Annotated in this window: 286 protein-coding genes, 1 tRNA gene, 39 pseudogenes and 1 riboswitch; of the genes and pseudogenes, 146 read left to right on the forward strand and 180 right to left on the reverse strand. The window is 71.3% G+C overall.

Annotation, left to right across the window (positions count from 1 at the left end):
• The first annotated feature begins 30 nt into the window (after window positions 1–30).
• Window positions 31–1,833: a glycoside hydrolase family 15 protein gene (locus E4N62_RS13590; RefSeq protein WP_230214291.1), complete on the forward strand. Its 1,803-nt coding sequence runs from the start codon at window positions 31–33 to the stop codon at window positions 1,831–1,833.
• A 5-nt stretch (window positions 1,834–1,838) separates the two neighbouring features.
• Window positions 1,839–2,594: an SDR family oxidoreductase gene (locus E4N62_RS13595; RefSeq protein ID WP_230214293.1), complete on the forward strand. Its 756-nt coding sequence runs from the start codon at window positions 1,839–1,841 to the stop codon at window positions 2,592–2,594.
• 32 nt (window positions 2,595–2,626) lie between these two features.
• Here E4N62_RS13595 and amaP read toward each other — a convergent pair whose 3' ends face one another.
• From amaP to E4N62_RS13620, 5 genes are read right to left on the reverse strand one after another with little or no spacing between them, the layout of a single operon-like run.
• A complete protein-coding gene (amaP, locus tag E4N62_RS13600) occupies window positions 2,627–3,205 on the reverse strand; it encodes an alkaline shock response membrane anchor protein AmaP (protein WP_230214295.1) in 579 nt (192 codons plus the stop codon).
• 6 nt (window positions 3,206–3,211) lie between these two features.
• Entirely contained in the window at window positions 3,212–4,018 is an 807-nt protein-coding gene (locus tag E4N62_RS13605; protein ID WP_230214297.1) for a DUF6286 domain-containing protein, read from the reverse strand.
• Window positions 4,015–4,398, reverse strand: coding sequence for a hypothetical protein (locus E4N62_RS13610; protein WP_184895724.1), 384 nt, complete (start codon window positions 4,396–4,398; stop codon window positions 4,015–4,017). Before E4N62_RS13610 ends, E4N62_RS13605 begins: the two co-directional genes overlap by 4 nt.
• Window positions 4,395–4,580: a hypothetical protein gene (locus E4N62_RS13615; protein WP_054232254.1), complete on the reverse strand. Its 186-nt coding sequence runs from the start codon at window positions 4,578–4,580 to the stop codon at window positions 4,395–4,397. The genes E4N62_RS13610 and E4N62_RS13615 overlap by 4 nt, the downstream gene beginning before the upstream one ends.
• A gap of 38 nt (window positions 4,581–4,618) precedes the next feature.
• On the reverse strand, window positions 4,619–5,104 hold the full coding sequence (locus tag E4N62_RS13620) for an Asp23/Gls24 family envelope stress response protein (RefSeq protein ID WP_230214299.1): 486 nt from the start codon (window positions 5,102–5,104) through the stop codon (window positions 4,619–4,621).
• 87 nt (window positions 5,105–5,191) lie between these two features.
• On the opposite strand from E4N62_RS13620, the gene E4N62_RS13625 reads away from it, so the two are divergent.
• Window positions 5,192–6,004 carry a nucleopolyhedrovirus P10 family protein gene (locus E4N62_RS13625; protein WP_230214300.1) on the forward strand — a complete coding sequence of 271 codons (813 nt, stop codon included), beginning with the start codon at window positions 5,192–5,194 and terminating at the stop codon, window positions 6,002–6,004.
• 133 nt (window positions 6,005–6,137) lie between these two features.
• On the opposite strand, the gene E4N62_RS13630 is transcribed toward E4N62_RS13625, so the two are convergent.
• The 3 genes from E4N62_RS13630 to abc-f all read right to left on the reverse strand — a co-directional run bounded on the left by E4N62_RS13630 (window position 6,138) and on the right by abc-f (window position 9,211).
• Window positions 6,138–6,929 carry an enoyl-CoA hydratase/isomerase family protein gene (locus E4N62_RS13630; protein ID WP_230214301.1) on the reverse strand — a complete coding sequence of 264 codons (792 nt, stop codon included), beginning with the start codon at window positions 6,927–6,929 and terminating at the stop codon, window positions 6,138–6,140.
• A 125-nt stretch (window positions 6,930–7,054) separates the two neighbouring features.
• Window positions 7,055–7,276, reverse strand: a complete 222-nt coding sequence (locus tag E4N62_RS13635; RefSeq protein ID WP_006123601.1) for a helix-turn-helix domain-containing protein — start codon at window positions 7,274–7,276, stop codon at window positions 7,055–7,057.
• Window positions 7,277–7,612: 336 nt separating this feature from the next.
• Window positions 7,613–9,211, reverse strand: coding sequence for a ribosomal protection-like ABC-F family protein (gene abc-f, locus E4N62_RS13640; protein WP_230214302.1), 1,599 nt, complete (start codon window positions 9,209–9,211; stop codon window positions 7,613–7,615).
• 254 nt (window positions 9,212–9,465) lie between these two features.
• Here abc-f and E4N62_RS13645 point away from each other — a divergent pair, with 254 nt between their 5' ends.
• Entirely contained in the window at window positions 9,466–9,885 is a 420-nt protein-coding gene (locus E4N62_RS13645; protein WP_184898676.1) for a VOC family protein, read from the forward strand.
• A gap of 23 nt (window positions 9,886–9,908) precedes the next feature.
• Here the strand turns inward: E4N62_RS13645 and E4N62_RS13650 are convergent, their stop codons facing one another.
• From E4N62_RS13650 to E4N62_RS13660, 3 genes are all read right to left on the reverse strand, one after another.
• Window positions 9,909–11,306, reverse strand: a complete 1,398-nt coding sequence (locus E4N62_RS13650) for a hypothetical protein (RefSeq protein WP_230214308.1) — start codon at window positions 11,304–11,306, stop codon at window positions 9,909–9,911.
• 215 nt (window positions 11,307–11,521) lie between these two features.
• Entirely contained in the window at window positions 11,522–12,649 is a 1,128-nt protein-coding gene (locus E4N62_RS13655; RefSeq protein ID WP_230214309.1) for a S9 family peptidase, read from the reverse strand.
• A gap of 347 nt (window positions 12,650–12,996) precedes the next feature.
• On the reverse strand, window positions 12,997–13,731 hold the full coding sequence (locus E4N62_RS13660) for a class II aldolase/adducin family protein (protein WP_230214310.1): 735 nt from the start codon (window positions 13,729–13,731) through the stop codon (window positions 12,997–12,999).
• Window positions 13,732–13,934: 203 nt separating this feature from the next.
• On the opposite strand from E4N62_RS13660, the gene E4N62_RS13665 reads away from it, so the two are divergent.
• From E4N62_RS13665 to E4N62_RS13685, 5 genes are all read left to right on the forward strand, one after another.
• Window positions 13,935–14,684 (forward strand): lysozyme, encoded by a 750-nt coding sequence (locus E4N62_RS13665; RefSeq protein WP_230214311.1) that lies wholly within the window; start codon window positions 13,935–13,937, stop codon window positions 14,682–14,684.
• Window positions 14,685–14,874: 190 nt separating this feature from the next.
• Window positions 14,875–16,134 carry an inorganic phosphate transporter gene (locus E4N62_RS13670; protein WP_230214313.1) on the forward strand — a complete coding sequence of 420 codons (1,260 nt, stop codon included), beginning with the start codon at window positions 14,875–14,877 and terminating at the stop codon, window positions 16,132–16,134.
• Window positions 16,135–16,165: 31 nt separating this feature from the next.
• Entirely contained in the window at window positions 16,166–16,387 is a 222-nt protein-coding gene (locus E4N62_RS13675) for a hypothetical protein (RefSeq protein WP_230214315.1), read from the forward strand.
• Window positions 16,388–16,611: 224 nt separating this feature from the next.
• Entirely contained in the window at window positions 16,612–17,469 is an 858-nt protein-coding gene (locus E4N62_RS13680) for a helix-turn-helix transcriptional regulator (protein ID WP_230214317.1), read from the forward strand.
• Between the two features lie 41 nt (window positions 17,470–17,510).
• Complete coding sequence (locus tag E4N62_RS13685) at window positions 17,511–18,023, forward strand: hypothetical protein (protein WP_230214318.1); 513 nt, start codon at window positions 17,511–17,513, stop codon at window positions 18,021–18,023.
• On the opposite strand, the gene E4N62_RS13690 is transcribed toward E4N62_RS13685, so the two are convergent.
• Both E4N62_RS13690 and E4N62_RS13695 read right to left on the reverse strand, forming a co-directional pair.
• On the reverse strand, window positions 17,953–18,264 hold the full coding sequence (locus E4N62_RS13690; RefSeq protein WP_230214319.1) for a hypothetical protein: 312 nt from the start codon (window positions 18,262–18,264) through the stop codon (window positions 17,953–17,955). The genes E4N62_RS13685 and E4N62_RS13690 overlap by 71 nt on opposite strands.
• Before the next feature lie 31 nt (window positions 18,265–18,295).
• The gene (locus E4N62_RS13695) at window positions 18,296–18,514 is read right to left on the reverse strand and encodes a DUF397 domain-containing protein (protein ID WP_308185000.1); all 219 of its coding nucleotides are present in this window, start codon (window positions 18,512–18,514) and stop codon (window positions 18,296–18,298) included.
• 170 nt (window positions 18,515–18,684) lie between these two features.
• Window positions 18,685–18,817, forward strand: a riboswitch (cobalamin riboswitch).
• 109 nt (window positions 18,818–18,926) lie between these two features.
• Between E4N62_RS13695 and E4N62_RS13700 the strand changes: the two are divergent.
• From E4N62_RS13700 to E4N62_RS13720, 5 genes and pseudogenes are all read left to right on the forward strand, one after another.
• A pseudogene (locus E4N62_RS13700) lies at window positions 18,927–19,863 on the forward strand (cobalamin biosynthesis protein).
• On the forward strand, window positions 19,860–21,368 hold the full coding sequence (locus E4N62_RS13705; protein WP_230214320.1) for a cobyric acid synthase: 1,509 nt from the start codon (window positions 19,860–19,862) through the stop codon (window positions 21,366–21,368). Before E4N62_RS13700 ends, E4N62_RS13705 begins: the two are co-directional and overlap by 4 nt.
• A 187-nt stretch (window positions 21,369–21,555) precedes the next feature.
• Entirely contained in the window at window positions 21,556–23,628 is a 2,073-nt protein-coding gene (locus tag E4N62_RS13710; protein ID WP_230214321.1) for a putative cobaltochelatase, read from the forward strand.
• Complete coding sequence (cobO, locus tag E4N62_RS13715) at window positions 23,629–24,228, forward strand: cob(I)yrinic acid a,c-diamide adenosyltransferase (protein ID WP_033529174.1); 600 nt, start codon at window positions 23,629–23,631, stop codon at window positions 24,226–24,228. It abuts the gene before it with no gap.
• Window positions 24,229–24,232: 4 nt separating this feature from the next.
• On the forward strand, window positions 24,233–25,597 hold the full coding sequence (locus E4N62_RS13720) for a cobyrinate a,c-diamide synthase (protein ID WP_230214322.1): 1,365 nt from the start codon (window positions 24,233–24,235) through the stop codon (window positions 25,595–25,597).
• Window positions 25,598–25,682: 85 nt separating this feature from the next.
• Here E4N62_RS13720 and E4N62_RS13725 read toward each other — a convergent pair whose 3' ends face one another.
• Window positions 25,683–26,411: a ZIP family metal transporter gene (locus tag E4N62_RS13725; protein ID WP_230214324.1), complete on the reverse strand. Its 729-nt coding sequence runs from the start codon at window positions 26,409–26,411 to the stop codon at window positions 25,683–25,685.
• On the opposite strand from E4N62_RS13725, the pseudogene E4N62_RS13730 reads away from it, so the two are divergent.
• From E4N62_RS13730 to E4N62_RS13750, 5 genes and pseudogenes are all read left to right on the forward strand, one after another.
• Window positions 26,410–26,883 (forward strand): annotated as a pseudogene (locus E4N62_RS13730) (cobalamin biosynthesis protein); the annotation flags it as partial. The gene E4N62_RS13725 and the pseudogene E4N62_RS13730 sit on opposite strands and share 2 nt — an antisense overlap.
• 282 nt (window positions 26,884–27,165) lie before the next feature.
• Entirely contained in the window at window positions 27,166–28,086 is a 921-nt protein-coding gene (locus E4N62_RS13735; protein WP_230214844.1) for a sirohydrochlorin chelatase, read from the forward strand.
• Window positions 28,076–29,215, forward strand: coding sequence for an Rv2231c family pyridoxal phosphate-dependent protein CobC (gene cobC / locus E4N62_RS13740; RefSeq protein ID WP_230214326.1), 1,140 nt, complete (start codon window positions 28,076–28,078; stop codon window positions 29,213–29,215). The genes E4N62_RS13735 and cobC overlap by 11 nt, the downstream gene beginning before the upstream one ends.
• Window positions 29,216–29,928: 713 nt before the next feature.
• A complete protein-coding gene (locus E4N62_RS13745; protein ID WP_230214328.1) occupies window positions 29,929–36,939 on the forward strand; it encodes a polymorphic toxin-type HINT domain-containing protein in 7,011 nt (2,336 codons plus the stop codon).
• Window positions 36,936–37,376: a hypothetical protein gene (locus tag E4N62_RS13750; RefSeq protein WP_230214330.1), complete on the forward strand. Its 441-nt coding sequence runs from the start codon at window positions 36,936–36,938 to the stop codon at window positions 37,374–37,376. The genes E4N62_RS13745 and E4N62_RS13750 overlap by 4 nt, the downstream gene beginning before the upstream one ends.
• Before the next feature lie 56 nt (window positions 37,377–37,432).
• Here E4N62_RS13750 and E4N62_RS13755 read toward each other — a convergent pair whose 3' ends face one another.
• Genes E4N62_RS13755 through E4N62_RS13770 form a run of 4 tightly spaced genes read right to left on the reverse strand, consistent with a single transcriptional unit; the run spans window position 37,433 to window position 41,059 of the window.
• Window positions 37,433–38,524: an amidohydrolase family protein gene (locus E4N62_RS13755; protein ID WP_230214332.1), complete on the reverse strand. Its 1,092-nt coding sequence runs from the start codon at window positions 38,522–38,524 to the stop codon at window positions 37,433–37,435.
• Window positions 38,525–38,574: 50 nt separating this feature from the next.
• Entirely contained in the window at window positions 38,575–39,366 is a 792-nt protein-coding gene (locus E4N62_RS13760) for an amino acid ABC transporter ATP-binding protein (RefSeq protein WP_230214334.1), read from the reverse strand.
• Window positions 39,363–40,202, reverse strand: coding sequence for an amino acid ABC transporter permease (locus E4N62_RS13765; RefSeq protein WP_230214335.1), 840 nt, complete (start codon window positions 40,200–40,202; stop codon window positions 39,363–39,365). The genes E4N62_RS13760 and E4N62_RS13765 overlap by 4 nt, the downstream gene beginning before the upstream one ends.
• Window positions 40,199–41,059, reverse strand: coding sequence for a transporter substrate-binding domain-containing protein (locus E4N62_RS13770; protein ID WP_230214337.1), 861 nt, complete (start codon window positions 41,057–41,059; stop codon window positions 40,199–40,201). The genes E4N62_RS13765 and E4N62_RS13770 overlap by 4 nt, the downstream gene beginning before the upstream one ends.
• 173 nt (window positions 41,060–41,232) lie before the next feature.
• On the opposite strand from E4N62_RS13770, the gene E4N62_RS13775 reads away from it, so the two are divergent.
• From E4N62_RS13775 to thpD, 5 genes and pseudogenes are all read left to right on the forward strand, one after another.
• Window positions 41,233–42,333 carry an aminotransferase class V-fold PLP-dependent enzyme gene (locus E4N62_RS13775; RefSeq protein ID WP_230214340.1) on the forward strand — a complete coding sequence of 367 codons (1,101 nt, stop codon included), beginning with the start codon at window positions 41,233–41,235 and terminating at the stop codon, window positions 42,331–42,333.
• Between the two features lie 339 nt (window positions 42,334–42,672).
• Window positions 42,673–43,197 (forward strand): annotated as a pseudogene (ectA, locus tag E4N62_RS13780) (diaminobutyrate acetyltransferase); the annotation flags it as partial.
• A 119-nt stretch (window positions 43,198–43,316) separates the two neighbouring features.
• The gene (ectB, locus tag E4N62_RS13785) at window positions 43,317–44,588 is read left to right on the forward strand and encodes a diaminobutyrate--2-oxoglutarate transaminase (protein WP_184895680.1); all 1,272 of its coding nucleotides are present in this window, start codon (window positions 43,317–43,319) and stop codon (window positions 44,586–44,588) included.
• Window positions 44,589–44,665: 77 nt separating this feature from the next.
• Window positions 44,666–45,070, forward strand: coding sequence for an ectoine synthase (locus tag E4N62_RS13790; protein WP_184895678.1), 405 nt, complete (start codon window positions 44,666–44,668; stop codon window positions 45,068–45,070).
• A gap of 25 nt (window positions 45,071–45,095) precedes the next feature.
• Window positions 45,096–45,992 carry an ectoine hydroxylase gene (gene thpD / locus E4N62_RS13795; RefSeq protein WP_230214846.1) on the forward strand — a complete coding sequence of 299 codons (897 nt, stop codon included), beginning with the start codon at window positions 45,096–45,098 and terminating at the stop codon, window positions 45,990–45,992.
• 95 nt (window positions 45,993–46,087) lie between these two features.
• Here thpD and E4N62_RS13800 read toward each other — a convergent pair whose 3' ends face one another.
• The 6 genes from E4N62_RS13800 to E4N62_RS13825 form a co-directional block, all read right to left on the reverse strand.
• On the reverse strand, window positions 46,088–47,182 hold the full coding sequence (locus tag E4N62_RS13800) for a maleylpyruvate isomerase family mycothiol-dependent enzyme (protein ID WP_230214344.1): 1,095 nt from the start codon (window positions 47,180–47,182) through the stop codon (window positions 46,088–46,090).
• A gap of 76 nt (window positions 47,183–47,258) precedes the next feature.
• On the reverse strand, window positions 47,259–47,867 hold the full coding sequence (locus E4N62_RS13805) for an RNA polymerase sigma factor (protein ID WP_184895674.1): 609 nt from the start codon (window positions 47,865–47,867) through the stop codon (window positions 47,259–47,261).
• Between the two features lie 46 nt (window positions 47,868–47,913).
• On the reverse strand, window positions 47,914–48,972 hold the full coding sequence (locus E4N62_RS13810; protein ID WP_230214347.1) for an aminotransferase class V-fold PLP-dependent enzyme: 1,059 nt from the start codon (window positions 48,970–48,972) through the stop codon (window positions 47,914–47,916).
• A gap of 192 nt (window positions 48,973–49,164) precedes the next feature.
• Window positions 49,165–49,881, reverse strand: coding sequence for a DsbA family oxidoreductase (locus E4N62_RS13815; protein ID WP_230214848.1), 717 nt, complete (start codon window positions 49,879–49,881; stop codon window positions 49,165–49,167).
• A 311-nt stretch (window positions 49,882–50,192) separates the two neighbouring features.
• Window positions 50,193–50,801: a DUF1349 domain-containing protein gene (locus E4N62_RS13820; RefSeq protein ID WP_230214348.1), complete on the reverse strand. Its 609-nt coding sequence runs from the start codon at window positions 50,799–50,801 to the stop codon at window positions 50,193–50,195.
• A gap of 130 nt (window positions 50,802–50,931) precedes the next feature.
• Entirely contained in the window at window positions 50,932–52,461 is a 1,530-nt protein-coding gene (locus tag E4N62_RS13825) for an aldehyde dehydrogenase (NADP(+)) (protein ID WP_230214350.1), read from the reverse strand.
• 154 nt (window positions 52,462–52,615) lie between these two features.
• Here E4N62_RS13825 and E4N62_RS13830 point away from each other — a divergent pair, with 154 nt between their 5' ends.
• Window positions 52,616–53,389 (forward strand): IclR family transcriptional regulator, encoded by a 774-nt coding sequence (locus E4N62_RS13830; protein ID WP_230214352.1) that lies wholly within the window; start codon window positions 52,616–52,618, stop codon window positions 53,387–53,389.
• 118 nt (window positions 53,390–53,507) lie between these two features.
• Window positions 53,508–54,959 carry a penicillin-binding protein 2 gene (locus E4N62_RS13835; RefSeq protein ID WP_230214354.1) on the forward strand — a complete coding sequence of 484 codons (1,452 nt, stop codon included), beginning with the start codon at window positions 53,508–53,510 and terminating at the stop codon, window positions 54,957–54,959.
• Window positions 54,960–55,045: 86 nt separating this feature from the next.
• Here the strand turns inward: E4N62_RS13835 and E4N62_RS13840 are convergent, their stop codons facing one another.
• Entirely contained in the window at window positions 55,046–56,497 is a 1,452-nt protein-coding gene (locus E4N62_RS13840; RefSeq protein ID WP_230214355.1) for an NCS2 family permease, read from the reverse strand.
• 269 nt (window positions 56,498–56,766) lie between these two features.
• Here E4N62_RS13840 and E4N62_RS13845 point away from each other — a divergent pair, with 269 nt between their 5' ends.
• From E4N62_RS13845 to E4N62_RS13855, 3 genes are all read left to right on the forward strand, one after another.
• The gene (locus E4N62_RS13845) at window positions 56,767–57,369 is read left to right on the forward strand and encodes a SigE family RNA polymerase sigma factor (protein WP_230214356.1); all 603 of its coding nucleotides are present in this window, start codon (window positions 56,767–56,769) and stop codon (window positions 57,367–57,369) included.
• Entirely contained in the window at window positions 57,366–58,238 is an 873-nt protein-coding gene (locus E4N62_RS13850; protein ID WP_230214357.1) for a hypothetical protein, read from the forward strand. Before E4N62_RS13845 ends, E4N62_RS13850 begins: the two co-directional genes overlap by 4 nt.
• Window positions 58,239–58,356: 118 nt before the next feature.
• Window positions 58,357–59,187: a pectate lyase gene (locus E4N62_RS13855; RefSeq protein ID WP_230214361.1), complete on the forward strand. Its 831-nt coding sequence runs from the start codon at window positions 58,357–58,359 to the stop codon at window positions 59,185–59,187.
• Between the two features lie 48 nt (window positions 59,188–59,235).
• On the opposite strand, the pseudogene E4N62_RS13860 reads toward E4N62_RS13855, so the two are convergent.
• A pseudogene (locus tag E4N62_RS13860) lies at window positions 59,236–59,307 on the reverse strand (RNA-guided endonuclease TnpB family protein); the annotation flags it as partial.
• A gap of 87 nt (window positions 59,308–59,394) precedes the next feature.
• Here E4N62_RS13860 and E4N62_RS13865 point away from each other — a divergent pair.
• Window positions 59,395–59,708: pseudogene (locus tag E4N62_RS13865) on the forward strand (polysaccharide lyase family protein); the annotation flags it as partial.
• Between the two features lie 166 nt (window positions 59,709–59,874).
• Here E4N62_RS13865 and E4N62_RS13870 read toward each other — a convergent pair.
• Window positions 59,875–61,029 carry a right-handed parallel beta-helix repeat-containing protein gene (locus E4N62_RS13870; RefSeq protein WP_230214364.1) on the reverse strand — a complete coding sequence of 385 codons (1,155 nt, stop codon included), beginning with the start codon at window positions 61,027–61,029 and terminating at the stop codon, window positions 59,875–59,877.
• A gap of 248 nt (window positions 61,030–61,277) precedes the next feature.
• On the opposite strand from E4N62_RS13870, the pseudogene E4N62_RS13875 reads away from it, so the two are divergent.
• Window positions 61,278–62,633 (forward strand): annotated as a pseudogene (locus E4N62_RS13875) (glycoside hydrolase family 43 protein); the annotation flags it as partial.
• A gap of 10 nt (window positions 62,634–62,643) precedes the next feature.
• Here E4N62_RS13875 and E4N62_RS13880 read toward each other — a convergent pair.
• The 19 genes and pseudogenes from E4N62_RS13880 to E4N62_RS13970 all read right to left on the reverse strand — a co-directional run bounded on the left by E4N62_RS13880 (window position 62,644) and on the right by E4N62_RS13970 (window position 81,834).
• Window positions 62,644–64,263 carry a triacylglycerol lipase gene (locus tag E4N62_RS13880; protein ID WP_230214366.1) on the reverse strand — a complete coding sequence of 540 codons (1,620 nt, stop codon included), beginning with the start codon at window positions 64,261–64,263 and terminating at the stop codon, window positions 62,644–62,646.
• 117 nt (window positions 64,264–64,380) lie between these two features.
• Window positions 64,381–64,533: pseudogene (locus E4N62_RS13885) on the reverse strand (pectate lyase); the annotation flags it as partial.
• Window positions 64,517–65,206: pseudogene (locus E4N62_RS13890) on the reverse strand (dienelactone hydrolase family protein); the annotation flags it as partial. The pseudogenes E4N62_RS13890 and E4N62_RS13885, both read right to left, overlap by 17 nt.
• A 459-nt stretch (window positions 65,207–65,665) precedes the next feature.
• On the reverse strand, window positions 65,666–66,820 hold the full coding sequence (locus E4N62_RS13895) for a pectinesterase family protein (RefSeq protein ID WP_230214368.1): 1,155 nt from the start codon (window positions 66,818–66,820) through the stop codon (window positions 65,666–65,668).
• A complete protein-coding gene (locus E4N62_RS13900) occupies window positions 66,820–68,127 on the reverse strand; it encodes a polysaccharide lyase family 1 protein (RefSeq protein WP_230214370.1) in 1,308 nt (435 codons plus the stop codon). The genes E4N62_RS13895 and E4N62_RS13900 overlap by 1 nt, the downstream gene beginning before the upstream one ends.
• A 72-nt stretch (window positions 68,128–68,199) precedes the next feature.
• A complete protein-coding gene (locus tag E4N62_RS13905; protein WP_230214372.1) occupies window positions 68,200–69,006 on the reverse strand; it encodes a rhamnogalacturonan acetylesterase in 807 nt (268 codons plus the stop codon).
• 133 nt (window positions 69,007–69,139) lie between these two features.
• Window positions 69,140–70,486, reverse strand: a complete 1,347-nt coding sequence (locus tag E4N62_RS13910; protein ID WP_230214374.1) for a sugar ABC transporter substrate-binding protein — start codon at window positions 70,484–70,486, stop codon at window positions 69,140–69,142.
• A gap of 71 nt (window positions 70,487–70,557) precedes the next feature.
• Window positions 70,558–70,867: pseudogene (locus E4N62_RS13915) on the reverse strand (pectate lyase); the annotation flags it as partial.
• Between the two features lie 67 nt (window positions 70,868–70,934).
• Complete coding sequence (locus E4N62_RS13920; RefSeq protein ID WP_230214376.1) at window positions 70,935–72,521, reverse strand: glycoside hydrolase 43 family protein; 1,587 nt, start codon at window positions 72,519–72,521, stop codon at window positions 70,935–70,937.
• Window positions 72,518–73,366: a PmoA family protein gene (locus E4N62_RS13925; RefSeq protein ID WP_230214378.1), complete on the reverse strand. Its 849-nt coding sequence runs from the start codon at window positions 73,364–73,366 to the stop codon at window positions 72,518–72,520. Before E4N62_RS13925 ends, E4N62_RS13920 begins: the two co-directional genes overlap by 4 nt.
• Window positions 73,363–74,538, reverse strand: coding sequence for a Gfo/Idh/MocA family protein (locus tag E4N62_RS13930; protein ID WP_230214380.1), 1,176 nt, complete (start codon window positions 74,536–74,538; stop codon window positions 73,363–73,365). The genes E4N62_RS13925 and E4N62_RS13930 overlap by 4 nt, the downstream gene beginning before the upstream one ends.
• Window positions 74,535–74,762, reverse strand: coding sequence for a hypothetical protein (locus E4N62_RS13935; protein ID WP_230214886.1), 228 nt, complete (start codon window positions 74,760–74,762; stop codon window positions 74,535–74,537). The genes E4N62_RS13930 and E4N62_RS13935 overlap by 4 nt, the downstream gene beginning before the upstream one ends.
• Window positions 74,759–75,661, reverse strand: a complete 903-nt coding sequence (locus E4N62_RS13940; protein ID WP_374116985.1) for a carbohydrate ABC transporter permease — start codon at window positions 75,659–75,661, stop codon at window positions 74,759–74,761. The genes E4N62_RS13935 and E4N62_RS13940 overlap by 4 nt, the downstream gene beginning before the upstream one ends.
• Window positions 75,658–76,602 carry a carbohydrate ABC transporter permease gene (locus E4N62_RS13945; protein WP_230214382.1) on the reverse strand — a complete coding sequence of 315 codons (945 nt, stop codon included), beginning with the start codon at window positions 76,600–76,602 and terminating at the stop codon, window positions 75,658–75,660. The genes E4N62_RS13940 and E4N62_RS13945 overlap by 4 nt, the downstream gene beginning before the upstream one ends.
• Before the next feature lie 198 nt (window positions 76,603–76,800).
• Window positions 76,801–78,540, reverse strand: a complete 1,740-nt coding sequence (araD, locus tag E4N62_RS13950; protein WP_230214853.1) for an L-arabinonate dehydratase — start codon at window positions 78,538–78,540, stop codon at window positions 76,801–76,803.
• Window positions 78,537–79,448: a dihydrodipicolinate synthase family protein gene (locus tag E4N62_RS13955; RefSeq protein ID WP_230214384.1), complete on the reverse strand. Its 912-nt coding sequence runs from the start codon at window positions 79,446–79,448 to the stop codon at window positions 78,537–78,539. Before E4N62_RS13955 ends, araD begins: the two co-directional genes overlap by 4 nt.
• Window positions 79,449–79,545: 97 nt before the next feature.
• Window positions 79,546–80,238 (reverse strand): GntR family transcriptional regulator, encoded by a 693-nt coding sequence (locus E4N62_RS13960; protein WP_230214386.1) that lies wholly within the window; start codon window positions 80,236–80,238, stop codon window positions 79,546–79,548.
• A gap of 162 nt (window positions 80,239–80,400) precedes the next feature.
• Window positions 80,401–81,150, reverse strand: coding sequence for an MBL fold metallo-hydrolase (locus tag E4N62_RS13965; protein ID WP_230214388.1), 750 nt, complete (start codon window positions 81,148–81,150; stop codon window positions 80,401–80,403).
• 90 nt (window positions 81,151–81,240) lie between these two features.
• Window positions 81,241–81,834 (reverse strand): TIGR03086 family metal-binding protein, encoded by a 594-nt coding sequence (locus E4N62_RS13970; protein ID WP_230214390.1) that lies wholly within the window; start codon window positions 81,832–81,834, stop codon window positions 81,241–81,243.
• A 198-nt stretch (window positions 81,835–82,032) separates the two neighbouring features.
• On the opposite strand from E4N62_RS13970, the gene E4N62_RS13975 reads away from it, so the two are divergent.
• Together E4N62_RS13975 and E4N62_RS13980 are read left to right on the forward strand one after the other, a co-directional pair.
• Window positions 82,033–83,301: an MFS transporter gene (locus E4N62_RS13975; protein ID WP_230214392.1), complete on the forward strand. Its 1,269-nt coding sequence runs from the start codon at window positions 82,033–82,035 to the stop codon at window positions 83,299–83,301.
• Window positions 83,302–83,322: 21 nt separating this feature from the next.
• Window positions 83,323–83,931, forward strand: a complete 609-nt coding sequence (locus E4N62_RS13980; RefSeq protein ID WP_230214394.1) for a dihydrofolate reductase family protein — start codon at window positions 83,323–83,325, stop codon at window positions 83,929–83,931.
• Between the two features lie 51 nt (window positions 83,932–83,982).
• Here E4N62_RS13980 and E4N62_RS13985 read toward each other — a convergent pair whose 3' ends face one another.
• Window positions 83,983–85,155: a hypothetical protein gene (locus tag E4N62_RS13985; RefSeq protein WP_230214396.1), complete on the reverse strand. Its 1,173-nt coding sequence runs from the start codon at window positions 85,153–85,155 to the stop codon at window positions 83,983–83,985.
• Window positions 85,152–86,108 (reverse strand): 5-dehydro-4-deoxyglucarate dehydratase, encoded by a 957-nt coding sequence (locus E4N62_RS13990; protein WP_230214402.1) that lies wholly within the window; start codon window positions 86,106–86,108, stop codon window positions 85,152–85,154. Before E4N62_RS13990 ends, E4N62_RS13985 begins: the two co-directional genes overlap by 4 nt.
• Before the next feature lie 281 nt (window positions 86,109–86,389).
• Between E4N62_RS13990 and E4N62_RS13995 the strand changes: the two genes are divergently transcribed.
• The 8 genes and pseudogenes from E4N62_RS13995 to E4N62_RS49370 all read left to right on the forward strand — a co-directional run bounded on the left by E4N62_RS13995 (window position 86,390) and on the right by E4N62_RS49370 (window position 94,272).
• Entirely contained in the window at window positions 86,390–87,199 is an 810-nt protein-coding gene (locus tag E4N62_RS13995) for an NAD(P)-dependent oxidoreductase (protein WP_230214403.1), read from the forward strand.
• Between the two features lie 350 nt (window positions 87,200–87,549).
• Complete coding sequence (locus E4N62_RS14000; protein ID WP_268269385.1) at window positions 87,550–88,311, forward strand: DeoR/GlpR family DNA-binding transcription regulator; 762 nt, start codon at window positions 87,550–87,552, stop codon at window positions 88,309–88,311.
• A gap of 128 nt (window positions 88,312–88,439) precedes the next feature.
• Window positions 88,440–89,806 (forward strand): annotated as a pseudogene (locus E4N62_RS14005) (sugar ABC transporter substrate-binding protein).
• Entirely contained in the window at window positions 89,803–90,741 is a 939-nt protein-coding gene (locus tag E4N62_RS14010; RefSeq protein WP_230214407.1) for a carbohydrate ABC transporter permease, read from the forward strand. Before E4N62_RS14005 ends, E4N62_RS14010 begins: the two are co-directional and overlap by 4 nt.
• On the forward strand, window positions 90,738–91,661 hold the full coding sequence (locus tag E4N62_RS14015) for a carbohydrate ABC transporter permease (protein ID WP_230214409.1): 924 nt from the start codon (window positions 90,738–90,740) through the stop codon (window positions 91,659–91,661). Before E4N62_RS14010 ends, E4N62_RS14015 begins: the two co-directional genes overlap by 4 nt.
• Window positions 91,658–92,647, forward strand: a complete 990-nt coding sequence (locus tag E4N62_RS14020; RefSeq protein ID WP_230214411.1) for a zinc-dependent alcohol dehydrogenase family protein — start codon at window positions 91,658–91,660, stop codon at window positions 92,645–92,647. Before E4N62_RS14015 ends, E4N62_RS14020 begins: the two co-directional genes overlap by 4 nt.
• Before the next feature lie 119 nt (window positions 92,648–92,766).
• Window positions 92,767–92,988, forward strand: coding sequence for a hypothetical protein (locus E4N62_RS14025; RefSeq protein ID WP_230214413.1), 222 nt, complete (start codon window positions 92,767–92,769; stop codon window positions 92,986–92,988).
• 74 nt (window positions 92,989–93,062) lie between these two features.
• Window positions 93,063–94,272: pseudogene (locus E4N62_RS49370) on the forward strand (TerD family protein).
• Window positions 94,273–94,380: 108 nt separating this feature from the next.
• On the opposite strand, the gene E4N62_RS47960 reads toward E4N62_RS49370, so the two are convergent.
• The 8 genes and pseudogenes from E4N62_RS47960 to E4N62_RS14070 form a co-directional block, all read right to left on the reverse strand.
• Window positions 94,381–94,752: a hypothetical protein gene (locus tag E4N62_RS47960; RefSeq protein WP_268269447.1), complete on the reverse strand. Its 372-nt coding sequence runs from the start codon at window positions 94,750–94,752 to the stop codon at window positions 94,381–94,383.
• Between the two features lie 22 nt (window positions 94,753–94,774).
• Window positions 94,775–95,164 (reverse strand): hypothetical protein, encoded by a 390-nt coding sequence (locus E4N62_RS14045; protein WP_230214415.1) that lies wholly within the window; start codon window positions 95,162–95,164, stop codon window positions 94,775–94,777.
• A 62-nt stretch (window positions 95,165–95,226) separates the two neighbouring features.
• Window positions 95,227–95,388, reverse strand: a pseudogene (locus E4N62_RS49375) (trypsin-like serine protease); the annotation flags it as partial.
• Window positions 95,389–95,576: 188 nt separating this feature from the next.
• On the reverse strand, window positions 95,577–96,596 hold the full coding sequence (locus E4N62_RS14050) for a 1-aminocyclopropane-1-carboxylate deaminase (RefSeq protein ID WP_230214418.1): 1,020 nt from the start codon (window positions 96,594–96,596) through the stop codon (window positions 95,577–95,579).
• Between the two features lie 147 nt (window positions 96,597–96,743).
• A pseudogene (locus E4N62_RS14055) lies at window positions 96,744–97,382 on the reverse strand (GntR family transcriptional regulator); the annotation flags it as partial.
• A gap of 103 nt (window positions 97,383–97,485) precedes the next feature.
• A complete protein-coding gene (locus tag E4N62_RS14060) occupies window positions 97,486–99,072 on the reverse strand; it encodes a TROVE domain-containing protein (protein WP_230214420.1) in 1,587 nt (528 codons plus the stop codon).
• A gap of 519 nt (window positions 99,073–99,591) precedes the next feature.
• A pseudogene (locus tag E4N62_RS14065) lies at window positions 99,592–99,834 on the reverse strand (alkaline phosphatase PhoX); the annotation flags it as partial.
• A 3-nt stretch (window positions 99,835–99,837) separates the two neighbouring features.
• Window positions 99,838–101,395, reverse strand: a pseudogene (locus tag E4N62_RS14070) (hypothetical protein).
• Window positions 101,396–101,794: 399 nt separating this feature from the next.
• Between E4N62_RS14070 and E4N62_RS14075 the strand changes: the two are divergent.
• Window positions 101,795–103,618 carry an endonuclease/exonuclease/phosphatase family protein gene (locus tag E4N62_RS14075; RefSeq protein WP_230214426.1) on the forward strand — a complete coding sequence of 608 codons (1,824 nt, stop codon included), beginning with the start codon at window positions 101,795–101,797 and terminating at the stop codon, window positions 103,616–103,618.
• Between the two features lie 30 nt (window positions 103,619–103,648).
• Here the strand turns inward: E4N62_RS14075 and E4N62_RS14080 are convergent, their stop codons facing one another.
• The 3 genes from E4N62_RS14080 to E4N62_RS14090 all read right to left on the reverse strand — a co-directional run bounded on the left by E4N62_RS14080 (window position 103,649) and on the right by E4N62_RS14090 (window position 105,933).
• On the reverse strand, window positions 103,649–104,392 hold the full coding sequence (locus E4N62_RS14080) for an SRPBCC domain-containing protein (protein ID WP_230214428.1): 744 nt from the start codon (window positions 104,390–104,392) through the stop codon (window positions 103,649–103,651).
• 20 nt (window positions 104,393–104,412) lie between these two features.
• Window positions 104,413–105,075 carry a winged helix-turn-helix domain-containing protein gene (locus E4N62_RS14085; RefSeq protein ID WP_230214429.1) on the reverse strand — a complete coding sequence of 221 codons (663 nt, stop codon included), beginning with the start codon at window positions 105,073–105,075 and terminating at the stop codon, window positions 104,413–104,415.
• Window positions 105,076–105,216: 141 nt separating this feature from the next.
• Window positions 105,217–105,933 carry an antibiotic biosynthesis monooxygenase gene (locus tag E4N62_RS14090; protein WP_230214430.1) on the reverse strand — a complete coding sequence of 239 codons (717 nt, stop codon included), beginning with the start codon at window positions 105,931–105,933 and terminating at the stop codon, window positions 105,217–105,219.
• Between the two features lie 113 nt (window positions 105,934–106,046).
• Here E4N62_RS14090 and E4N62_RS14095 point away from each other — a divergent pair, with 113 nt between their 5' ends.
• Together E4N62_RS14095 and E4N62_RS14100 are read left to right on the forward strand one after the other, a co-directional pair.
• Window positions 106,047–107,147: a YihY/virulence factor BrkB family protein gene (locus E4N62_RS14095; protein ID WP_230214431.1), complete on the forward strand. Its 1,101-nt coding sequence runs from the start codon at window positions 106,047–106,049 to the stop codon at window positions 107,145–107,147.
• Window positions 107,148–107,429: 282 nt separating this feature from the next.
• Window positions 107,430–108,868: pseudogene (locus E4N62_RS14100) on the forward strand (NF041680 family putative transposase).
• A 178-nt stretch (window positions 108,869–109,046) separates the two neighbouring features.
• On the opposite strand, the gene E4N62_RS47965 reads toward E4N62_RS14100, so the two are convergent.
• Together E4N62_RS47965 and E4N62_RS14110 are read right to left on the reverse strand one after the other, a co-directional pair.
• On the reverse strand, window positions 109,047–109,313 hold the full coding sequence (locus E4N62_RS47965; RefSeq protein ID WP_268269386.1) for a DUF3618 domain-containing protein: 267 nt from the start codon (window positions 109,311–109,313) through the stop codon (window positions 109,047–109,049).
• A complete protein-coding gene (locus E4N62_RS14110) occupies window positions 109,310–109,771 on the reverse strand; it encodes a phage holin family protein (protein ID WP_374116986.1) in 462 nt (153 codons plus the stop codon). The genes E4N62_RS47965 and E4N62_RS14110 overlap by 4 nt, the downstream gene beginning before the upstream one ends.
• 266 nt (window positions 109,772–110,037) lie before the next feature.
• Between E4N62_RS14110 and dapA the strand changes: the two genes are divergently transcribed.
• Window positions 110,038–110,889, forward strand: a complete 852-nt coding sequence (gene dapA / locus E4N62_RS14115) for a 4-hydroxy-tetrahydrodipicolinate synthase (protein ID WP_230214857.1) — start codon at window positions 110,038–110,040, stop codon at window positions 110,887–110,889.
• A 17-nt stretch (window positions 110,890–110,906) separates the two neighbouring features.
• On the opposite strand, the gene E4N62_RS14120 is transcribed toward dapA, so the two are convergent.
• The 6 genes from E4N62_RS14120 to E4N62_RS14145 form a co-directional block, all read right to left on the reverse strand.
• Window positions 110,907–112,142 (reverse strand): WD40 repeat domain-containing protein, encoded by a 1,236-nt coding sequence (locus E4N62_RS14120; RefSeq protein WP_230214432.1) that lies wholly within the window; start codon window positions 112,140–112,142, stop codon window positions 110,907–110,909.
• Window positions 112,139–112,696 (reverse strand): SigE family RNA polymerase sigma factor, encoded by a 558-nt coding sequence (locus tag E4N62_RS14125; RefSeq protein ID WP_230214859.1) that lies wholly within the window; start codon window positions 112,694–112,696, stop codon window positions 112,139–112,141. Before E4N62_RS14125 ends, E4N62_RS14120 begins: the two co-directional genes overlap by 4 nt.
• A 189-nt stretch (window positions 112,697–112,885) precedes the next feature.
• Window positions 112,886–113,110, reverse strand: coding sequence for a hypothetical protein (locus E4N62_RS14130; RefSeq protein ID WP_184895576.1), 225 nt, complete (start codon window positions 113,108–113,110; stop codon window positions 112,886–112,888).
• A 104-nt stretch (window positions 113,111–113,214) separates the two neighbouring features.
• Complete coding sequence (gene dapD / locus E4N62_RS14135) at window positions 113,215–114,204, reverse strand: 2,3,4,5-tetrahydropyridine-2,6-dicarboxylate N-succinyltransferase (RefSeq protein WP_184895571.1); 990 nt, start codon at window positions 114,202–114,204, stop codon at window positions 113,215–113,217.
• A gap of 503 nt (window positions 114,205–114,707) precedes the next feature.
• Window positions 114,708–115,244, reverse strand: a complete 537-nt coding sequence (locus tag E4N62_RS14140; protein ID WP_230214433.1) for a TetR/AcrR family transcriptional regulator — start codon at window positions 115,242–115,244, stop codon at window positions 114,708–114,710.
• Window positions 115,244–115,564 (reverse strand): multidrug efflux SMR transporter, encoded by a 321-nt coding sequence (locus E4N62_RS14145; protein ID WP_184895565.1) that lies wholly within the window; start codon window positions 115,562–115,564, stop codon window positions 115,244–115,246. The genes E4N62_RS14140 and E4N62_RS14145 overlap by 1 nt, the downstream gene beginning before the upstream one ends.
• Before the next feature lie 630 nt (window positions 115,565–116,194).
• Between E4N62_RS14145 and E4N62_RS14150 the strand changes: the two genes are divergently transcribed.
• Window positions 116,195–117,469 (forward strand): IS110 family transposase, encoded by a 1,275-nt coding sequence (locus E4N62_RS14150; protein WP_230214436.1) that lies wholly within the window; start codon window positions 116,195–116,197, stop codon window positions 117,467–117,469.
• 232 nt (window positions 117,470–117,701) lie between these two features.
• The gene (locus E4N62_RS14155) at window positions 117,702–118,610 is read left to right on the forward strand and encodes an AbfB domain-containing protein (protein ID WP_230214438.1); all 909 of its coding nucleotides are present in this window, start codon (window positions 117,702–117,704) and stop codon (window positions 118,608–118,610) included.
• A gap of 70 nt (window positions 118,611–118,680) precedes the next feature.
• Here E4N62_RS14155 and E4N62_RS14160 read toward each other — a convergent pair whose 3' ends face one another.
• From E4N62_RS14160 to E4N62_RS14195, 8 genes are all read right to left on the reverse strand, one after another.
• Window positions 118,681–119,013, reverse strand: coding sequence for a metal-sulfur cluster assembly factor (locus E4N62_RS14160; protein ID WP_020130530.1), 333 nt, complete (start codon window positions 119,011–119,013; stop codon window positions 118,681–118,683).
• Complete coding sequence (gene sufU, locus E4N62_RS14165; RefSeq protein ID WP_184895563.1) at window positions 119,010–119,480, reverse strand: Fe-S cluster assembly sulfur transfer protein SufU; 471 nt, start codon at window positions 119,478–119,480, stop codon at window positions 119,010–119,012. Before sufU ends, E4N62_RS14160 begins: the two co-directional genes overlap by 4 nt.
• Window positions 119,481–119,496: 16 nt before the next feature.
• The gene (locus E4N62_RS14170; protein ID WP_230214440.1) at window positions 119,497–120,753 is read right to left on the reverse strand and encodes a cysteine desulfurase; all 1,257 of its coding nucleotides are present in this window, start codon (window positions 120,751–120,753) and stop codon (window positions 119,497–119,499) included.
• The gene (gene sufC / locus E4N62_RS14175) at window positions 120,750–121,514 is read right to left on the reverse strand and encodes a Fe-S cluster assembly ATPase SufC (RefSeq protein ID WP_230214441.1); all 765 of its coding nucleotides are present in this window, start codon (window positions 121,512–121,514) and stop codon (window positions 120,750–120,752) included. Before sufC ends, E4N62_RS14170 begins: the two co-directional genes overlap by 4 nt.
• Window positions 121,515–121,521: 7 nt before the next feature.
• On the reverse strand, window positions 121,522–121,839 hold the full coding sequence (locus E4N62_RS14180) for a non-heme iron oxygenase ferredoxin subunit (protein WP_048585098.1): 318 nt from the start codon (window positions 121,837–121,839) through the stop codon (window positions 121,522–121,524).
• Window positions 121,836–123,029, reverse strand: a complete 1,194-nt coding sequence (gene sufD / locus E4N62_RS14185) for a Fe-S cluster assembly protein SufD (protein WP_230214442.1) — start codon at window positions 123,027–123,029, stop codon at window positions 121,836–121,838. The genes E4N62_RS14180 and sufD overlap by 4 nt, the downstream gene beginning before the upstream one ends.
• 88 nt (window positions 123,030–123,117) lie before the next feature.
• Window positions 123,118–124,542, reverse strand: coding sequence for a Fe-S cluster assembly protein SufB (gene sufB, locus E4N62_RS14190; protein ID WP_184895554.1), 1,425 nt, complete (start codon window positions 124,540–124,542; stop codon window positions 123,118–123,120).
• On the reverse strand, window positions 124,539–125,270 hold the full coding sequence (locus E4N62_RS14195) for a metalloregulator ArsR/SmtB family transcription factor (RefSeq protein ID WP_230214443.1): 732 nt from the start codon (window positions 125,268–125,270) through the stop codon (window positions 124,539–124,541). Before E4N62_RS14195 ends, sufB begins: the two co-directional genes overlap by 4 nt.
• A gap of 161 nt (window positions 125,271–125,431) precedes the next feature.
• Here E4N62_RS14195 and E4N62_RS14200 point away from each other — a divergent pair, with 161 nt between their 5' ends.
• The 4 genes from E4N62_RS14200 (at window position 125,432) to E4N62_RS14215 (ending at window position 129,088) form a co-directional block, all read left to right on the forward strand.
• On the forward strand, window positions 125,432–126,265 hold the full coding sequence (locus E4N62_RS14200; RefSeq protein ID WP_230214444.1) for an aminoglycoside N(3)-acetyltransferase: 834 nt from the start codon (window positions 125,432–125,434) through the stop codon (window positions 126,263–126,265).
• A 10-nt stretch (window positions 126,266–126,275) separates the two neighbouring features.
• Entirely contained in the window at window positions 126,276–127,199 is a 924-nt protein-coding gene (locus tag E4N62_RS14205) for an ABC transporter ATP-binding protein (protein ID WP_230214447.1), read from the forward strand.
• Window positions 127,196–127,975, forward strand: a complete 780-nt coding sequence (locus E4N62_RS14210; protein ID WP_230214448.1) for an ABC transporter permease — start codon at window positions 127,196–127,198, stop codon at window positions 127,973–127,975. The genes E4N62_RS14205 and E4N62_RS14210 overlap by 4 nt, the downstream gene beginning before the upstream one ends.
• Window positions 127,976–128,053: 78 nt before the next feature.
• Window positions 128,054–129,088 (forward strand): heme A synthase, encoded by a 1,035-nt coding sequence (locus E4N62_RS14215; protein WP_230214454.1) that lies wholly within the window; start codon window positions 128,054–128,056, stop codon window positions 129,086–129,088.
• Window position 129,089: 1 nt separating this feature from the next.
• Here the strand turns inward: E4N62_RS14215 and E4N62_RS14220 are convergent, their stop codons facing one another.
• The 4 genes from E4N62_RS14220 to E4N62_RS14235 form a co-directional block, all read right to left on the reverse strand.
• Window positions 129,090–129,863: a nucleotidyltransferase domain-containing protein gene (locus tag E4N62_RS14220; protein ID WP_230214456.1), complete on the reverse strand. Its 774-nt coding sequence runs from the start codon at window positions 129,861–129,863 to the stop codon at window positions 129,090–129,092.
• A gap of 45 nt (window positions 129,864–129,908) precedes the next feature.
• On the reverse strand, window positions 129,909–131,015 hold the full coding sequence (locus E4N62_RS14225; RefSeq protein WP_230214457.1) for an amidohydrolase family protein: 1,107 nt from the start codon (window positions 131,013–131,015) through the stop codon (window positions 129,909–129,911).
• Window positions 131,016–131,072: 57 nt separating this feature from the next.
• The gene (locus E4N62_RS14230) at window positions 131,073–131,426 is read right to left on the reverse strand and encodes a hypothetical protein (protein WP_230214459.1); all 354 of its coding nucleotides are present in this window, start codon (window positions 131,424–131,426) and stop codon (window positions 131,073–131,075) included.
• 174 nt (window positions 131,427–131,600) lie between these two features.
• Window positions 131,601–132,557 carry a heme o synthase gene (locus tag E4N62_RS14235; protein WP_184895536.1) on the reverse strand — a complete coding sequence of 319 codons (957 nt, stop codon included), beginning with the start codon at window positions 132,555–132,557 and terminating at the stop codon, window positions 131,601–131,603.
• A gap of 373 nt (window positions 132,558–132,930) precedes the next feature.
• Between E4N62_RS14235 and tkt the strand changes: the two genes are divergently transcribed.
• The 5 genes and pseudogenes from tkt to pgl all read left to right on the forward strand — a co-directional run bounded on the left by tkt (window position 132,931) and on the right by pgl (window position 139,850).
• Entirely contained in the window at window positions 132,931–135,018 is a 2,088-nt protein-coding gene (tkt, locus tag E4N62_RS14240; protein ID WP_230214461.1) for a transketolase, read from the forward strand.
• A gap of 33 nt (window positions 135,019–135,051) precedes the next feature.
• On the forward strand, window positions 135,052–136,170 hold the full coding sequence (gene tal, locus E4N62_RS14245; protein ID WP_230214463.1) for a transaldolase: 1,119 nt from the start codon (window positions 135,052–135,054) through the stop codon (window positions 136,168–136,170).
• Window positions 136,171–136,175: 5 nt separating this feature from the next.
• A complete protein-coding gene (gene zwf / locus E4N62_RS14250; protein ID WP_230214470.1) occupies window positions 136,176–137,714 on the forward strand; it encodes a glucose-6-phosphate dehydrogenase in 1,539 nt (512 codons plus the stop codon).
• Window positions 137,711–139,075 carry a glucose-6-phosphate dehydrogenase assembly protein OpcA gene (gene opcA, locus E4N62_RS14255; protein ID WP_230214477.1) on the forward strand — a complete coding sequence of 455 codons (1,365 nt, stop codon included), beginning with the start codon at window positions 137,711–137,713 and terminating at the stop codon, window positions 139,073–139,075. Before zwf ends, opcA begins: the two co-directional genes overlap by 4 nt.
• Window positions 139,072–139,850: pseudogene (gene pgl / locus E4N62_RS14260) on the forward strand (6-phosphogluconolactonase). Before opcA ends, pgl begins: the two are co-directional and overlap by 4 nt.
• Window positions 139,851–139,997: 147 nt before the next feature.
• Here the strand turns inward: pgl and E4N62_RS14265 are convergent.
• Complete coding sequence (locus tag E4N62_RS14265) at window positions 139,998–141,389, reverse strand: MFS transporter (RefSeq protein ID WP_230214479.1); 1,392 nt, start codon at window positions 141,387–141,389, stop codon at window positions 139,998–140,000.
• Window positions 141,390–141,830: 441 nt separating this feature from the next.
• Here E4N62_RS14265 and E4N62_RS14270 point away from each other — a divergent pair, with 441 nt between their 5' ends.
• The 14 genes from E4N62_RS14270 to fabG all read left to right on the forward strand — a co-directional run bounded on the left by E4N62_RS14270 (window position 141,831) and on the right by fabG (window position 157,328).
• Window positions 141,831–142,682 carry a class I fructose-bisphosphate aldolase family protein gene (locus E4N62_RS14270; protein ID WP_230214861.1) on the forward strand — a complete coding sequence of 284 codons (852 nt, stop codon included), beginning with the start codon at window positions 141,831–141,833 and terminating at the stop codon, window positions 142,680–142,682.
• Entirely contained in the window at window positions 142,679–143,878 is a 1,200-nt protein-coding gene (locus tag E4N62_RS14275; protein ID WP_230214482.1) for a 3-dehydroquinate synthase II family protein, read from the forward strand. Before E4N62_RS14270 ends, E4N62_RS14275 begins: the two co-directional genes overlap by 4 nt.
• 6 nt (window positions 143,879–143,884) lie before the next feature.
• Window positions 143,885–145,303, forward strand: coding sequence for a class I adenylate-forming enzyme family protein (locus E4N62_RS14280; protein ID WP_230214485.1), 1,419 nt, complete (start codon window positions 143,885–143,887; stop codon window positions 145,301–145,303).
• Window positions 145,304–145,378: 75 nt separating this feature from the next.
• Window positions 145,379–145,663: an acyl carrier protein gene (locus tag E4N62_RS14285; protein WP_177261679.1), complete on the forward strand. Its 285-nt coding sequence runs from the start codon at window positions 145,379–145,381 to the stop codon at window positions 145,661–145,663.
• Complete coding sequence (locus E4N62_RS14290) at window positions 145,660–146,025, forward strand: acyl carrier protein (RefSeq protein ID WP_230214487.1); 366 nt, start codon at window positions 145,660–145,662, stop codon at window positions 146,023–146,025. The genes E4N62_RS14285 and E4N62_RS14290 overlap by 4 nt, the downstream gene beginning before the upstream one ends.
• A complete protein-coding gene (locus E4N62_RS14295; protein ID WP_230214863.1) occupies window positions 146,015–147,382 on the forward strand; it encodes a beta-ketoacyl synthase in 1,368 nt (455 codons plus the stop codon). Before E4N62_RS14290 ends, E4N62_RS14295 begins: the two co-directional genes overlap by 11 nt.
• Entirely contained in the window at window positions 147,379–148,227 is an 849-nt protein-coding gene (locus tag E4N62_RS14300; RefSeq protein ID WP_230214489.1) for a hypothetical protein, read from the forward strand. The genes E4N62_RS14295 and E4N62_RS14300 overlap by 4 nt, the downstream gene beginning before the upstream one ends.
• Window positions 148,214–149,905, forward strand: coding sequence for a class I adenylate-forming enzyme family protein (locus E4N62_RS14305; RefSeq protein ID WP_230214491.1), 1,692 nt, complete (start codon window positions 148,214–148,216; stop codon window positions 149,903–149,905). Before E4N62_RS14300 ends, E4N62_RS14305 begins: the two co-directional genes overlap by 14 nt.
• Window positions 149,902–150,480: a hypothetical protein gene (locus E4N62_RS14310; protein WP_230214496.1), complete on the forward strand. Its 579-nt coding sequence runs from the start codon at window positions 149,902–149,904 to the stop codon at window positions 150,478–150,480. Before E4N62_RS14305 ends, E4N62_RS14310 begins: the two co-directional genes overlap by 4 nt.
• A 3-nt stretch (window positions 150,481–150,483) precedes the next feature.
• Entirely contained in the window at window positions 150,484–151,410 is a 927-nt protein-coding gene (locus E4N62_RS14315) for an NAD(P)-dependent oxidoreductase (RefSeq protein WP_230214498.1), read from the forward strand.
• Window positions 151,407–153,473, forward strand: a complete 2,067-nt coding sequence (locus E4N62_RS14320) for an FAD/NAD(P)-binding domain-containing protein (RefSeq protein ID WP_230214501.1) — start codon at window positions 151,407–151,409, stop codon at window positions 153,471–153,473. The genes E4N62_RS14315 and E4N62_RS14320 overlap by 4 nt, the downstream gene beginning before the upstream one ends.
• 5 nt (window positions 153,474–153,478) lie before the next feature.
• Complete coding sequence (locus E4N62_RS14325; protein ID WP_230214865.1) at window positions 153,479–154,948, forward strand: adenylosuccinate lyase family protein; 1,470 nt, start codon at window positions 153,479–153,481, stop codon at window positions 154,946–154,948.
• Window positions 154,945–156,510, forward strand: coding sequence for an MFS transporter (locus E4N62_RS14330; RefSeq protein WP_230214504.1), 1,566 nt, complete (start codon window positions 154,945–154,947; stop codon window positions 156,508–156,510). The genes E4N62_RS14325 and E4N62_RS14330 overlap by 4 nt, the downstream gene beginning before the upstream one ends.
• A gap of 101 nt (window positions 156,511–156,611) precedes the next feature.
• The gene (gene fabG, locus E4N62_RS14335; protein ID WP_230214509.1) at window positions 156,612–157,328 is read left to right on the forward strand and encodes a 3-oxoacyl-ACP reductase FabG; all 717 of its coding nucleotides are present in this window, start codon (window positions 156,612–156,614) and stop codon (window positions 157,326–157,328) included.
• A 65-nt stretch (window positions 157,329–157,393) separates the two neighbouring features.
• Here fabG and pgi read toward each other — a convergent pair whose 3' ends face one another.
• The 16 genes and pseudogenes from pgi to E4N62_RS14410 all read right to left on the reverse strand — a co-directional run bounded on the left by pgi (window position 157,394) and on the right by E4N62_RS14410 (window position 178,675).
• A complete protein-coding gene (gene pgi, locus E4N62_RS14340; protein ID WP_230214512.1) occupies window positions 157,394–159,049 on the reverse strand; it encodes a glucose-6-phosphate isomerase in 1,656 nt (551 codons plus the stop codon).
• Between the two features lie 73 nt (window positions 159,050–159,122).
• Window positions 159,123–159,257, reverse strand: coding sequence for a hypothetical protein (locus tag E4N62_RS47970; protein WP_268269389.1), 135 nt, complete (start codon window positions 159,255–159,257; stop codon window positions 159,123–159,125).
• Between the two features lie 39 nt (window positions 159,258–159,296).
• Window positions 159,297–159,632 carry an RNA polymerase-binding protein RbpA gene (locus tag E4N62_RS14345; protein WP_003957010.1) on the reverse strand — a complete coding sequence of 112 codons (336 nt, stop codon included), beginning with the start codon at window positions 159,630–159,632 and terminating at the stop codon, window positions 159,297–159,299.
• A 227-nt stretch (window positions 159,633–159,859) separates the two neighbouring features.
• Entirely contained in the window at window positions 159,860–160,090 is a 231-nt protein-coding gene (gene secG / locus E4N62_RS14350; RefSeq protein ID WP_029181151.1) for a preprotein translocase subunit SecG, read from the reverse strand.
• A gap of 218 nt (window positions 160,091–160,308) precedes the next feature.
• Window positions 160,309–161,085, reverse strand: a complete 777-nt coding sequence (gene tpiA, locus E4N62_RS14355; RefSeq protein ID WP_230214515.1) for a triose-phosphate isomerase — start codon at window positions 161,083–161,085, stop codon at window positions 160,309–160,311.
• A 6-nt stretch (window positions 161,086–161,091) separates the two neighbouring features.
• On the reverse strand, window positions 161,092–162,303 hold the full coding sequence (gene pgk / locus E4N62_RS14360; protein ID WP_230214519.1) for a phosphoglycerate kinase: 1,212 nt from the start codon (window positions 162,301–162,303) through the stop codon (window positions 161,092–161,094).
• Between the two features lie 136 nt (window positions 162,304–162,439).
• On the reverse strand, window positions 162,440–163,450 hold the full coding sequence (gene gap, locus E4N62_RS14365) for a type I glyceraldehyde-3-phosphate dehydrogenase (protein WP_184895499.1): 1,011 nt from the start codon (window positions 163,448–163,450) through the stop codon (window positions 162,440–162,442).
• 269 nt (window positions 163,451–163,719) lie between these two features.
• Complete coding sequence (locus tag E4N62_RS14370) at window positions 163,720–166,674, reverse strand: M14 family metallopeptidase (RefSeq protein WP_230214522.1); 2,955 nt, start codon at window positions 166,672–166,674, stop codon at window positions 163,720–163,722.
• A gap of 180 nt (window positions 166,675–166,854) precedes the next feature.
• Window positions 166,855–167,844, reverse strand: a complete 990-nt coding sequence (gene whiA, locus E4N62_RS14375; RefSeq protein WP_184895496.1) for a DNA-binding protein WhiA — start codon at window positions 167,842–167,844, stop codon at window positions 166,855–166,857.
• Window positions 167,835–168,905: a uridine diphosphate-N-acetylglucosamine-binding protein YvcK gene (gene yvcK, locus E4N62_RS14380; RefSeq protein ID WP_230214526.1), complete on the reverse strand. Its 1,071-nt coding sequence runs from the start codon at window positions 168,903–168,905 to the stop codon at window positions 167,835–167,837. The genes whiA and yvcK overlap by 10 nt, the downstream gene beginning before the upstream one ends.
• The gene (gene rapZ / locus E4N62_RS14385) at window positions 168,902–169,972 is read right to left on the reverse strand and encodes an RNase adapter RapZ (protein ID WP_230214528.1); all 1,071 of its coding nucleotides are present in this window, start codon (window positions 169,970–169,972) and stop codon (window positions 168,902–168,904) included. The genes yvcK and rapZ overlap by 4 nt, the downstream gene beginning before the upstream one ends.
• Window positions 169,969–172,032 carry an excinuclease ABC subunit UvrC gene (gene uvrC / locus E4N62_RS14390; protein ID WP_230214531.1) on the reverse strand — a complete coding sequence of 688 codons (2,064 nt, stop codon included), beginning with the start codon at window positions 172,030–172,032 and terminating at the stop codon, window positions 169,969–169,971. The genes rapZ and uvrC overlap by 4 nt, the downstream gene beginning before the upstream one ends.
• Before the next feature lie 66 nt (window positions 172,033–172,098).
• Entirely contained in the window at window positions 172,099–172,770 is a 672-nt protein-coding gene (locus tag E4N62_RS14395) for a response regulator transcription factor (RefSeq protein WP_230214534.1), read from the reverse strand.
• Between the two features lie 309 nt (window positions 172,771–173,079).
• On the reverse strand, window positions 173,080–175,761 hold the full coding sequence (locus E4N62_RS14400; RefSeq protein ID WP_230214536.1) for a PAS domain S-box protein: 2,682 nt from the start codon (window positions 175,759–175,761) through the stop codon (window positions 173,080–173,082).
• Window positions 175,762–175,906: 145 nt separating this feature from the next.
• Window positions 175,907–177,290: pseudogene (locus tag E4N62_RS14405) on the reverse strand (ABC transporter substrate-binding protein); the annotation flags it as partial.
• Window positions 177,287–178,675, reverse strand: coding sequence for a sugar ABC transporter substrate-binding protein (locus E4N62_RS14410; protein WP_230214539.1), 1,389 nt, complete (start codon window positions 178,673–178,675; stop codon window positions 177,287–177,289). The pseudogene E4N62_RS14405 and the gene E4N62_RS14410, both read right to left, overlap by 4 nt.
• Window positions 178,676–178,880: 205 nt before the next feature.
• On the opposite strand from E4N62_RS14410, the gene E4N62_RS14415 reads away from it, so the two are divergent.
• The 3 genes from E4N62_RS14415 (at window position 178,881) to E4N62_RS14425 (ending at window position 181,630) form a co-directional block, all read left to right on the forward strand.
• Window positions 178,881–179,255 carry a response regulator gene (locus tag E4N62_RS14415; RefSeq protein WP_230214541.1) on the forward strand — a complete coding sequence of 125 codons (375 nt, stop codon included), beginning with the start codon at window positions 178,881–178,883 and terminating at the stop codon, window positions 179,253–179,255.
• A gap of 226 nt (window positions 179,256–179,481) precedes the next feature.
• Complete coding sequence (locus tag E4N62_RS14420) at window positions 179,482–180,462, forward strand: hypothetical protein (protein WP_230214544.1); 981 nt, start codon at window positions 179,482–179,484, stop codon at window positions 180,460–180,462.
• 217 nt (window positions 180,463–180,679) lie between these two features.
• The gene (locus E4N62_RS14425) at window positions 180,680–181,630 is read left to right on the forward strand and encodes a carbohydrate kinase (RefSeq protein WP_230214547.1); all 951 of its coding nucleotides are present in this window, start codon (window positions 180,680–180,682) and stop codon (window positions 181,628–181,630) included.
• A gap of 126 nt (window positions 181,631–181,756) precedes the next feature.
• Here E4N62_RS14425 and uvrA read toward each other — a convergent pair whose 3' ends face one another.
• Window positions 181,757–184,813 carry an excinuclease ABC subunit UvrA gene (gene uvrA, locus E4N62_RS14430; protein ID WP_230214550.1) on the reverse strand — a complete coding sequence of 1,019 codons (3,057 nt, stop codon included), beginning with the start codon at window positions 184,811–184,813 and terminating at the stop codon, window positions 181,757–181,759.
• A gap of 224 nt (window positions 184,814–185,037) precedes the next feature.
• Here uvrA and E4N62_RS14435 point away from each other — a divergent pair, with 224 nt between their 5' ends.
• The gene (locus tag E4N62_RS14435; RefSeq protein ID WP_230214553.1) at window positions 185,038–185,751 is read left to right on the forward strand and encodes a maleylpyruvate isomerase family mycothiol-dependent enzyme; all 714 of its coding nucleotides are present in this window, start codon (window positions 185,038–185,040) and stop codon (window positions 185,749–185,751) included.
• Between the two features lie 9 nt (window positions 185,752–185,760).
• Window positions 185,761–186,414: an MBL fold metallo-hydrolase gene (locus tag E4N62_RS14440; protein ID WP_230214555.1), complete on the forward strand. Its 654-nt coding sequence runs from the start codon at window positions 185,761–185,763 to the stop codon at window positions 186,412–186,414.
• Window positions 186,415–186,467: 53 nt separating this feature from the next.
• Here the strand turns inward: E4N62_RS14440 and E4N62_RS14445 are convergent, their stop codons facing one another.
• Entirely contained in the window at window positions 186,468–186,719 is a 252-nt protein-coding gene (locus E4N62_RS14445; RefSeq protein WP_230214558.1) for a hypothetical protein, read from the reverse strand.
• A gap of 188 nt (window positions 186,720–186,907) precedes the next feature.
• Entirely contained in the window at window positions 186,908–187,915 is a 1,008-nt protein-coding gene (locus tag E4N62_RS14450) for a DMT family transporter (RefSeq protein ID WP_230214561.1), read from the reverse strand.
• Window positions 187,916–188,267: 352 nt separating this feature from the next.
• Here E4N62_RS14450 and E4N62_RS14455 point away from each other — a divergent pair.
• From E4N62_RS14455 to E4N62_RS14470, 4 genes and pseudogenes are all read left to right on the forward strand, one after another.
• Window positions 188,268–188,470, forward strand: a pseudogene (locus tag E4N62_RS14455) (MBL fold metallo-hydrolase); the annotation flags it as partial.
• Window positions 188,471–188,794: 324 nt separating this feature from the next.
• On the forward strand, window positions 188,795–189,694 hold the full coding sequence (locus E4N62_RS14460; protein WP_230214563.1) for an ABC transporter substrate-binding protein: 900 nt from the start codon (window positions 188,795–188,797) through the stop codon (window positions 189,692–189,694).
• Window positions 189,691–190,620: an amino acid ABC transporter permease gene (locus tag E4N62_RS14465; protein WP_230214567.1), complete on the forward strand. Its 930-nt coding sequence runs from the start codon at window positions 189,691–189,693 to the stop codon at window positions 190,618–190,620. Before E4N62_RS14460 ends, E4N62_RS14465 begins: the two co-directional genes overlap by 4 nt.
• Before the next feature lie 77 nt (window positions 190,621–190,697).
• Window positions 190,698–191,426, forward strand: coding sequence for an amino acid ABC transporter ATP-binding protein (locus E4N62_RS14470; protein WP_230214867.1), 729 nt, complete (start codon window positions 190,698–190,700; stop codon window positions 191,424–191,426).
• A gap of 51 nt (window positions 191,427–191,477) precedes the next feature.
• On the opposite strand, the gene aroQ is transcribed toward E4N62_RS14470, so the two are convergent.
• Entirely contained in the window at window positions 191,478–191,951 is a 474-nt protein-coding gene (aroQ, locus tag E4N62_RS14475) for a type II 3-dehydroquinate dehydratase (protein ID WP_230214570.1), read from the reverse strand.
• A gap of 100 nt (window positions 191,952–192,051) precedes the next feature.
• Here aroQ and E4N62_RS14480 point away from each other — a divergent pair, with 100 nt between their 5' ends.
• Together E4N62_RS14480 and E4N62_RS14485 are read left to right on the forward strand one after the other, a co-directional pair.
• Window positions 192,052–193,110 (forward strand): S66 peptidase family protein, encoded by a 1,059-nt coding sequence (locus tag E4N62_RS14480; RefSeq protein ID WP_230214573.1) that lies wholly within the window; start codon window positions 192,052–192,054, stop codon window positions 193,108–193,110.
• Between the two features lie 123 nt (window positions 193,111–193,233).
• Window positions 193,234–194,514: an MFS transporter gene (locus tag E4N62_RS14485; RefSeq protein WP_230214578.1), complete on the forward strand. Its 1,281-nt coding sequence runs from the start codon at window positions 193,234–193,236 to the stop codon at window positions 194,512–194,514.
• A gap of 175 nt (window positions 194,515–194,689) precedes the next feature.
• Here E4N62_RS14485 and E4N62_RS14490 read toward each other — a convergent pair whose 3' ends face one another.
• From E4N62_RS14490 to E4N62_RS14515, 6 genes and pseudogenes are all read right to left on the reverse strand, one after another.
• Entirely contained in the window at window positions 194,690–195,790 is a 1,101-nt protein-coding gene (locus tag E4N62_RS14490) for a calcium:proton antiporter (RefSeq protein WP_230214590.1), read from the reverse strand.
• A 111-nt stretch (window positions 195,791–195,901) separates the two neighbouring features.
• Window positions 195,902–196,903 (reverse strand): TerC/Alx family metal homeostasis membrane protein, encoded by a 1,002-nt coding sequence (locus tag E4N62_RS14495; RefSeq protein ID WP_230214591.1) that lies wholly within the window; start codon window positions 196,901–196,903, stop codon window positions 195,902–195,904.
• Between the two features lie 290 nt (window positions 196,904–197,193).
• Window positions 197,194–199,251: pseudogene (locus E4N62_RS14500) on the reverse strand (TerD family protein).
• Between the two features lie 46 nt (window positions 199,252–199,297).
• Complete coding sequence (locus E4N62_RS14505) at window positions 199,298–199,876, reverse strand: TerD family protein (protein ID WP_184895455.1); 579 nt, start codon at window positions 199,874–199,876, stop codon at window positions 199,298–199,300.
• A 171-nt stretch (window positions 199,877–200,047) separates the two neighbouring features.
• Entirely contained in the window at window positions 200,048–202,183 is a 2,136-nt protein-coding gene (gene uvrB, locus E4N62_RS14510) for an excinuclease ABC subunit UvrB (protein ID WP_230214597.1), read from the reverse strand.
• 40 nt (window positions 202,184–202,223) lie between these two features.
• Window positions 202,224–203,093 (reverse strand): MHYT domain-containing protein, encoded by an 870-nt coding sequence (locus tag E4N62_RS14515; protein ID WP_230214600.1) that lies wholly within the window; start codon window positions 203,091–203,093, stop codon window positions 202,224–202,226.
• 280 nt (window positions 203,094–203,373) lie between these two features.
• Between E4N62_RS14515 and E4N62_RS14520 the strand changes: the two genes are divergently transcribed.
• Both E4N62_RS14520 and E4N62_RS14525 read left to right on the forward strand, forming a co-directional pair.
• Window positions 203,374–204,243, forward strand: coding sequence for a glycerophosphodiester phosphodiesterase family protein (locus E4N62_RS14520; protein ID WP_230214604.1), 870 nt, complete (start codon window positions 203,374–203,376; stop codon window positions 204,241–204,243).
• 85 nt (window positions 204,244–204,328) lie between these two features.
• The gene (locus tag E4N62_RS14525; RefSeq protein ID WP_230214607.1) at window positions 204,329–204,883 is read left to right on the forward strand and encodes a methylated-DNA--[protein]-cysteine S-methyltransferase; all 555 of its coding nucleotides are present in this window, start codon (window positions 204,329–204,331) and stop codon (window positions 204,881–204,883) included.
• A 39-nt stretch (window positions 204,884–204,922) separates the two neighbouring features.
• On the opposite strand, the gene E4N62_RS14530 is transcribed toward E4N62_RS14525, so the two are convergent.
• Window positions 204,923–205,351, reverse strand: coding sequence for a VOC family protein (locus E4N62_RS14530; RefSeq protein ID WP_230214610.1), 429 nt, complete (start codon window positions 205,349–205,351; stop codon window positions 204,923–204,925).
• A gap of 105 nt (window positions 205,352–205,456) precedes the next feature.
• Here E4N62_RS14530 and E4N62_RS14535 point away from each other — a divergent pair, with 105 nt between their 5' ends.
• Together E4N62_RS14535 and E4N62_RS14540 are read left to right on the forward strand one after the other, a co-directional pair.
• Complete coding sequence (locus E4N62_RS14535; protein WP_230214869.1) at window positions 205,457–206,356, forward strand: pseudouridine-5'-phosphate glycosidase; 900 nt, start codon at window positions 205,457–205,459, stop codon at window positions 206,354–206,356.
• 73 nt (window positions 206,357–206,429) lie between these two features.
• Complete coding sequence (locus E4N62_RS14540; protein ID WP_230214613.1) at window positions 206,430–207,359, forward strand: PfkB family carbohydrate kinase; 930 nt, start codon at window positions 206,430–206,432, stop codon at window positions 207,357–207,359.
• 16 nt (window positions 207,360–207,375) lie between these two features.
• Here E4N62_RS14540 and E4N62_RS14545 read toward each other — a convergent pair whose 3' ends face one another.
• Window positions 207,376–208,173: a methyltransferase domain-containing protein gene (locus E4N62_RS14545; RefSeq protein WP_230214616.1), complete on the reverse strand. Its 798-nt coding sequence runs from the start codon at window positions 208,171–208,173 to the stop codon at window positions 207,376–207,378.
• 255 nt (window positions 208,174–208,428) lie between these two features.
• On the opposite strand from E4N62_RS14545, the gene corA reads away from it, so the two are divergent.
• On the forward strand, window positions 208,429–209,556 hold the full coding sequence (gene corA, locus E4N62_RS14550) for a magnesium/cobalt transporter CorA (RefSeq protein WP_230214618.1): 1,128 nt from the start codon (window positions 208,429–208,431) through the stop codon (window positions 209,554–209,556).
• 54 nt (window positions 209,557–209,610) lie between these two features.
• On the opposite strand, the gene E4N62_RS14555 is transcribed toward corA, so the two are convergent.
• A complete protein-coding gene (locus E4N62_RS14555) occupies window positions 209,611–210,039 on the reverse strand; it encodes a CBS domain-containing protein (RefSeq protein ID WP_184895436.1) in 429 nt (142 codons plus the stop codon).
• Between the two features lie 168 nt (window positions 210,040–210,207).
• Window positions 210,208–210,849, reverse strand: coding sequence for a uridine kinase (locus tag E4N62_RS14560; protein WP_230214621.1), 642 nt, complete (start codon window positions 210,847–210,849; stop codon window positions 210,208–210,210).
• A 212-nt stretch (window positions 210,850–211,061) separates the two neighbouring features.
• On the opposite strand from E4N62_RS14560, the gene E4N62_RS14565 reads away from it, so the two are divergent.
• The 4 genes from E4N62_RS14565 (at window position 211,062) to E4N62_RS14580 (ending at window position 215,589) form a co-directional block, all read left to right on the forward strand.
• The gene (locus E4N62_RS14565) at window positions 211,062–211,826 is read left to right on the forward strand and encodes a DUF2293 domain-containing protein (protein ID WP_230214623.1); all 765 of its coding nucleotides are present in this window, start codon (window positions 211,062–211,064) and stop codon (window positions 211,824–211,826) included.
• Between the two features lie 341 nt (window positions 211,827–212,167).
• The gene (locus tag E4N62_RS14570; RefSeq protein WP_230214625.1) at window positions 212,168–213,442 is read left to right on the forward strand and encodes an IS701 family transposase; all 1,275 of its coding nucleotides are present in this window, start codon (window positions 212,168–212,170) and stop codon (window positions 213,440–213,442) included.
• A gap of 115 nt (window positions 213,443–213,557) precedes the next feature.
• Window positions 213,558–214,037: a DUF1772 domain-containing protein gene (locus E4N62_RS14575; RefSeq protein WP_230214627.1), complete on the forward strand. Its 480-nt coding sequence runs from the start codon at window positions 213,558–213,560 to the stop codon at window positions 214,035–214,037.
• Window positions 214,038–214,101: 64 nt separating this feature from the next.
• On the forward strand, window positions 214,102–215,589 hold the full coding sequence (locus E4N62_RS14580; RefSeq protein ID WP_230214629.1) for a glutamate synthase subunit beta: 1,488 nt from the start codon (window positions 214,102–214,104) through the stop codon (window positions 215,587–215,589).
• Between the two features lie 99 nt (window positions 215,590–215,688).
• On the opposite strand, the gene E4N62_RS14585 is transcribed toward E4N62_RS14580, so the two are convergent.
• Window positions 215,689–216,231, reverse strand: coding sequence for a carboxymuconolactone decarboxylase family protein (locus E4N62_RS14585; protein WP_374116987.1), 543 nt, complete (start codon window positions 216,229–216,231; stop codon window positions 215,689–215,691).
• A 47-nt stretch (window positions 216,232–216,278) separates the two neighbouring features.
• On the opposite strand from E4N62_RS14585, the gene E4N62_RS14590 reads away from it, so the two are divergent.
• The 5 genes from E4N62_RS14590 (at window position 216,279) to E4N62_RS14610 (ending at window position 222,014) form a co-directional block, all read left to right on the forward strand.
• On the forward strand, window positions 216,279–217,682 hold the full coding sequence (locus E4N62_RS14590; RefSeq protein WP_230214639.1) for a PLP-dependent aminotransferase family protein: 1,404 nt from the start codon (window positions 216,279–216,281) through the stop codon (window positions 217,680–217,682).
• Window positions 217,683–218,007: 325 nt separating this feature from the next.
• The gene (locus E4N62_RS14595) at window positions 218,008–219,774 is read left to right on the forward strand and encodes a PEP/pyruvate-binding domain-containing protein (RefSeq protein ID WP_230214642.1); all 1,767 of its coding nucleotides are present in this window, start codon (window positions 218,008–218,010) and stop codon (window positions 219,772–219,774) included.
• A gap of 37 nt (window positions 219,775–219,811) precedes the next feature.
• Window positions 219,812–220,267 carry a PEP-utilizing enzyme gene (locus E4N62_RS14600; protein ID WP_230214645.1) on the forward strand — a complete coding sequence of 152 codons (456 nt, stop codon included), beginning with the start codon at window positions 219,812–219,814 and terminating at the stop codon, window positions 220,265–220,267.
• A complete protein-coding gene (locus E4N62_RS14605) occupies window positions 220,267–221,151 on the forward strand; it encodes a hypothetical protein (RefSeq protein ID WP_230214871.1) in 885 nt (294 codons plus the stop codon). The genes E4N62_RS14600 and E4N62_RS14605 overlap by 1 nt, the downstream gene beginning before the upstream one ends.
• Before the next feature lie 137 nt (window positions 221,152–221,288).
• The gene (locus tag E4N62_RS14610) at window positions 221,289–222,014 is read left to right on the forward strand and encodes a dual specificity protein phosphatase family protein (RefSeq protein WP_230214648.1); all 726 of its coding nucleotides are present in this window, start codon (window positions 221,289–221,291) and stop codon (window positions 222,012–222,014) included.
• An 83-nt stretch (window positions 222,015–222,097) separates the two neighbouring features.
• On the opposite strand, the gene E4N62_RS14615 is transcribed toward E4N62_RS14610, so the two are convergent.
• From E4N62_RS14615 to E4N62_RS14625, 3 genes are all read right to left on the reverse strand, one after another.
• Window positions 222,098–222,913 carry an SAM-dependent methyltransferase gene (locus E4N62_RS14615; RefSeq protein ID WP_230214651.1) on the reverse strand — a complete coding sequence of 272 codons (816 nt, stop codon included), beginning with the start codon at window positions 222,911–222,913 and terminating at the stop codon, window positions 222,098–222,100.
• Between the two features lie 79 nt (window positions 222,914–222,992).
• Entirely contained in the window at window positions 222,993–223,277 is a 285-nt protein-coding gene (locus tag E4N62_RS14620; RefSeq protein ID WP_230214654.1) for a DUF397 domain-containing protein, read from the reverse strand.
• A 9-nt stretch (window positions 223,278–223,286) separates the two neighbouring features.
• Window positions 223,287–224,147 carry a helix-turn-helix transcriptional regulator gene (locus E4N62_RS14625; RefSeq protein ID WP_230214655.1) on the reverse strand — a complete coding sequence of 287 codons (861 nt, stop codon included), beginning with the start codon at window positions 224,145–224,147 and terminating at the stop codon, window positions 223,287–223,289.
• Window positions 224,148–224,433: 286 nt separating this feature from the next.
• Between E4N62_RS14625 and E4N62_RS14630 the strand changes: the two genes are divergently transcribed.
• The 3 genes from E4N62_RS14630 (at window position 224,434) to E4N62_RS14640 (ending at window position 227,904) form a co-directional block, all read left to right on the forward strand.
• Complete coding sequence (locus E4N62_RS14630) at window positions 224,434–225,189, forward strand: ATP-binding protein (RefSeq protein ID WP_374116988.1); 756 nt, start codon at window positions 224,434–224,436, stop codon at window positions 225,187–225,189.
• Window positions 225,180–225,647 carry a hypothetical protein gene (locus E4N62_RS14635; RefSeq protein ID WP_230214668.1) on the forward strand — a complete coding sequence of 156 codons (468 nt, stop codon included), beginning with the start codon at window positions 225,180–225,182 and terminating at the stop codon, window positions 225,645–225,647. Before E4N62_RS14630 ends, E4N62_RS14635 begins: the two co-directional genes overlap by 10 nt.
• Window positions 225,648–225,930: 283 nt before the next feature.
• On the forward strand, window positions 225,931–227,904 hold the full coding sequence (locus tag E4N62_RS14640) for an ABC transporter ATP-binding protein (protein WP_230214669.1): 1,974 nt from the start codon (window positions 225,931–225,933) through the stop codon (window positions 227,902–227,904).
• A gap of 3 nt (window positions 227,905–227,907) precedes the next feature.
• Here the strand turns inward: E4N62_RS14640 and E4N62_RS14645 are convergent, their stop codons facing one another.
• From E4N62_RS14645 to E4N62_RS14660, 4 genes and pseudogenes are all read right to left on the reverse strand, one after another.
• The gene (locus tag E4N62_RS14645) at window positions 227,908–228,093 is read right to left on the reverse strand and encodes a hypothetical protein (protein ID WP_045555207.1); all 186 of its coding nucleotides are present in this window, start codon (window positions 228,091–228,093) and stop codon (window positions 227,908–227,910) included.
• A 301-nt stretch (window positions 228,094–228,394) separates the two neighbouring features.
• Window positions 228,395–229,753, reverse strand: coding sequence for an amidohydrolase (locus tag E4N62_RS14650; RefSeq protein ID WP_230214671.1), 1,359 nt, complete (start codon window positions 229,751–229,753; stop codon window positions 228,395–228,397).
• 354 nt (window positions 229,754–230,107) lie between these two features.
• Window positions 230,108–232,040 (reverse strand): annotated as a pseudogene (locus E4N62_RS14655) (FUSC family protein).
• Window positions 232,041–232,635: 595 nt separating this feature from the next.
• Window positions 232,636–233,367, reverse strand: a complete 732-nt coding sequence (locus E4N62_RS14660; protein WP_230214674.1) for a hypothetical protein — start codon at window positions 233,365–233,367, stop codon at window positions 232,636–232,638.
• A gap of 295 nt (window positions 233,368–233,662) precedes the next feature.
• Here E4N62_RS14660 and E4N62_RS14665 point away from each other — a divergent pair, with 295 nt between their 5' ends.
• From E4N62_RS14665 to E4N62_RS14675, 4 genes and pseudogenes are all read left to right on the forward strand, one after another.
• Window positions 233,663–233,827, forward strand: a complete 165-nt coding sequence (locus E4N62_RS14665) for an SDR family oxidoreductase (protein WP_308185033.1) — start codon at window positions 233,663–233,665, stop codon at window positions 233,825–233,827.
• Window positions 233,824–233,886, forward strand: a pseudogene (locus E4N62_RS48675) (hypothetical protein); the annotation flags it as partial. The gene E4N62_RS14665 and the pseudogene E4N62_RS48675, both read left to right, overlap by 4 nt.
• 52 nt (window positions 233,887–233,938) lie before the next feature.
• Window positions 233,939–234,124: a hypothetical protein gene (locus E4N62_RS14670; protein WP_230214887.1), complete on the forward strand. Its 186-nt coding sequence runs from the start codon at window positions 233,939–233,941 to the stop codon at window positions 234,122–234,124.
• A gap of 215 nt (window positions 234,125–234,339) precedes the next feature.
• Window positions 234,340–234,753, forward strand: coding sequence for a RidA family protein (locus tag E4N62_RS14675; protein ID WP_230214873.1), 414 nt, complete (start codon window positions 234,340–234,342; stop codon window positions 234,751–234,753).
• Window positions 234,754–235,177: 424 nt separating this feature from the next.
• Here E4N62_RS14675 and pip read toward each other — a convergent pair whose 3' ends face one another.
• Together pip and E4N62_RS14685 are read right to left on the reverse strand one after the other, a co-directional pair.
• Window positions 235,178–236,146, reverse strand: coding sequence for a prolyl aminopeptidase (pip, locus tag E4N62_RS14680; RefSeq protein ID WP_230214677.1), 969 nt, complete (start codon window positions 236,144–236,146; stop codon window positions 235,178–235,180).
• 71 nt (window positions 236,147–236,217) lie between these two features.
• Window positions 236,218–236,904 carry a uracil-DNA glycosylase gene (locus E4N62_RS14685; protein ID WP_230214875.1) on the reverse strand — a complete coding sequence of 229 codons (687 nt, stop codon included), beginning with the start codon at window positions 236,902–236,904 and terminating at the stop codon, window positions 236,218–236,220.
• A gap of 137 nt (window positions 236,905–237,041) precedes the next feature.
• Here E4N62_RS14685 and E4N62_RS14690 point away from each other — a divergent pair.
• Window positions 237,042–237,549: pseudogene (locus tag E4N62_RS14690) on the forward strand (RNA-binding S4 domain-containing protein).
• Between the two features lie 13 nt (window positions 237,550–237,562).
• Here E4N62_RS14690 and E4N62_RS14695 read toward each other — a convergent pair.
• From E4N62_RS14695 to E4N62_RS14705, 3 genes are all read right to left on the reverse strand, one after another.
• On the reverse strand, window positions 237,563–237,997 hold the full coding sequence (locus E4N62_RS14695) for a DoxX family protein (RefSeq protein ID WP_230214680.1): 435 nt from the start codon (window positions 237,995–237,997) through the stop codon (window positions 237,563–237,565).
• Between the two features lie 120 nt (window positions 237,998–238,117).
• Window positions 238,118–238,798, reverse strand: coding sequence for a bifunctional 2-polyprenyl-6-hydroxyphenol methylase/3-demethylubiquinol 3-O-methyltransferase UbiG (locus tag E4N62_RS14700; protein ID WP_230214682.1), 681 nt, complete (start codon window positions 238,796–238,798; stop codon window positions 238,118–238,120).
• Between the two features lie 123 nt (window positions 238,799–238,921).
• Window positions 238,922–239,917 (reverse strand): acyltransferase domain-containing protein, encoded by a 996-nt coding sequence (locus tag E4N62_RS14705; RefSeq protein WP_230214684.1) that lies wholly within the window; start codon window positions 239,915–239,917, stop codon window positions 238,922–238,924.
• 85 nt (window positions 239,918–240,002) lie between these two features.
• On the opposite strand from E4N62_RS14705, the gene E4N62_RS14710 reads away from it, so the two are divergent.
• The gene (locus E4N62_RS14710) at window positions 240,003–240,266 is read left to right on the forward strand and encodes a DUF6343 family protein (RefSeq protein WP_230214694.1); all 264 of its coding nucleotides are present in this window, start codon (window positions 240,003–240,005) and stop codon (window positions 240,264–240,266) included.
• A gap of 15 nt (window positions 240,267–240,281) precedes the next feature.
• Here E4N62_RS14710 and E4N62_RS14715 read toward each other — a convergent pair whose 3' ends face one another.
• From E4N62_RS14715 to rpsA, 4 genes are all read right to left on the reverse strand, one after another.
• Complete coding sequence (locus E4N62_RS14715; RefSeq protein WP_045555218.1) at window positions 240,282–240,662, reverse strand: tetratricopeptide repeat protein; 381 nt, start codon at window positions 240,660–240,662, stop codon at window positions 240,282–240,284.
• A 49-nt stretch (window positions 240,663–240,711) separates the two neighbouring features.
• Window positions 240,712–241,341 carry a dephospho-CoA kinase gene (gene coaE, locus E4N62_RS14720; protein ID WP_230214697.1) on the reverse strand — a complete coding sequence of 210 codons (630 nt, stop codon included), beginning with the start codon at window positions 241,339–241,341 and terminating at the stop codon, window positions 240,712–240,714.
• A gap of 224 nt (window positions 241,342–241,565) precedes the next feature.
• Complete coding sequence (locus E4N62_RS14725) at window positions 241,566–242,504, reverse strand: PAC2 family protein (protein ID WP_230214700.1); 939 nt, start codon at window positions 242,502–242,504, stop codon at window positions 241,566–241,568.
• A gap of 160 nt (window positions 242,505–242,664) precedes the next feature.
• Entirely contained in the window at window positions 242,665–244,161 is a 1,497-nt protein-coding gene (gene rpsA / locus E4N62_RS14730; protein WP_184895379.1) for a 30S ribosomal protein S1, read from the reverse strand.
• 317 nt (window positions 244,162–244,478) lie between these two features.
• On the opposite strand from rpsA, the gene E4N62_RS14735 reads away from it, so the two are divergent.
• A complete protein-coding gene (locus E4N62_RS14735) occupies window positions 244,479–245,396 on the forward strand; it encodes a class I SAM-dependent methyltransferase (RefSeq protein WP_230214877.1) in 918 nt (305 codons plus the stop codon).
• Window positions 245,397–245,421: 25 nt separating this feature from the next.
• Window positions 245,422–247,967 (forward strand): annotated as a pseudogene (hrpB, locus tag E4N62_RS14740) (ATP-dependent helicase HrpB).
• On the opposite strand, the gene E4N62_RS14745 reads toward hrpB, so the two are convergent.
• The 3 genes from E4N62_RS14745 to E4N62_RS14755 all read right to left on the reverse strand — a co-directional run bounded on the left by E4N62_RS14745 (window position 247,957) and on the right by E4N62_RS14755 (window position 251,080).
• The gene (locus E4N62_RS14745) at window positions 247,957–248,949 is read right to left on the reverse strand and encodes a DUF3068 domain-containing protein (protein ID WP_230214701.1); all 993 of its coding nucleotides are present in this window, start codon (window positions 248,947–248,949) and stop codon (window positions 247,957–247,959) included. The pseudogene hrpB and the gene E4N62_RS14745 overlap by 11 nt on opposite strands.
• Before the next feature lie 22 nt (window positions 248,950–248,971).
• Window positions 248,972–249,106 carry an SPW_0924 family protein gene (locus E4N62_RS14750; RefSeq protein WP_184895373.1) on the reverse strand — a complete coding sequence of 45 codons (135 nt, stop codon included), beginning with the start codon at window positions 249,104–249,106 and terminating at the stop codon, window positions 248,972–248,974.
• Window positions 249,107–249,280: 174 nt separating this feature from the next.
• Entirely contained in the window at window positions 249,281–251,080 is a 1,800-nt protein-coding gene (locus E4N62_RS14755) for a lytic transglycosylase domain-containing protein (RefSeq protein ID WP_230214704.1), read from the reverse strand.
• A 378-nt stretch (window positions 251,081–251,458) separates the two neighbouring features.
• Here E4N62_RS14755 and E4N62_RS14760 point away from each other — a divergent pair, with 378 nt between their 5' ends.
• Entirely contained in the window at window positions 251,459–252,313 is an 855-nt protein-coding gene (locus tag E4N62_RS14760; RefSeq protein WP_230214707.1) for a DUF4184 family protein, read from the forward strand.
• Window positions 252,314–253,129: 816 nt separating this feature from the next.
• Here E4N62_RS14760 and polA read toward each other — a convergent pair.
• Window positions 253,130–255,856, reverse strand: coding sequence for a DNA polymerase I (polA, locus tag E4N62_RS14765; RefSeq protein WP_230214709.1), 2,727 nt, complete (start codon window positions 255,854–255,856; stop codon window positions 253,130–253,132).
• Window positions 255,857–256,291: 435 nt separating this feature from the next.
• Here polA and E4N62_RS14770 point away from each other — a divergent pair, with 435 nt between their 5' ends.
• The 9 genes from E4N62_RS14770 (at window position 256,292) to E4N62_RS14810 (ending at window position 266,276) form a co-directional block, all read left to right on the forward strand.
• A complete protein-coding gene (locus tag E4N62_RS14770; RefSeq protein WP_230214728.1) occupies window positions 256,292–258,571 on the forward strand; it encodes an FdhF/YdeP family oxidoreductase in 2,280 nt (759 codons plus the stop codon).
• Between the two features lie 65 nt (window positions 258,572–258,636).
• Window positions 258,637–259,125, forward strand: a complete 489-nt coding sequence (locus E4N62_RS14775; RefSeq protein WP_215454578.1) for a hotdog fold thioesterase — start codon at window positions 258,637–258,639, stop codon at window positions 259,123–259,125.
• Window positions 259,126–259,203: 78 nt separating this feature from the next.
• The gene (locus E4N62_RS14780) at window positions 259,204–259,620 is read left to right on the forward strand and encodes a hypothetical protein (protein ID WP_230214730.1); all 417 of its coding nucleotides are present in this window, start codon (window positions 259,204–259,206) and stop codon (window positions 259,618–259,620) included.
• Complete coding sequence (locus E4N62_RS14785) at window positions 259,617–260,276, forward strand: Tat pathway signal sequence domain protein (RefSeq protein WP_230214731.1); 660 nt, start codon at window positions 259,617–259,619, stop codon at window positions 260,274–260,276. Before E4N62_RS14780 ends, E4N62_RS14785 begins: the two co-directional genes overlap by 4 nt.
• 279 nt (window positions 260,277–260,555) lie before the next feature.
• Window positions 260,556–261,785 (forward strand): branched-chain amino acid ABC transporter substrate-binding protein, encoded by a 1,230-nt coding sequence (locus tag E4N62_RS14790; protein ID WP_230214733.1) that lies wholly within the window; start codon window positions 260,556–260,558, stop codon window positions 261,783–261,785.
• Between the two features lie 113 nt (window positions 261,786–261,898).
• Window positions 261,899–262,831, forward strand: coding sequence for a branched-chain amino acid ABC transporter permease (locus tag E4N62_RS14795; RefSeq protein ID WP_230214734.1), 933 nt, complete (start codon window positions 261,899–261,901; stop codon window positions 262,829–262,831).
• A gap of 5 nt (window positions 262,832–262,836) precedes the next feature.
• Window positions 262,837–264,663, forward strand: coding sequence for a branched-chain amino acid ABC transporter permease (locus tag E4N62_RS14800; protein ID WP_230214736.1), 1,827 nt, complete (start codon window positions 262,837–262,839; stop codon window positions 264,661–264,663).
• Window positions 264,664–264,666: 3 nt separating this feature from the next.
• Window positions 264,667–265,563: an ABC transporter ATP-binding protein gene (locus E4N62_RS14805; RefSeq protein ID WP_230214737.1), complete on the forward strand. Its 897-nt coding sequence runs from the start codon at window positions 264,667–264,669 to the stop codon at window positions 265,561–265,563.
• Entirely contained in the window at window positions 265,560–266,276 is a 717-nt protein-coding gene (locus tag E4N62_RS14810) for an ABC transporter ATP-binding protein (protein ID WP_230214740.1), read from the forward strand. The genes E4N62_RS14805 and E4N62_RS14810 overlap by 4 nt, the downstream gene beginning before the upstream one ends.
• An 85-nt stretch (window positions 266,277–266,361) precedes the next feature.
• Here the strand turns inward: E4N62_RS14810 and E4N62_RS14815 are convergent, their stop codons facing one another.
• On the reverse strand, window positions 266,362–267,015 hold the full coding sequence (locus tag E4N62_RS14815; RefSeq protein WP_184895350.1) for an ANTAR domain-containing response regulator: 654 nt from the start codon (window positions 267,013–267,015) through the stop codon (window positions 266,362–266,364).
• 99 nt (window positions 267,016–267,114) lie between these two features.
• Between E4N62_RS14815 and E4N62_RS14820 the strand changes: the two genes are divergently transcribed.
• Both E4N62_RS14820 and E4N62_RS14825 read left to right on the forward strand, forming a co-directional pair.
• Window positions 267,115–267,197, forward strand: a tRNA-Leu gene (locus tag E4N62_RS14820).
• 80 nt (window positions 267,198–267,277) lie between these two features.
• A complete protein-coding gene (locus E4N62_RS14825) occupies window positions 267,278–268,063 on the forward strand; it encodes a helix-turn-helix domain-containing protein (RefSeq protein WP_230214744.1) in 786 nt (261 codons plus the stop codon).
• 3 nt (window positions 268,064–268,066) lie between these two features.
• Here the strand turns inward: E4N62_RS14825 and pyk are convergent.
• Window positions 268,067–269,501: pseudogene (gene pyk, locus E4N62_RS14830) on the reverse strand (pyruvate kinase).
• 111 nt (window positions 269,502–269,612) lie between these two features.
• Window positions 269,613–270,321 (reverse strand): annotated as a pseudogene (locus E4N62_RS14835) (SIMPL domain-containing protein).
• A 177-nt stretch (window positions 270,322–270,498) separates the two neighbouring features.
• On the opposite strand from E4N62_RS14835, the gene E4N62_RS14840 reads away from it, so the two are divergent.
• Window positions 270,499–272,310, forward strand: coding sequence for a 5'-nucleotidase C-terminal domain-containing protein (locus E4N62_RS14840; RefSeq protein ID WP_230214747.1), 1,812 nt, complete (start codon window positions 270,499–270,501; stop codon window positions 272,308–272,310).
• 179 nt (window positions 272,311–272,489) lie between these two features.
• Here E4N62_RS14840 and E4N62_RS14845 read toward each other — a convergent pair.
• The 6 genes and pseudogenes from E4N62_RS14845 to E4N62_RS14870 all read right to left on the reverse strand — a co-directional run bounded on the left by E4N62_RS14845 (window position 272,490) and on the right by E4N62_RS14870 (window position 280,746).
• Window positions 272,490–273,931: pseudogene (locus E4N62_RS14845) on the reverse strand (NF041680 family putative transposase).
• A gap of 137 nt (window positions 273,932–274,068) precedes the next feature.
• Window positions 274,069–275,517 (reverse strand): lysine N(6)-hydroxylase/L-ornithine N(5)-oxygenase family protein, encoded by a 1,449-nt coding sequence (locus E4N62_RS14850; protein WP_230214879.1) that lies wholly within the window; start codon window positions 275,515–275,517, stop codon window positions 274,069–274,071.
• Between the two features lie 65 nt (window positions 275,518–275,582).
• Window positions 275,583–276,945 (reverse strand): annotated as a pseudogene (locus tag E4N62_RS14855) (aspartate aminotransferase family protein); the annotation flags it as partial.
• A 201-nt stretch (window positions 276,946–277,146) separates the two neighbouring features.
• Window positions 277,147–279,649: pseudogene (pepN, locus tag E4N62_RS14860) on the reverse strand (aminopeptidase N).
• Between the two features lie 90 nt (window positions 279,650–279,739).
• Complete coding sequence (locus E4N62_RS14865) at window positions 279,740–280,264, reverse strand: two-component system response regulator (protein ID WP_230214752.1); 525 nt, start codon at window positions 280,262–280,264, stop codon at window positions 279,740–279,742.
• Window positions 280,265–280,335: 71 nt separating this feature from the next.
• Window positions 280,336–280,746, reverse strand: a complete 411-nt coding sequence (locus E4N62_RS14870) for a chorismate mutase (RefSeq protein WP_230214755.1) — start codon at window positions 280,744–280,746, stop codon at window positions 280,336–280,338.
• Window positions 280,747–280,829: 83 nt separating this feature from the next.
• Here E4N62_RS14870 and E4N62_RS14875 point away from each other — a divergent pair.
• Window positions 280,830–281,745 (forward strand): annotated as a pseudogene (locus tag E4N62_RS14875) (hypothetical protein).
• A 132-nt stretch (window positions 281,746–281,877) separates the two neighbouring features.
• Here E4N62_RS14875 and E4N62_RS14880 read toward each other — a convergent pair.
• Window positions 281,878–282,810 (reverse strand): SDR family oxidoreductase, encoded by a 933-nt coding sequence (locus E4N62_RS14880; protein WP_230214760.1) that lies wholly within the window; start codon window positions 282,808–282,810, stop codon window positions 281,878–281,880.
• Entirely contained in the window at window positions 282,807–283,565 is a 759-nt protein-coding gene (locus E4N62_RS14885; protein WP_230214762.1) for an SDR family oxidoreductase, read from the reverse strand. The genes E4N62_RS14880 and E4N62_RS14885 overlap by 4 nt, the downstream gene beginning before the upstream one ends.
• A 66-nt stretch (window positions 283,566–283,631) precedes the next feature.
• On the opposite strand from E4N62_RS14885, the pseudogene E4N62_RS14890 reads away from it, so the two are divergent.
• The 4 genes and pseudogenes from E4N62_RS14890 to E4N62_RS14905 all read left to right on the forward strand — a co-directional run.
• Window positions 283,632–284,369, forward strand: a pseudogene (locus E4N62_RS14890) (enoyl-CoA hydratase family protein); the annotation flags it as partial.
• A 178-nt stretch (window positions 284,370–284,547) separates the two neighbouring features.
• Window positions 284,548–285,396, forward strand: a complete 849-nt coding sequence (locus E4N62_RS14895) for a CoA transferase subunit A (protein ID WP_230214765.1) — start codon at window positions 284,548–284,550, stop codon at window positions 285,394–285,396.
• The gene (locus tag E4N62_RS14900) at window positions 285,393–286,172 is read left to right on the forward strand and encodes a CoA-transferase subunit beta (RefSeq protein ID WP_230214767.1); all 780 of its coding nucleotides are present in this window, start codon (window positions 285,393–285,395) and stop codon (window positions 286,170–286,172) included. Before E4N62_RS14895 ends, E4N62_RS14900 begins: the two co-directional genes overlap by 4 nt.
• The gene (locus E4N62_RS14905) at window positions 286,172–287,218 is read left to right on the forward strand and encodes a nitronate monooxygenase family protein (protein ID WP_230214770.1); all 1,047 of its coding nucleotides are present in this window, start codon (window positions 286,172–286,174) and stop codon (window positions 287,216–287,218) included. The genes E4N62_RS14900 and E4N62_RS14905 overlap by 1 nt, the downstream gene beginning before the upstream one ends.
• A gap of 78 nt (window positions 287,219–287,296) precedes the next feature.
• Here the strand turns inward: E4N62_RS14905 and E4N62_RS14910 are convergent, their stop codons facing one another.
• The 3 genes from E4N62_RS14910 to E4N62_RS14920 all read right to left on the reverse strand — a co-directional run bounded on the left by E4N62_RS14910 (window position 287,297) and on the right by E4N62_RS14920 (window position 290,027).
• Complete coding sequence (locus tag E4N62_RS14910) at window positions 287,297–288,454, reverse strand: acetyl-CoA C-acetyltransferase (protein WP_230214773.1); 1,158 nt, start codon at window positions 288,452–288,454, stop codon at window positions 287,297–287,299.
• 27 nt (window positions 288,455–288,481) lie between these two features.
• The gene (locus tag E4N62_RS14915) at window positions 288,482–289,156 is read right to left on the reverse strand and encodes a TetR/AcrR family transcriptional regulator (RefSeq protein WP_230214775.1); all 675 of its coding nucleotides are present in this window, start codon (window positions 289,154–289,156) and stop codon (window positions 288,482–288,484) included.
• An 82-nt stretch (window positions 289,157–289,238) separates the two neighbouring features.
• On the reverse strand, window positions 289,239–290,027 hold the full coding sequence (locus tag E4N62_RS14920; RefSeq protein ID WP_230214777.1) for an SDR family oxidoreductase: 789 nt from the start codon (window positions 290,025–290,027) through the stop codon (window positions 289,239–289,241).
• Window positions 290,028–290,076: 49 nt separating this feature from the next.
• On the opposite strand from E4N62_RS14920, the gene E4N62_RS14925 reads away from it, so the two are divergent.
• Window positions 290,077–291,216, forward strand: coding sequence for an acyl-CoA dehydrogenase family protein (locus E4N62_RS14925; protein WP_230214779.1), 1,140 nt, complete (start codon window positions 290,077–290,079; stop codon window positions 291,214–291,216).
• Window positions 291,217–291,519: 303 nt separating this feature from the next.
• Window positions 291,520–292,494 carry an acyl-CoA dehydrogenase family protein gene (locus E4N62_RS14930; protein ID WP_230214780.1) on the forward strand — a complete coding sequence of 325 codons (975 nt, stop codon included), beginning with the start codon at window positions 291,520–291,522 and terminating at the stop codon, window positions 292,492–292,494.
• A gap of 13 nt (window positions 292,495–292,507) precedes the next feature.
• Here E4N62_RS14930 and E4N62_RS14935 read toward each other — a convergent pair whose 3' ends face one another.
• Together E4N62_RS14935 and E4N62_RS14940 are read right to left on the reverse strand one after the other, a co-directional pair.
• Window positions 292,508–293,227: a VWA domain-containing protein gene (locus E4N62_RS14935; RefSeq protein ID WP_230214782.1), complete on the reverse strand. Its 720-nt coding sequence runs from the start codon at window positions 293,225–293,227 to the stop codon at window positions 292,508–292,510.
• A 309-nt stretch (window positions 293,228–293,536) separates the two neighbouring features.
• Window positions 293,537–294,814, reverse strand: a pseudogene (locus tag E4N62_RS14940) (IS701 family transposase).
• 154 nt (window positions 294,815–294,968) lie between these two features.
• Here E4N62_RS14940 and E4N62_RS14945 point away from each other — a divergent pair.
• Window positions 294,969–295,898 carry a rhomboid family intramembrane serine protease gene (locus E4N62_RS14945; RefSeq protein ID WP_230214789.1) on the forward strand — a complete coding sequence of 310 codons (930 nt, stop codon included), beginning with the start codon at window positions 294,969–294,971 and terminating at the stop codon, window positions 295,896–295,898.
• A 177-nt stretch (window positions 295,899–296,075) separates the two neighbouring features.
• Here the strand turns inward: E4N62_RS14945 and E4N62_RS14950 are convergent, their stop codons facing one another.
• From E4N62_RS14950 to E4N62_RS14960, 3 genes are all read right to left on the reverse strand, one after another.
• A complete protein-coding gene (locus tag E4N62_RS14950) occupies window positions 296,076–297,536 on the reverse strand; it encodes a glutamate synthase subunit beta (RefSeq protein WP_230214790.1) in 1,461 nt (486 codons plus the stop codon).
• Window positions 297,529–302,130 carry a glutamate synthase large subunit gene (gene gltB / locus E4N62_RS14955; protein WP_230214881.1) on the reverse strand — a complete coding sequence of 1,534 codons (4,602 nt, stop codon included), beginning with the start codon at window positions 302,128–302,130 and terminating at the stop codon, window positions 297,529–297,531. The genes E4N62_RS14950 and gltB overlap by 8 nt, the downstream gene beginning before the upstream one ends.
• A 420-nt stretch (window positions 302,131–302,550) precedes the next feature.
• Complete coding sequence (locus E4N62_RS14960) at window positions 302,551–303,279, reverse strand: VIT1/CCC1 transporter family protein (RefSeq protein WP_230214882.1); 729 nt, start codon at window positions 303,277–303,279, stop codon at window positions 302,551–302,553.
• 289 nt (window positions 303,280–303,568) lie between these two features.
• On the opposite strand from E4N62_RS14960, the pseudogene E4N62_RS14965 reads away from it, so the two are divergent.
• From E4N62_RS14965 to E4N62_RS14990, 6 genes and pseudogenes are all read left to right on the forward strand, one after another.
• Window positions 303,569–304,674, forward strand: a pseudogene (locus E4N62_RS14965) (ADP-ribosylglycohydrolase family protein).
• A pseudogene (locus tag E4N62_RS47975) lies at window positions 304,671–306,189 on the forward strand (ADP-ribosylglycohydrolase family protein). The pseudogenes E4N62_RS14965 and E4N62_RS47975 overlap by 4 nt, the downstream one beginning before the upstream one ends.
• Window positions 306,186–307,370 (forward strand): ADP-ribosylglycohydrolase family protein, encoded by a 1,185-nt coding sequence (locus tag E4N62_RS14975; RefSeq protein WP_230214792.1) that lies wholly within the window; start codon window positions 306,186–306,188, stop codon window positions 307,368–307,370. Before E4N62_RS47975 ends, E4N62_RS14975 begins: the two are co-directional and overlap by 4 nt.
• A 216-nt stretch (window positions 307,371–307,586) precedes the next feature.
• Window positions 307,587–308,561 (forward strand): annotated as a pseudogene (locus E4N62_RS14980) (ADP-ribosylglycohydrolase family protein); the annotation flags it as partial.
• Window positions 308,562–308,693: 132 nt separating this feature from the next.
• Window positions 308,694–309,944, forward strand: coding sequence for a CaiB/BaiF CoA-transferase family protein (locus E4N62_RS14985; protein WP_230214884.1), 1,251 nt, complete (start codon window positions 308,694–308,696; stop codon window positions 309,942–309,944).
• A complete protein-coding gene (locus tag E4N62_RS14990) occupies window positions 309,944–310,795 on the forward strand; it encodes a CoA ester lyase (protein WP_230214793.1) in 852 nt (283 codons plus the stop codon). The genes E4N62_RS14985 and E4N62_RS14990 overlap by 1 nt, the downstream gene beginning before the upstream one ends.
• Window positions 310,796–311,080: 285 nt before the next feature.
• On the opposite strand, the gene lgt is transcribed toward E4N62_RS14990, so the two are convergent.
• The 11 genes and pseudogenes from lgt to hisI all read right to left on the reverse strand — a co-directional run bounded on the left by lgt (window position 311,081) and on the right by hisI (window position 320,442).
• Window positions 311,081–312,076 carry a prolipoprotein diacylglyceryl transferase gene (lgt, locus tag E4N62_RS14995; RefSeq protein WP_230214795.1) on the reverse strand — a complete coding sequence of 332 codons (996 nt, stop codon included), beginning with the start codon at window positions 312,074–312,076 and terminating at the stop codon, window positions 311,081–311,083.
• Between the two features lie 137 nt (window positions 312,077–312,213).
• Complete coding sequence (locus E4N62_RS15000; protein ID WP_215454613.1) at window positions 312,214–312,990, reverse strand: thioredoxin domain-containing protein; 777 nt, start codon at window positions 312,988–312,990, stop codon at window positions 312,214–312,216.
• Between the two features lie 163 nt (window positions 312,991–313,153).
• Entirely contained in the window at window positions 313,154–313,972 is an 819-nt protein-coding gene (trpA, locus tag E4N62_RS15005; protein ID WP_230214796.1) for a tryptophan synthase subunit alpha, read from the reverse strand.
• Complete coding sequence (trpB, locus tag E4N62_RS15010) at window positions 313,969–315,258, reverse strand: tryptophan synthase subunit beta (protein ID WP_230214798.1); 1,290 nt, start codon at window positions 315,256–315,258, stop codon at window positions 313,969–313,971. Before trpB ends, trpA begins: the two co-directional genes overlap by 4 nt.
• A 286-nt stretch (window positions 315,259–315,544) precedes the next feature.
• A complete protein-coding gene (trpM, locus tag E4N62_RS49380; RefSeq protein ID WP_374116989.1) occupies window positions 315,545–315,865 on the reverse strand; it encodes a tryptophan biosynthesis modulator TrpM in 321 nt (106 codons plus the stop codon).
• Window positions 315,866–315,872: 7 nt separating this feature from the next.
• Window positions 315,873–316,682: an indole-3-glycerol phosphate synthase TrpC gene (trpC, locus tag E4N62_RS15015; protein ID WP_184895289.1), complete on the reverse strand. Its 810-nt coding sequence runs from the start codon at window positions 316,680–316,682 to the stop codon at window positions 315,873–315,875.
• Window positions 316,683–316,917: 235 nt separating this feature from the next.
• The gene (locus E4N62_RS15020; protein ID WP_230214799.1) at window positions 316,918–317,361 is read right to left on the reverse strand and encodes a DUF2752 domain-containing protein; all 444 of its coding nucleotides are present in this window, start codon (window positions 317,359–317,361) and stop codon (window positions 316,918–316,920) included.
• Window positions 317,362–317,437: 76 nt separating this feature from the next.
• Window positions 317,438–317,710 (reverse strand): HGxxPAAW family protein, encoded by a 273-nt coding sequence (locus E4N62_RS15025; RefSeq protein WP_230214801.1) that lies wholly within the window; start codon window positions 317,708–317,710, stop codon window positions 317,438–317,440.
• Window positions 317,711–317,873: 163 nt separating this feature from the next.
• Window positions 317,874–318,516, reverse strand: a pseudogene (locus E4N62_RS15030) (TIGR02234 family membrane protein).
• Window positions 318,517–318,568: 52 nt separating this feature from the next.
• Window positions 318,569–320,047: an anthranilate synthase component I gene (locus tag E4N62_RS15035; RefSeq protein ID WP_230214803.1), complete on the reverse strand. Its 1,479-nt coding sequence runs from the start codon at window positions 320,045–320,047 to the stop codon at window positions 318,569–318,571.
• Window positions 320,048–320,058: 11 nt separating this feature from the next.
• Entirely contained in the window at window positions 320,059–320,442 is a 384-nt protein-coding gene (gene hisI / locus E4N62_RS15040; RefSeq protein ID WP_230214885.1) for a phosphoribosyl-AMP cyclohydrolase, read from the reverse strand.
• Window positions 320,443–320,681: 239 nt separating this feature from the next.
• Between hisI and E4N62_RS15045 the strand changes: the two genes are divergently transcribed.
• Complete coding sequence (locus tag E4N62_RS15045; protein ID WP_215454620.1) at window positions 320,682–321,317, forward strand: TIGR03085 family metal-binding protein; 636 nt, start codon at window positions 320,682–320,684, stop codon at window positions 321,315–321,317.
• 60 nt (window positions 321,318–321,377) lie between these two features.
• Here E4N62_RS15045 and hisF read toward each other — a convergent pair whose 3' ends face one another.
• The 8 genes from hisF to hisD form a co-directional block, all read right to left on the reverse strand.
• Window positions 321,378–322,148: an imidazole glycerol phosphate synthase subunit HisF gene (gene hisF / locus E4N62_RS15050; RefSeq protein WP_230214806.1), complete on the reverse strand. Its 771-nt coding sequence runs from the start codon at window positions 322,146–322,148 to the stop codon at window positions 321,378–321,380.
• A gap of 64 nt (window positions 322,149–322,212) precedes the next feature.
• Complete coding sequence (locus tag E4N62_RS15055; RefSeq protein ID WP_184895274.1) at window positions 322,213–322,605, reverse strand: RidA family protein; 393 nt, start codon at window positions 322,603–322,605, stop codon at window positions 322,213–322,215.
• A complete protein-coding gene (gene priA, locus E4N62_RS15060; RefSeq protein ID WP_230214808.1) occupies window positions 322,602–323,327 on the reverse strand; it encodes a bifunctional 1-(5-phosphoribosyl)-5-((5-phosphoribosylamino)methylideneamino)imidazole-4-carboxamide isomerase/phosphoribosylanthranilate isomerase PriA in 726 nt (241 codons plus the stop codon). The genes E4N62_RS15055 and priA overlap by 4 nt, the downstream gene beginning before the upstream one ends.
• Before the next feature lie 2 nt (window positions 323,328–323,329).
• Window positions 323,330–323,980, reverse strand: coding sequence for an imidazole glycerol phosphate synthase subunit HisH (gene hisH / locus E4N62_RS15065; protein ID WP_230214811.1), 651 nt, complete (start codon window positions 323,978–323,980; stop codon window positions 323,330–323,332).
• Window positions 323,971–324,135 (reverse strand): hypothetical protein, encoded by a 165-nt coding sequence (locus tag E4N62_RS15070; protein ID WP_033528086.1) that lies wholly within the window; start codon window positions 324,133–324,135, stop codon window positions 323,971–323,973. Before E4N62_RS15070 ends, hisH begins: the two co-directional genes overlap by 10 nt.
• Entirely contained in the window at window positions 324,132–324,725 is a 594-nt protein-coding gene (gene hisB, locus E4N62_RS15075) for an imidazoleglycerol-phosphate dehydratase HisB (protein WP_013004386.1), read from the reverse strand. Before hisB ends, E4N62_RS15070 begins: the two co-directional genes overlap by 4 nt.
• Complete coding sequence (locus E4N62_RS15080) at window positions 324,722–325,831, reverse strand: histidinol-phosphate transaminase (RefSeq protein WP_230214813.1); 1,110 nt, start codon at window positions 325,829–325,831, stop codon at window positions 324,722–324,724. Before E4N62_RS15080 ends, hisB begins: the two co-directional genes overlap by 4 nt.
• Window positions 325,828–327,150 carry a histidinol dehydrogenase gene (hisD, locus tag E4N62_RS15085; RefSeq protein ID WP_230214816.1) on the reverse strand — a complete coding sequence of 441 codons (1,323 nt, stop codon included), beginning with the start codon at window positions 327,148–327,150 and terminating at the stop codon, window positions 325,828–325,830. The genes E4N62_RS15080 and hisD overlap by 4 nt, the downstream gene beginning before the upstream one ends.
• Before the next feature lie 182 nt (window positions 327,151–327,332).
• On the opposite strand from hisD, the gene E4N62_RS15090 reads away from it, so the two are divergent.
• The 4 genes from E4N62_RS15090 to ybaK all read left to right on the forward strand — a co-directional run bounded on the left by E4N62_RS15090 (window position 327,333) and on the right by ybaK (window position 331,457).
• Complete coding sequence (locus tag E4N62_RS15090; RefSeq protein WP_230214818.1) at window positions 327,333–328,916, forward strand: oxidoreductase; 1,584 nt, start codon at window positions 327,333–327,335, stop codon at window positions 328,914–328,916.
• A gap of 204 nt (window positions 328,917–329,120) precedes the next feature.
• On the forward strand, window positions 329,121–330,128 hold the full coding sequence (locus E4N62_RS15095) for a hypothetical protein (RefSeq protein ID WP_230214820.1): 1,008 nt from the start codon (window positions 329,121–329,123) through the stop codon (window positions 330,126–330,128).
• Between the two features lie 70 nt (window positions 330,129–330,198).
• Window positions 330,199–330,939 (forward strand): LON peptidase substrate-binding domain-containing protein, encoded by a 741-nt coding sequence (locus tag E4N62_RS15100; protein ID WP_230214822.1) that lies wholly within the window; start codon window positions 330,199–330,201, stop codon window positions 330,937–330,939.
• A 17-nt stretch (window positions 330,940–330,956) separates the two neighbouring features.
• Window positions 330,957–331,457, forward strand: a complete 501-nt coding sequence (ybaK, locus tag E4N62_RS15105) for a Cys-tRNA(Pro) deacylase (RefSeq protein ID WP_184895256.1) — start codon at window positions 330,957–330,959, stop codon at window positions 331,455–331,457.
• A 260-nt stretch (window positions 331,458–331,717) separates the two neighbouring features.
• Here ybaK and E4N62_RS15110 read toward each other — a convergent pair whose 3' ends face one another.
• The 4 genes from E4N62_RS15110 to E4N62_RS15125 all read right to left on the reverse strand — a co-directional run bounded on the left by E4N62_RS15110 (window position 331,718) and on the right by E4N62_RS15125 (window position 335,769).
• Entirely contained in the window at window positions 331,718–332,386 is a 669-nt protein-coding gene (locus E4N62_RS15110; protein WP_230214823.1) for a DUF2567 domain-containing protein, read from the reverse strand.
• A 34-nt stretch (window positions 332,387–332,420) separates the two neighbouring features.
• Window positions 332,421–333,245: an ABC transporter permease gene (locus E4N62_RS15115; RefSeq protein WP_230214824.1), complete on the reverse strand. Its 825-nt coding sequence runs from the start codon at window positions 333,243–333,245 to the stop codon at window positions 332,421–332,423.
• A gap of 106 nt (window positions 333,246–333,351) precedes the next feature.
• On the reverse strand, window positions 333,352–334,377 hold the full coding sequence (locus E4N62_RS15120; RefSeq protein ID WP_230214825.1) for an ABC transporter ATP-binding protein: 1,026 nt from the start codon (window positions 334,375–334,377) through the stop codon (window positions 333,352–333,354).
• Between the two features lie 168 nt (window positions 334,378–334,545).
• Complete coding sequence (locus E4N62_RS15125) at window positions 334,546–335,769, reverse strand: NYN domain-containing protein (RefSeq protein ID WP_230214826.1); 1,224 nt, start codon at window positions 335,767–335,769, stop codon at window positions 334,546–334,548.
• 244 nt (window positions 335,770–336,013) lie between these two features.
• Here E4N62_RS15125 and E4N62_RS15130 point away from each other — a divergent pair, with 244 nt between their 5' ends.
• On the forward strand, window positions 336,014–336,178 hold the full coding sequence (locus E4N62_RS15130; RefSeq protein ID WP_086785843.1) for a hypothetical protein: 165 nt from the start codon (window positions 336,014–336,016) through the stop codon (window positions 336,176–336,178).
• A gap of 121 nt (window positions 336,179–336,299) precedes the next feature.
• Here the strand turns inward: E4N62_RS15130 and dnaE are convergent, their stop codons facing one another.
• The gene (gene dnaE / locus E4N62_RS15135) at window positions 336,300–339,839 is read right to left on the reverse strand and encodes a DNA polymerase III subunit alpha (protein WP_230214827.1); all 3,540 of its coding nucleotides are present in this window, start codon (window positions 339,837–339,839) and stop codon (window positions 336,300–336,302) included.
• A 214-nt stretch (window positions 339,840–340,053) separates the two neighbouring features.
• On the opposite strand from dnaE, the gene E4N62_RS15140 reads away from it, so the two are divergent.
• From E4N62_RS15140 to E4N62_RS15150, 3 genes are all read left to right on the forward strand, one after another.
• Window positions 340,054–341,403, forward strand: a complete 1,350-nt coding sequence (locus E4N62_RS15140) for a DUF2252 domain-containing protein (protein ID WP_230214828.1) — start codon at window positions 340,054–340,056, stop codon at window positions 341,401–341,403.
• 79 nt (window positions 341,404–341,482) lie between these two features.
• Window positions 341,483–342,166 (forward strand): hypothetical protein, encoded by a 684-nt coding sequence (locus E4N62_RS15145; RefSeq protein ID WP_230214830.1) that lies wholly within the window; start codon window positions 341,483–341,485, stop codon window positions 342,164–342,166.
• Between the two features lie 78 nt (window positions 342,167–342,244).
• Window positions 342,245–343,045: a DsbA family protein gene (locus E4N62_RS15150; RefSeq protein ID WP_230214832.1), complete on the forward strand. Its 801-nt coding sequence runs from the start codon at window positions 342,245–342,247 to the stop codon at window positions 343,043–343,045.
• Between the two features lie 83 nt (window positions 343,046–343,128).
• On the opposite strand, the gene E4N62_RS15155 is transcribed toward E4N62_RS15150, so the two are convergent.
• Complete coding sequence (locus tag E4N62_RS15155; RefSeq protein ID WP_230214834.1) at window positions 343,129–343,770, reverse strand: hypothetical protein; 642 nt, start codon at window positions 343,768–343,770, stop codon at window positions 343,129–343,131.
• Between the two features lie 322 nt (window positions 343,771–344,092).
• On the opposite strand from E4N62_RS15155, the gene E4N62_RS15160 reads away from it, so the two are divergent.
• The 3 genes from E4N62_RS15160 to E4N62_RS15170 all read left to right on the forward strand — a co-directional run bounded on the left by E4N62_RS15160 (window position 344,093) and on the right by E4N62_RS15170 (window position 349,158).
• Window positions 344,093–345,199: an AAA family ATPase gene (locus E4N62_RS15160; protein WP_230214835.1), complete on the forward strand. Its 1,107-nt coding sequence runs from the start codon at window positions 344,093–344,095 to the stop codon at window positions 345,197–345,199.
• Between the two features lie 376 nt (window positions 345,200–345,575).
• Window positions 345,576–347,300, forward strand: coding sequence for a helix-turn-helix transcriptional regulator (locus E4N62_RS15165; RefSeq protein WP_230214836.1), 1,725 nt, complete (start codon window positions 345,576–345,578; stop codon window positions 347,298–347,300).
• Window positions 347,301–347,481: 181 nt separating this feature from the next.
• Window positions 347,482–349,158, forward strand: a complete 1,677-nt coding sequence (locus tag E4N62_RS15170) for an alkaline phosphatase (protein WP_230214837.1) — start codon at window positions 347,482–347,484, stop codon at window positions 349,156–349,158.
• A gap of 13 nt (window positions 349,159–349,171) precedes the next feature.
• Here the strand turns inward: E4N62_RS15170 and E4N62_RS15175 are convergent, their stop codons facing one another.
• Both E4N62_RS15175 and E4N62_RS49385 read right to left on the reverse strand, forming a co-directional pair.
• Window positions 349,172–349,741, reverse strand: a complete 570-nt coding sequence (locus E4N62_RS15175; protein WP_230214838.1) for a dienelactone hydrolase family protein — start codon at window positions 349,739–349,741, stop codon at window positions 349,172–349,174.
• A 128-nt stretch (window positions 349,742–349,869) separates the two neighbouring features.
• Window positions 349,870–350,082 carry a hypothetical protein gene (locus tag E4N62_RS49385; protein ID WP_374116991.1) on the reverse strand — a complete coding sequence of 71 codons (213 nt, stop codon included), beginning with the start codon at window positions 350,080–350,082 and terminating at the stop codon, window positions 349,870–349,872.
• Between the two features lie 351 nt (window positions 350,083–350,433).
• On the opposite strand from E4N62_RS49385, the pseudogene E4N62_RS49390 reads away from it, so the two are divergent.
• Window positions 350,434–350,529: pseudogene (locus E4N62_RS49390) on the forward strand (mechanosensitive ion channel domain-containing protein); the annotation flags it as partial.
• A gap of 751 nt (window positions 350,530–351,280) precedes the next feature.
• Here the strand turns inward: E4N62_RS49390 and E4N62_RS15185 are convergent.
• From E4N62_RS15185 to E4N62_RS15195, 3 genes and pseudogenes are all read right to left on the reverse strand, one after another.
• Window positions 351,281–352,866: pseudogene (locus E4N62_RS15185) on the reverse strand (Na+/H+ antiporter).
• Between the two features lie 107 nt (window positions 352,867–352,973).
• A complete protein-coding gene (locus E4N62_RS15190; protein WP_230214842.1) occupies window positions 352,974–353,444 on the reverse strand; it encodes a GNAT family N-acetyltransferase in 471 nt (156 codons plus the stop codon).
• Window positions 353,441–354,289, reverse strand: a pseudogene (locus E4N62_RS15195) (RluA family pseudouridine synthase); the annotation flags it as partial. The gene E4N62_RS15190 and the pseudogene E4N62_RS15195, both read right to left, overlap by 4 nt.

Raw genomic sequence — 354,289 nt, forward strand, 5'->3', positions numbered from 1 at the left:
ATCACCCCCCGCCCCGGGAACCCGCATCTCGTGCATCCCTACATCGAGGACTACGCCCTGATCGGTGATCACCAGACGGCCGCGCTGGTGAGTCGCCACGGTTCCATCGACTGGCTCTGCCTGCCGCGGTTCGACTCGGCCGCGTGCTTCGCCGCGCTGCTCGGTGACGAGGAGAACGGCCACTGGAGGATCGCGCCCGGCGAGGGCGGCGTCTGCACCCGGCGGTCGTACCGGCACGACTCGCTCGTGCTCGACACCGAGTGGGAGACGGACGAGGGCGCGGTACGCGTCACCGACCTGATGCCGCAGCGCGACCGCGCCCCCGACGTCGTACGGATCGTGGAGGGCCTGTCCGGCCGGGTCACGATGCGCAGCACCCTGCGCCTGCGGTTCGACTACGGCTCGGCCGTTCCCTGGATGCGCCGGTCGGACGGTCACCGGGTGGCGGTCGCCGGCCCCGACTCGGTGTGGCTGCGCAGCGAACCCCGGGTGCGGTCGTGGAGCGAGGACCGGGCCACGTACGCGGAGTTCACGGTGGAGCCTGGCGAGCGGGTCGCGTTCGTGCTGACCTGGCACCCCTCGCACGAGCCCCGCCCCCGCCTGGTCGACCCCTACGAGGCACTGCGGTCCAGCCTGCACGACTGGCGGGCGTGGGCGGCGCGCTGCCGGTACGACGGCCCGCACCGGGACACCGTGGTCCGCTCGCTGATCACCCTCAAGGCCCTCACCTACACCCCGACCGGTGGCATCGTCGCAGCGGCCACCACCTCCCTGCCCGAGGAGATCGGCGGCGTCCGCAACTGGGACTACCGCCACTGCTGGCTGCGCGACTCCGCCCTCACCCTCGGCGCGCTGCTGTCCTGCGGCTACCAGGAGGAGGCCGAGGCCTGGCGCGACTGGCTGCTCCGCGCGGTCGCGGGCGACCCGGCCGACCTGCAGATCATGTACGGCCTCGCCGGTGAGCGCCGGATCCCCGAGTACGAACTGCCGTGGCTGTCCGGCTACGAGGACTCGCGCCCGGTCCGGATCGGCAACGACGCCGTCCACCAGCTCCAGTTGGACGTGTACGGCGAGGTCATGGACTCCCTGTTCGTGTCCCGGCGTTCCGGGCTGCCCGGCAGGCCGGACATGTGGCGCATGCAGTGCGCGCTGATGGAGTACCTGCGGACGGCCTGGCGGAAGCCGGACGAGGGGCTGTGGGAGGTGCGCGGACCTCGCCGTCACTTCACGCACTCCAAGGTGATGTGCTGGGTCGCCGCCGACCGGGCCGTGCGCACCCTGGAGGACGACCCGACCCTGGACGGCGGGGACCTCGAAGGCTGGCGCGCGCTGCGCGACGAGATCCACCGCGAGGTCTGCGAACGCGGCTACGACGCCGACCGGGGTACGTTCACCCAGTCCTACGGCTCCCGCGAACTGGACGCCGCGCTGCTGCTCATCCCCCTCATGGGCTTCCTGCCGCCGGACGATCCCCGGGTCGTCGGCACGGTCGACGCGATCCGCGAGGAGCTGTGCCACGAGGGGTTCGTCCGCCGTTACAGCGCCGACCCCCTGACGGCGGCGACGGGCTCCGTCGACGGGCTGCCGGGCGGCGAGGCCACGTTCCTCGTCTGCTCGTTCTGGCTGGCGGACGCGCTGCACCTGACCGGCCGCACACGGGAGGCGCGCGAGTTGTTCGAACGGCTGGTGGGGCTGGTCAACGACGTGGGCCTGCTCGCGGAGGAGTACGACCCCGTCGCGGGCCGGCAGCTGGGGAACTTCCCGCAGGCGTTCAGCCATGTCGGGCTCGTCGGTACCGCCCTCGCCCTCTACGACGGGAAGAAGGCAGGATAGGGGCCATGGATCTTGGGCTGAAGGACCGTGTCTACATCGTCACCGGGGCGACCCGCGGGCTGGGCAACGCGGTCGCGCGGGAACTCGTCGCCGACGGCGCGAAGGTGGTCGTCACGGGCCGCGAGAAGGAGAGGGTGGGTGCGGCGGCCGCCGCGCTCGGAGCGAACGCGGTGGGGGTGGCCGCGGACAACGCGGACCCCGAGACCGCAGGGCGGCTGATCGCCGCCGCCCGTGAGCACTTCGGGCGCTTCGACGGCATCCTGGTCAGCGTGGGCGGACCGGCGCCGGGGTTCGTCGCCGACAACACCGACGAGCAGTGGACCGCGGCGTTCGAATCGGTCTTCCTGGGAGCGGTGCGCCTGGCGCGGGCCGCGGCCGAGGAGCTGGGCGAGGGCGGCGTCATCGGCTTCGTGCTGTCCGGGTCCGTGCACGAGCCGATCCCCGGGCTGACCATCTCGAACGGGCTGCGGCCCGGGCTCGCCGGGTTCGCCAAGTCGCTGTCCGACGAGCTGGGGCCGCGCGGTGTCCGTGTGGTCGGCCTGCTCCCGGCCCGTATCGACACGGACCGGGTGCGCGAGCTGGACGGCATGTCGGCCGATCCGGAGGCGACACGGGCGGCGCACGAGTCGCGGATCCCGCTGCGGCGGTACGGGCGCCCGGAGGAGTTCGGGCGCGCGGGGGCCTTCCTGCTCTCTCCCGCCGCTTCCTATCTGACGGGGACCATGCTGCCGGTCGACGGCGGGATGCGGCACGGATTCTGACCCCCGGCCGGGGCCGACTGACCGGCTGGCCGTCAACTCACCCTCTCCGCACGGTGTTTGGCTCCTCTGAGTCGGACCTCCGCCGGCAGCGCGGCCAGTCCCGCCGACTCCCTGGCGTGGTCCAGGGCCTCCGTCGTCAGCGTGTGCAGGGCGTCCCCCGGGTTCACATGAGGGTGGAGGAGGAGGCGGACCCGGGCCTCGGGCGCGCTGCGGCGGCCGGTCAGCCGGGCGTGGGCGCGTTGGACGCCGTCCGAGCAGGCCGCCTCGGCGGAGAGGACGCTCTCCAGCGCGCGCCCTCGCAGCAGTGCGCCCTCGCCGTCCCCCGTGTCGACGAGCACCTCGGCGAGACGGTGACGGCGCAGCAGGGCCGTCAGCCACCACAGGGCGAGCAGGACGAGGACGGCGAGCACCGCGATCGCGGTGGGCCACCACCAGCCGGAGTCGCGCCAGCGCGTCCGGCCGGCCTCGCTGAGCAGCACGTCCCCGCGGCCGTCGTACGGCCACCAGGAGGGCGGGTTCACGCCGAGCCCCACCATGAGGACGGCGCCGCCGACCACGACCAGCACCAGCCCGACGAGTCCGAGCAGTACCCGGTTGACGATCCTCAGCATCGCGGGTCACCCCTTCCGGCCGGGGCGGCGGACATGCACCGAGAGCGCCGGGGGCCGGGACAGGCCCAGCCCGCGGATGCCGTCGGCGAGCGTGACGTCCAGGTCGGCCCGTACGTCGTCGAGTTCGCGGAAGTGGGACACCGCGCGGACGTCGACCCGCTTGCGTCCGGCCCGGACCCGTACGGACTGTACGCCGGACACCTCCATGGCCCGGTCGCGCAGGGCCAGCGCGGCGGCGCCCCGGTGCAGCCCGGCCCGTACCTGGGGGTGGACTCGGCGCATCGGCAGGACGTCACGCAGCCCCGGGGTGGCGGCCAGGACCAGCAGCCAGAGGCCGAGGAGCACGGCGACCGCGGCGCCGACGAGCACCCAGGCGTCGTCGAGGGGCCGCTCGGCGAGCTCCCGGGCGAGCGAACGGCGCCACGCCATGGCGGGCCGGTCGGCACGGACGGCGACGACGTCGAACAGGAAGAGGCCCGTGCCCGCGAGGAGCAGTACCGCGAGGACGCCCGCGGGGACTCTGCGCGCGGACCAGAAGCGCCGCTCGCCGCCGTCCTCGCCCTTCTCGCCGTCCGGGGCGGGCGGCGGGTGGTAGGCGGAGGCGGACGCGGACTGGTCCGGATCGCGGCCGGCCGCCTTGTCGCCGACGGCCGCGTCGACCGGGTCGACCGGGTCGCCGCCCCGCTCCTCGGGCTGCTGCTCGGCGGTCCTCTCCATGGCCTTTTCCGTGGCCTCGCCCGTGGCCTTCTCCGTGGCCTTCTCGATGACGGGTAGTCGTCGCGTGGTGCCTTCGGTGCGCTGGGGTTCGCTCATCGCGTCCTCCCCTGTGCCACGTCGTGTGCGTGTGCCAGGTGCAGCCGTTCCACCTGGACGGCCACCTCCGTCACGCGCATTCCCGCCAACGTCCCTACCCGCTCGATGACATGGCGACGCACCGCAGCGCACTGGCCACCGATGTCCGAGGGGTAGGGAAGCCCGAGCGTGACGCGGACGCGCGCGGTCTCATGAAGGACGACCACGGTGGCGTTCGGGGGCGCGGAGGCGGGCGCCGGCGCCACCAGTGCCTCGCGCGCCGCCTGGGCGGCGATCTTCGCGACCACCCGGTCGGCGATCCGGGTCGCCCCGCGTTCACCGGGCGCGACGGTGCTCGTCTCCCGCGTCTGCGGGGGATGCCCGCCGTCCACCGGGTTCATCGGCGTCGGTCGTCACGCGGGCGGAAGAAGTCGCCCAGGTCCAGGTCCCCCTCCAGGAACCGGCCGACGACGAAGCCGACGGCACCCAGCGCGGCCACCAGCAGGAAGGCCCCGAATCCGCCGAAGTATCCGGCGAAGCCCAGCGCCATCCCGGCGATCATGCCGATCACGGCCAAGCTCATGCTGCGCTCCTAGCGATTCGGAGACTCTCGACACGGGATCACTGCAGCCGGGACTCCGGCTCCTCGTCCTCTTCGTCCGGCAGCTTCACATCGCTGACGGCGATGTTGACCTCGACGACCTCCAGGCCGGTCATCCGCTCGACGGCCGCGATGACGTTCTCGCGCACATCACGGGCCACATCGCTGATGGACACCCCGTAGTCGACGACGATCTCCAGGTCGAGCGCGGTCTGCACCTCGCCGACCTCGACCTTCACACCCCGGGTCACGGACTTGGCCCCGCCGGGGACCCGGTCGCGCATCGCGCCGAAGGTCCGGGACAGTCCGCTGCCCATGGCGTGGACGCCCACCACCTCCCGCGCGGCCATCCCGGCGATCTTCTCCACGACGCCGTCGGCGATGGTCGTACGCCCCCGTTCCTCCGGATCACCGCCGCCGCGCCGGGTAGCCCTGCGTCCGACCTGCGTCGGCTCCTTGGTGGTGTCGGGCCCTTCCGTCCGGTTCCGCTCCGTCATGTCAGTCATGCCGTCAGTCCCTTCCGGTCGTCCCCTTCAAGCCCACAGTAAGCGCGGTCGCGGCACCGCGCGCCGGGGATGCGGCAGGCTGGAGGAATGACGGCTGACGGTTGGACGAAGGCGGTGCGCCGACAACTCGGGCTCGGCCGCGTACTCCCCCTGGGCGGCCCGCACGACGGCGCGTGGATCACGGAGAGCGCGGCGGGGAGGGCTCTGCGCCACGCGGCCGCGTCCCTGCGCGGGCTGACGCTCGGCGGACTCCGGATCTCTTCCGTCGACGCCGGTGAGGAGCCGGGTGGGGACGCGGACGGCTCCGGGCACGAGACGGCGGTGCCGCCGCCCCCGAGTGCCCTGCCGCCCGGTCCGCTCCGGGTCACGGCCGACCTCGGGGTCACGGCGGGCCGGGCCGCCGAGCCCCTCCCGGCCACGGCGGCCCGGCTGCGGACGGCCCTGTTCACGGCCGCCGGGGAACGCCTCGGGCCGGCGGTGGCCGAGGTGGATCTCCGGGTGACGCATCTGGTGGAGAAGCACGCGGGGGTGTCCGATCCGCTGGAGGCCGACGCGGCGCCGTCCGGCCCGGTGCCCGAACCGTCGCCCAGCGCTGCGGCGGCGCCGACGGGCGACGACGAGGAGTCCCGGGTGACCGCGGCGGCACTCGCCGTCCCTGGCGTCGCCCGTCTGACCGACGGCCTCGGGGATGCCGGTGTCCCGGGCGGCCTCGGCGGTCTCGGCCGTGCGGTCGACATCGCCGCCGGGCCGGCCCTCCCCCGCCGCCATGTCCGCGTGGAACTGGCGGTGACGGGGGAACGACGTGCCCTGGACGTGGCCCGCGGGGTACGGGCGGCGGTGAGCGACGCGCTGCCGGACCGCCCGTCGGTGGCGGTTCTCATCACGGCGGTCGACACCTGATCCCGCGTCCCACGCCTGATCCCGTATCCCGCGTCCCGCATCGGACGGTCGGCTCGTGATCTCTGATCGGACGGTCGGCCTGTGCTCCCGAAGCGTGGCGGTCGGCGCCTGAGCCCCAGGGGCCCCCGACCGGCTACTCGCCGATTCCCGCGAGGTCCCGCAGGCGTCGGGCCTGGGCCGCCCGCTCCGCCGCCCGCTGTTCGTCGTAGCCGCGGCCCTGGGCACCGCGCAGCAGCGCCTTGGTCTCGACGACCGCGTCCCGGGGCGCGGTCACCAGCGCCCCGGCGAGGTCGCGCACCGCGTCGTCGAGCTGGTCGGCGGGCACCGCGAGGTTCGCTAGGCCGATCCGCTGGGCCTCGTCCGCCTGGACGAACCGTCCGGTGAGGCAGATCTCCAGCGCGCGGGCGTACCCGACGAGGCTCACCAAGGGGTGTGTCCCGGTGAGGTCGGGCACGAGTCCCAGGCTGGTTTCGAGCATGGCGAACTGCACGTCGTCGGCGACGACGCGCAGGTCACAGGCGAGAGCAAGCTGGAAGCCCGCTCCGACGGCGTGTCCCTGCACGGCGGCGACGGACACGATGTCGTTGCGCCGCCACCAGGTGAACGCCTCCTGGTACTCGGCGATGGTCGCGTCGAGCCCGGCGTCGTCACGACGCGCGAGCTCGATGAACGACGGCTCCCCTTCGATGCCTTCGGGCGTGAACATCTGCCGGTTGAGTCCGGCGGAGAACGATGTGCCCTCGGCCCGCAGCACGACCACGCGGACGGAGCCCGGCACCGACCGCCCGGCCTCGGTGAGCGCCCGCCACAGGGCGGGACTCTGCGCGTTGCGCTTGGCCGGATTGGTCAGCGTCACCGTGGCGATGGCGTCGTCGACGGTGAACCGTACGCCGTCCTTGTCGAGCAGCGGTTCGAGCGAAGCCATGGTGCGCCTCCGATGGGTGCGGTCAGCAGAGCGATGGAGCATCACTAAGTGACTGCACAGTAACCACCCGGTCGATCAGCCGACCGACCGGGTGGCCACCATCGAAGCCGATGGGCCGCCCGGCGTCAGGCCGACGCGGCCTTCTTGCCCCGCGTCGCGCCGCCACGCCCTCGGAGCGTGACGCCCGACTCGCTGAGCATCCGGTGTACGAAGCCATACGAGCGGCCGGTTTCCTCGGCCAGCGCCCGAATGCTCGCACCGGAGTCGTACTTCTTCTTCAGGTCTGCCGCGAGCTTGTCGCGCGCGGCGCCGGTAACCCGGCTGCCCTTCTTCAGAGTCTCGGCCACCCGGTCCTCCTCATGGGAAGTGCGCTCTGGTCTCCTCATGATCACCCCTCCGGGGCGGGTTGGCCACCCATTCGGCAAGGTCCGTGCGACAAGGTTGTGACGACAGGAGCACGTCCCCACGAGCGGAACCTGTGATTCCGCCCGGTCGTGTCCGTACGACCGAACGGGTTGTTCCGTGAAGCCCCAGGTCAGAGACGCACGACGGCCGAGCCCTTCGCACAGAAGGGCTCGGCCGTGAAATCGATGTAGGACACACCTCGGTACGAGGAGATCTCACACAGATGATGGATCACCGATGGGCCGAATGATCCAGCGGCAGTTGATCACCGCATTCGATCAGGCGAGCGCGACGAGATCCGCGTAGTCCGCGCCCCACAGATCCTCGACACCGTCCGGCAGCAGGATGATCCGCTCGGGCTGGAGCGCCTCGACCGCGCCCTCGTCGTGGGTGACGAGGACGACCGCGCCCTTGTAGGTGCGCAGGGCGCCGAGGATCTCCTCGCGGCTGGCGGGGTCGAGGTTGTTCGTCGGCTCGTCGAGCAGGAGGACGTTCGCGGAGGACACCACCAGGGTGGCGAGCGCGAGACGGGTCTTCTCGCCGCCGGAGAGGACCCCGGCGGGCTTGTCGACGTCGTCACCGGAGAACAGGAACGAGCCGAGCGTCTTGCGGATCTCGACCAGGTCCAGGTCGGGCGAGGCGGAGCGCATGTTCTCCAGGACGGTGCGCTCGGGGTCGAGGGTCTCGTGCTCCTGGGCGTAGTACCCGAGCTTGAGGCCGTGGCCCTCGATCACCTGGCCGGTGTCGGGCTTCTCGACGCCGCCGAGGAGGCGGAGGAGGGTGGTCTTGCCCGCGCCGTTGAGGCCGAGGATGACGACCCGGGAGCCCTTGTCGATGGCCAGGTCGACGTCGGTGAAGATCTCCAGCGAGCCGTAGGACTTCGACAGGCCCTCGGCGGTGAGCGGGGTCTTGCCGCAGGGCGCGGGCTCGGGGAAGCGCAGCTTGGCGACCTTGTCGGAGACCCGGACGGCGTCCAGGCCGGCCAGCAGCCGGTCGGCGCGCTTGGCCATGTTCTGCGCGGCGACGGTCTTGGTGGCCTTGGCGCGCATCTTGTCCGCCTGCGAATGCAGGGCGGCGGCCTTCTTCTCGGCGTTCTGGCGCTCGCGCTTGCGGCGCTTCTCGTCGGCCTCGCGCTGCTGCTGGTAGAGCTTCCAGCCCATGTTGTAGACGTCGATCTCGGCGCGGTTGGCGTCCAGGTAGAACACCTTGTTGACGACCGTCTCGACCAAGTCGACGTCGTGGGAGATCACGATGAAGCCGCCGCGGTAGGTCTTGAGGTAGTCGCGCAGCCAGACGATCGAGTCGGCGTCGAGGTGGTTGGTCGGCTCGTCGAGGAGCAGGGTGTCGGCGTCGGAGAACAGGATCCGGGCCAGCTCGATACGGCGGCGCTGACCACCGGAGAGGGTGTGCAGCGGCTGGCCGAGCACCCGGTCGGGCAGGTTGAGCGCGGCGGCGATGGTGGCGGCCTCGGCCTCGGCGGCGTACCCGCCCTTGGTGAGGAACTCCGTCTCCTGGCGCTCGTACTGCTTCAGCGCCTTCTCCCGGGTCGTGCCCTGGCCGTTCGCGATCCTCTGCTCGTTGTCGCGCATCTTTCGGATCAGTACGTCGAGGCCGCGCGCGGAGAGGATGCGGTCACGGGCGAGGACGTCGAGGTCGCCGGTGCGGGGGTCCTGCGGGAGGTACCCGACCTCGCCGGAGCGGGTGATGGTGCCGCCGGCGGGGATGCCCTCGCCGGCCAGGCACTTGGTGAGGGTGGTCTTGCCGGCGCCGTTGCGGCCGACCAGGCCGATGCGGTCGCCCTTGGCGATACGGAAGGTGGCGGACTCGATCAGAACGCGTGCACCGGCGCGCAGCTCGACGGCGGAGGCGGAGATCACGGACAGACTCCAGGGCGGATTGGGTGGCGGGTGTGGGCGGCTGAGGACGTTCCCGCCGTCTAATGCGCGAGGAGAATGGCCATGGGCCGATTCTAACTGGGGGCAGCAAGCGGTTTTCCGCCCGCGCGACAAGGGATCACGTGGTCTCGGTCACCGGACCCGCCTCCGCGTCCGCTCGGCGAGGCGTTGTCAGTGGTGGGTGCAAAGCTGGGCAGTGGGTCGTTTTCCGGACGACAGAAGAGGATGTGATCGGTATGACGGGCAAGGGCGACGGACGCCCGAGCATCTGTCCGACGCTGCTCTACGCGGACGCCCGGGCTGCCGTCAGGCAGCTCACGGAGGCGCTGGGCTTCACCGAGCTCTCGGTGTACGAGGACGAGGACGGCATCGTGCGGCACGCCGAACTCACCCAGGGCAACGGCGCGGTGATGATCGGTTCCAAGGGCAGCGGCAGCGTCTTCGACGGTGCGATGAAGGGCGCGGGGCCCGCCGGCGTGTACGTCGTCGTGTCCGCCGACGACTTGGACGCCCACCACCGGCGGGCCGTGGAGCACGGCGTGGAGATCCTGACGCCCCCGACGGACCAGGACTACGGCTCACGGGACTACATGGCCCGGGACGCCGAGGGCAATGTGTGGAGCTTCGGCACGTACGCCCCCGAGACCGGCGGCTGACGCCCTCGCGCCCTCCTTCCGGGTCAACTGCCCCCGGTGTGCACCTGGAAGGCGGCCCGGCGCACGGCCTTGGCGAGGGCCGGGTCGGGGTGGGCCGCGGCGAGAGCCACCAGGACCTGGACGGTGCGGGGGTGGCCGACCGCGCGGACCTCGTCGAGCAGCGCGGGGACCGTGGGCTGCACGGCGGACTCCAGATGCCGTACGAGCAGGGGTGCCTCGCCGTGGTCGGCGACAGCGGCAGCGGTGTCGACCCAGAGCCAGGTGGACTCCTCCCGGGTGAGGACCTCGTGCGCGTCCTCGGGGTCGGCGCCGTCGTGCTCGGCGAGCCACAGCAGGGCGTAGGGGCGCAGCGGGGTCTCGTCGGCGACGGTGCGGACGTCGGGTTCCGCGGGGGCGCCCACGACCCTCAGGGCCTCGAAGGCGAGGCCCCGGATGAGGGCGTCCTCGCCCCGGGCGGCGTCGATGAGTTCGGTGACGGCGCCGCCGACGGGGCGGGCGGCGAGCCAGGCGCGGTATTCGGCGCGGGCCGCGTTCGGGCGGAGCTGGGCACAGCCTCTGAGCATGTCCTCGGCGGAGACCTCGATGTTCCCGGCGGGGCTCTGCGCGGCGACACAGATCTGTTCGAGTTTGACCCAGACCGCCCAGCTGCCGAGCGGGGTGAGGGTGGCCTGGCCGTCGCCGTAGGTGAGGGCGCCGACGGAGGCGAGGGCGCGCAGCGACCAGTCGAGGAGCGGGGCGAGGGGGGTGTCCTCGGCGGTGGGTTCCGCGCCGGGCTCGGGCTGCGGCCCGTAGGGGACCTCGCAGCGCTCGGTGCGCAGTTCGGTGACCCGCTGTTCCAGGAGGTCGAGGAGCTGCTCCACGGGGACGGGCCCGGCGGAGAGCTGGAGGAACGAGAGGACCTGGGGCATGGCCGAGACGACCTCGGCGACCGCCGCCGCCTCCCGGTCCTCGGGTTCCGGGTAGGCGATGGACCAGGCGTCGAAGAACGCGACCCAGCCGCGGAGTACGGCGCTGTCGTCGCGGTTCCAGGCACGCAGGCGCCAGCCGGGGCGTGCGCTGTCGCCGTGCACCTCGACGAGTCCGGCCAGGCGTGCCGTGTCCCAGTCGTGGCGGACCTGATCCGGGGTCAGCCCCAGGTCGGCGGCGGCCCGTTCGGCGGTCGCGGCGGAGAGGGTGCCCTTGCCGTCGGGGCTCGAGCCCTCGCGGCCGGGGCGCAGCGCGGCATCGGCCCAGCGGGCGACGCGGGCCGCGTCCGCCAGGACGGCGCGGGCCATGCGGGCGAGTTCCACGGGCGGCGGCGTGCCCTCCGGGGGCCGGGGAGCCGGTCGGCGGCGCTGGGTCACTGCTGCTCGGGGAGCGGCGGCCAGGGTTCGCGGGCCGACGAGTCGGAGCCTGGAGTCGCGCGGATTACGGGACGTCACGGGGGCAGTCTTCCGGTTGACGGTCCGAAAACCCAAACGGAATGTCACAGCGGGCGACAGGGGTGGCCAACGCACGGGTTCTCCCAGGGGCCCGCACCGAGGCGGATCGCCTTGGTGCGACGCTAAACGGAATGTGGCGTACCTCTCCCTGACGGTCCGGCCGGGGCCTTCCCCAGGTCCCGCGCCGGCCGTGCCGTGGACTTGCCTCGGCGGACCTACATCAGTGGGGTGAGGAAGCGACGGAGCGCCTCTTCGTAGGCCTCGGGGTCGGCGTTCCACATGGCGCCGTGCGGGGCGTGGCGGACCGTGCGGAGGCTGACCCGGTCGGGGCGCCGCGCGGCGAGGCGCCGGGAGGGGGCCCAGGGGGCGACGGTGTCGTCGGGGCCGTGGAAGAGCAGGGTCGGGGTCCTGAGCCCGGCGGTGTCGGAGCCCTGGTCGCCGGAGGTGGCGCGCAGTCCGGTGCGGCCCTGGGCGGCGCGGACCGCGAGGGGCAGCAGGGCACCGGGGGTGCGGCGGGCGGCCGCGAGGGCGCGGAGGGTGGCGGTCCAGTCGAGCACCGGTGAGTCGAGGACGAGTCCGGTGACGCGGTCGCGCAGCGCGGAGCGGGTGGCGGCGTGCAGGGCCATGGTGGCGCCGGTGGACCAGCCGAGCAGCACGACCCGTTCGGCGCCGAACCGGACGGCGTGGCGGATGGCGGCGTCCACGTCGCGCCACTCGGTCTCGCCGAGGTGGTTCAGGCCGTCCGGGGAGCGAGGGGCGCCCGGGTCGCCGCGGTAGGCGAGGGTGAGCACCGGGAAGCGGTGGCGGTGCAGGAATTCCAGGAGGTTCAGGGGGTGTTCGCGGGTGGTGCCCAGGCCGTGCACGGCGATCACCCAGATGTCCCGGTCCGCGGGCGTGAACCAGGCGGGCAGGGTGCCGAGTTCACCGGGGATCTCGACGTCGTCGTGGTCGAGGCCGAGTGCGGTGCGCGGGTCGCCACGGTGGAGGGCGGGGGTGAGCCACACCCTGTCACCGGGCTCCAGGGTGCCGTGGGTGACACGCTCCAGGCGGCGTACGACCGTGTCGGGGGCGTGCGGGGCGCCCTCCAGGACGGCGCCGACGACGGCGTGGGAGTCGCCGCCGGTGAGGCCGTAGGTGCCGGGGCGCTGGGAGGCGAAGGCACGGGTCAGGGCGATGCGGCCGGCGGCGGTGGCGTGCACGGTCAGCCGGGGTTCCGTGGGCAGCGGTTCGCCCGGCGGCGCCTTCAGCGCGACGTCGCTCGCCAGCCGGCCCGCTGCGACACTGGCCGCACCGGCCGCGAACGCGACCCCGACCGCGGCGACCGCCGCTTTGACTGCACCCACGCCTCCAGTGTCCTGGCCGCCCCCGCCTCAGGCCAGTGGGCACCGACACCGGAGTGACCGGGGTGGCGGGTGCGCGGACCTGAGCGGACCTGATACGCACATGCACCCGCGTGCTCGGGTGCCTCCGGCTTCCCGGCACTGGCCCACGGGGACCGGACGCCGGGCCGGCAGGTGCTGGAGGTCTAGGGGGTGCTTCGAAAGTCCTGTGCGGTGCCCGCGGTGTCCGGTGCGTGCTCTCGGCGTGCCGGACGAAAGCCCTCGTACTGGACGTACTTGGGGTTTCGGCCGGTGCGGCGAGAGTGCGTGCCGGGCGCCGTGGGTGCTGTGCGGGACTTTCGAAACACCCCCTAGTGCGGCTGGCCGTAGTCGTGGAGGCGGGCGGCCGCTGTCGTCAGTTGGGCGGGGGTCAGGAGGTGAGGGGTGCGGCCCGGGACCGAGGACGCCGTCAGCCAGACTCTGGACATCCATTCGAGCTGGGCCGTGCGGTCGTAGGCCTCGGAGAGCGTGTGACCGTAGGTGATCGTGCCGTGGTTCTGGAGGAGACAGCCGGTGCGCCCTGTCAAAGCGCGGAGCATGTTCTCGGCCAACTCCGGGGTGCCGTAGGTCGCGTAGGGGGCGACCCGGACCGGCCCGCCGAGGGCGGCGGACATGTAGTGGATCAGCGGCAGCTCGCTCACGAGGGTGGAGACGGCCGTCGCGTGGACCGCGTGGGTGTGGACGACGGCCCGCGCGTCGGTGGCGTTGTGGATCGCCAGGTGCATGGGGAGCTCGCTCGTCGGGCGGAGCGTGCCGAGGACCTGTCGGCCGGAGAGGTCCACGCCCGTCACATCGTCCGACGCCAGACGGTCGTACGGCACTCCCGTCGGGGTGACCAGGACAGTGTCCCCGACCCGCACGGACACGTTCCCGGAGGTGCCCACGACCAACCCGTCGGCCACCGTCCGGCGGGCCGTCCCGACGAGGTCGTCCCACGCCCGCGCCACGTCCTCCGGCACTCCGCCCCGCCGCGCCTCCCGCGCGCCCCGTGGACCCTCGACCGCGTCGCCCCGCTCACCGCGGGCGTTCCCCTGCTGCTCGACCATGCCGCGATCCTGCCAGGCGGCGGGCGACTGCGGGTCCCGGCCCGGCGGAGGGCCTGTACGCACAGTAGGGCGCGGCCCGACGGAAGGCCCATATGCGTATAGATCATGTGGAGTTGGTGATTGGCCGATGATCGACCGGGATCCCGTGATCTTCCAGTAATCTCCGGGTGTTTTGTCGCACAAACGCCATTCCGGGGGGAAGTATGGCCACCGATCCCACGTCGTCCCGTCTCCGCAACCGCGTGTTCGCCGCCTCCGTCGCGGCCCTGGCCCTGGGGGGAACCGCGCTCGCCGAGCCGCCCGCCTCGGCCGCCGCCAGGCCCAGGGGGCACGACGTCTCCTCGCACCAGAAGACGGTGGACTGGTCGAGCGCGAAGTCGAAGGGCGCCCGGTTCGTCTACGTCAAGGCGACCGAGTCCACCACCTACCGCAACCCGTACTTCGCCCAGCAGTACAACGGCTCGCGCGAGGCGGGCCTGATCCGCGGCGCGTACCACTTCGCCCTGCCCCACCGGTCGTCCGGGAAGACCCAGGCCCGCCACTTCGTGGGCAACGGGGGCGGCTGGCGCGCGGACGGCTGGACGCTGCCGCCGGCGCTCGACATCGAATACAACCCGTACGACCGGAAGAGGAAGTGCTACGGCCTGAGCGACGACGCCATGGTCGGCTGGATCCGGTCGTTCAGCGACGAGGTGAAGCGCCTCACGGGCCGCCGTCCGGTGATCTACACGACCACCCACTGGTGGAAGACCTGCACCGGCAACAGCCCGGCCTTCGGCGGGAACCACGCGCTGTGGCTGGCCCGGTACGACTCCGCCGGGGCGGGGGAACTGCCCGCGGGGTGGAAGTTCTGGACGATCTGGCAGTACGACAACGGCGGCGGGAACCTGCCGGGTGACCAGAACCTCTTCAACGGGCCCACGAACCGACTGAAGGAGTTCACCCGGGGGTAGCGGACCCCGGTGTTCCGCCTCCGTTCGAAGGCCGGACCGCCGCTCCGCGCAGCCCCGGTCGCCCGCCGGCCGACAAGCGGAGGGGCGACACCTCGCTCATTACACCCGCACGCCTGCCTCAGTTCATCTTCCGTTCACCCAGGTTGCCTACGGTCCACATGCCACTGACGTCCGAAAGAAGCCCGGGTAAATGGAAAACTTCTCGCTGATCCTCGCGATCGTGGTCATCACCGCGCTCGCGTTCGATTTTACGAACGGTTTCCACGACACCGCCAACGCGATGGCCACCACCATCTCGACCGGCGCCATGAAGCCCAAGGTCGCGGTGGCCATGTCCGCCGTGCTCAACCTTGTCGGCGCGTTCCTGTCCATCGAGGTCGCCAACACCATCTCCAAGGGACTCGTCGACGAGTCCGGGATCCAGCCGGAGGTCATATTCGCGGCGCTCGTCGGCGCCATCCTCTGGAACCTGCTGACCTGGCTGGTCGGACTGCCGTCCAGTTCCTCGCACGCCCTGATGGGCGGCCTCATCGGCGCCACCATCGCCTCGGCCGGCCTCGGGGCCGTGCACGGCGACGTGCTCGTCACCAAGGTGCTGATCCCCGCCGTCGCGGCCCCGCTGGTCGCCGGCATCGCGGCGATGCTCGCCACCCGGCTGACGTACAAGCTCGGACAGCACACGAGCGAGAAGGCCTCCGGCAAGGGCTACCGCGCCGGTCAGATCGCCTCCGCGGGCCTGGTCTCCCTGGCCCACGGCACGAACGACGCTCAGAAGACGATGGGCATCATCACCCTCGCCCTGGTGGCCGGCGGCGCCCTGGCGCCCGACTCCGACCCGCCGGTGTGGGTCATCGTCTCCGCCGGTCTCGCCATCGCGCTCGGCACCTACCTCGGCGGCTGGCGCATCATCCGCACGATGGGCAAGGGCCTCACCGACCTCCAGCCGCAGCAGGGCTTCGCCGCCCAGACCAGCGCGGCCACGGTCATCCTGGCCTCCTCGCACCTCGGCTTCTCGCTCTCCACTACGCACTCGGTCTCCGGTGCGGTGATGGGCGCGGGTCTCGGCCGCAAGGGCGGCGTGGTCCGCTGGTCCACCGCCACCCGGATGTTCGTGGCCTGGGGTCTGACCCTGCCGGCCGCCGCGCTGGTCGCCGCGCTCGCCGAGTGGGTGACGTCCTTCGGCAGCTGGGGCACGGCCGTCGTCGCGGTCTTCCTCATCGCCTCCAGCGCCGCGATCTGGGTGATCTCGCGCCGCGAGGTCGTCGACCACACCAACGTCAACGACACCGAGGAGCCGCCCGGTGTGGTGACCACGGCGATGGCCGCCGTGACACCGCCGCCCACCGGCACCGTGACCGAGGAGCTCTCGGCGACCGTCCCGGCCCCCGCGGCCGCGGTCGCCGCCGAGACCACGGCCCCGGCGAACTCGTCCACGCCGACCGCCGTCTGAGCCCCGCGACCTCCTGAGGAAGAACACCACCATGCACATCGACTGGGCAGCCCTCGGCTCCGTCTTCGGAGTCAGCCTCGTGGTCACCGTGACCCTCGTCGGCCTCTTCACCCTGGGGATCGTCGGCCTCTCCAAGCGGGAGGCGGCGACCTCTGCCGGCGCCTCGCCCGTGCTCGCCACGACAGCGGCCTACGCCTGCTTCGCGGCCTGCACGGCGGCGGTGGGTTACGGGATCTACCTGATCATGGCCTGAGGCCCCGGCACCCCCTGCCGCCTCGCACGACACACACAGACAAACCCCTCGTACCGTTTGACCCGGTACGAGGGGTTTGTCTATTGTCCAAGCAAACCGTGACCCTCGTCGAAATGACACATGTCATTCAGGAGGTGGCTGTACGACGATATCCCAATCGGCGTAAGCTATCAGATACATGCCGATTCGACGATGGCCACCCGACAGCTGAACAGGGGAGCGCCATGCCCAGGGACATCGATCCGAGCCTGAATCGACGCAGGCTCCGAGTCGAACTGCGCAAAGCCCGCTACAAGTCCGGGCTGACCAAGCAGCAGACCGCGGACGCCCTGGAATGGTCCCTGTCGAAGATCATGCGCATCGAGGCCGGCACGGTCGGGGTCAGCGTCACCGACGTCCGCGCGCTCATCCAGCAGTACGGGATCACGGACCCGGCGCTGGTCGGGGAGTTGGAGGAGGCCGCACGGGGCTCGAAGGGGCCGTCCTGGTGGGCCCCCTGGGGGAACCTGGTCTCCCAGCCGTTCGCCCAGTACCTGGGCTACGAGGGGGCGGCGACCTCCATCCGCATCTACAACCCCATCGTCCTGCCGGGCCTCCTGCACACCGAGGACTACGCCACCGCCCTCCTCTCCCCCACCTCGGAGCCCACCGCCGTGCGACGGTCGGTGGAACTCCGTCTCGCCCGGCAGGAACGGCTGATCGACTCCGACGCCGGCCCGCGCGTCGACATCGTCCTGGACGAGGCGGCCGTACGGCGGGTGATCGGCGGCCCCCGGGTCATGCGGCACCAGCTGGACCACGTGAAGGCACTGGCCGGGCGGCCCCGGATGGGCATCCGGCTGCTGCCGTTCTCGGTCGGGGCGCACTTCAGCACCCTCAGCCCGTTCATCCTGCTCGGGTTCCGGGACGACGACGACCTGCTCTACCTGGAGGGCCCCAACGGCGGACTGTCGAACCGCGAGGACCTCGACCTCACGGTCCGCTACCAGGAATGTTTCGCGGACATCAGCGACCACGCGTACGAAGGCGACCGGATGATCGAGTTCCTCGACACGGTCAGGGAGAGCCTGGACAACGACTGAGCACCGGGCCGGGACGCCCGGCGGAATCGGGGGGAGGGCCCATGGCGGTCTTCGGATGGCACGAGTGGTGGAGGCGGCTGACGGCGCGCCGCACCGGTCCCGGCGACGGCGAACCGGACGGCGCCGCCCCGGCCGACCCCCCGGAGGCCGGCGGCCCGGCGCCGCTGGACGACTGCACGCTGAAGGCGTACGCCATGCAGGAGGCGGAGTGGGCCGAGGCCCTCATCCGGGTCGAGAGCGCCCGGGTCGACGGCGAGATAAGGCTCCTGTCCGCCCGTCTGTTGCTGGGCACGTTCTGCGCGAGCGTCCTGCTGCTGAGCATCGCCGTGGCCGGTCGGGTCGTGCCCACGACCGGGTTCGGCGCGACCGCACCGCTCACCACGGCGATCACCGGAGCGATCGCCGCCGCTCTGCTCACCTCGCTCGCGGCCGGTCTGGGCAAGGTGCTGCGCGCCCGCGCCGACGCCGCGCGGCCCGTCGGCCTCAGCGCTCCTCCGGACCCCGCAGCCGAGCCCCGACCAGAGCCCGGTCCAGGGCCCTCAGCCGCTCCGTGACCGGGGTGAGCCCCCACCACAGGCCCGCGCCCGTGGCGAGGAGGGCGGTCACCGCCAGCCAGACGACACCCCGCGCCTCCGTCCCCGGCACCAGCAGGGCGGCGAGAGCTCCCACCCCCACGGCGAGGACTCCGGCGACCGTGCTGAAGAGCACCAGCGGGGCGGCGGCGGACAACAGTGTCCGCCGGTCCCTCGATGCCCGCGCACGCGCCGAGGCGGATCCCTTGGTCCGATCTTCCATCGCGTGTACCTCCCGTCCCCCGAACGGTTCTTCACGAGCCGTCCGCACCCGGGTCCACAAGCCCCGCCAGAAAACCACACCACGCGGTGTGACGGAAGGAGAGCACAGCGTTCTTCCTCGAGTTCGAGTCACGCACCAGAACCCGGCTCTCCCCGAACGACGCCTCCACACACATGCTGGTGTCGCCCGAGTGGCTGCTCTTGATCCAACTCCGCGCCGAGGACTCCCTGTCGAGCACCCTGACCTCCACCCCACACGTCGGCGCTCAGTCTTCGTACTGCCGTTCCCTCAAGTGTTCCCGCCCGACACCGTGGAAATGAGCGCAGAAAGAGCCGATTCGGGCGTCCGGCGATATTTCAGCGATGTGGGGCTGAGCACACCCCTGCGCCGCAGGTCAACAGCAAGTTGACGGGTCTTCCGGGAGCGTGGTGGACTGCCGGGGCCATGTACGACGGCAGGAGAGGAAGCCGGTGCGAGTCCGGCGCGGTCCCGCCACTGTCACCGGGGAAGAACCTCCCGGAAGCCAGGAACTCTCGCCGTCGGTCTCGTCGAACCAGGGCGTGGACACCCTGAGTGAGGACATAACGCCATGTGCGCCATGCGCGGCTGCCGTTCGGGGCCCGACGCCCGCCCCCTGCCCGACCCCGTGAACGGCTGAACCGGTGCGTGCCGATCGCGTGTTCGCGTACGGCGCCACCGCCGGAATCCTCGGTGACCTGCTGCTCGGTGATCCTCGCCGGGGGCATCCGGTCGCCGCGTTCGGGCGGGCCGCCGGCGCCGTGGAGCGGGTGTTGTGGCGGGACCACCGGGGTGGGGCGCTGCACACCGCCGTGTGCGCGGGTGGCGCCGTGGCGCTCGGGGCGGTCGCCTCGTCCGCCGTACGCCCGTCGCGTGCCGCCTCCGTCGCGTTGACCGCCGCCGCCACCTGGGCCGTCGTCGGGGGACTTCGCTCGGGCGGGAGGCCCGGGCGGTCGGGCGGTCACTGGAGGCGGGGGACGTCGACGGCGCGCGGGCCCGCCTGCCGCATCTGTGCGGACGGGACCCCAGGCGCTCGACGCGGACGGGATCGCGCGGGCGGTCGTGGAGTCCGTCGCCGAGAACACGTCGGACGCGGTGGTGGGGGCGCTCGTGTGGGGAGCGGTGGCGGGTGTGCCCGGGCTGCTGGGGTTCCGGGCCGTCAACACGCTGGACGCCATGGTCGGACACCGGTCGGAGCGGTACCGGCGGTTCGGCTGGGCCTCCGCGCGGCTGGACGACGTGGTGGGGTGGCCGGGAGCACGACTGACGGCGGTGCTGGCCGCGGCCTCCGGCGGGGACGCCCGGGGGGCCGTACGGGCCTGGCGCGCCGACGCGCGCAGACATCCGAGCCCCAACGCGGGGCCCGTGGAGGCGTCGTTCGCGGGGGCGCTCGGAGTGCGGATGGGGGGCACGTTGTCGTACGGGGGGCAGGTCGAGCATCGGCCTGTGCTCAATGGGGAGGGACGCGCCGTCGACGTGGGCGACATCGAGCGGGCCGTGCGGTTGTCCCGGCGGGTCGGATGGCTGGCTCTGGGGATCGGTGCGGGTGTGTCGCTGCTGCGGTCGAGGAGTCAGGGATGAGTGGCGGGCTGTTGGTCGCCGGGACCACCTCCGACGCCGGGAAGAGCGTGGTCACCGCCGGGATCTGCCGGTGGCTGGTGCGCCGTGGCGTCAAGGTCGCGCCCTTCAAGGCGCAGAACATGTCGCTCAACTCCTTCGTGACGAAGGAGGGAGCCGAGATCGGGCGGGCGCAGGCCATGCAGGCCCAGGCCTGCCGGGTGGAGCCCACCGCGCTCATGAACCCCGTGCTGCTCAAGCCCGGTGGCGAGCGCAGCAGTCAGGTGGTGCTGCTGGGGAAGCCCGTGGGCGAGATGAGTGCGCGCGGCTATCACGGAGGGCGGCAACAGCGGCTGCTCGGAACCGTGTTGGACTGCCTCACCGAACTGCGGGGCACGTATGACGCGGTGATCTGCGAGGGGGCCGGCTCTCCGGCCGAGATCAATCTGCGGCGGACCGACATCGTCAACATGGGGATCGCCCGGAACGCCGGGCTGCCCGTGCTCGTGGTCGGGGACATCGACCGCGGTGGGGTGTTCGCGTCGTTCTTCGGGACCGTCGCGCTGCTCTCCCCCGAGGACCAGGCCCTGGTCGCCGGGTTCCTCGTCAACAAGTTCCGGGGCGACGTCTCCCTGTTGGAGCCGGGGCTGGACATGCTGCACGGGCTCACCGGGCGACGGACGTACGGCGTGCTGCCGTTCCGGCACGGGCTCGGCATCGACGAGGAGGACGGGCTGCGGGTCTCGCTGCGGGGGACGGTACGGGAGTCGAACGTCGCGCCGCCCGTCGGGGAGGACGTGCTGCGGGTCGCCGTGTGCGCGGTGCCGTTGATGTCCAACTTCACCGATGTGGACGCGCTCGCCGCCGAACCCGGTGTGGTCGTGCGGTTCGTGGACCGGGCCGAGGAGCTGGCCGACGCCGATCTCGTCGTCGTCCCGGGGACCCGGAGCACGGTCCGGGCACTGGAGTGGCTGCGGGAACGGGGACTCGCCGAGGCGCTGCTGCGCCGGGCCGCCGAGGGGCGGCCGGTCCTCGGCATCTGCGGGGGGTTCCAGGTCCTCGGGGCGCACATCGAGGACGACGTCGAGAGCCGCCGGGGGCATGTCCCGGCGCTCGGGATGCTTCCCGTCCGGGTGCGGTTCGCCCCGGAGAAGACGCTCACCCGGCCCGTCGGGGAGGCCCTCGGGGAGCGGGTCGAGGGATACGAGATCCATCACGGGGTCGCCGAGGTACTGGGCGGCGAACCGTTCCTGGACGGGTGCCGGGTCGGGCAGATCTGGGGCACGCACTGGCACGGGTCGCTGGAGTCGGACGGGTTCCGGCGGGCCTTCCTGCGCGAGGTGGCCGCCGCGTCGGGGCGCCGGTTCGTACCGGCCCGGGACACCTCGTTCGCCGCGCTGCGCGAGGAGCAGCTCGACCGGCTCGGCGACCTGATCGAGGAGCACGCGGACACGGACGCGCTGTGGCGGCTCATCGAGTCGGGGGCGCCGACGGGGTTGCCGTTCGTGCCGCCGGGGGCGCCGGGATGAGGGCGCCGGGGCATCCCCGCCGGGGGAGGGAGCGTCGGCTGCCGGCCGGTGGGACTTCTCGCGCCCACGCGGCGGAGCCGCAGATATCACAGCTTCGCGCCCCTGAGAGGCAGGGGCTGCGCCCCGTTCCCTTCCTCCCGTTCATCCGCACTCGTCTCGCTCATTCACCCCTAGGAGGGACCACCGCGTGAGCACGCACTTCCCCTTCACCGCCGTCGTCGGGCAGGACGACCTGCAACTCGCCCTGCTTCTCAATGCCGTCTCGCCGCGCATCGGCGGTGTGCTGGTGCGCGGTGAGAAGGGCACCGCCAAGAGCACCGCCGTGCGGGCGCTCGCGGCGCTGCTGCCGGAGGTGGAGGTCGTCGTCGGCTGCCGGTTCTCCTGCGACCCCGTGAAGCCGGACCCGGCGTGTCCGGACGGGCCGCACGAGCCGGCGTTCGAGACCCGGCCCTCGCGCATGGTCGAGCTGCCCGTCGGCGCCTCCGAGGACCGGCTCGTCGGCGCCCTCGACATCGAACGGGCGCTCTCCGAGGGTGTGAAGGCCTTCGAGCCCGGCCTGCTCGCGGACGCGCACCGGGGCATCCTCTACGTCGACGAGGTGAACCTGCTCCACGACCACCTCGTCGACCTGCTGCTCGACGCGGCCGCGATGGGTGCCTCGTACGTGGAGCGCGAGGGCGTCTCCGTACGGCATGCCGCACGGTTCCTGCTGGTCGGGACGATGAACCCCGAGGAGGGCGAGCTGCGGCCGCAGTTGCTCGACCGGTTCGGGCTGACCGTGGAGGTCGCGGCCTCGCGGGAGCCGGACCAGCGGGTGGAGGTCGTCCGGCGGCGGCTCGCCTACGACGACGATCCGGCCGGTTTCGCGGCCCGTTGGGCGGACGAGGAGGCCGACGTACGGCAACGGATCGTCGCGGCACGGGAGTTGCTGCCGTCGGTGGTGCTGGGCGACGGGGCGCTGCTGCAGATCGCGGCGACCTGCGCGGCCTTCGAGGTGGACGGGATGCGGGCCGACATCGTGATGGCCCGGACGGCGACCGCGCTGGCCGCGTGGGCCGGGCGGACCGAGGTGCTCGCGGAGGACGTGCGCCGGGCCGCGCTGCTCGCGCTGCCCCACCGCAGGCGCAGGAACCCGTTCGACGCGCCCGGGCTCGACGAGGACAGGCTCGACGAGACGCTGGAGGAGTTCGCGGAGCCGCCGCGGAACGCGAACGACCCGGGCGACTCGAACGACCCCGACCACTCCGGTGACCCTGGCGACTCGCCGGACGAGGATCCGGACCCCGGGCCGGACGGTCCCGGTGGCGGCGGACGGCCGCCCGCTCCGGAGTCCGACGGGCCGCAGGGCGGCGAGGGTGGCGCGCCGCCCCAGTCCGGCGAGGGTGTACCGGCGCAGGCCCCGGCCGCCGGGGAGCAGTCCGCCGTACGGGCCGCCGAGCCGTTCCGTACGAAGGTGCTCAGCGTGCCGGGGCTCGGGGAGGGTGCTGCCGGGCGGCGTTCGCGCGCGCGGACCGAGCACGGGCGCACGACCGGGGCGCGCAGGCCCCGTGGCGCGCTGACCAAGCTGCATCTGGCGGCGACCGTGCAGGCCGCCGCCCCGCATCAGCGGACCCGGGGGCGGTCCGGACCGGGGTTGGTGGTGCGCCGGGACGATCTGCGGCAGGCGACCAGGGAGGGGCGCGAGGGCAATCTCGTGCTGTTCGTGGTCGACGCCTCCGGATCGATGGCGGCCCGGCAGCGGATGGGCGCCGTGAAGGGCGCGGTGCTGTCGCTGCTGCTCGACGCCTACCAGCGGCGGGACAAGGTGGGCCTGGTGACGTTCCGGGGGTCGGCCGCCGATGTGGCGTTGCCGCCGACCTCGTCGGTGGACGCGGCGGCGGCCCGGCTGGAGTCGTTGCCGACGGGCGGGCGGACGCCGCTGGCGGCCGGGCTGCTCAAGGCGCACGACGTGCTGCGGGTGGAGCGGCTGCGGGACCCCGCGCGACGGCCGCTGGTCGTGGTGGTCACGGACGGCCGGGCGACCGGCGGGCCGGAGCCCGTCGCGCTCGCCGGGCGGGCGGCACGGCTGTTCGCGGCCGAGGGCCTCGCGTCCGTGGTGGTGGACTGCGAGTCGGGCCATGTCCGGCTGGGGCTCGCCGGGCGGCTGGCGGGTGAACTGGGCGGTACGGCGGTGACGTTGGACGAGCTGCGGGCGGACTCCATCGCCGGGCTGGTACGGGATGTACAGGGAACGCAGAGGACTTCTGGGAGGGCGGCGTAGATGCCTCAGGGACAGCCGAGTGTCGTACCGGACGACGGACTGACGACTCGTCAGCGCAGGAATCGTCCGCTGGTGTTCGTGCACACGGGCATCGGCAAGGGGAAGTCCACCGCCGCGTTCGGGCTCGCGCTGCGGGCCTGGAACCAGGGGTGGCCGATCGGGGTGTTCCAGTTCGTCAAGTCGGCGAAGTGGAAGGTCGGCGAGGAGAACGCGCTGCGGGTGCTCGGGGCGTCCGGTGAGGGCGGGTCCGTGGACTGGCACAAGATGGGCGAGGGCTGGTCGTGGGTGCAGCGCGACGGTCAGATGGACAACGAGGACAAGGCCCGCGAGGGCTGGGAGCAGGTCAAGCGGGACCTCGCGGCCGAGACGTACAAGCTGTACGTGCTGGACGAGTTCGCGTACCCGCTGCACTGGGGGTGGATCGACACCGACGAGGTGATCGACGTACTGCGCAACCGGCCCGGGACCCAGCATGTGGTGATCACCGGGCGGAACGCGCCCGAGAAGCTCGTCGACTTCGCGGACCTCGTGACCGACATGTCGAAGGTCAAGCACCCCATGGACGCGGGCCAGAAGGGCCAGCGGGGCATCGAGTGGTGACATCGTGACGTCCTACACCTCGCTTCCCTCCGTGCCCCGGCTGGTGATCGCCGCGCCCTCGTCGCGCAGCGGCAAGACCACCGTGGCCACGGGGTTGATGGCCGCGCTCACCGAGCGGGGGCTCGCCGTGTCCCCGCACAAGGTGGGGCCGGACTACATCGACCCCGGTTACCACGCGCTCGCGAGCGGGCGGGTGGGTCGGAACCTCGACGCGTACCTGTGCGGGCCCGAGCTGGTCGCGCCGCTCTTCGCGCACGGCGCGCGCGGGTGCGACATCGCCGTCGTCGAGGGTGTGATGGGGATGTTCGACGGCGCCTCGGGGCAGGGTGAGCTGGCGTCCACCGCGCATGTGGCGAAGCTGCTGCGGGCACCGGTGGTGCTGGTCGTGGACGCGTCGTCGCAGTCGCGATCGGTGGCGGCGCTGGTGCACGGGTTCGCCTCCTGGGACCCCGAGGTGCGGATCGGGGGCGTGATCCTCAACAAGGTCGCCTCGGACCGGCACGAGGAACTGCTGCGGGACGCCCTGGAGTCGACCGGTGTGCCCGTGCTGGGGGTACTGCGGCGGGCCCCGCAGGTGGACACGCCGTCCCGGCATCTGGGACTGGTCCCGGTCGCCGAGCGGCAGGCCGCCGCGTTGGAGGCCGTGGCGGCGATGGCCGCGCAGGTCCGGGCCGGGTGCGATCTGGAGGCGCTGGTGGCGCTCGCCCGCAGTGCCGGGGCGTTGTCGGGGCCGGTGTGGGAGCCGCCCGTCGCGGCCACGGGCCGACGGAAGGTGGTCGCCGTGGCCGGTGGGCCCGCGTTCACCTTCTCCTACGCCGAGCACGCCGAGCTGCTGACCGCCGCCGGTGCCGAGGTGGTCGTCTTCGATCCGCTGCGCGACGAGCAACTGCCCGACGGGACGAGCGGGTTGGTGATCGGCGGCGGGTTCCCCGAGATGTACGCCGCCGAGCTGTCCGCCAACGAGCCGTTGCGCAAGGCCGTCGCCGAGCTGGCGTTCGGCGGGGCTCCGGTGGCCGCCGAGTGCGCCGGGCTGCTCTATCTGTGCCGGGAGCTGGACGGACGGCCCATGTGCGGTGTGCTCGACGCGACGGCGCGCATGGACGAGCGGCTGACCCTCGGATACCGCGACGCCGTCGCCGTGGGCGACAGCGTGCTGGCCCCTGCCGGGACCCGGATGCGGGCCCACGAGTTCCACCGGACGGTCGTCGAGCCGGGGGCCGGGCCCGCTCCCGCCTGGGGCATACGGTCCCCTCGGCCGCGGGTCGAGGGCTTCGTGCGGGGAGGGGTGCACGCGAGCTATCTGCACACGCACTGGGCGGCGGAGCCGGGGGTCGCACGGCGGTTCGTGGAGAGATGCCGGGTGTCGTGAGCGGTCGGTCGGGAGTTGTGTCGTGAGCGGTCGGTCGGGGGTGGTGAGCGGTTCGTCGGGTGGTGGTCCCGGTGGCCCGTCCCGTTCACTCCGCCACGCCCACCACCAGCCAGATGAAGGCCGCCCCGGCGACCGTGCACAGCAGGGTGGAGTGGGCCGGGTGTTCGTGGTGGGCCTCGGGGAGGATCTCGGCGGCGGCGAGATAGAGCAGGGCGCCGCCGAAGAAGCCGAGGTAGCAGCCGAGCAGGCCCTCCGGGATCGTGAACAGCAGCGTGGAGGCGGCTCCCGCCACCGGGGCCGCCGCGTCCGCGAACAGCATCGCGAGCGCGCGGCGGCGGGCGTTGCCGTACACGCTGGTGAGTGTGTACGTGTTGAAGCCGTCCGCGAAGTCGTGGGCGATCACCGCGAGGGCGACGGCGATGCCCATGCCCTCGCCGATCTGGAAGGCCGCGCCGATCGCGACGCCGTCCATGGCGCTGTGTCCGACCATCGCGGCCGCGGCCGTCAGACCCACCTGGGGCGTACGGCCGTTGTGCTCCTCCGCGCCGTGTGCCGCCTGGCGGACGGCCAGCAGGCGTTCCACCAGGTGGGCCAGGAGGAACCCGGCGACGAACAGCAGCAGCGCGGCGGGGACGCCGAAGATCTCGTCGCCGGCGGCCTCCAGTGCCTCGGGGAGCAGGTCGAGGCCGACCACGCCCAGCATCAGGCCGCCGGCCAGGCCGAGCACGAGGTGACGGCGGTCCGTCACCCGTTGTGCCGTCCAGCCGCCGAGCAGGGTCATCAGGAACGCGCCGAGTGCCACGAAGACCGCCATGGGTCTTTGCTACCGGAAGAGGGGGGCCTCTTGGCTGCGGCGCCCCGGGGTGGTGTGGAGTACGGAGGTCGGATGCCGGGTGCGGGTCCGTGGGGGCCGGTCGCGCAGTTCCCCGCGCCCCTGGAAGACGGGCGTGGCTGTGGTTGAGCATGTGAGCGGCTCTCTCGTGGTGGGTGTGGGGGCCTCCGCGGGGGTGTCCGTGGTGGAGGTTCTCGGGCTGGTCTCGGGGGTGTTGCGGGATGCCGGGCTGTCGGTCGAGGCCGTCGTCGCGCTGTCCACCGTCGATGCCAAGGCCGGTGAACCCGGCCTCGTCCAGGCCGCCGTGCGGCTCGGGGTCCCCCTGGTCACCCACTCCGCAGCCGAGTTGGCCGCCGTGACGGTGCCCAACCCCTCCGACGTCGCCCTCGCCGCCGTCGGTACCCGGTCCGTCGCGGAGGCCGCCGCACTCGTCGGTGGGGGAGAACTCCTCGTGCCGAAGCGGAAGTCGGAGTCGGTGGACGGGCGGGCGGGGCGGGTGACATGTGCCGTCGCGACGGCGAACCCTGGCTTCACCGGGCCCGGCGGGGTCGGCATGATGATCGTCGTGGCAGTGGCCGCGGTCGTCGCGAGACATGATGAACGTGTGACCGCCGCCGACCCGCCCCGAACGCCCCGCGTCCCGACCGCCCCACCCCACCCTTATTCCGACGCTCGCCCCTCCCCGCCCCCACCGCTTCCGCTTCCGAGGAGACACCGTGACCACCCGCCGCCCGCCCTGCTCATCGCCGGTCACGGCACCCGGGACGACGCCGGGGCCGAGGCGTTCCCCGCCTTACTGCGCGAGCTGGGGCGCCGCCACCCCGGGCTGCCCGTCGGGGGCGGCTTCGTCGAGCCGTTCCGGCCGCCGCTGGGCAATGCCGTGACCGGGCTGGTGGAGCACGGCGTACGGCGGTTCGTCGTCGTCCCGCTGGCGTGGGAGACCGCCGGGCGCGCGGTCGCGGACGTGGAAGCGGCGCTGGACCGCGTACGGGAGCGGCACCCGGAGGTGTCGTACGGCCGCGGCCGTCCCCCGGGTCCGCAGCCCGCGCTGCTGAACCTGCTGGAGCGGCGGGTCGAGGAGGCGCTGGGGTCGTCCGCGCCGAGGGCCCCGGGCGACCGGGCCGAGGTGACCGTTCTGCTCGTCGGGCACGGGTCCACCGATCCCGAGGCCAACGCCGAGGTGCACAGGGCGGCCCGGTTGTTGTGGGAGGGGCGCGGGTACGCGGGTGTGGAGACGGCGTTCGTGTCGTCGGCGGCGCCGGACGTGCCGAGCGGTCTCGACCGGTGCGTACGGCTGGGCGCGCGGCGGATCGTCGTCCTGCCGTACTTCCCGCTCGACGGCGGGCCGGCGGACCGGGTACGGCAGCAGACCGAGGGCTGGTCTGCCGCGCGCCCGGAGATCGAGGTACGGTCGGCCGATGTCATCGGACCGGAGCCGGAGCTGCTCGATCTGATCGTGGAGCGGTACCGGGAGGCGCTGGAGGGCGACCCGCACATGCACCGCGATTCCCACGACTCCACCGTGCCCGGAGGCACTCCGCCCGGCGGCGGGAACAGCCCCGGGCTGCCGCGCCGGCCACACGTCCGCCCGGACGACGACGGGTACGACGGTCACGATCATCACCACTGGGGACACACGCACTCCCATGCACACTGAATCCGACTCCGGGAGCAGGCACGGCCTGCGGAACGGACACGACGACTCGCGGAACACGGGCCAGGTCCTGCCTGCCGCCGGTCATGACCTGCGGCATCACGGCGACGCCGAGGTGCGCGACGACGGGGCGAAGCTCATCGACCTCGCCGTGAACGTCCGGGCCGACACGCCGCCCGTCTGGCTGCGGGAGCGGATAGCCGGGTCGCTGACCGGGCTGGCCGCCTACCCCGACGGTCGGGAGGCGCGGGCGGCGGTGGCGGCCCGGCACGGGCTGCCGGTGGAGCGGGTCCTGCTCACCGCGGGCGCCGCCGAGGCCTTCGTCCTGCTGGCCCGTGCCCTGAGGGTCCGCCATCCGGTGGTCGTGCACCCGCAGTTCACCGAACCCGAGGCCGCGCTGCGGGACGCCGGGCACACCGTGGACCGGGTGCTGCTGCGGGAGTCGGACGGCTTCCGGTTGGATCCGGCGGCCGTGCCGGAGGACGCGGACCTGGTGGTCGTGGGCAACCCGACCAATCCGACATCGGTGCTGCACCCGGCGGAGTCCCTCGCCCGGCTCGCCCGGCCGGGGCGTACGCTGGTGGTCGACGAGGCGTTCATGGACGCGGTGCCGGGTGAGCGCGAGGCGCTGGCCGGGCGGACGGACGTGCCCGGCCTCGTGGTCCTGCGCAGCCTCACCAAGACCTGGGGGCTGGCCGGGCTGCGGATCGGTTACGTCCTCGCCGAGCCCGGGACGATCGCCGGGCTGGAGCGCGCCCAGCCGCTGTGGCCGGTGTCCACGCCCGCCCTCGCGGCGGCCGAGGCGTGTGTCTCGGACCGGGCGCTGGCGGAGGCCGCCGATGCGGCGGGTCGCGTCGTCGCCGACCGGGCCCATCTGGTCGCGGGGCTGCGGGAGTTCGCCCCCGACGGCCTGGTCGTGGCCGAGCCCGCCGAGGGCCCGTTCGTGCTGATCCGGCTGCCCCGCGCGACCGCCGTACGACGGCATCTGCGCACGCTCGGCTACGCCGTCCGCCGCGGTGACACCTTCCCGGGGCTGGACGACGCGTGGCTGCGCCTGGCGGTCCGCGACCGGGCCACGGTCAACGGGTTCCTCCAGGCGCTGGACCGGGCGATGACGCTGGCGGACCGCTGAGCGGAGGGACTCAGCGCTCCGCCCGCGCGGTGGCCGGGTGGTTGGGGTGTCAGGGCGTGGGCGGGCGAGGGTCGGCACCGCGAGCTGTGCTCGCAGTGCGTCTTGACGCCCGTCCCGTGGGCGAAGTCCTGCCACTTACCGCGCCCGAACGACGTGTTGGCGCCGTCCGGGACGGAGGGCTTCGCGACGCAGGCCCAGACGTGGAGCACCGGGCAGCCGGTCTTCTTGTCGCGCGTTCCGGCAGCCGAGGGGCCCGGTCGCGCAGGCTTTGCCGCAGTGTCAGTGGGGCCGTCGCCGAGTGGTGCCCGGACGTCCCCTCGGGTGGCCCGGCGTCGTCGGCCACGGCCCAGCACCCTTCGCGTACGGGCGTGCAGGCCGGGACATGGACACGGTGCACCCGCACCTCCCGGGGGCCGTGCACCACGCTGAGCGTCTCGAAGTCGGAGTGAGGGGAAGTCAACACGTCTTCATAGGCCGGTCAACAGCTCTGGCAGAGACGGGAGTCGCACCCGGTGACCGGATCCGGCGCCCCCCGCTTCCGCAGCTTCACACCGTCTCACCCGTCCGTCCAGGACTTCTCCGCAACGTTCGCAGTCCGGAATTCGCCCCTCTATTTGACATGTCATTGACACGACTTTGGGGGGTCTTGGTAGACAGTTGCGCCCGGCGATTCCTGTGCGACCCCTGTGCTCACGGGGAACAAGGAGCCCTTCATGGCAGCCTTAGACCACACCCGCGTCCGTATCCGCCTCCGCCGCGTCCGCCTTCGCCGTTTCCGCCTCCGCGCCGCCCTGGTCGGCACCGTGGCCACGGCCCTGATCATCGGCAGCGCACCGGCCACCCCCGCCAGAACCGGCGAGGCGAGACCCGCCGCCGCTGCCGAACCCGACAACAGCGACCCCCGCGAGGGCTGGAGACCCGCCAGCGAACTCGCCGAGGACGAGGACGACCCTGGCCTCCTCGATCGTCTCTTCGGTGACCGCGAGGACGGCGAGGAGATCGACCGAGGCGACGACCACAAGCCGCCCCGCATCCGGCTGGATCGTTCCCGGGGCTCGTCCTCCCTGACCCACCGGGGCGTCTCGGGCGACGCCGACGGTGTCCGCATCGCCGCGCCCCGCACCACGCACGCCACCGGCGCCGACCTCTCCTGGAGCGCGTACCGGGGCAAGGACCTGCGGGAGTACGAGGTCCACCGCGCCACGAAGAAGGACTTCACCCCGACCGACGAGACCCTCCTCGCCCCCGTCGACCGCGACACCCGCACCTTCGCCGACCGCACCGCGCCCCCGGCGCTCGACGGCAAGGGCAAGAGCGACGGCAAGGGCAAGGGCAAGGGCAAGACCTACCACTACCGGATCGTCGTCCGTACCCAGCAGGGCAGGCTGCTGGCCGGCCCCGCCCGCACGGTCGAACTGCCGCCGCCGGGCCAGGTCGCCGAGGGGGCGAAGCTGCTCGCCGCCCCCGAGGACGAGACCTACTTCCTGCCCTACACGCCGGCGCGGATGATCCCCGGCGAGAAGGCCACCGTCGAGGCGACTCTCACCAACACCACGGACACGGTGTGGAAGAAGGGCAAGCACGTCCTGTCGTACCGCTGGTACCTGGACGGCAAGGACGTCACCAACCTCCTCAACAAGGACGCGACCGGGCTGCCCGAGGACGTGGCACCCGGTGAGACGGTCACCTTCGACGCGGAGTTGAAGGCCCCGGTGCCGGTCGACCCGCTCGACAAGCGGCTGACGTTCGGCCTGGAGTGGGACCTCAGGGACAGGACCACCGGCGACTGGCTGTCCGAGACGGAGGAGGTGCCGCCCTCCAAGCACCAGGTCACCGCCGAGTACCCGACCTCCGACCAGCTCGGCCTGGAGGACTTCCACTCCTACGCCGGCAAGAACACCGGCGCGGGCTCGGCGCTGATGAGCAACCTTCACGCGGGCAACGCGGTGTGGTCGTACAACGCCTTCTCGAACCCGTCGCTCGGCTTCTCGACCTTCCTGCGGCTGGCCTACAACTCGCAGGACGCGTCCAGCACTCCGGCCGGATACGGCTGGTCGCTGCAGGCATCCTCGCCGGTCCGGCTGGGCACACCGCTGGACTTCCACCCGGCCGCACTGCTGCCCAAGCAGATCACGCTGACCGACGGCGACGGCACCAGCCACGTCTTCAGCAAGAACAAGAAGGGTGAGTGGGACTCCCCCGCCGGCGTCCACTTCCGGGTCAGGCAGCTGGAGAAGGACTGTCTGCTCCACCCCCACCAGCGCGAGGCCTGGGAGTTCCTGCGCCCGGACCGCACCCGGTTCCTCTTCGACTGCCAGGGCTACCCGAGCGCCCAGGTGGACAGGAACGGCAACCGGATGGAGTTCACGTACGAGGAGCGGCTGCTCGGGCACCCGTCGAAGCTGCTGAAGTACGTCACCGACGCAGAGGGCCGGCGCACGCTCACCGTCGACCACTGGGAGAAGGGCGAGGCGTACTCGTACGTCGACAAGGACGGGAAGGTGAAGGAGGGCAAGCACCTCCTCAATCCGTTCATCATCGACAAGGTCCGTTCGGTCACGGACGTCTCCGGGCGCCGGGTCGACCTCACCTTCACGGAGAAGGGCCTGCTGGCGCGGCTGACGGACGGCGCGAACGCGGCCGAGAAGCTGCGCAAGGTCTTCACGTTCCAGTACGGCAAGGAGTTCGACCACCCCGGCGTGAAGCTGGTCGAGGTCACCGATCCGCGCGGCAACTCCTCGAAGGTCGACTACGTCGGCCCGCACGACGACAAGGACCAACTGCACTACCTGGGGTACACCAAGGCGGTCACGGACCGGCTCGGCGGTGTGACCGCATACCGCTACAAGGACCCCGACGGCCATGACGGCAAGGGGACCGAGACGGTCGTCACCGACGCCGAGGGCAACCCCAGCACCCAGCGGCTGGACGGCTACGGCCGACCCGTGAAGCTCACCGACGCCAAGAAGCGGACCACGAAGCTGGGTTGGGACGCCGACAACAACGTCACGCGCCTGGAGGAGAACAACGGCGCCGCCCGCACCTGGAAGTACGACCCGAAGACGGGCTATCCGCTGGAGAGCCGGGACGCGGAGTCGGTGAAGAACGACCGGCCCGCCGCCACGCTCGCCTACGCGACCGGGGAGAACGGCTACATCGCCGACCTGGTGCGCCGGGTCTCCCCGGAGGGCCGTACCTGGCTCTTCGGCTACGACGCGCGCGGCAACATGACCTCGGTCACCGACCCGAAGGGCGTGGCGAGCGAGCCCGCGGACGACTACACCTCCACCAACGCCTACGACGCCCGGGGACGGCTCGTCTCCGCGACCGACGCGAACGAGCACACCACGAAGTTCGAGGACTACGACCCGTCCGGCTATCCGCGGGTGATCGTCGACGCCCTCGGCAACCGCACGCTGACGACGTACGACGTACGCGGCAACGTCACCGAGGTCGAGGAGGCCGACGGGGCGACGACCACGCAGACGTACGACGTGTTCGCGCGTCCGCTGGAGAACCGCAGGCCGAAGGACCAGCAGGCGGGCGAGTTCATCGTCACGCCCGCGCCGAAGTACGACGCCAACGACAACACGCTCGTGTTCACCGCCCCCAACGGGGTGTCGAGCAGCAGCGAGTTCGACGCCGCCGACCAGCTGCTGAAGTCCAGCCAGCCGGGTGACGAGGAGGGCGCGCCCGCACGGGTGTCGACCTTCACGTACGACAAGGTCGGCAACCAGCTGACCTCGACGGAGCCCAAGGGCAACCTGACCGAGGAGCCCGGCGACTTCACCTCGACGACGCGGTACGACGAGGTGTACCAGCCGATCGAGGCGGTCAACGCGGCGGGCAGGCGCGCCTCCGCCGTCTACAACGACGTCGGTGACCTGGTGAAGGTCGTCGACGCCCGCAAGAACGAGACCGAGGACCCCGACGACTACACCACCAGGTTCCGCTACGACCTCGACCACCGGCTCCTGGAGACGACCGACGCGATCGGCAAGTCGACGACGAGCACCTACGACTGGGACGGTCTGACGACCGCCACCACGGACGCCGAGGGCAACCGCACCGAGCTGGTCATCGACGCCCGCGGCGCCCTGGCCGAGGCACGGGTCCCGCACGACGACGGCGTGGTGCGCAGGACCCGCTTCGAGTACGACGAGGTCGGCAACCAAACCCGGGTCGTCACCCCGCGCGGCATGGAGACCGAGGACCCGAAGGACTTCGCCTCCGAGACCGTCTACGACGAGCTGAACCGCGTCAAGGAGACCCTGAGCCCCTTCGACCCGGACGACGACCGCTACAACACCCCCGACCGTACGACGTACGAGTACGACGCGCTGAGCCGGGTGAAGAAGGTCAGTGCCCCGCCGTCCGAAGGACAGAGCGTCCGCAACGAGACGGAGTACACCTACTTCGACACCGGCTGGATCAGAACGTCGGTCGACGCCTTCGACATCAAGAACTCCTACCGGTACAACGACCTCGGCCAGCAGATCCAGAACACCCTGAGCAGCGCGGGCGGCGCGGTCTCCCGCACCCTCGACTCCTCCTTCTACCCGAGCGGCGCCCTCAAGTCCCGCTCGGACGACGGGGTCCCGGTGGGCCTCCAGGTCGCCCTGGTCGACAACAGCGACATCAACAACACGGCGCAGCAGGGCACATGGGCCGCGGTCGACGCCGAGGGCTCGTACGGCTACGACGCGCAGACGCACGCGGCCGGTGCGGGCGAGGACCGCTTCGTCTGGCAGCTGACGATTCCGCAGGCCGGTGACTACACGGTCTACGTCCGGTACCCGAAGGTCGACGGGGCGGCGAAGGACGCCGCGTACGAGATCAAGCACAAGGACGGCGCCGGGACCAGAACCCTCGACCAGAGCGAACTCCCCGGTGAGTGGCGCTCCCTGGGCAAGTACGCCTTCGCCGAGGACACGGGTCAGGCCATCACCCTCACCGACAAGGCGACCGGCACGGTGGTCGCGGACGCGGTGCGGCTGGTCCGCGACCACGAGGGCGACACCGACAACGAGAAGAAGGACTTCTCCTACCGCTACGACGCCAACGGCAACCAGATCGAGATCGTCGACAACAGCCCCGGCGTCGAGACCGACCGCTACACCCTGGCCTACGACGAACTCAACCAGCTCACCGAGGTGGTGGAACACGACGGGGACAGCGTCCGCGACACGACCGCGCTGACCTACGACGCCAACGGCAACACGCTCACCACGACCCATGACCTGACCTGGAGCAAACTGGACTACGACGAGCTGGACCGGGTCGAGCGCATCACCAACGCGGCGTCGCCGACGGCGGACGACCGCCAGGTGACCTCGGTGGAGTACACGGCCCGGGGCGAGTTGGCGAAGCAGACGAAGCCGAACGGCAACGTCCTGACCGTCGACTACTACCTCGACGGCGCGACGAGGAAGACCACGGAGCGGCAGTCCGACGACACCCTCGTCGCCGAGCACGCCCTGAAGTACAACGCCAACGGCCACAAGGTCGAGGACGTCCTGAAGCTGATGGACGCCGACGACCACGGCTCGACGATCGACAACACGTACGCGTACACGTACGACCCGCAGGACCGCATCGCCAAGGTCGCCAAGACCGGCGACGACGAGAAGACGGAGGAGTACCGGCACGACGCGGCCGGCAACGTGGTCCGGCAGACGGTCGACGACACGACGACGACCCACCGCTACGACCGCAACCGTCTCCTGACGTCGACGGAGGACGGCGCGTCGTCGACGTACAACTACGACCCGCTCGGCCGCCTCGACACCGTCTCCTTCGGCGGCGAGACGATCCAGAAGTACCGTTACGACGGCTTCGACCGGCCGGAGTCGATCACGTCGGGCGCCGGTGACGCGGCGCGGACGACCCGTCTGACGTACGACGCGTTCGACCGCACGGTGAAGGAGTCGGTCGGCAGCGGCGACGACGCGAAGACCACGCTCTTCACCTACCTGGGAATCACCTCGAACTCCCTGAGGGAGGAGGTGACGGACGAGGGCGTCACCTCCTTCCAGTACGCCTCGTGGGGGCAGAAGCTCACCCAGATCAAGGACGAGGAAGACGATGAGGGCGCGGCCCCGGAGACCACGCAGTACCTCTACCACCCACACGGTGACGTGGAGGCGCTGACGGACAAGGACGGCACCACCAAGACGACGTACGGCTACACGGCGTACGGCAAGAACGACACGGCCCAGTTCACGGGCGCGGACAAGCCGGGTGCGGGCGGCGAGGCCGCGGAGCCGTACAACTCGTACCGCTTCAACTCCAAGCGCTACGACACGGCGTCGGGCACGTACGACATGGGTTTCCGCACCTACGACCCGGGCCTGAACCGCTTCCTCACCCGTGACATGTACGGCGGCGCCCTGGCCGACATGGGCCTGACGATGGACCCGTACACCGGCAACCGCTACGCCTTCGCCGGCGGCAACCCGATCTCGTTCATCGAGATCGACGGCCACCTGTTCGGCCTCTCCTGGTCCGACATCGGCCACGCCGCGCTGGACGTGGTCGGCCTGATCCCGGTCGTGGGCGAGGCCGCGGACCTGGCCAACTGCGGCTGGTACGCGGCCGAGGGCGAATACGTCGACGCGGCCCTGTCCTGCGCCTCGGCGATCCCGTTCGCGGGGTACGGGGCGACGGCGGCGAAGGCGGCCAAGTACGGCGACGAGGCGCTGGAGGCGCTGGACACGGCGAGCGACGTCGGCCGCAATGTCCCGTCGGGCGCGGCGACACCGCCGACGGGCGGCGCGAATCCCCGCCGACGGGCGGAGCCAACCCGCCCCGGCGCGCCGCCGACCCGCCCCCGACGGGGACGACCAACCCCGGCGGCGGACGCCCCGGCCCCGGCCGCTCCAAAACCGCCGGACGCGCCGCCGGCCTGCAAGAACAGCTTCGTCCCCGGCACCGAGGTCCTGATGGCCGACGGCACGACGAAGCCGATCGAGGACATCGAGATCGGCGACGAGGTCACGGCGTCGGACGTGGAGACGGACGACACGCAGGCCCGGACGGTCACCCGCACGATCACGGGCGACGGCACGAAGCACCTGGTCACCCTGACGATCGACACGGACGGCCGGGCGGGCGACGAGACGTCCACGATCACGGCGACGGAGAACCACCCGTTCTGGCTGCCCGACGTGGGCCACTGGGTGGACGCCGGAGAGCTGAAGCGTGGCCAGTGGCTGAGCACGGGTAGCGGCAGTTGGGTCCAGATCGCAGCCGTCGAGGCGCACACAGCACAGGCGACGGTTTACAACCTGACCGTGGCGGGCCTGCACACATATCACGTGCTGGCAGGCGCCGTTCCCGTCCTGGTGCACAACTGCAATGTAGAAGGTCCGGTTGACCATGTCGCTCTTGGTATGCGAGGTCATGATCTGAAGGGATTCGCCAGCACCGTTCAAGCTCGTCACCTCCTAGGAGCGCCGGACGCGACTTGGCGCGACGAGGTCCTGGGTGCGATCTCCAGGACGGGGAGGGGCGAAGGACGAATATCCTTCATGCTCGACGGTCTGCCCGGGGCAAGTCAGGGGCCGGCGAAGGCACTGAAGATCGCGCAGAACACAGCCCCCGCGCAGCGTCTGCATACGCAGTGGGAGTTGCTTCAGGTGGATGCGGCCAACCTCATGGGCAGAGTGGACTTCTACCGCTGGAATCGACGAGCCGGCAACTGGACTGGAGTCCCGTTCAAGTGACATACCGACTGGTGGATGGGCAACTCCCTCTGAACCTGCGAGGAGCTTTCAAACCGTGGGCCGTTGCGGTAGGCCACAGCAAGTTCCTGCTGCGCGGATTCTCGGGTGGCGAGGAAGGGGACGTCCCCAGGATCTTCGATGTCCTGTTCCAGGACGTTTCCCGGATCTCGCTGGCCGATCAGTACTCGGGTCTCAGCGTGTCGGATGCGGGACCAGACGCTTTGCGAAGCGAGGAGCAGAGGATTGGGCGCAGGTGGCGAGAGAGCAAACTCTTCCGAGTCTCCGAGGACGATCCGCTCGACTACGTCGTCGCGGGATACGTCTTTTGGGCGGAAGTTCGCATCCTCCCCACAGACCCAAGCCCTTTGATGCAGGAATCCCCTGCTCCTGACGCAATCGAGGGCGGCACGGTTTTCCGGGTGCGCGCGGACCGGTAGCCGGTGCATTCGAAACCCCGTCAGGTGTGTCCTGGCGGGGTTTCGGCGTGGGATGACTACCCCACGACCCGCCCGTTCAGCACCACCCTCGTCGGGGCTCCCAGCACGCGTACGTCCGTGCGGGGGTCCCGTTCGTACACCACCAGGTCCGCGGGGGCGCCCTCGTTCAGGCCGGGGCGGCCCAGCCACTCGCGGGCGTGCCAGGTGGTCGCCGCGAGGGCCTCCACCGGCGGGATTCCGGCCGTGACCAGTTCGGCGACCTCGGCGGCGACCAGGCCGTGGGCCAGGGAGCCGCCCGCATCCGTGCCCACGTAGACCGGGATGCCCGCGTCGTAGGCGTTGCGGACGGTGTCGTAGCGGCGTTCGTGGAGGCGGCGCATGTGCGCGGCCCAGTTCGGGAACTTGGCCTCGCCGCCGTCCGCCATCGTCGGGAAGGTGGCGATGTTGACCAGGGTCGGGACGATCGCGACGCCCCGGGAGGCGAAGAGCGGGATCAGGTCGTCCGTCAGTCCCGTCGCGTGTTCGATGCAGTCGATGCCCGCCTCGACGAGGTCACGGAGGGACGACTCGGCGAAGCAGTGCGCCGTCACGCGGGCGCCCAGGAGGTGCGCCTCCGTGATCGCCGCCTCGACCGCCTCACGCGGCCAGCACGGCGACAGGTCGCCCAGCCCCCGGTCGATCCAGTCCCCCACCAGCTTCACCCAGCCGTCCCCGCGGCGGGCCTCCCGGGCGACGTACGCGACCAGTTCGTCCGGTTCGATCTCGTGGGCGAAGTTGCGGATGTAGCGCCGGGTGCGGGCGATGTGGCGGCCGGCCCGGATGATGTTCGGCAGGTCGTCGCGGTCGTCGATCCAGCGGGTGTCGGAGGGGGAGCCCGCGTCGCGGATGAGGAGGGTGCCCGCGTCCCGGTCGGTCAGCGCCTGTTTCTCGGCGACGTCCTCCGGGACCGGGCCGTGCGGGCCGAGGCCGACGTGGCAGTGCGCGTCGACCAGGCCGGGGAGCGCCCAGCCCTGGATCGTGCGGATGTCCTGGGCGCCGGCCGGGCGGTCGTACGACACCCGGCCGTCGATCACCCACAGCTCGTCCCGGACCGCATCGGGTCCGACCAGGATCCGGCCCTTCACATGCAGCACCGCGCGCTCGTTCATGCACCGCACCTTAAGTCAGCGCGCCGGTACCCCAGAAAGGGACGCCCTCCTCACTCCTTGCCGCCCACCTGGTCCGACGTCTCCTCCTCCACGTCCGCCATCGCCGGGTCCAGCAGTCGCGACAGGAAGTGCCGTGTCCGCTCGTGGCTCGGACTGCCGATGACCCGGGCCGGGGGGCCTTCCTCGACGATCACGCCGTCGTCCATGAAGACGACCCGGTCGGCGACCTCGCGGGCGAAGGTCATCTCGTGGGTCACCACCATCATGGTCATGCCCTCCTGCGCGAGCATGCGCATGACCGCCAGGACGTCACCCACCAGTTCCGGGTCGAGGGCCGAGGTCGGCTCGTCGAAGAGCATCACCTCGGGGCCCATCGACAGCGCGCGGGCGATCGCCACGCGCTGCTGCTGGCCGCCGGAGAGGGAGGCGGGGTAGGCGGCCGCCTTCTCCGACAGGCCCACCCGGGACAGGTTCTCCGCCGCCACGTTTGCCGCCGTCGCCTTGTCCCGCTTCAGGACCCGGCGCTGCGGCAGCGTGAGGTTCTCGGTCACCGTGAGGTGCGGGAAGAGGTTGAACTGCTGGAAGACCATGCCGATCCGGCGGCGCACGGCGTCGATGTCGACGTCGGGGTCCGTCAACTCCGTGCCGCCGACGAAGACCTGGCCCTCGGTGGGTTCCTCCAGGAGGTTCACGCACCTGAGCAGGGTCGATTTGCCGGAGCCGGACGGGCCGATGACACAGACCACCTCGCCCCGCCCGATCTCCAGGTCGATGCCCTTCAGCACCTCGTTGTCGCCGAACGACTTGTGCAGACCGCGTACGTGGATCTCGGGCCGGTTCATTTCACGGCCTCCTGGGCCTTCGCCTCCATACGGCGTACGACGAAGCCGAGCGGGATGGTCACCAGCAGGTAGCACAGGCCGGCGACCAGGATCGGCGTGGAGTTGGCGGTGGTGCTGGCCAGGTCACGGCCGTACTTGGACAGTTCGCGCTCCTCCAGGGTGACGCCCAGGAAGAGGACCAGCGAGGAGTCCTTGAAGAGCAGGACCAACTCGTTGGTGAGCGGCGGCAGGATGATCCGGAACGCCTGCGGGATGATGATCGAGACCATCGCGCGGGCGGGCGAGAAACCCAGCGAACGGGCCGCTTCCATCTGGCCCTTGGGAACCGCCTGGATGCCCGCGCGGATCGTCTCCGCCATGTACGCGGCGGCCACCAGACCGAGCGCGAGCGCCACCTTGCCGTACGTGCCGCCGGGGATCTCCGTGCCGGGGAAGGCCAGCGGCACGGCGACGCCGATGAAGATGAAGATCAGCAGGGCGGGCAGGCCCCGGAAGATCTCGATGTACACGCCGGCGAACCAGCGGTACGGGCCCACCGACGACAGCCGCATCAGCGCGATGACCATGCCGAGGACGAGTCCGAACACGAAGCCGGACAGCGTGTACAGCACGGTGTTCTTCAGGGCCAGCGTGATGACGTCGGGGAACATCTGCTGGGCGATGTCCCACTGGGCGAACTGGTTCTTCAGCCGGGCCCAGTCCGCCGACACCGCGAAAGCGACGACGGCGGCGACGAACAGCGCGTACTGCGCGCCCCGGGAGAGGGCGCGCTTCTGGCTCCGGCTGAGGCCCTTCTTCTTCGGCTGGAGCGCTGTGTCCGAGTCGGTCCCGCTCATGAGGCCGACGGGGAGGCCGAGGCGGCGCTCTCGTCGTACGGGCCGATCCACTGCTCGTACAGGTCCTTGTACGTGCCGTCGGCCCTGGCCTCCGCCAGCGCCTTGTCGATCGCCGCGAGGAGCTTGGCGTTGCCCTTCTTGACCGTGAAGCCGTACTCCTCACCGGTGTTGATCTGCTCGGCCACGGTGTAGGCGTCGGCGAGGGTCGCGTCCTTGAGCCAGCCCTGGACCACCGGGTAGTCGATGACGACGGCGTCGACCTGGCCGGCGCGCAGGCCGTTGAGGACGGCGTCGGAGGACTCGAAGGAGACGGGGTCGAGGCCCTGGCTCTTGGCGTAGTCCTCGCCGGTGGTCTGTGCCTGGGTCCCGACCTTGTAGTCCCCGTCGCCCTTGAGGTCCGCGAAGGAACGGATGTCGGCCTTCTTGGCGGCGAGAACGGCCTGCGTCGCCTCGAAGTAGGGGTCGGAGAAGTCGACGTTCTTCTTGCGCTCGTCGGTGATCGTCATACCGGCCGCGGCGAGGTCGCACTCGCCGGAGTTCAGGAAGGCGCCCGTCTTGAAGTTCTCGAACGGGGTGTCGACGATGTCCTGCTTCACCCCCAGGTCCTCGGCGACGAGGTCGATCAGGGACACGTCGAAGCCCTGGACCTTGCCGTCGATCTCGGACTGGAACGGCGGGTACGGCAGGTGGGTGCAGGTCGTGAGCTGACCGGCCTTCACCAGTTCGACCCCGCCGGCCGCGGTCTTGGTGGCGCCGCTGCCGCCGTCGTCCGAGGAACAGCCGGCCACGAGCAGCAGTCCGGCCGCGGCGGTGGTGGCGGCCAGGATGCGGGTCCGGCGTCCGGGGACCGAGTTCACGGGGAGACCTCCTGTAGGAAAACTGAGACAACCGATGATAAGGAAATCTTTGGCCTGCTCAAACTATTCCGATGGCTACCGACCCGTCTGACCTCCGATGTCGCCGGTGAGGGGCGCCCAGGTGCCGTCGGTACCCTCGTCACCATCTACCCCGTCAGTGAAGAGAGCACCCCGTGACACACCCGTTTCTGGATCTGGCCCCGCTGAGCGCGTCGCACTTCGCCGCGATCGAGGACCGGGTGGCCCGGCTGCTCTCCACCGAACAGGACGTCGTGATCACCCAGGGCGAGGCGCTGCTGCCGCTGGAGGGCGCGATCCGCGGGGCCGCCGGGCCGGGCACGACCGCGCTGAACGTGATCACCGGTCCGTACGGGCAGACCTTCGGTAACTGGCTGCGGGACTGCGGGGCGACGGTCGTCGACCTGGCGGTGCCCTTCCACACGGCGGTGACGGCCGGTCAGATCCGGGACGCCTTCGCCGAGCACCCGGCGATCGACTTCGTGTCGCTGGTCCACGCGGAGGCGGCGACCGGCAACACCAACCCCGTGGCGGAGATCGGCGAGGTGGTCCGCGAGCACGGCGCCCTGTTCTACCTGGACGCGGTGGCCTCCGTCGGCGCCGAGCCGGTGCTGCCGGACGCGTGGGGTGTCGACCTGTGCGTCATCGGGGCGCAGAAGGCGATGGGCGGGCCTGCCGGGGTCTCCGCGATCTCCGTGAGCGAGCGGGCGTGGGCGCGGATGGCGGCCAACCCGCGGGCGCCGCGCCGCTCGTACCTCTCGCTCCTGGACTGGAAGGAGCGCTGGATCGACGGCGGTCGCCGGGCCCTCCTGCACGCGCCCGCCCAGCTGGAGATGCTCGCCCTGGAGGCCTGCCTGGAGCGCATCGAGGCGGAGGGGCTCGACACCGTGATGTCCCGGCACGCGTCCGCCGCCGCGGCGACCCGGGCCGGGGCGCTCGCGCTGGGCGGGGGCCTGGAGCCGTACGTGCGCGAGGCGGCCGACGCCGCGCCGGTCGCCACGACCCTGCGGTCGCCCGCCGGGGTCGACGCCGCGGAGCTGGTCGGCAAGGCGCTCGCCACGGACCCGGCGCTCCCGCTGGCCGCCGGTGGCGGAGCCCTCGCCGCGGAGATGATCCGCGTGAACCACTACGGCCCCGACGCCACCCCGGGCGTCGTGCACTCCGCCCTCGCGGGACTGGGCGCGGCCCTGGCGGAGTTCGGCGCGAGCGTGGACCTGGAGGGGGCCCGGCGGGCGGCGGCGGAGGCCTGGGCGTAGGGAAGCACTTCCGCCGGGGGAATTGCATCGACTTTCACAACAGGAATACAGTGGAATTCACAGCGCAGAATCCCGTATTCTTCTGCCCGCTCTTCCCTCGTCTAAACGCAAAAGTTTCGCGAACACCCGCGGGGACGGTTCGAGCAGAAGTCGTGAGGGTTACGTACATGTGACCGACTCCACAGCCCGCCCGTTTTGTACGGTAATTTACGGGTGAAACCAACCATAACGACTGGGCACGCTGGGGGTCTTCACGCCCGCGTGATAACACGAGAACGGCCCATATGTAACCCTGCGCGGCGATGCAATTCGAAATTCCCATGGGTAAATTCAAGCCCCATGACTGCCGCACAAGCAGAACCACTGACGGAAATCGCGGAAGGGATTCGGATCGATCGCCCGGACGTGTCGGACGGCGCGTCCCTCTGGCGCATCGCCAGCGAGTCCGGAGCCCTGGACCTGAACTCCTCGTACAGCTATCTCCTGTGGTGCCGGGACTTCGCGGACACCTCGGCGGTGGCGCGGGACGAGTCCGGGGAGCCGGTCGGGTTCGTGACCGGGTACGTGCGGCCGGAGCGGCCGGACACCCTGCTGGTGTGGCAGGTGGCCGTCGACGAGGCGCACCGAGGGCTCGGGCTCGCGGCCGCGCTGCTGGACGGGCTCACCGCCCGGGTCGCGCGACGGCACCCGCTGACCACCCTGGAGACGACCATCACCCCCGGTAACACCGCCTCCGAGCGCCTGTTCGCCGCGTTCGCCGAGCGGCACGGCGCGAGCGTCGAGCGCACGGTCCTGTTCGAGGCGGGGGACTTCCCGGACGGCCCGCACCAGCCCGAGGTGCTCCACCGCATCGGCCCGCTGACCCCTGAGACCCGCCGCCCGTCCCGGGTCCCCGCCCGACCGGCGTCTCCGCCCGACCGGAGGCACCCTTCTCCACTCCCCTTCTCCCCTCACCCTCCCCACGCACCGAGGAGCGATTCGACGTGACCATCACCCAGCCCGACCTGAGCGTCTTCGAGACCCTGGAGTCCGAGGTGCGCAGCTACTGCCGCGGCTGGCCCACCGTCTTCGACCGCGCGCAGGGCAGCCGGATGTTCGACGAGGACGGCCACACGTACCTGGACTTCTTCGCCGGCGCCGGTTCACTCAACTACGGCCACAACAACCCCGTGCTCAAACGCGCCCTCATCGACTATCTGGAACGGGACGGCGTCACCCACGGGCTCGACATGTCGACGACGGCCAAGCGGGCGTTCCTGGAGTCCTTCCAGAACCTGGTGCTGCGGCCGCGCGACCTGCCGTACAAGGTCATGTTCCCGGGGCCGACGGGCACCAACGCGGTGGAGTCCGCGCTGAAGCTGGCGCGGAAGGTGAAGGGGCGCGAGGCCATCGTGTCGTTCACCAACGCCTTCCACGGCATGTCGCTCGGTTCGCTCGCCGTCACCGGCAACGCCTTCAAGCGGGCCGGGGCGGGGATCCCGCTGGTGCACGGCACCCCGATGCCGTTCGACAACTACTTCGACGGCACGGTCGAGGACTTCCTGTGGTTCGAGCGGCTCCTGGAGGACCAGGGCTCCGGGCTGAACAAGCCCGCCGCGGTGATCGTGGAGACCGTGCAGGGCGAGGGCGGCATCAACGTCGCCCGTCCGGAGTGGCTGCGCGCGCTCGCCGAGCTGTGCGAGCGGCAGGACATGCTGCTCATCGTCGACGACATCCAGATGGGCTGCGGTCGTACGGGCGCCTTCTTCTCGTTCGAGGAGGCCGGCATCACGCCCGACATCGTCACCGTCTCGAAGTCGATCAGCGGCTACGGGCTGCCGATGTCGCTCTGCCTGTTCAAGCCGGAGCTGGACATCTGGGAGCCGGGCGAGCACAACGGCACCTTCCGCGGCAACAACCCCGCGTTCGTGACGGCGACGGCCGCGCTGGAGGCGTACTGGGCCGACGGCTCCGCCATGGAGAAGCAGACCCGCAAGCGCGGTGAGCAGGTCGAGCAGGCGCTCATCTCCATCACGGAGGAGAACCTCGCCGACGTGAAGGAGTACCGGGGCCGCGGCCTGGTGTGGGGCATGGAGTTCCACGACAAGGAGCGCGCGGGCCGGGTGGCCAAGCGGGCCTTCGAACTCGGGCTGCTGATCGAGACGTCCGGCCCGGAGAGCGAGGTCGTCAAACTGCTGCCGGCCCTCACCATCACCCCCGACGAGCTGGACGAGGGCCTGCGCGTCCTCGCCCGCGCCGTCCGGGAAACCGTCTGAGCAACCGTCTGGGTAATCGCCCGGGTAATCGCCCGGGACACCGTCAGAGAAGGCTGAGAAGGAGGCCTGGAACCACCGTGATCGTCCGTTCTTTCAAGGATCTGGAAGGCACCGACCGGCACGTCAAAGCCGCGTCCGGCACGTGGGAGAGCAAACGCATCGTCCTCGCCAAGGAGAGGGTCGGTTTCTCCCTGCACGAGACGGTCCTCTACGCGGGCACGGAGACGTCGATGTGGTACGCGAACCACATCGAGGCCGTGGTGTGCGTCGAGGGCGAGGCCGAGCTGACCGACAACGAGACCGGGCGCACGTACACGATCACGCCCGGGACCATGTACCTCCTCGACGGGCACGAGCGGCACACGATGCGGATCAAGGAGGACTTCCGCTGCATCTGTGTGTTCAACCCGCCCGTGACCGGACGGGAGGACCACGACGAGAACGGCGTGTATCCGCTGCTCACCGAGCCCGAGGAGGTGTGACATCACCATGACCACGACCACCACGATGAACACTGCCACCACCGTCCCCGACCTCTACCCCAGCCGCGGGGCCACCGAGGTGTCGGTCCCGCGTCAGGACCCGGTCGTCTGGGGCTCCCCCGGCACGCCCGGTCCCATCTCCCTCGCCGAACTCCAGGCGTACGAGCGCGACGGCTTCCTCCCCGTGGAGCAGTTGATCGAGCCGGACGAGGTCGCCGTGTACCGGCAGGAGCTGGAGCGGCTCGTCGCCGATCCGGCGATCCGCGCCGACGACCGCTCGATCGTCGAGCCGAAGTCGCAGGAGATCCGGTCGGTCTTCGAGGTCCACCGGATCAGCGAGCTGTTCGCGCAGCTGGTGCGGGACGAGCGGGTCGTCGGGCGGGCCCGGCAGATCCTCGGCTCGGACGTCTACGTCCACCAGTCGCGGATCAACGTGAAGCCGGGCTTCGGCGCGTCCGGGTTCTACTGGCACTCCGACTTCGAGACCTGGCACGCCGAGGACGGGCTGCCGAACATGCGGACGGTGTCCGTCTCGATCGCGCTGACCGAGAATTACGACACCAACGGCGGTCTGATGATCATGCCGGGGTCGCACCGGACGTTCCTCGGCTGCGCGGGCGCCACCCCGAAGGACAACTACAAGAAGTCGCTGCAGATGCAGGACGCCGGCACCCCGTCCGACGAGGCGCTCACGGCCATGGCGTCCGAGTACGGCATCAAGCTGTTCACGGGCAAGGCCGGTTCGTCGACCTGGTTCGACTGCAACTGCATGCACGGGTCCGGTGACAACATCACACCGTTCCCGCGCAGCAACGTCTTCATCGTCTTCAACAGCGTGGAGAACGCGGCCGTGGAGCCGTTCGCCGCGCCGGTACGGCGGCCGGAGTTCATCGGCGCACGGGACTTCACCCCGGTGCGGTGAGCCCACCGTCCCCCTGACGGGCCCGGGCGGTCGCCACCCCTGAGCGACCGCCCGGCCCCTTCCGCATGCCTATGGGGCGCGTACGTCCACGAGCCCTAGAGCCAGGCCAACGACGCCGCCCTCTCCAGCACGTCCCGTGCCGCGCTCTCGTCGCCCGTGATGGCCCTCGGTACCGCCTCCGGGGTGTGGCGGCCGCCGACGAGGAGGCAGAAGTCGACGGGATCCAGGCTGAGTTCGGCGTGCACGGGGCCCGTGTCGTCGCCGAGGATCCAGCTGGTGCAGGTGGGCCCGGTGACCTCGAAGAGGACGGGCGGCGCGTCGTGCAGGGCCAGACCGAGGATGCGGACGGCCAGCCGGACCAGGGACCACAGATGCTCGGCGGGGGGCGGCGGCACGGGGAGGCCGAGGGCCCGGCCGATGTCGTCCGTGTGGATCCAGGCCTCGAAGGCGCGGATCACGAAGTGGTCGGCGACCGGCAGCCGCAGGCCCAGCACCGTGACGGGGCGGGCGGCGAGTTCGGGGTCGGCGGCCTCGGAGGTGGCGAGCAGCGCGGCGGCCTGCGCGGCCCACGTGGCGACCGTCTGCGCGGGCGTGCGCCGGTGCTCGTGGGCGATGACGTCGGCGGTGCGCCGGGCCCAGGCGTCCCCGGCGGGGATCCCGTCCGGGATGTGCGAGACGGGCAGCCCTGTGTCGACGCCCAGGCATACGGCCAGGTGTTCGTCGGCGGCGACGAGGTGGGCGACGGTGGCGTGGGCGTCCCAGTCGTGCACGACCGGGACGCCCCAGCGGCCCTCCACCTCCGGTACCAGCGCCTGGAGTCCGGCCACGGCCGCGGCGTAGGGCGCCGCGTGGTGGGCGATCTCGGCGGCCCGGGGGCGGCGGGAGCGGAGGGCGAGCGAGAGGACGCCGTCGGCGCCCGCGTCCACGCCACCACCGCCCGGGCCACCGGCCACGGCACCGCCCGGGCGCCCGGGCGCCGCGCCATCCGGGTGCCCGTTCACCGCACCGCCCGGGCGCCCGTCCGCTGATCCGTCCAGCAGTCGTACCGTGTCGCGCAGGCGTTCCGCCTCTGCCGCGCACGACGGGCAGGCGGCCAGGTGCGGGGTGACTCCGCGCAGGTCGCCGGGCGGGAGCGCGCCGACGGCCCAGGCGGCCAGCAGCTCCCGCACGCCGTCGTGGTCGTTGGTCATCGCGCGCCGCCCTTTCGCCCTGCCACGTCCACGATACGCAGGTGCCGCGCGCTCCGGACGGTCCCGTGCGCCCCCATCACGCGCCCCTTGCCGCTGCCGGATCCGGTGGGTCCGCGAGGGACTCCGCCAGTTTGCGCAGCGCCGAGCGGAGGCGGGTCTTCGCGGTGCCCTCGGGTATCCCGAGCTCGACGGCGGCCTGGCGGTAGGTGCGGCCCGCGAAGTAGGCGAGGTGGACCACCTCCCGCTGGGGGCGCGGGAGTTCGGCGAGGGCGGTGTGCAGCTTCAGGGAGCGCTCGCGCTCGACGACCGCCTCGGCCGGGTCGGGGCCCGCGTCGGGGATGGCGTGCAGCGCCGAGTCGTCCGCTCGGACGTCCTTGCGGTGCCGGGCCTCACCGCGCACCCAGTCCACGGCCCGCCGGTGGGCGACCATGGACAGCCAGGTGCGCAGCGAGCCCCGGCGCGCGTCGAAGCCGTACGGCCTGCTCCAGAGCTGGGCGAAGACCTCCTGCGCCACGTCCTCGGCGGCCGCCGGGCTGCGGGTGACCCGGACGGCCACCCGCCGGACGAGTCCCCCGTACGCCGCGTACGCCTCACGCAGCGCGGACTCGTCCCCGTACACCAGCCGCCGATGCAACTCCACATCGATGGACGGCTGTTCGAGCGTCGGCTCCACCGGCACCACCACCTAGTGATGCCCTTCCTAGCGTCCTGGGGCGGTCCGCGCCAGTGGGTCAGGGAAGTCGGCCGGACAGGGCGTCCAGAAGCCGGTCGACGTCCGCCGGTGTGTTGTACAGGTGGAAGGCGGCCCGCAGATGGCCCGCGCGATCGGAGACCTCGATCCCCGCTCGGCTCAACTCCGCCTGCCGCCGCCCGAGTCCGGGCACCGACACGATCGCCGACCCGGGCGCGGGCACCGGCTCGCGGCCCAGCGCGGCGAGACCCGCGCGGAACCGGTCGGCCAGCGCCAGGTCATGGTCCCGTACGTTCGCCACGCCCAGCTCGTCGATCAGCGCCAGGGAGCGGCGGGCGCCCGCGTAGGAGAACAGGCTGGGGCTCTCGTCGAACCGGCGGGCGGAGCGGGCGAGTTCCTCGACCGGGCCGTAGCAGCTGTCCCACGGCTCCTCCCCCGCGACCCAGCCGGCGAAGACGGGGGTGAGCCCGCCGAGGTCCTCCGGAACGACGAGGAAGGTGACTCCGCGCGGGCACAGCAGCCATTTGAAGGCGACGGCGACGACGTAGTCGTACGCGTCCGCCTCGATCGGCAGCCAGCCGGCGGACTGCGACGCGTCGACGAAGGTACGCGCTCCCCGCTCCCGGGCCGCCTCGCGGATCGCGTCCAGGTCGGCGACCCGGCCGTCGGCGGACTGCGCGGCGCTCACCGCGACGAGTGCGGTGCCGGGCCGCACCGACTCGGCGACGCGCTCCAGCGGCACCTGGCGCACCTTGAGGTCACCGCGCACATGGAAGGGGTTCACGAGGGACGCGAACTCGCCCTCGGCCGTCAGCACCTCGGCGCCCGCCGGGAGCGCGGCGGCGATCAGGCCGCTGTAGACGGCGACCGAGGCCCCGGCCGCCACGCGGCGGTCCGGCACCCCGGTGATCCGGCCGAACGCCGCCCGCGCGGCCTCCACGTCGGCGAACATGTCCTGCGGCTGCCCGGCGGCCACGGACTCCACGGCCGCCCTCATCGCGTCGACCGCTCGGGCGGGCAGCAGGCCCGTACTGGCGGTGTTCAGGTAGGTGTTCTTCGGGACGAACTCGGCACGAACGAGGCTCTCGAAGGTTTCCATGGGACCACTGTGGGGCCGGGCGCATCCCACGTCCATTGAGAAGTTTTGCGCCCTGTCCCCAAGCAACGCTTATGCATGGCGCCTGACCTGCACCGCGGCGCCCCCTTTAGGGGCGCGGGGAACCGCGCGAGCAACCACGACGGACCCGCGGCCCGCGAGCCACCGCACCCCTACTGCGCTGCCCGGCGCCCTTTACTGAGGCACCGCACACCCGTCCGGCCCACAAGCCTCCGCGCCGTCCGCCGCCACGACAGCGAGCGGCGCGGGCCGCTCTCCCCACGCCTGGGCGAGCGCCTTCTCGAACACCTCCGAGGGCTGCGCCCCGGACACCCCGTACTTCCGGTCCAGCACGAAGAACGGCACTCCGTTCGCGCCGAGCGCAGCGGCCTCCCGCTCGTCCGCGCGGACGGCGTCCGCGTACGCGTCGGGGTCGGCCAGCACCTTGCGCGCGGCCTCCTCGTCGAGCCCGGCCTCGACGGCCAGTTCGACCAGGTAGTCGTCCGCGTCGGCGTACACGGACCGCTCCTCGGCGAAGTTCGCCCGGTAGAAGGCCTGGAGCAGTTCGCTCTGCCGCCCCTGTTCCTTGGCGAAGTGGATCAGGCGGTGCATGTCGAAGGTGCTGCCGTGGTCACGGCCCTCCGCCCGGTAGGCGAGCCCCTCGGCCGCCGCCTGCTCCCGCAGGTTGTGCTCACCGGCCTGGGCCTGCGCCTGGCTCATGCCGTACTTCTTGGTCAGCATGGTGAGCACGGGCTGGATGTCGCCCTTGGCGCGGTTCGGGTCGAGCTCGAAGGAGCGGTGCACCACCTCGACGCCGTCGCGGTGCGGGAAGGCCGCGAGCGCCTTCTCGAAGCGGGCCTTGCCCACGTAGCACCAGGGGCAGGCGATGTCGCTCCAGATCTCGACGCGCATGGTCACAGCTCTCTCCAGGTCGTACGGGTACGGAGACGGCCTCCGCCTCCACGGTGGATGAACGTTCAAGCAGCTCGGCTCATTCCCGGCCGGGGGTCTTTCGCCCCCGCCGCCCCTACCCGTCCCGTCCTCAAGGGGCTGCGCCCCTTCGACCCCCACAGCGCGCCTCCGATGGGACTTCCCGCGCGGTTCCCCGCGCCCCTTTCGGGGCGCGGCCTCAGCTGCCGTTCCTGAGGTCCTCCGGCCAGTTCGGGCGGAACTCGATCTCGTCGTAGGTGACCACGCAGCCCTCACCCATTCGGGGCGCGGCCTCAGCTGCCGTTCCTGAGGTCCTCCGGCCAGTTCGGGCGGAACTCGATCTCGTCGTAGGTGACCACGCAGCCCTCACCCATCGGGGACTGCGTCATGAACCCGATCAGGGCGGCGCCGCTCTCCCGCTCGCCGGCGAGGGTGAAGAGGCGGACGAAGGTCCACCGCTTGCCGTCGCGGGAGGCGTGGAAGGCGAAGGCGCGGCCGGTGCGGCTGACCCGGAGCCAGACCGAACTGCCCTCGACGGTGAAGGAGTTGGCGTCGTCCGAGTGCCCCCGGGTGACCACCGTGCACACGGTCGGCACATCGGGGGAGTTCTCCAGGCAGAGCTTCGCCCAGGCCCGCTCCCCCACGTGCACGTACAGCACGCCCGCGTCGAACCCGGCGGCGAAGCCGACGGTGACGCGGGCGATCAGCTGGAAGTCCCCTTCCGGCGCCCCCAGCAGCCGGGGCGCGTCCGATTTCGGGTCGAGCCCCTCGTCCGTGGGCGGCACGAACCGGTCCTGCCGGGCACCGGCCCATCCGGTGAGCACCCCGTCCTCGTAGGACCAGTGCCCGTCGGGGCCATAGGTGCGAAGGGGGAAGGGGAGTTCGGGAATTTCGACGTCCATCGGGGGATTCTCGCAGCTCCCGGCCCACATCAGCAGGCTTTTAGGGGCGCGGGGAACTGCGCGAGCAACCACGACGCTCGCGCAGCCCGGAACCGATCCGCACCCCTGCCTACGGCGCTCCCGCAGAGGGCTAGCGCTCAAGAACCCCGTTGAACCGCCGCGGCAGCCCCAGCGGGTTCTCGTCCCGCAGCTCCGGCGGAAGCAGCGCCGAGGGCGCACCCTGGTAGGCCACCGGCCGCAGCCACCGCTCGATGGCCGTGCCACCCACCGACGTGGACGTCGACGTGGTCGCCGGGTAGGGCCCGCCGTGGTGCTGGGCAGCCGCCACGGCCACACCCGTCGGCCAGCCGTTCACGAGCACGCGCCCGGCCAGCGGCGTCAGCTCGGCCAGCAGTTCCGGCCCGCGCCCGCCCTCGGCCGCCTCCTCACCCGACACGTGCACCGTCGCGGTGAGGTTGCCCGGCAGCCGGGACAGCACCGACTTGGCCTCGTCCTCGTCCTCGTAGCGGGCCACGACCGTGAGCGGCCCGAAGCACTCCTCCAGGAGCAGGTCGTGCTCGCCCTCGGCCGCCAGCCTGCCGGCCGGGACGGTCAGGAACCCGGGGCTGACGGTGTGCTCGCCGCCCGCGCCGGCGGTCACCGGCGACTCGACGTCCGGCAGCTCGGCGCGCTCGGCGACCCCGGCGAGGAAGTTGTCACGCATCCGGTGGTCCAGCAGGACCCCGGAGTCGACGTCGCTGACCGCGTCGGTGAGCGACTTGAGCAGCCGGTCGCCGGCGTCACCGGCGGGCGCCAGCACCAGGCCCGGCTTGACGCAGAACTGGCCGACACCGAGCGTCATCGACCCGGCGAGCCCGGCGCCGATCGCCTCCGCGCGCTCGGCGGCGGCGGCCTCGGTGATGAGGACCGGGTTCAGGGAGCCCAGCTCTCCGTGGAACGGGATCGGCACGGGGCGCGCGGCCGCCGCGTCGAAGAGGGCACGGCCGCCGCGTACCGAACCGGTGAAGCCGGCGGCGGTGACGAGCGGGTGCTTGACCAGCTCGACGCCCGCCTCGAAGCCGTGCACGAGGCCGAGGACGCCCTCGGGGATGCCGTGCTCGGCGGCGGCCCGGCGCAGCACGATCGCGACCAGCTCGGACAGGGCCGGGTGGTCGGGGTGGGCCTTGACGACCACCGGGCAGCCGGCGGCCAGCGCGCTCGCCGTGTCACCGCCGGGGACGGAGAAGGCGAAGGGGAAGTTGGAGGCCGAGTACACGGCCACGACGCCGAGGGGGACCTTGTAGCGGCGCAGGTCCGGGATGGGCGGGGTGGCGGTGTCGTCGGGGTGGTTGATCACCACATCGAGGAAGGCGCCCTCGTCGACGATGTCGGCGAAGGCCCGCAGCTGGTAGCAGGTGCGGGCGAGTTCGCCGGTGAGCCGGACCGGGCCTAGCGCGGTCTCGGCGTCGGCGACCTCGACGAGCTGGTCCTTGGCCGCCTGGAGCTGGTCGGCGGCGGTGCGCAGGAAGGCCGCGCGGACCGTGCGGTCGGTGAGGGAGGCGCGGGCGGCGTGCGCCGCGCGGACGGCGGCGTCGACCTCCTGGGCTGTGGCCTCCACCGCAACCTGCTCGCGCTGCTTCCCGGTACGGGGGTCGACACTCCAGACTGGTGCTGCTGCCACCGCGGGTTCCTCCACGTATTTCTGGGTCGATTCCCAGGGGTATATCTGGGTCATTCACCAGCGGCGTTCGATATGCTGAACACCGTCTCTGATGATGAATATTCTGTCGGAGACTATATCTTCAGCTTCTCGCCGAACGAAGGGGTCACGGGCGATGTCGGCAGTGGAGACGGGCGGCGGGGCACAGGTCAAATCGGCGGTAAGGACCGTTGAGCTGCTCGAATACTTCGCCGGGCGCCCCGGTATGCATTCGCTGGCGGCCGTCCAGGAAGCCGTCGGATATCCCAAGTCGAGTCTCTACATGTTGCTGCGCACCCTTGTGGAGCTGGGTTGGGTGGAGACCGACGCGACCGGGACGCGGTACGGCATCGGCGTGCGGGCGCTGCTCGTGGGCACGTCGTACATCGACGGCGACGAGGTGGTGGCGCTGGCCCGGCCGACGCTGGACCGGCTGTCGGACGACACCACGGAGACGATCCACCTGGCCCGGCTCGACGGCATCAACGTCGTCTATCTGGCCACCCGTCAGTCGCAGCACTATCTGCGCCCCTTCACCCGGGTCGGCCGCCGGCTGCCGGCCCACTCCACCTCGCTCGGCAAGGCGCTGCTGGCCACCCACACCGACGAGCAGGTCCGCAAGCTGCTCCCGGAGACCCTGCCCGCGCTGACGGAGCACACGATCACCGACCGGGAACAGCTGATCGAGGAGCTGCGCCAGATCCGCGAGCAGGGGTTCTCGGCGGACCGCGAGGAGAACACGCTGGGGCTGCGCTGCTTCGGGGTGGCGATCCCCTACCGCACCCCGGCCCGCGACGCGATCAGCTGCTCGGTCCCGGTGGCCCGGCTGACCCCGGCGCACGAGCAGCTGGTCAAGGACGCCCTCTTCGACGCTCGCGACCGGCTGACCCTGGCGACCCGCAGACTCTGATCCGGCGCCGGGCGACCCCGCCCGTCGCGCCGATGGCAAGCCCGGTTTCATGAAGACCCCATGAGAAAACCGGGCGAAGGGAACGACCTATCGCATCCCGCTCGTCCTTCCGGGTGCCATGAACAAGACGATCAGGCGCTCCGCCGTCTTCACCCTGCTGCTCGTGCTCGCCCTGTTGATCAGGGCGACATGGGTGCAGTTCTACGAGGGGACGGCGCTCGGGGACGACCAGAACAACCGGCGCAACGCGATCCGGACGTACGCCGACCCGCTCGGGAACATCATCGTGGCGGGCGACTCGATCACCGGTTCGGCCCGCACCAAGAACAGCGACCTCGCGTACAAGCGCACGTACAAGGACGGCGAGCTGTACGCGGCGGTCACCGGCTATGCCTCGCAGGCCTACGCCCCCACCCAGCTGGAGGGCGTCTACCAGGATCTGCTCGACGGCACCGACCTGCGGCTGAAGACCGTGATGGACACGGTCACCGGGCAGCGGGCCGAGCCGGGCAATGTGATCACCACGATCGCCCCTGCCGTGCAGAAGGCCGCGTACGACGCGCTCGGCGACAAGAAGGGCGCGGCCGTCGCGATCGACCCGAAGACGGGCAGGATCCTCGCGGTGGTGTCGACGCCCTCGTACGACCCGTCCGCGCTCACCGACGCGGGCACCGCCGGTACGGCGTGGAAGAAGCTCAACGCGGACCCGGACAAGCCGCTGACCAACCGGGCGCTGCGCCAGCCGCTGCCGCCGGGGTCGACGTTCAAGCTGGTCGTGGCGGCGGCCGCGCTGGAGGACGGGCTGTACGGCTCGGTGGACGAGAAGACGGTCAGCCCGGACCCGTACACGCTCCCGGACACCGAGACGGAGCTGTCCAACGAGAACCCGAGCGCGCCCTGCGAGAACGCCACGATCCGTACGGCGCTGCAGTACTCGTGCAACAACGTCTTCGCGAAGATGGCCGTCGACCTCGGTCAGGACAAGGTGCGGGAGACGGCCGAGAAGTTCGGCTTCGACGACCAGGCGCAGGACGTGCCGGTGCGGGCGTACGAGAGCGTCTATCCGTCGGGCATGAACAGGCCCTCCACGGCTCTGACAGGCATCGGTCAGTACGACGTCACCGCGACGCCGCTCCAGATGGCGATGGTGTCGGCGGCGATAGCCAACGGCGGCGAGCTGGTCGCGCCGCACATGGTGTCGCAGATCACCAACGGCGGCGGCGACGTCCTGGAGGACTACGAGGCGGAGACGGACTCGAAGGAGATCATGAGCTCCGACACCGCCGAGCAGTTGCAGTCGGCGATGCGGACGGTCGTCGAGGACGGCACCGGCACCAACGCGCGGATCAGCGGGGCGACGGTGGGCGGCAAGACCGGTACGGCCCAGCACGGCGAGAACAACAGCGAGACGCCGTACGCCTGGTTCACGTCGTACGCGAAGGCCGACGGCAAGGAGGTCGCCGTCGCGGTCGTCGTCGAGCAGTCGAACGCGGCGCGCTCGGAGGTCAGCGGCAACGGGTTGGCCGCGCCGGTCGCGAAGGCCGTGATGGAGGCGGCGTTGAAGGGCTGAAGGACCACGGGTCCACCAGGAACCACCTGAATAGGAAGGGCCGCCCTCACTCCCCCCGGAGGGCGGCCCTTCGTCTTCGTCTTCGGCTACTTCACGCCGAACAGCTGCTGGATCGGGTTGATCGCGAAGTACACCAGGAACAGCGCCGAGGTGGCCCACAGCAGCCAGTGGATCTCCTTCGCCTTGCCGAGGACCGTCTTGATGAGGACGAAGGCGAGGAAGCCCGCGCCGATGCCGTTGGTGATGGAGTACGTGAACGGCATCACCGCGATGGTGAGGAACGCCGGGATGGCTATCTCGTACCTGTCCCAGTCGATGTTCTTGACCTGGGTCATCATCAGGAAGCCGACGGCGACGAGCGCGGGCGCGGCGGCCTGCATGGGGACGATGGTCAGCAGCGGGGTGAGGAAGAGCGCCACCGCGAAGAGGCCGCCGGTGATCAGGTTGGAGAAGCCGGTGCGGGCGCCCTCGCCGACGCCGGCCGCGGACTCGATGTAGGAGGTCGCGGAGGACGAGGAGGAGGCGCCGCCCGCGACGGCCGCCGCACCGTCGATGAGGAGGACCCGGCCGAGGTTCGGGACCTTGCCCTCCTCGTCGAGCAGGCCCGCCTCGGCGGTGATGCCGACGACCGTGCCCATGGTGTCGAAGAAGTCCGAGAGCAGCAGGGTGAAGATCAGCAGGACGACCGTGATGACGGTGGTCTCCCCGAACGAGCCGAAGAGGCTGAAGTCGCCGATCAGTCCGAACTCGGGGGCGGCGACGATGTCGTCGGGGACCTTCGGGGTGGTCAGGCCCCAGCTCTTGATGTCGGCCACCGAGTTGATCACGATCGCAACGACCGTCATCGTCAGAATGCTGATCAGGATGGCGCCCTTCACCTTGCGGGCGAGCAGCGCGACGGTCAGCAGCACGCCGGCGCAGAAGACCAGGATGGGCCAGCCGGACAGCGCGCCGCCGGCGCCGAGCTGGACCGGCACGGTGGTGTTCGCGATGTCCGGGATGCGGGTGACGAACCCGGCGTCCACGAAGCCGATGAAGGCGATGAACAGGCCGATGCCGACGCTGATCGCCTGCTTCAGCGGCTGCGGAATGGCGTGCATCACGGCCTCGCGCAGGCCGGTGACCACCAGGACGCAGATCAGCAGGCCCTCCAGGACGACCAGGCCCATCGCGTCGGACCAGCTCATCAGCGGGGCTATCTGGAAGGCGACGACCGCGTTGAGGCCGAGGCCCGCGGCGAGCGCGAGAGGAAGGTTTCCTCCGACGCCCATGATGATCGTCATCACCGCGGCCACGAGGGCGGTGGCGGTGACGAGTTCGGCGCCGTCGAGGGTGTGGCCGTACTTGTCCTTGGCGCTGCCGAGGATGATGGGATTCAGGACAAGGATGTACGCCATCGTGAAGAACGTGGCGAAACCGCCGCGTATCTCGCGGGCGAAGGTGGACCCCCGGGCGCTGATCTTGAAGAAGCGATCGACGCTGTTCGTCCCGGGCGGCTCGGCTGCGGGGCGGTCGGCCACCTTCTGTGCGTCGGACATGAACGGTGCTCCTAGTGACATGCGTGGACTACGCGCGGATGCTGGCTGGATTGTTCCCCTGTTGAACCCGATTCAGGTTTTCTCCGTGTTACGGAATCGGAGTTCTCCCTGCAAGACGGCGTTCGAAGCCGCGTACGAACCCCCTTCGCGATCACTGCTACTCTTCCGGATCTCGTCGGGGGTCGGCCCCGGACGATCACATGTCATCCACATGACACGCACAGCCAGCCGGCTCGGCTGCTGTGGCCGCAGCGAGAAGAGAGGTCCCCGTGGGCACAGTCGTCGACGACGCAGCCTCCGTGGAGTTCCACGCCTTCTTCGAACGGCACTATGCCGAACTGTCGCGCCTCGCACACCTGTTGACGGGTGAGGCGGATGCCGCCGACGACCTGGCCGCGGACGCGTTGCTCGCGATGTGGCACCGCTGGGACCGGGTGCGCGCGGCGGATCATCCGGTGGCTTACGCCCGTGGCATCGTCGCCAATCTGGCCCGCACCCGGATCCGCAGCGCGGTTCGTGAGCGCCGCAGGGTCACGCTGTTCTGGTCGCAGCGCGAGGAGAAGACCGAGAATCCCGATGTGCCCGGCGCGGTCGACGTCCAGTCGGCGCTGCGCAGGCTGCCGTTCCGCAAGCGGGCCTGTGTGGTCCTGCGCCACGCCTTCGACCTCTCGGAGAAGGACACGGCGCTCGCCCTCGGCGTCTCGGTCGGTACGGTGAAGAGCCAGACGTCCAAGGGGATGGCCGAGCTGCAGAAGCTGCTCGGCACCGAGGACGCGCCGCGGCGGATGCACGCGGGCATCGCGGGCGGGGGCGTCACGAAGCCGCGCGTGACCCGCGCGGGAGTGACCGGCACCGGAGGAAGGGACCGATGAGGGACGTGCACGAGGAGCTGCGCGCCCGGCTGCGCGAGTCGGCCGAGGCGCACGAGCCCGACCGCGCCCGCATCCTGGCCCGGATCGAGCGCGGTATGGCCGCCCCCGAGGAGCGCCGGAGCCGCGGGGCGACCCGGCCGCCGCTGTGGGGCTGGGTGCGGGTGGTCACCGCCACGGCCGGTGTCGCGGGTGTGCTCGCGGTCGGCGGCTACGCGGTCGCCTCCGCGGTGAAGGGCGAACCGACGCCCCCCGCCGACCGGACGGTCGTGGTCTCCCCGACTCCGGTCGACTCCCCCGGCGCGACCAGCCGCGCCCCGCTCCCGCCGGACCGCCCGACCCCGAGCGCCGGCGGGAAGCGCGAGGAGAAGCCCAGCTCGACGCCGTCGAACAGCCCGTCGTCCAAGGGCACGCCGGTGCCGAAGCTGCCCACCTCGAACAGCGAGGAGGACGGGCCGCTCCGGTCCGACGGCGCGGTCGACCCGCACAGCAACGACTTCTGGGCGCAGAGCAACCTCACCCTGAGGACGAGCGAACAGCTCACCGAGCTGACCGTCCAGCTGAGGATCGCCCAGACCGGCGGGGTCTCCTCGTCCGGTGCCTGGCGGTCGTTGCCGGAGCAGGACTTCGACCTCACGGTCGAGGAGGCCGACGGGTTCCTGGTCTACACCTGGGTGCTCAAGGACGGACGCACGGTCCCGAAGGGCGAGTTCGTCTTCGCCGGGCAGTACAACCATGAGCGCGGCGGCCGTGACGCGAGCGACGACCGCTACACGATGACCGCGAAGGCGGGCGGCATGGACCTCACGGTCGGCGGCGGCTTCGAGGCCCAGGACAAGGACGACGACTCCCCGGACGAGAGCGACTCGTAACTCGAGGTCGAGGGCAAGGCGATGCGCGGCTCGAAAAAGTTCCGCGGGCGCGGCAACCCTTTCTCCGCCGGTGGCGACCAGTAGGCGCAAGAGTCACCACCAGCGAGGAATCGGGTACATGACCGCACCTGCACAACAGCGCGTCCGGCACCGCCGTCGGGTCACCGGCCGGCGGGCCGTGATCGGGTCGGTGGCCGCCCTCGCCCTCACGGGCGGGGTGCTCGCCACGACGTCGCTGCTGTCCTCCGCCGGCGCCGCCGCCACCTGGCCGACGGCCAAGGGCAGCAAGGCCGTCTCCTCGACGATCGAGGTGAAGGGCACGTACGACGGCAGGCTGAGGAAGTTCTTCGGCAAGGGCGCGCTCGGCGACGGCAGCCAGGACGAGGGCCAGGACCCGATCTTCGAACTGGCGGACGGCGCCGTGCTGCAGAACGTGATCATCGGTGTACCGGGGGCGGACGGCGTGCACTGCAAGGGCAGCTGCACCCTGAAGAACGTCTGGTGGCTGGATGTCGGTGAGGACGCCGCCAGCTTCAAGGGCACGTCGTCGAAGGCCGTGTACAAGGTCGTCGGCGGGGGCGCGAAGAAGGCCTCGGACAAGGTGTTCCAGTTCAACGGCGCCGGGAGGCTCAGCATCACCGGGTTCCGGGTACAGGACTCCGGCAAGCTGGTGCGCTCCTGCGGCAACTGCAAGAAGCAGTACGAGCGCGCGATCGTGCTCAGCGACATCGACGTCGTGGCGCCCCTGAAGGCGGTCGTCGGCGTGAACGCCAACTACGGCGACACCGCGACGCTGTCGAGGATCCGCATCCACGGCGACCCGAAGAAGAAGGTCAAGACCTGCGTGCGCTTCAAGGGCAACAGTTCCGGCAAGGAACCGACGCAGATCGGTGTGGGTGCGGACGGAACCACCTGCAAGTTCTCGTCATCTGCCATCACGTACAACTGAAGCCTCCCGTGCGGACAGGATTCCTGGCTCAGGCCGCCGTCTGGAGCAGCGGAAGTCTTCCACGGCGATGGCGTCGTGGCCGCGGACGACCTTCTTGGCCCACTTGCGGCCGGTGTCCTCGAACATGCCACGCCCCCGCAACCGTCACCTGCACCATCGCCCCCCACGGCCCCGGGCCGGCAGCGGTACGGGCGCTCCGCACCCTCACAACTCACTCCCGCGCAGGCCGCCGCCACGCACACCCTGCGGATCGGTGTCACGGACGCGTTCGCGGGCGGGCGACCGCGGGTATTCATCAATGACCGGGTCCCGGCGGCCCGGAAACAGCCGTCCACCCGTTCGCTCACCACGGATTCGTACCGGGGAACAACCGCACCTTCCTCTGCAGCGTCCCTACAAGTGCGTGGAAGTCGAACACCAGTGAGCACAACGTACTGTCACTCGACATCGTCAGTGGTTCGAGCGGCACGGGCTTCGTCAGCCCGGGTACCTCGTTCGACTGCGTGGACCTGCTGGCCTGAGCCCCCCTCGGCCGGCAGCAGGTGCCGACCTGAGCCCCCCTCGGGGTCGGCACGGAAAACGCCCCCCGCCGGTGACGACCGGCGGGGGGCGCCTTCTTCTCGCCCCGTCTGTTCTCGCCCTTCCCGGCGTCTCGCCCTTTCCTGGCGTCTCGCCCCGCGCGGCAGGTCAGTTCATCGTCGCGCCGATGGCCTTGGAGCCCGTGGTGAGGAACGTCGTGATCGGCAGGGAGCCGTCCGTCCGCCGGGCCGCGTACGCGGTGGCCGCGTCCTCGGACCGGAAGGCGGGCGCGGTGATGCCGCTGTCCCAGTTGTTGGCGGCCGAGACCGTGCCCGAGCCCGGCTTCGCCTCCCCCGTCCCGTTGCCCACCGCGAGGTTCCGCGCCAGCCGGGCCTTGCCGGTGGCGAAGTAGAACCCGTTCCCCTTGTTGGCGTAGGCCGTGTTGCGGTTCACCAGGATCGCGCCGGTGTTGGAGTTCTCGGTGAACCCGTGCAGCGTGTTGTCCCAGGCCGCGTTGTTGTTGACGGAGTGCGCGACCGAGGCTCCGCCGCCGCCCAGCTTGAACCCGTTGCCGTTGCCCTCGAACGCGGGGTCCTTCCAGCGGTTCCTGCCGTTGCCGAAGGCCCAGGAGTGGTCGACGGTGACGGGCGAGGAGAACTGCCAGAGGTCGAGCCCGTCGTCGGCGTTGTCGTACAGGCGCGCCCCGGTGATCCTGTTGCCGGTGCCCGAGCCGAACTTCACGGCGATGCCGTCGGCGTTCTGGCCGTGGTTCGCGGCGTCGTAGTTGCCGTGACTGTCCAGGTTGCGCACGAGGTTGTCCGTGGTGCCGTCACCGCGCAGGGTGAAGCCCGAGTCGCCGTTGTTCGCGGTGACGAGGTTCTGGAAGACACCGCCGACCGAGGACGTGGCCACGAAGCCCTGGGCCGGGGAGTTCTGGAAGGTGAGTCCCGAGACGGTCCAGTAGTCGCCGTAGATCCCGGCGAGCCAGGAGCCGACGGGCAGTGCGGACCCGTCGACCTCGACCTTCTCGCTGCCGTACGCGGTGAGCGTGATCCGGGCCGTGGGGGTGCCGTTCGCCGTGGACTTCAGGGTCTTCGTCGGCTTGTAGATGCCGCCGCGCACCTGGATCGTCGTACCGGCGACGGCGTTCGCCACGGCCGACTCCAGCGCGGCGGTGCTGGAGACCGTGACGGTGTCGGCGGCGGCCAGGGCGCCGTCGTGCGCGAGGCCGAGGTGGACGCCGCCCGCCCCCGCGGCGACGGACACGGCGGCGGCGATCGACAGGGTCCGGGTTCTACGGTGGCGTCCGTAGGTCTGACGCACGGGAATCCTTTCGCAGGGGAGGCGTCTTCGGGAGACGAGGAACGAAGCGGGCCGGAGGGCCCACCCCGGCCCGCTTCTGATCACTGGTCGCCGCTGGCCGGGAAAGGGTTGCCGCATCCCCGCGACATTGCTCGAAAGTTTCGCTGGGAGTCTTCACACGCACACCGATTGACGCCCTGAACCGCACTGGTGAGACTCCGAGGGGCCACTCGGCACACAGAAACCGTCAGACTCCCACAGGATGTGTCATGCGCCCCACCGCCCGTACGCTCCTGCTGCCCCTCCTGGCTCTCGTCCTCGGCCTCATGGCCGCCCCACCGGGCGCGGCCCAACCGGCACCCGAGCCCACGCACCGGTCCGTGCACAAGCCCGGGAAGAAGCCCGGGAAGAACCCGCAGTACGCCGGTTATCTCTTCGCCTACTTCACCGGCGAGGGCACCGCCGACGGCGAGCAGATCCGCTACGCCCTCAGCCGCGGCGACGACGCCCTGCACTGGCGGGAGCTGAACGCCGGGAAGCCGGTCCTCACCTCGACGATCGGCGAGAAGGGGCTGCGCGACCCGTTCGTGATCCGCGCTCCCGGGGGCGACAAGTTCTACATGATCGCCACCGATCTGCGGATGTACCGCAACAGCAGCGGCAGTTGGGACCAGGTCCAGAGACACGGCAGCAAGTCGATCATGGTCTGGGAGTCCACGGACCTGGTGCACTGGACCAACCAGCGGCTGGTGAGGGTCTCGCCCGACAACGCGGGCAACACCTGGGCGCCGGAGGCGTACTGGGACGAGAGCCGCGGTGAGTTCGTCGTGTTCTGGGCGTCGAAGCTGTACGCCGACGACGACCCGGGCCACACCGGCTCCACCTACAACAAGATGCTGTACGCCACGACGAAGGACTTCCGCGCCTTCGGCGAGCCGAAGGTCTGGAACGACCCGGGCTACTCGGTCATCGACTCGACCGTGGTGGAGCACGACGGCACGTACTACCGCTACACCAAGGACGAGCGGGACCCCACCTCCTCCAGCCCCTGCGCCAAGTTCATCACCGGTGAGAAGTCGACGTCGCTGACCTCGACCAGGTACGACTTCGTGGCGGACTGCATCGGCGACGGCGCGATGGCCCGCGGCGAGGGGCCGACGGTGTTCAAGTCGAACACCGAGGAGAAGTGGTACCTGTTCATCGACGAGTACGGCGGCCGCGGCTACCTCCCCTTCGAGACGACCGACCTCGGCTCCGGCCGGTGGACCCCGTCGACGAACTACCAGCTGCCCGCCAGCCCTCGACACGGCACGGTCATCCCGGTGACACGGCGGGAGTACGACCGGCTGCTGGCCGCGTATCCGGTGACCCAGGCCTCGGTCGTGGACGTGACGGCGAAGGGCCGGCAGGGGTACGCGGTCGTCACCGAGGCCTCGTCCGAGGTCGTCCTGCCGATGGCGCCCGGCGCGAAGCTCTCCCGGCTGGCGCCGAAGCTGTGGCTCGGTGAGGGCGCGTCGGTGAGCCCGAGGCCGGGAACCCGCCGCGACTTCCGCAAGCCGCAGAAGTACACGGTCACCGGTGCCGACGGGACGAAACGCGTCTGGACCGTGGAGGCGGTGCCGACCCCGGAGTAGGTCAGGCCGGCACGCCGCCCGTGGTCCGTTCGTCGGTCACCGTCAGCAGCAGGTCCGCCCTGAAGCCGGTCCCTCCGACCTCGAAGGCCCAGGTGCCGGGCCCACCCCTGTCGGTGGGCCGCATCGGCCACACCTCCGCGATCTGCCTGTCCTCCGCGGCGGCGTGCCCGTCCTCGGTGCTCACTCCCGGCGCCAGGTAACGCTCGGTGGTGTGCAGGTACAGCGACCACGCCCCGTCGTCGCCGGGCACCGCCTGGACGTAGTACTGCTTGCGGAAGACCTCGTTGTCGGAGAATCCGATACCGAGGCTGTCCCGCTCGTACACATGGACGCCGAGGCGGAGGACCACCGACCGGTCCCCCGCGCCCTCGGGTTTGGCGGCGGCATCGACCCAGCCCTCCCAGATCAGCCGGTTCCCGTCCGCCCATCCGGTGGTGGCGTCACCCGGCGCCGAGAGAGGCTTGCTCAACTCCTCGGCGAGATCGGGCAGTTTGTCGGTGAGGTCGTCCTTGCGGAAGGGGCCGTAGTAGTTCTCGGCCTCGCTGCTCTGGTGGCACAGCTCGAAGTCGACGAAGCGCGGTTTGACGGACACCCCGAAGTAGAACTCGCTGCGGCCGAAGAGGTCCCGGCCCCGGGTCACCTCGGCCCGGTCCAGTCGCAGCTGTACATGGTGCGTGCCGTGGAAGAAGCGCATGGCGATCTCGTACGCCTCGCGCGAGGTCACCAGCGAGTCGTTGCCGCCGTGGCATTTGTGGACGAAGGTCCGGGGCGCGCCCGGGATCTGGGCGGAGGACTGCTTGACCAGGCCGTCGCTGCGGTTGTAGGTGAGCGTGCCCTCGTCCATCAGGCCCGCGATGCGATTGCCCAGGGAGGCGAACTTGGCTCCGTAGGAACGGTAGTCCGTGCCGACCACCGTCAGGATCCTCCTGACGGGGAACGGGATGGCCCGGATGTCCGTGCGGTCCGGGTCGAAGGCGGCGATCTCGTCCGCGACCGCGCCGGGCAGGCACTTGACCAGCGCGTCGGGCATGTACTGGAACGCGATCCCCCGGTGCGGTGTGCCCAGGGTGACGATGCGGTGGATGACGTCCGCGCTCTGCTCCCCCAGGCGGCTCAGGGCGGCCCGGGTGACGAGGCCGCCCATGCTGTGCGCGACGATGTCCACACCGGTGAACTCCTCGTCCGGCCGCATGCCGTGGCGGATGATCTCGATGAGCCTGACCAGCCCTTCCCCGAAGCGGTCGATCTTCCGGGGGACGAGGTCGTAGTAGCGGTAGATCCACAGGGTTCCCATGGCGCCCTGGGCGAGCGCCTCGCGCGCCATGGGGACGTCCACCACCATCGTGCCGGTGAGCAGGTGCTCGGGCCATCCGTCGCGCTCGCCCGGTCTGGGTTTCTGCTCCTCCTCGTAGTAGCCGACCACGTTGGTGGCGTCCCGGTACGGGTGGAGCGTCGACTTGAGGGCGCGCAGGACGAAGCCCTCGTAGATGAAGTTCTCGCCGTAGCGCTTTTCGTAGACGCTGCCGTTGTTGAACCCCTGATACGCGTCACGCCGCTCGTCCGACACACCGGGTCCGCCGAATCCGCGAATCAGGATCAGCGGGCGAGGACTACCGACCACGAGGACCACTCCACTCAAGTGCGCATGCGCTGTTCGTCGCGCAACACTGTGTGGGGGCGCACCCGCTCCGAGTCGAGAGAATCGTTTTGCCTGGCGTGCCGGAGAGCTGCGCGCCGGTCAGTTCATCGTCGAGCCGATCGTCGTACTGCGCGTGGTGAGGAAGGTGGTCGCGGGCAGGGCGCCGCTCGACGAACGGGCGTTGTACGTCGAGGAGACGTCGGTGGAGCGGAACGACGGGGTCGAGACTCCGGAGTCCCATGGAGAACCCGAGGGCCGCGACCCGGCGCCGGTCCACCCGGTCGAGGCCGGCCAGGAAGCCCGCCGCACGCACGTCCTCCCTGGCCATGAGCCCGGCGAGGGAGGAGCCGAGGTGGTAGAGGTTGCTCGCGAGGGCCTGTTGCTCCTCGTAGGTGACCGGGCCCCGGTCGCCCCAGCCGAGCGCGTCCACGGCGAGGACGACGTAGCCGCGCCGGGCGAGTTCGTCACCGACGAACCGGCCGCTGAAGTACCGGTCGGCCCAGGCCCGCGCGGAGGCGAGCCTGCTCTCGTCGAACCACGGCCGGACCAGTTTCTCCTTGCCGATGTCGAACTTGGCGCCGTGGTCGTGCAGGAGGAGGACGGCCGGGAACGGTCCGGTGCCGTGCGGGGTGGGCAGGGCGCCCCGGACGCGGCCGTACCGGGTGAGGGAGAAGGTCACCGAGTCGCGGCTGTAGCCGTCGCCTTCGTCCTGTTGTCCGCCGTACTCGGGCGCGTACGGGGTGTCGTCCCGGGCGACGAACAGATGCTCCTCGACCTTGGCGCGGGCCGCGCGCCGCCAGGTGCGGAAGTCCCGGATCGGTGAGGTGCCCCAGGCGAGCGGGAAGCGGAGCTCGTCCTTGAGCAGGGGGTTGCCAGCTGCTTGCCGGGGAGTGCGTACGAGGGTGGATGAGCTCGATCGTGTGATGATCGACTTCCGGGCTTGCGACGGTGTGGGCTGTTCGGGCTACGGTGAGCGGGCGATCCGGGACACCGGGAACGGAGCCGGCGTGCGGAGCCCCCTTTCCTCCGGAGAGAGGGTCCCGGGCCTCTCCGTCGCCCTCTGTCCGTACCCACCTGGCCAGGTCGTGAGGGAACCGGCCTCCCGGGACCGGACCACGTACAGGATGCGTGTCGCCGCCCCGGGGCTGAGTACGCCGGGGACCTGGGGGTACCTCCCACGCCCTTGAGGCAGTGGGGGAACGCCCAAGACCGTTCGGGGCGTGCGGCTGGGCGGACTCACTCATGCTCAGTCCCCAGGAACGGTGGAAGTCAGGGAGGGCACCGGACAGGGCGGACCCGGCGGCCGCCATGGGCGAGGGCGGGGGCCGCGCCGGCGGCCACCAGGCCACCGGCGATTCCGCCGAGCAGGGTGCGTCGGCGCATCTCAGCACCTCTCCCACGGGGTCCAGTCGCCGAGGTACGCCTCACGGGTGGCGGAGGCGGCTTCGGCGGCCGTGAGCTGGGGCCGGTTCTCCGGGACGGAGACGACGGCGCCGGGTCCGGTGTTGCGGTACTCGGCGAACCGCTGGTCCTGCCAGGGGAAGCCCGACGACATGTCGGTGTAGGGCGCTACCGCGTCGATCCCGGCACCGAGGCGGGTCTCGCGCACGGTGAGCATGGGCCGGGCGGTGGTGTCCGAGCTGGGCACCCAGGGCCGGGCCAGCTTGTAGTGGGCGTCCGGTGCCTCGCTGGTGATCCGGCTCCGGGTCACCAGGTAGCCGCGCGGGTTGGCGCCCGCGGTGGAGGGCGCGAAGACGAACCCGTAGGGCGCGGAGGCCAGGTCGGTCCTGGTCAGGGTGCGGAAGTGGCAGTGTTCGAAGACGGCGGTGGCCCGTCCGAAGACGAAGTCCACGTCGCCCTCGGCGTAGCAGTCGCGGAAGTACTGCCGGGCGAAGGTGCCGAGTGCCATCGAGTCGGCGTACAGGGTGTCCTGGTGCCCCAGGAACCGGCAGCGCAGGAACGCGGACCGGTCTCCCTGCACCTTGATGGCGACGGCCTGGGTGCCGCTGATCCCTGGGTGGTCGGCGCGCAGCCAGTCGTTGGCGAAGGTGATGTCCCGCGCGGTGAACCCGGCGGCCTGCACCAGGGTGGTGGCGGACCCGGTGGTGCCGTAGGTGCCGCCGCCGGGCTTGGGGGTGCCGGCCGCGTTGTCGTACACGACCACGACGTCCCGGGCGTCCCCGGAGGCACCGATCCAGGTCATCTCCGCACGGGCGACGCCGACGGCGACGGTCTCGCGGTACACGCCGGGCGCGACGACCAGGGTGTATCCGGTGCCTCCCGCCGCGGTGACGGCGGCCTGGACGGTGGTGAAGTCGCCGGCACCGTCGGCGTCCACGTACAGGGTCCGCTCGTCGAGGCGGGCGGCGGGCGATCCGTACCGTCCGAAGACCCCGCGGCCACGGGCGGCGCGGTCGGCCCGGGCCGCCGGTGCCGCTTGGGCCGCTCGGGCCGGGGTCGTGACGGCGAGCGCGAGCGCGGTCCCGATCCCGGCGGCCATCAACGACCTTCTGCCCGGCCCCGGTTGGCGCCCGGTCATCAGCAGGCCTTCCCGGCGCCCGCGCGGTTCGCGACGATGCCCGGCACGGCGCGCGGCGCGTCGACCTTGGTCCGCAGGGTGGGCGTCCAGCCGGCGCCCGACCGGAGGAACTCCGAGGGGATCTCGGCGTTGTGGACGGCGATCAGGTCCGTCAGCCTGCCGTTGACGTAGTTGTTCTCGGCGGTGAGCGGGGAGTCGTTCCACCTCTTCAGGGCCTTGCCGACACTCGCGCCCGACGGCAGCGTGATCGCGTTGTCGCTGGCGTGGAGCTGCGAGGAGAGGCCGACACCGAAGAGGTAGTAGTCGTCCTTCTGCTCCTCGGTCACCACGTAGTGGTTGTTGTAGACGTCGACCTGGCCGAACCGCACACGCGGGGAACGCTGGAGGATCCCGTCGAAGCGGTTGTGGTGCAGGGTGACCTTGAGCTTGCCCGCGTCGAGGGCGGCGGTGCCGTCGCTGTTGCCGATCAGCATGTTCTTGTCGTGGTCCTGGAAGCGGTTCCAGGAGACGGTCACGTAGTCGGAGCCGCGCACGATGTCGGTCAGGCCGTCGTGCTGCTGGAAGACCTTGCCGAAGTGGACCGGCCGCTCGCTGTCCGGGTAGCGCCCGTCGGTGAAGGTGTTGTGGTCGAGCCAGACGTGGTCGGTGCCGAAGACGACCACGGCGTCGTACTCGCTGTTCCAGTTGCCGGTGTTGTCGTCATCGGTCGGGTCCCACTTGGGGAAGCAGTCGAGCGGCGCCTCGATGGTGAGGTTGCGCATGATGACGTTCGAGACGCCCTTGATCTGGAGGCTGCCGCCGAGGATGCCGGAGTTCTTGCCGACGCCGACGATCGTGGTGTTGGACGGGATGTCGGCCTTGATCGCCGAGTCCTGGTTGGCCATGGACGCGACCCGCGCGTCCTCCTGCGGCCCCTTGGCGACCTGGTCGTTGCCGTAGACGGCAGGGTCGTAGTCCTTGAGGTACTGCTGGAGGTCGTAGCCGCCGGTGACGAAGGCCTCGCAGCCGTCGGAGACGGCGTCGATCATCCCCTTCACCTTGATGATCTTCGGCGCGTCTCCACCGTCTCTCAGCGCGGCCTTGAACTCCGCCCAGGTGGTGACGGTGTAGACGTGCTCGGCGTCGGCGGCGGACCCACCGGTGGTGCCGCCCTCGGCCGAGCCCCAGCCGTCACCGGCGCCGAGGACCTGCCGGCCGAGGTCAGATCCCTGGGCGTGGGCGACGCCGGTACCGGTGGCCCCGAGCACGAGCGCGGTGCAGCCGACGACAGATGTCATGACATTGGCATGCCAGAAACGAGGACGCATGCGTGCGGTTCCTTTCGAAGCAAAGGGGGAGAGGTCTTTTTCTTGGGGCGCGGGGAACTGCGCGAAGGGCGACTACGCTTGGGGCCACGTGATCCAGGAGTCGGGGATCTCTTCGTCCAGACGGCGCACGTCACGACGCGCGAGCACCCGCCGACGCAGCAACTCACCCACCACGAGCCGGGCCACGGCCACGGCCCCCGGCGGATTGAAGTGCGTGTTGTCCTGCTCGGTCGCGGTCCAGTTGAAGTACTTCTTGGTCTCCTCGACCCCGAGCCGCTGCCACAACGCGATGGACAGCGCCTGGATGTCGAGGAGGGCGACACCCTCCTCCGCGGCGAGAGCGATCGCCGCTGCCGGATAGTCGCCGTGGGTCGGCACGGCGTTGCCGCTCGCGTCGAACTTTCTGCGCTCGACGGAGGTGGCGAGCACCGGCCGGGCGCCCCGCGCCCGCGCACCGTCGATGTACTGGCGCAGGTAGTCCTGGTACGTCGTCCACGGCTCGGTGTACCGCGTGGGATCGGCGATCTTGGAGTCGTTGTGCCCGAACTGGACGACCAGGAAGTCCCCGGGCCGAATGTCTCCGAGGATGACGTCCAGGCGTCCCTCGTCGATGAAGCTCTTCGAACTACGCCCGTTCACGGCGTGGTTGGAGACCGCCGACCCTTGCCGGAGGAAGAACGGCAGCGCCATCCCCCACCCGGTCTCGGGCGCGGCGTCGGCGTACTTCTGCGCGGCGGTGGAGTCGCCGGCGAGGTAGAGGGTGCGCTCACGCCGGGCCCCGCCGGGCGAGGCCGCGGCGGACGCGGGCCCGGTGGCGGCTACGGCGAGCGGAACGGCGGCGAGCGCCGCGGTGGTGATCTGTCTACGGGTGAGTGACACGTGCGGGTGCCTTTCCAGTAGGGCCCCCGCGCCCCGACAGGGGCGCGGGACTGTCACATATGCGGCTCCGCCGCGTGGGCGCGATCAACCACAACGAACCTGCGGCCGGACACGAACGGACCGGCCCGAGTTCTCAGCCCTTCTTCTGCTCGTTCCACTCCGCCTGAGCCTCGTTGAGCTGCTCGGCCATCGTGTCCAGGAACTCCTTCGCCGCGCTCTTCCCGTCCATCACCTTCTGGAAGGCCGGCTCGTTGTCGGCCTTCGAGATCGTGTTCCAGTCCGGCAGGTAGTACGGCAGCTGCACGATCGTCGTCGACCCGTCGGTCAGCGCGGCGGCGGCCAGCTTCGTCGGCTCGGCCTCCGAGATCCACGTGTCCTTCGCGGCGTCGTTGTTCGACGGCACCTGCCCGGCCGACTTGTTGAACTTGGAGTTCTCCTCGTGCGACGTGGCGAACTCGATGAACTTCCAGGCGGCTTCCTTGTTCTTCGAGCTCTTGAACAGACCGAGCCCGTCGACCGGGTTGGACACCTGGACCCGCATTCCACCGGGCCCGGTCGGCTGCGGGATGCCGCGGAACTTGTCGCCGAACGCCTTCACATGGTCCTGGTAGGAGCCCAGGTTGTGGTTCAGCATCCCGATCGTGCCGGAGTCGAACTGCGCGACCATCTTGGTGAAGTCGTTGTTGAGGTCGGCCGCGGGCGTGACCTTCTTGTAGAGGCCGACGTACTTCTCCAGGGCCGCCACGTTCCTCGGGTCGTTCACGGTGGTCTTCTCACCGCTCGCGTCCCAGAACGAGGTGATCCCCGACTGCCCGTACATCGCGTCCAGCGCCTGCGCGATGGAGCCGGCGCCACCGCGGATGGTGTAGCCGAACTTGTTCCTGTCCTTGTCGGTGAGCTTCTCGGCGGCGTCGTAGAACTTGTCCCAGTCGGTCGGCTCGGGCAGGCCCGCCGCCTTGAACAGGTCGGTGCGGTAGTAGAGGACACCGTTGTTGGCGGAGGTCGGGATCGAGTAGAGGGCGTCGCCGCCGCCGGCGGACTTCAGCGACTCGACCATCGACTCGTTGAGCTTGCCGCTCAGGGAGGACTTGGAGAGCCGGTCGTCGAGCGGCTCCAGCGCGCCCTGCGCGGCGAATCCCGCGGCCATGGCCGCGCCGATACCGCCGACGTCCGGGAGGCCGCCGCCCTGGATGGCCGTGTCCACCTTGGACTGGTACTCCGTGGAGGCGATCCCGACGTACTGGACGTCGATGTCCGGGTGGGCCTTCTCGAAGTCGGCGATGATCTCCTTCCAGATCTCGGTGCGGACACCGCCGTTGTTGTCCCAGAAGACGATCTCGCCCTTGCCGCTGCCCTCGGAACCCTTGTCCCCGCCGGTGCCGCTGCCGTCGTCACCGCAGGCGGTGGCGGTCAGGGCGAGGACGGATCCGAGGGCGACGACCGCGGCGGCACGCCTGCTTCTGCGATTGCTGATCTTCATCGAACGGCTCTCTCTTCTGGATACGAGGGTTATGAAGTTGTGGGGGGTCTGTGCTGTCTCCGGTAACGGACTCAGCGGCCGGCGTCGGCGCCGACGTGCGGGCGGTGCGGCGCCCAACCGTCCGTCCCCGCGAGGTACTTGGTGACCGTGTGGGTCGATGCGTCGGCGCGGTCGAGCTGCGGCCGGTCGGCGGTGACACCGACCCCCGGCCCGTACGTCCGGTACTCCGTGGACCGCGCGTCCTTCCAGGAGAAGCCGCTCATCTCCGTCCACGGCGACGACGACTCGATCGCGGCGGACAGCCCGCAAGGGCAGCCGGGCGACGGCGTGCGGCTCCCCGCCCGGGTGCCAGGGCCGGCCGAGGTGGTACGTCCCGGCGGGTTCTCCCCCTGCCCGGAAAGCGCTTGCCGAGGAGGTGCGTCATTGCGGCCCCAAACAGGCGTACGAGTTACACGGAAGGGGTGATCCTGAACTGCGTGAACGTGGCCGCCCCGGCGTGGCCTCCGCCGGTGGGCGCGACCGCGAAGAGGCCGAGCAGGGCGCCGACCCAGCGCCAGGGGGTGGCGGCGAAGACCTGTCCCGAGGGCTGCCACCCCTCCCCCACGTCGTAGGAGAACCGGCAGCGCGCCCCGGCCGAGGTCTCGATCCGCAGCCGGGCCCGCCCTCCGGGCGCCGGACGGGCGTGGTCGGCGTCCCGTTCCCTCCCCCACTGCCCGAAGGACGTGGGAGGTGCCCCCATGGCGCCGGTCTCGGCGAACCGGTGGACGAGGTGCACGGTCCCGTCGGCACCCCGCTGGAGCCCGATCCAGCGGAAGGCGTCCCCGAGCACCGCGAGCCCGGCACGCGCCCTCGGTTCCTCGCTGTCGAGCCTCAGCTCCACCTCGACGACGGCGGGGATCCCCGGCAGCCGCTGTGTGAGCACATTCGCCAGTTTCCGCAGGTCGTGCGCGTGCACGGAGCGCACGCACGTGAGCCGCAGCCCGTCCCCGGAGTGCTGGGTGGCCCAGCCGTCCTGAGGGTTCGCGGTCCACTGCCACTGGCGTCCGGAGCGGCCGCCGGGGAAGTCGTCGTCGGTCGCGGGCGCGGCCGGCGGCTGGGCCGGCAGCGCCGGCTTGCGATGGACGGCGACCGGGGCGCCGTCGTCGCCGATCACCGGCCAGCCGTCCGCGTGGTCCCAGCGCATGGGCTGCAGGTGGACGACCCTGCCGTACGCGCCCCTCTGCTGGAAGTGCAGGAACCAGTCCTCGCCGGCCGCCGTGCGCACCCAGCCGCCCTGGTGCGGCCCGTTGACCTCGGTGTCCTTCTGCTCCAGGACGATCCGTTCCTCGTAGGGCCCGAAGAAGTCGCGGGAGCGGAAGGCACCCTGCCAGCCGGTCTCCACGCCTCCGGCGGGGGCGAGGATCCAGTACCAGCCGTCGTGCCGGTAGAGCTTGGGCCCCTCCAGGGTGAACCAGCCGGGGAGCCGGTCCGCGTCGACGATGACCTTGCCCTCGTCGAGCAGGCCCGTCCCGTCGGGCCGCATCCGGTGGCCGGTGAGCCGGTTCTTGACGCCGGAGCGGGACTTCGCCCAGGCGTGCACCAGATACGCCTCGCCGGTCTCCTCGTCCCACAGCGGGCAGGGGTCGATGAGCCCCTTGCCCTCCTTGACCAGGTGCGGCCGGGTCCAAGGGCCCCTGATCCCGGGGGCGTTGACCTGGAAGATGCCGTGGTCGGGGTCGCCCCAGAAGATCCAGAATCGGTCGTCGAAGTGGCGCAGCGAGGGCGCCCACACCCCGCAGTCGTGGCGCGGGGTCCTGAACTCGGCCTCCGGTTCCAGGAGTTGCAGCGCGTGGCCGACGAGCGTCCAGTTGACCAGGTCCCGGGAGTGCAGCAGGGGAAGGCCCGGGGCCCGGCCGAAGCTGGAGGCCGTCAGGTAGAAGTCGTCGGCCACGCGCAGGACATCGGGGTCGGACCAGTCGGCGTCGAGGACCGGGTTGCGGTAGGTGCCGTCTCCCTGGTCGGCGGAGAAGGCGGGTGCGCTCGCCGAGGTGGTCACGCGCTCACCGCCTTCCGTACGAGGGCCGCGGCCCCGACCCGGTCGAGGGTGCCGTCGGCGACGACGGTGACGACCCGGCGTACGGCCGTCCCACCCGGCTCGATCGCCAGGCGGTCGGTGTGGGCGAGGGAGGAGCCGACGCCCGGGTACTCGTCGGCGCGGACGAACCAGGGGTCGCGGCGGGTGGTGTCGGTGGCCCCGGCGAAGACGAGCGTCCAGGTGTCCCCGGCCAGGGCGAGCCAGTCGGCGCGGCTGCCGTGGACCTCGGTCTCGCCCTCCGCCCCGGCGGTGAAGACACGGGGTGCGGCGGCCTCCTTGCGGGCCCGCCAGAAGAACCCGCCGTACGCGGCGCCGGGGCGGCCGTTGGTGGCGGGGCTGCCGATGGACACCGGGGCGTGGGTGATGTTGGTGAGGGAGAAGGTGAAGTCCAACGCCCAGGCGGAGTCGGCGAGTTCGGTGGCCGCGACGGTACGCCGCTCACGCAGTAACTCGGTGCCGGACGCCACCCAGCGCAGCGTCTCGACGAAGCCGTCGGGGTCGCGCAGCTGGAAGGCGGTGTGGCGCTGGGAGCCGTGGTTGTCGAGCTCGGTCGGTCCCTGGTCGCGGACGTAGGTGCGTCCGCCCCAGAAGTTGTGCCCCTCGACGTCGGGAACGGCGACACCGACGCCGAGGTGGTGGAGGTGGTCGGCGGGACTCAGCTCGGTGACCGCCGTACCGGACAGGGTGGTGACGGGATGCAGACAGGGGCGCGGGGAGAGCCGTGCCGGCACTTCGGGCCGGGTGAGGTAGCGGCCCACGGGGCGGCCCGCCACGCGCAGGACCAGGGAGTCGTCGGTGATCGTCACGTGCTCACCTCTTTCGCCGGTGGTTCGGGGAGCGCCCAGGGGGCGCCGAGTTCGGAGTAGAGGGCGAGGTCGTCGGCGGCGGCCGCGACCAGGCCGTCGATGCCGTCGACGACCCGGCGGTCCTCGTCGGGCAGCCGGTGCCAGGCGTCGGCCGGCAGCGCGACCGGGTCCGGGGCGACCCGGATCGCCTCGACGACCTTCATGAACGCGCCGGTCACCTCCGGCGGGGCCAGCAGGTCGGTGCCGTCGACGAGATGGTCGACGAGGTTCTCCAGCAGGTCGGTGCGGCCGTACTCGATCTCCTCCGGACCGTGTCCGGCACGCTGGACGAGCACGCGGTCCTGCTTGTACCAGAAGGTGATCCGGCCGCTGGTGCCGTGGACGACGTTGTACGGGTCGTCCGGGTCCTCGGCGCACAGCGTGGCGGCCACGGTGACCCGGCCGCCGTCGGCGGTGGTGATCCGTACGCAGGAGGTGTCGTCGGACTCGATGTCGTTGGCGCGCAGCAGCTCGGTCTCGATGGTGGCGACGTCCTCGGCACGGGGCGCGCCGGCGAGCGCGAGCCCGGTGGCGACGGCGTGCGCGAGGGGGTTGGTGAGCGCCCCGTCGATGACGTCCACGCCGTTCATACGCCGCTTTCCGGCCCAGGGCGCGCGCTGGTAGTACGCCTCGGCGCGGGCCCAGGCACCGGCGCCTCCGACGCCGACGACCTCACCGATCAGGCCGTCCGCGACCATCTTGTGGATGGCGGGCAGGGCGTGCGAGCCCAGCGACTGGAAGCCGATCTGGCAGACCACTCCGGCCGCCGCCACCCCGTCGGCCATCCGGCGGAACTCGGCGTACGACGGGGCCGGCGGCTTCTCCAGCAGAATGTGGACGCCCCGCTCGGCGGCCGTCAGTGCCAGGTCGGTGTGGGTGGGGATGGGCGTGCAGATCACGGCGATCGCCGCGCCCGTGGAGTCGAGGAGCGCCCCGAAGTCGGCGGACTGCTCGGGCGTGCCGAGTCCGTCGGGGATCTCGTCCGCGCCCAGCGGCGTCAGTTCGCAGATGCCGGCGAGCCGGACGATCCCCTTGTCCGCCAGCCGCCGGATGTTCTCCAGGTGCCAGCGGCCGTGGCCGCGGGCGCCCGCGAGGACGAGCGGAAGCGGGTTCTCGTACGTCGTGGTGTTCATCGGATCCTCCCGGCGCCCGCGCCGCGTGCCACCTCTCGGTCGGCCTTCCCGGCGCTGTCGATCTTTTGGTGCAGGGTAGGCGTCCAGCCGACGTCGGCCGCGAGAGTGTCCCGGCTGATGTCGCGGCCGGTGTCCTGCCCGGCGCCCTGGGCCTCGGCCCCGTCCGGGGTGGTGCGCAGGACGCCCAGGCGCCCGAGCTCGACGACCGGTTGGACCTTCCTCATCCCTTCACCGCCCCCGCGCTGAAGCCCGTGATGAGCCACTTCTGGATGAAGGCGAAGACGATGACCACCGGGACGGCGGCGATGATGCCGCCGGCCGCCAGTGCGCCCAGGTCGACGCTGTCCGCGCTGAGCAGGGTGTTCAGGCCGACCGGGATGGTCTGCTTCTCCTGGTTGCTGAGGAACATCAGGGCGAACAGGAAGTGGTTCCAGGAGTGCACGAAGGCGAAGGAGCCGACGGCGATCAGACCGGGCCGCAGCAGCGGCAGCACGACCACCCGGAACGCGGTGAACCGGTTGCAGCCGTCGACCCAGGCCGCCTCCTCCAGGGAGTACGGCACGTTCTTGATGAAGTTGCTGATCAGGATGATCGACAGCGGCAGCTGGAAGACCGTCTCGGCGAGGATGACACTGCCGAGCGAGTTGATCATCCGCAGCTCGGCGAAGATCTGGAACAGCGGGACCAGGAGCAGCGCGCCCGGCACGAACTGGGAGCAGAGCAGCGCCAGCATGAACCCGCGCTTGATCTTGAAGTCGAAGCGGGCGAGGGCGTAGCCGCCGGCCAGGGCGACGAGCGTGGTCATCAGCAGGGTGACGACACCGACGAGCACGCTGTTCTGGAAGTAGGTGCCGAAGCTGCGCTCGTTCCACACCTTCTCGAAGTGCTCGAAGGTGATCGGCCAGGGCACGAGCGAGGTCGAGCCGGGCCTGCGCAGCGCGAAGAGCAGGATCCAGTAGAAGGGGACGAGGGTGAAGACCAGGTAGATCCCCAGCGGCAGGTAGATCTGCCAGCGCGGTACCTCGTCCCAGGCGCGGCGGACCGTGCCGGGCCGCTGCGGAGGCTCCTCGGCCGCGGGCGCGAACGTCACCGGTACGGTCCTCTCGGCGTCCTTGGTGATCACTTGGACTCGCCTCCGAACTTGCTCAGCCGCAGATAGACCATCGAGCAGAAGAGCAGGATCACGAACGCGACCGTGGTCAGGGCGGACGCGTAGCCGAAGTTGTGGGCGTCGACGGAGGTGTTGGCGATGTACAGCGGGAGGGTCGTGGTCACTCCGGCCGGTCCGCCGCCCGTCAGGGTGTACAGCAGGTCGACGTTGTTGAACTCCCACACCGCGCGCAGCAGCGTGGAGAGGATGATCGCGTCCTTCAGGTGCGGCAGCGTGATGTGCAGGAACTGCCGGATGCGGCTCGCGCCGTCGACCTCGGCCGCCTCGTACAGGTCCTTCGAGACGGACTGGAGGTCGGCGAGGATGAGGATCGCGAAGAAGGGGACCCCGCGCCACAGGTCGGCGACGATCGCCGCCGAGAAGACGGTGGAGGTGTCGGAGAGCCAGCTGGTGCCGTACTCCCCGATGCCCATGTCCGCGAGGTAACGGGTGATGCCGGTCTGGGAGTTGTAGAGGAGCACCCAGATCGCGGAGGTCAGCACGCCCGAGACTGCCCACGGGGAGAAGACCAGGGCGCGGCCGACGGCCCGGCCGACGAAGGTCTGGTTGACGATGAGCGCGAGGGCGAGACCGAAGAGCAGTTGCAGCGAGACCTCGACGATCACCCACTTGGCGCTGAAGACGAGGGTGTCCCAGAAGAGGGGGTCCTCGGTGAAGGCGTGGACGAAGTTCTCGAAGCCGGCGAAGCCGTTCCGCCAGGGTTTCGTGGGGTTGTAGTGCTGCAGGCTGTAGTAGAAGACGCTGATGACCGGGTAGGCGATGAAGCCCAGCATGAGCAGGGCGGCCGGGGCGATCAGCAGGTACGGCAGCCTGCGCGGGGTCGCGGAGGCACGGCGCGCACGGCTCCGCCGGGGTGGCGTGGGGGGTTTCGCCACGGCTGCGGCTTGGGCCATGACTGGGGCTCCGTTTCTGGGTACGTCGTGGTGCCTGGTCCTGCGGCCTGCAGGAAGCGCTTTCTCGATGCGCAGGACGTGCTTGGGGTGCGCGGTACGGGGTGCCACTGGTGGTGCGTTGGCGGGTGCGGGTGGGTTGTGGCTGGTCGCGCAGTTCCCCGCGCCCCTGAAAACCAGGGGCGCGGGCCGGTCAGGTCATTACCCCGCGTACGGGTCCGGGACCTTGCCCGGTCTGGCCAGGAACTCGAAGTCGCAGCCGGTGTCGGCCTGGGTGATCTGGTCGTTGTAGAGGGCGCCGTAGCCGCGTTCGTAGCGGGTGGGCGGTGGCGTCCACTCGGCCCGGCGGCGCTCCAACTCCGCGTCGTCCACGTTGAGTTGCAGGGTCCGTGCTTCGACGTCGAGGGTGATGGAGTCGCCGGTGCGGACCAGGGCGAGGGGCCCGCCGACGTACGACTCCGGTGCGACGTGCAGGGCGCAGGCGCCGTAGCTCGTGCCGCTCATGCGGGCGTCGGAGATCCGCACCATGTCCCGGACGCCCTGCTTCAGCAGATGATCGGGGATGGGCAGCATCCCGTACTCGGGCATCCCCGGACCGCCCTTGGGCCCGGAGTTGCGCAGCACCAGGACGGTGTCCGCGGTGATGCCGAGCGACGGGTCGTCGATGGTCCGCTGCATGGTCCTGTAGTCGTCGAAGACGACCGCGGGGCCGGTGTGCTTCAGCAGGTGCGGCTCGGCCGAGATGTGCTTGATGACCGCGCCGTCCGGACAGAGGTTGCCCCGCAGGACGGCGACCCCGCCCTCGGTGGCGACCGGGTTCTCGCGGGTCCGGATCACGTCGTCGTCGTGCACGAGCGCGCCGTCGAGCTGTTCGCGCATCGTGGCGTACGAGACGGTCGGCCGGTCCAGGTGCAGCAGGTCGGTGATCCGGGACAGGAACCCCGGGAGGCCGCCCGCGAAGTGGAAGTCCTCCATCAGGTACGTCTGCCCGCCGGGCCTGACGTTGGCGAGCACCGGGACCGTGCGGGCGATGCGGTCGAAGTCGTCGAGGGTGAGCTCCACGCCCGCGCGGCCGGCCATCGCGATGAGGTGGATGACCGCGTTGGTGGAGCCGCCGAGTCCGAGGACGGTGGTGACGGCGTCCTCGAAGGCGTCGGCGGTGAGGATGTCGCTCAACTTCCGGTCGCTGTGGACCAGTTCGACGATGCGCAGACCGGCGGCGGCCGCCATGCGGTCGTGGCCGGAGTCGACGGCCGGAATGCTGGAGGCGCCCGGGACGGTGACCCCGAGGGCCTCGGCGGCGGCGGTGAGCGTGGAGGCCGTACCCATGGTCATGCAGTGCCCCGGCGAGCGCGCGAGACCGGACTCCAGCTCGGTCATCTCACAGTCGCCGATGAGCCCGGCGCGCTTGTCGTCCCAGTACTTCCACATGTCGGTGCCGGAGCCGAGGACCTCGCCTCGCCAGTGCCCCGGCAGCATGGGCCCGGCGGGCACGAACACGGTCGGCAGGTCGACGGAGGCGGCGCCCATGAGCAGCGCGGGCGTGGACTTGTCGCAGCCGCCCATCAGCACGGCCCCGTCGACCGGGTAGGAGCGCAGCAGCTCCTCGGTCTCCATGGCGAGCATGTTGCGGTAGAGCATGGGGGTCGGCTTCTGGAAGGTCTCGGAGAGGGTCGAGACCGGGAACTCCAGCGGGAATCCGCCCGCCTGCCAGACCCCCCGCTTGACCGCCTGCGCGCGATCCCGGAGGTGCACATGACAGGGGTTGATGTCCGACCAGGTGTTGAGGATCGCGATGACCGGCTTGCCGAGGTGCTCCTCGGGGAGGTACCCGAGCTGACGGGTACGGGCCCGATGGCTGAAGGAGCGCAGGCCGTCGGTGCCGTACCACTGGTGGCTGCGGAGGTCCTCGGGCTTCTTCCTGTCGACGGGCTCGTTCATATCGACCATCCGGCGGCTATGACGGCGACCTCGGCGCGTTCGTCCTCGGGCAGTTGTCTGCTGGGGGCCCGGACGTCACGGCGGCACAGGCCGAGGGAGGCGAGTGCCTCCTTGACCACGGTGACGTTGTCGGCGGAGCCGTTGGCGGCGCGCAGCTCCTCGAAGCGGCGGATCTGCTCCCAGACCTTCATGGCGGCCGGGAAGTCACCCGATCGAAGCGCTTCGATCATGTTCAGCGAGACGGCCGGGGCGACGTTCACCAGTCCGGAGGTGAAGCCGGTGGCGCCGGCCGAGAAGTAGGAGGGCGCGTACGGCTCGGCGAGTCCGGCCACCCAGACGAAGCGCTCCAGGCCGGCGTCGCGGGCGAAGGCGGCGAAGCGGGCGGCGTCCGGGACGGCGTACTTGACCCCGATGACGTTCGGGCAGGCGTCGGCGAGTTCGGCGAGGCGCTCCCCGGTGAGCTGGGCGTTGCGGATGTAGGGCACGACGCCCAGTTCGGGTACGGCCTCCGCGATCGCCCGGTGGTAGTCGACCCAGCCGCTCTGCGAGACATAGGGGTGGACCGGCTGATGGACCATCACCATCTGGGCGCCGATCGCGCGGGCGTGCTCGGCGGAGGCGATCGCGGTCGGGATGTCGTGTCCGACGCCGACCAGGAGCACCGCGCGGTCGCCGACCTCGTCCATGGTCAGCTCGGTGACGAGGCGGCGCTCATCGGGGGTGAGCGCGTAGAACTCGCCGGTGTTGCCGTTCGGGGTGAGGGTGGTGATGCCGCCGTCGAGCAGCCGACGCAGCAGGGCCCGGTGGGCGTCCTGGTCGACGGTGCCGTCCTCGGCGAACGGAGTCACCGGGATGGCCACCACGTCGGCCAGGGCCGTCCGGTGGGTCTCGAACGTCACGCTGCTCATGGATGACCTTCCTCTGCAAGGAGTTCTTGGAGGACTGCGGAGGGCCGGCGTGGCCGCCTCGTCGGGCGGCTCCGCCGTGCCTCGTGGACTCGGGGGCTTACGGGGCCGGTGGGCCCTGTGCGGCTTGGTGTGCCTGTGGTGCCGGCGTTTCCACCCGGGCCTCGGGGAAGGCCCGCTCGACGAACGAGGCGATGTGCGCGTACAACGCGGCGGCGGCGCCGTCCGCGTCGCCGTCGAGCGCGAGCCGCAGGATCTCCCGGTGCTCGGCGGCCTCCCGCTCCCAGGAGGGGTCGGCGGCCCAGGCGACGGCCGAGACCAGGGCGGCCTGGTCGCGCACCTCGTCGAGCATCCGGCCGAGCAGCGGATTGCCGCACGGTACGTACAGCGCGCGATGGAACTCCCGGTTGGCCAGCGAGCGTTCGGCGGTGTCCGTGGCCGCGTCGGCCCTGGTCAGCGCGTCGCTCGCCGCGTCCCACGGGACACCGCGCCGCACCGAGCGGCGCAACGCCTCCGGCTCCAGGAGCAGCCGTACGTCGTAGACCTCGCGCGCCATGTCCGCGTCCACCATGCGCACCGTGACGCCCTTGTACTGGCTCATCACGACGAGCCCGGTCCCGGCCAGTGTCTTCAGGGCCTCGCGCACGGGCGTCTTCGACACCCCGAACTGCGCGGCCAGTTCGGTCTCGACCAGGGCCTGACCAGGCGTCAGCTGCCCGGTGAGGATGCGGTGCTTGATCCCCTCCAGCACGAACTGCGTGCGGGACGGGATCGGCGTGGGCACAGAGGTCATGCGCGCCTCTCGCTCTCGGATCTCACATATCGCGTCTCATATATGACGTACGAAGTACGACGCGTTGAAGTTAGGAGGGGGCCCGTGTTTCGTCAATGCTTCTGACAGAAGAAGATGTGCGCGCGGTCACATGATCTTGGTGTCACACCGTCGATACCGGTGTCACACGATGTGGGTGTCCCCCACCCGCGCGCTCTCGGTGGGACCGCCGAAGACCACCGCCGCCCGCCCGGTCGCCCCCTCCGGGGTGAGCGTGGGCCCCACATGGGTGATCAGCAGCCGGCCGGCACCCTTGGCGTACCGGCCCGCCTCCTCCGGGGTGAGGTGCACCTGGGGTTCGCCTTCGCGATGCGTGTCGACGTCCGCCTCGCACAGGAACAGGTCGGCGCTGCCCGCGAGCGCGCCCAGCGCGTCGCACGGCCCGCTGTCCCCCGAGTAGGCGAGGACCCGCCCCTGGCACTCGGCACGCAGGCCGTACGCCTCCACGTCGTGGACGACGGCGCGGGCGGTGAGCGTGAGGTTCCAGTGCCGGACGGTGTGGCCGTCGCACAGGGGACGGAAGTCGAAGACCCCGTTCAGGGAGGCGGGGTCCGGCCGTCCGAGGAACCCCGCGACGCGGGCGGCGCAGTCGCCGGGCGCGTAGACCGGCAGCGGCGCCGGGAGGGTGAGGCCGCCGTGGGCGAACCCGTACAGCGCGGCCACCAGATCCGCACTGTGGTCCGCGTGCAGATGGGAGATCCAGATCGCCGTGAGCCGGGTGGGATCGGTGTGCCGCTGCAACTCGGCGAACGTGCCGAAGCCCGCGTCCACCCATACCTCGGCGCCGCCGCCGCGCAGCAGATACCCGGAGGCGGGCCTGCCCGGGCCGGGGTGCGGAGAGGCGGTGCCGAGGACGGTGAGGCTGAGGGGCATGCCCGGGAGCGTACGGACGCGGACGGGGGCGCGCGCCGGGTTTGTGCGTTCTTTCGTGGGTTGCTCATGGTGTTGCTCGCGAGGTTGCCGCTATGGCTTCCACTTCGGATCGCGTCCGCTCAGACCGATCACACGGTCGAGCAGCGGCTCGTCGTCCGGGACGGGCACGACGGGGCCGAAGATCTCGCCGCGCGAGGGGTCGTCGACCGACGCCTCCAGGAAGGCGTGCGTCGCGGTGAGGGCCGACGGATCGGCTTCGTACGGCTGCCCGGTCGCCCGCGCGAGGTCCCAGCCGTGCACGACGAGTTCGTCCGTCGCCACGGCCCCGGCGACCGCCCCCGGCAGCGACACCCCGCCGGCCCGGGTCTCACCCGTCCAGGCGGCCGGGTCCCGCCAGGCTTCCGCCAGTTCGTCGAGCACCTTCGGCAGAGCCTCGCGCCAGCCGGGCTCGATGTCGGGCAGCGCGGACTGCGGAGCGGTGTCGGTCGTGGGCCCCAGGTCCTTGCGGGCCGCGTCCCGGAAGGCGATGGCGAGTCCGAGCAGATGCCCGAGGAGGTGGCGCGCCGCGTACTCGGGGCACGGGGTGGGGCCGGCGAGCTGGTCGTCCCGGACGGCCGCGACGAGCCGGGCGACGAGGCGGGTCTGCGGGCCGAGGTCGAGGGGGATCGGGCCGTGGTCGGTCATGCGGTACTCCTTCACAGGTCTGTCCTCGTGCGTGGTGCGTGGTGCGTGATTCGGGGTTCGGGGTTCGGGGTTCGTGTTCGGTAGACCCCCGGCGTCCCGAGAACTCATCGTCGACGGAGCAACCACCTTTCCCGGTGACGTTTCCTAGGGCATCCGCCCGATCCGTGCGCCGGGTCCTTAGTGCCACGCTCACCAGCCATGACATCGACTGCATCGACCACATCGACGACGTGGGCGGTGGGACGGGTGCTGCGGGACCGCGACGCGGGGCTGTATCTGGCCGCGGTGGTGGTCTCGGGCCTGGGTTCGTCCGCGCTGTGGCTGGTCGCGGGGGTCTGGGTCAAGGACCTCACCGGCTCGGACGCCCTGGCGGCGCTGTGCGCGTTCGCCCTGTGGGCCCCGCTGCCGGCCGGCCCCCTGCTGGGCGCCCTGGCGGACCGCCCCCACCGCCGCGCCCTCCTCATCACCACCGACCTCGCCCTGGCCGCCCTCCTCCTCACCCTCTTCACCGTCGACGCCCCGGGTGACCTGTGGCTCCTCTACGCGGTCCTCCTCGTCTACGGCGCGGCGGGCGTCGTCCACGACGCGGCGGAGTCGGCCCTCGTCGCCACCACCGTCGCCCCCTCCCTCCTCGGCGACTTCAACGGCCTGCGCATGACGGCGAACGAGAGCATGAAGCTGCTGGCCCCCTTGGCGGGGGCGGGCCTGTACGCGGCGTACGGCGGAGCGACGGTGGCCCTGCTGGACGCGGTGACGTTCGTGGCGGCGGCGGGGTTGTACGGCTCGGTACGGGAGCGTGCCGGCCGCGCCACCCGCACCGACCCCGCCGCCGAAGTCGACCCCACTGCCCGAACCACCACAGTCGACCCCACCGCTCGAACCGTCCGCTCGTCCCGAACCGGCCGCACATCCGCAGGCGCCCGGTACCTGCTGGCCCACGCGCGCCTGCGTCCGCTCGTCCTGGCCGGGGGCGTGACCATGCTGCTGTCCGGCATCAACGGCTCCCTCGTTTTCGCGGTGGTGGAAGCCCTCGGCCGCTCCCCCGCCTACGCCGGCCTCCTCCACGTCGCCCAGGGCGCGGGGTCGATCGCCGTCGGCCTGACCACCGGCCCCCTCCTGCGCCGCCTCGGCGAACGCCGCTTCGCCGCGTACGGGATCGCCCTGACAGGCGTGGCCGTGGCACTGCGCGCCGTACCCGAGGACACCGTCGCCCTCGTGTGCGGCGCGGCGATCGGCGCCGGGCTGCCGTGCGTCCTCGTCGCCACGCTCACCGCGGTCCAGCGCGACACACCACCCCACCTGCTGGGCCGCGCCACGGCCACCGCCCAGACCCTGCTGTTCGCCCCGACGGCGGTGGGCATGGCGATCGGCGCCGCCCTGGTGGGACCGATCGACCTGCGGGTCCTGGCGGTGTCGGTGGGGGGCGTCTGCCTGCTTCCCGCGGCCGTTCTGCTGCGCCATCGCTGACCCGTGGGGGACCCTGTACGCATGGGCAAGGTGATCTGCGACATCACGATCTCGCTCGACGGCTACTCGGCGGGGCACCACCAGACCGAGGAACGCCCGTTCGGCGACGACGGCGGCGACGGCTCCGGCGCCGCGCTGCACGCCTGGATGTTCGACGCTCCCGAGGAGAACCGGGCCGAGATCGACCGGTTGAACACCGCCGGGGCCTTCGTCATGGGGCGCAATATGTTCGGCCCGGTGCGCGGCGCGTGGGACCGGCCGTGGAACGGCTGGTGGGGCGACGATCCGCCGTTCCACGCCCCGGTGTTCGTCCTCACCCACCACCCGCGCGACCCGCAGCCGATGGACGGCGGCACCACGTTCCACTTCGTCACCGAGGGGGTCACCGCAGCGCTGGACCGGGCCCGCGCTGCGGCCGGCGACGGCGATGTCACGGTCATGGGCGGCGCGACCACCGTCAACCAGTACCTGGCCGCCGGCCTCGTCGACGAACTACGGCTCCACATCGCCGCGTTCACGCTCGGCTCCGGCACCCGACTCTTCGACGGCGTCCCCCCACTGCCCCTGAGACAACGGACCGCCCGCCCGACAAGCCTGGTCACCCACCTGACGTACGAGGTGCTGCGCTGAGACGGGAGGGCGCGCCGCGATCCACCCGGCCCCCGGCTCACCCCACCGCGGTCAGTCTCCCCGTACCGCCGTCAGCGCTTCCCTCACCGCCGTCAGGTCCTGGTCCGAGGCCAGGCCCGCGTGGTACAGGCGGAGTTCCGTCGCGCCCAGTTCCGCCGCGCGGCCCGCGTCCTCGGCCAGGGTGACCGGGCTGCCGCCCATGCCCGACACGATGCCGAAGTTGGCGGCCAGGACGGCGCCCTCCGCACCGGCCTCGGCGAAGGCCGGCAGCAGGCCCGGGCCGCCCGCGCACGGGACGACCACGCCGTCCGCCACGCCGAGGATGTGCGCGGGATCGACCCCGGGGTTCGCCCCGCAGTGGTAGGTCACCGGGTCCGCGTGCAGCAGGATCTGGAACCCGGCGGGCGCGGCGGCCCGTACCGCCTCGACCGCCGTCTCCTGGAGGGAGCGGGCGATCGCCTCGCGCCACACGCGCGTGGCCGCCGCCCGGTCCGCGCCGAGCAGCTTCTCCACGGCCGGCCAGCCCTCGTCGACGGCCTCCCCCCGCCACAGCGGCTCCAGCGCGTCCCGGACGGCCGCCGCCAGCTCCTCGGGGTCCTGCCCGGCGTCGGCGTAACCGGCGCGGCAGGTCACGCAGAAGCAGAGCGACATCAGGTACTGCCCGGCGTCCCCGAGCCCGACGCCGCCCGTCTTGTCGTGGGCGTGGAGGTGGGAGATCCCGTACCAGCCGAGCGACTCCAGTTCCGTGCCGCGGGCGCCCGGCCGGACCGCCGCCTCCACGGCCAGGTCGACGAGGTACTCGCGGGTCGCCTCCTGCGCGACGCACGGGGCCCACGGATACCGGTCGCCGTAGGCGTTGACCACGGAGGTCGAGGGGTGCTCGGCGCCGAGCCGGGAGTTGTGGGCGAGGACGACCCAGGTGTGCACCTCCAGCCCGGCGTGCGCGAGTGCCGTCGCCGCCTCGCCGAACGCGTCACCCGGCGCCCAGTCCCCCGCCGGGTACGGCCGCAGCGTCCGGCCCTCCCAGCGCACCCCCGGCGGGTACAGCACGGCCGCGTGCTCGGCGGTGACGATGCGCTGCCGGGGGTGGCGGGGGGTGAGCGCGCGGGTGGAGTGGTACGCGGAGGCGAGCGTCACCTGTCGTACGCCCAGCCCCGCGATGCGTTCCGCGGCGGCCGGGTCCCCGTTGACGTCCCACGGGTAGACGAACGTCGACGCCTTCACATGTCCTCCTGGCACTCTTCCAGCAGCGCGTGTCCGCGCTCGATCAACCGGCCCAGTTGTTTGACGTGTTCCTCGGCCGGCTCGTGCAGCGGCGGCCGTACCCCGCCCACGTCCAGTCCCCGTAGCCGTACCCCGGCCTTGACCAGTGACACGGCATAGCCCCGGCCCTTGGCGCGGAGTTCGACGAAGGGCCGGTAGAACCCGTCCAGGAGCCGTTCCACGATCGCGCGGTCACCGGCTTCGAGCGCCCGGTGGAAGGCGAGGGCGATCTCCGGGACGAAGCAGAAGACGGCCGACGAGTACAGGGGGACCCCGACGCCCCGGTACGCGGGCTGGGTGAGCTCGGCGGTCGGCAGGCCGTTGAAGTAGAGGAAGTCGGCCGTGGCCGGGCCCTCGGCGCGCACCGCACTGACGATCCGTGTCATCAGGTCCAGGTCGCCGACGCCGTCCTTGAGGCCGACGATCCCTTCCGTGCGGGCCAGTCCGACGACGGTCTCCGGGGTGAGGACCGCGTTGTCGCGCTGGTAGACCACGACCGGGAGGGAGGTCGCGGCGGCCAGTTCCCGGTAGTGGCGCAGCAGCCCTTCCTGGGCGGCCACGACGAGGTACGGCGGCAGGGCGAGCAGGCCGTCGGCGCCCGCCTCCTCGGCGAGGCGCGCGTAGCGCACGGCGAGGGCGGTGCCGTAGCCCGCGCCGGCCACCACGGGCACCCGGCCGGCCGTCTCCGCGACGGCGGCCCGGACGCAGCTCTGGAACTCCTCGGGCGTGAGCGCGTGGAACTCGCCGGTGCCGCAGCAGACGAAGACGGCCGCCGCCCCGGCGTCGACGCCCTGACGGACGTGCGCGCGGCAGACGTCGAGATCGACCGCGCCGTCCGGGCCGTAGGCCGTGACGGGGAAGAACAGCGGTCCGCTGGGGACCCTGAGCCGGGCGGTGAGAGGGGCTGACGTCACGGGGCGCTCCCAAGTCCGAGCCGAAGTCGAGTCCGAGCCGAAGTCGACCGCCGAGTCGACTTCGACGCGCAGGTCCATGTCACTGATCAGTGTTTACATTTCTGAACAAGAGCACGCTAAGGCGCCCTCGCGGGCCCGGTCAAGCCGGGCAACCCCCGCCGCACCAGCGATTTCCCGCCCCCGCGCCGCACTTGACGCAGGCGACCACACTCCCTAGCGTGTCCATGAATGTGAATATCAGACGCTCATGTGCACGGCTGGCGATGCAAGGAGATCCACGGATGCCCGCTCCCCGCACCGTTCTGCTCACCGGCGCCGCCGGTGGCCTCGGCACCCTGATGCGGGACCTGCTCCCGGCATACGGCTACGAACTGCGCCTGATGGACCTGCTGCCCGTCGAGGGCGCGCCGGACGCGATCACGGCCGACCTCGCCGACCAGGAGGCCGTGCGCGAGGCCGTACGGGGCGTCGACGCGATCATCCACCTCGCGGGCATCTCGCTGGAAGCCCCGTTCGAGAAGATCCTCAAGGCGAACATCGAGGGAACCTACAACCTGTACGAGGCCGCGCGCGCGGAGGGCGTGCCCCGGATCGTGTTCGCCTCCTCCAACCACGCGGTGGGCTTCACGCCCCGCCCCCAGGACGGGGACCCGCTGATCCCGGTCGACACCCCGCACCGGCCCGACACCTTCTACGGCCTGTCCAAGTCCTTCGGCGAGGACCTGGCCCAGCTCTACTGGGACAAGCACGGCCTGGAGACGGTCTCGGTACGCATCGGCTCCTGCTTCCCCGAACCCACCAGCGTCCGCATGCTCTCCCTGTGGATGAGCCCGGCCGACGGCGCCCGCCTCTTCCACGCGGCCCTGACCGCCGAGCACGTCGGCCACACCGTCGTCTACGGCTCCTCCGCCAACACCCGCCTGTGGTGGGACCTCTCCACCGCCCGCGCCCTCGGCTACGAGCCGCAGGACGACTCCGAGCCGTACGCCGAGAAGCTCATCGCCGAACAGGGCGAGCTGTCCCCGGGGAACGAGGCCCACGCCAACCTCGGCGGCCACTTCGTCAACGATCCCCCGATCTGGCCGTACTGACCGGACCGGCGAGGACCCAAAAGTTCTCAAGGGGTTCCCCAGGGTTCCCAGGGGTTCCCATGGGTTCTGGGTTCGTACGTCGTACGGGAAACGAGGGCCGTACGTCGTACGGAAGGAGCGGGCGGGCACCGAACGGGCCCGCCCGCTCCCGCATTCGGGCACGCCCGTTGCCCGATGCCACGTCCGCCCCAGGTCCGCCACGGGCGGCGGTCACCCGAAACGGTCAGGGACGGGCAGCATCGGACCCGTGACAGACCTGGTCGGCGCCGCGCACCCGCTGTAGAACTTCCCCCAAGGCCCGCAGCGGGCCCGAACGGGCAGCACTACGGCGAGGAGAGCAGGTGTCGGCCATGAGCGCGGAAGAAAGGCAGCGCGAGATCGTCAGGGCCGCCCGCGGCAACGGCGCGGTCGACGTCGCCGAACTCGCGGTCACGCTGGGCGTCGCCAAGGAGACCGTACGGCGTGATCTGCGCGCCCTGGAGGACCACGGCCTGGTCCGACGTACGCACGGCGGCGCGTATCCCGTGGAGAGCGCCGGTTTCGAGACGACGCTCGCCTTCCGCGCCACCAGCCACGTGCCCGAGAAGCGCCGGATCGCCGCCGCGGCGGCCGAACTGCTCGGCGACGCGGAGACAGTCTTCGTCGACGAGGGCTTCACCCCGCAGCTCATCGCCGAGGCGCTGCCCCGGGACCGGCCGCTGACCGTGGTCACCGCCTCGCTCGCCACGGCGGGCGCCCTCGCCGAGGCCGGCAACACCACCGTGCTGCTGCTCGGCGGCCGGGTGCGCCCCGGCACCCTCGCCACCGTCGACCACTGGACGACGAGGATGCTGGCCGGCTTCGTCATCGACCTGGCGTACATCGGCGCCAACGGCATCACCCGCGAACACGGCCTCACCACCCCCGACCCGGCCGTCAGCGAGGTCAAGGCCCAGGCGATCCGCGCCTCCCGGCGCACGGTCTTCACGGGCGTCCACACCAAGTTCGGCGCCGTCAGCTTCTGCCGGTTCGCCGAGGTCAGCGGCCTGGACGCGATCGTCACGAGCACGCTGCTGCCGACGTCCGAGGCCCACAGGTACTCGCTGCTGGGGCCCCAGGTCATCCGCGTCTGACCCCAGCCCCGACCGACTCCACGGCCCCCGCCCTCCCCTTCCCTGCCTGCCCGCACAAGCTCCCCTACCTCCCCTCACCTCCCCTACCTCCACGCGCCCCTTATCCCCCATACGTCCAGGAGCGATCCATGCGAATCCCGAGCCGACGGAGGCCGCGCGCACTCGCCGCGGTCGCCGCAGGGACGCTGCTCGCCCCGCTTCTCTCCGGCTGCTGGACCGGGGCGGGCGGGCGGGATCCGGCGGCGACGCCATCAACGTACTCATGGTCAACAACCCCCAGATGCAGGAGCTGCAGAAGCTCACCGCCACGCACTTCACCAAGGAGACCGGCATCAGGGTGAACTTCACCGTGCTGCCGGAGAACGACGTCCGCGACAAGATCAGCCAGGACTTCGCCAACCAGGCGGGCCAGTACGACGTGGCCACCCTCAGCAACTACGAGATCCCCATCTACGCACGCAACGGCTGGCTGGAGGAACTGGACCCGTACGTCGCGAAGGACCCGGCCTTCGACCAGCAGGACATCCTGAAGCCGATGCGCCAGTCCCTGACCGGCGACGACGGCAAACTCTACGGAGAGCCGTTCTACGGCGAGTCGTCCTTCCTGATGTACCGCAAGGACGTCTTCGCCGAGCGAGGGCTCACCATGCCCGAGCACCCCACCTGGCAGGAGGTCGCCGACCTCGCCGCGAAGGCCGACGGGGCCGAGGACGGCATGAAGGGCATCTGTCTGCGCGGACTGCCCGGCTGGGGCGAGGTCATGGCGCCCCTCACCACCGTCGTGAACACCTTCGGCGGCACGTGGTTCGACAAGGACTGGAAGGCCCGGCTCGACTCCCCCGAGTTCGAGAAGGCCACCAGGTTCTACGTCGACCTCGTGCGCCAGCACGGCGAATCCGGCGCCGCCCAGGCCGGCTTCGCCGAGTGCCTCAACAACATGACCCAGGGCAAGACCGCCATGTGGTACGACGCCACGTCCGCGGCCGGTTCCCTGGAAGCGGACGACTCCCCGGTGAAGGGCAGGATCGGCTACGTACCGGCGCCGGTCGAGAGAACCGAGTCCTCCGGCTGGCTCTACACCTGGGCCTGGGGCATCCAGCAGGCCTCCCGCAACCCCGACAAGGCATGGAAGTTCGTCTCCTGGGCGTCCGGCAAGGAGTACGAGGAACTGGTCGGCGAAGAGATCGGCTGGTCGAACATCCCCGCCGGCAAACGGGAGTCGACGTACGCGAACCCCGACTACCGCAAGGAGGCCGCCGCCTTCCAGGAGATGACCCGCGAGGCCATCGAGGGCGCCCGGCCCACCGACCCCGGGGTGCAGCCGCGCCCCGCGCCCGGCATCCAGTTCGTCGGCATCCCCGAGTTCACCGACCTCGGTACCAAGGTCTCCCTGGAGATCAGCGCGGCCATCGCCGGACGCCAGTCCGTCGCGTCGGCCCTCAGGAAATCGCAGGAGCTCGCCGAGCAGATCTCCGAGGAGTACGAGGGACGATGACCGCGACCACGACAGCGCCGAGGGCGGCGACCCCCGTACGCACCCAGGGCACACCGAACGCCCGGCTGCGCGCCTGGGCCACCCGCGCCCCGCTCCTGCCCGCCCTGATCTTCATGATCACCGTGACCCAACTCCCGTTCGTGGCCACGCTGGTGATCTCCTTCCTCGACTGGAACTCCCTCTACCCGGACGCCCGCTCCTTCGCCGGTTTCGCCAACTACGGCGAGGTGCTCACCGATCCCGACCTGCGCCGCTCGGTGTGGACGACGATCCTGCTGACGGTCGCCGTGGTCCTCGCCAGCCTGGTCCTCGGTCTGCTGCTCGCCCTGCTGCTGGACCGGAGGTTCCGGGGCCGCGGCATCGTCCGCACCCTGCTCATCGCCCCCTTCCTGGTGGTCCCGGTGGCGGCCGCCCTGCTCTGGAAACATGTGCTCTACAACCCCGAGTACGGCCTGTTCAACGGGCTGTTGCACTACGTGGGCGGCCCCCAGCCGGACTGGATCTCGGACACCCCGCTGCTCGCGGTCGAGGCCTCCCTGGTGTGGCAGTGGACGCCGTTCATGATGCTGATCCTGCTGGCGGGACTGCAGTCCAGGGACCACCAGCAGATCGAGGCCGCCCGGGTCGACGGGGCGAGCGACTGGCAGATCTTCCGCCATCTGACGCTCCCGCATCTGCGCCGCTACCTCGAACTGGGCGCCCTGCTCGGCTCGATCTACATCGTGCAGAACTTCGACGCGGTCTTCACGATCACCTCGGGCGGCCTGGGCACCGCGAACCTGCCGTACACCGTCTACCAGACCTTCTACCAGGCCCACGAGAACGGCCTCGCCTCGGCCGCCGGGGTCCTGGTCGTCATCGGCTCGATCATCATCGCGACGTTCGCCCTGCGCGTGGTGTCGTCGCTGTTCCGCGAGGAGGTGTCGCGCGGATGAGCGACACGACGACAGACATACGCGACACGACGGCGGATGCGCGCGGCACGGCGGCAGCCGCGCGCCGTACGACGAGGCGGACACGACCGGCGCGTGCCCGCCGGGCCCGGGGCGCCGGCCTCGGGGTGGCCGCCTGGCTGCTCGGCCTTCTCTTCTTCCTCCCCATCGCCTGGATGGCCCTGACCTCGCTGCACTCGGAGCCGGACGCGGCGACCAATCCCCCGTCCTGGGCGGCCTCCCTCACCCTCGACGGCTACCGCGAGTTCTTCGGCGTGGACGGCGGGGCCAGCCCCTGGCCGGCCCTGATCAACTCGACGGTCGCGTCCCTCGCCTCGACCCTGCTGGTCCTGCTGCTCGCCTTCCCGGCGGCGTACGCGCTGTCGATCCGCCCGGTGAAGAAGTGGACGGACGTCCTGTTCTTCTTCCTCTCCACGAAGATGCTGCCGGTGGTGGCGGGTCTGCTTCCCCTCTACCTCTTCGCGAAGAACACGGGCCTGCTGGACAACATCTGGCTCCTCGTCCTCCTCTACACCTCCATGAACCTGCCGATCGCCGTCTGGATGATGCAGTCCTTCCTCGCGGAGGTCCCGGTGGCGGTGATCGAGGCCGCGCACCTGGACGGCGCCCGGCTCCCCACGGTGCTGGCCCGGGTGGTGGCGCCGATAGCGGCCCCCGGCATCGCCGCGACCGCCCTGATCTGCTTCATCTTCAGCTGGAACGAGCTGCTGTTCGCACGGGTGCTGACCGGCGTCGTCGCCGAGACCGCGCCCGTCTTCCTGACCGGCTTCATCACCAGCCAGGGCCTGTTCCTGGCCAAGGTGTGCGCCGCTTCGCTCGTGATCTCCCTGCCGGTGCTCGCCGCGGGGTTCGCCGCCCAGGACAAGCTGGTCCAGGGCCTGTCCTTGGGAGCCGTCAAATGAAGGCCGCCGTCATCGAGTCCGTGGGCAAGGCCGTCGTCGCCGAGGTCCCGGACCCGACACCGGGACCCCGCGAGGTCGTCGTCGAGGTCGCCGCGTGCGGTCTGTGCGGCACCGATCTGCACATCCTCCAGGGCGAGTTCGCGCCGAAGCTCCCGATCGTGCCGGGGCACGAGTTCGCGGGCGAGGTGGTGGGCGTGGGCAGCCGGGTCACGGAACTCTCCGTGGGCGACCGGGTGGCCGTCGACCCGTCCCTGTACTGCCACGAGTGCCGCTACTGCCGGACCGGCCACAACAACCTCTGCGAACGGTGGGCCGCGATCGGGGTCACCACGGCCGGTGGCGCCGCGCAGTACGCGGTGGCGCCGGTGGCCAACTGCGTCCGGCTCCCGGAGCACGTCCGCACCCAGGACGCGGCCCTGGTGGAACCGCTGTCCTGCGCCGTACGGGGCTACGACGTCCTGCGCGCCCGCCTCGGCGCCCATGTCCTCATCTATGGCTCGGGCACGATGGGCCTGATGATGCTGGAGCTCGCGAAGCGGACGGGCGCGGCGAGCGTGGACGTGGTCGACGTGAACCCCTCCCGGCTGGAGACCGCCCGCCGGCTGGGCGTCACGGCGTCCGCAGCCGGCCCCGACGAACTGGACCGCCCGCAGGGCTGGGACGTGGTGATCGACGCGACGGGCAACGCCGCCGCCATCCAGGACGGCCTGGACCGGGTGGCCAAGGCCGGCACGTTCCTCCAGTTCGGAGTGGCAGACTACGCGACCCGGGTCACGATCGACCCCTACCGCATCTACAACCAGGAGATCACCATCACCGGCTCCATGGCCGTCCTGCACAGCTTCGAACGCGCGGCGGAACTCTTCGCGGGCGGCGTCCTGGACCCGGACGTCTTCATCAGCGACCGGGTACCGCTGCAGCGCTATCCCGAGGCTCTGGGGCAGTTCGCGTCGGGGGTGGGCAGGAAGATCGTGGTGGTGCCGTAGAGCCGGGTGCCGGTGTTGTAGAGCCTCGGTACCGGGGAGCGGCCGCGGGCGGCCGGGCGTGCCGTCGGGCGACCGAAATTCGTTGGGCCGTCGCCGCTGCCGCCCCTACCATCCGGGACATGCCACGCCCCAGCGGATTCACCTACACCGAGCACTCCGACAGCACCGTGACGATCGACCACCACGGCCGCGCGGCCACGACGCTGCGCGGCCCACGAGCCGCCCGGTTCCTCGCCGAGGTCGCGGCGGGCGACCCACAGCTGGTCATGGCCCGCTGGACCGGGAACTACCGACGGGGCAACGAACGCACGGCCCGGGAGCACCCCCGCAACCGCCGCTGACCCGAACGGCCGCCCGGCACGCCTGGGTAAGGGAACGGTAAAGCGGCTTGAATCGTTCACCCGGCATGACCGCTATGACCCCCGGCTCGAACATCCCGCTGCCCGTCACCCGCGTCGCGGTGGACGTCGCCGCGCCCGTGCGGCTCGACGTCTCGGGCCTGCTGCTCACCGCCGACGGCAAGGTGCGCTCGGACGACGACTTCATCTTCTACAACCAGCCCAGCGGCCCGGGCGTGACGTACCGCTCCGGCGGCGGCACGACCCCCGACTCGATCACGGTGGACACGACGGCCGTGCCCCCGGGCATCGAGAAGATCGTCGTCACGGCCAGTCCGGACGCGGCCGGCCAGACCTTCCAGGGCATCGAACCGACGGCCACGATCCGCGACGCGGCCAGCGGCGCGGCGATCGCCACCTTCACCCCGCCGCAGCTGGGCTCGGAGACGGCCCTGGTGATCGTGGAGGTCTATCTGCGCAACGGCGCGTGGAAGGCGCGCGCGGTCGGCCAGGGGTACGCGAACGGCCTCGCGGGCATCGCGACGGACTTCGGCGTCACCGTGGAGGAACCCGCCCCGGCCCCGGCCCAGCCCGTCGCCCCGCCCGCCCCCGCCATGCGGCCCCGGCCGCCCCGCCTGCCCCGGCCATGGACCCCGCGTCGCCGCGCCCCGGCACCCCGCCCCTCCGGCCCCGCCCGCGCCCGGTGCCGGGAAGATCAACCTGGACAAGGGCCGCGTCAGCCTCCAGAAGAACCAGACGGTCTCCCTGGTCAAGGGCGGCCGCCCGCTGCTCTCGCAGGTCAAGATGGGCCTCGGCTGGGAGCCGGCGTACCGGGGCAAGGACATCGACCTGGACGCGTCGGTCATCGCGTACGGCCCCCAGCGCAACCACATCGACAGCTGCTACTTCGGCAAGCTGTCCATCGTCAATGGGGCGATCAAGCACTCCGGCGACAACCTCACCGGTGAGGGCGGGGGCGACGACGAGGTGATCGTGGTCGACCTCGGCCGGCTCCCCCAGGAGGTCACCGGGCTGGTCTTCACCGTCAACTCCTTCTCCGGCCAGAAGTTCACCGAGGTCGCCAAGGCCTACTGCCGCCTCCTCGACGCCGCGACCGGCGAGGAGCTGGTCCGCTTCGACCTCACGAACGCCGAGGCCCAGACCGGCGTGATGATGGCCAAGATGATCAAGCAGTTCTCCGGCGAGTGGGAGATGACGGCGATGGGCGACTTCGTGAAGTCCCGCACGGTCAGGGGGATGGTGAAGCCGGCGGCCCAGGCGCTCTGAGAGCACATCCGCCCCGTACACGACGCCGGGCGCCCCCAAGAGGGTGCGCCCGGCGTGTGCCGCGGCAGGACGACAGCGAGGCCGCCCGTCACTCCATCGGCGCTCCCGTCACCTGACGTCCGCCCGTTCGGCCGCCTGCTCGGCGAGGTGCTCCTTGACGGACAGGGGTACGGCGATGTCTTCCAACGACCGCCCCTCGGCCGCCACGCCCAGGACGGCCGTCACCAGCCCGCCGGTGATCATCAGGGCCGCTCCGACCGCGTAGCCGAGGAAGAGGTCGGGCCGCCGGCCGGCCTGCCGAAAGCCGTCCATCATCTCGGCCGCCGCGGCGGTCACCGGTGCCAGCGCCTCCCGCAGGCTCTGCTCGGCGGTCTGCAGCCGGTCGCCCAGTCCGACGGCCCCGGTACCGACTCGGCTGTTGGCGGGCGCCACGGCGACGGTTGTTCCGTCGGCGAGGGAAAAGGTCACGACGTCTGACATGAGGGCCTTTCTCGGGCTCGGTTCAGGGGGCGGTGCAGAACTTGGCGGTGGTGTCCGGCCGCTCGGCGGGCTTCAGGTCGGCGCTGATCCTGTCGAGCGCCTTGAGGTGCTCGGCGAGCACCTCCTGTTTCCGCTCCGAGCGCAGGTGGACGAAGTAGTCGACGACCGCGCGGTAGAAGGCCGCTGCCAGCTCGGGGGCCATCGTGTCGGCGGCGCTGAAGCAGAGGGTGCGGGCGTCGTCCTGGAGGATCCCGGCGACGAGTCGCTGGGCGTCCCGGGGGTTCTCGGGCGGCATGACCCCCCGGACGGCGGAGAAGGCCGAACTGCCCTCGCCGCCGACCCAGCGGCGCTGGGTGGTCGCGTCGGCCAGATGGGCGACCAGGTTCCTGGTGTCCTCGTTCGCTGTGAACATGGCGATGAGTCGGCCGACACCTGCACGGGCACGTCCTTCGTGACGGCGCTCGTGACGCGGACATGCGCGTCGGCGCTGTCCGGCGAGGCCCCGGCCTCGGCGACGACGTGCGCGCAGGTGAGCACGTGCCGACTGTCCAGGAGGACGCCTGCTCCACGGGGCCGACCGCTGTCGTCGTCCACTCTGACGCGCCAGGGATTCTCACCGTGGCGATGCCGCTGCATGCGGTCACCCTGCCACGGGCGTGCCCTTCCGCCCTGGCGTCGCGTCCCTCCTGGGCCGTCGCACGGCGCTGCCCCGCAGAAGTGGACTGACGTCCGAGGGGTGACTGTCGCGCGGAGCGTGGACGGGAGGGACGCGGCAGAACGGGGCCGGGTCCGCCCCCCGCGCGGTCAGGTCATCGCGCAGGGCGTCACTGGATGACCCCGCTGTACGCGTTCAGCGCCGGCTGCCCGCCCAGGTGCGCGTAGAGCACGGTGGAGTCCGCCTCGATCTCGCCGCGCTCGATCAGGTCGACCATCCCCGCCATGGACTTGCCCTCGTAGACGGGGTCGGTGACCATGCCCTCGGTGCGTGCCGCGAGTTGCATGGCGACGAGGGTGGCGTCGTCCGGGACGCCGTAGATCCCGGCGTGGTACCGCTCGTCCAGTTCCACGTCGGCGACGGTCAACTCTCGCTTGAGGCCGATGAGTTGCCCGGTGTTGTGCGCGATCCGAGCGATCTGCTCACGGGTGCTGTCCGGCTTGGCCGAGGCGTCGATGCCGATGACCCGGCGCGGCCGCCCACCCGCCTCCTCCAGCGCGGCGAAACCGGCCACCATGCCGGCCTGGGTCGAGCCGGTCACCGAGCACACGATCACCGTGTCGAAGAAGACGCCCAACTCCCGCTCCTGCTCGGCCACTTCGTACGCCCAGCCGGCGAAGCCCAGGCCGCCGAGAGGATGGTCGGAGGCACCGGCCGGGATGGCGTACGGCTTGCCGCCACTCTCTTCGACCTCCCTGAGCGCCAGTTCCCAGCTCTCCTTGAAGCCGATACCGAAGCCGGCCCGGACGAGCCGTACGTCGGCGCCCGCCAGGCGGCTGATCAGGATGTTGCCGACCTTGTCGTAGACGGCGTCCGGCCAGTCGACCCAGCTCTCCTGCACGAGCACGCACTTGAGCCCGACGCGCGCGGCCACGGCGGCGACCTGACGGGTGTGGTTGGACTGCACACCACCGATGGAGACAAGAGTGTCGCAGCCCTGCGCGAGCGCGTCGGCGACCAGGTACTCCAGCTTGCGGGTCTTGTTGCCGCCGTAGGCGATACCGGAGTTGCAGTCCTCTCGCTTGGCCCAGACGGCGGCGCCGCCCAGATGGGCGGTCAGCCGCTCCAGCGGGTGCACCGGTGAGGGCCCGAAGAGGAGCGGATAGCGCTCGAAGGAAGAAAGGGACACGGGTCCTCCCGGGGATGTCCTTGGAGTGGGTCAGTGGTCCGCCGCGCCGGCGGCTTGCTGGTCGACGACCTCGGCCCGGGGTCCGCCTGCTCGCCCGGCTTCCTCGGCTTTTTCGCCCTCGTCGCTCTCGTCGCCCTCTTCGCTCTCGTCGACGAGCGCGGCCAGGCCGTGCCAGATCTCCGCCGTGACACGGACCGCCTCGTCGGTCTCGCCGGCCGCGCAGGCCTCGATCAGCTGCTCGTGCAGTCCGGCCGAGCGGCAGTTGCCGCCCTCGCCGAAGCGCCGGCGCTCCAGTCGGCGGATGAGCGGGGTGTAGCGGGCGATGGTGGCGGCCGCGGCGTGGTTGCCGCTCACCCGGACGAGGACGTCGTGGAGTTCGTCGTCGGCGACGAGGGCGGCGTCCACGTCGCCGGTGCGGACGGCGGCGGCGAACCGCTCGTTGGCCGAGCGCATGGTCTCGACGTCCGCCGCGAACAGCCGGGGCACGGCGGTCCGGGTGGCCAGTTCGTGCATGGCCCCGACGACGGCCGCGGCGTCCCGCACATCGGCGGCCACGACGGGCGTGACCCGCGTGTAGCTCTGCGGCTTGCTCTCCAGGAGCCCCTCGTCCACCAGCCGCGAGAACGCCTCCCGCACCGGCGCCCGGGACAGCCCCAGCAACTCCGCGAACTCGGCGTCGCGCACCACCGCGCCGGGCTCGATCTCCCCGGCCACGATGGCGTCCCGGATGGCTTGGTAGGCACGGTCCCTGAGCAGGGTCCGCCCGACCGGTCGTATGGCCTCCATGGACTGAAATGTTAGATGTCAGTACGGGCTACGAACAAGAGTGTGGCCCGTGCCCCCACTGGGACACGGGCCACACTCACCTCGTCGGTCAGCGGCCGAGGGGTCACTCCACCGCCCACGGCCAGTCGGCGTCCCGTGCCGCCTCCAGCAGCGGAACCATCCGGAAGGCGGCGTCCGAGAGACCGCCGAAGGTGTGCCGGTTCGCCTTTCCCGAGGGGCCGTGGCCCGCCCGGTACCCGGCGAGGTTCCAGGTGTAGACCGGGACGTCGGCCGGCACCTGCGCGGTCGGGTCGCCGTAGTGGCTGTAGGTGGCCTGTTCGTCGGTGACGATCAGCACCCGGTCGTGCTTCTTGTAGTGGCGGCGGACGGCCTCGGTGGTGTCGGTGCCGCCCAGGTCGCCGAAGCGGCCGATGATCTTCAGCACGGACTCGCCCGCGCCGAACCTCACCGCCCGGCTCGTGCTCCCGAACTCGACGAGATCCGCGTCGGCCGCCCGCAGCGCGAGCGCCGTGCCGAAGATCGCCGCCGCGTCGGCGTACGTGAGCGACGAGCGGTCGGTCAGCCGCGAGTAGAACATCGAACCCGAGCGGTCGACCAGGACCAGGGTCCGGCCCGGGAGCGCGGGGACGTTGGCCAGCGAGTGGCCGAGCGCCTGCTCCAGCGGGTACGCCCAGCGCAGCGAGGGCACGTGCCGGTACGCCGAGAGGTAGCGGAACGGGAACTGCCGCGACCGCGCGACCTCCGCCGGGTCACTGATCCGTGCCGCCACCTGGGCCGCGGCCTCGTCGGAGACGCCCGCCTCGTCGAAGTTCCGCAGGTTCCTCACCAGAGCCATGGCCCCCATGGACGGAATGACGGCCTCCCAGGCCGCCTTGTCCATCGGCCCCTGCAGCCAACCGGCCAACGCCTCCCAGGTGATGCCCGCGTCCGCGAGCCGCTGGGCGCCCCCCGAGCCGGTCACGACCCTGCGCCGCTTCGCGGGCCGCAGCTCCATCAGGTCACGGTGTGCCGCGAGCACGGGCAGCGACCTGGGCACGACCGCCGTGTCCGGGTTGTGGCGCCGGTCGAGGGCGTACTGGAACAGGTCGCCCTGCCACGGCTTGGCCGGGTCCGGCGCCGCGTGCACCAGGTTCAGGATGTCACCGAAGCGGTAGCCCTTGGACGCGGTGTCGTACTTCAGCAGCGACTTGGGGTGGTAGAGCCGTCGTACGGCGTCGGCGACGCCCCGCTTCACGGGCTTGGGCAGGGCGCGCCCGTACCGCGAGGTCCAGTAGGCGAGCAGCTCGCCCGGCTCGTCCGGGCGCCGCAGCACCGAGTCGACGACCTGGCGGTTGGTGGGCCCGTCGGTGACGCCCGCGTCGAGCCGTGCCTTCACGTACTCGGCGGCGCCCACGATCGAGGCCGTACGGAGGTTTCCCTCCCCGCGCAGCCAGCCGAGCAGCCCGGCCGTCCACACCGGGTCGGTGACGGCGAGTCGGCGTACGAGCGCGGCGAACCGGTCGTCGCGGTCCTCGCCGCTCTCGTAGAAGGTCTTCTGCGCGACGAAGTTGGCGAGCGAGAGCAGGAACAGCTCCGAGCGCTCGTCCCGCTCACGGCCCCGGCCGCCCTCGTACGTACGGAGCACTCGCCCCGTCGAGGTGACCCGGGAGGTGGGCTGCGCCTTGCCTGCCTTCGTGTTGAATCGCGCCATGATGAATCCCCCCGAATTCTTCAGCACTTCGGACTTCGTGCGTGGAATTCCTGTTCCGATACCGGGTTTCGGATATCGACCTTCAGATGTCTGATTTCTGGGAGGAGGCGCGGCAGAGGGAAGGGGCCCGAGGTCGAATTCGGCGGCGGCGCTTATCAACTGGCGCGTCTTCCGTTCCGCCACACCGACCCTGGGTCGATGACGGGATTCGAACCCGCATGAGGAGCCGTCCCCACCAGTTCCCGAAGTATCCGCTGCCTTCGCACCGGGCACCCACCATCTGCCGCGCCTCCCGAGATCGTGTCGCACCGGGAGGTGCGTAAAGCTTTGGGTGTCCAGAGATCGAAGCCGGCGGAACCGACGTAGGTGCTCTAACCCCTGAGCTACACCGGCGAGTTGGTACCGGTGGCGGGACTCGAACCCGCGGCCGCCCCATTATGAGTGGAAGTAGGTCCTGCCTTCGCACCTGGACAGGCACCACTCTAGGAGCCGGGCCACGGGCCGGGCCAACTAATTAACTCACCGCTTCTGCCGCTTCCAGGGCCCGGTGATGGCGAGCAGGATTCCCGGAGTCCGGATGTCGGCGTAGAGGGTCTTTCCGTCGGGCGAGAAGGTGACACCGGTGAACTCGCTGCACTCCGGCTCCTCGTCGGTGCCGAAGTTCAGGTCGTTGCGGGCGATCGGGTGGGTACGGCCGCTGTCGGCGGCGCCGAACAGGTGCTGGACACCTTCGCCGTCCTCGGCGAGGACGATGCCGCCGTGCTGTCAGGCGCCCGCACCCCCCGGCCCCATCTGCGACCGCGCCTTGAACGCCGCCTTCCGGGCCTCCTTCGCCACCTTCTTGTCGGGGTGGATCCTCCCCATCGCCTCCAGCACATCCGGCGTCGCAGGATGATCCACCCGCCACGCCGCCGCGAAGAACGACCCGTGCTGCGCGGCCAACCCCTCCACCAACGCCCTCAGCTCCGCCGAGTTCCCCTCCGCGGCCAACTGCGCGGCAACCGTGTCGATCGTGAGCCAGAAGACCATCGCCTCGGACGGCGCCGGCACATCCCCCGCCCCGCGCTCGGTCAGCCACACCCGGGCGAGCCCACCCAGCTCGGGGTCGTCCAATACGTCCCGGAGGGCCGGCTCGGCCACCGCCCCCACGAGGGACAGCGCCTGCTGACAGCGCAGCCGCCGCAGCGGAGCACCCGCATCGGACCCGCGCGCCGCGGCCAGCAGCTCCCGCGCCGCGGCCAGCGACTCACGACGGGCGAGCCACTGCTCGGTCTCGGCCTGGGCCGCCGCGGGCGGAAACGCGGCGGTGCCGTCGAGCAGCACGTCCGCGCCCTTGTCGACGAGGTCCCCCACGGCGGGCGCGGCCACGCCGGCCTCCTGGAGCCGCGCCCGTACCCCGTACAGCCCGAGCGGGGTGAGCCGGACCATGCCGTACCGGGTGACATCGGTGTCGTCGACGACAGGCGCGCCCACCCCCTCGGCGGCGGCCACGGCCTCCTCCGCGTCCGTCATCAGCGCCTCGTCCACCGGCTGGTACTCCACCAGCCCGATCGGCTCCAGCACCCTGAACTGGTCGTCGAGCCGCATCATGGCGTCAGAGACCTGTTCCAGGACGTCGTTGGTGGGCTCGCCCATGTCGTCGGGGACGATCATCGAGGCGGCGAGGGCGGGCAGCGGTACCGGCCCTTCGGGGCCGCCCTCGCCGGCGGTGAGGAGGTAGAGGTTGCGGAGCACCCCGTCGAGGAAGTCCGCCTCGGCGTCGGGGTCCCAGTCCAGCCGGGAGAAGTCGATCTCGCCGCCGGAGTCCATGGCCTCGACGAGGCCGTCGAGGTCGGGCACGCTCGCGTCGGCGAGGGTGGTCTCCAGGGCGGTGAGCCAGATGCCGAGCACGTCCTGCGGTCCGCCCGAGGTGAGGAGCGCGAGGTCCTCGCCGACGGCGACCGTCCCGGCCTCCTCGTCCACGATCTCGACGAGCCCGGTGTCCATGGCCACCCGCCACGCCTCGCTCGCCAGGGCCGCCGCGTCCTCACCGTCGACACCACCGGCGCCGCCGACACCACCGCCGACGCTCCCGGCGTCCCCGGTGTCCCGGGCGCTCGCGGAGCTCCCGCGCTCCCCGCCCCTCACCCGTGAGCCCGAGCACCCCGGCGGCCTCCGGCAACTGCTCGTCGACGAGTTCGCCCCCGGCGCCCACCCGTGTGTCCGGGCCGGCCCAGCGGGCGAGCCGCGCGGCGCGCGCAAGCAGCGGCGTGGCGAGCGCCTCCCGCGCCAGTTCCGCTTCGGAGAGGAGCCGCACCGGCGGGAGTGGCGAGCTGTCTGACATCGGCGGGGATCTCCTCGGAACATCGGAACAAGTGACGAACAGCGGCCGAGCGGTTCGGGGCCGCCGAGAGACGGCCCCGAGGGGGATACGCGTACGAGTACGCAGCCGCTCAGCCTAGACGGATTTGAGCCCATGCCGCCCGGTTCATGTACCTGCCAGGAGTTGGGTGTGGCTGAAACCTTGACAACTGGCGTGACCAGGCAGGAGATTGACGCGCGTAGAAACTCACGGGTAGCTCTGCGCGGATCACAGGGCCACCCACTGGCGCGACCGCCCGGGTCCATCGAGCCCCGCCGGCGTCCGTCGGGGTTCTACGCGCGTCGCACCGCCCCACCGGTCGCAGGCCACCCCCCGTCCACTCTCGTCCCGGCGCTCACGTACGTCCCCGGAGGGATCCCCTTGCCGAGCAAGAGAACCGCGCGCATCGGCGCGCTGACCGTCGCCACCATCTGCTCCACGGTGTCCGCCGTGGTCCTGACCTCGCCCGCCGAGGCGGACTCCATACGCATCCACGACATCCAGGGCACGACCCGGACGTCCCCGCTCGCCGGTCAGCAGGTGACCGGGGTGGAGGGCATCGTCACGGGCGTCCGCACCTACGGTTCGCGCGGCTTCTGGATCCAGGACACCCAGGCGGACTCGAACCCGGCCACGAGTGAGGGCGTCTTCGTCTTCACCAGTTCCCGGCCGACCGTTTCCGTGGGCGACGCGGTGTCGGTCGCGGGCACGGTCTCCGAGTTCGTGCCGGGCGGCACTTCGTCCGGAAACCAGTCCGTGACGCAGATCACCCGCCCGACGATCACGGTGGTCTCCACGGGCAACGCCGTCCCCGCCCCCACCGTCGTCGACGCCAGGTCGGTGCCGAACCGGTACGCCCCGACGGGTGACACCGCCGCCGGCGGTTCGATCAACGGCCGCACCCTCGCCCCCCGCACGTACGCCCTGGACCGCTACGAGTCCCTGGAGGGCATGAACGTCCAGGTCGCCGACGCCCGAGTGGTGGGCGCCACCGACCCGTTCACCGAGCTGTGGGTCACCGTCAAGCCCTGGGAGAACGCCAACCGCCGCGGCGGGACGGTGTACGGCTCCTACACCTCCCAGAACACCGGCCGGCTCCAGATCCAGTCGCTGGGCGCGGTCGCCGACTTCCCGAAGGCGAACGTCGGCGACACCCTGAAGGGCGCCACGGCCGGCCCCCTGGACTACAACCAGTTCGGCGGCTACACGCTGGTGGCCAACCAGCTCGGGACCCTCAAGCAGGGCGGCCTGGAGCGCGAGACGACCCGTAAGCAGGGGCGCGGTGAGCTGGCGGTGGCGACGTACAACGTCGAGAACCTGGACCCCTCGGACACCACCTTCGCCGACCACGCGGCGGCGATCGTGCACAACCTGCGGTCGCCCGACATCGTGGCCCTGGAGGAGATCCAGGACAACAACGGCGCCACCAACGACGGTACGGTCGCCGCCGACCAGACGGTGAAGAAGCTGATCGAGGCGATCTCGGCGGCCGGCGGCCCGACGTACGACTGGCGGTCCATCGACCCGGTGAACCTCGCGGACGGCGGCCAGCCCGGCGGCAACATCCGCCAGGTCTTCCTGTTCAACCCCGAGCGGGTCTCCTTCACCGACCGTGCCGGCGGCGACGCGACGACCGCCGTCGGGGTGACGAAGGCGTACGGCAAGGCGCGGTTGACGGTCTCCCCCGGTCGAATCGACCCGGCGAACGCCGCCTGGACGAACAGCCGCAAGCCGCTGGTCGGCGAGTTCTCCTTCCGCGGCAAGTCCGTTTTCGTGATCGCGAACCACTTCGCGTCCAAGGGCGGCGACCAGTCGCTGCACTCGGAGTTCCAGCCGCCGAAGCGCGTCTCGGAGACCGAGCGCCACCTCCAGGCGACCGCCGTGAACACCTTCGTCAAGGAGATCCTGGCGAAGGAGAAGAACGCGGACGTCATCGCCCTCGGCGACATCAACGACTTCGAGTTCTCGAAGACCACCGAGCTGCTGGAGGACGGCGGCGCCCTGTGGTCGGCGGTCAAGTCGCTGCCGAGGAGCGAGCGTTACTCGTACGTCTTCCAGGGCAACACGCAAGTCCTCGACCAGATCCTGATCAGTCCGTCGATCCGCCGCTCGTGCGACTTCACGTACGACAGCGTGCACACCAACGCGGAGTTCAACGACCAGATCAGCGACCACGACCCGCAGGTGCTGCGCTTCAAGCCGTAGCACCCGCGAGGCCGACGGGATGCCGTGTTCTCAGGGCTGGCTGAACACTCCGTTCAGCCAGCCCTTCCACGCGGTCTCGTCGGCCTCCGCGTCGGCACCCGGCGCGAAGTCGTGGACGCTCATGCCGACGCGGTGACCCCAGTGGTTGCGGCCGAAGAAGCGGATGAGGGCGTCGTCGGTGCGCAGGCCGATGAAGTACGGGTCGCGATAGTCGACGACGGCCTCGAAGCGCTTCCCGCCGGGCCCTTCGGCCTGGACGCGGGCGCCCTCGGCGGTGTCGTCCGCGAGGCCGAGCGCCCGTCCCACGACGGTGAGCGCGTCCGCGCCGCCGGACGCCTCGGGGCCGTCGAAGGTGGCGAACGCGGTGATCTTCCGGCCCGCGAAGCGCGTCAGGTACTGGCGCAGGGTGTGCAGGTAGAAGGCGGTGTGCTTGGCGGCGCCGTCGTACTGGTTGTCCCAGTCGTCGACGAAGACGCCGCTGTGCACGTACCGCACCCAGGCGCGGCGGCCGTCCTCGCGCGGCTCGATCGTGTAGTCGAGCTGGTTGAGGGTCTGCTCGGAGATCCCCTCCACGTCCTCGACACGGTTGGTGTACCGGTGCGGCGGGTCCCATGCGGTCACCTCGGAGCCGAACGGCCCCTTGCCGCCGACGCGCGGCTCGGGTGCCTCCATCGGCCACAGCCAACCGCCGGTTCCGGCGGTGACGGCCTCCCACACCTCCTCGGGGGTGGCGTCGACCTCGAACTCACGGGCGATCTCGAATTCCTTGGGCATGACGTGCTCCTCAACGGGTCTCACCGGGCGGGCGGTTCGGGCTGGACGGGGAGTGCGGGCACCTCGGGCCGGTCGGGCCGGTCGGTATCGTCGGCGGGCTGCGGCTTGACCGTCGGGTGGAGGGCGACCACGATCCGGTGACCCCGGCCGCCCTGGGCGTCGGGGGCGTCGTACTTGCTGATGAGCGCGCTCACCCCCGCCGTGAGCTCCTGGACGAAGGCGGCACGGTCGGCGGCCGAGGCGAAGGTGACCTCGCCGTCGAGGGCGTAGGTCGCGAGGCGCTTGCGGGCCTTGGCCGCGCCGGTGATCAGCGTGCCGACGTCCCGGACCAGCCGGGCGCCGAGCGCCAGCAGCCAGCGCGCGGAGAGCTGGTCCCGGAATCGGTCCGGATCCGGCTGTACGGCGGCGAGCGCGAGCGGCGAGATCACGTACGACGCGGCCGTGGCCCGCATCAGCCGCTCCGTGACATTGCCCTTGCGGCGCTCCCCCGCCAGCTCCACCAGACCGTGCTTCTCCAGTGCCTTGAGGTGATAGTTCACCTTCTGCCTCGGCAGCCCCACCTTCCCGGCCAGCATGGCCGCCGACGCGGGACCGGCCGCCAGCTCCGCGAGCAGCCGGGCACGTATGGGGTCCAGCGAGACGACCGCCGCCTCGGGGTCCTCGATCACGGTGACGTCCAACATGGCTCCACCGTCTCACCGAAAACTTTTTTTGTCCAGACGGTTCCAGTTTTCGGTGAGTGATGGCGCGCGATGGTCCCGGTCGCGCGGCCGCTTCCGGGACGGGGAGCCGTCGGGCTCAGCCGGGGCGGGGAGCCGTCGGGCTCAGCCGGGGACGAGGCCGAGGGCGTACGCGTACCGCTTGACCGAGCCGGTCTCCAGCAGTCCGGGCCAGGTCTGTACGCGCTGCCAGAGCGGTGAGGCCGAGCCGACGCCTTCGCCGGGCGCGGCCATGGCGTCGATGTGATGCTCGGCGGTCTCCCACTCGGCGTAGTTGAGGACGCGGGTGCCGTCGGTGCCGAGGTGGAAGTGGGCGGAGATACCGCCGGGATGCGCGTCCGGCTCGGCGGCGAGCGCCTCCTCCACGGCGTCCACCCAGGCACGCTGTCGCGCCGGGTCCGGACCGTCGAACGCGACGTCGACGATCACGACGCACCCGGGCACGCGTGCGGCACGGTCCTGCCCACCCGTGAGACTGCGGTACCGCCGATAGCGGTGGAGCCCCACCCGCTCGATCCCGGGGACGGCGGTGTCGATGGCGTCGTTGCGCTCCTGCCGCCGCGTCTTGACGAAGGCCTCGTACGCCTGCTCGTCGGCCCACTGCGAATGGTGCAGCAGGCCGGAACCGTCCTCGGCGGTGTAGACGAAGTACCCCAACAGCCCCTCCGTCGGCCACGGCCGCCGCTCCCAGGTGTCGGCGATGGCCTCGACGGTCCGGCGTTGCCGGTCGGGGGTGCCCACCTCCCAGGTGCTGAAGAGGGACGCCCCGACGTCGGGGCGGTCGAGGACGGGGTGGAGGTCCGTACGACGGGTCGTGCTCATGCTGCTCTCCCATGATCGGTACTCGGTGTGCGCGCACCGACCACCCTTCAACCTCAACCAAGATTCAGGTCAAGTCCGCGATTCGGGGCCGGGTTTCGGGAGACCCGCCGCTCATGGAGCAGAGGCGGCGGCCGGAGGCCGAGCGGGTGGGAAAGGCGCCAGGGACCGGCGGGGAGGGCGCGGAGGGCGTGGAGGGCGGTCCCACCGGACTGCCGGGGCGCTCGTGGTGGGCGGCGGTGCGACGCACCGTCAAGGAGTTCCAGGACGACGAACTCGCCGACCGGGCCGCCGTGTTGACGTACTACGGCGTCCTGTCGATCTTCCCCGCACTGCTGGTGCTGGTGTCGATGCTGGGGGTCGTCGGACAGCGCGCGACGGACAGGATCCTGGACAACATCGGCGACCTCGCCCCGGGCCCCGCGCGGGACATCCTGCGGGACGCGGTCGTGCAACTGGGAGACAGCGGCGGTACGGGCGGGGTGCTGGCGATCGTCGGCCTGCTGGCGGCGGTGTGGTCGGCGTCGGGATACGTGGCGGCGTTCATCCGTACGTCCAACGCGGTGTACGACCTGCCGGAGGGCCGCCCGGTGTGGAAGCTCACGCCACTGCGGATCGTCCTGACCCTCGTGCTGATGCTGATGCTGGCGGCGAGCGCGCTGATCGTCGTCTTCACGGGTCCGCTGGCCGAACGCGCCGGCACGACGATCGGGCTCGGCGACGCGGCCATCGCGCTGTGGGACATCGCCAAGTGGCCGGTCCTGCTGGTCCTGGTGACGCTGATGATCGCGCTGCTGTACTGGGCCGCGCCCAACGTCCGTGGCCGGGGCTTCCGCTGGGTGAGCCCCGGCGGAGTCCTCGCGACGCTGATCTGGCTCGCCGCGTCCGCGGGCTTCGCCGTCTACGCCGCCAACTTCGGCTCGTACAACAAGACCTACGGCGCGCTGGCCGGAGCCGTCGTCTTCCTCATCTGGCTCTGGCTCACCAACCTGGCGATCCTCCTGGGCCTGGAATTCGACGCGGAGCTCTCCCGGGAGCGCGCCATCGCCGAGGGCCGCTCCCCCACGGAAGAGCCCTACGTGGAGCCACGCGACACCCGCACCTGGCCGCCTCGCCTGCGCGCCTTACGGGAGGCCCGCGCCCGGACGACGGGCACGCTGGGCACGACGGGTTCGCCGAGCTCATCGGGTTCGCCGGGCTCGTCGGCAGAGGAGTGAGCCAACAGCCAACGCCCGACGCCCGGCATGCCCACCACCACCGGGGTGAGCCGCGCAGGCGTCAGGCGCTCGCACCGTAGGCACATGCGGCGCAGGCGTCAGTCACCCCCGCCGGAACAGCCAGCCGGGAGTCGGCCGCCCCTAGCTTGTTCTTTTTCTTTCGGTCTCGAACGGTGTCTCGAACTGGGTCGCTCACCTGGGGATTCGCCGGACGTGGGGGCGGCCTTCGTCTGATCCTGTGCTCCGACCAAGGTGCACGTGACCACGACGAAGGCCGTGAGGGTGAGTCTGCTGCGTGATGCTGTCCGGAGTGAAGCGTTCGCGGAAGCGTCACGCTTCCGGGGCGAGTTCTACGAGTGTCTGACGGCTCGGCGCGACGAGTTGTTCGAACTCACCGACGCGGTGCTGTGTGCGGAGGGGGCGGTGAAGTCCCCGGTGGATCTGACGCTGCTGCCCGAGCATCGTCGTGGGCACGGCGCGATGTACGGCGGACTGAACCACGGACGGATCGATGTCGGCCGGCTGCGGACCGTGCTGGCCGGGCTGTCGCTGCCGCGTTTCGACGGCGGGCGCCTGGTCCTGGCGGTCGACGTGTCGCCGTGGCTTCGCTCGGACGCGCCGTGCTCGGCCGAGCGGCTGTTCTGCCACGTATACGGCCGCGCGAAGACGGCGTCACAGTTCATTCCGGGCTGGCCCTATTCCTTCGTGGCCGTGCTGGAGCCGGGCGCCACGTCCTGGACCGCGATCCTGGACGCGGTCCGGCTCGGCCCGGCGGACGACGCGACCGCCATCACCGCCGCCCAGCTGCGGGGCGTCGTGGAGCGGCTCGTCACCGCTGGCCAGTGGCAGACCGGGGACCCGCATATCGTGATCGTCAGCGACGCCGGCTATGACGTCACCCGCCTGGCGTGGGTCCTGCGTGACCTGCCCGTCGAGCTGGTCGGCAGGGTCCGGTCCGACCGCGTCATGCGGTTGCCGAAGCCGTCCCGCCGGCCGGGGACGAATGGCCGCCCAAGCACGGCCCGGAGTTCCGCTTCACCAGGCCGGAGACCTGGCCCGAGCCCGCGATCACCACCGTCACCGACACCAGCAACTACGGCAAGGCCGAGACTCAGGCATGGGACCGAGTCCACCCAAGGCTCACCCACCGCTCGTCCTGGCTCGACCACGACGGTGAACTACCCCTGGTTGAGGGCACGTTGATTCGACTGAAGGTCGAGCACCTGTCAAAGGAACGAGACGCGCCGCCGGTGTGGTTATGGTCCTCGAAGACCGGCGCCACCCCGGACGATGTGGACCGTTTCTGGCAGGCATTTCTCCGTCGATTCGATCTGGAGCACACCTTCCGCTTCGCAAAACAGACCCTCGGCTGGACCACCCCGAAGCTCCGTACTCCCGAGGCGGCGGACCGCTGGACCTGGATCCTGATCGTCGCTCACACCCAGCTCCGGCTCGCCCGACCGCTCGCTACGGACCTCCGCCGGCCCTGGGAGAAACCCACCACCCCGGACCGGCTCAGCCCGGCCCGGGTCCGCCGGGGGTTCAGGAACATCCGCGCTCACCTCGCCTGCCCGGCCCGCGTTCCCAAACCCCAAGGCGCCGGCCCCGGACGCCCACCCGGCGCCAAGAACAGACACCGGGCACCCCGCTACGACGTCGGCAAGACCGTCAAACGCCCCGAGACCCTCAAGGCCATCGGCAAGCCCGGAAGATCTTGGTAGATAAAGAACAAGCCTAGGGGGTGTTTCGAAAGTCCTGTGCGGTGCCCGCGGTGTCCGGTGCGTGCTCTCGGCGTGCCGGACGAAAGCCCTCGTACTGGACGTACTTGGGGTTTCGGCCGGTGCGGCGAGAGTGCGTGCCGGGCGCCGTGGGTGCTGTGCGGGACTTTCGAAACACCCCCTAGTGATAGTGGCGCCAGGCCAGCACCCCCGCGGCGGCCACCGCGACGGTCGCGCCGCCCACCACCACCGCCTCCCGTGGCACCCGCTCCCACGCGGAGTGCACCCTCGCCTTCACATCGGCCTTGGCGGCCAGCTCCTCGACCGTGTCACCGAGCTGCGCCCGGGTCTGCTCGATCTGCCGCCGCAGTTCGTCGGGCCCCTTGGCGCCCACGGAACCATTGGTCGCGCCGCCGGAAGCACCGGCCGTACCGGATGCGTGCGTCATCGCCGGGCCCTCCCCTTGATCTCGTCCACGTCGGCCTTGACGCTGTCGAGCGCCAGCTCCGGCCGGGGAGGTGTGGCCCGCCGCAACTGCGCGCGCCCCATGGCGGCCAGTACACCGGCGATCACGAACAGCACGGCCATGACGATGAGCGCGGCGGCCCACACGTCCAGCACCAGCGACAGCGCCGCGACCCCCGCCGCAGCCAGAGTCATGAACCCCACGTAGGCGACGGCGCCGGCCGCGCCGAGGAGCCCACCGCCGCGCCCCGCGCGCCGTCCCTTCTCGGCCAGCTCCTCCTTCGCGAGGGCGACCTCCTGTCGTACGAGCAGGGAGAGCTGCTCGGTGGCCTGCCCCACCAGCTCGCCCACGGAGTGATGGTCGTGTTCCGCCGGCCCCGGACGCGCGGATCGCACAGAGCGCACGAATCGCGTGGGCCTGGTCTCGGTGGTCCCGGTCACGGTGTCGCCTCCTCACACATCGGGACGCCCCGAGTACCCCCACCGGCTCGCACTACCCCTGCGCTCACCAGCACATCCACCCGTAGACAGGCAGCAGACGCCCCTCTCCGTAGCAAGGCTTCCGCATATCTCGTAGGAGAATTAAGTGGAGCTTCACAATGAGCCCGCCGAGACTTACCCCCATGGCTCCCTTGACTCTCACAGCTCCCACGGCTCCTCCGACTCGCGTCCACCGCCCCACCCCCTTCGGCCGCGCCCTCTGCGCGATGGTGACCCCCTTCACGGCGTCCGGCGCGCTCGACCTGGACGGGGCCCAGCGGCTGGCCGACCGGCTGGTGCGGGAGGGGTGCGAGGGGCTGGTGCTGTCCGGTACGACGGGCGAGTCGCCGACGACGACGGACACGGAGAAGGCGGAGCTGATCCGCGCGGTGCGTGCGGCGGTCGGCGAGCGGGCCGCGATCGTGGCCGGGGTGGGCACCGCCGACACCCGGCACACGGTGGAGCTGGCGCTGGCGGCCGAGAAGGCGGGCGCGGACGGCCTGCTGGCGGTCACGCCGTACTACAGCAGGCCCCCGCAGGACGCCGTGGAGGCCCACTTCCGCGAGCTCGCCGAGGCCACGGGGCTGCCCGTGGCCCTGTACGACATCCCCGGCCGCACCGGTACCCGCATCGAACCGGAGACCATGATCCGGCTCGCGGACCACCCCCGGATCGTGGCGGTGAAGGACTGCGCGTACGACCTCCTCGGCACCCAGAAGGTGCTGGCCGAGACGGGGCTCGCGTACTACACCGGCTGCGACGAGTACGTCCTCGCGCTCTACGCGGTCGGCGGGTCCGGTTACGTGGGGACGGTCGCGAACGCGGTGCCGCGCCACTTCCGCTCGATCCTCGACGCGTTCGACGCCGGAGACACGGTCGAGGCGGCCCGCCTCCAGCGGCTGGCCGTCCCGCTCACCGAGCTGATGATGGCCTCCGGCCTGCCCGGCTCCGTCACGGCGAAGGCACTCCTCGGCCGACTCGGTCTCCCGTCCGGCCCGGTCCGCGCACCACTGCGGCCCGCCGGTCAGGAGATGACCGACGGACTGCTGGCCGCGTACGAACGGCTGGTGAGCACCTGAGATCCGACGCCGGTCGGTCAGCGGGTGGCGAAGACCGGGTTCCAGCGCCCGGGAGCCCCGTCGTTGCCCTTGCGGGCGCCGCTGAGCGGAATCGTCCTTTCGCTGCCGATGGTGACGAGGACCAGACCGTTGTGGAACTCGTTGCTGCCGTCGGCCGCGATGTCCCAGGCGATGAGCCGCTCGTTGTCGACCCAGGCGAGCAGCTGCTGACCGCGGACCTTGTGGAGCCGCTTGCCGGTGCGGGGGTCGAGGATCTCGGAGGCGGTGGTCTTGGCGCCGCCCGCGAAACCACCGGCGGCGAGCTTGCCGTTCGGGGAGAGCCGCGCCTCCACCGACCAGGTCAGGTACTTCTCGTCGGCCGGCTTGGCGACCTTGTCACCCTTCAGGTCGTAGTACTGGTCGTGCGGCTCCATGCTGAGCCCGGAGCGGACCAGCTTGCCGTCACCGCTGAAGGAGAAGTCCTGACGGGAATTGACGAAGAACAACTCCTCCTCCTTCTCCTGCGGAACCGCGCTCCACTCGCTGCTGCCGGAGCCGACGTCGACGATGTAGAAGCCGGTCCGGTACGACTCGGAGTGCAACGGCATGTAGTCGTTCTTCTTGCCGTCCCCGTCGGCGTCGTTGGCCGCCTTGGTCAGCACGTCGGGGTTCTTGCTGTAGGTGGTGGCGACGAGCCTGGTGCCGTCGGACGAGAACTCGACGCTCGCCACGCCCCGGTCCACCGGGATCCAGCGCTCGACCTCGCCGGTGAGCAGGTCGAGCAGCCCGATCCGCTTGGCGGGGAGTTCCGTCTCCAGGACGGCGGCGCTTCGCATGCCGGGGGCGACCGCGACCATGGACCAGCGGGAATCCGCGACGTACTTGCCGGTCTTCTGGTCGAGGATCGAGTAGGAACGCTTCCCGACGGCGGTGTCCTTCTTCTTGTCGATCACGGTGTCCCAGGTCCAGTACGCGGCCAGCGCCACGTCCCCCGCCGCGATCAGGTCGCGCGGTGGCGACTGGTCGGGGTGGGCGATGATGTCGCTCTTGTTCACCTCGGTGGCGAGCCGTACCTGGTCCTTGCCGGAGTCCAGCAGGGGCACGGCCACCGCGACGGCGACCACGGCGGCGGTGGCCGCGGCGACGGTCGCGAACCTGCGGGTCCGGCGGCGGCGCCGGACGGTCAGCACTCGCTCGGCGAAGTCCACCGCCAGGGGCGGCTGTTCGGCGGCCTGCTCGCGCAGCGAGTCGCGCACCAGTTCATCGACGTTCACGGACGCACCTCCACGGGCGAGAAGTCACGGGACGGCTGCTGCTCGGCCGCGGCGTGTCCGAGCGCGGCCAGTTCGGGCGCGAGTTCGCGCAGTCGGGCGAGCGAGCGGTGGGTCGTGGACCGTACGGTCCCCACGGAGCACCCGAGGATCCGGGCCACCTCACCCTCCGGCAGGTCCTCGAAGTAGCGGAGCACCAGCACGGTCCGCTGGCGGGCGGTCAGCCGGGCCAGCGCCCCGCGCATCACCAGCCGCAGCTCCACACCGGCCACGCCGTCGACACCGCCGCCGCTCTCGGGCGGCTCGGCGACGGTCAGCTCGCGCCGCCGCCATTTCAGCCGCCAGCGGCTGACCTGCTGCCGGTAGAGGATCTGCCGTACGTACGCCTCCGGCTCGTCGATCCGGTGCCAGCGCCCGGCCGCCTTGATCAGCGCGTTCTGCAACAGGTCCTCGGCGGCGTGCCGGTCCCCGCCGCTCAGCAGCACGGCCGTCTTCAGCAGCGCCGACGACCGCCCGGCCACGAACTCCCGGAAACTCTCCTGCCCCGCGGCATCCATCGTCACCTTCTCTTCCCCCGGCGGTCCCTGTGTCCGCCCTGTGCCCCTTGAGACGCGCCGTCCCGCCCGCCGCTATGCCGGGCCGGCGAAGAAAAGTACCGGGGAACGGCTCGGGGCCCGTACGCGCGTGAACGCGTACGGGCCCCGGACCCTGTGACGGCAAGCCGTGCCGGCCGTACCGGCGGGCGATCAGCCCCAGCGGTACCCGTCGCCGAACAGCAGGGTGTGCTCCAGCACGTCCTCCATGGGGTCGTCGACCTGCCCGACGTTGACGAGTCCGATCCGGGGACCGTTGTGCGAGGCATGGTTGGTCTCGTCGGCGTGCGCGGCGCCGGCCGACACCCCGCACACCAGCACCGCGGCCAGCCCTGCCATGACCACTCGCGCCACGGTCCTCGCCCGGTCGTTCCTCATCCCTCGGCCCCTCATCTCATCGGTTCGGCGATTCATCGGACACTGCGTCCGACAGTTCATCTGCCTACACCGCACGAAGGTCACGCCGAGCAACCCTTACGGGGTCAGTTGTGGCTGTGCAGGATCTCGTTCAGGCCGCCCCAGACCGCGTTGTTCGGGCGGGCCTCGACCGTACCGGTGACCGAGTTGCGGCGGAAGAGGATGTTCGAGGCGCCGGAGAGTTCGCGGGCCTTGACGACCTGGCCGTCGGGCATGGTGACGCGGGTGCCGGCGGTGACGTAGAGGCCGGCCTCGACGACGCACTCGTCGCCCAGCGCGATGCCGACGCCCGCCTCGGCGCCGACCAGGCAGCGCTCGCCGATGGAGATGATGACGTTGCCGCCGCCGGAGAGCGTGCCCATGGTGGAGGCGCCGCCGCCGATGTCCGAGCCGTCGCCGACGACGACACCGGCGGAGATCCGGCCCTCGACCATCGACGTGCCGAGGGTGCCCGCGTTGAAGTTGACGAAGCCCTCGTGCATGACCGTGGTGCCCTCGGCGAGGTGCGCGCCGAGCCGGACGCGGTCGGCGTCGGCGATCCGGACGCCCTTGGGGGCCACGTAGTCCGTCATCCGCGGGAACTTGTCCACCGACGTGACCTGGAGGTGCAGACCCTCGGCACGGGCGTTGAGGCGCACCTTCTCCAGCTCGTCCACGGCGACCGGGCCGAGCGAGGTCCAGGCGACGTTGGCGAGGAGGCCGAAGATGCCGTCCAGGCTCTGGCCGTGCGGCTTGACCAGGCGGTGGGAGAGCAGGTGGAGGCGCAGGTATGCGTCGTGCGTGTCGATCGGCTTCTCGTCGAGCGAGGAGATGACCGTGCGGACCGCGACGACCTCGACACCGCGGCGCGTGTCCTGCCCGATCGCGGCGGTCGCGCCACCGCCCAGCAGTTCCGCGGCGCGCTCGGCGGTCAGCCGCTCGGTGCCGGAGGGGCCCGGCTCGGCGGCGAGCTCGGGCGCGGGGAACCAGGTGTCGAGGACGGTGCCGTCGGCGGCGATCGTGGCGAGGCCGGCGGCCACGGCGCCGGTGGTACGAGGTGCAGTCGTGTCGGTCATGAGGGCAACCTAACCGCCCGGGGCGCATCCGGGCCAACCCGCGCCGGGGACGTCTCAGGGGCCGGGCACTTTACGGACATACGGGGTCGGCCCGCCCAGCCTGCGGGACGGCCCGCCCACCCCGTGGGACGGGCCGCCCGGCCCCAGGCGGCGAAGTCCTCGATGTGCTGCGTACCGCGAACGTGCTGCGTACCGCGAACGCCGTACGTCTCCGGTCGTTCAACCAGCGCCGTGGCCGTCCCCTGGCTCAGCGCTGGCGCGGCACCCCGCGAGGCTTAGCCCCAGGGGCGGCTGGACGTCGGCGTCGAGGAGGGAGGCGATCTCGGCGGCGCCCGCCCCGCCTCACGTCCGCCTCGCCTCGCTCCCGCCCTGCCGCCCGCCGTTCCGCCCACCCATGGCGGTGGTCCGCTCACCAGGTTCTCCCCCCGCTCGTCACAACCGCTCTTCTTGGCCGGCTTTCGTGTCACCTCCTGTTCGCCGATGGGCCGGAAGAGGTTCGCGGTTCAGGGAATCACCCGCGCCAGCGCCTCCCGCGCGTACTCCTCGTCGTAGGGCGCCCCGGTCAGCAGGACCTGGAGGCAGATGCCGTCGACGAGGGCGACGAGGGCCCGCGCGGTGACCGGGTCGGTGCGCTCGGCGAGGCATTCGGCGAAGCCCCGGCCCCACTCGTCGGCGACGGGCCGGAGGGCGGGGCGGCGCAGGGCGGCGAGGTAGAGCTCGTACTCCACCTCCAGGCCCGTACGGTCGCCGGCGAACCATTCGCCGCCCAGCGCGGCCAGTTCGGCGGCGAGGTCGGTGCCGGGGTCCCGCAGGGCCTCGCGCGCGGCGACGGCCTTCGCGTACCGCTCGTTGGCCTGTCGCAGCGCGGCGACCATGAGGTCGTCGAGGGTCTTGAAGTGGTACGTCGTCGAACCGAGCGGGACGTCCGCCTCGGCGGCCACGGAGCGATGGCTCAGCCCGGCGATGCCCTTCTCCCCCACGACCCGGATCGCCGCGTCGATGATCCGCTGCCGCCGCTCGGGGTCGTAGCGCCGGGCCATCAGTGGGCGCCTCCCAGGTTCAGCACCACGACCCCCGCGATGATCAGCACGATCCCGGAGATCTTGGCGAAGCTCAACGCCTCCCCGAAGAGCACCAGTCCGAGGGCGGCGACCGTCGCGGTGCCGACGCCGGACCAGATCGCGTACGCGGTGCCGATCGACATCGACTTCAGCGCCTGGGCGAGCAGGACGAAGGAGATGAGGTACCCCACCCCGGTCACCAGGGAGGGCCACAGCTTGCTGAAGCCCTCGCTGTACTTCATGGCGGTGGTGGCGGCCACTTCGGCGGCTATGGCCGCGGCGAGCAACAGATATCCCATGTGTACGATCGTACACATGATGCGTACGCCTGTACACATCATGCGGCACAGGCGCGCTTATGGGCGGAATTGACCGCCGCGCAGGCCCAAGAGGCCCTAATCCGTTGCTAAGGGCGTTCCGAGGAAGCGGTTGGCTCCCGGGATGTTCGAGTGCCGGACCGTGACACCTCGTGGCTGCCGGGCGGGCAACGCCTCGCTTTAGACAGCGTGCGCGGTCCTGGTGCTCATCGTGGTGGCGGTCGCGTGGGCGCCGTATGGATGCCCCAAGAGGCCCTGGCGTGTGATGCCTCAAGGCAGAGCGGCGACATGCGGTGCAGCGGGGCCGCCACCACCGTCGACGGGCGCTGGTGCTCGTCGGCACTGGACGGACGCCTGTGCGGTCTGGGCCTTGATGCCTCCAGCCAGAGCGGCGCCGTCCAGGGCCGTCGAGCGTCAACACCGATTCTTGATCACTCGTTGGTGTTGGTGGTGCGAGCCTGCCGCACGGTGACCTCTTGATACGCCCGAGCCGTCCGAGCTCCCGCGCAGACCGAGGCCCGTGGGGTGCACTGGTGCCACGAACGGCTAGTGAGGTGGAGGCACATCCGCAGGACGGTTGATGCCTGGGATTAGGTCGCTCGCGTGGCCCGCATGCGCTCGTCACCAGCGCAAACACCTGCACATCGGGGAGGGACAACCTTGATCTACTGCGGAATCGACTGGGCGGAACGAACCCACGACGTCGCCCTGGTAAACGATGCCGGGGCGCTGGTGGCCAAGCGGCACATCACCGACGACGCGGCCGGCTACAAACTGCTGCTGGACCTGCTCGCCGAGCACGGCGACACCGAGGAGAACCCGATCCCCGTGGCGATCGAGACCTCCCGCGGCCTGCTGGTTGCCGTGCTGCGAACCGGCAAACGCAAGGTGTTCGCGATCAACCCGCTGGCCGCCGCCCGCTACCGCGACCGGCACTCCGTCTCCCGCAAGAAGTCCGACCCCGGCGACGCACTCGTGCTCGCGAACATCCTGCGCACCGACATGCACGCCCACCGGCCGCTGCCGGGCGACTCCGAACTCGGACGCGCTATCGCCGTCCTGGCCCGCGCCCAGCAGGACGCGCTGTGGAACCGACAACAGATCGCCAACCAGCTCCGCTCCCTGCTGCGCGAGTACTACCCCGCCGCCCTGGAAGCCTTCGCCACCTGGACCAACGGCCTGTGCCGCCCCGAAGCCCGCGAACTCCTCAAGGCCGCACCGACTCCCTCCCGGGCCGCGCGGCTGACCCGCACCCAGCTCCAGGCCGCCCTTAAACGAGCAGGCCGCAAGCGCGGCATCGAGGCTGAGGCCGACCGCGTCCGCGAGGTCTTCCGCGCCGAGTGGGCCCACCAGCCGCCGCTGGTCGAGAACGCGCTCGGCAAGCAGATGCTCGCCCTCCTTCTCCAGCTGGAAGCCGCCTGCACCGCCGCCGACCAGCTCGCCGAGGCGGTGGAAGAGGCGTTCCCTCAGCATCCGGACGCTGAGATCCTGCTGAGCTTCCCCGGGCTCGGTATCCAGCTCGCCGCCCGGATCCTGGCTGAGATCGGGGACGACCACAGCCGCTTCGCCGACGCCCGCGGCCTGAAGGCATACGCCGGCTCCTCGCCCATCACCAGGGCCTCCGGCAAGAAGTCGTCCATCACACGGCGGTGGGTGAAGAACGACCGGCTCAATCACGCCGGCTACCTCTGGGCCTTCGCCTCACTCCGGACATCCGCCGGAGCCAACGCCCACTGCCGGCGACGACGCGAGCACGGCGACTGGCACGCCGCCGCCCAGCGCAACCTCTTCAACCGCATGATCGGCCAGCTCTACCACTGCCTACAACACCGCCAGCTGTTCGACGAACACACCGCGTTCCCCACCGAACTCGCCGCCGCAGCTTGACGCGTTGGCATCGTGAGGTGTCTGCATTCGGGGCCGTTCTGTTATGGAAGCGCTCTCGGAAAGGGCTCCCCGCACGCCCCATGGTCCACTACTGTTTCAACGGTCAATCTCCCGATTGTGTGACGACCGCCAGGGTTTGCATACACGGGTGACACGTACCACCCTCCCTGATCCGCATGACGATTCGCGTCCGCCTTTGGCGACGCCGAAGGAACCGCGCATGCCGCCAAAAATGCCCGGACCTGATCCGGACCAGACCACGCCCAACCTTCCGGTGCTCAGATCCGCGAAGGTGTGGGAGACGGGTGTCGCCCCGAACGACACCCGAATACCGGGCACGCGCCGCCTCTGGCTGGCCGGCGCCCTGGCCCTCGCCGTCGTGTCGTCGTGCGTCACCGCGATCACCCTCCAGGGCAGCGGACCTGACGACGCGTCGGAGAAGAACGGGCGCACCACGGCCGCCGACGACCGGGTGCTCCCCGGCCTCTCGCTGCCGCCCACGTCGCCCCCCGCGACCTCGGCACCGGACGGCAAGAGCGGTCTGTCGGAGCCGCAGGGTTCCGGGGCCGACGCGAAGAACGGTGAGGGCAAGGGCAAGGACGCCGACGGCTCCAAGGGTTCCGACGCGTCCGACGACAAGCAGCAGGGCGGCGCGAAGCCGACCACCGAGCCGTCGAAGTCGCCCGCGCCCACGAAGAAGCCGCCGTCCACGTCGACCACGCGCAAGTCCGTACGGTCCGTCAACTACCCGGACCGCTACTGGCATCTGCGCGACGGTGTGATCCAGCTGGACCAGGTGAGTTCCCGCAGCGGCAGCGAGACCAAGGAGGACTCCTCCTTCAAGGTCGTCCCCGGCCTCGCGAACTCCTCCTGCTACTCGTTCCGCATGGCCGACGGCCGCTACGTGCGCCACCAGAACTTCGTGCTCCGCGTGTCCGGCAACGACGGCTCCCGCCTCTTCCAGCAGGACGCCACCTTCTGCCCCCGCTCCGGCTACTCGGGTTCGATCCTGCTGGAGTCGGTGAACTACCCCGGCTACTTCGTCCGCCACCGCAACTACCAGCTCCGCCTGGAACGCGCCGAACACAGCGGCTCCTTCTACGCGGACGCCACGTTCAGCCTGGTGAAGGGCTTCTCCTGACCGGAGGACACCACCGCGGACATGGGTGTGGCCCCCGGCGATTCGCCGGGGGCCACACCCATGTCACATCTCAGACGTTGAACCCGAGCGCCCGAAGCTGCTCACGGCCGTCGTCGGTGATCTTGTCGGGGCCCCACGGGGGCATCCAGACCCAGTTGATGCGCAGCTCGTTGACGAGGCCGTCCGTGGCGGACTTGGCCTGGTCCTCGATGACGTCCGTCAGCGGACAGGCCGCCGAGGTCAGCGTCATGTCGATCGTCGCGATGTTCGCGTCGTCGATGTGGATGCCGTAGATCAGGCCGAGGTTGACGACGTCGATGCCGAGTTCGGGGTCGACGACGTCGTACAGGGCCTCGCGGACCTCCTCCTCGGAGGCCGGCTTCATCTCCAGGGTCTCGCTCATGCCGTCTTCCTTTCGACGTCGGCGTCGGCGCCCAGCGCCTGGGCCGTCGCGTCCTTCCACGCCATCCAGCTGAGGAGGGCGCACTTGACCCGGGCGGGGTACTTGGAGACACCGGCGAACGCGACCGCGTCCTCCAGCACCTCCTCCATCGCGTCGTCCGGCTCGATCTTCCCCTTGGACTGCATCAGCTCCAGGAAGGTCTCCTGGATCTTCCGCGCGTCGTCAAGGTCCTTGCCGACGAGGAGGTCGTTCAGCACGGAGGCCGAGGCCTGGCTGATCGAACAGCCCTGGCCCTCGTACGACACGTCCTCGATGGTCGTACCGTCGTACTTCACTCGCAGGGTGATCTCGTCGCCGCACGTCGGGTTCACGTGGTGTACCTCGGCGTCACCGTCCCGCAAGCCCCGCCCGTGGGGGTGCTTGTAGTGGTCCAGGATGACTTCCTGGTACATCGAGTCCAGCTTCATGCGATCGCTCGTCCCCTCAGCCGAAGAAGTTCCGTACGTGCTCCAGGCCGTCGACCAGGGCGTCGATCTCGGCCGGTGTGGAGTACAGATAGAACGACGCTCGGGTGGTCGCGGGAATTCCGTACCGCAGGCAGACCGGACGGGCGCAGTGGTGGCCGACCCGGACGGCGATGCCCTGCTCGTCGAGCACCTGGCCCACGTCGTGCGGGTGGATGTCGCCGAGGGTGAAGGAGATCGCCGCGCCCCGGTCCTCGGCCGTGGCGGGGCCGATGATCCTGAGGTCCGGAACCTCCGTCAGCCGCTTCACCGCGTACTCGGTGATCGCGTGCTCATGGGCGAGGATCTTGTCCATGCCGATGGAGTTCAGGTAGTCGATCGCCGCGCCGAGGCCGACCGCCTGCGCGATCGGCGGGGTGCCCGCCTCGAACTTGTGCGGGGCGGGAGCGTACGTCGACGAGTGCATCGACACCGTCTCGATCATCTCGCCGCCGCCGAGGAACGGAGGCAGGTCCTCCAGCAGCTCCTGGCGGCCCCAGAGCACGCCGATGCCCGTCGGACCGCACATCTTGTGGCCGGTGAAGGCCACGAAGTCGGCCTGGAGCGCCTGCACGTCCAGCGGCATGTGCGGCGCGGCCTGCGAGGCGTCGATGCAGACCAGGGCACCGACCTCCTGCGCCCGGCGCACTATCGCCTCGACGGGGTTCACGGTGCCGAGGATGTTGGAGACCAGCACGAAGGAGACGATCTTCGTCTTCTCGGTGATGATCTCGTCGATGTTGGAGAGGTCGAGTCGGCCGTCGTCGGTCAGCCCGAACCACTTCAGCTTCGCGCCCGTGCGCTGCGAGAGCAGCTGCCACGGCACGATGTTGGAGTGGTGCTCCATCTCCGTGATGACGATCTCGGTCTCGGAGTCCACCCGGTAGGGCTCGTCGGCCCAGCCCAGCATGTTCGCCACGAGGTTCAGCGACTCGGAGGCGTTCTTGGTGAAGATCACCTCGTCGCGGCTGGGCGCGTTGATGAAGGACGCGACCTTGTCCCGCGCGCCCTCGTACAGCGCCGTGGCCTCCTCGGCGAGCACATGCACACCGCGGTGGACGTTGGCGTTGTAGCGCTCGTAGTACTCGCTCAGGGCGTCCAGCACCTGGCGCGGCTTCTGCGAGGTCGCCGCGTTGTCCAGGTACACGAGCTTCCGGCCGTCGTGGACCTGACGGTCCAGGATGGGGAAGTCCTTGCGGATCGCCTCGGTGTCGAGGAGGCCCGGCAGCTGTGTCACGCGGATGCGCCACCCTTCGTGTATGCCTCGTAGCCCTCGTTCTCCAGCTTGTCGGCGAGCTCGGGGCCGCCGGACTCCACGATCTTGCCGTTCGCGAAGACGTGCACGTGGTCGGGCTTGATGTAGCGCAGGATGCGCGTGTAGTGGGTGATCAGCAGGGTGCCGACCTCGCCGCTCTCGCGGACGCGGTTGACGCCCTCGGAGACGACCCGGAGCGCGTCGACGTCCAGACCGGAGTCCGTCTCGTCGAGGATCGCGACCTTCGGCTTGAGCAGCTCCAGCTGGAGGATCTCGTGGCGCTTCTTCTCACCGCCGGAGAAGCCCTCGTTGACGTTGCGCTCGGCGAAGGAGGGGTCCATGTTGAGGCGCTGCATGGCCTCCTTGACCTCCTTCACCCAGGTGCGCAGCTTCGGGGCCTCGCCGCGGATGGCGGTGGCGGAGGTCCGCAGGAAGTTCGACACGGACACGCCCGGGACCTCGACCGGGTACTGCATCGCCAGGAACAGGCCCGCGCGGGCGCGCTCGTCGACGGACATCTCCAGGACGTCCTCGCCGTCGAGCAGCACGGTGCCGCCGGTGATCGTGTACTTCGGGTGACCCGCGAGCGAGTAGGCGAGGGTCGACTTGCCGGAGCCGTTGGGGCCCATGATGGCGTGCGTCTCGCCCTGCTTCACGGTGAGGTCGACGCCCTTGAGGATCTCCTTCGTGGCGTTGTCGGCCTCGACGGTGACGTGCAGGTCTCGGATTTCAAGCGTTGCCATGGGTGCCTCAGGACTCCTGGGTGAGGGAGACGAGCACGTCGTCCCCTTCGATCTTTACGGGGTATACGGGGACGGGGCGCGTCGCGGGAAGGCCGGACGGCTTGCCGGTGCGGAGGTCGAAGCTGGAGCCGTGCAGCCAGCACTCGATCTGGCAGTCCTCCACCTCGCCCTCGGAGAGCGAGACGTTCGCGTGGGAGCAGATGTCATGGATGGCGAACACCTCCCCCTCGGTCTGTACGACCGAGACCGGCGTGCCGTCGAGTTCCACCCGCTTCGGGGTGTCCTCCTCCAGCTCGCTCAGTCCGCAAGCGCGTACGAAGGTCATCGGCCTGATCCAGACACGGTCTCCAGCTCCTCGTCGATCTTCGCAAGGAGACGCTCCTCGATGTCGTCGACACCGATCTGCTGGACCAGTTCGGCGAAGAAGCCGCGGACGACGAGACGGCGGGCCTCGTCGGCCGGGATGCCTCGGGCCATCAGGTAGAAGAGCTGCTCGTCGTCGAAGCGGCCGGTCGCCGAGGCGTGGCCGGCGCCGACGATCTCGCCGGTCTCGATCTCCAGGTTGGGCACGGAGTCGACCCGGGCGCCGTCCGTGAGGACGAGGTTCCGGTTCATCTCGTAGGTGTCGGTGCCCTCGGCCTTGGCCTCGATCAGCACGTCGCCGATCCAGACCGCGTGGGCGCCGTCGCCCTGGAGCGCGCCCTTGTAGACCACGTTCGACTTGCAGTGCGGGGTGTTGTGGTCGACCAGGAGGCGGTGCTCCTGGTGCTGCCCCTTGTCGGTGAAGTAGAGCCCGAACAGCTCGGCCTCGCCGCCGGTGCCGGCGTAGGCGACCCGGGGGTGGAGACGGACGACGTCGCCACCGAAGGTCACCACGACGGACTTGAAGCTCGCGTCCCGGCCGATGAGGGCGTTGTGCTGGGCGACGTACACGGCCTTGTCGTCCCAGTCCTGCACCGAGACGACGGTCAGCTTGGCGCCGTCGCCCAGGACGTAGTCGACGTTGGCGGCGAGCACCGCGTCACCGGTGTGGTCGATGACGACGACGGCCTCGGCGAAGGCACCCAGCTCGATCACCTGGTGGGCGAAGGCGGTGCCGCCCTCACCGTGCACGGCGATCCGGATCGGCTCGGCGAGCACCGTCTCCTTGGGGACGGTGATGACGCCGGCCTTCTCGAACGCCGAGTAGGCCTGGGCGGCGACGCGGTCCACCGGGGTGCCGGCCCTGCCGAGGCGGGCGTCGTCGCGGCCGACGGCCTCGACGGTGACGCCCTCGGGGGCCTGGACGTCGACCTTCAGGCCGTCGCCGGTGGCGACGGCGGTGCCGTCGTGCAGCCCGCGCAGGCGCTCCAGCGGGGTGAACCGCCACTCCTCCTCGCGGCCGTGCGGCACGGGGAAGTCCGCCACGTCGAAGGACGGGGGCGCGCTCATGCGCGTGGCGACGGTCGACTCCGCGGCCACCGCGATCGAGCCGGCGGTGGTGGAGCCCACCGGAATGTTCTGAGCCTCAGCCATGGCTGTCGGTCTGCTCTCTTCCTACGTTTTCGATCTTCGGCCCGCCCCGGAGAGGCGGGCCGCCTGCTGCTTGACCGGAGGGCGGTGCTTAGCCGACCGCGCCTTCCATCTGCAGCTCGATCAGCCGGTTGAGCTCCAGCGCGTACTCCATCGGCAGCTCCTTCGCGATCGGCTCGACGAAGCCGCGCACGATCATCGCCATCGCCTCGAACTCGCTGAGGCCACGGCTCATCAGGTAGAAGAGCTGGTCCTCGGAGACCTTGGAGACGGTCGCCTCGTGGCCCATGGACACGTCGTCCTCGCGGACGTCGACGTACGGGTACGTGTCCGAGCGGGAGATGGTGTCGACGAGCAGCGCGTCGCACAGCACGTTCGACTTGGATCCGGCGGCGCCCTCACCGATCTCGACGAGACCGCGGTAGGACGTGCGGCCGCCGCCGCGTGCCACCGACTTCGAGACGATGTTGGAGGAGGTGTTCGGCGCCATGTGGACCATCTTGGAGCCGGCGTCCTGGTGCTGGCCCTCGCCCGCGAAGGCGATGGAGAGGGTCTCGCCCTTGGCGTGCTCGCCCATCAGGTAGACGGCCGGGTACTTCATGGTGACCTTGGAGCCGATGTTGCCGTCGATCCACTCCATGGTCGCGCCCTCGTACGCCACGGCGCGCTTGGTGACCAGGTTGTAGACGTTGTTCGACCAGTTCTGGATGGTCGTGTAGCGGCAGCGGGCGCCCTTCTTCACGATGATCTCGACGACCGCGGAGTGCAGGGAGTCCGACTTGTAGATCGGGGCCGTACAACCCTCGACGTAGTGGACGTAGGCGTCCTCGTCGACGATGATCAGCGTCCGCTCGAACTGGCCCATGTTCTCCGTGTTGATACGGAAGTAGGCCTGGAGCGGGATCTCCACGTGCACGCCCTTCGGCACGTAGATGAAGGAGCCGCCGGACCACACCGCGGTGTTCAGCGACGCGAACTTGTTGTCGCCGACCGGGATGACGGTGCCGAAGTACTCCTTGAAGAGCTCGGGGTGCTCCTTCAGGGCGGTGTCGGTGTCGAGGAAGATGACGCCCTGCTCCTCCAGGTCCTCGCGGATCTGGTGGTAGACGACCTCGGACTCGTACTGGGCCGCGACACCGGCGACGAGGCGCTGCTTCTCCGCCTCGGGGATGCCGAGCTTGTCGTACGTGTTCTTGATGTCCTCGGGCAGGTCCTCCCAGGACTCCGCCTGCTTCTCCGTGGAGCGCACGAAGTACTTGATGTTGTCGAAGTCGATGCCCGACAGGTCCGAGCCCCAGTTCGGCATGGGCTTCTTCTCGAACAGGCGCAGGCCCTTGAGGCGGAGCTTGGTCATCCACTCCGGCTCGTTCTTCTTGGCGGAGATGTCCCGGACGACGTCCTCGTTGATGCCACGCTTGGCAGAGGCGCCGGCCTCGTCGGAGTCCGCCCAGCCGTATTCGTACTTACCCAGGCCCTCGAGCTCGGGGTGGGCTGTCTCCTCGATGGGGAGAGTCATGCGGGGTTCCTCCCGGCCGTGCTTGCGGATGCGTTGGTGGCTGTCTTGGAAATTCTGGGGATGAACGTCGTGCAGACGCCGTCGCCGTGGGCGATGGTGGCCAGCCGCTGGACGTGTGTACCGAGCAGTTCGGCGAAGAGCTCGGTCTCGGCCTCGCAGAGCTGCGGGAACTGCTCGGCCACATGGGCCACCGGGCAGTGGTGCTGGCAGAGCTGCTCGCCCTGGTGGGGGTGGGGGGCACTGCGTGCCGTAGCAGCGTACCCGTCGGCGCTCAAGGCCTTGGCCAGGGCTTCGGTCTTCTCATCGGGGTCCGCGGCCTCGACGGCCCTGCGGTAGGCCCCGGCCTGGGCGGCGACCCGGGCGCGGGCGAAAGCGGCGACCGCCTGCTCCCCGCCCTCCTGGTCGGCGATCCAGCGGAGCGCGTCGGCGGCGAGCTTGTCGTACGACTGGTCGAAGGCGTCCCGTCCGCAGTCCGTCAGGGCGAACACCTTGGCCGGGCGCCCGCGCGTACGCGTGCCGTAGACGCGCTGTTCACGGGGCTGTACGACGTCGTCGGAGACCAGGGCGTCGAGGTGTCGGCGGACAGCCGCCTGGGTCAGCCCCAGACGCCCGGCGAGGTCGGCCACGGTGGACGGGCCATGGGACAGGATGGACCGCGCGACCCGGTTGCGGGTGGACCGCTCACCGGTCGCGAGTTCCTCCTGCGGAGCCTCACCGACGTTTTTCACAACGCCATTGTTGCGTAATTCCTCAGAGCTGGGCAAGCCGCGTCCGTCCGGACGGGCGGTGCCGTGCATCACTTAGGCATACCTAAGCTGACCTGGGGAAACGATCACTGATCGATCAAACAGGTGGCGCCCCCGAAGCCGCTCGGGAAGACTGCCACACCATGTCGACAACCCCTCCCACCGGCCCTCTTGTCACCCGCGCCGGCTTGGCGGCGGACCTGCGCGCTGCCGGTGTCGAGCTCGGCGAGACCCTCCTCGTGCACTCCTCGCTCAGCTCACTCGGCTGGGTCTGCGGAGGCCCCGTGACGGTGGTGCACGCGCTGCTCGACGCTCTTGGACCGGACGGCACCCTGGTCGTCCCCAGCCAGTCCGGCGACCTCTCGGACCCCGCGCTCTGGGGGCGTCCGCCGGTGCCCGAGGAGTGGTGGGAGACCATCCGCGCGACCATGCCCGGCTACGACCCGGCGACCACCCCCACCCGCGGGGTCGGGGTGATCCCGGAGACGGTAAGGACCTGGCCGGGCGCCCTGCGCAGCGCGCACCCGCAGACCTCCTTCGCGGCGATCGGCCCGGGCGCGGCGGCGATCCTCGCGGACCACGCCCCCGACTGCCGGCTGGGCGAGCGCAGCCCCCTGGCCCGGCTGGAGGCGGCGGGCGCCCGGGTGCTGCTGCTCGGCGCGGGCTACGACTCCTGCACCTGCTTCCACCTGGCCGAGTACCGGATCCCCGCACCCGTGGTCGAGGTCGGCCGGCCGGGACCGGACGGCTGGGAGGTGGTGACCGAGGTGTCCATCGACTCGGACCGCTTCGACGAGCTCGGGTACGACTTCGAACGCGACCGCGGCATCCGCCGGACCAGGGTGGGCGGGGCGGACGTACGTCTGTTCCCGGTGGTGGACGCCGTGGCGTACGCCGAGCGCTGGCTCCCCGTGCACCGTCCCCGGGAGGAGGAGATCTCCGGACCCGCCCGTCTCGGCACCCGGCCGCGTACCTAGACTCGGGCCCATGCGAAGTGACCCCGTGGTCCAGGTCCGGTCCCTGGTGAAGCGGTACGGCGACAAGACCGCGGTGGACGGCCTGGACCTGGTGGCCGGGGCGGGCGTGACCGCCGTGCTCGGCCCGAACGGCGCCGGCAAGACGACCACGATCGAGACCTGCGAGGGCTACCGCGAGCCGGACTCCGGCTCGGTGTCCGTCCTCGGCCTCGACCCGGTCCGCGAGGCCGCCGCGCTGCGCCCCCGGATAGGCGTGATGCTCCAGTCCGGCGGTGTCTACTCCGGCGCCCGCGCCGAGGAGATGCTCCGCCATGTGGCCCGGCTGCACGCCCACCCCCTCGACGTGGACGCTCTCGTCGAGCGCCTGGGCCTCGGCAGCTGCGGCCGTACGACGTACCGACGGCTCTCCGGCGGTCAGCAGCAGCGGCTCGCCCTCGCGATGGCCGTCGTCGGCCGGCCCGAGCTGGTCTTCCTCGACGAGCCGACCGCGGGCCTCGACCCGCAGGCCCGGCGGGCCACCTGGGAGCTGATCCGGGATCTGCGCGCGGACGGCGTCTCGGTCATCCTCACCACGCACTACATGGACGAGGCCGAGCAGCTCGCGGACGACGTCGCGATCATCGACGGCGGCCGGGTCATGGCCCAGGGCTCGCCCGAGGAGCTGTGCCGGGGCGGCGCCGAGAACACCCTGCGCTTCACCGGCCGTCCCGCCCTCGACGTGGGCTCCCTGCTGAAGGCGCTCCCGGCGGACTCCGCCGCCGTCGAACTGACCCCCGGCGTGTACCGGGTGACCGGCAAGGTCGATCCGCAGCTCCTGGCGACCGTCACCTCCTGGTGCGCCCAGCACGGGGTGATGCCGGACCGGATCTCGGTGGAGCGCCACACCCTCGAAGACGTCTTCCTGGAGCTCACGGGCAAGGAGCTGCGTTCATGACCGCGCGTACGGGCACGGGCTCCTACACACCGAAGCCGGGTGCCGCCCCGCTCCCCCGCATGATCGCGGCGCAGGCGGCGCTGGAGACGAGGATGCTGCTGCGCAACGGCGAGCAGCTGCTCCTGACGGTCGTCATCCCGACGCTGCTGCTGGTGCTGTTCGGCTCGGTGGACATCGTCGACACCGGTGAGGGCGAGGCGGTCGACTTCCTCGCGCCCGGCGTCCTCGCGCTCGCCGTGATGTCGACGGCGTTCACCGGGCAGGCCATCGCCACCGGCTTCGAGCGCCGCTACGGCGTGCTGAAGCGGCTGGCGGTCTCCCCGCTCCCCCGCTGGGGCCTGATGGCGGCGAAGACCCTGTCCGTGCTGGTCACGGAGGTCCTCCAGGTCGTCCTGGTCACGGTGATCGCCTTCGCGATGGGCTGGGACCCGCACGGCAACCCCTTCGCCGTGCTGCTCCTGCTGGTCCTCGGCACGGCCGCCTTCTCGGGCCTCGGGCTGCTGATGGCGGGCACGCTGAAGGCGGAGGCGACGCTGGCGGCGGCGAACCTCGTCTTCCTGCTCCTGCTGGTGGGTGGCGGCGTCGTGGTCCCGCTGGAGAAGTTCCCGGACGCGGCGCAGAGCGTGCTCGGGCTGCTGCCGATCGCGGCCCTGTCGGACGGGCTGCGGGACGTCCTCCAGCACGGCGCCGGGATGCCGTGGGGCGACCTCGGGATCCTCGCCGTGTGGGCGGTGCTCGGGCTGGGCGCGGCGGCCCGCTTCTTCCGCTGGGAATAGCGGCAGGTCACCTCGCGTGTGAAGTGTGAAGAGCGGCAGGTCACGCCTGCCGCACCTCAGGGCCACACCCCCTCGTGAATGCGTGCACAAGCGGCGGCCTACGATGGGGGCGTGCCGAAAGTGACCCGCGACGACCTCGTCTCCGCTGCGCGCAACCCGCTCGCCTTCATCGCCGAACGCTGGACCCCGGACCCCGGAACGGTCCGGCGGGCGGCTCTCGCCGCCCTCGTCATGGCGGTGGTCATCGTGGTGACCGGCGGTGCCGTACGGCTCACCGGGTCGGGCCTCGGCTGCCCGACCTGGCCCAAGTGCACCGACGACTCGCTCACCGCGACCCGTGAGATGGGCGTCCACGGCTACATCGAGTTCGGCAACCGCCTGCTGACGTACGTACTGTGCGCGGCGGTCGGCTGGGCCATCGTCGTGGCGCGCTCCCAGAAGCCGTACCGGCGGAGTCTGACCCTGCTGGGCTGGGCGCAGTTCTGGGTCGTCATGGGCAACGCGGTGCTCGGCGGCATCGTCGTGCTGGTCGGCCTCAACCCCTACACGGTGGCCGCGCACTTCATGCTGTCGACCGCGCTGATCGCCGTCGCCGCCGTGATGTGGCACCGCACCGGCGAGGGCGACACGGCCCCGCGTCCGCTGGTCGGTCAGGCGGTGCGGCAGCTGGTGTGGGTCCTGGTCGGCGTCACGCTGCTGCTGATCGCGGTGGGCACGGTCGTCACCGGCGCGGGCCCGCACGCGGGTGACTCCAGCGAGGTCGAGCGGATCCCGCTGAACTGGGAGAACGTCACCAAGCTGCACGCCGTGCTGGCCTGGATCGTGGTGACGCTGACCTTCGCCCTGTGGTTCGTCCTCAAGGCCGTGGACGCCCCCGCCGAACCGCTGCGCCGCACCCGCGACCTGTTCCTGATCCTCCTCGCGCAGGGCCTCCTCGGCTATGTGCAGTACTTCACCGACCTCCCCGAGGTTCTGGTCGGCGCCCACATGTTCGGCTCCTGCCTGGTGTGGATCGCGACCCTGCGGGTGCTGCTGTCGCTGCGGGAGCGGCCGGTGGACGAGGTCGACGTGCCCGCCGCGGCAGCCGAGGCGCCGGTCGCGGCGCGCGGCTGAGTCAGCCGTACGCCGCCACGAGGTCGTCGATCGCGGGCCCGAGGAACAGCCGGGTCAGCTCGGCCCGGTACGGCACCTGCTCGGTCGGTGCGCCGTAGCGGCGCCGCCGGACGTCCTCGACCACCTCGGCGGGCGCGCCCAGCGTGGGCAGCAGGTCCAGGGCCTCCCGCTTGGAGATCAGACGGCCCTCGCGCAGGGTGGCCGTGGCGCGGGCGAAGGTGAGCAGGCCGAGGTCGACCCAGACGTCCCGCTCCCACAGAGGGGCCCTGTCCACGGCCGGGCGCCAGAACTCCTTCTGGTCACGGACGACGAAGGCGTCCAGCTCGATGTCGGAGACGGGCGGCAGCAGGGCCTTGGGCTCCTCGCCGTGCAGGACGAGGCCGAAGGTGTGCAGTTCACGCCGGGCGACCGGGGTGACCGTCCGCCGGAACAGCCGCTCGTGCGCCCAGGTGAGGTGTCTGCGTGCGGCGTCGGCCGCCGTGGCGGGCGTCGGATAGGTGCAGTGCAGCAGGGCGGCGAGGCGGTCGTGGCGCAGCCGGGCGTGCAGTCGGCCGACCTGCCAGGCGGTGCGGGCGGTGACCGGGCCGTCCAGGACGACGATCAGGTCGAGGTCGCTGCGGCCCTCCCGGTAGTCGCCGCCGCCGAGGGAGCCGTGGGCCCAGACGGCGAGCGGGGTGAGCGCGCGGAGTTCGTCGAGGAAGTGCCCGAGCAGGGTCGCCGTGTCGGTGTCGGTGGCCGGTCCGGGTAAGCGGGTGGTCGCGTCGCTGCGTGTCATGTGCCCAGTCTGGACAGCCGCCGCGGGCGCCGTACACCCGGCGGCTCACTCGAGCCCGTAGACCCGTCGTGCGTTGTCGGCGGCGATCAGTCCCGCCACGCGTTGGGCGTCCGTGAGCGCCCAGGCGCCCTCCGCGACCCACGTCCCCAGCACCCGTGCCAGCGCCTCGCGGAACAGTCGGGCCCCGACCACGTGCAGTTCGGGCAGGCCGTGGGCGCCGCTGGAGAAGAGGAGCTTGCCGAAGGGGGCGAGTTCCAGGACCTCGGCGAGCACGGCGGTGGCCCGTGCGCCGGTGCGGACCAGTTCGGCGCCCAGGTCGGCGTAGACGTGCGGGAAGACAGCGGCGAGGTGGGCGGCGTGGCGGTGGTACGGGTAGCCGTGCAGCAGGATCAGGTCGGTGCCGAGGCCCGCCGTGGCGCGGGCGAAGTCGGTGAGCAGGACGGGGTCGGTGGCGTCGATCCGCAGGCCCGGTTCGCCGAGGCCCGCGTGGAGCTGGAGGGGGCGGCCCGAGGCGACGGCGATCCACAGCAGGTGGCGCAGGAGGACGGGGTCGGTGAGCGATCCGCCGACCGGCCGGTGGGCGAGCCAGCGTCCGACCGCGCCGCGCACCTCGCCGGGCCCGGGCGGCTCGGGCGCGAACGCCAAGCCGTGCCGCACGCCCGCGACCGACGCGAAGGCGACGGCGTTCGCGGCGGCCGCGTGTACGGACTCGGCGAGATTGGCCAGGAACGACTCGACGGTGCCGGAGGTGTCGGCGACCTGTTCGGCGAGGAGTTCGAGTCGGACGATCTCGTGTGCGTCGGCGTCCGCGGTGGAGGCCATCTCGCGGGGGCCGGTGAGGTCGCCCGGCAGGCCCGTGTCGACGAGGTAGGTGGTGACCCCGCTGCCGCGCAGGAGTCTGCGGCCGGCTTCCAGGACGCCCAGCTCGCGGCGGCGGGCGAGATAGCGGGCCGGTGGGCAGTGCGGTTCGAGGCCCAGCAGGGGTGGGCACCAACGGCGGACGGCGAAGCCCGTCTGGGTGTCGAAGAAGGTGGTGCCGGGGGCCGGTGGGCCCTCGCTGCGGGCGAGGTGGGCCTCGAAGGTGCCGAGGCCCAGCTCCGTGCGCAGTACGCCGTGGCAGTACTGGTCCACGAGGGACGGCGTGTCGATCATCGGGCTCCCCGAGGCTGGACCTGTGAACTCCCACAGGTCCTAACGGGTGAGCGGGGCTCAGGTGTTGCTGTTGCTGGGGCCGCCGACCTGGATTCCGGCCATGCGCGACCACTCGTACGGGCCGGTGCGCACCTTGGCGGCGAACTCGCCGTCGAAGTCCTCGTGGACGGTGACGCCGGCCTTCTGTACGGCCAGTTCGGCGATGGCGTGGGTGGGGGCGACGAGGTCGCCCCAGCCGCCGTCCTCGCCGACCAGCACGATCCGTGCGCCGAGCCGGCCGATGTGGGCGACCTGGGCCTCGGCGCCCTGGTGGGCCTTGGCGAAGGCGCCGATCTGCTTGGCGAGTTTGGCTGCCTTGCGGTCGGCCTTCGCGTCCGCCTTGGCCTCGTCTGCCTGCTTGGTGTCTGACATGGCCAGGATGCTACCTGCGGGTAATGCGAGCCGCGATGGTGAGGCCCGTGGGCTTCACCACTCGCCGTTGTGCTTTCTGGCGAGTGGGTGCGTTCAGGATCGTCGTGGTTGCTCGCGCCCAGGCGGCGGAGCCGCACATCGATACAGCCCCGCGCCCCTTACGGGGTGCGCACCTCAGCGTAGAAAGGGATCGACAGCCACCGCGACGAACAGCAGCGACACGTACGTGATCGACCAGTGGAAGAGGCGCATCTCCTTCAGCTTGGCGCCGGTCGCGCCGTTCTTCGCGCGGGTCTGGAGGGCGTGCGCCTCCCAGAGCCACCAACCGCCGGTGACCAGGGCGACCGCGGTGTAGAACCAGCCGGTGTAGCCGAGGGGGGTGAGGAGGAGCGAGACCGCGACCATCACCCAGCTGTAGAGGACGATCTGGCGGGCCACGACCTTGTTGGAGGCGATGACCGGGAGCATGGGCACGCCGACGCGGGCGTAGTCGTCCTTCACCTTCATGGAGAGGGGCCAGTAGTGCGGCGGGGTCCAGAAGAAGATGACGAGGAAGAGGATGACCGCGGCCCACGACATCGAGTTCGTCACCGCGGACCAGCCGATGAGCACCGGCATGCAGCCGGCGATGCCGCCCCAGACGATGTTCTGCGACGTACGCCGTTTGAGGATCATCGTGTAGACGACGACGTAGAAGAGGAGCGCCCCGAGCGACAGCCACGCGGACAGCCAGTTGACGAGGACGCCGAACCAGATCGTGGAGACGACCGCGAGGGTGATGCCGAAGACCAGGCCCTCACGCGGGGTGACGAGACCGGTGACCAGCGGACGCTGGGATGTGCGCTCCATGAGGGCGTCGATGTCGCGGTCGATGTACATGTTGAGCGCGTTGGCGCCGCCCGCCGAGAGGTAGCCGCCGACGCAGGTGGCGAGCACCAGCCAGAGGTCCGGGACGCCCTGCTCCGCCAGGAACATCACCGGAACCGTGGTGATCAGCAGCAGTTCGATGATCCGCGGCTTCGTCAGCGCCACGAACGCCTTGACGCGGGCCCCGATCGGCCGCTGACCCCGGCTGCTGCTCGTGTTGCTCGCGCCCAGCACTCCCGGTGGACGGGATTCGACGGCCGTCACGCACACCCCTGACAGAGACTCCCAGCAAGCCTTGGGATGTGAACTCCCCGTGACGGCTCGCGCGTACCACGCCACTGTAGACGTTGCCCAGAGCCAGCCTTTCAAGGGGGTGGGGTCGTGTTGGGAGGCGGCCTCCGGCGAGCCGAACACACTTCGGTTGAGCAGTCGGATGAGCGGCTCCGTATTCAGATGTCGAACAGCGGAACCCCCAGGTCTCACCATGCGGAACACGGGTCGGGAGGCGGACCGGACCCAGTCCCGTCAGTCTGGAATGACTCGAAAAAATGCGCGTTCCCACGGGGGTAGGCTCGACAACGGCCGGTGCCGTGAAGAACACCGGCACGAGACATGTGGAGAGGAGCCCTGACCCAGGGTGAGCACCAAGCCGACCACTACAGACCTCGCGTGGACCGAATTGGACCAGCGGGCCGTCGACACCGCCCGGATCCTGGCCGCCGACGCCGTCCAGAAGGTCGGCAACGGCCATCCGGGCACGGCGATGAGCCTCGCGCCCGCCGCGTACACCCTCTTCCAGAAGGTGATGCGCCACGACCCCGCCGACCCCGACTGGGTGGGCCGTGACCGGTTCGTCCTGTCCGCCGGCCACTCCTCCCTGACCCTCTACATCCAGCTGTACCTGGGCGGCTTCGGCCTGGAGCTGGCTGATCTGGAGGCCTTCCGCACCTGGGGCTCGAAGACCCCGGGCCACCCCGAGTACGGACACACCAAGGGCGTCGAGACGACGACCGGGCCGCTCGGCCAGGGTGTCGCCAACGCCGTGGGCATGGCGATGGCCGCCCGCTACGAGCGCGGTCTGTTCGACCCGGAGGCCGCCGTCGGCGAGTCGCCGTTCGACCACCATGTCTTCGTGATCGCCGGTGACGGCTGCCTCCAGGAGGGCATCTCCGCCGAGGCCTCCTCGCTCGCGGGTCACCAGAAGCTCGGCAACCTCGTGCTGCTGTGGGACGACAACCACATCTCCATCGAGGGCGACACCGAGACGGCCGTGTCCGAGGACACGGTCAAGCGGTACGAGGCGTACGGCTGGCACGTGCAGCGCGTCGAGCCGCAGGCCAACGGCGACCTCGACCCGGCCGCGCTGTACGCGGCGATCGAGGCCGCGAAGGCCGTCACCGACAAGCCGTCGTTCATCGCGATGCGTTCGATCATCGCGTGGCCCGCCCCGAACGCGCAGAACACCGAGGCCGCGCACGGCTCGGCGCTCGGCGCGGACGAGGTCGCCGCCACCAAGCGGGTCCTCGGCTTCGACCCGGAGAAGGACTTCGAGGTCGCCGACGAGGTCATCGCGCACACGCGTGCCCTGGGCGAGCGCGGCCGTGAGGCCCGTGCCGTCTGGGAGAAGCAGCTGCAGGAGTGGCGGGACGGCAACGCCGAGCGCGCCGCGGAGTTCGACCGGATCAGCGCGGGCGAGCTGCCCGAGGGCTGGGAGTCGCACCTGCCGGAGTTCGAGACCGGCAAGGGCGTCGCGACGCGTGCCGCGTCCGGCAAGGTCCTCCAGGCGCTCGGCGCGGTGATCCCCGAGCTGTGGGGCGGCTCCGCCGACCTCGCCGGGTCGAACAACACCACGATCGACAAGACGAGTTCGTTCCTGCCGGCGGACAACCCGCTGCCGGAGGCGAACCCGTACGGCCGGACGATCCACTTCGGTATCCGTGAGCACGCCATGGCCGCGGAGATGAACGGCATCGCGCTGCACGGCAACACCCGTGTCTTCGGCGGCACGTTCCTCGTGTTCTCCGACTACATGCGCAACGCCGTGCGGCTGTCGGCGCTGATGCACCTGCCGGTGACGTACGTGTGGACGCACGACTCCATCGGTCTGGGCGAGGACGGTCCGACGCACCAGCCGGTCGAGCACCTGGCCGCGCTGCGGGCGATCCCGGGCCTTAACGTGGTCCGCCCGGCCGACGCCAACGAGACCGCGATCGCCTGGCGCGAGATTCTCAAGCGGTACACCAAGGAGTTCGGCAAGGGCGCCCCGCACGGTCTGGCGCTGACCCGTCAGGGCGTGCCGACGTACGAGGCCAACGAGGGCGCCGCCAAGGGTGGTTACGTGCTCTTCGAGGCGTCGAACGGTGCGCCGGAGGTGCTGCTCGTCGCCACCGGTTCCGAGGTGCACGTGGCCGTCGAGGCCCGCGAGCGGCTGGAGGCCGACGGGGTGCCCACCCGCGTCGTGTCCATGCCGTCCGTGGAGTGGTTCGAGGAGCAGGACCAGGGGTACCGGGACAGCGTTCTGCCGCCGTCCGTCAAGGCGCGTGTCGCGGTCGAGGCCGGGATCGGGCTGACCTGGCACAAGTACGTCGGTGACGCCGGCCGCATCGTTTCGCTGGAGCACTTCGGCGCTTCGGCCGACGGCAAGGTCCTCTTCCGCGAGTTCGGCTTCACTGCCGAGAACGTGGCAGCGGCCGCGCAGGAATCCCTCGCCGCCGCTCAGCGCTGACGCTTACACACGACACGTAGGAGATGTAATTCCATGACAGACGCACTCAAGCGCCTCTCCGAGGAAGGCGTGGCGATCTGGCTGGACGACCTGTCGCGCAAGCGCATCACGTCCGGCAACCTCGCCGAGCTGATCGACCAGCAGCACGTCGTGGGCGTCACCACCAACCCGTCGATCTTCCAGAAGGCGATCAGCAGCGGTGACGGCTACGAGCAGCAGGTCTCCGACCTCGCCGCCCGCAAGGTCACCGTCGAAGAGGCCATCCGCATGATCACGACGGCGGACGTCCGTGACGCCGCCGACATCCTGCGCCCGGTCTTCGACGCGACCGGCGGCCAGGACGGCCGGGTCTCCATCGAGGTCGACCCGCGCCTGGCGCACAACACCAAGGCGACGGTCGCCGAGGCCAAGCAGCTGGCCTGGCTGGTGGACCGGCCCAACACGCTGATCAAGATCCCGGCCACGATGGGCGGCCTGCCGGCCATCACCGAGGTCATCGGCCTCGGCATCAGCGTCAACGTGACGCTGATCTTCTCGCTGGAGCGCTACCGCCAGGTCATGGACGCCTACCTGGCCGGTCTGGAGAAGGCCAAGGAGCGCGGCCTGGACCTGTCGAAGATCCACTCGGTGGCGTCCTTCTTCGTGTCCCGGGTGGACACCGAGATCGACAAGCGTCTCGACGCGCTCGGCACCGACGAGGCCAAGGCCGCCCGCGGCAAGGCGGGTGTCGCCAACGCCCGGCTCGCCTACCAGGCGTACGAGGAGGTCTTCTCGGACGGCCGCTGGGCCGCCCTGGAGAGCGCGGGTGCCAACAAGCAGCGTCCGCTGTGGGCCTCGACCGGCGTCAAGGACCCGGCGTACAAGAGCACGCTGTACGTCGACGAGCTGGTCGCGCCCAACACGGTGAACACCATGCCGGAGGCCACGCTGGAGGCCACCGCGGCGAGCGGTGAGATCCGCGGCAACGCGATCGCGGGCACGTACGAGCAGTCGCGGGCCGAGCTGGACGCGGTCGAGAAGCTCGGGATCTCGTACGACGAGGTCGTGCAGCTGCTGGAGGACGAGGGCGTCGAGAAGTTCGAGGCGTCCTGGAACGACCTGCTCAAGTCGACCGAGGCGGAGCTGCAGCGCCTCGCACCCTCGGAGGGCTGAACACCTTGGCACCTCTTTCCGTCACCGGAGCGAATCCGCTTCGTGACGCCGCGGACCGACGGCTCCCGCGTATCGCGGGGCCGTCGGGCCTGGTCATCTTCGGCGTCACAGGCGATTTGTCACGTAAAAAGCTGATGCCTGCCGTGTACGACCTCGCCAACCGCGGACTGCTGCCGCCGGGCTTCTCGCTCGTCGGCTTCGCGCGCCGGGAGTGGGCCCACGAGGACTTCGCGCAGGAGGTGCACGACGCGGTCAAGGAGCACGCGCGGACGCCCTTCCGCGAGGAGGTCTGGCAGCAGCTCATCCAGGGCATGCGGTTCGTCCAGGGCACCTTCGACGACGACGAGTCCTTCGAGCGGCTGCGCGACACCATCGAGGAGCTGGACAAGGCCCAGGGCACCGGGGGCAACTTCGCCTTCTACCTCTCCGTGCCGCCGTCCGCGTTCCCGGTCGTCATCCAGCAGCTGAAGAAGCACGGCCTGGCCGACCAGAGCGGCGGCTCCTGGCGGCGTGCGGTCATCGAGAAACCGTTCGGGCACAATCTGGCCTCGGCGGAGGACCTCAACAAGGTCGTGCACGAGGTCTTCGCCCCGGACCAGGTCTTCCGCATCGACCACTACCTGGGCAAGGAGACCGTCCAGAACATCCTGGCGCTCCGTTTCGCCAACACGATGTTCGAGCCGATCTGGAACCGGTCCTTCGTCGACCACGTACAGATCACGATGGCCGAGGACATCGGCATCGGCGGCCGGGCGGGCTACTACGACGGCATCGGCGCGGCCCGTGACGTCATCCAGAACCACCTGCTGCAGCTGATGGCGCTGACCGCGATGGAGGAGCCCGCCTCCTTCGACGCGGACGCGCTCGCCGCCGAGAAGACCAAGGTGCTCGGCGCGGTGCGGCTGCCGAGGGACCTGGGCCGGGACACCGTGTTCGCGCAGTACGCGGCCGGCTGGCAGGGCGGCGAGAAGGTCATCGGCTACCTCGAAGAGGACGGCATCGACCGCAAGTCGAAGACCGACACCTACGCGGCGATCAAGGTCGAGGTCGACAACCGCCGCTGGGCGGGCGTCCCCTTCTACCTCAGGACGGGCAAGCGGCTGGGCCGCCGGGTCACCGAGATCGCGGTGGTCTTCCAGCGCGCGCCCCACTCCCCCTTCGACTCCACCGCCACCGAGGAGCTGGGCCAGAACGCGATCGTCATCCGCGTCCAGCCGGACGAGGGTGTCACGGTCCGCTTCGGTTCGAAGGTGCCGGGCACCTCGATGGAGATCCGGGACGTGTCGATGGACTTCGCCTACGGCGAGTCCTTCACGGAGTCCTCGCCCGAGGCGTACGAGCGCCTGATCCTCGACGTCCTCCTGGGCGACTCGAACCTCTTCCCGCGCACCGAGGAGGTCGAGCTGTCCTGGAAGATCCTCGACCCGATCGAGGAGTACTGGGACAAGCACGGCAGGCCCGCGCAGTACCAGGCGGGCACCTGGGGTCCCGTCGAGGCGGACGAGATGCTCGAGCGAGACGGACGGAGCTGGCGCCGACCATGAAGACAGACCTCACGGACACCACGGCCAGCAAGATCAACAAGGCGCTGGTGAAAGCCCGCCGGGCGATAGGCACCCCGGCGGTCGGCATGGTGCTGACGCTGGTCATCGTGACGGACGAGGAGAACGCGTACGACGCGCTCAAGTCCGCCAACGACGCCTCCCGCGAGCACCCTTCACGCACGATCGTGGTGATCAAGCGCGTCTCCCGTTCGCCGCGCGACCGTACGAAGTCCCGCCTCGACGCCGAGGTACGGGTGGGCGCGGACGCGGGCACCGGTGACACGGTCGTGCTGCGGCTGTACGGCGAGGTCGCGGACCACGCCCAGTCGGTCGTGCTCCCGCTGCTGCTGCCGGACGCGCCGGTGGTCGTCTGGTGGCCGGTGAACGCTCCGCTCGACCCGGCCCGCGATCCGCTGGGCGCGCTCGGACAGCGCCGGGTCACCGACAGCTACGCCGCCGAGAAGCCGATCGACGAGCTGCGGGCCCGCGCGAAGAACTACGAGCCCGGCGACACGGACCTGGCCTGGACCCGGATCACCCCTTGGCGCTCCATGTTGGCCGCCGCGCTCGACCAGGTGGACTGCGAGGTCATCTCCGCGGAGGTACAGGGCGAGCAGTACAACCCGAGCGTGGAACTGCTGGCCATGTGGCTGGCGGACCGGCTCCATGTGCACGTACGGCGTGGGGTGTCGGCCGGGCCCGGCCTGAACGAGGTGCGGATGCTGACCAGCACCGGCCCCATCCGGCTCTACCGGCCGAACGGCGGGCTGGCGCTGCTCACGCTGGAGGACCAGCCGGACCGGGCCGTGGCGCTGAAGCGCCGCGAGACCTCCGAGCTGCTGGCGGAGGAGCTGCGCAGGCTCGACCCCGACGACACGTACGCGTCGGCCCTGCGGTTCGGGGTGGACCGGCTGGGCGGCGGGCTGAGCGCTGCGCCGGGCAGCGCGTCGGCGGCGACAGCGGCGGGGGCCGGGAGCTCCGCCGCCGCGGGTGCCAGGGCTACGGCTGGGGGTGCTGCCTCCGGTGGTGCGGCGCCTGGTGCCGCTGGTGGGACTTCCGGCGTCACGGCTTCCGGGGGTGCCGGGGCACTGGGCTCCGGGTCGGTGGCCTCGGCCGGTGGGCCCGGTCATGCCTCGGCGTCCGTTCCGGGTGCCGTTTCCGGTTCGGGTCCGGGGCTGGGTGCGGCCGTCGCGTCGGCCGCTTCCGCGGCGCGGGCTGCCGCGGCGCTGCCGCCGGCCGCTCCTTCGGCCGCCCCTTCGGGGACGGAGGGGTCGACGGGGTCTGCCGGTGACGGTGACGGTGACTCCGAGCGGCCCACTCCGGCGCAGATGCCGCCCGTGAAGAAGGCGACCACGTCATGAGCACCCCGCAGTTGGTCGTGCACCGCGACAAGGAGCTGATGGCGCAGGCCGCGGCGGCCCGGCTGATCACCAAGGTCGTCGACGCGCAGGCCTCGCGCGGCTACGCCTCGGTCGTCCTCACGGGTGGCCGCAACGGCAACGGGCTGCTCGCCGCGCTGGCGGCGGCGCCCGCCCGGGACGCGATCGACTGGGGCCGGCTGGACCTGTGGTGGGGCGACGAGCGGTTCCTGCCCGAGGGCGACGCCGAGCGCAATGTCACCCAGGCCCGTCAGGCGCTGCTGGACTCGGTGCCGCTGGACCCCAAGCGGGTGCACGCCATGCCGGCTTCGGACGGGCCGTGGGGTGCCGATGTGGACGCGGCGGCCGCGGCGTACGCCGAGGAGCTGGCGCGGGCGGCGGGGCCGGAGAACCACGGGTCGGTGCCGACGTTCGACGTGCTGATGCTGGGGGTCGGGCCGGACACCCATGTGGCCTCGCTCTTCCCCGAGCTGCCCGCCGTGCGGGAGACCGAGCGGACGGTGGTGGGGGTACGCGGAGCGCCGAAGCCGCCGCCGACGCGGGTCACGCTGACGTTGCCGGCGATCCGGGCGGCGCGTGAGGTGTGGTTGCTCGCGGCCGGGGAGGACAAGGGGGGCGGCGGCGATCGCGTTGTCCGGAGCCGGGGAGATCCAGGCGCGGCGGCGGGGCGAGCGGGAGGGCACGGACGCTGTGGCTGCTGGACGCGGCGGCGGCCTCGCGCCCGCCACGCTCGCTGTATCCGCCGGCCTCGCCGTAACGGGTTGGCTCTCGCCCCGCCGCCCCTGCCCGTTCCCATCCCTAGGGGCTGCGCCCCTTCGACCCCCATGCGCGGGCCGGTGGGGCTTCTCGCGCAGTTCCCCGCGCCCCTTTCAGGCGCGCGGGGAACTGCGTGGGGCGAGGAAACTCAGACGGCGAAGTCGTCCTCACGGGTTTCCGGCAGCGCCCACACGCACACCAGACTGACCAGGCACAACCCACCCGAGTAGAACCCCAGCACCAACGGCGACGACCACTGACTGTTCAACCACGTCGCCATGAGCGGAGCGAACCCGCCCCCGAACGTGTTGGCCAGGATGAACGCCGCCGACGCCCCGGTGTAGCGCAGCCACGCCGGGAACAGCTCCGCCAGGAACGCCGCCATCGGCGAGAACATCAGGGCGAGCAGCCCGAGACCCACCGTGTACGCACCGGTGATCAAGAACGCGTTGCCCGTGCTGAGCGACCCGTACATCGGCACGGCCCACACGACGGAGCCGGCCGCGCCCGCCAGCATCAGCGGACGGCGCCCGACCCGGTCGGCCAGCCGGGCGACGGGCAGGGTGATCGCGATCCCCGCCGCCGCCCCCACACTCGCCGCCGTGAGCATCGTGTTCTGCGGGATGCCGAGCGACTTCGGCCCGTAGGACAGGCTGTAGACGATCGTCAGGTAGTAGACGGCGGACCCGCCGATCGCCGCGCCGGTGCCGAGCAGCAGCCGCCCGGGATGGCGTGTGACGAGCGTGCCGAGCGGGAAGCGCGACACCGGTGCCGCCGGGGACCCCGACGAGCCCGCGGACGTGCCCGCCGAGGACCGTTCCCGGAAGAGTGGTGACTCCGACACCGTCGACCGCACCCACAGCCCGACCACCACGAGCACCGCGCTGAGCAGGAACGGCACCCGCCAGGCCCAGTCGGCGAAGCCGTCGCGGCCCACGATGTTCAGGGTCGGGAGGATGACGGCGCTGGAGAGCAGGAACCCGAGGGAGGGGCCGACGTTCGGGACGGCGGCGTACAGGGCCCGTCGGCCGGGCGGGGCGTGCTCGGCGGCCAGCAGGACCGCGCCGCCCCACTCGCCGCCCATGCTGACGCCCTGCAGCAGACGGAGGGTCACCAGGAGGACGGGGGCGAGGAGTCCGGCGGTCTCGTAGGTCGGGAGCAGGCCGACGCCGACCGTCGCGAGGCCCATGAGCAGGAGGGAGGCGACCAGGGCGCGCCGTCTGCCCAGTCGGTCGCCGATCGTGCCGAAGAGCACGACGCCGAGGGGGCGGGACAGGAAGGCCGCGGCGAAGGTGAGGAACGCGGCGAGGGTGGAGACGGTCGGGTTGCCGGAGGGGAAGAACGCGGGGCCGAGGACGAGCGCGGAGGCCGTGCCGTAGACGGCGAAGTCGTAGTACTCGATGGTCGTGCCGATGAGACTCGCGGCGGCGACCCGGGACGGCTTGCTCGACGCGGCCGACGGGGAGGCGGGTAAGGCGGCGGGGCTGGGGCCGCGGCCTCGGCGACGGCCCTGGACGGGGATTCGGGCATGGGGGCTCACTTCCGGTACGCCCGGAGACGAATGGTCCGGGCCCAGAGGGGGACGGCCACGCATGAAACACGAACCGGAGTGTGGCTGTCACCCTAGGCCGGGAAATTCGAATCCCACAAGGAACCCCGAGAAAGAACGCCCGCCCACTTCGTCGAATTCTTTCGAAGGCGGAATACGCGTCGATTACACGGGACAACACCCATATCAAACATGTGATCCCGCTATGTGTGCGGACAGGTCGTCAAAATACGGCACGAAAGCCACCCTTGGAGCCCGTCAACCCCGGGAATCCTGTCGAGTCGCTGTCAATATTCATGCGTCCTTCCGCATAAAAATTTGCCGCCGGTCACGCCTTGCCAACCGCCGATCACCCACGAAATGCTGGCGCCCGGCAGAACTTGAAAGTTCTACGACCATCGTTTTTCGGACATGGAGCGGAAGGCTTTTCCCATGCTGAAAAGTGGCAAGCCATTACGTTGGAGAAGGCTTTCCCTGGCCGGTGACGACCGGCATTTGCTGATACCGCTCGACCACAGCGTCTCGGACGGTCCGGTCGCTCCTCCGGGTCAGTGGGAAGAGCTGTTGAAGGCTCTGGTGGCCGGCGGCGCCGACGGGATCGTCGTCCACAAGGGGCGGGCCCGCACCCTCGACCCCGCCCTCCTCAGGAACTGCGCGCTGGTGGTGCATCTGAGCGCCAGCACGACCTGCTCCGCCGACGTCGACGCCAAGGTGCTGGTCGGCGACGTGGAGGAGGCGGTGGCCCTCGGCGCCGACGCGGTCAGCGTCCATGTGAACATCGGCTCGGACACCGAGGGGCGTCAGCTCGCCGACCTGGGCGCGGTGGCCCGATCCTGCGACACCTGGGGCATGCCGCTGATCGCGATGGTCTACCCCCGGGGCCCCCGGATCGAGAATCCGCACGATCCCGCGCTCCTCGCGCACATCGTGAACGTCGCCGCCGACCTGGGCGCCGACATGGTGAAGACCTCGGTGGCCCTGCCGCTCGACCGGATGGCCGAGGTGGTGGCCCACAGCCCCATCCCCGTCCTCGCCGCCGGCGGCCCGCCCGACGGCTCCGACCTCATCGAGTACGGCACCGCCGTGATGGCCGCCGGCTGTCGCGGTCTGGCCGTCGGCCGCCGCGTCTTCTCCTCCGCCTCCCCCGCCTCCCTGGTCTCCCGGCTCGCCGCCGTGGTGCACGGGGAGGGGCACGGCGATGCGGACCCCCTGGATGGCATAAACATGGCACATACAGGCACGACCCATTCCCCCTACTCGACGATCGTGGCAGGTGTCGCATGAGGTTCGCGTGGATCGATCTCCGTGAAGTCCCCCGTCCGCAGCTCCAGGCGGTGGTGGACGCGGCCGTCCACGCCCGGATGGCGGGGGTGGTCTCCGCCGACGCCGAGCTGCTGGGGACACTGCCGCCGACGGTGACCCGGGTGCTGGCGGGCGGAGCCCCGGCCGCCGTGCCCGCGGGGAAGCCCGCCGACAAGGGCGGCAAGGGTGACAGGGAGGCGAAGGCCGCGGCCGACGCCAAGCCCGCGGACAAGCCCTCCACCGGCGCCGGAGTCGACCTTCTGCTGCGGAAGTTCACCGCCCAGGACGAGCTGGACGCCCTCGCGGCGGAGAACCGGGCCGCGAGCGGCACCCCGGTCGCCGGCTTCGTCGACGTACGGGACGACCGCACCCTCCAGCTGTCGTGCGTGGGTGCGATGGCACTGCCGTACACGGTGATCCACTTCGCCGATCCGACGAAGATCCCGTTGGAGATCGTGCTCGCGGCGGCCGAGTCGGCCGAGGGGAAGCTGGTGACCGTCGTCGGGGACCTGGAGGAGGCGGCCATCGTCTTCGACGTCCTCGAACGCGGTTCGGACGGCATCCTGTTCACCCCCCGCAGCGCGGACGACGTGTTCGCGCTGGCCCGGCTGCTGGAGGCGACCACCCCGCAGCTGGAGCTGTCCACGCTCACCGTCGAGAGCATCCGGCACGTCGGGCTCGGCGACCGGGTCTGCGTGGACACCTGCTCGCACTTCGAGGAGGACGAGGGCATCCTCGTCGGCTCGTACTCCTCCGGGTTCGTGCTCTGCTGCAGCGAGACCCACCCGCTGCCGTACATGCCGACCCGGCCCTTCCGGGTCAACGCCGGTGCCCTGCACTCGTACACGCTGGGCCCCGACAACCGCACCAACTACCTCAGCGAGGTCGGTTCCGGCAGCGCCCTGCTGGCGGTCGGCGCCGACGGCCGCACCCGGCGCGTGGTGGTCGGGCGGGCCAAGCTGGAGTCCCGCCCGCTGCTGGAGATCCGCACCCACGCGGAGGACGGGCGACTGGTGAGCCTGACCGTGCAGGACGACTGGCATGTGCGGGTGCTCGGGCCGGGCGGCAAGGTCCTCAACGTCACCGAGCTGCGGACCGGCGACGAGCTGCTCGGATATCTGGCCCAGGACAAGCGCCATGTGGGCCTGCCCATCGGCGAGTTCTGCAAGGAGGTCTGAGGTCCCATGGGCGAGCTCGTGGCGGCCGCGGCCGGAGAGGACGGGATGGGTGCCCTGGTCCAGCGGCTGTTCGACGCGCGGGACGACGGTCTGCCCTATCTGACGCACCAGCGGGAGACCGTCACCCGCGGGGAGTTACGGGAGCGGGTGGCCAAGCAGGCCGCCGTGTTCGCCGGTTACGACATCGGCCCCGGCAGCACGGTGGGGCTGCGGACCCCGCCCAGTTTCACCCAGGTCGAGGTCCTGCTGGCGCTGTGGCGGCTGGGCGCGCAGGTGATGCTGTTCGACTTCCGGCTGAAGCCCGCCGAGGTCGACGCGCTGTGCGCCGTCTGCCGGCCGCAGTTCATGGTCCGGGCCGGCGCCAACGTCCGGGCGGCGTTCGGCTTCCGGTCCGAGTACGAGGTCGCCACCGAGTGCCGCAGGGCGGGGCGGGCGGCCGACGGCGGGCACCGGCTGGTCCAGTTCAGCTCGGGATCGACCGGGCGGCCGAAGGTGATCGGCCGGACCGCCGGGTCGATCGCCGCCGAGCTGGAGTCGTTCGCGGCGGTTCCCGGGATGCCGGTCGAGGGCGACCGGCTGCTGCTGCTCAGCTCCACCGCGCACAGCTTCGGGCTGGTCGGCGGGCTGCTGCACGCGCTGGCGGCCGGGGTCTGCGTCGTCTTCGCGCCCCGGGTCTCGGCCCGCGACATCCTGCGGACCTCCCTCGACCACGAGATCAGCGCCCTGTTCGGGGTGCCGATGCACTACGAACTGCTCGCGTCCGCCCTCGATCCGCCCGCGCTGCCCGCGCTGCGGACCGCCGTCTCCGGCGGCGAGCTGATGCCTCCGGAGGTCGCCGCGCGGTTCGCCGAACGGTACGGCGTCATGGTCGGTGAGGCCTACGGCACCACCGAGACCGGCATCGTCGCCATCGACGTCGGCGGCACGCTGCGCCCCTCCGTGGGCCGCCCCGCGCCGGGGGTGGTGGTCCGCGCGCACAAGGGCGAACTGGACGTCGCGCTCGGCGAGTCGCCCTACCTCTTCGACTCCGGCGGCACCCAGTACACCGACGGCTGGCTGCACACCCGTGACCGGGCGGCGGTCGGCGCCGACGGGACGGTCACCGTGGGCGGCCGCGCCGACTCCCTCGTCGTCATCGGCGGCCTCAAGGTCGACCTCACCGAGGTCGAGCACGTGCTGCGCGCGCACCCGGCCGTCGAGCAGGCGGTCCTGGTCCACGAGGACGTCACCGAGGCGTACGTGGCCCTCGCCGCCGGGGGCGGGAGTCCGTCGGCGGAGGAGCTGCTGCGCTGGTGCCGGGAGCGGCTGGCCGACTACAAGCTGCCCCGGGTGATCCGGATGCTGGAGGACCTGCCCCGCACGTCGAACGGGAAGCTGGTCCGCCGGGCTGCGACGCTCCAGGCGGCGGCGAGCGGCGGCGCGTGACGGCTCGGCAGACAGCCCCGGGCGAACGGCCCCGATGAGTTTTCGCACGACCTTCTCACGACATTCCCCCTGGAGATGGCGATCATGAGCACGTCCACCCTGGACAACGAGATCCGCGAGTTCGTCCTGACCACGGTCATCGACGAGATGAACATCCTGCTGAGCCGGGACGGCATCACCGACGAGAGCCCGGTGACCGTCGGCGGTCTGGAGCTGGACTCCCTGAGTCTCATCGAGCTGACGTTGCGGCTGGAATCGCGGTTCGGCGTGGAGATCCCGGACACCGACATCGAGCCGCTGGCCTCGCTGACCCTCGGCGGGCTCGTCGCCGAGGTCGTCGGGCGCGGGGCGAAGGCATGAACGCGGAGACCTCGACGTCGTCCGTCACGGAAGCGGCCGCGCGGGGCGCGTCCCCGTCGGCCGCCGTCGCCCCGGCCGTCCTCACCACCGGTCTCGTCCGGGAGCTGCTGTCCGACCGCAAGATCTTCCCCGGCGTCCCGGACGATCTCGACGAGGACGCCGAACTGGTCCTGGACTCGCTGGGGTTGGTGTGGCTGCTGCATGTGGTGGAGGAGCGGTACGGCCTGGTCGTGGAGCCCGGCGACGAGGACATCGCCGACCTGACCTCGCTCCGGCGGCTCACGGAGTTCCTGGGCGCGGCGGGGAATCCGGGAGCGGGAACGCCGGAGGCGGCGGACGGGGGTGAGCGCGTTGGCCGGTGAGGTGACGGTGACCGGGTTCGGCGTGCGCACCGCCTTCGGCGCGGGGCCGGACGCCTTGCGGCGCGGTGTCTTCGCGGGTGTCCCCTCCTTCGCCCCCACCACCCGGTTCGACACCGGCCCCTATCGCACCTCGATGGCCGGCGCCGCCCCCGACGGTCCCGACGGGACGGAGCACTGGGCGCTGCGTCCCGCCCTCGCCCGATGCGGCGCGGAGGCCCTCGACATGGCGGGCCTCCCGAGGGGCACCGAGGCGGCGGTCCTCCTGGGCATCGCGGGCGACTGCACGAGCATCACGCGGTACTGGCGGGAGACGGCGGCAGCGGGGGCTACGGCAGCGGGGGCCGACGAGAACGACGGCACCGAGTCGGACCGAGACGCGATCCGGTCCCCCGGGTTCACCGGTACGGGCCGGGACTCGACCCGAGCCCCCGGGTTCACCGGCACCGACGCGGGGCACGTCCACCCCGGAACGGGAACCGGAGCCGTCGGGGCGGCGGGGCTCGCCGTGGCGTCGGCCGATGCGGCGGCGGCCCGGCTCGCGGACGCCGTCCCCGCGCATCTCGCCCAGTCCCTTGCCCGAGGCCTCGGGCTGACCGGGCCCCGGCTCACTTTCACCAACGCCTGTGTGGCCTCCGCCGCCGCGATCATCCACGCCTGCCGGCTGATCGCCGGCGGGCGCATAGACGTGGCGGTGTGCGCCGGCGGCTATCTGGTGGAGGAGGAGACGTTCGGGAAGTTCGACTCGGGGCGGGCGCTGTCGCGGGACGGTACGGTGCGGCCGTTCAGCGCCGACCGCACGGGACTGCTGCTCGGCGACGGGGTCGCGGCGGTCGTGCTGGAGTCCGCCGAGCACACGCGGCGGCGCGGGGCACGGCCGCTCGCGAGCGTGGTCGGCTGGGGTGCGGCGACCGACGCCCACCACATCGCCCAGCCGCACCCGGACGGCGTCGGCCTGGCCCTCGCGACCCGCCAGGCCCTGCGGCTGGCCGGGGACCCCGACGGGGCGAGCCTCGGCTATGTCAACGCCCACGGCACCGGCACCAAGTACAACGACGGCGCCGAGACCCGGGGGCTGCGCGCCGCCCTCGGGAAGCGGGCCGAGTCGATCCCGGTCAGCTCCACCAAGAGCACCACGGGCCATCTCCTGGAGGCCGCCGGAGTCGTGGAGTTCGTGATCACGATGCTGGCCCTGACGGAGGGCGTGCTGCCGCCGACCGCCAACTTCACGCGGGCGGACCCGGAGTGCGACCTGGACTACGTCCCGAACAGCCCCCGCCGGGCGGACCTCCGCCGCGCCCTCACCATCAACGCCGCCTTCGGGGGCGCCAACACCGCACTCGTCCTGGAGCGACCGTGACGAAGACGGAACTGGGCAGGAAAACCGAGACCCGGGCTGCCGACCGGACCGAGACCCCGGCGACCGGCGTGACGGCGTCGCATCCGGCGCTCGGGGTCCTGGCCGCCGCCACCGCGACCCATGGGACCGGGCGGGACGGCGACATCCCGCTGCCGCGCCTGCCCGGGTTCGTGGAGTCGGCGTTCAGCCCGCTGGTGTACGAGGTCGCCGCGCGGTGCCTGACCGCACGTCCCCGTGGGGACACCTCCCGCTCGGGCGAGGCCGAGAGCGGGGAAGGCTCCCGTACGGCCGTCGCGCTGGCGAGCCTGATGGGCGACACCACCACGGCCGATGTGGCGAGCCGGCGGGTGGTCTCGGGCCGGGTGCACAACCCGCTGCTGTTCATGCAGGCCACCGCCAACTCCGTGCTGGGGCACCTCAGCCGGGAGTTCGGGATCACCGGGCAGATGTTCAGCCTGTCCACGCTCGACGACCCGGCGACCGAGCTGCTGGCGATGGCCGACCTCCTCCTGGAGGACCCGGAGCTGGACCGGGTCCTGGTGGTGGGCGTGGAACTGGGCGGCGGCGAGCGATGGGCCGCCGTGCACCGGGAGCTGTCCGCGGACCACGGCCGCCCGGTCCCGGACCTGCCCGCCTCCGCCGCCGTGGCCGCGGCCGTCCTGCTCGGCCGCCCCGGTTCCGGCACCCCCGTCACCATCATGCCGACGGAGACGTACGCCGGGGAGAGCCCGGCGGCGGCTCCGCACACCGGCAGCGTGCAAGGCCTGTTCGACCTGGCCGACGCCCACCGTCGTCTCCTGCGGGACGGCGATCGAGACGAGACGGAGACCCATGCTCATCAGTAGGCAGGAGCGGGCGCGGATCTGCTCCGACACGGAACTCGGCGCCGGCAACGTCCTGCACCGGCTGCGGGCGTACGAACGCCCGCTCGACGAGCCGGTGTTGCGCACCGACGGCACCTGGCGCGCACCGGACGGCAGCCGGCCCGAGGTGCTGACACTCGGGCAGTTGTACGAGGTGGTGGAGACCTACGCGGGCTGGTACGCGGCCCACGGTGTGCGCCCCCGCGACCCGGTGGCCATCCATTCCTTCTCGACCGCCGAGTTCGCGGTGAACTTCCTGGCGCTGACCTCGCTCGGCGCGATCCCGTCGTTCGTCAACGGCAACCTGTCCCCGGAGATCGCCCGGGAGTACGTCCGCCGCCAGGGCGCGGTGGGCGCCTTCACGGACGAGGCACACCGGGAGGTGCCGGCCGGGGACGATTCGACCCTCGGCTTCCGAGTGACCGCCGGCGACATCCGGCCGGAGCACCGCGCATCGCTGCCGCAGGCGTACCCGTACCGGCACGACCCCACCGACCCCGTGCTGATCTCCCACTCCTCCGGTACGACCGGTCTGCCGAAGGGGGTGCCGCACACCCACCGGACGCTGATGTACGCCCAGTTGCACCGGCTACGGTTCTCGACCGGCGCCGACATGGAACGCACGCTGGTGGGGCTGCCGGGCGCGCACAACGCGATGGTGGCGACGCTGCTGTACTGCCTGCTGCTGCGCACGGACATCAGGCTGCTCTCCAGCCAGCGGGGCACGGACGTCCTCGACGCGATCGAGGAGTTCCGGCCGACGACCGTGCTGGCCTTCGCCGGGACCTTCGGCGAGATGGCGGCGGAGGATCTGACGGCACGTGATCTGTCCAGCGTGCAGGTGTGGTTCAACACCGGGGACGCGGCGCACGAGGCGCACATCCGGGCGCTCGTCCGGCACGGGAGCCGGATCGAGATCCGTCGCGACCTGAGCCGGGTCCGGGTCGAGGGCTCGGTCTTCGTGGACGGGCTCGGTTCGTCGGAGGCCGGCTACTCCGTCTTCCACAACCGGCACACCAAGGACACCTCCGCCTACTCCCGCTGCGTCGGCAAGCCGATCAGCTTCGCCGAGGCCGCGGTCCTGGCCGAGGACGGCACCCCGCTGCCACCCGGGCAGATCGGCCGCCTAGGCCTCAAGTCGCCCACCCTCACACCCGGATACTGGAACGATTCGCTCACCTGGAACCGGATGCGGCTCGGCGGCTACTGGCTCACCGGCGACCTCGCCCGCCAGGACGAGGCGGGCAACTTCTACCACCTCGACCGGGCCCCGGACGCCGTCCGCACCCGCGCGGGGATCGTCTTCAGCACCCGCACCGAGGAACTCCTCCTGGCCGAGCTGCCGGGCCTCGCCGACTGCACGGTGGTCGCGGTCGCCCCGGACGGCGTCCGCGCGGACTGGGACGGCGACGGGGAGGCCGAGGCATACGTGCTGCTCCAGCCGGCCGAGGAGAACGGCGAGACCGGTGACGAGGAGTGGACCGGGCGCGTCAACTCCGTGCTGACGGAGGCCGGTTTCCCACCCGTGTCCCGGGCCCTGCGGATGAAGCCCGACGACGTGGCCAAGGGGGCCACCGGCAAGGTTCTCAAACGAGTGATGCGCGACCGGTTCGCCGCCGACATGGCCGACACCGTCGCCACCGAGGAGCAGCACGCATGAGCACGACGACGACAGCGACCGGGGGCGCGGCCGGTGGCGACGGAGTCAACCACCGCGCCCGCGCGAGCGAGGCGTACCGGCTGTGGTGGCAGCACGACGCCAACTGGTACCAGGGCGTGGCCGCGCGGTTCGGGCAGGAGGCCGCGAACGAGATCAACGCGGAGGCGATGGGGAAGGTCGCCCTGCACGTCGGGCAGCGGGTCGCCCGGCTGTACGGGCCGCTCCCCGACACCGGTGACGTCCGCAAGGACCTGGAGGAGCTGCGCCGTCGCTACGACGACTGCGGCGACCGGATGTTCCCGCCGGAGCTGCGCAACGCCGCCACCGAGGTCGAGGACGACGACCTGATCGTGCTGACGCTGAAGCGGAACTTCGCGATCACCATGGTCCGGATGGCCGGTTCCCTGGAGGGCTACCGCTGCCCGTGCACCGCCGTCCACGCCGGCTGGTCCGAGGGGCTCGGCGTGACCCTCACGGAGAACAGGGCCGAGAGCTGTCTGCGGAACGGTGACGCGGCGTGCCGTCTGCTGATGCGCGTCGCCGCCGCTCCCGTCGCACCGGGTTCGGAGGGCTGAGGCATGCGCGTACTTGTCGCCGGGGCCACCGGAGTGGTGGGCCGTCCGCTGGTGGGCGCGTTGCGGGCGCGGGGCCACCGGGTGAGCGCACTGGTGCGGCAGAGGTCGAGGGAGCGGGTCCCGGAGGCGGACGAGGTGGTGGTCGCCGACGCCCTGGACCGTGAGGCCGTGCTGGCGGCGGTGTCGGCCGCCCGGCCCGAGGTGGTCGTCCACCAGATGTCGGCGCTGCGGCTGCTGCGCGACGACCCGCCGGGGGCCTTCGCCCTCACCGCCCGGCTGCGCACCGAGGGCACCGCCCATCTGGTCGAGGGGGCCCGCGCGGCCGGTTCACGCCGGCTCGTCGCCCAGTCCATCGCGTTCGCCGCCGCCCCGGCCGGGGACCCGGTCCTGGACGAGGACGCGCCCCTGTACGTGGACGCTCCCGACCCCGGCTGGGCCTCGACCGTGCGGGCCGTCGCCGAGCTGGAACGGCGGGTGACGGACCCAGGCAGCGGCCTGGAGGGTGTGGTGCTGCGCTACGGCACGCTGTACGGCCCCCGCACCGCGTACGCCCGTACCGGCGCGACCGCGGAATCCGTGCGGGCCGGGCGGCTGCCGCTGCCGGGCAGCGGGGCGGGGATCATGTCGTTCCTGCACGTCGAGGACGCCGTGGGGGCGGCGGTGACGGCCGTCGAGGCCGACGCGAGCGGGGTGTTCCATGTGACGGACGACGATCCGGCCCCGGCGGCGCAGTGGCTGCCCCACCTCGCCCGGATGCTCGCCGCGCCCTCCCCGCGCACGGTCCCCGCGGCCCTCGCGCCCCGTCTCCTCGGCTGGTTCATGGCCCACCAGCTCACCTCGGCGCACGGCGCCGCCAACGACCGGGCCCGTACGGCGCTCGGCTGGAAGCCGGCCAGACCGAGCTGGCGCGACGGACTGGGCCAGGAATGACCGGCCCCGACGACACCACCGCACCCGACACGCCCCGGACCGGCTGGACCGCCACGGCCGCCGCCCTGCCCGGCGCCGCCGGCCCCGCCGGCCCCCTCACCGTCTGTGTGGTCGGTGCCGGCCCCCGGGGGCTGTCCGTGCTGGAGCGGATCTGTGCCAACGCCGGGGGGATCGTCCGGCCGGTCGAGGTGCACCTCGTGGACCCGTACCCGCCGGGCGCGGGCGCGGTCTGGCGGACGGACCAGCCGGGCGAGCTGCTGATGAACACGGTCGCCTCCCAGGTGACCCTGTTCACCGACGCGAGCGTGGACTGCGCGGGACCGACGGTGCCGGGCCCCAGCCTGTACGAGTGGGCGTGCGCGGTCCGGGACGGGGTCGTCGACCACGATCTCCCGGCCCGCGCCCTGGTCGAGGCCCGGCGGCTCGGCCCGGACACCTATCCGACCCGCGCGTTCCACGGCCATTACCTGGAGTGGGTCTTCAGCCACCTGTTACGCACGGCCCCCGCCCATGTCACCGTCCACACGCACCGGACCACCGCGACCGGTTTGCGCGAGGACACCGCGGACGGGCCGCAGCGGGTGACCCTGGCGAACGGCGAAACGCTGACCGGGCTGGCCGCCGTGGTGCTGGCCCTCGGCCACGGCACCCTGACCCCGTCGCCGGAGGAACGCGCGCTGCGCTCCTTCGCCGACCGCCACGGCCTCACCTACGTGGCCCCCGCCAATCCGGCCGACACCGACCTGAGCGGCATCGCCCCGGGCACCCCGGTCGCCCTGCGCGGCCTGGGCCTGAACTTCTTCGACTGCCTGGCCCTGCTCACCGAGGGCCGCGGCGGCACGTTCAAGGAGGGCGAGTCCGGTCTCGTCTATCTGCCGAGCGGCAACGAGCCCGTCCTGTACGCCGGTTCGCGGCGTGGCGTCCCGTACCACGCCCGGGGCGAGAACCAGAAGGGCGCCCTCGGCCGCCACGAGCCGCGCTTCCTGACGGCGGACGTCATCGCGGAGCTACGGCACCGCGTGACCGCCGGCCAACCCCTCGGCTTCCGCGGCGCCCTCTGGCCCCTCGTCGACCGCGAGGTACGGACCGTCCACCACGAGGCCCGCATCCGCGCCGCCCGGGGGCCGGAGGCGGCCGCGGCGTTCGTACGGTCGTACCTCGCGGCCTCGGGCGACGAGGGCGTGGAGGCGGCCCTGCTCGACGAGCACGGCGTCCCCGCCCACGAGCGATGGGACTGGACACGTATCGAACAGCCCTACGGCGAGCGCATGTTCAGCGACCGTGCCGACTTCCGGCACTGGCTGTTGGACCATCTGCGCCGGGATGTCGCCGAGGCCCGCCTCGGCAATGTCGACGGCCCGCTGAAGGCCGCGCTGGACGCCCTGCGGGACCTGCGCAACGAGATCCGGCTGGTCGTCGACCACGGCGGGGTCTCCGGCGACTCGTACCGCGCCGAACTCGACGACTGGTACACCCCGTTGAACGCCTTCACGTCGATCGGCCCGCCCGCCTTCCGGATCGAGCAGCTGATCGCGCTGATCGAGGCGGACGTGCTGCACGTGCTGGGCCCGAGCATCCGCGTCCGGGCCTGGTCGCCCGACGGCGGCCTCGAAGAGCCCTTCCCCGACGGACCCGGCCCCGGCCCGGGCTGCTTCCTCGTGGACGCGGAGCTGGTGGACGAACCCCCGGTCCGGGTCGCCGCGTTGATCGAGGCGCGGCTGCCCGCCGTCGATCTGCGGCGCAGCGCCGACCCGCTGCTGCGGGCGCTGTTCCGGGCCGGTGCGTGCGTGCCGTTCCGGCTCGGCGGCGACGCGGGGTACGAGCCCGGCGGGCTGGCGGTGACCGACGGCCCGCCCCGGCTCGTGGACGCCGAGGGCCGAGCACATCCGCGCCGGTACGCCTTCGGGGTGCCGGTGGAGGGCGTGCGCTGGGTGACGGCGGTCGGCATCAGGCCCGGCGTGGGCTCGGTGACGCTGGAGGACTCGGACGCGATCGCCCGGGCCGCGCTCGGGCTCGCCCCGGAGGCGGGCCGGACGGCAGGCGGAGGGAGTCGAGGAACGTGAACGCGATGTCCGTGGGCACCGACGCGGGCCTGCTCGCCCCCACCTGGGCCGGTACGCCCGCCGCGGCGGAGGTGACCGACGAGGCGTGGCTGCAGGCCATGCTGGACGCCGAGGTGGCGCTGGCCCGCGCCCAGCACGCGGTCGGTCTGACACCGGCGGCCGTGGTGGAGACGATCGCCTCGGCGGCCCGGGTGGAACGGCTCGACCTGCCCGCCCTGGCCCATGCCGCCCGGGCCGCCGCCAATCCGGTGGTCGCGCTGGTGACCGCGTTCGCCGAGGTCGTCGCCGCGCAGGATCCGGGCGCCGCGGAGTATGTGCACCGGGGGTCCACGAGTCAGGACATCCTGGACTCGGCGGCGATGGTGATCGCCCGCCGGGTCCTCGGGCTGATCGGCGGGGATCTGTCACGTGTCGCCGCGGCCTTCGCCGCACTGGCCGACACCCATCGGCACACCGTCCTCGCCGGGCGCACCCTGGCCCAGCACGCCGTGCCGACGACCTTCGGGCTGAAGGCCGCGGGGTGGCTGGAGCTGGTGGTCGACGCGACGGTGCGGGTGCGGGCGGTGGCGTCCGGGCTTCCGGCGCAACTGGGCGGAGCGGGTGGGACGTTGGCCGCGTACCGGGAGTATGCGGCGGTGGACCGCGCGGGCCGCCGGGAGACGGACGGCCGCGAGGGGACCGCGAGGGCTGATCGCACCCCCGACGCGGGCGGTCTGGAGCTGCTGGGCCCCTTCTCCTCGGCTCTGGGACTCGCCGAACCCACCCTCCCCTGGCACACCGTCCGCACCCCCGTCGCCGAACTCGGGGCCGTGCTGCAGCTCGTCACCGGAGCGCTCGGGAAGTTCGCGCTGGACGTGCAGACGCTGTCCCGTACCGAGATCGGTGAGCTGTCCGAGCCGGCGGCGGCCGGGCGCGGGGCCTCCTCGGCCATGCCGCAGAAGCGGAATCCCGCGCTGGCCACGCTGATCGTGTCGGCCGCCCGGCAGGTACCCGCGCACGCGCTCGTGCTGGCGCAGTGTCTGCTCGCCGAGGACGAACGGCCCGCCGGGGCGTGGCACGCCGAATGGCAGCCGCTGCGGGAGGCGTTGCGGCTGGCGGGCGGGGCCGCGCACACCGCCGTCGAGCTGGCGGAGGGCCTGGTCGTCCACCCGGAGCGCATGCGGGCCAACCTCGATCTGACCGGAGGCGCCATCGTCGCCGAACGGCTGGCCGTGGCCCTGACCCCGGCGCTCGGCAAGGCCCGCGCGAAGAAGCTGCTGACCGCCGCGTCGGCCGAGGCCGCTGACACCGGCCGGCCCCTGAGCGAGCTGCTGATCGCCGACCCCGAGCTGTCCGCCCGGTTGCCCTCCGCCCAGCTGGCGGAACTGCTCGACCCGGCCCGCTACACCGGCGCGGCCGACGCCCTGATCGACCGCGCCCTGCGCAGATACGACGGCGTGCGCGACCACGAGACGCCCAGCGGAGGACCCCTGTGAGCACCGTGAGCCGGACGACCGGGACCCCGGAGGTCGCCCCACCCACCCGCTCCTGGCCGGTCCTGGTGGTCGTGGTCTGCGCGCAGATGCTGATCTGGCTGGACACCTCGATCCTCAACGTCGCCGTCACCACGCTCGCCGACCCGGTGGCGGGCCTGGGCGCCACCCCCGGCGAGCTGGAGTGGGTGGCGAGTGCCTACACCCTGGTCGTCGCCTGCACCCTGTTCGCGGGCGGCGCGCTCGCGGACCGTTTCGGCCCCCGGAACACCCTGCTCGCCGGGCTCGCGCTGATCGGTGTGGCCTCTGGCGCGGGCGCGTTCGTGGACAGCCCGGCGTGGCTGATCGTGGCCCGCGCCTTCATGGGCGCGGGCAGCGGCCTGTTGATGCCGGCGACGCTGACGGTGATCGTGCAGAGCACCCCGGAGGAGAAGCGCACCCGGGCGATCGCGATCTGGAGCTCGTCGAGCGGTCTCGGCGTGGCCGTCGGCCCGGTCGCGGGCGGGGCGCTGCTCAGCCACTTCTGGTGGGGCTCGGTGTTCCTGGTCAACGTGCCGATCGTCGCCCTGTGCCTGCCGGCGGTCCTGGCCGTCGTCCCCGACCTGGGCGGCTCCCGACGCCGTGTACTCGATCTGCCCGGTCTCGTCCTGTCGGTGCTCGGCCTGGGCGGGGTGGTCTACGGCATCATCGAACTCGGCGGCGGCAGCGCCTGGTACGGCCCGCACGTACTGCTGCCCCTGGTGCTGGGCGGTGTGGTGCTGGCCGTCTTCGTCGCCGGTCAGCGCAGGTCCGCGACGCCCAGCCTGGATCTGCGGCTGTTCCGGCAGCCCGGCTTCACGGCCGGCAGCGTGGTCCTGCTGATCGCCTTCATGGCGCTGGCCGGTCATCTGTTCTACGCGGCCTTCTATCTCCAGGGCCCCCGGGGCCTCTCCCCCGCCGACGCCGGGACGGTCATGATCGCCGCCGCGATCGGCATCGTCCTGGGCAGCCAGGCCTCGCCGGCGCTGAGCCGTCTGCTGTCGGCCCGCTGGACCGTCGCCGCCGGGATCCTGGCCACCGCCGTCACCTATGTCGCGTACGCCTGGCTCGACGGGCGGACCCCGCTCTGGTGCGTCGCCGCGCTGCTGTGGATCCAGGGCTTCGGCATGGGCCTGGTCGGTACCCCGGTCACGGCCGTGATGATGCGCGGGGTGCCGCCCCAGCTCGCCGGCGCCGGTTCCGCCGTCAACAGCGTCACCCGGCAGGTGGGCGGCACCCTCGGCGTGGCCATGGCCGGCTCGATCCTCTCGGCGGTCTACCGGCACCGGATGGCCGACGCCGAACTGCCCTCCCCCGCACAGGGTCTGTCACCGGCCGCCGAGGAACAGGCCCGCACCTCCGCCGAGGCCGCCCGCTCCCTGGCCGACTCCCTGAACCTGCCCTCCCTGGCGACCACGGCCGACCGCGCCTTCCTCGACGCCATGTACGCGGCAACGCTCTGCGTCGCCGCCCTCGCCCTCGTCGGCTGCGCGGTGGCGGTGGCGGGCCTGCGCTCCCCGCCGGGCCACCCCCGACAACGCACCTGAGCTCCGCACGTACACGGACGAACCCGAGCCACGTACACGGACGAACCCGAACCACGCACATCGACGAACCTGAGCCCCGCACGTACAGAACGGAGCACCTCATGGCACGGCCCACCCCCCGCTCGGTCTTCGTCACCGGTGGCAACAGAGGCATCGGACTCGCCATAGCCCGCCGCTTCGCCGGGGCCGGAGACCGGGTGACGGTGACCTACCGCAACGAGGCGCCGCCCGCCTCCGAGGGCTTCCTCTCCGTACGGTGCGACGTGACCGACGGCGGCCTGATCGACCAGGCCTTCAAGGAGGCCGAGACGGCCCACGGCCCGGTCACCGTCCTGGTCGCGAACGCCGGCGCCGCCCGGGACCGGCTGCTGCTGCGGATGTCCGAGGAGGACTTCACCTCCGTCGTCGACACCGACCTCACCGGGGCCTTCCGGGTCGCGCAGCGCGCGGTGCGCGGCATGCTGCGCGTGGGCCACGGCCGGATCGTGCTGATCTCGTCCACGGCCGCCCTGAACGGCTCGCCGGGCCAGACCAACTACGCGGCGGCGAAGGCCGGCCTCGTCGGCTTCGCCCGCTCCCTCACGCGGGAGCTCGGTCCCCGGGACATCACCTGCAACGTCGTCGCCCCGGGGCTCACCGACACGGACATGAGCCGCGCCCTCACCCCGGAACAGCGCCGCGCACTGCTGAGCACCACCCCCGCCGGGCGCCTGGGCACCCCGGAGGAGGTCGCCGAGGCGGTGGCCTTCCTGGCCGGCGCGGGATACGTACGCGGTGCCGTGATCCCGGTCGACGGGGGCGCCGGCATGGGCCACTGAGGCCCACCGGAACCGGGTGGGGAAGCGGACGACGCGCGGCCGCCCGTTTCCCCACCCCCATCCCGCTAGCTCCGCCCGCGCAGCGCCCGGTACTTGGCGACCAAGGCCTTCGTGGACTCGTCCAGACCCGGCACCTCGGCGCCTTCCGTGAGGGCCGGCTCGACGCGCTTGGCGAGGACCTTGCCCAGCTCGACCCCCCACTGGTCGAAGGAGTCGATGTTCCAGACGGCGCCCTGGACGAACACCTTGTGCTCGTACAGCGCGATGAGCTGACCGAGGACCGACGGGGTCAGCTCCTTGGCCAGGATCGTGGTCGTCGGGTGGTTGCCCTTGAACGTCTTGTGCGGCACCAGCTCCTCCGGCACGCCCTCCGCCCGCACCTCGTCCGGCGTCTTGCCGAAGCCCAGTGCCTGGGTCTGCGCGAAGAAGTTGGCCATCAGGAGGTCGTGCTGGGCCTTGAGCGGGTCACTCAGCTCGGCGACCGGCTCGGCGAAGCCGATGAAGTCCGCCGGGATCAGCTTGGTGCCCTGGTGGATCAACTGGTAGTACGCGTGCTGCCCGTTCGTCCCGGGCGTGCCCCAGACCACCGGCCCGGTCTGCCACTCCACCGGAAGCCCGTCCCGGCCCACGTACTTGCCGTTGGACTCCATGTCCAGCTGCTGCAGATAGGCCGTGAACTTGGACAGGTAGTGGCTGTACGGCAGCACCGCGTGCGACTGCGCGTCGTGGAAGTTGCCGTACCAGACCCCCAACAGGCCCAGCAGCAGCGGCACATTGGACTCGGCGGGTGCCGTGCGGAAGTGCTCGTCGACCAGGTGGAACCCGTCGAGCACCTCCCGGAAGCGGTCCGGGCCGATCGCGATCATCAGGGACAGGCCGATCGCCGAGTCGAAGGAGTAGCGGCCGCCGACCCAGTCCCAGAACTCGAACATGTTGGCGGTGTCGATACCGAAGTCCGACACCTTCTGGGCGTTCGTCGACAGCGCCACGAAGTGCTTGGCGACGGCCTCGGGGCCGGCCTTCAGCTCGGTGAGCAGCCAGTCGCGCGCGGAGGTCGCGTTGGTGATCGTCTCGATCGTGGTGAACGTCTTGGAGGCGATGATGAACAGCGTCTCCGCGGCATCCAGGTCCCGCACCGCCTCGTGCAGATCGGCCCCGTCCACGTTGGACACGAAACGGACCGTCAGATCGCGGTCGGTGCAGGAGCGCAGTACCTCGTACGCCATCGCCGGGCCGAGGTCGGAGCCGCCGATCCCGATGTTGACGACGTTCTTGATGCGCCTGCCCGTGTGGCCGGTCCACTCACCGGAGCGGATGCGCTCGGCGAAGCCGGCCATCTTGTCGAGCACGGCGTGCACACCGGGCACCACGTTCTCGCCGTCGACCTCGATCACCGCGTCGCGCGGGGCGCGCAGCGCGACGTGCAGGACGGCACGGTCCTCGGTGGTGTTGATCTTCTCGCCGCGGAACATGGCGTCCCGCAGCCCGAACACGTCGGTCGCGGCGGCCAGCTCGCGCAGCAGCCGCAGCGTCTCGTCGGTGACCAGATGCTTGGAGTAGTCGACGTGCAGATCGCCGACCTCCAGTGTGTACCCGGCGCCGCGCCCCGGGTCGGCCGCGAACAGCTCACGCAGCTGGACGTCGCCCTGCTGCTCCCGGTGCTCGGCCAGCGCGGTCCACTCGGGCGTCTGGTTGAGCCTGGTACGGCTTTCTGCGTTCATCTCGGACTTCAGCCTTCTTTCCTACCTGGTCCTGCCTGCGTACCTTGCCCCGCTGCCGTTCCAACCTAATTGATCACGACGGAACACCAGCTGTCGTACCCCGGTCGTACGGCACAACAACAGATACGTCCGCCTGGAGCACCGGTGTCAGCGCGACGACGGACAGGACGAAGAAGGCGACGGCGAGCAGGTCGACCGCCCCGAACACATCCGGCCGGGCACCCTGGGTGCCCGGCCGGTGTACTGCCTAGATCTCGCCCCGCAGTTTGGCGAGCGCCTCGGCGAGGATCGCTTCGCCGTCCGCGTCGCTGCGCCGCTCGCGGACGTACGCGAGGTGCGTCTTGTAGGGCTCGGTGCGCGGTGGGTCCGGCGGGTTGTCCCGGTCCTGTCCGGCCGGGAAGCCGCAGCGCGGGCAGTCCCAGGTGTCGGGGACCTGTGCGTCGCTGGCGAAGCTCGGCTGGGTCTCGTGTCCGTTGGAGCACCAGAAGGAGATGCGCAGCCGGGGTGCGGACTCGCCGCGCTCGGCTTCGCCCATCGGCCCCGCCCCGACCCGGCTTCCTCGGATCGCGTTGCCACTTGCCACGGTCGTAACTCCCTGCGTGATGGTGCGGCGAAGCGAGTCGGCGTTTCGCTTCGCTGCGAGCGCCTCAGTCTACGTAAGGCCCAACGCGCGTCCAGTGATTGGAGTTACATCCCGCCCACAGACGCAAGCCCCATGATAGGCCGCGCTCGAAGTCGCGTACCCGGCATGGGGCTTTACGTGCGGAATGGTGCGTCCGTGACGCGTTGTTCGCCGGTGCGGCCTGAGGGTCAGTTGTTGACCTTCATCAGGATGCCGAGTACGACAATGCACGCGAACCAGAGCAGACCGACCACGACGGTGATCCGGTCGAGGTTGCGCTCGGCGACCGAGGAGCCGCCGACGGAGGACTGCATACCGCCACCGAACATGTCGGAGAGGCCGCCGCCCTTGCCCTTGTGCATCAGCACCAGCAGCATCATCAGCAGGCTGAAGACGATCAGGGCGATCGAGAACCCCATAACCACGGCTGGACCAACTTCCTCGGATTCTGATGGACTGCGGGGACCGGCCGCGGCGGCCGGTCCCCGCAAGAGTACGACGTCTCGCTGCTACCGCCTACTCGCTGGTCTTCGGTTCGCCGCCGGGGCGCTCCGATCCGGTGTCGACGAGCCGACCGTGCTCAGCCCTTCGGGCCTCCGCGCGCTCGACTCGTCGACACCGGCCGCGCCCCGGCGACTCACTGGTCGCGGAAGCGCACGATCTTGACGAACTCGTCGGCGTCCAGCGAGGCACCGCCGACGAGGGCGCCGTCGATGTCGGCCTGGGCCATGATCTCGGCGACGTTCCCGGCCTTGACGGAGCCGCCGTACTGGATGCGGACCTTGTCGGCGAGCTCCTGGTCGTACAGCTCGGCGAGCTTGCCGCGAATGGCCGCGCACACCTCCTGGGCGTCCGCGGCGCCGCAGACCTTGCCGGTGCCGATGGCCCAGACGGGCTCGTAGGCGATGACGACGGTCTCGGCGTGCTCGGCGGGGACGTCTTTCAGGCCGCCCTCGACCTGGGCGAGGGTGTGGGAGACGTGGTTGCCCGCCTCGCGGACCTCCAACTCCTCGCCGACGCACAGGATCGGGGTGAGGCCGTGCTTGAAGGCTGCCTTGACCTTGGCGCCCACGATCTCGTCGGTCTCGTCGTGGTACTGGCGGCGCTCGGAGTGGCCGACCGCGACGAACGCGCACTTGAGCTTGGCCAGCATCGGGCCGGAGATCTCGCCGGTGTAGGCGCCGGAGTCGTGGGCCGAGAGGTCCTGGGCGCCGTACTTGATCTTGAGCTTGTCGCCGTCGACCAGGGTCTGGACCGAGCGCAGGTCGGTGAAGGGCGGCAGGACCGCGACCTCACAGGCCTCGTAGTCCTTGTCGGCGAGGGCGAAGGCGAGCTTCTGGACGTGCGCGATGGCCTCGAGGTGGTTGAGGTTCATCTTCCAGTTGCCCGCCATCAGGGGCGTACGCGTGCTCATTGAGGGTCAGTCCTCCAGTGCGGCGAGGCCGGGGAGCGTCTTGCCCTCGAGGTATTCGAGGGAGGCGCCGCCACCGGTAGAGATGTGGCCGAATGCGTTTTCGTCGAAGCCCAGGATCCGTACGGCCGCGGCGGAGTCGCCGCCTCCGACGACCGTGAAGGCGTCCGAGTCGAGGAGAGCCTGGGCGACGGCCTTGGTGCCCTCGGCGAAATCGGGGTGCTCGAAGACGCCCATGGGGCCGTTCCAGAAGACGGTGGCGGCGTCGGCGATCTTCGAGGCGTACAGCGTGGCGGACTCCGGACCGATGTCCAGGCCCATCTGTCCGGTCGGCATGGCGTCCGCGGCGACCGAGGTGGCGTCGGCCGGGGCCTTGCTCTTCAGGTCCGGGAAGGCGGGCGCGACGACGGCGTCGACGGGCAGGACCAGCTCGACGCCGGTCTTCTTCGCCCGCTCCAGGTACTCGGTGACCGCGTCGAGCTGGTCCTCCTGCAGGAGCGAGCTGCCGACCTCGTATCCCTTGGCCTTGAGGAAGGTGTAGGCCATGCCGCCGCCGATGAGGATGCGGTCGGCCTTGCCGAGCAGTTGGTCGATGACGGCGAGCTTGTCGGAGACCTTGGCGCCGCCGAGGGCGACCACATAGGGCCGCTGGACGTCGTCGGTGAGCTTCCTCAGGACGCCGACCTCGGTGGCGATGAGGTACCCGGCGTAGTGCGGCAGCCGGGCCGGGAGGTCGAAGACCGAGGCGTGCCCCCGGTGCACCGCGCCGAAGCCGTCGCCGACGTAGACGTCCGCGAGGGCGGCCAGCTGATCGGCGAAGGCGCCGCGCTCGGCGTCGTCCTTGCTCGTCTCGCCGGCGTTGAAGCGGAGATTCTCGACGACCGCGACCTGACCGTCGGTCAGTCCGGCGACCGTGGCGGTGGCGGACTCGCCGACCGTGTCGGTCGCGAACGCCACGTCGGCGCCGAGGAGTTCACCGAGGCGGGCGGCGGCCGGGGCGAGGGAGAAGGCCGGGTCCGGGGCGCCCTTGGGGCGGCCCAGGTGGGAGGCGACGACGACGCGCGCGCCCGCCTCGGCGAGTGCCTTCACGGTGGGCAGGACGGCGCGGATCCGGCCGTCGTCGGTGATGGTGGTGCCGTCGAGCGGCACGTTGAGGTCGGCGCGGACGAAGACCCGCCGGCCGGCGACTGGCTCGGCGAGGAGCTCGTCGATCGTCTTCATGGAGAGGGCTCCCGAGGAGGACTTGTGGTGCTCGTGATCGTAGGAGGAACAGCTTGTGTACGTGAGTCAGGGCTCGGACGACGCGTCCTTGCGCCGCCCGAGCCCTGCTCTCACACGGAAGTGCCCGCTCTGCCGATCAGAGCTGGCCGCCGACGAAGACCGTGAGGTCGACGAGGCGGTTGGAGTAGCCCCACTCGTTGTCGTACCAGCCGAGGATCTTCACCGAGTTGCCCTCCTGGACCATGGTCAGGGAGGAGTCGAAGGTGCAGGAGGCCGGGTCGCTGACGATGTCCGAGGAGACGATCGGATCCTCGGTGTAGGCCAGGTAACCCTTGAGGTCGCCGTCCTCGGAGGCCTTCTTGAACGCGGCGTTGACCTCGTCCTTGGTGACCTCGCGCTGCAGCGTGACGACCAGGTCGGTGGCCGAGCCGGTCGGGACCGGGACGCGCATCGCGATGCCGTCGAGCTTGCCCTTGAGCTGCGGCAGGACCAGCGCGGTGGCCTTCGCGGCACCCGTGGTGGTCGGGATGATGTTCTCGGCGGCGGCGCGGGCGCGACGCAGGTCCGAGTGCGGGAAGTCCAGGATGCGCTGGTCGTTGGTGTAGGCGTGGACCGTCGTCATCAGACCCTTGACGATGCCGAAGTTCTCGTCGAGGACCTTGGCCATCGGCGCCACACAGTTGGTGGTGCAGGAGGCGTTGGAGATGACGTGGTGGTTCGCCGGGTCGTACTTGTCCTGGTTGACGCCCATCACGATGGTGATGTCCTCGTCCTTGGCCGGAGCCGAGATGAGGACCTTCTTGGCGCCGCCGGCGAGGTGCTTGGCGGCGTCGGCCTTCTTCGTGAAGATGCCGGTGGACTCGATGACGATGTCGACGCCCAGCTCGCCCCACGGGATGTCCGCGGGGTTGCGCTCGGAGAGGACCTTGATGGTGTGGCCGTCCACGGTGATCGTGTCGGCGGTGTTCGACACCTCGGCCTTGAGACGGCCCAGGATGGTGTCGTACTTCAGCAGGTGAGCGGTGGTCGCGGTGTCACCCAGGTCGTTGACAGCCACGATCTCGATGTCCGCACCCTGCTCCAGCAGCGCGCGGAAGTAGTTACGACCGATGCGGCCAAAGCCGTTGATGCCTACGCGGATCGTCACGAACCGATCTCCTCGTTGGTACGCCGGCTCAGTGCCGGCGAGCTGTATGGGATGTCCCCGACCGCCTACGACCCTACCTCCCCGACACCCGTCGGGTGACATCGAGATGCCCTATACATGCCGGTGCGGTCCGTACTCGCCGGTAGGGGCACGGACCGCCCGGGTTTTACAAGGTGATTACCTTTTGAGCGGCCCCCCGATCATCTGATTTCAGACGTCCGGAGGGCCGCCCACGAGGTCCTTCCTCAGCCGTTCGGCCCAGTCGGCGCTCAGTTCCTCAGCGCCGCCAGCGCCTTGCCGAGCAGTGCCTTGCGGTCGGCCGCCGAGACGACCTGCTCCAGACCGAAGCCCAGCAGCACCGTGTCGTCCGTGGTGACCGCGCCGAAGGTCTTGAACAGTTCACCCGACAGTCCCCAGTCCTTCACGACGGCCGGGCTGCCCGCCGGCGGGCCGGGGGTGCTCCAGGCGCCGAGCGACGTCTCGAAGCCCTCGACCGCGCCGGGCGCGCCCCCGATGACGACGGTGGCGTTGTCGGCGAGGAGACCGCGACCACCGCTGCCGGGGTCGGTGACATAGCTGAGCGACACCTCGACCTTCTTGCCGGCGTACGCGGACAGGTCGAACTCGACCTGCTGCCAGCCGTCCGAGGCCCCGGTGAAGCTGTTCCAGGCGCCACTGGTGCCGCTGGGCGTGCAGCCCCCGGAGCCCACGGTCAGATACCGCTTCAGCGCCGGGTGACCCTGGACGAAGAACCCGGCCTCGCACTCGGTGGGCACGGCGGTGGAGGTGGCGCCGCCGGTGTCCGGCAGCGTCGTCCAGTCGTCCGCGCCGACGGTGTGCGCCTCCAGGAGGGCGTGGTCGTAACCCTCCTCCGTGCTCCACAGCAGCTGGGTGCGCAGGGTCGGCTTGTCCGCCGCGGTGACCGAGGTGAGGTCGACGGTGCGGGTGAGCCGGTTCCAGGCGTAGTCGGTGTGCGTGGCCGCCGCCATGGACGCGCCCTCGTACGGGCCGTACGGGCTGACCGTCCCGGGGTACTGGCCCGCGCCGGCGCTCTTGAACTGCGGGAACGTCTCCACGGGCAGCGCGTCGGAGGTGACGCCGAACGATCCGGCGGTGTTCAGCGGGTTCCCGGGCGCGTCGCCGAGGGTTCCCGAGAAGCCGTCGAGCTTCGCGAGACCGGCGAAGGCGGTGGCGTTCGGCAGGGAGGTACGGCTGTAGGCGCCCAGGTAGTACTGGCTGAAATCGTTCGACAGGGTGCCGCCGCCGAGGTCGACGGCGCCGCCGGCGCTCTCGCCCGCCTCGATCAGCTTGCCGCCCTCGTTGAGGTAGGCGCGCAGGGCGAGCTGGGTGGCGACGCCCGGCCGGACGGCGCCCGTGTAGTGCACGACCTGCTTGAAGTGCTTCAGTACGCCGAGCGCGTCGGGCGCGCCCTGGGTCGCGACGTCCCAGACGAGCGCCTTCTTGCCGTTGGCCTTCAGCGCGTCCACATAGACCTGCGTCTGGGTCGCGGTCGCGCCCTCCTCGGCGACGACGAGCGTGTCGGCCTTGGGGCGTTCGGCGATCGTGTAGGTGAAGCGCTCGCTCTTCGTGGGCTTGCCGCTCTTCGTCTCACCGGTGAACCAGACCTCGACCTTGTCGCCCGGCTCGCCGTCCTGAACCTTGGCCCGGTACTCGTCGAAGTAGAGGTTGTCGGCGCCGCCGAACGTCTCGCCGCCCTTCCATGCCTTGAGCGTCTGGTCGTACGTGGGACCGCGGCCGTTGATCCGGTACCTCAGCTCCTTGTCGCGCACGGACCTGCGGGCGACGACGGAGATCGTCTGGTCGGCGCCGCGCGAGTACGACGTGGTGAAGGCGGCCGGGGTGAAGTCGGGGGCGCCGATGCCGACCGAGGACTTCGGCTGGTCGGGCTTGACCGCGGACTCGGCGACGGAGAGCGCGAACGGGATGTTCTTCTCGAACTCCTGCTGGATCAGCTTCTCGTCGTCCGGGAACGTGAAGACCGAGGCGCAGTCCTCGGGCTTCCAGGCGTCGTCCGGGTCGATGTTCGACGCGGTCTGACAGGTCGACATCTCGGGGGTGAAGAACGCCGCGCCGTTGACGTTGGAGGCGTGGCCGTTCGCCTCGCCGTTCGTCGTGTACAGCTCGGAGGAGAGCTGGGGGTGGTAGCCGGGGATCGCCGGCTTCTCCGGGGTGCCGGCCAGCGACTTGTAGAGCACGTCGTCCGGGCTGGGGCTGGCCACCTGCCAGCCGACGCCGTAGAGGATGAGTTCGGCGGCCGAGTGGTAGTTGATGCCGTACTCGAAGCCGATGCGCTTCTCGAAGGCGTCCAGGACCTTGGTCTCGGGCTCCGAGTTCGGGCCGTCGCCGCGGTAGGTCTCGCTGGTGGGGAACGGGGAGGAACCCTCGTTGTCGTAGCCCCACTTGTAGGCGAAGTTGCGGTTGAGGTCGACGCCGTCGCCGACGGTGATGGCGTTGTCGCCGTTGACGTCCCGCAGGTTCTTGCGCCACTGGCGGTTGCCGTCGGCCTGGTGGGTGAAGTCGTAGCCGTCCGGGTTGGCGGAGATCACGAACCACAGCTCGGTTGAGTCGACGATCTTCTTGATCCGCTTGTCCGTCTTGTAGTTGTCCAGGTAGTGGTGCATCAGACGCCGGGTCATCTCCGGCGTGATCCACTCACGGGCGTGCTGGTTGGACAGGTACAACACCGACGGCTTGGCGCCGTCCTTGGTCTTCTTCGCGTTCCTGGTCAGTTTGACCGCGAGGATGTCCTGGCCCCGCAGGGACTTGCCGAGGGAGACCACCTTGGTCAGGGAGGGGTGCTCCTGCCCCGTCCGGAGGATCTCCTCCTTGAGGTTGCCGGCGCCACTGTAGGGGCGGTAGACCCCGTCGCCCGCGGCTTCGACGCGCGCCTCGGCCTTGCTGGTGAGGCGGTGTTCCGTCAGCTCGACGCCCTGCTCCTCCAGGGCGTCCGCCTGCTTGTCGGTGAGGTAGACCTCGACCGAGGCGGTGCCCTTCTCCGGCGCCTGCTCGCTGAGTTCGTGACCGTCCTGCCCGGCCGCGAGCAGCAGCGGTACCTGCTTCTTCGTCACCTCGGCCCGGAAGACCTTGATCTCTTCCGCGTCCGAGCCGTCGTTCTCGGCCGCCTGAGCGAGCGGTGCGAGTCCCGCACCACCGCCCAGCAGGAGCGCGCCGGCAGTGAGGATCGATCTCGCTCTTCGTCTCATGAGCCCCCCCTTGCAGTGGTTCGCCCCAGCAGCGAACAGACGCCAGGCTCATGTCAGATCTGGGCCAAGTCAAGGAGGCCTCACAGGCCAATCACGGAGTTCACGCAAAAAGCCGGAAGCCGGTGCCGACAGCTCCAAGTGAGCGTCGGCACCGGCGAGTTGAGGTCCCCGGGCGTTGTGTCAGCCCACGAGATTCTCGGCCATCTCCTCGGTGATGCTTGCCTCGGTCCCCGGGATGCCGAGGTCCGACGCGCGCTTGTCGGCCATGGCGAGCAGCCGCCTGATCCGGCCCGCGACGGCGTCCTTGGTCAGCGGCGGGTCGGCGAGCGCGCCCAGCTCCTCCAGGGAGGCCTGCTTGTGCTCCATGCGCAGCCGTCCGGCGGCCGCGAGGTGCTCGGGGACGTCGTCGGCGAGGATCTCCAGGGCGCGGCCGACCCGGGCACCGGCGGCGACAGCGGCACGGGCCGAGCGGCGCAGGTTGGCGTCGTCGAAGTTGGCGAGCCGGTTCGCGGTGGCCCGGACCTCGCGGCGCATTCGCCGCTCCTCCCACGCCAGCACCGACTCGTGGGCGCCGAGCCGGGTCAGGAGCGCGCCGATGGCGTCCCCGTCCCGTACGACGACCCGGTCCACGCCCCGCACCTCGCGGGCCTTGGCCCCGATCGACAGCCGGCGGGCGGCGCCGACCAGCGCGAGGGCGGCCTCCGGACCCGGGCAGGTCACCTCCAGGGAGGAGGAGCGGCCGGGCTCGGTGAGCGAGCCGTGGGCCAGGAAGGCGCCGCGCCAGGCCGCCTCCGCGTCGCAGGTGGCGCCGGAGACCACCTGGGGCGGCAGACCGCGGATCGGGCGGCCCCGGCCGTCCACCAGGCCGGTCTGGCGGGCCAGCTGGTCACCGCCGGCGACCACCCGGACGACGTAACGGGAACCGCGGCGCAGACCGCCGGGCGCCATCACGATCAGTTCGGAGCCGTGGCCGAAGATCTCCGCGATGTCCCGCTTGAGGCGGCGGGCCGCCATCGCCGTGTCCAGCTCCGCCTCGATCACGATGCGGCCGCTCACCAGGTGCAGCCCGCCCGCGAACCGCAGGATCGCCGAGACCTCCGCCTTTCTGCAGCAGGTCCGGGTGACGGGTAGCCGGGAGATCTCGTCCTTCACCGCTGCCGTCATCGCCATGGGCCGATCCTTCCATGCATCCGAAAAATACGGTCGTACGCGGCGGCCAACAGCTCCGGGTCGTGCCGCGGAGATCCGTCGGTCCGGGCCACCGGCGCCAGCTCGACCGCGGCGCCGAACCGTTTGGCGGCGTCGGTCAGCAAGTCGCGGTCGGGCACGGCGGCCTCGTCGGCCAGCACCACGTCCAGGGCGAGTTTAGGGGCGTGTCGTGCCAAAACCTCCAAATGACGCTGCGGGGAGAAGCCATCGGTTTCTCCCGGCTGCGGGGCGAGGTTCAGCGACAGCACGAGCCGGGCCTTGGTCTCGGTGAGGGCGTCGAGCAGTTCGGGCACGAGCAGGTGCGGGATCACCGAGGAGAACCAGGAGCCGGGGCCGAGGACCACCCAGTCGGCGTCGCGGACCGCCGCCACGGCCTCCGGCACGGCGGGCGGGTCGTGCGGCACGACGTGCACGGACTGCACCTCGCCGGGCGTGAGCGCGACGGTCGCCTGCCCCCGCACGGTGTCGACCTCGTCCGGGCGGGCGGGGTCGTGGCCCTTGACCAGGGCCTGGAGCTCCAGCGGTACGGCCGACATGGGCAGGACGCGGCCTTGGGCGCCCAGCAGCCTGCCCACCAGGTCGAGGGCCTGGACGTGGTCGCCGAGCTGCTCCCACAGGGCGACGATCAGCAGATTGCCGACCGCGTGCTCGTGCAGGTCGCCCTGGGACTGGAAGCGGTGCTGGATGACGCGGGCCCAGGTCTGGCCCCAGTCGTCGTCGCCGCAGAGCGCGGCCAGCGCCTTGCGCAGATCGCCGGGAGGCAGGACGCCCAGCTCGTCCCGGAGGCGTCCGCTGGAGCCGCCGTCGTCGGCCACGGTGACGACGGCGGTGAGGTCGCCGGTGATCCGGCGCAGCGCCGCGAGCGAGGCCGACAGGCCCATGCCGCCGCCGAGCGCGACGACCTTGGGCTGGGCGCCCCGGCGGCGCGGCTTGGCCCCGCGGGCCTCGGCGGGCCGGCCCGCCGAGCCGTCGGGGGTGACGCGGCGCAGTCTGCCCAACCGCAGAGCAGCACGTCCGGTCACTCGCGCCCCATGTCCCGGTGCACGACCACGGTCTCGACGCCCTGGGAGGCGAGGCGGGCGGCGAGCTTCTCGGAGGTGGCGACCGAGCGGTGCTTGCCGCCGGTGCAGCCGACCGCGATGGTCACGTACCGCTTGCCCTCGCGGCGGTAGCCGGCGGCGATCATCTGGAGCAGCTCGGTGTAGCGGTCGAGGAACTCCTTGGCGCCGGGCTGGTTGAAGACGTACGCGGAGACCTCCTCGTTGAGGCCGGTGTACGGGCGCAGCTCGGGGACCCAGTGCGGGTTGGGCAGGAAGCGCATGTCCACGACCAGGTCGGCGTCGACCGGGAGGCCGTACTTGAAGCCGAAGGACATGACGGTGGCCCGCAGCTCGGGCTCCTCGTCGCCGGCGAACTGGGCGTCCATCTTGGCGCGCAGCTCGTGCACGTTCAGGCTGGAGGTGTCGATGACCAGGTCGGCGTCGCCGCGCAGCTCGCGCAGCAGCTCCCGCTCGGCGGCGATGCCGTCGGTGATGCGGCCGTCGCCCTGGAGGGGGTGCGGGCGGCGCACGGACTCGAAGCGGCGTACCAGGGCGTCGTCGGAGGACTCCAGGAAGACGATCCGCCGGGTGACGTGCTTGGTCTCCAGGTCGGCGAGGGAGTCCCGGAGGTTGTCGAAGAAGCGGCGGCCACGGACGTCGACGACGACCGCGATCCGGGCCACGTTCCCCTGGGAGCGGGCGCCGAGCTCCACCATGGTGGGGATCAGCGCGGGTGGCAGGTTGTCGACGACGAACCAGCCGAGGTCCTCCAGACACTTGGCGGCCGTGGACCGTCCGGCGCCGGACATGCCGGAGATGATGACCAGCTCGGGGATGGCCGCCTCGGGGACCCCGGCTGTTTCGATGCCCGTACTCACGTGTGCTCCGTCTTCCTGTGGCGCTGGGTGCCGGGGGACATCGTCGCCCACCGCGCTGTGGGCCTCCCCGCGCTCCGCTGTGTGCTCGTGGTGCTGTTGTCCTGGACGCTCTGTGCGCTCCGGGGGTTCTGCGTGTTCCGGGAGTCCCGGGCGCTCGTGGTGCTCGGTCATGTCTCCTGCCCTCGCCGCCGGTCCGGGGTGCCCGCGGCCACGGGATCCCCAGAGGGGTCCGCCGTCGTACCGGGCTCCTCTTCCTCCATGATCTCTCCGGTCGCCGTGTTCACGGCGGGGGCGGCCGGAGCCGTCCGGGCGAGGGCCGCGGCGATCGTCTCGGCCGTCTTGCGCCCTATCCCGGGCACCTCGCAGATCTGCTCGATCGTCGCCGAACGCAGCTTCTTCAGCGAGCCGAAGTGCTTCAGCAGCGCCTGCTTGCGAGCCTCCCCGAGGCCGGGCACGTCGTCCAAGGGGCTCGCCCGGAAACGCTTGGCGCGTTTGGTCCGCTGGTAGGTGATGGCGAAGCGGTGGGCCTCGTCGCGGACGCGCTGGAGCAGATAGAGGCCCTCGCTGGTGCGGGGCAGGACCACCGGGTCGTCCTCGCCGGGCACCCAGACCTCCTCCAGGCGCTTGGCGAGGCCGCAGACGGCGATGTCGTCGATGCCCAGTTCGTCGAGCGCCCGGCGGGCTGCGGCCACCTGCGGCTGTCCGCCGTCGACGACGACGAGCTGGGGCGGGTAGGCGAACCGCTTGGGGCGGCCGTCCTCCTCGGTGAAGGCGTTCTCCTCCTCCACCCACTCGCCGGTCTTCTCCTTCTCCGCGAGGTAGCGCCGGAAGCGGCGGGCGATGACCTCGTGCATGGAGCGGACGTCGTCCTGGCCCTGGCCGTGCCAGACCTGGGTGTCCCCGACCCGGCCCTTGATCTGGAAGCGGCGGTACTCGCTCTTGCGGGCCAGCCCGTCCTCGAAGACGACCATGGAGGCCACGACGTCGTCGCCCTGGAGGTGGGAGATGTCGTAGCACTCGATCCGCAGCGGGGCGCTGTCCAGGTCGAGGGCCTCGGCGATCTCCTCCAGGGCGCGGGAGCGGGTGGTCAGGTCGGAGGCGCGCTTGGTCTTGTGCAGCACGAGCGACTGCTGGGCGTTGCGGGCGACGGTCTCCATGAGCGCCTTCTTGTCCCCGCGCTGCGGGATGCGCAGGGACACCTGGGCCCCGCGCCGCTCGGTGAGCCACTCCTGCACCGGTCCGACGGGGTCGGGCAGCGCCGGGACCAGCACCTCCTTCGGCACGGAGTCACCGGTCTCCTCGCCGTACAGCTGCTGGAGCGCGTGTTCGACGAGGTCACCGGTGGTGACGGCCTCGACCTTGTCGGTGACCCAGCCGCGCTGGCCGCGCACCCGTCCGTCGCGGACGTGGAAGATCTGCACGGCCGCCTCCAGTTCGTCCTCGGCGAGGGCGATCAGGTCGGCGTCGGTCGCGTCGGCGAGCACGACCGCGTTCTTCTCCATGGCCTTCTTCAGGGCCTCGATGTCGTCGCGCAGCCGGGCGGCCCGCTCGTACTCCATCTCCTCGGCCGCGTCCGTCATCCGCTTCTCCAGGCGGCGGATGTAGGTGCCCGTGCGGCCGGCCATGAAGTCGCTGAACTCGTCGGCCAGTTCGCGGTGGTCCTCGGCGGAGATCCGGTCGACGCAGGGGGCCGAGCACTTGCCGATGTAGCCGAGCAGACAGGGGCGGCCGGTGCGGGCCGCGTTCTTGAACACCCCGGCCGAGCAGGTGCGCACGGGAAAGACGCGCAGCAGCAGGTCGACGGTGTCCCGGATGGCCCACGCGTGCGCGTACGGCCCGAAGTACCGCACGCCCTTCTTCTTGTGACCGCGCATCACCTGCACGCGCGGGTACTGCTCGTTCATCGTGACCGCGAGGTACGGATAGCTCTTGTCGTCGCGGTACTTGACGTTGAACCGGGGGTCGAACTCCTTGATCCAGGAGTACTCCAGCTGAAGCGCCTCGACCTCCGTGGACACCACGGTCCACTCCACGGAGGCGGCCGTGGTGACCATCGAGCGGGTACGCGGATGGAGGCCGGCCAGGTCCTGGAAGTAGTTGGCCAGGCGCTGGCGCAGGCTCTTCGCCTTCCCGACGTAGATCACCCGGCGGTGCTCGTCACGGAACTTGTACACCCCGGGGGAGTCCGGGATCTGCCCCGGACTGGGGCGGTAGCTGGAGGGATCGGCCATGCTCCACACCCTACTGGCGGGGAGTGACAACCCGGGCGCCCTGTGGACAAGCACCGATCCCGGCCCCTAGCGCGTCTCCAGGAAGGTCAGCACGGCCAGCACCCGGCGGTGGTCGTCCGGCTCCTCGGGGAGCCTCAGCTTCCCCAGGATGCTCCGCACATGCTTCTCGACCGTGCCCTCGGTGACCCAGAGCCGACGGCCGATGCCGGCGTTGGACCGGCCCTCGGCCATCAGCCCGAGAACCTCCCGCTCCCGGTTGCTGAGCATCGACAGCGGATCGTCGCGTCGCTGCGCGGCGACCAGCTCCTGCACCAGCGACGGATCCACCACCGACCCACCGCGGCGGATCCGGTCCAGTGTCTCCAGGAACTCGTCCACGACGGTGATGCGGCTCTTGAGCAGGTATCCGATGCTGCGGCCGCCGGCCAGCAGCTCCAGCGCGTCCTCGACCTCGACGAACGCCGACAGCACCAGGATCCCGACCGACGGATACTTCTCCCGGATCTCCCGCGCGGCCTTCAGCCCTTCCGTGGACTGCGTCGGCGGCATCCGGATGTCGACGATCGCGATGTCCGGCAGCTCGTTCTCCACCAGGTCCATGAGCCCGGCGGCGTCGCCGGCCTGCCCGGCCACCTCGTAGCCCACACGCTCGCAGAGGCTCGCCAGGCCCTCCCGCAGGAGCACGTCGTCGTCCGCGAGCACCACCCGCCCGCGCACCGGATGCTGATCGACCTCCATGGTCTCGGTCTCCCCCTTGCCCGACCTGTCCCGTTCGTCCCGACAGCCTGCCTGAACTCGGTCTTACGGCTAGCCGGAAGCCTAGTTGGGGGCGGGCCGTGAAGACACCTGAACGTTTGGCCGCCATGCTCGAAGAAGCGCAGCCGCGGGTGGAAACCGGCGCCTCTGACGAGAGACGGCGAGACATCCGCATGCCCGTAGAGCCGGACGGCCGTCTCCGCCGTCCGATTCGACCGCCCGGAACGTACGCCCGTACCGAGACCCGGACTCCCCCCTTAGAACGGGCCTCACCGCGTACGCTTCGGGCGGTCACGGGCGCGTCGCGACGGTCGTCGCGGCCTCCTCGGGCGGCGTCAGCGGCAGCCGCACGTTCAGCGTGGTCCCGCCGCCGGGCGGGCTGGTGACCGTCAACCTGCCGCCGATCGCTTCCACCCGGTCGATGAGCCCGATCAGGCCCGACCCCTTGCCGGCTTCGGCCCCCCCGACGCCGTCGTCCCGGATGAGCAGCTCCAGCACCCCCGGGCGTTCCTCGGCCGTCACGGTCACCACGCTCGCGCGCGCGTGCTTGACGGCGTTGGTGAGGCTCTCGGAGGTGACGTAGTACGCGGCCACCTCGACCTGTTCGGGGAAGCGGGTGCGGGTGAAGCCGAGGTCGAGTTCCACGGGGACGGCGGCGCGGCGGGCCAGGGCGCGCAGGGCGGGGCCCAGGCCGCCCTTGGACAGGACGGAGGGGTGGATGCCCCGGGCCACCTGGAGCAGGTCCTGGAAGGTGTCGTCCAGGCCCTTGGCCAGCTGGTCCAGGCGCCGGGCGAGTTCCGAGGAGGGGTCGTCCACCAGGGTCTCCGTCATGCGCAGCTCCAGTTGGAGGGAGACCAGGCGCTGCTGGACGCCGTCGTGCAGATCGCGCTCGATGCGGCGCCGTGAGGCGTCCCCGGCGGCCACCACGCGCGCGCGTGAGGCGGTCAGCTGGTCGCGGCTGTCGGCGTTGGCGATCGCGGTGGCGATCAGTCCGGTGAAGTCGGCGAGCCGGGCCTCGGCACCGCGGGGCAGCGGATCGATCAGCGAGGCCGCCACGACCACACCCCAGATCCGGCCGTCGACGACGATGGGGGCGCCCACGGAGGTCTCCGACCGGGCCGCGCGCCGGGTCCTGGCGACGTCGTCGATGGTCCTGGCGGACGTCTCGCGGCGGGTCAGACAGTCGGGCTCGCCGCCGTCCACGCGCGCGTGCGCGATCCCGAGGACCTTGACGCTGCCGTCGGGCTCGTAGCGGATGACGGCCGCCGCCGTCCCCAGCAGCGACGCGACCTCCTCCGCGACCGTCGCGAACACGTCGGACGGCGGCACGCCGCGCGCGACCGCGGTGGCGACCCGGCGCAGCGCGGCCTGTTCGAGCGCGGCCCGGCGGCTCTCCGTCACATCGCGGGCGGCGGCGTAGATGAGGCCCTCCTCGGGCACCGACCGGGCGCTCCACTGGAGCCAGCGTTCGCTGCCGTCGGCACGGAGGTAGCGGTTCTCGAACTCGGCGACCTCGGCGCCGCTCGCCAGCAGCGCCACGGCCGCCCGGGTGCTGTCGCGGTCGTCCTCGTGGACGAAGTCGAGGAACGGCCGGGAGGTCAGGGTCCGGAGCGGATAGCCCAGGGTGCGTTCGAAGGCCGGGTTGACGCGCTTGAAGTAGCCGTCGACGCCGCTGATGCAGAGCAGGTCCAAGGAGAGGTTGAAGATGCCCTCCAGTTCCCGTTCGGCCCGGCGGCGCCGGCCGTGGGCCGCGGCGAAGGACGCCATGGTGCCGTTCATCCCGCCCAGCAGCTGGGCCCAGGTGCCGTCGAAGGAGTCGACGTCGGCCCGGTGTCCGAGCCGGCCCGCGTCGATCGCGGTGTTCATGGCCCGGATCTCGCCGGCCAGCCGCTCGCTGGTCACCCGCAGCTCGCGGAACGTGTCGGCGACGTCGCCGAGTTCGTCGCGTCCGGTATAGCGGATGTCGTACGAGAGGTCGCCGTCCGACAGGGCCCGGGCACCCTCGGAGACCTGGCCGAGGGGGCGGGTGATCGAGCGGCGCAGGGCCAGCGCGAGGAAGGTGACGAGGGCCAGGACGACGACGCAGATCGTCAGTTCGGTGTAGGTCCGGGCGCGGGTGGTGCGCAGGTCCCGGTGGGCGGTGTCGTCGAGTTCCCGGGCGGCCCGGTCCCGTATGCCGCGCAGGGCGTCGGTGTACTGCGCGGACTCACTGAGCCAGTCGTCGTAGGAGGGCCATTCGACGGGCTGGGGATCGGGGTCGGCGACCAGGTCGCGGGCGATGCGGACCGCGCGTCCGGGGGCCCGGAACTTCGCCGTGTGCAGTTCGGCCTTCAGCGTGTCCGACGCGGTCTGCTGGAACGCTCTGAGCTGGGCCTTCTCCAGTTCGGTCCAGCGGCCGGCGGCGGCGGTGGCGTGTCCCTCGCCGGGCGCGTGGAAGAGGATGGCGAGCTCCGCGCGTTCGCTCTCGGCGGCGGCGACGGCCCGCAGCATCGCGATGTGGGCGTCCGCCGCCCGGCCCGAGGCCCTGGTGGGACGCCCGGCTTCGAGGTCGGCCACGATGTCGAGCACCTTGTTCTCGATGGCCTCGTACCGCTGGGCGACGGTCTGCGCCGGGAGCGACCCGGTGCCCGTCTGGACCCGCACGGCGTGCAGTTGACGGCGTACGGCGTCGAGGATCCCGGCGTCGTCGGACCGGGTCCGGCCGACGGTCTCCTCGAAGGCCCGTCGCAGCGCGTGATCGGTGAACCGCTGGGCCTCGGCCCGCGCGCGCAGGGTGTCCGGTTCGGCGTTCAGCCGGGCTTCCACGGCCACGATCCGCTCGCGGGCGACGGCGTCGGCGGCCTCGCTGATCTCGAAGGACACCTCGATCGCGGTGTCGAAGTCGCCCAGGGTCCGCGCCTCCTGCCACTGGACGACGGCGGCGAACGCCGTGACGGCCAGCAGGACGGTGACCGGCAGCATGACGAGCAGCATCAGCTTGGGACCGACGCGCAGCCGGGCCAGGAACGGGACGGGGTCCACGGCCGTGGCGCGGCGGGGTGGCTCCGCCGCGGGGTGCGGGGCGGGGCCGGTCGGCTGGGCGGTGGGCGGAGCACGGCCGGGCCTCACGGTCCGGTCGGGGGTAGTGGTCGTGGTCCGCCAGGTCCTTGTCGACGGCGCGCACGGCCGCGTCCAGGGCGGGCCGTACCGCCGCTCCCCGCATGATCTTCGCGAACGCCTCGGCGAAGGCGTCGGTGATCGCCGGGTAGGCGGGGGTCTGCGGCCGGGGCGGGCGGTGCCCCGCGCAGCTGCTCTATGTAGAGGCGGGCGGGCCCGCCCTCGGCGAACGCCTCGGTGCGCTCGATCGCGGTGCCGGTGGCGGGGACGGCGCCGTTGGCGTCCGTCATCCGCAGGACTTCGTCGGGGCTCAGCAGGAAGGACAGGAAACGCCAGACGGCGTCGCCGTCTGCCGCGCCCGCGGGAACGCCCCACTGCCAGGACCCCATCCCGGTGGCGCTGCCCGTGCCGAAGTCGGGCAGCGGCACGAGCGCCACGTCGCCCGGGTGGGCCTCGGTGTAGTGCCCGTACCACCAGTGGCCGGTCCAGGACACGGGACTGCGGCCCTTCTGGAAGGCGTCCAAGTCCTTGTTCGCGTCCACGTATCCCGCCTTCACCCAGCCCTGGAGCGTCGTCAGCGCCTCGACCGTGCGCGGCCCGTTGAGCACTCCGTCGGCCGTGCGATAGGTGGAGCGTTCGATCAGGTCGCCGCCCGCCGACCAGACGGCCGGCGCGAAACCGTACGTGCCCCATTCGGTGCCGGCCCACGGCAGCTGGAGGTCGAGGGGCCTGTCGTAGCCCAGGGTGCGCAGCTTCTTCAGGATGCCGGTGAACTCGTCGGCGGTCCAGGCGTCCTGGACACCCTTCGGGATGCGTATCCCGGCCTCCTTCAGCACCGACGGCCGTACGTACAGACCGAGTCCGGAGTCGAACGTGCCGAGGCCCCACAGCCGGCCCCGGTAGGTGCCCTGTTCGAGGACCGACGGGAGCAGGTCCGCGCGCAGGGACTTCGGGACGCACGAGTCGATCGGCCGGAGGTGGCCGGACCAGGCGTGACTGAACAGCTTCGGCGCGTCGAAGTCGAGCAGGTCGGGCAGTTCGCCGTCGGCGGCGGCCGTGCGGACCAGGTCGTCGTAGTCGCCCCGGGGGAGGTCGACGAGGCGGACCGTCACCTCGTCCTGGCCGGTGTTGAACGCCTGGACCTGGGCGCGCACGGCGTCCAGTTCACCGGGCGCCGACGGCTGGTGGAACCACATCGTGATCTGCGCGGGGGCGTCGATCCGTCCGTCGCAGGTCGCGTCCGCGGCCCGCCGGGGGCGCTCGCCGTCGTCCCCGCCCGTCTCACAGCCCGAGAGCAGCAGGGTCATGCAGAGCAGCAGCGCCGCGCGGGCGCGGGACGTCCTCGGGGCGCCGAGCCGTCCGGTACCCCGGGGAGCGCCTCGCCGGGGCCGGGCGGCGCGGGTCACGGACCGCTCTTCGGGTAACCGTCGTGGGCGGCGAGCTCCTGGTCGATGGCCTCGACCGCGTCGTCCAGCGTCTTGTCGACCGGCGCTCCGGAGAAGACGATGTCGGCGACCGCGTGCGAGAAGGCGGCGGTGACCGCCGGGTACGCCGGTGTCTGCGGCCTGGGCCGGGCGGTCCCGCCGCGCAACTGCTCGATGAACAGCCGCTCCGCGCCGTTCTCGCCGTACAGCGGGGAGCGCTTCACCGCTCCCTCGGTCCCCGGGATCGCGCCGTTGGCCTCGCTCATCCTGACCACCTGCTCGGGTCGCAGCAGGTACTCCAGGAAGCGCCACACCGCGTCGCCGTCGGCCTCCCCGGAGGGGATGCCCCACTGCCAGGACCCCATGCCGGTGACGGTGCCCGTGCCGAAGTCGGGCAGCGGCACGATCGCCACGTCGCCGGGGTGCGCCTCGCTGAACTCGCCGTACTTCCAGTGCCCCATCCAGGAGATGGGCGTGCGGCCCTTCACGAAGGCGCTCTTGTCCTTCTTGCGGTCCCTGTCGACGTACCCCTCCTGCACCCAGCGCTGCATGGTGGTGAGCGCCTCGACGGACTCGGGGCCGTTGAGGAACCCGTCGGCCGTGCGGAACTCCTCGGGGTCGATGAGGTCCCCGCCGGCGGACCACACGGCCGGTGCGAAGGCGTAGGTGTTCCACTCGTCGGCGGTCTTCGAGTCGATGAAGTTCAGGTCGAGCGGCGCCTCGTAGCCCGCCTTGCGCAGCGTGCGCAGGATCTCCGTCAGCTCGTCGGCGGTCCAGGCGTCGTCGACGCCCTTCGGGATACGCACGCCCGCGTCCTTCAGCACCGACGGCCGGACGTACAGGCCGAGCCCGGAGTCGAACGTGCCGACCCCCCACAACCGTCCGTCGTACGTGCCCTGTTCCCTCAGGGAGGGCAGCAGGTCCTTCCTGGTCCTCGCGGGTACGCAGGAGTCGATCGGCCTGAGGGTGCCGGACCAGGCGTAGCTGTAGAGGTTCGGGCCGTCGAAGTCGAGCAGGTCCGGCAGATCGCCGCTGGCCGCCGCGGACAGCACCAGTTCGGTGTACGGGCGCTGCTCGGGCAGGGTGACCAATTCGACCCGTACCTGATCCTGGGCTCGGTTGAACTCCTTGACCTGGCTCTTCAGCGTGGTCTGCTCACCGCTCTGGCCCGCGTGGAACCACATCGTGATGTGTGCGGTGCCCTCGATCCTGCCGTCGCAGGTCGTGTCGCCCGCCGCCTTGTCCTTCTCGTCCACCCGGCCGTCGCTCGCGCCGCAGCCGGACAGGAGCAGCAGGGCGGCCGCCGCGCCCGACATCAGGGCACGGCGGACAGGACGTTTTCCGAGGTCCCGGCGTTGCGTCTGCATCGCACACCCCCACTCGACCGGACGGGACGGCCCCCAGGGCGACGACATGCTACTCCTCGTGTCGTGTGCGATTCCCTGAGTGAGAGCGAACCCGTCCACCCGTCACGGGACTTCAGCGCATTCCCGCCGACGGGCGTCCGTCGGCGACGACACTTTACGGCTAGCCGGAATGTATGCCCCTGACCCCCCTTGGGAGGCTGTGCCCATGTCCATGCGCTGTCTCATCGTCGATGACAGTGCCCGGTTCCTGGAGGCCGCCCGTACGCTGCTGGAACACGACGGCGTGCACGTCGTCGGTGTGGCGTCCACGGGCGCGGAGGCGCTGGCACGGGCCGTGGAACTGGCCCCGGATCTGGTGCTGCTGGATGTCGACCTCGCCGGCGAGAGCGGACTGGAGCTCGCGCCGAGGCTCGCTCGCTCGGCCGCCTCCGTCATCGTCCTCATCTCCACGCACCCGCTGGACGACATCCAGGAGCTCGTCGCCGCCAGTCCCGCCCGCGGTTTTCTGCACAAGTCGAAGCTCTCGGGCCAGGCGCTGCGGGACCTGTCGGGGCCCGATCCGGGGCCGCCGGCGCGGTGAGGAACCCAGCGACGGTGTCCGGCCATGTCGCGCGGCAGGTGTTGTCGGGACTTGGTCAACACGCTTCAATGCGGAGGAACTCGGGGTCAGGAACGCGGCCGTACGGATGTGAAGACGGACGGCCGCCGAGGGTTCCTGGAGCCCGAGCGTCCGCCGGGCGCCCGATCGGCACGCGCGGTCCCGAGCACACGTCGCGCACAGCACTCGTCTACGGAAAGGTTCCTGCATGCGGCACGCCACAGAGCACGCGGACGTCGCGGCGGTCACGGACGCCGTCGTCGCGGACGTCGCCACGGCGGAGCTGGAGTCGGTCCTGCGGGGCGGCCCCTTCCACGTCGCCCTGCGCGCCGCGATCGCCGCCCGCGGACTGCCGCTGCAGCGCGTGCAGCACCATCTGACGCGGCACGGCGTCAAGGTCGGTGTCACCAGCCTCAGTTACTGGCAGCAGGGCGCCCGGCGTCCGCAGCGCCCCGAGTCGCTGCGGGCCGTGCGCGCCCTGGAGGAGATTCTCCAGCTCCCGGACGAGTCGCTGATCCGGCTGCTCGCCGGGGCCGACGAGCAGTCCGGTCCTGACGAGCCCGCCGGCCGCTCGTACCGCTCCGTCGTGGAGGCCGACGGCGTCCTCGAACGGCTGCTCGCCGAACTGGGGGCGCCGCCCGGCGGCGGGATGCACACCGTCGGCCACCACGAACGGGTCCGCATCGGCGCCCGCCGCGAGCTGCTCGGCCGCGAGTCCCAGCAGATCGTGCGCTCCCACCGGGACGGGGTGGACCGCTATGTGGCCGTCCACCACGGCGACCCGGGCTGCGCACCGGAACGGATCGCCGTCCGCGCCCTGGAGAACTGCCGCAGGGGACGGGTCCGCTGGGACCAGGACACCGGTGTCCTGGTCGCCGAGCTGCTCTTCGACACCCGGCTGCGCAGCGGCGACACCCACCTCTTCCGCTACGGCTTCGACGACGGCACGGCCGGTGCCTGCACCGAGTACGTCCGCGGGTTCCGCTCCACCGGCGGCCAGTACGCCCTCCAGGTCCGCTTCGACGAACATGCCCTGCCGCTGCGCTGCCACCGCTTCAGCCAGCACTCCGCCGCGGCCCCACGCGGGGGTCGGCAGAACCTAGCCCTGAGCGACCTCCACCGCTCGGTGCACCTCGTCGAACCGCGGGTACGCACGGGCATCGTGGGGATCGGCTGGTCCTGGGAGTGAGCGGGCCGACCGGGCGGTGAGGGCCTTGGCGGCGGCTGAGGCCATGGCTGGGCCGGAGGGTGAGCGGTCACGGGGCAGGGCTGGGCTTGCGCCGCCGCGTCCACGGCGGGGGTGAGCGGTCGCGGAGCGGGCGGCCCTGGGGCCGGGCGGGAGCCCGACGCGGGGCACGCGCCTTTGCGATACTTTCCGGCCGAGAGCCCCCAGAGAGGATCGTCCCGTGATCGTCGTCGCCGGTGAAGCCCTGATCGACCTCGTCCCGCAGGGCGCGGGCGCGCTCGTGGATCTGCGGCCGGCCCGCGGCGGCGGCCCCTACAACACGGCCGTGGCGCTCGGCCGTCTCGGCTCCCCCACCGCCTTCTGCTCCCGGATGTCGTACGACGCCTACGGAGAGGCCCTGCTGGACGGCCTGCGCGAGGCCGGCGTGGACGTGACCGCCGTGCAGCGGGGCTCCGAGCCCACGACCCTCGCCCTGGCCTCGATCAGCACGGACGGCTCGGCCCGGTACTCCTTCTACGTCGAGGGCAGCGCCGACCGCCTGTTCGAGACCCCCGACCGGCTTCCCCGGGGAACCCGGGCCGTCTCCTTCGGCACCTGCTCACTCGTCCTGGAGCCCGGCGCGAGCGCGTACGAGAAGCTGCTGCACTCGACCGCCGCCCAGGGCGTGTTCACCGCCCTCGACCCCAACGTCCGACCGGGTCTGATCCCGGACGCGGACGCCTATCGGGCCCGCTTCCTGAGCTGGCTGCCCTCGGTGTCCTTGCTCAAGCTCTCCGAGGAGGACGCTCGGTGGCTGGGCGGCACCCCGCGGCTGTGGCTGGACTCCGGCCCCGCCGCCGTCGTCGTCACGCACGGCGGCGACGGCCTGACCGTCCACACCCGGGCCGGCGCGGAGCACTCCGTACCGGGTGAGAAGGTCGACGTCGTCGACACCATCGGCGCCGGTGACACCGTCAACGCGGCCCTCCTGCACGGCCTGGCGGCCCAGGACGCGCTCTCCGACTCCGCCCTCGCGGCGCTGGGCGCCGACGACTGGATCCGCCTGCTGCGCTTCGCCGCCCGTGCGGCGGCGATCACCTGCTCCCGGGCGGGCGCCGAGCCGCCGTACGCGGCGGAGGTGGGCGAACCGCGGTCCCTCGTGCCCGAGGTGCGCGAGGTGCCCGGGGGCTGACGGTCGCGCGGAACACGGCGGCTCGCCGCGCAGGCCGACGAGTCGACAGGCGGCGGCCCGCGGGGAGTTCCCGCGGGCCGCCGTGTTCTGCTCGACGCGACGACCGCTGTCGCCCGGCCGCCGCACTCAGGCCTTGCGCGCCCGCGTGGCCTTCTTGGCGGGAGTGGCCTTCTTGGTGGCGGTCGCGGCAGCCTTCTTGGCGGCCGTGGTCCCGGTCGACGTGGTCCCGGCGGCCGTGGTGGTCCGGGCCGTCGCCGTCCTCCGCGCCGTCGAGCCGGCGGCGACGGCCTTCTTCGCCGTGGCCTTGCGCGGGGCCTTCACCGGGGCCGCGTCGCTGATCCGGTCGGCGCCGAGGATCTCCCGCAGGAACTTGCCCGTGTGGCTGGCCGGAACCCCGGCGACCTGCTCGGGCGTGCCCTCCGCGACGACGAGTCCGCCGCCGGCGCCGCCCTCGGGCCCCATGTCCACGACCCAGTCGGCGGTCTTGATGACGTCGAGGTTGTGCTCGATGACGATCACCGTGTTGCCCTTGTCGACCAGGCCGGACAGCACCTTGAGGAGCTTGCTGATGTCCTCGAAGTGCAGACCGGTGGTCGGCTCGTCCAGGACGTAGACCGTACGACCGGTGGACCGGCGCTGCAGCTCGCTGGCGAGCTTGACGCGCTGTGCCTCACCGCCGGACAGGGTGGTCGCGGACTGGCCGAGGCGGACGTAGCCGAGACCGACGTCCTTGAGCGTCCTGAGGTGGCGGGCGATCGCGGGGACCGCCTCGAAGAAGTCGGTCGCCTCCTCGATCGGCATGTTCAGCACATCGGCGATGGACTTGCCCTTGTAGTGGACCTCCAGCGTCTCCCGGTTGTACCGGGCGCCGTGGCAGACCTCGCACGGGACGTAGACGTCCGGGAGGAAGTTCATCTCGATCTTGATCGTGCCGTCGCCCGCGCAGTTCTCGCAGCGGCCGCCCTTGACGTTGAAGGAGAAGCGCCCGGGCAGATAACCGCGGACCTTCGCCTCGGTGGTCTCGGCGAACAGCTTGCGGACGTGGTCGAAGACGCCGGTGTACGTGGCCGGGTTGGACCGGGGGGTGCGGCCGATCGGCGACTGGTCGACGTGCACGACCTTGTCGACGAGGTCGTCGCCGTCCACGCGGGTGTGGCGGCCGGGGACGCTGCGGGCGCCGTTCAGCTCGCGGGCCAGGTGCGTGTACAGGATGTCGTTGACCAGCGTGGACTTGCCGGAGCCGGACACACCGGTGACGGCGGTGAAGACACCCAGCGGGAAGGACACGTCGATGTCCTGGAGGTTGTTCTCCCGGGCGCCGTGCACCGTGAGCTGCCGGGTCGGGTCGAGTGGGCGGCGGATGTCGGGCAGCGGGATGGCCTTGCGGCCCGACAGGTACTGCCCGGTCTGCGACTCGGCGTTGCCCAGCAGCTCCTTCAGGGAGCCGCTGTGCACGACCTTGCCGCCGTGCTCACCCGCGCCGGGGCCGATGTCGACGATCCAGTCGGCCATCTTGATGGTGTCCTCGTCGTGCTCGACGACGATGAGCGTGTTGCCCATGTCGCGCAGCCGGACGAGGGTCTCGATGAGCCGGTGGTTGTCCCGCTGGTGCAGACCGATGGAGGGCTCGTCGAGGACGTAGAGCACACCGACGAGGCCGGAGCCGATCTGCGTGGCCAGGCGGATGCGCTGGGCCTCGCCGCCGGAGAGCGTGCCGGCCGCGCGGTTCAGCGACAGGTAGTCCAGGCCGACGTCGACCAGGAACCGCAGCCGTTCGTTGACCTCCTTCAGCACGCGCTCGGCGATCTTCTTGTCGCGGGCGGTGAGCTTCAGCTCGCCCAGGAAGTCCGCGCAGTCGCTGATCGACATGGCGGCGACCTCGGCGATCGACTTCTCCATGATCGTGACCGCGAGGACGATCGGCTTCAGGCGGGTGCCCTCACAGGTGGGGCAGGGCACCTCGCGCATATAGCCCTCGAAGCGCTCACGGCTCGCGTCGCTCTCGGACTCGCTGTGCCGGCGCTTCACGAAGGGGACGGCGCCCTCGAAGGCCGTGGTGTACACGCGCTCGCGGCCGTACCGGTTGCGGTAGCGGACCTCGATCTGGGTCTTGTGGCCCTGCAGCAGGGCCTTCTTCGCGCGCTGCGGGAGACCGGCGAAGGGGATGTCGGTCCGGAAGCCCAGGGCGTCCGCGAGGGCTCCGACGAGGCGGCCGAAGTAGTCCTTGGTGTGGCCGTGCGACCAGGGGTGGATGGCACCCTCGTCGAGCGACTTGTCCTCGTCCGGGACGATCAGCTCGGGGTCGACCTCCATGCGCGTACCGATGCCGGAGCAGTCGGGGCAGGCGCCGAAGGGCGAGTTGAAGGAGAAGGAGCGGGGCTCCAGCTCCTCGAAGGACAGGTCGTCGTACGGGCAGTACAGGTGCTCCGAGAACATGCGCTCGCGCTCGGGGTGGTCCTCCGGGAGGTCGACGAAGTCGAGCACGACCATGCCGCCGGAGAGGCCGAGGGCGGTCTCCACGGAGTCGGTGAGGCGGCGCTTGGCGGATTCCTTCACCGTGAGACGGTCGACGACCACCTCGATGGTGTGCTTCTCCTGCTTCTTCAGCGTGGGCGGGTTGGAGAGCTGGACGGTCTCGCCGTCCACCCGGGCCCGGCTGTACCCCTTGGTCTGGAGGTCCGCGAAGAGGTCGACGAACTCACCCTTGCGCTCCCGCACGAGCGGGGACAGCACCTGGAAGCGGCTGCCCTCCGGCAGCTCCAGCACCCGGTCGACGATCGCCTGGGGCGACTGGCGGGAGATGGGCCTGCTGCACTGCGGACAGTGCGGCTTGCCGATGCGCGCGAAGAGCAGACGCAGGTAGTCGTAGACCTCGGTGATGGTGCCGACCGTCGAGCGCGGGTTGCGCGAGGTCGACTTCTGGTCGATGGAGACCGCCGGGGACAGCCCCTCGATGAAGTCGACGTCCGGCTTGTCCATCTGCCCGAGGAACTGCCGGGCGTAGGAGGAGAGCGACTCGACGTACCGACGCTGCCCCTCGGCGAAGATCGTGTCGAAGGCCAGCGAGGACTTGCCCGACCCCGACAGGCCCGTGAAGACGATGAGCGAGTCGCGTGGCAGGTCGAGCGAGACGTTCTTCAGGTTGTGCTCGCGCGCGCCACGGACGATGAGACGGTCGGCCACGCCGGTCCGCACCTTTCTTGAGTGGGGGACAGGGGCCAAAGCCCCCGTCCTCCACAGACTAGGGGGAGCCACTGACAGCGCCGGTCCTGTTTCCCCGTTCCACAACAATCCCGGGCCTTCCAGCATGCCCGACGCCGCTCCCGACCATATAGCACGTGCATTCGATTTACGGCGCTGGTCCGCCACCTTCACCCGAAGGTGTGGCCGGGGCTAGGGTCGGCGGCATGATGGATCACGCGCGTGACCTGGCCTCTGTGTGTGAAGCGACGGACCGGCTACTCAGCGCGGTCGCCGACCTGGAGAACGCGGCTGTGACCGAGCCGTCACGCCTGCCCGGCTGGACCCGTGGTCACGTCCTCGCCCACCTCGCCCGCAACGCGGACGCCCTGGTGAACGTCTTCGAAGGGCGCCCCATGTACATCTCCGGCGAGACCCGGGACGCCGACATCGAGCGGGACGCGCCGCGCCCCCTGCAGACCCACCTCGCCGACGTGCGCGACAGCGCGCACCGCTTCCAGGACACGGCCTCGCTCTCCCAGGACTGGTCCCGCACGGTCGAGCTGCGCAACGGAGTCCTCGACACCGCGGACCGGCTGCCCTGGCGGCGCTGGATCGAGGTGGAACTGCATCACGTGGACCTGGGGATCGGGTACGGGCTGGAGGATCTGCCGGGTGAGTTCGCGCAGCGCGAGATCAACTTCCTCGCGAACCGGTTCCGCGACCACCCCGGGGTCCCCGCGCTGATGATCAGACAGGACGACGGGCGCCTGATCCCCACCGGAGATGTCAGGTCCACCACTCCGGAACGACTCGAGAACGGCGAACACCTCATGATCACCGGCACCCGGGCCGACCTCCTCGGCTGGCTGGCCGGCCGTCGCGACGGCACCGCGCTGGGCGTCGAAGGAGGCACGCTCCCCTCGCTTCCCCCGCTATAGGCTGCCCTCATGACGTACAGCGGAGCGGTGAAGGTCGGCGGTCCTGCGGATGTGCACGAGCTGCAGGGCCTGATGATCTCCAAGGTCGCGGTGGGCCCGATGGACAACAACGCGTATCTGCTGCGCTGCCGGGCCACCGACGAGCAACTGCTGATCGACGCCGCGAACGACGCCGGTACCCTGCTCACCCTCATCGGTGACGACGGGATCGCGTCCGTCGTCACCACGCACCGGCACGGCGACCACTGGCAGGCGCTCGCCGAGGTCGTGGCGGCCACCGGCGCCCGTGCGTACGCCGGCCGGGAGGATGCCGAGGGCATCCCGGTACCGACCGACGTACCGGTCGACGACGGCGACACGATCCGGGTGGGGCGCGTGGAGCTCACCGCGCGCCACCTGGTGGGACATACCCCGGGTTCGATCGCCCTGGTCTACGACGACCCGCACGGACATCCGCACGTGTTCACCGGGGACTGCCTCTTCCCGGGCGGGCCTGGGCGGACCACACGTCCGGAGGAGTTCAACTCCCTGATGGACGGCCTGGAGACCAAGCTCTTCGACGTCCTGCCCGACGAGACGTGGATCTACCCCGGCCACGGCAACGACACCACGATCGGCACGGAGCGGCCCCACCTCGTGGAGTGGCGCGAGCGAGGCTGGTGACCGTCCGACGACGACCGCCCCCGCTTCGAACCCGAAGCGGGGGCGTCGCGCGTTCAGGCCCGTCGATCCTCGGTGTCCCGCACGTCGATCTCCCACTGCAGGCCGGGAATCGCATCGAGCTGCTTCTTCACCGCCTCACGCGCATCACCGGTCAGCGAGACCGATACCCCGGCGGGGACGTCGGGAGCGTCCGAGCGGTTGACAGCGGCCACGATCGCATCCGGATCCACATCCTCCAGCGCGTGGAGAACCTCGTCGACACGGTCGTTTCGCACAGTCGTCGAGACGTAGGTACGGACAGTCATGGTTGTCTCCCTGGTGGTAGCCCCGCTCTTCCGGCCCGCAGCACGCCGTCCTCGTCGGGCGGGTACGACCACGGGCGGAAGCCATGCCGCCAGCCTCACCCCGGCAGAGGCAGAGCGCATCCGCACCGGTGTGCGCGATCACGAGAAGCCACTGGCCCGTCGCCCGCCTTGTGCATGGCGCCTCGCCGTCAGTCCCTGGCCCGCATGGCCGAAGGCCACGTGCGCCGGCCCTGGTCAGCACCCGGCGTCCTTCGGGAAGCCGCTCGGCCGGCCCGCTCGTCGACGGCGAGGAACAGCACGGCGAACAGCAGAAGAGCCGTGCCGGTGAGGACGATCGCGTTGAGCCGTTCGCCGAAGACCAGGATGCCGACGACCGCCGCGGTGAGCGGTTCCACCAGGGCGACGACGGAGGCCGTGGTCGCCCGTACGGCGCCGAGGCCGACGAAGAACAACGTGTACGCCAGCGCCGTCGGCACGGCCCCCAGGTAGAGGATCAGGCCCACGGTCCATGCCGGACGCCCCATGTCGGGCAGGAGGCCTTCCAGTAGAGCCATCGGCAGAAGGCACACCGTGCCCACCGCGAAGCCGGTCACCGTGGACTCGAACGCGCCACCCGAGTTCTCTCGGCCGGAGAAGCGGCCCAGCAACGTCACGCCCGCGTAGCCGGCGGCAGAGAGCAGCGCGTATCCGATGCCCAGGAGGGGAGCGGGGCCGGTGCTCCCGTCCGCACTCCCCATCAGCAGCACCAGACCGGCGACGCCGCTCGCCACCGCGGCGGTTCCGGCGGCGCCGCTGCGCTCGCCCAGCGTGAGCCGGGCTCCGACGGTGACCAGTACCGGACCCGAGCCCAGGGTCACCACCGTGGCCACGGTCAGCCCGGCCTGTTGCACGGAGGCGAAGTAGGCCGTCTGGTACACCGCCAGCCCGAAGCCTGTGATCAGGGCCCGCCGCGGGTTCGCAGCGAACGTCGCACGCAGCGACAGCGCCGCCTCGGGCCGACGGGACAGTCGCACCAGATGAGCCGCCAGGAGCAGCCCGAGTCCGGTCAGGAACCGCCAGAAGGAAACGGAGATGGGGCCGATTCCGCCGGCGTCGTACAGTTCGGCGGCCACCGCACCGCCAGTGCCCCATGCTGTGGCCGCGATCGCGACGTAGAGAACACCCTGCCGAACGGGCAGGGCAGAAGAGGACTGCAACTGAGATCTCCTCGATCGATTGCCATCACGATGTCTCCGTGGGCAACCCGCGCAGCCACCCCGGCAACCCCGGGACGGCTCTGCACGACTGCCCGCCTCAAGCGGCGGGCGGCGGAGGCGTCAGAATCAGCTGCATGTGATCACGCTACCCGGCAAAGGGCAGGCGTCCCAGCTTGAGATGGGATCTGTCCACCGCTCGGGGCAGGTCCCCTCGTGTCGGTCATCGGGTCGAGGAACGTGACAGCCTCGGACAGGTGAGCGCCCTGCTCGGTTCCCCGTTCCACTCGGCAAACTTCCAGGGCGACGAGTTCGGCTCGGCAACCTTCCCGACGCTTGGTTCGACAGCGCGACCTTCTCCGGCGACATCGAGTTCCCCGGCGGCATGGGCAACACCCGTAAGACCCGGAGGCGTTCGTCGGCCTGATCCGCGACGTGGAGACGAAGACCTTCGACGTGCTGCCCGACGAGACCTGGGTCCACCCGGGCCACGGCAACGACACGACGCTCGGCGCGGAGCGGCCGCACCTGCCGGAGTGGCGCGCACGAGGCTGGTGAACTCTCCGGTGCCGCAAGGCAGTTGGTGAGGCGAACGGCAGGGGGCACGACCCTCCCGCACGCGCCCCGTGTGAATCGAACGCACACGCCGATGTCCCGCGCGCGCTCCCGGCGTACGCCGTGGCGTAGTCCACTGGAGACAGGTCCGCACGGGATGACGGCTCCCGCGTGGATGGGCCGCCGGCCTCACCAACCCCGCCCTCGGCCGGCGGCCCCGCCCTCGAGGTCGCACGCGTTCACAGAACCGCAACACCCGTTCCCAGAATGCGGACAGAACCGCAGGTGACCTCGACAGACGGGACGTCTCGCTGTCAATCTCACGCCATGCGTCCTGTCCTGCGAGCCGCGCGCTCCCCGCGCCGTGCCGCCTCCGCCGCCATAGCCGCCCTGCTCGCCGTCGTCGCGGTGGGCTGCGCCCCGCAGCCGGAGGAGGACGCCACCGGCTCGGCCTCCTCCTCGGCGTCCGGAGCGTTCTGCGCCAAGGACGACCTGAGCACGAAGACCTCCGGCAAGCTGACGATCGCCACCGACCAACCGGCGTACGCACCCTGGTTCAAGGACGACGACCCGAAGAACGGCGAGGGCTTCGAGTCGGCGGTCGCGTACGCCGTGGCGAAGCAGCTCGGCTACGACAAGGCCGATGTCGTCTGGCAGAGCGTGCCCTTCAACAAGGCCTTCGCACCGGGGGCGAAGACCTTCGACTTCGACATCAACCAGGTCTCGATCAGCGACGAGCGCAAGAAGGCCGTCGACTTCTCGTCCGGCTATTACGACGTGCGCCAGGCCGTCGTCGCGCTCAAGGACTCCGCCGCCGCGAAGGCGACGAGCATCGCGGACCTCAGGAAGCTGCATCTGGGCGCCCAGGTCGGCACCACCAGCCTGAACTACATCGAGGACGTGGTGAAGCCCACCCGACAGGCCGCCGCGTACGCGAAGAACGACCAGGCCAAGTCCGCGCTGAAGAACGGCCAGATCGACGCGATCGTGGTGGATCTGCCGACCGCGTTCTACATCACCTCGGCCGAGGTGACGGACGCGAGGATCGTCGGCCAGTTCGAGAACCAGGGCGGCACGCCCGAGCAGTTCGGGCTGGTCCTCGACAAGGGCAGCGCCCTCACCTCCTGCGTGACGACCGCCGTGGACGCCCTGCGCGAGGACGGCACGCTGACGAAGATCGAGCAGGAGTGGCTCTCCGACGCCGTCGACGCCCCGGTCCTCAAGTGACCGTGGTGAAGCAGGATCCCGGCCCCGAGGACGCGGACCCGGACACGGACGACCACGGCGACCCGCCCGGCGCGGACGACGGCTACGTCCCCTCGCGCCGACGGCTGGACCGGGAACGCTACAAGCGCGACCGGGCCCGCCGGGCCACCGCCGTCGCCGCCCTGTCGACCCTGGTCACGGCCGTCGTCCTCTACCTGGTCGTCGTGGGCGCCCCCGGCTGGCCCCGCACCAAGGAGACCTTCTTCAGCGCGGAGTACGCGCGCGAGGCGCTCCCCAGGGTCCTCGAAGGGCTCTGGCTCAACGTACGGCTGCTGCTGGTCTGCGGCGCCGCCGTGCTCGTCCTCGGCATGCTCATCGCCGTCGCGCGGACCCTGCGCGGCCCGGTGTTCTTCCCGCTGCGGGTGCTGGCGGCCGCGTACACCGACTTCTTCCGCGGGCTGCCGCTGATCATCAACCTGATGATCGTGGTCCTGGGCGTCCCGGCGCTCCGGCTCCAGGGAGTGACGGTCGACCCGGTGCTGCTCGGCGGCACCGCGCTGACGCTCACGTACTCGGCGTACGTCGCCGAGGTGTTCCGCGCCGGCATCGAGTCCGTGCACCCCTCCCAGCGCGCAGCCGCCCGCTCGCTGGGCCTCACCAACCGGCAGGCGCTGCGGCACGTCGTGCTCCCCCAGGCGGTTCGCCGTCAGGTGCCGCCCCTGCTCAACGACCTGGTGTCGCTGCAGAAGGACACCGGCCTGGTCTCGATCGGCGGTGCGATCGACGCCGTACGCGCCGCCGACATCATCGTGGGCCGCAGCCTCAACTACACGCCCTACATCGTCGCGGGACTGGTCTTCGTCGCCCTGACCATCCCGATGACCCGCTTCACCGACTGGGTCACGGCCCGCATGGACCGGCAGCGGGCGCAGGGAGGGACGACATGAGCGACAGCCGCGAAGCCCTGGAGCCGGTGGGGTCGGTGGAGCCCGGGCGCGCCTCCGAGGGCGCCCCCGTGCTGCGGATGGAGTCGGTGCGCAAGACCTTCGGCGGCTCGGTCGTGCTGCGGGACGTCGATCTGGAGGTCGCCCCGCACACCGTGACCGCGGTGATCGGCGCCTCCGGGTCCGGCAAGTCGACGCTGCTGCGGTGCGCCAACCTCCTGGAGGACATCGACGACGGAGCGATCTGGCTGGACGGCGAGGAGATCACCGACCCGCGCGTCGACCAGGACGCGGTGCGGCGGCGGATCGGCGTGGTCTTCCAGTCGTACAACCTGTTCCCGCACATGACGGTGCTGGACAACATCACCCTCGCTCCGCGCCGGGTGCACGACGTCCCCCGCGCGGAGGCCGAGGAACGGGCCCGGGCCCTCCTGGAGCGGCTGGGGCTGGGCGGGAAGGCGGGCGCGTATCCCGACCGGCTCAGCGGCGGTCAGCAGCAGCGCGTGGCGATCGTGCGCGCCCTGGCCGTACGCCCCCGGCTGCTGCTCCTCGACGAGATCACCGCGGCCCTCGACCCGGAGCTGGTCGGCGAGGTCCTGAACGTCGTCCGGGACCTGAAGGCCGACGGGATGACGATGGTGCTGGCCACGCACGAGATGGGCTTCGCCCGTGACGTCGCCGACCAGGTCTGCTTCCTGGACGGCGGCGTCGTGCTCGAACGCGGCACCGCGGCCGAGGTCTTCGGCGACCCGCGGCAGGAACGTACGCGGCAGTTCCTGCGCCGGATCGTCGAGGCGGGCCGCCTGTAAGGGGCGCCCGCCGGGAGACCGGGCATTACCCGCCGGCCTGGGGCGCGGGACTCAGGCGTCTGTCCGGCCCGCCCCGGCGAGCGCGGCGACCCGCTCCACGCCGAACACATAGCCCTGTACCCCGCACCCGGCGATCACCCCGTCGGCGCGCAGGGAGACGTACGAGTGGTGCCGGAACGTCTCGCGCCGGTGGATGTTGGAGATGTGCACCTCCAGCACCGGCAGCCCGTCGCAGGTGTTGAGGGCGTCCAGGATCGCCACGGAGGTGTGCGAGTAGGCGCCCGGGTTGATGACGATCCCGCTGTGGTGGAGCCGGGCCTCGTGGATCCAGTCGACCAGTTCGCCCTCGTGGTTGGACTGCCGGAAGTCCACCGTGCCGCCGTGCGCGGCCGCCGCCTTGGCGCACATCGCCTCGACGTCGGCGAGGGTGTCCGAGCCGTAGATCTCGGGCTGGCGCTGCCCCAGGAGGTTCAGGTTGGGGCCGTTGAGAATCATGATCGGGGCGTGGGCCAGGCTGCGGGGCACGGTTCCTCCGGTCCGTTCGGGGTGGGCGGCCCGTCGGGACCGCCGCTCGCCCCCGGTTTATCACGGTGAAACCGCCGGGAGGAGGCCGTACCCTCCCCGCATGATCACGCCTACGCCCACGCCCTCGTACCCGCCCAAGCCCTCCCCCGGCGACCGGGTCGCCGTCGTCTCGCCAGGTGCCGGTCTGCCCGAGCTGTTCCCGCGCCCCTTCGAACTGGGCCTGGAGCGGCTGCGCGAGGAGTACGGTCTCGTGCCGGTGGAGTATCCGACGACACGGAAGATGGGCACGACGCCGAAGGAGCGGGCGGACGACCTGCACGCGGCCTTCGCCGACCCGGACGTCAAGGCGGTGCTGACGTCGATCGGCGGCGACGACCAGATCACCGTGCTGCCCTTCCTCGACCGGGAGTTGCTGCGGGCCAACCCCAAGCCGTTCTTCGGACTGAGCGACAACACCAACGTGCTGGCGTACCTGTGCAACACCGGGATCGTCGGCTACCACGGCGGCACCGTGATGACCGCGCTGGGCAGGCCGGGCGCCATGGCGCCGCTGACCGCCGACTCCCTGCGCGCCGCCCTGTTCACCTCGGGGCCCTACGAACTGCGGCCCGCCGAGCGCTTCAACGACATCGACCGCGACTGGGCCGACCCGGCGACCTTCGCCGCGGAGCCGCCCTCCGTACCGGGCGCCGGATGGACCTGGGTGAACGCCGACCGCGTGGTGGAGGGCCGCAGTTGGGGCGGCTGTCTGGAGATCATCGGCTGGCTGCTGATGGCCGACCGCGAGGTGCCGCGCGATCTGTCCGTGTTCGACGGCGGGGTGCTCTTCCTGGAGACCTCGGAGGAACTGCCCAGCGGCGAGGAGGTCTTCCGCACCCTGCGCAACATGGGGGAACGCGGCCTGCTGCGGCGCTTCTCCGCCCTGCTGACGGGCCGCCCCAAGACCTGGTCCCTCGACCGGCCCAACAGCCCTCAGGAGGCTGCCCGTTACGCGGCCGGGCAGCGGGAGGCCGTGCTGCGCGCCATGCGGACGTACGCCCCCGACGCCACGATCGTCTTCGACGTGGACCTCGGGCACACCGATCCGCAGGTCGTCGTCCCCTACGGGGGCGTGATCCGGGTGGACGGGCCCGCCCGGCGCATCACGGTGACCTACTGAGAACCGTTGACGCCTCCTGAACCACCTTGGCCTCGCACGGGCCTCCGCACGCCCCCGTAACCGCCCGTCACCGTGGGTAGTTGACGCGGCATGCAACCTGCACGCACCGTGAAACCGCCCTCCATGCTGCGACTCGCGTCCGCCTCGCTCGCCGGGACGGCCATCGAGTTCTACGACTTCTTCGTCTACGGCACGGCGGCTGCCCTCGTCCTCGGGCCGCTGTTCTTCCCGACGTTCTCGCCCCTGGCCGGGACCCTCGCGGCCTTCGCGACCTTCGGGGTCGGGTTCGTGGCGCGGCCGCTCGGCTCGGTGCTGTTCGGGCACATCGGGGACCGGCACGGGCGGCGGCCGGTCCTCGTCGCCTCGCTGCTGCTGACCGGGGGCGCGACCGTGGCCGTCGGCTGCGTCCCCACGTTCGACTCGATCGGTGTCACCGCCCCCTTCCTTCTGCTCGTGCTGCGCTTCCTGCAGGGCCTCGGGCTCGGCGGGGAGTGGGGTGGGGCGGTGCTGTTGACGGCGGAGCACGCGCCGGCGGACCGGCGCGGACTGTGGTCGAGCTTTCCGCAGGTCGGACCGGCGGTGGGGTTCCTGCTGGCCAACGGGGTGATGTTGGCGCTGTCGGCGAGCCTGACGGAGGCGCAGTTCGCCGCGTGGGGATGGCGGGTGCCGTTCTGGGCGGCGGGTGTGCTCGCCCTCGCGGGCCTGTGGCTGCGGTCGTCGCTCGCGGAGAGCCCGCGGTTCCTGGAGATCACCGAGCCCGCGCGTGTGCCGCTCGCCGAGGTGGTGCGCGGGCACTGGCGCCTGGTCCTGCTGACGGCCGGCGCGCTCGCGATCGGGTACGCGGTGTTCTACTCGGTGACGACCTGGTCCCTCGCGTACGGCACGGAGCGGCTCGGCGTGAGCCGCACGGTCATGCTGACCTGCATCATGGGCGCCGTGGTGGTGAAGGGCGCCCTGACACCGGTGGCGGCGGTCCTCGGCGATCGGTACGGGCGGCGCCCGATGTGCCTGATCGGCTGTGGCGTCACCGTACTGTGGATGTTCCCCATGGTCGCGCTCCTGGCGACGGGCGAACCCCTGCTGATCTTCTTCGGTTTCCTCGTGGCGATGCTCGCCTTCGTCACCATGTTCGCCGTCATCGCCGCGTACCTGCCCGAGCTGTACGAGCCGCGGGTGCGCTGCACGGGGGCCGCCGTCGGCTACAACCTCGGTGGGGTGCTCGGCGGAGCCCTGACCCCGATCGTGGCCACCGCCGTGGCGCAGGGCGGACGGGTGCCCTGGGGTGTGGGCGCCTATCTCACCGGGATCGCGCTGCTGAGCCTCGGCTGTTTCGCGCTGCTGCCGGAGACCCGGCCGGTGCGCGTGGCGGCGACGACGGCGGAGGCCGAGCCCGCCGCCGGATGAGGGACGGCGCCGCGCGTCGGGGCGGCCGAGTGGGTGCGTTGCGTTGCCGGGTGCGGGTGGGTGGGACTTCTCGCACAGTTCCCCGCGCCCCGGAAGAGCAGGGGCTGCGCCCCATGCTCTTCATGCCACCGCCCCGTCCTCGTTCGTCCGTCCGTCGGTGTCCCGGAACCCGGGTCTACGGATTCACCGCCAGCTCCAGGTACGCCGCGAACAGCACCAGGTGCACTCCGCCCTGGAGCGGTGTCGCGCGTCCCGGGACCACGGTCAGCGAGGCCACCACGACGGTCAGGGCGAGCAGCACCATATGAGTGGCGCCCAGGCCGAGGACGAGTGGGCCGGAGAGCCAGATCGAGGCGAGGGCAACAGCCGGGATGGTGAGGCCGATGCTGGCCATGGCCGAGCCGAGGGCCAGGTTGAGGCTGGTCTGGACCCGGTCGCGGCGGGCGGCGCGCAGCGCGGCGATCGTCTCCGGCAGCAGCACCAGCAGCGCGATGATCACACCGACCACCGCGTGCGGCAGCCCGGCCTTCTCGACTCCGGACTCGATGGTCGGCGAGACACCCTTGGCGAGGCCGACCACGCCTACGAGGGCGAGGCCGAGCAGTCCGAGGCTGATCCCGGCGGTGCGGGCCGACGGCGCCTCGGCATGGTCGTCCTGGGTGATCACCTCGCCCAGCCTGGTGATCGGCAGGAAGTAGTCCCGGTGGCGCACGGTCTGTGTCGCCACGAACAGCCCGTACAGGGCCAGTGAGGACAGGGCCGCGAAGGTGAGTTGGGCCGTGGAGAACTCGGGGCCGGGCTTGCTGGTGGTGAAGGTGGGGAGCACCAGGCTGAGCGTGGCCAGCGTCGCGACCGTGGCGAGGGCGGCGCCGGTTCCCTCGGGGTTGAAGACGGCGAGCCCGTGGCGCAGCGAGGCGACGAGCAGGCAGATGCCGACGATGCCGTTGCAGGTGATCATCACGGCGGCGAAGACGGTGTCGCGGGCGAGGGTCGAGCTCTTGTCCCCGCCGTCGGCCATCAACGTGACGATCAGGGCGACCTCGATGATCGTGACGGCGACGGCGAGGACGAGGGATCCGAAGGGTTCACCGATCCGGTGTGCGACGACCTCGGCGTGGTGCACGGCGGCCAGGACGGCTCCCGCGAGCACCAGGGTCACCAGGGCGACTGCCGCAGGGGGCAGATCGCGTCCCCGGGTGAGAGCGAGCAGGACGACCGCGGCAACCGGGACGACAGCAGTCCATCGCGTCGTGAGCGACCGGAGCCGAGCGAGCACGCGGTGATCCTTTCAGACGTGCAGGGGCCCCGCACTCCGGTGGACGCGTGGAACTGCGTCTCCGTCGTGCGGGGCCCCATCCGTGTGTGCTTGGGTGCGGGTCGGCCTCCGTCAGGCCTCGATGCTGTCCTTCTCCGCGCCTTCTGCGTTGTTCTGCTCGGCCTCGGCCTGCGCCTGTTTCTTGGACGCGATCAGGCTGGTGATCGTGGTGACGATCAGCACCGCGCAGATCACGCCGAGGGACACCGGGATGGAGATCTCCGGAACGTGTACCCCGGACTCGTGCAGTGCGTGCAGCACCAGCTTCACACCGATGAAGCCGAGGATGACCGACAGGCCGTAGGACAGGTGGACCAGCTTCTTCAGCAGACCGCCGATGAGGAAGTACAGCTGTCGCAGGCCCATGAGCGCGAACGCGTTGGCCGTGAACACGATGTACGGGTCCTGGGTCAGGCCGAAGATCGCGGGGATGGAGTCCAGGGCGAAGAGGACGTCGGTGGTTCCGATGGCGAGCATCACGACGAGCATCGGCGTCATGACGCGCTTGCCGTTCTCCTCGATCCAGAGCTTGGTGCCGTGGTACCGGTCGGCGACGCCGAAGCGCTTCTCGGCGGCCTTGAGGAGCTTGCTCTCCTCCCAGTCCTCGTCGTCCTCCTCGGCCCTGGCCTCCTGGATGAGCTTCCAGGCGGTGTAGATCAGGAACGCGCCGAAGATGTAGAAGACCCAGGCGAAGCTGGCGAGGATGGCCGCGCCCGCCGCGATGAAGATCGCGCGGAGCACCAGGGCTATCAACACACCGATCAGCAGCACTCGCTGCTGGTACTGCGAGGGCACCGAGAACTTCGCCATGATCAGCACGAAGACGAAGAGGTTGTCGACGCTCAGCGACTTCTCGGTGATGAAGCCGGCGAAGAACTCTCCGGCCGGCTGACCGCCGCCGAAGACGAGGAGCCCGAGCCCGAAGAGGGCGGCCAGGACGATCCAGACGATCGTCCAGATCCCGGCTTCCTTGATGGACACGTCATGGGGCTTGCGGCCGATGAAGAAGTCGACCGCGATGAGGGCGGCAAGCCCCACCACTGTGAGGACCCAAAGGGTCACGGAAACATCCACTGCGCCTCCGGCAGTACGTAACGGCAAATTTCAGCGTCGTCGCTACCGGAGGTCTCTTCCACCCGGTCCTCCAGGGCGTTCCACAACGCCTGATGCCGCCGGGCCGACGCCCCGGGATCGGATCGATCCGTATTGACGGGTACGCCGCAGATGCAGGGAGTACTCCCCTCCGCACGAAAAAGGGTACCCAATCACCAAGAGAAGGTAAAGAGCTAGGCAAAGGAAGGATCAAAACCGCAGGTCAAAACGCTTTGCGAGGACTTGGTACGGGCTGCGGGGGCCGACGGTCCTCAGCGGTTCCAGGAGCGGCGGGCCTCCGCGACCCGGGCGAGCACGTCGTGCATGACCCTGCTGCCGGGCGGGACGGTCGACGGCTCGTACGTCCACGCGTGCCCGACCCACGGGTCGGCCAGGTGGTCGTCGGGCGTGGGGGTGAGTCGCATCAGCGAACGCCACAGCGGGTCGAGCAACGGCCCGTAGGCGGCGGCTTCCTGACGGTCGGCGACCATCATCAGGTGCACACCGACGGCGGGGCCCTCGTCCGCGAGGTAGCGGAGCTGTGTGACCGCGCGGTCGTCGAAACCGTGCGGGAAGTCGTTGACGATCAGCAGCTGTTCGGCGGTGTCGAAGCCGGGGGGCAGTGCGTCGGCCACGCCACCGCGCACCGCCATCTGCACGAGGTCGACACGTTGGGTGAGCCGCCCCAGCACCTCGGAGACACCCGCCGCACCGGCGGCGGGCGGCCCGGCGAGCACACCGGCCCGGGTCAGGGGCGTCAAGGCGGACGAGCCGGCCCCGGCCGCGTCGATGATGTGCACGGCGAACTCGCCCGGCGGGTAGACCGCGAGCAACCGGGCGGCGACAGCCACCGCGGTGTCGAGCGCGAGGCGGCGCAGCTCGTCGGAGTCGGCGAGCGCGTCTCGGGAGCCGGAGCGGCCGCTGTCGATCCACAGGCCGCGCTCCAGCGGCAGCCGGACCAGCATCGGGATGCGCACGTCCTCGCTCTCCGGCAGATGGAGGTCGCCCAGCCGCAGGGCCATCGGGATCTCCATCGGCACCCGGTAGCCGTGCCAGACCGGGTTGTCCCAGCCCGCGTACGCCGGGGGCAGTGCGGGCTCGACGACGTCCGCCTCGGCACCGAGCTGGGCCAGGTCCCGGTCGAGGGCGGCCCTGGCCTGCTCGACGAGCTGGGCGTGCTTGGCCCGGGCCGCCTCGCGCGCGGCGTCGCCATGCCCGCTGATGCGGCTACGCGGGTCGGACAGGGCCTTGTCCAGCTCCTGTTCCATCCGCGACTCGGCGAAGTCGACGGCACTGCGGTACGCGGCCGTGGTGCGGGCGAGGTCCTCGAACATGCCCCACACCTGGTTGTAGAGCCGCTCCTCCATGGACCAGCCGGTCGCGTCCCCGGCGACGGGCCGCGCGGGCTGTCCCGGCTCGGCCGGGGCGCGGTCGGCGCGGGCGGGGGCGGCGCGGTGGTCTGGCGGCCGGGTGGCTGTAGTTGACCGGACCGCGGCCGTGGCCTGGGCGGACTGGCCGGTGGCCGGGTCCGCCGAGGTGGGGCCGCCGTGCCGCGCCGCCGCGTGGTCGGGCAGCGTGCCGTCGTGGGGAGAGCCGTACGGGGGTGTCGTGCCGTACGGAGAGGTGGGCTGGTGGCCCGGGGACGGCGCGCTGGTGCCGGGCACGCCCTGGGGGGTCGCGCCGCCGTGGGTCTCGTCCGGGCCGGTCGCGGGGGCGGCCGTCCGACGGGGTCGTTCCGCGTCCGGCAGGCGGGGCGGAGGGGTTGCCACCGAGCGGGCGAGGCCCTGGGCCACTGCCTCGTTGATGCTGCCGGCCAGTTGCTGGGCCTGTGGCAGGCCCTGGTCGGCGAGCAGCGCCGCGAGGCCGCCCGCGTATCCCTGGCCGACCGCGCGGACCTTCCAGGCACCCTGCCTGCGGTACAGCTCCAGGGCGACGACGGCCGACTCCGGTTCGAGATCGGTGATGGTGTAGCTGGCGACCTCGGTGCCGTCGAGGCCGGTGACCGCGACGAAAGGGGCGGCCACGGCGCCGAAGCGCGCCGGACCGCCGGTCCCCGTGGGGAGGGCGAGCAGCACACTCACCCGGTGCACGGACGGCGCGAGGGCCTCGAGGTCCACGGCGAGGCGGTGGTCGGCCGCCGCCTGCCTGGGGACCTCCAGGCCCGGGAGGGTGGGCGCGCCCGGGTGGGCGACCCATTCGACACCGTGCACCCGGCCGTGCTCGTCGCCGAGGGTGGCCCCGGCCACGATCGGCGTGCCGGCCGAGACGCGGATCTCCAGTCGGACCTCGGGCAGCGGATGGTTCTGCCCCCGGACCAGCTCGGCCGTCATCGACTTCGTCCCCCTGTGTCGCGTGCTCTGTGTACTCGGTGCGCGCCTACAGCACCGGCAGGATCGCCGGCATCAGGTCCTGGAAGGTGCGGCCGTTGGCGGGCGAACCGATGGCGGTCATCTGCCAGCCCGCGCCCGCGCGGTGCACCTTGGCCATGATCTGGGCGGTGTACTGGCCGCCGCCCGCGAGGGTGTAGCGCGCCAGCTCCTGGCCGTTGGTCTCGTCGACCAGTCGGCAGAACGCGTTCTGCACCTCCTGGAAGGTCTGGCCCGTGAAGGAGTTCACGGTGAAGACGATCTGGTCGATGTGGACCGGCACCCGGGCCAGGTCGACGAGGATCGCCTCGTCGTCGCCGCCCTGGCCGACGCCGCCGACCAGGTTGTCGCCGGTGTGGCGGACGGAGCCGTCGTCGCTCACCAGGTGACGGAAGAAGACGACGTCGACGGGCTGCTTGTCCGCGAACAGCACGGCGGAGGCGTCGAGGTCGATCTCACGGGTGCGGGATCCGAACAGGCCGCGCCTGGGGGCAGCCTGCCAGCCGAGACCCATGCGCACCGCGGTCAGGCTGCCTCCGTCGTTCTTCTGCAGACTGATGGCCTGACCCTTGGTCATGTTGACGGTCACGCGCTGATTCCCCTCTCGACTGTCCCCTGTTCCCGCGGAGTCCGCGGATGTGCAGCACCTTACGCAGCGGCACTGACATTGCCGCAGCCTGTGTCGCACTTTGTGTCGGTCTTGCAACACAGCGCGCCGGCGCCGGGGGCGCGCCCCCGCCCTCGGCGCCGGAAGGGGAGGTCAGGCCAGTCCCGCCTCCCTCATCTGCCGCAGTTCCTTCTTCATCTCGGAGACCTCGTCACGCAGCCGGGCGGCGATCTCGAACTGCAACTCGGCGGCGGCCGCGCGCATGCGCTCCGCCATGTCCTCGATCTGCTGGGCGAGCTCGGCCGCGGGACGGTCGGTCGGGACGGTCTCCTCGGCCCTGCTCCTGCCCTTGGCGGACTTGGCCACCTTGCCGCCCAGGGAGGGCACGGGTGCCTTGGCGGCCTTGCCGTCCTTGCCCTTGCGATAGCCCGAGCCGAGCAGCTGCTCGGTGTCGACGTCCTCGCGGGCGATCTGCGCGACGATGTCGTTGATCTTCTTGCGCAGCGGCTGCGGGTCGATCCCGTTGGCCTTGTTGTACGCGACCTGCTTCTCCCGGCGCCGGTTGGTCTCGTCGATGGCCTTCGCCATCGCCGGGGTGATCTTGTCGGCGTACATGTGGACCTGGCCCGACACATTGCGCGCCGCGCGGCCGATGGTCTGGATCAGCGAGGTCCCCGAGCGCAGGAAGCCCTCCTTGTCGGCGTCGAGGATCGCCACCAGGGAGACCTCGGGGAGGTCGAGGCCCTCGCGCAGGAGGTTGATGCCGACCAGCACGTCGTACTCACCCGCGCGCAGCTCGCGCAGCAGTTCGACGCGGCGCAGGGTGTCGACGTCGCTGTGGAGATAGCGGACCTGGATGCCCAGTTCCAGGAAGTAGTCGGTGAGGTCCTCGGCCATCTTCTTGGTGAGGGTGGTGACGAGGACGCGCTCGTCCTTCTCGGTGCGCTGCCGGATCTCGTGCACCAAGTCGTCGATCTGACCCTCGGTGGGCTTGACGACGACCTCGGGGTCGACCAGACCGGTGGGGCGGATGATCTGCTCGACGTGGCCGTCGGAGCGGGACAGCTCGTACTGGCCGGGGGTCGCCGAGAGGTACACCGTCTGGCCGACGCGCTCCTGGAACTCCTCCCATTTCAGGGGGCGGTTGTCCAGGGCGGAGGGCAGTCGGAAGCCGTGGTCGACGAGGGTGCGCTTGCGGGAGGCGTCGCCCTCGTACATCGCGCCGATCTGGGGGACGGTCACATGGGACTCGTCGATGACCAGGAGGAAGTCGTCCGGGAAGTAGTCCAGCAGGGTGTTCGGCGGGGAACCGGGTTCGCGGCCGTCGAAGTGCATCGAGTAGTTCTCCACGCCGGAGCAGGAGCCGATCTGGCGGAGCATCTCGATGTCGTAGGTGGTGCGCATCCGCAGGCGCTGGGCCTCCAGGAGCTTGCCCTGCTTCTCCAGCTCCGCCAGGCGCTCCCCCAGTTCCTTCTCGATGTCGTTGACGGCCCGCTCCATGCGCTCGGGGCCGGCGACGTAGTGGGAGGCGGGGAAGACGTACAGCTGCTGGTCGTCGCTGATGATCTCGCCGGTGAGGGGATGGAGGGTGGAGAGGGCCTCGATCTCGTCGCCGAACATCTCGATGCGGACGGCGAGCTCCTCGTAGACCGGGAAGATCTCGATGGTGTCGCCGCGGACGCGGAAGGTGCCGCGGGTGAACGCCAGGTCGTTGCGGGTGTACTGGATGTCCACGAAGCGGCGCAGCAGCGCGTCCCGGTCGAACTCCTCGCCGACCTTGAGGGGGACCATGCGGTCCACGTATTCCTGCGGTGTGCCGAGACCGTAGATGCACGAGACGGAGGCGACCACGACGACGTCGCGGCGGGTGAGCAGCGAATTGGTCGCGGAGTGACGCAGGCGTTCCACCTCCTCGTTGATGGAGGAGTCCTTCTCGATGTAGGTGTCCGACTGCGGGACGTATGCCTCGGGCTGGTAGTAGTCGTAGTACGAGACGAAGTATTCGACCGCGTTGTTCGGCAGCAGTTCGCGGAATTCGTTGGCCAGCTGGGCGGCCAGGGTCTTGTTCGGCGCCATCACCAGGGTCGGGCGCTGGAGCTTCTCGATCATCCACGCGGTGGTGGCGGACTTGCCGGTGCCTGTCGCGCCGAGCAGGACGACGTCCTTCTCACCTGCTCCGATACGCCGGGCGAGGTCGGCGATGGCCGTGGGCTGGTCGCCGCTCGGCTGGTAGGGGCTGACGACCTCGAAGGGCGCCACCGTGCGTTCGATCTTGGAAACGGGCCGCATGCAATCCACCGTACGACCCCGCACTGACAACAGGTCGCGATCAGCGATTCTGCGGTGTGCGGGCACGCCGCTCGCGGTGCTCCCGGGCGATGCGGGACTCGGGGTGCCGGCAGACGTGGGCGGTGGCCTGGGCGGGGATGCCGGGCCGGCGCTCGACGGGGTTCGCGTGGAACCTGCCCATGATCATGAACGGGTCGAACATCACGACGACTCCCGCGAGGAGCAGGAACACCAGCGGGCCGATCATCAGCGGGGCCAGCAGAGCGGCGGACGACGAACCGACGGCCGGGTCGGGGCCCGCGCCGCTGTGCAGATGGACGCTGAGGGCGGCCATGCCCGTGTAGTGCATGCCGCTGACGGCGACCCCCATGACGAGGCTGGCGCCCACGCTCCACAGGAAGCCGCGGACCTGCCCGGCGGCCCACAGGGCGGCGATCGCGGCCACCACGGCGATGACGACCGAGGCGGCCACGGTGACGGTGTTGTACTCGAAAGTGCCGTTGAGTCGCATGCCGGCCATGCCCAGGTAGTGCATCGAGGCGATGCCCAGACCGGTGATGGTGCCCCCGGTGAACAATGCGGCACCGCCGGCCCCCTGGGAGCCGACCATGAAGATCCCGATGCCGACCATCACGATCGCCACCGCGAGGCTCGCGAACGTGGTCAGCGGGTCGTAGTGGATCGGGGTCTGCAGGACCTTGAACCCCATCATCGCGACGAAGTGCATGGTCCAGATGCCGGAGCCGATGGCCGCCGAGCCCAGCGCGAGCCAGCCGATCCGCCAGCGGCCGTCCACGAGCATCGATCTGGTGGTGCAGCGCAGGCCGAGCGCGCCCCCGAGGCAGGCCATGAGATAGGCCACCACCGGTGTGACGAGTCCGTAGCTGAAGCCGTCGACCGTGCCCTGCATTCGCGGCTGCCCTTCCCGCCCTGTCGCGTCCCTGGAATTTTCGCAATGCCCCCCGCCCCGGCACCGCCACGACGGTCAGGGTCGTCGCAGAGAGTATGACCCCCACCGGAATGGTCGAACGATTTTCCGGCAAAGAAACACGGCCTTGCCCCACTTGTGCGGTGCCCGTGAGCGGACTTGGGCAACTCCATTCAATTCATGGCCATCCTGCGCACCTCTCCCGTTGACCCTCTGCTGTCACTCTTGAGCTGACCGTGATCGATCGACGCGAGGAGTACGCATGCACGTGCGCGCAGTTGCCGCCGCGACCACAGCGTTCTTGGGGGCCACCGTCCTCCTGCTCCCCACTTCCGCCGCTCACGCGGCCGCCGACGCCGGGAATCCGCTGGTCGTCGCGCATCGTGGAGCTTCCGCCTACGCGCCCGAGAACACCCTGGCCGCTGTCGACAAGGCCCACGAGATGGGCTTCGACTGGGTCGAGAACGACGTCCAGCGCACCAGTGACGGCAGGCTCGTCGTCCTCCACGACGCGACGCTGGCGCGGACGACCAACGTCGAGGAGCTTTATCCCGAGCGCGCCCCATGGAACGTGGCGGACTTCACCGCGGCGGAGATCGGGCGCCTGGACGCGGGCAGCTGGTTCGGCGCCGACTACGCGGACGCGCGCGTGCCCACGCTGGAGCAGTACATGCGGCGGGTGTCGCGCAACCATCAGAAGCTCGTCCTGGAGATCAAGAACCCGCAGCTCTACCCGGGGATCGAGCAGCAGACCCTGAAGGTGCTGAGCAACGAGGGCTGGCTCGGCCCGGCGCAGCTGGAGAAGCTGGTGATCCAGAGCTTCAGCGCCGACACCGTACGCCGGGTCCACGAGCTGGACCCGGCGGTGAAGACCGGTCTGCTCGGCACCCCGGACATCGCCGACCTCCCCGAGTACGCGACGTTCAGCGACCAGATCAACTCCTCGTACACGACCATCTCCGAGTCCTACGTGGCCACGATCCACGCGCTCGGAGGTCCGCACGGCAAGCCGTTGGAGATCCTCACCTGGACCGTGAACGACGCCACCAACGCCCGCCGGGTGGCCGACTACGGCGTGGACGGCATCATCACCAACAAGCCCGACGTGGTCAGGGAGGCCACACAGGGCTGATGCGGCGGTCCGCGGCCGGTGGTGAGCGCTGCGGGGCCGAGCGCTCACCACGGTCGTTGTCGGTGGCGGCCCGTACGGTGGTCCCATGAACAGCCATGCGCAGGACGAGCAGCGGGTGGTCTGGGCCGTCATCGGCTCGGACATCGGCCCGCTGCTGCTGGCCGCGACGGACGAGGGCCTCGTCAACGTCGTCTTCCACGCCACGGAGCCGGTGCGCGACCGGACCCTGGACCGGCTCGCCTCCCGCCTCGACACCACTCCCGTGGAGGCGCCCGACGCACCTCAGCTGGCCGAGGCCATACGTCAGTTCGAGGCTTACTTCGCGGGCGAACGGCACGACTTCGCGCTGCCGCTCGACTGGTCGCTGATATCGGGGTTCAACCGCCAGGTGCTGCGCGAACTGGCGTCGGGCGTGCCCTACGGCTCGGTCGTGGGGTATGGCGATCTCGCGCGGCGCGTGGGACAGCCCGGCGCGGCCCAGGCCGTCGGCGTGGCGATGGGGTCGAATCCGCTGCCCGTGGTGGTGCCGTGCCACCGGGTGGTGGAGAGCGACGGCGGCATCGGCGGGTTCGGCGGCGGACTGGAGACCAAGCGGAGACTGCTGGCGCTGGAAGGGGTGCTTCCGCAGCCGTTGTTCTGAACGGGTTGCCGGAAACCGCGACGGCCGCCGGGCGGTGCGCTACTCGTAGTGCCGCGCCTCGAAGACGTTGCCGTCCGGGTCCCGGAAGTAGAAGCTGCGCCGGGCGGGTCCGCGGGCGCCGAAGGAGTCGTGGGAGATCTCCGAGACGGGGACCTCCCGCTCCTCCAGTCGGCCGCGCAGTTCGTCGAGGGCGGGGCCGGGCATGGCGAGGCACACGTGGTTGACGGGATGTCCGGCACCGGCGGCGGCGCCCGGCACCATCCGCATCTTCGAGGCCATGGCCAGGGGCATGAGATCGATGATGGTCTCGTCGTTGACGCGGACGGAGGGGAAGGGTGCCTGTCCCGCCGCGTACTCGTCGACCCTCACGGGTTCGAGGCCCACGGCCTCCTCGTAGAACCCGGCCGCGGCGACCGGCTCCCGCACCCACAGGACGACGTGGTCGAGGCGTGTCGTGTTCTCCTTCATGCACCTCAGGCTGGTGTCCTGCACCACAGCGCGCAAGGGTTTGGCCGGGCGCGCCGTCCGCCAGGGATGAGGGAAGAACGTCCGACAGGAGGCAAGCGCGTGCTGATGGTGTCCGAAGAGGTACGGGAAGCGGTTGACGCGCGTCGACCCGTGGTGGCGCTGGAGTCGACGATCATCGCGCACGGGCTGCCCCGCCCCCGCAATCTGCAGGTGGCGCTGGAGCTGGAGGAGGTCGTACGGCAGGAGGGCGCCGTACCCGCGACGATCGCCGTACTGGACGGGCGGCCGCACATCGGCCTCGACAAGCAGCAGTTGGACCGGGTCGCGAACGAGGACGGCATCCGCAAGCTCGGGCACCGCGATCTGCCGTCGGCGGTGGCGGCGGGCGTGAGCGGGGCGACCACCGTGTCGGCGACCGCCCAGCTGGCGGCCCTCGCGGGCGTACGGGTGTTCGCGACGGGTGGGCTCGGCGGTGTGCACCGGGAGTGGACGGTGACTCAGGACGAGTCCGCCGACCTGGGGCTCCTCGCACGTACCCGGATCACGGTGGTGTGCGCGGGTGTGAAGTCGATCCTGGACGTGCCGGCGACCTTGCAGCGGCTGGAGACGCTCGGTGTCGCGGTCGCGGGGTACGGCACGGACCGCTTCCCCGGCTTCTATCTGTCCGACTCGGGCCATCCGGTGGAGTGGACGCTCGGGTCGCCGGGCGAGGTCGCGGACGTCATGCGGGCCCAGGACGCGCTCGGCGGCCCCGAGTCGGCACTGATCGTCGCCAACCCCGTGCCGGAGGAGAAGCAGCTCGATCCCGAGCTGCACGCGCGCGTGCTCGCGGAGGCTCTGACGGCGTGCGAGGCGGAGGGCGTCACGGGCCAGGCGGTCACGCCGTTCCTGCTGAGCTATCTCGTACGGCACACCGACGGCGCCTCCCTGAGCGCCAACCTCGCGGCGGTGCGCGGCAACGTACGGCTCGCGTCACGTATCGCGGCGGCCTGGGCCGGGGCGTGAGGTGAACCACCGGCGAGATGCGAACGGGCCCGGTGGTGCGGCGGGTGAGCCCGGTGGTGCTGCGGGTGGTGCGGTGCGCGGGGCCGGTGACGGGAGCGGCGCGCTGCTCGTCGTGGGGGACATCGTGACGGATGTCGTCGCCCGGCACCGCGGGCCGCTCACGGCGGGCACGGACACGGTCTCCGCGATCCGGACGCTGCCGGGCGGGGCGGGCGCCAACGTGGCCTGCTGGGCGGCTCATCGCGGCTGTGCGGACGTGCGGCTGCTCGGACGGGTGGGCACGGACGCGGCCGCGTGGCACGAGCGGGAACTGCGGGCCTCGGGGGTGCGACCCCATCTGGTGGTCGACCCTGAGGCGGCCACGGGGACGGTCATCTGCCTGGTGGACACGGGCGCCGCGGCCGAGCGCACGTTTCTCACCGACAGCGGTGCCGCGCTGCGGCTGGACCCGGACGACTGGTCGCCGTCCCTGCTCGACGGGGTCGCGCGGCTGCATCTGTCGGGCTATCTGTTCTTCGCCGAGCCGAGTCGCGCACTGGCCTCCACGGCCCTTGCGTCGGCACGCACGCGTGGAGTGCCGGTGAGCGTGGATCCCGCGTCGACGGGGTTCCTCACACGGCTCGGCGTGGACCGTTTCCTCACACTCGTCGAGGGGATCGATGTGCTGCTGCCCAGCCGCGACGAGGCCCATCTGCTGACCGGGCTGCCCGATCCGGCCGACGCGGCGGCCAAGTTGAGCCGTCTCGTCCCCCTGGTGGTGGCCAAGCAGGGGGCGGACGGTGCCCTCGTCGCGCGCGGGGGCGTCGTCGTGTCACGGATCCCGGCGGCACCCGCCACGCCCCGCGACACCACCGGCGCGGGCGACGCGTTCACGGGCGCCTTCCTGGCGGCGCTGCTCGCGGGCGCGGACGCCGAGGGGGCGGCGGCCGAGGGGTGCGGTGCGGGTGCGCTGGCGGTGGAGAAGGTGGGCGGGAGACCGCCGGGGACCGATCTGGCCGGCTGACCGGGTGAACGGGCGGTTATGCCTTTCGGCCCCAGGCCGAGATCAGGGGTGGGGCGGCGATGTCCAGCGCGCCGGAGGCGACGGCCGACAGATGACGGTCGATCTCCTCCGGCGTGGCGAGGTTCGCCGTGACGAGCGCTTCGCGGAGCCGGTCCACGGTGGTCGACTCCAGGGCGGCACAGGCCGGTGCGGCCACGGGGAAGTACGCGTCGGCTCCCACACCGCGCAGGCCGGCGGTCCGCAGCAGGCGGGGAAGCCTGCGACCGTGCGCCGGGTCGATCCCGCGTTCGGCCAGCAGTTCACGCACCGCCTGGCGAAGCCGGTTGGCCAACTGGTGCTCGGGGCCGGACTCCTCCAGGCAGGCCAGGGGTTGGAGGGCGGCGTCGCTGTCCTCGATCAGGAGCCGGCCACCCGCACGCAGCGCCTTGACCATCGACGACAACGCCCGCTCCTGGTCGGGTACGTGGGCCAGGGCGAGCCGGGCGTGCACCAGGTCGAAGCCGTCCCCCGGGGGATCGTCGACGCCCACGTGATGGACGAGTGCCTCGACCGGCGGGCGGGTGACCGAGGGAACGGCCCAGGAGATGTCGGTGTCCGTCGCGATGACCTTGCCCGTCGGCCCGACCTTCTTGGCCAGCCAGGAGACGACCGAGGCGCCGCCCGCGCCGACCGCCCAACAGCGCCAGCCGGACCCCAGACCGAAGGCCTCCATGTGCCGGAACGTGGTGGGGTCGAAGAGCGTGGCGAAGGCGTCGGGGCCCTGCCCCGTCTCGGTCCGCCGCTGGTCCAGGAGATACCCGTCGGTTCGCATCATGCACCGATCCTCCCATTTGACCGACTTGCCCTATGCGGCGACGCTCCCGCATCCGTGCGGCAGTCCCCGCCGCGACCGGCCGGAAGCAACCGGATCGAGACGGCCGGATCGGAACGGCCCCACCGCCCGGGACGTCTACAAGTGAAGCGGAGCGCTCCGTTCCCACAGCCTTACCCGGCACTCGTTCGGCCCTGGCAAACTGGCGCCACAAGGCACGGAGTGCGGTGCGAGGAGATCCACGCAAGGAGAGACCAGATGTCCATGGCAGGGAATCTGCGGAAGGTCACCGGTCTCGACAGGGTTGTCGGCCTGCGCACGATGGCACGGCTGGCCCGGCGACGTCCCCGCGTCGACCTGAGCCATCCGGCCCGCTCCCCGCTGGGCACCTCGGTGGTGAACTGCGTGACCTACCACAAGGGTGTCCGATCCCCCGCGGTCCGCGATGTCGTCGAGGCGCTCAAGCAGGTCCGCCGGCACGACCACGGCTTCGTCTGGCTGGGGCTGCACGAGCCGACGCAGCGAGAGTTCGCGGGCATCGCCGAGCTCTTCGGCCTGCACCCGCTGGCGGTGGAGGACGCGATCGAGGCCCACCAGCGGCCGAAACTGGAGCGCTACGACGACACCCTGTTCGCGGTGTTCAAGACGGTCTGCTACATCGAGCACACCGAACTGACCGCGACCAGCGAGGTGGTGCACACCGGCGAGATCATGGTCTTCGTCGGCGCCGACTTCGTGATCACCGTCCGCCACGGGCGGCACGGCTCACTCGGTCCGCTGCGGGAGGAACTGGAGGCGAACCCTGAGCAGTTGGCCAAGGGACCGGCCGCAGTGCTGCACGCGATCGCGGACCATGTGGTCGACGACTATCTGAGCGTCACTGATTCCGTCCAGACGGACATCGACCAGGTCGAGACCGATGTCTTCGCCGCGAACGGCGCCCGTGTGGACCCCGGCCGCATCTACCAGCTCAAGCGCGAACTGCTCGAACTGAAGCGGGCGGTGGCCCCGCTCGCCCGCCCGCTCCTGGAGCTCACCTCACGACCGATCCGGGTGGTCGACCCGGAGATACAGGCCTACTTCCGCGACGTCTCCGACCACTTGCTGCGGGCCACCGACCAGATCGCCGCGTTCGACGACCTGCTGAACTCGATTCTGCAGGCGCATCTCGCGCAGGTCAGCGTCGCGCAGAACGAGGACATGCGGAGGATCACGGCATGGGCCGCGCTGATCGCCGTGCCGACCATGGTGTGCGGGGTCTACGGCATGAACTTCCAGTACATGCCGGAGCTGCACTGGAAGTTCGGCTACCCCCTGGTCCTGGGAGTCATAGCCGCCGCCTGCACCACCCTCTACCGGGGCTTCAAGCGCAACGGATGGCTGTGACTCCCGGAGCGGGCAGGTGATCGAGCGGCCGGGCGACACACCCGACGCCGACGGTCAGTGCGTCGCGCTCTTGGCGTAGACGCTCTCGACCCAGGAGGCGATCTGGTCGTCCGACAGGTGATGGGCGAGGTCGGCTTCGCTGATCATGCCGACGAGACGCTTGTTCTCGATCACCGGAAGTCGGCGGATCTGGTGCCCCTTCATCTCCTGGAGCACCTCGCTGACATCGGCGCCCGCGTCGATCCAACGCGGTGTGCCCTTGGCCATCTCGCCGGCCGTGATCGTCGACGGGTCGTGGCCCAGGGCGACACAGCCGACGACGATGTCGCGGTCGGTGAGGATGCCGCAGAGCCGTTCGTTCTGGTCGCTGATGGGCAGTGCACCGACGTTCAGCTGACGCATCAGCTGGGCGGCGCGGTCGAGGGTCTCGTGGGCGGGGATCCACTGGGCGCCGCGGTGCATGATGTCTCCGGCGGTGGTCATGTAGTACCTCCCGTTGCCGGACGGCCGGCGCGGCGCAGGACGCACCGCTAGTCCCGGCGTCCTTCATTCTTGCCGCGACCGGGCCGAGGCGCATGCGGAGCGACGCGCGGCGCCCCCCACCGCGCGAGGGCGGGGTTCGGTCGACGCGGAGGACGGATCCCGCACCGGTCAGCCGTGCCAGGCAGGGTGGCGTGGGTCGTCGGCACGGACCAGGACATCCGCCGTGGCAGCCGGGTCGGTCTCGGTCTCGTAGCGCTCGAAGGCGGGGAGGGTCCAGTGCTCGCCCTCCGGGGTACGGCGGCGCAGGGCGCCCGGGGAGAGGAGGACATGGACGGTCAGGTCGAAGGGGAACCAGTGCTTCAGGAGGAGAGGGCCGTGTGTCAGCAGGATCGCGCCGGGCGGGAGAGTGGCGTAGGGGCTGCGGGTCGCGCGGTCGGTGGTGGGGTCCCAGAGGTCGGGCAGGACCCGCCCCGTGCCGCCCGGGTCGAGCGGGCCGAAGACCTCGCGCCACAGGGCGGCGGTGTCGAACCAGCCGTCGTAGTACGCGTCCACGTCCTCGTGGCCGTACTCGAACCGCAGCGACGCCGGCCTGAGGAAGCCCTCGGTCCCCACGACGAGCGAGGACCGGCCGCGTATGCGCAGCGCCTCGGAGACCAGGGCGGCGAGATCACCGGGGCGGGCCGCGGGGGCGCCGTCGAAGGCGATCCGCGGCCAGGGCGAGCCGTCGTCCGGCTTCAGGTCGAGGAAGCGGTCGGCGAGAAGGTCGGCGAGCCGCTCCCAGGTGATCGCTTCGAATCGCACACGGCCCATGATGCCGCGCGGCACGAACGGCGCCTGACCCGGTGGGCGATCCGGCCGGCGTTACGGCCGGGGGTCTGGCCGGGGGTCCGGCCGGGGGTCTGGTCGGAGGTCTGGTCGGAGGTCTGGTCGGAGGTCTGGTCGGGGGTCTGGTCGGGGGTCTGGTCGGCGGTCCCGTCGGAGGACCGCGTGACCATGCGGTCACCAGGGGGAATGAACCGCGTATGGCAGCGCTCGCTACTCCCCCGCCCCGTACCGGACTTGTCGTCGTGCAGGCACTCAGGAAGAAGCACTGCGCCGAGTGCCGGAGCGGTCCCGTGGCACTGCTGGTCCTGGACGAGGGAGCGCCGCGTTGCCTGGACTGCGCGGACCTCGGGCACCTGGTGTTCCTGCCCCGGGGCGACACCGCGCTCACCCGGAGGGCGCGGGAGGAGAGCGCGCTGTCGGCGGTGGTCGTACGGTTCAACCGGCGGCGCAGCCGGTACGAGCGGCAGGGCGTCCTGGTCGAGGAGGCGGGGCTCGCCCGGGCCGAGGAGCGGTGCCTGGCGGACGCGGAGGCGCGACGCCGCCGCCGGGTACGGGACGCGCGGCGCCGGGCGGCCGAGGACGTGCGCTTCACTGACGCGTTCGCCGCGGAGGTGCTGCGGCTGTTCCCCGACTGTCCCTCCGAGCGGGCCCGGGAAATCGCCTCCCATGCCTCGCTGCGGGGCAGCGGCCGCGTCGGGCGCAGCGCGGCGGGGCGCGCGCTCACGGAGTTCGCGGTGACCTCGGCGGTCATCGCGTCGGTACGCCATGTGGACACGCCGTACGACCACCTTCTGATGAGCGGCGTCCCCCGGTACGAGGCGCGCCGACGGATCACGGCCACGGTGGACGCGACGCTGCGGGGTGGCGGGGGGTGGGGTGAGGGAGGGGTGGGGCGGGGGAGGGGGCGGGACCCCCGGAGCCGTGCTCGGGAGGGGCGGGTCGGTCTCGCGCGTGGGCGGTGAGCGGCTCGGCCATGGGGCTGGGGGCTGTGCGGAGGTTCACTTGTGGGGAGGTCGGGCGGTGGGCAGGATTTTGATCGGGCGTGTTTCGGAAGTCCCTTCGTCGCCCGAAGGGCGGCTCTGCGGCGTCCGGTGCGTGCTCTCGGCGCGCCGGACGAAAGGCCTCGTACTGGGTGTACTTGGCCTTTCGTCCGGTGCGGCGGTGGGGGTACCTCCCGGTCGAGCGCCAGCCGAGACCGGGGGAGCGTGCCGGGCGACGCAGAGCAGAAGGGACTTCCGAAACACGCCCTAGTAGGGCTCCGTTACGTCTGTCTGTCGGTCCTGTTTGGGGGAACGCTGAAGGTGTGGACGCACATGAAGTGAACCGTGCTCGGGCGACGTTGGCGTTATTCGTCGCTGACGTGTTCGCGTCGGTGCCGCGCAAGGATCAGCGGGCGAAGGGCGACTGCTACCTGCGGGGATTGATGCTGGACGGACGGCGGAAGTCGATCCAGCCGATGGCGGAACGGCTGCCGGACGGCAACGAGCAGAACCTGCAGCAGTTCGTGAACCAGTCGACGTGGGATCCGGTGCCGGTGCGGCGGCGGATCGCCCAGCGGATGGTGCCGAGAATCGGCCCGGAGGCGTGGGCGGTCGATGACGTGTCGTTCCCCAAGGACGGGAAGATGTCGGTGGCGGTCGCGCGCCAGTACTGCGGGGCGCTGGGCAAGCGGGCCAACTGCCAGGTCGCGGTGAGTGTGCACGCGGTCTCCGACACCGCGTCCTGTCCGCTGCAGTGGCGGCTGTTCGTGCCCGAGGAGTGGGCGGACGATGCGGTGCGGCGGCAGAAGACCGGGATACCGCAGGAGGTCGGGCACCGGGAGAAGTGGCGTCTGGCCCTGGACATCCTCGACGAGCTGGCCGGGTGGGGTCTGGTGCCGCCGGTGGTGGTGGCCGACGCCGGCTACGGGCAGAACGCCGACTTCCGCGACGGTCTGAGCGAGCGGGGCATCGGCTATGTCGTGGCGGTCCGTTCGGACGTGACGGTCCACCCGCACGACGTGCGGCCCACCGCCCCGGCCTGGTCCGGGAACGGTCGCAGGCCGCAGCCCCGCTACCGGGACAAGCCGTCCTCGGTGGCAGCGCTGGCTCAGGAGCACGGACGGCAGGCGTTCACCGAGGTGACCTGGCGTGAAGGCTCCCGCGGGCCGATGCACTCACGCTTTCTGGCGCTGCGGGTGCGGGCCGGGGTGAGGGCCCGCCGTCTGGCCCAAGCCGCCGCCACTGCCGAGCACGGCCACTGGGACGGTGTCCTGCCCGAGGTGACGCTGCTGGTCGAATGGCCCCAGGACGCCGAAGCACCCACCGACTACTGGCTGTCCAACCTGCCCGCCGACACACCGATCACCGAACTGGTCCGCCTGTCCAAGATCCGCTGGCGCATCGAGCACGATTACCGGGAACTCAAGCACGGCCTCGGCCTGGACCACTTCGAGGGCCGCTCCTGGAACGGCTGGCACCACCACGTCACCCTGGTCACCGCCGCCCACGCCTTCCTCACCGAACAGCGCCTGTCCCCAAAAGCCGATACAGCGGACTCACCCTCTACCAGATCCTCGACGCCATCCAGGACCTGCTGAACTGCTGGACCGGCACCTGCACCACCTGCCACCGCCCGCTGCCCAGAACATCCACCACCAGCCAGAACCCAAGAGCCAGAGCAACCTAACGGAGCCCTACTAGGTGTGAGCGGACATGATCGATGGGCCGTACTTCGTGCTGACGGTGCTGGGCCTGCTCGGGACGGCGATCGTGGCGGGCGTGTTCTGCGGGTTCTCGACGTTCGTGATGAAGGGGCTGGCGTCGCTGCCGCCCGCGCAGGGCGTGGCAGCGATGCAGGCGATCAACGTAAGCGCTCTGACGCCGGCGTTCATGCTCGTGTTCGTGGGTACGGCGGTGCTGTGCGCCGTGCTGGCCGTCGTGACGTTCGTGCTGTGGCCGGACGGAGGCAGAGTCGAACTGCTGCTGGGCAGCGCGCTGTATCTGTTCGGCTGCTTCGGGGTCACGATGGTGGCGAATGTGCCGCGCAACGAGACACTCGCCAGGCTGGAGGCCCGCACGTCGGAGGCGGCGACGTACTGGCGCGACTATGTGAGCCGGTGGACGGCGTGGAACCACGTGCGGGCGGTCGCCGCGGCCGGCGCGGCGCTGTCGTACCTGCTGGCGCTCGCCTGAGGCGGGGGCGGCGGGCGCGTCGTATCGTGGCCCGTACGCGTACCTCTCCGTGAGGGAGACGGCCATGGCCGATCCCAAGGGTTTTCTGACCACACCACGTGAGGACTGGCCCCGTCGCCCCGTGGAGGAGCGGGTCCGGGACTGGGACGAGGTGTATGTTCCCGGGGCCCTGCTGCCGATCATCAGCAAGCAGGCGGACCGCTGCATGGACTGCGGGATCCCGTTCTGTCACGACGCCTGTCCGCTGGGGAACCTGATCCCCGAGTGGAACGATCTCGTGTCGCGGGAGGACTGGCGGGCCGCGAGCGACCGGCTGCATGCCACGAACAACTTCCCCGAGTTCACGGGACGGTTGTGTCCCGCGCCCTGTGAGGCGGGGTGTGTGCTGGCGATCAACCAGCCCGCGGTAACCATCAAGAATGTGGAGGTGGCCATCGCGGACCGGGCCTGGGAGGACGGCTTCACCCCGCCGCGTCCGCCCGACCGGCTGTCCGGGAAGACGGTGGCGGTGGTCGGCTCCGGGCCCACGGGGCTGGCGGCGGCGCAGCAGTTGACGCGGGCCGGGCACACGGTCGCGGTGTACGAGCGTGCCGACCGGATCGGGGGGCTGCTGCGGTACGGGATCCCGGCGTTCAAGATGGAGCGGCGTCATCTGGACCGGCGGTTGGAGCAGATGCGGGCGGAGGGCACGAAGTTCCGGACGTCGACCGCGGTGGGCGTGGACGTCGAGGCGACGGAGCTGCGGGCCCGGTACGACGCGGTGGTGATCGCGACGGGGGCCACGGCATGGCGGGAACTGGACGTGCCCGGCCGGGAGTTGGCCGGGGTTCACCAGGCGATGGAGTATCTGCCGTTGGCCGATCGGGTGTGCGAGGGGGATCTGGCGATGTCGCCGTTGTCGGCGGCCGGGAAGCATGTCGTGATCGTCGGGGGTGGCGACACGGGTGCGGACTGTCTGGGGACGGCGGTGCGGGAAGGCGCCGCGTCGGTGACCCAGTTGGACATCTATCCGCTGCCGGAGGCGGAGCGTGACGAGGACGTCGATCCGTGGCCGACGTATCCGAAGGTGTACCGGCTGTCGGCGGCGCACGAGGAGGCGCGTGACTTGCGGTCCGCGCCGGCGGCGGACGCGGACGCGCGGCTCTTCGCGGCGTCCACGCTCCGCTTCACCGGGGACGGGTCGGGGCGGGTGCGGGCGTTGCACCTGGTCGAGGTGGACGAGCGGCGGCAGGCCAGGCCGGGTACCGGGCGGACGCTGCCTGCGGATCTCGTCCTGCTCGCGCTCGGGTTCTCCGGTCCGGATCGTCATGACGGGCTCGTGGACCAGCTCGGGCTGGCCCTCGACCCGCGCGGCACGCTCACGCGCGGGCCGGACTTCGCGACGAACGTGCCCGGGGTGTACGCCGCCGGGGACGCGGCCCGTGGGCAGTCCCTGATCGTGTGGGCGATCGCCGAGGGGCGGGCCGTGGCCGCCGCGGTCGACCGTGGTCTGACCGGGGCGGACCGCCTGCCGGCACCGATCGGGCCGTACGACCGTCCGATGACGGTGTAGCCGTGGGCGGGTGCCCGAAGCCGGAGGCCGAAGGGTTTGAGGGTTTGAGGGTTTGAGGGTTTGAGGGCTTGAGGGCTTGAGGGCTTGAGGGCTTGAGGGCTAACGGTTGTCCGTGCCGGCTTGTTTGGCGGTGGCGAGGGCGATGCGGTTCCACGTGTTGATGGTGAGGATCAGGGCGAGGACGTGGGCCAGTTCGGTGTCGTCGAAGTGGGCGGCGGCTTCGGCGTAGACGGCGTCGGGGACACCGCCGTCGGCGACGAGGGTGACCGCTTCGGTGAGGGCGAGCGCGGCCTGTTCGCGGGCGGTGAAGAAGTGCCGGGCCTCGCGCCAGACCGGGATCATGTGCAGCCGGTCCTCGCTCTCGCCGGCCTTGCGGGCGTCGTTGGTGTGCATGTGCAGGCAGTAGGCGCAGTGGTTGAGGTGGGAGGCGCGAATCTGGATCAGTTCGACCAGGGCCGGGTCGACGCCCTCGCGGGCCGCCGCGTCGAAGCCGATGAGGGCGCGGAAGGCGTTCCTGGCCGACTTCGCGAAGTCGAGCCGGGGCGCGGCGCCCGCCGTCACGTCCGTCGCCGTCACGTCCGTCGCCGTCGTGTTCTTCACCGTCGTGTTCTTCGCCGTCGTGTTCGTCGTGTTCGTCGTCATGACCATGAATCTATGGGGTGGAAAGACCTGTCGTAGGGTGCATTTCCATGGTGGATTCGTGGGTCAATTCGGCGGAGCTGTTCGGGGCCGATCTGCATCTCGAACTGTCCGGCGGGGGTGGCCGGCGGGCGGCGTTGATCCGGGCGTTGCGGGAGGTGGTGCGCGATGGTCGGCTGGCGCCCGGGACCCGGCTGCCGCCGTACCGCTCGCTCGCGGCGGACCTGGGGGTCGCCCGCAACACGGTCGCCGACGCGTACGCGGAACTGGTCGCGGAGGGCTGGCTGACCGCTCGACAGGGGTCGGGGACGCGGGTCGCGCAGCGGGTGGAACCCCTGGGCGCCCCACGCGTGCCCCGGAAGGCGCCTCGCGCGCGTGGGCCGCTGCACGATCTGCGGCAGGGCACGCCGGACGCGTCGGCGTTCCCGCGGGTGGCCTGGGCGGCCTCGTACCGCAGGGCGTTGACGCGGGCGCCCAACGAGGCGTTCGGGCCGGGTGATCCGGCGGGTCGGGTCGAGCTGCGGGAGGCGCTCGCCGAGTATCTGGCACGCTCGCGGGGCGTGCGGACCGAGCCCTCGCGCATCGTGGTCTGCTCCGGTTTCGCGCACGCGTTGCGGCTGTTGTTCCACGGCCGGGTGCTGCGGGGGCCGCTGGCGGTGGAGTCGTACGGGCTGGGCTTCCACCGCGAGTTGCTGGCGGCGGCGTCCGTACGGACCGTTCCGCTGCCGCTCGACGAGGACGGTGCCCGGGTGGACGGGCTGGACCGGGAGAGGGCGGTGCTGCTCACGCCCGCGCACCAGTTCCCCACCGGCGGGCCGCTGCACCCCGAGCGGCGGGCCGCCGTCGTGGACTGGGCACGCGCGCGTGGCGGGGTGGTTCTGGAGGACGACTACGACGGGGAGTTCCGCTACGACCGCAAGCCCGTCGGGGCCGTACAGGGCCTGGATCCCGACCGGGTCGTTTTCATCGGCTCGGTCAGCAAGAGTCTGTCGCCCGCGCTGCGGCTGGGGTGGATGGTCCTGCCGGAGCGGTTCGTGGACGCCGTGGTGGACGCCAAGGGAGAGCGGGAGGCGTGGGCGAGCGTTCCGGACCAACTGGCGCTGGCGGACTTCGTGGTGTCCGGGGCGTACGACCGGCATGTGCGGCGTATGCGGCAGCGGTACCGGGGGCGTCGGGACCGGCTGGTGGCGGCCCTGGCCGCGCACGCGCCGCACATCGAGGTCACCGGGATCGCCGCCGGGCTGCACGCGGTGCTGCGGTTGCCGCCTGGTACCGAGCGGTCCGTGGTGAAGGCGGCGGCCTGGCGGGGTGTCGCCCTGGACGGACTGGCCGGGTTCCGGCATCCCGAGGCGCAGGGGGGTGCCCCGGACGGGCTGGTGGTGGGGTACGCGACGCCGCCGGAGCACGCGTACGGGGCGGCGGTGGAGGCGTTGTGCGGGGTGCCGCCGGGTTGAGCGGCAGCCGGGCGAGCGGCAGCCCGGCTGAGCAGTCGCCCGGCTGCGCGGCCGACCGTACGGCGCGGCAGGCCGGCGGGCGGTGCGTCGGTCGGTCGGTCGGGCGGGCGCGGGTGTGGGTCGGTGGGTCGCCGGCCGAAGGGTTCCCGGTCGACAGGAAAAGCAGGGCGGTGGGACCATTGAGGTCAGGAGGTACGTCACCGCTGTCGCCGCGCGGGCACCCCACAATCCGGTGGTGGCCTGCCCCCATCCTTCGTTCCGTCGTCAGGCGTAGGGCCCCTCCTTCGCGTCCCCCCTGTTGACGGCCGGTCCGGGAGGGTGCTCGATGACGGCGCTCGACGAACGTCACGGAGATCACGGAGCAGGTGCGCACGGCGGGGCGTCGCCCCGGAGCGGCGGCACTCTCGGTTCTCGCGTCGTCCCCCTGGGCCGGCCGACCGCCTCGCTGCCTCTGCTCACCGGATCGAAAGCGGCCCACCTCGCGCGGGCGGCCCGCGCCGGGTTGCCGGTGCTGCCCGGCTTCGTGATCCCCTGCGCCCCTCCGGATCCGGGAGACCTGTGGGACCCCGACGATCTACGGGACCTGTCGCGCGCCTGGGCCGAGTTGTCCCGGCACGGGGCGCGGTCCCTGGTCGTGCGGTCCTCCTCGCCGCAGGAGGACACGGAGGAGTCCTCGTTGGCGGGACGGTTCGACTCGGTGCTCGATGTGCGGGGGTGGGAGGAGTTCCGGGCGGCGGTGCGCACGGTGCTGGGCTCGGCCCGGGGGCCCGACGGTGACAGTGCTCCGATGGCCGTGCTCGTCCAGCCGATGCTCAGGGCCCGGGTCGGGGGTGTGCTGTTCGGCGCGGACCCCGTGGCCGGGCGGACCGATCGGATGCTGGTGAGCGCGGTGCGGGGCGGGCCCGACACGTTGGTGAGCGGGGAGCAGCCCGGGACGAGTCACTGGGTGAGCCGGTGGGGGCGGCTGCTGCGGACGGAGTCGTCCGACGGCGGGGCGCTGCTCACCGGCGGTGAACTGCGTCGTCTGGCGCGGCTGGCCCGGCGGGCCGCCCGGGTGTTCGGCGGGCCCCAGGACATCGAGTTCGCGCTCGACGAGGACGGACGGCTGTGGTTGCTCCAGAGCCGTCCGATCACGGCGATGGTGCCCCGTCCGCCGCGTGGCGCCCGGCTGCTCGGTCCCGGGCCGGTGGCGGAGAGCCTGCCGGGGCGGTTGGAGCCGCTGGAGGAGGATCTGTGGGTGGCGCCGATGGCCCGGGGGCTCGCCATCGCGCTCGGGCTCGGCGGGAGCGCGTCGCGCCGGCGGTTGCGGTCGGCGCCGGTGGTCGTGGCGGTCGGTGGCCGGGTCGCGGCGGACCTGCGGCTGCTGGGTGCCGTCCCGCCGAGGCATCCCCGGCTGGCGTGGCTCAACCCGGCGCCGGGGGCCCGGCGGCTGGGTGCCGCCTGGCGGGTGGGGCGGCTGACCTCGACGCTGCCGGGTCTGGCGACGGACCTGGTGGCCGACGTCGACCGGCGGCTGGTCGAGACCCCGCCGACCGGAGACCTGTCGACCGTCGAGTTGATCTCGACCCTGCGCTGGACGCGCTCCGTCCTGGTCTCGCTCCACGCTCAGGAGGCCCTGGCGGGCGCCCTCCTCCCCGAGCCCCGCGTCACGGCCGCGGGGGCCGCTCTCGCGACGCTCACCGAGTCGAGGTACCGGGACCGGAGCCTGCCGGACCACCAGGTGGTGGCCGCCGAGCCCGTGGTCCTCGCCCTGACGGCTCCGAGCCTGTGGGGCGACCTGCGACTGCCCCACCGGAGCCCGTCCACCGCAACGGCGCCTCCCCCTACCGCCTCGGTCACCCCCGCCCCGCGCCTCTCCCTCGAAGCCGCCTCGGCGTCCGCCTCCTCGCCTCCCTCCGCACTCCCTCCCCGCCCCCAGCCCCAGGCGACACCGCGGCCCCCTTCCGTCCTCACGGCGCGCGGGCCCCGTCTCCCCGGGCGCCCTGCCGCCGCGCGAGTCCCTGCGGCTGCGGGTCCGCTGGGTGCAGGAATTGCAGGTCAGACTGGTGCGGGAGGGAGCGCGCCGGTTGCTTGTCCGGGGTGTGCTGGGTGAGGCGCGGCGGGGGGGGCTGATGCGGTGGAAGGAGTTCGTGACCGCGCTGGAGACCGGTGAGCTGCCGGAGGACTTCGCGGAACGGCTGCCCCGGGCCGCGTCCGCTCCGCTCCCGGACCGGTTCCGGCTCGCGGAGGGCGGTGTGGTCGTCGCCGACCGAGCCACCGAGCCGTCCGGCGCGGGAGACGGGAACGGCGGCCGGGGTGTGTCCGGCGGCCGGGGCATGGGAACGGTGTGGGACGGAGAGGGGAGCGGGCCGCCGGACGCCGTGCTGGTGGTCCGGACGCTTGATCCGGCGCTGGCCCCGCTGCTGCCGCGCGTCACGGGGCTGGTGGCGCAGACGGGCAGCCCGTTGTCCCATCTGGCGGTGCTGGCACGGGAGTTCGGCGTGCCGGCCGTGGTGGGCGTCGACGACGCGGTGTGCCGTTTCCCGCCGGGGACCCGGGTGACGGTCGACGGGGGCACCGGCGACGTACGGGCGGAGGGTTCGTGATGCGGCGCCTCGCCTACCTCTTCGGGGGCGCGGCGGCGGTCGGCGCGGGCGTCTACTTCGTCGTCTACCTCTACCGGTGGCAGTGGCAGCGAGCCATCCTCAGCGGGGTGCTCCTCCTGATCGTCGGGGTGCTGTTGCTGGGCCTCGTGCTGCTGGGGCGGCTGGCGCGGATCGAGGAGCGGATCAGGGAGAGCGACCGTCGGCAGCAGGACGCGCTGGCCCGGCTGCGGCAGACGCACAGCGGTGAGCGCGGTGACCGGTTCCGTTGGCTGGATGATCCGGCGAGTCGGACGTATGTCTTCGTGCCCGTGCTGTTGATCACCGGTGTGGTGCTGTCGGGGATCGCGTGGCTGGTGCATCGGATCGCGTCGGTCACGGCCCGGCCGACGGCGGAGCGGCACCTGGCCGGGCAGCTGGCGGTGCTCACGGCGCCCGATCCGGCGCCGGACGCCGATCTGGAGGACACGACTCCGCCCGGGGACGGCCGGGGGCGGGCGGCGCGGCTGATCACCGTGGGTGTCGGCGTCGCCCTGCTGGTCTCGCTGGTGGTCGGGCTCGCCGACCTCACGCAGACCAGGAAGGAGGAGCGGAACGGGGCAGAGGCGACGTCCGTGCTGGTCCGGGTGGACATGCGGGGCGTTCCCCCGAGCGCCGAGCGGCAGGCCATGGCCGCGTCACAGGCCTGGGAGCGCTGCCGGAACTCCACGTCGGTGCCGCTGCGGCGGACCACGCTGGGCGAACTCGGCGACGGGATGTTCGCGGCAGTCGTCCGTCCTTCCCTGACCGATCACGACCGGCTGCGGCTGCGCGGCTGCCTGGAGGACTCCGACGTGGATCGCGCGCACCTCACCGTGGTGGGCATCGGCGACGCGGACCAGCCGTGACCCTGGAGATCAACAGATAGGACAAGCTCCCCCCAAACACCCCAAAGTAAGTGAGGTGGCACACAAGCAGACAGAACGCTTATGTCGGGCAGGCTACGATGCCGGACAGACCCCCGTCCCCAACCCCTGGGTCATCCATGCCTGTCTCTGTCGCACCTCCGCCCGTACGCCCGGATCTCTCCGCCCCCTCCGCCCGTCCCCGCTCACTGCGCCGCAGGGTGGTGCGTGTGCTGATCGGTGTGCTGCTCGGCTACCTCGCCGTCTGGGCCACGGGCTCCCTGGGCGTCCTGGCGATGACGTACGTGGCGCGGGAGACCACCTCGGTGCCCGAGGGGACGCGTTCGGTGAAGGGGATCCACAACTTCCAGCCCGTAGGCACGGACGGCGAGCTGTGGCGCGGGGCAGCCCCCTCCCCCGCCGGGTACCGGGCGCTCGCCGATCTCGGCTTCACCACGGTCGTCGACCTGCGCGCGGAGAAGCTGAGCGCCGCCCAGCTCGCCCTGCCGCGCGAGGCGGGCCTCGACGTCGTACGGGTGCCGATGCGTGACGGGCAGACCCCGACGCCCGAGCAGGTACGGCGTCTGCTCGACACGGTCTCCGAGAGCTCCGGGCCGGTGTTCGTGCACTGCGGCGCCGGGGTCGGCCGTACGGGGACGATGGCCGCGGCCTATCTCGTGAAGACCGGGCAGGAGGACTCGCCGGGCGCGGTCTGGCGCAACCTGTCGGTCGGGCCGCCGTCGATCGAGCAGATCTCCTACGGACTGATGCTGGAGCGGGAGCGCGACACGGCGCAGCCGCCGCTGCCGGTGGTCGCGGTGAGCCGCCTCGTCGACGCGCCGCGCCGGATCTGGTCGTACGTGTAGGCGATCGCAGCAAGGCGTAGAAGTGCGCGGCGCGGGCCGAGAGGCCCGCGCCGCGCGGTCGTGCACCGGTTCCCTACGCCGGTCTACGGCTTGCGGGCCACCGCCCCGTACCCCGGGATGACCCCGTCGTCCTGGCCGGGGACGGGTTCGCCGAGTTCGGGGTGCCAGTGGTGGGGCACCCCGACGCCGGGGTCGACCAGTTCGAGGCCGTCGAAGAAGCGGGCGAACTCCTCGCGGGAGCGCAGCGCCAGGGTGACACCGGCGGCCTTGAGCTTCTCCATGGCCGCCTTCGACTCCTCCGGGGTGAAGTCGGCGGTGGCGTGGGTGACGACCAGATAGCTGCCGGAGGGCAGTTCGGCCATCAACCGCTGAACCAGGGCGTGCGCGCCGTCCTCGTCGGAGACGAAGTGCAGCAGCGCGATCAGCGAGAGCGCCACGGGCCGGCCGAAGTCGAGGACCTTCTTGGCGCCCTCGACGACGGCGTGCGGGTCGCGCACGTCGGCCTGCAGATACTCGGTGCGCCCCTCCGGCGTACCACGCAGCAGGGCCCCCGCGTGGGCCAGCACGATGGGGTCGTTGTCGCAGTAGACGACGGCGGCGTCGGGGGCGACCCGCTGGGCGATCTGGTGCAGGTTCGGCTCGGTCGGGACACCGGTGCCGATGTCGAGGAACTGGCGGACGCCGTGCTCGGCCAGCCAGCGGGTGGAGCGGTGCATGAAGGCACGGTTGACCTGTGCCATCACCGGCACGCGAGGGTCGAGGGCCAGCATCTGCCGGCCCATCGCCTCGTCGACGGGGTAGTTGTCCTTTCCGCCGAGGTACCAGTCGTACATCCGGGCGGGATGGGGTCTGCTCGTGTCGATCTCGACGGGGGGACGCCCGTTCATGACGAACTCCATGAGGTTCCGCGGCAGTAAGTGATCAATTCAGGGCCAACATAGGGGGATCGGCTGAGCAACAGAGAGGGCGCAACAGGCCTCAGGAGAGCAGGAAGTCGGCCACCCCCGCCTTGGCGCCCTGGATGAAGGCGTTCATCTCGTCCGGCGTGTAGATCAGCGCCGGTCCGTCGGGGTCGGTGGACTGCCGTACGGCGATCCGGCCGTCGGCGAGCTTCATGACCTCCAGGCAGTTCCCTCCGTTGCCTCCGCTCCAGGGCTTGTGCCAGCCCTCGCTGCCCAGCTCCCGGGCGGGCATACCGTTGTAGACGCGGTTGTGCGACTGCGTGCGTGTGCGCGTCTGCGACTGCGACTTGATGAATTCCATTCGGTGTCTTCAGAGCTCCTCGCGGAGGTCCCGGAGGACCTCCTTCGTGCGTTGTGCCGTGGCAGCCTGCGCCGCCATGCGGTCCATGACCTCGAGGTGGGTCGCCACCTCGGAGCGGTCGTCCAGGTAGACGGCGCCGGTCAGGTACTCGCTGTAGACCATGTCCGGAAGCTCCGGCATGGCGAAACGGAACAGGACGAACGGCCCGTACGTGCCGGGGTGCGGTCCTGTGTCGAACGTGGCGACCTGCACCGTCACATGCGGCAGCTCCATCGCCTCCAGCAGCCGGTCGATCTGGGCGCGCATGACCGCCGGGCCGCCGACGGGGCGGCGCAGGGCGGTCTCGTCCATCACGAACCACAGCCGGGGCGCACCCTCACGGGTGAGCAGTTCCTGGCGTCGCATGCGCAGGTCGACATGGCGCTCGATGTCCGCGGGCTTGGTCTGGCCGATGGCGCCCGAGGTCATGACGGAACGGGCGTAGTCCTCGGTCTGCAGGAGGCCGGGGACGAAGTGCGGGTCGTAGCCGCGGATCAGGGAGGCCGCGCCCTCCAGGCTGACGTACATGGAGAACCAGCCCGGCAGGATGTCGTGGTAGCGCTGCCACCAGCCGGGTTTGTTGGCCTCCTCGGCGAGTTGGACGAAGGTCTCGGCCTCCTCGTCACCGACCCCGTACGCCTTGAGCAGGAGCTGCAGGTAGGGGATCTTGAGGGCGACCTCGGCGGTCTCCATGCGGCGGATCGTGGCGGCGGTGACGTGCAGGACGCGTGCGGCGTCCTCGCGTCTGATGCCCGCGCGCTCACGCAGGTCCAACAGACGCCGACCGAGCACGACCTGCCCGACCGTCGGCGCGGACCGCGGCTCGCTCATCTCGCCTCTCTTCCTGTGACCCTGCGCTGACCTGCGTCGATGTTCGGCCCATCCCGGTGCCGACAGCCTTGCGGCGCCGTTCGGAGACCTCGCGCGTCGCACCCGCGCGTGTACACATACGAACACTGTGCGTACATACGAACGTTGTGCGAGGGATTTCCAACTGGCGCCGCTACACGTGCTGTTGCGTGCAGTGTGCCACGACCGTTCAGAGAGTCACACGGCACTCTGCAATTTTCAGAGTGACACTTGCCAACCTGTTCACGGCGGGGCGATAGTGGCAAGCGTGATTCCGCCCCCTGCGCCGTTAGGAACAGACGCCGCCGGTGACCGTGTCGGTCCCGGTCCGGCCGCCGGGGCGCGCCCCGAGACAATCGCCGAGCGCCGGTTCCGATTCGAGCTGGCCGCGCACCCGGGTGCCGTGGCCCAGGCCCGGCGTGTGACCCGTGACCAGCTCACCGGCTGGGCCCTCTGCGAGGACACCTGCGACACCGCCGCCCTCGTCGTGTCCGAACTGGTGACCAACGCGATCGTGCACACCGCGAGCGCCCAGATCGTCTGCGAGCTGTCCGACAGCGACGAGCTGGTGCGGATAGCGGTACGGGACGAGGGCTGTGCGCCCGGCGAGCCGCACCCCTCGCCGCAGCGGCCCGAGGAGGAACACGGCAGGGGTCTGCTCCTCATAGAGTCCCTCTGCCGCTCATGGGGTGCCCAGCCGGTCGGTCCGGGGCTCCTGGTCTGGGCGGACGTGCCGCGCGGGCTGCTCGCCCCCCTCGCGCCGGAGGCCACACCAGAGCCGGTCGTGGACATCACCCCGGTCGCGGGCAGGGGCCCGGACACGGCGGCCCGGTCCGATCTGGGCTGGGGTGCGAAGAAGCCGCCGGCCGAGGACCGGCCCGGTGAGGCGGAGTCCATCCGCGTCAAGGGCGTCGAGGGCCACCGCGGCGGTGCCGAGGCCGGGTACCGCACGGGTTTCGAATGTCGTACGGAAATCGGAGTCCGGCCCCAGGCCGGACGGCGGACGGGGGCCGAATGGGTGTGAGCGCGTCGATCGGTCCCGCTCGGCCCCCCGGTGGGGGCAGAGTGGCTCGCGTGGTGAGCCTCGACACCCTGACCAGACTGCGCCGCGCCCAGCGTTCCGCCGCGCCGGCCCGCCCCATCCCCCTGCCCGAGGGCATGACCGCGCCCATGGGATGCGACGCGGTCGCCGTCCCGGCCCGCTTCGGTCCGATGGTCCTGCCCCGGCTGCCCCGCGTGGGCTGCGTCTACGCCGACCGCGCCCACTGGTGGTGGATCGTGCCGGCCGACTCCGACTACGCGCTGGAGTGGCCGTCGCCCGTGCGCTACACCACCGGGGCGCTGGTCTCCGACGGTGCGGCCGCTCCCGGGCTGATCCTCAGGCCCGAGGGGACGATTCCCTATACGCCGCCGATACCGTTGTACTTGGCGCTGTGCCGGGTGACGGGGACCACGCCCACGTGGTCCCGCATGACCGCGTAGGGCTCCGCCTGGGTGGGCCGCGTTCCTGGTAGGGGCTGCGCCCCTGTGCGCGGTCGGTTCGGGTGGGATCGGGCTCGTGTGCGGCTGTCCGGCTGTGGGGGCTGGTCGCGCAGTTCCCCGCGCCCCCTGACGGGCCTACGGCCCTTCAGGGGGCGTCCGAAGGGGCACCCCTCGCGCGCTCCTTGTGCTCCGGGTGCGTCGCGGTGGCACCGTCGTGCGCCCTGGTCGGGAGCGGAGGGTCCCGGGATAGTGGCCGTCTGCGACGACTCGGGGGAGGCCGTGAGTGGGGAAGGCGCGTGGTGGGGGCAAGCCGGAGACGTCCGAGTCGGAGACGCTCCTCTTCGGAGGGCCGCTGCGGTACGACATGGGCTGGTCGCAGCATGCCGACGCCTTTCTGGAGCTGAACTTCCGCGCGATGATCCGGCGGCTGCCGTCGCTGCTCGCGTCGAGCTTCCGGCTGGCCTGGCAGGCGGACCGGCGGGCCGCGCGGACCGTGCTGGCCGCCGAGACGGGCCGGGGCCTCGCCCAGGCGGTGAGTCTGCTCGCGGTGAACACGATCCTGGCCCGGCTGATGGCGGACGGCACGGTCGAGGCACGGCTGCGGGAGGCGGTCCCCGCCCTCGTCACCATCGCCGCGGTCATGCTGGTGGCCACGCTGCTGCGGGCCGCGTCGACGTACGCCACGGGCCGTCTGGAACCGAAGGTCGAGCGGGTCGCGACCGAGCTGTACCTGGAGCGGGCGGCGGCGGTGGAGCTGTCCGCGATCGAGGACGACGGCTTCCACAAACTGCTGGACACCGCGAAGTACGGCGCCCAGTCGGCCCGCCGGATGATCAGCTACTCGGCGCGCGTGGTCAACGCGCTGATCTCGCTGATCGCGGCGGCCGGCGTGCTGACCGTGCTGCACCCGGCCCTGCTGCCGCTGCTGGTCACGATGACCCTGCCGAGCGCCTGGAGCTCCCTGACGATCGCCCGCCGCCGCTACACGTCGTTCCACGCCTGGGTGCAGCACGCGCGGGCCGGCTATCTGATCGGTTCCCTGCTGATCGAGCCGGAGGCGGCCCCGGAGATCCGGGTGCACGGCGTCGGCCCGTTCCTGCTGCGCCACTACCGGTCGATGTCGGAGACCGCGGAGGCCGAGCAGGCCCGGCTGGCCCGGCTGGCGGCCCGTACGGGCCTGTACGCGGCCGTGTGGACGGGGCTCGCCACCGTGGCGACGTACGCGACGCTGGGCGGTCTGCTGCTCGCCGGTGCCATGGCGCTGTCCGTGGCGGGCACGGCGGTCCTCGCGATCCGCACGGGGTCGTCGAGCCTGGACACGCTGGTCCTGGAGGTGAACGCGCTGCACGAGGAGGCCCTCTTCGTGGGCGACATGCAGCGGCTGTACGTGGAGGCCGCCAAGCGCGCGATCCCGGAGGGCGGTGATCCGCTGCCTGAGGACCCGCGGGAGATCCGGGTGGAAAACGTGACCTTCACCTATCCGGGCAAGGCCGGCCGGCCCGCGCTCAAGGACGTCACCCTGACCGTGCCCCTCGGCAAGATCGTGGCGCTCGTCGGGGAGAACGGCTCGGGCAAGACGACCCTGGTCAAGCTGCTCGCCGGGCTGTACGCGCCCGACCAGGGCAGGATCATGTGGGACGGCGTGGACGCGGCGGGCGCCGACCGGCGGCAGCTCGCCGAGCGCATCGCGATGGTCGCGCAGGACTTCAAGCGGTGGCCCTTCACCGCCCGCGTCAACTTGGCGATCGGCCGCCCCTCGGCACCGCTGACCGAGGAACGGCTCGCGGCGTCCGTCGCGGAGGCCGGGGCGCAGGACGTGATGGACGATCTGCCGCGCGGCCTCGACACGCTGCTGGGCAAGGGGTTCAGCGGCGGGCACGAGCTGTCGGGCGGGCAGTGGCAGCGGCTGGGGATCGCGCGGGCCGCGTACCGCCGCGGGCGGATCCTCATCGTGGACGAGCCCACGGCCGCCCTGGACGCGCGCGCCGAGCTGGAGGTCTTCGAGAAGATCCGCGCCCTGGCGGGCACCGGTCAGACGGTCGTCCTGATCACCCACCGGCTGGCTTCGGTCCGCCACGCCGACCTCGTGCACGTCCTCGACCAGGGGCGCCTGGTGGAGTCCGGCACCCCGGACGAACTGCTGGCCACGGGCGGGGTGTACGCCGAGCTGTACTCGCTTCAGGCGGAGCAGTTCGCGGCGCGGCTGCCGGCCGAGCGGACCGCCGCGGCGAGGGTTCCCGCGCCCAAGGCGGGGTGACGGTCAGGCCGACGCGGTCGCGGCGGTCTCGGCACCGCGCACGATGACCAGGAACATGTCCGTCGCGATGTCCATGACGACCTCGGCCTGCTGCCCCTCCAGGCGGGCCGCGTGCGCCAGCTCCTCCGCCGGCCACGAGCCGCGCGGTCCACCGGCGGGAAAGCGTCCCAGCACCGTTCGCCCGTTCACCCTGCACCTCCATGTCACGCTGAACCCGTGAGCCCGTAGCCCGCGGCTAGTCAGCTCGTAGATTTAAACGCCAACCATGGGGTGAACGGCTCGCGAAGTGACGGTACTGAGACGTAGTTGACACGAGGTCAACGGCGGATCGTGAGGTGCCTCTCAGAAACCACACATTCCGGTGACGGAGCGTGCCAACACTTGCACTATTTGTCACTCCTCGTGCGTGCCCCGCGTCGCGTCGGCATTGCCGTGGACGAGTACCGGCGGACCGTCCGTTTCATGCGCGCCTCAAAGGGCGCGTCATCGGCTACTCGGGGGCCTTGTCGTAGTTCTGGATCCGGCCGCCGTGGCTGCGGTCGGTGAGTGCGGCCAGGCGGCCCGTCATCTCCCGCACCGTCGCCGGCACGTCGACGGTGAGCAGCTCGCGGTCGCGCATCAGGACACGGCCGTCGACGATCGTGGTGGTGACGTCGGCGGAGCGGGCGCTGTGCACGAGGGTGGCGGCGAGGTCGTGCACGGGCTGGGTGTGCGGGCCGGAGAGGTCAACGAGGACGATGTCGGCCCGCCGGCCGGGCGCGAGGCTGCCGATCGTCTCCCCCAGTCCCACGGCCCGGGCGCTCTGGAGCGTGGCGTGGTGCAGGGCCTGTCGGGAGGTCAGCCAGCGCGGGTCGCCCTCGGTGGCCTTCTGCACGAGCGCGGTGAGGGCCATGGCCTCCCATACGTCGAGGGAGTTGTTGGAGGCGGCGCCGTCCGTGGCGAGTCCGACGGGGACGCCGATGCGGCGCAGGGCGCGCACCGGGGTGGTGGGCCAGGCGAACTTGAGATAGCCGCGGGGCGCGGTCGCGACGGCCACCGGCCCCGTCGCCCGCTCCAGGACCGGCAGGTCGCGCTCGTCGATTCCGGTGCCGTGCGCGATGAGGATGCCCGCGGGGAGGCCGAGCAGTCCGGTGCGTTCCAGGACCTCGATGGGCGTGACGCCGTGCCGGGCGAGGCTGTTGTCGGTCTGGTCGCGGCTCTCCGCGGCGTGCAGGTGCACCGGGAGGTCGTGCGCGCGGGCGAGGTCGGCGGTCGCGGCGAGGTCGGCGTCGTCGACGGTGTAGGGGGCGTGCGGGGCGAGCGCGGTGGTGATGCGACCGCCGGCCGCGCCCCGGTGCCGTAGCGCGAACTCCAGGGACTTCTCGCGCCCCTCGGGTCCCTGGGAGGAGAAGAAGGCCTCCCCCAGATGCGCCCGCAGGCCGGTCTCCTCGACGACGACGGCGACGGTGCCCATGGCGAAGTAGTGGTCGGCGAAGCAGGTCACCCCACCGCGGATCATCTCCGCGCAGGCCAGCCGGGCTCCCAGCTCGACATCCCGCGCCGTCAGGTTGGATTCGACGGGCCAGATGACGTCGTTGAACCACTCCTCGGCCGGCATGTCCTCCGCGATGCCGCGCAGCGCCACCATGGGCGCGTGCGTATGGCAGTTGACGAGCCCCGGCAGGGCGACCTGTCCGCGCGCGTCGATGCGTTCTGCCGTGGGGACGGGGGCCGTCTCCTCCGCCGGTCCGATGCTCGCGATCACCCCCTCCCGTACGACGATCGCGGCGTCCTCGACGAACGCGATCCCCTCGTGCTCGTCGTGGACGAGGGCGGTGCAGCCGGTGATGACGAGCTCGGCAGGGGACAAGGCCGGGGACGAGGCCGAGGAAGGGGCCCGGAGGAGGGGGTGAGGGCGGAGGCGGCGGCGTCATGCCGTCACGGTACGACCGGGAAGGGCTCGGGAAGGGGTGACTCGGGCATCGGGGTGGGTTCCGGCCGCTGCCCGCATCCCGGACGCGGGCGGTCGTGCCGTCGCCGGGCGCCGCTGTCGCCGGGCGTGGCCGCCGCCAAGTCGTGCCGCCGCCCGGACGTCGCCGTCTGCTCGCCCGCCCGCCCCTCGGTCACCTGTCGCCGTCGGCGGCGCCCGGTCGGTCCGGGACGGGTGTTCGGGATCGGCGCCGGGCGCCCGTCACCCCGGCCCGGACGCCACGCGGTCACGCTGTCACGCCGTCAGGCCCGGCTTCCGCAAGAGGTCGGGTGCGGGCGGTGGGGCGGGGAGGCTGATGTCGACGTGCCTTCGGTGGCGGGCGAGTTCGTCGAGGAGGGCGGTGAGCCGCTCGGTGTGATGGCTGCCGAGCCGTCCGGTGTCGTCGAGGTGCACGGCGCAGGCGGTGGTGGTGTCGACCAGCCGCTCGAGAACGGCGGCGATCTCGTCGGTGCCCTCGGTGTGCCGGGCCAGGGCGGGAAGTTCGGCGCCGGAGAGGGCGATCGCGGCGCGGGCCCCTGCGAGCGAGCGGTAGGCCTCGCGGCGCAGCGTCCAGCGGGCGGCCCGCTCGTCGGCCTCGCCCGGCAGGGCCGCCCCGACGGACACGGTGACACCGTTGGGCGTGGACGCGCCGCTCGACGGGGACGGCCCGCCCTTGCCAGGGCCGGCGCCCGGCGTGCGCGCCTCGTGCAGGACGTGCGCGAGATAGGCGTGCGCTGCCGTGCCCGCCTCGGTGAGCCGGGCGCGTACGCCCCCGCCGCGCTGTCCCCTGGGCATCGGCAGGTGTCCGACGATCAGGACGATGGCGCAGGCCAGCAGGGTCTCGGCGATACGGCTCCAGGAGGCCTGGGGATCCCCGCCGACCATGACGAGAGCGAGCACCAGCACGGTGACGACCGCGGTCTGGGCGGCGAAGTGCCGGGTGGCGACGGGGATCAGCGCCCCGCTGACGGCGACCAGGGCGATGAGTCCCTCCGGCCGGGGCAGCACGGCGGCGAATCCGGCGAAGAGCACCGCGCCGAGCACGGTCCCGGCCGCCCGGCACAGCACCCGGGACACGAGCGGCCCCAGATCGGGCTTGACCAGGAAGACGGCGGTGGCGGGCAGCCAGTACCAGTGCTGGTGGTGCAGCGCCTGTGCCACGGCCGCGGCGGCGCCGAAGGACAGGGCGACCCGCAGCCCGTACTCGCGTCCGCCGGAGCCGAGGCCGAGCCGGACGAGTGATCCGAGGGTACGGCGGCGGGTGTGCAGGTCGTGTGGGTCGCCGCCCCGGTCGAAGGTCTCGGCGGCGCGCAGCAGCGCGTCGTCGAGGGCGCGCAGCGCGGGCGCGGAGCGTGCGGGCGCGGGCAGCGGGCCGGTGGCGGTGTTGCCGCGTACGGCCGTGGCGAGCCGCCGGGGTCCTTCGGAGGCGCGGCCGACGACGGCGTCCCCGGCCCAGGCCAGCGCGGTCGCCGCCTCGGCGAGCGGGAGCGCGGCGGTGTACTGGGCGTGCAGGCGGCGTTCGGCCGAGGAACTGGCGTAACGCCGCAGTCGGGGTCCGGCGAGGGCGTCCTGGGCGTGGTCGAGGGCGGCGGTCAGCGCGGCCCGCCGGGCGACGGCGGCAGGGGTGCCGACGGCGTCCAGCAGGGCCGCGATCGCGTCGTACACGGCGGCGACGGCGTCCCGTTCGCCGTCGAAGCGGTAGTCGCCGGCGGTGAGGATCGCGGGGGTGGGCAGCGCGAGGCGCAGCGCGAGCAGCCAGCCGGCGCCGGCGAGGTAGGCGAGCGCCCGCTGCCACCCCGGTTCCGGCAGCGGCATCCCGGCGCCGATGGCGGCCGCGACCAGCAGTTGGGTGCCCGCCCCGGAGGACACGGGCCCGACGGCGCTCATCGCGCCGGCGAGCAGCCCGAGCGCGGTGAGCAGCAGGGTGAGGACGACGGCTCCGGCGTACTGTCCGGCGTACGTGCCGGCGAGGAGCCCCACGGCTCCGGCGAGCGCGGGCGCTCCGAGCCGTTGCACGGCGGCGCGCCTGCTGCCGGGCCGGTCGTTGATGCCGGCGAGCATGGCGCCGAGTGCCGCGAGCACCCCGACGGAGGGGCGCCCCGACACCACGGCGACCAGCAGCAGCGGTCCGCCGGCCAGTGCTCCCCGCAGTACCGCGTTCCAGGGAACGGCCCCGCTGCGCACGCAGGGCGTGGGCGAGCCAGGGCGGTAGGGCGAGAGGGGCGCGGCGGGGCGGGACACGGGGCCCTGTCGTCGGGGAGGGCGAGGGTGTGCCTTCGGGCGACGGTGGCCGGGGCGTTGGTGGTGTGCGTATGCGTGTGCCCTCCACCGTAGGTCCCGGAACTGGAGGAAGTGGGACGCTCGCATTACCGCGATGTGACGATCTCTGTAGAGGCCATGTTCTTTATGAACGCAATAAAGGTGGACCCGGGGGCGTAGCCGGCCCCCGGGCCCTGATATGCCGCCCCTTGGGCACGCCGCGACGGTTGAGAACCCGGGTCAGCATCATGTCGCCGTGTCCTGCCTTTGGACCACCACGCATCGAGCTGCGCGGGCTGGACTTGAACCAGCATTTCGACGTCCGGGGCCTGGGTCCGGTCGTTGCGGCGATCGGCGGCGAATACTGAGCCTGGAGCAATAGTCTGAGATTGATCACGGCCCGTCCCTGAATTCCTGGGCGGGTACGGACCGCTCCGTCACGACAAGCCTCAGCTTCAGCTTGCGCTCCTCGCGCACCCCGCCCGGCTCACAGGCCGACCGGGGAGTTCATGGGGCTACCCGAACTATCCGAACAGGTAGCCGAATACGGCGTCACCGACCCGCTGGTCGACGACGTCCACGCCGTTCGCCTCCTCCCGCGCGAACTTCACGGCCTGCTGCAACTTCTCGACGCGGTCGAGGATCTCGTTCACGCGCCGGGCGGGCAGGGCTCCGGAGAACTTCACGGTCGTCCAGTAGCCGACCGGAATGTCCTCGTAGTACACCTCCACCTGGGCGGGGTGCTTGTCGGTCGCCTCGGCCTTCACATGGTTGCGCGGCACCTTCTTCGTCCGCACCGTCCGCACGGCCTCGGTCTTCCAGGCATCGGTGGACGGATCCTGCGCCCACGCCTCGGAGGCATCGAGCACGGGCAGCTTCCGCACGAGCGTGTTGATCTCCCCGAGCTGCTTCTCCAGGAAGAGCAGATAGGCGACGGGCACGTCGGCGACGAGCACCCGGCCCTCCACCTTCACGTCCGCCCGCGCGGTGCAGTTGGCCCAGTCCTTGGTGGCGGTCGCGTCGAACAGTCGCGTGAGAACTCCCGCCGTCTCCCGCAACACGTCCTCCGCCCGCACCTGCACCCGGGTCGACTCGGGCGGCAACTGCTCGCCCTCCTCGTCCTTCGGCTGATAGGTACGCGCGATACCGGCCAGCAACGCCGGCTTCTGCAGTCCGTGATGAGCGGCCGTCAGGTCCTGCTGGGACTTGGACTTGACGCCTTTCTCCACTGCGATGATCTGATTGAGTTTCGCCACGCGGAGGACGGTAACAGCGGAACAGGCCTCTTTTCGAAGGATTATTTCGGAGCACCATCGGAGCAGCATTTCGCAGCGCTATTCGGCACGTGGGAGGCCTGGATGGGACATCTGGACGAACGAGTGGCGATCGTCACCGGTGACGCGGGCGGGATCGGATCCGCGGTGGCGCGTGCGCGTCTCCTCACGGCGGAGGGCGCCGACGTGGCGGTCGCCGACGTCCGCGGCGACGCGGCGGCGGAACTGGCGGCGGAGCTCGGCGGGCGGTGGCCGAGGTGGAGCGGACCTGAGACCGGTGTCGGTGCTGGTGAACAACGCGGGGATCGCCGGGTGGGGCTCGATGGAGCAGCAGTCCCTCGCCTCGTTCCGCCGCGTCCTCGACGTCGATCTGCGGGGTCCGTGGCTGGGCATGCGCGCGGTGGCGCCCTCGCTGCGCCGGGCCGGGGGCGGGGTGACGTGAACATCTCCTCCCTGGCCGGGCTGACCTCGTACGCGGGCATCGACGCGTACGCCGCGAGCAAATGGGGCCTGCGCGGGCTCACGAGGACGGCGGCGCTGGAGCTGGCCCCCGATGACGGCCGGATTCGGCGGCGCCGGCACGGCCGGGCAGCCCCTCCTCCGGTTCGGGGAACCCGAGGAGGTCGCGCGCATGGTGCTCTTCGTCATCGCCGACGCCACGTTCTCGACGGGCTCCGAATTCGTCCTGGACGGCGGCATCCTGGCGGGTCAGCCCACCGTCGTGCCGTCGGACGACTGACCGGCGCGCTCCCCCACACCCTTGTCGCAGCTGCCGGCCCCGGCTCCCGGCTTGGCTCCCGGCGCCCCCTTCGCCCCTCCGCACTCCGGCCCTGCGCACTCCACCCCTCCGGCCCACCGGCCGCCGGAATTCGGATGCGGCGGGGTGGGCGGGAGGCGGATGATCGGCAGGTTGTCGTCCCCCGCCTTCTTCCCCAGTCCTCCCCGGGAGCAATGATGATCCGGCGCACCGTCGTCCCCAGCCTCTTCTCTCCGCCCGTCTACGCGCACGCGTCCGTCGTCGAGGCCGGGACGAAGCTCGCCTTCCTCGCCGGTTCCGTCCCGCTGGACGCCGACGGGAAACTGGTCGGGGAGGGCGATCCGGTGCGGCAGGCCGAGCAGGTGCTGGCCAACCTCGGGGAGCAACTACGGGCGGTGGGCAGCGACTTCGAGCATGTCGCCTACACCGACGTGTACGTCGTGAGCAGTGAGCCGGCCGTCCTCTCCGCCGTCTGGGACATCGTGGAGGCGTCCGGCCTCAGCGTCGGCCCCCACTCCTCGACCCTCCTCGGTGTGGCCTGCCTCGGCTACACCGGCCAGCTGGTGGAGATCACGGCGACGGCGGTGGTCCCGGAGGCCCCGGCCCCGTAAGGGACGCGGGGAACTGCGCGACCAACCCACGCGAACCCGAGGTGATCTTCTACGGCGGGCCGGAACCCCGGTGAACCCCGACCAGGCCTCTGCCTAGAAGGCTCATGAAGATCTTGGGCGCGGGGGCGTTCACGGGGGTCTCGCGGAGCGCGGGCACCGCGGCGGCGGACGCACCCCTCGACACTCCGTTCACCCCCGTCACCACGCCGCACCTGGTGGAGGCCGGGCGGATGGTGCACTACCGGCGGCTGCCGGCGGCGGGCCATCTGTCAGGCGGCCTCGTCGGGCACTGGCCGCCGGGAACGGCACGGGCGCCGACCGCTCCGGCCTCGCCCCCTGGACCGCACCGTCGGCGCCCGGCCCATCTCGGCGGCCCGTGTCGTCCGGCGCCCGGCCGTTCCCGGCGGCCCCGGTCCTGTGACGCTCAGCCGTTCCCGGCGTAGCGGTCCGTGGCCGCCACCAGCATCTCCACCATGTCCGGCGCGCCCGCGTCGTGCCCCACGTCGTCGACGAGGATCAACTCGCTGCCGGGCCAGGCGTGGTGGAGCCGCCAGACGACACCGAGGAGGTTGCCGAGGTCGAGGCTGCCCTGGACGAGGGTGCCCGGGATGCCCTTGAGCAGCGGGGCGTCACGCAGGACCACACCGTCCTCGCCGCCGCCGTCGCCGAGGAAGTGGCCGTTGCCCCAGTAGTGGGTGACGGTACGGGCGAAGCCGTAGCGGAAGACCGGGTCCTCGTAACGCGGCACGGAGCGGGGCGGCTGCGCCGCGATCGCCGTCTCCCAGTCCGTCCAGGCCCGCGCGGCCCGCGCCCGCACGGCCTCGTCGGGCGACTCGAGCAACCGGTTGTAGGCGGTCGGCAGATTCCCGTCCCGCTCCTCCTCCGGCAGCTCGGCCAGGAACCGTGCGAACGCCTCCGGGAAGAACTGCCCCAGTCCCCTGGTCAGCAGGGCGACTTCGGCGTCGGACCCGGTGGCGACACCGGTGAGGACCAGCTCCGTCACGGCCTCCGGGAGCGTCTGGGCGTACCGCAGGCCGAGCGCCGACCCCCACGACACACCCCACACCAGCCACCGCCCGATCCCGAGGTGCCCTCGCAGCAGCTCCAGGTCGGCGATCAGCCGGTCCGTGGTGTTGACGCCCATGTCGGTCTCGTACGCGCTCGCCGGCGGCGTCGAACGCCCGCAGCCCCGCTGGTCGAGCAGCACGATCCGGTACGCCTCGGGGTCGAAGAGCCGGGGGAACCAGGCGTTGGCCCGGGAACCCGGCCCGCCGTGCAGCACGACCGCGGGCTTTCCCCGCGGATTTCCGCAGACCTCCCAGTACACGCGGTTGCCGTCCCCGACATCGAGCATGCCGTGGTCGTACGGTTCGATCTCCGGATAGAGAGGCATTGCGTGACCCTAACCGGCGTACGCGGAGGCCGACAGCCGGTTTTCCGCAGGGGGGCGCACCTTCCCCGCGACTACGTCGCGAGCGTCAGGCCCGCCGACCGCGCCGCCGTCCGCAGGACGTCCCGCAGCATGGCGGGGGTCAGGCGGCCGGTGAACGTGTTGCGCTGGCTGACGTGGAAGCAGCCGAAGAGGTCGAGCCCGTCGAGTGGTACGTGGGTGCCGTGCCCGAAGACGGGCCGGGGCCGGGGCACGTCCCAGCCGGCCTCGGCGAGCGCGGGCAGCGCGGCCTGCCAGCCGAAGGCACCGAGCACGACGACGGCCCGCAGCGTCGGCCGCAACAGCTCCAGCTCCCCGACCAGCCACGGCCGACAGGTGTCGCGTTCCTCGGGCGTCGGCTTGTTGGCGGGCGGCGCGCAGTGCACGGGTGAGGTGATGCGTACGCCGTACAGCTCCAGCCCGTCGTCCACGGCGACCGCCGTGGCGCGCGAGGCCAGGCCCACGTCGTGCAGCGCCGCGTACAGGACGTCGCCCGAGCGGTCGCCGGTGAACATCCGCCCCGTCCGGTTCGCCCCGTGCGCGGCCGGAGCGAGTCCGACGATCAGCAGCGCGGCGTCGGACGGCCCGAAGCCCGGTACCGGCCGCCCCCAGTACTCCTGGTCGGCGAACGCTGCCCGCCGGGTGCGCGCCACCTCTTCCCGCCACTCGACCAACCGGGGACAGGCCCGGCATCCGGTGATCCGCGCGTCCAGCGCGGCCAGCCCGGTGCCCTTCCGCCGCCCGCACCGCCTCCGTTTACCACCACGCCGCCACCATCGCTGCCGCCGCCGTCCATTCCTCCACGGTACGTCCGGTGATCGCCTCCCCCGTGCGGCGGGCCGGGAGCTAAGGTCGAGGCATGGCTTCTGAAGGTACGCAGGAGCGGGCGGAGGATCCGGCCGCGACGAGCGGGGGCTCCGACAGGTCTGCGGCGGCGTCGGCCGAGGCGGCCCGACCGGCGAGCGGCGAGAGCGTGCGCGTCGACAGCTGGATCTGGTCCGTGCGCCTGGTCAAGACCCGTTCGATGGGCGCCACCGCCTGCCGGGGCGGCCACGTCCGCGTCAACGGCGAACGCGTCAAGCCCGCGTACGCGGTGCGCGTCGGCGACGAGGTCCGACTGCGCCAGGCCGGGGGCCACGAGCGGATCGTGATCGTGCGGCGTCTGATCCGCAAGCGGGTCGGCGCGCCCGTCGCCGCCGAGTGCTACGTCGACAACTCCCCGCCGCCCCGCCCGCGAGGTCGTCGCCCCCGCGGGCATCCGTGACCGGGGCACGGGCCGCCCGACCAAGCGCGACCGGCGGGACATGGAGCGCCTGCGGGGCCTGGCCGAGGCGGCCAACGCCGACCGTCACCGCCGCCCCACCTGATCCGTCACGACGATCACGCCCGGCGGCCGCGCGCGAGCTTCGTCAGGCCGGTCGCGTCCTGGCGTCGCACCCAGGCGATCAGGGCGAGCGGCACGATCAGGATGAGCGGTGTCGCCGCGTACTCCCCGTCGAAGGCGGTGATCTGCGTGATGAACGCCCCCACCATCAGGGCGCTCAGCGACACCGCCGCGACCGGAGCCAGCACGGGCACCAACAGCCCGACGGCACCTGCCAGTTCGAGCAGGCCGATGGCGTACATCCCCGCGCTGCCCCAGCCGAGCGTGTCGAAGGACTCGACGGCCGACGGGTGTGCGATCAGCTTGGGCAACGCGCTCGCGAACCCGAAGAACAGCGCGAGCGCGATCTGCAGCGCGCGCAGCGAGATGCGCGCGCCCTTGCCGCGCGCGGTGGCCTCGGTACGGACGACGGGAGCGGTGGTCTCGGTCATGGGATCTCCTGTGTGAAGCGGTTGAGGGTGCGCTGTCACAGAGGTAGACCGGGCCACTCCCCCGAACTCATCGCCGCCCGAACGGAATTCACGCCGAGATTCCCGCCCCGGTCGGGCCGCTCACCCCACGGGCACCGCCTTCACCCAGATCCGGTCCTCCGTCAGATACCGGTCCACCGTCAGCCCCGACTCCGCCAGCGCCTCCTCGAACTGCTCCCTGGTCAGGGGGCGTGAGCGGAACGTCTGGGTCCATTCGCCGTCCGGGAAGAAGCACTCCGCGCACACCGAGTGGACCCCGTCCCCGATCGGTTCGGTCGACGCTATGCGGACGGTGAAGCCTCGGGGATCGACCCGTTCCCGGGGGACGTTGGTGTGATAGTCCTCCCCCTCGCGCTGGATCAGTACGAAGCCGTCGTCCGCGAGGTGCCGCAGACAGGTCGCGAGCATCCCCCGCCGCACCTCGGGGTCCCCGGTGTGGACGAGGAAGGAGGCGAGCAGCACCACGTCGAACTTCTCGCCGAGGTCGAGTTCCTCGATCGAGGCGTGCACCGTGCGGGCACCGCGCACCCGCTCCAGCATCTCCGCCGACTCGTCGACGGCCGTGACGGTGAACCCCCGCTCGATCAGGGGGTGGGTCATCCGGCCCACCCCGCAGCCCAGTTCGAGAATGCGCGCACCCTCGGGCGCGACGCCCGCGATCACCTCCGGTTCGTCGCCCACCGGCAGCCGCGTGTACAGCTCGACCGCGCAGCCGTCCGGGGTGATCGCTCCGGACCCGGTCCCCTCGTACCCTTCACGCATCTGAATGCTCATATCCGTCCAACGGCCGGGCGCGCAAGGGCCGTTCCTGTCATGCATCACCCGATGGGGTGAACCCTGCCCGGTCGTGCCCCGGCGCCCCGGCTCGGGCGGACCGCGCGTACCTCACCAGGCGAACCAGCCGTGCCCGCTGTACCAGTGCCCGCCCGCGCGCAGATGATCGCCCACGGCCCGTTCGAGACGCGTGCGGCGCGGCAGGGTCTCCACCGGCAGGTCGGGGTCCCCGAACACGAAACGGACCGGCAGGTGGTCCTCGGGTTCGCCGGTGCCGCCGGCGACCCGGAACCGCTGCTGGAACCGGACGATGTTGGAGTCCGCCGGCAGGTACCGGGCCAGCTGCGGGTCGAGGAGCCAGGAGTGGCAGCAGCCCGCCGTGTACCGCTCCTCGGGGAAGCGCCGGGCGAAGAAGTCATGGGCCGACGCCAGCGACCTGTCGCACGCCTGCGGGGTCAGGGGCCCCGCGTAGTCGGGGATGTGCAGGTCGAGGCAGGGTTCCCCGGGCCCCAGGGCGAGGCCCGCCGCCGCCAGCGCGACACCCTCCCGTCCGCCCACCCGGGCTCGCTGGTACTGCAGCCGGCCGAGCTGGAACAGCTCCCCGTGGAAGTGCAGCGAGAACCAGGTCGGCGCGACCAGCCCGCCCACGCCGTACCGCCGACGGTGCAGCACCAGGCCGCGGCCCAGGTCGGCGAGGGTGCGCCGGGAGACGTCGTCGGGGATCCCGCGCTCCCGGTGGTACGCGCGCACATACGGGAGGGCCGCCACGAAGACGTACACGTGGAGGTAGCGGCCGAGCGGGCCCGACTCCAGGGGCAGCGGCAGGAGCCTCGACCCCTTGCCGACCTTCCCCATGTCCCGCACCAGAGCGTCGACGCACCGCCCGAACAGCCAGGCAGCACCCTCGTCGGCCGTCAGCGTGCGGCGCAACGCGATCAGGTCGTTGACGTCCTCGTACGGCACGGCGAGGTCCAGCAGCGCGTCGACCAGTTCGTCCTCGGTGTCCGGCAGCCGCGCGTCCGCCGCGGAACCGCTCCCGCTCTCCTCCAGGCTCCGCAGCCAGTCGGCGAGCCTCTCGTCCGCCCGCACCGCGTCCAACAGCGCCATCGTCTCCCCGTTCGCTCGGTCTCCTGGAGAAACGCGTGGGAGGGGGAGTACGTTTCCGAGTAGGACGAGGAGGAGTGGCGATCCGATGCGTACCGGCAGTGAACCGACGACAGCGCGCAGTCCTCTGCGGATGCGGCTCTGGCTGAGCGTATGGGGCCTGATCTGGGCGATCGCCGGGACAGCGGCGTTCGCTCTGGCCGGTCGTCCCGGCTGGGCCGTCGCCTGCGGAGTGCTGTGGCTGATCGTCACCGTCGACCTGGTGATGGTCGTGCGCCACATCCGTCAGGGCCCGCACTACCAGCCGGGCCGCGACATCCCACCCTACGACCCGCCGGGGCCCCACCCGTAGCGGCGGGCCCGGCCGTCAGGAGTCGAACCGGGCCGCTTCCACGTACTGCGGGTTCGGGTCGAGGGCCGCGGCGAGCCGGAAGTGGCGCTTGGCCTGGTCGGGGCGGGCCTGGCGCTGATAGGTGCGGGCCAGGGCGAAGTGCGCGAACGCGTTGTCCGGTTCACGCTCCAGGACGATCGTGAACTCCAGTTCGGCGGGCCGCAGTTGGGCCGCGGCGAAGAAGGCGCGGGCACGCAGCAGCCGGGCGGCCGTGTTCTCGGGGTGCTCGGCTATGACTCGGTCGAGCAGCTTGACCGCGCCCCGCGGGTCGTTCGCGGCGAGCAGCTGCTCGGCGGCGCGGAAGTCGATGACATGCGTCTGAGGGCTACGTCCGGTGGAACCGCTGGTCTCGGGCACGGCTGAGTCCTTCCCTTGCTGGGACGGTTCAACGCCCCCTGGGACCCCGCTATTCCTGCGTGTGTTCGGTTTGCTCGTGGGCCGCGTGGGCCCTCCTGGTGAGGTCCGCCCACACCTCCCGCACCCGTCGCCGCAGCGCGTCGAGGGGGACGTCGTTGTCGACGACGATGTCCGCGATCTCCAGCCGCTTCTCGCGGGTCGCCTGGGCGGCCATGCGCGCGCGGGCGTCCTCCTCCGTCATGCCGCGCAGGCGTACCAGCCGGTCGAGCTGCGTCTCCGGGGCCACGTCCACGACGACCACCAGGTCGTACAGCGGGGCGAGGCCGTTCTCGGCGAGCAGGGGGACGTCGTGGACGACGACGGAGTCCTCGGCGGCGGCGCTCTCCAGCTCTCTGGAGCGGGCGCCCACCAGCGGGTGCACGATCGCGTTCAGCGCGGCGAGCTTCTCCGGGTCCGCGAACACGAGGGAGCCCAGCTTGGGGCGGTCCAGGCTCCCGTCGGGCGCGAGGACGCCCTCGCCGAAGGTCTCGACGACCGCCGCGAGCCCGGGGGTGCCCGGTGCGACGACCTCGCGCGCGATGCGGTCGGCGTCGATCAGTACGGCGCCGCACTCCACCAGCAGCCGCGACACCTCGCTCTTGCCGGCCCCGATGCCGCCGGTCAGACCCACTTTCAGCATGCCCGGCAGCTTAGGGGGTGTTTTGAAGTCCCGCACAGCACCCACGGCGCCCGGCACGTGCCCTCGCCGCACCGGCCAAAGACCCAAGTAGCTCCGCTACGAGGGCTTTCGTCCGGCACGCCGAGAGCACGCACCGGACACCGCGGGCACCGCACTGGACTTCAAAACACCCCCTAGGCCCTGGCCGAGGAGGCCGGTAGGCGGGAGGTGGACGGTGGGCGGGTTCAGCCGTCGCCCTCCCGCTCCGCGAGGAACTTCTCGAACTCCCGTCCGATCTCGTCGGCGGAGGGGATGTCGACGGGCTCGGCGAGCATGTTGCCCCGGGTCTCGGCGCCCGCGGCGGCGTCGTACTGGTGCTCCAGGCCCTGTACGAGGGCGACCAGTTCCTCGTCGCCCTCCCGGATCTGCCGGTCGATCTCCGTCTGGGTGCGGTGCGCCTCCGTGCGCAGGGCGTGGGCGACGGAGGGCAGCACCAGGCCGGTGGCGGCCGTGACGGCCTCCAGGACGGACAGGGCGGCGTCCGGGTAGGGCGAGCGGGCGATGTAGTGCGGGACGTGCGCGGCGACGCCCAGCACGTCGTGCCCGGCCTCCATGAGGCGGTACTCCACGAGGGACTCGGCGCTGCCGGGCACCTGGGCCTCCTCGAAGGGGCTGCGGTGTCCGGGGACGAGCTCGGCCCGGTTGCCGTGCGGGGTCAGGCCCACCGGGCGGGTGTGCGGGACGCCCATGGGGATGCCGTGGAAGTTGACCGACAGGCGGACGCCGAGCCGTTCCACGATCTGCTGGACGGCGGCCGCGAAACGCTCCCACTCCACGTCCGGCTCGGGGCCCGACAGCAGCAGGAACGGCGCTCCGGTGGCGTCCTGGACGAGCCGCACCTCCAGGGCCGGCACCTCGTAGTCGGTCCAGCGGTCGCGCTTGAACGTCAGCAGCGGGCGGCGAGCCCGGTAGTCCACGAGCCGGTCGTGGTCGAAGCGGGCCACCACCTGGTGGGGAGTTGAGCCGAGGAGCCGTTCGACGATCTGGTCGCCCGTCTCACCCGCGTCGATGTATCCGTCGAAGTGGTAGAGCATGACAAGTCCCGCCGACTCCTGGGCGAGCGCCATGTCGACGACTGCCAGGCCGTTCGGCTCCCATGCGTACAAACCCTGCGGATCAAGCACTGTGAACGCTCCTCCTCGTGTTCGTAGTCGACAACGCGGGAGCGGGTCCGGGCATTCCCGGAACGTGCTGCGAACACGGCCCGCCCGGGACGCACTTCGGGCCCGCATCCGGAGGGATGCGGGCCCGAGGTGTTATCGGCTAAGGCTCAGCCGTGTGCGTTCAGCTCTGGCCGCCGGCCAGCTTCTCGCGGAGCGCGGCGAGGGCCTCGTCCGAGGCGAGCGCGCCGGAGGTGTCCGCACCCTCGGAGGAGTAGGAGCCACCACCCGCGGCCGGAGCCGCACCCGCGGCGTCGCCGCCCTCGGCCGCGGCAGCGGCGTCGGCCTCGCGGGACTTGATGACCTGGGCCTGGTGCTGCTCGAAGCGCTGCTGCGCCTCGGCGTACTGGCCCTCCCAAGCCTCGCGCTGGGTCTCGTAGCCCTCGAGCCAGTCGTTGGTCTCGGGGTCGAAGCCCTCGGGGTAGATGTAGTTGCCCTGGTCGTCGTAGGACGCGGCCATGCCGTACAGGGTCGGGTCGAACTCGACCGAGGCCGGGTCCGAACCGAAGGACTCGTTGGCCTGCTTGAGGGACAGCGAGATCCGGCGACGCTCCAGGTCGATGTCGATGACCTTGACGAAGATCTCGTCGTTGACCTGGACGACCTGCTCCGGGATCTCCACGTGGCGCTCGGCCAGCTCGGAGATGTGGACCAGACCCTCGATGCCCTCGTCCACGCGGACGAACGCACCGAACGGAACCAGCTTCGTGACCTTGCCGGGCACGACCTGGCCGATCTGGTGGGTCCGGGCGAACTGCTGCCACGGGTCTTCCTGGGTCGCCTTCAGCGACAGGGAGACGCGCTCGCGGTCCATGTCGACGTCGAGGACCTCGACCGTGACCTCCTGGCCGACCTCGACGACCTCGGAGGGGTGGTCGATGTGCTTCCAGGACAGCTCGGAGACGTGGACCAGACCGTCGACGCCACCCAGGTCCACGAAGGCACCGAAGTTGACGATCGAGGAGACCACGCCGGAGCGGACCTGACCCTTCTGGAGGGTCGTGAGGAACGTCTGGCGGACCTCGGACTGGGTCTGCTCCAGCCAGGCACGGCGGGACAGGACCACGTTGTTGCGGTTCTTGTCCAGCTCGATGATCTTCGCCTCGAGCTCCTTGCCCACGTAGGGCTGGAGGTCGCGGACACGACGCATCTCGACGAGGGAGGCCGGCAGGAAGCCACGGAGGCCGATGTCGAGGATGAGACCACCCTTGACGACCTCGATGACGGTACCGGTGACGATGCCGTCCTCTTCCTTGATCTTCTCGATGGTGCCCCAGGCACGCTCGTACTGGGCGCGCTTCTTCGAGAGGATCAGGCGGCCTTCCTTGTCCTCCTTCTGGAGAACAAGGGCTTCGATCTCGTCACCGACGGCGACGACCTCGTTGGGGTCGACGTCGTGCTTGATCGACAGCTCGCGGCTCGGGATGACACCTTCGGTCTTGTAACCGATGTCGAGCAGGACCTCGTCCCGGTCGACCTTCACGATGACGCCGTCGACGATGTCGCCGTCGTTGAAGTACTTGATCGTCTCGTCGATCGCGGCGAGGAAGGCTTCCTCGTTACCGATGTCGTTGACCGCAACCTGCGGGGTGGTGGCGGTGGTCTCGGTGCTGCTCGTCATGTGGGAAAGGGCTCCGGTACGGACATTGAAGTCGTAGGTACTGCTACGCCGGGAGCCCGTATCGCTCTGAAGAAGCCGGACAGCCAAGGAAGCGCCACATGACGAAAAGCCAATGGCGCCTCGAAAACCGAGGGGACATACGACAGATGCGAGCGCAGCCTGCTACGTCTGAGGTGCGCAGGCCCGCAGCGCAACTTGTAGCATACGGGGGCAGCCAGGCAGGGTCAATGCGCGAAGGCGCACACCCGGGGCGGAACGCCGCATACCCGGCACAAAACCTGTCCCATGAGGCCACGCAGGCCTGGGAGACCCCTTTCGTGTCACCGCCGGAGCGGGTCGCGGCACGCAGGTTACGGAAGAGTACGACGAGGGAGCCGATCATCCAAGAGCCCGAAGTCCACGAAGCCGACGCGGCCCACGGGGCCGGCGGGACGTCCGAGGCGGACGAACCGGAGGCCACCCGCCGCGACGCCGGGGTGACGGAGAGTTCCCGGGCCAACCGGGGCTGGTGGGACCGGAACGCCGACGACTACCAGGTCGAGCACGGCACGTTCCTCGGCGACGACCGTTTCGTGTGGGGCCCGGAGGGGCTCGACGAGGTGGAGGCGGAGCTGCTGGGGCCGCCCGAGGAGCTGAAGGGCAAGGACGTCCTGGAGATCGGCGCCGGTGCCGCGCAGTGCGCGCGCTGGCTGGCCGCCCAGGGGGCCCGTCCGGTGGCCCTGGACCTCTCCCACCGGCAGTTGCAGCACGCGCTGCGCATCGGGAGCTCGTTCCCCCTGGTGTGCGCCGACGCCGGCGATCTGCCCTTCGCGGACGCCTCCTTCGACCTGGCGTGCTCGGCGTACGGGGCGCTGCCCTTCGTCGCCGACCCGGTGCGGGTGCTGCGGGAGGTCCGCCGCGTCCTGCGCCCAGGGGGCCGTTTCGTCTTCTCGGTGACCCATCCGATCCGCTGGGCCTTCCCCGACGAGCCCGGCCCCGAGGGTCTGTCCGTCTCCGGCTCCTACTTCGACCGCACGCCGTACGTCGAGCAGGACGAGCGGGGGCGGGCGGTGTACGTGGAGCACCACCGCACGATCGGCGACCGTGTCCGGGACGTCGTGGCCGCGGACTTCCGGCTGGTCGACCTGGTCGAGCCGGAGTGGCCCGCCTGGAACTCCTCCGAGTGGGGAGGCTGGTCCCCGCTGCGCGGCAACCTGATCCCGGGGACGGCGATCTTCGTGTGCGAGCGGGACTGACCCGGGCACGCGACACACTGGGGGCGTGATCCGTGACGACGCCCTGGACGCGCTGCCCGTGCGCGCCGCCCTGCCCGCTCTGGAGGAGGCCCTGGAGGGGTACGGCACCGCCGTCCTCGTGGCGCCGCCCGGCACCGGGAAGACGACGCTGGTGCCGCTGGCCCTGGCGGGGCTGCTGAACGGCGACGGACGGCCGGCGCGTCGGGTGGTCGTCGCCGAGCCCCGGCGGATCGCGGCGCGGGCGGCGGCCCGCCGGATGGCGTGGCTGCTGGGCGAGAAGGTCGGCGACAGCGTCGGGTACACCGTGCGCGGCGAGCGGGTCGTGGGCCGCCGCGGGCGCGTGGAGGTCGTCACGACCGGTGTCCTGCTGCAGCGACTGCAGCGGGACCAGGAGTTGCCCGGCGTCGACGTCGTCGTGCTCGACGAGTGCCACGAACGGCATCTGGACGCGGACACGGTCGCGGCGTTCCTGTTGGACGTGCGGGCGGCGCTGCGGCCCGAGCTGCGGCTGGTGGCGGCGTCGGCGACGACCGACGCGGAGGGCTGGGCGCGGCTGCTGGGCGGGGCGCCGGTGGTCGCCGCCGAGGGCGTGGCGTATCCGGTGGAGGTGGTGTGGGCGCCGCCGGCCCGTCCGGTGCGGCCGCCGCACGGGATGCGGGTGGACCCGGCGGCGCTGACGCATGTCGCGTCGGTGGTGCGGCGGGCGCTGGCCGAACGGGAGGGTGACGTCCTGTGTTTCCTGCCGGGCGTGGGCGAGATCGCGCGCGTGGCGGGGCAGTTGGGCGGGCTCGGTGACGTGGACGTGCTCCAGGTGCACGGTCGGGCGCCACCGCGGTGCAGGACGCGGTGCTGGCTGGCGGGGAGCGGCGGCGGGTGGTCCTGGCGACGTCGGTCGCGGAGTCCTCGCTGACGGTGCCCGGTGTGCGGGTGGTCGTGGACTCGGGGCTCGCGCGGGAGCCGCGGGTCGACCACGCGCGCGGGCTCGGCGCGCTGACGACGCTGCGGGCCTCACGGGCGGCCGGGCGGCAGCGGGCCGGGCGGGCGGGGCGCGAGGCCCCGGGGTCGTCTACCGGTGCTGGGCGGAGGCCGAGGACGCCCGCCTGCCGCGTTTCCCCGCGCCGGAGATCAAGGTGGCCGACCTGACGGCGTTCGCGTTGCAGGTGGCCTGCTGGGGCGATCCGGAGGCGACGGGGCTCGCGCTGCTGGACCCGCCGCCGAGCGGGGCGATGGCGGCGGCGCGCGGTGTGCTCTCGGCGATCGGGGCGGTCGGCTCCGCCGGTCACGCCACGGAACGGGGTGTACGCATGTCCCGCCTGGGCCTGCATCCCCGGCTGGCCCGGGCCCTCCTCGACGCGACACCGCTGGTGGGCGCCGAGCTCGCGGCGGAGGTCGTGGCGCTGCTGAGCGAGGAGCCGCCGCGGGAGTACGGCGACGACCTGGCCGCCGCGTTGCGCCGCGCCCGGCGCGGGGGCGACGCCTACGCGGCCCGCTGGCGCGCGGAGGCCCGGCGCCTGCGGGCCGCGTCGCCGCCCGCGCCCGGCTCCCCACCGGGTGAGCCGCGCGGCGACGTCGCGAGCGGTGGGACGGCGGTGGGTGCCGGGGCGATCACGGGGTCGGGGTGGTGGCCGCTCTGGCGTTCCCGGAGCGGGTGGCTCGACGTGACGGTGGGGCGTTCCTCATGGTGTCCGGGACCCGGGCCGAGGTGCCGGAGGGGTCCGGGTTGCGAGCGGGGCCCTGGATCGCCGTGGCCGTCGCCGACCGGGCGGTGGGCGGCGGGCACGCGCGCGTGCGGCTCGGGGTCGCGATCGACGAGGGGGTCGCCCGGGAGGCGGCCGGGGTCTGTACCGGCGGGACGAGGAGGTCGCGTGGCGGGACGGGGACGTGGTGGCTCGCCGGGTGGAGCGGCTGGGGGCCGTGGAGCTGGCGGTGCGGCCGTTGCGGGAGGCCGCGCCCGCGCGCGTGCGGGAGGCGTTGCTGGAGGGGCTGCGGGACGAGGGGTTCGGGCTGTTGCGGTGGTCCGAGGACGCGGCGCGGCTGCGGGAGCGGCTGGCGTTCCTGAGGGGGCGGCTCGGTGAACCCTGGCCCGACGTGTCCGACGGTGCCCTGCACGCGCGCGTGGAGGAGTGGCTGGAGCCCGAGTTGAGCCGGGCCCGGCGGCGGGCCGACCTCGGGCGGATCGATGCCGGGCAGGGGCTGCGGCGGCTGCTGCCGTGGGCCGCGGGGGACGCCGTACGGCTGGACGAGCTGGCGCCCGAGCGGATCGAGGTGCCGAGCGGGTCCCGGATCCGGGTCGACTACGCGCGGCCCGAACAGCCGGTGCTGGCGGTGAAGTTGCAGGAGATGTTCGGGCTGCGGGAGTCACCCGTGCTGGCCGGGGTTCCGGTGCTGGTGCATCTGTTGTCCCCCGCCGGGCGGCCCGCCGCCGTCACCGCCGATCTCGCCTCGTTCTGGCGGGACGGGTACCGGGCCGTACGGGCGGAGCTGCGGGGCCGTTATCCCAAGCATCCGTGGCCGGAGGACCCGGCGACGGCCGAGCCCACCCGGTTCACCAACGCGCGGCTCAGGCGTTGACCGGCTCGGACGCCGGGGACTTCGCGGACTCCGGTTCGCCGGGCCTGCGGCCGCGGGCCTCGACGTAGAGGGAGAGGGCGAGGAGCAGCAGGCCGAGCCCCAGGAAGCCCCAGGGGAGGTAGGAGGTCATGAGGAGGACGAGGAGGCGCTGGGACTCGACCAGGTCGACGGTGTGCTCGATGTAGTCCTCGCGCATCTTCACGTGCCCGGCGAAGGCGGTCACCTTCTCGCGGTCGCCGAGGAGTGTGCCGCCGCGCAGTTCCTCCTTGTGGATCTCCTCGCCGTAGACGGGGGCTCCGGTGACGGGTTCCACCCAGAACTTGCGGACCGTGGTGTACCAGCGGGTCGTGCCCGTCTGCGCGACCGTCTCCCGGGTGATGCCTTCCACGGGCATGGTGCGGGGGAAGGGGACCTCGGTCCAGGGGATGGTCTGTTCGAAGTAGTAGACCTCGACGCCGCGGAAGTCCTGGGTGCCCTTGTAGTGGATGGGGGCGGTGATCCGGGCCTGGGCGTCGAAGTACTCGTAGTCCCGCTTCTCGGTGAGGAAGGGCCACTTGAACTCCAGGCCCCGGCGCCGTACGGGGTCGCCGTCGACCATCTCGCCCTTGGCGTGGACGGGTTCCTGGGTGTGGGCGTCGAAGATGTAGCGCTCGGGGATGCGGGAGACCATCTCGCCGTCGGGGCCCTGGACGTACGACAGGCCGTCCCAGACGACGACGTCCCGGTCGGTGCTCTTCTCGATCTCCTCGGAGGCCTCCACGTTGCCCTTGAGGGTCTGCACGATGGTGACCTTCGGGACCGTGCGGGCGGTCATCGTGCCGTAGTCGAGGAGGGTGGCGTCCTTGGCCTCCAGGACCATGTCCTGGTACTGGTTCGCCGGGATCTTGGCCAGGTTCGGGAAGGCGTACCAGCGCAGCAGTGGGGACAGCGCGGTGAAGAACACGGCGAGCGCGAGCAGGATCAGACCGGCCCTACGGCGCATCTCGGGTCTCCCTCCCTGGCGGTCACGGATGTGCGGGGACCGTCGTCAGCAGCGGCTTCGGTGACGTCTTGCCCGTCGGTGAGCCCAGCGCGGTGAGCGTGAACACCAGGGCGAGAGCGAGGGCGAGACCGCTCGCGGCGGCGATCAGGGCGCGCATACGGACCTCCCGACTACGGGCCCCATGACGGGAACTGATAGGTCATCAGGTTCGGCACCGTAACAACGGGCGCGCCAGATGAGAACACGTCGCGCACGGACGACGACGGCGCCCCTCGTGGAGGAGGGGCGCCGCCGTGGCCGTACGGACGGCCGAGAGGTCCAGGACTCGCGTCTAGGACGCGCTGGGGCTCGGCGTCGCCGGCTCCGTCGCGTCCGTCGCGTCCGTCGTCTCCGTGGGTTCGGCCGGCTCGGTCGGCTCGGCCGGGTCCTCCACCTTCAGTTCGAGCGTGAGGGTCGCACCGCCCTCGGTCTCGATGCGCAGCAGGAACGTGCCGACGGCGTCGTCGGAGTAGAGCTTCGGGAGCTTGAGGGCACCGTCGGCGTCGGTCTCCAGGCCGGTCAGGGTGCGGATGGGGTTGCCCGCCGCGTCCTTGTCGAAGTAGGGGCCCTGGTCGTTCACGGTGGTGTCGAGGAGGGACTTGATCAGGGTCGCCCTGACGGCGACCTTGTCGGCGACCTCTCCCCTGTAGGTGGCCTTGAGTTCGATCTGCTCGGCGAACTCGCCGTTCGGCACGCAGGTCAGCGCGGTGGTGCCGGTGCGGGCGAGGGCGTCGGCCCGGCGGGCGGTGACGGTGACCTTGTGGTCGAGGGCGGTCACGGAGCGGCCCACGACGGTGGCCCGGACGGTGACGGTGCCCGTCTTCTCGCCGGCCACCAGCGCGGGGGCGGTCGCCTTGCCCGTGCTGTCGGTGATGACGGTGGCCACCTTCTCACCGCCGGTGAACGTGGTGTCGGTGCCGCCGACGACGGTGAACCGGACCCGGACCTTCGCGACGGCCTTGCCAGCCTTGGTCTCGGTGCGGGTGGCGAGCCTGCCGGCGAAGGTGTCCCCCGCCATGGCCGTGAGGTTCGACGCGCCCGCGTTCTCCAGGTGGTGCACCGAGTCCGTGGGCGTGCCCGGCGGCGTGGTGGTGGGCGGCTTCGGGGTGCTGCTGCCGCCACCACCCGGCTCGCCGGTGCCGGGCTTCCCCGGCTTGGACGGCTTGGACGGCTTGGACGGCTTGGACGGATCCGACGGCTTGGGGCTGGGGCTCGTCGTGGAGCCGCCGCCGTTGCGGCCGCCGGTGTTGTTGCCGTTGCCGCCGCTCGGCGTCTGCGGCAGGGAGCCGGTGCCGTCCGGGATCTCGTGCGTGCCCTTGCGGTAGTGCTCCAGCCACCTCATGACGGTGTTGTAGTACTCCGTCGAGTTGTTGTAGCTGAGGATCGCGCTGCGCAGGTTGGCGTCGTTCGACAGGTCCCAGTCGAAGCGGCACAGGTAGTGGCCGGCGGCGAGGGCGGCGTCGTAGATGTTGTTGGGGTCCTCGGCACCGTCGTCGTTGCCGTCGCGGCCCGCCCACTCCCAGGTGGAGGGGATGAACTGCATGGGGCCGACCGCGCGGTCGTGCGTGCTGTCGTCGTCGTGGACGCCGTTGTCGGTGTCGCTGATGTTCGCGAAGCCGTTGCCGTTGAGCTGGGGGCCGAGGATCTTGCCGATCGTCGTGCCCTCGGCGTCGACACGGCCGCCGCGCGCCTGTCCGGACTCGACCTTGCCGATGGCCGCGAGGAGTTGCCAGGGCAGGTTGCAGCCGGGCTTGGACGCGCGCAGGGACGCCTCGGCCTTCTTGTAGGCGTCGAGGACGGTCGCGGGTATGCCGCTCTCGCTGCCGCCGGCGGTGCCGGAGGTGTCGCCCGGACCCGTCGTCGGGGTGGGGCTGTCGAGAGGCGGAAGGTCCGTGTAGTACCGCGAGTTGCCGGTGGCCGTCTCGTCGGCCTGGGTGCTCATCTCCGGGGAGGGCGAACCCGTGGCCTGTCTGCCCGCGCTGTCGGTGGTCACTCCCGGGGCCTGGGAAGCGGCGAGCGCCGCTACCGTGGCCGCGGCCAGGGCGGTCGTGGCCGCCCCCTTGCGGAGCCTCAAACCGAACTGCGCCGCCATTGAGTGAACCCCTCCCGGTGGCCGAACGCCTCGGCGTTCTTCCCGTCTCGTGATGTCTCGGGCATTTCTTCCGGTTTCGCCGGACCGGCTTCCCCGCCCAGGTACACCGACTCCGGAGTTCCGGTCTTGGTTGCGCTCTTCCGGCATTCCTTTTTCCAGAACTCCGGTGACCACCGCGCCGACCGGCACGACGGCCCAGGCGACCCTACGACAACTTCCGTCGCCCGGACACCCGTTCGTGCCCGGTATTCACCGATTGGCCTTATCGGTTTTCTGTCGGTGGGCGTCTTTCCGGAGGGCCGCGCTCCCTTCACGCATACTGGCGACCGGTCATCGCCGGTCGATCCGTCCGGCCAAAGTCCGTCACAGGGGGACGACTTGCCCTTCACGCTCAGCCACGCGGCCGCCGTACTGCCCGCCCTGCGGGGAAACGGGACCGGGCGCGGGCCCCTGGCGCCCTCGGTGCTCGTGGCCGGTTCGTTCGCGCCCGACATGACCTACTACGCGGCGAGTGTGCTGCCCGAGGCCATGGAGTTCGGCGATGTCACGCACTCCTTCACCGGGGTCTTCACCGTCGACGTACTCGTCACCTGGGCGCTGGTCGGGCTGTGGCTGGTGCTCCGGGAGCCGCTGGTGGCGCTGCTGCCGAGAGGGCGGCAGGGGAGGGTGGCCGCGCTGGTGCGGTGCGGAACGGGGGCGCGGCGGTTCAGCCCCTCGGTCGCGCTGTGGTGGTACGTCTCGGCCGCCCTCGGTTCGCTGACCCATGTGGTGTGGGACGCGTTCACGCATCTCGACCGGTGGGGAATGCGGCTCTTCCCCGTCCTCGGCGAGGAGATCGCGGGCTCGCCGCTCTACTGGTACCTCCAGTACGGCGGCTCCGCCGTCGCGGCGGTCGTCCTCGCCGTCTTCGCCGTGCGGGCGCTGCGCCGGCAGCCGGCGGGCGAGCCCGTGGGCGTGCCGGTGCTCTCCTCGGCCGACCGGTGGGTGGCGGGCGTCGTCATCGGCGGGTGCGCACTGGTGGCGGCGGTGCAGCGGGTGGCCCGATGGTGGGCGTACTGGGGGTCGGTCGCCAAGCCGTACGAGGTGATCCCGACCCTGTGCTTCGGGGCGGGCGCCGGGCTGGTGGTCGGCGTGGTCCTCTACGGCGTCGGCGTCAGGGCGCGGCGCCCGGCTCCTGCCGTTGCGGCGCCCGCGGCCGACGCGGAGGCGGCGGACAGTCCCGTCCGCCGCTGAGTGCGGGGCGCCGGAGCGGGGCGCCACGGGGAGGCGGGTCTGGCGGCGCGTGCCGCGTACGGCGGACGTGGCCGAGGAGGGCCGCGAGGGGTGGGTCAGCGGCCAGGGGTAGAGGCTGTGCGGCCGCCGGACGCGGGTGCGGGTCCAGGGGCCCCGGGTGAGGCGGGTTCGCACCCTGACAGGCGGGTGGCAGCTGTCGCTGTACGACGGCGGAGCGTGCGTATGCCCATGCGGGCATCCTTACGGCTGTGCTGCGGCGGGGGCGCGGTGGTGGGGGCTGGTCGGGTGACCCCGGCGGGGCCGGGGGTCGTTTCGGGTTCGGGTTCGAGTGCGGTTTCAGGTGCGGGCCGTTGTGGTGTGTGTTGTCGGGTGCGGGTGCGGTGGGGGCTGGTCGCGCAGTTCCCCGCGCCCCTGAAAAGCCGGGGCTGCGCCCCGTGCTTTTCATCCCACGACCCGGCCGTCTTTCATCCCACGACCCGGCCGTCTTTCGGCGCGCCGGGCCGCGGTCTTTCAGGCCCGCAGGGCCTGGTCTTTCAGGGGCGCGGGGAACTGCGCGAGAAGCCCCACCGGACCCGCGCCCGACGACGAAGGCCCACCAGGATTACTAGGGCGTGTTTCGGAAGTCCCTTCTGCTCTGCGACGCCCGGCACGCTCCCCCGGTCTCGGCTGGCGCTCGACCGGGAGGTACCCCCACCGCCGCACCGGACGAAAGGCCAAGTACACCCAGTACGAGGCCTTTCGTCCGGCGCGCCGAGAGCACGCACCGGACGCCGCAGAGCCGCCCTTCGGGCGACGAAGGGACTTCCGAAACACGCCCTAGTGCGCCGCCGACTCCCAGTCCGGGCCGTAGCCCACCGAGACGTCCAGCGGGGCCCTCAGGTGGACCGCGTCGGCCATCTCCCGGCGGAGGATCTGCTCCGTGCGCTCCCGTTCACCGGGGGCGATCTCCAGGACGATTTCGTCGTGGACCTGGAGGAGCATGCGGGAGGCGAGGCCCGCCTCGTCCAGGGCGCGGCCCACGTTGAGCATAGCGATCTTGACGATGTCCGCGGCGGTGCCCTGGATCGGCGCGTTCAGAGCCATCCGCTCCGCAGCTTCCCGGCGCTGCCGGTTGTCACTGTTGAGATCGGGCAGATAGCGCCGGCGCCCGAAGAGCGTCGCCGTGTATCCCGTCGCCCGCGCCTCGTCCACGACCCGGCGCAGATAGTCCCGTACGCCGCCGAACCGCTCGAAGTACGCGTCCATCAGGGCCCGCGCCTCACCCGCCTCGATGTTCAGCTGCTGGGAGAGGCCGAACGCGGACAGCCCGTAGGCCAGGCCGTACGACATCGCCTTGATCTTGCGGCGCATCTCGGCGTCGACGGCGGACTGCTCGACGCCGAACACCTGCGCGGCGGCCGTGGTGTGCAGGTCCTCGCCGGAGGTGAACGCCTCGATCAGGCCCGCGTCCTCGGAGAGGTGGGCCATGACGCGCAGTTCGATCTGGCTGTAGTCCGCCGTCATCAGGGACTCGAAGCCCTCGCCGACGACGAAGCCGCGGCGGATGGCCCGGCCCTCGTCGGTGCGGACGGGGATGTTCTGCAGGTTCGGGTCGACGGAGGAGAGACGGCCCGTGGCGGCGACCGTCTGGTTGAAGGTGGTGTGGATCCGGCCGTCCCCGGCGATCATCTTGATCAGGCCCTCGACGGTGACCCGCAGCCTCGCCTGCTCGCGGTGGCGGAGCATGATGACCGGCAGTTCGTTGTCCGTCTGGCCGGCCAGCCAGGCGAGGGCGTCCGCGTCCGTGGTGTAGCCCGTCTTGGTGCGCTTGGTCTTGGGCAGGCCCAGCTCACCGAAGAGGACCTCCTGGAGCTGCTTGGGCGAGCCCAGGTTGAACTCGTGCCCCGCCGCCGCGTGCGCCTCCTTCACCGCCTGCTGCACGGCGGCCGCGAACATCTGCTCCATGGCCTCCAGATGTGCCTGGTCCGCCGCGATGCCGTGGCGCTCCATCCGGGCGAGCAGCGCGGAGGTGGGCAGCTCCACGTCACGCAGCAGCTCCGCGGCACCGACCTCCTCCAGCCGCTCCGCGAACGCCTCGCCCAGGTCGAGGATCGCGCGGGCCTGCACCATCAGCGCGTCGGCCTCGGCGCCCTCGTCCGCGCCGAAGGCCAGCTGGCCGTCGGCGGTCGCGGCGGGCGCCAGCTCGCGGCCCAGGTACTCCAGGGAGAGCGCGTCCAGGTCGAAGGAGCGGCGACCCGGCTTGACCAGGTAGGCGGCGAGCGCGGTGTCCATGGAGACGCCGTCCACGGTCCAGCCGTGCTCGGCGAAGACCCGCATCGCGCCCTTGGCGTTGTGGAACACTTTCGGCCTGGCGATGTCGGCGAGCCAGGACGCCCACGCCGTCTCGTCGGTCTCGTCCAGCTGCGTCGGGTCGAACCAGGCGGCCGCTCCCCCGGCGGCGGCGAGCGCGACCTCGGCGACCGAGCCGGTGCCGAGCGCCCAGGTGTCGACGGTGGCGACGCCGAGGATGTCCGTGCCGTGCTCGGTGAGCCAGGGGGCCAGTTCGCCGGAGGCGAGGACCGTGCCGTCCACCTCGACGCCGGGGGCGGCCGGCGAGGCGGCGTCGGCCTCCTCCGCGCCCGGGTCGACGGCGAGCAGACGCTCGCGCAGCGAGGGGTTGCGGATCTCCAGGGTGTCCAGCACCATCGCGACGGCCTTGCGGTCGTACGCGGCGCGCTCCAGGTCGCCCACGCCCTTGGGGAGTTCGACCGTGCGGACCATCTCGGTGAGGCGGCGGTTGAGCTTGACGGCCTCCAGATGGTCGCGGAGGTTCTGCCCGGCCTTGCCCTTGACCTCCTCGACGCGCTCGACGAGGTCCGCGAACGAACCGAACTGGTTGATCCACTTCGCGGCGGTCTTCTCACCGACGCCGGGGATGCCGGGGAGGTTGTCGGACGGGTCGCCGCGCAGGGCCGCGAAGTCCGGGTACTGGGCGGGGGTGAGGCCGTACTTCTCGAACACCTTCTCCGGGGTGAACCGGGTCAGCTCCGAGACGCCCTTCGTCGGGTAGAGCACGGTGGTGTGCTCGCTGACGAGCTGGAAGGAGTCGCGGTCGCCGGTGACGATGAGGACCTCGAAGCCCTCGGCCTCGGCCTGGGTGGCGAGGGTGGCGATGACGTCGTCGGCCTCGAAGCCGTCGACGGCGAAGCGGACGGCGTGCATCGCGTCGAGCAGCTCGCCGATCAGTTCGACCTGGCCCTTGAACTCGTCCGGGGTCTTCGAGCGGTTCGCCTTGTACTCGGTGAACTCCTCCGAGCGCCAGGTCTTGCGGGAGACGTCGAACGCGACCGCGAAGTGGGTGGGGGCCTCGTCGCGCAGCGTGTTCGCCAGCATCGACGCGAAGCCGTAGATCGCGTTGGTCGGCTGGCCGGTCGCCGTCGTGAAGTTCTCGGCGGGCAGCGCGAAGAACGCGCGGTAGGCCAGCGAGTGCCCGTCCATGAGCATGAGCCGGGGACGGCTGCCGCCGGGGGTGCTGTCGGTCTTCTTCGATCCTGTCTCTGCCACGCCCCCGATCCTGCCACGTACCACTGACACCCGGACCCCAGGGACGTACGGAGCCCCGACCGAGACCGGGGGGACGGGTCGCCTCGGACGACGACCACCGCGGACCCAGCCGGACTCAGCCGGACACTTCCGGACGCCGTGGGCAGCGCGGGCAGCGCGGGCAGCGCGGGCAGCGCGGGCAGCGCGGGCAGCGCGGGCAGCGCATGGTGGCACCCGTCGCCCGTCTCCGACCACCGGTGGCGTGCGCCGCCGACCGCCCGTTGCCACCGGCCCCGCCCGCCGAAGCCCCGCCCCGCCCTCCACGACCCTGGTCCCGGCCCGGTCGCCGCCCCGTCGTCGCGATCAGCGGTCGGCCTCGTTCGGGGGTGATGACGCGTGCGAGGATCGGAGGTGTAGCCACCGCCCGACGAGCACGTATGCGAATGGGGAGCAGCCATGGCCGGCAAGGCGCCGAAGAATGATCCGGTTCAGGACGCGCCCCGGGTCGCGGAACCCCAGCACGCCGCGGCGGGGCTGCCGGCGATCGGGCACACCCTGCGGATCGCGCAGCAGCAGATGGGCGTGAAGCGGACCGCGCTGACGCTGCTGCGGGTCAACCAGAAGGACGGCTTCGACTGCCCGGGCTGCGCCTGGCCGGAGCCGGACCACCGGCACGCGGCGGAGTTCTGCGAGAACGGCGCGAAGGCGGTCGCCGAGGAGGCCACGCTCCGCCGGGTCACCCCCGAGTTCTTCGCCGCCCACAGCGTGGCCGATCTCGCCACGCGCAGCGGCTACTGGCTGGGACAGCAGGGGCGGCTCACCCACCCCATGTACCTCCCCGAGGGCGGCGACCGGTACGAGCCGGTGTCCTGGGACCGCGCCTTCGGCATCGTCGCCGAGGAGCTGAAGGCCCTCGACTCCCCCGACGAGGCGCTCTTCTACACCTCCGGGCGCACCAGCAACGAGGCCGCGTTCCTGTACCAGCTGTTCGCCCGCGAGTTCGGCACGAACAACCTGCCGGACTGCTCCAACATGTGCCACGAGTCGTCGGGCTCCGCGCTCAACGAGACCATCGGCATCGGCAAGGGCAGCGTCCTGCTGGAAGACCTCTACCAGGCCGATCTGATCATCGTCGCCGGGCAGAATCCGGGGACCAATCACCCACGGATGCTCTCCGCGCTGGAGCGGGCCAAGGCCGACGGCGCGAAGATCATCACCGTGAACCCGCTGCCCGAGGCGGGGCTGGAGCGGTTCAAGAACCCGCAGACGCCGCAGGGCATGCTCAAGGGCGCCGCCCTCACCGACCTGTTCCTCCAGATCCGTATCGGCGGCGACCAGGCCCTGTTCCGTCTGTTGAACAAGCTGATCCTGGAGACGGAGGGCGCGGTCGACGAGGAGTTCGTCCGCGAACACACCCACGGCTTCGAGGAGTTCACCGAGGCCGCCCGCGCCGCCGACTGGGACGCGACGCTCACCGCGACCGGCCTCACCCGCGAGAAGATCGACGAGGCGCTGCGCATGGTCCTCGCCTCGCGGCGGACCATCGTCTGCTGGGCCATGGGTCTCACCCAGCACAAGCACTCGGTGCCGACCATCCGCGAGGTGGTCAACTTCCTGCTGCTGCGCGGCAACATCGGCCGTCCCGGCGCCGGTGTCTGCCCGGTGCGCGGCCACTCCAACGTGCAGGGCGACCGCACGATGGGCATCTTCGAGCGGCCCGCCCCGGCGTTCCTGGACGCCCTGGAGAAGGAGTTCGGCTTCGCCCCGCCCCGGGAGCACGGCTACGACGTCGTACGGGCCATCAGGGCCATGCGCGACGACAAGGCGAAGGTCTTCTTCGCGATGGGCGGCAACTTCGTCTCGGCGTCCCCCGACACGGAGGTCACGGAGGCGGCGATGCGCCGGGCGCGGCTGACCGTACACGTGTCGACGAAGCTGAACCGCTCGCACGCCGTCACGGGCGCGCGGGCGCTGATCCTGCCCACCCTGGGACGCACCGAGCGCGATCTCCAGGGCGGCGGCGAGCAGTTCGTGACCGTCGAGGACTCCATGGGCATGGTGCACGCCTCACGCGGCCGGCTGGAGCCCGCGAGCGGGCAGCTGCTGTCGGAGCCGGCCATCGTGTGCCGGCTCGCCCGCCGGGTCCTCGGCGAGGAAAGCCGCACGCCCTGGGAGGAGTTCGAGAAGGACTACGCGACCATCCGCGACCGCATCGCGCGCGTGGTCCCCGGGTTCGAGGACTTCAACGCGCGCGTGGCCGACCCGAACGGCTTCGCCCTCCCGCACGCCCCGCGCGACGAGCGCCGCTTCCCCACCGCCACCGGCAAGGCCAACTTCACGGCCGCGCCGGTGGAGTACCCGCGGCTGCCCGAAGGCCGTCTGCTGCTGCAGACGCTGCGCTCGCACGACCAGTACAACACCACCATCTACGGCCTGGACGACCGCTACCGGGGCATCAGGAACGGCCGCCGGGTGGTGCTGGTCAACCCCGACGACGCGCGGGAGCTGAAGCTCGCCGACGGGTCGTACGTGGACCTGGTGGGCGAGTGGAAGGACGGCGTCGAGCGGCGCGCCCCCGGCTTCCGGGTGGTGCACTACCCGACGGCGCGCGGCTGCGCGGCCGCCTACTACCCGGAGACCAACGTCCTGGTGCCGCTGGACTCCACCGCCGACACCAGCAACACCCCGGCCAGCAAGTCCGTCGTGGTCCGTCTGGAACAATCGTCCACCGACTGAGCGTTTGCTCAGCACACCGGCGCACCCCGCCGGCGGCGCAGGCGACCGACGACGAACGGAGCCCCATGGGCGAGCAGCACCACGTGAAGTTCCCGCAAGAGGTCATCGACGAGTACGCGAGTCTCGGCATCGACCTGGTCGCGATGTTCTCCGCCGGACACCTGGGCACCCGGATGGGCGTACAGATCGTGGAGGCCTCGGCGGACCGGGTCGTCGGCACGATGCCGGTGGAGGGCAACACCCAGCCGTACGGGCTGCTGCACGGCGGCGCGTCCGCCGTGCTGGCGGAGACGCTCGGCTCGGTGGGCTCCATGCTGCACGCCGGCAGCTCCAAGATCGCTGTCGGTGTGGACCTGAACTGCACCCACCACCGGGGCGCACGGTCCGGGCTGGTGACCGGTGTCGCCACCCCCCTGCACCAGGGCCGCTCGACGGCGACGTACGAGATCGTGATCAGCGACGAGGCGGGCCGGAGGGTGTGCACGGCCCGGCTGACCTGTCTGTTGCGGGACGCCCCCGCCGCCCCGGACGCAAGGGCCCGGAACGCCGAGTGAGACGTACGGACGAGGGGCGGGCCGGCGCGACCTGTTCGCCTCTGGTCCCCCGGGGCGCCCAGGCTCTAGCGTCGGGGCATGGCAACGGGAGGAGCCCTCTGGCCGGGGGCGGCGCTCGGGCCGGCGCTGCTGATCGGCGTGCTGGTCACCGGGTGCGCGGGGGCGGGACCGACCGGCGGGACGGCGGGCCCCTCGACGAGCGCGCGGGACGGCGGATCGGCGTCACCGTCGGCCACCCCGCCCGAGGACCTGTGCGCGAAGCTCGTCACGCACTGGTCGCTGGAGGTGCTGGACGGCGACACCTATGGGGACTATCAGTCCATGGGACTGTCGAACGGGCAGTACGACATCCTGCGGGAGGTCGTCGACGAGGCCAGGGCCGAGAAGAAGCGCGCCGGTTCCGCCGCCACCCGGCGGCTGATCGAACAGCGGGCCCGCGCGGACTGCCAGGAGTGGTACCGCTCGGGCGGTCCCGGCGAGGGGCCCTGGAGTTGAGCGGGGTCGGCCCCGTGGAGCCGGGCGAGGGCACGCGCGCGTGGGACACAGCGGACGACACGACGACCCCGGACACCGCGTCCCCACCCGAACCGCCGCGCGGGCGGTACGCCCAGGTGTACGCCCGGCACCGCCGGGCCGTGCTCGCGGGCGCGACGGCGGTCGCCGTACTCGTCGGCGGCGGCTACCTCTACGCGACCCGGCCCACAGCGGCACCGACACCGCAGCCGACGCCGCGCGAGACGCCGTACCCCTCCCAGGCCGTCGTGGTCGCCTACCTCGGTCCGGTGGCGCGGTCCGAGGGGACGCCGCGCGGCCGCTTCGGTTTCGAGGTGGAGCTGAGCGTGCGGTACGGCCCCGCGATCACCGTCGACCGGATGACCCAGCCCTACGCGGGACTGTCCCTGCGCACGGACCCGAGGACTCCGTTCCGGATCGGGACGAAAGAGGCGCGAAAGATCGTCGTCACCATGCGCGTCCTCGAATGCGGGAAAGCACCGGAGAACGCCGGACTTCCCTTCCTGGATGTAACTCTACGTAATACGCGCGCAATAGAAGCGCACAGCTTCATCCTGGGTGAGCGCTACGCACAAGACCTCTCCGACACCCTTCGAGCAGCCTGCGGCAACGATTCCACGTCATCACCAAAAAGCTGAACACTCCTGACCCCACCCGCGCCGACCCTGCACTTTCTCACCATGTGGACAGGGCGAATCGGCCTGAATTCCGCGCATCCACCCACTGAGTACCGCTCTGCATTACCTCGTGTCATAACAAGAGAGTCACAGCCTTCGTCAGACTCTCCTCCACGTTCCCCACACACGCTTAGAGTCACGGCCAGTCACCGCGCCAACGGAATCGAAGTCACGTCTTCGGCCCAGCGCTCGACTCGGCCACTTCCAACAGGAAGGGCCGTGCCAGGGAAAGGACTGATCGTGCGTCAACGTTCGCTCATCGCCATCACCGCCGCGCTGGCGGCGGGAGCACTCACTCTCACCGCCTGCGGTTCGCGCGACGAGGGCAACGGCGGCTCGGAAGCCGAAGGTGGCACCACTGTCGTCATCGGCGTCGACGCCCCGCTGACCGGTGACCTCTCCGCGCTGGGTCTCGGCATCAAGAACTCCGCCGACCTCGCCGCCAAGACCGCCAACAAGGACAAGTACGTCGAGGGCATAACCTTCAAGATCGAGGCCCTCGACGACCAGGCGCAGCCCTCCTCGGGCCAGCAGAACGCCACCACGTTCGTCGCCAACAAGGACGTCCTCGGCGTCGTCGGCCCGCTGAACTCCTCCGTCGCCGAATCCATGCAGAAGGTCTTCGACGACGCGGGGCTCGTCGAGATCTCCCCGGCCAACACCGGCCCGGCCCTCTCCCAGGGACCCGACTGGCAGACCAACAAGGTCCGCCCGTACAAGTCGTACTTCCGCACCGCGACCACGGACGCCATCCAGGGCCCGTTCGCCGCACAGTACGTCTACAACGACGCCAAGAAGAAGAAGGTCTTCGTCATCGACGACAAGAAGACCTACGGCGCCGGTCTCGCCGGCACCTTCACCGACGAGTTCAAGAAGCTCGGCGGCAAGGTCGTCGGCACCGAGCACATCGACCCCGAGACCAAGGACTTCGCCGCGGTCGCCACCAAGGTCAAGAACTCCGGCGCCGAGGCCGTCTACTACGGCGGCGAGTACCCCCAGGCCGGCCCGCTGGCCAAGCAGATCAAGGAAGCGGGCGCCAAGGTCACATTCGCCGGCGGCGACGCCATCTACAGCCCCGAGTACGTCAAGCTCGCCGGCTCCAGCAGCGAAGGCGACATCTCCACCTCCGTCGGCGCGCCCATCGAGGAACTCGACTCCGCCAAGGAGTTCATCGCCAATTACGATGCCGCAGGCTACAAGGAGGCCTACGAGGCCTACGGAGGCTACGCCTACGACTCGGTCTGGGCGATCATCGAAGCCGTGAAGAAGGTCACCGAGGACAACGACGGCAAGCTCCCGAGCGACGCCCGCGCGAAGATCGTCGAAGCCACACAGAACGTCTCCTTCGACGGAGTGACCGGCAAGGTCTCCTTCGACGAATACGGCGACACGACCAACAAGCAGCTCACCGTATACAAGGTCGAGGGCGGCGAGTGGAAGCCGGTGAAGTCCGGCACCTACACCGGCTGACCCAGCCCACACCACCCACGAGCCGCGCGGGGCGCCGCACCATCAAGCGCCCCGCGCGGACTCGCATCCGGCCACCATTCGTCGAAACATCCGAAAGCCTCGGAGGACATGCGGTGAACGAACTGCCGCAGCAGCTGGTCAACGGCCTGCTACTGGGATCCATGTACGGGCTGGTCGCCATCGGCTACACGATGGTCTATGGCATCGTCCAGCTCATCAACTTCGCCCACGGCGAGATCTTCATGGTGGGTGGCTTCGGCGCTCTCACCATCTACCTGTACGTACTGCCCGACGGCACATCGATCTGGGCAGCACTTCCGCTGATGCTCGTCGGAGGCATCATCGCCGCCGTCATGGTCGCCGTAGGAGCGGAACGGTTCGCCTACCGCCCCCTGCGAGGCGCCCCACGCCTCGCCCCCCTCATCACCGCCATCGGACTCTCCCTGGCCCTGCAGCAAGCAGTATGGGCCTGGTACCCCGACGCCAAGCAGTCGATCAACTTCCCACAGATCGACGGCGGCCCCTTCGAGATCGGCAATGTCACCATCCAGACCGGTGACATCTTCCTGCTCACCGCCGCCCCCGTCAGCATGGCGATCCTCGCCTACTTCGTCATGAAGACCCGCACCGGACGCGGCATGCAGGCCACCGCCCAGGACCCCGACACCGCCAAGCTCATGGGCATCAACACCGACCGCATCATCGTGGTCGCCTTCGCCCTCGGCGCCGCGTTCGCCGCCGTCGGAGCCGTCGCCTACGGCCTCAAGTACGGCCAGGTCCAATTCCGCATGGGCTTCATCCTCGGCCTCAAAGCCTTCACCGCAGCTGTCCTCGGCGGCATCGGCAACATCTACGGCGCCATGCTCGGCGGCATCGTCCTCGGCGTCGCCGAAGCCCTCTCCACCGCCTACATCGCCGACATCCCCGGCATGGAGCAGTTCGGCAGCCAGTCCTGGGCCAACGTCTGGGCGTTCGTACTCCTCATCCTCGTACTCCTCTTCAGGCCACAAGGCCTGCTCGGCGAGCGCGTGGCGGACAGGGCGTGACATCGATGACCACACAGAACACAGCACCCATGGCCCCGAGCGCCCCCACCGACAGCAACTCCCAAGGCCTCGTGGGCATCCCCGAGCACATAGGCCGCGCCCTCGCCACCGGCGGCGGCGTCCTCGCCGTGATCTCCACCTTCCTCGCCTGGACCTGGACCCCCGCCTTCCCGGGCGACCTCACCTTCTACGGCAACCCCGGCGGCCTCCAGATCCTCGTCCTCATCGGCGGCGCCCTCACCACCCTGTTCGCCATCGCCTCCTACGGCGTCAGGGGCCTGCGCTGGCTCACTCCGGCAAGCGCCGACAGCGCCATCAAACTGGCCGCCCTCGCCGCGTTCGCCACCACCTGGTTCACGATCATCGCGATCACCGTCCAACTCGGCGGCCTGGTCAACCTGGAACCCGGCGCCTGGATCGCCGCCACCGCGACCCTCGCGGCCCTCCTCGGCGCGCTCTCCCTGCCGTTCGAACGGCCCGCGCCCGACCCGGTCGACCCCGACGACACCGGCTGGGACGAGTTCCGCCACAAGACACGGCACACCATCGCCGTGGTCAAGGGCGCCTTCGCCACCAACACCCCGGCCCCGGCCCGGCAACTGCCCTCGTACGCCGAGATCCTGATCATCGTCGCCACCCTCGCCATCGGCCTCATCGTCTTCACCTACGGCATCGGCACCGAATACGACGAACTTTTCGTCGGCTTCCTCATCACCGCCGGCTTCGGCTTCGCCGCCATCGCCAAGGCCGGCCTGATCAGCCGCGTCTCCGCAATCACCACCAAGCACCGCAACATCACCATGCTCGGCGCGTTCGCCGCGGCCGCAGCATTCCCCTTCACCCAGTCCGACGACCGCTACGCGACCATCGGCGTCTACATCCTGATCTTCGCCACCGTCGCCCTCGGCCTCAACATCGTCGTCGGCCTCGCCGGCCTCCTCGACCTCGGCTACGTCGCCTTCCTCGGCGTCGGTGCCTACACCGCCGCCATGGTCTCCGGCTCCCCCTCCTCACCGTTCGACATCCACCTCCCCTTCTGGCTCTCCGCCATCCTGGGAGCAGCCGTCGCCATGGTCTTCGGCGTCCTCATCGGCGCCCCGACCCTCCGACTGCGCGGCGACTACCTCGCCATCGTGACCCTGGGCTTCGGTGAGATCTTCCGCATCGCCGTCCTCAACATGGACGGCACCTCCGGCCCGGACATCACCAACGGCTCCAACGGCATCTCCTCGATCCCCAACCTCAACATCCTGGGCTTCGACTTCGGCCAGGAACACACCTTCCTCGGATTCACCATCGCGCGGTTCGCCAACTACTTCCTGCTGATGCTCCTCATCACGCTGGTCGTCGTCGTGGTCTTCCGACGCAGCAGTGACTCCCGCATCGGCCGCGCCTGGATCGCGATCCGCGAAGACGAGACAGCCGCCCTCGCCATGGGCATCAACGGCTTCCGGGTCAAGCTCATCGCCTTCGCCCTCGGCGCCACCCTCGCCGGCCTCGCCGGCACGGTCCAGGCACACGTCACCTACACCGTGACACCCGAGCAGTACCAGTTCGCCCACGTGGTCCCGCCGAACTCGGCATTCCTCCTCGCAGCCGTCGTCCTCGGCGGCATGGGCACCATCAGCGGCCCCCTCGTCGGCGCCGCACTGCTCTACCTCATCCCGGCCAAGCTCCAGTTCCTCGGCGACTACCAGCTCCTCGCCTTCGGACTCGCGCTCGTCCTGCTCATGCGGTTCCGCCCGGAAGGCCTCATCCCCAACCGGCGCCGCCAGCTCGAGTTCCACGAAGACGCCGAAGCACCCACAGTCCTCAGCAAGGCAGGGGCCTGACCCATGACCACCGACACCACCACCAAGGACACCGCACCCGGCGAGACCGTCCTCGACGCCCGCGGCGTCACCATGCGCTTCGGCGGCCTCACCGCCGTACGCAACGTCAACCTCACCGTCAACAGCGGCGAGATCGTCGGACTCATCGGCCCCAACGGCGCCGGCAAGACGACCTTCTTCAACTGCCTCACCGGCCTCTACATCCCCACCGAGGGAGAAGTCCGGTACAAAGGCCAGGTCCTGCCGCCCAAGTCCTTCAAGGTCACCGCCGCCGGCATCGCCCGCACCTTCCAGAACATCCGTCTCTTCGCCAACATGACGGTCCTGGAAAACGTCCTCGTCGGACGCCACACCCGCACCAAGGAAGGCCTCTGGTCCGCCCTCCTCCGCGGCCCCGGCTTCCACAAGGCCGAAGCCGCCAGCCGCGAACGCGCCATGGAACTCCTCGAGTTCGTCGGCCTGGCCAACAAGGCCGAACACCTCGCCCGCAACCTCCCCTACGGCGAACAGCGCAAGCTCGAAATCGCCCGGGCACTCGCGAGCGAACCCGGCCTGCTCCTCCTCGACGAGCCCACCGCCGGCATGAACCCCCAGGAAACGCGGACCACCGAAGAACTCGTCTTCGCCATCCGCGACAAGGGCATCGCCGTCCTCGTCATCGAGCACGACATGCGGTTCATCTTCAACCTCTGCGACCGCGTCGCCGTCCTCGTCCAAGGCGAAAAACTCGTCGAAGGCGACAGCGCCACCGTCCAGGGCGACGAACGCGTCGTCGCCGCCTACCTCGGCGAACCCTTCGAAGACGCACCCGGCCAGGACGAGGTCGCCGAAGTCGAAGCCGCCGAAGCACACGCCGAGGCCACGACCGACGCAGCGCCCGGCAAGGAGAACGACCGATGACCGCACTCCTCGAAGTCGAAGACCTCCGGGTCGCCTACGGCAAGATCGAAGCCGTCAAGGGCATCTCCTTCAAGGTCAACGCCGGCGAGGTCGTCACCCTCATCGGCACCAACGGCGCCGGCAAGACCACCACCCTGCGCACCCTCTCCGGCCTCCTCAAGCCCGTCGGCGGCCAGATCAAGTTCAACGGCAAGTCACTCAAGAAGATCCCCGCGCACGACATCGTCGCGCTCGGACTCGCCCACTCCCCCGAGGGGCGGCACATCTTCCCGCGCATGACCATCGAGGACAACCTCCGCCTCGGCGCCTTCCTGCGCAACGACAAGCCCGGCATCGAGAAGGACATCCAGCGCGCCTACGACCTCTTCCCCATCCTGGGCGAACGTCGCAAACAGGCCGCCGGAACCCTCTCGGGCGGTGAACAGCAGATGCTGGCCATGGGCCGCGCGCTCATGTCCCAGCCGAAACTGCTCATGCTCGACGAGCCCTCCATGGGCCTCTCCCCGATCATGATGCAGAAGATCATGGCCACCATCGCCGAACTGAAGTCCCAGGGCACCACCATCCTGCTCGTCGAACAGAACGCCCAGGCGGCGCTCTCCCTCGCCGACCAGGGCCACGTCATGGAGATCGGCAAGGTCGTCCTCTCCGGCACCGGATCCGACCTCCTGCACGACGAGTCGGTCCGCAAGGCCTACCTCGGCGAGGACTAACCTCCGGCCCACATACGACGAGGCCCGCACCCCCTTTCAGACAGGGGGTGCGGGCCTCGTCGTATCAGACCTCAGGACAGCCGGATCAACCCTTGGACGCCTTCTTCTCATCGGCGTCCTGGATGACCGCCTCCGCCACCTGCTGCATCGACATCCGACGATCCATCGACGTCTTCTGGATCCACCGGAACGCCGCCGGCTCCGTCAACCCGTACTCCGTCTGCAGAATCGATTTCGCGCGATCCACCAGCTTGCGCGTCTCCAGGCGCAGCGTGAGATCGGCGACCTCCTTCTCCAGCTCCTTCAGCTCCGTGAACCGCGACACCGCCATCTCGATGGCCGGCACCACGTCACTCTTGCTGAACGGCTTCACCAGATACGCCATCGCACCCGCGTCCCGGGCACGCTCGACGAGATCGCGCTGCGAGAACGCGGTCAGCATCAGCACGGGCGCGATGCGCTCCTCCGCGATCTTCTCCGCCGCGGAGATCCCGTCCATCTTCGGCATCTTCACGTCCAGGATCACCAGATCCGGCCGGTGCTCACGGGCCAGCTCGATGGCCTGCTCTCCGTCACCGGCCTCGCCCACGACGGAGTAGCCCTCCTCTTCGAGCATCTCCTTGAGATCGAGACGGATCAGCGCCTCGTCCTCGGCGATGACGACACGGGTCGTCAGCGGAGGCACGTGCGACTTGTCATCGTCGTCGGCGACGGGCTGGGGCGACTCGGGGGCGGTCACGGGGGCTCCTAGCTGCAGGGCAGGGGTGCTGCTGACACGAGGGTACCTAGCTGCAGGTCACTCCGGTGAACCGGTACACTTCCCGCAGCTACACAGCTTGCCCGGTTGGAGGAACTGGTCAGACTCGCGGTGCTCAAACCACCGTGCCTTAGGGCATGTGGGTTCGAATCCCACACCGGGCACTCAGAAGCGGATGTTCACGTTCTCGTGAACATCCGCTTTTTGCTGCGCATCGCTTCGATCACTCACTCAGAGTAGCCGCATGAACTTTCACGGTACTGAGGTTCGACAGCAGGTGCTCACACTCCTGCGCGACGGGGCCCGCAACGCTGACGTCGCCCGCAAGTTCAACATCCCGGTCGGCACCATCGGCTACTGGAAACATGCCGACCGAGCCACACGCGGTGAGTGCCCAGGACACCAGCCACCGCCATGTCCTCGGTGCGACGGCGACCTCAACGCTCCGGCCTACTCCTATCTTCTCGGCCTCTACCTCGGCGATGGTCACATCATCCAGAACCGCGCCATGCGGTCACCCAGCCTGTCAATCACCTGCGCCGAGTCACACCCAGGTCTCATGGACGAGTGCGAAAGCGCAATGCGGTCGGTGTTCCCCATCAACTCGGTCTGCAGGGTCCGCCGCAAAGGCTGCCGAGAGCTCAAGCTCTACTCCATGCATCTGTGGTGCCTCTTCCCTCAGCACGGCCCCGGCAGAAAGCATGAGCGCCCGATCACCCTCGAGCCCTGGCAACAGGAAATCGTCGACGCCCACCCCTGGGAGTTCATCCGTGGCCTCGTCCACTCCGACGGGTGCCGGATCACCAACTGGACGACCCGCCTCGTCGCTGGCGTGACCAAGCGCTATGAGTACCCGCGCTACTTCTTCACCAACAAATCCGACGACATCCGGAAGCATTTCACCGATACCCTCGACAAAGTGGGCGTCGAGTGGACAACACTCGCCCGCGGCAGCGACCCCTTCAACATCTCCGTCGCCCGCAAAGCCTCCGTCGCCCTCATGGACGCCCACGTCGGCCCCAAGTACTGACGGCTACCGCGGGTCGCCGTCCTTGGCGATGCGGTGGACGTGGACCATGTTCGTCGAGCCCGCCACCCCCGGCGGTGAGCCCGCCGTGATCACCACCACGTCGCCCTTCTCGCAGCGGCCGTACTGCGACAGCAGCTCGTCCACCTGGGCGACCATCGCGTCCGTGGAGTCGGCGCGCGGGCCCAGGAACGTCTCCACGCCCCACGTGAGGCTCAGCTGGGAGCGGGTGGCCGGGTCAGGGGTGAAGGCGAGGAGGGATCGGGGAGCGGTAGCGGGAGAGGCGGCGGGCCGTGTCGCCGGACTGGCTGAAGGCGACCAGGTACTTCGCGTCGAGGAAGTCGCCGATCTCCGCCGCCGCGCGGGCCACGGCGCCGCCCTGGGTGCGGGGTTTGTTGTGCTCGGTGAGGGGTGGGAGGCCTGCCGCCAGCATGTCCGATTCCGCGGCCGCCGCGATGCGGCTCATCGTGCGGACCGCGTCCGTCGCGTGCTTGCCAACGCTCGTCTCGCCGGACAGCATCACCGCGTCCGCGCCGTCGAGGACCGCGTTGGCGACGTCGCTGACCTCGGCGCGGGTCGGCCGGGAGTTGTGGATCATCGAGTCGAGCATCTGGGTGGCGACGATGACCGGTTTGGCGTTGCGCTTGGCGAGTTTGATCACGCGTTTCTGGACCAACGGGACCTGTTCCAGGGGCATCTCGACGCCCAGATCCCCTCGCGCGACCATGATGCCGTCGAACGCCGCCACGATCTCCTCGATGGCGTCGACCGCCTGGGGTTTCTCGATCTTGGCGATGACGGGGAGTCGGCGGCCTTCCTCGTCCATGATCTGGTGGACGCGTTCGATGTCGCGGCCGGTGCGGACGAAGGACAGGGCGATGACGTCGAAGCCGGTGCGCAGCGCCCAGCGGAGGTCGTGCTCGTCCTTGTCGGAGAGGGCGGGGACGGAGACCGCGACGCCCGGGAGGTTCAGGCCCTTGTGGTCGGAGACCATGCCGCCTTCGACGACGCGGGTGTGGACGCGGGGGCCGTCGACGGCCGTGACCTCCAGGGTGACCTTGCCGTCGTCGACGAGGATGTGTGCGCCGGGGGTGACGTCGGTGGCGAGGCCGGTGTAGGTGGTGGCGCAGCCGTCGCTGTCGCCGACGGCGGCCTCCTCGACGCTGATGGTGAAGGTGTCGTCGCGTTCGAGGAGTACGGGGCCTTCGGTGAAGCGGCCGAGGCGGATCTTCGGGCCTTGGAGGTCGGCGAGGGTGCCGACGCTGCGGCCGGTCTCGTCGGCGGCCTTGCGGACGTGCCGGTACCTCTCGTCGTGTTCGGCGTGGCTGCCGTGGCTGAGGTTGAAGCGGGCGATGTCCATGCCGGCCTCGACCAGTGCGTTGATCTGGTCGTACGAGTCGGTGGCGGGCCCGAGGGTGCAGACGATCTTTGCTCGGCGCATGGTTCGAGCCTATGGCTTACCCGCTGGTAGTGATTTGGCGGAGCGTGACTACTCAACGGCGTTCGGGTGAAAGGTATTTGACAAGTAGTCACAAGCCGAGGGGCCGGTCCGTCACAGGCGTGGCGGGTGCATGGTGAAGCGGGCGTTGACCTGTGCGTGGACGCGTTGGCGTTGGGGTTCGAGGTCGAGGGGTGGGGCGTCGGTGTCGTCGGCGCCCTTGGCTCGGGCGGAGCGCATGAGGCCGCCGGGGCTGCGGGGCGGAGGGGTTGGGGGCTTCGGCGCCGATGTCGGCGAGTTCGACGAGGGCGGCGAGGGTGGTGCCGAGGGCTTCGGCGTACTCCCGGGCGCGCTGCACCGCCTCCTTCACCGCTTTCTGTCGGGCCTGCCTGTGGGCGGGTGAGTCGGGGCGGAGGGACCACCAGGGGCCGTCGACTCGGGTGAGGTCCAGGTCGGCGAGGCGGGTGGTGAGTTCGCCGAGGGCGGTGAAGTCGGTGAGGTCGGCGGCGATGTGGACGCGGCCGTGGTAGGCCTGGATGCGTTCACCTCTGCCTTTGAGTTCGGGGGTGATGGAGAAGGCGCCGGTCTCCAGGCGGTCGACGGCTTCGCCGTAGGTCTTGACGAGGTCGAGGACGGTGGTGTTGCGGCGGGTGAGGTCGTCGAGGGCGGCGCGGCGGTCCTTGCCGCGGGCGAGGACGGTGACTCCGATGCGGGCTATCTCGGGGTCGACTTCGAGGTGGGCTTCGCCGCGTACGGCGATGCGGGGCGTCGGGGTGCCGTAGGGGACGGCGGTGGGCTGGGGTTCCTCGCTGCTGGTGGTCATACGCCCCACTCTGTCATTGGTGGGCTGGTGGTGGGGTGGGCCGGTCATCAGATCGAAACCTGTGGGGTCTGTTGCGGTGGGGGTGGGTCGGGTCAGAATCTACGCGCGTTGTGGAGTTGACTGTCGACTCTGTCTACGCGCGTTGAGATCGTCCGTTTCTCCGAGGAGTGCCCCGAGATGCCCTTGAACCGCCGGAAGTTTCTGAAGAAGTCGGCCGTAACCGGGGCGGGCGTGGCCGTCGCCGGTACGGCGCTCGCTCCGAGTGCGCAGGCGGCCGAGGTGACGGCGGCCGGGGGGCGGAAGGCGCCGAAGCGGTACAGCTTCACCGTGATGGGGACGACGGACCTGCACGGGAACGTCTTCAACTGGGACTACTTCACGGACAAGGAGTTCGACGACAAGGCGCACAACGACGTCGGTCTGGCGAAGATCTCGACGCTGGTGAACCGGATCCGTGAGGAGAAGGGGCGCCGGAACACGCTGCTCATCGACGCCGGTGACACCATTCAGGGCACGCAGTTGTCGTACTACTACGCGAAGGTGGACCCGATCACCGCGAAGGGTGGTCCGGTGCACCCGATGGCGCAGGCGATGAACGCGATGGACTACGACGCGGCGGCGCTGGGCAACCACGAGTTCAACTACGGCATCCCGGTGCTGCGGAAGTTCCAGGAGCAGTGTCGTTTCCCGTTGCTGGGGGCGAACGCGCTGGACGCGAAGACGCTGCGTCCGGCTTTTCCGCCGTACAGCATGCACCGGTTGCGTACGCCGTTCGGGCGTGATGTGAAGGTGGCGGTGCTCGGGCTGACCAATCCCGGTATCGCGATCTGGGACAAGGCGAACGTGCAGGGGAAGATGACGTTCCCGGGGCTGGAGGAGCAGGCGGCGAAGTGGGTGCCGAAACTGCGGTCGATGGGGGCGGATGTCGTCATCGTGTCGGCGCACAGCGGTTCGTCGGGGACGTCGTCGTACGGTGATCAGCTGCCGTACATCGAGAACGCGGCCGGGCTGGTGGCGGAGCAGGTGCCGGGGATCGACGCGATTCTCGTGGGGCATGCGCACACGGAGATCCCGGAGTACTTCGTCACCAACAAGGAGACGGGCAAGCGGGTCGTGCTGTCGGAGCCGCTGAAGTGGGGGCAGCGGCTGACGCTGTTCGACTTCGAGCTGGTGTGGAGCAAGGGCTGCTGGAAGGTCGAGAAGGTCGCGGCGCAGGTGCTGAACTCCAACACGGTGGAGGAGGACCCGGCGATCGTGAGGATGCTGGGTGACGAGCACGAGAAGGTCGTGGCGTACGTCAATCAGGTCATCGGTACGAACGCGGCCGAGATGACGTCGGTGGAGGCGCCGTACAAGGATGTGCCGATCATCGATCTGATCAACCACATTCAGGCGGACACGGTGAGGCAGGCGCTCGCGTCGTCGGAGTACGGGTCGCTGCCGGTGTTGTCGCAGGCGGCCGCGTTCTCGCGGAGCGCGGTGATTCCGGCGGGGAACGTGACGATCCGGGATGTGGCGGGTCTGTATGTCTTCGAGAACACGCTGGAGGCGCGTCTGATGACGGGTGCGCAGATGAAGGCGTATCTGGAGTTCTCGGCGAACTACTTCGTGCAGACGGCGGCGGACGCGGTGGTCGATCCGGCGAAGCTGACGAACGCGAACGGGACGCCGGACTACAACTACGACGCGGTGAGCGGGCTGTCGTACGAGATCGACATCGCGAAGCCGGCGGGGTCGCGGATCACGAACGTGCGGTTCGAGGGTGCTCCGCTGGCGGACGATCAGAAGTTCGTGTTCGCGGTGAACAACTACCGGGCCAATGGTGGTGGCAACTTCCCGCATGTGGCCGCGTCGCCGTTGCTGTGGTCTAACTCGGACGAGATCCGTAACACGATGATCGCGTGGGTGAAGGCGAAGGGGTCGATCGACCCGGCGCAGTTCGCTTCGGTGGACTGGAGGCTGACGCGGAACGGTACGCCGGTCTTCTAGGGGGTGTTTCGAAAGTCCTGTGCGGTGCCCGCGGTGTCCGGTGCGTGCTCTCGGCGTGCCGGACGAAAGCCCTCGTACTGGACGTACTTGGGGTTTCGGCCGGTGCGGCGAGAGTGCGTGCCGGGCGCCGTGGGTGCTGTGCGGGACTTTCGAAACACCCCCTAGAGCTTGTTCTTTATCTACCAAGATCTTCCGGGCTTGCCGATGGCCTTGAGGGTCTCGGGGCGTTTGACGGTCTTGCCGACGTCGTAGCGGGGTGCCCGGTGTCTGTTCTTGGCGCCGGGTGGGCGTCCGGGGCCGGCGCCTTGGGGTTTGGGAACGCGGGCCGGGCAGGCGAGGTGAGCGCGGATGTTCCTGAACCCCCGGCGGACCCGGGCCGGGCTGAGCCGGTCCGGGGTGGTGGGTTTCTCCCAGGGCCGGCGGAGGTCCGTAGCGAGCGGTCGGGCGAGCCGGAGCTGGGTGTGAGCGACGATCAGGATCCAGGTCCAGCGGTCCGCCGCCTCGGGAGTACGGAGCTTCGGGGTGGTCCAGCCGAGGGTCTGTTTTGCGAAGCGGAAGGTGTGCTCCAGATCGAATCGACGGAGAAATGCCTGCCAGAAACGGTCCACATCGTCCGGGGTGGCGCCGGTCTTCGAGGACCATAACCACACCGGCGGCGCGTCTCGTTCCTTTGACAGGTGCTCGACCTTCAGTCGAATCAACGTGCCCTCAACCAGGGGTAGTTCACCGTCGTGGTCGAGCCAGGACGAGCGGTGGGTGAGCCTTGGGTGGACTCGGTCCCATGCCTGAGTCTCGGCCTTGCCGTAGTTGCTGGTGTCGGTGACGGTGGTGATCGCGGGCTCGGGCCAGGTCTCCGGCCTGGTGAAGCGGAACTCCGGGCCGTGCTTGGGCGGCAACCATTCGTCCCCGGCCGGCGGGACGGCTTCGGCAACCGCATGACGCGGTCGGACCGGACCCTGCCGACCAGCTCGACGGGCAGGTCACGCAGGACCCACGCCAGGCGGGTGACGTCATAGCCGGCGTCGCTGACGATCACGATATGCGGGTCCCCGGTCTGCCACTGGCCAGCGGTGACGAGCCGCTCCACGACGCCCCGCAGCTGGGCGGCGGTGATGGCGGTCGCGTCGTCCGCCGGGCCGAGCCGGACCGCGTCCAGGATCGCGGTCCAGGACGTGGCGCCCGGCTCCAGCACGGCCACGAAGGAATAGGGCCAGCCCGGAATGAACTGTGACGCCGTCTTCGCGCGGCCGTATACGTGGCAGAACAGCCGCTCGGCCGAGCACGGCGCGTCCGAGCGAAGCCACGGCGACACGTCGACCGCCAGGACCAGGCGCCCGCCGTCGAAACGCGGCAGCGACAGCCCGGCCAGCACGGTCCGCAGCCGGCCGACATCGATCCGTCCGTGGTTCAGTCCGCCGTACATCGCGCCGTGCCCACGACGATGCTCGGGCAGCAGCGTCAGATCCACCGGGGACTTCACCGCCCCCTCCGCACACAGCACCGCGTCGGTGAGTTCGAACAACTCGTCGCGCCGAGCCGTCAGACACTCGTAGAACTCGCCCCGGAAGCGTGACGCTTCCGCGAACGCTTCACTCCGGACAGCATCACGCAGCAGACTCACCCTCACGGCCTTCGTCGTGGTCACGTGCACCTTGGTCGGAGCACAGGATCAGACGAAGGCCGCCCCCACGTCCGGCGAATCCCCAGGTGAGCGACCCAGTTCGAGACACCGTTCGAGACCGAAAGAAAAAGAACAAGCTAGAGGTCCTGGGGACCCGGGAGGGACGGGTCGACGGCGTCGGCGACGGCTTTCGGGCCGGCGCCGGCGCCGTACCTTTCGATTACCTGACGTCGACGAGGGGTGTGAGGGGATCGTGGGGGGGCCGCGTGCGGGCGGGATCTGCGGCCGGGGTCGAGGCCGAAGGTGGTGAAGGCGGTGCGGCCGGGGAGGGGGTAGGGCTCCTTGCCGGTGAGGGTGTTGAGGATGGTGGCGCTGCGCCAGGCGGCGAGGCCGAGGTCGGGGGCGCCGACGCCGTGGGTGTGCAGTTCGGCGTTCTGGACGTAGACGTGGCAGCCGGAGGCGGTGACGGACGGGTCGAGGATCATCCGGAATCTCTCGTCGACGCGGGGCCGCTCGCGGCTGTCGCGTCGCATGTACGGGTCGAGGCCGGCGAGGACGCGGTTCAGGGGGCGTTGGCGGTAGCCGGTGGCGAGGACGACGGCGTCGGTGGTGAGGCGGGAGCGGGTGCCCTGTTCGCTGTGTTCGAGGTGGAGTTCGACGCGGGTGGTGGCGAGCCGGCCCGCGGTGCGGACGTGCACGCCGGGGGTGAGGACGGCGTCGGGCCAGCCGCCGTCGAGGGTGCGGCGGTAGAGCTCGTCGTGGATGGCGGCGATGGTGTCGGCGCCGATGCCCTTGTGGAGCTGCCACTGGGCGGCGACGAGCCGGTCTCGGGTGGGTTCGGCGAGGGCGTGGAAGTAGCGGGTGTAGTCCGGGGTGAAGTGTTCGAGGCCCAGCTTGGAGTACTCCATGGGTGCGAACGCCTCGGTCCGGCCGAGCCAGTGCAGGCCCTCCCGGCCGGCGGGCCGGTGCCGGAGGAGGTCGAGGAAGACCTCGGCGCCGGACTGTCCCGCGCCGATGACGGTGACGTGTCCGGCGGTCAGCAGGCGGTCGCGTTCGCCGAGGTAGTCCGCGGCGTGGACGACGGGCACGCCGGGCGCCTCGACGAGCGGCTTGAGGGGTTCGGGGACGTACGGTTCGGTGCCGACGCCGAGGACGATGTTCCGGGCGTGGGTGCGGCCGATCGTCTCGACCTCTCCGGCGGCGTCGAGTCTGCTGAAGTCGACCTCGAACAGGTCCCGTTCGGGGTTCCAGCGCACGCAGTCGACCTGGTGGCCGAACCGCAGTCCGGGCAGGTTCTCGGCGACCCAGCGGCAGTAGGCGTCGTACTCGGCGCGTTGGATGTGGAACCGCTCGGCGAAGTAGAACGGGAAGAGGCGGTCGCGGGTCCTGAGGTAGTTCAGGAACGACCAGGGGTTGACGGGGTCGGCGAGGGTGACCAGGTCGGCCAGGAACGGCACTTGGACCGTGGCGCCGTCGATGAGCAGGCCCGGGTGCCAGTCGAAGGCGGGGCGCTGTTCGTAGAAGACGGCGTCGAGTTCGGTGAGGGGGTGGGCGAGGGCGGCGAGGGAGAGGTTGGCCGGTCCGATGCCGACGCCGACGAGGTCGCGGGGCTTCGAGGTCGGGCCGGTCGGGGGCGGGGGTCGTGCTCATGTGGGGTGTGTCCTTCGGCGAGGCGTGCGAGGTCTACGAGTTTCAGCAGGGCGGTGAGGTCGTCCGGCCGGGCGTGGGGGTTGAGCAGGGTGGTCTTGAGCCACAGCCGGTCGTCGAGTGAGGCGCGGCCCAGGACGGCCCGGCCCTCGTGGAGGAGCCGGCGGCGGATGCCGGCGACGGTGGTGTCGGGGGCTCCGGCGGGTCGGAAGAGGACTGTGCTGAGGGTGGGCCGGTCGTAGAGCTCGAAGGCGGGGTGTGCCTCGACGGTGGCGGCGAACTCATGGGCGAGGGCGCAGACTTGGTCGACGAGCGTGCCGAGTCCGGTGCGTCCCAGGGTTTTCAGGGTGACGGCGGTCTTGAGGATGTCGGGCCGTCGGGTGGTGCGCAGGGACCGGCCGAGGAGGTCGGGCAGGCCGGCGTCGGTGTCGTCGTCGGCGTTGAGGTAGTCGGCGCGTTGGTCGAGGGCGGCGAGGTCGGTCGTGTCGCGTACGGCGAGGAGTCCGGCGGCGACCGGTTGCCAGCCGAGTTTGTGCAGGTCGAGGGTGATGGTGTGGGCGCGGGTGAGGCCGTCGAGGCGGGGGCGGTGCCGGTCGCTGAAGAGGAGGCCGCCGCCGTAGGCCGCGTCGATGTGGAGCCGGGCTCCGTGGCCGTGGCAGAGGTCGGCGAGGGCGGGCAGGGGGTCGATGAGTCCGGCGTCGGTGGTGCCGGTGGCGGCGACGAGGAGGGGGCCCTGGAGGTGGGTGAGGGCGTCGTCCAGGGCGGCGGGGTCGAGGGTGCCATGGGGTGGGGATGACGACGGGTTCGGGCAGGCCGAGCAGCCAGGCGGCGCGGGCGAGGGAGTGGTGGGCGTTGGCCCCGCAGACGAGCCGTACGCCGGGGTGTGTCTCGCGGGCCAGGAGCAGGGCGAGTTGGTTGGACTCGGTGCCGCCGGTGGTGACCAGCGCGTCGGCGGCGCCGGTCTCCTTGGCCAGGGCCTGTGTCACGAGTGCTTCGAGGGCGGAGGCGGCCGGGGCCTGGTCCCAGGAGTCGAGGGACGGGTTCAGCACGGACGCGGCGAGGTCGGCCGCGGCGGCGACGGCCAGGGGCGGGGTGTGCAGATGGGCCGCGCAGAGGGGGTCGGCCGGGTCTGCGGTGCCGGCGGCGACGGCCCGGACCAGGCGGTGCAGGGCGTCCGGGTCGCCGTCGGCGGGCAGCGGCTCGCCGAGCGCGTCCCGCACCGCCGCCGCGACCGTCTCCGGGCCGCCGGCGGGGAGGGGTCCGCCCCGGGCCTCGGCCCCTTCTCGCAACGCGTCGAGCACGGTGTCGAGCAGCTGCCGGAGCGCGTCGGGACCGTGGGGTCCCGACGCGAGAGGCGCAGCGGTCATGGATTCCTCCGAGCACGGGGAATCCCATTTTGTACGCCAATCGGGTGCCGGGCCCGAAAAGGCCGTCAATTACAGCCGAAAGAGGGTATGGGAGAACCCCCTCAACGACAGCGTGCCCCATAGGGGCGCGGGGAACTGCGCGATCAGCCACACACGGTCGCAAGCCCGCCGAACACCCGAACCCCTACGTCGAGAACCGATCTATCCCTGCCGTACGCGCAACGCCCTCGCCAAGTCGTCCAGTTGGTCCACCAGCTTCCGCCTCAACGCCGGAATCACCTCACCGCCCTCGAGAAACCGCTCCCCCAGCCCGAGCGTCTCGGCGTCCACCGCGTACACCGGGAACGCCCACCGCCCCGCGGCCTCCGCGATCGCCGGTCCCCGCCGAGCGGCCAGCGAACCCGCGTCGGCCCAGTAGCGTTCGACGTACTCCGTGAGGAGGTCGGCCTGTTCGGGCTGCCAGAAGCCTTGGGCGGTGGCGGTGAACAGGTAGTTGGAGAGGTCGTCGGCGGTGAACATCGCCTCCCAGGCGGCCCGTTTGGCCTCGGGGTCGGGCAGCGCGGCGCGGCAGCGGGCGGCGCCCTCGCGGCCGCTGGCGCTGGGGTCGCGCTCCAGTTCCGCGTCGATGGTGGCGGTGTCGACGGCGCCGAGGACGGCGAGCCGGCCGAGGACGCGCCAGCGCAGTTCGGGGTCGAGCTCGGGTCCGCCGGGGACGGTGCCGTCGGCGAGCCAGGCGGCGATGGTCTCGGGGTGGGCGGCGACGTCGATGAAGTGGCGTACGGCGGTGAGGCGCAGGCCGGGGTTGTCGCCGTCCTCGGTGCGGCGGATGAGGTCGCGGCAGAGCGAGCCGAGGGTGGCGAGGCCGGCGGGGCGCTGTTCGGGGGTGAGGAAGCGGTCGGCGACCTGGGTGCGGCGAAGGCGAGGACGCCTTGGACGATGGCGAGGTCGGTCTCGCGGGGGAGGTGGGTGCGGGCGGCCTCCAGGTAGGCGGTGGGCGGGAGTTCGGCGTCGCGTACGGCGTCGCGCAGGGCGTTCCAGACGACGGCGCGGGTGAGCGGGTCGGGCAGGCCGCAGAGGTGGCCGGTGACGGCGGTGAAGGAGTCGGGGTCGAAGCGGACCTTGGCGTAGGTGAGGTCGCCGTCGTTGAGGAGGAGGAGTGCGGGCCGCTTGCCGATGGGCTGGTCGGCGGTCTGGGGGAGGTCGAGTTCGAGGCGGTCGCGGAGGGTGAGGTGGCCCTGGTCGTCGCCGTGGTCCTGGTCGTAGAGGCCGACGGCGATGCGGTGGGGGCGGCTGCCGGTGCGGTCGACGGTGAGGGTGTAGGTGCCGTCGGCGGCGCGGGTGACCTTGGGGGTGAGGGTGTCGACGCCGGTGGTGCGGAGCCAGGCGTCGGCCCAGGCGTGGACGTCGCGTTCGGTGGCGCCGGCGAGGTTGTCGATGAAGTCGGCGAGGGTGGCGTTGCCGAAGCGGTGGCGGGTGAAGTGGGCGTTGATGCCGGCGAGGAAGTCCTTCTCGCCGAGCCAGGCGACGAGTTGGCGCAGGGCGGAGGCGCCCTTGGCGTAGGGGATGCCGTCGAAGTTGAGGAGGGCGGCGGCGGTGTCGTCGACGTTCTCGGGGGCGACGGGGTGGGTGGAGGGCGCTGGTCGGCGTCGTAGCCCCAGGCTTTGCGGGCGACGCCGAAGTCGACCCAGGTGTCGGTGAAGCGGGAGGCTTCGGTGAGGGTCTGGTAGCCCATGTACTCGGCGAAGGACTCGTTGAGCCAGATGTCGTCCCACCACTTGAGGGTGACGAGGTCGCCGAACCACATGTGGGCCATCTCGTGGGCGATGACCATGGCGCGGGTCTGGCGTTCGGTGTCGGTGACGGCGGAACGGTAGACGAACTCGTCGCGGAAGGTGACGAGGCCGGGGTTCTCCATGGCGCCGGCGTTGAACTCGGGGACGAACGCCTGGTCGTAGGAGTCGAAGGGGTACGGCTCCTCGAACTTCTCGTGGTAGCGGTCGAAGAGGGCGCGGGTGATGTCGAGGAGTTCTTCGGCGTCGGTGTCGAGGTGGGGGGCGAGGGAGCGGCGGCAGTGGATGCCGAAGGGCAGGCCGCGGTGTTCGGTGCGGACGGAGTGCCAGGGGCCGGCGGCGACGGCGACGAGGTAGGTGGAGATCAGCGGGGTGGTGGCGGCCCGCCAGGTGCCGTCGTCGTGTCGTTCGGTGATGCCGTTGGCGAGGACGGTCCAGCCTTCGGGGGCGGTGACGGTGAGGTCGAAGGCGGCCTTGAGGTCGGGTTGGTCGAAGGCGGCGAAGACGCGCTGGACGTCGTCCATGAAGAGCTGGGTGTAGACGTAGGTCTCGCCGTCGGTGGGGTCGGTGAAGCGGTGCATGCCCTCGCCGGTGCGGGAGTAGCGCATGGCGGCGTCGACGCGCAGTTCGTGGTCGCCCGGGGTGAGGCCCTTGAGGGGGAGGCGGTTGCCGTCGAGGATCGCCGCGTCGAGGGGTTCGCCGTCGAGGGTGACGGAGCGCAGGTCTGCGGGCTTGAGCTCGACGAAGATGTCCGCGGCCTTCTTCTTTCCCCGCACGGTGAAGTGGATGGCGGTACGGGAGTCGAAGGTCTCGTCGCCGCGCGTGAGGTCGAGTGCGATCTCGTAGCGGTGGACGTCGAGGAGCCGAGCACGGGCATGCGCTTCGTCGCGCGTCAGTACGGACATGAGGGACATGCTGCCTGATGCCCTTGTCGCAGGACAGGGGCGGGCCTGGTACGCGACCTATGTCCGGTCGTACGCGCCGTGCGCCCGGCCGTATGCGGCCTATGCCCGGTTCTTCGCGCCGTCGTGCTGCGCGGGGACGCGCTCCTTGTCGCGCCGGTCGTCGTCGCTGTGGCGCTTGGCGTCGTCGTGGTCCTTGAGGCGTGCGCGCAGGTCGCGGACTTCGCGTTCGAGGGCGTGGGAGCGTTCGTGGGCGTCGTAGAGGTAGCGGACCTTGGTGCGCAGGGCCCAGGGGTCGATGGGTTTCATGACGAGGTCGGCGACGCCGAGGCGGTAGGCGGTGGCGGTGAGTTCGGCGTCGGGGCCGAAGCCGGTGAGGAGGATGACGGGGATGTGCTGGGTCTGTTCGACGCCGCGCATGTAGCGGACGACGTCGAGGCCGCTGACGCCGGGCATGCGGACGTCGAGGAGGAGCAGGCCGACCTGGCCGCGGAGGACTTCCTTGAGTGCCGCGTCGCCGCTGGTGGCGCGCGTGAGCAGGTAGCCCAGTGGGGCCAGGGCGCTCTCCAGGGCGTACAGCGTGTCCTCATGGTCGTCGACGATGAGGATCTTGGCTTCCGACGGCATGGCCTCTCACCGTGTGTGGTCGATTCCTGACGAGGAGTGCTCACGCAGGATGCCCTGTGGAGGACTCGATGTCACTCCCCCGAGGTCGGCGCCTTGCCTGCGGGGGCGTCCGCGTTCGACATGCCGGTCGTGTTCGTCGGGCCGGTCGTGTTCGTCGTGCCGTTCAGGGCGTCGTCCGCGATGCGTTCGTGGTGCCGGATGACCTCGGCGATGATGAAGTTCAGCAGTTTCTCGGCGAACGCCGGGTCGAGCTTGGCGCTTTCGGCGAGGCCGCGCAGCCGGTTGATCTGTTGGGACTCGCGGCCTGGGTCGGCGGCGGGCAGGTGGTGCTCGGCCTTGAGGTGGCCGACCCGCTGGGTGCACTTGAAGCGTTCGGCGAGCATGTGGACGACGGCCGCGTCGATGTTGTCGATGCTGTCGCGCAGCCGGGTCAGTTCGGCCCGTACCTCGGCGTCGACCTCGTCCGTGTTGCTGGTGGTCATGGTCGTCACCCTACGACGCCGTGGTTCGGCGCCCGCACCGGCTTAGAGTGGAACGTATCGAGACGTCTTCCGGGGGTGCGGACGTGGCGAACGGCGGACCTGTCGAGCACGGCTACCCGCACCTGGACACCGTGCGGGCGTCGATCACCGCCCTGTACAAGCGGCTCTCCCACGACACGATCCAGACCTTCGACACCAGTGTGGCCCCCGTCGACGTGGCGTTCTGCGACACCGACGATCTGCATCTGGGGGCGCAGCGGGTGGCGCGGGAGCTGGTGCGGCACTATCGGCTGCCGGATGCCCGGCTGATCGTCGGGTTCCGGGAGATGACGCACGCGGCGCATGTGGAACTGGCGGCGGGGCCGGAGTACTTCGTCGAGCTCAACGACCGCTTCCGGACGCATCGGCGGGACATCGGGGCGGCCCTCGCGCACGAGGTGATGCACGTATATCTGCACCGGCTCGGGCTGTCCTTTCCCGGGACCCGGGAGAACGAGATCCTGACGGACACGGCGGCGACGTATCTGGGGGCGGGGTGGCTGCTGCTGGACGCGTTCCGGGAGGACGGCGCGTCGTCGCAGAAGCTGGGGTATCTGACGCCGGAGGAGTTCGGGTACGTGCTGGCCAAGCGGGCCCAGTTGTTCGGTGAGGATCCGTCGGTGTGGTTCACCAGCGCGCAGGCGTATTCCGCGTACGCGCAGGGGCGGGCGCGGGCGCGGAGCGACGAGCGGCAGCCGCCGCTGACGGCGGCAGGGCGGGTGGGGCGGCGGCGGTACGTGCGGGATCGGCGTCATGCGCGGGACGACCTGCGGTCGGCTTCGCCGGGGTGGGGGCGTCCGGCATGGGGGTGCCGTACGTGTTCACGCCGGAGGGGCGGGGGCCGCGTTGCGGGTGTCGTTTCCCTGTCCTACGTGTCAGCAGCGGATTCGGGTGCCGGTGCGGGGGCGGGTGCGGGCTCGGTGCGGGTTGTGTCGGACGGTGCTGGAGTGTGACACGTAGGGGTCGGGGGCGGGGCGCGGGAGGGTGGTGCGTGCGGTGCGTGGGCGGGTGCGGGTGAGTGGGGCTTGTCGCGCAGTTCCCCGCGCCCCTTGGAAGCTCCCAGCGGGCCCCTGTTCGAGAGGCGGGCCCATGTCAGCCTGCGCCGTACACCGGGCCCGGCTCTCGTGCCTGGGGCAGGAGTTTGCGTACCGTCTCTCCCGCCTCGCGCGGGGTGCGGCGGGCGCCTCTGTCCTCGGTCGGGCCCGGGTGCCAGCCTTCCATGACGGTGATGCGGCCGGCCTCCGTCTCGAAGACGCGGCCGGTGACGCCGTCGCTCGCGGGGGACCCCAGCCAGACCACCAGGGGGGAGACGTTCTCGGGGGCCATGGCGTCGAAGCCGGTGTCGGGCGCGGTCATGGTCTCGGCGAAGACCGTCTCGGTCATTCTGGTGCGGGCCGCGGGGGCGATCGCGTTGACCTGTACTCCGTAGCGGGCGAGTTCGGCGGCGGCGACGAGGGTGAGGCCGACGATGCCCGCCTTGGCGGCGCTGTAGTTGCCCTGGCCGAGGGAGCCCAGCAGGCCCGCGCCGCTGCTGGTGTTGACGATGCGCGCGGTCGGGGTGCGGCCCGCCCGGGTCTCGGCGCGCCAGTGGGCGGCGGCGTGTTTCAGGGGGAGGAAGTGGCCCTTGAGGTGGACGCGGAGGACGGCGTCCCAGTCGTCCGCGTCGAGGTTGACGAGCATGCGGTCGCGCAGGAACCCGGCGTTGTTGACGAGGGTGTCGAGCCGGCCGTAGGTGTCCAGGGCGGTGCGGACGAGGGAGGCGGCGCCGTCGGTCGTGGCGATGTCCCCGCCGTGTGCGACCGCGTCCCCTCCCCCGGCGCGGATCTCCTCGACGACCTGGGCGGCAGGGCTGTCGGGGTCCGGTGTGCCGTCGAGTCCCACGCCGAGGTCGTTGACGACCACGCGGGCGCCCTCGGCGGCGTACGCGAGCGCGTGCGCGCGCCCGAGCCCGCGGCCCGCGCCGGTCACGACGACCACGCGCCCTTCGCAGAGCCGCCCTTCGGGGTACGGGGGTGTGCCGCTCATCGTGGTTCTCCTTCGTCAATGACTGTGGGGGCCGTCGCCGCGTCCAGGAAGGCGGGGCGTTCGCCGCCGCCGTGGACGAGGAGGGAGGCGCCGGTGATGTAGGCGGCCGCGTCGGAGGCGAGGAAGACCGCCGCGTCGCCGATGTCGGACGGGGCGGCGAGGCGGCCCAGCGGGACGGTGCGGGCGACGGCGGCGATGCCGTGCTCGTCGCCGTAGTGGAGGTGGGAGAGCTCGGTGCGGACCATGCCGAGGACGAGGGTGTTGACCCGGATCTCCGGGGCCCACTCGACGGCCATGGAGCGCGCGAGGTGTTCCAGGCCGGCCTTGGCGGCGCCGTAGGCCGCCGAGCCGGGTGAGGGGCGGCTGCCGCTGACGCTGCCGATCATCACGATCGCGCCGCGGGCTCGCCGGAGGTGCTCGTGGGCGGCGAGGGAGACGGTCAGCGGAGCGGTGAGATTGAGCTCGACGACGCGGGCGTGGTGGCGGGCGTCGGTCGCGGTGAGCGGGCGATGGGGTGTGCCGCCGGCGTTGTTCACGAGGACGTCCACACGGGGCAGTTCGGCGAAGAAGCGGTGCACCGCGTCGGGGTCCCGGACGTCCAGCGGCATGAACTCGGCGCTCTTGAGCGGGACTTCGGGTGGTCGGCGGGCGCAGGTCACGACGTCGGCGCCGGCTTCGGCGAAGGCTCGGGCGATGCCGGCGCCGACACCGCGCGTGCCGCCGGTGACAACGGCGACCTTCCCGTTGAGCCGCATCCGCTGCTACCTTCCGCAGGAGAGACGCACCAAACAAACGTTAGGTGGAAGGTAGCTGATGCTCCGATGACTGTCTCCACCTCGTCCCCGGAAAAGGGGATTTCCGTCGTCACGGTCGACTTCCCGCCGGTGAACGCGCTGCCGGTGCGCGGGTGGTTCGAGCTGGCCGAGGCCGTGCGCGACGCGGGGCGCGATCCCGAGGTGCGGTGTGTCGTGCTGGGCGCGGAGGGGCGCGGGTTCAACGCCGGGGTGGACATCAAGGAGATCCAGGCGGTGGGGCACAGCGCGCTGATCGGCGCCAACCATGGTTGCGCGGAGGCCTTCGCCGCCGTGTACGAGTGCGAGGTGCCGGTGGTCGCCGCTGTCCAGGGGTTCTGTCTGGGCGGCGGGATCGGGCTGGTGGGGAACGCGGACGCGATCGTGGCGAGCCAGGACGCGACCTTCGGTCTGCCGGAGCTGGACCGGGGCGCGCTCGGTGCGGCGACGCATCTGGCACGGCTGGTGCCGCGGCATCTGATGCGCGCGCTGTACTACACCTCGCGTACGGCGACCGCCGCCGAGCTACGGGCGCACGGTTCGGTGTGGCGGGTCGTGCCGCGTGTCGAACTGCCGTCCGCCGCGCTGGAGTTGGCGCGGGAGATCGCCGCGAAGGACGGTCGGCTGCTGCGGCTGGCCAAGGCCGCCATCAACGGCATCGACCCCGTCGACGTCCGCCGCAGCTACCGCTTCGAGCAGGGCTTCACCTTCGAGGCGAACCTCAGCGGGGTGGCCGACGAGGTCCGGGACACCTTCGGGGCGGCGGGGAGGGCGGGGACGGCGGGTGCGGCCAAGGCGGATCCGCCGGCCGAGGAACGGGACGCGGCCGGAGGACGGGAGACGGCCAGGGAACAGGGCACCGCCGGGAAGCGGGACGCCGCCGGGGAACAGGGCACCGCCGGGGGCGGGGCGCGGTGGAGGAAGCGACGCGGTGGAGGGGATCCGGGTGAGTGACAAGGCGATGACCGCCGACGAGGCCGTCTCGCGGCTGGTGAGCGGGATGACGCTCGGCATCGGTGGCTGGGGCTCGCGCCGCAAGCCGATGGCCCTGGTGAGAGCGGTGCTCCGGTCCGGGATCACCGATCTCACGGTGGTCTCCTGCGGCGGCCCGGACGTCGGGATGCTCGCCGCCGCCGGACGGATCCGGAAACTGGTCGCCCCCTTCGCCACCCTGGACTCCATACCCCTCGAACCCCATTTCCGCGCGGCGCGCGAGCGGGGTGCGTTCGAGCTGATGGAGATCGACGAGGCGATGTTCCTGTGGGGCCTGCGCGCCGCCACGCACCGGCTGCCGTTCCTCCCGGTGCGGGCGGGCATCGGCTCGGACGTGATGCGGGTCAACCCCGGGCTGCGGACGGTCACTTCACCGTACGACGACCGGGAGACCTTCGTCGCCATGCCCGCCCTGCGCCTCGACGCGGCCCTGGTGCACGTCAACCGGGCCGATCGGCGGGGCAACGGCCAGTATCTGGGACCGGACCCGTACTTCGACGACCTGTTCTGCGAGGCGGCCGACGCCGCGTACGTCTCGTGCGAACGGATCGTGGACACGGCCGAGTTGGCGAAGGAGGGACCGCCGCAGACGCTGCTGGTCGCCCGGCATGTGGTGACGGGGGTGATCGAGGCCCCGAACGGCGCGCACTTCACCTCCTGCGCCCCCGACCACGGCCGGGACGAGGCCTTCCAGAAGCTGTACGCGACCACGCCCTGGGACGACTTCGCGGAGCGGTTCCTCTCCGGCGACGAGGCCGCCTACCAGTCGGCCGTACGGGCCTGGCGGAGGGAGGTTTCGTGAACGCGGGGACGACGGACGAGGGGACGACGGACGAGGCGACGCCGACGGACGGCGCGACGCGTGCCGAGTACTGCGTGATCGCCTGCGCGGAGGCCTGGCGCGGGGCCGGGGAGATCCTCGCGAGCCCCATGGGGCTGATCCCGTCGCTGGGCGCGCGCCTGGCGAGGCGGACCTTCTCGCCCGACCTGTTGCTGACCGACGGCGAGGCGCTGCTGGTCGACCTCGACGGCACCGTGGAGGGGTGGCTGCCCTACCGCCGGCACCTGGACCTGGTCACCGGCGGCCGACGACACGTGATGATGGGCGCGAGCCAGATCGACCGGTACGGCAACCAGAACATCAGTTGCGTCGGCGACTGGGCGAGGCCGAGGCGACAGCTGCTGGGGGTGCGGGGTGCGCCGGTCAACACCCTGAACAACCCGACCAGTTACTGGGTTCCGAAGCATTCGCGGCGGGTCTTCGTCGAGAAGGTCGACATGGTGTGCGGGGTGGGTCACGACCGCGTGGCCGCGCATCCGGCCGCCGCCCGCTTCCACCGTCTGCCGCGGGTCGTGTCGGACCTCGGGGTGTTCGACTTCGCCACGCCCGACCGCGCGATGCGGCTGGCCTCGCTGCACCCCGGGGTCACGGTCGAGCAGGTGCGGGAGGCGACGGGCTTCGCGCTCGCCGTCCCGGACGAGGTGCCGTACACACGTGAACCCACGGCGCAGGAGCTGCGGTTGATCCGCGAGGTGCTCGATCCGGCGGGCGCCCGTTCCCGTGAGGTTCAGGGCTGATGGAGACGGCGCTCACCCGGCTCGTCGGCGTCCGTCATCCGGTCGTGCAGACCGGTATGGGGTGGGTGGCCGGCCCTCGGCTGGTCTCGGCCGCGGCGAACGCGGGGGCGCTCGGGATCCTGGCCTCCGCGACGATGACGCCCGCGCGGCTCCGGGACGCCGTACAGGAGGTGCGGTCCCGCACGGACGCGCCGTTCGGGGTGAATCTGCGGGCCGACGCGACGGACGCGCGGGAGCGGGTGCGGATCGTCGTGGAGGAGGGCGTCCGGGTGGCGTCGTTCGCGCTCGCGCCGTCCAGGGAGCTGATCGCGGAGCTCAAGGACGCGGGTGTGGTGGTGATCCCGTCGGTGGGCGCCCGGCGGCACGCCGAGAAGGTGGCGGCGTGGGGTGCGGACGCGGTGGTCGTGCAGGGCGGCGAGGGCGGTGGACACACCGGGGAGGTGGCGACGACCGTGCTGCTGCCGCAGGTCGTGGACGCCGTCGACATTCCCGTCGTCGCCGCCGGCGGCTTCCACGACGGGCGGGGTCTGGTGGCCGCGCTGGCGTTCGGGGCGGCCGGGGTGGCGATGGGCACCCGGTTCCTGCTCACCTCGGACTCGACGGTGCCCGACGCGGTGAAGGCCCGCTATCTGGCGGCGACCGTCAAGGACGTCACCGTCACGCGGGCCGTGGACGGGTTGCCGCACCGCATGCTCCGCACGGAGTTCGTGAGCGCGTTGGAGGCATCCGGGCGGGCGCGCGCCCTGCTGCGCGCCGTGCGGCACGCGGCCGCATTCCGGCGGCTCTCCGGGCTCACCTGGCGCGGCATGGTCCGCGACGGCCTGGCGCTGCGGCACGGCAAGGACCTCGCCTGGAGCCAGGTCCTGCTCGCCGCCAACACGCCCATGCTGCTCAGGTCCGCGATGGTGGACGGTCGTACGGACCTGGGGGTGATGGCGGCCGGCCAGGTCGCCGGCGTGATCGACGACCTGCCGTCCTGCGCGGACCTGGTGGAACGGATCATGAGAGAGGCGGACGAGGTACGGGGGCGTCTCGGCGACGCCTGACCCCTACGCACGGGGGGCGGCTCGGCGACGCCCGACCCCCTACGCGCGGACGCGCCGTTCGGCGCCTCCCCCGTGCCGTCAGAGCCTCTCGATGATCGTCACGTTCGCCTGGCCGCCCCCCTCGCACATGGTCTGGAGGCCGTAGCGGCCGCCCGTGCGCTCCAGTTCGTGCAGGAGAGTCGTCATCAGCTTGGCGCCGGTCGCGCCCAGGGGGTGGCCGAGGGCGATGGCGCCGCCGTTGACGTTGACCTTCTCCGGGTCGGCGCCGGTCTCCTTCAGCCACGCCAGGACGACCGGCGCGAAGGCCTCGTTGATCTCGACGAGGTCGATCGCGTCGAGGGTGAGGCCGGACTTCTTCAGGGCGTACGCGGTCGCCGGTATCGGCGCGGTGAGCATCCGTATGGGGTCCTCGCCGCGTACGGAGAGGTGGTGCACGCGGGCGCGCGGGGTCAGCCCGTGTTCCCGTACGGCGCGTTCGGAGGCGAGCAGCAGCGCCGCGGCGCCGTCGGAGACCTGGGAGGAGCAGGCGGCGGTGACGGTGCCGCCGTCGATGACCGGCTTCAGCGCGGCCATCTTCTCCAGCGAGGTGTCCCGGCGCGGCCCCTCGTCGACACTCACGTCGCCGTACGGCACGGTCTCGCGCGCGAAGCGGCCCTCGTCGAGGGCCCGTACCGCCCGGCGGTGGGAGGTCAGGGCGTACTCCTCCTGGTCGCGGCGGCTGATGCCCCACTTCGCGGCGATCGTCTCGGCGCCGGCGAACTGGTTCACCGGCCGGTCGCCGTAGCGGGCGCGCCAGCCCTCGCTGCCCGCGAAGGGGCCGTCCGTGAGTCCGAGGGGGACGGCGGCCTGGCGGGAGGCGAAGGCGATGGGGATCATCGTCATGTTCTGGACGCCGCCCGCGACCACCAGGTCCTGGGTGCCGGAGAGCACTCCTTGTGCGGCGAAGTGCACGGCCTGCTGCGAGGAGCCGCACTGCCGGTCGACGGTCGTGCCCGGTACCTCCTCGGGCAGCCCGGCGGCCAGCCAGCTGGTCCGGGCGATGTCACCGGCCTGCGGGCCGACGGTGTCCAGGCAGCCGAAGACGACGTCCTCCACGGCGGCCGGGTCCACGCCGGCGCGTGCGACGAGTGCCTTGAGGGCGTGTGCGCCGAGGTCGGCCGGATGGACCTGGCCGAGCCCTCCCCCGCGCCGCCCGACGGGCGTCCGGACCGCTTCGACGATATAGGCCTCGGCCATGGCAACTCCCTTGACGTCAGAGGTTGTTCACCGATTGAGCTCCTGGTCGTGCGTCGCGGCCCCGCCGTGGGGCCGCGCGTGTACGGCGATCCCGTCCAGGACCATCGACAGGTACTGCCGGGCGATCTCCTCCGGGCCGAGCTGTCCGCCGGGCCGGTACCAGGAGGCGGCGACCCACACGGTGTCGCGCACGAACCGGTAGGTGAGCCGGGTGTCGAGGTCGGCGCGGAACTCCTGGGCGGCCACCCCGCGTTCCAGCGTGGCCAGCCATGCCTTCTCGAACGTGCGCTGCGACGCGTCGAGGAACTGGAACCGGTCCTGCGCGACCAGCTTCTTGGCCTCGTTCTGGTAGATCGCGACGGCGGCGCGGTGCCGGTCGATGGCGCGGAACGACTCGACGACCAGGGCCTCGAAGGTCTCCCGGGGGCGCAACTCGGCGTCCAGGACGGCGTCGTAGCCCTCCCAGAGTTCGTCGAGGAAGGTCCGCAGGATCTCCTCCAGCATCGCGTCCTTGGACTCGAAGTAGTAGTAGAGGCTGCCCGCGAGCATGCCGACGTCGTCCGCGATCCTGCGGACGGTGGTGGCGTTGTACCCCAGATCGGCGAAGACCTCCGCGGCCCGGTCGAGGAGTTCCCGGCGACGGGCGGGCGCGGCGGGCGGCTTGTCGCCGGCGGTCGTCCGGGGCTTCTTCTTGGTCGGCACGCTGTTCCTCGTCCTCACGGGTGCTGGTCGCTCATGGGCGCTGATTGCGCACGGGTGCTGGTCGCTCATGGATGCTGCTCGCTCACGGATGCTGGTTGCTGACGGAGACGATCTCACCCGTCAGGTACGAGGAGTAGCCGGAGGCGAGGAACACGATCACGTTCGCCACCTCCCAGGGTTCGGCGTACCGCCCGAGGGCCTCGCGCGCGGTCAGTTCCTCCAGCAGCTCCGGGGTGGTGACCTTCACCAGGTGCGGGTGCATGGCGAGGCTGGGCGAGATGGCGTTGACCCGGACCCCGTACGCGGCCGCCTCGATCGCCGCGCACCTGGTCAGGGCCATGACGCCGGCCTTGGCGGCGGCGTAGTGCGCCTGGCCGGCCTGGGCGCGCCAGCCGACGACGGAGGCGTTGTTGACGATGACGCCGCCGCCGTTGTCCCGCATCAGGCGCAGCGCGGTCCGGGTGCAGCGGAACGTGCCGTTCAGTGTCACGTCCAGCACCTTGGACCACTGCTCGTCGGTCATGTCGACGAGGTCGCTGGTGCCGCCGAGGCCCGCGTTGTTGACGACGATGTCGAGCCGTCCGTGCAGCCGGGCGCCGGCCTCGAACAGGGCCCGCACCTGGTCCTCGTCGGTCACGTCGCACGGCACCGCCCGGACGGACTCCGCTCCGAACTCCTCGGCCAGCTCGTCCCGGTACGCCTTGAGTCTGCGCGTGTGGGCGTCGCTGATCAGTACGCGCGCGCCCTCCTCCAGGAAGCGTCGTGCGGTGGCCCCGCCGATGCCCGCGCCGGCCGCGGCGGTGATCACGGCGGTGCGTCCGGCGAGCAGATGGTGGCCGGGGAGGTACGTCGGAGGGTCGACGTTCTTCATGCGGGCACGCTAACCTACCAAACACTTGTTAGGGAAGGAGCAGTGCTCCATGGACCTCGCTTGTTCCCCTGCCGACGAGGCCTTCCGCGCCGAGGCCCGTGCCTGGCTGCGCGGCCATGTCCCGTCGGGTCCGCTCCCGTCCCTGGAGACCGAGGAGGGCTTCGCCGCCCATCGGGCATGGGAGGCCGAACTCTTCGCCGACCGCTGGTCGGTGGTGAACTGGCCGACCGCGTACGGCGGCCGCGACGCGGGGCTGCTCCGCTGGCTGCTCTTCGAGGAGGAGTACTACGCGGCGGGCGCTCCGGGCCGGGTCGGCCAGAACGGCGTCAACCTCCTCGCCCCGACCCTCTTCGACCACGGCACCGAGGAGCAACGGGCGCGCGTGCTGCCCCCGATGGCCTCCGGCGAGGTGGTGTGGGCCCAGGCCTGGTCGGAGCCCGGGGCCGGGTCCGATCTGGCCTCGCTCACCTCCCGGGCCGTGCGCGCGGACGGGGGCTGGCTGCTGAACGGGCAGAAGACCTGGTCGTCACGGGCGGCGTTCGCGGACCGGGCGTTCGGCCTGTTCCGCATCGAGCCCGGCACCGACCGGCCCCACCAGGGGCTCACGTATCTCATGTTCGACCTGCGCGCCCCGGGGGTGACGGTCCGCCCGATCGGCCGCCTCGACGGCAGGCCCGCGTTCGCCGAGCTCTTCCTCGACGACGTGTTCGTGCCGGACGAGGACGTCATCGGCGAGCCCGGCCAGGGCTGGCGCATCGCGATGTCCACCGCCGGCAACGAACGCGGTCTGACGCTCCGCTCCCCGGGCCGCTTCCTGGCCTCCGCGCACCGGCTGCTCGCCCTCTGGCACGACCGGGGCAGCCCGGCGTCCGCCCGCGAGGCGGTGGCCGACGCGCTGATCGGCGCCCGCGCCTACCAGTTGTTCACCCACGCTGCCGCCTCCCGCTTCGTGGAGGGCACGCCGATCGGCCCCGAGGCCAGCCTGAACAAGGTCTTCTGGTCCGAGTACGACATCGCCCTGCACGAGACGGCGCTCGACCTGCTCGGCGAGGAGGGCGAGTCGGCGGACACCGACTGGTCCGAGGGGTACGTCTTCTCCCTCGCCGGCCCGATCTACGCCGGTACCAACGAGATCCAACGCGACATCATCGCCGAACGCCTCCTCGGCCTGCCGAAGGGCCGCCGCTGATGCGCGGAGCGCGCCTGAATGGCCGCCCCCGACATGTGGCCTCGACTGCGAGGGCCGTCCGCCGAGCGGTGGTCGCCGCCCGCAGGCCACCGCCGACGCGCGGCACCGACCTCAAGGGCCTCCGCCGAGGCGTGGCCCCCGATCGCAGGGCCCCGCCCCGCAGGGCCGCACCCCGACGCACGGCCTCGGCCTTCAAAGGCCTCAACTGACGTGTGACTCCCTCCCGAAGGCCACCGCCGACGCGCGGTCCCGACCCCAAGGGCCTCAGCTGACGCGGGCCCCCGCCCGAAAGGCCGTCACCGGATGCGTTTCCTCCTGGACACCGAACAGCGGGCGTTCGCCGAGTCGCTGGACGCCATGTTGTCGGCCGCCGGCACGCCCGCCGTCGTACGGGCCTGGGGGCGCGGGGAGCACAAGGCGGGGCGTGCGGTGTGGGCGCGCCTCGGGGACGCGGGCGTGTTCGCGCTGGCGGCACCGGAGGAGTACGAGGGGGTGGGCCCGCTCCCCGTCGAACTGGCCGTCGCCTTCGTGGAGTTGGGTCGGCACGCGGTTCCGGGCCCGCTCGTGGAGACGGTGACGGCGACGGTGCTCCTGGCGGGCCTGGGCGACCCGGGCCCGGCCAAGCGCCTGCTCCCGGCGCTGGTGTCGGGCGAGGCGATGGCCACGGTGGCGCCGGCGCCGGGATCGTACGCGCTGGACGGGGACACGGCGACGACCCGCCTGACCCTCGCCCCGGAGACGGGCGAACTGCGCCTCGCCCCCGGCCACGGCCCCGTGCGCCACTCCCTGGACCCGGCCCGCCGCCTGACCCCGCTCTCCACCGGCGGCGACCTCCTCGCCGCCGACCCGTCCCTGCTCGCCCACGCCCTCGTCTGGGCGCGTCTCGCGGTCGCCGCGCAGGCGCTCGGCGTCGGTCTGGCGCTGCTCGACAGGACGGTGGCATACGTCAAGCAGCGCACCCAGTTCGGTGTGCCCGTGGGGTCGTTCCAGGCGGTGAAGCACCGGCTGGCGGACGCCAAGGTGGCCCTGGAGTTCGCGCGGCCGCTGGTCTTCGGGGCGGCGGTCACCCTGGACCCGGCGGACGCGGCGGCGGCCAAGGTGACGGCGTGCGAGGCGGCGTACGCGACGGCGCGCACGGCGCTCCAGGCGCACGGCGCGATCGGTTACACGGCGGAGTACGACCTGTCCCTCTGGCTGACCAAGGCGCGCGCGTTGCGGAGCGCGTGGGGCTCGCCCGACGAATGCCGGGACGTGGTCCTCAGCGGTCCTCAGCAGTGATGGCTGCCCGGGACTACGGGATGATTCCCTGCGCCCGCGCCGCCGTCAGCCAGCTGGGAAACTCGCCCAGCAGTCGGTCGTACAACTCCGCGTCGGACACGGACCCCGGATCCGAACCGGCATGGAAGAAACCGGCGTTGTCGACGACCCGCTTCCCCGGCACCGCCAACTCGTCCAGTCGGTGCAGGAAGTCGAACTGCTTGCTGTCGGGGTCGCCGAAGCCGATGAACTGCCAGAACAAGGGGAGACGAGCGGCCTTGCAGACGTACTTCTCGGCGGCGAGCCGGCTGGTCGGCCCGCCGTCGGTCTGGAACACCACGAAGGCCGGGTCGCTCCCGCCGCAGTCGAGATGGTGGTCGATGACGGCGTCCATGGCCACATGGTAGTTGGTCTTCCCCATGTGTCCGAGCCCGGTCACGATCCGCTCGACGCGGCCGTGGTGACCGGTGAGGTCGATCTCCGTGACCGCGTCGACCCCGGTGGAGAAGAAGAAGACCGGCACGCTCCCGTCGTCGTCGAGCTGCGCCGACAGCCCGAGCACCCGATCGGCGAGCGCCTGCACGCTGCCGTCCTTGTAGTACGGCCGCATGGAGCCGCTGTGGTCGACCACGAGGTAGACGGCGGCGCGCTGCCCCCGCAGACCGTGTCGGTCGAGGGAGGCCCCGGCGGCCTTGTACAGATCCACCAGGGCGGGGGCGGTCTCCTGCATCTTGCTGAGGCTGATGGCGGGCATGAGGGGCCTCCCGGCACTGGAGCGCGACGAAGACTCCGAGGCTAGGGGGTGTTTCGAAAGTCCCGCACAGCACCCACGGCGCCCGGCACGCACTCTCGCCGCACCGGCCGAAACCCCAAGTACGTCCAGTACGAGGGCTTTCGTCCGGCACGCCGAGAGCACGCACCGGACACCGCGGGCACCGCACAGGACTTTCGAAACACCCCCTAGTAGGGCTCCGTTAGGTTGCTCTGGCTCTTGGGTTCTGGCTGGTGGTGGATGTTCTGGGCAGCGGGCGGTGGCAGGTGGTGCAGGTGCCGGTCCAGCAGTTCAGCAGGTCCTGGATGGCGTCGAGGATCTGGTAGAGGGTGAGTCCGCTGTATCGGCTTTTGGGGACAGGCGCTGTTCGGTGAGGAAGGCGTGGGCGGCGGTGACCAGGGTGACGTGGTGGTGCCAGCCGTTCCAGGAGCGGCCCTCGAAGTGGTCCAGGCCGAGGCCGTGCTTGAGTTCCCGGTAATCGTGCTCGATGCGCCAGCGGATCTTGGACAGGCGGACCAGTTCGGTGATCGGTGTGTCGGCGGGCAGGTTGGACAGCCAGTAGTCGGTGGGTGCTTCGGCGTCCTGGGGCCATTCGACCAGCAGCGTCACCTCGGGCAGGACACCGTCCCAGTGGCCGTGCTCGGCAGTGGCGGCGGCTTGGGCCAGACGGCGGGCCCTCACCCCGGCCTACCGCACCCGCAGCGCCAGAAAGCGTGAGTGCATCGGCCCGCGGGAGCCTTCACGCCAGGTCACCTCGGTGAACGCCTGCCGTCCGTGCTCCTGAGCCAGCGCTGCCACCGAGGACGGCTTGTCCCGGTAGCGGGGCTGCGGCCTGCGACCGTTCCCGGACCAGGCCGGGGCGGTGGGCCGCACGTCGTGCGGGTGGACCGTCACGTCCGAACGGACCGCCACGACATAGCCGATGCCCCGCTCGCTCAGACCGTCGCGGAAGTCGGCGTTCTGCCCGTAGCCGGCGTCGGCCACCACCACCGGCGGCACCAGACCCCACCCGGCCAGCTCATCGAGGATGTCCAGGGCCAGACGCCACTTCTCCCGGTGCCCGACCTCCTGCGGTATCCCGGTCTTCTGCCGCCGCACCGCATCGTCCGCCCACTCCTCGGGCACGAACAGCCGCCACTGCAGCGGACAGGACGCCGTGTCGGAGACCGCGTGCACACTCACCGCGACCTGGCAGTTGGCCCGCTTGCCCAGCGCCCCGCAGTACTGGCGCGCGACCGCCACCGACATCTTCCCGTCCTTGGGGAACGACACGTCATCGACCGCCCACGCCTCCGGGCCGATTCTCGGCACCATCCGCTGGGCGATCCGCCGCCGCACCGGCACCGGATCCCACGTCGACTGGTTCACGAACTGCTGCAGGTTCTGCTCGTTGCCGTCCGGCAGCCGTTCCGCCATCGGCTGGATCGACTTCCGCCGTCCGTCCAGCATCAGTCCCCGCAGGTAGCAGTCGCCCTTCGCCCGCTGATCCTTACGCGGCACCGACGCGAACACGTCAGCCACGAATAACGCCAACGTCGCCCGAGCACGGTTCACTTCATGTGCGTCCACACCTTCAGCGTTCCCCCAAACAGGACCGACAGACAGACGTAACGGAGCCCTACTAGGGCACTCCCCCGCAGCGCGCTCCCGCCCAGGTTCGCTATTTTGTTCGCCGCCGTCCTCACCGGCTCGTCATCAGCCCCGCACCCACAAGGAGCCGGCCGTGGAACCCGAGTCCTCGTCGTCGTCCGAGCCCGCCGTCACCACCTGCTACCGCCACCCGAACGTGGAGTCCTACGTCCGCTGCACCCGCTGCGAGCGGTTCATCTGCCCGGACTGCATGCGCGACGCGGCCGTGGGCCACCAGTGCCCGGAGTGCGTGAGGGAGGGCGCGAGAAGCGTCCGCCAGGCCCGCACGGCCTTCGGCGGCCGGATCTCGGCGGTCCCGCTGGTGACGTACGTCCTGATCGGCCTGAACGTCGTCGCGTACGTCGCCGAACTGCTCCGCCCGTCGATCGTCGACGACTTCGCGATGCTGGGCCGGGGCCTCACCGGCCCGGACGGTCTGCGCTACGTCTGGCAGAGCGCCTACCCGGGCGACTTCCACCTCGAAGGCGTGATCGACGGCGAGTGGTACCGCCTCCTCACCGGCGCCTTCCTCCACATCCCGCCCACCGAGGGCACGTTCGGCATCCTCCACATCGTGATGAACATGGTCACCCTGTGGAACGTGGGCCGGGTGGTGGAGGCACAGCTGGGCCGCGCCCGCTATCTGAGCCTGTACCTCCTCTCCGCCCTCGGCGGCTCCGTCCTGGTCCTCCTCCTGGCTCCCGACAGCAGCACGGTCGGCGCCTCCGGCGCGATCTTCGGCGTCTGCACGGCGTACTACGTCCTGGCCCGCCGCCTCGGCGCCGACCCGGCGGGCATCAACCGCTTCATGGCGGGTCTGCTGATCTGGCTGGTCATCTCGGCCGTCGTGACGTCCTGGCAGGGCCACCTCGGCGGCCTCCTCACAGGCGGCCTGACCGCCCTGGCCTTCGCGTACGCACCGAGGGACCGACGACGGGTGCTGGTACAGGCGGGGGCGTGCGTAGGGGTACTGGCGCTGTTGGTGGTGCTGGCGGTGGCGAAGGTGGCGGCGATGACGGGCTGAGGCCCTCACCTGGGACATGCGACGGCGCCTGCCCGGTAGTCCGGTCGGGGACTGGTGGGCAGGCGCCGTCTGTGTTCCGTACGCCGTTGTACGGGACGTCTGTTGATCCGGTGGATCAGTGACCCGGTGGATCAGTGACCGGCGGGGCAGGACCCGGCAGGTCAGGAACCCGGTGGATCAGACCATCAGCGAGCGGTCCGTCGGGCGGATCGGGGCCGGCAGGTCGCTCGCGCCCGTGAGGAAGCGGTCGCAGCCGCGGGCGGCCGAGCGGCCCTCGGCGATCGCCCAGACGATGAGGGACTGACCGCGCCCCGCGTCGCCCGCCACGAACACACCCGGCACGTTCGTCTGGAAGTCGGCGTCACGCGCGATGTTGCCGCGCTCGTCGAGGTCCAGGCCGAACTGGTCCACGAGACCGTTCTCGCGGTCCGTGCCGGTGAAGCCCATCGCCAGCGTCACCAGCTGGGCGGGGATCTTCCGCTCCGTGCCCGGCTTCTGTGTCAGCTTGCCGTCGACGAACTCGACCTCGACGAGGTGCAGCCACTGGACGTTGCCGTCCTCGTCGCCCTCGAAGTGGGTGGTGGAGACGGAGTAGACCCGCTCGCCGCCCTCCTCGTGCGCGGAGGTGACCTTGTACAGCATCGGGAAGGTCGGCCACGGCTGGTTCGGGGCACGGTCCTCGCCCGGCTTCGGCATGATCTCCAGCTGTGTGACCGAGGCCGCGCCCTGGCGGTGGGCGGTGCCCACGCAGTCCGCGCCGGTGTCGCCACCGCCGATGACGACGACGTGCTTGCCCTCGGCCGTGATGGGGGGCGCCACGAAGTCGCCCTCCTGCACCTTGTTGGCCAGCGGCAGGTACTCCATCGCCTGGTGGATGCCGTTCAGCTCGCGGCCGGGGACCGGCAGGTCACGGGCGGTGGTGGCGCCCGCGGCGATGACGACGGCGTCGTACCGCTTCTTCAGGTCCGTCGCCTTGAGGTCGCGGCCGATCTCGATGCCCGTCCGGAAGCGGGTGCCCTCCGCGCGCATCTGCTCGATACGGCGGTTGATGTGCCGCTTCTCCATCTTGAACTCGGGGATGCCGTAGCGGAGGAGGCCTCCGACGCGGTCCGCGCGCTCGTAGACGGCGACGGTGTGACCGGCCCGGGTCAGCTGCTGGGCGGCGGCCAGGCCCGCCGGGCCCGAGCCGATGACCGCGACCGTCTTGCCGGAGAGGCGCTCCGGGGCCTGGGGCGCGACGTCGCCGCCGTCCCACGCCTTGTCGATGATCGAGACCTCGACGTTCTTGATGGTGACGGCCGGCTGGTTGATGCCGAGCACGCACGCCGACTCGCAAGGAGCGGGGCACAGGCGGCCCGTGAACTCCGGGAAGTTGTTGGTGGCGTGCAGGCGCTCGGAGGCGGCCGCCCAGTCCTCGCGGTAGGCGTAGTCGTTCCACTCGGGGATGAGGTTCCCGAGGGGACAGCCGTTGTGGCAGAACGGGATGCCGCAGTCCATGCAGCGGGACGCCTGCTTCGAGATGATCGGGAGCAGGGAACCGGGGACGTAGACCTCGTTCCAGTCCTTCAGCCGTACGTCGACGGGGCGGGACTTGGCGACCTCGCGCCCGTGGTTGAGGAAGCCCTTCGGGTCAGCCATTGATCGCCGCCTCCATCATCTTCTCGGTGATCTCGGTCTCGGAGAGACCGGCCTGCTCGGCGGCGGCCTTGGCGGCGAGCACTGCCTTGTACGTGCTGGGTATGATCTTGCTGAAGCGCTCCGCGGCGACGGACCAGTCGGCGAGCAGCTTCTCGGCGACCGTCGAGCCCGTCTCCTCGGCGTGGCGGCGCACCACGTCGTGCAGCCACTGCCTGTCGGTGTCGTCGAGGGCCTCGATCGCGCCCACGTTGCCGACGTTGACGTTGTCGCGGTCCAGGTCGATGACGTACGCGATGCCGCCCGACATACCGGCCGCGAAGTTGCGGCCCGTCTCGCCGAGGACGACCGCGTGGCCGCCGGTCATGTACTCGCAGCCGTGGTCGCCCACGCCCTCGGAGACCACCAGGGCACCGGAGTTGCGGACGCAGAACCGCTCGCCCGTACGGCCCCGGAGGAACAGCTCGCCGCCGGTCGCGCCGTAGGCGATGGTGTTGCCCGCGATGGTGGAGTACTCGGCGAGGTGGTCGGCGCCCCGGTCGGGACGGACGATCACCCGGCCGCCGGAGAGGCCCTTGCCGACGTAGTCGTTGGCGTCGCCCTCCAGGCGCAGCGTGACACCGCGCGGGAGGAAGGCGCCGAAGGACTGGCCCGCCGAGCCGGTGAAGGTGATGTCGATGGTGTCGTCGGGGAGCCCTGCCCCGCCGAACTTCTTCGTCACCTCGTGGCCGAGCATCGTGCCGACGGTGCGGTTGATGTTGCGGACCTTGACCTGGGCGCGGACCGGCTGGGCGTCGGTGGCGTCCGAGGCGGCCAGCGCGTCGGCGGCGAGCTTGATCAGCTCGTTGTCGAGCGCCTTCTCCAGGCCGTGGTCCTGCTCGATGAGCTGGTGGCGGACGGCGCCCTCGGGCAGTTCGGGCACGTGGAACAGCGGCTCCAGGTCCAGGCCCTGCGCCTTCCAGTGGTCGACCGCGCGGGTCACGTCGAGCGCCTCGGCGTGGCCGACGGCCTCCTCGATGGAGCGGAAGCCCAGCTCGGCGAGGATCTCGCGGACCTCCTCGGCGATGAACTCGAAGAAGTTCACGACGTACTCGGCCTTGCCGGAGAACCGGTCGCGGAGCGTCGGGTTCTGCGTGGCGATGCCGACCGGGCAGGTGTCCAGGTGGCAGACGCGCATCATGACGCAGCCGGAGACGACGAGCGGCGCGGTCGCGAAACCGAACTCCTCGGCGCCGAGCAGCGCGGCGATGACGACGTCACGGCCGGTCTTCAGCTGGCCGTCGGTCTGGACGACGATGCGGTCGCGCAGGCCGTTGAGCAGCAGCGTCTGCTGGGTCTCGGCGAGGCCGAGCTCCCAGGGGCCGCCCGCGTGCTTCAGCGAGGTGAGCGGGGAGGCGCCCGTACCGCCGTCGTGGCCGGAGATGAGGACGACGTCCGCGTGCGCCTTGGAGACACCCGCGGCGACCGTGCCGACGCCGACCTCGGAGACCAGCTTGACGTGGATCCGCGCCTGCGGGTTCGCGTTCTTCAGGTCGTGGATCAGCTGGGCCAGGTCCTCGATGGAGTAGATGTCGTGGTGCGGCGGCGGGGAGATGAGGCCCACGCCCGGCGTCGAGTGACGCGTCCTGGCGACCCACGGGTACACCTTGTGGCCGGGCAGCTGACCGCCCTCACCGGGCTTGGCGCCCTGGGCCATCTTGATCTGGATGTCGTCCGCGTTGACGAGGTACTCGCTCGTCACACCGAAGCGGCCGGAGGCGACCTGCTTGATCGACGAACGCCGTGCCGGGTCGTAGAGACGGTCCGGGTCCTCGCCGCCCTCACCGGTGTTGGACTTGCCGCCCAGCTGGTTCATGGCGATGGCGAGGGTCTCGTGCGCCTCCTTGGAGATGGAGCCGTACGACATGGCGCCGGTCGAGAAGCGCTTGACGATCTCGGAGACCGGCTCGACCTCGTCGACGGAGATCGGAGCGCGGCCCTCGCCGGCCTTGAAACCGAACAGGCCGCGCAGCGTCATCAGACGCTCGGACTGCTCGTTCACGCGGCTCGTGTACTGCTTGAAGATGTCGTAGCGGCGCGTGCGGGTGGAGTGCTGGAGGCGGAAGACCGTGTCCGGGTCGAACAGGTGCGGCTCGCCCTCGCGGCGCCACTGGTACTCGCCGCCGATCTCCAGGGCGCGGTGGGCGGGCGCGATGCCGCTGGCCGGGTACGCCTTGGCGTGGCGGGCGGCGACCTCCTTGGCGATGACGTCGATGCCGACGCCGCCGATCTTGGTGGCCGTGCCGTTGAAGTACTTCTCCACGAACTCGTCCGCGAGACCGACGGCCTCGAAGACCTGGGCGCCGCGGTAGGAGGCGACCGTGGAGATGCCCATCTTGGACATGACCTTCAGGACGCCCTTGCCGAGGGCGTAGATCAGGTTGCGGATCGCCTGCTCGGCCTCGATACCGGAGAGGAACGTTCCGGCGCGGACGAGGTCCTCGACGGACTCCATCGCCAGGTACGGGTTGACGGCCGCGGCGCCGAAGCCGATGAGCAGGGCGACGTGGTGGACCTCGCGGACGTCACCGGCCTCGACCAGCAGGCCCACCTGGGTGCGCTGCTTGGTGCGGATGAGGTGGTGGTGGACGGCCGCGGTGAGCAGCAGCGACGGGATCGGCGCGTGCTCGGCGTCCGAGTGGCGGTCCGACAGGACGATCAGCCGGGCGCCGTTGTCGATGGCGGCGTCGGCCTCGGCACAGATCTCCTCGATGCGCGCGGCGAGGGCGTCACCGCCGCCGGAGACCCGGTACAGGCCGGAGAGGGTCGCGGCCTTCATGCCGGGCATGTCGCCGTCGGCGTTGATGTGGATGAGCTTGGCCAGCTCGTCGTTGTCGATCACCGGGAAGGGCAGGGTGACGCTGCGGCACGACGCGGCGCTCGGCTCCAGGATGTTGCCCTCGGGGCCCAGCGAGGAGCGCAGCGAGGTGACGAGCTCCTCGCGGATGGCGTCCAGCGGCGGGTTGGTGACCTGCGCGAACAGCTGGGTGAAGTAGTCGAAGAGCAGGCGCGGGCGCGAGGACAGCGCGGCGATCGGCGAGTCCGTGCCCATGGAACCGATGGGCTCGGCGCCGGCCTTGGCCATCGGCGCGAGGATGACGCGCAGCTCCTCCTCGGTGTAGCCGAAGGTCTGCTGGCGGCGGGTGACCGAGGCGTGGGTGTGCACGATGTGCTCGCGCTCGGGCAGGTCGGAGAGCTCGATCTCGCCGGCCTCCAGCCATTCCGCGTACGGGTTCTCCGCGGCGAGCTGGGCCTTGATCTCGTCGTCCTCGATGATGCGGTGCTCGACGGTGTCGACGAGGAACATCCGGCCCGGCTGCAGGCGGCCCTTGCGGACGACCTTGGCGGGGTCGATGTCGAGGACGCCGACCTCGGAGCCGAGGACGACGAGGCCGTCGTCGGTGACCCAGTAGCGGCCGGGGCGCAGGCCGTTGCGGTCGAGGACCGCGCCGACCTGGCGGCCGTCGGTGAAGGTGACACAGGCCGGGCCGTCCCAGGGCTCCATCATCGTGGAGTGGAACTGGTAGAACGCGCGGCGGGCCGGCTCCATGGAGTCGTGGTTCTCCCACGCCTCCGGGATCATCATCAGCACGGAGTGCGGCAGGGAGCGGCCGCCGAGGTGGAGCAGCTCCAGCACCTCGTCGAAGGACGCCGAGTCGGAGGCGTCCGGCGTACAGATGGGGAAGATCCGGTCCAGCTTGTCCTGCGGGCCGAACAGGTCGGAGGCCAGCTGGGACTCTCTGGCGACCATCCAGTTGCGGTTGCCCTTGACCGTGTTGATCTCGCCGTTGTGCGCGACGAAGCGGTACGGGTGGGCGAGCGGCCACGACGGGAAGGTGTTCGTGGAGAACCGGGAGTGCACGAGCGCGATCGCGGAGGCGAAGCGGCGGTCGGACAGGTCCGGGAAGAAGGGCTCCAGCTGGCCGGTGGTCAGCATGCCCTTGTAGACGATGGTCCGCGCGGACAGCGAGGGGAAGTAGACGTCGACCTCGCGCTCGGCGCGCTTGCGCAGCACGAACGTCTTACGGTCGAGGTCGATGTCCTTCGAGGTGCCGTCGGTGACGAAGACCTGGCGGAAGGCGGGCATCGTGGAGCGGGCCGTGGCACCGAGCAGCTCGGGGGCGACGGGCACCTCGCGCCAGCCGAGGACGGTCAGGCCCTCGTCGGCGGCGATGGCCTCGATGCGGGCGACGGCGTCCTCGGTGCCCTCCTCGGGCAGGAAGCCGATACCGACGGCGTACGAGCCGGCCTCGGGCAGCTCGAATTCGGCCACCTCGCGGAAGAACGCGTCGGGAACCTGGGAGAGGATGCCGGCGCCGTCACCCGAGTCGGGCTCCGAACCGGTCGCTCCTCGGTGTTCCAGGTTGCGCAGAACGGTGAGCGCCTGCTCGACCAGCGCATGGCTCGCCTCGCCGGTGAGGGTGGCCACGAAGCCGACGCCACAGGCGTCGCGCTCGTTGCGGGGGTCGTACATACCCTGCGCAGCAGGGCGAGCATCCATGAACGACCACTTCTGGCCATTCGTGGAGTGCTGGGACGGCTGGCGCGGCGTACGCATCGGCTCTCCCGTCGTCGTCATCTGGCTGGGGGTCCCTCCCAGGCCCTTCAGGCTCTGGGGGAGCGATTGCCGAGGGACGACGCTGGCCCTCTGCGTAAGGTGCAAAATTTCGTGCAGGTTACATGATGGAACGATTCTCGGGAAGCGGATACTTCGTCCCACCATGCGGACGCCACGGCGCGGAGGGGGTGGCCGCACACGGTGGCGTGATCGAACGCGATCAAGGGGGAGCCGACCGGACAGATCCTTGTCGGTCGACCGGGGCGCAGGAGGCGTCGTCGCCCACTACTCAGATGCTTCAGATGCTTGACGGGCGTCATTGCCCGCGGCGCTTACGGCTCATGCCCAGCGGTTAAGCATTCGAAACCGCGTGGTAACGACTATTTATGCGGTCCCGCGCATACGTAGCCATCTGATCCATCATACGGCCGCACCGAACAGGCTGCCCAGGGCGTACGTCACACCCGCCGCCGCACCCCCGAGGGCCAGCTGCCGCAGCCCGCTGAACCACCAGGTTCTGGCCGTCACCCTGGCCACCAAGGCACCGCACCCGAAGAGCCCGACGAGTGCCACCAGCACGGCGGGCCACAGCGCGCCCGCCCCGAGGAGATAGGGCAGTACGGGCAGCAGGGCACCCAGCGCGAAGGAGCCGAAACTCGACACGGCGGCCACGACGGGCGAGGGCAGATCGCCGGGATCGATCCCCAGCTCCTCGCGCGCGTGGATCTCCAGCGCCTGCTCGGGATCGTGCGACAGCTGCCGCGCCACCTCCCGGGCGAGTGCGGCCTCGACGCCACGACTCTCGTAGAGCGCGGCGAGCTCCTTCTCCTCGTCCTTGGGGTGCTTGCGCAACTCCCTCCGCTCGACGTCGAGTTCGGCCTGGACGAGTTCCCGCTGCGAGGCCACGGAGGTGTACTCGCCCGCGGCCATGGAGAAGGCCCCGGCGGCGAGCCCCGCGAGCCCCGCAACGACGACCGCCTCCCGCCCGGCCGTTCCGCCGGCGACACCGGTCATCAGCGCCAGGTTGGACACGAGCCCGTCCATCGCCCCGAACACGGCGGGCCGCAGCCAGCCGCCGTTCACGTCCCGATGGGTGTGGTTGTCGCGGTGCGCCTCGTGCAACGCGGCTTCGGTGTCGATGATCGCCACGATCAAGCCCCTTTCCTCGCGTCGAACGTACGCTCGGAAAATCACTTCTGCCAGCAAGGAAGGCCGTACTTACCCGGCTCCGCACCCGGCTCGGAGACTGTTCGAGAAACAGCTGCCGCTCATTCGTACATGACGCCGCACAGATGTCGACCGGGTGATACGCGAGCGTTCCGCGCGCCGCCGAGGCACCCGATGTGGGAGAGATCTTCCCAGCGAAAGCTGGCACATCTTCAGAGCGGATCAACTGCCCACCGGGTCAGACCTGCCCACGGGCCAGAGAGGCGACCGTATGCCTTCCATCGCCTGCATTCCCTCGGTCCCGGCGCCCGGGGACGCCGCCGACCTCCGCGAGCGGGCACGGGGGGCCATGCTCGGGCTCGCCGTCGGGGACGCGCTGGGGGCGCCCGCCGAGAACATGAAACCCTCCGAGATCCGCGCGCGCTGGGGGCGCATCACCGGGTACGTGGCCGAGCGCCCCTCGGGGACCGACGACACCGAGTACGCCATCTTCTCCGGGCTGCTGCTGGCCCGGCACGGCTCGGCGCTCACCGTCACCCACGTGGAGACGGCCTGGCACCAGTGGATCGCGGACCGGGACGAGGGCCCGTTCCGGGGTGCCGGCTTCAGCGAACGCGGCACCCTGGAGAACCTCCGCCGGGGCCTCGCCGCGCCGATCTCCGCCCAGCACCGGCACGCCTGGAGCGACGGCCTGGCCATGCGCGCGGCCCCCTTCGGCGTCTTCGCGGCGGGCCGCCCGGCGGAGGCTGCCCGGCTGGTCGCCATCGACGGCTCGGTCAGCCATGACGGCGAGGGCATCTACGGCGGGCAGGCGGTCGCGGCGGGCGTGGCGGCGGCGATGGCCGGCGCACCCACGATCTCCGTCGTGGCCTCCGCGCTCGCCGTGATCCCCGACGACTCCTGGACCGCGCGCTCCCTGCGCCGGGCGGTCGCGGTCGCCCACCGGGGCGAACGCGCGGTCCGCTCCGCCGTCGTCATCGGCGGCTACCCCTGGACCGACCTCGCCCCCGAGGCCGTCGCCCTGGCCTTCGGCGCCTACGCGGCGGCCGACGGCGACTTCACCGAGTCGGTGCTGACCGCGGTGAACATGGGCCGCGACGCCGACACGACCGCGGCGGTCGCCGGCGCGCTGGCCGGAGCGACCCGGGGAGCGTCGTCGATCCCTGCCGACTGGACCGCCGCGATCGGCCCGGCGAGAGGCAGCTGCCTGCCGTCCATGGCCGGCCACCACGTCCTGGACGTGGCCGAACTGCTGGTCCCGACCGAGGGCGGCAAATGGACCACGGGCACGGCCCTCTTCCCCACGGCGACCGTCCCCTCCCACCCCCGACCACCTTCGCCCTCGCCCCGGCCGACACGACGGAGACCCCCACATGACCCCACCGACCCCGTGGGACGACACGACCCCCACAGCCCCTCCACGCCGTACGAGAAGCCGCCCCGCGGAACACCGCCCGCATCGCACGACGGGCCGAGGGGCACGGCGGACACGGCGGACACGGCAGACACGGCGACCATCAGTGAGCCACACCCCGAGGTGAAGCCGACCGCAACGGCGACCGAACCTCTCGCCCCCGAGCTGTTCGAACCCGCACGCCCGGCCCCGGCGAATCCGCTCACCCACGCAGCCGCGGCCGCCGGCGGTGGGGGCGCCCCACAGAGGCCATCCGCACCCGACGACAAAACCCGCACGGGCGGTGCGGGTGGGAAGAACGAAGCGGCCGAAGGCGCAGCCGAGGCCGGCAGGCCCCGCCCCCCGAAGGGCACCCGCATCGAGGGCCTCCTCCTCGGCCTCGCGGCGGGCGACGCCGCCGGCTGGCCCGCCGCCCGCCACCGTGCCGCCCGCATGCCGGAATGGACCCGCCGCCTCACCCGCGAACTGGACACCTTCGCCGAGCAGAACGCCACCACCACCCTCCCCGTCCCCATCGCCCTCAACCAGCCCCCGAGCCCCTCCGCCTCGGCCCCTCCGACGACGCGGAATGGGCGGCCTTCGCCGCCGAGGCCCTCCTCCGCGCCGGCGACACCGCCGCACTCGGCGACCTCAGCCTGGAACGCCGCACCCGCGCCTCCATCGACCTCTCCTGGAACGCCGTGGCCAGCGAGATCGCCGCCGCCGCCGAACGCGCCCCCGAGGTCGAGTCCGCCGTGCTCCCCCTGCGCGCCCGTATCTCCGTACGCGCCGGCCTCGGCAACCTCGCCACCGGCCTGCGCCCACCCGCCACCGGCCACGACAACCCCCACTACTTCGACGACGCGGCCTGCGTCCGTGCCTGCGTCCTGGCGGTGGCCCACCCGGGCGACCCCCGAGGCGCCGCCGACCTGGCCGAGTTCGACGCCCGCTACACCCAGGACGGCGACGGCGTGCACGGCGCACGAGCGATGGCCGCCGCGCTCGCGCTGGCGCTCACCGGCGCGGACGTCGACGACTGCGCGGCCGCGGCCCTGGCCGAACTCCCCGCCGGGACGGAGATCGGCCGCAACGCCCGCCACGCCCTCGACCTCGCCCACCGCCACAGAGAAGAAGGAACATTCGCCCTGGTCCCCCTCCTGGAGCACCAGATCGTCGACCACGTGTACAGCTACGGCATCGCCGCCGCCGAGACCGTCCCCGTGGCCCTCGCCCTGGCCACCGCCGCGCGCGGCCGGATCGCCGAGGCCGTCCCCGCCGCCGCCTGCCTCTCCCGGGTCGCCGACTCCGCCCCGGCACTGGCCGGCGCCCTGACCGGCGCACTCGGCGGCGGCAGCGCCGTCCCCGACACCTGGCGGGACGCCTGCCGCACCCTCTCCGGCTGCGCCCTCCCCCGCCTCACCGGCACCGACCTCGTCCACCTCGCCGAACTTCTCGACACAGCGCAACTCCCCACCACCCGCGGCGTTAGCCGGGCATGACGCCCGCATCGCGACCCGCACCCGTCCCGGCCCCGGCCCCGGACGCCGCCCTCGACGAACGCATCACCGGCGCCCTGGTCGGCGCCGCCGTCGGCGACGCCCTCGGCGGCCCGGTGGAGGGCTACACCCCGGAGCAGATCCTCGAACGCCACGGCGGCCGCGTGCACGGCGTCGTCGGCCCCTGGAACGGCGACGCCTGGCGTACCGCCCGCCCCATCGCCCCCTACCACAAGGGCGACGGCCACGTCACCGACGACACCTTGATGACGCACGCGCTCGTCCGGGTGTACGACCGCGTACGCGACCACCTCGACGCGTACGCCGTCGCCGAGCACCTGGTGCCGGACATGATGACGACCCCGCGCTGGATCCCCGAGCTGGAGGCCGAGGCCCTCCCCCTCCAGCGGGTCTTCCTCGCCGAGAAGTGGCTCGTGGCCCGGATCCACTACGGCCACATCGACCCCCGCGAGGCCGGCACCGGCAACATCGTCAACTGCGGCGCCGCGATGTACATGGCCCCCGTCGGCCTGGTCAACGCGGCCGATCCGCCCGGCGCGTACGCCGAGGCACTCGACGTCGCGGGCGCCCACCAGTCGTCGTACGGCAGGGAGGCGGCGGGCGTGTTCGCGGCGGCCGTCGCCGCGGCGTGCACGCCGGGCGCGACGGCGGAGTCGGTGGTCGAGGCCTGCCTCGCCCTGGCGAAGGACGGCACCCGCGCGGCGATCGAGTCGGTGTGCGAAGTGGCCCGCCGTCACACGGACTTCGAGTCGGCGCTACGGCCGCTCCGCGAGGCGGTCGCCCCGTTCGACACGGTCGGCCCCGACTACCGCGCCCCCTCCCTCGGCGCCCGCCGCCCGTCCCGGCTCCACGCGATCGAGGAACTCCCCATCGCGCTCGGCATGTTGCTCGTGGCCCGCGGTGACTACCGGCACGCGGTGCTGGGTTCGGTGAACTACGGCCGCGACTGCGACTCCGTCGCGACGATGTCCGGCGCCCTCGCCGGCGCGCTGGGCTCGGACGTCCCCTCCGACTGGGCCAAGACGGTGGCGGAGGCCAGCCGGCTCGACCTGCACGCCCCCGCCCGGACGTTGACGGACGTCGCGCTCCAGATCCACGGCCAGGACGTCCGCCGCCGCCGCGCCCACGAGTCGGCCTTCACCGCGCTGGCCCCCGTCCGGTGACCCCCCTGCGTCTCACCTGGGTCCAGCCCGAGGACCTCCTCGGCCACGAACTCCACCAGGCCCGCCAGGACGGCCGCGAGCCCTCGGCCGTCGCCGCGCTGGCGGGCGGCGGGCGGCCCCCGGCCCCTGCGCCGGCGCCTCCCCGACCGGGCCTCCCGCTACCTCCGCCAGCTCGCCGAGGACCTGCTGGACGAACTGGCGGACCTGCCGAGCGGGTTGGCGGACGACGAACCGACAGACCTGAGCAGCATCAAGTCCCTGTGCACCGACTGGCCCGCCCCACCCGCTCACCCTGTCCCGCCCGCCACGTACGTACGACGTCTCGAAGCCGCCTGGCTGGGCCGAGCCGCAGGCTGCCTCCTCGGCAAACCCGTCGAGAAGCTCCCCCTCGACGCCATCCGCCGCCTCGCCGCGGCCACCGGCAACTGGCCCCTCACCACCTGGTTCACCGCCCGAGGCGTCCCCCAGGAGCTCCTGGCCGCCCATCCCTGGAACCGCCGCTCGGCCCCCACCTCCCTCGCCGAGAACATCGACGGCATGCCCGAGGACGACGACCTCAACTACCCCCTCCTCAATCTCCTCCTCCTGGCCCGCCACGGCCGGGACTTCACCACCGCCGACGTGGCCACCCTCTGGTTGGACGAGCTCCCCGCGGGCCGCACCTTCACCGCCGAACGCGTCGCCTACCGCAACCTCCTCTGCGGCATCGACCCACCCCGCACCGCCCGCCACCGCAACCCGTTCCGCGAGTGGATCGGCGCCCTGATCCGCGCCGACGTCCACGGCTGGACCAACCCCGGCGACCCGGCCGCCGCGGCCGAACAGGCCCACCGGGACGCCACCCTCACCCACACCGCCAACGGCGTCTACGCGGCCATGTTCGTCGCGGCCACCGTCGCCGAGGCGGCCACCGGCACCCACGACGTCCACCAGTGCCTGCGCACCGGCCTGACGGTCGTCCCCCCGCACTCCCGCCTCGCGAAGGCGATCGACCACGCTCTCCGACTGACCACGGAGATCCGGGACTTCGACACGATCGTCGACGAACTCCACGCCACCTACGCCGACCACCACTGGGTCCACGCCGTCCCCAACACCGCCCTGCTCACCGCCGCCCTCACCCACGCGGACGGCGACTACGCGGCCTCCATCTGCCGCGCCGTGTCGGGCGGTTGGGACACCGACTCCAACGGGGCCACGGCGGGCAGCATCGCGGGACTCCTGACCGGTGCCCCGGACGCGCTCCCCGACCGCTGGACGGCCCCCCTCAAGAACCGCCTGGCCACCTCGATCGCCGACTTCAACGGCATCGGCTTCGACACCCTGGCCCACCTCACCCTCCGGGAGACCCCCACCCATGACCCAGGCGCCACCCCGCCGCAGGCGGACGCCCCTCCGCTCGGCCACCTCCGCGTCCTCGACCTCGCCACGCTCTTCGCCGGCCCCCTCGCCGCCACGATGCTCGGGGACTTCGGCGCGGAGGTCATCAAGGTCGAGCACCCCACGAAACCGGACCCGTCCCGGGGCCACGGCCCGTCGAAGGACGGCGTGGGCCTGTGGTGGAAACTGCTGGGCCGCAACAAGCGCACCCTGACGCTGAACCTCTCCACCCCCGGCGGCCGGGACACCCTCCTGCGGCTCGCCGCCACCGCCGACGTGATCATCGAGAACTTCCGCCCCGGCACCCTGGAGAAATGGGGTCTGGGCTGGGAGGAGCTGTCGGCGGCGAACCCCGGTCTGGTCCTCGCCCGGGTCACCGGCTTCGGCCAGTTCGGCCCGTACGCGCACCGCCCCGGCTTCGGCACGCTCGCCGAGGCGATGAGCGGGTTCGCCGCGATCACCGGCGAACCGGACGCCCCACCGGTCCTGCCGCCCTTCGGCCTCGCCGACTCGATCGCGGGCCTCGCGACGGCGTACGCGGTGATGACCGCGCTCGCGGCGCGTGACCGTACCGGACAGGGGCAGACGGTCGACATGGCGATCATCGAGCCGATCCTCACCGTTCTGGGCCCCCAGCCCCTCTGGTACGACCAGCTGGGCCACGTCCAGCCCCGCACGGGCAACCGCTCCGCGAACAACGCGCCCCGCAACACCTACCGCACGGCGGACGGTTCCTGGGCGGCCGTCTCCACCTCGGCCCAGTCGATCGCGGAACGTGTGATGCGCCTGGTCGGGCGCCCCGAACTGATCGACGAGCCGTGGTTCGGTTCGGGGGCGGAGCGGGCCCGGCACACGGACGTCCTGGACGAGGCGGTCGGCGCGTGGATCGCCCGTCACACCCGGGAGGAGGTCATCGAGGCGTTCGAGAAGGCGGAGGCCGCGGTGGCCCCCATCCAGGACGTACGGGAGGTGATGACCGACCCCCAGTACCGCGCCCTGGACACGATCACCACCGTCGACGACCCCGACCTCGGCCCCCTGCGCATGCAGAACGTCCTCTTCCGCCTCTCCTCCACCCCCGGCGCGATCCGCTGGGCGGGCCGCGCGCACGGCGCCGACACGGACGCGATCCTGGCCGAACTGGGCCTGTCCGCACCGGAGATCGCGGCCCTTCGCCAGGAGGGCGCCCTGTGATGCCGAAGCCGCCGACGCCCTTCCCCCTGACCTGGCTGTACGTCCCCGGCGACCGCCCGGAAGTGGTCACCAAGGCCCTGGCCTCCGGCGCGGACGTGGTGATCGTGGACCTGGAGGACGCGGTGGCCCCCGACCGCAAGGCCTACGCCCGCGCGGCCACCGCCGAACTCCTCTCCGCACCGCCGCCCGTACCGGTCCACGTACGCGTCAACGCCCTGCGCACCCCGGAGGCCGAGGCGGACCTCGAAGCCCTCGCCCCGCTCCCCGGTCTGGCCGCCCTCCGCCTCCCGAAGATCACGTGCCCGGACGAGGTGGCGAGCGTCGCGGAGCGGACCGCGCCGGCGGAAGGAGGAGCGATCCCCCTGTACGCCCTCCTCGAATCGGCGCTGGGGGTGGAGCGGGCGTACGACATCGCCACCGCGCACCCCGCCCTCCGGGGCATCGCCCTCGGCGAGGCCGATCTCCGCGCGGACCTGGCCGTCAGCGACGACCGGGCCCTCGACTGGCCGCGCTCCCGGGTGGTCCTCGCCGCCCGGGCCGCCGGCCTTCCGTCGCCCGCCCAGTCGATCCACCCGGACACCAAGGACCTGAAGGGCCTGGCGGTCACGTCCGCGCACGGCCGCGCGCTGGGCTTCCTGGGCCGTGCGGCCATCCACCCCCGTCAGCTCCCGGTGATCGAGCGGGCCTACACCCCCACGGCCCAGGAGGTGAAATCTGCCGAGCGGACGCTCCGGGCGGCGTCCGTCACGGCGGGGGCGCAGGCGCTTCCCGACGGCCGCTTCATCGATCCGGCCGTGGTCGCCGTGGCCCGGCGAACCCTGGCCCTGGCCGGCCGCCCCACCCAGCTTTGAGCCGCCCCCGCCGCCCCTCCCCGTCCCTCCCCAAGGGCTGCGCCCCTTCGACCCCCAGACGTCCGCCCGGTGGGGGCTGGTCGCGGTTCCCCGCGCCCTGAAAGCAGGGGCTGCGCCCCGCTTTTCAGGCCCGCAGGGCCTGAATCCTTCAGGGGCGCGGGGAACCGCGCGAGAAGCCCCCACCGGACCCGCACCCGACAACGCACCCCGGTCCCCTAACCAAAACCCACCCGCCCCCGAAGGGACAGGTGGGCAGGCACCACATCGACCGAACCGACCGTCGCGTCAGCTCTTCTTCGCCGACTCGGGCTCCTTCTTCTCGCCCCCACCGCCGGAGGCCTCCGCGTCCTTCTTCTCCTCGGCGTCACCCTCGGACTTGGCCTTGGCCTTGGCCTCCCCCGACGCCGACTCCGTGTCCTCGGCCGACGCGGCAGCACCCGCGCCCTCGTCCCCGTCACCGTCGGAGACCCCCGGTTCCACGATCTCCTCCCGCCCCGGCCGCTTCCGGGCCGACAGGACGATGTAGATCACGGCGAGGACGAAGACGAACAGCGCGGTCCAGTTGTTGAGGCGCAGTCCGAGGATGTGGTGGGCCTCGTCGACCCGCATGTACTCGATCCAGAACCGCCCCGCGCAGTACGCGGCGACATACAGCGCGAACGCCCGCCCGTGCCCGAGCTTGAACCGGCGGTCCGCCCAGATGACGAGCAACGCGACACCGATGCACCACAGCGACTCGTAGAGGAAGGTCGGGTGGTACGTACCCGGCAGCCGACCGTCCGTGGAGGAGGTGATCTCCACGGCCCACGGCAGATCCGTCGGCTTGCCGTACAGCTCCTGGTTGAACCAGTTGCCCCAGCGTCCGATCGCCTGGGCGAGGGCGATGCCGGGCGCGATGGCGTCGGCGTACGCGGGCAGCGGGATACCCCGCCGCCGACAGCCGATCCACGCGCCCACCGCGCCGAGGGCGATCGCGCCCCAGATGCCGAGACCGCCCTCCCAGATCTTGAAGGCGTCCACCCAGTCACGGCCCTCGCTGAAGTACAGCTCGTAGTCCGTGATCACGTGGTAGAGCCGTCCGCCGATCAGGCCGAAGGGCACGGCCCAGACGGCGATGTCGGCGACCGTTCCGGCCCGTCCGCCCCGCGCGACCCAGCGTTTGTTGCCGAGCCAGACGGCCACGAAGACACCGATGATGATGCAGAAGGCGTAGCCGCGCAGCGGGACGGGACCGAGGTACAGCACCCCGCGCGACGGGCTGGGAATGTAGGCAAGTTCCATGGCAGGGTCGACGCTACCCTGCCGGGCCCGGCCGACGACGGGCGCCCCGGCAACGGGTCCATAACGCCGTACCCCTGGTTCCTTGACGCCCCACGGCCCCCAGTGGGCCCTCGGCTCACTCCCGAGTCACCCCTGACTCACCCCGCGGCCTTCGCCTCCACCATCTGCTTCAGCTTGGCGGGGGTCATGGACTGGTCCGCGTAGATGTTGGTGCCGTTGAGGAAGACGCTCGGTGTGCCGGAGAAGCCGCCCTTCTGGAAGGCCTCGTTCGACTTCGCGACCCAGCTGTTGTGCTTGCCGTCCTCGACGCAGGTGCGGAAGGCGGCGGTGTCCAGGCCGTCCACCTTCTTCGCCAGGTCGAGAAGCCTGGTCTCACTCGCGAAGGCGTCGTCCGTCTCGGGCGGCTGGTTCTCGAAGAGCACGTCGTGGTACGCGGGGAACTTGCTCTCGTTCTGTGCGCACGCCGCGGCATTGGCGGCCGTGCGGGAGCCGCTGCCGCCCATGTTGCCGTCGATCAGGGTGGCGAGGTGGTACTCGACCTTCAGCTTCCCGGCCTCGGTCAGCTCGTGGATCGTCGAGCGGTAGGCGTCCTCGAAGGATTTGCAGGCCGGGCAGCGGAAGTCCTCCCACACGGAGAGGGTCGACCTGGCGCCGGCGTCCCCGACGGGGATCGCGAGGCTGTCCTCGCCGTTCGCCCCCGAGGGTGCGACGACCGGGCCCGAGGCCCCGGCCTCGTCGTCCTTGCCCGCGTTCGCCGCCACGACGCCGATCACTGCGGCCAGCCCCAGCACGCACACCACGGAGGCGCCCACGATCAACACCCGACGGCGCTTCTCGGCGGCCTTCTGCTTCTCGCGCTCCTCCGCCAGCCGTTCACGGGCGGTGCGCTTTCCCTCACGGTTCTTCTCGCTCACAACCCGCAGAACGAACCGGGGAGGCGCTCAGCGCCTCCCCGATCCCACTTCCACCCGTTCGAGTGAGCGGATTGCCCGTTACGTCCAGCGATCCCCGTACGACAAACGGGTGAACGTCACGAGGGCGTCCCGCGCCGGGTCACACGCCCGGTGGCCCGGCCGCTCACGCGCCCCGGCGTACGCCCTTCGCGAGGTCGCCCGCCAGTTCCCGTACGGCGTCCAGGCCGGCCGCCTCGTCGGGGGCATCCAGCATCCGCTTCACGAACGCGGAGCCGACGATCACCCCGTCGGCGAACCCGGCGACCTCGGCGGCCTGTTCGGCGTTGGAGACGCCGAGGCCGACGCAGACCGGCAGGCCGGAGCCCGTGGCCCGGGTGCGTTCCACCAGGTCCTGGGCCTGCGCGCCCACCGACTCGCGGGTGCCCGTCACGCCCATCAGCGAGGCCGCGTAGACGAAGCCACTGCCCGCCGCGGTGATCTCGGCGAGCCGGGCGTCCTTGCTGCTGGGCGCGACCACGAAGACCGTGCCGAGCCCGTGCTTCTCCGCGTGCTCCCTCCACAGCGCCGACTCCTGGACGGGCAGGTCGGGCAGGATGCAGCCCGCGCCGCCCGCCTCCGCGAGCTCGGCCGTGAAGCGCTCGACACCGTAGCGGTCGATGGGGTTCCAGTACGTCATGACCAGCACCGGCTTCCCGGTGGCCTCGTGCGCCTCCCGCACCGTACGCATCACGTCTGCGATCTTGACGCCGCCCCGCAGGGCGATGTCGTCGGCGGTCTGGATGACGGGGCCGTCGAGGACCGGGTCGCTGTGCGGCAGCCCGACCTCGACGACGTCGGCGCCGCCCTCGAAGACTGCCTTGATCGCGGCGATACCGCCGTCGACGGTCGGGAACCCGGCCGGCAGATAGGCGATGAGCGCGGAGCGCCCCTCCGCCTTGGCGGCGGCGAGGGTGTCACTCAACAGCCGGATGTTCCCGCTCACTTGGCGTCCCCCTCGATCTCCGCGAAATCGGCCGCGTCGGCGGCGACCTCGGCGTCGGCACCACCGTCGTACAGGCCGAAGTAGCGCGCGGCCGTGTCCATGTCCTTGTCGCCGCGCCCGGACAGGTTGACGACGATCAGCCCGTCCGTGCCCAGCTCCCTGCCGACCTCCAGGGCCCCGGCGAGCGCGTGGGCGCTCTCGATCGCCGGGATGATGCCCTCGGTGCGCGACAGCAGACGCAGCGCCTGCATGGCGGCGTCGTCCGTGACGGCGCGGTACTCGCCGCGGCCGCTGTCCTTGAGGTAGGCGTGCTCGGGGCCGATGCCCGGGTAGTCGAGGCCGGCCGAGATCGAGTACGGCTCGGTGATCTGGCCCTCCTCGTCCTGGAGGACGTACGAGCGCGAGCCGTGCAGGATGCCCGGCTCACCCGCGGTCAGCGTGGCCGCGTGCTCGCCGGTCTCCACGCCGTGCCCGGCCGGCTCGCAGCCGATGAGGCGGACGCCCGCGTCCGGGATGAAGGCGTGGAAGAGGCCGATGGCGTTGGAGCCGCCGCCCACGCAGGCGACGGCGGCGTCGGGCAGCCGTCCCGCGCGTTCGAGGATCTGCCGCCTGGCCTCGACACCGATGACCCGGTGGAAGTCGCGGACCATCGCGGGGAAGGGGTGGGGGCCGGCCACGGTACCGAACAGGTAGTGGGTGCGGTCGACGTTGGCGACCCAGTCCCGGAACGCCTCGTTGATGGCGTCCTTGAGGGTCCGGGAGCCGGACTTCACGGCGACGACCTCGGCGCCGAGCATCCGCATCCGGGCGACGTTCAGGGCCTGGCGCTGGGTGTCGATCTCGCCCATGTAGATGGTGCAGTCGAGGCCGAAGAGCGCGCAGGCCGTGGCGGTGGCGACGCCGTGCTGGCCCGCTCCCGTCTCGGCGATGACCCGGGTCTTGCCCATGCGCTTGGTGAGCAGGGCCTGCCCGAGCACGTTGTTGATCTTGTGGGACCCGGTGTGGTTCAGGTCCTCGCGCTTGAGGAACACCCGCGCCCCACCGGCGTGCTCGGCGAACCGGGGCACCTCGGTGAGCGAGCTGGGCCGCCCTGTGTAGTGGACGAGCAGGTCGTCGAGCTCGCGCGCGAACTCGGGGTCGTGCTTGGCCTTGTCGTACTCCACGGCGACCTCGTCCACGGCGGCGACCAGCGCCTCCGGGATGAACTTGCCGCCGAACGCGCCGAAATACCCCTCGGCGCTGGGAACCTGACCCTCGGGGTCGGGAATGAAGAACTCACTGGACATGCGCATACCTCGCAGGGGCGTGGCCCCGTCGTTGGTCGGACTCCGGCTGACAGCGATCACGTACGCGCGCCGCGCACCGGGGCGGGCCCCGGCTGTCGAACTGCCCCGCGGCACCGCGGTCCCCGCGCTCGGCCGGGATCCGGTACTCGCTCGCCACCGCTCCGATCCACCCGCCGCGACGGCGAGCGACCACGACGGCGTCGATCGGCGGTGCCGAACCGACCGAAGCACCCCCACCGGCCGCCGGGGACCACACACCCGGCGTTCACGTGAAGGAAGCGGCGGCTCAGCTGCCCGCAGGGCACCGCGTACGTGTCCTGGGCCATCGCATGCCGTTCACCTGACCCGGCTCGTCACCGATGACATAGCGGACCCGGCGCCCGTGGACGCGACGGGCGGGCGCCCGGCAGCCACGGGGACGGCACCCGCGCGCGAGGCGGGCGTAGGGGTCCCTGAGGGTCATGGTGATCGAGAACATCGGGGCACAGCCTACCGGCCCCGGCTCACCCGTGTGGGTGACCACGACCGGTACGGCGGCTCCGCCGCGCCCCGGCGCCCCGGCCGGGACGAATCCCGGCCGGCCGGCGGCAGAGGCGTGGGCGGTCATGGCCTGGTCAGCTCCGGCCGTGCCGCAGCGCCGGGTGCTCGCCCGCGGCCACGAGGTCGGCGACGGCGGTCTTGGGGTCCTTGCCGGTGACGAGGGACTCGCCCACGAGGACCGCGTCGGCGCCGGCGTTGGCGTAGGCGATGAGGTCGTGCGGACCCCGGACGCCGGACTCGGCGATCTTGACGATGGAGTCGGGGATCTCCGGGGCGACCCGCTCGAAGGTGGTGCGGTCGACCTCGAGGGTCTTGAGGTTGCGGGCGTTGACGCCGATCACCCGGGCGCCGGCGTCGACCGCGCGCTCCACCTCGTCCTCGTCGTGGACCTCGACGAGCGGGGTGAGCCCGATGGACTCGGCGCGCTCGATCAGCGACTCCAGCGCCGGCTGGTCGAGGGCCGCGACGATCAGCAGGGCCACGTCGGCGCCGTACGCCCGGGCCTCCCACAGCTGGTACGAGGTGACGATGAAGTCCTTGCGCAGGACGGGGATGTCCACGCGGGCGCGGACGGCCTCCAGGTCGGCCAGCGAGCCGCCGAAGCGACGCTGCTCGGTGAGGACGGAGATGACGGCCGCGCCGCCCGCCTCGTAGTCGGCGGCCAGACCGGCCGGGTCGGCGATCGCGGCGAGCGCGCCCTTGGAGGGGCTGGAGCGCTTGACCTCGCAGATCACCTTGACGCCGTCGCCGCGCAGCGCGGCCACGCCGTCCTTGGCCGCCGGAGCCTTCGCCGCGCGCTCCTTGAGCTCGTCGAGGCTGACGCGCGCCTGCCGCTCCGCGAGGTCGGCACGGACTCCGTCGATGATCTCGTCGAGCACACTCACGCGAGCGGCCCCCTTTCAGACGGTGAAACGATGGAAACGGCAAAAATCAGTGACAACGTTTGACTGTCATGTATTGACAGTCGAGCGGTTCTCGGTGTTCAGGCAGTCACTGCGATGGTATCCGCAGGAGGGCGTAGGCCTCACATCCGGTTGACGGCAGCCCCTCCCCCACCCTCGAACCGGCTTCGCTCGGCTCGGGCGGGAGGTGCCCCCATCCTGGACGTTCGCCGTTCGGTCAAGGATGGAGCCAGTCACCGAACGGCAGGTTCCGGACAACCGTGAAGACCAGCGCCAATGCGCCGAGCGACCACGCCTGAACGGTCCCGAACCGCAGGCGCAGCGGTCGTCCACGCGCCACCTGGACCACCCAGACGGTCCACAGCACCGCGAACCCGAAAAAGCCCGCGACGGCCAGCGCGTTGTCGGTGAGCGCGGTCGCCAGGTCGCCGTGCGCGAAGGCGTGGGCGCTGCGCAGGCCGCCGCAGCCGGGGCAGTACAGGCCGGTGAAGCGCCACAGCGGGCAGACCGGGTAGTGGCCGGGTTCGCTGGGGTCCACGGCCGCGACGTAGGCGAAGGCGCCGCCGACGGCCGTGAGCACTGCGGCGGGCACCCAGAGTCCGCGCAGCGCGCGGCCCCGCTGCGGGGTGGTCGGTGCGGTCTCGGCGTTCACACACCGCATTCTGCCCCGCGCGGGCCGTACACGCGCCCGAGGGGCGGCCCGGCGGTCGTGCCGCCGGGCCGCCCCTCGGGGGACGTCAGCTCTTGGCGGCGGCCGGCTCGGGGGTGACCGTGGTGTTGGCGCGTACCGCCGCCGTCTCGTACACGGCGTGCGCGTCCTTCGGCTGGCCCATGCCCATGGCGCGCATGACCATGCCGACGACGCCGCCGAGGACGACGATGACCATGCCGGCCCAGAATCCCAGCGGCTGGGCCATCACCATGTAGGCGCCCGAGACGCAGAAACCGATGAAGGCGATGGTGACGCCGGTCCAGGCGGCCGGGGTGTGACCGTGGCTGCTGCCCGCCATGACTTGCTCCTCGTTGTTCATTGCGTCGTGCTCGATGCGTGACGCTCGATGCCTGTGCTGAGTGGACGCTCGCCGTCCATTGTTCCGTACGAGTACGGGTGCCAGGAGCGGGGGTGTCCACTCTCACGTTCCCGACCTCGTCCGGTGCGTGGTCCGTGGTGGCCTACACCGGGTCGGGTCCCGTCGGGTCCTCGCCCCGGTCCAGGGCCTTCCACATGTCCTCGGGGCGGTCGGGGTCGACCGGCCGGGCCTTGCGGGGCGGGGGTGCCGTCGCGCTCGTAGCGGCCGGACATCGTGGGCCACAGCCGTCCGTAGCGCAGGGCGAGCAGCCCGGCGAGCAGGATGAGCGCGCCGCCGACGGCCGCGACGTACGGCCAGCCGGTGTGGCTGAGCGCGTCGACGGTCGCGGCGGTGTCGCCGGAGGCCTCGGCCGCCTTGTCGTCGAGCGCCGAGCTGTCGTACGCGCCGAGCAGCGCGGCGGCGACGGTGCCCGCGCCGGAGAGGGCGAGCAGGACCGCGACCAGGACGCGCCCGGACCGACGTACGGCGAAGACGGCGACGAGCGCGGCGAGGCCCACGACGGCGAGGGACGCCGGGACGCCGGTGACGTCGCTGCCCCTGGCGGTCAGCGGGAAGGGGCCGCCGGCCACCGTGATGGTGCCCTCCGACCAGCGCTGCCGGGTGGCGAGCAGCACGACGGCCGCGCCGAGGGCGCCGCTGAGCAGCGCCAGGGCGAGACTGCGCCGACCGGAGCGGAGGGAAGCGGGTTCGGATGGGGGGTGCGGTGCTGCGGTCACGTACTCCACTATCGCCTGCGCCCCGGGTGGGTTGTCACCCGGGGTTCACGTGAGAAGCGCCCTATTGTCCGAGTCGGTTGGCCGTGTGCACCGCTCTCAGGACCGCGGCCGCCTTGTTGCGGCATTCGGTGTCCTCGGCGACGGGGTCGGAGTCGGCGACGATGCCGGCGCCGGCCTGGACGTAGGCCGTGCCGTCCCTGAGGAGGGCCGTGCGGATGGCGATGGCGGTGTCGGAGTCCCCGGCGAAGTCGAGGTAGCCGACGCAGCCGCCGTACAGGCCCCGGCGCGACGGCTCCAGTTCGTCGATGATCTGCATGGCGCGCGGCTTGGGGGCGCCTGAGAGGGTGCCGGCGGGGAAGCACGCGGTGAGGACATCGAAGGCAGTGCGGCCCGGTGCGACCCGGCCGGTGACGGTGGACACGATGTGCATCACGTGCGAGTACCGCTCGACGGACATGAAGTCGACGACCTCGACCGAGCCCGGTTCGCAGACCCGGCCCAGGTCGTTACGTCCCAGGTCGACGAGCATCAGGTGCTCGGCGCGCTCCTTGGGGTCGGCGAGCAGTTCGTCGGCGAGGGCCTGGTCCTCCTGCGGGGTGGCGCCCCGGTGCCGGGTGCCGGCGATGGGGTGGACCATGGCCCGTCCGTCCTCGACCTTGACCAGGGCCTCGGGGGAGGAGCCGACGACGTCGAAGCCGTCGAAACGGAACAGGTACATGTACGGGGAGGGGTTGGTGGCCCTCAGGACCCGGTAGACGTCCAGCGCACTCGCCGTGCACGGGGTCTCGAAGCGCTGGGAGGGGACGACCTGGAAGGCCTCGCCGGCCCGGATGCGCTCCTTGATGTCCTCGACGGCCTCCTGGAAGTCGGGGCCACCCCACAGCGCGGTGTACTCGGGCAGCTCGGAGGGCGGGAGGGCCGCCGGGGGCTGGGCGACGGGCTTGGCGAGGTCGGCCTCCATGGCGTCGAGGCGGGAGATCGCGTCGGCGTGGGCCTCGTCGACGCCGGTGTCCAGGTCGTTGTGGTTGATGGCGTTGGCGATCAGCAGGACCGAGCCCTCCCAGTGGTCCATGACCGCCAGATCGCTGGTCAGCAGCATGGTCAGCTCGGGGAGCCGCAGGTCGTCCCGCTCGCCGGGGCCGATCTTCTCCAGGCGGCGCACGATGTCGTAGCCGAGATAGCCGACCATGCCGCCGGTGAAGGGCGGCATGCCTTCCTGGTGCGGGGTGTGGAGCGCCTCGATGGTGGCGCGCAGCGCGGCGAGGGGGTCGCCGTCGACGGGGACGCCGACGGGCGGGGTGCCGAGCCAGTGGGCCTCGCCGTCGCGGGCGGTGAGGGTGGCGCGGCTGCGGACGCCGACGAAGGAGTAGCGAGACCATGAGCGGCCGTTCTCCGCGGACTCCAGCAGAAAGGTCCCGGGGCGCTCGGCGGCGAGCTTGCGATAGAGCCCGACGGGGGTGTCGCCGTCGGCGAGGAGCTTGCGGCTGACGGGGATGACACGCCGGTCGGTGGCCAGCTTACGGAACGTCTCGAGGTCCATGGCGGCTGACCTTACTGATCCAGTGACGGTACGTCGGAACCGGTGGCGCCCGGGGCGCCCTCCACGGCCTTGAGGACGGCCTCGTCGAAGCAGGTGCGGTCGCCGGTGTGGCAGGCGGCGCCGATCTGGTCGACCTTGACGAGGAGGGTGTCGGCGTCGCAGTCCAGGGCGACGGACTTCACCCACTGGAAGTGGCCGGAGGTGTCGCCCTTCACCCAGTACGCGCGGCGGCTGCGCGACCAGTAGGTGCAGCGCCCGGTGGTGAGGGTGCGATGCAGGGCCTCGTCGTCCATCCAGCCGAGCATGAGCACCTCGCCGGTGTCGTACTGCTGGGCGATGGCGGGCAGGAGCCCGTCGGCGCCGCGCTTGAGGCGGGCGGCGATCTCGGGGTCCAGCGCGCTCGGGGTACCGGGGCGGCGGGGCTCCGGGAGGGAGAGGGCTGCTGGAGGACGGCGTGCTGGTCATGCGTGCCATTGTGCCGCGCCGCGCGGACGGGCCTCGCCGGTTGTCCACAGGCCGGACCCTCTTGTCGTACGAATGACCGGACCGCGTGGTGACCATCCGGGTATCCGTGGCGATGGATCGGCCGGACCTGCGCTGGGCGGACCGGAGGCACGGTCGTAGGCTGGCTGTCATGTCGACCCATGCCAAGCGTGAACGGCTTCTCTTCGCCGACCTGTTGGAGACCGCGGGCCCCGAGGCCCCCACCCTGTGCGAGGGCTGGACGACCCGTGATCTGGCCGCGCACGTGGTGGTGCGCGAGCGCCGCCCCGACGCCGCCGGGGGCATCCTCATCAAGCAGCTCGCGTCGCGCCTGGACCGGGTGATGGAGGAGTTCGCGGCGAAGCCCTACGAGGAGCTGATCCAGCTCGTCCGTACCGGTCCGCCGCGTTTCTCGCCCTTCTCCTTGAAGCAGATCGACGAGGCCTCGAACACGATCGAGTTCTACGTGCACACCGAGGACATCCGCCGGGCCCGGCCCGAGTGGTCGCCGCGCGAGCTCGACCATGTCTTCCAGGACGCCCTGTGGTCCCGTCTGGAGCGCACCGCCCGGCTCATGGGCCGGGGCTCCCCCACCGGGCTGGTCCTGCGCCGTCCCGACGGCCGGACGGCGGTGGCCCGTCGCGGTACCCCGGTGGTCACCGTCACCGGTGAACCGTCCGAGCTGCTGCTGTTCCTGTACGGCCGCCAGCAGGTGGCCGACGTGGAGCTGGAGGGCGACAAGGAGGCGATCACCAAGCTGCACGAGACGAAGCAACTGGGGATCTGAGCGGAGCGGCGTAAGCCCCGGTCGCCTGGTGGCCGGGGCTTACATCGAGGTGGGACGGCGTCACCGTACGGGGTGCCCGGCCCCGCGCAGCGCGTTCTTGACCTCGCCGATGCGCAGGTCGCCGAAGTGGAAGACGGAGGCGGCGAGGACGGCGTCGGCGCCCGCCTCGATGGCCGGGGAGAAGTCGGCGAGCTTGCCGGCGCCGCCGGAGGCGATGACCGGTACGGTGACGTGCTTACGGACGGCTGTGATCATCTCCAGGTCGTAGCCGTCCTTGGTGCCGTCCGCGTCCATCGAGTTGAGCAGGATCTCGCCCGCGCCCAGCTCGGCGGCCCGGTGGGCCCACTCGACGGCGTCGATGCCGGTGCCCTTGCGGCCGCCGTGGGTGGTGACCTCGAAGGAGCCTTCGGAGCCGCTGCGGGAAGGGGTGCGACGCGCGTCGACCGAGAGCACCAGCACCTGGCGGCCGAACCGCTCGGCGATCTCACGGATCAGGTCGGGGCGGGCGATCGCCGCCGTGTTGACACCGACCTTGTCCGCGCCGGCCCGCAGCAGCTTGTCGACGTCCTCGGCGGTGCGGACGCCGCCGCCGACGGTCAGCGGGATGAAGACCTGCTCGGCGGTGCGGCGCACCACGTCGTAGGTGGTCTCGCGGTTGCCCGACGAGGCGGTGATGTCGAGGAACGTCAGCTCGTCGGCGCCCTCGGCGTCGTACACCTTCGCCATCTCGACGGGGTCGCCCGCGTCGCGCAGGTTCTGGAAGTTGACACCCTTGACGACCCGGCCGTTGTCCACGTCCAGGCAGGGGATGACTCGGACCGCCAGGGTCATGAATCCACGGCTCCTTAGAAATTCCAGAAAAACCCAGGAGGGCTGGGCCAGGCCCGACAGCGGCCTAGCCCCGGAATGCTTCGATCTCTACTTCGACCAGGATGCGCGGGTCGACGAAACCCTCCACGACCAGCAGGGTCGAGGCCGGACGCACCGGGTCGAAGATCTCCTTGTGGGCCCGCCCCACGGCTTCCACGTCCCGCATGTGCGTCAGGTACATCCGTGTGCGGATCACGGACTCGGCACCGAGCCCGAACTCGCCGAGGGCCGCGACCGCGCTGGTGAAGGCCACCTTGGCCTGCTCGTAGGGGTCGCCCTCCCCGTGGAGCACCTCACCCTTGAAGGCGGTCGTGCCCGCCACCAGGACGCGGTCGCCCGCCGCGACGGCGCGCGCGAAACCGAAGGACTCCTCCCAGGGACTCCCGCTCTGCACCCGCCGTACGGCATCGGACGTCATGACGACACCGCCTCCAAGGCCTCTTCCAGGGTGAACGCCTTCGCGTACAGGGCCTTCCCGACGATGGCCCCCTCGACACCGAGGGGCACCAGCTCGGCGATGGCCCGCAGGTCGTCGAGGGAGGAGACGCCGCCGGAGGCGACGACCGGGCGGTCGGTGGCCGCGCAGACGTTCCTCAGCAGCTCCAGGTTCGGGCCCTGCAGGGTGCCGTCCTTGGCGATGTCCGTGACCACGTACCGCGCGCAGCCCTCCTTGTCGAGGCGCTCCAGCGTCTCGTAGAGGTCGCCGCCGTCCCGGGTCCAGCCGCGGCCCTTCAGTGTCGTACCGCGGACGTCGAGGCCGACGGCGACCCGGTCGCCGTGCTCGGCGATGACCTGGGCGACCCACTCGGGGCTCTCCAGGGCGGCGGTGCCGAGGTTCACCCGGGTGCAGCCGGTGGCCAGGGCCTTCGCCAGGGAGGCGTCGTCCCGGATGCCGCCGGACAGCTCGACCTTGATGTCCATGGCCCGGGTGACCTCGGCGACCAGGTCCCGGTTGTCGCCGGTGCCGAACGCCGCGTCGAGGTCGACCAGGTGCAGCCACTCGGCGCCCGCGCCCTGCCAGGCGAGGGCGGCCTGGAGCGGTGAGCCGTAGGAGGTCTCGGTGCCGGACTCGCCGTGGACGAGCCGGACCGCCTGGCCGTCACGGACGTCGACGGCGGGGAGGAGTTCGAGCTTTGCCATGGCTACAGGGTTCCGATCCAGTTGTTCAGCAGCTGCGCTCCGGCGTCGCCGGACTTCTCGGGGTGGAACTGCGTGGCCCACAGGGCGCCGTTCTCCACGGCCGCCACGAACGGCTTGCCGTGCGTCGACCAGGTGACCTTGGGGGCGGTGAGCGCGGGGTTGTGCGTCTCCAGGGACCAGTCGTGGACGGCGTAGGAGTGCACGAAGTAGAAGCGGGCGTCGGCGTCGAGGCCGGCGAACAGCTCGGTGCCGGCCGGGGCGTCGACGGTGTTCCAGCCCATGTGGGGCACGATCTCGGCCTGGAGCGGTTCGACCGCGCCGGGCCACTCGTCGAGGCCCTCGGTCTCCACGCCGTGTTCGATGCCGCGGGCGAAGAGGATCTGCATGCCGACGCAGATGCCCATCACCGGGCGGCCACCGGACAGGCGCCGGTCGATGATCCAGTCGCCGCGCGCCTCCTTGAGGCCCTTCATGCAGGCGGCGAAGGCGCCGACGCCGGGGACCAGCAGCCCGTCGGCGTTCATGGCCCTGTCGAAGTCACGCGTTATCTCGACCTCGGCGCCGGTGCGTGCGAGGGCGCGCTCGGCGGACCTCACGTTCCCGAAGCCGTAGTCGAAGACCACGACCTTCTTGGACGTGGTGCTCAATTCCACACCTCCAGCCGCAGGATGCCCGCGACGAGACACATCGCGGCGCCGATCGAGAGCAGCGTGATGAGGCTCTTGGGCATCTGCTGCTTGGCGAACGAGATGATCCCGCCGACCAGGAAGAGGCCGACGACGATCAGGACGGTGGACAGACCGTTCACAGCGCGCCCTTCGTGGAGGGCAGGATGCCGGCCGCGCGCGGGTCGCGCTCGGAGGCGTAGCGCAGCGCCCGGGCCAGCGCCTTGAACTGGCATTCGACGATGTGGTGGGCGTTGCGCCCGTACGGCACGTGCACGTGCAGCGCGATCTGGGCCTGGGCGACGAAGGACTCCAGGATGTGCCGGGTCATCGTGGTGTCGTACTCGCCGATCATCGGCGCCATCTTCTCGGGCTCGGTGTGCACGAGGTAGGGGCGGCCGGAGAGGTCGACGGTGACCTGGGCGAGGGACTCGTCCAGCGGGACCGTGCAGTTGCCGAAGCGGTAGATGCCCACCTTGTCGCCGAGGGCCTGCTTGAAGGCGGCGCCCAGCGCGAGGGCGGTGTCCTCGATGGTGTGGTGGGAGTCGATGTGCAGGTCGCCGTCGGTCTTCACGGTCAGGTCGAACAGACCGTGGCGGCCGAGCTGGTCGAGCATGTGGTCGTAGAAGCCGACCCCGGTGGAGATCTCCGTCCTGCCGGTGCCGTCGAGGTTGATCTCGACCAGGACCGAGGTCTCCTTCGTGGTCCGCTCTATGCGTCCTACGCGGCTCATGCGCTCTGCTCCTTCTTCAGTTCACGTACCGCGTCCAGGAACGCGTCGTTCTCGGCGGGGGTTCCGGCGGTGACCCGCAGCCATCCCGGCACACCGTTGTCCCGGACCAGGACGCCCCGGTCGAGGATCCCGCGCCAGACCTCGTGGGCGTCGGCGAAGCGGCCGAACTGCACGAAGTTCGCGTCGGACTCGGTCACCTCGTAGCCGAGGGCGCGCAGCTCCGCGACGAGCCGGTCCCGCTCCGTCTTCAGCTGTTCGACGTAGCCGAGGAGGGTGTCGGTGTGCTCCAGGGCGGCCAGCGCGGTCGCCTGGGTGACGGCGGAGAGGTGGTACGGCAGCCGGACGAGCTGGACGGCGTCGACGACCGCCGGGTGCGCGGCGAGGTAGCCGAGGCGCAGACCGGCCGCGCCGAAGGCCTTGGACATCGTGCGGGAGACGACGAGGTTCGGGCGTCCGTCGAGCAGCGGCAGCAGCGAGTCGCCGTGGCTGAACTCGACGTAGGCCTCGTCGACGACGACCATCGAGGGCCCCGCGGCCTGCGCGGCCTCGTACAGCGCGAGGACGGTGTCTCGCGGGACCGCGTTGCCCGTGGGGTTGTTGGGGGTGGTGATGAAGACGACGTCGGGCCGGTGCTCGGCGACGGCCTTCTCGGCGGCGGCGAGGTCGATCGTGAAGTCGTCGTGGCGCGGGCCGGAGATCCAGCCGGTGCCGGTGCCGCGCGAGATCAGCCCGTGCATGGAGTACGAGGGCTCGAAGCCGATGGCCGTGCGGCCGGGCCCGCCGAAGGTCTGCAGCAGCTGCTGGATGACCTCGTTGGAGCCGTTGGCCGCCCACACGTTCGCCACGCCGACCTCGTACCCGGAGGTCTTCGACAGGTACTCGGCGAGCCGGGTCCGCAGCTCGACCGCGTCCCGGTCCGGGTAGCGGTTGAGGTGCCGGGCGGCCTCGCGCACCCGCTCGGTGATCCGCTCGACCAGCGGCTCGGGCAGGGGGTACGGGTTCTCGTTGGTGTTCAGGCGTACGGGGACGTCGAGCTGGGGCGCGCCGTAGGGGCTCTTGCCGCGCAGTTCGTCCCGTACGGGGAGATCGTCGATTCCGAAGCTCACTTGCCAGGTACCTTCCAGCCGAACCTTGCCTTGATCGCCGCGCCGTGCGCGGGGAGGTCCTCCGCCTCCGCCAGCGTCACCACGTGGTGCGCGACCTCGGCCAGCGCGTCCTCGGTGTAGTCGACGATGTGGATGCCGCGCAGGAAGGACTGGACGGACAGACCGGAGGAGTGGCAGGCGCAGCCGCCGGTCGGCAGGACGTGGTTGGAGCCGGCCGCGTAGTCGCCCAGCGAGACCGGCGCCCAGGGCCCGATGAAGATCGCGCCCGCGTTGACGACGCGCTCGGCGACCGCGGCGGCGTCGGCCGTCTGGATCTCCAGGTGCTCGGCGCCGTAGGCGTTGACGACGCGCAGGCCCTCGTCGACGCCGTCGACCAGGACGATCGCGGACTGCCGCCCGGCCAGGGCGGGCAGGATGCGGTCCTCGATGTGCTTGGTGGCCTCGACCTGCGGCTGGAGTTCCTTCTCGACGGCGTCGGCGAGCGCGACGGAGTCGGTGACGAGCACGGCGGCGGCCAGCGGGTCGTGCTCGGCCTGGCTGATCAGGTCGGCGGCGACGTGCACCGGGTCGGCGGTGTCGTCGGCGAGGACCGCGATCTCGGTCGGGCCCGCCTCGGAGTCGATGCCGATGACACCGGTGAAGTACCGCTTGGCGGCGGCCACCCAGATGTTGCCCGGCCCGGTGACCATGGGGGCGGGCGGGCAGGACTCGGTGCCGTACGCGAACATCGCCACGGCGGTGGCGCCGCCGGCCGCGTAGACCTCGTCGACGCCGAGCAGGGCGCAGGCGGCCAGGATCGTGGGGTGCGGAAGCCCGTCGAACTCGGCCTGCGCCGGCGAGGCGAGCGCGATGGAGGGGACGCCCGCCTCCTGCGCCGGGACCACGTTCATGATCACGGACGAGGGGTAGACGGAGCGGCCGCCGGGGGCGTAGAGGCCGACGCGCTCGACCGGCACCCACTTCTCGGTGACGGTGCCGCCGGGGACGACCTGGGTGGTGTGGGTGGTGCGGCGCTGCGCGCGGTGGACGGTGCGGGCGCGGCGGATCGACTCCTCCAGGGCCGCGCGGACGGCCGGGTCGAGTTGGTCCAGCGCTCGCGTGAGGGCCTCGGCCGGGACCCGCACGGAGGTCAGGCGTACCCCGTCGAACTTCTCCGCGAAGTCGATCAGCGCCGCGTCGCCCCGATGATGCACGGCCTCACAGATCGGACGCACCTTCTCCAGGGCGGCCGAGACGTCGAAGTCGGCTCGGGGCAGCAGGTCGCGCAGGGCGGGTCCCTCGGGGAGGGCGTCGCCGCGCAGATCGATTCGGGAGATCACAGCCCCAATTCTCTCAGACCCGCGCAGGCGGCCGTCCGCGCGTTCCAATGGCTGATACGCGCACGCGCGGAACCCGGAAGATCCTCTTCACGTCTAGCGTTCAGGCCGTCACTCAGCGGGCATCACCAGCGTAAACAGTTGCGCGATACACGCGAATGCCGAGGACGGGGGAAGGAAGAGTCGTGAGCGAGGGGCCCGGCATCCGGGACGACGGGGAGCTGCCGGACGACCTGACCGCCGCCGAGGCGGGGATGTGGCAGGCCTTCCGCAACGGCAGCGTGTACGACCTGCGGGACGGGGACGTCACCGTGGACGATCCGCACGGCGGCCACCCCTGGGGTCCCGAGCGGACGGTACGGGCCCGGATCGTGGCCTGGCTGCTGCTGGACGGGCCGCCCGCGCTGGCCGGCCGGGTGTCCGCGCTGAAGCTGGTCGGTGTCCAGATCAAGGGCGTGCTGGAGCTGGCGGGCGGCCAGGTGGTGCCGTACGTGGAGATGAAGGGCTGCCGGTTCGAGAAGGAGATCCTGCTGCCGGAGGCCCGGTTCACGACGATTCGGCTGGTGGACTGCTCGGTGCCCCGGCTGGAGGCCGCCCGGCTGCAGACGGAGGGCGATCTGCATCTGCCGCGCTGCCGGTTCCACAACGGGGTGCGGCTGGCGGACGCCCAGATCGGCACCGATCTGCTGCTCAACCAGGCGGTCGTCTACCGCGACCGGCACGGCCGCTCGCTCTCCGCCGACGGGCTGACCGTCGCACAGGACGTGCAGGCCGAGATGCTGGAGTCGCACGGCGAGCTGAGTCTGCGCGGCGCGACGGTCGGCGCCTCGCTCAGTCTGCGCGGCAGCCGGCTCGCCAACCCCTACGGCCGCCTCGCCCTGAACGCGCCGCAACTGACCGTGGAGCGCACCCTGTATCTGACCCCGGCCGGCCTCGGCAATCCGCTGCACACGAGCGGCATCACACCCGCGCGCGGCACCCGGGTGCAGCGGTTCGCGTGCCAGGGCGGGATCCGGCTCGACGACGGGCGGTTCGGGGACTCGGTCGACCTGGAGCGGGCCCGGTTCACCTTCACGGACGAACAGGAGCTGTCGCTGCGCCGCGTCCAGGTGCCCGAGCTGCGGTTCCTCGGCGAGAGACCCGAACGTGGCAAGGTCGTCCTGTCCGGGGCCCGCGTCGGCGTCCTGATCGACAAGTCGGAGAGCTGGCCGGGCCCGGGCAATCTGCGCATGGACGGCTTCCAGTACGAGGGCCTCGTGCCGCGCGACCGGTTCCCGCTGGCCGGGCGGCTGGAGTGGGTCGCGGCGGCGACCGCCGAGTACAGCCCGGAGCCGTACGAGCGGCTGGCGACCGTGCTGCGGGCCGGCGGGGACGACGAGGGCGCCCGCGAGGTGCTCCTCGCCAAGCAGCGCCACCGGCGGGAGAACCTGCCGCTGGCGGCCAAGTTCTGGGGGTACGTGCAGGACTGGACGGTCGCGTACGGGTACCGGCCGGGTCGGGCCGCGGTGTGGATGGCGGTGCTGTGGGCGCTGACCTCGTACGCCTTCTCGCACGCCGACCATCCGCCGCTGAAGAGCGGCGAGCATCCGCACTGGGACCCGTCCCTGTTCGCCCTGGACCTGCTGCTGCCGGTCATCGACCTCGGCCAGGTCGGCTACTGGCAGCTGAACGGCGGATGGCAGTGGCTGGCGGCGGTGGTCATCATCCTGGGCTGGATCCTGGCGACGACGGTGGCGGCGGGCGCCACCCGCCTCCTGAGCAGGAACTGACCGGATCCCTTCAGGAGTTGACCGGATCCGGTCAGAAGTTGACCGGCGTTTTCGGCCTGATCTCCACAACAGACAACCTGATTCGTCCGCCCTCCGTCTTCGTACCGAAACCATCAGTTCGCAACACCAGTTCGCATCACCACGACGGTGAGCACCCGGTCCGCGAGAGCGGCCCCGGGCGAGGCGCGAAGGGGGCCAGGCGCCATGGATCCGCTGCGCGCGCTCGTCCGCACCGCCCGGATGGCACGCCACACCTCACGTCTCGCCGTGGGCCTGCCCGCCGACGACGAGGTGCTGCTCGACGCCCCCGACGAGCGGCTCGGGCCCGCGCTGGTGGCGGCCGGCCGCGGCGACCACACGCCCGCGGCGAAGCTGCTGGCGACCACCCGGGAGGCCGCCGAGTGGGAGAACCGCGACCGGTACGCGCTGCGGCTCGCCGCCTTCGCCCACGCGCGCGACGCGTGGCTGCGGAGCTGGCGCCGGGCCGCACCGCGCGACCCGGACGTCCTGCTGATCAGGGCAGAGCTGGCGGTGGCCCGCGGCTGGCGCTCCCCCGCTCGGGCGGAACTGCTGCGCGAGGCCGGCCCGTTGATCACGGCGGCGGCCGAGGGCGAACCACGTGATCCGGTGCCCTGGCGGATCGCGCTCGACCACGCCCGGGGCACGGGCCTGGGCCACACCGGCTTCGAGCGGCTGTGGACGGAGGCGGTCCGCCGCTCACCGCACCACTACGGCTGTCATGTCTCGGCCCTGAAGTACCTGTCCGCCGCGTGGTACGGCTCGCACCGCGAGTGCTTCGACTTCGCCGAGCGGGCCGCCGAGGACGCGCTCCCCGGGTCCCTCGTCCGGGCCCTGCCGGTCCGGGCGGCCTTCGCCTACCTCATCGACGGCGGGGCGGAGATCCCGCGCGCGCGTCTGGACCGGGCCGCGGACGGCGCGATCGCGCTCTCCGCCGAGTACGGGCCCGACGACCCCTGGCCGGCCGAGGTCCGCAACCTGCTGACCTACGTCCTCGTCAGGCTGGAGCGCTGGTCCGACGCCCTGGCCCAGTTGCGCGTGATCGGCCCGTACGCGACGTCGTTCCCCTGGGACCGGGTGTCGGACGATCCGCTGGGCCAGTTCCTCCAGCTGCGGGACGGCGTACGGCTGGAGGTGGCGTGCTCGATCCCGCTGTGGGAGCGGCGGGAGAGGCCGACGCGGGCCGTAGGGTAGCGCTCCCGGGAGGTCACCAAACGAGTACGGACGAACGCGCGCGCCCCGACGACCATTAGGCTCTGGCCTCGTGACCACCGTCCGGCTGCCGCTCTTCCCCCTGAACTCGGTGTTGTACCCGGGGCTCGTGCTTCCTCTGAACATCTTCGAGGAGCGCTATCGCGCCATGATGCGCGAGTTGCTGAAGACCCCCGAGGACCAACCCCGCCGCTTCGCCGTGGTCGCCATCCGCGACGGCCACGAGGTCGCGCCGAGCGCCCCGGGCATGCCGGATCCGACCGCGTTGCCCGAGCGGGGCCCCACGGCGGGTTTCGGCGAGGAACCGACGAAGGCGTTCCACTCCGTGGGCTGCATCGCGGACGCGGCCACCATCCGGGAGCGCGACAACGGCACCTACGAGGTCCTCGCGACCGGTACCACCCGTGTACGCCTGCTCTCGGTGGACACCACGGGGCCGTTCCTCGTGGCGGACCTGGAGGAACTGCCGGAGGACGCGGGCGACGAGGCGGGCGCGCTCGCCGAGGGTGTGCTGCGGGCGTTCCGCCAGTACCAGAAGCGGCTCGCGGGCGCCCGGGAGCGCTCGCTGTCGACGGGTGCGGACCTGCCCGACGAGCCGGCCGTCGTCTCGTACCTGGTCGCGGCGGCGATGATGCTCGACACACCCGCCAAGCAGCGACTCCTCCAGGCCCCCGACACGGCGTCCCGGCTGCGGGACGAGCTGAAACTCCTGCGCGCCGAGTCCGCGATCATCCGTAGTCTGCCGTCGTTGCCCTCGTCGGAGCTGACGCGGGGTCCGACGAGCCTCAACTGACGCACACGAGAAGGCCGATGGCGAAGAAGTCGAAGAAGCAGCAGGCGGGTGGCACGCCGGCGACGGTGGCCCTGACGGCGGCGGGCGTGGAGTTCACGGTGCACGCCTACGAGCACGATCCGGCGCATCCCTCCTACGGCGAGGAGGCGGCCGAAGCGATGGGCGTGTCGCCCGAGCGGGTCTTCAAGACCCTGGTGGCGGACGTCGACGGCGCGCTGGTGGTGGCCGTCGTGCCGGTGTCGGGCTCGCTGGACCTGAAGGCGCTGGCGACGGCGGTCGGCGGCAAGCGGGCGACGATGGCCGATCCCACGCTCGCGGAGCGCACGACCGGCTATGTCCGTGGCGGGATCTCCCCCCTCGGCCAGCGCAAGAGGCTCCGCACGGTGCTGGACGCGTCGGCGGAGGCGCACGACACGATCTGCGTGTCCGCCGGGCGCCGCGGTCTTGAGGTGGAACTCGCGCCGGGTGACCTCGCGAAGCTCACGGAGGCGGTGACGGCGGAGATCGCTCGCGCGTGACCCCGCCGGGGGGGCGCCTCTATGTCGGGTGCGGCTCCGGTGGGGCTTCTCGCGCAGTTCCCCGCGCCCCTGAGAAGCAGGGGCTGCGCCCCGCGCTTTTCATTCCGCCGCCCCGTCGCTTTCCAGCTCCGCAGGGCCGCGTGGTCTTTCAGGCCCGCAGGGGCCTGATGCTTTCAGGGGCGCGGGGAACTGCGCGAGAAGCCCCACTCACCCGCACCCGCCGACGAGACCCGAACCCCCGAGCCCATAGGCGCCCGGCGTCAGGCAACGCCGTACCCGTCCTTGTCCACCCCGGAAGACCGCGGCTCGGGATCCCGCGGCCCGAACATCGCCGTCAACCCGAGGTGCACCAGCAACCCCGCGAACGGCCACACCAGCAGCGCCCCCTTCGCCCCGAGCTTCAGCGGCGCCGAGAACGTCACCCCCCGCCCGACCTCCTTCGCCCGCGCGGCGACATCGGTCCCGGGCCCGAGCCACACCCCGAGCCGCCACGCCAGCACGGCCCCGAGCAGCCCGCCGACCATGAGCGCCACGACGAGCGGCACCCCGCCGCGCCGGCGCAGCAGGAACACGACGAGCGCGCTGAGCGCACCCGCGCCCAGGGCCAGCAGCGTGAACGTTCCGTCGACCCCCACGGCCTGCTCGCCCTCGGTCTCCTTGAAGTAGACCGCCGACCCGTCGGAGACGAGCGGCACGTGCGGCGCGAGCCACCACCACAGGATGCCCAGCAGCGCGCCGCCGACCAGCGCCATGACCACCGTGACGACGGCGGCCTCGATCAACTCGGTCCTGAGCCCGGGGCCGGCCGGAGGTTCCTCCGGCCCGTACCAGGTTTCCGCACCACTCCCACCGCCGGTGGGCGGCGGAGCCCAGGGGTCGTCCGGGGACTGGTTGTGCGGCGGCGGTGGAGGAGTCAACGGTGCGGTCACCCTGCCATCGTGCCAGGCCCGGCCGTGCGCCGCGTCACCGGACGGCGGCCCGCCGGTACGCCCAGGTGGCGACGGCGAGCGAGACGACCCCGACCCCCGCGCACACGGCGAGGTCCCCGAGCACGAACGCCCAGTCGGGGTGCGGCCCGAAGGTCCGCGCGAAGGCCTCCACGCCGTACGTCGACGGCAGCAGGTCCCGGGCGAACTGGACGAACGCCGGCATCCGGTCGGCCGGCAGCACGCCCAGCAGCAGCGCCGCCGACATGCCGAGCTGTCCGAGCACGGTGGCGAGTTCCGGGCGCGGGGCGAGCAGCCCGAGCGCGGCGCCCAGTCCGGCGAGCGCGGCCCCGGCGAGCGGGATCACGGCGGCGAGCACCCAGAGGTGGGTCAGCGGCAGCCCGAAGAGCACGCAGCCGAAGACGGCGGTCACGACGGTCCCCGGCACGGTGAAGGAGGCGTAGGCCCCCGCCGCGCCCAGCACCACGGCCGCCGGCGGCACCGGCAGGGTCGCGTAGTGGTCGAGCCCGCCGCTGGACCGCAGCTGCCCGAAGTACTGCGCCAGCAGATTCAGCGCGACGAAGGCGACGACGAGCACCGCCGAACCGGCGACCACGGCGTGCGCCTCGGCCCCGCCGTCCACCACTCCGCGCATCAGGATCATGATCCCGATCGACTGGAAGGTGGCCACGAACAGCAGCGGGATCCGCGCGACCCGCGCCCGGGACAGCTGCGCCCGGTACACCGCGCAGAGTGAGGGCCACAGGCGCGCGCGGGGCCCGAGCTCGGCGGCTCCGCGCTCCACGCGCTCCTCGATTGCCAGGGCCTTGCCCGGCAGGATCTCGGCGGGTACGACACTCACGTCGAGCTGCTCCTCTTCGCTTCGGCTGTCGCCCATTTTCGTACGGCTGCGGCAGCCCCGGCGTTCACCCGCGCACCGACCGTTCTCCCGCTCACGCCCGCGTCCCTCACCCCTTGACCAGCCCCTGCGCACTGCCCGCGCTGCCGCCGAGCGCCAGATAGACGTCCTCCAGGCTCGGCGTGGCGAGGGTGAAGTCGTCGAGCGCCACGAAGGCGGCGCCCCCGGTCACGGTGGCCACCACGGCACGCGCCTCCTCGGGCGCGAGCCGGAGCGTCCAACGGCGCCCGGACTCCACGGCACGCGGGCGCAGGGCCGCGACCTCGGGCACGTCCAGCGGCGCCTTCTCCCGCCACACCAGTTCGACCCGCACCTCGCCCGCGACCCGCTCCTTCAGTCCGGTCGGCGTGTCGCAGGCGATGACCCGGCCCTGGTCGAGGACGGCGACCCGGTCGAGCACGGTCTCGGCCTCGATGACGTTGTGGGTGACCAGCAGGACGGTGGTGCCGGACTCGGCGCGCCGCCGGTCGACGGCGGCCCACACGGCGCGCCGGGCCACCGGGTCCATGCCGCTGGTCGGCTCGTCGAGCACGAGCAGCGGACGCTCCCCGACCAACGCGGTGGCGAAGCAGGCGAGCCGCCGCTGCCCGCCGGACAGCTTCTTCAGCGGCCGCGCGGCGAGCCCGGTCAGTCCCAGTTCCTCCAGCACGGCGTCCCGCTCGGCCCGCGCCCGCCGTACGTGCAGCCCGCGCAGCCGTCCGGTGGTCTCCGCGGCGAGGGCCACGGTCAGTTCGTCCAGGGCGGTCGACTCCTGCCCCAGATAGGCGAGGATCCGCGCGGCCCGCTCGGGGTGCCGCACGATGTCGTGGCCCAGGATCTCGACGGTGCCGTCGTCGGGTCGCATCAGCCCCGTCAGCTGCCGGACGAGCGTGGTCTTGCCGGCCCCGTTGGGTCCGAGCAGTCCGAAGATCTCCCCACGCCCGACCTCCAGGGCCACGGCGTCGTTGGCCCGCACCTCGGGGGTCCCCGGTGTCCCGCGCCGTCCCCGGGTAGCCGGATAGGTCTTGGTGAGCCCCCGCACAGCGCACACGACATCCCCGCCATGCCGGACCGCCTGTGCCGTACGCGTACTCACGAGGGACGAGCCTACGGGGTCCGGAGGGCCCTCCTGTCTTCGGGGCACTGCAGCGCGCCCCTCCAGGGGCGCGGGGCTGTCACCCATGCGGCTCCGCCGCGTGGGCGCGACCAGCCACGACGAACGCGCACCCGCCCACGCGCAGGCGTCCCCGGGCTGTCAGGCGCCCTACCGCTCCCCCGCCGGCGCGTGCTCGACCCCCGTCCGCACATCGATCTCCCGCCAGAACCCGGCCCGGATCGCATACCGGTCGTGCTCGTCGATCTGATCGTCCTTGTGCGCCAGCAACCCGAACCGGGCGGCGTACCGCAGCAACTCCCCGTCCACCCGGTGCGGCACCCGGGGATACATCCCGGACAGCTTCTGCAGATGCGACTGGTCGGTCAGCCGGGCCATCCACCGCCGGGCGAACACCTGCCCGACCTCGAAGGGATCGCCCCCGACCGTCGTGATGTCCTCCTCCCGGTCGGCCCACCGCTGCTCCGCCGTCGTCAGCTGCGCCAGTGTCGGCATCGCCGCGGCCTCGGGCGGCTCCGCCGGGCCTCCGGGCCGGTCCACCCAGCCCTTGTCGGAGGACCACCTGAGCGTGGCGCCGGCCGGATGCTGCACGGCGTGGGCCCCCGGCCCGCGCATCGCCGCCAGGTCCTTCGGTGTCGGTACGCCCTTCGGCGCGGCCGTCTGTTCCTCGGCACCGTTGCGCGCGGCGCCGGCCCCCGACGCGTGTTCGGGTTCTCCGGGCGCCCGCTCGGCGGCCGCCGCGAGCGCCGACTCGGGCAGCGGCGCCGACAGGATCGCGGCGATCTCCGGCCGCGGCACCGGCTGGGGCGCGCAGATCCCGCCGAGGTCCTTGGCGCGTACGGCCTTGGTGATCCACATCCGGTCGAGCACCCGCCGCTCGTCGGCCTCGGCCACCAGGTCCTCGGACTGGTTGTAGTCGCCGTCGGCGGCCTGCACGGCCCAGAGGTGGACGGCGACGCCGTGCTCCTTGGCGGCCATCATGCCCGGCAGCAGGTCTCCGTCGCCGGTCACGAGGACCACGTCGGAGCAGGCGCGGTTGCGGGCCAGTTCGGTCAGTTCGGCGTGCATGGCGGCGTCCACGCCCTTCTGCGCCCAGCGCCCGTCGCTGCGGGTCAGCGCGCCCAGCCGGACGGTCACCCGGGGCATCACGCGCAGCCTGCGGTGCTCGGGCTGCGGGACGCGGTCGGGGGCGCCGTCGAACCAGTAGATGCGCAGCAACGGCCGTTCGGTGTCGGCCTCGGCGCGCTCGCGCAGCCCCTGGATGAGGGCGGCGTGATCGACGGTGATGCGGGAGCGGGAGGGTTCCCCGGCGAGGAGGCTGGCGGCCGCGCCGAGCAGATACCCGGCGTCCACCAGGACGATGCAGCGGTCCACGCGATCCACCCTCTTTCCGGGAGGTTTGCTTCGGGCTTCCTTCGAGTCTGCCCGACCGCGCGGAGCTTAACGGCCGGAACTCGATCTTCGGCGTGGCGTATCCGGGCGCGCGCCCCCGTGGCCGCGGCCCACGGTCCGACAACTCTCGTCACGGACGGTGATTTTCCGAAATGCGCGCCTTGTCGTGCTATGTGAGTCTGGTCGCGGCCCTGGCCCCTAGATCCCCCACAGGAGGCAGATCACCATGGCCAAGAACAAGAAGCAGGACCGTAAGCAGCCGCAGTCCGAGCGTGGTCAGCAGCAGGCCCAGCAGTCCTCGCTGGAGTCGCAGGCCGAGCAGCGCGCGACCCAGGTGACGCCCGGCGACATGGCCCGCAAGGGCCGGCAGAAGCGCTTCGGTCACAACTGACATTTGCGTGAAGGCTGTTGCAGCCCCGATACACCGAGGGGCGCATCCGGAACTCCGGATGCGCCCCTCGCGCGTTCACGCCCGGCGGACCCCGGGTCCGCCCGAGTCCGCCCCTATCCGCTCAGCCGGCCAGGCAGGACGGTCCGAGCAGTACCTTCAGGTCGCCGAACAGGGCCGGGTCGGGCTTGACCCGGTGCCGGTCGAGGCGGAGGACGGTCGTCCTGGTCGGCCCCTGAAGCCTGATCCGGACCTCGCTGTCGCCCTTGTGGTGGGTGAGGATCTCGCCGAGCCGGCTGACCATGGGCGGGGTGACCCGGGTGGCGGGGATGGTGAGGATCACCGGCGCGTTGGTGCCCGCGTTCGACAGGTCGGGGACCTGCATCTCCATGGCGACCAGCCGCGGCACGTCCTCGCGCTTGTCGAGGCGGCCCTTGACGAACACGACGGCGTCCTCGACGAGTTGCGTGGAGACGAGTTGGTAGGTCGCCGGGAAGAACATGCACTCGATGGAACCGGCGAGGTCCTCGACGGTGGCGATGGCCCAGGCGTTGCCCTGCTTGGTCATCTTGCGCTGGAGGCCCGAGATGATGCCGCCGATGGTGACGACCGCGCCGTCCGCGTGCTCACCGCCGGTGAGCTGGGCGATGCCCGCGTCGGCCTTGTCGGAGAGCACGTGCTCCAGGCCGAAGAGGGGGTGGTCGGAGACGTAGAGACCGAGCATCTCCCGCTCCTGGGCGAGGAGATAGGTCTTGTCCCACTCGTCGGTGGTGAACTCCACGTCGAGCCCGAAGCCCGGCTCGCTGCTGTCGTCCTCGCCCATGCCGCCGAAGAGGTCGAACTGGCCCTCGGCCTCCTTGCGCTTGACCGCGACCACGTTGTCGATCATCGAGTCGAAGTGCGCGGTGAGGCCCTTGCGGGTGTGCCCCATCGTGTCGAACGCGCCCGCCTTGATCAGCGACTCCGTGGTGCGCTTGTTGCAGGCGACCGCCTCGACCTTGTCGAGGTAGTCGGGGAAGGATGCGTACTTCCCCTTGGCCTTGCGGCTGCGGATGATCGACTCGACCACGTTCGTACCGACGTTGCGCACGGCTTCGAGGCCGAAGAGGATCACGTCGTCGCCCTGGGCGGCGAAGTTGTGCTCCGACTCGTTGACGTTCGGCGGGAGCACCTTGATCTTCATGCGCCGGCACTCGTTGAGGTAGACCGCCGACTTGTCCTTGTCGTCCTTGACCGAGGTGAGCAGCGCGGCCATGTACTCGGCCGGGTAGTTGGCCTTGAGGTACGCCGTCCAGTAGGAGACCAGGCCGTACGCGGCGGAGTGGGCCTTGTTGAAGGCGTAGCCGGCGAAGGGGACCAGCACGTCCCACAGGGCCTGGATGGCCTCGTCGCTGTAGCCGTTCTTCTGGGCGCCGGCCTGGAAGATGGTGAAGTTCTTCGCCAGTTCCTCGGGCTTCTTCTTGCCCATCACACGGCGGAGGATGTCGGCCTCGCCGAGCGAGTACCCGGCGATGATCTGGGCGGCCTTCTGCACCTGCTCCTGGTAGACGATCAGGCCGTAGGTGACCGCGAGGACCTCCTGGAGCGGCTCCTCCAGCTCCTTGTGGATCGGGGTGATCTCCTGCCGGCCGTTCTTGCGCTCGGCGTAGTTGATGTGCGAGTTCATGCCCATCGGGCCGGGTCGGTACAGGGCCGAGACGGCGGAGATGTCCTCGAAGTTGTCGGGCTGCATCTGGCGGAGCAGGGAGCGCATCGGGCCGCCGTCGAACTGGAAGACGCCGAGGGTGTCGCCGCGGCAGAGCAGTTCGAAGGTCTTGGGGTCGTCCAGCGGGAGCGAGAGCATCTCCAGGTCGAGGCCCTTGTTGGCCTTCACCATCTTGATGGCGTCGTCCATGATCGTGAGGTTGCGCAGGCCGAGGAAGTCCATCTTCAGCAGGCCGAGCGACTCGCACTGCGGGTAGTCCCACTGGGTGATGGTCACGCCGTCGGTGTGCCGCACCCAGATCGGGGCGTGGTCGACGATGGGCTCGCTGGACATGATCACGCCGGCCGCGTGCACACCCATCTGCCGGACCAGGCCCTCGACGCCCTTGGCGGTGTCGATGACCTTCTTCACGTCCGGTTCGTTCTCGTACATCGCCCGGATCTCGCCCGCCTCGCTGTAGCGCGGGTGGGAGGGGTCGGTGATGCCGTTGAGGTCGATGCCCTTGCCGAGGACGTCGGCGGGCATGGCCTTGGTGAGCCGGTCGCCCATCGCGTACGGGTAGCCCAGCACGCGCGCGGAGTCCTTGATGGCGTTCTTCGCCTTGATCTTGCCGTAGGTGCCGATCATGGCGACCTTGTCGGCGCCGTACTTCTCCGTCACGTACCGGATCACCTCGACGCGCCTGCGCTCGTCGAAGTCGATGTCGACATCGGGCATGGAGATGCGCTCGGGGTTGAGGAACCGCTCGAAGATCAGACCGTGCGGGATCGGGTCGAGGTCGGTGATGCCCATGGCGTACGCGACGATCGAGCCGGCCGCGGAGCCTCGGCCGGGGCCGACCGCGATGCCCTGCTTCTTGGCCCACATGATGAAGTCGGCGACCACGAGGAAGTAGCCCGGGAAGCCCATCGAGATGATGGTGTCCATCTCGTACTCGACCTGCTTCATACGGTCGTCCGGGATGCCGTCCGGGAAGCGGCGGTGCATGCCGCGCATGGTCTCCTCGCGGAACCAGCTGACCTCCGTGTACCCCTCGGGGATGTCGAACTTCGGCATCAGGTTCCGGGCCTCGAACATGCCCGTGGTGTCGATCTGCTCGGCGACCAGCAGGGTGTTGGCGCAGCCCTCCTGCCAGGCGTCCGAGGAGTCGATGGCGTACATCTCGTCCGTGGACTTCAGGTAGTAGCCGGTGCCGTCGAACTTGAAGCGGTCCGGGTCGGAGAGGTTCTTGCCGGTCTGGATGCACAGCAGCGCGTCGTGGGCGGTCGCCTCGTGCGCGTAGGTGTAGTGCGAGTCGTTGGTGACCAGCGGGGGGATGCCGAGCTTCTTGCCGATCTCCAGGAGGCCGTCGCGGACCCGGTGCTCGATCTCGATGCCGTGGTCCATCAGCTCCAGGAAGTACCGGTCCTTGCCGAAGATGTCCTGGTACTCGGCGGCGGACTTCAGGGCCTCGTCGAACTGGCCGAGGCGCAGCCGGGTCTGCAGCTCTCCGGAGGGGCAGCCGGTGGAGGCGATGAGCCCCTCGGACCACTGGGAGATGGTCTCCTTGTCCATCCGGGGCCACTTCTGCAGCCAGCCCTCGGCGTACGCGTCGGAGGAGAGCTTGAAGAGGTTGTGCAGACCGGTCTTGTTCGCCGCCCAGATCGTCTTGTGCGTGTAACCACCCGAACCGGATACATCGTCCCGCTTCTGGTGCGGCTGGCCCCACTGGATCTTGCGCTTGTTGCGGCGGGACTCGGGGGCGACGTACGCCTCGATGCCGATGATCGGGGTGACGCCGGCCTTCTTCGCGGAGTGGAAGAAGTCGTACGCCCCGTGCAGGTTGCCGTGGTCGGACATGGCGATGTGGGTCATGCCCATCTCGTTGCACGCGTCGAACATGTCCTTGAGCCGCGCGGCACCGTCCAGCAGCGAGTACTGGGTGTGGACGTGCAGGTGCGTGAACGGCGGCTTTGACACGGCTTCGGCCTCCAGGGGACACAGGGAAAACAGGCGTGAACGACTTCCCCACGGGCTGCGGACAGTCTGGGGGACAGCGTCGAAGTCTATGCCTCGGAACTGACACGGCGAGGGCTCTCCCCCGTACCTTTCGGGGAGGAGTCGTGGGCACTCCCGTGCGCGCTCGCACGTTGAGAGGTCGACCCACCCGTGATCCATCAGGAGGCACCCAGCGATGTCGGTTCCGCAGCTCGACGACGAGCGACGCGGTGAGCAGATCCTCGCCGTCTTCGACACCGCCTTCGGCCAGCTCCTGGCCGCCGACCCGGCCGCGTTCCGCGTGAAGTTCCGGAAGATGGCGGCCTCGGCCTTCGCGTTCTACCGGGGCACGGCGTGCCTGTTCTACGACGACCTGGAGGCGGAGAACGCCGGGCGGGGTGGCGGGAGCGAAGGTGCCGGCCCGTACCTGGACGAGCGCACCTCGCGGGTGTGGATCCACGGCGACCTGCACGCGGAGAACTTCGGCACGTACATGGACTCCACGGGCCGCCTGATCTTCAACGTGAACGACTTCGACGAGGCCTACGTCGCCCCCTTCACCTGGGACCTGAAGCGCTTCGCCGCCTCCGTGGCGCTCATCGGGTACGCGAAGGCGCTCAGCGACGAGCAGATCACCGAGCTGGTGGAGACCTACGCGGCCGCCTACCGCGAGCGGATCCACGCCATAGCGACCGGCGCCAAGCAGGACGAGGTGCCCCCGTTCACGCTGGACACCGCCCAGGGCCCGCTGCTGGACGCGCTGCGCGACGCCCGCTCGCTGACCCGCTTCGGCCTGCTGGACTCGATGACGGAGATCCGCGACTTCGAGCGCCGGTTCGCGCCGGGCGGCGGCTCCATCGAGCTGGACGCGGCCACCCGCTACAAGGTGCTGGCCGCCTTCGACGGCTATCTGGAGACGCTCCCCGAGTCGTCCCTGACCCGCCCGGACTCCTACCGGGTGAAGGACGTCGTCGGCCGCCGGGGCATCGGCATCGGCTCGGCGGGGCTGCCGTCGTACAACATCCTGCTGGAGGGGCAGAGCGACGCCCTGGAGAACGACGTCGTGATCTACATCAAGCAGGCCCAGACCCCCGCCGTCTCCCGGCACATCACCGACCAGCGCATCCGTGACTACTTCGAGCACGAGGGCCACCGCACGGTGATCTCCCAGCGGGCGCTGCAGGCGCACGCGGACCCGTGGCTGGGCTGGACCGAGCTGGACGGCGCCGGACAGCTGGTCGCCGAGGTGTCGCCGTACGCGGTCGACCTGGACTGGAGCGACATCGACGACCCGGAGGAGATCGCGGCGGTCGTAGCCGACCTCGGCCGGGCCACGGCCACGATGCACGCGGCGGCGGACGACCTGACCGGGCAGTCCCTGGTGCCGTTCTCCACGGAGCGGGCCATCGACGCGGCGATCGCGGCCGACGAGGAGGGCTTCGCGCCGCTCCTGGTGGACTTCGCCCACGCGTACGGGGCTCGGGCACGTGCGGACCACCAGATCTTCGTCGACCTCTTCCGCAACGGCCGGATCCCCGGTCTGTAGCCGCCCCACATCCCCGTCGGGCACTCACAGGGGCCTTTTAGCGGTCCCTTACGGGTGTCCGTGGGAGACTCTCCACGCCATGGACATATCCGGGACCCACTTCAGAGCCGTACGCGCGGCGCTGTTCACGGCTGTCGTCGTGACGCTCGGCACCGCGTCGCACGTGCTGCTGTCCGGGGTCCCGCTCCCGCTGACCGCCGTCGCCGCGATCACCGCCGCCGTCTTCGCCGTCTCGTACGCGCTGGCCGGCCGTGAGCGCGGCTTCGGGCGGATCGCCTCCGTACTGATCCCGCTGGAGCTGGCCGCCGACACGGTGTTCACCGCGGGCCAGCACGCCTGTTACGGCGAGGCGGGCGGTCCGGTCACCGGTCCGCTGCGGCAGCTCGGGCTCGATGTGCTGTGCGGCGGCAGTGTCGGCGCACCGCTGGCGCGGGTCACCGGCGGCTCCGGGCGGGCTGCCGCGCTGCTGGCCGGCGCCGGTCCGACCGCCGCCTGGCTGCTGCTCGCCGCGCATGTCGGCGTGGGGCTGCTGGCCGCCGCCTGGCTACGCCGGGGCGAGCGGGCGCTGGCCCAGCTGCTGGACGCCGCGGTCGCCGCCGGTTTCCGGCCGCTGCTGCTCGCGGTCGCCTCCGTCCTGGTGCGGCCCGCCCCGGCGGAGCACCGGCCGCGGCGCGTGGCGGACCGTACGGCCACCGCCCGCACCCTTCTCTTCGCCCATTCCCTGGGACGGCGTGGACCGCCGTGCTCGGTCACCTTCGCGTGACCGCCTTCCGAGCACGAGCACATCCCCGTCCTACCCATCCGCGCACACCGGGTGCGCGTTTCCCAGGGAGTCACCCTTATGAGCAAGCGGAACAGCAACGCGGCGAAGTCGGCGGCCCGTGAGCGGCTGCGTCTGGAGCGCGAGCGTCAGGCCAAGCGCGCGAAGGTCAGGCGTCAGGCGATCGTGGCGTCGTCGATCGTCGCGGTTCTCGCGATAGCGGGCGGCGTCGGTTACGCCGTCGTCCAGAACAGCAAGCCCACTGAGTGGGAGGCGGCGGCCGACGCCACGGTGGTCGCCCCCGCCAACACCTCGGGCAAGAACGGCACCACCGTCCTGATCGGCGACTCCACGTCCGACAACGTGGTCCATCTGTACGAGGACCCGCGCTGCCCGGCCTGCGCCAGCTTCGAGCAGACCGTCGGCGAGACCGTCGACAAGGGCATGGAGGACGGCGACTACAAGCTCTCCTTCACCCTCGGCACCTTCCTGGACGGCAACCTCACCGGCGAGGGCTCGAAGAACGCGCTGAGCGCGCTCGGCGCCGCCCTGGACGTCAGCCCCGAGGCGTTCCTCGACTACAAGGCCGCGCTGTACTCCGCGAAGTACCACCCGTCGGAGTCGACCGACGAGTTCGCCAAGGACAGCTATCTGATCAAGGTCGCGAACACCGTCGACGCGCTGAAGAACAACAAGAAGTTCCAGGACGCGGTCGAGAAGGGCACCTACGACGCCTGGGCGATGCGGATGAGCAAGTCCTTCGACGACGCCGAGGGGGTCGACTCGACCCCGACCATCAAGATCAACGACAAGACGATCACCAGCCCCTCCTCGGTCGCGGACTGGGAGAAGGCGCTCAAGGACGCGGGCGTCACCAAGTAGGCACCGCGCCGAGCACAGGGCGGGTGGGTGCCCGGGGACCGGCCCCCGGGCACCCACCCGCCCATCTCGCGCTACGGCTACGGCTACGGCGCGATGTACGGCTTGATCCGCTTCCGGTAGTCCTCGGGCCGGACCTCGTTGTAGTACTTGTCGGCGTCCTCGTCGTCCGAGGAGGTGAAGATGTAGGCCGGGCACTCGTCGGACTCGGCCTTGCCGCTGTGCGCGTACTGCTCCTTGCCGGTGCGCGCCTCGACGACCCGCAGCCGGTACGAGGTGTTGTACGTCTTGATCTTCAGCGGCTTGCCGTCGGCCTCCATGTCACAGACCTTGCCGGTCGCGGTGGCCTTGGTGCGCTCGAGGCAGACGACCAGCTCCGTCTGGGCCGGCTTGTCCTCGTAGCCGAGGAACCAGCCCTTGGGGAAGTCGCCGTCGACGGGCACGCTGCTGTTCCAGCCGTCACCGGTGCTGTTCATGAGCTGCGCCGGGTGCACCGTCTTCTTCGTACGGTCGTAGGCCGGCAGTCCCGCGAAGCCGAGTCCGTCCGTGCAGACCCGCTCCAGGTCCTGGGTGGTCACTGGAACCTCCGGTTCGTCGGCGGCGGCACCGGCGGACGACCCGCCGCCACTGCCTCCCCCGCTGCTCCCGGTACTCCCGGTGGATGACGAGCACCCGCACAGGACCACGCCCAGCACTCCGGCGGCGACCCACACCCGGGCACGCTGCATCGACGACCTCCCTGCCGCAAAATGAAAAGAAGCAGGCAGGGCATGTCCCCCGGGTCATGCCCTGTCCCCCCTGCCCTGCCGAGACATCAGCGTGCCGGACTCCGGGGCGCCGGGTATCGGGGAAGAACCCCCATGTAGTCGTGCGGCCCCTGTGCAACCGAGGGCTACTCTGTACGCGCCTCGATGACGCGTGCGAGGAATTGCCGGCGGGGTGTCGTGCGGGGGCGGCGCCCCTGACGCATACCGGGGGGACGTACGCGAGGCGTACGGGGGCGTGCGGGGCTTGCCACGACCATCCCAACAGGGCGCAGGGGGCCTGGAGTTGCCGTCTTTCTCTTTGGATCCGTCGTTCTCCGCGGAGCCGTCGTTCTCGTCGCTGTCCTCGCCCGCCCTGATCGGCCGGGAGGCGGAGCGCGAGCTTCTGGCGGCCGTCGTCCGGGCGGCCCGGGACGGGCGGGGTTCGTCGGTCTTCGTGCTGGGCGAGCCCGGCATCGGCAAGTCCCGGCTCGTCGAGGAAGCCGCGTCCGCCGCCGCGCACGCCGGGGCGCGTGTCCTGCGCGGACGAGCCGCGTCCGCCGGGCGCGCGGTGCCGCTGCGCCCTCTGGCGGAGGCCGTGTTCTCCGGGTTACGGGGCGACGGGGCGCCCTCGGACGGTGAACTGGGCCTCTATGAACCGTTGTTGACACGGCTCTGCGGGCTGGCACCACAGGACGGCGCGCCCCTCGTCGGATACGCCGAGGCGGTGCTGCGGCTGCTGCAGGTCCTCGGCCGGGACGGCAGCTGCGTCCTGGTGCTGGAGGACCTGCACGACGCGGACGCCGACACGCTCGCCATCGTCGACTACCTGACGGACAACCTCGCCGGGCAGCGGACGGTCCTGCTGGCGACCCTGCGCGGCGAGTCCGGCCCGGCGCTCGACCTCGCCGGGGCCGCCACGTCCCGTCGTACGGCCCGGACCGTCCGCCTCGCCCGTCTCGGGCCGGCCGGCACCGCCGAGCTGGCTGCCCGCTGTCTGGGCCATGACTCCGCCGAGGACGTCCCGACCGCGGTACTGGACCGGCTGCACACCGTGTCCGAGGGCGTCCCCTTCGTCGTGGAGGAGCTGCTGCGCGCCATGGTCGACGGCGGCGGTCTCGTCCGGGGCGGGGACTCCCGCTGGACAGTGACCGGCTCCCTCGACGCCGGGGTCCCCGCCACCGTCGCCGCCGCCGTCCTGCAACGCGTGGACCAGCTGCCGCCCGCCGGTGTCGCCCTCCTGGAGGCGGCGGCGGTCCTCGGCCGGCGCTTCCCCGTCGACGTCGCCGCCCGCGCCGCCGGCCTGGACCGCGCCACCGCCCTCGCCCAACTCCGTCGCGCCTCCCACGCCCACCTCGTCTCCGGCGCCACCACCCCGCCGACCCCGGCTGGCACAGCTTCCGCCACGCCCTGACGGCCGATGCCATCGCCCACCGCCTGCTCCCCGCCGAACGGGCGGCCCTGTGTCTGGCGGCGGCGGACGCGATCGAGGGGGCGTGGGGGCGGGCGAGGCGGAACCGGGCCCCGACGGGACGTACGCCGCCCGGGTATCCCGACACGCCCGCACGACCCGAGCCCACCGGCCCCCGACACGCCGAGCCCGGACAACGCCCGCGCCTCGAAGTCACCCGGCACACCGGCCAACGGCACCGCGTCCCCGGCCGACCTCCCCGACACACCGAAGCGCGCCCCCACCACCCCTCGGTGAGGACGCCGGTGACGCCGGCGACGATCTGTACCGGCTCGCCGCGGAGCTGTGTGTCGCCGGGGGACGGCCCGCGCGGGCGGCCGTGCTGCTCGCCCGGGCCGGTCGGCAGGCCGTCGCGCGGGGCGCGCTGCTGACCGCCGTCGAACTCCTCGACCGGGGCCTGGAACTGATCGCCGACACGCCGGACGCGCCGCCCGAGGCCGTCGCCCGGCTGCTGGAGGAACTGCTCGGCACGCTCGTCCTCACCGGCGACGTACGGCGCGTACCCGAACTCGGTGACCGGCTGGACCGTGTCCTGACGGTGTCCGGCGCGCCGGCCGGCCGTCGGGCGGTGGGCTTCCTCACCCGGGCCCGGGCCGCGGCGACCGCCCAGCAGTGGGAGGAGGGCCTGACCGCCGTGCAACGGGCGAGGGACCTGCTCGGCGACACGCCCGACCCGGCGTCCCGCGCCGCGCTGGACGCGGTCGCCGCCCACCTCGTGCTCAACTCGCAGCGCCCGGACCGACTGGAGAGCGCCCGCGCGCTCGCGGAGGGCGCCGTCGCGACCGCCGAGGAGGTGGGCCTGCCGGAGGTGGCGTGCAAGGCGCTCAACATGCTCGGCTACTGCCTGCGCCCCCGGGACCTGGGCGAGGCGGAGGACGCGTTCGCCCGGCTGGTCGCCACCGCCGAGACACACGCGCTGCCGGTGTGGCGGATCCGCGGTCTGCTGGAACTGGGCGTGCTCGACCGCGTCAGATTCACCGGCACGGACCGGCTGCTCGCCGCGCGCGGGGCCGCCGAGGACACCGGCGCGGTGCTCATGACCGCCTGGGCCGACATGCATCTGACCCTCGCCCACATTCTGCGCGACGAACAGGACCGGGCCACGGAGTCCGCGCGTCGCCTCCGGGAGACGGCAGGCCGACTGCGGTTGCGCGAGGTGGAGTTGATCGGCGCCGGCGTGGACGGCATCATCGCCGCCTCGCTCGGGGAGCGCGAGAAGCTCGACGCGACCCTGCGCACGCTGGAGCGCGCGCTCGCCGGGCGCAGCGCCGGGGCGCTCTGGGGGTACGCCGACACCTCCGTGTGGGGCTGGGCCCAGGGCATCTGCTCCCTGCTGCGGGAGGAACCCGACCGCGCGCTGGCCGAGTTCACCGAGGCGGACGCCGTCATGCGGGCCCTGCCCAGCACCCGTGGCGTCACCGGTTTCCTCGGCCCGTACCTCCTGCTGCGCACCCTGCACGGCACGGCCGACTGGGGCGAACTCGACGGTCCCGCCGCCGAACGGCTCGCCCAGGTCCACTGGGACCACCCCTTCGCCGGCTGGTCCCGGGCCGTCCTGCTGGGCCGTGAAGGACGGACGGCCGAGGCGGCCAAGACGGCGGAGGAAGCGCTGACCGGCACCGCCACGATCCCGCTGGCCGCCCACCTCTGCATGCGGCTGGGCGCCCGGGCCGCGCTCGTCGACGGCTGGGGCCGGCCCGTCGAATGGCTGCGCGCCGCCGAGCAGTTCTTCCACGAGCGGGGCACCACCCGCGTGTCCGCCGCGTGCCGCGCCCTGCTGCGCGACGCCGGCTCCCCCGTGCCGCGCCGCCGCCAGGGCCACGACACGATCCCGGGAGAACTGCGCCGCGTGGGGGTGACCGCCCGGGAGTACGAGGTGCTGCGTCTGCTCGCCGCCCGGCTCGGCAACCAGGAGATCGCCGAGCATCTCTTCCTTTCCCCCCGCACGGTCGAGAAGCACCTCGCCAGCCTCCGCCACCGCACCGACAGCGCCGACCGCGCGGCCCTGATCGCCCTGGCCAGACGTTACGCCGAGGACCGGTGACCGACGCGGGCGCGCCCTCACCGAAGCACTGACAACCCCTCACGACGACCGCCCACTTGGGCGGTGTTCGTCCGCTCCCTCCATGCGCGATCCGACGAACAGCGCACGACCGTCTGAACATTGAGCAGATTTCGGACTTCCGTCTTACATCCAGCCGTACCCATCAGTAATCTCATCGGCCGTGACCAGTCGCAGATCTCACTCCAGACCCGACTCCCCCACCCAGCCCACGAGTTCGTCCGCCCCGAGCCGCCGTACGGTGGTCAAGGCGGCCACGGCCGGAGCCGTCCTCGCGGTACCGCTGGCGGCCGCGATACCGGCGCGCGCGGCCGAGTCCCCCGCCTTCCTGCACGGGGTCGCCTCCGGTGATCCGCTGCCCGACGGTGTCCTGCTGTGGACCCGGGTGACGCCCACCGCCGCCGCGCTGCCCGGCTCCGGTGTCGGCCCGGACGTCGAGGTGGGCTGGACCGTCGCCCTGGACAAGGCGTTCACCCACGTCGTCGCCAAGGGTTCGACGACCGCGAGCGCCTCCTCCGACCACACCGTCAAGGCGGACGTACGCGGCCTCGCGCCCGCCACGGACTACTGGTTCCGTTTCTCGGCCGGCGGCACCGACTCCCCGGCCGCCCGCACCCGCACCGCCCCGGCCGCCGACGCCGCCGTCACCGGCCTGCGCTTCGGCGTGGTGTCCTGCGCCAACTGGGAGGGCGGCTACTTCGCGGCCTACCGTCATCTCGCCGCGCGCGGCGACCTGGACGCGTGGCTCCACCTCGGCGACTACATCTACGAGTACGGCACCGGCGAGTACGGCACCCGCGACAAGGTCGTACGACCCCACGCGCCCGCCCACGAGATCCTCTCCCTCGCCGACTACCGCGTCCGGCACGCCCGTTACAAGACCGACCCGGACCTCCAGGCCCTGCACGCGGCCGCGCCGGTCGTCGCCATCTGGGACGACCACGAGATCGCGAACGACGCCTGGTCGGGCGGCGCCGAGAACCACACCGAGGGCGCGGAGGGCGCCTGGGTGGCCCGTTCGTCGGCGGCCAAGCAGGCCTACTTCGAGTGGATGCCGGTGCGCCCGGCGGTAGCGGGCACCACCTACCGGCGGCTGCGCTTCGGCAAGCTCGTCGACCTCTCCCTCCTCGACCTGCGTTCCTTCCGGTCGCAGCAGGTGGGCATAGGCGACGGCGAGGTCGACGACCCGGACCGTACGCTGACGGGCCGGACCCAGCTCGACTGGCTGAAGGCCGGGCTCAAGTCCTCCGACACGACCTGGCGCCTGGTCGGCAACTCGGTGATGATCGCCCCGTTCGCCCTCGGCAACCTCACCGCCGACCTCTTCGAACCGCTCGCCGAGCTGCTCGGTCTGCCGAAGGAGGGGCTCGCGCTCAACCCGGACCAGTGGGACGGCTACACCGACGACCGCCGCGAACTCCTCGCCCATCTGCGGCAGAACGCCATCCGCAACACCGTCTTCCTCACCGGCGACATCCACATGGCCTGGGCCAACGACGTGCCGGTCAACGCCGGTACGTACCCGCTGTCGGCCTCCGCCGCCACCGAGTTCGTCGTCACGTCGGTCACCTCCGACAACCTCGACGACCTCGTCAAGGTCCCCGAGGGCACCGCCTCCGCCGTGGCCTCCCCGCTGATCCGCGCCGCCAACCGGCACGTCCACTGGGTCGACACCGACCGGCACGGCTACGGCGTCCTGGACATCACCGCCGCACGGGCGCAGATGGACTTCTACGTCCTGTCCGACCGCACCAAGGCCGACGCGACCTCGTCCTGGGCGCGGTCGTACCGGACGCGGAGCGGGACGCAGAAGGTGGAGCGGACGTACGACCCCGTGTGATCCCGCCCGGGCCTCAGAGGGTTTCGAGGAAGCCGAGAGCCACGTGCCAGGTGGCCTCGGCGGCCTCCTCGTCGTAGTCGGGGAGGTCGGGGTCGGTGTAGAGGTGGCCGGCGCCGGCGTAGCGGTAGACCTCGACGTCGGCACCGGCCTTGCGCATCTGCAGATACCAGGCGCTCAGCCAGTCGTCGGGCTCGAAGGGGTCGGGCTCGGCGACGTGCAGTTGAACGGGCAGCTCGTCCACGGAGGCACTGGCGGCGATGTCCGACGTGCCGTGCAGGAGCAGCAGTCCGCGCGCGTTCTTGTCGCCCAGGGCGAGGGTCTGTGCGACGGCGGCACCGAGCGAGAAGCCGGCGTAGACGAGCCCTCGCTCCGAATAGGGCGCGGCCGCCAGGACCGCCCGCTTGAGGAGCTCTTCCCGGCCCAGTTCCTCGTTGAGGTCCCTGCCCTCCTCGACCGTGTCGAACGTCCGGCCGTCGAAGAGGTCGGGGGTCCACACCTCGTGACCGGCGTCACGCAGCCGGTCCGCCGCCCGGCGCACGGCGGGCCGCAGACCGTAGATCGAGTGGAAGAGCATGATGTTCATGGGGCCATGGTGCCAGCCGGGGCCGACAACGGGTCCGCCGCCCGGCCCCGGCACCCGCACCCAGAGCGCGGCCGAAGTCACATGTTCATGACCCCGCGCGGCCGGTTACGTTCGAAGGCATGGAGAACCTACTCCGCCCATTGATCGTCATCGGTGGCTCGGTCGTCCTCACGCTGCTCATCGGCTGGACGACCGATCTGCTGCTGCGCAAAGCGGACCAGCGTCACCACGAAACTCCCTTGTGGGGCCTGCTGCGCCGCGGTCGCATCCCCTACCAGCTGGTCCTGTGCGCGGCCTTCCTCAGAGCGTCGTACGACGAGGCGCAGCTGCTGGAGCAGCACCGCACCGCCATCGGCCGCACCCTCACGCTGGTGCTGATCGGCGCCACGGCCTGGCTGGTGATCCGCATCGCGGCCGCGATAGTGGAGACGACGTACAGCCGTTACGCGCGCGCCCACCGCGATCCGGCCCGGGTGCGCCGGGTTCGGACCCAGGTGACGCTCATCATGCGGGTCGTCTCGGCGATCGTCGGTGTGGTGGCCGCGGCCGCGATGCTGCTGACGTTCCCGGCGATGCGCGCGGCCGGCGCCTCACTGCTGGCCTCGGCCGGGCTCCTGGGCATCGTCGCCGGTATCGCCGCGCAGTCCACGCTGAGCAACCTCTTCGCCGGGCTGCAGATCGCCTTCGGCGACATGGTCCGCCTCGGTGACGTGGTCGTGGTGGAGGGCGAGTGGGGCACGGTCGACGAGATCACCCTCACGTTCCTGACGGTCCGCACCTGGGACGAGCGCCGGATCACGATGCCGGTGTCGTACTTCACCTCGAAGCCGTTCGAGAACTGGTCCCGGGGCGGCGCGCAGATGACCGGCACGGTCTTCCTGCACGTGGACCACGCCGCGCCGCTGGCCGCGATGCGCGAGCGGCTGCGCGACATCCTGCGTTCCTGCCCCGCCTGGGACGGCCGCCACTACGACCTGACGGTCACGGACTCGACGCCCTCGACCATGGAGGTCCGCGCCCTCGTCACCGCCAAGGACCCGGACGACCTGTGGACCGTCCGCGTCTCCGTCCGCGAGCAGCTCATCCACTGGCTCACCGAGACCCACCCCTACGCCCTCCCCGCGTCAACACCGCCGACGCGGTCCTCCCCCGACCCACCCCCACTCCCACCCCCACTCCCACTCCCACAACGGCGACGGCGACGGCGACGGCACGGCCCCTCGCATCAACCGAGCCCGAGTCCACGAGCCCCCGAGGACCCCGGGCAGAGGCTGAACACTCCTCACACCGACCCACCAGTGGGGCGGCCCCGAACCCGGAGCCGCCCCACACCCACGTCCCACAACGAACCCGCAACCGTCAACGGCGACCAATCCCCACAAGAAGCCCGCACCTTTCCACCAAGGAGCCACGGGCGGTGCGCGGGTGGGCAACGTCTTGAACCCGCAGCCGCCGACGGCGACAAGCCCCCACAGGAGACCCGCACTTCACCATCAAGGAGTCACGGGCGGGCGCGGGTGGGCAAAGGGGCCGCCCAGCTCACCGCAGGCTCCGCACATCCAAATGCCGCAACACCCGATCCACCACCTCAGGATCCGCCCCCGCCTCACTCCGCGCCGCCAGCACCTCATGCCGAGCCGCGCTCAACATCTCCCCTGGATCCGCCGCATCCGGCGAAGCCGCCGCACCCGCTGCTCATGCCCCTCGCGGCGCTCCTCCTCCCCCACCTCCGGACTGATCCGCACCCCGATCTCGAAGGCCCGCCGCAGCAGCCGCTCGGACATCTCCTCCGGCAGCTCCTCCGTCTCCTCGATCTCCTTCAGCCGCCGCTTCGCCGCCTTCGCCGCCCGCACGGCCAATGCCTTCTCGAACCGCTTCCCGACCCCTTCGTCCGCCCGCACCCCCAGCCACCGCACCAGCCGCGGCAGCGTCAGCCCCTGCAGCACCAACGTCGCCATGATCACCCCGAACGCGATGAACACGATCTCGTCCCGGTCCGGGAACGGCGCCCCACTGTCCGTCTCCAACGGAATCGCCAGCGCCAGCGCCACGGACGCCACCCCCCGCATCCCCGACCACCACATCACCACGGTCTCGCGCCACGACATCGGGATCTCCTCGTCGTAGTCCCGCTTCGCGTGCAACCGCCGCGCCAGCCAGGTCGCCGGCAGCAACCACAGCAGCCGTACGAGCACGACGACGGCCACGACGGCCGCCGCCCAGCCGAGCATCTCGCCCCACCGCCCCGACGCCGTACGGATCGCGTTGTACAGCTCCAGCCCGATCAGCCCGAAGGCGACACCGGTGACCAGCGTGTCCACGACGTCCCAGACCGTGTGCCCGGCGAGCCGCGTCAGGACGTCGTCCGCGCCGAGCGCGTACTCCGCGAGGAACAACGCGGTCGTGAGCACCGCGAGCACCCCGGACCCGTGGAGCTCCTCGGCCATCACGTACGACGCGTACGGCACGAGCAGGGTCAGCCCGATCTGCAGCGTCGCGTCCTCCAGGAAGTCCATCAGCTTGTTGGCCGCCCAGCCGAGCCCGATGCCCACGGCGAGGGCGACGACGGCGGACAGCACGAGCTGGAGCGCGGCGCTGGGCCAGGAGAACGATCCGCTGACGACGGCGGCGATGGCCACGTGGTAGAGCACGATGGCGGTGACGTCGTTGAAGAGGCCCTCGCCCTCCAGTATCGACACCAGTCGGCGCGGCAGCCCGAGTTGCCCGGCCACGGCGGTCGCCGCCACCGGGTCGGGCGGCGCGACGAGGGCGCCGAGCGCCACGGCCGCCGCGATGGGCAGTCCGGGCACGATCGCGTGCGCCATGGCGGCCACCGCGGCCGTGGTCACGAACACCAGGGCCACGGCCAGCAGGAGGATCGGCCGCAGGTTCGCCGTGAACTGCCGCCAGGAGGTCCGCCGGACCGCCGCGTACAGCAGCGGCGGCAACAGCAGCGGCAGGATGAGGTCCGGCGGGATCTCCACGTTGGGCACGAACCCGGGGATGGCCAGCGCGATACCGAGCAAGGTCATCAGCACCGGCGCGGGCAGCTTCAGCCGCTCCCCCACCGGCACACTGACCACGGCCCCCACCAGCAGGACGAAGAACAGGGCCAACTGATCCATGGGGGCGCTCCGCTGGTGCTGGACGATCACGACCGACCGGATGCCCCGGGTGCCCCACCCGCACCACGCAACGCTAAGGCCTGCACCGCGTCAAAGCCTGCGCCACATCAAAGCCTGCGCCGCATCGCGCGATGAGGTATGCCCGCGTCCAGGAACTCCGGTCCGTACGCCGCATACCCCAGCCGCTCGTAGAAACCCAGCGCGTGTGTCTGCGCCCCCAGGTCCACCTCGGTCAGCCCGCGCTCCCGGGCCGCCTCCTCGACGGCCCGCACCAGCGCGACCCCGACGCCCAGCCCTCGGGCCTCCGGCACGACCGCGAGCCGCCCCAGGGACCCGACCCCGAACCCCCTCCGGTCTTGCAGGCGGCGGCCTCCCTGCAGCCGCCCGGCCCCGAGGGGCACCCCGTCGTCCCGTACGGCGAGGACGTGCACGGCCCCGGCGTCGTACGCGTCGTACTCCAGGTCCTCCGGCACCCCCTGCTCGACGACGAAGACCTCCTTGCGCACCGCGAAGCACGCCTCGCGATCGCCGGGGCCGTCGGCGACGCGCACCTCGTAGGACACCGGTACGGGGCTCACGCGTACGTCTCCTCCCGGACCTTGTCCAGGGCCTTCTGCAGATCCGCCGGGTAGTCGCACTCGAACTCGACCCAGCTCCCGTCCCCGGGGTGCTCGAAGCCGAGCCGGACGGCCTGCAGCCACTGGCGGGTGATGCCGAGCCGCTTGGCGAGCGTCGGATCGGCGCCGTACGTCAGGTCGCCGACGCAAGGGTGCCGGTGGGCGGACATGTGGACGCGGATCTGGTGGGTGCGCCCGGTCTCCAGCTTGATGTCGAGCAGGGAGGCGGCACGGAACGCCTCGATGAGGTCGTAGTGCGTGACCGACGGCTTGCCCTCGGCGGTGACGGCCCACTTGTAGTCGTGGTTCGGATGCCGTCCGATGGGCGCGTCGATGGTGCCGCTCGTCGGGTCGGGTGGCCCTGGACCAGCGCGTGGTACCGCTTGTCGACCGTCCGCTCCTTGAACTGGCGCTTCAGGGAGGTGTACGCGTACTCCGACTTGGCGACCACCATGAGGCCCGAGGTGCCCACGTCGAGCCGGTGCACGATGCCCTGGCGCTCGGCGGCACCGGACGTCGAGATCCGGTACCCGGCGGCAGCAGCCGCCGATCACGGTGGGCCCGGACCAGCCGGGGCTGGGGTGCGCGCCCACCCGACCGGCTTGACACGACCACGTCGTCGTCGTCGTGCACGATCTCCATGCCCTCGACCGGCTCGGCGACGACCTGCACCGGGGCGGGCGCCTGCGGCATCTCGACCTCCAGCCAGGCCCGCCGTGCGCCCGCTCCGACTTGCCGACCACCGACCCGTCGACCGTGACCTTCCCGCGGCGGCGAGCTCGGCCGCCTTGTGCGGGAGAAGCCGA

It is taken from the genome of Streptomyces sp. MNU76 (assembly GCF_020982545.1).
GTDB lineage: Bacteria > Actinomycetota > Actinomycetes > Streptomycetales > Streptomycetaceae > Streptomyces.

What these genes read in the sequence shown, in the direction of transcription:
- E4N62_RS13595 (WP_230214293.1), top strand. Translation starts at nt 1,839, where the DNA reads ATGGATCTTGGGCTGAAGGACCGTGTCTACATCGTCACCGGGGCGACC.
- amaP (WP_230214295.1), bottom strand. Translation starts at nt 3,205, where the DNA reads ATGCTGAGGATCGTCAACCGGGTACTGCTCGGACTCGTCGGGCTGGTG.
- E4N62_RS13605 (WP_230214297.1), bottom strand. Translation starts at nt 4,018, where the DNA reads ATGAGCGAACCCCAGCGCACCGAAGGCACCACGCGACGACTACCCGTC.
- E4N62_RS13610 (WP_184895724.1), bottom strand. Translation starts at nt 4,398, where the DNA reads ATGAACCCGGTGGACGGCGGGCATCCCCCGCAGACGCGGGAGACGAGC.
- E4N62_RS13615 (WP_054232254.1), bottom strand. Translation starts at nt 4,580, where the DNA reads ATGAGCTTGGCCGTGATCGGCATGATCGCCGGGATGGCGCTGGGCTTC.
- E4N62_RS13620 (WP_230214299.1), bottom strand. Translation starts at nt 5,104, where the DNA reads ATGACTGACATGACGGAGCGGAACCGGACGGAAGGGCCCGACACCACC.
- E4N62_RS13625 (WP_230214300.1), top strand. Translation starts at nt 5,192, where the DNA reads ATGACGGCTGACGGTTGGACGAAGGCGGTGCGCCGACAACTCGGGCTC.
- E4N62_RS13630 (WP_230214301.1), bottom strand. Translation starts at nt 6,929, where the DNA reads ATGGCTTCGCTCGAACCGCTGCTCGACAAGGACGGCGTACGGTTCACC.
- E4N62_RS13645 (WP_184898676.1), top strand. Translation starts at nt 9,466, where the DNA reads ATGACGGGCAAGGGCGACGGACGCCCGAGCATCTGTCCGACGCTGCTC.
- E4N62_RS13660 (WP_230214310.1), bottom strand. Translation starts at nt 13,731, where the DNA reads ATGGTCGAGCAGCAGGGGAACGCCCGCGGTGAGCGGGGCGACGCGGTC.
- E4N62_RS13665 (WP_230214311.1), top strand. Translation starts at nt 13,935, where the DNA reads ATGGCCACCGATCCCACGTCGTCCCGTCTCCGCAACCGCGTGTTCGCC.
- E4N62_RS13670 (WP_230214313.1), top strand. Translation starts at nt 14,875, where the DNA reads ATGGAAAACTTCTCGCTGATCCTCGCGATCGTGGTCATCACCGCGCTC.
- E4N62_RS13675 (WP_230214315.1), top strand. Translation starts at nt 16,166, where the DNA reads ATGCACATCGACTGGGCAGCCCTCGGCTCCGTCTTCGGAGTCAGCCTC.
- E4N62_RS13680 (WP_230214317.1), top strand. Translation starts at nt 16,612, where the DNA reads ATGCCCAGGGACATCGATCCGAGCCTGAATCGACGCAGGCTCCGAGTC.
- E4N62_RS13685 (WP_230214318.1), top strand. Translation starts at nt 17,511, where the DNA reads ATGGCGGTCTTCGGATGGCACGAGTGGTGGAGGCGGCTGACGGCGCGC.
- E4N62_RS13690 (WP_230214319.1), bottom strand. Translation starts at nt 18,264, where the DNA reads ATGGAAGATCGGACCAAGGGATCCGCCTCGGCGCGTGCGCGGGCATCG.
- E4N62_RS13705 (WP_230214320.1), top strand. Translation starts at nt 19,860, where the DNA reads ATGAGTGGCGGGCTGTTGGTCGCCGGGACCACCTCCGACGCCGGGAAG.
- cobO (WP_033529174.1), top strand. Translation starts at nt 23,629, where the DNA reads ATGCCTCAGGGACAGCCGAGTGTCGTACCGGACGACGGACTGACGACT.
- E4N62_RS13725 (WP_230214324.1), bottom strand. Translation starts at nt 26,411, where the DNA reads ATGGCGGTCTTCGTGGCACTCGGCGCGTTCCTGATGACCCTGCTCGGC.
- cobC (WP_230214326.1), top strand. Translation starts at nt 28,076, where the DNA reads ATGCACACTGAATCCGACTCCGGGAGCAGGCACGGCCTGCGGAACGGA.
- E4N62_RS13745 (WP_230214328.1), top strand. Translation starts at nt 29,929, where the DNA reads ATGGCAGCCTTAGACCACACCCGCGTCCGTATCCGCCTCCGCCGCGTC.
- E4N62_RS13755 (WP_230214332.1), bottom strand. Translation starts at nt 38,524, where the DNA reads ATGAACGAGCGCGCGGTGCTGCATGTGAAGGGCCGGATCCTGGTCGGA.
- E4N62_RS13760 (WP_230214334.1), bottom strand. Translation starts at nt 39,366, where the DNA reads ATGAACCGGCCCGAGATCCACGTACGCGGTCTGCACAAGTCGTTCGGC.
- E4N62_RS13765 (WP_230214335.1), bottom strand. Translation starts at nt 40,202, where the DNA reads ATGAGCGGGACCGACTCGGACACAGCGCTCCAGCCGAAGAAGAAGGGC.
- thpD (WP_230214846.1), top strand. Translation starts at nt 45,096, where the DNA reads ATGAACACTGCCACCACCGTCCCCGACCTCTACCCCAGCCGCGGGGCC.
- E4N62_RS13800 (WP_230214344.1), bottom strand. Translation starts at nt 47,182, where the DNA reads ATGACCAACGACCACGACGGCGTGCGGGAGCTGCTGGCCGCCTGGGCC.
- E4N62_RS13810 (WP_230214347.1), bottom strand. Translation starts at nt 48,972, where the DNA reads ATGGAAACCTTCGAGAGCCTCGTTCGTGCCGAGTTCGTCCCGAAGAAC.
- E4N62_RS13815 (WP_230214848.1), bottom strand. Translation starts at nt 49,881, where the DNA reads ATGCGCGTCGAGATCTGGAGCGACATCGCCTGCCCCTGGTGCTACGTG.
- E4N62_RS13820 (WP_230214348.1), bottom strand. Translation starts at nt 50,801, where the DNA reads ATGGACGTCGAAATTCCCGAACTCCCCTTCCCCCTTCGCACCTATGGC.
- E4N62_RS13830 (WP_230214352.1), top strand. Translation starts at nt 52,616, where the DNA reads ATGTCGGCAGTGGAGACGGGCGGCGGGGCACAGGTCAAATCGGCGGTA.
- E4N62_RS13835 (WP_230214354.1), top strand. Translation starts at nt 53,508, where the DNA reads ATGAACAAGACGATCAGGCGCTCCGCCGTCTTCACCCTGCTGCTCGTG.
- E4N62_RS13840 (WP_230214355.1), bottom strand. Translation starts at nt 56,497, where the DNA reads ATGTCCGACGCACAGAAGGTGGCCGACCGCCCCGCAGCCGAGCCGCCC.
- E4N62_RS13850 (WP_230214357.1), top strand. Translation starts at nt 57,366, where the DNA reads ATGAGGGACGTGCACGAGGAGCTGCGCGCCCGGCTGCGCGAGTCGGCC.
- E4N62_RS13855 (WP_230214361.1), top strand. Translation starts at nt 58,357, where the DNA reads ATGACCGCACCTGCACAACAGCGCGTCCGGCACCGCCGTCGGGTCACC.
- E4N62_RS13895 (WP_230214368.1), bottom strand. Translation starts at nt 66,820, where the DNA reads ATGACCGGGCGCCAACCGGGGCCGGGCAGAAGGTCGTTGATGGCCGCC.
- E4N62_RS13900 (WP_230214370.1), bottom strand. Translation starts at nt 68,127, where the DNA reads ATGCGTCCTCGTTTCTGGCATGCCAATGTCATGACATCTGTCGTCGGC.
- E4N62_RS13910 (WP_230214374.1), bottom strand. Translation starts at nt 70,486, where the DNA reads ATGAAGATCAGCAATCGCAGAAGCAGGCGTGCCGCCGCGGTCGTCGCC.
- E4N62_RS13930 (WP_230214380.1), bottom strand. Translation starts at nt 74,538, where the DNA reads ATGAACACCACGACGTACGAGAACCCGCTTCCGCTCGTCCTCGCGGGC.
- E4N62_RS13935 (WP_230214886.1), bottom strand. Translation starts at nt 74,762, where the DNA reads ATGAGGAAGGTCCAACCGGTCGTCGAGCTCGGGCGCCTGGGCGTCCTG.
- E4N62_RS13945 (WP_230214382.1), bottom strand. Translation starts at nt 76,602, where the DNA reads ATGGCCCAAGCCGCAGCCGTGGCGAAACCCCCCACGCCACCCCGGCGG.
- araD (WP_230214853.1), bottom strand. Translation starts at nt 78,540, where the DNA reads ATGAACGAGCCCGTCGACAGGAAGAAGCCCGAGGACCTCCGCAGCCAC.
- E4N62_RS13955 (WP_230214384.1), bottom strand. Translation starts at nt 79,448, where the DNA reads ATGAGCAGCGTGACGTTCGAGACCCACCGGACGGCCCTGGCCGACGTG.
- E4N62_RS13960 (WP_230214386.1), bottom strand. Translation starts at nt 80,238, where the DNA reads ATGACCTCTGTGCCCACGCCGATCCCGTCCCGCACGCAGTTCGTGCTG.
- E4N62_RS13965 (WP_230214388.1), bottom strand. Translation starts at nt 81,150, where the DNA reads ATGCCCCTCAGCCTCACCGTCCTCGGCACCGCCTCTCCGCACCCCGGC.
- E4N62_RS13970 (WP_230214390.1), bottom strand. Translation starts at nt 81,834, where the DNA reads ATGACCGACCACGGCCCGATCCCCCTCGACCTCGGCCCGCAGACCCGC.
- E4N62_RS13975 (WP_230214392.1), top strand. Translation starts at nt 82,033, where the DNA reads ATGACATCGACTGCATCGACCACATCGACGACGTGGGCGGTGGGACGG.
- E4N62_RS13980 (WP_230214394.1), top strand. Translation starts at nt 83,323, where the DNA reads ATGGGCAAGGTGATCTGCGACATCACGATCTCGCTCGACGGCTACTCG.
- E4N62_RS13995 (WP_230214403.1), top strand. Translation starts at nt 86,390, where the DNA reads ATGCCCGCTCCCCGCACCGTTCTGCTCACCGGCGCCGCCGGTGGCCTC.
- E4N62_RS14000 (WP_268269385.1), top strand. Translation starts at nt 87,550, where the DNA reads ATGAGCGCGGAAGAAAGGCAGCGCGAGATCGTCAGGGCCGCCCGCGGC.
- E4N62_RS14010 (WP_230214407.1), top strand. Translation starts at nt 89,803, where the DNA reads ATGACCGCGACCACGACAGCGCCGAGGGCGGCGACCCCCGTACGCACC.
- E4N62_RS14015 (WP_230214409.1), top strand. Translation starts at nt 90,738, where the DNA reads ATGAGCGACACGACGACAGACATACGCGACACGACGGCGGATGCGCGC.
- E4N62_RS14020 (WP_230214411.1), top strand. Translation starts at nt 91,658, where the DNA reads ATGAAGGCCGCCGTCATCGAGTCCGTGGGCAAGGCCGTCGTCGCCGAG.
- E4N62_RS14025 (WP_230214413.1), top strand. Translation starts at nt 92,767, where the DNA reads ATGCCACGCCCCAGCGGATTCACCTACACCGAGCACTCCGACAGCACC.
- E4N62_RS47960 (WP_268269447.1), bottom strand. Translation starts at nt 94,752, where the DNA reads ATGTCAGACGTCGTGACCTTTTCCCTCGCCGACGGAACAACCGTCGCC.
- E4N62_RS14045 (WP_230214415.1), bottom strand. Translation starts at nt 95,164, where the DNA reads ATGTTCACAGCGAACGAGGACACCAGGAACCTGGTCGCCCATCTGGCC.
- E4N62_RS14060 (WP_230214420.1), bottom strand. Translation starts at nt 99,072, where the DNA reads ATGGCGCGATTCAACACGAAGGCAGGCAAGGCGCAGCCCACCTCCCGG.
- E4N62_RS14080 (WP_230214428.1), bottom strand. Translation starts at nt 104,392, where the DNA reads ATGCCCAAGGAATTCGAGATCGCCCGTGAGTTCGAGGTCGACGCCACC.
- E4N62_RS14085 (WP_230214429.1), bottom strand. Translation starts at nt 105,075, where the DNA reads ATGTTGGACGTCACCGTGATCGAGGACCCCGAGGCGGCGGTCGTCTCG.
- E4N62_RS14090 (WP_230214430.1), bottom strand. Translation starts at nt 105,933, where the DNA reads ATGAGCACGACCCGTCGTACGGACCTCCACCCCGTCCTCGACCGCCCC.
- E4N62_RS14095 (WP_230214431.1), top strand. Translation starts at nt 106,047, where the DNA reads ATGGAGCAGAGGCGGCGGCCGGAGGCCGAGCGGGTGGGAAAGGCGCCA.
- E4N62_RS47965 (WP_268269386.1), bottom strand. Translation starts at nt 109,313, where the DNA reads ATGACGCACGCATCCGGTACGGCCGGTGCTTCCGGCGGCGCGACCAAT.
- dapA (WP_230214857.1), top strand. Translation starts at nt 110,038, where the DNA reads ATGGTGACCCCCTTCACGGCGTCCGGCGCGCTCGACCTGGACGGGGCC.
- E4N62_RS14125 (WP_230214859.1), bottom strand. Translation starts at nt 112,696, where the DNA reads ATGGATGCCGCGGGGCAGGAGAGTTTCCGGGAGTTCGTGGCCGGGCGG.
- E4N62_RS14130 (WP_184895576.1), bottom strand. Translation starts at nt 113,110, where the DNA reads ATGAGGAACGACCGGGCGAGGACCGTGGCGCGAGTGGTCATGGCAGGG.
- dapD (WP_184895571.1), bottom strand. Translation starts at nt 114,204, where the DNA reads ATGACCGACACGACTGCACCTCGTACCACCGGCGCCGTGGCCGCCGGC.
- E4N62_RS14140 (WP_230214433.1), bottom strand. Translation starts at nt 115,244, where the DNA reads ATGGCCCGGCGCTACGACCCCGAGCGGCGGCAGCGGATCATCGACGCG.
- E4N62_RS14145 (WP_184895565.1), bottom strand. Translation starts at nt 115,564, where the DNA reads ATGGGATATCTGTTGCTCGCCGCGGCCATAGCCGCCGAAGTGGCCGCC.
- E4N62_RS14150 (WP_230214436.1), top strand. Translation starts at nt 116,195, where the DNA reads ATGCGCTCGTCACCAGCGCAAACACCTGCACATCGGGGAGGGACAACC.
- E4N62_RS14155 (WP_230214438.1), top strand. Translation starts at nt 117,702, where the DNA reads ATGCCCGGACCTGATCCGGACCAGACCACGCCCAACCTTCCGGTGCTC.
- E4N62_RS14160 (WP_020130530.1), bottom strand. Translation starts at nt 119,013, where the DNA reads ATGAGCGAGACCCTGGAGATGAAGCCGGCCTCCGAGGAGGAGGTCCGC.
- sufU (WP_184895563.1), bottom strand. Translation starts at nt 119,480, where the DNA reads ATGAAGCTGGACTCGATGTACCAGGAAGTCATCCTGGACCACTACAAG.
- sufC (WP_230214441.1), bottom strand. Translation starts at nt 121,514, where the DNA reads ATGGCAACGCTTGAAATCCGAGACCTGCACGTCACCGTCGAGGCCGAC.
- E4N62_RS14180 (WP_048585098.1), bottom strand. Translation starts at nt 121,839, where the DNA reads ATGACCTTCGTACGCGCTTGCGGACTGAGCGAGCTGGAGGAGGACACC.
- sufD (WP_230214442.1), bottom strand. Translation starts at nt 123,029, where the DNA reads ATGGCTGAGGCTCAGAACATTCCGGTGGGCTCCACCACCGCCGGCTCG.
- sufB (WP_184895554.1), bottom strand. Translation starts at nt 124,542, where the DNA reads ATGACTCTCCCCATCGAGGAGACAGCCCACCCCGAGCTCGAGGGCCTG.
- E4N62_RS14200 (WP_230214444.1), top strand. Translation starts at nt 125,432, where the DNA reads ATGTCGACAACCCCTCCCACCGGCCCTCTTGTCACCCGCGCCGGCTTG.
- E4N62_RS14205 (WP_230214447.1), top strand. Translation starts at nt 126,276, where the DNA reads ATGCGAAGTGACCCCGTGGTCCAGGTCCGGTCCCTGGTGAAGCGGTAC.
- E4N62_RS14210 (WP_230214448.1), top strand. Translation starts at nt 127,196, where the DNA reads ATGACCGCGCGTACGGGCACGGGCTCCTACACACCGAAGCCGGGTGCC.
- E4N62_RS14215 (WP_230214454.1), top strand. Translation starts at nt 128,054, where the DNA reads ATGCGTGCACAAGCGGCGGCCTACGATGGGGGCGTGCCGAAAGTGACC.
- E4N62_RS14220 (WP_230214456.1), bottom strand. Translation starts at nt 129,863, where the DNA reads ATGACACGCAGCGACGCGACCACCCGCTTACCCGGACCGGCCACCGAC.
- E4N62_RS14225 (WP_230214457.1), bottom strand. Translation starts at nt 131,015, where the DNA reads ATGATCGACACGCCGTCCCTCGTGGACCAGTACTGCCACGGCGTACTG.
- E4N62_RS14230 (WP_230214459.1), bottom strand. Translation starts at nt 131,426, where the DNA reads ATGTCAGACACCAAGCAGGCAGACGAGGCCAAGGCGGACGCGAAGGCC.
- tal (WP_230214463.1), top strand. Translation starts at nt 135,052, where the DNA reads ATGACAGACGCACTCAAGCGCCTCTCCGAGGAAGGCGTGGCGATCTGG.
- opcA (WP_230214477.1), top strand. Translation starts at nt 137,711, where the DNA reads ATGAAGACAGACCTCACGGACACCACGGCCAGCAAGATCAACAAGGCG.
- E4N62_RS14270 (WP_230214861.1), top strand. Translation starts at nt 141,831, where the DNA reads ATGCTGAAAAGTGGCAAGCCATTACGTTGGAGAAGGCTTTCCCTGGCC.
- E4N62_RS14275 (WP_230214482.1), top strand. Translation starts at nt 142,679, where the DNA reads ATGAGGTTCGCGTGGATCGATCTCCGTGAAGTCCCCCGTCCGCAGCTC.
- E4N62_RS14280 (WP_230214485.1), top strand. Translation starts at nt 143,885, where the DNA reads ATGGGCGAGCTCGTGGCGGCCGCGGCCGGAGAGGACGGGATGGGTGCC.
- E4N62_RS14285 (WP_177261679.1), top strand. Translation starts at nt 145,379, where the DNA reads ATGGCGATCATGAGCACGTCCACCCTGGACAACGAGATCCGCGAGTTC.
- E4N62_RS14290 (WP_230214487.1), top strand. Translation starts at nt 145,660, where the DNA reads ATGAACGCGGAGACCTCGACGTCGTCCGTCACGGAAGCGGCCGCGCGG.
- E4N62_RS14305 (WP_230214491.1), top strand. Translation starts at nt 148,214, where the DNA reads ATGCTCATCAGTAGGCAGGAGCGGGCGCGGATCTGCTCCGACACGGAA.
- E4N62_RS14310 (WP_230214496.1), top strand. Translation starts at nt 149,902, where the DNA reads ATGAGCACGACGACGACAGCGACCGGGGGCGCGGCCGGTGGCGACGGA.
- E4N62_RS14315 (WP_230214498.1), top strand. Translation starts at nt 150,484, where the DNA reads ATGCGCGTACTTGTCGCCGGGGCCACCGGAGTGGTGGGCCGTCCGCTG.
- E4N62_RS14320 (WP_230214501.1), top strand. Translation starts at nt 151,407, where the DNA reads ATGACCGGCCCCGACGACACCACCGCACCCGACACGCCCCGGACCGGC.
- E4N62_RS14325 (WP_230214865.1), top strand. Translation starts at nt 153,479, where the DNA reads ATGTCCGTGGGCACCGACGCGGGCCTGCTCGCCCCCACCTGGGCCGGT.
- fabG (WP_230214509.1), top strand. Translation starts at nt 156,612, where the DNA reads ATGGCACGGCCCACCCCCCGCTCGGTCTTCGTCACCGGTGGCAACAGA.
- pgi (WP_230214512.1), bottom strand. Translation starts at nt 159,049, where the DNA reads ATGAACGCAGAAAGCCGTACCAGGCTCAACCAGACGCCCGAGTGGACC.
- secG (WP_029181151.1), bottom strand. Translation starts at nt 160,090, where the DNA reads ATGGGGTTCTCGATCGCCCTGATCGTCTTCAGCCTGCTGATGATGCTG.
- tpiA (WP_230214515.1), bottom strand. Translation starts at nt 161,085, where the DNA reads ATGAGCACGCGTACGCCCCTGATGGCGGGCAACTGGAAGATGAACCTC.
- pgk (WP_230214519.1), bottom strand. Translation starts at nt 162,303, where the DNA reads ATGAAGACGATCGACGAGCTCCTCGCCGAGCCAGTCGCCGGCCGGCGG.
- E4N62_RS14370 (WP_230214522.1), bottom strand. Translation starts at nt 166,674, where the DNA reads ATGAGACGAAGAGCGAGATCGATCCTCACTGCCGGCGCGCTCCTGCTG.
- whiA (WP_184895496.1), bottom strand. Translation starts at nt 167,844, where the DNA reads ATGGCGATGACGGCAGCGGTGAAGGACGAGATCTCCCGGCTACCCGTC.
- rapZ (WP_230214528.1), bottom strand. Translation starts at nt 169,972, where the DNA reads ATGACCGAGCACCACGAGCGCCCGGGACTCCCGGAACACGCAGAACCC.
- uvrC (WP_230214531.1), bottom strand. Translation starts at nt 172,032, where the DNA reads ATGGCCGATCCCTCCAGCTACCGCCCCAGTCCGGGGCAGATCCCGGAC.
- E4N62_RS14395 (WP_230214534.1), bottom strand. Translation starts at nt 172,770, where the DNA reads ATGGAGGTCGATCAGCATCCGGTGCGCGGGCGGGTGGTGCTCGCGGAC.
- E4N62_RS14400 (WP_230214536.1), bottom strand. Translation starts at nt 175,761, where the DNA reads ATGCTGCTCGTCATGCTGCCGGTCACCGTCCTGCTGGCCGTCACGGCG.
- E4N62_RS14410 (WP_230214539.1), bottom strand. Translation starts at nt 178,675, where the DNA reads ATGCAGACGCAACGCCGGGACCTCGGAAAACGTCCTGTCCGCCGTGCC.
- E4N62_RS14415 (WP_230214541.1), top strand. Translation starts at nt 178,881, where the DNA reads ATGTCCATGCGCTGTCTCATCGTCGATGACAGTGCCCGGTTCCTGGAG.
- E4N62_RS14420 (WP_230214544.1), top strand. Translation starts at nt 179,482, where the DNA reads ATGCGGCACGCCACAGAGCACGCGGACGTCGCGGCGGTCACGGACGCC.
- E4N62_RS14435 (WP_230214553.1), top strand. Translation starts at nt 185,038, where the DNA reads ATGATGGATCACGCGCGTGACCTGGCCTCTGTGTGTGAAGCGACGGAC.
- E4N62_RS14440 (WP_230214555.1), top strand. Translation starts at nt 185,761, where the DNA reads ATGACGTACAGCGGAGCGGTGAAGGTCGGCGGTCCTGCGGATGTGCAC.
- E4N62_RS14445 (WP_230214558.1), bottom strand. Translation starts at nt 186,719, where the DNA reads ATGACTGTCCGTACCTACGTCTCGACGACTGTGCGAAACGACCGTGTC.
- E4N62_RS14460 (WP_230214563.1), top strand. Translation starts at nt 188,795, where the DNA reads ATGCGTCCTGTCCTGCGAGCCGCGCGCTCCCCGCGCCGTGCCGCCTCC.
- E4N62_RS14470 (WP_230214867.1), top strand. Translation starts at nt 190,698, where the DNA reads ATGGAGTCGGTGCGCAAGACCTTCGGCGGCTCGGTCGTGCTGCGGGAC.
- E4N62_RS14480 (WP_230214573.1), top strand. Translation starts at nt 192,052, where the DNA reads ATGATCACGCCTACGCCCACGCCCTCGTACCCGCCCAAGCCCTCCCCC.
- E4N62_RS14485 (WP_230214578.1), top strand. Translation starts at nt 193,234, where the DNA reads ATGCTGCGACTCGCGTCCGCCTCGCTCGCCGGGACGGCCATCGAGTTC.
- uvrB (WP_230214597.1), bottom strand. Translation starts at nt 202,183, where the DNA reads ATGCGGCCCGTTTCCAAGATCGAACGCACGGTGGCGCCCTTCGAGGTC.
- E4N62_RS14515 (WP_230214600.1), bottom strand. Translation starts at nt 203,093, where the DNA reads ATGCAGGGCACGGTCGACGGCTTCAGCTACGGACTCGTCACACCGGTG.
- E4N62_RS14520 (WP_230214604.1), top strand. Translation starts at nt 203,374, where the DNA reads ATGCACGTGCGCGCAGTTGCCGCCGCGACCACAGCGTTCTTGGGGGCC.
- E4N62_RS14525 (WP_230214607.1), top strand. Translation starts at nt 204,329, where the DNA reads ATGAACAGCCATGCGCAGGACGAGCAGCGGGTGGTCTGGGCCGTCATC.
- E4N62_RS14530 (WP_230214610.1), bottom strand. Translation starts at nt 205,351, where the DNA reads ATGAAGGAGAACACGACACGCCTCGACCACGTCGTCCTGTGGGTGCGG.
- E4N62_RS14535 (WP_230214869.1), top strand. Translation starts at nt 205,457, where the DNA reads ATGGTGTCCGAAGAGGTACGGGAAGCGGTTGACGCGCGTCGACCCGTG.
- E4N62_RS14545 (WP_230214616.1), bottom strand. Translation starts at nt 208,173, where the DNA reads ATGATGCGAACCGACGGGTATCTCCTGGACCAGCGGCGGACCGAGACG.
- corA (WP_230214618.1), top strand. Translation starts at nt 208,429, where the DNA reads ATGTCCATGGCAGGGAATCTGCGGAAGGTCACCGGTCTCGACAGGGTT.
- E4N62_RS14555 (WP_184895436.1), bottom strand. Translation starts at nt 210,039, where the DNA reads ATGACCACCGCCGGAGACATCATGCACCGCGGCGCCCAGTGGATCCCC.
- E4N62_RS14560 (WP_230214621.1), bottom strand. Translation starts at nt 210,849, where the DNA reads ATGGGCCGTGTGCGATTCGAAGCGATCACCTGGGAGCGGCTCGCCGAC.
- E4N62_RS14565 (WP_230214623.1), top strand. Translation starts at nt 211,062, where the DNA reads ATGGCAGCGCTCGCTACTCCCCCGCCCCGTACCGGACTTGTCGTCGTG.
- E4N62_RS14575 (WP_230214627.1), top strand. Translation starts at nt 213,558, where the DNA reads ATGATCGATGGGCCGTACTTCGTGCTGACGGTGCTGGGCCTGCTCGGG.
- E4N62_RS14580 (WP_230214629.1), top strand. Translation starts at nt 214,102, where the DNA reads ATGGCCGATCCCAAGGGTTTTCTGACCACACCACGTGAGGACTGGCCC.
- E4N62_RS14585 (WP_374116987.1), bottom strand. Translation starts at nt 216,231, where the DNA reads ATGACGACGAACACGACGAACACGACGGCGAAGAACACGACGGTGAAG.
- E4N62_RS14590 (WP_230214639.1), top strand. Translation starts at nt 216,279, where the DNA reads ATGGTGGATTCGTGGGTCAATTCGGCGGAGCTGTTCGGGGCCGATCTG.
- E4N62_RS14595 (WP_230214642.1), top strand. Translation starts at nt 218,008, where the DNA reads ATGACGGCGCTCGACGAACGTCACGGAGATCACGGAGCAGGTGCGCAC.
- E4N62_RS14605 (WP_230214871.1), top strand. Translation starts at nt 220,267, where the DNA reads ATGCGGCGCCTCGCCTACCTCTTCGGGGGCGCGGCGGCGGTCGGCGCG.
- E4N62_RS14610 (WP_230214648.1), top strand. Translation starts at nt 221,289, where the DNA reads ATGCCTGTCTCTGTCGCACCTCCGCCCGTACGCCCGGATCTCTCCGCC.
- E4N62_RS14615 (WP_230214651.1), bottom strand. Translation starts at nt 222,913, where the DNA reads ATGGAGTTCGTCATGAACGGGCGTCCCCCCGTCGAGATCGACACGAGC.
- E4N62_RS14620 (WP_230214654.1), bottom strand. Translation starts at nt 223,277, where the DNA reads ATGGAATTCATCAAGTCGCAGTCGCAGACGCGCACACGCACGCAGTCG.
- E4N62_RS14625 (WP_230214655.1), bottom strand. Translation starts at nt 224,147, where the DNA reads ATGAGCGAGCCGCGGTCCGCGCCGACGGTCGGGCAGGTCGTGCTCGGT.
- E4N62_RS14635 (WP_230214668.1), top strand. Translation starts at nt 225,180, where the DNA reads ATGGGTGTGAGCGCGTCGATCGGTCCCGCTCGGCCCCCCGGTGGGGGC.
- E4N62_RS14670 (WP_230214887.1), top strand. Translation starts at nt 233,939, where the DNA reads ATGACGGCCGGATTCGGCGGCGCCGGCACGGCCGGGCAGCCCCTCCTC.
- E4N62_RS14675 (WP_230214873.1), top strand. Translation starts at nt 234,340, where the DNA reads ATGATCCGGCGCACCGTCGTCCCCAGCCTCTTCTCTCCGCCCGTCTAC.
- pip (WP_230214677.1), bottom strand. Translation starts at nt 236,146, where the DNA reads ATGCCTCTCTATCCGGAGATCGAACCGTACGACCACGGCATGCTCGAT.
- E4N62_RS14695 (WP_230214680.1), bottom strand. Translation starts at nt 237,997, where the DNA reads ATGACCGAGACCACCGCTCCCGTCGTCCGTACCGAGGCCACCGCGCGC.
- E4N62_RS14700 (WP_230214682.1), bottom strand. Translation starts at nt 238,798, where the DNA reads ATGCGTGAAGGGTACGAGGGGACCGGGTCCGGAGCGATCACCCCGGAC.
- E4N62_RS14705 (WP_230214684.1), bottom strand. Translation starts at nt 239,917, where the DNA reads ATGGCGCTGTTGGACGCGGTGCGGGCGGACGAGAGGCTCGCCGACTGG.
- E4N62_RS14710 (WP_230214694.1), top strand. Translation starts at nt 240,003, where the DNA reads ATGCGTACCGGCAGTGAACCGACGACAGCGCGCAGTCCTCTGCGGATG.
- coaE (WP_230214697.1), bottom strand. Translation starts at nt 241,341, where the DNA reads ATGCTGAAAGTGGGTCTGACCGGCGGCATCGGGGCCGGCAAGAGCGAG.
- rpsA (WP_184895379.1), bottom strand. Translation starts at nt 244,161, where the DNA reads ATGACGAGCAGCACCGAGACCACCGCCACCACCCCGCAGGTTGCGGTC.
- E4N62_RS14745 (WP_230214701.1), bottom strand. Translation starts at nt 248,949, where the DNA reads ATGCGCCGTAGGGCCGGTCTGATCCTGCTCGCGCTCGCCGTGTTCTTC.
- E4N62_RS14750 (WP_184895373.1), bottom strand. Translation starts at nt 249,106, where the DNA reads ATGCGCGCCCTGATCGCCGCCGCGAGCGGTCTCGCCCTCGCTCTCGCC.
- E4N62_RS14755 (WP_230214704.1), bottom strand. Translation starts at nt 251,080, where the DNA reads ATGGCGGCGCAGTTCGGTTTGAGGCTCCGCAAGGGGGCGGCCACGACC.
- E4N62_RS14770 (WP_230214728.1), top strand. Translation starts at nt 256,292, where the DNA reads ATGGCCGGCAAGGCGCCGAAGAATGATCCGGTTCAGGACGCGCCCCGG.
- E4N62_RS14775 (WP_215454578.1), top strand. Translation starts at nt 258,637, where the DNA reads ATGGGCGAGCAGCACCACGTGAAGTTCCCGCAAGAGGTCATCGACGAG.
- E4N62_RS14780 (WP_230214730.1), top strand. Translation starts at nt 259,204, where the DNA reads ATGGCAACGGGAGGAGCCCTCTGGCCGGGGGCGGCGCTCGGGCCGGCG.
- E4N62_RS14800 (WP_230214736.1), top strand. Translation starts at nt 262,837, where the DNA reads ATGACCACACAGAACACAGCACCCATGGCCCCGAGCGCCCCCACCGAC.
- E4N62_RS14805 (WP_230214737.1), top strand. Translation starts at nt 264,667, where the DNA reads ATGACCACCGACACCACCACCAAGGACACCGCACCCGGCGAGACCGTC.
- E4N62_RS14810 (WP_230214740.1), top strand. Translation starts at nt 265,560, where the DNA reads ATGACCGCACTCCTCGAAGTCGAAGACCTCCGGGTCGCCTACGGCAAG.
- E4N62_RS14825 (WP_230214744.1), top strand. Translation starts at nt 267,278, where the DNA reads ATGAACTTTCACGGTACTGAGGTTCGACAGCAGGTGCTCACACTCCTG.
- E4N62_RS14840 (WP_230214747.1), top strand. Translation starts at nt 270,499, where the DNA reads ATGCCCTTGAACCGCCGGAAGTTTCTGAAGAAGTCGGCCGTAACCGGG.
- E4N62_RS14865 (WP_230214752.1), bottom strand. Translation starts at nt 280,264, where the DNA reads ATGCCGTCGGAAGCCAAGATCCTCATCGTCGACGACCATGAGGACACG.
- E4N62_RS14870 (WP_230214755.1), bottom strand. Translation starts at nt 280,746, where the DNA reads ATGACCACCAGCAACACGGACGAGGTCGACGCCGAGGTACGGGCCGAA.
- E4N62_RS14880 (WP_230214760.1), bottom strand. Translation starts at nt 282,810, where the DNA reads ATGAGCGGCACACCCCCGTACCCCGAAGGGCGGCTCTGCGAAGGGCGC.
- E4N62_RS14885 (WP_230214762.1), bottom strand. Translation starts at nt 283,565, where the DNA reads ATGCGGCTCAACGGGAAGGTCGCCGTTGTCACCGGCGGCACGCGCGGT.
- E4N62_RS14905 (WP_230214770.1), top strand. Translation starts at nt 286,172, where the DNA reads ATGGAGACGGCGCTCACCCGGCTCGTCGGCGTCCGTCATCCGGTCGTG.
- E4N62_RS14910 (WP_230214773.1), bottom strand. Translation starts at nt 288,454, where the DNA reads ATGGCCGAGGCCTATATCGTCGAAGCGGTCCGGACGCCCGTCGGGCGG.
- E4N62_RS14920 (WP_230214777.1), bottom strand. Translation starts at nt 290,027, where the DNA reads ATGAAGAACGTCGACCCTCCGACGTACCTCCCCGGCCACCATCTGCTC.
- E4N62_RS14925 (WP_230214779.1), top strand. Translation starts at nt 290,077, where the DNA reads ATGGACCTCGCTTGTTCCCCTGCCGACGAGGCCTTCCGCGCCGAGGCC.
- E4N62_RS14930 (WP_230214780.1), top strand. Translation starts at nt 291,520, where the DNA reads ATGCGTTTCCTCCTGGACACCGAACAGCGGGCGTTCGCCGAGTCGCTG.
- E4N62_RS14935 (WP_230214782.1), bottom strand. Translation starts at nt 293,227, where the DNA reads ATGCCCGCCATCAGCCTCAGCAAGATGCAGGAGACCGCCCCCGCCCTG.
- E4N62_RS14950 (WP_230214790.1), bottom strand. Translation starts at nt 297,536, where the DNA reads ATGGCTGACCCGAAGGGCTTCCTCAACCACGGGCGCGAGGTCGCCAAG.
- gltB (WP_230214881.1), bottom strand. Translation starts at nt 302,130, where the DNA reads ATGCGTACGCCGCGCCAGCCGTCCCAGCACTCCACGAATGGCCAGAAG.
- E4N62_RS14975 (WP_230214792.1), top strand. Translation starts at nt 306,186, where the DNA reads ATGACGCCCGCATCGCGACCCGCACCCGTCCCGGCCCCGGCCCCGGAC.
- E4N62_RS14990 (WP_230214793.1), top strand. Translation starts at nt 309,944, where the DNA reads ATGCCGAAGCCGCCGACGCCCTTCCCCCTGACCTGGCTGTACGTCCCC.
- lgt (WP_230214795.1), bottom strand. Translation starts at nt 312,076, where the DNA reads ATGGAACTTGCCTACATTCCCAGCCCGTCGCGCGGGGTGCTGTACCTC.
- trpB (WP_230214798.1), bottom strand. Translation starts at nt 315,258, where the DNA reads ATGTCCAGTGAGTTCTTCATTCCCGACCCCGAGGGTCAGGTTCCCAGC.
- trpM (WP_374116989.1), bottom strand. Translation starts at nt 315,865, where the DNA reads ATGACCGCCCACGCCTCTGCCGCCGGCCGGCCGGGATTCGTCCCGGCC.
- E4N62_RS15020 (WP_230214799.1), bottom strand. Translation starts at nt 317,361, where the DNA reads ATGCGGTGTGTGAACGCCGAGACCGCACCGACCACCCCGCAGCGGGGC.
- E4N62_RS15025 (WP_230214801.1), bottom strand. Translation starts at nt 317,710, where the DNA reads ATGGCGGGCAGCAGCCACGGTCACACCCCGGCCGCCTGGACCGGCGTC.
- E4N62_RS15035 (WP_230214803.1), bottom strand. Translation starts at nt 320,047, where the DNA reads ATGGACCTCGAGACGTTCCGTAAGCTGGCCACCGACCGGCGTGTCATC.
- E4N62_RS15045 (WP_215454620.1), top strand. Translation starts at nt 320,682, where the DNA reads ATGTCGACCCATGCCAAGCGTGAACGGCTTCTCTTCGCCGACCTGTTG.
- hisF (WP_230214806.1), bottom strand. Translation starts at nt 322,148, where the DNA reads ATGACCCTGGCGGTCCGAGTCATCCCCTGCCTGGACGTGGACAACGGC.
- E4N62_RS15055 (WP_184895274.1), bottom strand. Translation starts at nt 322,605, where the DNA reads ATGACGTCCGATGCCGTACGGCGGGTGCAGAGCGGGAGTCCCTGGGAG.
- priA (WP_230214808.1), bottom strand. Translation starts at nt 323,327, where the DNA reads ATGGCAAAGCTCGAACTCCTCCCCGCCGTCGACGTCCGTGACGGCCAG.
- hisB (WP_013004386.1), bottom strand. Translation starts at nt 324,725, where the DNA reads ATGAGCCGCGTAGGACGCATAGAGCGGACCACGAAGGAGACCTCGGTC.
- E4N62_RS15095 (WP_230214820.1), top strand. Translation starts at nt 329,121, where the DNA reads ATGGATCCGCTGCGCGCGCTCGTCCGCACCGCCCGGATGGCACGCCAC.
- ybaK (WP_184895256.1), top strand. Translation starts at nt 330,957, where the DNA reads ATGGCGAAGAAGTCGAAGAAGCAGCAGGCGGGTGGCACGCCGGCGACG.
- E4N62_RS15130 (WP_086785843.1), top strand. Translation starts at nt 336,014, where the DNA reads ATGGCCAAGAACAAGAAGCAGGACCGTAAGCAGCCGCAGTCCGAGCGT.
- E4N62_RS15140 (WP_230214828.1), top strand. Translation starts at nt 340,054, where the DNA reads ATGTCGGTTCCGCAGCTCGACGACGAGCGACGCGGTGAGCAGATCCTC.
- E4N62_RS15145 (WP_230214830.1), top strand. Translation starts at nt 341,483, where the DNA reads ATGGACATATCCGGGACCCACTTCAGAGCCGTACGCGCGGCGCTGTTC.
- E4N62_RS15150 (WP_230214832.1), top strand. Translation starts at nt 342,245, where the DNA reads ATGAGCAAGCGGAACAGCAACGCGGCGAAGTCGGCGGCCCGTGAGCGG.
- E4N62_RS15155 (WP_230214834.1), bottom strand. Translation starts at nt 343,770, where the DNA reads ATGCAGCGTGCCCGGGTGTGGGTCGCCGCCGGAGTGCTGGGCGTGGTC.
- E4N62_RS15175 (WP_230214838.1), bottom strand. Translation starts at nt 349,741, where the DNA reads ATGAACATCATGCTCTTCCACTCGATCTACGGTCTGCGGCCCGCCGTG.